This window comes from Plantibacter sp. T3, from assembly GCF_902506515.1.
GTDB classification, from domain to species: Bacteria; Actinomycetota; Actinomycetes; order Actinomycetales; family Microbacteriaceae; genus Plantibacter; species Plantibacter auratus.
Genome location: NZ_LR733286.1, coordinates 657,631 through 1,109,591, shown reverse-complemented (window position 1 = coordinate 1,109,591; position 451,961 = coordinate 657,631). Strand labels below are relative to the sequence as shown.

At 69.8% G+C, this 451,961-nt stretch carries 433 protein-coding genes, 3 tRNA genes and 2 pseudogenes (1 of these 438 running past the window's edge); 218 read left to right on the top strand and 220 right to left on the bottom strand.

Annotation, left to right across the window (positions count from 1 at the left end; translation table 11 throughout):
• The first annotated feature begins 157 nt into the window (after positions 1-157).
• The 6 genes from GV015_RS05400 to GV015_RS05375 all read left to right on the top strand — a co-directional run bounded on the left by GV015_RS05400 (position 158) and on the right by GV015_RS05375 (position 4,524).
• The gene (locus GV015_RS05400; RefSeq protein WP_124768366.1) at positions 158-1,141 is read left to right on the top strand and encodes a TerC family protein; all 984 of its coding nucleotides are present in this window, start codon (positions 158-160) and stop codon (positions 1,139-1,141) included.
• Between the two features lie 38 nt (positions 1,142-1,179).
• Positions 1,180-1,869, top strand: a complete 690-nt coding sequence (locus GV015_RS05395) for an SOS response-associated peptidase (protein WP_159877126.1) — start codon at positions 1,180-1,182, stop codon at positions 1,867-1,869.
• Between the two features lie 129 nt (positions 1,870-1,998).
• Positions 1,999-2,649, top strand: coding sequence for a TetR/AcrR family transcriptional regulator (locus GV015_RS05390; protein WP_064295974.1), 651 nt, complete (start codon positions 1,999-2,001; stop codon positions 2,647-2,649).
• 59 nt (positions 2,650-2,708) lie between these two features.
• Positions 2,709-3,494 (top strand): MBL fold metallo-hydrolase, encoded by a 786-nt coding sequence (locus tag GV015_RS05385; RefSeq protein WP_159877124.1) that lies wholly within the window; start codon positions 2,709-2,711, stop codon positions 3,492-3,494.
• 80 nt (positions 3,495-3,574) lie between these two features.
• On the top strand, positions 3,575-4,111 hold the full coding sequence (locus GV015_RS05380) for a hypothetical protein (protein WP_201299359.1): 537 nt from the start codon (positions 3,575-3,577) through the stop codon (positions 4,109-4,111).
• Between the two features lie 23 nt (positions 4,112-4,134).
• On the top strand, positions 4,135-4,524 hold the full coding sequence (locus GV015_RS05375; protein ID WP_079704704.1) for an MmcQ/YjbR family DNA-binding protein: 390 nt from the start codon (positions 4,135-4,137) through the stop codon (positions 4,522-4,524).
• A gap of 20 nt (positions 4,525-4,544) precedes the next feature.
• Here the strand turns inward: GV015_RS05375 and soxR are convergent, their stop codons facing one another.
• A complete protein-coding gene (gene soxR, locus GV015_RS05370) occupies positions 4,545-4,988 on the bottom strand; it encodes a redox-sensitive transcriptional activator SoxR (protein WP_255377972.1) in 444 nt (147 codons plus the stop codon).
• A 193-nt stretch (positions 4,989-5,181) separates the two neighbouring features.
• Here soxR and GV015_RS05365 point away from each other — a divergent pair, with 193 nt between their 5' ends.
• On the top strand, positions 5,182-6,369 hold the full coding sequence (locus GV015_RS05365; RefSeq protein WP_159877122.1) for a 26S protease regulatory subunit: 1,188 nt from the start codon (positions 5,182-5,184) through the stop codon (positions 6,367-6,369).
• The gene (locus tag GV015_RS05360) at positions 6,366-7,682 is read left to right on the top strand and encodes a tetratricopeptide repeat protein (protein ID WP_159877120.1); all 1,317 of its coding nucleotides are present in this window, start codon (positions 6,366-6,368) and stop codon (positions 7,680-7,682) included. Before GV015_RS05365 ends, GV015_RS05360 begins: the two co-directional genes overlap by 4 nt.
• Positions 7,683-7,930: 248 nt before the next feature.
• On the opposite strand, the gene GV015_RS05355 is transcribed toward GV015_RS05360, so the two are convergent.
• Positions 7,931-9,202 carry an HNH endonuclease signature motif containing protein gene (locus GV015_RS05355; protein ID WP_159877118.1) on the bottom strand — a complete coding sequence of 424 codons (1,272 nt, stop codon included), beginning with the start codon at positions 9,200-9,202 and terminating at the stop codon, positions 7,931-7,933.
• A 389-nt stretch (positions 9,203-9,591) separates the two neighbouring features.
• On the opposite strand from GV015_RS05355, the gene GV015_RS05350 reads away from it, so the two are divergent.
• Positions 9,592-9,888, top strand: a complete 297-nt coding sequence (locus GV015_RS05350) for a hypothetical protein (RefSeq protein WP_079704698.1) — start codon at positions 9,592-9,594, stop codon at positions 9,886-9,888.
• Between the two features lie 28 nt (positions 9,889-9,916).
• On the opposite strand, the gene GV015_RS05345 is transcribed toward GV015_RS05350, so the two are convergent.
• From GV015_RS05345 to GV015_RS05335, 3 genes are all read right to left on the bottom strand, one after another.
• Positions 9,917-10,108, bottom strand: a complete 192-nt coding sequence (locus tag GV015_RS05345) for a YbdD/YjiX family protein (RefSeq protein ID WP_159877116.1) — start codon at positions 10,106-10,108, stop codon at positions 9,917-9,919.
• A complete protein-coding gene (locus GV015_RS05340) occupies positions 10,108-12,429 on the bottom strand; it encodes a carbon starvation CstA family protein (protein ID WP_137242608.1) in 2,322 nt (773 codons plus the stop codon). The genes GV015_RS05345 and GV015_RS05340 overlap by 1 nt, the downstream gene beginning before the upstream one ends.
• Positions 12,430-12,506: 77 nt before the next feature.
• Positions 12,507-13,514 (bottom strand): LacI family DNA-binding transcriptional regulator, encoded by a 1,008-nt coding sequence (locus tag GV015_RS05335; protein ID WP_159877114.1) that lies wholly within the window; start codon positions 13,512-13,514, stop codon positions 12,507-12,509.
• 110 nt (positions 13,515-13,624) lie between these two features.
• On the opposite strand from GV015_RS05335, the gene GV015_RS05330 reads away from it, so the two are divergent.
• The 4 genes from GV015_RS05330 (at position 13,625) to GV015_RS05315 (ending at position 17,646) form a co-directional block, all read left to right on the top strand.
• On the top strand, positions 13,625-14,671 hold the full coding sequence (locus GV015_RS05330; protein ID WP_159877112.1) for an alpha/beta hydrolase: 1,047 nt from the start codon (positions 13,625-13,627) through the stop codon (positions 14,669-14,671).
• Positions 14,668-15,684, top strand: a complete 1,017-nt coding sequence (locus GV015_RS05325; RefSeq protein WP_159877110.1) for an alpha/beta hydrolase — start codon at positions 14,668-14,670, stop codon at positions 15,682-15,684. Before GV015_RS05330 ends, GV015_RS05325 begins: the two co-directional genes overlap by 4 nt.
• Complete coding sequence (locus GV015_RS05320) at positions 15,684-17,012, top strand: MFS transporter (protein WP_159877108.1); 1,329 nt, start codon at positions 15,684-15,686, stop codon at positions 17,010-17,012. The genes GV015_RS05325 and GV015_RS05320 overlap by 1 nt, the downstream gene beginning before the upstream one ends.
• 127 nt (positions 17,013-17,139) lie before the next feature.
• Positions 17,140-17,646, top strand: coding sequence for a hypothetical protein (locus GV015_RS05315; protein WP_159877106.1), 507 nt, complete (start codon positions 17,140-17,142; stop codon positions 17,644-17,646).
• 33 nt (positions 17,647-17,679) lie between these two features.
• Here the strand turns inward: GV015_RS05315 and GV015_RS05310 are convergent, their stop codons facing one another.
• Both GV015_RS05310 and rffA read right to left on the bottom strand, forming a co-directional pair.
• Positions 17,680-18,912 (bottom strand): glycosyltransferase family 1 protein, encoded by a 1,233-nt coding sequence (locus tag GV015_RS05310; protein ID WP_159877104.1) that lies wholly within the window; start codon positions 18,910-18,912, stop codon positions 17,680-17,682.
• A complete protein-coding gene (gene rffA, locus GV015_RS05305; protein ID WP_201299358.1) occupies positions 18,903-20,111 on the bottom strand; it encodes a dTDP-4-amino-4,6-dideoxygalactose transaminase in 1,209 nt (402 codons plus the stop codon). The genes GV015_RS05310 and rffA overlap by 10 nt, the downstream gene beginning before the upstream one ends.
• Before the next feature lie 242 nt (positions 20,112-20,353).
• Between rffA and GV015_RS05300 the strand changes: the two genes are divergently transcribed.
• Both GV015_RS05300 and GV015_RS05295 read left to right on the top strand, forming a co-directional pair.
• On the top strand, positions 20,354-21,010 hold the full coding sequence (locus GV015_RS05300; RefSeq protein ID WP_124768339.1) for a response regulator transcription factor: 657 nt from the start codon (positions 20,354-20,356) through the stop codon (positions 21,008-21,010).
• Positions 21,007-22,089 (top strand): sensor histidine kinase, encoded by a 1,083-nt coding sequence (locus GV015_RS05295; RefSeq protein ID WP_159877100.1) that lies wholly within the window; start codon positions 21,007-21,009, stop codon positions 22,087-22,089. The genes GV015_RS05300 and GV015_RS05295 overlap by 4 nt, the downstream gene beginning before the upstream one ends.
• A gap of 61 nt (positions 22,090-22,150) precedes the next feature.
• On the opposite strand, the gene GV015_RS05290 is transcribed toward GV015_RS05295, so the two are convergent.
• A complete protein-coding gene (locus GV015_RS05290) occupies positions 22,151-22,477 on the bottom strand; it encodes an NIPSNAP family protein (RefSeq protein ID WP_159877098.1) in 327 nt (108 codons plus the stop codon).
• A 106-nt stretch (positions 22,478-22,583) separates the two neighbouring features.
• On the opposite strand from GV015_RS05290, the gene GV015_RS05285 reads away from it, so the two are divergent.
• Positions 22,584-23,243: a HEAT repeat domain-containing protein gene (locus GV015_RS05285; RefSeq protein WP_159877096.1), complete on the top strand. Its 660-nt coding sequence runs from the start codon at positions 22,584-22,586 to the stop codon at positions 23,241-23,243.
• A 39-nt stretch (positions 23,244-23,282) separates the two neighbouring features.
• Here GV015_RS05285 and hisD read toward each other — a convergent pair whose 3' ends face one another.
• The 3 genes from hisD to GV015_RS05270 all read right to left on the bottom strand — a co-directional run bounded on the left by hisD (position 23,283) and on the right by GV015_RS05270 (position 26,509).
• The gene (gene hisD / locus GV015_RS05280) at positions 23,283-24,599 is read right to left on the bottom strand and encodes a histidinol dehydrogenase (RefSeq protein WP_159877094.1); all 1,317 of its coding nucleotides are present in this window, start codon (positions 24,597-24,599) and stop codon (positions 23,283-23,285) included.
• 94 nt (positions 24,600-24,693) lie between these two features.
• Positions 24,694-25,626 carry a LysR family transcriptional regulator gene (locus tag GV015_RS05275; RefSeq protein ID WP_138946042.1) on the bottom strand — a complete coding sequence of 311 codons (933 nt, stop codon included), beginning with the start codon at positions 25,624-25,626 and terminating at the stop codon, positions 24,694-24,696.
• 4 nt (positions 25,627-25,630) lie between these two features.
• The gene (locus GV015_RS05270) at positions 25,631-26,509 is read right to left on the bottom strand and encodes a nitrilase-related carbon-nitrogen hydrolase (protein ID WP_159877092.1); all 879 of its coding nucleotides are present in this window, start codon (positions 26,507-26,509) and stop codon (positions 25,631-25,633) included.
• Positions 26,510-26,696: 187 nt separating this feature from the next.
• On the opposite strand from GV015_RS05270, the gene GV015_RS05265 reads away from it, so the two are divergent.
• Entirely contained in the window at positions 26,697-28,190 is a 1,494-nt protein-coding gene (locus GV015_RS05265) for a cytosine permease (RefSeq protein ID WP_159877090.1), read from the top strand.
• Positions 28,191-28,257: 67 nt separating this feature from the next.
• Positions 28,258-31,110 (top strand): hypothetical protein, encoded by a 2,853-nt coding sequence (locus tag GV015_RS05260; protein WP_159877088.1) that lies wholly within the window; start codon positions 28,258-28,260, stop codon positions 31,108-31,110.
• Positions 31,111-31,123: 13 nt separating this feature from the next.
• Here the strand turns inward: GV015_RS05260 and GV015_RS05255 are convergent, their stop codons facing one another.
• The 3 genes from GV015_RS05255 to GV015_RS05245 all read right to left on the bottom strand — a co-directional run bounded on the left by GV015_RS05255 (position 31,124) and on the right by GV015_RS05245 (position 34,745).
• Positions 31,124-32,782: an extracellular solute-binding protein gene (locus tag GV015_RS05255; RefSeq protein WP_159877086.1), complete on the bottom strand. Its 1,659-nt coding sequence runs from the start codon at positions 32,780-32,782 to the stop codon at positions 31,124-31,126.
• Positions 32,783-32,865: 83 nt separating this feature from the next.
• Positions 32,866-33,753, bottom strand: a complete 888-nt coding sequence (locus tag GV015_RS05250) for a carbohydrate ABC transporter permease (protein WP_079704680.1) — start codon at positions 33,751-33,753, stop codon at positions 32,866-32,868.
• Positions 33,750-34,745 (bottom strand): sugar ABC transporter permease, encoded by a 996-nt coding sequence (locus tag GV015_RS05245; protein WP_338000138.1) that lies wholly within the window; start codon positions 34,743-34,745, stop codon positions 33,750-33,752. The genes GV015_RS05250 and GV015_RS05245 overlap by 4 nt, the downstream gene beginning before the upstream one ends.
• 140 nt (positions 34,746-34,885) lie before the next feature.
• Here GV015_RS05245 and GV015_RS05240 point away from each other — a divergent pair, with 140 nt between their 5' ends.
• The 6 genes from GV015_RS05240 to GV015_RS05215 all read left to right on the top strand — a co-directional run bounded on the left by GV015_RS05240 (position 34,886) and on the right by GV015_RS05215 (position 44,190).
• Positions 34,886-35,977 (top strand): substrate-binding domain-containing protein, encoded by a 1,092-nt coding sequence (locus GV015_RS05240; RefSeq protein ID WP_124768321.1) that lies wholly within the window; start codon positions 34,886-34,888, stop codon positions 35,975-35,977.
• Positions 35,978-36,080: 103 nt separating this feature from the next.
• Positions 36,081-37,109: a hydroxyacid dehydrogenase gene (locus GV015_RS05235; protein ID WP_159877084.1), complete on the top strand. Its 1,029-nt coding sequence runs from the start codon at positions 36,081-36,083 to the stop codon at positions 37,107-37,109.
• A 29-nt stretch (positions 37,110-37,138) separates the two neighbouring features.
• Positions 37,139-39,070: a heparinase II/III family protein gene (locus tag GV015_RS05230; protein WP_159877082.1), complete on the top strand. Its 1,932-nt coding sequence runs from the start codon at positions 37,139-37,141 to the stop codon at positions 39,068-39,070.
• A complete protein-coding gene (locus GV015_RS05225; RefSeq protein ID WP_159877080.1) occupies positions 39,067-41,058 on the top strand; it encodes a DUF2264 domain-containing protein in 1,992 nt (663 codons plus the stop codon). The genes GV015_RS05230 and GV015_RS05225 overlap by 4 nt, the downstream gene beginning before the upstream one ends.
• A gap of 27 nt (positions 41,059-41,085) precedes the next feature.
• Positions 41,086-43,272, top strand: coding sequence for an alpha-galactosidase (locus GV015_RS05220; protein ID WP_159877078.1), 2,187 nt, complete (start codon positions 41,086-41,088; stop codon positions 43,270-43,272).
• A 9-nt stretch (positions 43,273-43,281) separates the two neighbouring features.
• Positions 43,282-44,190: a PhzF family phenazine biosynthesis protein gene (locus GV015_RS05215; protein WP_159877076.1), complete on the top strand. Its 909-nt coding sequence runs from the start codon at positions 43,282-43,284 to the stop codon at positions 44,188-44,190.
• On the opposite strand, the gene GV015_RS05210 is transcribed toward GV015_RS05215, so the two are convergent.
• From GV015_RS05210 to GV015_RS05195, 4 genes are all read right to left on the bottom strand, one after another.
• A complete protein-coding gene (locus tag GV015_RS05210; protein WP_159877074.1) occupies positions 44,156-44,941 on the bottom strand; it encodes an ABC transporter ATP-binding protein in 786 nt (261 codons plus the stop codon). The genes GV015_RS05215 and GV015_RS05210 overlap by 35 nt on opposite strands.
• A complete protein-coding gene (locus GV015_RS05205; protein WP_371416537.1) occupies positions 44,938-46,053 on the bottom strand; it encodes an iron chelate uptake ABC transporter family permease subunit in 1,116 nt (371 codons plus the stop codon). Before GV015_RS05205 ends, GV015_RS05210 begins: the two co-directional genes overlap by 4 nt.
• Positions 46,026-47,069 (bottom strand): ABC transporter substrate-binding protein, encoded by a 1,044-nt coding sequence (locus GV015_RS05200; protein ID WP_201299356.1) that lies wholly within the window; start codon positions 47,067-47,069, stop codon positions 46,026-46,028. The genes GV015_RS05205 and GV015_RS05200 overlap by 28 nt, the downstream gene beginning before the upstream one ends.
• Positions 47,070-47,249: 180 nt before the next feature.
• A complete protein-coding gene (locus GV015_RS05195) occupies positions 47,250-47,615 on the bottom strand; it encodes a VOC family protein (protein ID WP_159877072.1) in 366 nt (121 codons plus the stop codon).
• 92 nt (positions 47,616-47,707) lie between these two features.
• Between GV015_RS05195 and GV015_RS05190 the strand changes: the two genes are divergently transcribed.
• On the top strand, positions 47,708-48,667 hold the full coding sequence (locus tag GV015_RS05190; protein WP_159877070.1) for a YafY family protein: 960 nt from the start codon (positions 47,708-47,710) through the stop codon (positions 48,665-48,667).
• Between the two features lie 34 nt (positions 48,668-48,701).
• Here the strand turns inward: GV015_RS05190 and GV015_RS05185 are convergent, their stop codons facing one another.
• Entirely contained in the window at positions 48,702-49,181 is a 480-nt protein-coding gene (locus GV015_RS05185; protein ID WP_159877068.1) for an HIT family protein, read from the bottom strand.
• A 96-nt stretch (positions 49,182-49,277) separates the two neighbouring features.
• On the opposite strand from GV015_RS05185, the gene GV015_RS05180 reads away from it, so the two are divergent.
• Positions 49,278-50,006 (top strand): potassium channel family protein, encoded by a 729-nt coding sequence (locus GV015_RS05180; protein WP_159877066.1) that lies wholly within the window; start codon positions 49,278-49,280, stop codon positions 50,004-50,006.
• A 438-nt stretch (positions 50,007-50,444) separates the two neighbouring features.
• On the opposite strand, the gene GV015_RS05175 is transcribed toward GV015_RS05180, so the two are convergent.
• The 6 genes from GV015_RS05175 to GV015_RS05150 all read right to left on the bottom strand — a co-directional run bounded on the left by GV015_RS05175 (position 50,445) and on the right by GV015_RS05150 (position 56,682).
• Positions 50,445-50,885 (bottom strand): hypothetical protein, encoded by a 441-nt coding sequence (locus tag GV015_RS05175; RefSeq protein WP_159877064.1) that lies wholly within the window; start codon positions 50,883-50,885, stop codon positions 50,445-50,447.
• A gap of 978 nt (positions 50,886-51,863) precedes the next feature.
• Complete coding sequence (locus GV015_RS05170) at positions 51,864-52,526, bottom strand: response regulator transcription factor (protein ID WP_159877062.1); 663 nt, start codon at positions 52,524-52,526, stop codon at positions 51,864-51,866.
• On the bottom strand, positions 52,523-53,794 hold the full coding sequence (locus GV015_RS05165) for a sensor histidine kinase (protein ID WP_159877060.1): 1,272 nt from the start codon (positions 53,792-53,794) through the stop codon (positions 52,523-52,525). The genes GV015_RS05170 and GV015_RS05165 overlap by 4 nt, the downstream gene beginning before the upstream one ends.
• 67 nt (positions 53,795-53,861) lie before the next feature.
• On the bottom strand, positions 53,862-55,094 hold the full coding sequence (locus GV015_RS05160; RefSeq protein WP_159877058.1) for a serine hydrolase: 1,233 nt from the start codon (positions 55,092-55,094) through the stop codon (positions 53,862-53,864).
• Positions 55,095-55,108: 14 nt separating this feature from the next.
• Positions 55,109-55,933 (bottom strand): hypothetical protein, encoded by an 825-nt coding sequence (locus tag GV015_RS05155; RefSeq protein WP_159877056.1) that lies wholly within the window; start codon positions 55,931-55,933, stop codon positions 55,109-55,111.
• Positions 55,933-56,682 (bottom strand): ABC transporter ATP-binding protein, encoded by a 750-nt coding sequence (locus GV015_RS05150; protein WP_159877054.1) that lies wholly within the window; start codon positions 56,680-56,682, stop codon positions 55,933-55,935. Before GV015_RS05150 ends, GV015_RS05155 begins: the two co-directional genes overlap by 1 nt.
• A 99-nt stretch (positions 56,683-56,781) precedes the next feature.
• Between GV015_RS05150 and GV015_RS05145 the strand changes: the two genes are divergently transcribed.
• Positions 56,782-57,336: a hypothetical protein gene (locus GV015_RS05145; RefSeq protein ID WP_159877052.1), complete on the top strand. Its 555-nt coding sequence runs from the start codon at positions 56,782-56,784 to the stop codon at positions 57,334-57,336.
• An 89-nt stretch (positions 57,337-57,425) separates the two neighbouring features.
• Positions 57,426-58,139, top strand: coding sequence for an HAD family hydrolase (locus tag GV015_RS05140; protein WP_159877050.1), 714 nt, complete (start codon positions 57,426-57,428; stop codon positions 58,137-58,139).
• 31 nt (positions 58,140-58,170) lie between these two features.
• Here GV015_RS05140 and GV015_RS05135 read toward each other — a convergent pair whose 3' ends face one another.
• The 3 genes from GV015_RS05135 to GV015_RS05125 all read right to left on the bottom strand — a co-directional run bounded on the left by GV015_RS05135 (position 58,171) and on the right by GV015_RS05125 (position 61,332).
• Entirely contained in the window at positions 58,171-58,614 is a 444-nt protein-coding gene (locus tag GV015_RS05135; protein ID WP_236555333.1) for a BLUF domain-containing protein, read from the bottom strand.
• Positions 58,615-59,057: 443 nt separating this feature from the next.
• Entirely contained in the window at positions 59,058-60,329 is a 1,272-nt protein-coding gene (locus GV015_RS05130; protein WP_159877048.1) for an HNH endonuclease signature motif containing protein, read from the bottom strand.
• A gap of 406 nt (positions 60,330-60,735) precedes the next feature.
• Positions 60,736-61,332 (bottom strand): hypothetical protein, encoded by a 597-nt coding sequence (locus tag GV015_RS05125; protein ID WP_159877046.1) that lies wholly within the window; start codon positions 61,330-61,332, stop codon positions 60,736-60,738.
• 58 nt (positions 61,333-61,390) lie between these two features.
• Between GV015_RS05125 and GV015_RS05120 the strand changes: the two genes are divergently transcribed.
• Positions 61,391-62,761 carry an FAD-dependent oxidoreductase gene (locus GV015_RS05120; protein ID WP_159877044.1) on the top strand — a complete coding sequence of 457 codons (1,371 nt, stop codon included), beginning with the start codon at positions 61,391-61,393 and terminating at the stop codon, positions 62,759-62,761.
• 129 nt (positions 62,762-62,890) lie between these two features.
• Here the strand turns inward: GV015_RS05120 and GV015_RS05115 are convergent, their stop codons facing one another.
• Both GV015_RS05115 and GV015_RS05110 read right to left on the bottom strand, forming a co-directional pair.
• Positions 62,891-64,201, bottom strand: a complete 1,311-nt coding sequence (locus GV015_RS05115; protein ID WP_159877042.1) for an ABC transporter permease — start codon at positions 64,199-64,201, stop codon at positions 62,891-62,893.
• Positions 64,198-64,905 carry an ABC transporter ATP-binding protein gene (locus GV015_RS05110; RefSeq protein WP_085511157.1) on the bottom strand — a complete coding sequence of 236 codons (708 nt, stop codon included), beginning with the start codon at positions 64,903-64,905 and terminating at the stop codon, positions 64,198-64,200. The genes GV015_RS05115 and GV015_RS05110 overlap by 4 nt, the downstream gene beginning before the upstream one ends.
• Before the next feature lie 166 nt (positions 64,906-65,071).
• Here GV015_RS05110 and GV015_RS05105 point away from each other — a divergent pair, with 166 nt between their 5' ends.
• The 3 genes from GV015_RS05105 to GV015_RS05095 all read left to right on the top strand — a co-directional run bounded on the left by GV015_RS05105 (position 65,072) and on the right by GV015_RS05095 (position 68,693).
• Positions 65,072-66,307 carry a sensor histidine kinase gene (locus GV015_RS05105; protein ID WP_159877040.1) on the top strand — a complete coding sequence of 412 codons (1,236 nt, stop codon included), beginning with the start codon at positions 65,072-65,074 and terminating at the stop codon, positions 66,305-66,307.
• The gene (locus GV015_RS05100; protein WP_159877038.1) at positions 66,304-66,981 is read left to right on the top strand and encodes a response regulator transcription factor; all 678 of its coding nucleotides are present in this window, start codon (positions 66,304-66,306) and stop codon (positions 66,979-66,981) included. The genes GV015_RS05105 and GV015_RS05100 overlap by 4 nt, the downstream gene beginning before the upstream one ends.
• 269 nt (positions 66,982-67,250) lie before the next feature.
• Positions 67,251-68,693 (top strand): sugar porter family MFS transporter, encoded by a 1,443-nt coding sequence (locus GV015_RS05095; protein ID WP_159877036.1) that lies wholly within the window; start codon positions 67,251-67,253, stop codon positions 68,691-68,693.
• A gap of 7 nt (positions 68,694-68,700) precedes the next feature.
• On the opposite strand, the gene GV015_RS05090 is transcribed toward GV015_RS05095, so the two are convergent.
• A complete protein-coding gene (locus GV015_RS05090) occupies positions 68,701-69,264 on the bottom strand; it encodes a manganese efflux pump MntP family protein (protein WP_159877034.1) in 564 nt (187 codons plus the stop codon).
• A gap of 212 nt (positions 69,265-69,476) precedes the next feature.
• Between GV015_RS05090 and GV015_RS05085 the strand changes: the two genes are divergently transcribed.
• Genes GV015_RS05085 through GV015_RS05070 form a run of 4 tightly spaced genes read left to right on the top strand, consistent with a single transcriptional unit; the run spans position 69,477 to position 72,277 of the window.
• A complete protein-coding gene (locus tag GV015_RS05085; protein ID WP_085511700.1) occupies positions 69,477-69,812 on the top strand; it encodes a helix-turn-helix transcriptional regulator in 336 nt (111 codons plus the stop codon).
• A complete protein-coding gene (locus GV015_RS05080; protein ID WP_236555332.1) occupies positions 69,809-70,501 on the top strand; it encodes a cation diffusion facilitator family transporter in 693 nt (230 codons plus the stop codon). Before GV015_RS05085 ends, GV015_RS05080 begins: the two co-directional genes overlap by 4 nt.
• A 40-nt stretch (positions 70,502-70,541) precedes the next feature.
• Positions 70,542-71,297, top strand: coding sequence for an enhanced serine sensitivity protein SseB C-terminal domain-containing protein (locus tag GV015_RS05075; RefSeq protein ID WP_159877032.1), 756 nt, complete (start codon positions 70,542-70,544; stop codon positions 71,295-71,297).
• 20 nt (positions 71,298-71,317) lie between these two features.
• Positions 71,318-72,277, top strand: a complete 960-nt coding sequence (locus GV015_RS05070; RefSeq protein WP_159877030.1) for a hypothetical protein — start codon at positions 71,318-71,320, stop codon at positions 72,275-72,277.
• Positions 72,278-72,289: 12 nt separating this feature from the next.
• Here GV015_RS05070 and GV015_RS05065 read toward each other — a convergent pair whose 3' ends face one another.
• Positions 72,290-72,616, bottom strand: a complete 327-nt coding sequence (locus GV015_RS05065; protein ID WP_159877028.1) for a hypothetical protein — start codon at positions 72,614-72,616, stop codon at positions 72,290-72,292.
• 156 nt (positions 72,617-72,772) lie between these two features.
• Entirely contained in the window at positions 72,773-73,198 is a 426-nt protein-coding gene (locus GV015_RS05060) for an Hsp20/alpha crystallin family protein (protein ID WP_159877026.1), read from the bottom strand.
• Between the two features lie 160 nt (positions 73,199-73,358).
• Between GV015_RS05060 and GV015_RS05055 the strand changes: the two genes are divergently transcribed.
• The 3 genes from GV015_RS05055 to GV015_RS05045 all read left to right on the top strand — a co-directional run bounded on the left by GV015_RS05055 (position 73,359) and on the right by GV015_RS05045 (position 76,407).
• Positions 73,359-73,643 (top strand): MerR family transcriptional regulator, encoded by a 285-nt coding sequence (locus GV015_RS05055; RefSeq protein WP_159877024.1) that lies wholly within the window; start codon positions 73,359-73,361, stop codon positions 73,641-73,643.
• Between the two features lie 43 nt (positions 73,644-73,686).
• Complete coding sequence (locus GV015_RS05050) at positions 73,687-75,159, top strand: serine hydrolase (RefSeq protein ID WP_159877022.1); 1,473 nt, start codon at positions 73,687-73,689, stop codon at positions 75,157-75,159.
• Between the two features lie 243 nt (positions 75,160-75,402).
• Complete coding sequence (locus GV015_RS05045; RefSeq protein ID WP_159877020.1) at positions 75,403-76,407, top strand: zinc-binding dehydrogenase; 1,005 nt, start codon at positions 75,403-75,405, stop codon at positions 76,405-76,407.
• A gap of 22 nt (positions 76,408-76,429) precedes the next feature.
• Here the strand turns inward: GV015_RS05045 and GV015_RS05040 are convergent, their stop codons facing one another.
• From GV015_RS05040 to GV015_RS05020, 5 genes are all read right to left on the bottom strand, one after another.
• The gene (locus GV015_RS05040; protein WP_159877018.1) at positions 76,430-76,672 is read right to left on the bottom strand and encodes a hypothetical protein; all 243 of its coding nucleotides are present in this window, start codon (positions 76,670-76,672) and stop codon (positions 76,430-76,432) included.
• A 98-nt stretch (positions 76,673-76,770) separates the two neighbouring features.
• Positions 76,771-77,745, bottom strand: coding sequence for a LacI family DNA-binding transcriptional regulator (locus tag GV015_RS05035; protein ID WP_236555331.1), 975 nt, complete (start codon positions 77,743-77,745; stop codon positions 76,771-76,773).
• A gap of 94 nt (positions 77,746-77,839) precedes the next feature.
• A complete protein-coding gene (locus GV015_RS05030; RefSeq protein WP_159877015.1) occupies positions 77,840-78,739 on the bottom strand; it encodes a carbohydrate ABC transporter permease in 900 nt (299 codons plus the stop codon).
• Positions 78,736-79,800 carry a carbohydrate ABC transporter permease gene (locus GV015_RS05025; protein ID WP_138946001.1) on the bottom strand — a complete coding sequence of 355 codons (1,065 nt, stop codon included), beginning with the start codon at positions 79,798-79,800 and terminating at the stop codon, positions 78,736-78,738. The genes GV015_RS05030 and GV015_RS05025 overlap by 4 nt, the downstream gene beginning before the upstream one ends.
• Before the next feature lie 89 nt (positions 79,801-79,889).
• Positions 79,890-81,191, bottom strand: a complete 1,302-nt coding sequence (locus GV015_RS05020) for an extracellular solute-binding protein (protein ID WP_159877013.1) — start codon at positions 81,189-81,191, stop codon at positions 79,890-79,892.
• A 235-nt stretch (positions 81,192-81,426) separates the two neighbouring features.
• On the opposite strand from GV015_RS05020, the pseudogene GV015_RS19300 reads away from it, so the two are divergent.
• Positions 81,427-81,684, top strand: a pseudogene (locus tag GV015_RS19300) (DNA/RNA non-specific endonuclease); the annotation flags it as partial.
• Entirely contained in the window at positions 81,630-82,274 is a 645-nt protein-coding gene (locus tag GV015_RS05015) for a DNA/RNA non-specific endonuclease (protein WP_371416582.1), read from the top strand. The pseudogene GV015_RS19300 and the gene GV015_RS05015, both read left to right, overlap by 55 nt.
• A 41-nt stretch (positions 82,275-82,315) precedes the next feature.
• On the opposite strand, the gene GV015_RS05010 is transcribed toward GV015_RS05015, so the two are convergent.
• Complete coding sequence (locus tag GV015_RS05010) at positions 82,316-82,816, bottom strand: MarR family winged helix-turn-helix transcriptional regulator (RefSeq protein ID WP_079704629.1); 501 nt, start codon at positions 82,814-82,816, stop codon at positions 82,316-82,318.
• A 106-nt stretch (positions 82,817-82,922) separates the two neighbouring features.
• Positions 82,923-83,534, bottom strand: coding sequence for a TetR/AcrR family transcriptional regulator C-terminal domain-containing protein (locus tag GV015_RS05005; protein WP_159877011.1), 612 nt, complete (start codon positions 83,532-83,534; stop codon positions 82,923-82,925).
• 94 nt (positions 83,535-83,628) lie between these two features.
• Here GV015_RS05005 and GV015_RS05000 point away from each other — a divergent pair, with 94 nt between their 5' ends.
• From GV015_RS05000 to GV015_RS04975, 6 genes are read left to right on the top strand one after another with little or no spacing between them, the layout of a single operon-like run.
• A complete protein-coding gene (locus tag GV015_RS05000) occupies positions 83,629-84,234 on the top strand; it encodes a biotin transporter BioY (protein WP_159877009.1) in 606 nt (201 codons plus the stop codon).
• On the top strand, positions 84,231-85,388 hold the full coding sequence (locus tag GV015_RS04995; protein WP_159877007.1) for a class I adenylate-forming enzyme family protein: 1,158 nt from the start codon (positions 84,231-84,233) through the stop codon (positions 85,386-85,388). The genes GV015_RS05000 and GV015_RS04995 overlap by 4 nt, the downstream gene beginning before the upstream one ends.
• Complete coding sequence (locus tag GV015_RS04990; RefSeq protein ID WP_159877005.1) at positions 85,381-86,529, top strand: thiolase family protein; 1,149 nt, start codon at positions 85,381-85,383, stop codon at positions 86,527-86,529. The genes GV015_RS04995 and GV015_RS04990 overlap by 8 nt, the downstream gene beginning before the upstream one ends.
• Positions 86,526-87,236, top strand: coding sequence for an energy-coupling factor ABC transporter ATP-binding protein (locus tag GV015_RS04985; protein WP_159877003.1), 711 nt, complete (start codon positions 86,526-86,528; stop codon positions 87,234-87,236). The genes GV015_RS04990 and GV015_RS04985 overlap by 4 nt, the downstream gene beginning before the upstream one ends.
• Before the next feature lie 4 nt (positions 87,237-87,240).
• Positions 87,241-87,837 carry an energy-coupling factor transporter transmembrane protein EcfT gene (locus GV015_RS04980; protein ID WP_124768225.1) on the top strand — a complete coding sequence of 199 codons (597 nt, stop codon included), beginning with the start codon at positions 87,241-87,243 and terminating at the stop codon, positions 87,835-87,837.
• On the top strand, positions 87,834-88,163 hold the full coding sequence (locus GV015_RS04975; protein ID WP_159877001.1) for a CHY zinc finger protein: 330 nt from the start codon (positions 87,834-87,836) through the stop codon (positions 88,161-88,163). Before GV015_RS04980 ends, GV015_RS04975 begins: the two co-directional genes overlap by 4 nt.
• Here the strand turns inward: GV015_RS04975 and nhaA are convergent.
• A complete protein-coding gene (gene nhaA / locus GV015_RS04970; RefSeq protein ID WP_159876999.1) occupies positions 88,117-89,433 on the bottom strand; it encodes a Na+/H+ antiporter NhaA in 1,317 nt (438 codons plus the stop codon). The two genes, GV015_RS04975 and nhaA, sit on opposite strands and share 47 nt — an antisense overlap.
• A gap of 160 nt (positions 89,434-89,593) precedes the next feature.
• On the opposite strand from nhaA, the gene GV015_RS04965 reads away from it, so the two are divergent.
• Both GV015_RS04965 and GV015_RS04960 read left to right on the top strand, forming a co-directional pair.
• Complete coding sequence (locus GV015_RS04965) at positions 89,594-90,322, top strand: VIT family protein (protein ID WP_124768219.1); 729 nt, start codon at positions 89,594-89,596, stop codon at positions 90,320-90,322.
• 201 nt (positions 90,323-90,523) lie between these two features.
• On the top strand, positions 90,524-90,697 hold the full coding sequence (locus GV015_RS04960; protein WP_079704619.1) for a CsbD family protein: 174 nt from the start codon (positions 90,524-90,526) through the stop codon (positions 90,695-90,697).
• A gap of 645 nt (positions 90,698-91,342) precedes the next feature.
• On the opposite strand, the gene GV015_RS04955 is transcribed toward GV015_RS04960, so the two are convergent.
• Positions 91,343-91,996: a hypothetical protein gene (locus GV015_RS04955; protein ID WP_159876997.1), complete on the bottom strand. Its 654-nt coding sequence runs from the start codon at positions 91,994-91,996 to the stop codon at positions 91,343-91,345.
• Between the two features lie 207 nt (positions 91,997-92,203).
• Between GV015_RS04955 and GV015_RS04950 the strand changes: the two genes are divergently transcribed.
• Together GV015_RS04950 and GV015_RS04945 are read left to right on the top strand one after the other, a co-directional pair.
• The gene (locus GV015_RS04950; protein ID WP_159876995.1) at positions 92,204-93,724 is read left to right on the top strand and encodes a glycosyltransferase family 39 protein; all 1,521 of its coding nucleotides are present in this window, start codon (positions 92,204-92,206) and stop codon (positions 93,722-93,724) included.
• 4 nt (positions 93,725-93,728) lie between these two features.
• Complete coding sequence (locus GV015_RS04945; protein ID WP_159876993.1) at positions 93,729-94,226, top strand: GtrA family protein; 498 nt, start codon at positions 93,729-93,731, stop codon at positions 94,224-94,226.
• 10 nt (positions 94,227-94,236) lie between these two features.
• Here the strand turns inward: GV015_RS04945 and GV015_RS19220 are convergent, their stop codons facing one another.
• Positions 94,237-94,728, bottom strand: coding sequence for a MarR family winged helix-turn-helix transcriptional regulator (locus GV015_RS19220; RefSeq protein ID WP_086472760.1), 492 nt, complete (start codon positions 94,726-94,728; stop codon positions 94,237-94,239).
• A 122-nt stretch (positions 94,729-94,850) separates the two neighbouring features.
• Between GV015_RS19220 and GV015_RS04935 the strand changes: the two genes are divergently transcribed.
• The 11 genes from GV015_RS04935 (at position 94,851) to GV015_RS04885 (ending at position 105,216) form a co-directional block, all read left to right on the top strand.
• Positions 94,851-96,074: a TerC family protein gene (locus GV015_RS04935; RefSeq protein WP_079704613.1), complete on the top strand. Its 1,224-nt coding sequence runs from the start codon at positions 94,851-94,853 to the stop codon at positions 96,072-96,074.
• Between the two features lie 129 nt (positions 96,075-96,203).
• Positions 96,204-96,794, top strand: a complete 591-nt coding sequence (locus GV015_RS04930; RefSeq protein ID WP_079704612.1) for a TerD family protein — start codon at positions 96,204-96,206, stop codon at positions 96,792-96,794.
• A 58-nt stretch (positions 96,795-96,852) separates the two neighbouring features.
• Positions 96,853-97,431: a TerD family protein gene (locus tag GV015_RS04925; protein WP_079704611.1), complete on the top strand. Its 579-nt coding sequence runs from the start codon at positions 96,853-96,855 to the stop codon at positions 97,429-97,431.
• A gap of 52 nt (positions 97,432-97,483) precedes the next feature.
• A complete protein-coding gene (locus tag GV015_RS04920) occupies positions 97,484-98,695 on the top strand; it encodes a toxic anion resistance protein (RefSeq protein WP_079704610.1) in 1,212 nt (403 codons plus the stop codon).
• Between the two features lie 55 nt (positions 98,696-98,750).
• Positions 98,751-99,266 (top strand): hypothetical protein, encoded by a 516-nt coding sequence (locus tag GV015_RS04915; RefSeq protein WP_079704609.1) that lies wholly within the window; start codon positions 98,751-98,753, stop codon positions 99,264-99,266.
• Positions 99,266-99,817, top strand: coding sequence for a TerD family protein (locus GV015_RS04910; RefSeq protein ID WP_159876991.1), 552 nt, complete (start codon positions 99,266-99,268; stop codon positions 99,815-99,817). The genes GV015_RS04915 and GV015_RS04910 overlap by 1 nt, the downstream gene beginning before the upstream one ends.
• Before the next feature lie 3 nt (positions 99,818-99,820).
• On the top strand, positions 99,821-100,669 hold the full coding sequence (locus tag GV015_RS04905; protein WP_159876989.1) for a hypothetical protein: 849 nt from the start codon (positions 99,821-99,823) through the stop codon (positions 100,667-100,669).
• Between the two features lie 2 nt (positions 100,670-100,671).
• Positions 100,672-101,865, top strand: a complete 1,194-nt coding sequence (locus GV015_RS04900) for an HpcH/HpaI aldolase/citrate lyase family protein (protein WP_071261351.1) — start codon at positions 100,672-100,674, stop codon at positions 101,863-101,865.
• Positions 101,862-103,256, top strand: a complete 1,395-nt coding sequence (locus GV015_RS04895; protein WP_159876987.1) for a phosphoribosyltransferase domain-containing protein — start codon at positions 101,862-101,864, stop codon at positions 103,254-103,256. The genes GV015_RS04900 and GV015_RS04895 overlap by 4 nt, the downstream gene beginning before the upstream one ends.
• Positions 103,253-104,407 carry a cysteine protease StiP family protein gene (locus GV015_RS04890; protein ID WP_159876985.1) on the top strand — a complete coding sequence of 385 codons (1,155 nt, stop codon included), beginning with the start codon at positions 103,253-103,255 and terminating at the stop codon, positions 104,405-104,407. The genes GV015_RS04895 and GV015_RS04890 overlap by 4 nt, the downstream gene beginning before the upstream one ends.
• Positions 104,404-105,216: an HAD family hydrolase gene (locus tag GV015_RS04885; RefSeq protein WP_159876983.1), complete on the top strand. Its 813-nt coding sequence runs from the start codon at positions 104,404-104,406 to the stop codon at positions 105,214-105,216. The genes GV015_RS04890 and GV015_RS04885 overlap by 4 nt, the downstream gene beginning before the upstream one ends.
• Before the next feature lie 12 nt (positions 105,217-105,228).
• On the opposite strand, the gene GV015_RS04880 is transcribed toward GV015_RS04885, so the two are convergent.
• From GV015_RS04880 to GV015_RS04870, 3 genes are read right to left on the bottom strand one after another with little or no spacing between them, the layout of a single operon-like run.
• Positions 105,229-106,467: a molybdopterin molybdotransferase MoeA gene (locus GV015_RS04880; RefSeq protein WP_159876981.1), complete on the bottom strand. Its 1,239-nt coding sequence runs from the start codon at positions 106,465-106,467 to the stop codon at positions 105,229-105,231.
• A complete protein-coding gene (locus tag GV015_RS04875; RefSeq protein ID WP_159876979.1) occupies positions 106,464-106,736 on the bottom strand; it encodes a DUF6457 domain-containing protein in 273 nt (90 codons plus the stop codon). Before GV015_RS04875 ends, GV015_RS04880 begins: the two co-directional genes overlap by 4 nt.
• Positions 106,733-107,404 carry a molybdenum cofactor guanylyltransferase gene (locus GV015_RS04870; RefSeq protein WP_159876977.1) on the bottom strand — a complete coding sequence of 224 codons (672 nt, stop codon included), beginning with the start codon at positions 107,402-107,404 and terminating at the stop codon, positions 106,733-106,735. Before GV015_RS04870 ends, GV015_RS04875 begins: the two co-directional genes overlap by 4 nt.
• Positions 107,405-107,497: 93 nt before the next feature.
• Here GV015_RS04870 and fdhD point away from each other — a divergent pair, with 93 nt between their 5' ends.
• Entirely contained in the window at positions 107,498-108,376 is an 879-nt protein-coding gene (gene fdhD / locus GV015_RS04865) for a formate dehydrogenase accessory sulfurtransferase FdhD (RefSeq protein WP_159876975.1), read from the top strand.
• Positions 108,373-110,664 carry an FdhF/YdeP family oxidoreductase gene (locus GV015_RS04860; RefSeq protein WP_159876973.1) on the top strand — a complete coding sequence of 764 codons (2,292 nt, stop codon included), beginning with the start codon at positions 108,373-108,375 and terminating at the stop codon, positions 110,662-110,664. The genes fdhD and GV015_RS04860 overlap by 4 nt, the downstream gene beginning before the upstream one ends.
• A gap of 40 nt (positions 110,665-110,704) precedes the next feature.
• Here GV015_RS04860 and GV015_RS04855 read toward each other — a convergent pair whose 3' ends face one another.
• The 4 genes from GV015_RS04855 to GV015_RS04840 all read right to left on the bottom strand — a co-directional run bounded on the left by GV015_RS04855 (position 110,705) and on the right by GV015_RS04840 (position 113,928).
• Positions 110,705-110,965, bottom strand: a complete 261-nt coding sequence (locus GV015_RS04855) for a hypothetical protein (RefSeq protein ID WP_079704601.1) — start codon at positions 110,963-110,965, stop codon at positions 110,705-110,707.
• Positions 110,966-111,055: 90 nt separating this feature from the next.
• Positions 111,056-112,000 carry an alpha/beta fold hydrolase gene (locus GV015_RS04850; RefSeq protein ID WP_159876971.1) on the bottom strand — a complete coding sequence of 315 codons (945 nt, stop codon included), beginning with the start codon at positions 111,998-112,000 and terminating at the stop codon, positions 111,056-111,058.
• Between the two features lie 209 nt (positions 112,001-112,209).
• Complete coding sequence (locus GV015_RS04845; RefSeq protein WP_159876969.1) at positions 112,210-113,394, bottom strand: hypothetical protein; 1,185 nt, start codon at positions 113,392-113,394, stop codon at positions 112,210-112,212.
• Between the two features lie 132 nt (positions 113,395-113,526).
• Positions 113,527-113,928, bottom strand: a complete 402-nt coding sequence (locus GV015_RS04840; protein WP_159876967.1) for a cupin domain-containing protein — start codon at positions 113,926-113,928, stop codon at positions 113,527-113,529.
• A 133-nt stretch (positions 113,929-114,061) separates the two neighbouring features.
• Between GV015_RS04840 and GV015_RS04835 the strand changes: the two genes are divergently transcribed.
• Positions 114,062-114,955, top strand: a complete 894-nt coding sequence (locus GV015_RS04835; protein ID WP_159876965.1) for a DUF808 domain-containing protein — start codon at positions 114,062-114,064, stop codon at positions 114,953-114,955.
• A 24-nt stretch (positions 114,956-114,979) separates the two neighbouring features.
• Here GV015_RS04835 and GV015_RS04830 read toward each other — a convergent pair whose 3' ends face one another.
• Positions 114,980-115,474 carry a GNAT family N-acetyltransferase gene (locus GV015_RS04830; protein ID WP_079704598.1) on the bottom strand — a complete coding sequence of 165 codons (495 nt, stop codon included), beginning with the start codon at positions 115,472-115,474 and terminating at the stop codon, positions 114,980-114,982.
• A 172-nt stretch (positions 115,475-115,646) separates the two neighbouring features.
• Here GV015_RS04830 and GV015_RS04825 point away from each other — a divergent pair, with 172 nt between their 5' ends.
• Entirely contained in the window at positions 115,647-116,543 is an 897-nt protein-coding gene (locus GV015_RS04825; RefSeq protein WP_159876963.1) for an alpha/beta hydrolase fold domain-containing protein, read from the top strand.
• 73 nt (positions 116,544-116,616) lie between these two features.
• Here the strand turns inward: GV015_RS04825 and GV015_RS04820 are convergent, their stop codons facing one another.
• Positions 116,617-116,928: a metalloregulator ArsR/SmtB family transcription factor gene (locus GV015_RS04820; RefSeq protein ID WP_064295846.1), complete on the bottom strand. Its 312-nt coding sequence runs from the start codon at positions 116,926-116,928 to the stop codon at positions 116,617-116,619.
• 65 nt (positions 116,929-116,993) lie between these two features.
• Here GV015_RS04820 and GV015_RS04815 point away from each other — a divergent pair, with 65 nt between their 5' ends.
• On the top strand, positions 116,994-117,893 hold the full coding sequence (locus tag GV015_RS04815) for an NAD-dependent epimerase/dehydratase family protein (RefSeq protein ID WP_159876961.1): 900 nt from the start codon (positions 116,994-116,996) through the stop codon (positions 117,891-117,893).
• A 51-nt stretch (positions 117,894-117,944) separates the two neighbouring features.
• Here the strand turns inward: GV015_RS04815 and GV015_RS04810 are convergent, their stop codons facing one another.
• Positions 117,945-119,003 carry a LacI family DNA-binding transcriptional regulator gene (locus tag GV015_RS04810; protein WP_201299353.1) on the bottom strand — a complete coding sequence of 353 codons (1,059 nt, stop codon included), beginning with the start codon at positions 119,001-119,003 and terminating at the stop codon, positions 117,945-117,947.
• Positions 119,004-119,169: 166 nt separating this feature from the next.
• On the opposite strand from GV015_RS04810, the gene GV015_RS04805 reads away from it, so the two are divergent.
• Positions 119,170-121,608: a glycoside hydrolase family 2 TIM barrel-domain containing protein gene (locus GV015_RS04805; RefSeq protein WP_159876959.1), complete on the top strand. Its 2,439-nt coding sequence runs from the start codon at positions 119,170-119,172 to the stop codon at positions 121,606-121,608.
• Positions 121,609-121,659: 51 nt separating this feature from the next.
• Here GV015_RS04805 and GV015_RS04800 read toward each other — a convergent pair whose 3' ends face one another.
• From GV015_RS04800 to GV015_RS04790, 3 genes are all read right to left on the bottom strand, one after another.
• Positions 121,660-122,646 (bottom strand): hypothetical protein, encoded by a 987-nt coding sequence (locus GV015_RS04800; protein WP_159876957.1) that lies wholly within the window; start codon positions 122,644-122,646, stop codon positions 121,660-121,662.
• Positions 122,647-122,710: 64 nt separating this feature from the next.
• Positions 122,711-123,679, bottom strand: coding sequence for an alpha/beta hydrolase (locus GV015_RS04795; RefSeq protein WP_159876955.1), 969 nt, complete (start codon positions 123,677-123,679; stop codon positions 122,711-122,713).
• Between the two features lie 189 nt (positions 123,680-123,868).
• Positions 123,869-124,624: an SDR family oxidoreductase gene (locus GV015_RS04790; RefSeq protein ID WP_159876953.1), complete on the bottom strand. Its 756-nt coding sequence runs from the start codon at positions 124,622-124,624 to the stop codon at positions 123,869-123,871.
• A gap of 100 nt (positions 124,625-124,724) precedes the next feature.
• Here GV015_RS04790 and GV015_RS04785 point away from each other — a divergent pair, with 100 nt between their 5' ends.
• Positions 124,725-125,570: a helix-turn-helix transcriptional regulator gene (locus GV015_RS04785; RefSeq protein WP_159876951.1), complete on the top strand. Its 846-nt coding sequence runs from the start codon at positions 124,725-124,727 to the stop codon at positions 125,568-125,570.
• 21 nt (positions 125,571-125,591) lie between these two features.
• Here the strand turns inward: GV015_RS04785 and GV015_RS04780 are convergent, their stop codons facing one another.
• On the bottom strand, positions 125,592-126,008 hold the full coding sequence (locus GV015_RS04780) for a hypothetical protein (protein ID WP_159876949.1): 417 nt from the start codon (positions 126,006-126,008) through the stop codon (positions 125,592-125,594).
• 105 nt (positions 126,009-126,113) lie between these two features.
• Here GV015_RS04780 and GV015_RS04775 point away from each other — a divergent pair, with 105 nt between their 5' ends.
• Together GV015_RS04775 and GV015_RS04770 are read left to right on the top strand one after the other, a co-directional pair.
• Entirely contained in the window at positions 126,114-126,683 is a 570-nt protein-coding gene (locus GV015_RS04775) for a hypothetical protein (RefSeq protein ID WP_159876947.1), read from the top strand.
• A 62-nt stretch (positions 126,684-126,745) separates the two neighbouring features.
• Positions 126,746-127,558 (top strand): isocitrate lyase/phosphoenolpyruvate mutase family protein, encoded by an 813-nt coding sequence (locus GV015_RS04770; RefSeq protein ID WP_159876945.1) that lies wholly within the window; start codon positions 126,746-126,748, stop codon positions 127,556-127,558.
• 187 nt (positions 127,559-127,745) lie between these two features.
• Here GV015_RS04770 and GV015_RS04765 read toward each other — a convergent pair whose 3' ends face one another.
• The gene (locus GV015_RS04765) at positions 127,746-128,378 is read right to left on the bottom strand and encodes a Type 1 glutamine amidotransferase-like domain-containing protein (protein WP_201299352.1); all 633 of its coding nucleotides are present in this window, start codon (positions 128,376-128,378) and stop codon (positions 127,746-127,748) included.
• A gap of 108 nt (positions 128,379-128,486) precedes the next feature.
• Between GV015_RS04765 and GV015_RS04760 the strand changes: the two genes are divergently transcribed.
• The 4 genes from GV015_RS04760 to GV015_RS04745 all read left to right on the top strand — a co-directional run bounded on the left by GV015_RS04760 (position 128,487) and on the right by GV015_RS04745 (position 133,046).
• Positions 128,487-129,371: a hypothetical protein gene (locus GV015_RS04760; RefSeq protein WP_071261383.1), complete on the top strand. Its 885-nt coding sequence runs from the start codon at positions 128,487-128,489 to the stop codon at positions 129,369-129,371.
• A 172-nt stretch (positions 129,372-129,543) separates the two neighbouring features.
• Entirely contained in the window at positions 129,544-130,443 is a 900-nt protein-coding gene (locus GV015_RS04755) for a pentapeptide repeat-containing protein (RefSeq protein WP_159876943.1), read from the top strand.
• A gap of 34 nt (positions 130,444-130,477) precedes the next feature.
• Positions 130,478-131,011, top strand: coding sequence for a hypothetical protein (locus tag GV015_RS04750; RefSeq protein ID WP_159876941.1), 534 nt, complete (start codon positions 130,478-130,480; stop codon positions 131,009-131,011).
• 133 nt (positions 131,012-131,144) lie between these two features.
• Positions 131,145-133,046: an FAD-binding monooxygenase gene (locus GV015_RS04745; RefSeq protein WP_159876939.1), complete on the top strand. Its 1,902-nt coding sequence runs from the start codon at positions 131,145-131,147 to the stop codon at positions 133,044-133,046.
• Positions 133,047-133,049: 3 nt separating this feature from the next.
• Here GV015_RS04745 and GV015_RS04740 read toward each other — a convergent pair whose 3' ends face one another.
• Positions 133,050-134,096: an NAD(P)-dependent alcohol dehydrogenase gene (locus GV015_RS04740; protein ID WP_159876937.1), complete on the bottom strand. Its 1,047-nt coding sequence runs from the start codon at positions 134,094-134,096 to the stop codon at positions 133,050-133,052.
• A gap of 45 nt (positions 134,097-134,141) precedes the next feature.
• Between GV015_RS04740 and GV015_RS19130 the strand changes: the two are divergent.
• Positions 134,142-134,630, top strand: a pseudogene (locus GV015_RS19130) (TetR family transcriptional regulator); the annotation flags it as partial.
• 3 nt (positions 134,631-134,633) lie between these two features.
• Here the strand turns inward: GV015_RS19130 and GV015_RS04730 are convergent.
• The 8 genes from GV015_RS04730 to glnT form a co-directional block, all read right to left on the bottom strand.
• Positions 134,634-135,992, bottom strand: coding sequence for an acyltransferase (locus tag GV015_RS04730; RefSeq protein WP_201299351.1), 1,359 nt, complete (start codon positions 135,990-135,992; stop codon positions 134,634-134,636).
• Between the two features lie 118 nt (positions 135,993-136,110).
• The gene (locus GV015_RS04725; RefSeq protein WP_159876933.1) at positions 136,111-136,779 is read right to left on the bottom strand and encodes a response regulator transcription factor; all 669 of its coding nucleotides are present in this window, start codon (positions 136,777-136,779) and stop codon (positions 136,111-136,113) included.
• Positions 136,776-138,020 carry a sensor histidine kinase gene (locus GV015_RS04720; protein WP_159876931.1) on the bottom strand — a complete coding sequence of 415 codons (1,245 nt, stop codon included), beginning with the start codon at positions 138,018-138,020 and terminating at the stop codon, positions 136,776-136,778. Before GV015_RS04720 ends, GV015_RS04725 begins: the two co-directional genes overlap by 4 nt.
• A complete protein-coding gene (locus GV015_RS04715; RefSeq protein WP_159876929.1) occupies positions 138,017-138,697 on the bottom strand; it encodes a DedA family protein in 681 nt (226 codons plus the stop codon). Before GV015_RS04715 ends, GV015_RS04720 begins: the two co-directional genes overlap by 4 nt.
• A gap of 113 nt (positions 138,698-138,810) precedes the next feature.
• A complete protein-coding gene (locus GV015_RS04710; RefSeq protein ID WP_159876927.1) occupies positions 138,811-140,130 on the bottom strand; it encodes an ammonium transporter in 1,320 nt (439 codons plus the stop codon).
• Between the two features lie 250 nt (positions 140,131-140,380).
• On the bottom strand, positions 140,381-141,118 hold the full coding sequence (locus GV015_RS04705; RefSeq protein ID WP_159876925.1) for a TetR/AcrR family transcriptional regulator: 738 nt from the start codon (positions 141,116-141,118) through the stop codon (positions 140,381-140,383).
• Positions 141,119-141,176: 58 nt separating this feature from the next.
• On the bottom strand, positions 141,177-142,175 hold the full coding sequence (locus tag GV015_RS04700; RefSeq protein WP_159876923.1) for an alpha/beta fold hydrolase: 999 nt from the start codon (positions 142,173-142,175) through the stop codon (positions 141,177-141,179).
• Positions 142,176-142,180: 5 nt separating this feature from the next.
• A complete protein-coding gene (glnT, locus tag GV015_RS04695; RefSeq protein WP_159876921.1) occupies positions 142,181-143,542 on the bottom strand; it encodes a type III glutamate--ammonia ligase in 1,362 nt (453 codons plus the stop codon).
• Positions 143,543-143,841: 299 nt separating this feature from the next.
• Between glnT and GV015_RS04690 the strand changes: the two genes are divergently transcribed.
• Positions 143,842-145,542 carry an Ig domain-containing protein gene (locus GV015_RS04690; RefSeq protein ID WP_159876919.1) on the top strand — a complete coding sequence of 567 codons (1,701 nt, stop codon included), beginning with the start codon at positions 143,842-143,844 and terminating at the stop codon, positions 145,540-145,542.
• Between the two features lie 204 nt (positions 145,543-145,746).
• On the opposite strand, the gene GV015_RS04685 is transcribed toward GV015_RS04690, so the two are convergent.
• From GV015_RS04685 to GV015_RS04665, 6 genes are all read right to left on the bottom strand, one after another.
• Entirely contained in the window at positions 145,747-146,073 is a 327-nt protein-coding gene (locus GV015_RS04685; protein WP_159876917.1) for a hypothetical protein, read from the bottom strand.
• A gap of 69 nt (positions 146,074-146,142) precedes the next feature.
• Positions 146,143-146,385, bottom strand: coding sequence for a hypothetical protein (locus GV015_RS04680; RefSeq protein ID WP_159876915.1), 243 nt, complete (start codon positions 146,383-146,385; stop codon positions 146,143-146,145).
• Complete coding sequence (locus GV015_RS19215; protein WP_256377191.1) at positions 146,386-146,520, bottom strand: hypothetical protein; 135 nt, start codon at positions 146,518-146,520, stop codon at positions 146,386-146,388.
• 191 nt (positions 146,521-146,711) lie between these two features.
• A complete protein-coding gene (locus GV015_RS04675; RefSeq protein WP_159876913.1) occupies positions 146,712-147,758 on the bottom strand; it encodes an NAD(P)-dependent alcohol dehydrogenase in 1,047 nt (348 codons plus the stop codon).
• A 143-nt stretch (positions 147,759-147,901) separates the two neighbouring features.
• The gene (locus tag GV015_RS04670; RefSeq protein ID WP_159876911.1) at positions 147,902-148,435 is read right to left on the bottom strand and encodes a hypothetical protein; all 534 of its coding nucleotides are present in this window, start codon (positions 148,433-148,435) and stop codon (positions 147,902-147,904) included.
• A 33-nt stretch (positions 148,436-148,468) separates the two neighbouring features.
• A complete protein-coding gene (locus GV015_RS04665; protein WP_159876909.1) occupies positions 148,469-148,837 on the bottom strand; it encodes a VOC family protein in 369 nt (122 codons plus the stop codon).
• A gap of 63 nt (positions 148,838-148,900) precedes the next feature.
• Between GV015_RS04665 and GV015_RS04660 the strand changes: the two genes are divergently transcribed.
• The gene (locus tag GV015_RS04660) at positions 148,901-149,347 is read left to right on the top strand and encodes a MarR family winged helix-turn-helix transcriptional regulator (protein WP_159876907.1); all 447 of its coding nucleotides are present in this window, start codon (positions 148,901-148,903) and stop codon (positions 149,345-149,347) included.
• A gap of 8 nt (positions 149,348-149,355) precedes the next feature.
• Here the strand turns inward: GV015_RS04660 and GV015_RS04655 are convergent, their stop codons facing one another.
• Positions 149,356-150,486: an epoxide hydrolase family protein gene (locus tag GV015_RS04655; RefSeq protein WP_159876905.1), complete on the bottom strand. Its 1,131-nt coding sequence runs from the start codon at positions 150,484-150,486 to the stop codon at positions 149,356-149,358.
• Between the two features lie 108 nt (positions 150,487-150,594).
• On the opposite strand from GV015_RS04655, the gene GV015_RS04650 reads away from it, so the two are divergent.
• Positions 150,595-151,176 (top strand): helix-turn-helix transcriptional regulator, encoded by a 582-nt coding sequence (locus tag GV015_RS04650; RefSeq protein ID WP_159876903.1) that lies wholly within the window; start codon positions 150,595-150,597, stop codon positions 151,174-151,176.
• A gap of 61 nt (positions 151,177-151,237) precedes the next feature.
• On the opposite strand, the gene GV015_RS04645 is transcribed toward GV015_RS04650, so the two are convergent.
• The 4 genes from GV015_RS04645 to GV015_RS04630 form a co-directional block, all read right to left on the bottom strand.
• The gene (locus GV015_RS04645; RefSeq protein WP_159876901.1) at positions 151,238-151,774 is read right to left on the bottom strand and encodes a GNAT family N-acetyltransferase; all 537 of its coding nucleotides are present in this window, start codon (positions 151,772-151,774) and stop codon (positions 151,238-151,240) included.
• A 394-nt stretch (positions 151,775-152,168) separates the two neighbouring features.
• The gene (locus GV015_RS04640; RefSeq protein WP_159876899.1) at positions 152,169-153,137 is read right to left on the bottom strand and encodes an NAD(P)-dependent oxidoreductase; all 969 of its coding nucleotides are present in this window, start codon (positions 153,135-153,137) and stop codon (positions 152,169-152,171) included.
• On the bottom strand, positions 153,134-155,812 hold the full coding sequence (locus tag GV015_RS04635; protein WP_371416536.1) for an alpha/beta fold hydrolase: 2,679 nt from the start codon (positions 155,810-155,812) through the stop codon (positions 153,134-153,136). Before GV015_RS04635 ends, GV015_RS04640 begins: the two co-directional genes overlap by 4 nt.
• Complete coding sequence (locus tag GV015_RS04630) at positions 155,806-156,792, bottom strand: 3-oxoacyl-ACP synthase III (RefSeq protein WP_194718740.1); 987 nt, start codon at positions 156,790-156,792, stop codon at positions 155,806-155,808. Before GV015_RS04630 ends, GV015_RS04635 begins: the two co-directional genes overlap by 7 nt.
• Before the next feature lie 228 nt (positions 156,793-157,020).
• Between GV015_RS04630 and GV015_RS04625 the strand changes: the two genes are divergently transcribed.
• Both GV015_RS04625 and GV015_RS04620 read left to right on the top strand, forming a co-directional pair.
• Positions 157,021-158,094, top strand: coding sequence for a hypothetical protein (locus GV015_RS04625; protein WP_159876897.1), 1,074 nt, complete (start codon positions 157,021-157,023; stop codon positions 158,092-158,094).
• Positions 158,095-158,176: 82 nt separating this feature from the next.
• Positions 158,177-159,403, top strand: coding sequence for a pyridoxal phosphate-dependent aminotransferase (locus tag GV015_RS04620; protein WP_124768111.1), 1,227 nt, complete (start codon positions 158,177-158,179; stop codon positions 159,401-159,403).
• Positions 159,404-159,481: 78 nt separating this feature from the next.
• Here the strand turns inward: GV015_RS04620 and GV015_RS04615 are convergent, their stop codons facing one another.
• Positions 159,482-160,150: a YitT family protein gene (locus GV015_RS04615; RefSeq protein ID WP_079704563.1), complete on the bottom strand. Its 669-nt coding sequence runs from the start codon at positions 160,148-160,150 to the stop codon at positions 159,482-159,484.
• A gap of 91 nt (positions 160,151-160,241) precedes the next feature.
• Here GV015_RS04615 and GV015_RS04610 point away from each other — a divergent pair, with 91 nt between their 5' ends.
• Positions 160,242-160,733: an Lrp/AsnC family transcriptional regulator gene (locus GV015_RS04610; RefSeq protein WP_159876895.1), complete on the top strand. Its 492-nt coding sequence runs from the start codon at positions 160,242-160,244 to the stop codon at positions 160,731-160,733.
• A gap of 22 nt (positions 160,734-160,755) precedes the next feature.
• Here the strand turns inward: GV015_RS04610 and GV015_RS04605 are convergent, their stop codons facing one another.
• On the bottom strand, positions 160,756-161,991 hold the full coding sequence (locus tag GV015_RS04605) for an MFS transporter (protein ID WP_201299350.1): 1,236 nt from the start codon (positions 161,989-161,991) through the stop codon (positions 160,756-160,758).
• An 82-nt stretch (positions 161,992-162,073) separates the two neighbouring features.
• Between GV015_RS04605 and GV015_RS04600 the strand changes: the two genes are divergently transcribed.
• Both GV015_RS04600 and GV015_RS04595 read left to right on the top strand, forming a co-directional pair.
• Positions 162,074-162,388 (top strand): helix-turn-helix transcriptional regulator, encoded by a 315-nt coding sequence (locus GV015_RS04600; protein ID WP_064295809.1) that lies wholly within the window; start codon positions 162,074-162,076, stop codon positions 162,386-162,388.
• A gap of 102 nt (positions 162,389-162,490) precedes the next feature.
• Entirely contained in the window at positions 162,491-162,808 is a 318-nt protein-coding gene (locus GV015_RS04595; RefSeq protein WP_121293133.1) for a hypothetical protein, read from the top strand.
• A 285-nt stretch (positions 162,809-163,093) separates the two neighbouring features.
• On the opposite strand, the gene GV015_RS04590 is transcribed toward GV015_RS04595, so the two are convergent.
• Positions 163,094-163,615, bottom strand: a complete 522-nt coding sequence (locus GV015_RS04590; RefSeq protein ID WP_079704559.1) for a MarR family winged helix-turn-helix transcriptional regulator — start codon at positions 163,613-163,615, stop codon at positions 163,094-163,096.
• A 131-nt stretch (positions 163,616-163,746) separates the two neighbouring features.
• Here GV015_RS04590 and GV015_RS04585 point away from each other — a divergent pair, with 131 nt between their 5' ends.
• From GV015_RS04585 to GV015_RS04570, 4 genes are read left to right on the top strand one after another with little or no spacing between them, the layout of a single operon-like run.
• The gene (locus tag GV015_RS04585) at positions 163,747-164,049 is read left to right on the top strand and encodes a hypothetical protein (RefSeq protein WP_124768103.1); all 303 of its coding nucleotides are present in this window, start codon (positions 163,747-163,749) and stop codon (positions 164,047-164,049) included.
• Between the two features lie 7 nt (positions 164,050-164,056).
• Positions 164,057-164,608, top strand: a complete 552-nt coding sequence (locus tag GV015_RS04580; RefSeq protein ID WP_079704557.1) for an RNA polymerase sigma factor — start codon at positions 164,057-164,059, stop codon at positions 164,606-164,608.
• Positions 164,605-165,222 (top strand): hypothetical protein, encoded by a 618-nt coding sequence (locus GV015_RS04575; protein WP_236555329.1) that lies wholly within the window; start codon positions 164,605-164,607, stop codon positions 165,220-165,222. The genes GV015_RS04580 and GV015_RS04575 overlap by 4 nt, the downstream gene beginning before the upstream one ends.
• On the top strand, positions 165,222-165,605 hold the full coding sequence (locus tag GV015_RS04570; RefSeq protein ID WP_159876893.1) for a hypothetical protein: 384 nt from the start codon (positions 165,222-165,224) through the stop codon (positions 165,603-165,605). Before GV015_RS04575 ends, GV015_RS04570 begins: the two co-directional genes overlap by 1 nt.
• 6 nt (positions 165,606-165,611) lie before the next feature.
• Here the strand turns inward: GV015_RS04570 and GV015_RS04565 are convergent, their stop codons facing one another.
• Positions 165,612-166,550: a DMT family transporter gene (locus GV015_RS04565; protein WP_079704555.1), complete on the bottom strand. Its 939-nt coding sequence runs from the start codon at positions 166,548-166,550 to the stop codon at positions 165,612-165,614.
• A gap of 72 nt (positions 166,551-166,622) precedes the next feature.
• Here GV015_RS04565 and GV015_RS04560 point away from each other — a divergent pair, with 72 nt between their 5' ends.
• Positions 166,623-167,546 carry a LysR family transcriptional regulator gene (locus GV015_RS04560; protein ID WP_159876891.1) on the top strand — a complete coding sequence of 308 codons (924 nt, stop codon included), beginning with the start codon at positions 166,623-166,625 and terminating at the stop codon, positions 167,544-167,546.
• A 90-nt stretch (positions 167,547-167,636) separates the two neighbouring features.
• Positions 167,637-168,818: an alcohol dehydrogenase catalytic domain-containing protein gene (locus GV015_RS04555; protein WP_159876888.1), complete on the top strand. Its 1,182-nt coding sequence runs from the start codon at positions 167,637-167,639 to the stop codon at positions 168,816-168,818.
• Between the two features lie 155 nt (positions 168,819-168,973).
• Here the strand turns inward: GV015_RS04555 and GV015_RS04550 are convergent, their stop codons facing one another.
• Positions 168,974-170,410 carry a glucose-6-phosphate dehydrogenase gene (locus tag GV015_RS04550; protein WP_159876886.1) on the bottom strand — a complete coding sequence of 479 codons (1,437 nt, stop codon included), beginning with the start codon at positions 170,408-170,410 and terminating at the stop codon, positions 168,974-168,976.
• Between the two features lie 372 nt (positions 170,411-170,782).
• Positions 170,783-171,583 carry a sugar phosphate isomerase/epimerase gene (locus GV015_RS04545; RefSeq protein WP_159876884.1) on the bottom strand — a complete coding sequence of 267 codons (801 nt, stop codon included), beginning with the start codon at positions 171,581-171,583 and terminating at the stop codon, positions 170,783-170,785.
• A gap of 188 nt (positions 171,584-171,771) precedes the next feature.
• On the opposite strand from GV015_RS04545, the gene GV015_RS04540 reads away from it, so the two are divergent.
• Complete coding sequence (locus GV015_RS04540) at positions 171,772-171,957, top strand: hypothetical protein (protein ID WP_079704550.1); 186 nt, start codon at positions 171,772-171,774, stop codon at positions 171,955-171,957.
• 23 nt (positions 171,958-171,980) lie between these two features.
• Here GV015_RS04540 and GV015_RS04535 read toward each other — a convergent pair whose 3' ends face one another.
• The gene (locus tag GV015_RS04535) at positions 171,981-172,184 is read right to left on the bottom strand and encodes a three-helix bundle dimerization domain-containing protein (protein ID WP_079704549.1); all 204 of its coding nucleotides are present in this window, start codon (positions 172,182-172,184) and stop codon (positions 171,981-171,983) included.
• A gap of 214 nt (positions 172,185-172,398) precedes the next feature.
• Between GV015_RS04535 and GV015_RS04530 the strand changes: the two genes are divergently transcribed.
• Together GV015_RS04530 and GV015_RS04525 are read left to right on the top strand one after the other, a co-directional pair.
• Positions 172,399-172,842, top strand: a complete 444-nt coding sequence (locus GV015_RS04530; RefSeq protein WP_079704548.1) for a YciI family protein — start codon at positions 172,399-172,401, stop codon at positions 172,840-172,842.
• A gap of 37 nt (positions 172,843-172,879) precedes the next feature.
• Positions 172,880-174,139, top strand: coding sequence for an RNA polymerase sigma factor (locus GV015_RS04525; RefSeq protein WP_159880104.1), 1,260 nt, complete (start codon positions 172,880-172,882; stop codon positions 174,137-174,139).
• Positions 174,140-174,157: 18 nt separating this feature from the next.
• On the opposite strand, the gene GV015_RS04520 is transcribed toward GV015_RS04525, so the two are convergent.
• The 5 genes from GV015_RS04520 to GV015_RS04500 all read right to left on the bottom strand — a co-directional run bounded on the left by GV015_RS04520 (position 174,158) and on the right by GV015_RS04500 (position 180,110).
• A complete protein-coding gene (locus GV015_RS04520; protein ID WP_159876882.1) occupies positions 174,158-174,862 on the bottom strand; it encodes a DUF805 domain-containing protein in 705 nt (234 codons plus the stop codon).
• Positions 174,863-174,914: 52 nt separating this feature from the next.
• The gene (locus GV015_RS04515; RefSeq protein ID WP_159876880.1) at positions 174,915-176,891 is read right to left on the bottom strand and encodes a glycoside hydrolase family 127 protein; all 1,977 of its coding nucleotides are present in this window, start codon (positions 176,889-176,891) and stop codon (positions 174,915-174,917) included.
• Positions 176,892-176,893: 2 nt separating this feature from the next.
• On the bottom strand, positions 176,894-177,817 hold the full coding sequence (locus GV015_RS04510; RefSeq protein WP_341864845.1) for a carbohydrate ABC transporter permease: 924 nt from the start codon (positions 177,815-177,817) through the stop codon (positions 176,894-176,896).
• A gap of 2 nt (positions 177,818-177,819) precedes the next feature.
• The gene (locus tag GV015_RS04505; RefSeq protein ID WP_159876878.1) at positions 177,820-178,737 is read right to left on the bottom strand and encodes a carbohydrate ABC transporter permease; all 918 of its coding nucleotides are present in this window, start codon (positions 178,735-178,737) and stop codon (positions 177,820-177,822) included.
• 77 nt (positions 178,738-178,814) lie between these two features.
• Positions 178,815-180,110: a sugar ABC transporter substrate-binding protein gene (locus GV015_RS04500; RefSeq protein ID WP_159876876.1), complete on the bottom strand. Its 1,296-nt coding sequence runs from the start codon at positions 180,108-180,110 to the stop codon at positions 178,815-178,817.
• Between the two features lie 159 nt (positions 180,111-180,269).
• Between GV015_RS04500 and GV015_RS04495 the strand changes: the two genes are divergently transcribed.
• Both GV015_RS04495 and GV015_RS04490 read left to right on the top strand, forming a co-directional pair.
• The gene (locus GV015_RS04495; protein WP_159876874.1) at positions 180,270-181,316 is read left to right on the top strand and encodes a LacI family DNA-binding transcriptional regulator; all 1,047 of its coding nucleotides are present in this window, start codon (positions 180,270-180,272) and stop codon (positions 181,314-181,316) included.
• 70 nt (positions 181,317-181,386) lie between these two features.
• Positions 181,387-181,656 (top strand): hypothetical protein, encoded by a 270-nt coding sequence (locus tag GV015_RS04490; protein ID WP_159876872.1) that lies wholly within the window; start codon positions 181,387-181,389, stop codon positions 181,654-181,656.
• A gap of 26 nt (positions 181,657-181,682) precedes the next feature.
• On the opposite strand, the gene GV015_RS04485 is transcribed toward GV015_RS04490, so the two are convergent.
• The gene (locus GV015_RS04485; protein WP_159876870.1) at positions 181,683-182,279 is read right to left on the bottom strand and encodes a hypothetical protein; all 597 of its coding nucleotides are present in this window, start codon (positions 182,277-182,279) and stop codon (positions 181,683-181,685) included.
• Between the two features lie 73 nt (positions 182,280-182,352).
• Between GV015_RS04485 and GV015_RS04480 the strand changes: the two genes are divergently transcribed.
• On the top strand, positions 182,353-182,667 hold the full coding sequence (locus tag GV015_RS04480) for a hypothetical protein (RefSeq protein WP_159876868.1): 315 nt from the start codon (positions 182,353-182,355) through the stop codon (positions 182,665-182,667).
• 118 nt (positions 182,668-182,785) lie between these two features.
• Positions 182,786-183,469, top strand: coding sequence for a helix-turn-helix transcriptional regulator (locus tag GV015_RS04475; RefSeq protein ID WP_159876866.1), 684 nt, complete (start codon positions 182,786-182,788; stop codon positions 183,467-183,469).
• Here GV015_RS04475 and GV015_RS04470 read toward each other — a convergent pair.
• Together GV015_RS04470 and GV015_RS04465 are read right to left on the bottom strand one after the other, a co-directional pair.
• On the bottom strand, positions 183,445-183,843 hold the full coding sequence (locus GV015_RS04470) for a VOC family protein (protein ID WP_085511268.1): 399 nt from the start codon (positions 183,841-183,843) through the stop codon (positions 183,445-183,447). The genes GV015_RS04475 and GV015_RS04470 overlap by 25 nt on opposite strands.
• Before the next feature lie 83 nt (positions 183,844-183,926).
• Positions 183,927-184,493 carry a TetR family transcriptional regulator gene (locus GV015_RS04465; RefSeq protein ID WP_159876864.1) on the bottom strand — a complete coding sequence of 189 codons (567 nt, stop codon included), beginning with the start codon at positions 184,491-184,493 and terminating at the stop codon, positions 183,927-183,929.
• A 100-nt stretch (positions 184,494-184,593) separates the two neighbouring features.
• Between GV015_RS04465 and GV015_RS04460 the strand changes: the two genes are divergently transcribed.
• On the top strand, positions 184,594-185,709 hold the full coding sequence (locus GV015_RS04460; protein WP_159876862.1) for a zinc-binding alcohol dehydrogenase family protein: 1,116 nt from the start codon (positions 184,594-184,596) through the stop codon (positions 185,707-185,709).
• A 99-nt stretch (positions 185,710-185,808) separates the two neighbouring features.
• On the opposite strand, the gene GV015_RS04455 is transcribed toward GV015_RS04460, so the two are convergent.
• Positions 185,809-186,393 carry an NADPH-dependent FMN reductase gene (locus GV015_RS04455; RefSeq protein WP_159876860.1) on the bottom strand — a complete coding sequence of 195 codons (585 nt, stop codon included), beginning with the start codon at positions 186,391-186,393 and terminating at the stop codon, positions 185,809-185,811.
• Positions 186,394-186,452: 59 nt separating this feature from the next.
• Here GV015_RS04455 and GV015_RS19295 point away from each other — a divergent pair, with 59 nt between their 5' ends.
• Positions 186,453-187,532 carry a GrpB family protein gene (locus GV015_RS19295; protein ID WP_371416535.1) on the top strand — a complete coding sequence of 360 codons (1,080 nt, stop codon included), beginning with the start codon at positions 186,453-186,455 and terminating at the stop codon, positions 187,530-187,532.
• A gap of 51 nt (positions 187,533-187,583) precedes the next feature.
• On the opposite strand, the gene GV015_RS04445 is transcribed toward GV015_RS19295, so the two are convergent.
• Both GV015_RS04445 and GV015_RS04440 read right to left on the bottom strand, forming a co-directional pair.
• On the bottom strand, positions 187,584-188,858 hold the full coding sequence (locus GV015_RS04445; protein ID WP_159876858.1) for a threonine/serine exporter family protein: 1,275 nt from the start codon (positions 188,856-188,858) through the stop codon (positions 187,584-187,586).
• Between the two features lie 50 nt (positions 188,859-188,908).
• Complete coding sequence (locus tag GV015_RS04440) at positions 188,909-189,115, bottom strand: hypothetical protein (RefSeq protein WP_159876856.1); 207 nt, start codon at positions 189,113-189,115, stop codon at positions 188,909-188,911.
• A 143-nt stretch (positions 189,116-189,258) separates the two neighbouring features.
• Between GV015_RS04440 and GV015_RS04435 the strand changes: the two genes are divergently transcribed.
• Complete coding sequence (locus tag GV015_RS04435; RefSeq protein WP_064295385.1) at positions 189,259-189,471, top strand: DUF2945 domain-containing protein; 213 nt, start codon at positions 189,259-189,261, stop codon at positions 189,469-189,471.
• Between the two features lie 69 nt (positions 189,472-189,540).
• Positions 189,541-190,449 (top strand): cation diffusion facilitator family transporter, encoded by a 909-nt coding sequence (locus GV015_RS04430; RefSeq protein WP_159876854.1) that lies wholly within the window; start codon positions 189,541-189,543, stop codon positions 190,447-190,449.
• A gap of 21 nt (positions 190,450-190,470) precedes the next feature.
• On the opposite strand, the gene GV015_RS04425 is transcribed toward GV015_RS04430, so the two are convergent.
• The 3 genes from GV015_RS04425 to GV015_RS04415 form a co-directional block, all read right to left on the bottom strand.
• Positions 190,471-191,658 carry a cobalamin-independent methionine synthase II family protein gene (locus GV015_RS04425; RefSeq protein WP_159876852.1) on the bottom strand — a complete coding sequence of 396 codons (1,188 nt, stop codon included), beginning with the start codon at positions 191,656-191,658 and terminating at the stop codon, positions 190,471-190,473.
• 46 nt (positions 191,659-191,704) lie between these two features.
• A complete protein-coding gene (locus GV015_RS04420) occupies positions 191,705-191,908 on the bottom strand; it encodes a hypothetical protein (protein WP_124768057.1) in 204 nt (67 codons plus the stop codon).
• A gap of 161 nt (positions 191,909-192,069) precedes the next feature.
• The gene (locus GV015_RS04415) at positions 192,070-192,627 is read right to left on the bottom strand and encodes a GNAT family N-acetyltransferase (protein ID WP_159876850.1); all 558 of its coding nucleotides are present in this window, start codon (positions 192,625-192,627) and stop codon (positions 192,070-192,072) included.
• Positions 192,628-192,679: 52 nt separating this feature from the next.
• Here GV015_RS04415 and GV015_RS04410 point away from each other — a divergent pair, with 52 nt between their 5' ends.
• From GV015_RS04410 to GV015_RS04375, 8 genes are all read left to right on the top strand, one after another.
• Positions 192,680-192,967 (top strand): hypothetical protein, encoded by a 288-nt coding sequence (locus GV015_RS04410; protein WP_159876848.1) that lies wholly within the window; start codon positions 192,680-192,682, stop codon positions 192,965-192,967.
• Between the two features lie 62 nt (positions 192,968-193,029).
• Positions 193,030-193,758, top strand: a complete 729-nt coding sequence (locus GV015_RS04405) for an alpha/beta hydrolase (protein WP_159876846.1) — start codon at positions 193,030-193,032, stop codon at positions 193,756-193,758.
• A gap of 276 nt (positions 193,759-194,034) precedes the next feature.
• Positions 194,035-195,387, top strand: coding sequence for a cytosine permease (locus GV015_RS04400; RefSeq protein ID WP_159876844.1), 1,353 nt, complete (start codon positions 194,035-194,037; stop codon positions 195,385-195,387).
• A gap of 72 nt (positions 195,388-195,459) precedes the next feature.
• The gene (locus GV015_RS04395) at positions 195,460-197,013 is read left to right on the top strand and encodes a hydantoinase/oxoprolinase N-terminal domain-containing protein (RefSeq protein ID WP_159876842.1); all 1,554 of its coding nucleotides are present in this window, start codon (positions 195,460-195,462) and stop codon (positions 197,011-197,013) included.
• On the top strand, positions 197,010-198,104 hold the full coding sequence (locus GV015_RS04390; protein ID WP_159876840.1) for a DUF917 domain-containing protein: 1,095 nt from the start codon (positions 197,010-197,012) through the stop codon (positions 198,102-198,104). The genes GV015_RS04395 and GV015_RS04390 overlap by 4 nt, the downstream gene beginning before the upstream one ends.
• The gene (locus GV015_RS04385; protein WP_159876838.1) at positions 198,101-199,261 is read left to right on the top strand and encodes a DUF917 domain-containing protein; all 1,161 of its coding nucleotides are present in this window, start codon (positions 198,101-198,103) and stop codon (positions 199,259-199,261) included. The genes GV015_RS04390 and GV015_RS04385 overlap by 4 nt, the downstream gene beginning before the upstream one ends.
• A gap of 278 nt (positions 199,262-199,539) precedes the next feature.
• Positions 199,540-200,595 (top strand): DUF917 domain-containing protein, encoded by a 1,056-nt coding sequence (locus tag GV015_RS04380; protein ID WP_159876836.1) that lies wholly within the window; start codon positions 199,540-199,542, stop codon positions 200,593-200,595.
• Entirely contained in the window at positions 200,592-202,100 is a 1,509-nt protein-coding gene (locus GV015_RS04375; RefSeq protein WP_159876834.1) for a CdaR family transcriptional regulator, read from the top strand. The genes GV015_RS04380 and GV015_RS04375 overlap by 4 nt, the downstream gene beginning before the upstream one ends.
• Positions 202,101-202,341: 241 nt before the next feature.
• On the opposite strand, the gene pdxY is transcribed toward GV015_RS04375, so the two are convergent.
• Positions 202,342-203,190, bottom strand: a complete 849-nt coding sequence (gene pdxY, locus GV015_RS04370; RefSeq protein ID WP_079704522.1) for a pyridoxal kinase PdxY — start codon at positions 203,188-203,190, stop codon at positions 202,342-202,344.
• Positions 203,191-203,360: 170 nt separating this feature from the next.
• Between pdxY and GV015_RS04365 the strand changes: the two genes are divergently transcribed.
• Positions 203,361-204,371 (top strand): diacylglycerol kinase family protein, encoded by a 1,011-nt coding sequence (locus GV015_RS04365; RefSeq protein WP_159876832.1) that lies wholly within the window; start codon positions 203,361-203,363, stop codon positions 204,369-204,371.
• Positions 204,372-204,382: 11 nt separating this feature from the next.
• On the opposite strand, the gene GV015_RS04360 is transcribed toward GV015_RS04365, so the two are convergent.
• Both GV015_RS04360 and GV015_RS04355 read right to left on the bottom strand, forming a co-directional pair.
• Entirely contained in the window at positions 204,383-205,711 is a 1,329-nt protein-coding gene (locus GV015_RS04360) for an MFS transporter (protein ID WP_159876830.1), read from the bottom strand.
• Positions 205,712-205,721: 10 nt separating this feature from the next.
• Entirely contained in the window at positions 205,722-206,000 is a 279-nt protein-coding gene (locus tag GV015_RS04355; RefSeq protein ID WP_138945899.1) for a hypothetical protein, read from the bottom strand.
• Positions 206,001-206,279: 279 nt separating this feature from the next.
• Between GV015_RS04355 and GV015_RS04350 the strand changes: the two genes are divergently transcribed.
• The gene (locus GV015_RS04350; RefSeq protein ID WP_079704517.1) at positions 206,280-206,795 is read left to right on the top strand and encodes a GNAT family N-acetyltransferase; all 516 of its coding nucleotides are present in this window, start codon (positions 206,280-206,282) and stop codon (positions 206,793-206,795) included.
• 7 nt (positions 206,796-206,802) lie between these two features.
• Here the strand turns inward: GV015_RS04350 and GV015_RS04345 are convergent, their stop codons facing one another.
• From GV015_RS04345 to GV015_RS04310, 8 genes are all read right to left on the bottom strand, one after another.
• Entirely contained in the window at positions 206,803-208,746 is a 1,944-nt protein-coding gene (locus GV015_RS04345) for a hypothetical protein (protein WP_159876828.1), read from the bottom strand.
• 10 nt (positions 208,747-208,756) lie between these two features.
• The gene (locus tag GV015_RS04340; protein WP_064295403.1) at positions 208,757-209,509 is read right to left on the bottom strand and encodes an SDR family NAD(P)-dependent oxidoreductase; all 753 of its coding nucleotides are present in this window, start codon (positions 209,507-209,509) and stop codon (positions 208,757-208,759) included.
• A gap of 208 nt (positions 209,510-209,717) precedes the next feature.
• Positions 209,718-210,590: a phosphogluconate dehydrogenase C-terminal domain-containing protein gene (locus GV015_RS04335; protein ID WP_079704514.1), complete on the bottom strand. Its 873-nt coding sequence runs from the start codon at positions 210,588-210,590 to the stop codon at positions 209,718-209,720.
• Entirely contained in the window at positions 210,587-211,384 is a 798-nt protein-coding gene (locus GV015_RS04330) for a sugar phosphate isomerase/epimerase (protein ID WP_159876826.1), read from the bottom strand. Before GV015_RS04330 ends, GV015_RS04335 begins: the two co-directional genes overlap by 4 nt.
• Complete coding sequence (locus GV015_RS04325; RefSeq protein ID WP_159876824.1) at positions 211,381-212,211, bottom strand: triose-phosphate isomerase family protein; 831 nt, start codon at positions 212,209-212,211, stop codon at positions 211,381-211,383. The genes GV015_RS04330 and GV015_RS04325 overlap by 4 nt, the downstream gene beginning before the upstream one ends.
• Positions 212,211-212,681, bottom strand: coding sequence for a ribose-5-phosphate isomerase (locus GV015_RS04320; RefSeq protein ID WP_064295405.1), 471 nt, complete (start codon positions 212,679-212,681; stop codon positions 212,211-212,213). Before GV015_RS04320 ends, GV015_RS04325 begins: the two co-directional genes overlap by 1 nt.
• A complete protein-coding gene (locus GV015_RS04315) occupies positions 212,678-214,462 on the bottom strand; it encodes a dihydroxyacetone kinase family protein (protein WP_159876822.1) in 1,785 nt (594 codons plus the stop codon). The genes GV015_RS04320 and GV015_RS04315 overlap by 4 nt, the downstream gene beginning before the upstream one ends.
• Entirely contained in the window at positions 214,459-215,838 is a 1,380-nt protein-coding gene (locus GV015_RS04310; protein WP_229940051.1) for an MFS transporter, read from the bottom strand. Before GV015_RS04310 ends, GV015_RS04315 begins: the two co-directional genes overlap by 4 nt.
• Positions 215,839-216,060: 222 nt before the next feature.
• Here GV015_RS04310 and GV015_RS04305 point away from each other — a divergent pair, with 222 nt between their 5' ends.
• Positions 216,061-216,798, top strand: a complete 738-nt coding sequence (locus GV015_RS04305; protein ID WP_159876820.1) for a FadR/GntR family transcriptional regulator — start codon at positions 216,061-216,063, stop codon at positions 216,796-216,798.
• A 191-nt stretch (positions 216,799-216,989) separates the two neighbouring features.
• Here GV015_RS04305 and GV015_RS04300 read toward each other — a convergent pair whose 3' ends face one another.
• Positions 216,990-217,589 (bottom strand): NAD(P)H-dependent oxidoreductase, encoded by a 600-nt coding sequence (locus GV015_RS04300; RefSeq protein WP_159876818.1) that lies wholly within the window; start codon positions 217,587-217,589, stop codon positions 216,990-216,992.
• A gap of 117 nt (positions 217,590-217,706) precedes the next feature.
• Here GV015_RS04300 and GV015_RS04295 point away from each other — a divergent pair, with 117 nt between their 5' ends.
• Complete coding sequence (locus tag GV015_RS04295; protein ID WP_159876816.1) at positions 217,707-218,837, top strand: VanZ family protein; 1,131 nt, start codon at positions 217,707-217,709, stop codon at positions 218,835-218,837.
• 96 nt (positions 218,838-218,933) lie between these two features.
• Here GV015_RS04295 and GV015_RS04290 read toward each other — a convergent pair whose 3' ends face one another.
• The gene (locus tag GV015_RS04290; protein ID WP_086473125.1) at positions 218,934-219,560 is read right to left on the bottom strand and encodes a TetR/AcrR family transcriptional regulator; all 627 of its coding nucleotides are present in this window, start codon (positions 219,558-219,560) and stop codon (positions 218,934-218,936) included.
• A gap of 181 nt (positions 219,561-219,741) precedes the next feature.
• Between GV015_RS04290 and GV015_RS04285 the strand changes: the two genes are divergently transcribed.
• The 9 genes from GV015_RS04285 (at position 219,742) to GV015_RS04245 (ending at position 234,901) form a co-directional block, all read left to right on the top strand.
• Positions 219,742-221,262 (top strand): ABC transporter substrate-binding protein, encoded by a 1,521-nt coding sequence (locus GV015_RS04285; protein WP_085511321.1) that lies wholly within the window; start codon positions 219,742-219,744, stop codon positions 221,260-221,262.
• 162 nt (positions 221,263-221,424) lie between these two features.
• Positions 221,425-222,366 (top strand): ABC transporter permease, encoded by a 942-nt coding sequence (locus tag GV015_RS04280; protein WP_085511322.1) that lies wholly within the window; start codon positions 221,425-221,427, stop codon positions 222,364-222,366.
• Complete coding sequence (locus GV015_RS04275; RefSeq protein WP_159876814.1) at positions 222,363-224,222, top strand: dipeptide/oligopeptide/nickel ABC transporter permease/ATP-binding protein; 1,860 nt, start codon at positions 222,363-222,365, stop codon at positions 224,220-224,222. The genes GV015_RS04280 and GV015_RS04275 overlap by 4 nt, the downstream gene beginning before the upstream one ends.
• The gene (locus GV015_RS04270; RefSeq protein ID WP_064295413.1) at positions 224,219-225,070 is read left to right on the top strand and encodes an ATP-binding cassette domain-containing protein; all 852 of its coding nucleotides are present in this window, start codon (positions 224,219-224,221) and stop codon (positions 225,068-225,070) included. The genes GV015_RS04275 and GV015_RS04270 overlap by 4 nt, the downstream gene beginning before the upstream one ends.
• A gap of 207 nt (positions 225,071-225,277) precedes the next feature.
• Positions 225,278-227,755 carry a beta-glucosidase gene (locus GV015_RS04265; protein ID WP_159876812.1) on the top strand — a complete coding sequence of 826 codons (2,478 nt, stop codon included), beginning with the start codon at positions 225,278-225,280 and terminating at the stop codon, positions 227,753-227,755.
• Positions 227,752-230,580, top strand: a complete 2,829-nt coding sequence (locus GV015_RS04260) for a family 78 glycoside hydrolase catalytic domain (protein WP_159876809.1) — start codon at positions 227,752-227,754, stop codon at positions 230,578-230,580. The genes GV015_RS04265 and GV015_RS04260 overlap by 4 nt, the downstream gene beginning before the upstream one ends.
• An 89-nt stretch (positions 230,581-230,669) precedes the next feature.
• On the top strand, positions 230,670-232,412 hold the full coding sequence (locus tag GV015_RS04255) for a DUF5605 domain-containing protein (RefSeq protein ID WP_159876807.1): 1,743 nt from the start codon (positions 230,670-230,672) through the stop codon (positions 232,410-232,412).
• Between the two features lie 391 nt (positions 232,413-232,803).
• Complete coding sequence (locus tag GV015_RS04250; protein ID WP_159876805.1) at positions 232,804-233,154, top strand: hypothetical protein; 351 nt, start codon at positions 232,804-232,806, stop codon at positions 233,152-233,154.
• A 115-nt stretch (positions 233,155-233,269) separates the two neighbouring features.
• Positions 233,270-234,901 (top strand): beta-N-acetylhexosaminidase, encoded by a 1,632-nt coding sequence (locus tag GV015_RS04245; RefSeq protein ID WP_159876803.1) that lies wholly within the window; start codon positions 233,270-233,272, stop codon positions 234,899-234,901.
• Positions 234,902-234,979: 78 nt separating this feature from the next.
• Here the strand turns inward: GV015_RS04245 and GV015_RS04240 are convergent, their stop codons facing one another.
• The 5 genes from GV015_RS04240 to GV015_RS04220 all read right to left on the bottom strand — a co-directional run bounded on the left by GV015_RS04240 (position 234,980) and on the right by GV015_RS04220 (position 244,088).
• Entirely contained in the window at positions 234,980-235,480 is a 501-nt protein-coding gene (locus GV015_RS04240) for a DUF2087 domain-containing protein (RefSeq protein WP_159876801.1), read from the bottom strand.
• Between the two features lie 64 nt (positions 235,481-235,544).
• Positions 235,545-236,231, bottom strand: coding sequence for a 4'-phosphopantetheinyl transferase (locus tag GV015_RS04235; RefSeq protein WP_159876799.1), 687 nt, complete (start codon positions 236,229-236,231; stop codon positions 235,545-235,547).
• Positions 236,224-237,231, bottom strand: coding sequence for a hypothetical protein (locus GV015_RS04230; RefSeq protein WP_159876797.1), 1,008 nt, complete (start codon positions 237,229-237,231; stop codon positions 236,224-236,226). Before GV015_RS04230 ends, GV015_RS04235 begins: the two co-directional genes overlap by 8 nt.
• A complete protein-coding gene (locus GV015_RS04225) occupies positions 237,232-239,349 on the bottom strand; it encodes an MMPL family transporter (protein ID WP_159876795.1) in 2,118 nt (705 codons plus the stop codon).
• Positions 239,350-239,384: 35 nt separating this feature from the next.
• A complete protein-coding gene (locus GV015_RS04220; protein WP_159876793.1) occupies positions 239,385-244,088 on the bottom strand; it encodes a type I polyketide synthase in 4,704 nt (1,567 codons plus the stop codon).
• A 251-nt stretch (positions 244,089-244,339) separates the two neighbouring features.
• Between GV015_RS04220 and GV015_RS04215 the strand changes: the two genes are divergently transcribed.
• Positions 244,340-245,083 carry a dienelactone hydrolase family protein gene (locus tag GV015_RS04215; protein WP_085511333.1) on the top strand — a complete coding sequence of 248 codons (744 nt, stop codon included), beginning with the start codon at positions 244,340-244,342 and terminating at the stop codon, positions 245,081-245,083.
• Positions 245,084-245,179: 96 nt separating this feature from the next.
• Here the strand turns inward: GV015_RS04215 and GV015_RS04210 are convergent, their stop codons facing one another.
• Positions 245,180-246,571, bottom strand: coding sequence for a glycine--tRNA ligase (locus tag GV015_RS04210; protein WP_064295424.1), 1,392 nt, complete (start codon positions 246,569-246,571; stop codon positions 245,180-245,182).
• Positions 246,572-246,755: 184 nt separating this feature from the next.
• On the opposite strand from GV015_RS04210, the gene GV015_RS04205 reads away from it, so the two are divergent.
• Together GV015_RS04205 and GV015_RS04200 are read left to right on the top strand one after the other, a co-directional pair.
• Positions 246,756-248,060: an esterase family protein gene (locus tag GV015_RS04205; RefSeq protein ID WP_159876791.1), complete on the top strand. Its 1,305-nt coding sequence runs from the start codon at positions 246,756-246,758 to the stop codon at positions 248,058-248,060.
• Between the two features lie 93 nt (positions 248,061-248,153).
• Positions 248,154-248,588: a hypothetical protein gene (locus tag GV015_RS04200; protein ID WP_159876789.1), complete on the top strand. Its 435-nt coding sequence runs from the start codon at positions 248,154-248,156 to the stop codon at positions 248,586-248,588.
• Positions 248,589-248,624: 36 nt separating this feature from the next.
• Here GV015_RS04200 and GV015_RS04195 read toward each other — a convergent pair whose 3' ends face one another.
• Positions 248,625-249,638, bottom strand: coding sequence for a LacI family DNA-binding transcriptional regulator (locus tag GV015_RS04195; protein ID WP_236555328.1), 1,014 nt, complete (start codon positions 249,636-249,638; stop codon positions 248,625-248,627).
• A 183-nt stretch (positions 249,639-249,821) separates the two neighbouring features.
• Between GV015_RS04195 and GV015_RS04190 the strand changes: the two genes are divergently transcribed.
• The 6 genes from GV015_RS04190 to GV015_RS04165 all read left to right on the top strand — a co-directional run bounded on the left by GV015_RS04190 (position 249,822) and on the right by GV015_RS04165 (position 256,256).
• Complete coding sequence (locus GV015_RS04190) at positions 249,822-251,051, top strand: Gfo/Idh/MocA family protein (RefSeq protein WP_159876787.1); 1,230 nt, start codon at positions 249,822-249,824, stop codon at positions 251,049-251,051.
• A gap of 70 nt (positions 251,052-251,121) precedes the next feature.
• On the top strand, positions 251,122-252,381 hold the full coding sequence (locus tag GV015_RS04185) for an ABC transporter substrate-binding protein (protein WP_082916064.1): 1,260 nt from the start codon (positions 251,122-251,124) through the stop codon (positions 252,379-252,381).
• Between the two features lie 5 nt (positions 252,382-252,386).
• On the top strand, positions 252,387-253,385 hold the full coding sequence (locus GV015_RS04180) for a carbohydrate ABC transporter permease (RefSeq protein WP_159876785.1): 999 nt from the start codon (positions 252,387-252,389) through the stop codon (positions 253,383-253,385).
• A 14-nt stretch (positions 253,386-253,399) separates the two neighbouring features.
• On the top strand, positions 253,400-254,281 hold the full coding sequence (locus GV015_RS04175; RefSeq protein ID WP_159876783.1) for a carbohydrate ABC transporter permease: 882 nt from the start codon (positions 253,400-253,402) through the stop codon (positions 254,279-254,281).
• Between the two features lie 59 nt (positions 254,282-254,340).
• Positions 254,341-255,120, top strand: a complete 780-nt coding sequence (locus tag GV015_RS04170) for a ThuA domain-containing protein (protein WP_159876781.1) — start codon at positions 254,341-254,343, stop codon at positions 255,118-255,120.
• A complete protein-coding gene (locus GV015_RS04165) occupies positions 255,117-256,256 on the top strand; it encodes a Gfo/Idh/MocA family protein (protein WP_159876779.1) in 1,140 nt (379 codons plus the stop codon). Before GV015_RS04170 ends, GV015_RS04165 begins: the two co-directional genes overlap by 4 nt.
• A 399-nt stretch (positions 256,257-256,655) precedes the next feature.
• Here the strand turns inward: GV015_RS04165 and GV015_RS04155 are convergent, their stop codons facing one another.
• Positions 256,656-257,432, bottom strand: coding sequence for a hypothetical protein (locus GV015_RS04155; protein ID WP_159876775.1), 777 nt, complete (start codon positions 257,430-257,432; stop codon positions 256,656-256,658).
• Positions 257,433-257,519: 87 nt separating this feature from the next.
• Here GV015_RS04155 and GV015_RS04150 point away from each other — a divergent pair, with 87 nt between their 5' ends.
• A complete protein-coding gene (locus GV015_RS04150; protein WP_159876773.1) occupies positions 257,520-259,064 on the top strand; it encodes a leucyl aminopeptidase in 1,545 nt (514 codons plus the stop codon).
• Between the two features lie 240 nt (positions 259,065-259,304).
• A complete protein-coding gene (locus GV015_RS04145; protein WP_159876771.1) occupies positions 259,305-259,949 on the top strand; it encodes a cyclopropane-fatty-acyl-phospholipid synthase family protein in 645 nt (214 codons plus the stop codon).
• A gap of 225 nt (positions 259,950-260,174) precedes the next feature.
• On the opposite strand, the gene GV015_RS04140 is transcribed toward GV015_RS04145, so the two are convergent.
• Positions 260,175-261,245 carry a LacI family DNA-binding transcriptional regulator gene (locus GV015_RS04140; protein WP_159876769.1) on the bottom strand — a complete coding sequence of 357 codons (1,071 nt, stop codon included), beginning with the start codon at positions 261,243-261,245 and terminating at the stop codon, positions 260,175-260,177.
• 208 nt (positions 261,246-261,453) lie between these two features.
• Between GV015_RS04140 and GV015_RS04135 the strand changes: the two genes are divergently transcribed.
• The 5 genes from GV015_RS04135 (at position 261,454) to GV015_RS04115 (ending at position 266,169) form a co-directional block, all read left to right on the top strand.
• Positions 261,454-262,326: a transporter substrate-binding domain-containing protein gene (locus GV015_RS04135; protein WP_371416533.1), complete on the top strand. Its 873-nt coding sequence runs from the start codon at positions 261,454-261,456 to the stop codon at positions 262,324-262,326.
• Positions 262,327-262,395: 69 nt separating this feature from the next.
• Positions 262,396-263,184 (top strand): amino acid ABC transporter permease, encoded by a 789-nt coding sequence (locus GV015_RS04130; RefSeq protein ID WP_079704476.1) that lies wholly within the window; start codon positions 262,396-262,398, stop codon positions 263,182-263,184.
• The gene (locus GV015_RS04125) at positions 263,181-263,951 is read left to right on the top strand and encodes an amino acid ABC transporter ATP-binding protein (protein WP_124767959.1); all 771 of its coding nucleotides are present in this window, start codon (positions 263,181-263,183) and stop codon (positions 263,949-263,951) included. The genes GV015_RS04130 and GV015_RS04125 overlap by 4 nt, the downstream gene beginning before the upstream one ends.
• A complete protein-coding gene (locus GV015_RS04120; RefSeq protein WP_159876765.1) occupies positions 263,951-265,036 on the top strand; it encodes a Gfo/Idh/MocA family oxidoreductase in 1,086 nt (361 codons plus the stop codon). The genes GV015_RS04125 and GV015_RS04120 overlap by 1 nt, the downstream gene beginning before the upstream one ends.
• Complete coding sequence (locus GV015_RS04115; protein WP_159876763.1) at positions 265,033-266,169, top strand: FAD-binding oxidoreductase; 1,137 nt, start codon at positions 265,033-265,035, stop codon at positions 266,167-266,169. Before GV015_RS04120 ends, GV015_RS04115 begins: the two co-directional genes overlap by 4 nt.
• Positions 266,170-266,416: 247 nt before the next feature.
• On the opposite strand, the gene argG is transcribed toward GV015_RS04115, so the two are convergent.
• The gene (gene argG, locus GV015_RS04110; RefSeq protein ID WP_079704472.1) at positions 266,417-267,856 is read right to left on the bottom strand and encodes an argininosuccinate synthase; all 1,440 of its coding nucleotides are present in this window, start codon (positions 267,854-267,856) and stop codon (positions 266,417-266,419) included.
• A gap of 293 nt (positions 267,857-268,149) precedes the next feature.
• Positions 268,150-270,129 carry a M13 family metallopeptidase gene (locus GV015_RS04105; RefSeq protein ID WP_159876761.1) on the bottom strand — a complete coding sequence of 660 codons (1,980 nt, stop codon included), beginning with the start codon at positions 270,127-270,129 and terminating at the stop codon, positions 268,150-268,152.
• Between the two features lie 150 nt (positions 270,130-270,279).
• On the opposite strand from GV015_RS04105, the gene GV015_RS04100 reads away from it, so the two are divergent.
• From GV015_RS04100 to GV015_RS04070, 7 genes are all read left to right on the top strand, one after another.
• Entirely contained in the window at positions 270,280-273,189 is a 2,910-nt protein-coding gene (locus GV015_RS04100; RefSeq protein ID WP_159876759.1) for a VTT domain-containing protein, read from the top strand.
• A gap of 65 nt (positions 273,190-273,254) precedes the next feature.
• The gene (locus GV015_RS04095) at positions 273,255-274,595 is read left to right on the top strand and encodes an MATE family efflux transporter (RefSeq protein ID WP_236555326.1); all 1,341 of its coding nucleotides are present in this window, start codon (positions 273,255-273,257) and stop codon (positions 274,593-274,595) included.
• Between the two features lie 98 nt (positions 274,596-274,693).
• Positions 274,694-275,269 (top strand): hypothetical protein, encoded by a 576-nt coding sequence (locus tag GV015_RS04090; protein WP_159876757.1) that lies wholly within the window; start codon positions 274,694-274,696, stop codon positions 275,267-275,269.
• Between the two features lie 183 nt (positions 275,270-275,452).
• Positions 275,453-276,376 carry an ABC transporter ATP-binding protein gene (locus tag GV015_RS04085; RefSeq protein ID WP_159876755.1) on the top strand — a complete coding sequence of 308 codons (924 nt, stop codon included), beginning with the start codon at positions 275,453-275,455 and terminating at the stop codon, positions 276,374-276,376.
• A complete protein-coding gene (locus GV015_RS04080; protein ID WP_159876753.1) occupies positions 276,373-277,233 on the top strand; it encodes an ABC transporter permease in 861 nt (286 codons plus the stop codon). Before GV015_RS04085 ends, GV015_RS04080 begins: the two co-directional genes overlap by 4 nt.
• An 86-nt stretch (positions 277,234-277,319) precedes the next feature.
• Positions 277,320-278,615: a sensor histidine kinase gene (locus GV015_RS04075; RefSeq protein ID WP_159876751.1), complete on the top strand. Its 1,296-nt coding sequence runs from the start codon at positions 277,320-277,322 to the stop codon at positions 278,613-278,615.
• Positions 278,612-279,241: a response regulator transcription factor gene (locus tag GV015_RS04070; protein ID WP_079704466.1), complete on the top strand. Its 630-nt coding sequence runs from the start codon at positions 278,612-278,614 to the stop codon at positions 279,239-279,241. Before GV015_RS04075 ends, GV015_RS04070 begins: the two co-directional genes overlap by 4 nt.
• A 26-nt stretch (positions 279,242-279,267) precedes the next feature.
• Here GV015_RS04070 and GV015_RS04065 read toward each other — a convergent pair whose 3' ends face one another.
• From GV015_RS04065 to GV015_RS04050, 4 genes are all read right to left on the bottom strand, one after another.
• Positions 279,268-280,572, bottom strand: a complete 1,305-nt coding sequence (locus GV015_RS04065; RefSeq protein ID WP_159876749.1) for a glycoside hydrolase family 125 protein — start codon at positions 280,570-280,572, stop codon at positions 279,268-279,270.
• Positions 280,573-280,673: 101 nt separating this feature from the next.
• The gene (locus GV015_RS04060) at positions 280,674-281,075 is read right to left on the bottom strand and encodes a YbjQ family protein (RefSeq protein WP_079704464.1); all 402 of its coding nucleotides are present in this window, start codon (positions 281,073-281,075) and stop codon (positions 280,674-280,676) included.
• Positions 281,072-282,358 carry an amidohydrolase gene (locus GV015_RS04055; RefSeq protein ID WP_079704463.1) on the bottom strand — a complete coding sequence of 429 codons (1,287 nt, stop codon included), beginning with the start codon at positions 282,356-282,358 and terminating at the stop codon, positions 281,072-281,074. Before GV015_RS04055 ends, GV015_RS04060 begins: the two co-directional genes overlap by 4 nt.
• Positions 282,359-282,437: 79 nt before the next feature.
• Positions 282,438-283,505: a LacI family DNA-binding transcriptional regulator gene (locus GV015_RS04050; RefSeq protein WP_236555324.1), complete on the bottom strand. Its 1,068-nt coding sequence runs from the start codon at positions 283,503-283,505 to the stop codon at positions 282,438-282,440.
• Between the two features lie 125 nt (positions 283,506-283,630).
• Between GV015_RS04050 and GV015_RS04045 the strand changes: the two genes are divergently transcribed.
• Positions 283,631-284,875, top strand: coding sequence for an MFS transporter (locus GV015_RS04045; protein ID WP_236555323.1), 1,245 nt, complete (start codon positions 283,631-283,633; stop codon positions 284,873-284,875).
• A 95-nt stretch (positions 284,876-284,970) separates the two neighbouring features.
• Positions 284,971-285,666, top strand: a complete 696-nt coding sequence (gene nucS, locus GV015_RS04040; protein ID WP_064294112.1) for an endonuclease NucS — start codon at positions 284,971-284,973, stop codon at positions 285,664-285,666.
• Positions 285,667-285,865: 199 nt separating this feature from the next.
• Here the strand turns inward: nucS and GV015_RS04035 are convergent, their stop codons facing one another.
• The 4 genes from GV015_RS04035 to GV015_RS04020 are packed head-to-tail and all read right to left on the bottom strand — an operon-like array spanning position 285,866 to position 291,009.
• A complete protein-coding gene (locus tag GV015_RS04035; protein ID WP_159876747.1) occupies positions 285,866-287,338 on the bottom strand; it encodes a GntP family permease in 1,473 nt (490 codons plus the stop codon).
• 47 nt (positions 287,339-287,385) lie between these two features.
• Positions 287,386-289,026 carry an amidohydrolase family protein gene (locus tag GV015_RS04030; RefSeq protein ID WP_236555322.1) on the bottom strand — a complete coding sequence of 547 codons (1,641 nt, stop codon included), beginning with the start codon at positions 289,024-289,026 and terminating at the stop codon, positions 287,386-287,388.
• Complete coding sequence (locus GV015_RS04025) at positions 289,023-289,682, bottom strand: bifunctional 4-hydroxy-2-oxoglutarate aldolase/2-dehydro-3-deoxy-phosphogluconate aldolase (RefSeq protein ID WP_159876745.1); 660 nt, start codon at positions 289,680-289,682, stop codon at positions 289,023-289,025. Before GV015_RS04025 ends, GV015_RS04030 begins: the two co-directional genes overlap by 4 nt.
• A 22-nt stretch (positions 289,683-289,704) precedes the next feature.
• Entirely contained in the window at positions 289,705-291,009 is a 1,305-nt protein-coding gene (locus GV015_RS04020; protein WP_159876743.1) for an amino acid deaminase, read from the bottom strand.
• Positions 291,010-291,173: 164 nt separating this feature from the next.
• Between GV015_RS04020 and GV015_RS04015 the strand changes: the two genes are divergently transcribed.
• The 4 genes from GV015_RS04015 (at position 291,174) to GV015_RS04000 (ending at position 294,599) form a co-directional block, all read left to right on the top strand.
• Positions 291,174-292,217 carry a sugar kinase gene (locus GV015_RS04015; protein ID WP_236555321.1) on the top strand — a complete coding sequence of 348 codons (1,044 nt, stop codon included), beginning with the start codon at positions 291,174-291,176 and terminating at the stop codon, positions 292,215-292,217.
• Positions 292,214-292,987 carry an IclR family transcriptional regulator gene (locus GV015_RS04010; protein ID WP_159876741.1) on the top strand — a complete coding sequence of 258 codons (774 nt, stop codon included), beginning with the start codon at positions 292,214-292,216 and terminating at the stop codon, positions 292,985-292,987. The genes GV015_RS04015 and GV015_RS04010 overlap by 4 nt, the downstream gene beginning before the upstream one ends.
• A 133-nt stretch (positions 292,988-293,120) precedes the next feature.
• Positions 293,121-293,525 (top strand): RidA family protein, encoded by a 405-nt coding sequence (locus GV015_RS04005; protein WP_159876739.1) that lies wholly within the window; start codon positions 293,121-293,123, stop codon positions 293,523-293,525.
• A 183-nt stretch (positions 293,526-293,708) separates the two neighbouring features.
• Positions 293,709-294,599, top strand: a complete 891-nt coding sequence (locus tag GV015_RS04000; RefSeq protein WP_159876737.1) for an EamA family transporter — start codon at positions 293,709-293,711, stop codon at positions 294,597-294,599.
• A 115-nt stretch (positions 294,600-294,714) separates the two neighbouring features.
• Here the strand turns inward: GV015_RS04000 and manD (GV015_RS03995) are convergent, their stop codons facing one another.
• The 3 genes from manD (GV015_RS03995) to uxaC all read right to left on the bottom strand — a co-directional run bounded on the left by manD (GV015_RS03995) (position 294,715) and on the right by uxaC (position 298,918).
• Positions 294,715-295,953, bottom strand: a complete 1,239-nt coding sequence (manD, locus tag GV015_RS03995; protein WP_159876735.1) for a D-mannonate dehydratase ManD — start codon at positions 295,951-295,953, stop codon at positions 294,715-294,717.
• 80 nt (positions 295,954-296,033) lie between these two features.
• Positions 296,034-297,494 (bottom strand): mannitol dehydrogenase family protein, encoded by a 1,461-nt coding sequence (locus GV015_RS03990; RefSeq protein WP_236555320.1) that lies wholly within the window; start codon positions 297,492-297,494, stop codon positions 296,034-296,036.
• 5 nt (positions 297,495-297,499) lie between these two features.
• A complete protein-coding gene (gene uxaC, locus GV015_RS03985; RefSeq protein ID WP_159876733.1) occupies positions 297,500-298,918 on the bottom strand; it encodes a glucuronate isomerase in 1,419 nt (472 codons plus the stop codon).
• A 184-nt stretch (positions 298,919-299,102) separates the two neighbouring features.
• Here uxaC and GV015_RS03980 point away from each other — a divergent pair, with 184 nt between their 5' ends.
• From GV015_RS03980 to GV015_RS03960, 5 genes are all read left to right on the top strand, one after another.
• Positions 299,103-299,915 (top strand): sugar phosphate isomerase/epimerase, encoded by an 813-nt coding sequence (locus GV015_RS03980; RefSeq protein WP_159876731.1) that lies wholly within the window; start codon positions 299,103-299,105, stop codon positions 299,913-299,915.
• Between the two features lie 52 nt (positions 299,916-299,967).
• On the top strand, positions 299,968-301,065 hold the full coding sequence (locus tag GV015_RS03975; protein WP_159876729.1) for a Gfo/Idh/MocA family protein: 1,098 nt from the start codon (positions 299,968-299,970) through the stop codon (positions 301,063-301,065).
• The gene (locus GV015_RS03970) at positions 301,062-301,946 is read left to right on the top strand and encodes a sugar phosphate isomerase/epimerase (protein ID WP_159876727.1); all 885 of its coding nucleotides are present in this window, start codon (positions 301,062-301,064) and stop codon (positions 301,944-301,946) included. Before GV015_RS03975 ends, GV015_RS03970 begins: the two co-directional genes overlap by 4 nt.
• Positions 301,947-302,032: 86 nt before the next feature.
• Positions 302,033-303,103 carry a LacI family DNA-binding transcriptional regulator gene (locus GV015_RS03965; RefSeq protein ID WP_159876725.1) on the top strand — a complete coding sequence of 357 codons (1,071 nt, stop codon included), beginning with the start codon at positions 302,033-302,035 and terminating at the stop codon, positions 303,101-303,103.
• 62 nt (positions 303,104-303,165) lie between these two features.
• Positions 303,166-303,690: a GrpB family protein gene (locus GV015_RS03960; RefSeq protein ID WP_159876723.1), complete on the top strand. Its 525-nt coding sequence runs from the start codon at positions 303,166-303,168 to the stop codon at positions 303,688-303,690.
• 20 nt (positions 303,691-303,710) lie between these two features.
• Here GV015_RS03960 and GV015_RS03955 read toward each other — a convergent pair whose 3' ends face one another.
• From GV015_RS03955 to GV015_RS03945, 3 genes are all read right to left on the bottom strand, one after another.
• Entirely contained in the window at positions 303,711-304,088 is a 378-nt protein-coding gene (locus tag GV015_RS03955) for a RidA family protein (protein WP_159876721.1), read from the bottom strand.
• A 4-nt stretch (positions 304,089-304,092) separates the two neighbouring features.
• A complete protein-coding gene (locus GV015_RS03950) occupies positions 304,093-305,082 on the bottom strand; it encodes a helix-turn-helix transcriptional regulator (protein ID WP_159876719.1) in 990 nt (329 codons plus the stop codon).
• A gap of 95 nt (positions 305,083-305,177) precedes the next feature.
• Complete coding sequence (locus GV015_RS03945) at positions 305,178-306,677, bottom strand: glycoside hydrolase family 36 protein (protein WP_159876717.1); 1,500 nt, start codon at positions 306,675-306,677, stop codon at positions 305,178-305,180.
• A 142-nt stretch (positions 306,678-306,819) separates the two neighbouring features.
• Here GV015_RS03945 and GV015_RS03940 point away from each other — a divergent pair, with 142 nt between their 5' ends.
• Positions 306,820-308,034, top strand: a complete 1,215-nt coding sequence (locus GV015_RS03940) for an ROK family transcriptional regulator (RefSeq protein ID WP_236555319.1) — start codon at positions 306,820-306,822, stop codon at positions 308,032-308,034.
• Positions 308,035-308,062: 28 nt separating this feature from the next.
• Here GV015_RS03940 and GV015_RS03935 read toward each other — a convergent pair whose 3' ends face one another.
• Complete coding sequence (locus tag GV015_RS03935) at positions 308,063-309,115, bottom strand: Gfo/Idh/MocA family protein (protein ID WP_159876715.1); 1,053 nt, start codon at positions 309,113-309,115, stop codon at positions 308,063-308,065.
• A complete protein-coding gene (locus GV015_RS03930; RefSeq protein ID WP_201299348.1) occupies positions 309,112-309,993 on the bottom strand; it encodes a sugar phosphate isomerase/epimerase in 882 nt (293 codons plus the stop codon). Before GV015_RS03930 ends, GV015_RS03935 begins: the two co-directional genes overlap by 4 nt.
• A gap of 100 nt (positions 309,994-310,093) precedes the next feature.
• On the opposite strand from GV015_RS03930, the gene GV015_RS03925 reads away from it, so the two are divergent.
• The 13 genes from GV015_RS03925 to GV015_RS03865 all read left to right on the top strand — a co-directional run bounded on the left by GV015_RS03925 (position 310,094) and on the right by GV015_RS03865 (position 319,131).
• Positions 310,094-310,789 (top strand): HAD hydrolase-like protein, encoded by a 696-nt coding sequence (locus GV015_RS03925; protein WP_194599907.1) that lies wholly within the window; start codon positions 310,094-310,096, stop codon positions 310,787-310,789.
• Between the two features lie 89 nt (positions 310,790-310,878).
• The gene (locus GV015_RS03920) at positions 310,879-311,472 is read left to right on the top strand and encodes a sulfite oxidase-like oxidoreductase (RefSeq protein WP_086472594.1); all 594 of its coding nucleotides are present in this window, start codon (positions 310,879-310,881) and stop codon (positions 311,470-311,472) included.
• A complete protein-coding gene (locus tag GV015_RS03915; RefSeq protein ID WP_139382348.1) occupies positions 311,469-312,197 on the top strand; it encodes a ferredoxin reductase in 729 nt (242 codons plus the stop codon). Before GV015_RS03920 ends, GV015_RS03915 begins: the two co-directional genes overlap by 4 nt.
• Positions 312,197-312,454, top strand: coding sequence for a DUF6510 family protein (locus GV015_RS03910; RefSeq protein ID WP_159876713.1), 258 nt, complete (start codon positions 312,197-312,199; stop codon positions 312,452-312,454). The genes GV015_RS03915 and GV015_RS03910 overlap by 1 nt, the downstream gene beginning before the upstream one ends.
• Positions 312,455-312,494: 40 nt before the next feature.
• Positions 312,495-312,818: a PadR family transcriptional regulator gene (locus GV015_RS03905; protein ID WP_159876711.1), complete on the top strand. Its 324-nt coding sequence runs from the start codon at positions 312,495-312,497 to the stop codon at positions 312,816-312,818.
• Position 312,819: 1 nt separating this feature from the next.
• Positions 312,820-313,350, top strand: coding sequence for a PspC domain-containing protein (locus GV015_RS03900; RefSeq protein ID WP_201299347.1), 531 nt, complete (start codon positions 312,820-312,822; stop codon positions 313,348-313,350).
• A 66-nt stretch (positions 313,351-313,416) separates the two neighbouring features.
• Entirely contained in the window at positions 313,417-314,253 is an 837-nt protein-coding gene (locus GV015_RS03895) for an alpha/beta fold hydrolase (protein WP_124767925.1), read from the top strand.
• Positions 314,254-314,275: 22 nt separating this feature from the next.
• Positions 314,276-314,830, top strand: coding sequence for a TetR/AcrR family transcriptional regulator (locus tag GV015_RS19255; protein ID WP_201299346.1), 555 nt, complete (start codon positions 314,276-314,278; stop codon positions 314,828-314,830).
• A gap of 51 nt (positions 314,831-314,881) precedes the next feature.
• Positions 314,882-315,259: a VOC family protein gene (locus tag GV015_RS03885; protein WP_071261898.1), complete on the top strand. Its 378-nt coding sequence runs from the start codon at positions 314,882-314,884 to the stop codon at positions 315,257-315,259.
• 37 nt (positions 315,260-315,296) lie between these two features.
• Entirely contained in the window at positions 315,297-316,436 is a 1,140-nt protein-coding gene (locus GV015_RS03880) for a ThiF family adenylyltransferase (protein ID WP_159876705.1), read from the top strand.
• Between the two features lie 58 nt (positions 316,437-316,494).
• Positions 316,495-317,730 (top strand): gephyrin-like molybdotransferase Glp, encoded by a 1,236-nt coding sequence (gene glp, locus GV015_RS03875; RefSeq protein ID WP_159876702.1) that lies wholly within the window; start codon positions 316,495-316,497, stop codon positions 317,728-317,730.
• The gene (gene moaCB / locus GV015_RS03870; RefSeq protein WP_137242840.1) at positions 317,727-318,710 is read left to right on the top strand and encodes a bifunctional molybdenum cofactor biosynthesis protein MoaC/MoaB; all 984 of its coding nucleotides are present in this window, start codon (positions 317,727-317,729) and stop codon (positions 318,708-318,710) included. The genes glp and moaCB overlap by 4 nt, the downstream gene beginning before the upstream one ends.
• The gene (locus GV015_RS03865) at positions 318,703-319,131 is read left to right on the top strand and encodes a molybdenum cofactor biosynthesis protein MoaE (protein WP_056011786.1); all 429 of its coding nucleotides are present in this window, start codon (positions 318,703-318,705) and stop codon (positions 319,129-319,131) included. Before moaCB ends, GV015_RS03865 begins: the two co-directional genes overlap by 8 nt.
• 73 nt (positions 319,132-319,204) lie before the next feature.
• Here the strand turns inward: GV015_RS03865 and GV015_RS03860 are convergent, their stop codons facing one another.
• Positions 319,205-319,771 (bottom strand): dihydrofolate reductase family protein, encoded by a 567-nt coding sequence (locus tag GV015_RS03860; protein ID WP_159876699.1) that lies wholly within the window; start codon positions 319,769-319,771, stop codon positions 319,205-319,207.
• A 93-nt stretch (positions 319,772-319,864) separates the two neighbouring features.
• Here GV015_RS03860 and GV015_RS03855 point away from each other — a divergent pair, with 93 nt between their 5' ends.
• The 3 genes from GV015_RS03855 to GV015_RS03845 are packed head-to-tail and all read left to right on the top strand — an operon-like array spanning position 319,865 to position 323,554.
• Complete coding sequence (locus GV015_RS03855; RefSeq protein ID WP_159876697.1) at positions 319,865-322,471, top strand: excinuclease ABC subunit UvrA; 2,607 nt, start codon at positions 319,865-319,867, stop codon at positions 322,469-322,471.
• Positions 322,472-322,506: 35 nt separating this feature from the next.
• A complete protein-coding gene (locus GV015_RS03850) occupies positions 322,507-323,049 on the top strand; it encodes a hypothetical protein (protein WP_137242844.1) in 543 nt (180 codons plus the stop codon).
• 37 nt (positions 323,050-323,086) lie between these two features.
• On the top strand, positions 323,087-323,554 hold the full coding sequence (locus GV015_RS03845) for a BLUF domain-containing protein (protein WP_159876694.1): 468 nt from the start codon (positions 323,087-323,089) through the stop codon (positions 323,552-323,554).
• Here the strand turns inward: GV015_RS03845 and GV015_RS03840 are convergent.
• Both GV015_RS03840 and moaA read right to left on the bottom strand, forming a co-directional pair.
• Positions 323,551-323,808, bottom strand: coding sequence for a MoaD/ThiS family protein (locus GV015_RS03840; protein ID WP_079704425.1), 258 nt, complete (start codon positions 323,806-323,808; stop codon positions 323,551-323,553). The genes GV015_RS03845 and GV015_RS03840 overlap by 4 nt on opposite strands.
• On the bottom strand, positions 323,801-324,868 hold the full coding sequence (gene moaA, locus GV015_RS03835; RefSeq protein ID WP_064293946.1) for a GTP 3',8-cyclase MoaA: 1,068 nt from the start codon (positions 324,866-324,868) through the stop codon (positions 323,801-323,803). Before moaA ends, GV015_RS03840 begins: the two co-directional genes overlap by 8 nt.
• A gap of 90 nt (positions 324,869-324,958) precedes the next feature.
• On the opposite strand from moaA, the gene GV015_RS03830 reads away from it, so the two are divergent.
• The 3 genes from GV015_RS03830 to GV015_RS03820 all read left to right on the top strand — a co-directional run bounded on the left by GV015_RS03830 (position 324,959) and on the right by GV015_RS03820 (position 330,542).
• Entirely contained in the window at positions 324,959-326,524 is a 1,566-nt protein-coding gene (locus tag GV015_RS03830; RefSeq protein ID WP_159876691.1) for a molybdopterin-dependent oxidoreductase, read from the top strand.
• A gap of 194 nt (positions 326,525-326,718) precedes the next feature.
• Entirely contained in the window at positions 326,719-328,455 is a 1,737-nt protein-coding gene (locus GV015_RS03825; protein ID WP_079704423.1) for an ABC transporter ATP-binding protein, read from the top strand.
• A 2-nt stretch (positions 328,456-328,457) separates the two neighbouring features.
• Complete coding sequence (locus GV015_RS03820) at positions 328,458-330,542, top strand: ABC transporter ATP-binding protein (protein ID WP_201299345.1); 2,085 nt, start codon at positions 328,458-328,460, stop codon at positions 330,540-330,542.
• 57 nt (positions 330,543-330,599) lie between these two features.
• On the opposite strand, the gene GV015_RS03815 is transcribed toward GV015_RS03820, so the two are convergent.
• The gene (locus tag GV015_RS03815; RefSeq protein WP_159876688.1) at positions 330,600-332,363 is read right to left on the bottom strand and encodes a NosD domain-containing protein; all 1,764 of its coding nucleotides are present in this window, start codon (positions 332,361-332,363) and stop codon (positions 330,600-330,602) included.
• A gap of 89 nt (positions 332,364-332,452) precedes the next feature.
• Between GV015_RS03815 and GV015_RS03810 the strand changes: the two genes are divergently transcribed.
• Positions 332,453-333,601: an acyltransferase gene (locus GV015_RS03810; RefSeq protein ID WP_159876686.1), complete on the top strand. Its 1,149-nt coding sequence runs from the start codon at positions 332,453-332,455 to the stop codon at positions 333,599-333,601.
• Here GV015_RS03810 and GV015_RS03805 read toward each other — a convergent pair.
• Entirely contained in the window at positions 333,598-334,698 is a 1,101-nt protein-coding gene (locus tag GV015_RS03805; protein ID WP_159876683.1) for a hypothetical protein, read from the bottom strand. The two genes, GV015_RS03810 and GV015_RS03805, sit on opposite strands and share 4 nt — an antisense overlap.
• A 10-nt stretch (positions 334,699-334,708) precedes the next feature.
• On the bottom strand, positions 334,709-335,176 hold the full coding sequence (locus GV015_RS03800) for an NUDIX domain-containing protein (RefSeq protein WP_201299344.1): 468 nt from the start codon (positions 335,174-335,176) through the stop codon (positions 334,709-334,711).
• Positions 335,177-335,273: 97 nt separating this feature from the next.
• Between GV015_RS03800 and GV015_RS03795 the strand changes: the two genes are divergently transcribed.
• A complete protein-coding gene (locus GV015_RS03795) occupies positions 335,274-336,278 on the top strand; it encodes an aldo/keto reductase (RefSeq protein WP_159880062.1) in 1,005 nt (334 codons plus the stop codon).
• A 206-nt stretch (positions 336,279-336,484) separates the two neighbouring features.
• On the opposite strand, the gene GV015_RS03790 is transcribed toward GV015_RS03795, so the two are convergent.
• From GV015_RS03790 to GV015_RS03780, 3 genes are all read right to left on the bottom strand, one after another.
• Positions 336,485-336,748 carry a hypothetical protein gene (locus GV015_RS03790; protein ID WP_138945821.1) on the bottom strand — a complete coding sequence of 88 codons (264 nt, stop codon included), beginning with the start codon at positions 336,746-336,748 and terminating at the stop codon, positions 336,485-336,487.
• 9 nt (positions 336,749-336,757) lie between these two features.
• On the bottom strand, positions 336,758-337,333 hold the full coding sequence (locus GV015_RS03785) for a hypothetical protein (RefSeq protein WP_085511398.1): 576 nt from the start codon (positions 337,331-337,333) through the stop codon (positions 336,758-336,760).
• 255 nt (positions 337,334-337,588) lie between these two features.
• Positions 337,589-341,062, bottom strand: a complete 3,474-nt coding sequence (locus GV015_RS03780; protein ID WP_159876680.1) for a bifunctional proline dehydrogenase/L-glutamate gamma-semialdehyde dehydrogenase — start codon at positions 341,060-341,062, stop codon at positions 337,589-337,591.
• A gap of 89 nt (positions 341,063-341,151) precedes the next feature.
• On the opposite strand from GV015_RS03780, the gene GV015_RS03775 reads away from it, so the two are divergent.
• Positions 341,152-342,042 carry a LysR family transcriptional regulator gene (locus GV015_RS03775; RefSeq protein WP_071262156.1) on the top strand — a complete coding sequence of 297 codons (891 nt, stop codon included), beginning with the start codon at positions 341,152-341,154 and terminating at the stop codon, positions 342,040-342,042.
• Between the two features lie 174 nt (positions 342,043-342,216).
• Positions 342,217-343,086, top strand: coding sequence for an aldo/keto reductase (locus tag GV015_RS03770; protein WP_159876677.1), 870 nt, complete (start codon positions 342,217-342,219; stop codon positions 343,084-343,086).
• Positions 343,087-343,241: 155 nt separating this feature from the next.
• Here GV015_RS03770 and GV015_RS03765 read toward each other — a convergent pair whose 3' ends face one another.
• Positions 343,242-344,027 (bottom strand): IclR family transcriptional regulator, encoded by a 786-nt coding sequence (locus GV015_RS03765; protein WP_201299343.1) that lies wholly within the window; start codon positions 344,025-344,027, stop codon positions 343,242-343,244.
• A gap of 160 nt (positions 344,028-344,187) precedes the next feature.
• Here GV015_RS03765 and GV015_RS03760 point away from each other — a divergent pair, with 160 nt between their 5' ends.
• The 3 genes from GV015_RS03760 to GV015_RS03750 are packed head-to-tail and all read left to right on the top strand — an operon-like array spanning position 344,188 to position 346,780.
• A complete protein-coding gene (locus GV015_RS03760; protein WP_159876674.1) occupies positions 344,188-344,913 on the top strand; it encodes a CoA transferase subunit A in 726 nt (241 codons plus the stop codon).
• A gap of 5 nt (positions 344,914-344,918) precedes the next feature.
• Positions 344,919-345,611, top strand: coding sequence for a 3-oxoacid CoA-transferase subunit B (locus GV015_RS03755; RefSeq protein WP_371416532.1), 693 nt, complete (start codon positions 344,919-344,921; stop codon positions 345,609-345,611).
• Positions 345,608-346,780 (top strand): acetyl-CoA C-acyltransferase, encoded by a 1,173-nt coding sequence (locus GV015_RS03750; protein ID WP_079704415.1) that lies wholly within the window; start codon positions 345,608-345,610, stop codon positions 346,778-346,780. Before GV015_RS03755 ends, GV015_RS03750 begins: the two co-directional genes overlap by 4 nt.
• 58 nt (positions 346,781-346,838) lie before the next feature.
• Here the strand turns inward: GV015_RS03750 and GV015_RS03745 are convergent, their stop codons facing one another.
• Together GV015_RS03745 and GV015_RS03740 are read right to left on the bottom strand one after the other, a co-directional pair.
• On the bottom strand, positions 346,839-347,408 hold the full coding sequence (locus GV015_RS03745; RefSeq protein WP_079704414.1) for a dihydrofolate reductase family protein: 570 nt from the start codon (positions 347,406-347,408) through the stop codon (positions 346,839-346,841).
• An 83-nt stretch (positions 347,409-347,491) separates the two neighbouring features.
• The gene (locus GV015_RS03740; RefSeq protein ID WP_159876671.1) at positions 347,492-348,922 is read right to left on the bottom strand and encodes a glycoside hydrolase family 30 beta sandwich domain-containing protein; all 1,431 of its coding nucleotides are present in this window, start codon (positions 348,920-348,922) and stop codon (positions 347,492-347,494) included.
• A 189-nt stretch (positions 348,923-349,111) separates the two neighbouring features.
• On the opposite strand from GV015_RS03740, the gene GV015_RS03735 reads away from it, so the two are divergent.
• Positions 349,112-349,828 (top strand): NUDIX domain-containing protein, encoded by a 717-nt coding sequence (locus GV015_RS03735; RefSeq protein ID WP_159876668.1) that lies wholly within the window; start codon positions 349,112-349,114, stop codon positions 349,826-349,828.
• Between the two features lie 107 nt (positions 349,829-349,935).
• Here GV015_RS03735 and GV015_RS03730 read toward each other — a convergent pair whose 3' ends face one another.
• The 4 genes from GV015_RS03730 to GV015_RS03715 form a co-directional block, all read right to left on the bottom strand.
• The gene (locus GV015_RS03730) at positions 349,936-351,264 is read right to left on the bottom strand and encodes a M20/M25/M40 family metallo-hydrolase (RefSeq protein ID WP_159876664.1); all 1,329 of its coding nucleotides are present in this window, start codon (positions 351,262-351,264) and stop codon (positions 349,936-349,938) included.
• The gene (locus GV015_RS03725; protein ID WP_159876661.1) at positions 351,261-352,061 is read right to left on the bottom strand and encodes a carbon-nitrogen hydrolase family protein; all 801 of its coding nucleotides are present in this window, start codon (positions 352,059-352,061) and stop codon (positions 351,261-351,263) included. Before GV015_RS03725 ends, GV015_RS03730 begins: the two co-directional genes overlap by 4 nt.
• Positions 352,062-352,119: 58 nt before the next feature.
• Entirely contained in the window at positions 352,120-353,085 is a 966-nt protein-coding gene (locus GV015_RS03720) for a DMT family transporter (protein ID WP_159876659.1), read from the bottom strand.
• A 157-nt stretch (positions 353,086-353,242) separates the two neighbouring features.
• On the bottom strand, positions 353,243-353,701 hold the full coding sequence (locus tag GV015_RS03715; protein ID WP_137242863.1) for a MarR family winged helix-turn-helix transcriptional regulator: 459 nt from the start codon (positions 353,699-353,701) through the stop codon (positions 353,243-353,245).
• Positions 353,702-353,875: 174 nt separating this feature from the next.
• On the opposite strand from GV015_RS03715, the gene GV015_RS03710 reads away from it, so the two are divergent.
• The 6 genes from GV015_RS03710 to GV015_RS03685 all read left to right on the top strand — a co-directional run bounded on the left by GV015_RS03710 (position 353,876) and on the right by GV015_RS03685 (position 359,571).
• Positions 353,876-355,093, top strand: a complete 1,218-nt coding sequence (locus tag GV015_RS03710) for an MFS transporter (RefSeq protein ID WP_159876656.1) — start codon at positions 353,876-353,878, stop codon at positions 355,091-355,093.
• Positions 355,094-355,209: 116 nt separating this feature from the next.
• A complete protein-coding gene (locus tag GV015_RS03705; protein WP_159876653.1) occupies positions 355,210-355,392 on the top strand; it encodes a hypothetical protein in 183 nt (60 codons plus the stop codon).
• Entirely contained in the window at positions 355,389-356,030 is a 642-nt protein-coding gene (locus GV015_RS03700; RefSeq protein WP_201299342.1) for a Fic family protein, read from the top strand. The genes GV015_RS03705 and GV015_RS03700 overlap by 4 nt, the downstream gene beginning before the upstream one ends.
• 51 nt (positions 356,031-356,081) lie before the next feature.
• Positions 356,082-357,158 carry a phosphotransferase family protein gene (locus GV015_RS03695; protein ID WP_159876650.1) on the top strand — a complete coding sequence of 359 codons (1,077 nt, stop codon included), beginning with the start codon at positions 356,082-356,084 and terminating at the stop codon, positions 357,156-357,158.
• A gap of 305 nt (positions 357,159-357,463) precedes the next feature.
• Positions 357,464-359,152 carry an ABC-F family ATP-binding cassette domain-containing protein gene (locus GV015_RS03690; RefSeq protein WP_159876648.1) on the top strand — a complete coding sequence of 563 codons (1,689 nt, stop codon included), beginning with the start codon at positions 357,464-357,466 and terminating at the stop codon, positions 359,150-359,152.
• A 143-nt stretch (positions 359,153-359,295) separates the two neighbouring features.
• The gene (locus GV015_RS03685; RefSeq protein ID WP_124767897.1) at positions 359,296-359,571 is read left to right on the top strand and encodes a hypothetical protein; all 276 of its coding nucleotides are present in this window, start codon (positions 359,296-359,298) and stop codon (positions 359,569-359,571) included.
• A gap of 16 nt (positions 359,572-359,587) precedes the next feature.
• Here GV015_RS03685 and GV015_RS03680 read toward each other — a convergent pair whose 3' ends face one another.
• The 4 genes from GV015_RS03680 to GV015_RS03665 form a co-directional block, all read right to left on the bottom strand.
• Entirely contained in the window at positions 359,588-360,541 is a 954-nt protein-coding gene (locus GV015_RS03680) for a helix-turn-helix transcriptional regulator (RefSeq protein ID WP_159876645.1), read from the bottom strand.
• 77 nt (positions 360,542-360,618) lie between these two features.
• Complete coding sequence (locus GV015_RS03675) at positions 360,619-360,990, bottom strand: hypothetical protein (protein ID WP_159876643.1); 372 nt, start codon at positions 360,988-360,990, stop codon at positions 360,619-360,621.
• Between the two features lie 89 nt (positions 360,991-361,079).
• On the bottom strand, positions 361,080-361,412 hold the full coding sequence (locus GV015_RS03670; RefSeq protein ID WP_079706140.1) for a hypothetical protein: 333 nt from the start codon (positions 361,410-361,412) through the stop codon (positions 361,080-361,082).
• Between the two features lie 142 nt (positions 361,413-361,554).
• Entirely contained in the window at positions 361,555-363,111 is a 1,557-nt protein-coding gene (locus tag GV015_RS03665; protein ID WP_124767894.1) for a deoxyguanosinetriphosphate triphosphohydrolase family protein, read from the bottom strand.
• Positions 363,112-363,150: 39 nt separating this feature from the next.
• Between GV015_RS03665 and GV015_RS03660 the strand changes: the two genes are divergently transcribed.
• From GV015_RS03660 to GV015_RS03645, 4 genes are read left to right on the top strand one after another with little or no spacing between them, the layout of a single operon-like run.
• Positions 363,151-363,732, top strand: coding sequence for a uracil-DNA glycosylase family protein (locus GV015_RS03660; RefSeq protein ID WP_159876640.1), 582 nt, complete (start codon positions 363,151-363,153; stop codon positions 363,730-363,732).
• A gap of 60 nt (positions 363,733-363,792) precedes the next feature.
• Positions 363,793-364,230, top strand: coding sequence for a hypothetical protein (locus GV015_RS03655; protein ID WP_159876637.1), 438 nt, complete (start codon positions 363,793-363,795; stop codon positions 364,228-364,230).
• Positions 364,231-364,259: 29 nt separating this feature from the next.
• Complete coding sequence (locus GV015_RS03650; protein WP_236555318.1) at positions 364,260-364,676, top strand: SH3 domain-containing protein; 417 nt, start codon at positions 364,260-364,262, stop codon at positions 364,674-364,676.
• A 46-nt stretch (positions 364,677-364,722) separates the two neighbouring features.
• Entirely contained in the window at positions 364,723-365,550 is an 828-nt protein-coding gene (locus GV015_RS03645; RefSeq protein WP_159876635.1) for a MerR family transcriptional regulator, read from the top strand.
• Here the strand turns inward: GV015_RS03645 and GV015_RS03640 are convergent.
• Both GV015_RS03640 and GV015_RS03635 read right to left on the bottom strand, forming a co-directional pair.
• Positions 365,478-365,948: a GNAT family N-acetyltransferase gene (locus GV015_RS03640; RefSeq protein ID WP_159876632.1), complete on the bottom strand. Its 471-nt coding sequence runs from the start codon at positions 365,946-365,948 to the stop codon at positions 365,478-365,480. The genes GV015_RS03645 and GV015_RS03640 overlap by 73 nt on opposite strands.
• Positions 365,949-366,256: 308 nt before the next feature.
• Positions 366,257-366,892 (bottom strand): TetR/AcrR family transcriptional regulator, encoded by a 636-nt coding sequence (locus GV015_RS03635; RefSeq protein ID WP_159876630.1) that lies wholly within the window; start codon positions 366,890-366,892, stop codon positions 366,257-366,259.
• Between the two features lie 63 nt (positions 366,893-366,955).
• Between GV015_RS03635 and GV015_RS03630 the strand changes: the two genes are divergently transcribed.
• A complete protein-coding gene (locus GV015_RS03630; protein ID WP_201299341.1) occupies positions 366,956-367,681 on the top strand; it encodes an NAD(P)H-binding protein in 726 nt (241 codons plus the stop codon).
• Here the strand turns inward: GV015_RS03630 and GV015_RS03625 are convergent.
• The gene (locus GV015_RS03625; protein WP_159876627.1) at positions 367,669-368,658 is read right to left on the bottom strand and encodes an aldo/keto reductase; all 990 of its coding nucleotides are present in this window, start codon (positions 368,656-368,658) and stop codon (positions 367,669-367,671) included. The genes GV015_RS03630 and GV015_RS03625 overlap by 13 nt on opposite strands.
• Before the next feature lie 135 nt (positions 368,659-368,793).
• On the opposite strand from GV015_RS03625, the gene GV015_RS03620 reads away from it, so the two are divergent.
• Positions 368,794-369,456: a GNAT family N-acetyltransferase gene (locus tag GV015_RS03620; protein ID WP_159876624.1), complete on the top strand. Its 663-nt coding sequence runs from the start codon at positions 368,794-368,796 to the stop codon at positions 369,454-369,456.
• A gap of 17 nt (positions 369,457-369,473) precedes the next feature.
• Here the strand turns inward: GV015_RS03620 and GV015_RS03615 are convergent, their stop codons facing one another.
• The 3 genes from GV015_RS03615 to GV015_RS03605 form a co-directional block, all read right to left on the bottom strand.
• A complete protein-coding gene (locus GV015_RS03615; RefSeq protein ID WP_159876621.1) occupies positions 369,474-371,132 on the bottom strand; it encodes a cell wall metabolism sensor histidine kinase WalK in 1,659 nt (552 codons plus the stop codon).
• Between the two features lie 168 nt (positions 371,133-371,300).
• Positions 371,301-372,278 (bottom strand): citrulline utilization hydrolase CtlX, encoded by a 978-nt coding sequence (ctlX, locus tag GV015_RS03610; RefSeq protein ID WP_159876619.1) that lies wholly within the window; start codon positions 372,276-372,278, stop codon positions 371,301-371,303.
• 7 nt (positions 372,279-372,285) lie between these two features.
• Positions 372,286-373,314 carry an ornithine cyclodeaminase gene (locus GV015_RS03605; protein WP_159876615.1) on the bottom strand — a complete coding sequence of 343 codons (1,029 nt, stop codon included), beginning with the start codon at positions 373,312-373,314 and terminating at the stop codon, positions 372,286-372,288.
• 161 nt (positions 373,315-373,475) lie between these two features.
• Here GV015_RS03605 and GV015_RS03600 point away from each other — a divergent pair, with 161 nt between their 5' ends.
• Positions 373,476-373,907, top strand: a complete 432-nt coding sequence (locus GV015_RS03600; protein WP_079704383.1) for an Lrp/AsnC family transcriptional regulator — start codon at positions 373,476-373,478, stop codon at positions 373,905-373,907.
• Positions 373,908-374,095: 188 nt separating this feature from the next.
• Here the strand turns inward: GV015_RS03600 and GV015_RS03595 are convergent, their stop codons facing one another.
• From GV015_RS03595 to GV015_RS03555, 9 genes are all read right to left on the bottom strand, one after another.
• Positions 374,096-376,657, bottom strand: a complete 2,562-nt coding sequence (locus GV015_RS03595) for a polynucleotide kinase-phosphatase (RefSeq protein ID WP_159876613.1) — start codon at positions 376,655-376,657, stop codon at positions 374,096-374,098.
• Positions 376,654-378,057 carry a 3' terminal RNA ribose 2'-O-methyltransferase Hen1 gene (locus tag GV015_RS03590; protein ID WP_159876610.1) on the bottom strand — a complete coding sequence of 468 codons (1,404 nt, stop codon included), beginning with the start codon at positions 378,055-378,057 and terminating at the stop codon, positions 376,654-376,656. Before GV015_RS03590 ends, GV015_RS03595 begins: the two co-directional genes overlap by 4 nt.
• A 117-nt stretch (positions 378,058-378,174) precedes the next feature.
• A complete protein-coding gene (locus tag GV015_RS03585) occupies positions 378,175-378,786 on the bottom strand; it encodes a DUF624 domain-containing protein (RefSeq protein WP_159876608.1) in 612 nt (203 codons plus the stop codon).
• 5 nt (positions 378,787-378,791) lie between these two features.
• Positions 378,792-380,759, bottom strand: a complete 1,968-nt coding sequence (locus tag GV015_RS03580) for a heparinase II/III family protein (protein ID WP_159876606.1) — start codon at positions 380,757-380,759, stop codon at positions 378,792-378,794.
• Positions 380,756-382,570, bottom strand: coding sequence for a heparinase II/III family protein (locus GV015_RS03575; protein WP_159876603.1), 1,815 nt, complete (start codon positions 382,568-382,570; stop codon positions 380,756-380,758). The genes GV015_RS03580 and GV015_RS03575 overlap by 4 nt, the downstream gene beginning before the upstream one ends.
• Positions 382,567-383,331 (bottom strand): SDR family NAD(P)-dependent oxidoreductase, encoded by a 765-nt coding sequence (locus GV015_RS03570; protein ID WP_079704377.1) that lies wholly within the window; start codon positions 383,329-383,331, stop codon positions 382,567-382,569. The genes GV015_RS03575 and GV015_RS03570 overlap by 4 nt, the downstream gene beginning before the upstream one ends.
• Positions 383,332-383,389: 58 nt before the next feature.
• A complete protein-coding gene (locus tag GV015_RS03565) occupies positions 383,390-384,334 on the bottom strand; it encodes a carbohydrate ABC transporter permease (RefSeq protein ID WP_086472530.1) in 945 nt (314 codons plus the stop codon).
• Positions 384,331-385,281, bottom strand: coding sequence for a carbohydrate ABC transporter permease (locus GV015_RS03560; RefSeq protein ID WP_159876601.1), 951 nt, complete (start codon positions 385,279-385,281; stop codon positions 384,331-384,333). The genes GV015_RS03565 and GV015_RS03560 overlap by 4 nt, the downstream gene beginning before the upstream one ends.
• Positions 385,282-385,283: 2 nt before the next feature.
• Positions 385,284-386,618, bottom strand: a complete 1,335-nt coding sequence (locus GV015_RS03555) for an extracellular solute-binding protein (protein ID WP_159876599.1) — start codon at positions 386,616-386,618, stop codon at positions 385,284-385,286.
• A 285-nt stretch (positions 386,619-386,903) separates the two neighbouring features.
• Here GV015_RS03555 and GV015_RS03550 point away from each other — a divergent pair, with 285 nt between their 5' ends.
• The gene (locus GV015_RS03550) at positions 386,904-387,968 is read left to right on the top strand and encodes a LacI family DNA-binding transcriptional regulator (protein ID WP_159876596.1); all 1,065 of its coding nucleotides are present in this window, start codon (positions 386,904-386,906) and stop codon (positions 387,966-387,968) included.
• Here GV015_RS03550 and GV015_RS03545 read toward each other — a convergent pair whose 3' ends face one another.
• Positions 387,969-388,448: a hypothetical protein gene (locus GV015_RS03545; RefSeq protein ID WP_159876594.1), complete on the bottom strand. Its 480-nt coding sequence runs from the start codon at positions 388,446-388,448 to the stop codon at positions 387,969-387,971. It abuts the gene before it with no gap.
• A 77-nt stretch (positions 388,449-388,525) separates the two neighbouring features.
• Here GV015_RS03545 and GV015_RS03540 point away from each other — a divergent pair, with 77 nt between their 5' ends.
• Together GV015_RS03540 and GV015_RS03535 are read left to right on the top strand one after the other, a co-directional pair.
• On the top strand, positions 388,526-389,338 hold the full coding sequence (locus GV015_RS03540; RefSeq protein WP_137242887.1) for an endonuclease/exonuclease/phosphatase family protein: 813 nt from the start codon (positions 388,526-388,528) through the stop codon (positions 389,336-389,338).
• A gap of 104 nt (positions 389,339-389,442) precedes the next feature.
• On the top strand, positions 389,443-389,844 hold the full coding sequence (locus GV015_RS03535; protein ID WP_159876592.1) for a RidA family protein: 402 nt from the start codon (positions 389,443-389,445) through the stop codon (positions 389,842-389,844).
• Positions 389,845-389,869: 25 nt separating this feature from the next.
• Here GV015_RS03535 and GV015_RS03530 read toward each other — a convergent pair whose 3' ends face one another.
• The 4 genes from GV015_RS03530 to GV015_RS03515 form a co-directional block, all read right to left on the bottom strand.
• Complete coding sequence (locus tag GV015_RS03530; RefSeq protein ID WP_159876590.1) at positions 389,870-390,601, bottom strand: YoaK family protein; 732 nt, start codon at positions 390,599-390,601, stop codon at positions 389,870-389,872.
• 78 nt (positions 390,602-390,679) lie between these two features.
• On the bottom strand, positions 390,680-391,648 hold the full coding sequence (locus GV015_RS03525) for an acetylxylan esterase (protein ID WP_159876587.1): 969 nt from the start codon (positions 391,646-391,648) through the stop codon (positions 390,680-390,682).
• 44 nt (positions 391,649-391,692) lie between these two features.
• Positions 391,693-392,475 (bottom strand): IclR family transcriptional regulator, encoded by a 783-nt coding sequence (locus GV015_RS03520; protein ID WP_159876585.1) that lies wholly within the window; start codon positions 392,473-392,475, stop codon positions 391,693-391,695.
• 53 nt (positions 392,476-392,528) lie between these two features.
• A complete protein-coding gene (locus GV015_RS03515) occupies positions 392,529-394,877 on the bottom strand; it encodes an FAD-dependent oxidoreductase (protein WP_159876582.1) in 2,349 nt (782 codons plus the stop codon).
• 162 nt (positions 394,878-395,039) lie between these two features.
• Between GV015_RS03515 and GV015_RS03510 the strand changes: the two genes are divergently transcribed.
• Positions 395,040-396,389 carry an MFS transporter gene (locus tag GV015_RS03510; RefSeq protein WP_159876580.1) on the top strand — a complete coding sequence of 450 codons (1,350 nt, stop codon included), beginning with the start codon at positions 395,040-395,042 and terminating at the stop codon, positions 396,387-396,389.
• A 65-nt stretch (positions 396,390-396,454) separates the two neighbouring features.
• Here GV015_RS03510 and GV015_RS03505 read toward each other — a convergent pair whose 3' ends face one another.
• Together GV015_RS03505 and GV015_RS03500 are read right to left on the bottom strand one after the other, a co-directional pair.
• Positions 396,455-396,787 carry a hypothetical protein gene (locus GV015_RS03505; RefSeq protein ID WP_086472520.1) on the bottom strand — a complete coding sequence of 111 codons (333 nt, stop codon included), beginning with the start codon at positions 396,785-396,787 and terminating at the stop codon, positions 396,455-396,457.
• Between the two features lie 97 nt (positions 396,788-396,884).
• Positions 396,885-397,325 (bottom strand): hypothetical protein, encoded by a 441-nt coding sequence (locus GV015_RS03500; RefSeq protein ID WP_159876578.1) that lies wholly within the window; start codon positions 397,323-397,325, stop codon positions 396,885-396,887.
• A gap of 105 nt (positions 397,326-397,430) precedes the next feature.
• Between GV015_RS03500 and GV015_RS03495 the strand changes: the two genes are divergently transcribed.
• Positions 397,431-397,820, top strand: coding sequence for a VOC family protein (locus GV015_RS03495; RefSeq protein WP_086472518.1), 390 nt, complete (start codon positions 397,431-397,433; stop codon positions 397,818-397,820).
• Positions 397,821-397,859: 39 nt separating this feature from the next.
• On the opposite strand, the gene GV015_RS03490 is transcribed toward GV015_RS03495, so the two are convergent.
• The 3 genes from GV015_RS03490 to GV015_RS03480 all read right to left on the bottom strand — a co-directional run bounded on the left by GV015_RS03490 (position 397,860) and on the right by GV015_RS03480 (position 399,871).
• Positions 397,860-398,258, bottom strand: a complete 399-nt coding sequence (locus GV015_RS03490) for an NUDIX domain-containing protein (RefSeq protein WP_159876575.1) — start codon at positions 398,256-398,258, stop codon at positions 397,860-397,862.
• A 68-nt stretch (positions 398,259-398,326) separates the two neighbouring features.
• Positions 398,327-398,860: a GNAT family N-acetyltransferase gene (locus tag GV015_RS03485; protein ID WP_159876573.1), complete on the bottom strand. Its 534-nt coding sequence runs from the start codon at positions 398,858-398,860 to the stop codon at positions 398,327-398,329.
• A 12-nt stretch (positions 398,861-398,872) separates the two neighbouring features.
• Positions 398,873-399,871, bottom strand: a complete 999-nt coding sequence (locus GV015_RS03480; protein ID WP_159876571.1) for an acetylxylan esterase — start codon at positions 399,869-399,871, stop codon at positions 398,873-398,875.
• A 95-nt stretch (positions 399,872-399,966) separates the two neighbouring features.
• On the opposite strand from GV015_RS03480, the gene GV015_RS03475 reads away from it, so the two are divergent.
• A complete protein-coding gene (locus tag GV015_RS03475) occupies positions 399,967-400,794 on the top strand; it encodes a DeoR/GlpR family DNA-binding transcription regulator (protein ID WP_201299340.1) in 828 nt (275 codons plus the stop codon).
• A gap of 61 nt (positions 400,795-400,855) precedes the next feature.
• Here GV015_RS03475 and GV015_RS03470 read toward each other — a convergent pair whose 3' ends face one another.
• The 5 genes from GV015_RS03470 to GV015_RS03450 form a co-directional block, all read right to left on the bottom strand.
• Positions 400,856-401,749: a LacI family DNA-binding transcriptional regulator gene (locus tag GV015_RS03470; RefSeq protein ID WP_079704362.1), complete on the bottom strand. Its 894-nt coding sequence runs from the start codon at positions 401,747-401,749 to the stop codon at positions 400,856-400,858.
• Positions 401,750-401,822: 73 nt separating this feature from the next.
• Positions 401,823-403,727 carry a BNR-4 repeat-containing protein gene (locus tag GV015_RS03465; protein WP_159876568.1) on the bottom strand — a complete coding sequence of 635 codons (1,905 nt, stop codon included), beginning with the start codon at positions 403,725-403,727 and terminating at the stop codon, positions 401,823-401,825.
• Positions 403,728-403,766: 39 nt separating this feature from the next.
• Positions 403,767-405,101 (bottom strand): ABC transporter substrate-binding protein, encoded by a 1,335-nt coding sequence (locus GV015_RS03460; protein WP_159876566.1) that lies wholly within the window; start codon positions 405,099-405,101, stop codon positions 403,767-403,769.
• Between the two features lie 95 nt (positions 405,102-405,196).
• Positions 405,197-406,135: a carbohydrate ABC transporter permease gene (locus GV015_RS03455; RefSeq protein ID WP_079704359.1), complete on the bottom strand. Its 939-nt coding sequence runs from the start codon at positions 406,133-406,135 to the stop codon at positions 405,197-405,199.
• Positions 406,132-407,037, bottom strand: coding sequence for a carbohydrate ABC transporter permease (locus GV015_RS03450; protein ID WP_236555317.1), 906 nt, complete (start codon positions 407,035-407,037; stop codon positions 406,132-406,134). Before GV015_RS03450 ends, GV015_RS03455 begins: the two co-directional genes overlap by 4 nt.
• Before the next feature lie 215 nt (positions 407,038-407,252).
• On the opposite strand from GV015_RS03450, the gene GV015_RS03445 reads away from it, so the two are divergent.
• The 3 genes from GV015_RS03445 (at position 407,253) to GV015_RS03435 (ending at position 408,839) form a co-directional block, all read left to right on the top strand.
• Positions 407,253-407,792 carry a hypothetical protein gene (locus GV015_RS03445; RefSeq protein ID WP_159876564.1) on the top strand — a complete coding sequence of 180 codons (540 nt, stop codon included), beginning with the start codon at positions 407,253-407,255 and terminating at the stop codon, positions 407,790-407,792.
• A gap of 102 nt (positions 407,793-407,894) precedes the next feature.
• Positions 407,895-408,335, top strand: coding sequence for a hypothetical protein (locus tag GV015_RS03440; RefSeq protein WP_159876562.1), 441 nt, complete (start codon positions 407,895-407,897; stop codon positions 408,333-408,335).
• 90 nt (positions 408,336-408,425) lie between these two features.
• Positions 408,426-408,839 carry a peptidoglycan-binding protein gene (locus GV015_RS03435; RefSeq protein ID WP_159876559.1) on the top strand — a complete coding sequence of 138 codons (414 nt, stop codon included), beginning with the start codon at positions 408,426-408,428 and terminating at the stop codon, positions 408,837-408,839.
• An 85-nt stretch (positions 408,840-408,924) separates the two neighbouring features.
• On the opposite strand, the gene GV015_RS03430 is transcribed toward GV015_RS03435, so the two are convergent.
• The 5 genes from GV015_RS03430 to GV015_RS03410 all read right to left on the bottom strand — a co-directional run bounded on the left by GV015_RS03430 (position 408,925) and on the right by GV015_RS03410 (position 416,251).
• A complete protein-coding gene (locus tag GV015_RS03430) occupies positions 408,925-411,027 on the bottom strand; it encodes an alpha-galactosidase (RefSeq protein ID WP_371416531.1) in 2,103 nt (700 codons plus the stop codon).
• Positions 411,028-411,034: 7 nt separating this feature from the next.
• Positions 411,035-412,357 (bottom strand): ABC transporter substrate-binding protein, encoded by a 1,323-nt coding sequence (locus GV015_RS03425; protein WP_159876557.1) that lies wholly within the window; start codon positions 412,355-412,357, stop codon positions 411,035-411,037.
• Positions 412,358-412,434: 77 nt separating this feature from the next.
• The gene (locus GV015_RS03420) at positions 412,435-413,304 is read right to left on the bottom strand and encodes a carbohydrate ABC transporter permease (RefSeq protein WP_079704354.1); all 870 of its coding nucleotides are present in this window, start codon (positions 413,302-413,304) and stop codon (positions 412,435-412,437) included.
• Positions 413,301-414,245 (bottom strand): carbohydrate ABC transporter permease, encoded by a 945-nt coding sequence (locus GV015_RS03415; protein ID WP_159876555.1) that lies wholly within the window; start codon positions 414,243-414,245, stop codon positions 413,301-413,303. Before GV015_RS03415 ends, GV015_RS03420 begins: the two co-directional genes overlap by 4 nt.
• On the bottom strand, positions 414,242-416,251 hold the full coding sequence (locus GV015_RS03410) for a beta-galactosidase (RefSeq protein WP_159876553.1): 2,010 nt from the start codon (positions 416,249-416,251) through the stop codon (positions 414,242-414,244). The genes GV015_RS03415 and GV015_RS03410 overlap by 4 nt, the downstream gene beginning before the upstream one ends.
• Positions 416,252-416,402: 151 nt before the next feature.
• Between GV015_RS03410 and GV015_RS03405 the strand changes: the two genes are divergently transcribed.
• Positions 416,403-417,425: a LacI family DNA-binding transcriptional regulator gene (locus GV015_RS03405; protein ID WP_159876551.1), complete on the top strand. Its 1,023-nt coding sequence runs from the start codon at positions 416,403-416,405 to the stop codon at positions 417,423-417,425.
• Positions 417,426-417,503: 78 nt separating this feature from the next.
• Here GV015_RS03405 and GV015_RS03400 read toward each other — a convergent pair whose 3' ends face one another.
• The 8 genes from GV015_RS03400 to GV015_RS03365 all read right to left on the bottom strand — a co-directional run bounded on the left by GV015_RS03400 (position 417,504) and on the right by GV015_RS03365 (position 425,876).
• Positions 417,504-417,803 (bottom strand): hypothetical protein, encoded by a 300-nt coding sequence (locus tag GV015_RS03400; RefSeq protein WP_133059905.1) that lies wholly within the window; start codon positions 417,801-417,803, stop codon positions 417,504-417,506.
• Between the two features lie 86 nt (positions 417,804-417,889).
• Positions 417,890-418,795 (bottom strand): EamA family transporter RarD, encoded by a 906-nt coding sequence (gene rarD, locus GV015_RS03395; RefSeq protein WP_159876549.1) that lies wholly within the window; start codon positions 418,793-418,795, stop codon positions 417,890-417,892.
• Between the two features lie 30 nt (positions 418,796-418,825).
• Positions 418,826-419,338 carry a hypothetical protein gene (locus GV015_RS03390; RefSeq protein WP_159876547.1) on the bottom strand — a complete coding sequence of 171 codons (513 nt, stop codon included), beginning with the start codon at positions 419,336-419,338 and terminating at the stop codon, positions 418,826-418,828.
• 40 nt (positions 419,339-419,378) lie between these two features.
• A complete protein-coding gene (locus tag GV015_RS03385) occupies positions 419,379-420,467 on the bottom strand; it encodes a hypothetical protein (protein WP_159876545.1) in 1,089 nt (362 codons plus the stop codon).
• Positions 420,468-420,630: 163 nt separating this feature from the next.
• Entirely contained in the window at positions 420,631-421,872 is a 1,242-nt protein-coding gene (gene manD, locus GV015_RS03380; protein ID WP_079704346.1) for a D-mannonate dehydratase ManD, read from the bottom strand.
• Positions 421,873-421,902: 30 nt separating this feature from the next.
• Positions 421,903-423,294 carry an MFS transporter gene (locus tag GV015_RS03375; RefSeq protein WP_086472499.1) on the bottom strand — a complete coding sequence of 464 codons (1,392 nt, stop codon included), beginning with the start codon at positions 423,292-423,294 and terminating at the stop codon, positions 421,903-421,905.
• 63 nt (positions 423,295-423,357) lie between these two features.
• Positions 423,358-424,362 carry an L-idonate 5-dehydrogenase gene (locus GV015_RS03370; protein ID WP_159876543.1) on the bottom strand — a complete coding sequence of 335 codons (1,005 nt, stop codon included), beginning with the start codon at positions 424,360-424,362 and terminating at the stop codon, positions 423,358-423,360.
• On the bottom strand, positions 424,359-425,876 hold the full coding sequence (locus tag GV015_RS03365; RefSeq protein ID WP_159876541.1) for a mannitol dehydrogenase family protein: 1,518 nt from the start codon (positions 425,874-425,876) through the stop codon (positions 424,359-424,361). Before GV015_RS03365 ends, GV015_RS03370 begins: the two co-directional genes overlap by 4 nt.
• Positions 425,877-426,030: 154 nt before the next feature.
• Between GV015_RS03365 and GV015_RS03360 the strand changes: the two genes are divergently transcribed.
• Positions 426,031-426,996 carry a LacI family DNA-binding transcriptional regulator gene (locus GV015_RS03360; RefSeq protein ID WP_124767854.1) on the top strand — a complete coding sequence of 322 codons (966 nt, stop codon included), beginning with the start codon at positions 426,031-426,033 and terminating at the stop codon, positions 426,994-426,996.
• Between the two features lie 24 nt (positions 426,997-427,020).
• On the opposite strand, the gene GV015_RS03355 is transcribed toward GV015_RS03360, so the two are convergent.
• Genes GV015_RS03355 through GV015_RS03335 form a run of 5 tightly spaced genes read right to left on the bottom strand, consistent with a single transcriptional unit; the run spans position 427,021 to position 430,460 of the window.
• Positions 427,021-427,794 (bottom strand): ABC transporter permease, encoded by a 774-nt coding sequence (locus GV015_RS03355; protein WP_159876539.1) that lies wholly within the window; start codon positions 427,792-427,794, stop codon positions 427,021-427,023.
• The gene (locus GV015_RS03350) at positions 427,791-428,750 is read right to left on the bottom strand and encodes an ABC transporter ATP-binding protein (protein ID WP_159876536.1); all 960 of its coding nucleotides are present in this window, start codon (positions 428,748-428,750) and stop codon (positions 427,791-427,793) included. Before GV015_RS03350 ends, GV015_RS03355 begins: the two co-directional genes overlap by 4 nt.
• A complete protein-coding gene (locus GV015_RS03345) occupies positions 428,747-428,971 on the bottom strand; it encodes a helix-turn-helix transcriptional regulator (RefSeq protein ID WP_079704339.1) in 225 nt (74 codons plus the stop codon). The genes GV015_RS03350 and GV015_RS03345 overlap by 4 nt, the downstream gene beginning before the upstream one ends.
• Positions 428,968-429,390, bottom strand: coding sequence for a hypothetical protein (locus tag GV015_RS03340; protein WP_159876534.1), 423 nt, complete (start codon positions 429,388-429,390; stop codon positions 428,968-428,970). Before GV015_RS03340 ends, GV015_RS03345 begins: the two co-directional genes overlap by 4 nt.
• Positions 429,387-430,460: an ABC transporter permease gene (locus GV015_RS03335; protein ID WP_236555316.1), complete on the bottom strand. Its 1,074-nt coding sequence runs from the start codon at positions 430,458-430,460 to the stop codon at positions 429,387-429,389. Before GV015_RS03335 ends, GV015_RS03340 begins: the two co-directional genes overlap by 4 nt.
• Positions 430,461-430,582: 122 nt before the next feature.
• On the opposite strand from GV015_RS03335, the gene GV015_RS03325 reads away from it, so the two are divergent.
• Positions 430,583-431,740, top strand: coding sequence for a low temperature requirement protein A (locus GV015_RS03325; RefSeq protein WP_236555315.1), 1,158 nt, complete (start codon positions 430,583-430,585; stop codon positions 431,738-431,740).
• Between the two features lie 27 nt (positions 431,741-431,767).
• Here the strand turns inward: GV015_RS03325 and GV015_RS03320 are convergent, their stop codons facing one another.
• Positions 431,768-432,445: a hypothetical protein gene (locus tag GV015_RS03320; RefSeq protein ID WP_159876526.1), complete on the bottom strand. Its 678-nt coding sequence runs from the start codon at positions 432,443-432,445 to the stop codon at positions 431,768-431,770.
• Positions 432,446-432,526: 81 nt separating this feature from the next.
• Positions 432,527-432,613, bottom strand: a tRNA-Leu gene (locus GV015_RS03315).
• Positions 432,614-432,851: 238 nt separating this feature from the next.
• On the opposite strand from GV015_RS03315, the gene GV015_RS03310 reads away from it, so the two are divergent.
• The 7 genes from GV015_RS03310 (at position 432,852) to pknB (ending at position 441,777) form a co-directional block, all read left to right on the top strand.
• Positions 432,852-433,598 carry a DUF3662 and FHA domain-containing protein gene (locus tag GV015_RS03310; protein WP_124767843.1) on the top strand — a complete coding sequence of 249 codons (747 nt, stop codon included), beginning with the start codon at positions 432,852-432,854 and terminating at the stop codon, positions 433,596-433,598.
• A complete protein-coding gene (locus tag GV015_RS03305; protein ID WP_079706131.1) occupies positions 433,595-434,131 on the top strand; it encodes an FHA domain-containing protein in 537 nt (178 codons plus the stop codon). The genes GV015_RS03310 and GV015_RS03305 overlap by 4 nt, the downstream gene beginning before the upstream one ends.
• Before the next feature lie 4 nt (positions 434,132-434,135).
• A complete protein-coding gene (locus tag GV015_RS03300) occupies positions 434,136-435,380 on the top strand; it encodes a Stp1/IreP family PP2C-type Ser/Thr phosphatase (RefSeq protein ID WP_079704334.1) in 1,245 nt (414 codons plus the stop codon).
• Positions 435,370-436,767 carry an FtsW/RodA/SpoVE family cell cycle protein gene (locus GV015_RS03295; RefSeq protein ID WP_079704333.1) on the top strand — a complete coding sequence of 466 codons (1,398 nt, stop codon included), beginning with the start codon at positions 435,370-435,372 and terminating at the stop codon, positions 436,765-436,767. Before GV015_RS03300 ends, GV015_RS03295 begins: the two co-directional genes overlap by 11 nt.
• Positions 436,764-438,239, top strand: coding sequence for a penicillin-binding protein 2 (locus GV015_RS03290; RefSeq protein ID WP_079704332.1), 1,476 nt, complete (start codon positions 436,764-436,766; stop codon positions 438,237-438,239). Before GV015_RS03295 ends, GV015_RS03290 begins: the two co-directional genes overlap by 4 nt.
• The gene (locus tag GV015_RS03285) at positions 438,236-439,981 is read left to right on the top strand and encodes a protein kinase domain-containing protein (RefSeq protein ID WP_159876524.1); all 1,746 of its coding nucleotides are present in this window, start codon (positions 438,236-438,238) and stop codon (positions 439,979-439,981) included. Before GV015_RS03290 ends, GV015_RS03285 begins: the two co-directional genes overlap by 4 nt.
• 104 nt (positions 439,982-440,085) lie before the next feature.
• A complete protein-coding gene (gene pknB / locus GV015_RS03280; RefSeq protein ID WP_079704330.1) occupies positions 440,086-441,777 on the top strand; it encodes a Stk1 family PASTA domain-containing Ser/Thr kinase in 1,692 nt (563 codons plus the stop codon).
• Positions 441,778-441,973: 196 nt separating this feature from the next.
• Here the strand turns inward: pknB and GV015_RS03275 are convergent, their stop codons facing one another.
• Genes GV015_RS03275 through GV015_RS03270 form a run of 3 tightly spaced genes read right to left on the bottom strand, consistent with a single transcriptional unit; the run spans position 441,974 to position 443,576 of the window.
• Complete coding sequence (locus GV015_RS03275; protein ID WP_159876522.1) at positions 441,974-442,609, bottom strand: aminodeoxychorismate/anthranilate synthase component II; 636 nt, start codon at positions 442,607-442,609, stop codon at positions 441,974-441,976.
• Positions 442,606-442,767, bottom strand: a complete 162-nt coding sequence (locus GV015_RS18990; protein ID WP_164486886.1) for a hypothetical protein — start codon at positions 442,765-442,767, stop codon at positions 442,606-442,608. Before GV015_RS18990 ends, GV015_RS03275 begins: the two co-directional genes overlap by 4 nt.
• A gap of 2 nt (positions 442,768-442,769) precedes the next feature.
• Positions 442,770-443,576, bottom strand: coding sequence for a class E sortase (locus GV015_RS03270; RefSeq protein ID WP_139382341.1), 807 nt, complete (start codon positions 443,574-443,576; stop codon positions 442,770-442,772).
• A gap of 78 nt (positions 443,577-443,654) precedes the next feature.
• On the opposite strand from GV015_RS03270, the gene GV015_RS03265 reads away from it, so the two are divergent.
• Positions 443,655-443,900: a cell division protein CrgA gene (locus tag GV015_RS03265; RefSeq protein ID WP_064294026.1), complete on the top strand. Its 246-nt coding sequence runs from the start codon at positions 443,655-443,657 to the stop codon at positions 443,898-443,900.
• Between the two features lie 435 nt (positions 443,901-444,335).
• On the opposite strand, the gene GV015_RS03260 is transcribed toward GV015_RS03265, so the two are convergent.
• Positions 444,336-445,028, bottom strand: coding sequence for a rhomboid family intramembrane serine protease (locus tag GV015_RS03260; protein WP_236555314.1), 693 nt, complete (start codon positions 445,026-445,028; stop codon positions 444,336-444,338).
• Positions 445,029-445,193: 165 nt separating this feature from the next.
• Positions 445,194-445,751: a peptidylprolyl isomerase gene (locus tag GV015_RS03255; protein WP_064294028.1), complete on the bottom strand. Its 558-nt coding sequence runs from the start codon at positions 445,749-445,751 to the stop codon at positions 445,194-445,196.
• Between the two features lie 104 nt (positions 445,752-445,855).
• On the opposite strand from GV015_RS03255, the gene GV015_RS03250 reads away from it, so the two are divergent.
• Positions 445,856-446,380 carry a hypothetical protein gene (locus GV015_RS03250; protein ID WP_079704327.1) on the top strand — a complete coding sequence of 175 codons (525 nt, stop codon included), beginning with the start codon at positions 445,856-445,858 and terminating at the stop codon, positions 446,378-446,380.
• A 70-nt stretch (positions 446,381-446,450) separates the two neighbouring features.
• On the opposite strand, the gene GV015_RS03245 is transcribed toward GV015_RS03250, so the two are convergent.
• The 6 genes from GV015_RS03245 to gyrB form a co-directional block, all read right to left on the bottom strand.
• Complete coding sequence (locus GV015_RS03245; RefSeq protein ID WP_159876518.1) at positions 446,451-446,873, bottom strand: NUDIX hydrolase; 423 nt, start codon at positions 446,871-446,873, stop codon at positions 446,451-446,453.
• Between the two features lie 74 nt (positions 446,874-446,947).
• A tRNA-Ala gene (locus GV015_RS03240) sits at positions 446,948-447,020 on the bottom strand.
• A 52-nt stretch (positions 447,021-447,072) separates the two neighbouring features.
• A tRNA-Ile gene (locus GV015_RS03235) sits at positions 447,073-447,149 on the bottom strand.
• Between the two features lie 87 nt (positions 447,150-447,236).
• A complete protein-coding gene (locus GV015_RS03230; protein WP_056010202.1) occupies positions 447,237-447,644 on the bottom strand; it encodes a DUF3566 domain-containing protein in 408 nt (135 codons plus the stop codon).
• Entirely contained in the window at positions 447,634-450,258 is a 2,625-nt protein-coding gene (gyrA, locus tag GV015_RS03225; protein WP_159876516.1) for a DNA gyrase subunit A, read from the bottom strand. The genes GV015_RS03230 and gyrA overlap by 11 nt, the downstream gene beginning before the upstream one ends.
• 107 nt (positions 450,259-450,365) lie before the next feature.
• Positions 450,366-451,961, bottom strand: partial view of a DNA topoisomerase (ATP-hydrolyzing) subunit B gene (gene gyrB, locus GV015_RS03220; RefSeq protein ID WP_079704323.1) — the 3' portion only. Its footprint extends 414 nt past the window's final position; the window shows 1,596 of its 2,010 coding nt (coding positions 415-2,010); its start codon lies off the right edge, out of view — the gene reads right to left on this strand; the stop codon is at positions 450,366-450,368.

The window sequence follows — 451,961 nt, the reverse complement described above, 5'->3', positions numbered from 1 at the left end:
ACCTACACTTGTCGGAGCAGGGGGAGTACTCCTTCGCGACATGCTCGTCAGTACGGATCCGCCATCGGGTCCCGGGGTGTCGGCTCTCATCGAGAGTGGAGAAGACCGTGTTCCGACCATCGCGTCGGAGTCCCGTCCTCGAGCCCCTGGAGCCACCATGGCCGTCACCCCGCTGATCTGGATCATCACCATCGGTGTCACGATCCTCTTCTTCGTCTACGAGTTCTTCGCGCACGTGCGGAAGCCCCACGAACCGACGATCGCCGAGTCGGCACGCTGGTCGATCTTCTACGTCAGCCTCGCCCTGCTGTTCGGCGTCGGCATCGGCCTCGTCTCCGGCTGGACGTACGGCGGCGAGTACTTCGCCGGGTACCTGACCGAGAAGGCGCTGTCGATCGACAACCTGTTCGTCTTCCTCATCGTCATGGCCGGGTTCGCCGTCCCGAAGGCGTACCAGCAGAAGGTGCTGATGATCGGCATCATCATCGCGCTCATCATGCGCGGCGCGTTCATCGCCGTCGGCGCCGCACTCATCGAGAACTACTCCTGGATCTTCTACCTGATGGGCGCGCTGCTGCTGTTCCTCGCGTACCGCCAGGCGTTCGGCAGCCACGAGAGCGACCCGGCCAACGGCAAGGTCGTGGGATTCGCCCGCCGCATCCTCCCGATCACCGACACCTATCACGGTGACCGACTCTCGGTGAGGATCGACGGCAAGCGCTTCTTCACGCCGATGCTGCTGACGATCGTCGCGATCGGGTTCGTCGACCTCGTGTTCGCGGTCGACTCGATCCCCGCGATCTACGGCCTCACCGAGCAGGCGTACATCGTGTTCACCGCGAACGCCTTCGCCCTGATGGGCCTCCGCCAGCTGTTCTTCCTGATCGGCGGCCTGCTGGAACGTCTCGTCTACCTCGCCCAGGGTCTCGCGGTCATCCTCGCCTTCATCGGTGTGAAGCTCGTGTTCCACGCCCTCCACGTGAACGAGCTGCCGTTCATCAACGGCGGTCAGCACATCGACTGGATCCCCGACATCCCGATCTGGTTCTCGCTGCTCTTCATCGCCGCGACCATCACCGTGGCGACGGTCGCCTCGCTCGCGAAGACCCGCCGTGACGCGCGGGCGGGCCTCGAGCGGTAGGGGTCGACCGACCGCACATGCGCTCCTATGCTGAGCGCATGTGCGGTCGCTTCGTCGTCACCGATTCCACGTCCACCCTCCTCGCGGACCTCGTGGCCGAGTTCGAGGCGCCTGCGCCCGACTACAACGTCGCGCCCACCACCGAGGTGACGGTGGTCCGCACCCGGCACGAGGAACGGACCGCGACCAGCGCCCGTTGGGGCTTCGTCCCCGGCTGGGCCAAGGACTTCGCCAAGCAACGGCCACAACCCATCAACGCGCGTATGGAGACAGTCGCGACCGCCTCCATGTTCCGCAAGGCCTTCACGTCAGCACGGTGCATCGTGCCGGCGACCGGTTACTACGAGTGGGTCGTCACCGAGACCGGCAAACAGCCGCATTTCATCCACGACCCCGAGGCCGAGCTCGCGATGGCAGGCATCATCAGCGCCTGGCCCGACCCGGGCAAGCCCGAGGGCGACCCGGACAAGTGGCGTCTGTCGATGGCGATCATCACGCGGGACGCGCACGTCTCGCCGGGCGAGGTCCACGACCGCATGCCGGCCTGCCTCACCCCCGACGGCTACGACGACTGGCTCGGCGACCACCTCGACACCGACCAGCTGTTGCAGCTGCTCGACCGGGAGTCCTTCGCGGTCGCCCACGACCTGACCCACTACGAGGTCACGCGCGACGTGAACAACGTCCGCAACACGGGCCCGCACCTCATCGAACCGCTCCCGGCCTGAGTGGTCGGTGGGGGTGGTCGTCGCATCCCCCAGCTTCCTCACAGACGCTCGTCTAAGCTAGACGAACGTCTGACTCAGACGATCGTCTAGCGGCCCGAGCCCCGGGCCCTCCACCTCGAAGGAGCGCTCGTGAGCGGTCTGCGCCAGTACGCGATGAACCAGGTCCGCGACGAGATCATCGACGCCGCCGGGCTCGAGTTCGGCCGGAACGGGTACGCCGGGACGTCGTTCTCCGGCATCGCGTCCGTCATGGGCAAGCCGAAATCGGTCATCGGGTACCACCTGTTCCCCTCGAAGCGGAGCCTCGCGCACGCGGTGATCGCGGAGCAGGACGAACGATGGCAGGCGGCGGACGCACGGATCGGGGTGCCCTACGGCGCGCTCCGCTGGGTGACGATGATCCTCGCCTCCGCGCAGGAAGCGCAGCGGTCCCCCATCGCGATGGGCGCCATCCGGCTCCTGCACGAACTGCCACGGATGGACGACCCGGTCTACACGGTGTTCGACTGGCGGGCGTACACCCGCACGAACCTCCGCATGGAGGCCGCAGCGCACGATCTCGACCTCCCGGACCTCGACGGCGTCGCAGACGTCCTGCTCGACGCCTGCTTCGGACTCGTCACCACGACGGTCGGCGACGACGATGCGGCTGAGCTCAGCGAGCGACTGATCACCCTGATCCGGCCGATCCTCGCGACCGTCGATCCCGCCGGCGCTGCAGCCACGACGACCGCCGCAGCGGCCGCTCATGAGCTCGTCGCCGGACCGGCCGAACACTGACCCTCTCCCGAGCACCGACCCCTCCCCCGAACCCCGTCTCCGCAATCGGAAGGACTCCCATGTCCCAGATCGACGCCGTGCCGAACGGCACCACCCGCAGCACCACGGTCGCGGATCGGGTACACCTCGTGCAGGGTCCGTCCGTCAACTGGATCATCGTCGAGGGCGACCTCGGGCCGGTCCTCATCGACACCGGCTACCCCGGCGACGGCGCGGCCGTCACCGCGACCCTCGGCGCGCTCGGCTACGCGGTCGAGGACGTGCAGGCGATCCTCCTCACTCACGGACACAGCGACCACATCGGCAACGCGACGTTCATCGCCGGGTTGGCGGAGTGTGACATCCTCGCGTCCCGCGACGAGATCCCCAACGTCCGCCGGGAGGTGCTCGAGCAGGTCGGACTCGCCGACGTGCAGCCACATCTGGAACGTCCCGGGGTCGCCGCCTGGGTCAGCCACGCCGTCGAGGCCGGCGGACTCGAGGTCGTACCGCCGACGTCGGTCACCGCCATCGAGGACGTGCCGGAGCTCCGGGCGACCCTCGGTGTCGCGGTCCGCCCGCTCCCCCTCCCCGGCCACACGCGGGGGCACCTCGGATTCCTCCTCGTCGAGCACGGCGTCCTCGTCGCGGGCGACGCACTCGTCACCGCCCACCCCACCAGCCCGCACGGCGGCCCGCAGTTGCTCCCCGAGATGTTCCACGGCGATCTCCAGCGCGCCCGCCAGTCGTTGACCACGCTGGCCGGACTCCCGGCCTCCGTCGTGCTGCCGGGACACGGCCCGGCGTTCTTCGGCTCGCCGGCGCAGGCAGCGGCCGAAGCCCTCGCCTTCGGGAGTGCATTCTGAACCTCCGGCTCCCCGTCGGACCCCTGCGATAGCGTTGGCCACGTCCCCGAACCCGGATCCCGAGACACGAGGAAGTGACCATGAAGAACCCGTTCCGCCGCGACGGCAGCCCGAACGACGACAGCCCGGTCGATGACAGCCCGGTCGATGAGCAGATCGACGCCCCGGAGCAGCCGAACCAGGGCCGCACCCTCGAGCCCGCTCCCGAGGTGCTGGCCGAGCTCGACGCACTGAACGAGGCCTGCCGGGCGGCGCCGGACGACATCGACGCTCAGATCCGGCTCTGGCGGGCGGTCGCCGCACTCGACCGGTGGGTCTTCATCAACCGTGGTCCGGAGGACAACCCGCGGCCGTACGCGCTCGCAGCGCAACCCGGGAACCTGATCGGCATCTACAGCAGCGGGACGCGAGCGCAGGAGGCCGCGTACGCGAACGGGCTGGTCCCGCCGGACGCCACGGTGTCGCTGCTCGCGGTCCCGATGCCTGCGGCGATCGACTGGGTCCGGTCCTTCGGCGAGCACGGGGTCGTCGGCGTGACCATCGACTACCCGCGCCTCGGCACCTGGTGCCCGCTGCAGAACCTGGCGGGGCTCAAACCCACGGACAGCCAGGGCTGACGCCGACTCCGAGGAGGACCACGATGCACGGCTCGGAGCTGCAGGACCGGGCGGCACGCCGCGCCGACGAACTCCCCGGTGCGGAGCTGACGCACCCGTTCGGCGAGGAGTGGGACGTCTACAAGGTCCGCGGCAAGGTCTTCATGCTGCAGACGGGGGCGACGGGCGAACCCATCGTCACCCTCAAGGCGAGACCCGAGGACAGCCACAGTCTGCGCGAGGCCTTCCCCGACATCATCCCCGGCTATCACATGAACAAGCGGCACTGGATCTCGCTCAAGCCGGATGGCGAGCTCGAACCGGCGTTCGTCGACGACCTCGTCACGGAGTCGTACCTGCTCGTCGTCGAGGGACTGCCGAAACGGCTGCGGCCGGTCGATCCCGCGACGTTCGGACAACGCCGCGACGGCTGAACACCGGGCAGACAGTGCACTCAGACCGGGATGCGCCTCGCGCCGGTGCCGGTGTCGCCGAGCTCGTCGTCGGGGTTGAGGAGCGTGCACGCCTTCATCGAGAGGCAACCGCAGCCGATGCAGCCGGTGAGCTCGCGTTCGAGTTGTTCGATCCCGCGACGGCGCTGTTCGAGGACCTTCTGCCAGCGGCGGGAGGCACGCTGCCAGTCCTCGTGACTCGGGGTGCTGGAGAGCGGCACGTCGGCGAACGCCTCCGCCACGTCCTCGAGCGGGATACCGAGGCGCTTCGCGACCGAGATGAGCGCGACGCGACGCAGCATGTGCCGGGGGTATCGCCGCTGGTTGCCGGCGGTCCGCTCGGAACCGATGAGGCCGAGCCGCTCGTAGTAGTGCAGCGCCGACACCGCGACGCCGGTGCGACGACTCATCTCGCCGACACTGAGCAACTCGTCCGGACTGTGCACGGTGTCCCACCCTCGTTCCTCGCATCGACCTCAAGCCGCCTTCAGGTCCGACGCTCGTCTCGACGGTACACGAGCGGGTCAGGGCGGATGGGGTGCGCTCCCCCTCCGCCCGCTCAATGCCGGCGGACACCTGTCGCCGATCAGTGTGCCGCTGGCAGGATGGTCGGAATCGCACATCGACCGGGGGGACGACATGACGCAGGACGAGGACTTCCTCGAGGTGATCGCGGCGGAGGTCGCGCAGGATCCGCAGAACGCCGCGCTCCGCGAGGACTTCGTCACCCTGCTGCTGCAGCACGACGTCGACCGCGCGGCGCAGGAGGTGACGACCTTCGAGCGACTCGGGGGCGACCCGGCGCGGGTCCGGCTGCTGCGCGCCCGCGTGATGGCGGCGCGACTCCGGGGAACAGCGACCGACACCTCGATCGAGCCCGAGCGCTCGGCGATCCCCGCCCCGTCGGCAGCCGAAACCGCCACCATGCCGATCGACCAGCCCAGCCTCTGGGACGCGGAACGACCAGCCGTCACGCTCGCGGACGTGGCGGGACTCGCCGACGTGAAGCAGCACCTCGACTCGACGTTCCTCGCGCCACTCCGCAACCCGGAGCTCGCCGCAGCGTTCGGGCAGAAGCCCGGCGGTTCACTGCTCATGTACGGTCCGCCCGGCTGCGGCAAGACGTTCATCGCCAAGGCGATCGCCGGTGACCTCGGGGCGTCCTTCATCCACGTCACCCTCGCCGACCTGCTGAGCAAGTGGCTGGGTGACAGCGAGAAGGCGATCCAGAGTGTCTTCCACGATGCTCGGGCCGCCGCTCCATGCGTCATCTTCTTCGACGAGTTCGACGCTCTCGGTGGCCGCCGCACGTCCGGGGGCGGATCGCAGTCGATGCGTACGATCGTGACGCAGCTGCTCGAGGAGCTCGACGGAGTGGCGGACGAGAACGACGGCGTCTACTTCCTCGCCGCGACCAACCGCCCGTGGGACATCGATCCGGCGTTGCGGCGCCCAGGCCGCATCGACAAGACGGTCCTCGTCCTGCCGCCGGACGCGGTCGCGCGCGCTGCGATCCTGCAAGGTGACCTCGCAGGCAAGCCGGCCGACGGTGTCGACGTCATCGCCGTGGCCGCAGCGACCGAGGGCTTCTCCGGGGCCGACATCGCGCAGGTGTCGCGGGTCGCACTGCAGCAGTCGCTCACGGCGTCGATGCAGGCGGGGGCGATCGTGCCGGTCACGACGCAGGCCTTGCTCGATGCCGCCGCCGGGCTCATCCCCTCGACGGCATCATGGTTCGACCAGGTCGCACCGGTGCTCGAATACGGTGTCGACGACGGCACCTTCGCCCAGCTCCGGGCGTACCGCGTGCAGCACGGGCTCCGATGAGCGACCCCGTCGGCGTCGAACGCGAGGCCATCGAACACGACCGCGACCTCGCCTGGGAGCTCTACGACTTCCAGCCCGAACACCCGCGGATCCCCGAGCTGGCGATGAGCGTCCTCGCCCGGGCGCCGCAGTTCACCGGGATGATCATCCTGCTCTCCATGCACCGGCAGGCCTGCGGCGACGTCGATGAGGCCAGACGCCTCCTCCGGGAGTTGCTCGGCCGACGCGACCGACAGTTCCTCGGTGCACTGCGTCGCCTGCGCGATCTCGAAGGGTCCGAGGGCGACTTCGCGGAGGCCATGCGACTCGGTGAACTCGTCCTCCGCGAGGACCCGGAGGCGGACTGGTTCGACCACATGGACCACGCGGCCGCCGTCGCGATGGCAGCCGATCCCCAGCGCGGGTGGTCACTCATGGACGACGCGGTCGAGCTCGCCGGCCGGACCGCCCCGGAGGCCCACGCCGGCGCGCTCGGACTCCGAGCCGTGCACTTCCTGTCGACGGGCACCCCACCCGGTCGATTCCTCGTCGCCGCGCAGCAGGCGATCGAGGCGGATCCGAGCGAGACGACGCTCTCGACGGCACTGGCCTTCGCCTATCTCTACGATTACCGTCCGCAGGAGGCCCTGGAACTCCTCGCCCGGGTCCTGCGTGAGGACCCGATGGACGAGGTCGCCCAGGGCGGGATGACCGTCGCGCGGGCGTTCCTCGATCCCATCGAGCGTGGCGTCGGGACGATGGACGACCTGCGCCGGGCCGGCATGGGCGAGATCGCCTGGCGGATCCTGCGCGACAAGCTCTTCGAGGCCGGGCTCGCCGACGCATTGGCCGCTCTGGACCCACTGCTCCCGGAGGAGCTGGCGGCCTCGCTGCGCCCGTCGCTCGACCTCGACGCCGCGGGCGCGAGCGGCGGTGACGACAAGGTGCTCGCCTGGCACAACGGGCAGCTCCCCGGTACCGGCGGGCGCTGGGGCGACGGCAGCCCGTTCCGTCTCATGAGCGGCGCCGAGATCGGCGAGATGGACGAGGCGATCGAACGGGACCCGGAAGCGTGGCCGCAGTGGGATGCCGAGCGCGACTACTACACGCAGCTTTTCACCGACGATGCGGGCGCCTACCTCATCGAGGGTTCCGGCGGACGGCTCGTTCGTCGTGCCGCCGGACGTGACGACGAAGAGGTGGCCGCGAGCCTCACCGACTGGTTGTGGGACCGCGTCGTCGCCTTCGGCGGCGACGACCCGCGCCCGGGACACTCTCCGAGTGGATCGACCCCCTCGGACGAATCTGGCGGGCCCTCCGTCCAGCGAACCTGAGCCAGGTCGGCCGCAGGCCAGGACCAGACGACGGGACGCTTCGCGCTTCGTCGTGGGTGTCGGAGGCCGGTGCCCATGAGCCTCGTCGTTCCGGGGACACCTTTCGCGGTCACTGAGCTTGTCGAAGTGCCCACGAGGAACCCTTCGACAGGCTCAGGGACCGAAACGTTCACGGTAAACCTCTTCCGGTCACTGAGCTTGTCGAAGTGCCCACGAGGAACCCTTCGATCCGAGTACGCCGAGGCAGGTCAGAACGGCGCGGGGTCTGGTTCGGTCCGGTGGCGCTTCCCATCAGGTGTCGTCCACTCGAGTACCCCGCCGGGCCCGTGGTCGAGGTTCCATCCGGGAAGGTGCTTCATCCGGTGATGATGTCGACAGAGACAGGCAAGGTTCCCGACATCCGTCGTCCCGCCGTCTTCCCACGCGACCGAGTGATCGAGGTCGCAGGCTCTGGCTCGTCGCCCGCAGCCCGGTGCGCGACAGGTGCCGTCTCGCAAACGCACCGCCCGCTGGAGATCAGCCGGGACCCGGTACTGGTTCCGCCCCACGGAGAGGATCGCGCCGGTCTCGGGTTGGACGAGGATCCGGGTGAAGCTGGGTGCGTTCACCGCGATGCGTGTGGCGGTCTCCGGGTCGATGGGTCCGTACCCGTCGAGCATGCCCGGCGCATCAGAGACGCCGGCCATGGTGAGGGCCGGGACGGTGATCTGGACGGTCGGCTTGATGTGCTCTTGGACCTCGATCGGGTGGGGAAGGACTGGACTCGACATGACGTCTTCCGGGGTCACGCCGGTGAGCGCGAGTGCTGCCAGGGCGTCCGCCTGCAGTTGTGCGCAGGTGCGGGTGTCACCGGCCTTGCGTGACTCCGCCGCCGCTGCTTCGACGCGCTCGACGATGCCCTGCGCGATCGGCGCGGTGGTGAAGAGGTGCACCCAGGCCATGCCGTCGGCGGCCGGTTCGAACTCGACCCGGCGTTCGGCCTCGGAACGCTTGGCGCGTGCGGTGATCGATTCCGGGTGGAGCCGTTCGCGCAGGACGCGGGCGCGCCGCCGGAGTTCTGCGTCGGTGGTCTGCTCGGCAACCGGGAGCACCTTCGCCAGGAACACCGCGCGACCTTCGGTGGGGACGTCGCGGAGGTGGTCGGTGATCGTCTTCGCATGCCGAGCCGAGATACGACCCGCCTCGAGCGATGCGAGGACGGATGGGGCGTGATTGACGAGCGCCTCGGCGTCGTTCGTCGCGCGCTGAACCGACTGTTCGGTCGTGTGGATCGCCATCGCGAGGGCCGCGCAGGTGGAGCGGCGGGAGAGTGCCTGACGCTCGGCCGGCGGGAAGATCGCTGGGACCGTCGCGTCCGCGAGCGCGTCGGCGTAGGCGGCGGAGCGGGCGAGGAGGCGCGCCTTCCGTGCGTCCAACGTGGCCTGCTGCCGGTGGAGCTCCGCCCACTCGTCCGAGAACTCCGCGAGCTGCGCGGCGTACTCGTCGCCCGCGCGGACTGCGGCGGAGGTGCTCTCGGTCATGGAACCAGTCCACCATGGACCACTGACATTCCAGATGCCGAGTCGAAGCGGTTGTGAAAGCTGCTCGTGGGCCCTTCGACAAGCTCAGGGACCGGGAGAAGATCACCGGAGCAGGAGATCCGTCGTGTGCCCTTCGACAGGCTCAGGGACCGGGAGAAGACCACCGGAACGGGAAGTTGCTCGTGGGCCCTTCGACAGGCTCAGGGACCGGGAGAAGATCACCGGAGCAGGAGGTCCCTCGTGGGCCCTTCGACAAGCTCAGGGACCGGGAGAAGATCACCGGAGCAGGAGGTCCCTCGTGGGCCCTTCGACAAGCTCAGGGACCGGGAGACGTTGCTCGGGGATCGGCGGGGGTGCGGCGGATTCACGACGTTCCGTAGGCTGGACGGGTGAAGCTCATCGCCACCGTCCGCGACCGCGCGACCATCACCACCGAAGCCTCCGCACCCGATGTCGCCGCTCTGCGTGCCGCCGTCCTCGCCTCCACCCCGCCCGGTCACGCCCTCGCCGGGCTGCACGGCGGCGGCCGGGTGAACGGCGACCTCGTCGGCACCGCGGTCTTCCGACCGACGGCAACCCGCACCATCGAGGCAGAGGGCCGCGACTACCCGAGCGCTCGCAAGGCTCTCGAGGCGCTCGTGCCGGAGGAGCAGGTCGTCCTCTCCGTCCACGCGGTGGACCAGTAGGACGCGACGGAACGAGCGCCCCGCGCGTTCAGCAGCAGCGCGAGCCGGGCGTCCGATCCTGCTCCGCGAAGCGCTCCCGCCAGAACGTGCGCTCGTCGGGGACCGGTGCGTCGGGATGGACGCGACGCTGATGGTCCACGAACGTTGCGTAGGCGGTGTCACCCATGAGCGAGGTGACGAACCATCGCAGCGCGGCCCAGCCCCGCCGCAAGCCGGCCATCAGTGCCCCGACCGCGCGGGTCGCTTGTCGGCGTCCACGGTCGACCACTCGCGCTCGAGCACCTTCTCCGCCTTCGTGGCGATGAGCCCCGACGGCGCGTACCGTCGCGACGGCAGCGCCGGATCCTCCGAACTCGGCCCGCCACCCGAGCGGAACGACCGCACGGTGTGGAGGATCGCGAAGAAGATGACGATGATCGCGAGGGTCACGAACAGGATCGAGAGCACCCCCTGCACGGTGGTGTTCCGCACGACCGCCTCCATCGCCGCCCGCGTCGGTGCATTTCCGAAGCTGTCCTCGCCCGCCGCGAGCGCCTCACGGAACGCCGCGTTCTGCGCCCAGTAGCCGACGGCCGGAACCGGCGAGAAGATCTTGAACATCGACGCGGTGATCGTCACCACGGCGGTGAACGCCAGCGGGACGGCGACGATCCACAGCCAGCGGAAGTTCCCGCGTTTCGCCACGATCGCCATGCACACGGCGAGCGCGATGGCGGCGAGTAGCTGGTTCGCGATGCCGAACAGCGGGAAGAGGGTGTTGATGCCGCCGAGTGGATCGGTGACGCCCATGATGAGGATCGCTCCCCACGCCGCCACCATGACCGCGGTGCAGATCCACGCTCCGACCCGCCAGTCCGGGTCGCGGAACTTCGGGATGATGTTGCCGAAGGTGTCCTGCAGCATGAAGCGTGCCACGCGCGTCCCGGCGTCGACCGCGGTGAGGATGAACAGCGCCTCGAACATGATCGCGAAGTGGTACCAGAACGACATGAGCGACGTGCCGCCGATGAGTTGCTGCATGATGTGCGCGAGGCCGAGGGCGAGCGTCGGCGCACCGCCGGTGCGGGAGACGATCGACTCCTCCCCCACGTTCGCCGCCGTCTGCGTGAGCACGTCGGGCGTGAGGTTCACCCCGGCGAGGCCGAGCGAGTTCACGAAGGCGACCGCGCCCTCGACGGTGCCGCCAGTGGCCGCTGCGGAGGAGTTCATCGCGAAGTAGATGCCGCGGTCGATCGACAGTGCCGCGACGAGGGCCATGATCGCGACGAACGACTCCATGAGCATGCCGCCGTATCCGATGAAGCGGGTCTGGCGCTCCTTCTCGATCAGTTTCGGCGTGGTGCCCGAGGCGATGAGTGCGTGGAAACCGGAGAGGGCGCCGCACGCGATCGTGACGAAGAGGAACGGGAAGAGCGAGCCGCTCACGACCGGGCCGGCGTCGCCACCGGCGAACTCGCTGAACGCCGGCACCGTGATCTCCGGGCGGACGAGGACGATCGCGCCCGCGAGCATGACGATCGTGCCGATCTTCATGAACGTGGAGAGGTAGTCGCGTGGTGCGAGGAGCAGCCACACCGGCAGGATCGCGGCGACGAAGCCGTAGACGATGATCCCGACGGCGATGACCGTACGGTCGAGGGTGAACGCCGCGGCGCCCCACTCGGTCTCGGCGACCCAGCCGCCGGCGACGATCGCGAACATCAGGAGGACGAAGCCGATGATCGAGATCTCGGTGATCTTGCCCGGCCGGATGAAGCGCAGGTACACGCCCATGAAGAGTGCGATCGGGATCGTCATGGAGACGCTGAAGACACCCCACGGGCTCTCGCCGAGCGCGTTGACGACCACGAGGGCGAGGATCGCGACGATGATGACCATGATCGCGAGCGTCGCGATGATCGCCGCAGTGCCGCCGATCACGCCGAGTTCGTCGCGCGCCATCTGGCCGAGGGAGCGGCCGCCGCGGCGCATCGAGAAGAAGAGGACGAGGTAGTCCTGCACGGCACCCGCCAGGATCACGCCGATGATGATCCAGATGGTGCCGGGCAGGTAGCCCATCTGTGCCGCGAGCACCGGGCCGACGAGTGGACCGGCTCCGGCGATCGCCGCGAAGTGGTGGCCGTACAGCACCCGGCGGTCGGTGGGGACGAAGTCCTTGCCGTTGGCGAGGTACTCGGCCGGGGTGGCTCGTCGGTCGTCGGGGCGCAGCAGCTTGCGTTCGATGAGCTTCGAGTAGAAGCGGTAGGCGATGAGGTAGGTGCAGACCGCCGCGAAGACGAACCAGATCGCGTTGACCGTCTCACCCCGGACGAGGGCGAGCATCGTCCAGGCGAGACCGCCGAGCAAGGCGATGGCGACCCACAGGATCACCTTCGCCGGGGTCCATCTCGGGGCGAGGTCGGCTTCGTCGACCGCCGTGGGCGGCAGCTCCGGATCCTGGACCAGGACGGGTTCCGCCTCCCCGCCACCCGCGGGCTGCAGCGCTCCGTCCCGCTTCGATCCTGCGCGTGCTCGGTCCTGTCGTCCGGCGTCGTTGCCCATGACGATTCCTCCCTCAACGGTGGTGTTCGTGCGTCGAGGCTAACAGCGTCGCGGCGGCGGGCGCTCGCGAGGTCGGGTCAGACGCGGAAGGTGGTGCCTCGGACGACCAGGTCGGGCGCGAGCTGGACCGATGAGACGCGGGCGTGCTCACCCGAGAGCCGACCGAGCAGGAGATCGAGCGCCGCGTACCCGGACTCCTCGAACGGCTGGCGGACCGTCGTGAGGTCGAGCGCGGAAGCCAGCGGTCCGTCGTCGTAGCCGACGAGCGAGCGTCCCACGGGCAGGTGCGCGCCGGTGACGCGGAACGCCCGGTGCGCGGCGGCGGCCAGCTCGTCGTGGTTGGCGACCACGGCGGTCGCTTCCGGATCGACCCGGAACGCCCGCTCGAGCGCGGCACCGACGGCTTCGACGAGGTCTGTCGCGGCGACGTCGGCCACGGCCTCGGAGACGGAGAGCAGGTGACCGAGGCCGCGCGCCCGCAGCATGCCGGCCGACACGTACTCCTCGGAGCGTTGCGGCTCGTGGAGGAACACCACGCGTTTGTGACCGAGCTCCGCGAGATGTCGCGCGATGAGTTCACCACCCCGTTCGTCGTCGATGAGGACGGAGGGCAGCCCGAGCCGCCGCTGCGCGCCGTCCGGGACGTCGACGAGGACGACGGGCGGGCCGGGGAGCGCCTTCGACTCCAACGCGGCCGGTGACAGCGGCACGCCCATCACCACGATGCCGTCGATCCCCGCTCGCATGGGCAGCGCGTCGAGGACGGGACTGTCGCTCCCCGCCGCCGAGGGGAGGTCGTGCACGACGATCTCGACCGAGTCCATCGCGGCGCGCTCCATGATCCCCGAGAGTCGCCGGTAGTAGGAGGCGTAACTCGAGAACGGCGCAGCGACGGCGATCCGCTGAGCACCGCTCGCGGCGGCACCACCGCGGTAACCGAGCTCCGTCGCTGCGGCGATGACCGATCGTCGCGTCGCCTCGTTCACCCGCTGCGGGTGGTTGATGGCCAGGGAGACGGTCGAGATGCTCACGCCGGCACGCTTGGCCACCGCGTAGATCGTCGCCTTCTGCGGTCGCTCGTCCATGGCGCACCTCCTCCGACGATCCTAGCTCGTAAAAAGTTCTTTGATCGAAGTTCTTCGATAGCGGATACTCGAACCGGACACGGCATCGATGCCGGGATCGGAGGAACACCATGGCTCGGAGCAAGCCCACCGTCGACGCGTTCGTCACGGCGATCACCGGGCGTCTGGCAGCGCTGCAGACGCCCGAGCCGAAGGATCCCGCCGGGCGGCGTGCACACGCGGCCGCCTTCGACCGGGTGTCCTCCGAAGCGCTCGGCACCGAGACCCTCGTGGCAGCGACCGAGGACCACACCGTCCAGGTGCCCGGCCACCCGGACGCACGGCTCCGCGTCTACTGGCCAGACCAGCAGCGACTCCCCGCCCTGGCCGACGGCGCGTCCGGTGGTCGGCCCGTCCTCGTGTACTTCTTCGGCGGTGGCTTCACGATCGCCGGGATCGACTGGATCGGTTGGGACGCCGGGTTCCGTCGCCGCGCCAGGGAGGCCGGTGTCATCATCGTCGCCGGCGAGTACTCCTTGGCCCCGGAGGTCCGGTACCCCGCACAGCCGGAGCAGTGCTGGTCCGTGTTCGAGTGGGCGGCCGAGCACGCGCGTTCACTCGGCGGTGACCCCGACCGACTCGCGATCGGCGGTGCATCATCGGGCGGGAACCTCGCCGCCGCCGTAACCCTCATGAACCGGGACCGCGCCAAGCGGCCGATCCGGCTGCAGCTGCTCGAGGCTCCGGCGCTCGACCTGACGCGCGGACACCTCGACGCCCGCGGGATCACGCAGGTGCCGGGTGCCATCCTGCGTCGCCTCGCGCGCCAGCTCGTGCTCCAGTACCTGGGGCCGGACCGGGCGACGCAGCACGAACCGTACGCGTCGCCACTCCTCGCGACCGACCACCGGGATCTGCCACCGGCCGTCATCTACACGGCGGAGATGGACCCGCTCCGCGGAGACGGCGAGGCCTACGCCCGCGTGCTGAGCGAGGCCGACGTGCCGGTGAGCTGCGTCCGGTACATCGGGCAGACGCACACCTCCGGCGGGCTGACCGGTCACGTCCCGGCCGCAGACCACCTGCACCGCGACGTCATCACGACCCTGCGGACGCTGCACGAGGAGCCGGTGAGCTACGGCGCGCCGCTCCGCGAGCCGGCGGAAGCCTCGCGGTGACGTCCGTGGAGGAGCTGCGGCTGGACCCGGGCATCCTCGCCTGGGCTGCGCGGATCGAGCAGCACGCGGAGCAGCTGCCGGCACTCCGCTCCTCGGACCTCGCCCTCCGTCGGCAGGCGGCGCGGCGGCTCTCCGACCTCCTGGCGGAGGAGTTCACCGAACCCGTGCCACCGTCGGTCGAGATCACCTCGAGCTGGATCGACGGACCGGCCGGGCCGCTCGAGCTCCGCCGGTACCGCCCGGAGGGGCTCCCGTCTCCGGCGCCGACCCAACTCGCGCTGCACGGCGGCGGCTTCACGTCCGGCACCGTCCACGAGCTCCTGAACGACCGACTGCTCGCAGCCAGGGCCTTCGCCGCCGGGATCCAGGTCGTCGCGCTCGGATACCGGCTCGCACCCGAGCACCCCTATCCGGCCGCCGTTGACGACACCATCCACGCCCTGCGGGTCCTGACCTCCGAAGCAGGCCCGAGCCGTTTCGACGTCGACCCGGGCCGCCTGGGCATCGCCGGCAATTCGGCGGGTGGCGGGATCGCGGCGAGCGCCGTCCTCCACCTGCGTGACTCGGGTGACGTCCCCCTCGTCCATCAGGCGCTCGAGGTCCCCGCGGTGTCGCTGACCCCGTCGGGCGACTCCGCCACACGGTACGCGCGCGGGTTCGGACTGGACGACGCGGAGGCACTCGTGCCGCTCTACCTCGGCGGTCCGCGTGCGGCGGACGCCTATGCCTCCCCGCTCGAGGCCGACGACCTCTCGGACCTGCCGCCCACACTGATCCAGGTCGCCGAGCACGACCCGCTCCGCGACGCGGGTCTGGCGTACGGACGCCGACTCGTGGAGGCGGGGATCCCGTCGGTGACGTGGATCGGGCGCGGCCACGTCCATGCGTCGGGTGGTCTCACGGCCGTCATGGCGGGCGCGAGGGAGTGGCAGGCGGTCCAGGCCACCGCGCTCCGTGAGGCCTATGGGACGAACCCGCTCGTACCCGAACCGATCCAGCCGAGGAGACGATGATGTCAGCTCTCACCCCACCCACCGGTCCGTCCACGGGGCCAGTCGAGCCGGAGCCGCGCATCGGTGACGCCGTCCCCGTCGCGGCGGTCGATCCGGACGCCGTCCCCGGGTCCCCGCAGGCGCGCGGCTTCCTGCCGCTGTTCGTCCTGGCCTGGTTCGGGGTCACGCTGGCGCTCGGCACCATCAGCGGGGCGTCGATCCCCAAGGCCCTCGCGTTCCTCGACGACGCGACGAAGGGGACGAACCTCTCGATCGTCGCGGCGGTCGGCGGCATCGTCATCATGATCATCACGCCGCTGTTCGGCCGGCTGTCCGACCGTTCGCGTTCGCGCTTCGGGATGCGGCGGCCGTGGATGCTCGGCGGAGCGGTCGTGGCGCTCGGCGGGGTCGCGATCCTGGCGACGGGTGACAGTCTCGCGGTGACGATCCTGGGGTGGAGCATCGTGCAGCTCGGCTTCGGTGCGACGAACATGGCGGTGCACGCGCTGCTCGCCGATCAGATCCCGGCGCGGATCCGGGCGCGTGTCGCAGCCGCCGCCAGCGTCTCGGGCGGGCTCGCCCTGATCGTCGGTGCGCAGATCGTCGCCGCCCTCCCCAATGACGCGCGGTGGACCTGGTTCGTCGTGCCGGGCCTGATCGGCGGCGTCCTGAGCACCGCGCTCGTGTTCGGGCTCCGGGACATCGTGCGGACGGTACCTGCTCCGCCGTTGCGCGTGGCCGACATCCTGTCCACGTACTGGCTGAACCCCGTGCGCTATCGCGACTTCTTCTGGGCGTGGGCCTGCCGCCTGCTCGTGACGATGTCGATCGTCTCGGTGTCGATCTACCTGTTGTTCTTCATCATCGACCAGTTGGGCATCCCGAAGGAGCAGGCGTCGGGTGTCCAGGCGAACGCGCTCATCATCTTCACGGTCGGGAACATCGTCATGACGGTCCTGTTCGGTTGGATCTCCGACCGGACCGGGCGACGCAAGCCGATCGTGCTCGTCTCCAGCCTCCTGAGCGCGGTCGGACTCGGGGTCGCGATCATCTCCCCCGACGTCACCGTGTTCCTCGTCGGCATCTTCATCGTCGGAGCGGCGCAGGGGGCCTACGTGTCCGTCGACATCGCCCTCATGACGGAGGTGTTGCCGTCGTTCGACGAGGCCGGCAAGGACCTCGGCATCGTCTCCCTCTCCTATCAGCTCCCACAGCTGCTCGTCCCGATCGTCGCCGTCCCCCTGCTCGCGCTCGGTGGCGGGGAGAACTATCACGCGCTGTATGTCGCGGCGATCGTGTTCGCCGTCCTGGGCGGACTCGCCGTCCTGCCGATCAGGTCCGTGCGATGAGACCGGCGCCTGCACGGTCAACGGATTGCAGGGGTTGGTTCCGGGGTGGTTTCCAGGTGAAGTCCACCCGGGGCGCAGGACCCGGAGTGACACTGGACCATACCCGACCTCTGACCACCGGATCCCCATGACCCTGCCGTTCCCAGCTTCGCCCGACGACACCCTGCAGCGGCGACCGCTCCGCGAGGCGCTCGCCGATGCCGTGCTGCAGGACTTCATCGACGACCTCCCGATCCCACTGCGACCGACCGACCTCGCGACCCGGCTCCTCTACCCGCGCTGGCAGGTGTACTCCGACATCCACGAGGGCAGACTCGTCGCCGAACGGGTCCGGAACAACAAACGGTTGTTGAAGATCGATGTCGAGCGGAACCGGGCGTGGATCGCTCGCGGGCTCACCACCCGTCGGGCTCGCGCCGGGTCCGCCGTGGGCGAGGCTGGGCCCGAGTCGCCCGTCTCGGTCGTCATCGTGGATCCCGAGGCCCTCGCGCAGCTGAACACCCTCACGGCGACCGGCTTGAGCGTGCGGGAGGCGGTCGAGCTTGCACTCACCGTCCTCGGCTCGCGCGAAGCGGCCACCACCGCCACGGTGCCCGACATCGACTCGCGGGGCCGACAGGTGCGGGCGGGCTGACCGGTGCAGGCTGGCTGACGCTGCGGAGGGTCGTCAGATCGACGTGCGCATCGCGCGTTCGAACTGCGCCACGAACTGCGCGCCCGGGTCGGACCAGTCCGCGGCGGTGATGGACGCCGAGATCCGCTTCGCGTGCTCGACCGCGTCGGGCCGTTCGACGATGTCGACGAGGCGACGGGCGATGGCCGCAGGCGACAACGGGACGTACTCGATGTGCTCGCTGTCGAGTACCCCGGTCGTGTTCGGGCTGTCGTTGACGACGGGCACGACGCCGGAGGACATGATCTCCAGCGGCAGCAACGACATGTCGGTCAGCGAGAGGACGAGACCCGCGGCACACCGGTTGTAGACCGCGTTGAGCTCCGAGATGTCCATCGCCGACCGGTTGACGAACGGGAACCCGGTCTCGTAGCCCGACATGTCCCAGCCGACGAGGTTGATCGTGATGTCGGGGCGCAGCCGGTGGAACTCGGTCAGGGCGAGTTCGCCGATCTCCCAACCGCGTCGGGGTGTCGGCGGGCGGGCGTAGAACAGGATCTCGGTGCGGGGCGCGTCGTTCACGTGCGAGTAGTGCTGCTTGTCGACCGAGTAGTCGAAGTGGTCACAGCTCATCCCGTACTCGTCCGCGACCTTCCGCGCGAGCCACGGCCCAGCGGAGAAGCCGTGGAATCCGAACCGGTAGGTGTTCTCCGCGAGCACGTACTCGCTGCTGGCCGGGTAGAACCACGGTTCGAAGTCCTGCACGAAGGAGAACCGTTTGGCCGGTCCCTCGTAGCGGAACGCGGGGTAGGCCGTCTGCCAGTCTGAGGACACGACGACGTCCGCGCCCGGCGCGATGCCGGTCGTCGGGTCGTACCGGACGAGGTCGGCCTGCAGCTCCGGGTACGCGCTGCTCGCGGCCATCATCGCCCGGATCCCGGGGATGTCGACCGCGGGCTGGGCCGACGCCTGGTACAGGTAGATCGTGAGCCGGTGCCCGGCGCGCTCGAGGAACTCCATGAACCGGAAGGCGTTCTGGTGCCCGCCCGAGGTCCGGCTCGGCGGCGAGATCAACCACGCCACCTCGTAGGGGCCCTCCGGGAACTCGGCGGCGTTGAAGTTCCGCGGCACCGTCCAGTCCGCGGCGATGGCGTCGCTCGGGTACAGGTCCGTCGGCTTGCGCCGCATCGGGTTGAACCGTCCGTCGGCGAAGTGCGCGGCGCGCCAGAGCGTCGATCGGACGCCCTCGCCGCGGATGGCTCGGAGCCCCTGCCCGATCATGCCCATATGGAGTCCTGTCCCGTCGATGCCGTCGCTGCGAGTGCCGCAGGTGCTGCTGGTGCCGCTGGTGTCACGGGTCCGAACGCGCGGACCGCCGTGATGACCCGGTCCACCTCGTCGTCCGTCATGGCCGGCCACAACGGGAGCCGGACGAGCCGCTCGGCGAACCGGACCGCGTGCTGCGGCTCGGTGACCACTCTGCCGTAGCGCCGGCCCGCCGCGCTCGAGTGCAGCGGCACGTAGTGGAAGGCCGCTCCGACACCGAGCGCCTGGAGGTGCCGCAGGAACTCCTGCTGCACCCCCGCATCCGGCAGCAGGAGGAAGAACAGGTGCGCGGCATGCACACCACCGGGCGGGTCCATGAGCGTCGCGCCGCGATCGTGAGCCCACTCGGCGAGCTCGGCCGCATAGCGGTCCCAGATGCGATGCCGATGCCCCTGGATGAGGTCGAAGTCGCGGAGCTGGGCGTCGAGGACGGCGGCGTTGAGCTCGCTCGGCAGGTAGCTCGACCCGAGGTCCGCCCAGCTGTACTTGTCGACCTGCCCGCGGAGGAACTGGGCCCGATCGGTCCCCTTCTCGCGCATGATCTCGGCGCGGAGCAGGACGGTCTCGTCGGAGATGAGCAGGGCGCCGCCCTCGCCGCAGTGCACGTTCTTCGTGTCGTGGAAGCTCTGGGCCGCCATCGCTCCGACCGTGCCGAGGCGGACACCGTCGCCGGCGACCCCGAGGCCGTGCGCGTTGTCCTCGAGCAGGTGCAGCCCGTGCTCGCCCGTGAGCTGCTGGAACGCCTGCACGTCCACGGGGACACCGCCGTAGTGCATGACCGACACCGCCCGCGTGCGTGGGCCGATGGCGTCGGCGACGTGCTGCGGGTCCAGGTTGCCCGTCACCGGGTCGCTGTCGACGAAGACCGGCGTCGCTCCGGCGAGGACGACCGCGTTCGCCGCCGACGGGAAGGTGAAGGTCGGCAGGATGACCTCGTCGCCGGGACCGACGCCGATCAGGCGGGTCATCATCTCGAGCGCGTGGGTCCCCGAGGTGGTCAGGAGCACGTGCGGCGCGCCCGTGAGGTCCCTGAGGCGCTCGGATGCCGACGCGGTGAAGGCACCGTCGCCGTGGACGTGGTCTCCGGCGAGGACGCGTTCGAGCTGTTCGAGTTCACCGGCGGCGTGGAAGGGCTTCGACAGCGGGATCCGCTGCTCCACGCGCACTCGTATCATGACTGTTCTCGCATCGTGCTTCCCCCGGACGTTCGATCGACACCCTCGATGTCGATGCTCCGAGTGGCGCGCACGTCACCGGGGCGCTTCAGTATCCGCCCGGGTCGGCGCGACGCGCATCCTGCTGCGGGCTATTCCACCCCCGCCACCTGGCGGGTTCAGCCTCCCGGCCGTCGCCGCCCGGTTCCCGGGACTCGTAGGGTGAGAGTCGAGCTGAGGAGGACACCGTGATCGGAGTGGCCATCGTCGACGACGAGGCGTTGGTGCGGTCCGGATTCGAACTCATCCTGGGTGCCGTCGAGGACATCGAGGTCGTCGCCTCGGTCGACGGGATCGGCGCCGTGGAGGCGATCCGCTCGAGCCGTCCCGACGTGGTCCTCCTGGACGTCCGCATGCCCGGGCGCAACGGGCTCGACATCCTCGACGAGCTGCAGACCTGGGACGACCCGCCCGTCGTCGCGATCCTCACCACCTTCGACTCCGACGACTACATCGCCCGAGCTCTGCGCAGCGGCGCCGCGGGGTTCCTCGTGAAGGACACGGACCCGGAGCAGCTCCCCATGCTGCTCCGATCCCTCTCCGCGGGCGGCATCGTGCTCTCCCCGCAGGTGTCCCGGACCCTCGTCGGCGGATTCGCCCGCACCGCCGACCGCGAGGCGGCGAAGCGACTGTCCGGGCTGACCGGCCGCGAACAGGACGTGCTCGCGGCGCTCCGGACGGGCGCGTCCAACACCGAGATCGGCGAGGCACTGCACCTCAGCCGCGCGACCGTGAAGGACCACGTGAGTGCCATCCTCGGCAAACTCGAGGTGACGACCCGACTCGAAGCCGCCATCATCGCCGAGCGTGCCGGGGTCCGCGGCGACGAGGCGGACCCCCGGTGAAGCGGCGCTCCCGGCTCTGGTCGGTCCTCCTCGAACTCGCCCTCATCGCGGCGGCGGCCGTCGAGAGCCTGACGACGCTCGAGTGGGCGACGCCCTGGGAGTCCGGCCTGGCCATCGCCGCTGCCGTCGGTCTGATCTTCCGGCGACGCTGGCCGTGGCTGTCGCTCCTCCTCGCCGTGCCGGCCTTCACCCTCAACCTCGCCACCCTGGCCGGGTTGGCGTCGCTCTTCTCCGTCGCGGTGCGGGAACGGCGACGCTGGCGGCTCGTCACGACGGGCGCGGTGGTCTTCGTCCTCGCCGCGGTGCCGTGGTGGGGGTGGACGTCGCCCAACTACACGATCCTGTCCATCGTGTACGCCGCGCTCTACGCAGCGGCACCGATCGCCTTCGGCCTGCTCGTCCGCACCCGCCGCGAACTGTTCGACCGCATACACGACCTCGAACAGGTCCGACGCAGCGAGCGGGCGCGCATCGCCTCCGACGTCCTCGTCGAGGAGCGCACGCGCATCGCCCGGGAGATGCACGACGTCGTCTCCCACCAGGTCAGTCTGATCGCTGTCCAGGCCGGCGCGATCCAGGTGCAGACCGAGGAACCCGGGACGAAGCGGATGGCGGTGACGATCCGTTCGCTCGCGTCGCGCACGCTCGACGAGCTGCGGGACATGGTGACGCTGCTGCGCGCGGAGACCGGTCATGCGCCGCTGGCCCCGCAACCGACGGTCGACGACCTCGACCGGTTGATCGCGGACAGCGGCATCGCCGTCACCTCCGCCATCGAGCTGCCGGACGGCCTCCCCGCACCCGTGCAGCGGGCGATCTACCGGACCGTGCAGGAGGGACTGACGAACGCGCGGAAGCATGCGCCGGGCGCCGCGGTCGACGTGCGCGCCGAAGCCTCCGCAGACGAGGTCACCGTGGTCATCCGGAACGCCCGACCCGCACGCACGTCGGACAGCTCGTGGTCGTCCGCGGGCCACGGCCTCGTCGGCTTGAGCGAACGCGCCGAACTCCTGAACGGGTCCCTCCTCACCGAGGACGCGCCGACCCGGTTCACCCTGACGTTCCGCGCGCCCTACTGACGCTCACCGTGGCTCAGGGCCACCGAGGCTCAGGGTCACTGAGGCTCAGGGTCACCGAGGCTCAGGGTCGGAGGTCCGCCTCGTCGCCGAAGAGCGGTGTCTGGAAACGACGCTCGAAGCGCACGATGCAGCCGGTGCCCCGTACGAGCTCGTAGGCCTCGATGCACTCCGGATCCGTCGTCGCGGCGATGCGGTACTGCTCGTACGCGGCGAGCGAGGGGAAGCTGAACAGCGCGAACGCCTCGTCGTTGTCGCCCTCCGCTGGGAGGAAGTAGCCGTGGTGGTCGCCACCGAACCGGTTCACGAGGCGGATCCAGCGCCGCCCGTACTCGGTGAAGGTGTCGAGCTGCTCGGGGTCGATCTGGTAGCGGAGGTGGATGGTGATCATGGGTCCAGTCTGGCTGTCCGCACGACGAGCGCCGTCATAGGGGGCCGTCGGCGTCACCGGACACCTACGCTGGAAACCCGTCCCCACACCCCGGAAGGTGGTCGAGATGTCCTCGGAATACGACGACGCCGCCGCGAACGGGCTCGCCCGCGCCCTCCGCGTGCCGGCCTCTTCAGACCGGCTCCAGGCTGCACTCGCTGCGGGCACCACCCCGAGGACAGCCTACATCGAGGTCCTCGTCGACCGCTGCGCCGTGGAGCCCGACTTCTTCGTGCGCGACATGCTCACCTGGGCACTCGTGCGGCACGACCCCGAGGTGACCGTTCCTCGGCTGATGGAGGAACTCGGGTCGGTCTTCCCACAGGCACGCAGTCAGGCGCTCCACACCCTCTCGAAGACCGGAGACCCCCGCACCTGGTCGGCCATCACCCTCGCACTGCTGGAGGACGAGGAGGATCAGGTCGCCCGAGCCGCCTGGCGCACCGCCGCAGGGGTCGTCCCGGAGCGGGAGGCGTCGGCACTCGCCGAGCTGCTGGCGAGGCAGTTCGGCCGGGGCGACCGCGAGGTGCAGCTCAGCCTCACGCGTGCGTTCGCCACGATCGGTGAGCCCTCGATCGAACCCGTCGAGCAGACAGCCGCATCCGAGGCGGTCGAGCGTGAGGCCCGTGCGCACGCTCGCGCGACCGCCCGGGTCCTCCACGAGCCCGAACTGGACTTCGACGAGGCGATGCAGGAGGCCCAGCACGCGCTGCGCCAGGGTGACTGACCGAGCGGGTGCGCGCCGACCGCCTCAGTGCCGACCGCCTCAGCTGAGCCGGGCCGTGCGAAGCGTCGCCGTCGCGCTGTGCGCCGCCATCCCCTCCGAATCGGAGATGACCTGCACCGCGTCGGCGAGCTCGGGTGTCGCCGCCTCGGCGATCCGCTGGTAGGTGAGCGGCTTCAGGAACCGCGACACCGAGAGCCCGGCACTGTGCTTGGCGCCGCCGGCGGTCGGGAGCACGTGGTTCGTGCCGGCCATGCCTTTGTCCGAGTACGCCACGGTGCTCCACGCACCGAGGAAGATCGACCCGTAGTTGAGCAACCGCTCGTGGTACCAGGCGTCGTCCGCCGTGATGACCTCGAGGTGCTCCGGGGCGAGGTCGTCCATGAGCGACGCGGCGGTCTCGCGGTCGTCGGCCACGGTCACCGAGCCGTAGTCGCGCCAGGCGGGCCCGCAGATCGACTCGGTCGAGAGCGTCGGGAGCTGGCGTTCGACCTCGGCGATGACCGCGCGGCCGAGCTCCTCCGACGTCGTCACGAGGGCGGCCGGCGAGTTCGGACCGTGCTCGGCCTGCCCGAGCAGGTCGGCGGCCACCAGGATCGGGTCCGCGGTCTCGTCCGCGAGGACGGCCACCTCGGACGGACCGGCGAGGAGGTCGATCGCGACCGTGCCGAACAGCTGCCGCTTGGCCTCGGCGACGAAGGCGTTGCCCGCACCGACGAGCATGTCGATCGGCAGTTCGCCGAGCAGACCGTAGGCCATCGCGGCGAGCGCCTGCACACCGCCGAGGACGAAGACGCGGTCGACGCCGGACACGTGCGCGGCGTAGACGACGGCGTCGTTCGCGCCGCCGTCGGGCTGCGGCGGGGTGCAGGCGATGACCGTCGGCACGCCAGCCTGCTTGGCGACGCCGACCGTCATGAACGCGCTCGCGGTGAGCGGGAAGCGACCGGCCGGGAGGTAGGCGCCCACGCGGGAGACGGGCACGTACTTCACGCCCGTGACGAGCCCGGGGACGAGCTCGGTCTCGAAGTCCTGCAGGTGGGAGCGCTGCTCCTGGGCGAAGGCCCGGGTGCGCTCGCCGCCGAGGTCGATGGCGGCGCGGAGGTCGGCGGGGAGGCGGTCGCCGCTGGTCGCGATCTGCTCGGCCGTCAGCTCGACGTCGCCGCCCTCATACCGGTCGAGCCGTCGCGCGGCGTCGAGCACGGCGTCCATGCCGCGCCGCTCGATGTCGAGGAGCATCGCGGAGACGGTCTCGATGACGGCCGGGTCGCGCTGGGCCGGTGGGGCGTCGACGAGCGGGGTCTTGAGGTGACGGAAGGAGCCGTCGAGGGACTGGAGCACAGGAGGACTGAAACGCATGGTGCGAGCGTACGAACGCGGCGTGAGGGCGACAACGGGGGACGTGCCTGCGCGAGCCATCGGGTCATCCGATACGCCGGTTCGCAAGCGACGCTCAGCGCCTCGGGGTGGTCGCGATCACCTGGTCGGGCTCGGCCGCCGCGAGCAGCGTGTGCTCGGCGAGCTCCGCGATCCGCGCGGTGGCCGGCGACAGATAGGCGCCCTCGCGCTGGACGAGCGCGATCGTGTCGTAGAGCGGTTCGGCGAAGGGGGTGAGCGTGAGCTGCTCCGGGAACCCGCCGGTGCGGGCGACCGTGCCGGAGACGATCGTGTCCGCGGCCCCGGTCGCCGCGAGGCTCAGGGCGGTCTCCACGTGCTCGACCTCGACGGCCGGTTCGATCGACCGTCCCTGCAGGCGAGCGCGCTCCAGCAATTGCAGCCGAGTGGGATCCCGCCACCCGGCGTAGGCGTCGTAGAGCACGAGCTTGGCGTCCGCGAACTCGTCGATCCCGACCGGGCCCGCGGCGGGATCCCTGGTGGTGGAGGCGTAGAACACCTCGTCGCGGAAGAGGGGCCGGATCGCGAGGCCGGCCACGGCCACCGGGAGGACGACGAGCCCTGCCTCGATCTCGCCGCTCGCCACGGAGTCCGCGACGAGCGCCGAGTTCAGCCCCACGAGTCGCACCCGCACGTTGGGGTAGCGCTGGTGGAAGCGCTGCACCAGGTCGGACAGCTCGTAGTAGGCGGCGTTGCGGAGAACGCCGAAAGTGCACACGCCGCCGTCGAGGGAGGTGATCGCCGAGAGTGCGTCGAGTCCGCCGTCGATCGCGGCGACCGCGCGTCTGGCGTGCTCGCGCAGCTCCTCTGCGGCCGCCGTCGGGACGAGCCGACGCGCACCACGGGCGAACAACTGCAGGCCGATCTCGCGCTCGAGGCGGCTGACGAGCTCGGACACGGAGGCCTGGCTGCTGTCGAGCTCGGCGGCCGCGGCGGTGAAGGAACCGCTCTCGTAGGCGGCGAGGAAGGCGCGGAGTTGCGCGAGGGTCATGCGGTCAGCCTAGCGAGGAGCGCTCTCCCGTCACGGCGCCGTACAGCTCGGGCCGCCGGTCGGCGAGCACGTCGTTGCGTGGTCCGATTCTGGTCGCGCCCCGGTCGATCCGGACGGTCGCGTCCACCCGTCCCCGCGCGTCCTTCCCACCGACGGGCCACCCGTCGGCCGGGATGATCGTGGTTCCCTCGGTCCAGGGGTTGCCGGCCTCGGTGCCGGAGCGGTCGCAGCACACGATCGGGATCGCGGACGCTCGTGCCGCCGCCATCGCCTGGACGACCTCGGGTGCCCGCTCGCCCTCCGGGCGCTCGACCAGGGGCCAGTTCGTCGGGACGACGAGGAGGTCCGCGCCCCTGAGCGCCAGGCCCCGCGGCACCTCGGGGAACTCGAGGTCGTAGCAGACGAGGATGCCGAGCCGGCCGAGCGGCGTCTCGACCACCGGCTGGGTCTCGCGACCCGCCACGAAGACGGACTGCTCCTCGTCCCACAGGTGCACCTTCCGGTAGACCCCGAGCACACCCGAGGCGCCGAGCACCAGGGCGCTGTTGCGGATCTCCTCGCCGTCGAGCTCGCAGAACCCGACGACCACCACGGCGTCCTCGGGGAGCAGCAACGCCCACTCGGTGAACACCGACGCGTCGCTCGGGAGCGCGACGGCGCGAGCCGCCTCCGGGCTGCCCAGGTAATAGCCGCTCGTCGCGAGTTCAGGCAGCACGAGGAGCTGCACCCCGTCCGTGACAGCGTCCCGGACGGCCGTTTCGATCGTGCGCAGGTTACCGTCGAGGTCGCCGAGGACGGGGGCGAGTTCCTGAGCGCGGACCCGGATGCTGTGCGCGTCGGGGTCGCTGTGGTCGGTGGACCCCGTGGGGTCGGTGCTGGTCATCCAGCGATCATACGAAGCCCTCGCGGACGGGACCATCGTGTTCCCCGATGGCTGGGATCGGGGCATGGCCGATTGTGCCGGTCCGTGGGCTGCGGATACCGTCGTCGGCACGAGCGAGTCCCCGACCTGAGGCAGACCCCCGGCTGCCCGTCGCACTCCTCGACCGCCCGAGCCCTGGAGGCCAGCCATGGCGACACCCGCCGCCCCCACTCCCCCGTCCGGTTCCGCCGCCGGAGCGGGTGACGCCCAGCCGTCCCTCGTCGAATCCCGCTCCATCGACTGGGTCCCGCTCAATGAGCGTCACGGTCGCCCGCGCTCGCTGTTCTCGCTCTGGTTCATGTCGAACGCGCAGGTCACGACCCTGGCGACCGGCATGCTCGGTGCGGCGCTCGGCGCGAACCTCGCGACGTCCCTCCTCGCGATCGTCCTCGGCGTCGCCGTCGGCACCGTGTTCACGGCCTTCCACTCCGCACAGGGGCCGCAGCTGGGACTCCCGCAGATGATCCAGTCGCGTGCGCAGTTCGGCTACCGCGGCGTCGTCCTCATCTGCGCGATCGTCGTCTTCAGCCTCGTCGGCTTCAACATGTTCAACCAGATGCTCGGCGCGGACGTCCTCACCATGACGACCGGAGTCGACGCCGGTGCGGGCTGGTATGTGCTCATCAGCGGCGTCGCCGTCCTCCTCGCGATCTTCGGGTACTCCTGGATCCACCGGACGCAGTCGTGGCTCACCGCGCTGTTCCTCATCACCTTCGGGCTGTTCACGGTCGTCGTCCCCTTCGTCGTGCCGCTGCCGGCCGACGCGCTGTCGCTCGCGAACTTCAGCTGGGTCGCGTTCCTCGTTCAGTTCGGTGGTGCCGCAGCGTACGCGCTCGGTTGGGCACCGTACGTCTCCGACTACTCGCGATACCTCCCGCCGCAGACGAACCCCGGGCGGGCCCTCTTCTACACCTACGGCGGTGTGTTCGTGGGCGCGGTCTGGCTGATGGGGCTCGGTGCGTTCGTCGCCAGCGCGTTCCAGGGCGCCGACCCGCTCGAAGGGGTGCGTGACGCCGCCGACGCCATCCTGCCGGGTTCCGGGACCTGGCTGCTCGTGGCCGCGCTGCCCGGGTTGATCAGCGTCATCACGGTCAACATCTACGCGGCGTCGATCGAGACCATCACGATCATCGATTCCATCCGACCGGTCCGGCCGACGCGCACCCTGCGGGTCGTCACGTGTCTCGCGATCGCTTCGGCCGCCGTCATCGGCTCGTTGCTGAGCACCGGCGAGTTCCTCGCGAACTTCAGCAGCTTCCTCGTCGTCCTGCTCTACGTCCTCGTGCCGTGGACGTCGATCAACCTCGTCGACTACTACCTCGTGCGGAAGGGTCACTACGTCGTCCGCGACATCTTCACCCCGAACGGCGTCTACGGCGCCTGGGGCTGGCGGGGCCTCGTCGCCTACGCGATCGGGATCGTCGCGATGATCCCGTTCGTCGTGACGGTGTGGTTCACCGGCCCGATCGCGCAGGCGCTCGGCGGGGCCGACCTCGCCCTGTTCATCGGCCTCGCCGCGTCCGCGATCGCCTATGTGCTCCTCTCCCGGTCGCTCGACCTCGGGCGCGAGCGTGCGGCGGCCGAGCGCGACGTCACCGAGACCGGTCACCAGGCGGTCGCCTTCAGCTCTCGGCGTCGCTGAGCTCCCGGCGTCGCCGAGCGACGGCTGGCGTCCGGGCGCGCGACGCCACGGGATTACACTCGACGACGTGACGGAACCGGACGGCGTGGGCGAACCCGACAGCCGCATCCCGGATCCCGCGCCCCGGCACACGCCACTGTGGACCCTCCTCTCCGCCTGGCTCCTGCGGGTCGAGCGATGGTTGCAGTCTCGTGGCGGCTCCCGCCTCCGCGGCGGGCTGTGGCAGCTCTGGGGGCTCGTCGCCGTCGGCGGGATCCTCCTCCTCGTCGGCCCGGTCATCAACCCGCCCCTCACTCTCGACGACCTCACCGACGAGGCATCCGACGTCACCGACACCTGGATCGCCCGCTCCTTCAGCGCCGACTACCGCGTGACGACAGACGAGGACGGCCGACTCGTCACCGACGTCGAGGAGCGCATCGACGCGTTCTTCCCGAAGGACCTCGACGACCGCACGATCGAACGCGTGCTCGCGACCGAGTACCAGGGGCACGCCCTCGACCCGTCAGCGATCACGGTGACGTTGGACGGCGTGAAACAGGACGTGACCCGGGAGCGGGCAGCAGTCTTCCTCCGGCTCGTCGTCGACCCCGGTGAGCAACTCACGGGCGACCACGAGCTCGTCATCCGGTACCAGCTCTCCGATCTCGCCTACGTCGCTCCGGACCCCGCCACCGGGCAGCCCGTCGACCTGCTCCGGTGGGACGTGTTCGGCCCCGACCTGCAGCAGGCCGTGGCGAAACTCGACGTGCGGGTGACCATCCCACAGGAGCTCGACGACCGTCTCGTCCGGCAACCGCGCGGCTCCCTCGCATGGACCCTCGTGGGTGCCGGGCAGTGGCTGACCCCGGAGCCGGACGCCCCACCCGGCGAGGTGGCCTACGCGTTCACGAGCGAAGACGCGGCCCCACCGCACGCGCAGGCGCGGTTCACCATGCCGTTCGAGGCCGGCTCGATCACGATGCCCCCGCAGTCCTGGATCTTCTGGGTGCAGACCTTCGGCCCCGTCCTGCCGATGCTCGTCCTCGCTGCGACGCTCCTGCTGTCGTTCGCGGCCCGTGCGGTCGCGTGGGGTGATACCCGCGGACGTCCGTGGTACCTCGCCCAGTCGGAACCGCCGGAGGGCATCTCGCCGCGCATCGCCGCGCACCTCCTCCGGTCGCCCGCGACGATGGAGCTCGCCGAACGACTCAAGGACGCCGCGGTGAGCGGCACGAAGCAGCAGGCCAAACGACAGGCGCGCCTCGTCGCGGCGGCCGGTGCCGCCAAGCGGGCCGGCCGCTTGGGCGACCGACCCCGTGCCCTGCGCCGGTACCTGACCGGGCCGGAACGCGCCGGGCAGATCCAGGCGGGTCTCCGCCGGGTGCCGAAGGGCTTCGTGCGTGACTGGTTCATCGCCGCACCGATCGCGCTGACCCTCCTCCAGTGGGGCATCGTCCGGCAGCTCTCCCATCAGACCGTGCTCGCGGTGGTGTGGTGGCCGCTCGCCTTCGTCGCCCTCTCGACCGTCTTCGCCGCCATCGTGCTCGCGATCGCCCTGACCGCCCGGCCGCTGACCCGCAGGGGTGCGCTCGTGAAGCAGCACCTCCTCGGGATTCGGGTCTACGCCGAGCGGACGCAGCTGCTCGATCGCGCGACCCTGCGCGACCGCCTCCTGCCCTACGCCGTGCTCGGCGCTCCGCCTCGGGTGACGGGCAGACGGGTCGCCGCGCTGATCGCCCCGGAGATCACGATGCCGGCGGCCGCGGCCGATCGCGCCTCGCGCGCCGACGGGTCGAGAGCGGGCTTCCTGACCGGACCGCGCATCGCCGTCCGGGTGCTCGCCGTGCTGCTCGTCGTCGGCGCGATCGTCGCCGTGAACGTCCTCCCGGCGCCGTCGCTGGAGTCCGAGACACCCCGTTCCTACACGGGCGACATCCCCGGATCGACCCTCACGACGATCGCGACAGCCGACCTCGACGCGGAGCTCACGCGGACCGACGGCGACGGTGCGCGACTACGCGTCACCGAACGCCTCGGTGTGGACTTCTCCGACGAGGGCTCGGTGCCCGCACAGGTGGTGCGCGAATGGCCGGCCATGGTCGACGGCCAAGACCTGGGCCTCACGGTCGACCGGGTGACGGTCGACGGCGATGATGCGCCCTTCACGACGGAACGCGCGGAGGGTCGGCTGCTGCTCCGCACGACCTTCGCCGACGTGCGCACCGGCCTGCACGACGTCGTGATCCAGACGACCGCCACGAGGCCGGCCGTCTCCGCGACTGTCGATGGACGGGACGTCGACCGGGTCAGCTGGGTCGGGTTCCTCGACGGCTGGACGAGCGGTGTCGCCTGGGACGAGGACGTCGCGCAGGGGCCGTTCCGGCTCAGCTTCACCGCCGACGACGAACTCCTCGACGACGCCGTCGATGCCGGGTGGACCCCCACCGAGGCAGGGACTTGGCGACCGACGGCGTCCGAGGGCGGTTCCGGCCGCGAGACGGCGACCATCGAGCTCACGCCGGACGACGACGGCGGATGGCCGCTCGACGTCCGAGGCGACGACCTCGGCGTCGTCCTCGACCTCCCCGCCGGGACGGTCGCCGGTACCGACGCCGGCGCCGCTGGCTGGGCTCGGACGGCTGCCCTGGCACCGGGGCTCCTCACGGTGGTCTTCGCCGGCGTCGCGGTCCTCGGTTCCACGATCGGCGCCCTCGGGTCGGCCCGGCGCCGGGCCCCGAAGCCGGGTCTGCTCCGCGACGCGGTGCGCTGGCTGACCCCGTCGGCCCTCGCCGCCGCAGTGATCCTGGGCATCTGGACCCTGAACGGCGTCGCGGGCGACGACCCGTTCGGCGACCTCGTGCTCGGCGGGCTGATCGCCGGTGTCGTGGCGGTCATCGCCTGGTACGGCGTCGTCATGTGGGCCAGGCCCCGCGCCTGACCGCCGGCCGCCGTCAGGACAGCTTCTCGAGCTGCTCCTGGTACTCCGCACGGACCTTGTCGTTCGTCGACTTCTTCCACGAGGCGATGCCCGACTTCACGGCGTCGAAACCGGTCCGGCCGAGGACGTACTCGTTCATCGTCGACGACAGGGCGTTCGTCGCCGACGACGTCTTGCCGGCGGTCTCCGAGTACAGCCCGGTGATCGGGCTCTTCTGCAGCATCGGGGAGGCCTGCTCCTGCCACGCGTGCGAGCGACGCAGCCGTTCCTCCATCGGCACCGCGCTCGCGAGGATCTGCGGTGCTGCGGCGAGTCGGTTCAACGAGGTGGGGCCGATCTGTGCGGATCCCGCCTCGGTCAGGACGACGCGACCGTCCGCTTCACGCGTGTGGTGCTCGCCGGCCCGGCCGTACTGGAGGAAGAACCCTTCGGTGCTGCCGTAGGGCGCCGCGAGGTGGTTGAGCAGCGTCAGCAGTTCCTTCACGCGAGCGTCGTCCGCCTGCTTGATGGCGGTGAAGGAGAACATCGACGAGCCCTGGTAGACGATGCCGTCGCCGCCGTCCGCCGCGAACGGGAGGATCGCGTCGTAGACCACGCCCTCGGGGGCACTGGGGTCGATGATCGCCGAGATGCCGTCCTGGTGCATGAGCACTGTGCCGTTGGCCATGTAGGTCTTCGCCTGGGAGCCGGAGATGCTCGGGGTGTCCGGGTGGTAGTACCCGGCGTCCTTCAACTCCTTGATGTACGACAGCGTCTCGAGCCAGCGGTCCGACTCCCACTTGTGGACGAGCTTCGAGCCCTGCAGCTCCCAACCGTTCGGCACCCCGAACATCGCGCCCATGAAGTCGTACCCCCAGTCGACGCTGTCGCCGTTGCTCTGCCCGCTGATCGCGTACCGGTTGCGCTTGGCGTCGGTGACCGCCTTGCAGAGCTCGGTGAACTCGTCCTTCGTCTTCGGAGCGGGTTCCGCTCCCGTGAGGTCCTTGATGACGTCCGGTCGGGAGATGAGCATGTTGCCGAACGGCGGGCGGTTCACCGGGACGCCGTAGATCCGACCGTTGATCCGGCAGCCCTCCCAGGACGGGGTGGGCAGGTTCGCGAGGTTGGGGTACGCCTTCACCTTGTCGCCGGAGAGGTGGTCGGACAGGTCCGCGAACTGGGCCTTCAGCAGCTGCGGGTAGGACGGCGGCAGCTGGAACGCGAGGAACTCGACGAGGTCCGGCACACTGCCGCCGGCCACGACCGTCGCGAACTTGGGCGCGAACGAGTCGGCCGGGACCACCTGCAGGTCGAGCTTGCAGCCGAGTTCCTGCTCGGCCGCCTGGAGGTAGCTGTTCGACGCGGGTGCCGGCGGGCTGTACGAGATGACGAACCCGGACACCGTGCCGCTCACGGCGGCCTTCCCGGACACCGAGGTGAAGAGCTCGGCCTCCTTCGGTGCCGAGAGGTAGACGGGCTGGACCGTGGCCGAGCCGGCGAGGTCCGGGGTCGGTCCCTTCGTGATCGGCACGTACGTGGGCAGCGGGACGAGGGCTCCGGAACCCGCGGCACCGGACGTCGCGCCGCCTGGCGTGCAGCCGGCGAGCGCGGAACCGAGGCCGAGGACGGCGAGGCCGACGCCGGCCGCGGTGAGGAAGGTGCGGCGTGACAGGCCAGAGGTGGTGTCGTTCATCGTGGTCTCCTTCGAGGTGGGGCTGGCGCCAGGGGCGCGGGTGAGGTCCCGGCGACGGTGCCGGGTGGAGGTGTGCGGACCGGTCAGCCCTTGACGGCGCCGGTCAGCACACCCTTCGTGAGGTGGCGTTGCACGAGTGGGTAGGCGATGAGGATCGGGACGATGGCGATGAGCACGACGGCCATCTGCAGGGACTCGGCCGGTGGCAGCACCGAGGCGTCCGAAGCTCCACCGACGAGCGAGGACCCTTGCAGCACGTAGGTGCGCAGGACGAGCTGGAGCGTCCACTTGGAGGTGTCGTTGATGTACAGCAGCGCGTTGAAGAACGCGTTCCAGTACCCGACCGCGTAGAAGAGGGCGACGACGGCGATCACCGCGCGGGACAGCGGCAGGACGATCGTGCCGAGGATGCGGAACTCCCCGGCGCCGTCGATCTTCGCGCTGTCGATGAGCTCCTGCGGGATGCCCATCATGAAGCCGCGGACGACCACCATGTTGAACACGCTGAACGCACCGGGCAGGATGAGCGCCCAGACGTTGTCGAGCAGACCGAGCTGCTTCACCATCAGGTACAGCGGGATGAGCCCCGGGGTGAAGAGGAACGTGGCGAGCACGATCATCAGTACGGGGCGCTGGAAGAACGAACGCCGGCTGAGGGCCCACGCTGCCGACACGGTGCAGACGAGGCTGATGAGCGTGCCGACCACGGTCACGAACAGCGTCACCAGGATCGCGCGGGTGACCACGCCCCCGGCGAGGATCTGCTGGTACGCGTCGAGCGTGAAGGACTTTGGCCACACGACGTAGCCACCGGCGGCCGTGACGTCCTCGGCGGTCGACACACTCGTGGAGACCACGATGAGGAACGGGAACAGGATGACGGCGAGGATCATGACGATCGCGAGCGCCTTGAGCGCGAGGACGACGGGCTTCGGTTTCCCCGCCCAGACCGGTCGGACGATGGTGCTCATGATTTGGAATACACTCCCTGCTCGCCGAGCATGTGCGCCGCCTTGTTGGCGACGAGGATGAGGACGAGACCGACGAGACCCTTGATGAGGCCGGCGGCGATGCCGGTACTCCAGTTCCCGTCGATGACGCCGTGGTAGTAGACGTAGGTGTCGAGCACTTCGGCGGCTCCGGGGCCGACGGCGTTGCGTTGCAGGATGATCTGCTCGAAGCCGACGGACAGCGCCTCGCCGAGCCGCAGGATGAGCAGCAGCACGATGATGGGCCGGATCCCGGGCAGGGTGATGTGCCAGAACCGGCTCCAGGCGCCCGCTCCGTCGATGGCGGCGGCCTCGTAGAGCGAGTCGTCGATGGCCGCGAGCGCCGCGAGGAAGATGATGGTGCCCCAGCCCGCGTCCTTCCAGATCACCTGCGAGGACAGCAGGAGCTTGAAGGTGGCCGGGTCGGACATGACGGAGACGGTCCCGAGGTCGAGTTGCCGCAGCCAGGTGTTGAGCACCCCTCCCGAGCCGAGGCTCTGCTGGAAGAAGCCGACGACGATGACCCAGGACAGGAAGTGCGGCAGGTAGAGCACCGACTGCACGATGGAGCGGAGCCAGGGCCAGGTCAGCGAGTGGATGAAGATGGCCAGCGCGATGGGGACCGGGAAGAAGAGGACCAGCTGGATGAACGTGATCTGGAGGGTGTTGGAGACCGCGTTCCAGAACGCCGGATCGCCGAAGAGCGCCGAGAAGTTGGCGAAACCCACCCACGGGCTGTCCGGGATCGGGATGTACGGCTGGTAGTCCATGAACGCGATGACGTTCCCGAGCAGCGGGATGTAGACGAACAGCAGCAGCAGTACGACCGCCGGCGTCACCATGATGAGCAGTGGCGAGTCGCGACGGAACTGCATCCCGAACGGCACCTTGCGCTTCGTCGGCCGGCCGCCGGACCCTGCGGGTGCGATCGGTGGTCGGATGGTCTCCGGCCGATCGGTCGTCGTCGCGCTCACAGCAGCTCCTTCGCTCGCAGCGGAGGCCCGTCGGGTGCTTCCGCGTCGTTCTCTCGAACGTTGGCAATCTTTCGCGGGGCCGTTGAGTAAAGTCAAGATCATCTAATCATCCGAACAGATATCGAACATCGGAGTCGATCATGGAGCTCTCGCAACGACACGACCGGATCCTCGCCGAACTGCGGATCCACGGCAGTCTCTCCGCGGCCGACTTCGCCGAGCGCATGGGCATCTCCGCGATGACCGTCCGGCGGGACCTGCGCGAACTCGGGGAGCAGGGCCGCCTCCGTCGGGTGCACGGCGGTGCCGTCTCGATCGACACGCAGCCGACCACGGGCATCCCGCACCGGCCGGGCGCCCGCCCCACGCCGGCCCCCGGTGCGGCCGACACCCTGTTCACCTTCGGGTTCGTCGTGCCCGATCCGAGCTACTACTTCCCGACGATCGTGGCCGGTGCCGTGGAGCGGGCGCAGTCGCTCGGCGGTCGGATCGTCCTCGGCGTCTCGCGCTACGACCCCGCCCGGGAGCGCGACCAGATCGAGCGACTGCTGGCCGGCGGGGTGGACGGCCTCCTCGTGACCACCTCGGTCCTCGACGCCTTCGCGACGCTCGAGCTCCTCGAGCGCGCACCGGTCCCCGTCGTCCTCGTGGAGCGCTCGGTCGCGGAGTCGCCGGTGGGCGACGGACTCGAGTTCGTGCGCACCGACCATGCCGCCGGCGCCGCCATCGCGCTCCGGCACCTCGCCGCCCTCGGTCACGAGCGGGTCGGGATGGCGGCCTTCGACACCCCGACGACGCCCTCGTTGCGGCTCGGCTACGAGCGCGCCCGACGCCAGCTCGGCCTGCGCGAGGACGCCAGCACGGCGATCATCGACGACCGGCACGGCGTCGGCGAGCAGACGAGGCGGTACCTCGAGGCGTGCGTGGCGTCCGGCACGACCGCGGTGTTCATGCACTCGGACCACTACGCCGTCGAGTTCGCGGACGCGGCGCTCGACTTCGGGCTCTCGATCCCCGACGACCTGTCGATCGTGGCGTACGACGACGAGGTGGCCGGGCTCGCCCGGGTGCCGCTCACGGCGGTCGCACCGCCCAAACGCGACATCGGCCGGTTCGCGGCGACGATGTGCTTCGAGCGCATCTCGGCCGCGGCCCAGCAGGGCTTCTCCGCACGCCACATGAGCCTGCGGCCGAGTCTGAGCCTCCGCGAGTCGACCGCGCCACCGCGATAGCACGGCGCTGTTCGATTCCTGTTCGTTTGAACGGGCGTGCTTGACACGATCGGGCGGCTCCGATTGGGATTGAGCCTGCTGCCGAGACGACCAGGAGGCGACGATGCCGCAGAGCGAGAGCGCCCGCACGGGCACGATCGGCTTCCTCATGCCGGACGGCACCTTCGACCGGGTGTTCTCCGAGCCGGACCTCGCCCGGCTGCGGTCGGAGTCGCACGCTCGACTGCCGTGGGACCGCCCGCTCCGGCTCGAGCGCGCGGCGGACCGCGCCCGGCTGGCCGCGGTCGAGGTGCTCGTGACGGGCTGGGGCTCCCCCGTGCTCGACGAGACGCTCCTGCGATCCCTGCCGTCACTCCGGGCCGTGGCGCACTCGGCCGGCAGCGTGCGCGGCATCGTCACCGACGCCCTCCTCGAACGCCGGGTCGCCCTCACCTCCAGTGCGACGGCCAACGCGGTCCCGGTCGCCGAGTTCACGATGGCGATGGTGATCCTCGCCGCGAAGCGCACGTTCTGGGCCGCCGAGACGCTGCGGGCCTCTCGAGCCCCCGTCGATGCGGAGCGGGCGTGGCCGACGGTCGGCAGCCACGGGATCACGGTGGGCGTCGTCGGCGCCTCCCGGATCGGCCGCCTCGTCGTCGAGCGCCTCGCCTCCCTGGACGTGCGGGTCGTCGTCGCCGATCCGACCCTCGACCACGAGGAGCAGGCGGCCCTCGGGGTACCCTGCGTCACGCTCGACGAGCTGGCCGCGCACAGCGACATCGTCACGCTCCACGCCCCGGCACTCCCCTCCACCAGACACCTCGTCGACCGGTCCCTCCTCCAGCTGATGCGGCCCGGGACCACGGTCATCAACACCGCCCGAGGCGACCTCATCGACCACGACGCGCTCGCCGACCGACTCGACCGCGGCGACCTGGTCGCGATCCTCGACGTCACCTCGCCGGAGATCCTGCCGCCCTCCTCCCGACTGTGGTCGACCCCCAACACGGTCATCACGCCGCACATCGCCGGCTCGGCCGGGAACGAGCTCGCACGTCTCGCAGCCAACACGGTCGACGAGGCCCTGCACTTCGTCCGGTTCGGCACCTTCCATCGACCGATCACCCTCGCCGCCCTCGCGCTGCAGGCGTGAACCGACCACCGAACACCAGAGGCCAGACCGTGACCCTCGAGACAGACCGCACCGCGCCGACGACCACGAGCTTCGCCGGACGGTTCGACGACCGGGCCCGCCGCTCACTGCGGGTCGGGGACTGGAGCGCCGCACCGTCGGTCGACGACCGCGAGGCCTGGGGCCGCGTCGCCGAGCGCGACCGGGTGGCCCTCGTCGACGCGGCCCACCGCTGGTGCGCGGAGGCGGACCACAACCCGCCGACGCTGTCGCTCTGGGCCACGTACAGCGCGGAAGGCGACCGGACCCCGTACGAGACGGCGCAGCAGGCCCTCCTCGGGTCCGTCGCCGCCTCGGCCCTCGCGCTCGGTGCCACCGGGGCCGACGCCTGGGTCGGCGAGCTCGGCGACCGCGTCTGGCGGCTCTGCGAACTGACCGCCTGGTGTCTGCCCTCGCACTACGCGCTGCCCGAGTCCGGCGAGCGCCCCTTCCTCCCGATCCCCGGTCGTGACGTGCTCGACCTCTCGGACGCCTACATCGGCGGGATGCTCGCCGCGATCGACACGATCGCCGGGGACCGTCTGGAGCGCGCCTTCCCGGGACTGCGGGCACGGGTGCACGCCGAGATCCGTCGTCGGGTCCTGGATCCGTGGCGCGACGAGGTGGACTTCTGGCACGGGCTCGACGGACCGCCGAACAACTGGGCCCCGTGGATCGTCTCGAACGTGCTCGTTTGCTCGGCCGTGGTCGAGACCGATCGGTCCGAGCTGGCGGCGTCGGTGGACCGGGCGGTCGCCGTCCTCGACCGCTTCCGAGCTGGGTACGCCGAGGACGGGAGCTGCGACGAGGGTGCGACGTACTGGTGGTGGGCGGGCGCGACCCTGTTCGAGGCCCTCGACCTGCTCGGCGACCTGACGGGCGGCGCCTTCGACGGCTTCGCGGTCCCACCGGTCGCGGCGATGGCCCGGTTCCCGATGGTCATGCAGCTGTCGGCCACATCGCAGGTCAACTTCTCGGACGGGTCCGCGAGCCTGCCGGCGAACGCGACGTGGAACCTGCTCGCCCGCTTCGGCGAGCGCGTGGGCGACGACGAGGTGGCAGCGCATGCCCGCTGGGTGGGGCGCTCGCATCCGCTCGGGTTCTCGGGGCAGTTGGCACCGTTGTTCCGCCGGACGCTCGCGGAGCTGCTCGACCCGGCGTGGACCACGGCCGGCGACGCCACGGCGGGGATGCCCTCCTCCTGGTATGCACCGGGAACGGAGGTGGCGGTGTTCCGCGAGCACGCCGGTCGGGTGGACGGCTGGGCGGTCGCCGCGAAGGGCGGTCACAACGACGTCAGCCACAACCACAACGACGTCGGCGGGGTCATCGTCTCGCTCGACGGTGAGCCCGTCCTCATCGACGTGGGTGTCGGCGTGTACCACCGCGACACCTTCATGCCGGACACCCGCTACGGCATCTGGACCATGCGGAGCGCCTTCCACAACGTCCCCCTCCCTGCCGGGGTCGAGCAACCGTATGGTCGGGCCTTCACGGCGAGCGGGACACGGTTCTCCGACGAGGGCGACCGCTCCGTCCTCGCCACGTCCCTCCTGGGTGCGTATCCGCCCGAGGCCCGCCTCACGGCCCTGGACCGCGCGGTGACGCTCGACCGTGCGGCCGGTGCCGTCCTCGTCGACGACCACTGGGCGTTCGCCGAACCGTCGCAGATGACGCTGACGTTCCTGACAGCCGCCGAGCCGGTCGCCGACGATCACGGTGTCCTGGTCGGCGACGCCCGCCTGGACACCGACCCCGCGTTCGATGTGGCGGTGGACCGGATCGACATCGACGACCCGAAGCTCCACGAGGTCTGGGGGTCGGCCGTCTTCCGCATCCGGCTCGTGCAGCGCGCCGCCGCGACGAGCGGGTCACACACGCTGCGGGTGCGCCGCGCGGAACAGTGCCCGGAACCGGGAGCACCGATGGAGGCCCGACGATGACGCCCGACCCGCTCCCGCCGTTCCGTCTACCGGCCGCGGATGCCGTCGCCGCACCCTTCACCGGGTGGACGCGGGCGCAATGGGAGGCCACGGCCGACCGGTGGCTGGCGGAGGTCCGCCGGTTCGAGAGCCCGCTCGGCGGCATTCCTCGGCTGCCCGGTCGGGTCACCCGCGACGGTGTCGCACGCGAGGGCATGGAGGCGGTCGGTCGTTCCTTCCTCCTCGCCGCACCACGGATCGCCGGCGGTGGCGACGGCCCTGGTGCCGGCGATGGTGACGGGGTCGAGGACCTCGTCGCCTGGTACAGCCGGGCACTCCTCGCCGGTACGGCCCCGGACGGTCAGGAGTCCTGGCCGCTGGGCGTGACGTGTCGGGCCCCCGGCACGGGCGTCACCAACTCGATCGTGGAGGCGGCGAACATCGCGTTCGGCCTGTACGTCAGTCGCGACCGACTGTGGGCGGGGCTCACCCGGAAGGAGCAGGTGCAGATCGCCGACTGGCTGCGCCACCATGCGCGCCTCGAGGTCTGGCACAACAACTGGCAGCTCTTCCCGGCGATGGCGGAGGCGTTCCTCCGCTCGGTCGACGAGGACGTCACCGGGCTGAACGGCACGAGGAACGTCGCCCGCGTGGAGTCGTGGCACCTGGAGCAGGGCTGGTACACCGACGGTCCGGAACACGCGATCGACTACTACAACGCGTGGGCGATCCACCCCTACCTCTGGGCCTGGTACCGCATGACCGACCGCACGGGCACGGCCGACGGCTCACGGCATCTGGAACGGCTGCACGACTTCACCGGCTCCTTCGCGCGCATGGTCGCGCCGGACGGGTCGATGGTGCACGTCGGCCGCTCGCTGAGCTATCGGACGGCCGCCCTCGCCGGGCTCTGGTGCGCCGAGCTCTCGGGGGTGAACCCGTTGAGTCCCGGCGCGACGCGACGCCTGGCCTCCGGGGTGGTCTCGGGTTTCGTCCGGCACGGCGTCGGCGTCGACGGCCCGCTGAGTCTCGGTTGGTACGGGCCGTGGGAGCCCACCGCGCAGAGCTACAGCGGCTTCGGCTCGCCCTACCTCGCGGGCATCGGGTTCCTCGGGCTCGCCATCGACCGCGACGACCCGGTGTGGACCGCTCCGGAACACCCGCAACCGACCGACGGGCCGCCGGAGACCACCGTGCTGCCGGCGGTCGGATGGATCCTGCGTTCGCAGCGGGACGGTGTCGTGACGCTCGCCAACCACGGCAGCGACCACTGCGAGATCCCCGTGGAGCCCGCTCGCGCCGACGCGGACGATCCGCACTACGCCAAGTTCGGGTACTCCTCGCACACCGCCCCGGGGACGGGCGCGGCGTGGGACGAGAACGTCGACGGCCATCTCGCGCTGCTCGACGAGGACGGGCGGGCGAGTCGACGGGCCGCGATCCGCGGGATGCGGACCGTCGGCGAGGTCTCCGGCTCGGTGCACCTCCCACAGCTCGACGGCCGGGTGTGGCCGGGCTGCGCCGTCACCACGGTCAGCATCGTCCACGGTGATCAGGAGCTCCGCGCGCACCTCGTCGAGTCGACTCGCGCGTGGGCCGTCCGCGAGGGCGGTGCGGCCGTCGCCGACGACGCGGTACTGCGCACCGTGGTCGATCCCGCCGGGGCCACGCCGCGGGCCACGGTGGTCGGTCGTGACGGGCTCGCAGCGACCATCGTCGGGCTGCACGGCTGGGACCGCGCGGAGGCCGTCGCCTACCGTGACGCCAACGCGTTTGGCCCGCACTCGGCGGTTCCGGCGCTGTACGCCGCCAGCACTCCGGGGCACACCGTCCTGGCCGCGCTCCACACCCTCCGCTTCGACGACGGCGAGACACCCGACCTCCCGGTCGCGGTGGACGTGACCGGGACCCGACTGGTCGCACGGTGGACCGACGGAACCGTGCACGACGTCGACCTCGCCACCTTCGTCCCCTGGGACGGCCAGCTCGCACGCCCGTCCGCGGACTGACCACCGCACCCCATCCGAAAGGACCCCATGTCCACCGACACCCGACAGTCCGTCGTCCACCTGCGATCGCGCGCCGTGAGCGTCGTGATCGACCTGCGCGACGGACATCTGCCGTCGATCGCGCACTGGGGAGCCGACCTCGGTGCGCTCGACGCTACGGAGCTCGCCGATGTCGTGCGCGGCGCGGAGCGGTTCGTCACGGAGAACGCCCCCGACCGCCCGACCCGCCTCGCGGTGCTGCCGGAGCAGAGCGAGGCCTGGCTCGGTCGGCCGGGCATCACCGGCAGCCGGGACGGACGCGACTGGTCGCCGCTGTTCACGATGGGGCCGGCGCAGGTGACCCCGCGCACGGTGACCGTCGACGGCGAGGACGCCGAGGCGGGCCTGGCGATCCGGATCGAGTTCGAGCTGAGCGAGGCCGGTCTCCTGCGTGTCCGCGCGACGCTCCGCAACGTCGCCGACGGCGTCTACCGGCTCGACGACCTGCATCTCGCGCTCCCGATCCCGGCTCGCGCCCGGGAGGTCCTCGACCTCGCCGGCCGGTGGGGCAAGGAGCGGACGCCGCAGCCCTCGCCGCTCCGGGTCGGCGCCTGGGTGCGCGAGGACCGCCGCGGGCGGACCGGGCCGGACGCGCCGCTCGTCCTGAACGTGGGCGTCCCCGGGTTCGGCTTCGCCACGGGCGAGGTCTGGGGCGTCCACGTGGGGTGGAGCGGCAACCAGCGACACCTCGCGGAACGGCTCTCGACCGGCGACCAGGTGATCGGGGGCGGCGAACTGCTGCTGCCCGACGAGATCCGCCTCGCCAGGGGTGACGCCTACACGAGCCCCTGGGTGTACGGCGCCCACGGGGACGGGCTCGACGCCCAGGCCGCGATGTTCCACGAGCACCTGCGCGCGCAATCCGGCCATCCGGCACGGGACCGACCGCTCACGCTCAACGTGTGGGAGGCGGTCTACTTCGATCACGACGCCGAGGCTCTGATGCAGTTGGCCGAGGTCGCGTCCTCGCTCGGGATCGAGCGGTTCGTCCTCGACGACGGCTGGTTCCGTGGGCGACGACACGACCGCGCGGGGCTCGGCGACTGGTTCGTCGACGAGGAGGTGTGGCCCGACGGGCTGCAGCCGCTCGCCGACCGGGTCCGGAGCCTGGGGATGGAGTTCGGTCTGTGGTTCGAGCCGGAGATGGTGAACCTCGACTCCGATCTGGCCCGGGAGCACCCGGACTGGATCATGCAGACGGGCGGACGATTGCCGATCCCCGCCAGGAACCAGCAGGTCCTCGATCTCGGCCGACCAGAGGCCTTCGCCGCCGTCCTGGAACGGATGACCGCGATCCTGACCGAGGTCGACATCGCGTACATCAAGTGGGATCAGAACCGCGACCTCGTCGACGCCGGGTCGGCACCCGACGGTCGGGCCGGCGTGCATCGTCAGACGGCGGCCGTGTACCGGTTGATGGACGAACTCACGCGTCGGTTCCCGGAGCTGGAGATCGAGTCCTGCTCCTCCGGCGGCTCACGCGTCGACCTCGGCGTCCTCGAGCGCACGCACCGCGTGTGGGCCTCGGACTGCAGCGACCCGCTCGAGCGGCAGCAGATCAACCGCTGGACCGCCCAGCTGGTCCCCCTGGAGCGGCTCGGCGCCCACATCGCCTCCGGGCGCTCGCACACCACGGGCCGCTCGCACGAGCTGTCCTTCCGTGCGGCGACCGCGCTCTTCGGTCATCTCGGGGTCGAGTGGGACCTGCGGCAGGCGTCCCCGGCCGAACTGGAGGAACTGCGCGGATGGTTCGGGCTCTACCGCCGGACGCGTGACCTGTTGCACACGGGGAGGCTCGTGCGCGAGGACGTCTTCGACGACACACTCCAGATCACGGGTGTGGTGGCCGAGGACCGGTCGCGTGCCCTGTTCTCGCTCGCGTTCCTCAGCCGCTCGGACGTCGCGAGGATCGGGCGGTTCACCCTGCGCGGACTCGACCCGGAGCGTCGCTACCGGGTTCGGCCGTTGCGCATCGGTGAGCCGACCGGCGGTCGCGCCGTGCCCGCCTGGTTCGGCGAGGAGGACGAGGTGGACGGCCCGCTCGCCGGGTGGACCGGAGTGGTCGCCTCCGGGGCGGTGCTGTCGCACTCGGGCCTCCAGACCCCGTCGTCCGCACCGGAACGGGCCTGGATCGTGGAGGTCTCAGCAGTCGGCGAGGACGGCGACGCGGGTTAGCATCGTCGGATGTCGACCACGCGACCTCCCGAGCTCCTCCGCCTCACGGCCTTCGCCGCCGAACCCGGCGGCGGTAATCCCGCAGGTGTCGTGCTCGACGCCTCGGCACTGTCGGACGCCGAGATGCAGGCGATCGCCACCGAGGTCGCGTATCCGGAGACGGCGTTCGTCGTCGACCCGGGTGTCGACGGCGACGACCGCCACGTGCGCATGCGCTACTTCTCCCCCGGTGCCGAGGTGCCGTTCTGTGGGCACGCGACCATCGCCACCGCCGTCGCCCTGGCTGAGCGCCGTGGCGTCGGACGCTTCACGCTGGAGACGAACGTCGGACCCCTCGTCGTCGAGACCGCATCCGACGCCGACACGAACGGCGACACGAACGGCGGCACCGGATCGATCACCGCGTCGTTCACCAGCGTCGAACCCACCGTGCGCGGTCTCGACGCCGAGGTCGCCGATCGCCTGCTGTCGCTGCTCGGGCTCGAGCGTTCCGACCTCGACGAGCGGTGGCCGCTCCGCGAGTCGTTCGCCGGCAACCGGCACCCGGTCGTCGCGATCCGCGAGCAGCAGGTCTTCGACGGCTTCACCTTCGACCCGACCGCGCTGCGCGCGCTGATGGACGTGCAGGGCTGGGCCGGGACGGTGACGGTCGTGCACGACCACGGGATCGACGACGCCGGCCACCTGCTCGTCGAGGCCCGCAACCTCTTCCCCGTCGGCGACATCACCGAGGATCCGGCGACCGGCTCCGCAGCCGCCTCCCTCGGGGGCTACCTGCGGGTGCTCGGTCTCCTCATTCCTCCGGCTCGGATCCTCGTCCGGCAGGGCCACCACGTCGGCGCCCCCAGTCTGCTGACGGTCGACGTCCCGGCCACCGGCGGCATCACCGTGACGGGGACGGCCCAGCCGATCTCGTGAACGTGACCACCGGATACCCGCGCTCGACGTCCAGCGTCACCTCGGCCGCCACGCCGTAGACGTCCGCGATCAGCGCCGCGGTCAGCACCTCGCCCGGTGCCCCGGCAGCCACCACCCGACCGGCGCGCAGTACGACGACCGTGTCGCAGTACATCGCGGCCAGGTTGAGGTCGTGGATGGCGATCACGGTGGTGACCGGGAGCGCGCAGACGAGGTCGAGCAGTTCCAACTGGTGTCGGATGTCGAGGTGGTTGGTCGGTTCGTCGAGGAGGAGCTCACGTGGCTCCTGGGCGAGCGCCCGCGCGATCTGTGCCCGCTGGCGTTCGCCTCCGGACAGGGTGTGCCAGAGGCGGCCGGCCTGGTCGAGCAGGCCGACGTGGGCGAGCGCGCGGACGACGGCGGCCTCGTCGGCTGCGCTGTCACCGCCGAGTCCCGAGCGGTGCGGGATCCGGCCGAGCCGCACGATGTCGCGCACCGTGATGTCGACGTCGGTGTCGGCATGCTGCGTCACCGAGGCGACCGAACGCGCGATGCGCCGTCGACCGACCGACGCCAGGTCGACACCGTCGAGCGTCACGAGGCCCGCGGTCGGCTTCACGAGTCCGTGGAGCACCCGCAGGAGCGATGACTTGCCCGACCCGTTCGGCCCGAGGAGGCCGACGGTCTGTCCCGGCTCGGGGTGCAGCGTCACGCCGTCGACGACGAGCGCACCGCCGCGGTTCCAGGACACGTGCTCAGCGTGGAGTGTCATACCCGCGTCCTCCTCCGCGCCAGCAGGGCGATGAAGACCGGCACCCCGACGAGCGCTGTCCCGACGCCGACGGGCAGCGGTGTCGGCGAGAACGCGACGCGCGAGCCGGCATCCACCCAGACCATGAAGATCGCACCGATGATCGCTGTGGCCGGGATGAGCCGACCGTGACGGGGCCCGACGAGCAAGCGGGCGGCGTGGGGCAGGACGAGCCCGACGAAGCCGATCGCCCCCGCGACGCTCACCAGCGTCGCCGTGATGAGCGCCGTCGCGATGAGCAGGATCGCCCGCGTCCTCGCGACGTGGATGCCGAGTGACGCCGCGACGTCCTCACCGAAGGCGAACGCGTCGAGTGCATGGGCGTACCGCAGGCACAGGAGCGACCCGGCGACGACGACGATTGCGCAGAGTGCCACGTCGTCCCAGCGCACGCCCTCGAGCGAGCCGAGCAGCCAGAACATCACGCCGCGCGTCTCGTCCGAGTCGGCGAACGCGAAGATGATCAGCGAGGTCAGTGCGGAGAAGAGTTGCGTGCTGGCGACGCCCGCCAGCACGACCCGGTCGGCCCCACCGCCCGACAGGCGGGAGAGCAGGAGCACGAGTCCGAAGGCGACGAGCGCGCCGATGAACGCGCCGCCGGAGAGCCCGATCGATGCCCCGCCGAGTCCGAGGATCCCGATCGCGACCGCACCGGTCGACGCACCGGAGGAGATGCCGAGGATGAACGGGTCGGCCAGCGGGTTGCGGAGGAGCGACTGCATGATGACGCCACAGAGCCCGAGCCCGGCTCCGCAGGCTGCCGCGACGAAGGCCCGCGGCAGGCGCTCCTCCCACACGATCGCGTCCTTCGACAGCTTCACGGGGATGTCGGTGACACCGAGGTGGTTCGCGACGATGTCCCGCACGTTCACGAGCAGGATGTCCGCCGGTCCGAGTGTGATCGCCACGCCGACCGAGACGAGGAGGAGGACCACGCCGGCGAGGACGAGCAGGCCGGTGATCGTCGCGAGGCGTGCGCGTGAGGCGGGTCGCCGCGCCGTGTCGCTGGCCGTCACCGTGTCGCCACTCGTCACCGTCTCCGGGTTCAGAGCTCGTCCTCGTGCTCGACCCACCACGCCTTGATCTTCTCGAGGCCGTCGACGAAGCGGATGGAGGGGTTCAGCTCGGCGCCGTGGAGAGCGATGTACCGCTGGTTGCGCACCGCGTCCATGGTCTTCGTGAGCGGGTCGGACTCCAGGAACGCGACCTTGTCGTCGAGGCGGTCGCCGGGGAACCGGTCGCGCTGCAGGTCGCCGAGGACGAGGACCTGCGGGTCGCGGTCGACGAGGTCTTCCCACGTGGTGGCCGGCCAGTCGTCCTCGAGCTCACCGAAGACGTTGTCGAGCCCGGTGGTCGAGGCGAGCAGCGCGGCGGATCCGAGCCCGCCGCCGACGTACGGGGTCTTCGTGTCGGCGAACCAGAACGCGACCGTCGTGCCGTCGAAGTCGACACCCTCGGTCGCCTTCGCGGCACGGGCCTGCAGGTCGGCGACGAGCGCGGCAGCACGGTCGGAGACGTCGAAGACCTCTCCCATCTCGGTGATCTCCTGGTAGAGCGCGTCGATGGTGAGCGGCGTCGTGCGCGTCCCGCCGCCGTTGATGCTCGTCCCGTTGTCGCAGTCGGTGGGCGAGAGGTAGCTGGCGACACCGGTCTCGGCGAACCGCTCGCGTGGTGCGACGCCGCCCTCGTTGTAGTGGCGCCCGAAAGAGGCGGTGACGAAGTCCGGGTCGGCTCCGAGGACGACCTCGTAGGTGGGAGCGTTGTCGGCCAGGCGCGGGACGTCGGCGTTCGCGTCGGCGAGTGAGTCGAGGACGGGGTCTGTCCAGGAGGCGGTGCCGACGATGCGGTCTTGGAGCCCGAGGGACAGCAGGATCTCGGTCGAGTTCTGGTCGAGGGAGACGACCCGTTGAGGTGCGGCGTCGATCGTGACCTCGGTGCCGCAGTTGTCGAGCGTGAGCGGGTAGTCGGTCGCGCCCTGCCCCGCGGCGGCGGTCGATTCGGGCTCGACCGCTTCGGACGCTCCGCAGGCGGACAGTCCGACGGCGAGCGCCGCGGCGAGGACGAGGCTGATGGCGGCGCGCTGGTGCACGTCGTCTCCTTCATTCGAGGGATGGGGCCTAGGAAGGATAGCCTTACCTGAGTATCGGAGGCGAATCGGCCCCGCGCTGCCCCCGGTCGCCCCTCAGCTCGGTTCGACAAGCCCGTGGCATGCCTGGCAGCCAGCGCCGCTGTGGAGGTTGTCTCCCACAAGCCGCGCGGGCCACGAGCATCAGTCCACGGGTGAGACGCGAATGAGATTCCCGTCGGGGTCTGCAATCACGAACGTTCGACCGAAGACGTCATCGTGTGGCTCCTCCACGACGGTGACGCCCTTGGCCTTCCACTCCTCGAACACCTGGTCGACGGCGGCCTCCGAACCGGGAACCATGAGCCCGACCTCGAACGTGCGCGGGGTGCTGGGCACCGCGTGTTCGTTGCGTCCTGTCCAGAGGGCGAAGAGCACGCCGGGAGCAACCGGGAAAGCGACGTACCTCGGGCTGGTGAAATCGGGTTCGATCGTGAAGAGGTCGCTGTAGAACGCGGTGGCAGCCTCAGCGTCCTGGACCTGGATCAGAAAGAGGTTGGGTGCGGGCATGGGTGGCTCCTGTCGAGTGGTGCTTGCGGTGTCACACAAGCCAACCTCCCAATCACGCCACCTGTTGTCAGGTTTTACGAGAAACTTGTCCAATGAAAGCCGCCCGGCTGCTGAGCCTGCTTCTCGTCCTCCAAACCCGCCAACGGGTGACGAGCGTGGAGCTGGCGGAGCGCTTGGAGGTGTCGGTGCGGACGATCCTGCGCGACGTGGAAGCCCTCTCGGCGGCTGGCGTACCCGTCTATGCCGAGCGAGGGAGACACGGTGGCATCGTCCTCCTCCCCGGCGCGCGCCTGAATGCGTCCCATCTCGAACCAGCCGAGATGGACTCGCTCTCGCTCGCCGGCCTCGACAGCGCGCAGCGTGCACAACTGGGGATCACCGCCGCTCACGACATGGCCATTCGGAAGATCGCGGCCCGCCGTGCTGCGAACGCAGCCGGGGACACGAACCTTGCCGAACTCGTCATCGTCGACAACTCAGGGTGGCTCGCCGCCGAAACCCGCGACACGGACGTCGCAGATCTGGCGTTGACGTTGCGCTCTCGCCCACGGCTGCGAATCCACTACCGCCGAAGCGGTGCCGAGCACGCGACCAGTCGGGACGTCGACCCGTATGGGCTCGTTTCGAAGTCCGGGCGGTGGTATCTCGTGGCCGATGACGATGGAACGGCGAAGCTCTTCAACCTCGAACGGCTTGAACACTATGAAGCCCTCCTCGAGGCCGCGGCGACACGGCCTGATCAAGACTTGCGATCGGTCTGGGCCGAACTGAAGCACCGCTCCGAGGGCCCTGGGGAAGTCGAGGTGACGGTCAGGTTGCGAGGAACGCGCGTCGACCTCGCCCGACGCATCTTGGGCAGCCGTCTGAAAGCGACCGGATCAGGTGAAGACGGGTGGCACCTGTTCACGGTCAGCTACTCCGAAGTCGAATCCGTGCGCCAGCTCCTGCAGTTCGGCGATCACATCGAAGTGCTCGCCCCCGCAAGCGCCCGCCAACGCATCGTCGAACTCGCGACAGATCTCATCAACCGACACAACTCACCGCCCGCCTGACGGTTCGCGTAGCGGCCGTAAACGTCAACGAGGGCTATCTACCGAGTGGAGGTTCCGACGACTCCCACATTCGCTGGAGCGCGGCGATCGCGGCATCGAACGCATCAGGTGGAAGATACGTCGGGCCGTCTGCGATGTTCACATTCCTGAGGGGGTCGTCGGTCGCGTGCTGAGGGAGCAGGTGACAGTGCAGGTGGGGCATCCGGTGGCCCATGACGAGGTAGTCGATCTTCTTCGATCGGAAGACACCATCGATGACACGTGCCGCACGCTGCACATCTGCCCAAAACCTCGCGAGTTGTTCTGGCGGGAGTTCCGACATGTCGACGACATGTTCTCGAAGGATCACGAGGCTGTATCCGGCGTGGTGTTGATTTCGAGCGAGCCGTACGTGACTCGTGCTGGTTGTCGCGATGAGGGCACTGTGCTCGTTCGCCGGTACGTGTGCGTCTGCGCACATACCGCACTGCTCGGCCGCCGTGAGCGCTTCCCATTCGTCATCCGACCACCACATGGCTCCCACCGTAAATGACCGATTGCAGCCGTCGCTGGAGACCGCTCGCTCTCAACCCGTCCCGGTGAGGGCTCCTCCTCCAGATACGCTCGCCGCATGACCCAGGCACGTTGGCAGAAGCTCACTGAATGGCCCCTCGCGATCGCTGCGGTCGTCTTCCTCGCGGCGTACTCCTACGAGGTGATCGCCGAACCCAGGGGAAGCAGCGCCGAGGTCATCATCGCGGCGACGTGGGTGGTCTTCGTGGCCGACTACGTCGTCAACCTGGTGCTCGCGAAACCGCGATGGCGATGGTTCTACACACACCTTCTCGACCTCGCGATCGTCGTCCTCCCGATGCTCCGGCCGTTGCGCCTGCTCCGGCTCGTCACGCTCCTGGCGATCCTGAACCGGACCGCCGGCGCCGCCTTCCGGGGACGGGTCATCATCTATGCCGCCGGCGCATCCACGCTCCTGGTGTTCGTCGCAGGTCTTGCGGTCCTCGATGCTGAACGCGGCGGCGACGGCTCGATCCAGACACTTGGCCAAGCCCTCTGGTGGGCATTCGTCACCATCACCACCGTCGGCTACGGCGACTACTTCCCAGTGACGTACACCGGACAGTTGGTTGCCGTCGGAGTCATGATCGGCGGGATCGCCCTCATCGGTGTCGTCACTGCCACCCTTGCCTCATGGATCGTCGAACGCGTCGAGCAAAGGGAGGCCGTATCCGAAGCGATCACCAGTGCGCACATCGAAGCACTCACGACCGAGATCGCGTCGCTTCGGCAGCTCATGGAAGGGAAAGTGGGCGAGACACTTCCGGACGGCGCATCATCGAAGTAATTGCAGACCCAGTACGTTCCTTCTGAGAGCGCGAAGTATGACTAACCCAGAGCAACTTGAAGAGTGGCGCCGCCAAGCGCGCGACCCAGACCCCAGCGTCCGCTGGAACCTGACATCTCGCGAGCCCCCCCCCAGAAGAGATCTTCGCCATGCTCGCCGCGGACGATGACTTCATGGTTGCGTCGGGTGCTCGACGAGTTGTCCGTACGTAAAGGTCTCCACGAGATCGCTGCTACGAACCCGAACGCTCGGCCCGAACTCAACGACCGAGCCCCATCGGCTCGTTCAGTCGAAACTCGATCGACCGCTACCTCGAGCAACGCAACGCCTCGCTCGCTGGGCGACCTGAACAAAGCTGGAGGGACGCCGCGGAGATTCCACGACGCCCCTCTGAGAAGCTCAGTTACGGCAGAGACAACATTTCCAGTCCGGTGATATCTACCGCATCCCGCCACCATTGCCCAGAGAACCAGCTTCACAGCCGGCAAACGAGCCATTTGCGAATGTCACCTTGACAGTCGTCGTGAAATTGTTCGAGCAGGAAGCGAGCCCGTTCCCGACGAAGAAATCAGAGACAGACTTGACGCCGAAGAGTCCGGAGGCCGTCTTCGCAGGGATCCCCGGAATCCATGAAGTGATGAGCCCCACGACTCCCGTGTAGCCGCTGCTCGCCCCGTACTCATCGGAGAGGATTCGAGCCGAGCATGCGTTGAGCGTGACAGCATCGTACGCGGCATCAGGAGTCGCCCAGATGTCGTGTCGGGCGCCAGGATCACAGTCTTCTGCCGAGGCAGATGAAGCCACGGCGACGGGTGCAGCTACGCCAAGAGCAGCAACGAGCGCGAATCCCGCGAGCTTGCCTTTCAGAGTTGTGAACACAACATTCTCCTTTGAGTGTGAACTATTCTGACCGCTGGGACTTTTTCGTCGACCGGTACCTAAAGATCAGCTGTAGCACCAATCCCAGCAGCACCCCTATCGGAAGCCCCGGAAGCCAGCTAGAGACGAGAAGGAACGATATCCCCACGCAGACAATCACAGAAGCCGAAACAATCAAGATGTCTCGCAAAATTTGCTTCTTCTGCCAACCCATATCAGTCCATCCCGATTTTCGTCATTACTACAAAATTCATCTGCGGGGACACTTTAGGCTTAGTCCCCAAGTCACATTCTCGCAACCGCTCAACCTCCTCGATCATTCAACACCGGCCCCAAAGATCGGCGACCTGGCGCGAAAGATAGCAATATCCTGAGAGTTTGCCAATAAAGGCAATATTATGCTTTTGGATGAACCTGCAGTGATGTCCTGCTCGTTCCACAGGACAGCAAGTGGTCAGCCATGGAGCCTGGCCAGTCGTTGGAGAGCACTCAACACGAACCAACATCGGCGCTCCCTAGGCTCAGACCGGTCCGCGACCCGTCACCGCACTCTATCGGCGACGTCGACGCGTGCGGCGTCACGATGTGTCGACCGGTGTCCGTGTGCGGCCAACGCACCTTGTGGAGCAAGACGATCGGTGTCGCCACCGATAGAGCGCGGCGCCCGAGCACGTCCCGACGACCACCCTTGCGACGAGATCAGCCGGGCATCAGCACGACGAGACAGTCCCCCGCGTGCCCGATGGCCCCCAGGGCTTCCGGCGCTTCGAGCCCGCAGGCAGCGCAGTCTGCCCAGGTCGGCCCACCCACGTCCGCTCTTCGCTCCACGAGCTCCAGCAAGGAACACGTGTAACGACACGTCCGCTGGGTAGCGACAGCCATCCGGTCCCTTCGCGTCCAACATCGCATGCCGTGTGGCGCTCAAAAACACACGTAGAAGAAGAGCCAATAATGCATATTATTTCGTTTGCACTCCGATTAGCGCGGGTCGACGAGCCCCGCGCGGATGCCCCAGAGCACGGCCTGCAGGCGGTCGCGCGCTCCCGTCTTCTGCAAAAGACCGGCGAGGTGGTACTTCACCGTGGTGGGTTCGACGAAGAGCCGGTCGGCGATCTCCGCGTTGGAGAGTCCCTGCGCGAGGAGGTCGAGCACCTCGAACTCGCGGTCGGTGAGCGGCGACTCCGCCGGTGCCATCGTGGCCGCGGGCGTCTCCCGCCTGCGCTCCGAGAACTCACGCAGGATACGACGGGTGAGGCGTTGGTCGAGCGTCCCCTCCCCTGCTGCAACGGAACGGATCGCCGCGAGCAGCGTCGCCTCGTCCGCGCCCTTCAGCAGGAAGCCGGCCGCACCGGCCTCGAGCGCGGCGAACACGTCCGCATCGACGTCGAAGGTCGTCAGGATGAGGACGTCGGCGTCGAGGTCCGGGTCCGCCGTTATCGTGCGGGTCGCCGCAATCCCGTCCGTGCCCGGCATCCGGATGTCCATGCAGATCAGGTCCGGACGCAGTTCCTTCGCCAACCGCACCGCGTCGGCACCGTCGATCGCCTCACCGACGACCTCGATGTCGGGCTCGGCCCCGAGGATCACCGAGAGGCCGGCGCGGACGACCGCCTGGTCGTCGGCGATGAGAAGGCGGATCATGCGTCACTCCGGTGCTGGTCGGGACCCTGCTGGTCGGGACGGTGCTCGTCGGGAATGGTGAGGCGGTTGCACCAACCGCCGTCGTCCGTCGGCGCCGCGGTCAATCGTGCTCCGATGAGTTCGGCACGCTCCCGCATGCCCCAGAGGCCGTACCCGTCGCGCGCCGGTGAAGCGGGCCGCTGTGACGACGCCGCGTTCGTCACGATGAGCTCGATCGCGTCCACCTCGAACCGCACCGCCACGCGGCAGACGGCTCCGGGCGCGTGCCGGGCGGCGTTCGCCAGCGACTCCTGGACGGTCCGATACGCGGCCGTCTCCGCGAGCGGCCCCAGCACACGAGGCTCGCCGGTCACGGTGTAGGCGACGTGCTGCCCCCGCGACCGCGCCGCCTCGACGAGTTCCGGGATCGCCGCGATCGTCGGAATGGTCGCCGGCCCGAGCGTCGATCCGTCTCCGCCTCCCTGGGCGTCCGCATCGTCGCTGCGCAGCAGGCCGACCGTCCGCCGCAGGTCCACGAGCGTCGTGCGGGCATCGGACTGCACCGTCTGGAGCATCTCCCGAGCACGTTCCGGGTCGCGCTCCACCAGGGCGCTGGCCGCCTGCGCACTGACGATGATCCCTGACAGGTGATGTCCGGCGATGTCGTGCAGCTCCCGCGCGAGGGCGGTGCGCTCAGCGCGGAGGTCGTTCTGCACGCTGATGCGACGCTCGTTCTCGGCCATGCGTGCCTGGTCCTCGATCGCCGACAGCAGGCGCTCGCGACCCCTGGCGTACTCGGCGACACCGGCCGGGAGCACGTACTGCAACACGATTCGCGCAACGGCCGCGAACACGAGGATGAGCGGCTCCTCGGACGACCCGAAGATCATCGCGATGCCGCCGACCACCGTCGTCGCGACCGCACCGGCCACCAGCGCGCGGATGACCGTCCGCCGCTCCGCGCGACGAGCGAGCGCGTAGGTGGCGAGGATCACGCCGAACGAGCCGATCCCGAGTTCGCCACCACTGGACCCGAGGACCAGGAGGTCGAGGAGGACCGCCACGCCGAACACCGCGACAGGGTGCCGACGCCGGAAGAGCAGGGCGATGGCCTGGAGCACGACCAGCCCCGCTTGCGCCCACGGCGACACCTGACCCGGCACGGCGTGCAGCTCGTCGACCCACGGGACGACCCCGAGGTACCCCACCGCACCGGCGAGGACCAGGACCGGCGGGAGCGCCGAGCGCAGACGGACCGCGAGCGGGGCGGGCCGTGCGGGAGAGGTCATGGGTCGAGTCAACCACGCCGAGCGCCACCCCGGTTGGGGCCGGCGCTCGGCGTCCGGTGGGAAGTGATCATCGCTCGCAGAGGGTCGCGTCGAGGGCGTCGACGACGATCCGGTACTGCTTCATCAACCGCTCGTTGTCGTCGGGCGAGACGACCGCCCACGGCAGGGAGGTGACGGCGATGGTGACGGCCGTGCCGTCGGGACCGACCGCGTTGCGCGTCTGGGTTCCGGGGATGTCGCCGCCATGGCCCCAGGCCACACCGCCGCAGCTCAGCGGGTAGCTCTGCAGGCCGAGCCCGTAACCCGCTCCCGGCCACAGCTCGTCACCCGCCGGAACCGTGGTCTGCATCTCGGCGAGGGTCTCCTCGTTCAGGAGTTCACCGTCGAGCAGGGCCTTCATGAAGACGTTGAGCTCGTGCGGCGTCGAGACGAGCGCACCGGCGGACCAGGCGAACGAGGTGTCGAGGGCCGTGATGTCCAGGAGGTCGCCGACGGTCTTCGCGTGGTACCCGTGCGGGTGTTCACCGCGCAGCTCGCGTTCGCCCGGCGCCGGGAAGTACGTGTGCTCGAGGTCGAGCGGCTTGACGATGCGCTCGTCGATCTGCTGGGCGAGCGCCCGATCGGTGACGCTCTCGACCATGAGCCCCAGCACGAGATAGTTCGTGTTGCTGTACGCCCACCGCTCCCCCGGCGCGAACACGGCCGGCTTGGCGAGGGCGATGTCGAGCATGTCCCGGGGCGAGGTGTAGCGCTCCTGTGCCGCGAACGCGTCGGCGGCGATCTGGTCGGCGTACTCGGGGAGTCCCGCCGTGTGCTGGAGCAGCTGACGGACCGTGATGTGGGTGCCGTCGATGCCGTCGCCGGTGATGAGCCCAGGGAGGTAGGTGTCGATCGGGGTGTCGAGCGCGACCTTCCCCTCCTGGACGAGCTGCAGGACGACGGTCGAGACGAACATCTTCGTGTTGCTCGCGATCCGCACCTCGCCGTCGACCGGGGCCGGCTCATCTGTCGCGAGGTCGCCGATGCCGGCCGCGACGTCGATCGCCTCGCCGTCCGGTCCGATCACCGAGGCGAGCGCCGCGGGGTAGCCGGCGTCGACGAGCGACTGCATCCGGTCCTGCAGCGGCCCGGATGCGGAGCCGGAGCCGGCGGCCTGCTCCGTGGCGCTGGAGCAGGCGCTCAGGGAGACGGTTCCGGCGAGCAGCGCGGCGGCGGCCGAGACGGCGATGATCGTGCGGTGACGGGTCTGGTGCTGCGTCTTGGTCTGAGTGTGGGTCTGGGTCTGGGTCTGGTCGTTCATGTGGGTGATTCCTTTCAGATGTCGCGGCGCGCGAGCGCAGCGGATGCGGCCGCAGTGAGGGCGGCGGTGAGGGCCACGAGGGCGAGGATGACGACGGACGGTCCGAGCCCGTCCGTTCCGCCGTGGATGACGCCCTGGGCGAGGGCGACGGGCAGGAACTGGGTCCAGACCGGCACGATGCCGCCGGTGATCAGCTGGATCGAGGAGACGGCGATCGGTTCGAGGATGAGGATCCCGATCATCGTCAGGACGCCGGCGAGCTGGGTGCGGACGATGAGTCCGACCGCGAGGCCGATGACCGACAGGGCGGTGACGGCGAGGACGCCGAGCCCGAACCGTGCTGCGAGGTCCGGGAGTCCGAGGACGAACGGCGTCCCGGTGGCTGCCAAGGTGATCACGAGCGTGACCAGGCTGACGAGGGCGAGCACGACACCGAGGGCGGCGCCGACGAGTGCGACTGCGCCCGCCTTCGCTGCGACGATGCGGAACCGCTTCGGCGAGGCGAGGACAGCGCCGACGATGCCGCCGTACCGGTCGTCACTCGTGCCGGCGAGCACACCGAGCAGGGTGATGGCCAGGAGTGCGACACCGATGGAGCCGCTGCCCATCGACGCGCCGAGCGGGTTGAGCGCGTCGAGTTGGACGGCACGGGCGGCGAGGTCCAGGACGGGGAAGTCGCTCCCGAGGGCGTCGAGCCCCGGCCCGATGTCGCCGTCGGCGAGGGCGGGCATGAGGGTGACGAAGGCGAGTTGCGTGACGATGAGTCCCACGACGGCGACCGCCGCGGTGACCTTCGTCGCGGTCGTGGTGACGAGCCCGGTGAGTTCAGCGCGGAGCATCAGCGCACCTGCCCGTTCTCGGTGAGCTGGGCCGTTCCGGTGACCTGGAGGTAGTACGCCTCGAGGTCACCGCCCGATGCGGCGAGGATGTCGACCATCGACGACTGCGCCAGCACGCGACCGTCGGTGATGACGATCACGTCGTCCGCGATGTCCTGGACATCGGACAGGAGGTGGGACGACAGCAGCACCGTCCCACCCGCGTCGGCGAACGCACGCAGCCGGAGTCGCAGCCACTGCATGCCTGCCGGGTCCAGGCCGTTCGACGGCTCGTCGAGGATGAGCACGGCCGGCTCGCCGAGGAGAGCTGCGGCGATCGCGATGCGCTGACGCATCCCGAGCGAGTACCCGCCGGCGGGGCGGTCGGCGTCGCGTGCCATCCCGACCTCGGTGAGGACCGCGTCGATGCGGGCAGCGTCGACCCCGATCCGCGCGGCGGCGATGCGGAGGTGCTGCCGCCCGGTGCGAGCCGGGAGGAGTCCGCCCGCGTCGAGGACGGCGCCGACGGTGCGCGCCGGCTGATCGAGCTCGCGGTACGGGCGGCCGAGGATGAGGCCGTCCCCTGCGTCGGGACGGGCGAGTCCCAGCAGCAGGCGGATGGTGGTGGTCTTCCCGGCGCCGTTGGGGCCGAGGAGTCCGACGACCCGGCCAGGGGCGACGGTGAAGGACACGTCATCGACGCGCGGGCGACCGTGGAAGGTCTTGCGGAGCCCGCGAGCCTCGACGGGATGGGCGGTGGAGAGGTTCATGGCTCCAGCCTCGGCGCAAGCCGCTCCGGGCACCCCCGCCTGCCGCACAGTCCCGGGCTGGCCGAACGGACAGTGATCGACGACCTCTAGGCTGCTGGCATGGACACGACTGCTCGGATGCATGATCGACGTCACCGTCTCGCGCCGCGCGCGACCGTCGTGGCCACGGTGGTCGTCGTGGTCGCCGGTCTGCTCGCCGGCTGCGCGTCGTCACCGTCGCCGGACCGGACGACGGCGGCATCCGCATCGGCATCGGACTCCGCCACCCGCTCGGGCACCGGTGAGATCCGGCACGAGCTCGGGCCGCTCACCGACCGCTTCCCGCAACTCGCCACCGCGCTCTCGGCGACCTGGATGTCGGGGACCATGGGCGACGAGCGGGTTCCGGGCCCGAGCACGTACTGGATCGATGCGGTCGTCGTCCTGGACGAGGCCGGGTACGCGGAACTGCGCGCGCTCGCACCCGGTGAGGCGGGCTCGGACGCGAAGGCGGAGCTCCCGGACCTCGACGCCGGACTCGACGACGCACTGCCGCCGGGACCGTTCGTGCGTTCGTCCGCTCTCGACGACGCCTTCTCGCAGGACGGCCGCTCGACGCAGGTGCTCCTCGACGATGCGACCAGCTCCGTGATCCTCACGAGTCGGTTCCAGTAGCGGCCGCGCTGCCGCGTCCGCGGGCTCGCACGTTCGGCGGCGAATGACCACCGCTTCACAATCGCGGGCTCGCGGGCTTGACTGGACGCATGTCCGAACCAGCTGACACCACCGTCCCCGAGAACTCCGACGACCGCATCGCGGTGCTCTTCGACATCGACGGGACGCTCGTCGACTCGAACTACCTGCACGTCGACGCCTGGGATCGCGCGTTCGCCGATGCCGGCAGGCCGGTCGACGCGTGGCGGATCCATCGCTCGATCGGCAAGGACGGCGGCGAGTTGCTCGAATCGCTGCTCGACGGGTCCGACGAGGTCGAGCAGTACGGCGAGCGGGCGAAGGAGCTGCACAGCGAGTACTACCTCCAGAACACCTCCCGGCTGCGGGTGATCGGTGGTGCGCGCGAGCTGCTCGGCGAGTTGGCAGGCCGCGGGATCGCGGTCGTGCTGGCGACCTCGGCTCCGGAGAACGAGCTCGAGATCCTGCGGGAGCTGCTCGACGTCGACGATGCGATCTTCGCGGCGACCTCGTCCGGTGACGTGGAGACCGCCAAGCCGGAGCCCGACATCGTCGAGGTCGCCCTCGATCGTGCGGGCGTGCCGGCGTCGCGAGCGGTCATGGTCGGCGATGCCGTCTGGGACATCGAGGCGGCTGCGCGGGCCGGTGTGGAGTGCATCGGGGTGCGCAGCGGTGGGTTCGGCGAGCAGGAGCTCCGTGACGCGGGTGCTGTCGCGGTCTACGGCGACGTCGCCGAGCTGCTCGCGAACCTCGACGACAGCCCGATCGGCAAGCTCGCAGGCTGACTGCGGGTGTGAGCGCGGGCTTGAGCGTGGCTCAGCTCCGCGTGGCGCGGCTGCGGAACCAGCGGGCGAGTTCCTGCAGGGCGCGCATGGTGGCGGTCGGGTCGTCGCGGTCGAGGTCGTCGAAGGTGTCGCGGTAGCCGTCGAGGTCTGCGGCGGAGCCGGTGTCGGCGCGTTCGAAGCCCATGGTCCAGGCGGCGAACTGGCGTTCTCGGATGGGCTCCTCGAACATCACGCGGATGCCGGTGTGACGGGGATCGGCGGCGAGGGTGACCATCAGTTTGCGGACAGCGGCCTCGGGGCCCTCGAGGACCTGGAGGAACCGGCCGTCACGGTAGACGAGCATGCCGGTGAGCTGTGCGCGGGCGTTGTTCTCGCGGCAGACGGCGAGCAGGGCGGTGAGGTCGTCGTCGGTGAACGGCTGTGTCGCCGTGCTCGCGTACACGAGTGACAGCATCTGGTCTTCGTCGGTGCCCACGTTTGGAGCCTACCCGGCGGGGTGCGGAGGTGGTCCCGGAAGCACGCCGGGGCTGCCTGCCCTTCGACAAGCTCAGGGACCGAAACGTTCCGGACACACCCCTCCCGATCACTGAGCTTGTCGAAGTGCACACGAGCACGCCTCAACGTTCCGGGCACACCTCTCCCCGGTCACTGAGGCAGCGCAACCCGAGTGCCCTTCGACAAGCTCAGGGACCGAACCGGTTTCGGGCACACCTCTCCCGATCACTGAGCTTGTCGAAGTGCGCACGAGCACGCCTCAACGTTCCGGGCACACCTCTCCCCGGTCACTGAGGCAGCGCAACCCGAGTGCCCTTCGACAAGCTCAGGGACCGAACCGGTTCCGGGCACACCCCTCCCGGTCACTGAGCCTGTCGAAGTGCCCACGAGGAACCCTTCGACAGGCTCAGGGACCGGCGGGAGTCAGAATGGGGCGGGGTCCGGTTTCGTTCGATGGTGTTTGCCGTCGGGTGTCGTCCACTCGAGGACCCCGCCGGGCCCGTGGTCGAGGTTCCATCCGGGCAGATGCTTCATCCGGTGATGATGTCGGCAGAGACACGCGAGGTTACCGACATCCGTCGTCCCGCCGTCCTCCCAAGCGACCGAATGATCGAGGTCGCAGGCTCTGGCTCGTCTCCCGCAGCCCGGTGCCCGACAGGTGCCGTCTCGGAGGCGCACCGCGCGTTGCAGGTCGGCCGGGACCCGGTATTGATTCCGGCCGACGGAGAGGACCGCGCCGGTTTCCGGCTGGACGAGGATCCGGGTGAAGCTGGGCGCGTTCACCGCGATGCGCGCGGCGGTCTCCGGGTCGATCGGGCCGTACCCGTCGAGGGTAGCCGGGGCGTCGCTGACGCCGACCATGCTCAGCGCCGGCACGGTGATCTGCACAGTCGGCTTGATGTGGCCCTGGACCTCAATGGGGTGCGGGAGCACCGGGCTCGACATCAGGTCGTCCGGGGTCACTCCGGTGAGCGCGAGCGCCGCGAGGGCGTCGGCCTGCAGCTGCGCGCACGTGCGGGTGTCCCCGGCCTGGCGCGATTCGGCGGCGGCTGCTTCGACGCGCTCGATGATGCCCTGGGCGATCGGTGCGGTGGTGAAGAGGTGCACCCACGCCATGCCGTCGGCGGCCGGTTCAAACTCGACGCGGCGGTCGGCCTCTGAGCGGACCGCTCGGGCCGTGATCGATTCGGGGTGGAGACGTTCGCGCAGGACGCGGGCTCGCCTGCGGAGGTTCGCGTTGGTGGACTCTTCCGCGACCTGTAGTACCTCAGCGAGGAACGCCGCCCGTCCTGCGGTCGGCACGTCGCTGAGTTGGTCGATGATCGTCTGCGCGTGCCGGGCCGAGATGCGCCCGGCCTCGAGGGACGCGAGCACGGCGGGCGCGTCGTTCACGAGGCGCTCGGCGTCGTTCGTCGCCCGCTGCACGGTCCGCTCGGGCATGCGGGTTGCCATCGCGAGGGCCGCGCACGTGGAGCGGCGCGACAGGGCCAGTCGCTCGGCCGGCGGGTAGATCGCCGGGACGACCGAGTCGGCGAGGGCGTCGGCATATGCGGCGGAGCGAGCCAGCAAGCGTGCCTCCCGTGCGTCGAGCGCCGCTCGCAGCCGTTGGATCTCCGCGTACTCGTCCGAGAACTCCGCGAGCTGCGCGGCGTAGTCATCGCCAGCTCGAACTGCGGAGGTGGTGGTCTCGGTCATGACTTCAGTCCACCATGGACCACTGACATTCCAGATGCTGAGTCGAAGCGGTTGTGGAAGTTGATCGTGGGCCCTTCGGCAGGCTCAGGGACCGGAGGAGGCATACCGGATTCGCAGGGTTCACCCGCAGGCACTTCGACAGGCTCAGGGACCGGCGAGGGTCGCTCAGGGACCGGAGGGGGTTGCTCGGAGACCGGAGTGAATACGGGTGCACCTCTTCCGGTCACTGAGCTTGTCGAAGTGCCTACGAGTGCCCTTCGACAGACTCAGGGACCGGAGGGGGTTGCTCAGGGACCGGAGTGGGTTGCTCACGGACCGGCGAGGGTTGGCCAGGGACGGGCGAGGGTTCTCAGGGACCGGCGAGGGTTGCTCAGGGATCGGAGGGGGTCCGCAGCTCCCGGGCCGCTTACCGGCCCATGAGCGCCTTCACGACCTCGACCGCGGCCGGTCCGTCGAGCGACGGATGGCCCGCCCACTGCCCGCCGGTGACGGATATCTCCGTCTCCGGCAGCACCACCGTCGTGACGATCACCGCGGCGACACCGGTCTCGACCGTCGCACTGTAAGCGGTCCCGCCAGCAGCCTCGATGGTCGCATCCGGGATCGGCGTGAGCCCGGCGGCGGCGAGCTCATCGGCCGACAGTGCCTCGCTCGACTCGGGCGAGACGACGATCTCCACCGAGCGGATGTCCGCCGCATCGATCGTCCCCTCCGGTGCCTCCCAGCCACAGACGGTCCCGTACTCGTCCGCTCCGTTGTCCTCCCGCGCGACGAGCCCCTCGATGTACGGCGCGACGGCCGCTTCCACCGCCGCGCAGTCGACCTGCAGGGACGATCCGTCTCCCGAGCCCCCGCTCGAGGAATCCGCCGGCACCGACGCAGCGGGCGACGCACTGCCGGCGGAGCCGCCACCGGGCCCACCGCCACCAGTGCACGCCGACAGCGCAAGCACGATCGTTCCGGACACGAGAAGCGGCAGTCCCGCCCGCTGCAACACACGCATGATGTCGACGATATGGGTTCCGGAGTAGTGTCCGGAAGAGACCGACGGGAGCAGCGCGATGAAACCGACGACCCCCACCGACAGCGATCACGGCGACCACACTGCCGACCACACCACGGACCGCGACTGCGTCATCGCGGGTGGCGGCCCGGCCGGCATGGTGCTCGGCTACCTCCTCGCCCGGTCCGGCCTCCGCGTGACCGTGCTCGAGAAACACGCCGACTTCTTCCGCGACTTCCGCGGCGACACGATCCACCCGTCGACCATCACCCTGCTCGGCGAGCTCGGCCTGCGCGAGCGGTTCCTGCGGCTGCCGCTCAACCGACTGCAGACGATGGACGCCGTGATCGACGGCCTGCGGATGACCATGGTCGACTTCCGCACCCTGCCAGCACCCGACCGCTTCCTCGTCCTCGCGCCGCAGTGGGACTTCCTGAACTTCCTCGCCGAGGAAGCGGCCGCACTGCCGAACTTCGAGCTCCGCCTCCGCACGGAGGCGACCGGCCTGATCGTGGAGCAGGGCCAGGTCCGTGGCCTGCGCGCGACCACGACGACCGCCCACACCCCGGCGACCGAAACCGACCCGGCGACCAGCACCTCCACCGACATCGACATCGAGATCCGAGCCACCCTCACGGTCGCGGCGGACGGACGCACCTCGGCACTCCGCGACGCGGCCGGACTCATCCCCGACGAGAGCGGCGTGCCGATCGACGTCCTGTGGTTCAGCCTGCCGAAGCCGGCCGACCCGCCGCCCCCGACCCTCGCCTACCTCTCGCCGCGCGGCATGGTGCTCACGATCGACCGGGGTGACCGGTACCAGTCCGGCATGGTCATCCGGAAGGGCGGCGCGGAGCTGCTCCGAGCCGAGGGCCTGCCGGCGCTCCGCCGCCGGATCGTCGATGCCGCGCCCGTCCTGCGTCAGGTGGTCGACACCCTGACCGACTGGGACCAGGTCAAGCTCCTCTCAGTCCAGCTCAACCGCCTCGACCGCTGGCACCGCCCGGGCTTCATCGCCATCGGCGACGCCGCGCACGCGATGTCACCGATGTTCGGCGTCGGGGTCAACTACGCGATCCAGGATGCGGTCGCCCTGTCCAACGCGATCGCCGACCACCTCGCCGCAGGGGACGCACCGTCCGGGGTCCTCGCGGCCGTCCAGCGTCGACGCGAGCGGCCGGTGAGGATCATGCAGCGCATCCAGCGAGCGGGGCATCGGGTGATCTCCCGCACGACCACGGGCGACCGCATCGCGCCGCGGTCGGTGATCCGGCTGATGCGGCTCGCCGGACCCGTCGTCCGACCGCTTGCGGCGAGGTTCATCGGGATCGGTCTCAGACCCGAGCACGTCACCACCCCGAAGCGCGAAGCGGAGAAGAAGCGGGCGCGGAGCCTCAACCTCCGACGACGGGACGGCCGCTTGTCGTAACGTGGACGCCGCAGACGCGACCTGAGCGTCTGCGCCGGCGCTGCTCCTCAACCTGGCGCCGGCGCGGCTGTGGGGCGTCGCTTCCGCCACGCCCCACAGCCGCCACCCGGCATTCCCGACCACTGCACCTCACTCGTAGCGGAGCGACTCCACCGGATCGGCCTTGGCGGCACGGGCGGCGGGCAGGGTGCCGGCGAGGAACGCGATCACCATGACGACCAGGACGATGATCCCGAGCGACACCGGGTCGAACGCGATGAGGTCGAGGCCCGGCAGGTCGGCGAGGAGCGATCCGGACAGCGCGGCACTGATGCCGGTGCCGGCGAGCACCGCGATACCGACGCCGATCGCACTGCCGAGGAAGCCGATGAACGCGGCCTCGAGGCTGAACAACCCGAAGACCTTCCCGCTCCCCATCCCCATGGCCTTCATCAGCCCGATCTCGCGGGTGCGCTCCTGCACGGACATGAGCAGCGTGTTCACGATTCCGAAGCTGGCCGCGAGGAGGGCGATGATCGCGAAGGCGTTGAGGACGAGGACGATACCGTCGATCACCGTCTTGATGGTGCCGAGCTGGTCCGCGACGGTCGTGCCGGTGTAGCCCGCGTCGGCGAGTCGGTCCTTCAACGCCGTGACCTGCTCGTCGGTGGCGTCCGCGCTGAACCGGATGGACGCCTGCGCGTACCGGTCGACTTGGTCGGACGGGACGCCGATGTTCTGCGTCTCGTAGAGGAGGTCGGTGAGCGCGGCGTTCGGCACGATCGAGGCGCCGGTGGGCGAAGCGAGACTCTCCTCGGCGACTCCGACGACGGTCGCGTCCACGGTGTGCTGCGTGCGCTGCGCATCCGTGATCGCGACCGTGACCGTCTGCCCGACCGCGTCGGCGTCGCTTCCGAAGCCGAGCGGTTCCACGTAGGACGTGGGGAGCACGAGCTGGAGCGTGTCGGTGTCGTCGTCGGGCTGTGCACCGTCCACCAGCGTGACGCTCTGCCCGGAGATGAGCCCACCGACACCGACGACGTACTTCGTGCCGCCGCCCGCCTCGATGTAGTCGGTCGAGATCGACTTCACGGCCTGGACGTCGAGGACGCCGTCGATCCTGCCGAGCTCGTCGAGGTCGGTCGGTGTCAGGGCGACGACGGTCGATCCCGGCGCGCCGGCACCGGTGGCGGCGACCGCGTCCGGGTCGTACTCCTTCGGCCCGCTCGTCGCCGCACCCAACCCGCCTGCGGTCTCGGACGTCTTGGTGACGGTCATCGTGTCGGACGCGCCGACGCTCGACACCGTGTCGTCGATGTAGGCGTTGATGCCCGTGCCGAGCCCGTTGGTGAGCGTGAGCGTGAACGCCCCGACGAAGATCGCCAGGATGGTCAGGATGGTGCGGGTCTTGGACCGGAACGTGTTCGCGACGGCGGTCCCGATGAGGTCGACGGTTCTCATGCGGCCACCGCCTCGTCCTCGACGAGCAGTCCGTCGCGGATGAGGATCCGCCGATCGCAGCGTGCCGCCAGCTCCTCGTCGTGCGTGACGACGATGAGGGTGATGCCGCTCTCCCGATTGAGGGAGAAGAGGATGTCCTCCACGACGGCGCCGGTCGCCGTGTCGAGGTTGCCGGTCGGCTCGTCGGCGAAGATGATCCGCGGGTTGTTGACGAGCGCGCGGGCGATCACCGTCCGCTGTTTCTGCCCGCCGGAGAGGTTCACCGCACGGTTCCGCGCCTTGTCCTCGAGCTGGAGCTGCGCGAGTGCGGCGAGCGCCCGGCGACGTCGGTCACCGCGGCGGACGCCGGCGATCTTCATCGGGAGCAGGACGTTCTCGAGCACCGTCGCGTTGGCGGTGAGGAAGAACTGCTGGAACACGAACCCGAAGGTCTTGTTCCTGGTCGTGTTGAGGCGGCGACCGCGGAGGGTGCTCGTGTCGACCCCTTCGAGCTCGACGGTGCCGGAACTCGGTGCGTCGAGGAGCGCGAGCACGTGCATGAGCGTGGACTTGCCGGAGCCGCTCTTCCCGACGATCGCGACGCTCTCGCCGGCGTGGATGTCGAAGCTCACCCCCTTCAGCGCGTCGAACCGGTTCTGACCGCGACCGTAGGAACGCCGGACGTCCCGGACCGAGATGATCGGCGGCGCTGTGGTGCTCTGCATGGTGTCTCCTCGTCTGGGGCCGGGTGCTCCGGCTCCACTCCAGACTCGCGGCGTCGTCCGTCCGACGCGTCCCCCACCGGCGGACACCCGTGTACCGCGTCCGTGGTACCGCGGAATGCCACGTGCGGAGGAGTCGCCGGGCGCCGGTTCCCGGCAGACTGGGCCCATGACCTCCGCGACGCAGGATCACCGGGTGCGCGATCCGCGTCGGAGACCTCCGGCGTGGGTGCACGACGTGGTCGCCGCGGTCCTCATCATCGCCTCGGCGTTCATCCCGTTCCCCAATGCGGAGTTCCGGCCGGGCAGCCCGCTCGTCGTCGCCCTGGTCGTCGCGCCCGCGCTCCTGCTCCCGCTCCGCCGACGTTGGCCGATCCCGGTGCTCGCTGCCGTCATCGCCTGTTACGGTGCGGCGGCGATCACGGGGACCCTCGCTCCCGGTGTCGTGATCGCGGCCGCGATCGCGATGTTCGGGGTGGCCGTGCGCTCTGCACGTCGGACGACCCTGATCACGGCCGTCGCGACGATGGTCGCCGTCGCCCTCCTCAGCCTGCTGGCATCGATCGGCAGCTTCGATCCGCGGACGGTCCAGTTCGCGGTGATGATCGCGTTCGCTGCCGCAGCCGGCGACGGGACGCGATCACGCCGCGCGTACATCCTGGCGATCACCGAACGCGCGGAGCGGGCCGAACAGACCCGCGAGGCCGAGGCGAGGCGTCGGGTGACCGAGGAGCGTCTCCGGATCGCACGCGACCTCCACGACACCGTCGCCCATCAGATCTCGGTGATCAGCCTGAACGCCGGGGTGGCGTCGAGCTCCCTGGAGTCGCGGCCGGAGAAGGCGAAGGAGGCGCTCGTCTCGATCCGCCGGGCGTCACGGACGGTGCTCGGCGAGATCGGTGACCTGCTCGAGGTCCTGCGCAGCGACAGCGACGACGCTGGCGCGGCCTCCCGTGGAACGCTGCCGCAGCCGGGGCTCGACCGACTCGACGCATTGATCGCCGAGTTCACCACCGCAGGCCTCGACATCACGACACGGATCGACCCCGACGCACCAGAGCTGTCGACCGCCACGGACACGGTCGCGTACCGCGTCGTCCAGGAGGGGCTGACGAACGCACTGAAGCACGGTCCGGAGCGTCGTGCACACGTGCTCGTGGAGGGCGGCGACGGAAGGATCGTCGTCAGCGTGAGCAATCCGACGGCCCCCGGCGTCCCGCGTGAGCAGGCCGACGCGGCGCCGACCACCGGGCACGGACTCCTCGGCATCCGCGAGCGCGTCGCCGCCGTCCGCGGGGCCGTCGACGTCGGCGCGACCCCGGGCGGCTGGCGGTTGTCCGCGAGCCTCCCGACCGGCGAACCGATGCACGGAGACACGCCACACCCCGAGGAGTCCCCCGCATGACCACCGTGCTCGTCGTCGACGACCAGTCGCTCATCCGCCAGGCGGTCGCCGACATCCTCTCCTCCGAGGCCGACCTCGAGGTCGTGGGCGAAGCCGTGGACGGCGCGCAGGCGGTGTCACTCGCGCGCGAGTTGCGACCGGACGTCGTGCTCATCGACATCCGCATGCCCGTGCTGGACGGCATCGGTGCAACCTCGGCGATCTGCGCCGACCCCGAGCTCGCGGACACCCGGGTCCTCATCCTCACCACGTTCGAGGAGGACGAGAACCTCATCGCGACCCTGCGCGCCGGTGCGAGCGGGTTCATCGGCAAGGGCTCGGAGCCCGAGGAGATCGTCCGCGCCGTGCGCGCGGTGCACGCCGGAGACGCACTCCTGTCCCCCGCGGCGACCCGGAGTCTCATCACCAGGTACGTCGTCGCTGCGGACGAACCGACGAGCCCGCGCCAGGTCCCCACCGAGCTGGCGCTCCTCACCGAGCGGGAGCTGGAAGTGTTGCTCCTCGTGGCCCGCGGACGCTCCAACCAGCAGATCGCCGACGACCTCGTCATCTCACCGCACACCTCGAAGACCCATGTGAACCGCATCATGACGAAGGTCGCCGCCCATGACCGCGCCCAGCTCGTCATCCTCGCGTACGAGAGCGGCCTGCTGCGGCCGGGCACCGACGACTGAACCGGTCGCTCAGGGAGCAGAGGAACTCCGAGCGCAGAGGATACGACAGCCGACGGACATCCTCAAGCGCGAACGGCGGATCGCTCTCGACCGTACCCTCGTCCGGGTAGACGAGACCCGAACCGTCTGTACCGATGCAGCTCCCTCAGCCTGGCGTCGGTGTGGTTGCGGGGCGAGGCCACGGCCCGCCCCGCAACCGCGCGGAGCCGGTACTGTCGTCGTGTCCACGTCGCCGCTCGGCACCGGGACCCAGCAGACGAGGAAGCACGATGGCCGGATCCCCCACAGCCCGACAGTCGGCGAGCACGCTGCCGGCCCTCACGCCCGGGCCGCACCGCCGCCACCTCGGCCTGATCTCCATCGTCGCCTGTTTCGGCGGCCTGCTCTTCGGGTACGACACCGGCGTCATCAACGGCGCACTGCGACCGATGACCGCGGAGCTCGGCCTCACCCCGCTCACCGAGGGTGTCGTGACGAGTTCACTCGTCTTCGCGGCCGCCGTCGGTGCGCTGCTCGGCGGGCGGGTGTCGGACGCCTGGGGCCGACGTCGGAGCATCATCGTGCTGGCCGTCCTCTTCTTCGTCGGCACGCTGGTCGTCGTCTGCTCACCGAACGTCGAGCTCCTCGTCGCCGGTCGCATCCTTCTCGGTCTCGCCGTCGGCGGTGCCTCCGCCGTCGTCCCGGTCTACCTGGCGGAGCTCGCCCCGTACGAGATCCGTGGGTCGATCACCGGCCGGAACGAGGTCGCGATCGTCCTCGGACAGTTGTCGGCCTTCGTGATCAACGCGGTCATCGGCACCGTGTTCAGCGAGCACACGAGCGTCTGGCGCATCATGTTCGCCGTCTGCGCCCTCCCGGCGGTCGCGCTGTTCGTCGGCATGCTGCGGATGCCCGAGTCACCGCGGTGGCTCGTCGACCACGGTCGCCGCGAGGACGCCCTGGACGTCCTGCGGACCGTCCGCTCCGACGACCGCGCCATCGCCGAACTCGCGGAGGTGGAGGCGTCCATCACCGCGCAGCGCGACCAACACCGGATCGGGCTCGGGGCCGTCCTCCGCAACCCGTGGCTCGTGCGCATCCTGCTCGTCGGTGTCGGCGTCGGGATCGCCCAGCAGCTCACGGGGATCAACTCGATCATGTATTACGGGCAGACCGTGCTCGTGGAGTCGGGCTTCGACGAGAGCGCCGCACTCATCGCCAACATCGCGCCCGGTGTCATCGCCGTCGTCGGCGGCTTCATCGCCCTCACCTACATGGACCGACTCGACCGACGGAAGACGTTCGTCATCGGCTTCTCGCTCACGACCGCGTGCCATCTACTCATCGGCTTCTCCTCGATGGTGCTCGAGCCGGGCGACCCGATGCGTCCCTGGGTCATCCTGTTCCTCGTGGTCGTGTTCGTCGGCTCCATGCAGACGTTCCTCAACGTGGCGGTCTGGGTGTACCTCGCCGAGGTCTTCCCGCTCCAGATGCGCGGCCTCGGCATGGGTGTCTCGATCTTCATGCTCTGGGTCGCAAACGGGTTCCTGGCGCTGTACTTCCCGTCCCTGGTCGACGGCCTCGGCATCACCGGGACCTTCTTCCTGTTCGCGGGTGTCGGCGCACTCGCGCTCCTCTTCGTCGCCACCCAGGTACCCGAGACGCGTGGGCGGAGCCTCGAGGCGCTCGGTGAGGACGCGTCGACCGGCGCGATCTTCACCCGGAAGCGGTGACCTCCGACTAGCCGGTGAGGTGGTCGATGAGGATCTTGACACCGATGAGGATCAGGATGACTCCACCGGCGATCTCCGCCGGCTTACCGAAGCGCTGACCGACGCGACGGCCGATGAAGACGCCCAGGAAGGCGAGCACGAACGTCGTCAGTCCGATGAGGACGACGGCTTCGAGGATCGAACCGGGCAGGAACGCGAGCGTGATGCCGATGGCGAGCGCGTCGATGCTCGTGGCGAGCGCGAGGATGAGGAGTCGCCAGACGTCGATGCGGTCGGAGTCGACCTCGGTGTCCTCGTGGCTCGAGAACGCCTCCCAGAGCATCTTGCCGCCCACGAGGGCGAGCAGGCCGAAGGCGACCCAGTGGTCGACCTCGGTGATGTACCGCGCGAACTGCGTGCCGAGGAACCAGCCGACGAGCGGCATGACCGCTTGGAACAGGCCGAAGGTGCCGGCGATCACGAGCGCGTGGCGCACGTTGAACCGCCGCATGTGCAGGCCCTTGGTGAGGGCGACGGCGAAGGCGTCGGCGGAGACACCGAGCGCGATGAGGAGCAGCGGCCAGAACGTCATGTCGCGAGGTCTTCCTGTGATGCGTCCTGGACGCGGAGATGCGTTCGGGCGCCATGCCGCGAGGACCCGTCAACGTTGCCAGCGCGGTGCGGCGGCGGCAAGCCGAGACGCCCGATTGCCAGCGTTTCGCCTCGCCTAACGCGGCTGTTCGGGCGACCGCGAGGCTTGCTCGATACAGCGTTTCGTGTACTGTCGTTCGCGTGACCGACACCATGACACCGACCGCGACCCTGACGCACACCGCCGCACTCGCGAGGCTGGGGCACGCCCTGTCCGACGAGACCCGGGCACGCATCCTCCTGACCCTCCGCGAGGCACCGGCCTTCCCCTCCGACCTCGCGGACGCACTCGGCGTCTCCCGACAGGTCATGTCGAACCAGCTCGCCTGTCTCCGCGGCTGCGGCCTCGTCGAAGGCGTCAAGGAAGGACGCAACACCTGGTACCGCCTGGCGGACAGCCACCTGGCGCCGGCGCTCGACGACCTCCTCCGGCTCGTCCTGGTCGTCGATCCCGCCTGCTGCTCGGGTGAGAGCTGCACCTGCGCGTGAGCACCGTCGGCCTGCCGAGCCCCCGTCTCCGCGCCCAGCTGAGCCCCGCCAGACGCGCGACGCTGCAGCGCCGGATCCGCTGGATCGTCGCGGCGACCATCGCCTACAACGTCGTCGAGGCCGTCATCGCCCTGTCGGCCGGGACCGTCGCCTCATCGGCAGCCCTCGTCGGCTTCGGTCTCGACTCGATCGTCGAGGTCCTGTCCGCCGCCGCGGTCGCCTGGCAGTTCTCGAGCCCCGATCCCCATCGTCGGGAGCGGGTCGCCCTCCGGGTGATCGCCCTGTCGTTCTTCGGCCTCGCCGCGTTCGTGAGCGTCGACGCCGCCCGCTCGCTGCTCGGGTTCGCCGAGGTCCAGCACTCGACCGTCGGCATCGTCCTCGCGGCGGTCAGCGTCGTGATCATGCCGGCGTTCTCGCTGTTCGAGCGCCGGACCGGCAAGGAACTCGGCTCCGCCTCCGCCGTCGCCGACTCGAAGCAGACGCTCATCTGCTCCTACCTGTCGGCCGCGGTCCTCATCGGGCTGGTCCTCAACAGCACCCTCGGCTGGGCCTGGGCGGACGGCGTCGCCGCCCTCGTCATCGCCGGCTTCGCGGTCCGTGAGGGCGTCGAAGCCTGGCGTGGAGACGCGTGCAAGCGGCCGGTCTCATCGCTCACCTCGGAGAACGCGGACACCTGCGACTGCTGCTGAGCACGCGCACCTTCCCACACGGCCGGGATACGCTGCTGGCATGCCTGCCGCCGACGACGCACCCGACGCTCCCGACATCGAAGCCCTCCTCGCCGCAGCCGCGGACGACCGCTCGAACGCCCCCGCGTTCCTGACGGCGCTCCTCGAGAGCACCGTGATCGTGGCGGGGACCGTGACCGACGACGGCATGGCGACCCTGGCGGACCTCCTCGACTCGGACGGCAGCTCGGTGCAGCCGTTCTACACCTCGAAGGCGCGCTTCCAGGAGACCCTCCAGGTCGTCCCGTCGTTCGAACAGCACCTCCTCGCCCTCCCTTGCCGCGTCCTGTGGCAGATGACCCGAGGCGCGAGGCTGGTCCTGAACCCGCATTCCACGCACGGCAAGGAGTTCCTCCCGGGCGAAGTCGCCCAGCTGCTCGACGGCGAGGCGGTGCTCACACCACGCGTCGTCGAGCGCGAGACCGAGGTCATGGTGGGACAGCCGGCTCGCATCCCGCCAGGGATGACCGAGACGCTGACCGCGGTCCTCGCCGAGTACGGCGAGGTCGACGAAGCGGTGCTGGGCTGGAAGGTCACCCCGCAGGAGGGCGGCACGTTCGACGAGTGCTACCTCCTCGTCATCGTCGGCGCCCCGACCGCCCGTGAGACGATCAGCGGTCCGCTCGCACGCGCCCTCGCGACGTACTCGGCGAGCGTGCCGATCGACGTCATGTACGTGGCGCCTGGCGCGAAGCATCTCCTGACCAGTGTCCCGCCGTTCCATCGCCGCAAGCGAGGGCTGTTCCGGCGACGATGAGCAGTGGGCTGAGTCGAACGGTGCCCGCGATCGCACGTGGCGCACGCGTCCTCACGATCGCCGCGCTGCTGGGCGTCCTCACAGCGTGTAGCGCGCCACTGTCGGGGGTGCCCACCGGGACTCCGACCGGATCCGCACCGAATGCATCAGCGGCTCTCCCGCCCCCGCCGACGTCCGCCTTCCCGGGGCTCGCCTGCGACGCGCTCGTCCCGGACGCGGAGGTCGCATCCTTCCTGGGCGCCGCAGCCGCGCCGCAACCGCTCACCGTCGACGACGCCCCGGTCCTGCAGGACGGCGGGACCGTCTGCGCCTGGGCCGACGAAGCGGCCGACACCTCATTGACCGTCCGAATCGTCGGAGACGGCGTCGACCACTGGGCCACCTTCAACCACTGGTACGAGCACACCGACTGGAGCGCGAGCGTCGGCGAGATCAACGGGACGATGTGCTCGGACGGCGCCTGCTCCGTCCACGCCCTCGACGGCGAGCGGTTCATCGAGGTCGATGCGACGGGGGTCGACGATCCGGCAGGGACGCGCACAGAGGAACTGGCTCGCGCAGCGCTCGCGGCAGCCCCGGTTCCGGCGCCCGCCGCACCCCCGTCGTCGGCGCCCACCTCGCGCTCCTGCGCCACGGCGCTGCCGGTGGACACCGCGGCGGCACACCTCGGCACAGCCGCCACCGGCGCGAGCTACGTGAGCACCGCGACACCGAGCTACCACCTCGTGCAGGACTCGCTCCAGCGGATCGGCGGGCTCGACTGCCGACTGCTGTCCGCGGACTCCCGCGAGCTCGTCCGGTTCACGGTGCTCCCCGGAGGCGCGTGGGTGCTTCGCGAGGACAGTCCGGTCGGCGCCGTGGATGCGGCCGGGAGCGAGCACTCGTCGCACGCTCGACGTGGGGACGACTGGGTGCGTCTGCAGGCCCCCGGGGCGAGCGAGGAGACGACTCGGGCCCTGCTGGCCGAGCTGCTCGGCTGAGCTCGACGTGCGCTAGAACACCGGCCGGTCCGCGATGGACACGAGGACCGCGGCGATCACGGTCACGGCGGTCAGCGCGATGGCGACGACCCACTGCATCCGAGGCACCGCGCGTCGGATCACGAGGACCAGGTGCGCCAGGAGCGCCAGCACCGCCACCGCGGCGACCACAGTGCCGACCACCGCCGGCTCGAACACCGCGACCTGTTCCGTCGCGATGCCGTCGGCACCCGGCGCCTGGTACCAGATCATCGTGGTCTGCGTCGCCGCGACCAACAGGCCGAGTGCGGCCATCACGAGCAGGGCTGACGCTACGAGGATCCGTTGGACGCGGGACATGCCCCCAGTATGCCGACCGCCGGTCGCACACGGGCGAACGCCCCACCCACGGATCGTGGGCGGGGCGTTCGGTTCGTTCGATCCGGACGGGTGTCGATCCCGGCTCAGTGTCGATCCCGGCTCAGGGTCGATCCCGGCTCAGGCGTTGATCCCGGCTCAGGCGTTGATCGGCTGCGGGTGGTCGGTCGTGGAGTCGACGGTGATCTTCCGCGGCTTCGCACGCTCGCTCACCGGGATGATCACGGAGAGCACACCGCTGTCGTAGGACGCGGTGATGCCGTCGAGGTCGACTCCCTCGCCGAGGGTGAACTGCCGCAGGAAGTGGCCGCCACCGCGCTCGCGTGCGAGCCAGCGGACACCCTCGCGGCTGTCGGCCGTGCGCTGGGCACGGATGGTCAGCTGACCTCCGTCGACGTCGACGTCGATGGATCCGGGGTCGATGCCGGGGAGGTCGGCGACCATCATGTACCGGTCGCCGTCACGGAAGAGGTCCACCGGCATGGGCCGGGGTGCGCGCACGGAGTCCAGTACGGAGGCCGCGAAGCGGTCGAGCTGGCTGATGGGATCGAGGGTCATTGCCATGGGTGTTCTCCTTCCCTGTCGCCCGATGACGGATCGGGCTCATCGATTGTCAGTGCCCGGAAGTCACAGACCCGGTGGTTCGGATCTGCACTTCGTGGTGTAGATTTTTTATACATCCGAAACCTGATCCATTGCAACCCGTTCAAAGGAAACCTCAAGCATGGCCGATCGTGACGGCGCGACACCCGTGTACGGCATCGCCGTCGCAGCCCAGCTCGCCGGCGTCCCGGAGGCGTCCCTGCGGCTCTTCGAGAGCAAAGGCCTCCTCACCCCGTCCCGGACCGAGGGCGGCACCCGTCGCTACAGCGAGGACGACATCAAGCGACTCAAGCGCGTCACTGACCTCCGCGACGACGGCGTCAACCTCGCCGGCATCGCTCGCGTGCTCGATCTCGAGGACATCAACCAGGGACTCCGAGACCAGCTCGACACCGACCAGGACTGAGCGTCGGGTCGATCCCACCGCCGGCAGGTGGCAGCATGGAGGGATGAGCCTGCAGCGAAGCACTCCGTCCGCCCAGCACGTCGACGCCGCCGGGATCGAGGCGTTCATCACGGCCCTCGAGCACACGCCGAACGTCGAACCGCACAGCCTGATGCTCCTGCGCGGCGGGAACGTCGTCGCCGAGGGCTGGTGGGCGCCGTACTCGGCTGATCGGGTGCACCTGCTGTACTCGCTGAGCAAGAGCTTCACCTCGACCGCCGTCGGCCTCGCCGTCGAGGAGGGCCTGCTCGGACTCGACGACACGATCATCAGCCACTTCCCGGAGCTCGACACCGAGATCACCGACCCCCGCAGCCGCGCCATGCGCGTGCGACACGTGCTCGCGATGGCGAGCGGCCACCGCGAGGAGACGATCATGCGGGCCGCTGCGATCGACCCGACGAACCTCGTCCGCGGCTTCCTGCTCCTCCCGCCCGACGAGGACCCGGGAACCGTCTTCGCGTACAACCAGCCCTGCACGTACACGGCCGCGGCGATCGTCCAGCGCGTCACAGGCGGGACGCTCACCGACTACCTGCGACCGCGGTTGCTCGAGCCACTGGGTATCGGCGAGTTCGACTGGCAGCAGGACGACGAGGGCTTCGAGCTCGGGTACAGCGGCCTGCACGCGACGACGGAGGCGATCGCCGCACTCGGTCAGCTCTATCTGCAGGGCGGCGCCTGGGATGATCGGCAGCTGCTGCCGGCCGCTTGGGTCGCCGAGGCGACACGATCCCACATCGCGAACGGCGACGACCCTGAGTCGGACTGGGCGCAGGGGTACGGGTTCCAGTTCTGGATGGCCCGTCACGGGTTCCGCGGCGACGGCGCCTACGGCCAGTACTGCGTCGTCCTGCCGGAGCACGACGTGGTCCTGGCGATCACCGGGCAGAGTCTCGACATGCAGGCCGTGCTGAACGCCGCGTGGGAGCACCTGCTGCCGGCGTTCAGCACCGGCGAGGCCTCCGACGCGGAGCGCGGTGCGAGCACAACCGCCGATCAGGCGTTGCTCGAACGCCTGGCGGGGCTCGCCCTGCCGCCGCTCGACGTGTCGGACGAGACCGGCGCGGCTTCGTCACTGCGCGAACTCGTCGGACGGACGTTCGCGGCCGCCGCCGGCACCGGCCTGGCGCAGCTGACGGCGCTCGAGGTGACGGCGGGCGAGGGTGACGACACCGTGCTGGTCGTGCACGAGGGCGACGACCGGGTGGAGCTCGTCCCCGGTGTCGGCGCGTGGCGGACGCATGGACCGATCACGGCGAGTGCCGCCTGGGGCACGGGCGGCGAGGACGGAGCGCGGGTCCTCCGCGTCGACGCGATCTTCATCGAGACACCCCACCGCATGCACCTCGAGATCGACCCGGCGTCCGGCACCTTCGACGCCTGGTGGGAGACGACGCCGCTCCGGACCTCCCGTCTCGCCGAGGTGCAGCGGCCCAGCGCGGTCATCGCAGGCGGAGGCAAGTCGTCCTGGTGAGCTGACGCGCGCTCACGCCCGTCGACAAGCTCAGGGACCGGAGTTGTTCTGGACAGACCTCCCCCGGTCACTGAGCAGACCTCCCCCGGTCACTGAGCAGACCTCTCCCGGTCACTGAGCCTGTCGAAGTGCCCACGAGGACACCTCGTCCTTCCGCATGCGGGTCGACGGGGACTGTTGCACTGCAACCCGGACGCGCCTCCCACTACGCTCTGACCAGCGCCGTCACGACGAGGAGACCGCATGCGAGCCGTACGCATCACCGCACCGAACGAGGCCACCGTCCTCGAGCGACCGGATCCACCGCCTGGACCGGGTGAGGTCCTCATCCGGATCGAGCGCGCCGGACTCTGCGGCACCGACGTGGCACTCTTCCGCGGCACCATGCCGTACCTCGCCGACGGACGGACGACCCTGCCGCTCCAGCCCGGCCACGAGTGGGCCGGCCGAGTGGTCACCGTGGGCGACGGCGTCAGCCGTGTGGGGCCGGGCGACCTCGTCACCGGCGACACGTTCATCGGGTGCGGCGCATGCGCTCGCTGCGCCGCCGGACACCACCACCGCTGCCCCGACCACCTCGAACTCGGCGTCCTCGGCCAGCTGGACGGCGCACTCGCGGAACTCCTCGTGCTCCCCGAGCGGGCCGTACACCGCCTCCCACCCGGTGTCGATGCGGACCTGGGCGCGATGGTCGAGCCGGCGTCGTGCTCGCTTCGCGGCATCCGACTCACCGAGACCGGCCCGGGCGACCGCGTGCTCGTCTGGGGCGCCGGGACCCTCGGCATGTTCGCCGCCCTGTTCGCCGCGGACGCCGGCGCCGAGGTGGCCGTCGCCGCGCGCCGCGAATCCGACCGGGACTTCGCCACGGGGTTCGGCCTCGAGACCCGCGACCCCGCGACGCTCGGCGACGAGCGCTTCGACGTGATCATCGAAGCGACCGGCTCAGCCGAGGTCACGCGTCGGCTGCTCGACAACGCCACCGTCGGCGTCCGCATCGCGCTGCTCGGGGTCCCCGACGGTGACGTCGGACTCCCGTCGGGCAGACTCATCGCCCTCGATGCCGCCGTCCACGCGGTGCTCGGCGGCTCGGCCGAGATCGACGAGGCGGCACGACGGTTTGCGCTCATGGGTGACCGGATCCGCCGACTCATCGGCACCGTCATCACCCTGGACGAGGTGCCGCGGGTCCTCGCCGAGGGACTCCCCCGCGCGAGCTCCGGCGGACCGAAGACGCAGATCCATCTCTGAGCACCTCGCCGAAGCGATGCCCTCAGGCGATGGAGGCCCGGGCGGCACGTGCCATCACGACGACGATCACGAGCTGAACGGCGAAGAGGACGGCGGTCAGCACCGCTGCGGTCATCGCCGTGGGTCCGCCTTCGAGCGGCGAGACGCCGGGGATGAAGCCGATGCCGAACACGATCAGCGCGTCGAGCAGGAACGTGGCGGACACGAGAGCTGCGAGCATGCGCGAATCTTCGGTGCGGCGCGTGGTTTCGTAGATCGTGGTCATGAAAAGTAATATATCAAACAACCAACTGAAATAAAGGTGTGAAATTCTAGTAAGTGCAGTCAGGTGCGGCGACTCCCGCCTACGAGCCCTGGCGGGGATCAGACCGAGGAGCGCTCCACGAGGTCGATCGGGATCGTGGTCATCTCCGGCACTTCCTCTCCTGCGATGAGGCGGTGCAGGGTCTCGACGAGCAGCGCACCCTTGTCCGCCGTGTGCAGGTCCACGGTCGTCAACGCCGGGTAGGCGTCCACGGCGAACACGTTGTTGTCGACCGCGGTCATGGCGATCTGCGCCGGCACCGGGATCCCCCGGTCTCGAAGCACCCCGAGCGCTCCGGTCGCCATCTGCGCCGACGCCGCGAACACTGCATCGACCTGCCGGCCGTCCGCGAGGAGCCGTTCCATCGCGCGCGCGCCGCTCGTTGGCGTGAAGTCACCCTCCTCCTCGGGTCCCGGCTTGAGTCCCGCCTCGAGGAGGGCGCGCCGCCACCCGGCACGGCGGTCGATACCGGCCGCGGTGTCGAGCGGGCCGGTGATCGTGGCGATGCGGGACCGACCGGCCTCCACCAGACGCCGGGTCGCCAGGGCGCCCGCCTCCACGTTGTCGACGTCGACGACATGTCCAGGTGGCGTCGTCTCCTCGAGCGCCCGCACCCCGAACACGACCGGGAGGGACGTCGACAGCTTCGCGTACGCCTGCATGCTCGTGTGATGCGAGAGGACGAGCGCGCCGTCCACGTTGCCGCCGGTGAGGAACCGACGGGTCTTGTCCGGGTCGACGTCGGATTCGATGAGCAGGGTCAGCGTGTAGTCGGTCGACGACGCGTACATCGCAGCACCCTGGATGACCTCGGCGAAGTAGGGGTCGGCGAAGAACTCGGCGGTGCGTTGCGGGATGACCATCGCGATCGTCTGCGCACGCCGACGCACGAGGCTGCGTGCCGCGCGGTTCGGGACGTAGTGCAACTGCTCGACGGCGGCGGTCACCGACGCGACCGCCTCCGGTGTCACCTGGGAGGACCCGTTGATGACGCGGGAGGCGGTGGACTTGGAGACGCCCGCGAGCGCTGCCACCGCGATGAGCGTGGGGACGGTGGAGTCCGTCTCGGTGTCGATGGTGTGTCTCCTCAGTCGTGCCGGTGTGAAGACACTGTATGCGGCGCAGGCGTCATCCCTTGACCGCGCCCTGCATGATGCCCGCCACGAGCTGCTTCCCGGCGAGGACGAAGAGGATCAGCAGCGGGATCACCGAGAGCACCGCGCCGGCGAGCACGAGCGAGTGGTCCGGGGTCTGCCCGCCGCTCGCACTCAGGGCCGCGAGCGCCGTCTGCACACTCGGGTTCCGCGGACCGAGGACGAGGAGTGGCCAGAGGAAGTCGGTCCACGCGGCCATGAAGGTGAAGAGCGCGAGGACGGCCATCGCCGGCCGGGCGGCCGGCAGCGCGACATGCCAGAAGGTGCCCCACATCGACGCGCCGTCGACGCGCGCGGCCTCGATGAGCTCGTCGGGGATGACGTCGACGAGGTACTGGCGCATGAAGAACACACCGAACGCGGTCACGAGCCCCGGCAGGATCACCGCCTGGAGCGTCCCAACCCACTCCCACTCGGCCATGAGCATGAACAACGGGATGATGCCGAGTTGGGTGGGGATCGCCATCGTGGCGATCACCGCGAGGAGCAGCCCGTTGCTGGCCCGGAACTTCAGCTTCGCGAAGGAGTAGCCGGCGAGGGTCGAGAAGAACACCACCGAGACCGTGATCGCGCCCGAGATGATGACGCTGTTCGCGAGCGCCTGCAGGAACGGGGCGGTCTCGAACACCTTCGCCGCGTTGCCGAGGAAGTTCGGGCCGGGGAGGACGGCGGGCGGCACGAGGTTCGTGTCGGAGGACTGCCGACTCGAGATGACGAACGACCACCACAACGGGAACGCCGAGATGGCGAAGAACCCGATGAGGATGGCGTAGGTGAGGATGCCCGGCCGCTCGTGGTCCTTGCCCTTGCGGTACCGCGGGGCCTCCGTGGTCGCGGTCGGTTCGGTCCGCGTGCGTTCCATCAGGGTGCTCATGCTCGTCCGCCTCGCTGGTCGGTGGTGCTCGTGGTCGTCGAACGCGAGCGGGCCGGGCTGGTGCTGACGGACCGCGTCGTGATGAGGGTGTCGCGCACCTTCGGGATCCGCACCGGACGTGCGTCGTTCGTCCGGATGGCCCTGGTGATGGCGAAGTTGATCAGGCCCGCGAGGATGATCACGAGGAACAGGATCCAGGCGGTGGCGGATGCTCGACCGAAGTCCCGCCTCGGGAAGGCGAGCTCGTACAGATACAGGACGATCGTCTGGAACTGCCGGTCGGATCCGCCGTTGCTCCGGGGATCGAACAGCTTCGGTTCCGTGAAGATCTGCAGCCCGCCGATCGTCGAGGTGATGACGACGAAGATGAGCGTCGGGCGGATCATCGGGATCGTGATCGACCAGAACCGTCGGAGCTTGTTCGCGCCGTCCAGCGCGGCGGACTCGTAGACGTCCCGTGGGATCGCCTGCATCGCAGCGAGGAGGATGAGGGCGTTGTAGCCGGTCCACCGCCAGTTCACCATGCTCGCGATGGCGACGTGCGAGGGGAAGACGTCGAACGCCCACCGGATCGGGTCGAGCCCGAAGAGTTCGAGGAGGCCGGCGACCGGTCCGTGGTACTGGTTGAAGATCTGCAGGAAGATGACCGCGACGGCGACCGGCGCCACGATGTACGGCAGCAGGATGCTCATCCGCCAGAACGTGCGTCCGCGGAGCGTCTGGTCGAGGAGGGCGGCGATCAGCGTCGCGATGACGAGCTGCGGCACCGCCGAGAGCAGGAAGATGCTGATGGTGTTGCCGAACGCGTTCCAGAAGAACGGGTCCGAGAGGACGGAGACGTAGTTGTCGAGTCCGACGAAGTCGCCCTGGCCCTTCAACAGATGCCACTCGTACAGCGACACGTTGAAGGTGTAGACGATCGGGAAGATGCCGATGAGGGCGAAGAGGATGAAGAACGGCGCGATGTACAGGTACGGCGAGGCGCGGTAGTCGAAGCGGTTCAGCTTCTGTCTGAACGTCAACGCGGCAGGTGGCCGGCGGACGGTTGCGGTGCTGGTCATGTCTCTGCCAATCCGGGAGAGGGAGCGGGAGGGGTGCCGGGGCGTCCGCGTGCGAACGGACGCCCCGGCGAGCTGCGTCGGAGAGGAGGTCAGCCGACGAGCTGGTCGAGCAGCTTGAGCGCCTCGTTCCAGGCGGTGTCACCATCGGTGATCTCGCCCTGGCTCACCCGGTCGAGGATCGGACCGAACACGTTGTCCTGGATGTTGGAGTCCTCAGGACCCTTCACCTGCGCCACGACCCCCTCCGACCGCGCGGCGAAGATCTCGCCCACCGGCGCGTCGTTGAAGAACGGGTTGGTGGAGTCCTTCACGAGCTCCTGGCCGTCGAGCGTGCTCGGGAACGGACCGGCGAGTTCGAACGATGCGGCCTGCGCCTCAGGGGATGCGAGCCAGAGGGCGAGCTCGGCCGCCTCCTCCTTGTGCTCGGAATTCTCGGCGACGCCGAGGAACGCACCGCCCCAGTTGGCAGCGCCGCCGGGCATCACGTCGGCGAAGTCCCAACCGCTGTCGGTCGTGCCCTCGTCGTAATAGCCCTGCACGATGCCGAGCATCCAGCTCGGGCACATGTAGGTCGCGAACTTGCCCTCCTTGGCCTCCGGGCCGACGTCCCAGCCCGGAAGACCGGCACCGAGCCCGGCCTGTTCCGCCTCGACGATCTTCGCGAACTGCGCCTTCAGCACGTCGTTGCCCTCGATGTTCAGGGTCTCGCCGTCGGCCTTGTAGTAGCCCTCCTCCTGCTGGTTCACGAAGGAGTTCCAGAAGAACCGGGGGCTGTGATAGAACGCCTTCCCGGTGGCACCGACGTACTCCTCACCGACCTCGAAGAAACGGTCCCAGGTCGCGTCCTCGCCGCCGAAGTACGCAGCGACCTCGCTGCGCTCGCTCGGCAGACCGGCTGCCGCGAACAGGTCACCGCGGTAGCAGATGCCCTGCGGTCCGATGTCGAGACCGGCGCCGATCACGCGCCCGTCGGCGTCCGTGCCCTGCTCGTACTTCCAGTCCAGCCAGGTGTCCTTGACGTCCTCGATGCCGTAGTCGCGAAGGTCGACGAAGGAGTCGCTGACCTCGGAGATGGTTCCGAGCCAGCCCTCCTCGATGGCCACGACGTCGCTGAGGCCGGTTCCGGCGGCGATCTTGGCGTAGGCGTCGTCGCGCGCTGCTCCACCACCCTCCAGGTTGGTGGCCTCGATGGTGATGTTGGGGTGCTCCTCCATGTACTGCTCGTAGTTGGCGTCGACGCCCATGGTGCCGAACGTGGTGACCGAGAGGGTGATCTTCTCGTCTCCGCCACTGCCGACGGGGGAACTGCACCCCGAGGCCAGGACGGCGAGGATCGATGCCCCCGCGATGGATGCGGCGGTGATGCCGCGGCGTTTGCTGTTCACAGTCACTCCTTTGTGTGTGCGCTTCGGTGTCGGCCGGCCACCCATCCGGGATCCGCGGCGCGACGCCGTGGGAACGTTCCCACGGGCATGCAGGACACACTAAGCGCTGGGTTGGACGAGGTCAAGAGAGCGCTCTCATTTGTTGCGGAACGGGTGCATGATCGTGAACGGTCGGTGACGTCGTGGCCATCGGGCGGGTCCCCCGTTCCGATTCGATCGGATTCATGATCGACTCATTGCCATGACCGGCTTCGATTCAGGCTTCCTCGACCTCGCCGACCAGCTGCAGCTCCCGGCACCCACCGATCCCGCCGAACTGTCGCGCCTCCGCCGTCTCGACTACACGCACTTCACCGTGCTCCTCGACCCCGACCGCCGCCTGGCAGCCGCGACCGGGGTCGACATCGACGGCGCAGCCCTCCTCGACCTCGGGCGCGGCGACGACTGGCACCTCGACGACCGCGTCCCGGTCGAGGAGCAGGCCGGCCCGGAGCTCTACGCCCGCAACGACCTCGACCGCGGCCACCTCGTGCGGCGGAGGGACCCGGTCTGGGGCCCGTCGAGATCGCCCGGCAGGCCAACGTCGACACCTTCTGCTACACGAACGCCGCCCCGCAGGCTGCGGACTTCAACCAGTCACTCGAGCTCTGGAACGGCCTGGAGGATCTCGTCCTCGAGTACGCCTCGGCCGGGCGCCGGCGGCTGTCGGTCTTCACCGGGCCGGTGTTCGCCGACACGGACCCGCTCTACCGAGGCGTGCAGATCCCGCGGCGGTTCTGGAAGGTGGCGGCGTGGTCGAACGACGGAGCGCTCGCGGCGAGCGGCTACCTCCTCGACCAGTCGGCGCAGCTCGACGACCTCGACCTCGACCGGTCCAGTGCGATCGACGACACGCACGAGGCCGCCGCCGTGCCCTCACTCGGCCCGTTCCGGACCTTCCAGCTGCCGATCCTCGACCTCGCGAACCTCACCGGTCTCGACTTCGGTGCCCTCGCCTCCGCCGACGTCCTCGAGCCGGCTCCCGCGACAGTGCGCCCGGACACCGACACCTGGATCGAGCTGAGCGACCCGTCCGACCTGCGGTTCTGAGGCAGGTCCGGTCCTGGGCCTGTAGTTCGGCTCCTCGACCCCTACCGACGCTCGAGGGCCGCGCCGATGACCCGGAGGCTCTCGATGAGCACGGCCACCTGCTCATGGCTGAGCCCGGCGAGCATCGCGTTCTCGTCGTCCACCAGCCGCCGCATCGCCTCGTCGACCCGCTGCTGACCGAGGGTTGTCAGGACGACGATCTTGCTCCGGCCGTCGGCCTCGTTCTTCTGCCGGGCGACGAGCGAGCGAGCGGCCAGACGATCGAGCTGGCTCGCGAGGTTGCCGCTCGTGATGCCCAGTCGGGTGGCGAGTATGGACGGCGTCAGCCCGTCCGCTCCGTGCTGGCGGAGGATGGAGAGGAACTCGAACTCCCACGGCCGCAGGTTGCTCGCGGCGAACGACAGGCGTCGGACCTCCTGCAGGTGCGGCACGAGCCGGCGGAGGCGGGACACCACGTCGAGCGGTGCGAAGTCCACGTCGGGCAACGCGTTCGCCCAGGCGTCGATGACGATGTCGACGTCGTCGTCATCACCCTTCGCCATCGCCTGCCTCCCTCGCGTCCTGCCTGCACCAACGCTACCGTGGGCCGCCGCCGATCCAGACGGTGGGCGGTTCCATCCACCCTGTGCTATCGCGCACGACGAGCCGTCAGCGGACGGAGAGCGCCGCCAGGCCGTCGACGAGGAGACCGACCCCGAAGGCGAACGCCTGTGCCTGGTCCTCCTGGCCGAGCGGATCCGTCGCAGCGTCAGCCAGCACGCCGACGCTGTCGTACTGCATCCGTTGCTGCTCGTGCGACACGTGCCCGAGGATGAAGTGGAGCAGCACCGTGCCCGCACGTCGACTCGTCGCCTCGTCGAACCCGGCCACCGACACCGCGTCCGTCAGCCGGGTGAGCGCCCGCCCGGAACCGAGCCCGAGCGCGTAGGTGCTCGACACCACCTCGGCGCCGTCGCGATAGGCGAGGAGAGCGTCGCGCAGCGCCTCCGCCTCCACGCGCGTCCGCTCGCGCCAGTCGGAACCGGCCTCGGACACCGCGTCACCCGGTGCCGGGTGCGCATCGACGATCCGGTCGGCGAGCTCGGCGATGAGGGTCTGCTTGTTCTCGAAGTGCCAGTACAGCGCGCTCGGCTGGACGTCGAGCGACGCGGCGAGGCGGCGCATCGTGAGGTCGGCCAGGCCGTGATCGTCGAGGATGCGGAGGGCCACCTGAGCCACATCGTCGCGCCGATGGCGACGCACTGTTTCGGGACCGGACATGAGCACCACTATAGTGAACGCTGTTCAGGTGAACACCGTTCAGGTGCGATCCACCCGCCCCAGGCGAACCGACCATCCCGACGAAGGACCCAGCATGAGCAGACTCCGGATCGACGCGACCGACATCGCACGCATCGCCGTGTTCGCCGCCATCGTGGCCGCCCTCGGCCTGCCCGGCGCGTTCTCGGTGCTCGGCGCGGTGCCCATCACGGCGCAGACCCTCGGCGTCATGCTCGCCGGCGCGGTCCTCGGCCCGTGGCGCGGCATGCTCTCCATGCTGGTGCTGCTGGCCCTCGTCACCATCGGCCTGCCCCTCCTGTCCGGCGGTCGCGGCGGGATCGGCGTCTTCGTCGGACCGAGCGCGGGGTACCTCATCGGCTGGATCGTCGGCGTCTTCGTGATCGGGCTCATCGTGCACGCCGGCGGGCGTCGGCTGCGCTGGTGGCGCACCGCGCTCGGCGTCTTCGTCGGCGGCATCGGCGTCATCTACGCGTTCGGCATCCCGGTGCAGTCGCTCGTCACCCGCCTGCCACTCGGCGAGACCGCCCTGCAGAGCCTCGTCTTCGTGCCCGGCGACCTCGTGAAGGTCGTGCTCGCGACGGTCATCACGATGACGCTCGCCCGCGCCTACCCGCGCGCGTTCCGCAACGCGGCCGGCGCCGGCTCCACGCGTCCCGGCGAGCCCGCCCGGATCGGATGACCGTGCGTCCAGGGCACCTCGTCCCGCTGCGCGGCGGGGCGCCGACCGACCTCGTCCGTCGGGCGCTCGAGGTGCGGGCGGCCGGCGGCGTGCCGTTGATCGGCGACGACCGGTGGAGCGAGTCGTACTGGCGTTCCGTACGCGACCGCAGCACCGCGTCCGGTCCACAGCCTGGCCAGGGGTGGGCGACGCTGACCTCCGGCACCACGGGCGAGCCGCGCATCGTGCTCAGGACCGCCGCGTCGTGGGCGGACTCCTTCCCGGCCGTCGGCGCGCTGCTCGACCTCGGGCCGGACGACGTCCTGGCGCTGTCGTCGCCGCCCGCGTCGTCGCTGTCGCTGTTCTCGGTCGCCCATGCGGCCGCCGTCGGTTGCTCGCTCGCCCTCCCGACCACCCACGCGCTCACCCCCGACGACGCTCGTGACGCGACCCGGTTCCACGGGACCCCGAACGGCCTCCGGGCACTGCTCGACGGCGAGGTGCCGCCCCACCTGCGGGTGGCGTTGATCGGAGGCGCCTCACTCGACCCCGGACTCCGCGCCAGGGCGGAGGACCTCGGCATCCGCGTCGTGTCCTACTACGGAGCCGCCGAGCTCTCCTTCGTGGCGGTCGATGACGGTGTCGATCCGGATCGACCGGGCCTCCGCGCGTTCCCCGGCGTCGAGCTCGAGGTCCGCGACGACGACGTCCTCTGGGTCCGATCGCCGTTCGTCGCGACCGGGTACCTTGGGGGCTCGGGCCCGCTCCGACGCGACGGCGACTGGTCCACCGTCGGCGACCGCGCACGGATCGACGACGGGATCGTCACGCTCCTCGGACGATCCGACGATGCGATCCTCACGGCCGCGGCGACCGTCATCCCCGCCGATGTCGAGGAGGCTCTGCGCCGACTCGACGAGGTGGACGACGCCGTCGTGCTCGGTCTGCCGAACGCCGGGGTCGGATCGCTCGTGACGGCCGTGTTGGAACTGCACCCGGGCGCGCGTCCGACCCGCGCGATGCTCCGCGACGCCCTCGCACCGTTGCTGCCGCCGACCCATCGGCCCCGACGGTGGTTCGTCGTCGACGAGCTGCCCCGCACCGTCACCGGCAAGGCCGCCCGCGCGGAGCTCGCCGGTCGTCTCGCGGCAGGGACGGTGGCGTCCCTTGACTGAGTCGCACGCCCTCCCGCGCATCGTCGCGGCCCGACGGACGCCGATCGCGACGCGCGGGCGCGCCCTCGCCGCACTCACGGTCGAGCAGCTGGCGGTCCCCGTCGTCCGCGCCGTGCACGACGACGCGACGCACGTCCTGGGCCTGCCGCCGGTGGTGGCGGACGTCGTCTTCGGGAACTGCATGGGCCCCGGCGGCAACCCGGCCCGCGTCGCCGCGCTCGGGGCCGGCCTCGGCTTCGACGTTCCAGGGCTCTCCGTCGACCGGCAGTGCGGCAGCGGCCTCGCGGCGATCATCGAGGCGTCCACGGCGATCAGCGCCGGCGACCATCGGCCACGGATCGCCGGCGGTGTCGAGAGCGCGTCGACCGCGCCGACCCGCTCCGTCGACGGCATCGCCTACGCACGCGCACCGTTCGCACCGGCGGGTTGGCACGACCCCGACATGACCCGCGCCGCGGAGGACCTCGCCGAGCACGACGGGATCTCCCGCGAACGCCAGGACGCCTACGCGACGCGGAGCGCGCATCGTGCGGCGAGCGCCGTCGCCGCCGGGCGGTTCACCGACGAGCTCGTCGCGCTGGTCGGGGCGGCGGAGCACGATGAGGCGCCGCGCAGCGGGATCGAGCGGCTCCTCCCCCGGTTCACCCCGCTCTTCTCCGAAGGCTCCCTCACCGCAGGCAACACCTGCCGGGTGAGCGACGGTGCGGCCGCCGTGCTCGTCATGCCCGGCGGGCCCGCCCACGGGAGCACGACGCCCGGTCTCGCCGTCCGGGCGCACGCCGTCGTCGGCTGCGACCCGGCACTGCCGGGGATCGGGGCCGCGCCGGCGATCCTCGACGCCCTCGATCGGGCCGGCGTGGACCTCGCGCAGGTCGCCGCGTTCGAGATCGTGGAGGCGTTCGCGGCCCAGGCGCTCGCCGTGCTCGACCGACTCGGTGTCGCCGAGGACGACGAGCGTCTCTGCGCCGACGGTGGCGCCCTCGCGCTCGGTCATCCGTGGGGCGCGAGCGGTGCGGTCGCCGTGGTCCGCCTGTTCTCGCGGCTCGTCCGTGGCGGGGCTCCGGCGGGCACGATCGGGGTGGCGGCGGCCTCGGTCGGCGGCGGTCTCGGCGTCGCCGCGGTGTTCGAGGTCGTGCGATGATCGGGGACATCGACCAGTCATCCGCCATCCGTCTCGACGGCGTCACCGCTCGTCTCGGCGACACCGTCGCACTCGACGACGTGACGCTCCACCTCGACGATGCGCGCATCGCGGTCATCGGGGCGAACGGCTCGGGGAAGTCCACCTTCGCGCGGCTCGTCGGCGGCCTCACCCGGGCGACCCTCGGCAGCGTCCAGGTCCACGGGGTCGACGCAGCCAAGGACACGGCGACCCTCCGACGACTCGTCAGCATCGTGTTCAGCAACCCGGACGCGCAGATCGTCATGCCGACGGTGGCGGAGGACGTCGCGTTCTCCCTCCGCGGCACGAAGGCGTCGAAGGCCGACATCGCCGCGCAGGTCGCCGATGCGCTCGACGAGTTCGGCCTGACTGCCCTCGCCGACCGGTCCGCCTACGAACTCTCCGGCGGCCAGAAGCAGTTGCTGGCGCTCTGCGGGGCCGTGATCCGCCGGCCGGCGCTGCTCATCGCCGATGAACCCACCGCTTACCTCGATGCCCGCAACAGCGCCGCCGTCGCCGATCACCTCCTCCACCCCGAGGCAGGCCATCAGCTCCTCCTCGTCACCCATGACCTGGAGCTCGCCGCCCGCTGCGACACCGCGCTGCTCTTCGACGGTGGGCGGGTCGTCGCGCAGGGAGCACCGGACGACGTGATCGCGGCCTACCGCGCGAGTCTGCGGGCGTGACCGCGTGATCACTCTCTACCGTCCCGGCTCCGGCTGGCTCCACCGCGCGCCGGCCGGCCCGAAGGCGCTCGGCATCCTCGTCGTGGTGCTCGCGATCTCGCTCCTGCCGACGAGTTGGTGGACCGCGGGCATCGCCACCACGGTGACCGTCCTCGCCTACCTCGTCTCGGGCCTCGGCCTCGGCGAGCTCGGACGGCAGCTCCTGCTCATCCGCTGGATCATCACGATCACGGTGGCCGGCCAACTGCTGTTCCTCGACGTCGAGTCCGCCGTGTCGAACACCTCCCGGATCGTCGCCGCCATCCTGCTCGCGGCGCTCCTGGTGCTGAGCACGCGGGTCGCCGACCTGCTCGACGCCTTCGAGCGCGTCCTCCAGCCCCTGGGTCGCTTCGGTGTCGACCCCTCGCGCATCGCCCTGATGCTCGCCGTCGCCATCAACACGGTGCCCGTCCTCGCCCGCTTGGCCACGAGCGTCCGGGAAGCGCAGCGGGCGCGCGGGGCCGGGTCGAACCTCGTGACCTTCGTCGTGCCGTTCCTCGTGGTGTCGCTGAAGCACGCAGACGAGCTCGGTGAGGCCCTCACCGCCCGGGGCGTCCGATGAGCGGCGACGACACCGTGCGCGTCCACGGCAAAACGGTCGACGACGAGACGCGCTGCGTCCACTACGCGACCGCGCTCGACGTCATCGCGATCCGCTTCGCCTGCTGCGGCGAGTACTACCCGTGCCACCTGTGCCACGCGGAGTGCGCCGACCACCCGGCCGAGCAGTGGCCGCGCGAGCAGCGCGACCGCGAGGCGATCCTGTGCGGCGTGTGCTCGACGGAACTGACGATCGAGCGCTACCTGGAAGTCGACGGCTGCCCGAACTGCGACGCCCGGTTCAATCCGGGCTGCCGCCTGCACTCGGCGTACTACTTCCAGCCGTGACCGCCCGCCGGTAGACGCGGTTGCGGGCGGCGAGGATGGCGGCACCGATGGTGGCGGCGATGAGCGAGCCGGCGAGCACACCGACCTTGACGTGGTCGTCGGACTCGCTGCCGACACCGAAGGACAGTTCACCGACGAGCAGCGACACCGTGAATCCGATGCCCGCGACGAACGCCATGCCGACGAGGTCGACCCAACGGATCGACGGGTCGAGGCCGAGGCCGGGCAGGCGGGTGACGAGGAACGTCGTCACCAGGATGCCGATGGGCTTGCCGAGGACGAGCCCGGCGATGATCCCGAGCGCGATGGTGTCCTGGAAGGACTCGACGAGCCCGGAGAGCCCGCCGATGACCACGCCCGCGGAGAAGAACGCGAAGATCGGGACGGCGACCGCCGTGGAGACGACGCTCCAGCGATCGGCGAAGTGCGCCGCGAGGCCTTCGTAGACCGGGCGTCCCTCCGCGGTGGTCCCCACCTGGACGCGGGCACGCTTGGTCGAGAAGACGGGCACCATGAAGCCGAGCAGCACGCCGGCGACGGTCGCATGGATACCGGACGCGTGGATGAGCGCCCAGGTGCACAGGCCGAGCGGGATGAGGACCCACCATGCGCGGACGCCGCGCTGGACGAGCACGGCGAAGATGGCGAGCGGCACCGCGGCGAGCGCCAGCGGCAGGAACTCGATGTGGTCGGTGTAGAAGATCGCGATGATGCTGATGGCGATGAGGTCGTCCACCACGGCGAGCGTGAGCAGGAAGGTGCGCAGTGCCGGCGGCAGGAACTTGCCGACCACCGCGATCACCGCGACCGCGAACGCGATGTCCGTGGCGGCCGGGATCGCCCAGCCCTGCAGTGCGTCGGGCCCGGCGCTCAGGTTCACGAGGACGTAGATGACGGCGGGCACGGCCACACCACCGACCGCAGCGGCGATGGGGAGCGCGGCGGTCTTGGGGTTCCGGAGCTTGCCGGCGACGAACTCCTCCTTGAGCTCCAGGCCGACGACGAAGAAGAAGATCGCGAGGAGTCCGTCGGCCGCCCAGGCGCCGACGGAGAGGTTCAGATGGAGCGCCTCCGGACCGAAGGTGAAGTCGCGGACGCTCAGGTAGAACTCGGAAGCGCCGGTGTTGGCGAGCACGAGCGCGATTGCGGTGGCGACGACGAGGAGGGCGCCACCGACGGTGTCCTGTTGGAGCGTCTGGTGGATGCCACGCCAGATCGAGTGCGGGGCCTGGTCGGCCGGCAGGTCGTGGGAGCGGTGAGCGTCGGGCATACGGATCCTTCGGGGGAGGGTTCGGTCGAGCAGCAGAGCGATCCCGATCGATCGCCCGCCGACCAGACTTCCCGGCGCACCAGCCTCCAGTCTAGGCGATCGGGTCCGGGATCGGCCGGGAACCCTGCGCGGGCGGCCCGCGCGGTGCTTGGATGCATCCATGAGCTCATCACCACCACCCGGCGCCCACCAGGACGAACCGCACCGCGGTGACCTCGCGGGCCGCTTGAACTGGCTCCGTGCTGGTGTACTCGGCGCGAACGACGGCATCGTCTCCGTCGCGTCCCTCGTCGTCGGTGTCGCCGGTGCCACGACCGACAGCGCCCCGCTCCTCGCAGCAGGTGTCGCGGGGCTCGTCGGTGGTGCGATCTCCATGGCCCTCGGCGAGTACGTGTCGGTGAGCAGCCAGCGGGACAGTCAGCGGGCCCTCATCGCGAAGGAGCGGCGGGAGCTCTCCGACGACCCCGAGGCGGAGCTCGCGGAACTCGCCGGGATCTACGAGGCGAAGGGGCTCCAGCCGACGACCGCGAGGCGGGTCGCCGAGGAGCTGACCGCACACGACCCGCTCACGGCGCACCTCGAGGCCGAACTCGGCATCACCGAGGACGCGGTCGTCAGCCCGTGGGCGGCCGCCGGCGCCTCGGCGCTCGCCTTCACGGTCGGGGCGTTGCTCCCCCTGCTCGCGATCCTGCTGCCGCCGCCCGAGGTGCGCGTCCCGATCACCTTCGTCGTCGTGCTCATCGCGCTGGCACTCACCGGCTTCACGAGCGCGAGGATCGGCGGCAACCCGGCGATCCGCCCGACTGTCCGGGTCGTGGTCGGCGGAGCGCTCGCCCTCGCAGCCACCTTCGCGATCGGCACCCTGCTCGGCACGAGCGGCGTGGTCTGATGGCCGGGGTCCTGGCAGTCGAGGACGAACCGACGACGGGTGCACTGGTGCTGTGTGGTCCGGGGAGTTCTCTGGGAGTCTGCTGGAGCCCCGCCCGGACGTGGAGCTCCCGGGTGTAGAAGTGAAGGGCGTCCACCAGGTCGCCCTGTCGGATTCGATCAGTGCGGATCGACAGCCCGAAGAACATGTGAGGAGCACCATATGAGCGCAGGAGACAAGATCAAGAACGCCGCCGAAGACCTCGCGGGCAAGGCCAAAGAGGCCGTCGGCAAGGCGACAGACAACGACAAGCTCGTCGCGGAGGGCAAGGCCGACCAGGCCAAGTCCGACGTGAAGCAGGCCGGTGAGAACGTGAAGGACGCGTTCAAGAACTGACCTCCCGATCACACGAACGCCGGTGCCCCGCTCGGGTCACCGGCGTTCGTCTGTCTGCGGGGACGCCGACTCGGCTCACCCCCGGTCCCTGAGCTTGTCGAAGGGCCCACGAGGGACCTCCTGCTACGGTGATCTTCTTCCGGTCCCTGAGCTTGTCGAAGGGCACACGAGCAACTTCCACAGTCCCCCAACTCAGCAGCTGGTGGAGTTCTCGGATGAATACGCGGAGATCCACCGGCTGCGAGCAGCGCTCGACGCACGAGAGGCGCGCTTGCTGGCTCGCTCAGCCGCATATGCGGACGCGCTCGCCGACTCGGTCGTTCCGGCCGTGTTCCCGCCGGAAGGGTTCCTCGTGGGCACTTCGACAAGCTCAGTGACCGGGAGAAGTGTGCCCGGAACGATGAGGGGTCCTCGCGGGCACTTCGACAGGCTCAGTGACCGGGAGATGTTCGCCGGGAATGATCCGGTCCCTGAGCCTGTCGAAGGGCACTCAGGCACTTCGACAAGCTCAGTGACCGGGAGAGGTGTGCCCGGAACGATGCGGGTTCCTCGCGGGCACTTCGACAGGCTCAGTGAGCGGGAGAGGTTCACCCGCGACGCTCCGGTCCCTGAGCCTGTCGAAGGGCACTCAGGCCTGCAGCACAGCTAGTCCTTGATGAGCAGGATCGGGTCGCCGTCGAAGGAGTCGTACGGGTTCGGGTCGGTGAAGCCGCCGTCGTACATGAGGCCGGCCGGAGCCTTGCCCCCGGCGGGAGCCGCTGCGACGTAGCACTGCGTGATCGGCGCGCCAGCGTCGAACTCCTCGGTGAACGACTCGGATCCGCACTCGTCCCACCCGATGAGCGTGGCCTCCTGGACCTTCTCGCCATCGGCGTCGACGGGCGAGAAGGAGGTCGCGTCGCTGTTGAACGCCACCGGGTCGCCCGACACCTTGGTCATCTCGAGCCGGATGAGCGTGATGTCGTAGCCGTCGAGTTCCCCGCCGTCGAACTGCGTCTTGAGGAACGCGACCTGGTCGGCCGTCGCGGGGGTGACCTCGGTCAGCTTCGCGCTGATGAGCGCGGTGACGCCGTCGGTGCCCTGCGACTCGTAGACGATCGGTTCATCGATCCCGACCTGCGCTCCAGGCTCGGTGACCTCACCGTTCGCCGATCCGGTCGAGGTCGGCTTCGACGTCGCAGACGACGAAGCCTTCTCCGTCGGCTTCGCGTCGGGGGCCGACGGCGTGGAGCATCCGGCCAGCACGAGCATGGCTGCGACGGGGAGGGTGATCAGGGCGGTGACGCGGGAGAGCTGCATCGGGATTCCTTTCGGCGGCGGACTCCAGCAGTCTGTCCCGCGCGCCGTTGCCGCGCGATGGGGACAACTCCCCACCGGGGCGGCCGGGCTCCTGCCGTGGGGTCCCGGCAGGATCCCCCGCGGCCTCTCAGGAATCTCTCTGCTGGCGTTCATCCGAGCGGCGGACGATGAGACGACGCGCCAGGTTGTCGCGTCCGAGGGGAACCCATGACTGCGACGATCACCGTCCCGACCGCGCCCTCGCGCCGTCGGTGGGACGCCCTCCACGCCCTCCTCGGCGGCCGCGTCGCACCCTGGGTCGTCGGCCTGTTCGCCACCCTCGTCTCGCTCATCGGCATCGGCACGCCGTCGTACTGGGGTGACGAGGCGGCGAGTGTCCTCGCCGCCGAACGCCCCCTCCCCGTCATGTTCGGGATGATCGGCCACATCGACGCCGTCCACGGCCTGTACTACGCGTTCCTGCACGTCTGGACCGGTGCCTTCGGCACCGCCGAGGCCGTCACGCGGTTCCCGAGCGCGATCGGCGTCGGCTTGGCCGCGGCCGGCACGGTCGTGCTCGCGCGGTCCATCTTCACCCCGGCGATCGGCATCACGGCGGGCCTTGTGTTCGCCGTCATCCCCCAGGTCACACGGATGGGCGCCGAGACGCGCTCCTATGCGCTGGGCATGGCCGCGGTCGTGTGGCTGACGGTCTGGTTCGTGTCGCTCGTGCGCCGCCGGTCCACGTCACGCCGCAGCTGGGCGCTCTTCGCCATCGCGAGCGCCGCCTCGATGTACCTGTTCCTGTACCTCGCGATGCTCCTCCTCGTGCACGCCACGTGGATGGTGCTCCAACGCCCCGGGCGGCGGGTGATGCGAGCGTGGGGCTGGTCCCTGGTCGGTGCACTGGTCCTCGGCGCTCCGATCGTGATCGCGGGCATCGCGCAGCGCGAGCAGATCGCGTTCCTCGGCAGGCGGGACTACGCGACGCCGGAATCGGTGCTCGTCGGCCAGTGGTTCCAGACGCCGGCGTTCGCCGTGCTCGCGTGGCTGCTCATCGCGCTCGCTCCCATCGGGGTCCTCGTGGTGCGCCGATCGTCCCGGCAGCGTCGCGCCCTGGCGATGATCGCCGTCTGGGCGCTCGCACCGACCGCGCTGCTCATCATCGGCAACACCCTCGTGACGCCGATGTACAACCTGCGCTACGTCACCTTCTGCGTCCCGGCCGTCGCGATCATGATGGCGCTCGGACTCCGGACGCTCGTCGACCTCCTGCCGAAGCGGGTGGACCGCGCGGTGGCGACCGCGGTCGGTGTCGCGCTCGTGCTGGCGCTCGCGATCCCTGTCCTCGCGGAACAGCGCGGCCCGTTCGCGAAGGACGACGGCAGCGACCTCCGGCAGACCGCGGAGGTCGTCCAGGCCCATGCCTCGCCGGGCGACGCGGTCGTCTTCGACCAGTCGGTGAAGCCCTCGCGCAAGTCGCGGCTCGCGATCGACCTCTACCCGCAGGCCTTCGCCGGTCTCGACGACGTGGCGCTCGAGACGAGCTACCGCGACCGCCCCGAGCTCTGGGATCTCGCCGCGCCGCTGTCCGAGATCCACGACCGGCTCATCGGCCACGACACCGTCTGGGTCGTCGAGGGCTCAAGCACCTCTCCGAACGTGGCGGATCTGGAGGCGCTCGGCTACCACGTCGAGCAGCGGATCCCCGTCCACCGCAGCATCGTCTTCGAGCTGGTCAGGTCGTGACGCGATGGTGATCCGAGCCCTTCCCGATCCGCGCGCACTGCTCCGGCGACCGATCGTCCGCGAGGTCGCCACCTTCGGCCTCGTCGGCGGCGCCGGCTTCCTCGTCGACGTCGGGGTCTTCAACCTCCTCGCGTACACCGTGTTCCTCCACACCGGCACCTCCGGGCTGCTCGTGGCGAAGGGCATCTCGACGACCCTCGCCATCGTGGCCAACTGGGTGGGCAACCGGCTCCTCACCTTCCGCGCGCATCGGCGCTCGGACGTCGCCCGCGAAGCGCTCGAATTCGGTCTGGTGAGTCTCGCGGGCGGCGCGATCGCCCTGGCCTGCCTCTGGGTCTCCCACGACGCGATGCACCTGACGACGCCGCTGGCGGACAACGTGTCGGCGAACATCGTCGGGCTGGCCCTCGGTTCCGCGTTCCGCTTCGTGCTCTACCGCTTCTGGGTGTACGGACCGCGGGCGGAGCGGACGGGGCCGATCCCCGTGCGCGTCGACCCGTGAGGCCGTCCGGTCAGCGACTCGCGTTGTGCTGCGAGACGGCGTCGCTGACCCAGGAGAACTCGTCGACGAACCGCGAGAGCAACCGGGCGAGTTCCGCTCGATCGCGCTCGCTCCACTTGCCGACGAGGGTGTTGTAGACCTGCTGCGCCGCCTGCCGGTGTCGTTCGAGGGCGGTCCGTCCCTCCTCCGTCGCGCTCACGAGCACTGCGCGGCGATCACTCGGATCCGTCGCCCGGACGACGAGACCGCCCTCCTCGAGGCGACGCACCTCGGCCGTCGCGGTCGACTTGTCGACGTCCATCCAGCCCGCGACCGTGGACATGCGGATCGGCCCGGCGGTGATGACGTATTCGAGGAGCCACGCGTCCGTGGCGGTGAGGGCGGCACCCTCGGCGTCGTGCAGTGAACGCCGGTTGTCGGCCCTGGTGGACCACCGGAGCACCGTCGCGAGGGACGCCTGGATGACGGCTCCCGCCTCGGCGGGGTCGACGTCATCGCTCATAGCTGAATTCTTTCTGAATACGTGCGTTCGGGTGTTGGTTCGACCATACCAACTATATAGTGGGACGGCACCAACTAAACATCACCCGTCCCCCACCTCGAGCGCTGCGGAGAACACAGCCCATGGAAATCCCCGGATACGTCTGGCTGCTGACGATCGTCGGCATTCTGGCCCTCCTCGCCTTCGACTTCATCTTCCACGTGCGCAAGGCCCACGAGCCGACGCTGCCGGAAGCCGCGAAGTGGTCGGCCCTCTACGTCGGTATCGCCATCGTCTTCGGCCTCGGCGTCCTCTTCTTCGGCGGTGGCACACTCGGATCCGAGTACTTCGCCGGCTACATCACGGAGAAGGCCCTGTCGGTCGACAACCTCTTCGTCTTCCTCATCATCATGTCGAGCTTCCGCGTGCCGCGGGCCGACCAGCAGAAGGTGCTCCTCTTCGGCATCGTCTTCGCCCTCATCGCCCGCACCGGTTTCATCTTCCTCGGTGCCGCCGCGGTGAACGCCTGGTCCTGGCTGTTCTACATCTTCGGCGCGTTCCTCATCTTCACGGCGATCAAGCTCCTCCGCCCGGAGGAGGAGAGCGACGACGCGAACAACTTCGTCATCCGTCTCGCCAAGCGTCTCTTCAAGACGACCGACCGCTACGACGGCGACAAGCTCGTCACCATCGAGAACGGCAAGAAGGTCCTCACGCCGATGCTGCTCGTCATGGTCGCCATCGGCGGCACCGACCTGCTCTTCGCGCTCGACTCGATCCCCGCGATCTTCGGCCTCACGCAGAACCCGTACATCGTCTTCACCGCGACGGCGTTCTCGCTGCTCGGCCTCCGTCAGCTCTACTTCCTCATCGACGGCCTGCTCGACCGCCTCATCTTCCTGAGCTACGGCCTGGCGGCGATCCTCGGATTCATCGGTGTGAAGCTCGTCCTGCACGCGCTCCACGAGAACACCCTGCCGTTCCTCAACGGTGGCGAGCACATCCCGGTGTTCGAGATCAGCACTGGCCTGTCGCTCATCGTCATCATCGGCATCCTGACCGTCACGGTCCTCGCCTCTCTCCTCAGCCCGGCCGGTCGTGCACACACGATCATCAGCGACGCCCGCACCCAGGCGAAGAAGATCGTCGACCACGCCGACTCCCCGGAGGACATCCCGGACGGTCACCACGTGGACGAGGTCGAACTCGAGACGAGCTACACCCGCATGGTCGAGCGCCAGAAGTCGTTCGCGAACCTGAAGCCCAAGCACCAGGCGAAGGCGGCCGACGACGAAGAGCTCCAGCGGCTGCTCGCCCGGGCCCACGAGCTGCAGGCGAAGAGCTCCGACTCACGCGGCCTGCTCTGAACGGACCGGGAATCCGGGCGCTCGCCCGGCTGAACCGATAACGTGGACGTGCGCTTCCAGCTTCGGCCGGGGGCGCACGTCCCACACCTCACCACCAGCAACACGATGAAGCATCTAGGAGACGGAACCATGGGTCTGAGTCTGGAAAAGGGTCAGTCGCTCTCACTGACGAAGCAGGACGGCGGTTCGCTCACGCGGATCCGCCTCGGTCTCGGCTGGGACGGCGTCGCACCGGTGAAGCGCGGCTTCTTCGGCCGCTCGTCCGCACCCGACATCGACCTGGACGCCTCAGCGATCTTCTTCGACGCCACCGGCAAGGTGCTCGACACCATCTGGTTCCAGCAGCTCGCGAGCAAGGACGGCTCGGCCAGCCACACCGGCGACAACCTCACGGGTGCCGGCGACGGCGACGACGAGACGATCCTCGTCGACCTCTCGAGGGTCGCCCCGTCCGTCCAGCAGATCGTGTTCGTGATCAGCAGCTACAGCCGCCAGACCTTCGACACCGTGCAGAACGCCTTCAGCCGGATCATCGACGACTCGACCCCCGGCTCGCCCGAGGTCGCCCGCTACCAGCTCACCGACTCCGGTCCGCACACCGCGATGATCATGTCGAAGGTCTCGCGCGAGGGCAACGGCTGGACCTTCAAGGCGATCGGCGAGCGCGCCAACGGGCGTTCCGTCATGGACCTCCTCGGCCCGGCCGCCCAGGCCCTCTGAGCACCACCCGCAGCAGTCCCCCGCGCGCCAGCGCAGTTCCGAAGGAGAAGCGATCACCATGGCAGGACTCACCCTCGAAAAGGGCAACAACCTCTCGCTCACCAAGACCAGCCCCGGCCTGACGGTCGCGACGGTCGGTCTCGGGTGGGACCCGCGCACCACGAGCGGTGAGGCCTTCGACCTCGACGCCTCCGCGCTGCTCGTCGGCGCGAACGGCAAGGTGCGCTCCTCCGCCGACTTCATCTTCTACAACCAGCCCGCCTCGGCGGACGGCTCCGTCAAGCACCTCGGCGACAACCGCACCGGCGACGGCGAGGGCGACGACGAGCAGATCTCGGTCGACCTGAACGCGGTCGGGGCAGACGTCGAGCGCGTGATCATCGCCGTGTCGATCGACAAGGCCGACGAGCGACGCCAGAACTTCGGCCAGGTCCGCGGAGCGTACTGCCGCATCGTCGACCAGGACGGCACCGAGATCGTCCGCTTCGACCTCAGCGAGGACGCCGCCCCCGAGACCGCCATGCTGTTCTCGGAGCTCTACCGCAACGGATCCGAGTGGAAGTTCAAGGCCGTCGGCCAGGGCTACACCACCGGTCTCGCCGGCATCGCCGGCGACTTCGGCGTCCCGCTCGGCTGAGCACCGACGCCTCCACCACGAGCAAGCCACACACGAGAGCAAGGTCGACCGCATGAGCACGCCACTCACTCCGCCAGACGCCAACGAACAGGCAGCAGCCTCTCTCGTGCTGCACGCTCCGGATGCACCGGACGTCGTGCAGGCCGAAGAGGCACCGGGCATGGTCCCCGTCCCGGCGGAGCGCCAGACGGAGATCCAGCAGCAGGCGCGCTCCTTCGTGACGGAGGTCGCGACGCTCGACCCGCGCTCGCCCGAGTTCACGCAGAAGATCGAGGGTATCTCCCAGATCGGCGGCAAGGAGATGGTGCAGTCGAGCGGGTACTCCTCCCGCATGCTCGACCGCTCGTCGACCTCGGTCGCCGGTGCGAAGCGTTCGGGCGACAGCGCGCAGATCAAGGTCGCGACCACGCTCGGCGACCTCCGCAGCACGGTCGAGGACCTCACGCCGAACCAGGCGGACCTCGGCGTCGGCCGCAAGATCCTCGGGTTCATCCCGGGCGGCAACAAGCTCGCCAAGTACTTCCAGAAGTACGAGTCCGCGCAGACCCAGCTCGACAAGATCATCAAGTCGCTCATGGCCGGCCAGGACGAGCTCCTGAAGGACAACGCCGCCCTCGCCGGCGAGAAGGTCCAGCTCTGGGAGACGATGCAGGCGCTGAGTGAGTACGCCGTCTTCGCGAAGGCGCTCGACGCCGCCTGCGTCGCCAAGATCGACGAAGCCCGCTCCTCCGGACGCATCGAGGAAGCCCAGAAGCTCGAGGCCGACGTCCTCTTCCCCGTCCGCCAGCGTCACCAGGACATCCTCACGCAGCTCGCCGTCTCGGTGCAGGGCTACCTGGCGATGGACCTCATCCGCAAGAACAACCTCGAGCTCATCAAGGGTGTCGACCGCGCTCGCACCACGACGATCGCCGCCCTGCGGACCGCCGTCGTCGTCGCGCAGGCCCTCGCGAACCAGAAGATGGTCCTCGACCAGATCGACGCGATCAACACCACGACGAACAACATGATCCTGCAGACGAGCGAGATGCTGAAGGACCAGACCACGCGCATCCACCAGCAGGCCTCCACCGCGGGTGTCAGCGTCGAGACCCTGCAGCGCGCGTTCGACAACGTCTTCCAGACCATGGACGCGATCGACACCTTCCGTGCCGAAGCCGCCAAGAACATGGAGGGCACCGTCAACGCGCTCGAGTCTGGTCTCGAAAAGGCGAAGCCGTACCTCGAGCGCAGCCGTCAGGCCGAGCAGCGCGAACTGCGGTAGCCTCACGCTCGGGTGATCGGGCGCACGGGTCGCTGAGGACGAAGGGGGACGAGGGATGGCATTCGGACGACTGCTGAACGCACTGCGGACCGGCGGGGCCGAGCCGCTCGGCGTCGTCGACGCCACGCCGGCGCCCGTCGGTGAGACCGAGGACGAGCAGACGGCCCGGCACCTCGACGAACTCCGCGACTCGGTGCGCTCCGTGGGGCGCGACCTCCCCACGCTGCTCACCTCGCAGCTCCGACAGATCGACGACCAGTTGCGCCTCGTCGTCGCGACCATCGCCGACCAGGGTGCGTCGACCGAGCAGCGCGTGCTCCTCGCCGCGATGGTGACGGACTACCTCCCCAGCCCGCTGCGCTCCTTCCTCGCGCTGCCGGCCGCGGACCGCACCGACGACTCCCGCAGCACGATCGTCTTCGCCCGTCAGCTGGAGCTCATCGAGGAGACCATCCGCGACCTCCTCAACCAGATCCGCATCGGCGCGATCGCCGAACTCTCGACGCACGGTCGCTTCCTCTCCGACAAGTTCCAGGAGCCCGACGCCGGTCTCGTGCTGGGTGCGCACTGATGGCGTCGCTGATCGCGGGCGCGAACGCCGCGCTCACCGCCGAGAACCCCGGTCTCGACGCCGTGCTCATCGGGTTCGGCTGGGACGTCATCGCGAGCCGCGGCCCGCAGAGCGAACCCGTGCCGCTGGCGATCATGTGCGGCGACGACGGCAAGGCGCTGTCCGACGACCACCTCGTGTTCTTCAACCAGGTCGAGAGCCAGGACGGTGCTGTCACCTTCTCGTCCGAGGCCGACGACGAGGAGATCGACGTCGAGCTGTCGCACGTGCCGGACGCCGTGTCGAAGATCGCCTTCCTGCTCTACATCGACCCCGACGTCCGCGGTCCCGGTGACTTCTCTCCCGTGCGCTCGGCGTTCGTCCGCGTCGCCACACCCGATGGTCGGGAGCTCGTGCGCTTCGACGTGCCGATCGCCGAGGTCCGCAGCAGCCAGGCGCTGCTCCTCGCCGAGCTGTACCGGCACCGCTCGGACTGGAAGTTCCGCGCTCTTGGGCAGGGGTACGCCGGCGGTCTCGCCGGCGTGGCACGCGACTTCAGAATCGACCTCTGAGCCGTGCCACTCAACACCTCCCCGGTGCGACGGGACATCGACTACCTCCGTCGTCGGGTGAAGCCGAGACCTGAGCCGGTGGCGCAGGCGGAACCCGTGGCGAGCGCCCCGGCGGCACCTCCCCCCGCAACGCCCGCCGCGTCGGCAGCACCGTCGACGGGACTCACGCTCGGCGGGCCGTCGACGCCCGCCGCCGCACCCCCTGCCCCGGCGGCATCGGCAGCGCCGTCTGCACCGTCGGCACCGTCGACGGGACTCTCGCTCGGCGGATCCTCGTCGCCCGCTCCCGCTACGCCGTCGGGACGCCCCGCCACCACGCCCGCCGCAGCTCCGACGACCCCGCAGCCCTTCCCGGCTCCGACAGCCGAGGAGGTCCGCGTCCTCGACGACGAGACCCCACTGGTCCGGCTCGACCCGCGTCAGTCCGCGATCGGCAGCCTCATCGTCGGCGGAGCGACGGCGATCGTGTGGGAGACCGTCGAACTCGTGACGGGAGTCGCGACGGCCGACGGCATCGACGGCACACCGGTGACGACGCCCGGCAACCGGCCGCTGCTCGGCTTCGACGGCGGCGACGCGATCCTCGCGCTCCGGCACGTGCACCTCATCCGGCGGGCGCTGTTCGTCGGCACAGCCGGTCACCCACTGACGGTGCAGCTCTTCGACGGCGAAAGCTTCGCCGCCGCTGACGACACCGGCGCACCGCCGGTCGTCTCGCTGCTGCGCATCGGGTCGAGACTCGAACTCCGCCTCGAACCCCTTCCCGCCGAGATCCCACTCGAGACGCTCCTGCAGCAGTTCGGCTTCGAGCCGACGCCGTACGTCGTCGCCCGCGAACCCCGGAGACGATGACCATGCGCCACTTCAGTTACGTCGACGACAAGCGCGCGTCGCGGCTGTTCCACAAGCTCCCCAGCCCCATCAGCATCGACTCCCCGCCGGAACACGTGGCGGCGGCACTCGGCGCCACGCTCTACAGTCCCGGCACGCGCCCGACGCTCGCGAAGGACGTCGTGAAGCAGGCGAAGCACGGCTGCCTGAGCATGGTGCTGTGCCTCGAGGACTCGGTCCCCGACGACGCGGTCGAGTTCGCCGAGACGAACGTCGCGGAGGCGATGCAGCAGCTCGCCGCCAAGAGCTCGGGGTCCAAGCGCCCCGTGCTGCCGCTGCTGTTCATCCGCGTCCGCACGCCCGAGCAGCTCGAGCGGGTCGCCGGACTCCTCGGTCCGGGACTCGACCTCCTGAGCGGCTTCGTCATCCCCAAGTACGAGAACAGCGACGGGGTGGCGGACCGCTTCTTCGAGGCGCTCGGTCGCGTGCAGCGCGACTACGGGCAGGACGGGTCGAACGGCGCGCGTCGCCTCCGGGTCATGCCGATCCTCGAGTCGCCGCGGATGATCCACCGCGAGACCCGCGACGACACCCTCTCCGGGATCGTCGACGTCACCAAGGCCCACCGCGAGGACGTCCTGGCGGTCCGGATCGGCGCCACCGACCTCTCGAGCGCCTTCTCGCTCCGGCGCTCGCGCGACCTCACCGTGTACGACGTGAAACTCGTCTCCTCGGTCATCGCCGACGTCGTCAACGTCTTCGGTCGGCCGGGCGACGACTTCGTCATCACCGGCACGGTCTGGGAGCACTTCCACAACGCGGAGCGGCTCATGCGCCCGCAGCTGCGCATGACGCCGTTCCAGGACGCGAACGAGGCGCAGCTGCGTCAGAAGCTCCTCCTCAAGGGACTCGACGGCCTCATCCGCGAGATCGCGCTCGACCAGGCGAACGGGTTGCTCGGCAAGACGGTCATCCACCCGAGCCACGTGCCGGTCGTCCACGCGATGTCGGTCGTGAGCCACGAGGAGTACGTCGACGCCCTCTCGGTCGTCGGCGATGTGGGCGGCGGTGCCAACGCCTCCCCGTATCGGAACAAGATGAACGAGATGAAGCCGCACCAAGCGTGGGCGCGCAAGACCCTGCTCCGCGCGGAGGCCTTCGGGGTGGCAGCGGAGGAGACGACCTTCGTCGACCTCCTCGAGACGAGCATGCGGTGACCGTATGGACGGGCCGCTTCGTCAGTGACGCCGTCGGCATCGGCCTGCGCTCGAACGCGTCCCGAAGCCTGATCCCGGTGGAGGACCTCGTCGGTCTCGCGCTCCGCGACAACCCCAAACGCGCGCAGCTGCTCGTGTCGACGGTCCTCGCCAAACACGTGCCGACCGTGCCCGGCCTGGCACTCGCCGCCGGCGAACTGCTCGGACTGCTGGTGCGGAGCGCGCTCGACGGCAGCGACCCGGAGACGGCTCCGTTCGACACGGTGGCGCAGCTCCTGGCCCGTCGGGAACGGCCGGACGCTGACGGTCTCGCCGCCCTCACCGCCGTCCGCGAGCACCTCGCCCAGCTCCGTGATGCGGCCCCAGTGGCCGGGCCGGAGCTCGTCACCGTCGGCTACGCGGAGACGGCGACCGGGCTCGGCCACATCGTCGCCGACGCGCTCGGCTCGCCGTACCTCCACTCCACGAGACACGAGGCGGACGTGCCCTTCACTCCGTTCGAGGAGGAGCATTCGCACGCGAGCGACCACCGCCTGTACCCGAGCGACCCCGCGTGGGCCACGGTCGGCGGCACCACGGTGCTCGTCGACGACGAGTTGAGCACGGGACGCACCGTCCGCAACACGATCACCGCGCTGCACGCCACAACGCCGCAGGCGCACTGGGTGGTCGCCGGCCTCATCGACCTCAGTTCGGATGCGGACCGGCAGCGCTTCGACGACCTCGCCGACAGCCTCGGCACCCGGATCACCGTCGTGGCGCTCGGCGTGGGTGCCGTCGACCTTCCGGAGGACGTCCTCGCCCGAGCGCGAGCGGTCATCGACGCTGCACCACCCACGTCGGCCGCTGAATCGACCACAGCCGGCGACGTCGTCGTCGTGGACGCCTCCGACCTGCCGCCCGTGCGGAGCGCGCGCTTCGGTGCGCCAGGACGCCTGGACGACGCGGTGACCGCCGCGATCGCCGACCGGGTCCTTCCAGAGCTGGCGGACGGCGAGGTCGTGGTGCTCGGCTCCGAGGAGTTCATCGCGGTACCGCTGGCCGTCGCCGCCCACCTCGACCGCACCCGCGGAGCGACACGCTTCTCCACCACCACGCGGTCCCCCATCGCCGTCATCGACCGTGACGACTACGCCATCGCGAGCGCGGTGTCCTTCACCAGCCACGACCGTACGATCGACGGCTTCGGACCCCGCTTCGCCTACAACCTCTCGCGCGGCGGCTCGCGGTTCGCGGCGGTGGTCCTGTTCCCGGAGCCTGGCGCCGACCGCGAGCTCCTGCTCCGGCCCGACGGCGTCGTCGAGGCGCTGCGGACCGTCACCGACCACGTCATCGTCGTCCTCCTCACCGAATCCGTCCCGACCCCAGCCGAATGGAACCCCGCACCGTGACCATCGACGCCGCCGCCCTGCCCGAGCCGCTCACCGGACCGGACTTCGGGTCCTACGACGCCTCGGAGGTGCGCTGGCTGCTCACCGACCTCGGCGACACCCACCTCGAGGCCGACGCCTCCGAACGCGAGGCCGCGATCCAGAGCGGTCGCGCGCACTACGCCGAGTCGCTGCCCATCGAGTACCTGCCCTCCCCCGAGTACGAGGAGCTCTACCGGGACGCCCTCGCGCGGTCGAGCCGACGTCTCGCGGTGGCCGTCGGCGTCGTCACCGACCTCGTCCTGGCCTCCCGCGCGAACCGGCCGGTGCTGGTCTCCCTCGCCCGCGCCGGAACGCCCATCGGGATCCTCATGCGTCGCTGGGCGAAAGAGGTCCGTGGGATCGACGTGCCGCACTACACGATGAGCATCGTGCGCGGGGTCGGCGTCGACGGGACCGCGCTGCGCTACCTCGCGGCGCACCACGACCCGGAGCAGATCGCGTTCGTCGACGGCTGGACCGGCAAGGGCGCCATCGCCCGCGAACTGACGGCGGCGCTGGAACTCTTCGCCGAGACCGACGGCATCCGCTTCTCCGACGAACTGGCGGTCCTCGCAGACCCCGGCCACTGCGTGCCCGTCTACGGCACCCGCGACGACTACCTCATCCCCTCGGCATGCCTGAACTCCACCGTCTCCGGTCTCGTGTCCCGCACGGTGTACAACCGCGAGCTGCTCTCCGACGACCAGTTCCACGGCGCCAAGTTCTACCGCGAGCTGAGCAGTCACGACGTCTCCGGCGCGTTCCTCGACGCGGTCTCCAGTCGCTTCGACGAGGTGGTCGACGACGTCGCAGCAGGTGTGGAGGAGGCCTCGGCGGCCGATCGCGAACCGAGCTGGATCGGCTGGGAGGCCGTCGAGCGGATCCGGGAACAGTACGACATCCCGACCGTGAACCTCGTGAAGCCCGGTGTCGGCGAGACCACCCGCGTCCTGCTCCGCCGGGTGCCGTGGAAGGTGCTCGTGTCGCCGGACGCCCTCGACGACGTCGCGCACGTGCTCCTGCTGGCCGAGCAGCGCGGTGTGCCGGTCGAGGTCGTGCCCGGGTTGCCCTACAGCTGTGTCGGGCTCATCAACCCGTTGAGCGACGCCGCGGCGGGAGACGCCCAGTGAGCGCCCTCGTCGCCTGCGACCTGGATCGCACCCTCATCTACTCGCCGAAGGCGTTCTGGCTCGAGACGCCGGACCCCGAGGCGCCGTCGATCGTCGTCTCGGAGCTCTGGAACGGCGTGCCGATCTCGTTCATGACGCGCGAGTCGGAGCGACTGCTGATCGAGCTGCGCTCGCAGGCCGTGTTCATGCCGGTCACGACGCGGACGGTGGCGCAGTATCAGCGGGTGCAGCTGCCGGGCGGCGCGCCCGCGTACGCGATTACGAGCAACGGCGGCGAGATCCTCGTCGACGGCGTCCCGGACGCCGACTGGCGTGACCGGGTGCGAGCGCACCTGACCGACCACACCGCTCCGCTCGACGAGGCGCTGGCGCGCTTCGAGGAGCTTGCGTCGCCGACCTGGATCCTCAAGACGAACGTCGCGGACGCGCTGTTCTTCTACTCGATCGTCGAGCGCGACGCGATCCCGGCGGGCTGGCTCGAACAGGTCGAGCAGGAGTGCGAACGGCTCGGATGGACGGTGTCCCTGCAGGGACGCAAGCTCTATTGCGTACCCCGGACGCTGACGAAGCACGACGCCGTCAGCGAGGTCGCCCGCCGCCTCGACGGCCCACTCGTGCTCGCAGCCGGCGACTCGCTCCTCGACCAGTCGATGCTGGAGACCGCCGACCTCGCGTTCCGGCCGGCGCACGGCGAGCTCGACGACGAGGGCTTCACGATCGACACGTTGACGGTCACCGAGCGGCGCGGCATCCTCGCCGGCGAGGAACTGCTGCAGCTGATGACGGCGGCAGCCGTCCGGGGCCGCTGACCTGAGGCCCGATCACCAGGGCAGGTCGAGACTCGGTACCAGGCCGCCCGCGGCCGCGCCGGAGCCCGGGCACACGAGCACACCGTCGGCGTCGGCGAGGCCTCGGAGCATGGCTGCCCCGTGCCACGGCGTCGGCTCCGCATGCGCCGTGGCCGAGTCGGGATCGTGCACCGAGCGGTACGGACGCAGCACCGTCCCGGAACGGACCCCGTCGACGGGCGAGGCGAGCACCGCCGGTCGCAGGGCCGGAAGCTCGAGTCCCTGGAGGCCCGCGAGCACCGGGTGCACGAGCGTGAGGACACTGAGCAGTGCGGCGAGCGGGTTGCCGGGCAGCCCGACGAACAGGCGACCGTCCGGCAGCCGCGCGAGCAGCGCAGGGCCACCCGGGCGGACGTCGACGCCGTCCACGAGGAAGTCCGCTCCGGCGTCGCGGAGCAGCGCTCGGACATGATCGGCGCGAGAGTCGCCGGTGCCACCCGTGGTCACGACGAGGTCCCGCTGGTGGCGGGCAGGAGCGCCGACCGCACTCGTCAGTCCGAGGGCGTCGGTCGTGGTGGACGCGTCGTCGCCGACACGGACACTGGACGTGACGACGCCACCGAGCGACGCGACCACTCCCGGGAGCGACGGACCGAAGCTGTCGCGCACGAACCCGGGCGCGGGCACGCCGCTCGTGACGACCTCGTCACCCGTGAGGACCAGCCGGACCCGCGGGGTCGGTACGACGGACACGCGGTCGAAGCCGGCACCGGCGGCGACCGCGAGGTGCACGGGACCGAGACGCGTGCCGGCGTCGAGGACGGTCGACCCCGCGGGTGACTCGGTTCCGGCGGGCCGGATGTGCCGCCCCGGGCGCGGCTCCTCGCTCGGTGCGGACGGCGCGAGGTGGAGGCGAGCTGATCCCGCGCTCTGCTCGACCACGCCGTGCTCGAGCTGGAGCACGGCCTCGGCGCCCGCCGGGATCAGCCCACCGGTCAGGACGTCGACCGCGACACCGTCGCTGAGTCCGACCGATCGTGCGCGCTCGGCGTCTCCACCGGTCAGCAAGGTCCACGGGCCGACCCCGGCCACCGCCCAGCCGTCCATCGCCGAGGAGGCGTAGTGCGGGATCGCAATGGGCGAGACGAGCGGCGCCGCGAGGACGTGTCCGAGAGCCTCGGAGAGCGCCAGGGTGTCGACGACGTCGGACCGCTGCGCGGCACCCGCCGCATGCGCGATGCTGCGGGCGTCCGACCAGGAGGACCTCGTCATGCGGTCGAGTCCGAGGCGACCAGCCGTTCGACGGCCGCGGTCGCGGCCTCGGCGGCGGCGACCGGATCCGCCCCGCTCGCGAGCGCCTTCCCGACGGCGATGCCGACGAGGTAGGTGGTGAGCGGGGCGGCCGGACGCCGCACGGCGTGCGCGGCCGTGCCCGCGAGTCCGAGGACGGCGTCGATGTCGACCGCGACGTCGCCGAGCTCCAGCTCGGCGGACACCCGGTCGGTCCAGTCGGCGAGGACGGCATGCAGGTCATCGGTCATCGGAGACGCTCCTCAGGGTCGGCGGTCGGTGTGGTGGACGCGGTCGGCGTCGGCGACTCGACGGCGGTGACGACCCCGAGTTCGGCGGCGTCGGCCCAGGTGTCGACGTCGGCCGAGCCGCCGTCGGGAATGGGCACCTGTCGGAGGACGAGTCCGGCGAGCAGCTGGCGGACGGAGACACCCGCGAGGTCACCGCTCGGCTGCGACGCCCGGAGTGCGGCGACCCGGCGTTCCAGGGCCTCCCGGTGGTAGACGGCGAGCAGCGACTGCTCACGACCGGAGTCGTCCACCGCGACCCAGCCGTCGGTGCCGGTCCCGGTCGCGGCTGCTTCGAGCACCGCGGCGAGCGCAGGTGCGGCATCCGGCATGTCGCAGGCGAGGACGGCAACCTGCGTGGGGCCCTCGGCCGCGACGCCATCACGCAGGGCGTCCAGGCCTGCGGCGATGGCCGCGGCAGGGCCGCCGAAGACGGGGCGTTCACGGACGAAGCGGACCGGAGCGGTCGTCCGGGCCTCGGGGCCGACCACGACGACACGGCCGCCGGCCGCCCGCGCAGCATCGATCGCGAGCTGGAGGAGCGTCCGGCCGTCGCGGAATAACGACGCCTTCGCGACGCCGCCGAGACGGGAGGACCGCCCTCCCGCGAGGATGATCGCGTCGACGGACATGGCACCAGCCTAGGCCGCGATCCAGCCCCCGAGGCGGCTGCGGATCCGGTGAGGCACCTTGCCCTCGTCCGATGGGGGTGATAGCCATGAGCCATGACTCGCATCACGGCGCGCAGACGCGTCACCCGCATCACGGTGGGACAGCCCGCGCGCACCCGCGAGGACGTCCTCGCCGTCGAGGAGCCACTCGAGATCCGTGTCGGTGGTCGTTCGCTCGCCATCACGATGCGGACGCCCGGCCACGACGTCGACCTCGCCATCGGCTTCCTCGTCTCCGAGGGCGTCATCGGCCGGGGTGACGACGTCCGGACCGCGCGCTACTGCGCCGGAGCGACGGACGAGGGCGTCAACACGTACAACGTGCTCGACGTCGCCCTGTCCCCCGGCGTCCCCGCCCCCGATCCGAGCCTGGAACGGAACTTCTTCACCACCAGCTCGTGCGGCCTCTGCGGCAAGGCGAGCATCGACGCCGTCCGGACGAGCTCTCGCTACTCCGTCGCGGACGACGACTTCCGCCTCGACCCGGCGCTCCTCGTGACCTTCCCCGACCGTCTCCGGGCACAGCAGGCGGTCTTCGAGCGCACCGGCGGCCTGCACGCGGCCGGCCTGTTCGACGCCCGCACCGGCGAGATGCTCGTCCTCCGCGAGGACGTCGGCCGGCACAACGCCGTCGACAAGGTCGTCGGATGGGCGGCGAAGGAGGGGTTGCTCCCCCTCCGCTCCATGGTCCTGATGGTGTCTGGGCGCGCGAGTTTCGAGCTCACGCAGAAGGCCTCGATGGCCGGCATCCCGATGCTCGCCGCCGTCTCCGCTCCGTCGTCGCTCGCCGCCGAACTGGCCACCGAACTCGGGATGACGCTCGTCGGATTCCTCCGCGGCGACTCGATGGTCGTCTACAGCGGAGCGCATCGCCTTGCCGACCCGGCCGAAGGCTCGGCGCCAGCAGCACTCCAGACCGGAGCGAACGCATGAGCACCGAACCGCCCGTCGAGGACGTCACGGACGCCGACATCGAGGTCACCCACCCGAAGCACGTCGCCGTCGGCCTGCCCGGCATCCTGCACTCGATGGAGCCCGCCCTCCGGCAGCTCGGGCCGAAGCGGACCGCGGAACTCTTCACCTCGATCAACCAGCGCGGCGGCTTCGACTGCATGAGCTGCGCCTGGCCCGACCCGGACGACCGCAAGAAGCTCGAGTTCTGCGAGAACGGCGCGAAGGCCGTCATCTGGGAGGCGACGCCGGTCGTCATCCCGAGCGCGTTCTGGGCCGAACACTCGCTCACCGATCTCGCCGACAAGTCGGAGTACTGGCTCGGCATGCAGGGTCGGCTGTCGGAGCCCGTCTACAAGCCGGCCGGTTCGGACCACTACCGGCCGGTGAGCTGGGATGAGGCGTTCGCCATCGTCGGCGATCAGCTGCGTGGGCAGGCGTCCCCTGATGAAGCCGTCTTCTACACGAGCGGCCGCGCGTCGAACGAGGCGGCCTTCGTCTATCAGCTCTTCGTGCGCGCCTTCGGGACCAACAACCTCCCCGACTGTTCGAACATGTGCCACGAGTCCACCGGCACGGCGCTCGGCGAGGTGATCGGCGTCGGGAAGTCGACCATCCGGTACGAGGACTTCGAGCAGGCCGACCTCATCATCGTGATGGGCCAGAACCCGGGCACGAACCATCCACGCATGCTCACGGCGCTCGAGGACGCGAAGCAGGCGGGCGCGACGATCGTCTCGGTGAACCCGCTCCCCGAGGCGGCGCTCGAGCGGTACAAGAACCCGCAGACGGTCCGCGGCATGGTCGGGCGCGGCACGGTCATCTCCGACCAGTTCCTGCAGATCCGGCTCGGCGGCGACATGGCGCTGCTGCAGGCGGTCTCGAAGCGGGTCTTGGAGGCCGAGGCGGCGGCTCCGGGGACGATCCTCGACCACGCGTTCCTCGCCGAGCACTGCCTCGGACTCGAGGAGCTCACGGCCCACCTGGCCGACCTCGACGAGGCGGCGGTGCTCGAGGCGACCGGCCTCACGAGCGAGCAGATCGACGAACTCGCCGAACGCTACATCGCCTCGAACGCGACGATCGTCACCTGGGCGATGGGTCTGACCCAGCACAAGGCGGCGGTCAACGGGATCAAGGAGATCATCAACCTGCTCCTCCTCCGCGGGAACATCGGTAAGCCGGGCGCCGGTGCGTCGCCGATCCGCGGGCACAGCAACGTGCAGGGCGACCGGACGATGGGCATCTGGGAGCAGATGCCCGAATCCTTCCTCGCTGCCATGGAGCGCGAGTTCGCGGTCCCGATGCCACGGGAGCACGGGGTCGACGCGGTGAACGCGATCCGAGCGATGCAGCGGGGCGAGGTCCGCACGTGGATCTCGCTCGGCGGCAACTTCGTCGCGGCGATCTCCGACACGGCCGCTGCCGAGGCCGCGATCCGCGGAACGCAGCTGTCGGTGCAGATCTCCACGAAGCTCAACCGGTCGCACGCGGTCACCGGTGAAGCGGCGATCATCCTGCCGACCCTCGGGCGCACCGAGATCGACCTGCAGGCGAGCGGACCGCAGATGGTCAGCGTCGAGGACTCGGTGTGCGCGGTCCACGCCTCGCACGGCCGCATCCCGCCGGCAGCGCCCGGTCTGCTCTCCGAGGTCGCGATCATCACGCGCCTCGCGCGTGCGACGCTCGGTGAGGACTCGGGCATCGCCTGGCAGGCGTTCGAGGACGACTACGACACGATCCGCGAACACATCGGACGGGTCGTGCCGGGCTGCGAGGGGTACAACGAGCAGATCCGCCGCGAGGACGGCTTCGTCCTGCCGAACGGACCGCGGGACTCCCGCACGTTCACGAACCCCGAGGGGCGCGCCCTGCTGACGGTCAACGAGCTCGAACCGATCCACTGCCCGCCCGGTCGGCTGCTCCTGCAGACCCTGCGCTCGCACGACCAGTTCAACACGACGATCTACAGCCTGAACGACCGGTACCGCGGCATCAAGAAGGGCCGGAACGTCGTCTTCGTCAACCCGGACGACCTCCGCGACCTCGGCTTGGACGACGGGCAGACGGTGGACGTCTTCAGCGAGTGGGCCGGGCAGCCGGATCGGGAGCTCCGCGGCTTCCGCGTCGTCTCCTACCCGACCGCTCGTGGATGTGCCGCGGCGTACTTCCCCGAGGCGAACGTCCTCGTCCCGCTCGATTCGACGGCCGACCGGAGCAACACCCCGGTCTCGAAGGCGATCGTCGTGCGGTTGCAGCCGGCCGCCTGACACCCGGAGCGACGTCGGCGCGGGCGACGGTCCGAGCGGTTCATTCGTACGCTCGGAGGAGCTGCCAGCGTCCGCGCGCGGTGTCGAGTCGGATGTCGAAGACGAAGGACCGGCCGTCTGCAGCGGTCGCCTGGAACCGCCAGGCGGGGGTCGCCGCGGGCGGATGGGTGACGAACGAGACGTTCGGCTCGAGTGGTGTCGGGGTGTCGGTGACGAGGTACCGGGCTCCATCCCAGAACAGTCGCTCCGGCACGCCTGCCGGCGTCGTCCAGACCGCGATCTCGGTGCTCGTGATCAACATGCGTGGCCTCCCGTCGTTCGAACATACGTTCGATAGAGAGTGAGCCTAACCCGACATCCGACGACACGCCAGCCCGGATCGGCCGGGGATTCAGTCTCCCGGCGTGTCGGCGAGGAACCGCTTGATGTCCTCGCCCATCACCGTCGCCTCGGTGTGGTGCAGGTAGTGGCCGCCGTCGAGTCGGACGAGTTCACTCCGGTCGACTCCGGCGAGCTGCTCCTCGTGAAGGGGCACCCAGTCGGAGAGTTCCGGGTCGTCGCCGACGACGAACATGAGGATCGGCAGGTCGGCCGGGAACGCTTGGGATCGGGCCGCCTTGAAGTTGCCAGGCGTGTGGGCGATCTCGTCGAGCAGCGTCGGCGACATCGCATTGCGGTTCGTCAGGATCGCGAGTTGGCGCTTCGTGTCGGCGTCGTACGGGAGGCCCTCGTACGGGTCGGGCGCGCTGGCGGTGAGGAAGCGGAGGATGCCGAGGGCCTTCAGCGTCTCGACGCCGTCGGTCGGTGTCGGCTCGTCACTTCCGGGCTGGGTCGGGACGCTCGTGTCGATCCCGATGAACGCCGTCACCTCGGCGCGGAACCGCTCCAGATACTCGAGGGCGTAGATGCCGGCGATCGAGTGTCCGGCGAGGACGTAGCGGTCGATGCCGAGGTGCTGCAGGGCGGCGTGCACCTCGCCGGCGATGTTGGCCGAGGTCCGGGGCACGTCCGTCTGATCGCTGAGGCCGTAGCCGAACGGCTCGACCACCACCACCCGGTACTGATCGCGGAGCTCGTCGACGAGCGGCTCGAAGTCGAGGCCGGGTGCCGCGGTGCCCTGCCCGGGCAGCAGGACGATCGTCTCGGCGCCGGAACCACTGATGACGACGTTCATGTCCTTGCCGTCGACGTCGACCAACTGCCCATAGGGCTGCAGGTCGCCCGCTTCCGACGAACTCGCGACGGCGTTCACGATGCTCGTCGTCGCGAGACCCGCTGCGACGAGGCCGGCGATCGTGGCGATCGAGATCAGTGGAACCTTCAGGAGCTTGCGCATCGTCACCCATCGTGAGGAGTCGGCGGCGGGCGGTCGCACCGCGCCGATTCCATCCTCACGGAGCGAGCGCATCGCCACATCCGCCGCTGGGCGAGGACATGCCCGACACACCTACGCAATTGTGCGCAAGTGAAGCGCGGCTTCGAGTGCGACCGACGACGGAGCCGGCTGGAAGCGGTGGGCTTCCAGCCGGCTCGTGGTCGGTTCGCCTACTCGGCGGGCGGCGGGCTCTGCGGGTCCGTCGACTGCGGCGCCATCGGAGGCTGCTTCGGCTCCTGCGGAGGGCGGGACTCCTGCGGACGCTGTTCCTGCTGCGGAGGCGCAGGAGGAACCGGCGACGACGGAGCCTGTGGCTGCGGAGGCCCCCACTGCTGCGGCGCGGGCTGTGCGGGAGCAGGCTGCCCGGGCGCGGACCCCTGCCAGGAGGGCGTGGGCCACTGCTGGCCCGGCTGCTGCGGGGTGGGCTGCTGCGGGGCCGGCTGCCCCTGGTATGGCTGCCCCTGGTAGCCCTGCCCCGGGTGCCCCTGCCCATACTGGCCGGGGTTCGGCTGGCCGGGGTTCGGCTGGCCGCCATACGGCTGCTGCTGCCCCTGGTACGGCTGCTGGGGGTACGGCTGCCCCTGGTACGGCTGCTGCGGTTGCTGTCCCGGGTAGCCCTGCTGGCCCTGGTATCCCTGCTGACCCGGGTAACCCTGCACGGGGTAACCAGGTGCGGCCTGCTGGTAGACCTCCGGACGGTACGGCTGCTGCCCGTAGCTCACCCGCTCGCCCTCCGGCTTCGGCGAGAACGCCCGCACGATCACGGGGATCACGGCGGAGATCGCCGCAGCGAGCGTCGTGGCCGCGGCGATGCGCCACCACCAGTCAGCCCAGGTGCCCTCGGGGAACGCCATGGGCAGCACGAGCACGAGGACCGTGGCGATGATGAGCGCGATCGTCACGATGCCGGTGGCCCTGACCACGGTGGACGTGGCGCGGGTGACGAAGTGGAGGAAGTACACCTGGATGATGATGAGCGCGAGACGCACGATGATGAGGATGCCGAGGAACAGCATGATCTGCGTGGACCAGACGAACCCGTCGGAGGTGTTCGGCGGCTGGAGCCACCCGTTCCACAGCTTCAGGAGGCCGACGGTGACGAGGAAGATGTTCACCAACGTCGACACCGCGAGGTACCACTTGTTGGGTCCGTGGCCGGCTGCGGCGTCGAGCGACACGGCACCGACGAAGGCCGCGAGCAGCAGCAGCGTGAGCCAGACCCGCCCGGCGATGTCGGCCTGATCGCCGACGATGATGAAGTATCCGCCGATGATCGCCGCCGCGACGAGCGTTCCGATCGTCAAGGTCAGCGCGAGCACTGCCGACCGTGAGCGGCGCGGTGTGGTCTCGACCATTCGAAATCCCCAATCTGTCGTGAGTGCCAACAGTACCGGGGTGGCATCCGCATGGAAGGGAGGCCTCCCTACCTCTGGGGAGGACTCCCGCTTCTCCACAGCGGAGAAGCGGGGTCGCGGTCGGGCAGTCGGTCAGGGGCGGTGGTAGTCGGCTTCGGCGACGTGCTCGAGCCAGGTGGTGCTCGTGGCCGGGTCGTCCGCCTGCTCGAACATCGCGAGGTGCTCCATGTAGTCGTCCGGCGTGGCCCCGTGCCAGTGTTCCTCGCCGGGCGGGGTGTAGACCGTCTGACCCGGCTGGACGACGAGAACGGCACCGTCGCGCGTGCCCATGAGGGCGGCTCCCTCGGTGACGTGGAGGGTCTGCCCGTTGGCATGCGAGTGCCATGCGGTGCGGGCGCCGGGGAGGAACCGCACCTTTGCGACCACCATGTGCTGGCCGTCCTGCTGCGGCGCGGCCAGCAGGTCGAGGTAGACGTCGCCGGTGAACTGCTCGGCGGGGTTCTTGATCGTCGCGGGTTTCGGTTGGATCTGCATACGGACGACGCTACGGCCGTGCACGTCGGCGAGGGAGTGTCCAGCAGTACACCCTTCGGCGATCGCGACAGTACTGTGGACTCCGTCCCCGCCGAGCCCGCAGCGGTGTGACCCCCGAGCCAAGGAGAAGCACATGTCGGTCGGCCTGCTCGCCGTTGTCGATGACATCCTCAGCGCAGCCCTCAAGGCGAGTGCGAAGACCGCCGGCGTCGTCATCGACGATGCGGCCGTCACCCCGCAGTACGTGCAGGGGCTCACCCCCGCGCGGGAACTGCCGGTCGTGTGGCGGATCGCCCGCGGCAGCCTCATCAACAAGTTCGTCATCATCATCCCGATCGCCCTGCTACTCACGGCGTTCGCGCCCTGGGTGCTGCCGTTCCTCCTCATCATCGGAGGCACCTACCTCTGCTTCGAGGGTGCGGAGAAGGTCATGGAGTGGTTCGGCATGCACCACGCGGAGGCGGAGGAGGACGTCCGCGACGAGAAGAAGCTGGTCTCCGGGGCGGTCCGCACCGACCTGATCCTCAGCACGGAGATCATGCTCATCTCCCTCGCCAGCCTCGACTCCGGGCTCGGCATCTGGATGACGCTGGGGGCCCTCCTGGTCATCGGCCTCGTCATGACCGCGGTCGTCTACGGCGCGGTCGCCCTGCTCGTGAAGATCGACGACATCGGACTCCGGCTCATGAAGAACCCGTCACGCGGCGTCCGCCGCACCGGTGCACGGATCGTCGCGTCGATGCCCGCGGTCTTCCGCGTCATCAGCGTCGTCGGCACGGTCGCGATGCTCTGGGTCGGCGGCCACCTCGTGATCGCGAACCTCGCCGAGACGTTCTGGCACGGCCCGTACGACCTCCTGCACGTCGTCACCCACGCGATCGAGGCCGCCGGACCGGTCGTCGTCTGGATCGCCGACACCGCGATGTCCGCCGTGTTCGGACTCGTCCTCGGTCTGATCGTCGTCGCGATCGTGACCGGGATCTCGCGCCTGCGGTCACGGAACCAGCCCGCGAAAGCTACTCACTAGCGGAGACAGCCGCGCTGCCGAGCGTCAGCGGAGCGGGCGGGCGTAGCAGAGCGACATCGGGATGACCTCGTACGGCGAGTAGATCGGGATGGGCTCGTAGCCGAGCCACTCATAGAGCCGCACGGCCTCGGGCTGGCGGTCGCCGGTCTGCAGGATGAGGCGGGACGCCCCCTCGGCACGGGCGGTGTCCTCGACGGCGGTGATCAGACGCTTCGAGACGCCCCGCCCGCGGTGAGCCGGGAGGGTGACGACGCGCTTGAGCTCCCATTCGCCGTGCAGTCGGCGCAGGGCGGCGTGACCGACCGGCTCGCCGTCGATGAGGGCCAGGAAGGTCGCACTGATGTCGGCAGGATCGACGGTGAACGCGGTCAGCGCTCGCTCGGCGGCCTCGGGGTCCCAGTCCTCCCAGGCCGACGCGTACCGTGCGTCCATCTCCTCGTCCATCGCGGCGCGGAGCCGCACGGCCCGCTCGTCGTCCCAGGCGACTCGCTCGATGACGACGGGGTTCAGCTCGGGCATGCGGTTCCTTCGGGACGGGCTGCTGCGGCGCGATCGGCACGTCGACGCCGTCTGCCAGTGTCCCACGACGAAGACCCGTCGGAGCGCTTCACCTCCAGCATGACGGGGACTCCTGCCCAGCCTGCGCTGCTACCGTGGCGAGCCCCAGGAACCCGTCAACCGCGGAGGCACCGTGCTCACCATCCCAGGCGTCGTCGTCGGCCCAGCGCTCCGACTGATCCGCGCGAACCGCGCCTTCGTGAGTGAGGCCGGCGCGCGCCGCCGGATCCGGGAACGCACCCTCCGGCCGGCGTCCTACGGTCCGCCCGGCACCCTCCGCAGCGACGTCCGGGTCGACGTCGAACGTTTCGGAGAGTGGCCGGTGTACACCGTGTCCCCCACGCGACGACCGGCGATCGGCGGGGTCGTGTACGCGCACGGCGGCGGCTGGGTCGGCGAGATCGCACCGCAGCACTGGACGCTGGCGGCCACCATCGCCGCGGAGACCGGCGCCGTGGTCACACTCCCGATCTACCCGCTCGTGCCCTACGGCACCGCGGCGGTGGCGCAGAACGGCGTCGTCGAGCTGGTCCGGCGCAGCATCGAGCGGCACGGGCCGACCGTCCTCGCGGGCGACTCGGCCGGCGGTCAGATCGCCCTGTCGGCTGCGCTCCGACTCCGGGACGAGGGTGTCGTCCTGCCGATGACCACCCTGCTGTCACCGGCGCTCGACCTCACCTGGAGCAACCCGCGGATCCCCCTCGTGCAGCCGAGCGACCCCTGGCTGGCGACGCCCGGTGGGCGCGTGTTCGCGGAGCACTGGCGCGGCGATCTGGACATCACCGATCCGACCGTGAGCCCCCTCTTCGGCGACTTCGCCGGGCTCGGACCACTCACGCTCTTGAGCGGGACCCGCGACGTCCTCAACCCCGACGCAGAGCTGCTCGTCGACCGAGCCGAAGCGGCCGGCGTCACCGTCGACTACCACGAGGGCACCGGACAGTTCCACGTCTGGGCACTACTGCCGACCCGCGCCGGAGAGGCCGCCACGCAGACGATCGTCCGCAGCGTCACGCGCGGGCTGCGCTGAGTCGCGCGAAACGGCTCGAGATCGCGGCGGAATCGGACATCTTCGGGCGACTCAGCGCCGGATCGAGACCGAGCTACGCGGTCCGGCGCTTGCGGACCTCACGCAGGACCATCTGCTCCGGGCACACGGTGGACAGGAAGTCGCCCACCGACAGCGCGAGGCGCTCACCGACGAGTGAGTAGAGGATGCGGTTCGCATCGCGGCGCTCGGAGACGAGGCCGGCCTGGCGCAGGACGCTCAGGTGCCGCGAGATGGTCGGACCGGTGGCGTCGAAGCGTGCGGCGATCTCCCCCGCGGCGAGCTCGCCGTCTTTGAGGTCCTGCAGGATCTGCCGCCGCGTCGGATGAGCGAGCGCGGCGAAGATGTCCGACGCTGTATCTGCCATGTTTGCAATCTAGCACAATTGCGATATACAGTTTCGCTATATTGCTAACAAGCGAAGGAGACAGCATGCGAGTGGCCATCACCGGTGGGACCGGGTTCGTCGGACGACACCTGGCCGAGCGACTGCAGCACGACGGGCACGAGATCGTCGTCGTCTCCCGACGCACCGGCGTGGAGATCGACGACGTCGAGGCGTTGACCGCCGCGTTCGCCGACTGCGACGCGGTCGCGCACTGCGCCGGGATCAACCGGGAGCTCGGCGACCAGACCTTCCAGCGCGTGCACGTCGACGGCACCCGGGCGGTCGTGGACGCGGCCCGTCGCGCCGGCGTCGGTCGCATCGTGCTGGTGAGTTTCCTCCGCGCGCGCCCCGACTGCGGCTCCGGATACCACGAGACGAAGTGGGCGGCCGAGGAGATCGTGCGGGGCTCGGGCATCGCGCACACCGTCCTCAAGTTCGGCATGATCTACGGCGCAGGCGACCACATGGTCGATCACGTCACCAAGGCCGTCCGCACCGTCCCGGTGTTCGCGACCGTCGGCTACCGCGAGCGCCGCGTGCGTCCGGTGCCGGTCGCGGACGCCGTCGACGTCCTCGTCGCAGCACTCGAGGGCCGGGTGTCGGAGCCGACCGTCGCGGTCATGGGCGCCGAGGAACTCGAGCTGGGTGCGGCCGTGCGCCGGATCGCGCACGTGGCCGGACGCCGCCCGCTGTACGTCCCGGTCCCCGTGTGGACGATCCGCCTGCTCGCGGGCGCGACGGAACGCCTCATGAAGACGCCGTTGGTGGCGAAGGCGCAGGCACAGATGCTGGCGGAAGGAGTGAGCGAGGCGGCCCCAGCGGCACCGGAACTCCCCGCGGATCTCCGTCCCTCACGCCGCTTCGACGAGTCCCGGATCCGTGCCGCGCTCCCCGTCGGCCGCTTCACGCTCCACGACCTCCGCCTGCCGCGCTCGTCCCGCTGAGTCGCCCGAAACTGCTCGAAGTTCGGGCTGAAACGCACAGATTCGGGCAACTCAGGGCGTCGAGGGCGGGACCGGCCCCGTCGACTCCCGCGCGATGAGCGTCGTCGCGAGCTCGAGGTGATGGGAGAACGGCCGCTCGCCAGCATGCAGGCGGAGGACGGTGTCGACCGCCGCCCGGCCGATGTCGTGCATCGAGGTGTGGACGGTCGTCAGGAGCGGAACGGTCAGCATCGCCGAGTACGTGTCGTCGTAGCCGACTACGCTCACGTCCTCCGGCACGCGGAGACCGGCCTGGACGACCGTGCGGATGACGGCGAAGGCGTCGGCGTCGTTGGTCGCGAACACGGCGGTCGGCGGGTCGTCGAGTGCGAGCATGCGCTCGACCGCCCGCGCCGAGGTGCCCATCCCCTCCTCCGAGACGAGCCCTGGGTCGAGCGTGACACCGGCCGACAAAAGCGCCTCTCGATAGCCGATCGCCCGCGCATGAAGGCCGGGATTCGCCGGATGTCCGCCCACGAAGGCGATCCGCCGATGCCCGAGGCCGACGAGGTGCTCGACCGCCTGCTGACCACCGGCCGCATGGCTCGACCCGATGCTCGCCACCGAGCGGTCGAGCGGATCCGGCGAGTCGACCGCGACGAGCGCGATGCCCGCGTCGAGGCAGGCATCGACGATGTCGGCTGCGATGGGCGTCGTGACGACGATCATGCCGATCGCACCTCGCGCCGCGACGCCGTCGACGAAGCTGCGGTCGAGCGCCACCTCGTCTCCGGTCGCATCCGTGGACCCGAAGCCGGAACCGGGCGACAGCACCCGCGTCACGAGATCGACGTCCGACCGCTGTGCCGCGGCGACCATGCCGTCGAGGACACGGAGGGAGTAGACGCTGTGCAGGGTGTCGAACACGACGTGGATGGTTCGCGGAACACCGGGGATCGACCGGGGTGTCGGGCGGTACCCGAGCTCACGCACGGCCGTCTCGACCCGGGCACGGGTCGCCTCGGACATGCCCGAACGACCGTTGATCACCTTCGAGACGGTCGCGATCGAGACACCGGCGCGCTCTGCGATCGACGCCAGCGTCGGACCCGTCATGGGTGTGCGTGCCATGGAGCCTCTCCCTCGTCCCGCAGCGGGCAGCCGTCCGACGCGCCCAGCCTAGCGAAACAGTTTCGAATCGACGCGTTGACGACGCCTGGCCGCTCAGCCTACCTTCGGGGTCAGGGCGCACGACGCCGAAAGACTTTCGTCATCCCGATCTGCACTGGAGCACGTCATGACCACCATCCCGTTCACCGGCGACTGGATCGTCCGCGCACCCCGAGGCCCGTTCGCCGCCGTCCAGGGCGGTGCCGACGACTCGCTGGCCGTGACCCTCCCGCACGACGCCCTGCGCGATACCGAGCGCTCGCCGGACGCAGTCGCCAAGGGCGGGGCCGCCTACTTCCCCGCCGGCGCGTTCAGCCAGGTGAAGACCTTCGAGGTCCCCGCCGAGTGGTCCGGTCGCATCGTCCGGCTCGAGATCCAGGGCGCGTTCCGTCACGCGATGGTGTACCTCAACGACGAGTTCGCCGGCAATCGTGCCGACGGCTTCGCGCGCTTCTTCGTCGAGCTCACCCCGTTCCTCCGTTTCGGCGAGACGAACACGCTGCGCATCGAGACCCGCGCAGGGCAGGACTCCCGCTGGTACGCCGGAGCCGGCCTGCACCGCCCGGTCCTCCTGCACGTCGACGAGCCCACGCACGTCGAACCCGACGGTGTCCGCATCACGACGATCCGGATCGAGGACGACCAGGCGGTGCTCGAAGTGGCGACGACCATCGTCAACCGGGGTCTCACCAGGAGCGCGCGCGTCCTCGTGACGGAACTCGCCGGCCCGGACGGGAGCGTGGTGGAGGGCGAGCGCACGCCGGTCACCGTCGCGCCAGGCGGTAGCGCGCTCATCCGCCAGCGCCTGTACGTGCCGGACGCAGCCCTGTGGAGCGTCGACTCGCCGGCACTGTACTCGGCGAGGACCTCGCTCGAGGTCGACGACCGACCCGCCGACGAGGCGGCCGTCGTCCACACGGTCCACGGCATCCGCACGGTCACCGTCGACCCTCGGAAGGGTCTCCGCATCAACGGCGAGCCGGTGCTCCTGCGCGGCGCCTGTGTCCACAGCGACAACGGTCCGCTCGGTGCAGCGTCGATCGCGCGCGCCGAGGAACGGCGTATCCAGCTCCTCAAGGACGCCGGCTTCAACGCGATCCGCGCGGCCCACAATCCGGCGTCGCCCGCCATGCTCGACGCCTGCGACCGCATCGGCATGCTCGTCATGGACGAGGCCTTCGACATGTGGGGCCGGGGCAAGACGGACCACGACTACTCCCTCGACTTCGCGCAGTGGTGGCGGGCCGATCTGGAGTCGATGGTGGCGAAGGACATGAACCATCCGAGCGTGATCATGTACTCGATCGGCAACGAGATCGTCGAGGTCGGCACCCCGCACGGTGCGATCCAGGCGCGGGAACTCGCCGAGCACGTGCGCGCGTTGGATCCGACACGACTCGTGACGAACGGCGTGAACGCGACCCTGGCCGTGCTCGACGATCTGGACGGCATCATGGCGTCGGACCAGGGGTTGAACGAGCTGATGGGCGAAGCGGGCGCGAACATGATGAGCCTCATCGGTTCCTCCGACGCCGTCACGACGCGCACCGAGGAGTCCAGTGCAGCCCTCGACGTCCTCGGTCTCAATTACGCGGACGGCCGCTACGCGAGCGATGCCGAGCGGTTCCCGCACCGCGTGATCGTCGGCTCGGAGACCTTCCCGACGCAGATCGGCGACCTCTGGCCGCTCGTCGAGGTGAACCCGAACGTGATCGGCGACTTCACCTGGACCGGCTGGGACTACCTCGGCGAGGTCGGCATCGGTGCGACCTCCTACGCTGAGGACCCGGAGGCGAACGGCGCACTCGAGCGCGAGTTCCCGTACCTCACCGCGTGGTGCGGCGACTTCGACATCACCGGCTGGCGGCGGCCGGTGTCGTACTACCGGGAGATCGTCTTCGGTCTGCGGTCCGAGCCGGCCATCGCGGTGCTCCGACCGGAACGGCACGGGCAGACGATCACGATGCAGTCCCCGTGGGCGTGGAGCGACTCGGTCGACTCGTGGACATGGCCCGGTTTCGAGGGCGCGCCGGTGACGGTCGAGGTCGCCGCCGATGCCGACGAGGTGGCCCTACTGCTCGACGGTGTGGAGGTGGCGCGTGGGCCGGTGGGTGGACGCCGGCCGAAGCTCGCCGTGTTCGAGACCGTCTACCGGCCGGGCACGCTCGAGGCGGTCGCGTTCCGCTCGGGCGCGGAGGTCGGACGCACCGCGCTCGTCTCCGCCACCGGACCGACCAGGCTCGTGGCGACCGCCGACCGGACGACGCTCCGCGCCGACGACACCGATCTCGCCTTCATCGCGATCGAGCTGCGGGACGCGGCCGGCGTCCTCGTCACCGGCGCCGACCGCGAGGTCTCGGTCAGCGTCGCGGGCGAGGGTCGGCTCGCGGGCTTCGGAACCGGCACCCCGAAGACGACCGAGCGCTTCGACGCGACCACGCGCACCACTTTCGACGGACGGGCGCTGGCGATCGTCCGGCCGAGCGGGCCCGGTGCCATCACGGTGACGGTGAGCGGCGCCGGCCTCGACGACGTCGTCTTGGATCTGGAGGCAGCGGCTCGCTGAGTCGCCCGATTCTGCACGGATATCGCCGTATTCCGTGCAGAACGGGGCGACTCAACGCCCCATGGATCTGAGCAGCAGCGAGGCGAGTTCGTAGCGCGCCCGGCCGACCGGCTCGCGAGGGTCGTATCCCAGGATCCGGGTGAAGTGATCGTGCTTGCCCTGCAACGTCGAGTGGTGCATGCCGAGCTCCTGCGCTGCTGACCGCACACTGTCGCCTCGCACCAGCGCGTCGAGCACCCGCACGGCACGATCGTCGAGTGCGGCGAGCGCCGAGACGTCCGGCACCCCAGCGGCGGTGGCGGCCAACTCCCGGACCGCGTCAGCGAGGATACCGAGGTCCGCGATGTCGACGACCCGGTGGGAGGCGTCCGTCATGCTGATGGCCAACTGCGCGTCCGCCCACGATCGCACCAGCTGGGTCGCGACGCCCGGGCGTCCGATTCCGGCGACGCCGTCGACAGTAGTCGGTCCCGGCACCGAGTCGGGACCGCTGATGATCGTCGCCCGCAGCACGCCACCGGTGCCGACCGTGAGGGCCGACGGACCGCCGAGCGGGTGCACCGACGGTGACGTCGCGATCACCCGCAGGGCGGAGCCGGAGAGGGACAGTCGTTCGGCGGCCTGCGATCGTTCCGACTCGGAACGGTCGGCATCGAGCAGGATCTGCACCGACGAGTCCGCCTGCGGGTGACGCCGCGACCGCAGTAGGGCCACGGCGAGCGCGAACCGTTCGAGCACGATCGCGTCGTTGGCGTGGGCGACTCCGACGCGTTCCAACCAGACGGACCCGTCACCGGCGACCGTGCGCGTCGGCCAGTCCGCGGGGTCGCCGGGCAGGCGGTGGCCGGCGGGATCGACGCGGACGGCGGCCTCCGGGGTACGCGCTCCTGCTGGTACCCCGGCCAAAACGGCTGCTCCACGGGTGAGCGCTTCGGTGTTCACCCCGCCCCCGACGAGCGCGTCGAAGTAGGCGATGACCTTCAGACCTTCACTCGCCTCGGGATCCAAGGCGGTGAGGCGGCCGACGAGTTCCTGCATGGCGTCACTCCGATGTGCCTGTGACGACCCAGCATAGGGAACCGGACCGTCACAGGCGATGCCCTCAGGGCGCGAGCAGGCGAGCGACCCAGGCGTTCCGGGCGGCGGTCATGGCCCGAGCGAGTTCGGCGTGCGGCGCGAGCATGTCGAATCCGTGGAACCCACCCGGCCACACGTGGAGCTCGGCTTGGACGCCGGCCTGCCAGAGCGACGTCGCGTAGGCGACGTCCTCGTCACGGAAGACCTCTGCACTGCCGCAGTCGATGAAGGCGGGTGGCAGGCCGGTCAGATCGGTTGCGCGTGCCGGGGCGGCGTAGATGGAGACGTCGTCGCCACCGACACGGTCGCCGAGCAGTGCGGTCCAGCCGGTGATGTTGCTGCCCCGGTCCCAGACGCCGACCCCGTCGATCTGCGCGGTCGAGATGGTGGCGTCACGATCGTCGAGCATCGGGTAGATGAGGACCTGGCCGGCGAGCTCCGGACCGCTCCGATCGCGGGCCAGGAGCGCGACACCAGCAGCAAGCCCTCCGCCGGCGCTCGCTCCGGCGATGATGAACCGAGCCGGATCCATGCCGAGTTCCTGCGCGTGCTCCGCCGTCCAGACGAGCGCGGCGTAGCAGTCCTCAACGGGGTACGGGTCGGGGAACTCGGGCGCGAGTCGGTACTCGACGGTCACGACGGTGGCGTCGAGTTCGACGATCCACGGCAGGAACTGGCCGAGCCCCACGAAGCGGTCGCCCATGACCATCCCGCCGCCGTGGGTGTGGAACACGCCTGGCCCGGTGCCGGTCTTGCCTGCTCGCGCGAGCACGGAGAGGGAGATCTCGGCACCCTCGTACCCGGCGATGGTCAGATCGCGGCGCTCGACCCCGGCTTCGGCGAGCATCTCGTCCACGGGGAGCGAGACCGGCGACGCCTGGCGCAGCATCGGGATCATGTCGGCGGTGAGGGTCGAGGGCATCAGATCGCCGACGGCGGCGAGGACCGCAGCGAGCTCGGGATCGAAGGGCGGGTGGTTCGCGGTCGCGGTCATGATGAACTCCAATGTCCACAGCGGATGACGGTGTCCCCAGTCTGCTGCTCGCGACGGCCCGACTCACCCGCCGAACGTGCCCGTCTTCCCGGCATCGCACCGCCATCTGGCGGGCTCCGGACGCGCTGAGTCGCCCGATTCTGCACGATCTCAGCCTGATTTCGTGCAGATCCGGGCGAACGAACGCGCCTAGTGCGGGTCGAGGCGGTTGAGCATCGCGACGGTCTGGTCGTACTCGCCGCGGACCTCGGCGTAGCGCAGGAACTTGACGTTCTCGACCTGGATCTCCGTGGCGTCGGGCTGCGACTCGATGAGGCCCATGACCTCGTCGGCGAACGCGTCGAGTGGCATCGCGAAGTCGCTCTCCTCCTGGCCGGGCATGAGCGAGGTGCGGACGGCCGGCGGGACGAGCTCGACGACACGGACGCCCGTGTCCGCCAGCTGGAGGCGGATCGACTCGCTCAGCATGTGGATGGCCGCCTTGCTCGCGTTGTAGGTCGGCGTCACCCGCAGCGGGGTGAAAGCGAGGCCCGAGGAGACGGTCATGATCGTGGCGTCCGGTCGGCTGCGGAGCTGTTCGATGAACGCGCCGATGAGCCGGATGGGCCCGAGGACGTTCGTCGTGATGATCTCCTCGGCGGTCGCGACGAAGTCGGAACCAGTCCAGTCCTCGCCGCGCATGACGCCGGCCATCGTGATGAGCACGTTCATCTCCGGGTGCTCCGCGATGACCTGCTTCGCCGCGGCTTCGATGCTCGCAGGATCTGCTGTGTCGATCCGCACGGTGTGGAGGCCGGGCTCGTCGGCGGCGATCGACTCGAGGAGTTCGGTGCGTCGCCCGCCGATGATGACGGTGTTGCCGGCTGCGTGGAGGCGTCGTGCGAGAGCGAGGCCGATGCCGCTCGTCGCGCCGGGGATGAAGACGGTGTTTCCGGTGATCTGCATGGATCGAGTCTCCGTCGGTGACGACGGCCGCACCAGGGTGCGGCGATCCATGGATCCGCGATCCCTGGATCGCCTGGCCGCGGAGGCGGATACTGGCGGGATGGATCGCCCAGCGCTCGCCGACTTCCTCCTCCGACACCGATCGGCGTTGCAGCCCGCGGACGTCGGTCTGAGCAGCGGACCTCGGCGACGGACGGCCGGGCTCCGACGCGAGGAGGTCGCACAGCTCGCAGCGATGTCGACCGACTACTACGCGCGGCTCGAGCAGCAGCGGGGTCCGCAGCCGAGCACGCAGATGCTGGGTTCACTCGCGCGGGCGCTCCGATTGAGTGCAGAGGAACGCGACTACCTGTATCGGATCGCCGGACACAACGCGCCGACCCGCCTCGCAGCGACCGACTACGTCGCGCCGGCGCTTCTGCGCGTCCTCGACCGGCTCACCGACGCACCCGCGCTGATCCTGTCGGCGCTCGGCGAGACGCTCGTCCAGAACGACCCGGCCCGGGCGCTGTTCGGCGATGCGAACCGATACCGGGGCCTGGAACGCAGCGCGATCTACCGCTGGTTCCTGCACCCGGAGGAGCGCGAGCGATACCCCGCCGAGGACCGGGACCGGCAGAGTCGAGCGCAGGTCGCGTCGCTGCGTGCGGCCTACGGCTCGTTGGGGGCGCAGTCGCCGGCCGGCGAGATCGTCGAGGCGCTCACCGGGCACAGTGAGGAGTTCCGGCGACTGTGGGCGACGCACGAGGTCGGGCGGCGCTTCGAGGACCACAAGGTGCTCATCCACCCCGAGATCGGCCCCATCGAGCTGGACTGTCAGGCCCTGTTCACCGAGGACCAGTCGCAGGCACTCCTCGTCCTCACGGCCGCGCCGCACACCGAGGCCGCAAGCAAGCTCAAGCTCCTCGCCGTGCTCGGGACGCAGACCTTCGAGGGTGCGCGGTAGCGGAAGCGCCGGCCGAACGGTTCAGGCCGTCGGTGCTGTCCGCAGCTTCCGACGCCGGACAGCCCCGCCGATCGCGATGCCGACGACCCCGACGATCACCGGGACGACCAGGCCGAGGACGACGACCGCGAGGAGCGCCAGGACGAAGCTCGGCATCAGGCCGCCGCCGATCAGGTCGACCACGAGCAGCGGGATGAACGCCAGCAGCACGAGCCAGGCGAGCCCCGGCTGACGCGACACCGCGAGGATGCCGACCGCAAGCCAGACGCCCGCGCCCCAGAGCAGGAGGCCGAGGGTGAAGCGCCAGGAGTCGTACGCCTGGTATGGCAGGAGTTGCGGACCGGGTGCGGCCAGATCCGGGTTGCCGATCACGACCAGCGAGGCGACTACGAGGCCGACGGCGGCGAGCACGAGGGCAAAGACACCGAAGACACGCACGGCTACCTCCTAGGGTCACGAATTCGATCAGATGTGGCCCAGCCAATCACACCGAGGGGAGATGTCCCCATTCCCTGCCCGTCGCGCACCGCGTACGTTCGAGGGATGAACGACGACGGACGCACCGAGACCGGCGAGCAATCACCCGCACCGGAGCAGGACAAGCTGCTGATCGAGTGGCTGGAGATCATGCACCCGCGCCTCGCACGATTCGGGGACTTCCTCACACCGCGCGAGGTCGTCACCGATTACTCGCGGGACTCGCTCGTCTCCCTCGAGCGGCTCATCCTCCACCGTTGGCCGGACCGCCACGCCTTCGCGCAGGAGCAGGACACCGATTTCAACGACGGTGCCACGCGATACATCGGCGAGACCTACCTGCGGATCGGCGGCGGCGGGTGGTTCGTGAACCACGATCCGAAGTTTTTGTACTCGGGTCGGCTCTGCATCCTGCTCGACGTCGAGATGCCCGTCCCGATCTCGCCGCTCAACCTGATCATCACGATGTTGAGCCGGCGCACCGGCAATGTCCTCACAAGGATCTGGGACGGGCAGACGACGAACGTCACCGAGCGGCGTCTCACCGAACCGGGCTGGGAGCCGACGCGCGAGCCGTTCCCCGGCGCGATCCCGATGTCCCGCTTGAGCTCAGCCCTCACGCCTTCCGTCCGCTGACCCCCAGGGTCTCAGCCACCCACGCGGTCGAACGGCCAGGCGAGATGTGCTGGACTTGCCTGATGACCACACCGCTCGAACGCGCGCTCGTCCTGCAGGCGATGCACGTCCCCGGAAACCCGCTGATCCTGCCGAACGCCTGGGACGTCGCCTCCGCCCGCGCCATCCTGGCGTCCGGCGCCCGCGCGATCGCGACGACGAGTGCCGGGGTCGCCTGGTCGCTCGGGCACCGCGATGGGAACGAGCTGACTCGCGACGTCGCCCTCGATACCGCGCGGCGGATCGCATCCGCGGTGCCCGTCCCACTCTCCGCGGACATCGAGGGCGGCTACGGCGAGACACCGGACGAGGTCGCCAGCACGATCGCCTCCTGCATCGACGCGGGCGCCTCCGGGGTGAACCTCGAGGACTCCCTCCGCCCGATCGCGGAACAGGAACGACGGATCGCGGCAGCACGGTCTGCCGCTGACGAGGCCGGGATCCCCCTCTTCATCAACGCCCGGATCGACACGCATCGACTCGGCGACATCGAAGGCGACCGCTGGTTCGACGAGACGGTGACGCGTGCCGCTGCGTATGCACGGGCCGGCGCGAGCGGGATCTTCGTACTCGGAGCCCTCCGAGTCGACACGATCGAGCGGCTCACCGACGCGACGACGCTGCCGCTCAACGTCGCCTTCGGTCCGGGAACGCTGACGATCAGCGAGCTCGCGAGAGCCGGCGCGAGTCGCATCAGCGCTGGTTCGTCGATCGCGGAAGCCGCTTACAGCCTCGCGCAGCAGTGGGCGACGGCGATGCTCGAGACGCCCGATGCAGCTCCCGCATCACCGCCCACGCTCGGCTGGGCCGCACTGAACCAGCTCATCCGGGACTGAACCCCCGACGGGGTCAGCGGTACGACGACCACACGTCGCGGATCGCCTCGAGCTGTCGGTCGATCGTGAAGCCGGAGATGTCCAGGACGACGTCGACCTCCGGCGGCGATGCGAGCAGGTCGTGCAGCAGATCGAACTCGGCGTCCGTCAGATACGCGGGGCGCGTCGCTGCACGTGCTCGCCGGCCTCACGGACTCGACGGGATCACCGTCGCCGTCGCGCCGTCGATCAGCAGGGCCTGATCGTCGCGGAGCGGGACCAGCGGGTAGTCGTCGGCGTACTGCTCCAGCGTCCGGCTGATGAGCTCCGGCGGGTACGGCGGCAACTGGCCGTCGGCGTGCGGGATCACCGTTCGGTCGATCAGCGCGAGCCCGGCGAATCCGGTGAGTGTCGGGCCGCCGGCAGGGTCGTCCAGGAGCGAGACTGGGGTGGCGTCCGGTCCGGCGATGATCGATCCGGCGCTGGCACCGATGTACGGCAGGCCCGCCCGCACGTGCCTGGTGATCACCGTGTCGTTCCCGGAGCTCCGCAACGCCTCGAGCAGGGCGAAGGTGCTTCCACTCGCGACGTAGACCGCGTCCAGGTCCGCCAGCGTGCGGTCGAGGTCGGCAGGCGCGGTCTCGCGGACGGTGACCCGAACGACCTCGTGGCCGAGGGCCTCCACCGACTCGCGCTCGGCGCGAACGAAGGGAGCCTCGGCGAACGCCACGTGCGCGTCGTCGACGTACCCGAGTCGCAGCCGACGACCCGCCGCATCGGTCGACTCGGCGAGGAACGGCGCCATGGCGCCCGGTTGGCGGGACAGCAGGAGGATCTTCACGGAGACACGCTAGAAGATACCGCCGACACGGCCGCTCCGGGCCTGTACCACCATCACCGCGAATGCGCGGGATTGGACCGGCTCCCGTGGCTGTGCTGGAGTGGACGTATGACATCACCGCAGGTCCTGGACCGGGAACAGGTCCGCGCCGCTGTGGACGTCGAGCAGCTCACCGAGGAACTCGGTGCAGCACTCCGCTCGTACACGGGCGAGGGTGCGCCGCAACGCATCCGCGTCCCGATCAACGACAACCTCACGGCCATGGTCCTCGTGCCCGGTCGCCACGAGGGCATCCCGGCCTACACGGTGAAGGTCCATGCGAAGAACCCGACCGCACGCGAGGCCGTGCACGGGACCATCCTGCTCCACCGCCTGCCCGACGGCGCCCTGTTGTCGATCATGGACAGCGGCTGGCTCACGGCACAACGAACCGCGCTCAGTGCCGCGTACGTCCACGACCACCTGACCGCAGCCGCGACACCGGGACCGGTGGCGATCATCGGAGCCGGCGTCCAAGGGGCGACCTTCGCGCGAGCCCTGCAGCGTCGACGCCCCTCGGTCGGATTCCGGATCCACGACCCGGATGCCGCCCGAGCCGAGTCACTGCGGGCCGAGCTGGGCGAGGGCTCGACGGTCGCGGCGACGGTCGAGCAGGCGTTGACGACGGCGACCTCGGCGATGACCGCGACCTGGGGACGCCGGCCGGTCGCCGAAGCCGCGGCGCTCGCGGCCTGCGAGCACATCACGGTGCTCGGCATGGACGAACCCGGCAAACGCGAGCTTCCCGAGGAGACCCTGGCGGGTGCGACCCGCTACGCCGACGACCCAGCCCTCGTCGAGCCGATCCTGCAGCGACCGACCACACCGATCAGCCTGGTGCTCCGGGGTGAGCGGATCGCCCGGTCCGCGCACGATCGCACCGTCTACCTCGCCGTCGGCCTGCCGATGCAGGACTGCGTCGCAGCCTGGCACGTGCACAACCGGGCGGGGTAGCCTGAACGCAGTGAACCGTTCTTCCTCTCTGTGACCCAGAGGCCTTTCAGCGACACCCGTTCGCTCCTCCCACGAGGGGCGGTGATTTCGTGCGCCCGGAACGGGAGCTCCCTGCGGAGTTCCCCTGCACCCCGGCCCCCATTCGAAACCACTCCGGAAAGAACACCCACGCATGACGTCCATCGACGCTTCCTCGACCCCCTCCGACGACCGCTCGGCTCTTCGCGCGAACTGCGCTGACTGCTTCGCGCTCTGCTGCACCGCGTTCGGGTTCCAACGATCAACCGACTTCCCGATCGACAAACCGGCAGGCACGCCCTGCCTCAATCTGGCGGACGACTTCTCCTGCACCATCCACGAATCCCTGCGTCCGAGAGGATTCCGCGGATGCACCGTCTTCGACTGCTTCGGCGCTGGCCAGCTCGTCTCGCAGGAGCTCTTCAGCGGCACGAGCTGGCGGGAACGCCCCGACACGAGCGCCGAGATGTTCGCCACGTTCTCCGTCGTCCGACAGCTGCAGGAGATGCGCTGGTACCTCGTCGAAGCCGCCGAGCGGACGGCCGCGTCAGACCTGATGGCGCACATCAGCCGGCTCCACACCGGGATCCAGCTGATCCTCGACGGCGGCACCTCCGAGGTGCTCGCCTGCGACGTCGAGTCCCTCCGTGCTGAGGTCCGGCACCTGCTGATCGACGTCAGCGAGGAGGCGCGGGGCGGGTACCTTGCCGGCGCCGATGCCGAGCCGGGCGACGACCTCCACCCCTCGGCGGACCTCGCCGGCCGCGACCTGCGCGCTCGTCGACTGTGCGGAGCAGACCTGCGCGGTGCGGTCCTGATCGGCGCGGACCTCCGCGGGGCGGACCTGCCAGGCGTGGACCTGCTCGGTGCCGATCTCCGCGGTGCACGACTCGACGGTGCCGTCCTCTCGGACGCCCTTTTCCTCACCCAGATGCAGCTCAACGCTGCCCGAGGTGACGAAGCGGCGCTCCTGCCGACCGCCCTCGACCGACCAGGGCACTGGACGACGGCGCGTCGCGCTTCCTCCCCGACAGATGGGGAGTTGTCCCCGTAGGCCTCGGGCAGCCGTCCCCGATACCGTCGATGACATGATCCGCATGCACCGCACCCTCGCCCTGACCGCCCTCGTCGCAGCGACCGCCGGGGTCGCCCTGACCGGGTGCTCGAGCCCGCAGCAGGCACCCGACGACGCCCTGGCACTCGGCACGGGCGTGGCCGTCGAGGTCGGGACCGGCGTCGAGATGTCGTTCGCGATCGACGACGTGCGCGAGGGGAAGCTGAGCGACCTCGCCGAGATGGGTCTGCAGTCGACACCCTCCGACGAGGGCAAGACGCCGTACTTCGTCACCTACTCGGTGACGCTCACCGACGGCGACATCGCGGACGCGGACCGCTCGGCTCTGCCCGTCCCGAAGACCGACGAGTGGAAGCTCACCGGCACGGGCACGTACCAGCCCATCCAGGTGATCGGCCAGTTCGACTGCACGCCGGACGGCAACGCGACCGCCGGAGTCGCACCCGACGCTCCCCTGGTCGCCTGCCAGGCGTTCCTCGGCGACGCGGACGCACTCCCGACCGCCATCGAGGTGAAGGACCTCGGCACCTGGGCGACGAAGGACTGAGCTCCCGCGACTCGAGCTGCACCTGCACCGGCGAACGGTCTTCCACCATTCGCCGGTGCAGGGTAGTGTCTGCCGTGCGATAAGCGAACACCGTGTTCCATTATCGAATTCTTGACGATGAAGTGAGGAATCGATGCAGTTCCACCACCACGGCTATGTCTCTGGTGATCCGCGGGTCCTGCCCGCAGCGGGCGCCGGCGTCGACCGGCCCGAGGACCTCCCGGAAGAGATGGACGTCCTCATCGTCGGCAGCGGCCCGGCCGGCATGATCGCCGCCGCCCAGCTGTCCCGGTTCCCGACGATCACCACGCGGATCGTGGAGCGCCGACCGGGACGCCTCGCGATCGGCCAGGCGGACGGTATCCAGGCGCGCAGCGTCGAGACCTTCGACGCCTTCGGCTTCGCCGAGCGCATCACCGCCGAGGCGTACCGGATCACCGAGATGGCGTTCTGGAAGCCCGACCTCGACGACCCGAGCCGCATCGTCCGCGGCGCACGCCCGCTCGACGACACGACGGGCGTCAGCGAGTACCCGCACCTCATCGTGAACCAGGCCCGCGTGCTCGACTATTTCGCCGAGTACATGGCGAACGCGCCGACCCGGATGCGGCCGGACTACGGGTGGGCGTTCCAGGGACTCGAGATCGACGACGACGCGGAGTACCCGGTCGCGGTCACACTGCTGGACACGAGCGATGAGTCCTCCGGCGAGACCAGGACCGTCCGCGCGAAGTACGTCATCGGGGCCGACGGCGCCCGGAGTGCCGTCCGCCAGGCGATCGGCTGCACCTTGGCCGGCGACCAGGCGAACCACGCGTGGGGCGTCATGGACGCCCTCGCCGTCACCGACTTCCCCGACATCCGTACGAAGTGCGCCATCCAGTCGGGTTCCGGCGGCAGTATCCTGCTCATCCCCCGCGAGGGCGGGCACCTCTTCCGGATGTACGTCGATCTCGGCGAGGTGCCGTCGGGCGGCAGCGAGGCCGTGCGGTCGACCTCGATCGAGCAGATCATCGACCACGCGAACACCATCCTGAGTCCCTATCGGCTCGACGTGAAGCACGTCGCCTGGCACAGCGTCTACGAGGTCGGCCATCGCCTGACGGACCGCTTCGACGACGTCCCGCTCGACGAACTCGGCACGCGCACGCCGCGCGTCTTCATCACCGGTGACGCCTGCCACACCCACAGCGCGAAGGCCGGCCAGGGAATGAACGTGTCGATGCAGGACGGGTTCAACCTCGCGTGGAAGCTCGGACATGTGCTCGAGGGCCGCAGCCCGGAGAGCCTGCTCGCGACCTACTCGGCCGAGCGGCAGGTGGTCGCGCAGGACCTCATCGACTTCGACCGGGAGTGGTCGACGCTCATGGCGAAGCGACCGGAGGAGTTCGCCGACCCGTCCGAGCTCGCCGACTTCTACGTGCGCACCGCGGAGTTCCCGGCCGGCTTCATGACCGAGTACAGCCCGTCGGCCATCGTCGGCGAACCCACGCACCAGCGGCTCGCCACCAGCTTCCCCATCGGCAAACGGTTCAAGTCCGCACTCACCTCGCGGGTCGCCGACGCGAACCACGTCCACCTCGGCCACCACGCCACGGCCGACGGGCGCTGGCGGATCTACGTCTTCGCGGATGCCGCTTCGCCAGCGTCTGGCCGATCGGCGGAGCTCGCCGCCTGGCTGCAGGACGACCCGGAGTCACCGCTCCGCGCGGTGCCTGACGGCGTGCGGGCCGACGACTGGTTCGACGTGAAGATCGTCTACCAGCAGCGCCACACCGACATCGACCTCGGCACCGTTCCGCCGGTGTTCCTGCCGCGCGTCGGTCCGTTCGACCTCATCGACTACGAGAAGGTCTACGCCCGCCATCCCGACGTCGACATCTTCGCCGGGCGCGGCGTCGACCGAGCGGGTGCCGTCGTCGTCGTGCGTCCGGACCAGTACGTCGCCCACGTGCTCCCGCTCACGGCCACCGCGGAGCTCGCGGCGTTCTTCGACGGCGTGATGCGACGGCAAGCGACGACCGCGAACGCCTGATCGTCAGGCAAGCTCGGCGTCGATGTCGGCGAGGTCCAGGACGAAGCGGTACCGGACGTCGTTGCGGGCGAGCCGGTCGAGCGCCACGTCCACGTCCGCCGCCGGGACGAGCTCGACGTCGGCTGTCACACCGTGAGCGCCGCAGAAGTCCAGCAGGTCCTGCGTCCACCGGTGACCCCCACTGCCCGACGATGTCAGTCGCTTCCGGCCGAGGAGCAGGTCCATCGTCTGGATGGAGATCGGTCCGAGGTAGCCGAGCGAGCACAGGGTCCCGTCGAGGTCGAGGACGCGGAGGTACGGTGTGAGGTCGTGCTCCACGGAGACCGTGTCGATGACGAGGTCGAGACTGCCGGCCGCTGCGGCCATCGCCTCGGGGTCGGTCGAGACCACGACCCGGGACGCGCCGAGCCGCAGTGCGTCGGTCGCCTTGCCCTCGGAGGTGGTGAAGACCGTGACGTCGGCGCCGAGCGCGTGGCCGAGTCGGACGGCGAGGTGCCCCAGACCGCCGAGGCCGACAATGCCGAGCCGCGTCCCATCCCCCACGCCGTTGGTGCGGAGCGGCTCCCAGACGGTGATGCCGGCGCACATCAGGGGTGCCACACCCGCCCGATCCAGGGAGGCCGGGCGGTGGTAGACGAAGCTGTCGCGGACGACATAGCGCCCGGAGTAGCCGCCGAGCGTCGTGCTCCCGTCGATGCGGTCCCGGCCACCGTAGGTGAGGGTCGGGAACTCCAAGCAGGAGTTCTCCTGGCTGCGCAGACACATCGTGCAGGTTCCGCACGAGTCCACGATGTTGCCGACGGCGACGGCGTCGCCGGGCGCGAAGGACGTCACGTCCGAGCCGACCGCGACGACCTCCCCGACGAACTCGTGACCGGGCACGAGTCCGGCCGCGGGTCCCGCGGAGGCGAGGGCGTGCAGGTCGCTGTGGCAGACACCGCAGTGCGTGACCCGTACGTCGACATCGTCCGGGCGGAGGTCGCGTCGGTCGATGACGGTCGGTCGGAGGGAGCGGGGAGCAGCGGTGGACATGAGGGCGGTTGTGCGCATGGGCCGATACTACCTACTAGTTGGTAGTATCGCTACACTGGATCGATGACCACCGCCGAACAGACTCGCCAGCGCATCCTCGACGCCGCGACCGAGGAGTTCGCCACCCACGGCATCGCAGGCGCACGGGTGGACCGCATCGCCAAGCGCTCCGGCATGAGCAAGCCGATGATCTACGCGTACTACGGCGCGAAGGACCAGCTGTTCGACGCCGTCTTCCACGCCCACGTCATCGCGAACGGCGACCGCGTACCGTTCACCGCCGCCGAGCTCCCCGAGTACGCGGCCCGGCTCTACGACGACTACCTCGCCGATCCGGCGCTCGCCCGCCTGGTGCTGTGGAAGCGGCTCGAGCGCGAGAGCACCGGCTACCTGTACCCCAGCCTCGAAGACCACGACGTCCGCCACATCCGGGACATCGAGGCGGAGCAACGAGCGGGGTCGATCCGCCCAGACCTCGACCCGGCGGACATCTGGTCGCTGCTCATCTCGACCGCCGCGACGTGGGCACAGGCGTCGATGACGGTCGTCGCGACCTCAGCGGACGCACCCGAGGTCCACCAGCGCCGGCGCACGGCACTGGCCGCGACGATCCGCGCCGGCCTCTGCACTCAGGACGAGCGCGGCGAGGATCAGCACCACGGCGAGCGCCGCGGTCAGCACGGAAGTGCCGACCACGAGGAGCGCCACGATCGCGCCCAGCCCCAGTAGGACGGCGATCGCGAGTCGCCGTCGTGCACCGGTCGCGACCGGGCTCGGAACCGCCTCGACGCGGGCGAACACCGTCGCGACCAGTGCGGTCAGCGTCAGCGCGAGCGCCAGCCAGAGTGGCCGCCCGAGCCACCATCCGAGGCTATCCGGCGCCGGAAGCGCGATGCCGGTCGTCAGTGCGAACAGGGCCGACGCGCCGGCCATCGCCAGCAGGACCGGCATGTGCCAGAGGTAGATCGTCATGGCCCGCGTGGTGACGAAGGCCGTCACCGCCGCGACCCTGGGCCGCCGGCTGAGCCTCGTGAGCCGGTCTCGCAGGAGCGACAGCAACGCCGTGTGCGCGACGCCGACGAGCAGGAGCGCCGCGGTGGGCGGGTTGATGTTCGCGATGAGGTCACTCGAGTACACGCCGGTCCACCAGGTGACGACGAGGACGACGACCGCCCCGACACCGGCGAGCGCCCGGACACGCCGGCTGAGCGCGCCGATCGAGCCGTCCGCCAGGAAGAACCCGAGTTGCTGGAGCGCGGTCCAGACGAGGACGAGGTTGATGAATCCGAGGGCGTCGACACCAGTGGCAGCACGCAGGACGTCGACCAGCACGGCGGCGATGGCGAGTGACGCGATCGACCGGAGCGGTGCGCGCTCGTGGGCGGCGGCGAGCGCAGGCAGCAGTGCCTGGCAGAGCAGGAAGACGCCGAGGAACCAGAGTGGCTGGCCGAACCGGAAGCCGGCCATGGCGACGAGGTCGGCGGGGACACCGGCCACGGTCAGCATCGTGAGGGCAGCTCCAACACAGCTGATGGTGACGACCGCGGGGAGCAACAGGCGATGGAGCCGCGCGGCGACGAACGCCGAGGCCGGCGCGCCGTGCGACCGGTGGCGTCGATACGCGAGCAGGCCGGCGAACCCGCCGATCACGAAGAACAGCGGCATGACCTGGAGGATCCAGCTGAGCGGGGCGATCCAGGCGGTGCCGTCACTCGCGTTCTCGAACACCGGACCGGCGGAGGTCACCGTCACGCCGACCATCATCGCGTGCAGGACGACGACACCGACGATGCAGCAGGCACGCACGAGGTCGATGCCGCGGTCGCGTTCGCCCCTGGTTCGATCTGGCCCGGTGCGGACCGGTCTGGCGCGATCGGTTCTGGCGTCGATCGGTGCTGCGTGGGTGATGGCCATGACGGTCCTCCTCGGTGATGTCCGAGGAGGTTACGAACGCGGCACCCGAGGGCACATCACCCGGCGGTGTCGTCGCGCCCCGTACCCAGGGGTGAGGCACCGACGCGCGGAGTCCGGGTCAGGACGGGGCGACGAGTCCGGTGTCGTAGGCGAAGATGACGGCCTGCACGCGGTCGCGCGCGCCGACCTTGGCGAGGACCTTGCCGACATGGGTCTTCACGGTCTGTTCCGCGATGAACAGGGTCGCGGCGATCTCGCTGTTCGACCGCCCATGGCCGATGAGGACGAGCACCTCGCGCTCGCGCTCGGTGAGCTCCGCCAGCCGCGCGGCGCCCTGCGAGGCGCGGGGCTTCTGCGCGGCGAACTGCGCGATCATCCGCCGGGTGACGCTCGGGGCCAGCAGTGCGTCACCGGCCGCCACCACCCGCACGGCGTGCACGAGGTCCTCGGGCAGCGCGTCCTTGAGCAGGAAGCCGCTCGCCCCGGCTTGCAGGGCGTCGTAGACGTAATCGTCGATGTCGAAGGTGGTGAGCATGATGATGCGGGGGACCTTCGCCGCCGGGTAGCCCGGGCCGAGGATGCGCTTCGCCGCCTCGATGCCGTCGAGCTCTGGCATGCGGACGTCCATGAGGATGACGTCGGGGTCGAGCCGCGCCGACAGCGTGACCGCTTCGGCTCCGTTCGCGGCCTGCCCTGTCACCCGGATCCCGTCGTGGGCGTCGAGGAGCGCGGCGAATCCGGCTCGGACCATGGCCTGGTCGTCGGCGATGAGGACGTCGATGGTCATTGGCGGTCCTTCGTCGAGCTGGATCGGGGGCGGGATGGCGTCGAGGTCGGCTCGCCGGTGGGCAGCACGGCCGTCAAGAGCCAACCGCCGACACCGTCGGGGCCGGCATCGAGGGTGCCGTCGAGGAGGGCGGCGCGTTCGAGCATGCCGCGGAGGCCGTGTCCGGCGCCGTGCTCCCCCGGGCTCTGCGCAGGACCGTTGTGGATGCGCAGCTGCACCGCGGTCGCATCGACCCGGACGTCGACGACGATGGGCGCGCCCGGTGCGTGTCGGACGGCGTTGCTCATCGCCTCCTGCACGATGCGGAACGCCGCGATCTGCACGGTCGGCGGGACGGGGACGCCTTCGTCACCGCGGTGCATCGAGAGGGTGATGTCGGCACCCACGCGGCGCAGGCTGTCGGCGAGTGCCGGGAGATCCTCCAGGCCTTGTTGCGGCGCGAGTTCTGCGACCTGGTCCTCGGTGCGCAGGACGCCGAGCAGACGCCGCATCTCGACGAGCGAGCCCCGCGCGGTGGCGGCGATGTCGTCGAACTCCGCTGCGGCATCCTGGGCGAGGCCCGGCACGCGGTACTTCGCCGTCGAGGCCTGCACCTGGATCACGGACATGCTGTGCGCGACCACGTCGTGGAGCTCGCGGGCGATGCGGGTGCGCTCCTCGACGAGCACGCGCCGGGACTGCTCGGCGGCGGAGATCTCACGCTCCCGGGTCAGCTCCTCGCCCACCCGGACGCGTCCCGAGACGAGCAGCGCCACGAGGTACGCCACCCCCGCGACGGATGACGCGACGATGAGGTCCGCGGCCATGGCGGTCGCGTCGGCGGCGGACGGGACGAGGAGCGCCGCGACGAGCGAGCCCGCGATGCCGACGAGCAACGGGATGAGTCCCAGCAGCCAACCGTGGAGGAAGGTGACGACGCCGACGAACACGGCGAACGCGATGAGCGCGGGCACCGACCATGGCCACGGCCAGACCGGGTCGTGGTCGGGCGAGGCGACCAGCGGGAGCACGAAGGCCGCAGCGGAGAACAGCACGATCGCGACGCGTGGGAGCACGACGGACAGGAGTGGCGCGCCACAGACCGCGGCTCCGAGGAGGAACGACGCCGGGAGCACGGTGCCGTAGAGGAGGCTCTGGATCGGAACGAGGACGCTCAGCAGGACGACGCCGACGCCCGCGAGGACGAAGAGTCCGACGGTGCGGCGGGAGGTGCCGCGCGCCGTCCGATCCACGAGGGTCATTGTCCCATCAGCGCCAGGGCCGGCGGGTGCTCCTCGGTGTCCGATTCCTCCGGCGTCCCGTCGCCGGCCGCATCGGACCGCTCACGGCGACGACGACGGATGGCTGCGACCCGGTCGACGACCAGACCGAGGACGAGCGCGACGCCCACACCGAGCACGGAGCTGAGGAACGGCTGGTCCTCGAAGAGCTTGCCGGCGACGACGCCGATGATCGCGCTGTAGGCGGCCCAGGTCACTCCCCCGATGACACTGAGCGGCAGGAACCGTCGCCACGGGTATCGGAGGGCACCGGCGGACATGTTGACCACGACGCGGCCGACCGGGATGTACCGCGCCCCGAGGATCAGCGGGGCGCCGCGACGCCCGAGCGTCCGCCCAGCCCGGTCGAAAGCCGCCGCGATCCGGGGACGCCGCATCCACGCGAAGCGCGTCGTGCCGACCCCGCGGCCGATGAGGTAGGCGATGTTGTCGCCGATCGCCGCACCCACGGCCGCGACGGCGCAGAGGAGCAGGAGGTTCGATCCGCCGGTCGAGACCGCGACGGCCGCTGCGGCGACGAGCACCGTCTCGCTCGGGATCGGCGGGAAGAACCCGTCGATGACCGCGGTCGCGAACATCACCACGTACAGCCACGGTGAGGTCACTGCGTTGAGGATGAGCTCGTTGATGACGTCCATGCTCCGACGCTACGAAGCGGACGGCGCCGCAGCATCACCCTGGGGTATCGCGGACCCCCTACCCCGGTGGTGTTCTGCGGCGCCGCCGGTGCCGGTCCTCGCCGGTGCCGGTCCTAGTCGACGACGGCCGGGACTTTCGGTTCGGCGTGCCCACGCGGGGCGAGCGCTTCGTGCGTGCTGATCTCGTAGGCGTTCTCGGCATGGAGGACGACGTCGAGGCCCTGCGCCTCCGTCTCGGCCGAGACACGGATGCCCATCGTCTTGTCGAGCACCTTCGCGAGCACCCAGGTGATGGAGAAGGTGTAGACGAAGACGGCGACGATCGCGAGCGCCTGCTTGCCCAGGAGCAGGAAGCCACCGCCCGCGAGGAGCCCCTCTCCTCCACTCGGCGCGAGCGGGACCGCGAGCACACCGATGAGGAGGCCACCGACGACGCCGCCGACGAAGTGCAGGGCGGTGACGTCGAGGGCGTCGTCGAAGCCGAGGCGGACCTTGAGGCTCACCGCGAAGTAGCAGACGACCGCTGCGGCGGCACCGATCGCGAGGGAGCCGAGCGGGGTGACCGCACCGCAGGACGGCGTGATGGCGACGAGTGCGGCGATCGCGCCCGAGCAGGCGCCGAGGGTGGTGGGGTGACCGTCGCGCAGCTTCTCGACGAGGAGCCAGACGATGACGCCCGCGCAGGTCGCGGCGACGGTGTTGAAGACGGCGACGGCGGCGTTGTTGTCGGCGGCACCGAGGGCGCTGCCGTCGAAGCCGATCCAGCCGACGAAGAGCAGGCCGGCACCGAGGAGCGTGAGCGGGAGGCTGTGCGCCTTCGGCTGCGACGGGAAGCCGTTGCGCTTGCCGAGGACGATGGCGAGGGCCAGGGCGGCGACCCCGGAGTTGACGTGGATCGCGGTGCTGCCGGCGTAGTCGATCGAGCCGATCGTGTTCGCGAGCCACCCGCCCTGCACGCTGCCGTCAGCGGAGTCGAAGGCGAAGACCCAGTGCGCGACCGGGAAGTAGACGAGCGTCGACCAGACACCGGCGAAGACCATCCATGCGCTGAACTTCATCCGACCGGCGGCAGCACCGGCGACGATCCCGATCGTGAGACCGGCGAACATCAGGTGGAGTGCGGCGAGCGCCAGCGGCGGCAGCGTGCTCCCCTCAGGGGCGACGAGCAACTGGCCGAGGCCCGGGTACTCGGTGGGGTCGCCGACGAGCCCGAGGCCGCCGAGGCTGTCGCCGAAGACCATCGAGTAGCCGAAGGCCACCCAGAGGATCCCGACGAGACAGAACGACGCGAAGATCATCATCATCATGTTCATGGTGACGCGACGGCTGACCATGCCGCCGTAGAACATCGCCAGGCCGGGCAGCATCAGCGCCACGGCCACCACCGCCGTCAGGAGCCATGCAGTGTTGCCCGCGATTGCAGCCGTGTCCATTCGGACCTCCAGGGTTCGCGCGGGATCCGAAACGGACGACCGCATTTTCAATAGGTCATCCAATTGTTGTGACGACCGGTTTCAATGCAGTATCGAATCCGTTTCGTGTTCGTTACGGGATCGCGTGTCGAGTCCGGTCGGCGTTTACCCCTCGGCAGACGTGAATGATGGGCGTCATCACGTCGAGCCTGCGGTCGGGACGTCGGACCCACTCGACGGACGCCCCAGCTGAGGACGAGTCTCCGGCGGGTTAGCCGGCCGCGAGGTCGAGTTGGAGCGCAGCCCGCTCGACGTCGGCGAGCGCAGCGCGGTCGACAAGGAGGCTGTGGAGGGTGGCGGCGGAGGTGCGCCGCGCGAAGGCCCTGATGCGGTCCGTCTCGCTCGCACCCTCGGCGGCCTCGACCGGCGGGTACTGGGCGGCGATGTCGCCGGAGCCATAACGGTAGGCCTTCTGCATGCCCTCGTTGGCGTGGAGTGCGGCCGCGGCCGCCCACTCCGGCGTCTCGCTGCCGCCGAGCACGAGGGTCCCCTGCTCGACGCCGTCGCGGATGAGTCCGGCGACGAACGTGAACAGCGTGCGGTAGTCGTCCCAGAACGACGCGAGGTCGTCGGGGTGCTCCGCCGCGAGCCGCTCGATCTCGTTGTAGTCGAAGGGCGCCTCGCAGATCGCGACGCCGTCCTCGTAGAGGACGCGGTAGAGCTTCGCGGGAACATCAGCCTCGATCGGACCGAGGGCCTCCGCGGCGCCGACCGACTGGCGGTTCGAGGCGGCGGTCGCCCGCAGCACCTCGCGCTTGTTCGCGAACCAGTAGTAGAGCGAGGACTGCTTCATCCCACACGCCTCGGCCAGCATCGTCATGCTCGTGCGCTCGTACCCGCGCTCCGCGAACAGCCTGGTCGCGACCTGGATGATCTCCTCACGAGGATCCTCGGCGGCGATCCCGCTCGCGCGCGGACGACCGGGCGATGCTCCTGTGCGGCCGGCCATCGATCACCACTCCCTGCTCGCGGACACCTCCGCCAATCCTACGGGCGGGCACGGCGGCTCAGCTCTCGCCCAGCAGCTCCCGCATGGCCGCCTCGATCACGGCCGTCTCGGCTGCACGCACGCCGGGCCGACCCGCCACATGGCCGAGGTCGGACTCGATCACCCGCACCTCGCTCCGACGCATCATCGACGACTCCAGGACGTTGTCCTCGACGGTGAAGTAGAGGTCGGTCGACGACGGCATGACGATGCTCCGCGCGCGCACACCCCCGAGCGCCGCGGCCAACCCGCCCTCGACCCCTCGCCCGGGATCCGCCCGCTGCCAGGTGCGCAGCATCGCGAGCAGGTCGTTCGCGTCCCACCGCTCGTGGTCGGCCGCCCAGTCCTCGAGGAGGGCGGCGACGTCGGCGTACCCGAGCTCGCGGTAGGTGCCGTCGCGGAAGAACGCCTGCGAGTAGGCCCACCCCGCATACACCGTCCCGAATGCGCGGAGTCCGGCCCGCGGCGGTGTCGTGTAGCGCCCGTCGTCGAACGCCGGATCGGCCCGGAGCGCCGCCTCGACACCGGCCAGGAAGACCGCGTTGTGCGGCGAACACCGTGCCGCACCGGCGATGGGGAGGAACCCGTCGAGGAGGCCCGGGTACCGCACCGCCCATTCGTACGCCTGCAGCGCGCCCATCGACCAGCCCGCGACCAGCCGCCAGCGACGGACACCGAGGCGTTCGGCGAGCCGCAGTTGTGCCCGGACGTTGTCACCGATCGAGACAGTGGGGAACGCCGCACCCCGCGCCTCGGCCACCGCGTTCGACGGTGAGGTGGAAACGCCGTTGCCGAACAGGTTCGTCGAGACGACGAACCAGCGCTCAGGGTCGAGCGCCCGGCCCGGCCCGATCCACGGCTCGTAGCTGGCGTGGATGCCGGTGTAGTAGCTCGGGAGCAGGACGGCGTTGTCGCCGTCGGCGTTCAGCGCGCCCCGCGTCGTGTACGCGAGGCGCGCCTCGGGGAGGTCCGCGCCGGACTCCAGCGCGAACCTCCCGAGGTCGAGGACCTGGTGCATCGGGATCAGAAGAACTTCAGGTAGCGGGCGGTCTCCCAGTCCGACACGTGCGCCTGATACTCGTTCCATTCCTGGCGCTTGTAGTCGATGAATGCGTCGTACATCGCCTCGCCGAACACGGCACGCGACAGCGAGTCGGTGGCGAACTCGTCGACCGCCTCGCCGAGGCTGCGAGGCAGCATGCCGATGCCGAGCTGCGCGACCTGTGCCTCGGTGTAGTCGTACATGTTCTCGGTGTGCGGCGCTCCCGGGTCGAGGTCCTCACGGATGCCCTCGAGGCCCGCGGCGAGGATGAGTGCCGCCCCGAGGTACGGGTTGCAGCTGATGTCGGCCGCCCGGCACTCCACGCGCCCACCCTGGAGCGGCACGCGCAGCATGTTCGTCCGGTTGTTGTTGCCGTAGCTCACGAAGACCGGAGCCCAGGTGGAGCCCGACATGCTGCCCTGACGCACGAGCCGCTTGTAGCTGTTGACCGTCGGCGCGATGACCGCCGAGAGCGCCGGCGCGTGCTTCAGGACTCCGGCGATGAACTTGTATCCGAGCTCCGAGATACCGCAACCACGCGGGTCGTCGTCGGTCTCGAACAGGTTCTCACCGGTCTCGATGTCGGCGAGCGACATGTTGAAGTGCGCACCCGAGCCGCTGCGGTCGGCGAAGGGCTTCGGCATGAATGTCGCGAAGTAGCCGTGCTTGCGGACGATCTCGTTGGCCATCAGCCGGAAGAACACGGCGCGGTCGGCCATGGTGAGCGCGTCGGAGTAGTTGAAGTCGATCTCGAACTGCCCCGGGGCGTCCTCGTGGTCGAACGAGTACACGCCCCAGCCCATCTCGGTCATCGCCTCGACCAGCTCGGTGAGCCAATCGAGGTTGTCGAGCGCGGCGGTCGCCGTGTAGCAGGGCTTCGCGAGGTCGTCGCGGTCGCTGACCTCGGTCACACCCTCGGGGGTGTCCTTTAGGACGAAGAACTCGGTCTCGATGCCGAGGTTGAAGGTGAAGCCCATCTCGGCCGCCGCATCGAGCTGACGCTTGAGGATGTTGCGGGAGGCCGCCTCGAACGGTTCGCCCTTCGTGTACAGGTCGCTCGCGAAGAAGGCGACGTCCTTCCGCCACGGCAACTGCACCGCGCTGTCGAGGTCGGGGCGGGCCGACAACTCCTCGTCGCTGATGTCCTGCGGGAGGCCGTCGAGCGCGGCGCCGGTGAAGAGCTCCGACCCCCCGGCCATGCGCTCGAGGTGGGACAGCGGCACGAACTTGGTCTTGATGCTGCCGTGCAGGTCCACGAAGCTCGCCATCGCGTACTTGACGCCGGCCTCCTGCAGACGGGTGCGAACGGAATCGACGGTGGTCGCGGTCTCGACGATGGTCATGGGGTGCTCCTCCGGTTGTGTCGCACGCGTACTGCGACGTATTTCCATACTGTATTGAAAAGTATGCGGGCACCCGGTTTCACCGTGGTGACGGCGATGTTTCGCGGAGATGAAGGCGCGGGTCGCCGGGATGGCACCGAGCTCTGCCATATCACCTAATTAAAGATGTTGACGTATTAAACATGAGCGTCTAGTATTTAAGTTATCGCCTGATCGGCTGCTCGAGCTGCCTCCCGGAAAGCGCTTGATGCGACTGTTCGATCGATGAACACCCCATCAGACAAGCTAGGAGCACCTCCATGTCCCACCTCCCCCGACGCCGACGGGCATTGGCCGCATCGGCCCTGCTCGGCACGGCAGCCATCGCCAGCTCCCTCATCCCCACCGCAGCGTGGGCGGCAGCCGGCGACACCAACGTCGTCGCCGACCCGAACTTCCAGGCGTGCCTCAACGAGGACCAGTTCAAGCGCGACGCCGCCACGCCGATCACCGAGGCCGAACTCGCCACAGTGACCGGCTGGGTGGAGTGCGTCTCGAAGTACGCCACCATCACGAGCCTCGAGGGTGCACAGTTCCTCGTCAACGCGCCCATCCTCAGCCTGCACTCCAACCTGGAGATCAACGACCTCACGCCGCTCGAGGGGATGGACGCGCTCCGCACCCTCACGCTCCAGGGGTACAAGAACCTCCCCGCGACGATCGATCTGCACGATCTTGCCGGGGTCGGTGACACCCTGACCTCACTGAGCCTCATCCCGGCAGTCGCGGACGAGACCGTCGCTCCCCCGACGACGATCACCGGCTGGGACGCGCTGCCCAACCTCACCAAGCTCTCCGTCCCGTTCAACCGACAGACGGACATGGACCTGCAGGCGCTCACCGCCCTCACCGACCTGCGTGTCGGCTACAACCTGCTCGACGGTGCCGACCTCGCCTCGTTCCCGCGCGGCCCGTACAACATTCTGAACCTCGAGTTCAATGCGATCAACGACTTCTCGGGACTCCCGACCACGTCGACCCTGTGGGCGGACGACCAGCGTCACGTCAGCTCGGAGCCGATCCTGAAGTCCGCCGAGCAGAGCAGCATCACCGCCACACCGGCTGACCGCACCGTCCCGTGGTCGGGCGGCACGGCTCGACTCGGAGACGGGTCCGTCGACGCCGGTCCCCTCACCTTCGCGAGCACCGACATCGTCACGCGCGCCCAGGCGTCGGCCGAAGGGCTCGAGCCCGTCCGCGGCGACTACGAGTGGTACGCCCAGTACTCGTGGACGATCGACGACCCGAGCGGAGCCGCTGCGAACGGCACCACCCTGTACCCCGTCGTCGAGGTCGACCAGCACGACGCGTCCGTCTCGGTGCCCGCGCACACCGCCCTCGACGAGGAGCTGGTCACGTTCGACTACTCCAACGGCACGGTCGACGCTTACGCACCGACCTCGTACTCCACCGTGGCCGGTTCGCTCCCGGACGGTCTGTCCGTCGACCCGCAGACGGGGCACCTCGTCGGCACCACCACGACGACCGGCACCTTCTCCGTGACCATCGACACCACCGACGCCTCCGGCCTCACGACCCGCGGTGAGCACACCGTGACGATCGACGCGCTTGTCGTCCCGGACCCCGCGACCCCGGGCGTCGACAACCCGGCCGGCCCGGACAACGCCTCGTGGATCGTCCCGGCCGACACCGACCTCATCACCTGGACGCTGCGCGACGGCCACCTCATCGCCACGACCGTGCCCGGCGCAGTGTTCGCCGACGGCACCGACACCATCGACTACGGTGTCGCGGTCGACCCCGACACGCAGGACTCGGGCGACACCGGGTCCGGCTCGACCGGCGGCGGATCCTCGACCGGCGGCAACTCGTCGAACGGCAAGCTCGCCTCCACCGGCGTCGACGCGGCTGGAACGATCGCCGCGATCGGCGGAGCACTCACGCTCCTCGCAGCCGGCCTCGTCATGATGCTGCGCCGCCAGAAGCAGGCACAGCGCTGACGACGGCGACCCGGCGAGCCCACCGGCCCGCCTGACCGCTGAAGCACGAACGGCCCCGCCCCCCCCCCCCCCCCCCGGGGGAGGGGGGCGCTCCGCCTCCCACCCCTGGCCGGGACGGGGGCCCGGCCGCGTTTTTTTCTACCGCGGGGGGGGTNGCCGCCCCCCCCCCCCCCCCCCCCCCGGAGGGACGGGGCCGTTCTGCGTTCACGTCGTGGACGGGATGCGCGACCGCGTCATGCTTGTCATCACGCGGAGGGTGCATCCGAAACCCGTCGGCGCCGGACCACGGCCACCGTCAGCGCACCGATCAGCAGGGCTGAGCGTACCGAGCGCCGTCGCGGGGACGACACCGTCGACACCGGTCTTGCTGAGGTCGTCGCCGCCTCCAGCCGCGGCACCGCCACCAGCCTCGCCACCGCCCGCCGGGATATCGGCCGGCGAGGCGTACCAGGTCGCTGCACCGTCGCCCACCCGACCGCAGCGGCTGAGCTGCGCGTTCGGCGTGCCGGTCAGGACCCCGTACTCGATCATGATCGGGAACTGCTGCAGCCGCTGGGTCCCCGGCCCGGTCAGGTGGACCTGGTCGGCATTCCAGGCATGTCAGATCTGCAGGTCGCGGGCCGGGGTGCCCACGGCGTTGCGGTTCGAGAAGCGGGAGGTGAAGCGGAACGGCTCGTCCGGATCGAACGGGTTGCCGGCACTCAGGGCGTTCGGCCAGCCGAACAGGACGACCTCGGTGGGCGTGTAGGAGTAGCTGTTGAGCAAATAGCCGGCACCCGGGGTGTTCTCCACGCGGATCGTCGCCCCGTTGACACCGGGCGTGAACGAGGCTCCGGGTTCCATTCAGGGCGCGTCGTCGGGCCCCAAGTTGGACTGGCCGCTCGCGGAGTCGGGGTCGAAGCCGGTGATCTGCACGTCGTAGGTCGTGGTCCCGACCGGAACGGACGCCACGGTGGTAACGGTCTCGACGACGGTCATGGGTTGCTCCTCCGGTTGCGTCGCTGCCCTCGCCGCGACTCATTTCGATACTGTATTGAACGTATGCGTGGGTGGAGTTTCGATGCAGTGTCGAAAGTGTTTCCGGGGTGTGAACCCTGCGCCGAGGTGCGGTGAAACGCAGAACCGGCGCCCGCCGCGAATGCGAGGGGCGCCGGTTCCGGGAGTCGCGGTTACGGGACGATGACCGCACGCCCGCGGATCGCGCCCGCGTGCAGGTCCTCGTAGGCCTTCGGGGCGTCGTCGAGCGAGTACGGCTGCACCTCGACGTCGACCTTGCCCGCCTTCGCGAGCTCGAAGACCTCGATGAGCTCGCTCCGCGAACCCCAGTACGGCACGCGGACGGCGGCGTCATAGGCGATCGAACCGAAGCCGATGGTCGCCGATCCGCCACCGATGCCGACGATCGTCACGTCGGCCTCCATGGCGGCGACCGCGGTGGCCGTGGCGATCGTCGGGTTGGCGCCGACGAAGTCGAACACCGCGTCGACCCCGACACCGCCGGTCAGCTCACGGATCTTGCCCGCGGCCGACTCGTCGCTGATGAGCGTGACGTCGGCACCGACGTGCTTCGCCAGCTCGAGCTTCTCGTCGCTCACGTCGAGGACAATGACCGTCGCTCCGGAGAGCGCCTTGAGCATCTGGATGCCGACGTGACCGAGGCCACCGGATCCGATGACGACGGCGACGGTGCCGGCGCCGAGCTTCGGCAGGCTGCGCTTGATCGCGTGGTACGGCGTGAGCCCGGCATCGGTGAGGGACACGTTCTTCACGGGGTCGAGGTCGCCGATCGGCACCAGATGGCGCACGTCGTCGACGATCATGTACTCGGCCATCGAGCCCTGGCTGCCGAGTCCGGGAGGACGGATCCCCTCGGCGACGGCGTTCGTGCAGTAGTTCTCCTTGCCCTGCGAACAGTTCAGGCAGTGGCCACAGCCCCACGGCCCGTAGACGGCGACCGCGTCACCGATCTGCAGGCTCGTCTCGACACCCTCGCCGAACGACTCAATGACGCCGGCGCCCTCGTGTCCGAGCGTGAGCGGCAGCGGGTACTGCTGCGCGAGGTAGTCCTCCTCGGGGAGGCTCATGACGTAGTCGTCGGAGTGGCAGACACCGGCGGCGGTGACCTTCAGCAGGATCTCACCCGGCCCCGGCGTCGGCTTCTCGATCTCGACGACCTCAGGGGCCGAGCCGATCTTCGTGTACCGCAGTGCCTTCATGGTGAGACATCCTCCTCGAGCGTCGGAACCGCACGCCGCAGTCGCTCACTAAGCGACGTGTGTCAGATAAGTCTGACCGTTCCAGTATGCGCCTCGATCCGGCGGCCGGCACCCCGTTGACAGCGCTCTGACACCGACACCCGTCAGCGCGGTTCCCAGGCCAGGACGACCTCGAGGAGCTCAGCTCGCGACAGCCCGCTGTCGACCTGGAGGACCGGCTGCGGCAGGGTCGCGAGCCAGGCCTCGTGCGACGCCCGACTCCGGCCGTCGAACGCAGGGTCGTCGTAGCCGCTCGCCCACTCACGGAACTCCCGCCACGCGCGGTCGTCGTGCGGTTCGCCTGCCCGCCGCTCGATCTCTCGGACCTCCAGACGCCGCAGCCGCTCCGCCGGATCGAGGGTCACGAAGACGATGGCGTCGCACTCGGCGACGATCTCGTCGCCCCAGCCGGGCATCGAACCCGACAGGACCCACGCCTCGCGCGGCACGAACAGCTCGCGCATGAGCCGCACCCGCTCCGCGTCAGAACGCTTGGTGACGTAGGGCGGGTCCGTCGGCACCCAGAAGTAGTCGTCGGCGTCGGCGTGCGGGACGGACCAGTGATCGGCGAGCGCCCGCCCGAGCGTCGTCACGCCACTACCACTGGCGCCCATCACGTGCACTCTCGATCGTCGCATCCGTCCATTCTGACGCGTCGGGCACTGAACGACTCAGGCGCGGTCGTGGAGGGTCAGCTGGTAGCCGTCGGGGTCGGCGAAGGTGAAGGTGCGGCCGAACGGGCCGTCGATCGGAGCCGAGACGATCGTGTGGCCGTCGGCGACGAGGGCGTCGTGGATCTCCTGGACGTCCGTGGCGTACAGCCAGATCGCCGCGCCGATCCCAGGCTGGGGCGCGGAGGCGAGATCGGTTCCGGGGACGATGTCGCGCAGGGCGAAGGCCGTCGGCGTCGTCTCGAAGACGACCGCGTGCGGCGGGCCGGCCTGCGAGCGGACGAGGCCGAGGTACTGCTCGTAGAAGGCCTGCGAGGCGTCGAGGTCGGTGACCTGGAGGGAGATGAAGTCCGGTCCGGTGACGGGCATGATGTGCATCCATTTCTCTTGTGTCAGTTATCTGACACACTCAGCCTATGTCAGAATACTGACATGAGTCAAGACGGGATCGAACTGGACACCTCGCTGGGGTACCTCCTGAAGGAGGCGTCGAGCGCACTCCGCTCAGCCATGGAGGCGGTGCTGCGGCCACTCGGCATGACGATCACGCACTACTCCTGCCTCGAACTCCTCGCCCAGCGACCTGGGCTGTCGAACTCCGAACTGGCCCGCGGTGCCTTCGTCACCCGACAGTCCATGAACGTGCTCCTGCAGGCCCTCGAGCGCGACGGCTTCGTCAGCCGCCCCGAACAGGCCCCCGTCGGCAAGGCGCTGCCGACCCGGCTCACGCCGCTCGGTCGTGAGCACCTCGCACAGGCGACCGCCGCCGTGCGATCGGTCGAGGTCCGAATGCTGAGCGGCCTGAACGCCGATCAGCAGCGGGAAGCACTCGTCGTCCTGCGCAGCATGATCCGATCACTTCGCGACGACGAGCGCTGAGGCGCCCGTCAGTCGGTGATGGGAAGGGTCTCCACGAACGCCTGGATCCGGTCCGCCACAGCGACCGGGACCTGCCAGGCCGTGAAGTGCGCCCCGCGATCCAGTTCCGTCCAGCTCCGGATGTCGCTGTAGGCCCTTGCCGCGTAGGAGCGCGGGAGTCCGCGTTCGCCCGTCTGCACGGCGACGGCCACGGGCACCTCGATCAGCGGGAGTTCGGGCTGCTTGGGGTGGTCGCGATACGGCCGGAACGATGATCCGATGCTCTGCGTGAACCAGTACAGCGAGACCGTGGTCAGCAGCTCGTCGTCGGTCCACCAGGTGCCGTCGCCCGCCCACGCGAGGAGCTTCTCCGCGATCCATGCGGCGAGGCCCACCGGCGAGTCGTTCAGGGCCGTCGCGAGGATCTCGGGCCTGGTTGCCTGCACACGGGCATAGGCGAGACCGCGAGCCCACTCCTGGTCGTGTCGATCGAGCCAGTCCTGCTCCTCGGCGGTGAGGTCGCGCGCTCGGGACGCAGATGGGAAGGCGGCGTGCGTCGCGAACTGGCCGATGACCGATTGGGGATACAGGGCCGCGAGCCAGTCGCTCGTCGTCGACCCGACGTCCTCGCCGTAGGTGAGGTAGCTCGCGTGCCCCAGCACCTCGGTCATGAGTGCGTGCATGAGTTCGGCGACCACCGGGCCGGTGAACGGCCGGTCCACGAGGGGCGCTGAGAACCCGTACCCGGGCAGGGATGGGACGACGACCTCGAAGCCGAGTGTCCGGCCGTCGCCGAGGTCGACCGTGCGTCCTGCGAGTTCCCTCGCCAGCGGCAGCATCTCGATGAAGGAGTACGGCCAGCCGTGGAACGCGATCACCGGGACCGTCACCGTGACGCCGTCCGGTGCCGGTAGCCGCGCGACATGCAGCCGCTGCCCGTCGACCTCCGCCTCGAACTGCGGCACATCCTGAAGTTCGCGTTCGATGCGCCGCCAGTCGAAGCCGTCCCGCCAGTGGTCGACGAGCGACCGCAACCGGTCGAGCGAGAGGGCGCTCTCCTCGCCGGCGTCACCGATCGCGGCGGGGAGGCGAACCGCGTCGAGTCGCCGCTGCAGGTCTTCGAGGTCGGCATCGGGCACCTGGATCCGGAACGAACGCATGCGCTCGACGCTAGAGCAGACGTCCGACAGGGATAAACGATGCGCAGCGACGGAGCGTGACCACGATGCCCTGGTATCATTTAGCTATAGCTAATGATCGGGGAGTCGATGAGTACGCTGATTCGGGACACCATGAGCGCGGCGGGGACGAGCGGGGCCGAACTGGCTCGGCGCCTGCACGTCACGCCTGGGGCGATCTCGCAGCTCTTGAAGTCCGAGGAGGACGCGACGATCAAGCTGGCATCGCTCGAGCGGGCACTGCGCGCCCTGGGGAAGGACATCGTCATCAACGCGGTCGAGTCGTCATCACCCGCCGCTCGGTTCTCGCCGGCGGGCGTCTCCCAGGCGATGAGCGACGCACTCATCGAGGGAGATCGCACCTTCGCCCTCCGCCTGCTGACGCAAGCGGCGCAGAAGGTCGCAGTCGAGCCCGACCTTGCGACTGATCCGCTGTTCGCCAGACCTCCAGAGCAACTCCCGGACACCGGATGGGACACCCTGTTCCGGGCCCATTACGGCCGAGCGCTGCCTGATGCGCTCACCGCACGATGGCCCGAGCTGACGCCGCTGCCCGAGCCATGGTTCATCTCCCAGTTCGACAGCCTGCGGGAGCGTGCGCGCACCCGCTCGCCGGAGCACTTGCGGCGCCTCAACATCTTCATCGACGAGCAGAGCCTGAGCCGCGCGTGAGCCGTGAGCCGCAGTTGGATCCAGGTTTCGTCCGCCAGTTGATGCGGGAGCTCCGGACCTCCTAACGAACCGGAAGAAGCAGATCGCCGTCAGGCGCCGGGTCAGTCGCCAAGCGGGCGTGCAGCTCGACATCGAAGCGATCGTCGCCGTACGCGAGCTTCTGCCGTTCGATGCCCTCGGGGAGGAAGCCGGCCCGTGTCGCGACCCCGCAGGACGCAGGGTTGTTGACCCGATGTCCCAGTTCCAAGCGGAACAGCCCCTCGCGGAATGCGTGATCGGCGACCGTCCTGACCGCTCGCGTCGCGAGACCGCCGCCCCGCGCACCCGCGATCAACCAGTAGGACAGCCAAGCTGTGGAGTGCCGACGGTCGATCGCGGAGACACCGACGTTGCCGACCACCGAACCGTTGCGGACGACCGCCCAGTTGAGCCGGGACTCGGAAGAGGTCAGCGCGCGCTCGATGAACTGGACCGCGTCCTGGACCGTCGACAGGTCTGCATGGCCGAATTGCGGAGCCAGGTCGACGTTCTCGACGAAGGCGGCTTGGAGCGACTGCGCATCGTCAGCGTCCCACGGGCGCAAGAACGTATCGACCATGCGCCCAGTCTGGCAGCACCCGCATCGCCGGGTATTGACGCGGGTTCCCTGATGACACCGCCCGTCGCGACGCGTACCATCTTCGGTACCGGGCTCCCTCGCCCGGTTGTGGCCCAGACCCCGCCGCCGCTTGAGCCGGCACCCGAATGTCTGGATCGCAGCGGCGGGGCTGGGTTCCGGTACCCAGGTTCGGATAGCCATCTTGCGAACGGACCGAGCATTCCGCCGAAACGACCGGATCCAGCGCGTACCATGATCCGTACCGGGCTCCCTCGCCCGGTTGTGGCCCAGACCCCGCCGCCGCTTGAGCCGGCATTCGGGTGTCTGGAACGTTGCGGCGGGTCTGGTTCTGAGTATCAGTGACCGACTGCAGGACACCTGCCCGGTGTCTGATTCAGGCGCGGTAGTGCGCCGCCAGGCGCTCGAGGCCCTCGTCGATCGAGACCGCCGGCGTCCAGTGCAAGGCCGCGCGGGTCTGACGCTGGTCGAACCAGTGGGCGGTCGACAGCTGTTCCGCGAGGAAGCGCGTCATCGGCGGCTCATCGGCGCCGGGGCGGATGCTCCACAGGCGCTCGACGAGCCCACCGGCAGCTCGGGCGACGCCGGCGGGGATGCTGAAGGCGGGCGGCTTCACGCCGGCTGCACGGCAGATGCCCGCGAGCAGCTCGCCGACCGGCCGCGGCTCCCCGTTCGTCACCACGAACGCACGGCCATGTGCCGTCTCCGCGTGCTCGAGTGCCGCCGCGATGGCCGACGCCGCGTTCGCGACGTACGTGCTGTCGATGAGGGCGGTTCCGTCGTCGAGCAACGGCAACCGGCCGCGGCGTGCGCGGTCGACGATGCGCTCGACGAGCTGCGGGTCGCCCGGGCCCCAGACGAGGTGCGGCCGCACGACGACGACCGCGAAGCCGCGACGGTCCCGCGCGAGGGCGTGCAGTTCGCCCTGCGCCTTCGTCCGCGCGTACTCCCCGCGTGCCGCGTCCGGGTCGGCCGGTTCCGCACCGACACCCACGAGCGCCGAGCCACCGTGCGCGACGGACGGCGAGGAGATGTGGACGAACCGTGAGACGCCCGCGGTCTCGGCCGCGTCGAGGACGACCTCGGCCCCGGTGACGTTGACCCGCTCGAACTCCGCCGGATCACCCGCCAACGAGACCTTCGCGGCCAAATGCACGACCGCGTCGACACCGTCCATCGCCGACTCGACGACGGCTGCGTCGGTGATGGATCCGCGCACCTCCTCGACGTCGGTGAGTGCCGACGGTCCACGCTGCAACACCCGGACGCGATGTCCACCGCGGAGCAGCTCGAGGGCGACCTCGCGGCCGAGCATGCCGCTCGCGCCGGTGACGAGGACCGTCACGGGGTGCTCAGCCGTTCACCGGCCAGGATGCCTTCCGCCCACACCGACAGGCGGGTGCGGTCGATCTTGGAGTTGTGGCGGATGTCCGTCGGCAGCTCGGGTACGACGAACACCGCGACGAGCGGCTGCGTCGAAGCATCCCGCACCTGTGCTGCGAGCTGGGCCTCGGCGAGCTGGACCCGCTTCGTACCCGTGGTCGTCTCGACGATCGCGACGCACTGGCGGAGGCCCTCGGGGCCGACGCCCACGACGGCGGCGCGGCGAACGAGCGGCACCGTCTCGATCGCCTGCTCCGGTCCGACCGGAGCGATCGGTCCGTCCTGGGTCGCGATCACGTGCGGCAGACGGCCCTCGATCCAGAGGCGGCCATCGGCGTCGAGATGCCCGACATCGCCGGTGCGGTGCCAGCGTCCATCATCGGCGACGTCGCGGACTGCGGCCCGGTCGGTCAGCCAGAGGCGGTCGTACTGCGACTTGAGGTGATCGGCCGAGATGATGACCTCGCCCAGGCGGTCCGCGTCCTGCGTCGGCGCACCCGTGGCGCGTCCGGCCTCGTCGAGCGGGCTGATGCGCACGTCGACGCCGCCGATGGGCGTCCCGACGCACACACCCGTGTGCTCGGTGTCCTCGTCGGGCAGCGTGTCGAGGGTGATGTCCGAGACGAGCAGGCACTCGGTCATGCCGTACACCGCGTGTGCGGACGCGTTGGGCAGGACGCCCACGAGTGCCGTGAGGAGCTGGCGACTGACGGGCGCGCCCGTCGAGAGCACGGTCCTGACGCCCTGGAGCGCCTGACGGTCCTTACTGTCGAGCGCGTCGGCCGTCGCGACCACGTTCAGGATGGCGGCCGGCGAGAGGAACACGATGTCGGCGTCCGTCTCGGCCACGGCGGCAGCGACCGCTCGAGCGGTGAGCGTCCGCGGCGCCGAGATGTCCATCTCAGGCGTCGAGGAACGGGCCCCGAGCGCCGGGCCGAGGAGGGCGAACGGAGCGAAGCCGGTGACGAGTCCCGAATCGGCGGTGATCGCGAAGTGCTCCGAGAGGACGTCACGGAGCGACGACAGCTGGGCGTGGGTGTACTTCACGCCCTTCGCCGGGCCGGTCGATCCAGAGGTGTACAGGATCGCCGCGAGGTCGGTCGGGCCGGGTTCGCTGGGCAGCTCAGGCGTCGTGCGGGTGTCGAGCAGGTCCTTGAGGCTGTACGAGACGCCGAGAGCTGCTGCTGTCGCGCCGGGGAGGCGGGCGGCTGAGACCTTCACGCCGGGCCAGCCGAGCGCCCGGGCTGCGGCGAGCCCCTTGGTCTCACCGATGACGTAGGCGGGCCAGGCACCGCGCACGGCTCGGTGGAGTCCCTTGACGCCGAGACCGGCGTCGGCGACGACCACGACCGCGCCGATGCGCAGGCAGGCGTAGATGACGGCGGTGAGCGTGGCGCCAGGCGTGACGAGTAGCGAGACGCGGTCGCCCCGTCGCACACCGATGCGGTGCAGGCCGGCGGCCAGGCGGGTCACGCGGTCGTCGAGCTGCCGCCAGCTGACGCGACGTGCGGTTCCGGACCCGCGCTGCTCGACGATGGCGTCGCCGTCGTCGGTGCGACGCTGGTCGAGCCGACGCCACAGCGGCTCGAAGCCGGTGTCGGACGCGGACGCCTCGGCGGGAGCAGTCGGCACGGTCGCCGCGGCCGCACCCTGCGGCAGGCGGTCGCCGAGCCAGGTGAGCAGCGATTCGGCGACGGGGGCGTCGTCGATGACGAGGTGGCCGGCGCCCTCGAAGCGGTGGACCTCGGCGTGCGGAAGGCGGTCGGCCAGGTCGTCGAGGTAGCGGTCGCTGAAGATCGGATCGCGCGGGCCCCAGAGCATGACGGCCGGGACGCGGAGCTGGGCGACGTCGTCGGCGAGGCGCTCGAGGCGCGGGAAGCTGACGTGGTCGGGCGTCGCGGGGATGTCGGCGACGAACGCACCGATCCCCCGACGGCGGGCCGGCGACCCGTACGGGCTCCGGTAGGCGTCGCGGACGTCGCGGTCGAGCGGCGGTGACGCGAGGGAGAGCGTCGTGTCGAGGAACGCCGTGGTCTGGACCGATCCGGCACCGAGCATGCCTCGAGCGCCTGCGAGACGCAGCGGCGCGGGGATCGCCGTGCCCTCCGGGTGGTGCACGGCGGTGTTGAGGAGCATCGAGCCGACGAGCTCCTCCGGGTGCTCCGTCGCCCAGCCGAGGGAGATGACGCCGCCCCAGTCGTGGCCGAGCGTGACGACGGGACCGGTGATGCCGAGCGCCTCGGTGAAGGCGGCGAGGTCGGCGATCCGCTGTTCGAGGGTCCGGGTGGTCTCGGTGCGCTCCGACCAGCCCATCTCCAGCTGGTCCACCGCGACGACGCGCCAGGCGTCGCCACCGGAGGACGCCTGCTCGACCGACTGCGTGACGAGCGAGCGCCAGAGGTACGACCACGTCGGGTTCCCGTGGACGGCGAGCACGGTGCCGACCGGTGTCGCGCCGGCTTCGGCGAGCGCCGAGGCGGTGTCGAGGTAGTGCCAGTTGCGCGTGGTGCCGGCGTCGGCCAAGCGGCCGGGGACGTCGATGCGGTGGGAGAAGGCGGCGGGCAGGCCGGGCAGACCTGCGGCGCGCACCCCCATGGTCCGCAGACCGACGTTCGCGGCGACGGTGCCCGCTACCACGCGAGTTCCATGAGGCCGGTGTTCAACCCCGAGCCGACGCCCATGAGGAGGACGCGGTCGCCCTTGTTCAGGGTCGACTGCTGGTCGGCGAGGGTGATCGGGATGGAGGCCGGCCCGACGTTGCCGAGGTAGGGATAGGTGACCGGGACGCGACTGCGGTCGAGCGAGGCGGCCTTCACCATGGAGTCCGTGTGGATGGACGACACCTGGTGGGTGATGTAGCGGTCCATCTTCGACCACCGCCATGAGTCACCGGCGGCCTCCTTCCAGGCGGAGACGACGAGGTCGAGCCCGCCCTTGAGGAGTGCTCGGGCATCGGTGAACATGCCGTCGACGCTGCCGACGCAGAGGTGGTTGAACTCCGTCGCAGCGCGGGTGACGCCGCCGAGGATGCGGTGCCCCTCGGGGTGGCGGTCGGCCGGCCCGATGACGGCGGCGGCGGCCCCGGAGCCGAGGGTGAGGGAGGCGAACTCGCTCATGAAGTCGTCGCGGTCGATGGTGCTGCCGCTGAGGCGCTCGATCGTGTTGGCGTGCACCTCACTCGCGTCCTCGCCGTTGACGATGAGCGCGTACTCGATCTGCCCGGACTCGATCATCGCGGCCGCCATCGTCATGCCTGTCACGAAGCCGAGGCAGGCGTTGGCGATGTCGAAGTTGATGGCCGAGCTCGGCAGGCCGAGTCCGTCGTGGATGCGGACGGCGACCGAGGGCTCGAGGTGCTGCCTCGTCACCGAGGTGTTGATCATGAGCCCGATCTGCGAGGGCGAGATGCCGGCCTCGGCGAGCGCGCGGCGACCGGCCGACACCGTGGCGTCGTCCGAGTTCTCGCCGGGTCCCCAGTGTCGTCGCTCGACCACACCGGCGACGCGTCGCAGGATGCCCTTCGGGAGGCGGGCGCGTTTCATCGCGGCCGCGAGGCCCTCTTCGATCTCGACCGAGGTCACCACTGCGGACGGCAGCGTGCTCGCCACCGACAACATGGCCACATTGTCGAATCGGGTAGTTGCGTTTCCGGTCACGATTCCTCCGTGCCTCTGACCAGGCAGTCTTGACCGCCAGCGTCTGACGGTACTCCTCTACCCTGAACGTGGACGAATCGTGTCCCCGTTGTTGACAGCGGGTGCCCAGCGGGACAGCGCGCGGGGCGTCCGCCTAGGCTGGTGGACGCGGCCCATTCCGCCGGTGCCGCTTGATCGGAGGATGTCCCGATGGTGGTCCGCCCCTACTGGTTGAAGCGCGCGAGCATCGAGGAATTCGAGGCGGCCTACGACCCCGGGACGTGGCCCTCGTACACCGATTCGACCGGCCTGCCGCTGGTGGCCGAGGCGATGTCCAACCAGGATCCGGCGACACGTGCGTTCATCGTCGGGCGGCTCCTCGACGACGGTGCGGACGCGACGGTCGTCCTCGACGAGGGGTACACCCTGCTGCACGTCCTGCTGGCGCAGCGCGCCCGGGACCCCGAGGTCGACCCTCCGCTCGTGCGTCGCCTCATCGCCGCCGGTTCGGACGTGAACCGGCCCGCCGGACGACACCAGCGCCGCCCGGTGGAGGAGGTCGACCACCCGAAGCTGTCTGCGGAGGAGCTCGAACCCTATTACCGTGCGTTCTTCGACCAGCCGGGCCTCGAGCTCCTCGCGCCCGACCCGCACGGGCGGTCGGTGCTCGACCGGGCGCGCTCGAGTCGCTTCCGGCGCCCGCAGCTGTTCGACCTGGTCACGGCGTATCTGGACGCGGCCGGACTCGCTCCCGCTGATGAGGCCCTGACCCGCACAGCGACCTGGCAGACCCTCGATGAGATCAGTGCCGTCTACACGCCCGGACTCGCGTCCGCCGTCGATGAGAACGGCGACAGCCTGCTCCACGCCGTCCTGCGCAACCCTGATCTCGCCGTCCGCTCCACGCTCATCCCGCAGCTGCTGGCCGACGGCGCCGATGTCACCCTCCGCACCGCCGAGGGTGACAGCGTCCTCCACCTCGCACTCGACCGCTCCGGTGCGCGTGAGGCGGAACAGGACGCCCGGGTGCTCCGCGCACTCATCAGCGCGGGTGCCGATGTCAACGCGTCGTCACCGGCGAACGGCGTTCCGCTGACCGCGCTCGCCGGGCAGGGCAACTTCCCCGAGAGCCGGCTCGAACCGCTGTACGACGTGCTCCTCGCCGCGCCTGACCTTGACCCGGCCGTCGTCCTCGCCGACGGCCGCACCGCGCTGGATGTCGTCCGCACGGCACGGCCTCCTCGTCCGGTGCTCCTCGCCCGCCTCGAGGCCCTTGCCGTCTGACACCGGAGCCGACCGACCGTGGGAGCCGCGATCCCTGAATCGGCATTGTCGTGCGCTCACATCCCCGCAGTAGCCTGTGGGGATGACCACCCGCCGCACCCTCGACCAATCCTCCAAGCTGAAAAGCGTCCTCTATGAGATCCGGGGGAAGGCCCTCGTCGAGGCCGTGCGTCTCGAGGCCGACGGGCACCGCATCCTGAAGCTCAACACCGGCAACCCCGCGATCTTCGACTTCGAGGCACCGCACCAGATCGTGCGCGACATGATCGCCGCACTCCCCCACTCCCACGGGTACAGCGACAGCCGCGGCATTCTCTCCGCGCGTCAGGCCGTCTCCTACCGCTACGAGGAGATGGAGGGGTTCCCCCGGGTCGATCCGGAGTGGGTGTTCCTCGGCAACGGCGTCTCCGAACTCATCACGATGACGATGCAGGCCCTCCTCGACGACGGCGACGAGGTCCTCATCCCCGCGCCCGACTACCCGCTGTGGACCGCGATGACGAGCCTCGCGGGTGGCACGCCGGTGCACTACCGCTGCGATGAGGAGGCGGACTGGGCGCCCGACATCGAGGACATCCGCTCCAAGATCACGCCGAACACCAAGGCGATCGTCGTCATCAACCCGAACAACCCCACGGGCGCGGTGTACTCCCGTGAGGTGCTGGAGCAGATCGCCGGCGTCGCGCGTGAACACGGGCTCCTCCTGCTCGCCGACGAGATCTACGACCGCATCCTGTACGACGACGCGGTCCACATCCCGATGGCGACCGTCGCCCCCGACCTCCTCTGCCTCACGTTCAACGGCCTGTCGAAGACCTACCGCGTCGCCGGCTACCGGTCCGGCTGGCTCGTCATCACGGGGCCCCGCGACCACGCCAAGGGCTTCCTCGAGGGCATCACCCTCCTGGCGTCCACGCGCCTGTGCCCGAACGTGCCCGCGCAGCACGCGGTGCAGGCGGCGCTCTCCGGTGTGCAGTCGATCGACGCCCTCATCGCACCGAGTGGTCGCCTGCTCGAGCAGCGCGACGCCACCTGGGCCGGCCTCAACTCCATCCCGGGCGTCTCCTGCACCAAGCCGATGGGTGCGCTCTACGCCTTCCCTCGCCTCGACCCCGAGGTCCACGAGATCCACGACGACGAGCAGCTCGTCCACGATCTGCTCGTGGCGGAGCACATCCTGCTCGTCCAGGGCACGGGCTTCAACTGGCCGGACCCCGACCACCTGCGGGTCGTGACCCTGCCCGAGGAGCGCGTGCTGACGGACGCGATCGAGCGGCTCGGGAACTTCCTGTCGTCCTACAAGCAGTAGGCGCGCGACAGCAGGACATCAGCGCGGTAGCAGGATGTTGTCGAGCAGCACGTCCTGCTGCCGGGCGGATCTCCCGCCCTAGACGCCGAGGTAGCGGCCCGGCCGGTGGTTGAGCGCGAGGATGAGGTTCAGGAGGACCGCACCGAGCGCCGAGACGAGCACGTTGAGCGGCGGCACGGCGACGAGCGACACGAGCACCACCACGGTGTCGACGGCCATGAGGACGTAGCCGGCACGGATGCCGAAGCGGTCCTGCAGGATGAGCGCGACGATGTTGAACCCGCCAAGGCTCGCCCGGTGTCGGAACAGGATCAGGATGCCGACGCCGCAGAGCACGTTACCGACGACGGCCGCGTAGAACGGGTCGATGTGTCCGACCGGCAGGAACAGCGGGTGCACCCCGGACAGGACGGACACGAGCACGATCGCGCCGCCGCTCCGCAGCGTGAACACCCAGCCCTTGCCGCGGATCGCGAGCAGGAAGAACGGCAGGTTGATCGCGATGAACAGCACCGGGAACGGCACGGGCGCGAGGTAGCTGACGAGGAGCGACAGGCCTGCCGTCCCGCCGGTCACCGCCGAACCGGCTTTCAGGATGAAGAGGCCGAACGACACGACCGTGACGCCGACGAGCAGCCCGAGGATGTCCTCGACCGCCCCGTGTCGGACTGGAGACGGCGCCGGGGCAGGTGTGGAGGGAGCCTGCTGCGCGCTCGACGTCGCGGCGCTCGGCTGCTGGGTGCTCATTCCGCCAACGATGCGTCAGCTCGTCGTCTTGCGCAACACGAGTAGAGTGCAGTGGTCATCGTGCTCGATTTCCAGCCCGAGAGTGAGCAACATGCCTCATCCTGCGACCATCGACCATCTCGACGCGCGCATCCTGACTGCGCTCGACGACGACCCGTCCATGACGGCGCTCGCCCTTGCACGCACCCTCGGCGTCGCGAGGAACACCGTCCACGCCCGTCTGCGCCGACTCGAGACAAGCGGCGCACTCGGCGCCCCGAGTCGCCGGGTGCGACTGTCGGCGCTGGGCTATCCCCTCACCGCGTTCATCGAGATCTCCATCCGGCAGGACCTCGCGACCGAGGCCTACGCGGCCCTCGAGTCGATCCCGGAGATCGTCGAGGTGCACGCGACCACCGGAGACGCCGACCTCTTCGCGAAGGTCGTCGCGCACGACACTGAGGACCTGCACCGTATCGCCGGTGTGCTGCTCGCGGCTCCGGGCGTGGTCCGGACGAACACGAAGGTCTCACTCATCGAGGTCATCCCCTACCGCGCGTCGACCCTCCTCGATCGCCTCGCCGAGGGGCCGTCAGCGCGCTGAGGTCGTCAGCGCGCTCGAACCGTCAGCGCGCCGATCGGGCGCGCACCACGGCGGCCGTGCCCGCGGCGATCGCGACGATCGTCCCGTAGCCGAGGACCGTGGCGTGGAGCCCGATCGCCGAGGCGAGGAGACCCGCGATGACGGCCGGGACCCCGAAGGACAGGTAGGCGACGATGTACAGCGCGGCGAACAGCTCCGCGCGTTCGTCGGCCGGCGCGAGCGGGACGAGCGAGGCGATCGTGCCCATGAACGCCGTGCCGAACCCGGTGCCGGCGATCACGACGGCGACCACCGCGATCGGGAGCGACCCGAGGATCAGCGCGACGAGGAGGAGCACGGTCCCGGCGGACAACGCGGACGCCCCGTAGACCGCCGCGACGACGGGTCGGCGACGGTGCAGCACCGCGGCGGCGACGGCCCCAGCGGCCGGCAGCAGCCCGATGAGGAGCGCCCCTCCGAGCTGGCCGTCCACGCCGAGTTCCGTGTGCATGATGCTCGGCCCGAGGGAGAGGAACAGCCCGCCGGTCGCCCACCCGCCGAGGACGATCGGGATGCTCACGACGAACAACCGTCGGGCGTCGACGGGGACGGCTGCGCGGGGACGGATGGCGCGGGCCCATCCGGGAGCGCGGGCGGAGGTCTCCGGCACGATCCAGATGGACGCCGCGATGAGCAGATAGGCGACCGCCAGCGGCAGGAACGTCCAGCTCGACGGGTCGGCGACCGTCTGCAGCAGGACGCCCGCGAGGATCGTGCCGGAGGCGAGACCGATCATCGGTGCGATGGCGTTCAGCAGGGTCGCCGCTCGTGGCCGCTCGGGCGGGGCCAGATCGATGATGGTCGCCGACAGCGTGGAGAGCAGCGCCCCACTGGCGAGCCCTTGGAGCACGCGGGCGAGGTACAGCAGCGCTCCGGAGTCCACGTGCCAGAGGAGCAGCATGCTCCCGGCGAGCACGACGAACCCGGCGGTGATGACCGGGCGACGTCCGAGGTGGTCCGAGACCGAACCGATCGTGAGGAGCGCGACGAGCAGGGCGAGCGCGTAGGCAGAGAAGGCGATGGTGACGCCGATCGGGCCGATGCCGAGCCGTTCCTGGAGCTCCGGGTAGAACGGTGACGGGGCGCTGGCGCCGGCGAGCATGAGCGTGCTACCGAGCCCCGCGAGGACGAAGCCGAAGCGACGGCGCGGCAGCATGGGCGCGCCGGCAGCCGCGGTGGGCACGGGTCGGGTCGGGGGTGACGGGGTCGTCGTCTGCACGGGCGGGCATCCTTTGGTTCCAAAAATATCGAACGATTGGACGATACGCGCTTTCCGCGGATTGTTCAACTATTATCGAACCATGCCTGCACCAGCCGATCTCACGCACCCCGACCGCGAAGCGATCGAGCTGCCGGCCGTGCTCTTCGCGCTCAGCGATCCCGACCGACTCGAGATGGTGCGGCAGCTCCGGGACGGGCCGATGGACGCCGCGAACTGCACCGCCCTCGACCCCACGATCCCGAAGTCGACGAAGTCCCACCTCATGAAGGTGCTCCGCGAGGCCGGCGTCATCCGGAACGAGCCGAACGGTCGCCACCGCACGCTCACCCTGCGGCGTGATGACCTCGACACCCGGTTCCCGGGCCTCCTCGACGCCGTCCTCGACGCCGACTGACCGGTGCCCCCCGCCCCTCGGGTTCGCCGCTCGTGGACGGGAGCTGCCAGAATTGTCGGCGCGGTGATCCACCGCACACACGACGACAGGGGGCTGGGGAACATGGGAACGCTGCGGTACGGGAACGAAGCACTCGAACTCGAGGACCGGACCCTCGCCCATGTGCAGATGGTCGTCGTCTCCAAACTCCGCAAGGGTGAGGCGTTCCTCCTCTCGTGGACGATCGACCCCGCACACGGCTCGGGCCGCTACGCGATCTGGATCGAGACCGGCGTCCCCATCGTCTTCCGGTTCACCGGCTCCCGCCCGGTCTCGCTCAACCGCGCCTGGTTGCAGGCCATGCTCGACCGCACCTACACGCCGGCGGGGCTCGAGCTGATGCCGGAGACCGACTACCCGGAGCTGTCCGCCGACAACTGAGGCGCGGCCGCCGGCACGATCCCGAGTAGCACAAGTGATCCGACCGTTCAAGCATCGGTCGTCCGACACGTGCCCGATTACCATCGGATCATCGAAGGTCGGGGACTTCTGAGAGTCGGCTCGAGCGGCGCCTGGAGGGCCCGCAGCGCGCAGTCGAAATCGTCGAAGACATTCGGAGGCGGGTCACACGGATCAGACCGTGCGGCCCGCCTCGCTGTTTCCCCTCAGACCAGGTGGGGAAGACCGAGTGGCCTCCCGGCCCATCGACGCCTCAGAGCCGTCCGTTCAGTGCTGCGGCTGCCCCTCGGGCTCGGTGCGGTCGATCGAGTCGACGGCCTCGCGCATGCGGTCGAGGAAGTCGACGATGCCGGCAGCGATCTCCGGTTCGATCCCGGTGGTCGCCTCCATCATGCGGTGGTGCATGTGGCTCAGGGTCTTGCGGACCTCCGAGTCGGCGAAGTCGGTGGTCGAGACGGTGACGCGGCGACGGTCGGTCTCGCTCGGCCGACGGACGACGTGACCCGCCGCCTCCAGGCGGTCGAGCATGACCGTGACCGATGAGGTCTTGATGCCGAGGTAGGCACCGAGATCCGTGGGGCTGACCAGGCGGTGCTCCTGCTTGGCGCGCAGCATGAACCGCAGCGCGAGGAGGTCGTTCTCGCCCATGTGCATCTCGTCGCGGGTCCGACGACGCATGGCGGCCTCGGCGGCACGGTACAGACGCATGGCCTCGAGCATGCGGCGGCCGCGCTCGTGCTCGTCCTGTTCGTACCAGTAGTGCTGCGCGTCAACGGCTTGGGCGGTCATGAAGTCCAACAGTAGTGGTTCTCGTAACGAGATTGTCTAGCGGAGTCTGGATCGCGATGTCAAGTGGGGTACATGCAGACGCATGAATAGCTAGATTCTCTAACAACACGAACGTTGAGCAAGGAGCAGTCATGAGCACGGTGTTGGAGCGAGGCACGGGGACCACGGTCGCCTGGGCCGAGCCGGACGCGACCCTCTGGGTCGCCTCGGTCGACGGCGAGTACGCCGGCATGGTCGAGTTCCGGGACGGCCGCTTCGTCGCCGCCTCGAGCACCGGCAAGGACCTCGGGGTCTTCGTCTCCCTGCTCCGCGCCAAGGAGGCGGTGGAGAACGGCCCGGCGAAGACGCTCCAGTTTCCGTACGTCGCCGCTGTCGCCGCGTCCGCGATCGTGTCCGCGACCGCCGTCGCCTTCACCGCGTTCGCCGTCCTCTAACCACTCCGTGAAGCGCTCGCTCGAGGTGCTTCCGGACGGCATCCTCGCCGAGCGCGCCGCCGACGGAGACGCCACGGCCTTCGAGGTCCTCGTCTTCCGGCACGGTTCACTCATGCGCGCCTACGCCGTCCGCGTGCTGGGCAACCAGTCGGAGGCGGAGGACGTCGTGCAGGACGTCCTCATCCAGGCGTGGGGCCAGCTGGACCGGCTGAACGACCCGAACGCGGTGAAGTCCTGGCTGATGCGCATGGTCTCGAACCGGGCGATCGACCGCATCAGACGCCGCCGCGAACACAGCGAGATCGAGGATTGGAATGCCCCCGCCCCGTCCCATCAATCCCCGGAACGGGTCGTCGAGGTGCGCATGCAGATGAGCGCACTCGCTTCGGTCCTCGACCGACTGCCCGCCATGCAGCGTGAGTGCTGGATGCTCAAGGAGACGGGCGGGCTGTCGTACGTCGAGATCGCCGAGTCGCTCGGGGTCCCGACGTCGACGGTGCGCGGTCAGCTCGCGCGAGCCAGACAGACCGTCCTGCGGGAGATGGAGGTGTGGCGATGAACGACGACGACCACGAGTCTATGCTCGACGGCCTGGCCGGCGCCGACCTCGACGGGCACACGATCGACGAACTCTCCGACTACCTCGACAACGGCCGTGAGCCCCTCGACCCCGACATCGAAGCCTCCCCCGGTTGCCAACTCGCCCTCGACGCCCTGCTCCGGCTGCGCACCCAGACCTGGGCGCTCCTCAAGTCGGAGGCGGCGACGCACTCCGAGCAGGACCGCTCCTGGATGCACGCGGTCCTCCAGAACATCTCGCTCGAGGCGCACGCCGGTCGGGACATCCCGCTCAGGCACCCGGACCCCGAGGTACACCTCCGTATCACGGAGGGCTCTGTCCGCACCCTGATCCGCGGGGTGGGCGACAGCGTCGGCGGGGTCATCGTCGGTCGGGTCCGGCTCGACGGCGATGTGACGACCCTGGACGCGCCCATCACGGTGGCGATCACCGCCTCGGCCGCGTTCGGCAACAACCTCGAACGGCTGTCGCAGCTCATCCGGGATCGCGTCGTCGCGGAACTGGCCACGCACACCGAGCTCAACGTGGCTGCCGTCGACGTCACGATCATCGACATCCACACGCAGCGCGTCGCCCGCCCGGAGGACTCCTGATGGACACCGATGCCGCACTCTCGCAGCAGCTCACCGCCGTCGTCGCCGCGACACCGGGGGTCACGACGGTCTACGCGTCCGGGTCGCCGATCCGTGCGGTCCTGCGGACCGTCGCCGACGCGGTCGGGCGTGACGACGACGAGCCGACAAAGGTGGCCGTCGGTCGCGGAGCCGACGGCGCGCTGACGATCGGCGTGACCATCGGCGTGACCGACGGGGCTCCGGTCCCGGCGACCCTGCGTCTCGTCGGCGATGCGATCCGTGGGGTACTCGCGACGTCGATGGAGGGGATTCCGATCCATGAGATCGACGTCCGCGTGTGCCGGATCGAGGACGCAGCACCGCTGGGAATGCCGCTCACGGGCGCGGCGACCACACCGTAGACCCCGTCAGACGGGCGCCGGCTCCTGCTGCACCGTGGGTGCCGTGCCGGTCGTCCGCGCGCGGTGGCGGCGTTCGATCGCCTGGCCGACATAGCTCGCCACGATGATCAGCGCCGCACCGAGCGCACCCAGCGGGCCGATCACCTCCCCCGCGATGAGCACGCCGACGAGGAGCGCCCAGACGGGTTCCGTCCCCATGAGGATGCTCGCGCGCGACGCCGAGGTCCGCCGCACCGCCCACAGCTGGACGACGAATGCGAACACGGAACACAGCAGACCGAGGAACAGCACGTCCAGCCAGCCGCGCAGATCCAGCAGCGTGACAGCCGCAGCGAGACCGTCACCGGCGATGAGGCTGAACGCCCCGGCGCACACGAGCATCTGGACGAACACCACGCCGAGCGTGCTGTCGGTTCGACCTCGCGTCAGGTGCGCACTCGACGTCACGTGCACCGCACGGACGACGGCCGCGGCGATCACGAGCGCGTCGCCCGCGGTGGGTGCGCGGAGACCGCCGTCCGACACGAGCAGCGCGACACCGACCACGGCTGCGACCGCCGCGACGAAGTAGGACCTCGGGAGCCAGGACCGCGACGCGACACCGTCGAGCACCGGCGTCATGACGAGCGCGAGGCTGATGAGCAGCCCGGCGTTCGTCGCCGAGGTCAGGTGCACGCCCCACGTCTCGAGGCCGATGATCGCGGCCTGCGAGCAGCCGAGTGCCGCCGCGATCAGCAGGCCCCGTCCGCGAGGGAGCCGCTCCCGTCGCACGAGACAGATGAGCCCGATGGCGATCACCGCCACCAGGAAGCGCAGGGCGACCGCGGCCGGCACACCGGTGACGGCGGCGAGGTCCTTCGCCGCGAGGAAGCTGGCGCCCCACACCGCCGCGACCCCGACGAGCAGCACATCGACGATGAGTTCGGAGGGTGCGCGGCGGGCCATGCCGCTACTCTCCAGGAGACGGACACGACAGAACAACAGGCAGTGTCTGGATCGACAATGAAGGAAAAGCTTATGGATCCCGCGCGCCTCCGCCTCCTCCGCGAACTCGGCGACCGCGGCAGCGTCGCCGCGGTCGCCGCAGCCATGCACGTCAGCGCCTCGGCCGTGTCGCAGCAGCTCGCCGCGCTGCAGGCCACCATGCCGGTGCCACTCACCGAGAAGCATGGACGCCGGCTCGTCCTCACCGAGGCCGGCGAAGCGCTCGCGGTCGCCGCCGCGCGCGTCGAGGAGGCTCTCGCCGAGGCCAGGGACGCCGTGGACTCCTTCCTCCAACACGAGCAGCGCCCCGTGAGCGTCTCCGCGTTCCACAGCGCGGGGCTGGCGTTCTTCGGACCGCTGCTCGCGAGCGGCCCCATTCCCGGAGCGGATGCGACCGGTCCGGTTCCGCGGCTCCTCCTCGCCGACGCCGACGTCGCGCAGGACCGGTTCGCCGGGCTCACGGCGGATTACGACCTCGTCATCGCCCACCGGCTCCCGCACGAACCGGCGTGGCCGCTCGACCGCCTCGTCGTGACGCCGCTGCTCGTCGAACCCCTCGACATCGCGATGCACGAGGCGCATCCGCTGGCGGCGCGGTCGGAGCTGCGACCGGAGGATCTGCGCGACGAACGCTGGATCTCCACGCACGAGGGCTTCCCGCTCGCCGGCGTCCTCCATCATCTGGGCGCACTGAGCGGCCGGGCGCCGCGCATCGACCACCGCATCAACGAGTTCTCGGTCGCCGCCCAGGTCGTCCGCACGGGGGCGGCGATCGCCGTCATGCCGCGCACCACGGCGGCACCGTTGGCCGTCGACGGCATGGTCCTCCGACCGGTCGCCGGCGCGGTCCTCGTCCGGCACGTCGACGTCCTGGCGAGACCGGAGGCGATGGCGCGGTCCGCGGTCCGGTCAGTGCTCGCCAGCCTCCAGCGCGTGGCCGCAGACGCGACACACTGAGCTCGTATCAGCCCTCCGACGAGACGTCCACCCCCAGCCGCCCGACGCCCGGGAGGCGCAGGGTGGAAGGACAACGACGAAGGAGCATCCATGCGCGCACTCACGTACCAGGGTCGCCGGTCGGTGTCGGTCGAGACCGTCCCGGACCCCGCGATCACCGCCCCCACCGATGCGATCATCCGTGTCACCTCGGCAGCCATCTGCGGCTCCGACCTCCACCTCTACGAACTGTTCGGCCCGTTCCTCGACCGCGGCGACGTCCTCGGCCACGAGACGATGGGCGTCGTGGAGGCGGTGGGCTCCGAGGTCACCCGGGTCGCGGTCGGCGACCGGGTCGTCATCCCCTTCACCATCGCGTGCGGCGAGTGCTTCATGTGTCGCAACGGGCTGCAGTCGCAGTGCGAGACGACCCAGGTGAAGGAGCACGGCAGCGGCGCCTCCCTCTACGGCTACACGAAGCTCTACGGGCAGGTGCCGGGCGGACAGGCCGAGTTCCTGCAGGTGCGGCTCGCCGACGCGAACTGCATCGTCGTCGGTCGCGACCTGCCCGACGAGTCCTACCTCTACCTGAGCGACATCCTCCCGACCGCCTGGCAGGGCGTCGAGTACGCCGAGGTGCCGGACGGCGGCTCGATCACCGTGCTCGGCCTCGGCCCGGTCGGTCAGCTCGCGGCTCGCATCGCCAAGCACCGCGGTCTCGAGGTCTTCGCCGTGGACCCGGTGCCGGAGCGCCGTGCCCTCGCCGAGCGCTACGGCATCCGTGCGCTCGACCTCTCGGACGACGTGGTCGCGGAGCTCCGCGACGCCACCGGCGGACGCGGCCCGGACGGGGTCGTCGACGCCGTCGGCATGGAGGCCCACGGGTCACTGATCGCGGCTGCGGCACAGACGGCCGTCGGCGTGCTGCCCGACGCGATCGCGCGACCGGCCATGGAGCACGCCGGCATCGACCGGCTCGCCGCCCTGCACACCGCGCTCGAGCTCGTCCGCCGTGGTGGCGTCGTGTCCCTGAGCGGCGTCTACGCCGGCGAGGCGGACATCATGCCGATGAAGTCGATGTTCGACAAGCAGGTGTCGCTCCGGATGGGTCAGTGCAACGTCGCCCGCTGGATCCCGACGCTGCTCCCCCTCGTCGAGGACAGCACCGACCCGCTCGGCGTCCTCGACCTCGCCACCCACCGGGTGCCGCTCGCCGAAGCTCCGGCGATGTACGAGACCTTCCAGAAGAAGGAGGACGGCTGCATCAAGGTCGTCCTGAAGCCGTCGGCGTAGCTGCATTTCTCGGCGTGACCTGGCGGCACCGGGACGGCTGCACCAAGGTCGTCCTGAAGCCGTCGGCGTGACCGCCCACAGCACGAAACGACCCGCGCCGATCATTCGGCGCGGGTCGTTTCGTGTCAGGCGCTCAGCAGTGCGTCAGAGCCCGGTCACCAGTCCGTCGGACCGGCGCTCCCCGCCTCGTACTCCTCGAGCGGCGTCTCACCAGCGGCCCAGGCGGTGACGACCGGGGTGACGATGCGCCAGCACTGCTCGGCGATGTCGCCGCGCACCGACAGCAGCGTGTTCTCCTGCAGGAGGCCGGCGAGCACCTGCGCGTAGGCGCTGAGGGTCGCAGCTCCGGGATCGGCCTCGAGCTCGACCCGGCGCAGGCCGTCGACGTCATCGGCTCCGGTCACGATGAGGTCGAGGTGCACCGCACCGCCCTTGAGCGACATGCGGAGGACGGTGTCGGAGTGTCCGTCCGGAGCGTCCAGTCCGGTCGGCGCAGCCGAGCGGCGGAAGTGCACGGCGACCTCGCGGCGCGGGTCACCGATGCCCTTGCCGGAGCGCAGGACGAACGGCACCCCCTGCCAACGCGGGGTGTCGACCTGGAGCAGGAGCTGTGCGAGCGTCTCCGTCTCGCGGGAGGCGTCGACGTCGGGCTCGTCCACATAGGAGGGGAAGAGCCGGTCGCCGACCCGGCCCTCGGTGTAGCGGGCGCGACGGGCGGTGGACGGGTCATCCTTCCACAGTCGCACGGCGCCGAGGACCTCGGCGATGCGGTCGTGGACGTCGGTCGGTGTCACCGCGTCCGGACGCTCCATCGCCGTGAGGGCGAGGACCATCAACAGGTGGCTCTGCAACATGTCGCGCAGAGCGCCGGTCTGGTCGTAGAACGCTGCACGCCCCTCGAGCCCCAGCTCCTCGTCGTAGAGGATCTCCACCTTCTCGATCTGTTCCGCGTTCCAGCCCGCCTCGAGGAGTCGGTTGCCGAAGCGGAGGCCGAGCATCCCGAGGACGGTCGCGTTGCCGAGGAAGTGGTCGATGCGCCACAGACGCTCCTCCGGCACGACCTCGGCGAGCGCCGCGTTGAGCGCCTGGGCGTCGGCGAGGTCGTCGCCGAAGGGCTTCTCGATGGCGATGAGGAGGTCGTCGGGCAGGTCGATCTGCGCGAGCGCCTCGGCGACCTTGCGCCCGGCGGAGGGCGGGAGCGCGATGTAGAGGATCGGCGAGCCGGTGCAGGCGTCGAGCAGTGCACGCAGTTCGTCGGGGTCGGAGGCGTCGGTCGGGATGAACTCCGTCGTCGACACCAGCGCGTCGACGGTCCGGGCGCCGATGCCGGCGTCCTCGAGACTGGCGCGGACGGTCGCACGCCACTCCTCGTTCGACTGCGGCGTGCGGGCGGCACCGATGATCTGCAGCGAGATGTCGCGGGCGGCGTCGACGACCTCGCCGAGGCCGGGGATCAGGAGCCGCTTGGCCAGGTCGCCGTTGGCGCCGAGGATGGCGATGGTGCGCTTCGTCGGTTCCAGCGACTCCGCGTCCGGGATGCCGGGTACGGTGTCGGGATCGGGCTGGGTGGTGGTGTCGGACTGGTCGCTCATGATTCCATCCTGACCGAGCCGCGGCCGATCGTCCTGGGGTTGCGCACGCCCGCGCCCCGGTCACTGAGCCAACTTCGGTCACTGAGCTTGTCGAAGTGCCCCCGAGCACACGTCCACGGCCGCAGAACGACTCCCCGTAGGCTCTTCGACAGGCTCAGGGAACGGGCGCCCCGCTCACCGAGCCGACCTCGGTCACTGAGCCGACCTCGGTGACTGAGCCAACTTCGGTCACTGAGCTTGTCGAAGTGCCCCCGAGCACACGTCCACGGCCACAGAACGACTCCCCGTGGGCCCTTCGACACCTCGACAGGCTCAGTGCGGCGCAGCTCGGGGAACGGGCGCCCCGCTCACCGAGCCTGTCGAGGTGCGCGCCTACTTGTCGTTCTCGGCGAGCCAGGCGTAGGACTCGGCGACGCCGCCGAAGATCTCCTTGCTGTAGCCGTCGAACTCCACGACGCGGGTCGCGTGCGGTGCGGCAGCGAGGATCGCCGGGATGTCGACCTGGCCCTGACCCGCGGGCTGCTGGTTCGCGAACGCCTGGGCGAGCGCGTCGGGCACGACGAGCGCACTCTCGCTGCTCGGCAGCGCGGTGGCGATGTCACCGGAGATGATGCCGTCCTTGATGTGCAGGAACTGCACGCGGTCACCGAGCGAACGGAGGAACGCCGGGGTGTCGGCACCGCCGACCGTCGACCAGAAGGTGTCGATCTCGAGGACGACCTCGGGCGACAGCTGCTCGACGAACAGCTCGAAGATCGGGCGCCCGTCGACGTGGGTCGAGAACTCCCAGTTGTGGTTGTGGTAACCGAACTTCAGGCCGGACGCCGCTCCTTGGACGGCGAGCTCGTTGACGCGCTCGGCGAGACGTGCCGCGTCGTCGGCGGTCTGCCAGCGATCGGTGGGGATGAAGGGGTCGATGACCGTCCCGATCCCGAGCCGCGATGCCGCGTCGAACGCGACCGCCGGGTCGGCGGCGTCGATGACGGGCGCGTGGCCGGACGGGGCCGTGACACCAGCGGCGGCGAAAGCGGTCTCGAACTCGGCAGCGCGCTCGACGAACGCGTATGGCTCGACCTTCGTGAAGCCGATCTCGGCGATGCGGGCGACGGCGCCCTGCAGGTCCTCGGCGATGGCGTCGCGGACGGTGTACAGCTGCACGGACGGTGCGCTCATGGGTACTCCTTCGTAGCTTCGGGCGGGCACCGACGGGCGATCGGATCGGTGACGGACACCGAGCCGGACCGCTTCTGTCGACTCATCGACAAAAGTACCCGAGCCGAGTCTATCGACAGAGACTGGGCGCGCGGGTGGCCGGGCACTCATAGTCTGGAGATTCGACCGACCATCAGCGAGGGGGCACCATGGCAGACCTGAACCGGACGAGGCGGAGATCACCACGCCGCGCGATCGTCATCATCGGCGTCCTCGTGCTGATCGCCGTCGTCCTCTACGCGCTGACCCTGAACCCGAACGTGTTCATCCTGCTCGTCGTCTGCATCGTCATCGTGGTCTCGATCGAGGCGCTGACGAGCAGACCTGACCGGTAGCGATCCGGCCGGTGGCGGGACCGTTACTTCTCGGCGCGCTTCAGCGACTTCTTGACCGCACGCTCGGCGAGGACGGTCACGTAATCCTGGACCGGGCGTTCGGCGAGCGCGCTGACCTCTTCGCGCACGAGCTCGCCGATCCGAGCGGAATCGACCCCCGAGTACTTCTCACTCAGCTTCGCGGTGAGCTGACGGATGATCTCTTCGTGGTCGATCTCAGTTGCCATGGACTCAGTATCAACCCACAGTTGTTGCCTGGGCTGTGAATCGCGACTTCCGTCCGCCGCTGTTCTCCCGCCGGACACCTGGCCGCCGCGATCCGTTCACCCTCCCCATCGGGCACCCGCCGAGGATATTCTGACCGCGATGTCGATTTCCGTGTTCGCCGTTCGACGTCAGAGTGAGGCGGGCGATCAGCGCCCCTGACGACAGGAGAAGACGATGTCGAAGTACATGCTCATCATGCGCAACAGCGGGTCCGTCGAGAAGCTCGAGGACATGGACTTCGAAGCGGTCATCAACGCGATGGGCGCCTACAACGAGTCGATGATCAACGCCGGCGTGATGGTCGGCGGTGACGGTCTCACCGACGCCGCACAGGGCGCCGTCGTCGAGTTCACGACCGAGGCGCCGATCGTCACCGACGGCCCCTACGGCGAACTCCACGAACTCTTCAACGGGTTCTGGACCATCGAGGTCGCCACCCGCGAGGAGGCCATCGAATGGGCCGGCCGTGCGCCGCTCGGCCCCGGCAACAAGATCGAGGTGCGCCGCGTGACCGACGAGACGGACTTCGCCGACCATGCCGACAACGAGTACCTCCAGAAGGAGCAGGAGTGGCGGGCGCAGGAGCGCGTGGCGAAGCCGGCGGCCGACCCGGCCTGAGCACGACCGAGGCGAGACGGACATGACCGACGCCGACATGACCGAGACCGACGCGGCGGACGGCGACGAGGCCGCCCGCCGCGTGGTCGACAGCGTCTGGCGGATCGAGAGCGCGCAGATCGTCGCCACCCTCACGAAGCTGACCGGCGACCTCGGTCTGGCGGAGGATCTCGCCCAGGAGGCACTGCTGGAGGCCCTCGAGCAGTGGCCGCGCGACGGCGTGCCACGCAACCCGGGTGCGTGGCTGACAATGGTGGCGAAGCGTCGCGCGATCGACGGGTGGCGACGTCGGGCAGCCCTCGATGAGCGGTACCGCTCGCTCGCCCGGGATCTTGAGCAGGCGAGCGACCTCGACTGGGAGCCGATCGGGGACGACGTGCTGCGGCTCGTCTTCACCGCCTGCCACCCGGCGCTCTCGCGGGAGTCGCAGGTGGCGCTGACGCTGCGGGTCGTCAGCGGCCTCACCACCCAGGAGATCGCCCGGATGCTCCTCGTCCCGGTGCCGACGGTGCAGGCGAGGATCACCCGTGCGAAGAAGACGCTCGCCGCGGCGAACGTCCACTTCGAGGCGCCGGACCCGGCCGAGTGGCCCCGGCGCCTGTCGGCCGTCCTCGGCGTCGTCTACCTGCTCTTCACCGAGGGGTACGCGGCGACGAGCGGACCGACCTGGATCCGCGCCGACCTCGCGAACGAGGCCCTGCGGCTGGGCCGACGCCTCGTCGCGCTCGTCCCCCGCGAGCCGGAGGCGCACGCGCTCGTCGCCCTCATGGAGTTCCAGGCCTCACGCTTCGCCGCCCGCGTCGCGCCCGACGGCTCCGCGATCCTGCTCGCCGACCAGCACCGCGAGCGTTGGGACCGGGCGCAGATCGTCCGAGGGACGGCGGCGCTCAGCCGCGCCGACGCCCTCGGACGGGGACGCGGCGCTTACGCGCTCCAGGCGGCCATCGCGCAGTGCCACTCGGTCGCTCCGAGCGTGGAGGCGACGGACTGGGAGCAGATCGTGATCCTCTACGAGGCGCTCGGACGGATCGCCCCGAACCCGGTCGTCGAACTCAACCGCGCGATCGCGGTGTCGATGGCGACCGGCCCGGCGACGGCGCTCCGCATCGTCGACGGTCTCGCCGACGATGCGTCGCTCCGGGGGTCGCACCTCATCCCGAGCGTCCGCGGCGAACTGCTCGCACGGCTGGGGCGCATCGAGGAGGCGCGCTCGGAACTCCTGACCGCCGCGCACCTCGCAGCGAACGACCGTGAGCGCGACGTCCTGCTGCGGAAGGCCGCCGAACTGCCGCAGTGAACCGCGTCTCCTGCGACCTCAGCGCCCGGACGACACCTGCGCCGGACGATCGAAGCGCTGCCCTTCGGGCTTCGACGGAAGCAGCACGAGGACCAGGATGATGACGCTTCCGATCGAGGGGACGAGTGTGAAGAAGTAGTACGGGCCGGGGAAGCCTGCATCGTGCAGGCGCCGCCAGGTGATCGCCAGGCTCGGCACGATGAGGGCGAACCACACCACCAACAGCAGGATCACGCCGAGGATGAGGAGCACACGCATGCCGAACTCCATGGGCCCAGGCTCCGCGAAGTCATAGCCACCCCCGGACAGGTCTTCTTCCTGCGCAGCCGTCGCTGCTGCGACGCCGGTCATGATGGCACCGACCATGACGAGCAGCGTCGGGATGAGGATCAGGATCGTCGTGAGCAGCGAACTCCACCAGTACTCGCTGAGCGACGCGCGCCCCGAGAAGTTCGCGTACTGCTTGAAGAACCGCTTGGTGGCCTGGCGGAACGTGGCCCCGTAGAGCGGCAGGGTCAGGTCGTCCGGCGAGCTGGCACCCCGGGGCTGGGGCGCGATGTACTGCGGCTGACTGTACGGTGCCTGGCCGTACTGCGGATGGCCGTAGGGTGCTTGGCCGTACTGCGGCTGCCCGTACGGTTGCCCGTAGGGCGCCTGGCCGGACTGTGGCTGGCCGCCCTGCGGCTGGCCGGAGGGGACCTCGGGGTTCGGAGGATACGTCATGGCTGCTTCCGGATCGCTGGTCGACAGGACACCAGTATGACGCGCTCCGCCCTCACGCCCGGGCGATCGGGATCCAGACACGCATCGTGGACGGCCCGCGCTCGGCCCACGAATGGTACGGCGCGATGCTCGCGGTGAAGGTCTCATCGGGTCCCGACCCGGCGAACGCATCGCCGTACGGCCAGGCGGTGTCGGCGAGACTCAGGGTACGCAGCTCGATCGACAGCCGACCGTCCGCGTCCTCGACGGGCACGACACCCTCCCCCACCTCGATACGCGCGATCGCCTCGTCACCGCCCGGGAGGTCCACCGACTCGACGCAGTAGACCTCGGGTCCGCGCTCGATCGCGACGCTGCCACGGATGGCGTCCACGCGGGGATCCGGCAGGGTGACCCGCGGACGGACGCTGAACGCGAGCTCCAGGACGTCGCCGGGGACGAAGGACCGCTCGACGTCGGCGTAGCCCGGGGTGACGGCGCGATCGGTGGGCTCCCCGTCGACGGGTCGGACGGTCACCACCGCGTCATCAGCCCACGACGGCACGCGGAGCGAGACGGTCACCGGTCCACTCGGCGCCTCCACGATCCGCATGGTGACGACACCGGAGCGCGGGTAGTCGGTCACGAGCTCGGCCCGGAACCGCCCGCCATGCTCGCCGCCGATGACCGTGTCGATCGTCGCCGATGCGAACTGATGGATCTGCACGCCGCGGTCGTCGCTCGTGGCGACGAACGCCGCCAGGCTCGCGAGTGTCCGGGCCACGTTCGGTGGACAGCAGGAGACGTCGAACCAGGGCGCACGCTCGGAGGACGACGCTCGGGGCGACACCTCGTCGTCCGGGCTCGACTCCCCCGGCGTCCGCTGGTGCAGCGTGTTGGCGTAGAAGAACGCGGTGCCGGCGGCCGACGGCGAGGTCGCGACGACGTTGTACAACACCCGCTCGATGTGGTCCGCGTACCGGACGTCGCGGTCCTCGAGGAGGAGCCGCCAGCTGAACATGATGGAGGCGATGCCGGCGCAGGTCTCGGAGTACGCGCGATCGGACGGCAACTCGAAGTCCTCACCGAACGCCTCGTCCTGGTGGTGCGAGCCCTGCCCGCCGGTGAGGTAGGTGCGGCGCGCGATCGTCCGGTCCCACTGGCCGCGGAGGGCGTCGAGCAAGCCGGCGTCACTCTGCTCGACCGCGACGTCGGTGGCGCCGGCCGCGAGGTAGTTCGCGCGGACCGCATGGCCCCGCAGCGCCTCGGCGTCGCGGATCGGGAGGTCGTCCTGGAAGTAGGCACGGCCCCACTCGATGTCCTGGAGCACGCCGGTGCCGCGACGCTCGACGAACAACGACGCGAGTTCGAGATAGCGCGGCTCGCCCGTCACCCGCGACAGCTCCGCGAGCCCCACCTCGACCTCGGCGTGCCCGCACACGGACTGGATGCCGTCGGTGCCGAAGACCTCGCAGATGAGGTCGGCGGCCCGCGTAGCGATCCCGAGGAGCCCGTCGTCGGAGCCAGGGCTCGTCCGCTCCCGGGCGACGGCCGCCTGGAAGAGGTGGCCGAGGCAGTACAGCTCGTGCCCCCACTCGAGATCCGACCAGCGCTCACCCTGACCCGGGCGACCGAAGCGGGTGTTCAGATAGCCGTCCGCCTCCTGTGCGGCGGCGACCCGGTCGACGATCGCGCGGAACCGCGACTCGAGCGCTTCGTCACCGCCGAGCCGTCCGAGCTCCCACGCGACGGCCTCGAGGTACTTGTAGACCTCGGAGTCGGCGAACTCGCGTCCGCGGCGACCCTCGGGAAGCGTGCCGGCGGCGGCGAGGTCGAAGTTGCGGAGCCAGCCCTCCCGCTCGAGCCAGTGTTCGACGTGCGGCAGCGTCGCCGTGCCGTTGACCCGCTGGCGGTCGGCCCAGAAGCCGTCGGTGATGCGCACCTCGTCGAGGCCGAGCGGTGTGAGCGCGCCGGTGGTGGGGACGACCGGGGCTGCGACGGTCACCGACGGAGTGGACGTCGTGGGCGTGGTGCTGGTGGTGGTGCTCATGGTTACCCCTTGAAGGCGCCGGACATGAAGCCGCGCACGTAGTGACGTTGGAGGATGAGGAAGAGGAGGATGCACGGCAACGCGAGGACGACGACGCCGGCTTCGGTCGCGCCGTAGTCCACGACGCCCTGGACCTGGCCGCGCAGGTTGGAGACGGCGAGCGGCAGGGTCATCTTCGCGGAGTCGTTGATGAGGATCAGCGGCGCCATGAAGTCGTTCCAGGCGGCGAGGAACGCGAACAGTCCCACGGTGATGAGGCCGGGCTTGACCGCCGGGACGAGCACCTTCCAGAGCACGGTCCAGGAGTTGCAGCCGTCGACCATCGCCGCCTCATCGAGCTCCTTCGGGATCGACTCGAAGGCGATGCGCATCATGAAGGTCGAGAACGGCAGCTGGAACATGGTGAGCACGAGTGCCACCCCGACGAGCGAGTTGGAGAGACCGACCAGGTTGAGCAGCACGTAGAGCGGGATGAGCAACGTGGCGTACGGGACCATGAGGATCGCGATGGTCGCGAGGAACAGGGCGTTCTTACCGCGGAACTGGAACCGCGCGAAGGCGTAGCCGCCGAACAACGAGATCACGAGCGTCAGGACCACGGTCAGCAGCGAGACGAACGCCGAGTTGCCGATGTACTGCAGGATGCCGTCCTGGTAGCCGGCGAGGGTGATGTAGTTGCCGAGCCCCCAGCCCTCGGTCTGGTTCGTGCCGGCGAGCGGGGAGACCGATCGCACGGCCGTCCACACGAGCGGGTAGAGGAAGATCACGGCGAGCGCCGCCGTGAAGATCCAGAACGGCATCCGGATGGCGATACCGAAGAAGTTCGTCGGTTTCCCGTCGCGTCCGCGGCCGCGATTGCGTCCGTGACCACGGACGTCGGGCATCGTCGAGGTGACGGTGGCCGGTTCCTTTCGGGTGATGGTCATGCTCAGTCCTCGACCTTCTTGCTGAACGCGCGGATCTGCACGATGTTGATGACGATGAGCGCGGCGAGCACGATGACCGACAGCGCACCGGCGACGCCGAGGTTGTTCGGGCCCTGGAACGCCACGTTGTAGATGAGCTGGACGACGGTGATGGTGCTGTTGTCCGGCCCGCCCTTGGTGAGGATGTAGAACTGCTCGAACGCGAGGAGTGAGCCGGTGACGCACATCACCGTCGTCAGCGCGAGCGTCGGCTTCAGCAGCGGGACCGTGATGTCGCGGAAGGTCTGCCAGCGTGATGCACCGTCGATGCGCGCCGCCTCGTAGACCTCCTCCGGGATGCCCTGCAGGCCCACGAGCATGAGCAGCATGTAGAAGCCGGCGAAGCGCCAGACGATGAGGAACACCGTCGACCAGAGCGCCGCGTCCGGGGTCCCGAGGAAGGTGAAGCCCATGGTCTTCGTGAGGTCGGCGAACGGCCCCGCGATCGGCGAGTAGAGGACGTAGAAGAGGAGCGACGCCGAGGCGAGGCCGAGGGCGCTCGGGATGAGGAAGGCGGTGCGGAGGAAGCCCTTCCATCGGCTGGACTCCTGGACGAGGAGCGCGAGGCCGAGCCCGAGGCCGATGAGCAGGACGGTCGCGATGACGGTGTACTTCAGCGTGAAGACCACCGAGTCGAGGAAGAAGCGGTTGTCGATCGCCTTCGGGAAGTTCTCGGGGAAGTTCACACCCTGGTTGCCGCCGAGGAGCGGCCAGTCGGACCCCGCCATCTGGAAGACGAGCCCGAGCGGGACGAGGAAGAGGAGGATGACGAAGACGGCGGTCGGGAGCGCGAACAGCCAGCCGGTGCGGGCCTGCGCGGCGCGGCGCTTCCTGGCACCGACCGAGTCCGTCGGGCCTCGTCTGGCGAGGGTGGTACTCATGGGTGGGACCTTTCGAACGGGTGGGCGCCGGTGCGCCGTCGCGATGGGGGGATCACGGTGGCGCACCGGCGGTCGGACTACTGCGAGAGCACGTCCGTGATGGCGTCGTTGTCGGCGTCGACGGAGTCGGTGCCCTCGAGGACCGCGTTGCGCACGAGCGTCAGCCAGGGGCTGGTCGGCGAGTTGAAGGCCTCCTGGAAGTTCAGCGAGTACGGGGTGTCACCCTTCGAGGCGACCTCGTTGATCGTGACGAGGCGCGGGTCCTTGCTCGAGTACTCGTTCTCCGCGAGGTCGGAGCGGGAGACTACGTCGTTATCCTTCGCGAGGACACCGACCTGTGCGTCCTCGGACATCAGCCAGCTGAGGAAGTTCCACGACTGTGCGGCCTTCTTGCTGTCCTTCGAGACGCCGATCCCGTCGCCACCGACGAAGGTCGAGTCGCCGCCCTTCGGGCCGGGGATGCCGGACACGCCCACGTCGAAGGGAGTGGAGGAGAGGAGCGTCGCCGGGTACGGCATGACGCCGACCTTGCCCTCGGTGAAGCCGGCGGTCCAGGTGGGTCCGGCCTCGTCCTTCGAGGACGGGAGCACGGCGCCCGACTTCCAGAGGTCGGCCCAGGTGCTGTAGACCTCCTTGGCGCCGTCCTCAGCGAGGAGCGACTCGGTGCCCTCCTTGTTCATGACCTGCTCGCCGTCGGCCCACACACTGGGGAACCAGGTGAAGACGAGGCAACCGCCGCAGTTGAGGCCGGTCGCGGTGCCGTAGGTGTCGGGCTTGTTCAGGGCCTGGACGGCCTTCGCGTCCTCGGCGAAGTCGGCCAGCGTGGTCGGGCCCTGCTCGGGGTCGAGCCCGGCCTCCTTGTAGAGCTCCTTGTTCCAGAAGAGCATCGACAGGTCGAGCACGAACGGAAGCACGTGCTCCTTGCCGTCCGCGGTGCCGGCGGCCAGGTGACCCTTGTTGATCTCGTCCTTGAAGTCGAGGCCGTCGATGTTCGCGGTGAGGTCCTGGAAGAGGCCCTGCTCGACCCAGTTCGGGACGTACACGATGTCGGCGGCGAACAGGTCGGGGAGGCTGTCGGAACCGGCAGCCGCACCCACCTTCGCGACGTAGTCGTCGTTCGGGACGACGGTGAGCTTGACCTGGTTCTCGTGCGAGGCGTTGTAGGCCTCGACGAGGAGCTTCGCCTGCTTCTCGAGTGGGGCGCGGGTCCAGAGCGTGAGCTCGGAGCCGTCGTCGACGCCCTCGGGCCCGGCACTGGCGAGCGGGGAACTGCCGCCGCCCCCGGAGGAACAGGCGGCGAGGCCGACGAGGAGGGCGCTGGCGGCCAACACCCCTCCGACCCGCTGCATCCGTCTGGTGTGCGTGCTGCGCATGGTGACTCCTCTGACTCATCGTTGAGCGGACCGGTCGGGTCCGGCGGTGCATGGGAGGTTTTCGAAACTGTCGAAACGCCTTTCGGTAAAGCTAGCCTGGGATCGGTGTAGCGTCAAGAGCGAAGTCCGGTAACGTTTCGGAAACGAAGAGGGGGAGCAATGCCAGACAGTGACGTCAGTGCGTCGGCAACCGGTACCCCCGGCCGAGCGGCGACCTTGGGCGACGTCGCGCGCATCGCAGGCGTCTCGATGGCCACCGCCTCGAAGGCCATCAACGGACGGAGCGAGGTCGCCCCGAAGACCCGGCAGCGGGTGCTCGACGCCGCGAAGGAAGTCGCCTTCACGCCCAACGAACTCGCGAGGAGCCTGATCAACGGGCGCACCGGCACCGTCGGTCTCCTGACGAGCGACCTCGAGGGCCGCTTCGTGATCCCCATCCTCATGGGCGCCGAGGACGCGTTCGGAGCCGGGCAGGTCAACGTGTTCCTGTGCGACGCCCGCGGGGACGCCATCCGCGAGCAGCATCACTTGAACGCCCTCCTCACCCGACGGGTCGACGGCATCATCGTCGTGGGCCGCACGACGGACCCACGCCCCTCGCTCGGCCACAAACTGCCCGTCCCGGTCGTCTACGCCTACGCGCCGTCCGACGACCCGACCGACGTGTCGATCACCCCCGACAACCGCGACGGCGGCCGCCTCGCCGTCGAGCACCTGATCGCCTGCGGGCGTTCCCGGATCGCGATGATCACGGGTGAGCCGCAGTATGCGGCGGCCAGGGATCGCGTGACGGGCGTGCAGAACGCCCTCGCCGCGGCGGGCCTGGACCTCGTCGGCACGCCGATGTTCTCGGAGTGGACCGAGCACTGGGGTCGCGATGCGGCGGCGATGCTGCTCGCACAGCACCCGGAGATCGACGGCATCGTGGCCGGTTCCGACCAGATCGCCCGCGGCGTGCTCGACACCGTCCGCGACCTCGGGCGCGACGTCCCGAGCGACGTCGCGGTCGTCAGCTTCGACAACTGGGAGATCCTGGCCACCAACTCGCGCCCGGAGCTGTCGTCGATCGACGCCAACCTGCAACAGCTCGGCCGACTCGCCGCCACCCGCATCTTCGAGGCGATCGAGGGCACGGACGTCGTACCGGGCGTCGAGTACCTGCCGGGCCGCCTCGTCCTCCGCGGTTCCACGATCCCGAGGCGCTGAGGTCCGGTCGGACGCAGACCGTCACCGCGCGGGTGATGCGACAGCCGTCGGACATCGCTACGGTCGAGCCATGGACAGCTCAACCGTCATCATGATCGTGGTCCTCGCCGCCGTTGCAGTCATCGTCTTCACGATCACCGTGCAGGCCAGACGACGTTCCGGCGGGACGAAGCATCGCGGGGGTACGACCTCTGACTCCGGCATGCCGTTCATCGTTGATGGCGACGGTCACCATGGAGGCGGCCACCACGGCGGAAGCGACTCCGGCGGTTGGGACGGTGGTGGCGGCGGCGACTCCGGCGGCGGAGGAGACGGGGGCGGTGGGGGCGGCGGCGACTGACCGGTCCGCCCGGGCCGCGTGAGCCGTCAGCGACGCCGCTGCTGCTTCGGGCGACGCTTCGGTTTCGGACGCGGCTTCCGCTTCGGTGGCGGGACCACCGCGCCAGAGCCGGCCGAGTCGCCTTCTCTACCCGTCAAGCGCCTGCGCGAGACGTCGATTCCCCCGGCCGGCCCGCCGATCCACATCGGGACATCGCCCTGCCAGCCTGCGACGAAGAACAACACCCCACCGACGACCAGTCCGCCCACCCCGCTTGCCTGCCAGATCGCCTCGTCGTAGATCACGGGCCACACAGCCTGACCGTCGAAGAGCAGATGGAACCCGTTGTTCACGACGACGACGAGCAGCGTCAGCCACCCGACACCGAACACCGTGCCGGCCACCCACCCCCATGAGGCGATCGCCAACCCGCCCAAGACGGCGGCCGCAGCGACGGGTACGCCGAACGCCACGAACAGGACGATCGCGACCCAGGACTCGGCACTGTCGCCGCCGATGGCGGCCAAGACGATCGCGACGACGACGAGCAGCACCACGGAGGCGATGAGCGCGCCAGTCCACGTCGTGATGCGCCGTCGACTCATCCGGTACGGGTTGGTGGTGGACGACTCCCGGTTCGGCATGGCTCCATCCTCGACCATCAGAGACCCCGACGTCAGCCGGACGACGAGCGCGGCGTCACGATAGCCTCCCTGCATGGGGGAATCACAACGACACACGACCCGTTCCCGAGCCTGGCTGACCCTGTCCTGGTGCGCATCAGTCTTGGCCGCGGCGTTCCTGGGGGCAGGCGTCGTGAGCATCTCGACCTACGCGTCGTTCCTCGACTTCCCGCAGGACGATCCCGGCTGGATCAGCCACCACGACTGGCTCGCCTCCACCGGGACGGCTGCACTGATCATCGGCGCCGCGCTCGCGGTCTGCAGCGTGGTGGCATTCATCCTGTGGCAGGTCGGGCTCCCGGAGCAGCCGGTCGGTCAGGGCGGTCGATCCTCCGCGGAACACCGCTGACCGACCGCGCCGCCATCGCCGTAGCGGGTGGTGGTGAGCGGCGGACCACGGCCGTCGTCGGTCGACATCGGCCCGATCGGTGTCGACACCATCACGCGCCGATTGAGACACTGGGCAGGTGTACTCCGAGCGTGTCCTCCTCTCCGGCGACGCGCTGTGGCGCTCGGAAGACAGCGCTGGCGGGGCGGTCGTCCCGGCCGACGGCTGCGTCGACCTGATCCTCCGCGACGGCCGGGTCGAGGTGGCCGGACCGTCCACACGGTGGCTGGCCACCGGTCCCGACGGGGTCGCCGGGTCGTTCGGCTTCAGGATGCAGCCGGGGCGGGCCAGGCTCCTGCTCGGCCTCGATCTCGCAGCGATCGCGGACCAGCTCGTACCGCTCGACGACGTCACCGATCGGCGGACCGCGGCACGGCTGCGCGAGGCGATGATCCCGCTCGAAGCCGGACCCGCCCCGATCGGCACGCTCGCGGCGTTCTCGGCCCAGCTTGCCGAAGCGAGTCGCTGGTCGGACGCCGTCCGCCGAGCGGCGTTCGAGGCGACGCCGGCGCGTGACGTCGCCGCGACGATGAGCGGCTCCGAACGGTCCTTCCGGCGGCGGATGCTCGCCACCTTCGGATACGGCTACGCCACGCTCGTGCGCCTCGATCGCGCACATCGAGCTCGATCATCACTCCGCTCGGGCTCGTCGATCGCCGACGTCGCCGCATCGGTGGGCTATGCCGACCAACCCCACCTCTCCCGCGAGTTCAGGCGCCTCGTCGGCTCGAGCCCCGCTCAGTTCGCGGCGAGCGCGGCGTAGAGGTCGACCGAGTTCCCGTCCGGGTCGAGGAGGGTCGCGTACCGCTGCCCCCACACGGCGTCCCAGGGCTCGACGTGCCCGGCGTATCCGGCATCGACGAGCGTGGCGAAGGTGGCGTCGACGGCAGCCGGACTCCCCTGGTCGAAAGCGAGGGCGATCCGGTGGCCGCCGGACGCCGGAACGAAGGTCGGGTCGAAACCGCGGATCGTCTCGACGGTGTCCCATGCGAGCGCCACCCCTCCGTCCAGGAGTGCATCCACGTGGGGAGCGTCGTCCTGACCGGGCTCGATGGGCACGCCCAAGGCTCGGTAGAAGGCGAGCGAGGCCGCCATGTCGTTCGTCACGATGCCGATGAAGCCGAGTCTCAGTGTCATGGTCTCACCGTACGACCGGGCGACGACGGGGTCGTGAACAGAACGGCCACGCTGCGCGCGCAACCGGTTCCCTGTCTGCTCGGTCAGCGACCCGCGAGGTCGCCGAGTCGGGCGCGCATCGCGCGGAGCACGTCGACGAGGAGCACGTCGTCCGGTCCGGCGAGCCACTGCTCGAGGGAGGCGTCGAAGAGTGCCGAACCGATGGACGCGGCGAGCGCCGCGTCGGCTGACGTGACACCACTCTCCATGAGGGCATCGCGCATCGCGTCGATGAGGACCGCCGACTTCAACCGTTCCCGCTCGCGCAGCTGCGGTTCCGACCGGATGACAGCATGGCGGGCGGCGATGTCGTCCCGCCAGCGCTGCAGCTCACCGGCGGCCACGGTCTCGAGGCCGGACATCACCAGGGCGAGCGGGTCGAGCCCTGCTGGCGCCGCGGCGACCAGCCGTCCCACCACCGTCGGGAGCTCGCGCTCGCGGAGGAAGAGCACGTCGCGCTTGTCGGCGAAGTGACGGAAGAACGTGCGGGTGGTGAGCCCGGCGGCCTCGGCGATCTCCGGGACCGTCGTCGCCGCGAAGCCCCGGTCGGCGAACAGCGCCATCGCAGCGCCCTCGAGTCGGAGAGCGGCGTCGGGTGCCCATCGTGCCATGCGATCAGGATAACCGATGACACGTCGTGTCGTCGGGTGTACAGTGATGACACACCGTGTCATCATCGCCACGCCAATCCGCAACACCCTTGGAGACCTCATGCCGACGAACACCGCAGCCTGGCTGCCAGCACCCCGAGCGGACTTCGTCGTCGGTCCGGCCGCGATGCACGAACCCGGCCCTGGCGAACTCCTCATCCGGAACCGAGCGGTCGCGGTGAACCCGCTCGACGACGTCAAGCAGCAGACCGGGAACCTCATGTACCGGTGGCTGCCAGTGCCCGCCGTGCTCGGTGAGGATGTCGCGGGCGAGGTCGTGGCCGTCGGGCCGGGTGTCCGTCGGTTCGCAGTCGGCGACCGCGTCGTGGCGTACGCGGTCGGCATGGAGCGCGGTCGGCGCCATGACGCCGAGGGCGGGTTCCAGCAGTTCACCGTCGTGCGGGCGGACCTCGCTGCCCCGATCCCGGACGGTCTGCGAGACGAGGACGCCGTCGTCCTGCCGCTCGGGATCTCCACGGCCGCGACCGCTCTCTTCCAACGCGACCACCTCGCGCTCCCCCACCCCTCGGAGCACCCCACCCCCACCGGGACGACCGTCGTCGTCTGGGGCGGTGCCACGAGCGTCGGCAGCAACGCCATCCAGCTCGCGGCCGCCTCCGGCCACCGGGTCGCGACCACCGCCTCGCCGCACAACCACGACCGGATGCGCGAGCTCGGTGCCGACATCGTGCTCGACTACCGCAGCCCGACCGTCGTGGCGGATCTGGTCACCGCCCTCCGCGGCTCCTCGGTCGTCGGCGTCCTCGCCGTCGGGACCGGCTCCGCAGAACCAGCCGTCGCCGTCGCCACCGCCACCGGGGCACGCCGCGTCGCACTCGCGAGCCCGTCGGTGTCGTTCGGGTCGCTGCCGCGTCGGGCCGGCCCGAGTCTGACGTTCGTCCGCACCATGACCCGGCTCGTGGCGGCCAACGTCGCGCTGCAGATCCGTGCCCGTCGGGCGGGGATCTCCGCGCGGTACGTGTGGGGCAGCTCACTCATGACCAACGAGGTCGGGCCGATGCTGTGGGAGGACTACCTGCCGGGCGCGCTCGCCGGCGGACGACACGTCTGCGCGCCAGCCCCCGAGGTGGTCGGCGAAGGCCTCGAAGCGATCCAGCCGGCCCTCGACCGACTCCACGGCGGCGTCTCGGCCCGCAAGCTCGTCGTGCGGTTGTGAGGCGCGGGACTCACACCTCCCAGACCGAGCGATAGCTCCGCTCGGCGAGGAGCCCGGACAGCTCAGTGCGTACGCTCATCCTCGTGGCGAGACCGCGTCTCACACCTCCCAGACCGAGCGGTAGCTCCGCTCGGAGAGGAGCGTCGACAGCTCCGCATGCACGCTCATCGTCTTGGCGAGCCGCTCGCCGCGGTCCGCCTTCAGCACCTCGGGACGCTCCCAGTCCCGCTCCGACAGGTAGGCCGTGTACGGGTTGATGACGCACTTGAAGTCCAGCATGAGCGACTGCCCGAGCGTGGCGGTCGCCATGTAGCTGTGCGGCAGGCCGGCAGCGCAGACGAAGGTCACGACCTTGTCGAACCAGGCGGCGACCCTGCCGTCCTCACCGGTCGCGCCGGTCGCCTCGATGAGCGACTTCACCGACGCGGCCGGCGCCCAGTTGTAGATCGGGAAGGCGAGGACGACGCCGTCCGCAGCAGTGATCGACGCATGCAGGCGACGGAACGCAGGGCTCTCGAAGACCCGGTCGTTGTCGAACGGCGGCAGTTCCATCTCGGCCAGATCGATGACGGACGAGTCATGGCCGTGCTCGCGCAACAGCTCGCTGCTCGCCGAAGCGAGGGTCCGGCTCCGACTCGCCGGATCGAGGCTGCAGGAGATCACGGGCAGGTTCAATGCGGCCATCCCTCTACGCTAACCCGCCTGCCCACGCTCCGAGCGCGGCGGGTGTGCGAGGGTGGAGCATGCTCTCCCCGCAGTCCCTCAGTGAAGCCGACCGCCGTCTCGTCGCCTCGTGGGCCGCCGATTGCGCCGAGCGGGTACTGCCGCTGTTCGAAGCGGAGGCCCCGGACGACGATCGTCCACGTGACGCGATCGCCCGCGCGCGGGCATACGCGAGTGACGAGCTCGACACCGCCGGGGAGATCCGCCGCCGCTTCGTCGCCAACCGGGCCTCGCAGGTGGTGTCCTCACCCGCCGCCAAAGCCGCCGCGTGGTCGGCCGGGCAAGCAGCAGGTGTCGCGCACATGGGCGCTCACGCGCTCGGCGCCGCCGCCTACGCGGCGAAGGCCGCCGAGCTGCATCAGGCCGGAGCCGGCACGGCCGAGATCGCCTGGCAGCTCGAGCACCTGAGCGACCCGGCCCGCACGGCACTGCGCCTCCTGCCGGCACTCGGCACCGATCCGTCAGGGCCGCTCGGTTCCGGACTGCTGGCCTCGGGGGTGCTCGGCGACAACATCCGTGCGATCCAGAACGGCTTGCGTCGCCGCCCGGACGTCACCGCGCTCGAACTCGTCGGCGGCCCTGAGCCGGTCCGGGTCGAGCTGCACGACGCCGACCCGGAGTGGCCCGAACGGTACCGGGAGCACCGGCAGCGGATCATCGACGCCCTCGGAACGAGCGCGGGCGGGTCCAGTGCCGTCGCGATCGAGCACATCGGCTCGACCTCGGTGCCCGGACTCGCGGCGAAGCCGATCGTCGACATCGTGGTCGCCGTGGAGGACATCACGGCGGAGGAGGACTACCTCGCCCCCCTGCTGGCCGCCGGCTACGTGCTGCGCGTCCGTGAGCCCCGCCATCGGATGGTGCGGACGCCGGAGCGCGACGTCCACGTGCACCTTTACGAGCAGGGCGCACCGGAGATCGACGAGTACCTCCTCCTCCGCGACCACCTGCGTTCCGACGCCGACGACCGCGCGTTGTACGAGCGCACCAAGCGGGAGCTGCTCGGGAGGTCCTGGGACGACATGAACGACTACGCCGATGCGAAGACCGAGGTCATCCTCGCGATCAAGGCGCGAGCGCGGGCCGCCCTGAGCCGCTGAGTCGCCCGGATCTGCACGAATTCGGCTCGGTTTCGGACGATTCCGGGCGACTCAGGGACGGGCGCTCGCACGCACCGGCGGGATGACGACCCCGGTCAGGACCGCCGCCGTCTTGACGCCGACACAGAGGCTGATGAAGACCGTCAGCGCCGCCGTGACCGCTGAGCCCTCGAGCGTCGCGAGGGAGACCAGGCCGACGGTGCCCGGCACGAGCATGAGCAGGGCCGGCTGGAACGTGACGTTGGACGGCACCGCCGCCGAGTACCGCTCGACGATGCGAGCGACGACGAACACGATTCCGGCGGTGAGCCCCGTCGCGACCGCGTTCCCCACGAGCGGGGCGAACAGGACGATGCCCGCATAGGTCAGCGCCATCACGCAGATGGTCAGCAGCGTCAGGGAGCGGCCCGAGCCGAACGCGATCCCGATCCCGGCCGCGAGCATCACGACGCCGATCCACGTGAACCACAGCGGCGGGACCGACTCCCACCCGACCAGGTCCGAACTCCCGCGGACGACCTGACCGACGAGCGCCGTCGAGTCGGGGTCGATCGACAGGCCGGTGAGCAGCGCCCCGGCCGAGATGCCGGCCGCCATGAAGGCGAGCACGATGAGCCCGTACATCAGGCGCGCCGAGCCCGTCACGATGTCCGTCGCCGTCAACTCCAGCAGGGCGTTGGTGATGAGCGCGCCGGGCACGAGGATCGCGATCGGCGCGCAGACGGCGAACAGCGGCACGGGGCCGAGATCCATCGCCGATGCGAGCGTCCCGACGAGCGTCGTCGAGACGAACGCCGTCACGAACGGGGCGATCGCGACCGCTCCCCGCCACCGCGCCAGCAGGGTGATGACGAGGCCGACGAAGGCACCGACGAGCATGGATGCGACGATCGCCCACCATGGGCAGCGGAAGAGCAGTGCGAGCCCTCCCGCGAGCAGCAGGTTCCCGACCACCCAGTGCATCGACGCATGCGGGCGCGGCGTCTCCCGGATCGACTGGATGCGGGCCGGCAGGTCACCGACCGGCCAGTGACCGAGCTCGAGTTCGCGCATGAGCCGGTTCGCCCGGGCAGCCCCGCGGAACGACAGCTCACCGTGCGTGTTGCCGGCAGCGAGCACCGCGCCGGTGCGCACGTCGTTCACGATGATGAGCTGCGGCAGCACCGAGAAGGCCAGGCCCTCGTCGCCCGATGCGACCGTGGCGCGCTCCAGGGAGTCGCGGACGTCGGTGACGGAGGTGCCGGCATCGAGGAGCAGGCAGCCGAGCGCGCTGTAGGCGTGCGCAGCGGTTCTGCGGTGCTCATCGGTCGCGGCGTCGTCACTCATCCCGCCAACGGTACGCGAGATTCGAGGGGCGCCCGCGGCTGCCGTGCGCCTCAGCGGCGGTTGCGGAGGGCGACGGCTCCGGCCACACCGAAGTACAGGCCGGCGAGGACCGGGACGATGACGATCCACCAGAAATGGAAGCCGAAGTCGCCGTGGGCGTTCGCGATGGCGACCGGAATGAGCGCCACCCCGAGTACGACTCCCACGATGCCGATGCCGAGCGCGAGTCGGGGTCTTCCCGGAGTGAACGAGGCCATGGGGACACGCTATGCCCGCGGAGCCCCTGGACCTCGGGGGATATCCCCTGCGCTCGCGCGGCGCAAGCGCTTGTCCGGCCGCTGACACGCTGGCATCGTCGCTGTCACGTCGCGCGCGCGGCGTTGAGCGCCGAGGAGGCAGCATGGCAGACGTACGAGTGGGTGACCGCGTGTCGTGGGGCACCTCGCAGGGGCGGACGCAGGGGAAGGTCGTCGAGCGGAAGACCGCGGACTTCCAGTTCGACGGCCAGCACTTCACGGCGTCGAAGGACGAGCCCGCGTTCATCGTGGAGTCCGAGAAGACCGGCGCGAAGGCCGCACACAAGGGCTCCGCGCTACGCGTCCTGAAATCCTGAGGCCCTGACCGCGGTCGTCCGGATGTCCGGGCGTACGCGACGCACTCCGGCTGGGCGTAGCGTTGGCGCATGACCGTCGTGATCGCCTTCCTGGCCAACGTCATCGTCGCCATCGCCAAGTCCATCGTCGCCGCGCTCACCGGGTCGGCGTCGATGCTGGCCGAGGCCGCGCACTCGTGGGCCGACGCGGGGAACGAGATCTTCCTCCTCATCGCCGACAAACGGGCCGACAAGCAACGCGACGCCGCACATCCGGTCGGCTATGGCCGTGACGCGTACATCTTCTCGCTGTTCGCCGCCTTCGGGATCTTCACCGTCGGTGCGGTCGTCTCGATCCAGCACGGTATCCAGAGCCTCACCGCACCGGAGGCGATGGAGAACTACGCCCTCAGCTACCTCGTGTTGGGCGTCGCCTTCCTCCTGGAGGGGTTCTCCTTCACCCAGTCGATCCTCGAGGGTCGGCGCACGGCGAAGAAATACGGCCGCGGCTTCTTCGACTACATCGTGAACGGCTCCAACACGACGCTCCGTTCGGTGTTCTTCGAGGACTCCGCAGCACTGCTCGGCCTCATCATCGCCGGGGCCGGCATCGGCCTCCACCAGGTGACCGGCGACCCGGTGTGGGACGCGATCGGGTCGATCGCGATCGGCGTGCTGCTCGGCGGCGTCGCGCTGCTCCTCATCAACCGCAACCGGCGCTATCTCCTCGGAGCCTCGCCGAGCCCCGCCTACCGCGCGCAGACCATCACCGCGCTCCTGTCGCACCCGGAGATCGAGCGGGTCACGGCGCTGTACCTCGAGTTCAGCGGGCCGGAACGCCTCTTCCTCGTCGCGTCGGTCGACCTCGTCGGCGACGACCGCGAGAATGACGTCGCGCGTCAGCTCCGCCGACTCGAGGGCGACCTCGAGCAGGACGACCTCATCGGCAAGGCCGTGCTCACGCTCTCGGTGAGCGACGAGCCGTCGATCACCGTCTGAGCGCGGCGACGAGCCGAGGGCTCAGGCGCCGAACAGCCGCTTCGACGCGATCGCAGCACCCTCGACGAGCGCACCGAGCTTCGCCCACGCGACATCGGTCGCGACGAACTCATAGCTCGCGAACGTCGAGAGGCCGCAGTCGGTGCCGGCGATGACGCGCGTCGGATCGCCGACCGCTTCGGCGACCTCGACGATGCGGTTCGCGATGACCTGCGGGTGCTCCAGATAGTTGGTGGTCACGTCGACGACCCCCGGGATGAGAAGCGCGCCCTCGGGGAGCGGGTGCTCGCGGAACGCCGGCGCCTCGTGCTGGTGCCGCGGGTTGCCGAGCGGGATGCTGAACGCGCCCACCCGCGCCCGGTAGAGGTGCGGGAGGAGCACGTCGACCGGGACGTCGTCCTGGTGCGGCCCCTGCCAGTTGCCCCAGCAGACGTGGAGCCGGACCTGCTCACGGGGGATGTTCCGGATGGCGTGGTTGAGGGCGTCGACGTGCAGGTCCACAGCCGCGAGGAACTCCTCGAGCGTCGCGTCACCGAACTGGATGACCCGCTCCATGGCGAGATCCGGGGCGTCGAGCTGCAGGACGTGACCCCGGGCGACGATCGCCTCGTACTCGATCCGCAGTTGCTCGGCGAGCGCGAACACATAGGCGCGGTCGTCGCCGTAGAAGGGGTTCGCGGCGTCGAGCAGCAGCGTCGTCGACACGATCCCGGGCGTCGCCGCGGAGAAGAAGGTGCCGGCGGGTGTGCGTCCCTGGCCTGCCTGCACGGCGAGCTCCCGTTCGAAGCCGTCGAGATCGGCGGTGATGCCGGACAGCGTCGGGTCGTACACGAGCTGCCCCTGGGCCATCGGCGGATCCCACACCCGTGCGACGTCTGCCCCCTCGACGATCTGCTTCGCCTGGAACGCCGCGTAGTCCGGGAATCGCACGGAGTCGAGCGTCGGCTTGCGGTGTCCTGCACCGCCGAAGCCCTCGATGCGTTCCAGCACATAGGTGGAGAAGCCAACGCGCGGGACCTCGCCGTCGTTGATGAGATCGAGACCGGTGGCGAGCTGTGCGGCGACCGTCGAGGCCACCGCATCCGCCGTGACCTCCTCCAGCTCGGCGACGTCGAACGACCGCCGCTGGTCGCGGGCCACGAGCAACCGGGTCAACTCGGGCGTGCGCGGCAGGCTCCCGGCGTGCGTGGTCAGGATGCGGTCGGTCATGCGTGGGCTCCTCGGTGCGTGGCGCGGGTGGATGTGGACGGCACGCTCACGCCATGCAGGGAGCCCACTCCTGATTGGAGAGTTCCCGCTGCTCGTTCTCGGTCTGGAGGAGCCAACCGGTCTTCGTCGCGCCTCGGTACTGCCCGCTCACGAGGTCGGCGCACCAGGAGCGACCGTCGAAGGCCCACCGGACGAAACTCGCCTCGCTCCCCTTGCGCAGGAGCGGGCGTTCGCGTTCTACCTGACTCATGTGTTCCATCTCGACCGTGGCTGACATATCTTCCAACCGTATCGAGGAACGTCGTCGGTGAACAGACTGCTTGCGTTTCGCGGCCGGTTGCCCGAAAATACCCGGTCGCGCCCGGAAGCGGCGTCCTTCTGCACGCTCGGAGATCGGGGTGCAGCGGTCGTTCAGCCCACGAACACGCGGAGGGCCTCGTCGCTGAGCACCCGGTCGGCGAACACGAGGCGCACGGCATCGGGATCCGGGTTGCCCGCGTCGGGGCCACGCCAGACGACCTCCAACCCCGCGCGTTCGGCAGCCCGTCGTGAACCATCGTTGTGCTTGAGGAGGAACGCCACCACGGGCAGGTCCGGTGCCGACGCCGATGCCGCGGCTCGCGCGGCCGCGATGAGCTCCTGCGCGTATCCGCGCCCCCAGGCCGCGGGCGCCAGGCGGTAGTAGAGGTTCCAGGCGACCCCGCCACGCAGGCTCGGGCCGCCGATGCCGACCAACGCACCCGTCGCGGTGTCACGCGCCACCCACACGTCGAGACCGTTCGCCTCCCAGCCGGCCTGGTACCGCTCGATCAACGCGCTGGTCTCGTCGAGCGCCGTGTGTCGGGCGGACGGCAGGTGCGTCCAGACCGCGGGGTCGGCATGGAGCTCGTGGAGCTCCGGCAGATCCCGATCGGTGGGGCGGGTGAGCGTCAGTCGTTCCGTCAGGGTCGGCGGAGTGGCGTCGGTCATGCCCTCCATTCTGCTCTGGTCGGCGGCTGGCCCAACTCGATACCCTGTGCCCATGGCTGCGAAGAACGAACCGATCTCGGCACGCGCGTGCGCGATCCTCAGCATCGCCATCGCCGCGTTCTCGATCTTCATCGTCGCGTCGACGGCGAGAGACGGCGGGTCATGGACGTTCTCGGTGCTCGCCTGCTTCGTGCCGCTGCTGTTCGCGGCCCAGGGCATCAGGATGAGTCGCCAACCCGGCGCTCCCTGGCCCACCTTCAGCCTCATCGGGTCGATCGTCGGCGCAGCACTCGGACTCGTGTCCTTCGGTGCCTTCGCCTGGTTGCTCGTGCGGTCCTGAGCGCAGCGACGGAGCGTGGTGTCGCCGCGTAGAGTCGTCCCCAGCACCGACGGAGGAGGGCCATGCGACTGCACGTCGAGGAACGCGGGCACGGCCCGGTCCGGATCGCCCTCATCCACGGATTCCTGGCCGACGGAGCCGCCTGGACCGACGTCGTCGCAGCGGCCGACCCGGAGCGGTACACGTTCCTGCTCGTCGACCTCCGCGGTCACGGCTCCAGCCCACGCGCCGATCGGACCCGAGGCGAGCGCTACAACATCGCCTCACTCGCGGCCGACCTCGTCGAGACGTTGCCGAACGGCCTCGACGCGATCGTCGGCCACTCCCTCGGCGGGCGGCTCCTCATCGACATCGTGGGGCCGCTCCGCCCGGCGCACGCGATCTACCTCGATCCCGGGTTCGGCCTGAAACTGCCGGGCCGAGGCCTCGGCGCACGACTGTTCTGGAGCATCCCAGGGCTGCCTCGGCTCCTGGCCTGGTTCTACGACCGCACGGATCCCGCGACGGGTCCCGCGAACGTCGCGCTCGCCGAGGCCGCCCATGCCGCGTGGGACCGCTCGATGGTCGCGGAGGTGCTGCAGGACGTCGCAGCGAATCCGGTGACCCCGGCGGCGCCGACCGTCCCCTCGACGCTGGTGTTGTCGGACGACGCGAAGCTCGTCGTTCCGAGCAGCCACGTCCCTCGCTACGAACACCTGGGCTGGACCGTCACGCGGTTCCCGGGGATCCGCCACGACATGGCGGGACTCGACGGCGCACGGACCTTCGAGGCGATCCAGGCGTCGCTCTGAGCCGGCTCAGAGACCGAAACCAACCAAGCCGCCTTCCTCGGACACTGAGCTTGTCGAAGTGCACACGGAGGACACCCCCTTCGACAGGCTCAGGGACCGGGAGGGAAGGAGCTCAGGGACCAGGTGGGTCACTCAGCGACCTGGTAAGACGGGGTGCCTGTGCAGAGTGCTGATATCGCGCGCGGATTCCTGCATCATGCACATTCTGCTGCGGGCGGGCCGTCAGTAACGTTGCCGCCACCCGCACCGCTCCCTCCCCCACTTCTGGAGACCAGCATGGCTCGCATGGCACACGCAGACGACTTCGCCCTGTCCCGCGTCCGTCCCGACGCACAGAAGCCCTGGTTCGGCATCGCCGTCCAGCGCTTCGGACAGGTGTCGGCCCTGTCCCAGTTCCTCCTCGGCGCCACCCTCGGCTACAGCATGACCTTCGGCGAGGCGTTCCTCGCTCTGCTCCTCGGCTCGATCATCCTCGAGGTGATCATGTGCATCGTCGGCATCATCGGCCAGAAGGAGGGCCTCAACACCGCCCTCCTCGCCCGCTGGACCGGCTTCGGCGAGATCGGCGCGTCACTCGTCGGACTCGCGATCGGCATCAGCCTCATCGGTTGGTTCGGCATCCAAAGCGCCATCTCCGCCGAGTCGCTCGACGCCCTCCTCCCCGGCTTCATGCCGGTGTGGGCCTGGAGCCTCATCTTCGGTCTCGCCGTCACCGCCATCGTCGCCTACGGGTTCAAGGGCATGCAGTGGCTCGCGAACATCACCGTCCCGCTGTTCCTGATCCTCGTCGGCTGGTCGATCATCAGCGAACTCACCCAGCACGACTTCATGGAACTCGTCACCGGCCCGGCACCCGGCCCCACCATGAGCGTCTGGGCCGGCACCGGCATCGTCGCGGGCGGCCTCATCGTCGGCGCCATCATCACCGCCGACATGACCCGCTTCAACCGGTCCCGCGCCGACGTCATCAAGCAGACCGTCGTCGGCGTCTCGCTCGGTGAGTTCGTCATCGGCCTCTCGGGCGTCCTGCTCGCCCACGCCGCGGCCTCGGGCAACGTCGTCGCGATCGTCACGTCGTCGGTCGGGCTCATCGGCCTCATCATCGTCATCACCGGGACGCTCAAGATCAACGACTGGAACCTGTACTCGTCGACGCTCGGGCTGGTCAACTTCATCTCGACCGCGTTCGGCAAGAACCTCAACCGCGTGACCACCACCATCGTGCTCGGTGTGGTCGGCTCCATCCTCGCGGCGGTCGGCATCCTCGGTCAGTTCTCCGGCTTCCTCATCATCCTCGGCGTCGCCTTCCCGCCCATCGCCGGCATCATGGTCGCCGAGTACTTCATCGTGAAGCGCTGGCGCGGCGAGCTCGACGAGACGCGCGCCTCGGGCCGCCTGCCCACGACCGCCCCGCGCATCGTCCCGGCGACCATCGTCATCTGGGCCGTGTCCGCGATCACCGGCTACTTCGTCACGTGGGGCATCCCCGCCGTCCTGTCGCTCATCCTCTCGATGGTGCTGTACATCGCCGCCGGCAAGCTCGGCCTGGTCCGCGGTGTCGGCGTCGCCCACACCTCGCAGATCGAGGCGGACGCGACGGTGGACAGCCCCGCCACCGCCTCGAAGTGACCGTCGCGCACTGATCCGTCGCCGTTCCACCGCACACCGCTCCACCGCACCAACAGAAAGCGAACCCCTCATATGCACATCGGTATCGATGTCGGCGGCACCAACACCGACGCCGTGCTCATGGACGGCACCACCACCCTGGCGGCCGTGAAGCACGCGACCACCCCGGACGTGACCGACGGGATCGTCCAGGCGATCGGCGAACTGCGCAGCGGCCACCACTTCGACGGCGAGCAGATCACCGCGGTGATGATCGGCACGACGCACTTCATCAACGCCCTCGTGCAGGCCAAGCGGCTCGCACCCACCGCGGCACTGCGGCTCGGGCTCCCGGCGACCCGCGCGTTGCCGCCGCTCGTCGACTGGCCGGCGGAGCTCGTCGAGGCGATCAGTGCACGCAGCTACCTCGCGCATGGCGGCTACGAGTTCGACGGACGCCCCATCTCGCCGATCGACCCCGACGAGCTGCGGGCACACGCCGAGGACATGCGTGTCAACGGCATCCGCTCCGTCGCGATCTCCTCCGTCTTCAGCCCCGTCAACCACGACCTCGAGGTCGAGGCGGCGCGGATCGTCGGCGAGGTCCTCGGCCCGGACGTCGCCATCTCGCTCTCGCACGAGATCGGGCGCATCGGCCTCCTGGAGCGCGAGAACGCGACGATCATCAACGCAGCCCTGCGCGAGCTCGCCTCGGAGATCGTCGACGGGCTGACCGCCGCCGTCCGGAAGCAGGGCATCGAGGCGCCCATCTTCCTCAGCCAGAACGACGGCACGCTCATGGACGAGGACTACGTGCGCCTCTACCCCGTTGCGACGTTCGCCTCCGGCCCCACCAACTCGATGCGCGGGGCGGCACTGACGAGCGGACTCGCGACCTGCGCGGTCGTCGACATCGGCGGCACCACGGCGGACATCGGCCTGCTCATCAACGGCTTCCCCCGCGAGACGGCGAACGAGGTCAAAGTCGCCGGCATCCGAACCAACTTCCGCATGCCCGACGTCCTGTCGATCGGCATCGGTGGCGGCAGCATCGTCGACGAGGAGACGGCCGAGGTCGGGCCGGCTTCCGTCGGGTACAAGCTCATGACCGAGGCCCTCGTCTTCGGCGGCAGCACCCTCACGGCGACGGACATCGCCGTGGCCGCCGGTCGCGCGTCGATCGGTGACGCCTCGAAGGTCGCCCACCTCGACCCGGTCTTCGTGGAGCGCGTCCTCGAGCGGATCGGCGAACGCATCGCCGAGGCCGTCGACCGCATGCGCACCTCCCCCGAGCCGATCCCCGTGGTGGCGGTCGGCGGCGGGTCGATCCTGCTCTCAGACGAACTCCCCATCTTCGGCGCCGTCCACCGGCCCGACAACTACGCCGTGGCGAATGCCATCGGTGCTTCCATCGCGCAGGTCGGGGGCGAGATCGACAAGGTCTACGCCATCGAACCCGGCCGACGCGAGGAGGCGATCGCCGAGGTCCGTGCCGAGGCGATCGACAAGGCGATCGCGGCCGGCGCCTCCCCCGCGTCGGTCGCGATCGTCGATTTCGACGAGGTCCCGATTCCCTATCTCCCCGGGAACGCCACGCGCATCCGGGTGAAGGCCGTCGGCGACCTCGACATGGGAGGCCTCCGATGAGCTGGACCATCTCGGCCGAGCTCATCCCCGGCCTCGCCCGCGGTGCGGCCGTCCTCGGGACCGGCGGTGGCGGTGACCCGTACATCGGCGCACTCCTCGCCGCGCAGGCACTCCGCGAGCACGGCGACGTCACCGTCGTCACCCTCGACGAGGTCCCTGACGACGCGCTCGTCCTCACCGTCGCGATGATGGGCGCCCCGACCGTCATGGTCGAGAAACTGCCCAGCCTCACCGAGGTCGTCGCTCCGGTCCACGCCCTCAGTGCCTCCCTCGGTCGCCCGGTCACGCACATCGCGTGCGCCGAGGTCGGCGGGGTGAACTCGACCATCCCGATCGCCGCAGCCGCAGCGCTCGGACTCCCCCTCATCGACGCCGACGGGATGGGGCGGGCCTTCCCCGAGCTGCAGATGGTGCTCCCGACCCTGTACGGCGTCGACGCCTCCCCGCTCGCGTTCAGCGATGAGAAGGGCAACACGGGCGTCCTCACGACCGTCGACAACAGCTGGACGGAACGCATCGCCCGCGTCGCCTGTGTCGAGATGGGCTGTTCGGTCATGATCTCCGGCTTCCCGATGTCCGGCGCGCAGGCCCGCGAGGCGCTCGTCGCCGACTCGCTGTCGCTGTGCCGCGAGATCGGCGACGGCATCGAGGCGGCCCGAGCCGAGAAGGCCGACCCCGTGGAGCGGACCGTGCAGCTGCTCGGCGGTCGCGAACTGTTCTCCGGCAAGGTCGTCGACGTCGAGCGCGCGACCACCACCGGGTTCGCCCGAGGTCGCGCACGGATCGACGGGGTCGACGCGAGCCTCGAGCTGTCGTTCCAGAACGAGCACCTCATGGCCGCGCTCGACGGCGTCACCCTCGTGACCACGCCCGACCTCATCATGGTGCTCGAGCACGACTCCGGCGAGCCCATCACCACCGAGGGGCTCCGCTACGGACAGCGTGTCCGCGTGATCTCGGCACCGAGCGACGACCGCTGGCACAGTCCTGAGGCGCTGGCGATGGTCGGGCCGGGGTACTTCGGGTACGAGGTGCCGTCGCACCGCTTCGACGGCACGGCCGAGACGCCTGCGCCGGAGGTCGCCGCATGAGCTGGACGCTGACCGCGGACGACCTGCCCGACCTCGCTCGAGGCGCCACCCTCCTCGGGACCGGCGGCGGAGGTGACCCGTACATCGGCATGATGCTCGTGAAGCAGGTGCTCGGCGACCGCTCCATCACGATCCTCGACCCCGACGACCTCGCCGACGACCTCTTCGTCATCCCCACCGCGCAGATGGGCGCTCCAACGGTCATGGTCGAGAAGATCCCGGCCGGGTTCGAACCGACACTCGCCCTGCGGACACTGGAGGAGCACCTCGGGCGCACCGCCGACGCGACCATGCCGATCGAGTGCGGTGGCATCAACTCGATGATCCCGCTCATCGTGGCCGCCGAGACCGGGCTGCCGGTCGTCGACGCCGACGGCATGGGCCGGGCCTTCCCGGAGCTCTCCATGGAGACCTTCGCGGTCTACGGCGTGCACGGTTCGCCGCTCGCCATCGCAGGCGAACGCGGCGAGCGCGTGATCATCGACACCGGCGACGACGACCGACAGATGGAGTGGTTGGCGCGCGGCATCGCGATCCGCCTCGGCGGCGTCGCGCACATCGCCGAGTACGCGATGAGCGGGGCGGACGTGCGTCGTACCGCGGTACCGCGGACGATCTCGATGGCGCTGGCCCTCGGCCGGGCGATCCGGGTCGCGCGCGAGGAGCACCGTTCGCCGTTCGCCGCCATCGCCGACACGCTGTCCACGACGCTCTACTCGCACGTCCGGGAGCTGTTCGTCGGGAAGGTCGCCGACGTGGAGCGTCGCACCACCGAGGGCTTCGCCAAGGGCACGGCCGTCATCTGGTCGGCCGACCCGTCGAGCTCCGAACGCCTGGAGATCTCGTTCCAGAACGAGAACCTCATCGCTCGGTGGAACGGCGAGGTCGTCGCGATCGTGCCGGACCTCATCTGCATCGTCGACCACGAGACCGCCGAGCCGATCACGACCGAAGGCCTCCGCTACGGGCAGCGCGTCCGGGTGCTCGGCATCTCGACGCCTGCCCTCATGCGCACCCCGGACGCACTGCGCGCGTTCGGACCGACCGCGTTCGGGTTGACGGAGCCGTTCGTCCCGGTCGAGGGCGAGGCAGCGGCTGCGGAAGCCGCGGATGCGTTCGCGTTGGCTACGGAGGGCGTTGCTGGAAACCACGGTTGATCGACAGCATCCGCTACATGCGTCGCTGCTCTGGGGCATGGCCAGACTCGTCGGCAATTCGCCAACGGCCCATTGGCGAATTGCCCTGGGGCCAGGTGATCGAAATCCTCGGCAAACTCGACGACCAGGCGAACGACTGGTGCGCGGCCACAGACGTGCATGACCACTGCGGCCGATCCGTGAAGGCACACCAGATAACGACGCGTCTGCACGAGCGGGAGGCGGCAGCTCCGACCAACTTCTCAAGCACCAGGGACTCCCGAGCCTAGGCTGAGGGCATGCCGACCCTTCTCGAGCGCGATCGCCTCCCCGCCCTGGCGACGGGGTTCGCGATCCTGGGCTCGGGAGGTGGCGGCGCGACGACGATGCTCGAGCTGGCCCTCCGCGACGAGCGCGCCTGGCCGTTCGACCTCCACAGCGTCGACGACCTCGACCCGGAGACCCCGTGTCTCGCCGTCGGCTTCGTCGGTTCCACGATGCTGCTCAGTGAGCGCCTGCCCGGCACGGACCCGTTCGGGCGGCTGATCGGGGCCGCGGAACGCTGGCTCGGACACCGCATCCCGGCCATCTGTTCGTTGGAGGGTGGTGGGGTCAACGGGCTCACCCCCTTCGCGTTCGCCGCGGGGCGGACCATCGTCGACGCTGATCTGACCGGGCGTGCCGTCCCCTCGCTCGACCAGATGTCGATCCTCGTGGACGAGGTCCCGGGCATCGTCGTCACCTGCGACACCGGTGCCGGCGGGGTCGCCCTCGTCGAGACCGAGCGTGCTCTCGACATCGAACGCGTCGTCCGCGCGGCGATCGTGCAGGCCGGCGGCAGCGGCGGCATGGTGTTCGCTGGCTTCACCGTCGGCGACCTCCGCGCGCACGCCATCGTCGGGAACGCCGCCCGGGCACTCGAGCTGGGCGGGGCGTTCCTCGCACGGATCGACGGCCCGCTGACCGCCCTGGCCGAGTCGCTGGGTGGACGGCTCCTCGCGGAGGGACGGGTCAGCAGCATCGAGCCGGACTCCCGGGACCCGCACGTGCTCACCTTCGGGATCGACGGGAGCAGTGGTGCGCTGCACCGTCTCGTCGCCCGCTCCGAGACGCTCGCGTTCATGACCGACGGACGACTCGAAGCCGCCGCGCCGGACCTCATCGTCGTGGTCGACGCCGTCTCGCGGGACATCCTCGAGGTCACGGCGATCTCGATGGCGAGACACGTCGCCGTCATCCGGGTCGACGGTCCGGACTGGTGGTCCGGCTCCCCGGAACGACTCCGCCATGTGCTCCCGTCCGCCTACGGCCTGGACGAGCTCGACGAGATCCGGACCGACGAGGTCCCGGCATGAGCGATCGCCTGCAGTTGGGCGCGCTCCTCGCGCACCCCGACAACGGTGGCGTGCGGCTCGTCGCCGGCCCGGCCGACGCCAACTGGGCCGGCGTGGTGGTCGAGACGAACGAGGCGGCTCTCCCCGAGGAGGGGGCCGGCCGACTCGCCGTGGTGACCGGAGCCCCACCCACGAGGCCATGGCAGCAGGACGCACTCGTCCGCCGCACCCGGGATCGCGGCTTCCTCGCCCTGGCGATCCCGGAGGCCGACGGCTTCGGCGCGGGGACGCGCGCGCTCGCCGACCGACTCGGCTTCTCGCTCCTGCACGTCGACCGACCGATGCTGCTCGCGAAGGCGTGCTGGCAGCTCGTCGAGGCCCGCGACTCCCTGACCCTCGGGTACGTCCGCAAGGTCGCGCAGTCCATCGAGTACCACGCCGAGGGACTGGCCGACCTGCTCCGCCACCTCTCGACGAGCATCGGCCACGGGATCGCCCTCATCGACAGCGAGGGCGTCCTGCTCGAGGCCGGCGGGCGGTTGCCGTCGGAGGTGCACGCGGCGATCGACTTCGGCCCCTGGGTCGACCTGACGAAGGCCGGGCAGGGCGCTGCGGCATCGGTCCGGGTCGACAGCCCGAGCCGGGAGGGCCTCCGGGTCGCGTTCTTCGGGGACGGACTCGACGACCGACAACTGAGTGCGCTCGCGGTCGCCGCCGAGGTCGCCATGCCCGCCGTCGCGGCGCGGATCCTCATCGACGAGGTCGCCGAGGTCAGTGACGCATCCGTGTCGTCCGGCGTCCTGCGGGACTTCGTGGACCTCCGAGGCCGCCCCGATCCCGACGTCGAACGCCGCATGCTCGAGCGGGGCTGGCGGACGACCGGCTACCACCTCGCGTTCCGCATCGTCGGCCGGAGCCGGGTGGACGCCCTGCAACTCCTCCGCTTCGTGACCGGCGCACTCGGGCGGATCGCCGTGGACTCCCACGCGACGACGAGCGGACGCGGGGTGAGCGGTTGGCTGACCTTCGCCGAGCCACCGGAGCCACCTCAGGTCGAGCGGTACATCGCCGCCCTCCGCGACCTGCACGTGGAGGCGCGGCGCTCGTTCAACGTCGCGACGGCCGTCGGGTCGCTGGCGAGCGGATCGGCGGGTCTCACCTCATCACTCGGGGAGGCGTCCGACGCGGTGCGCATCGCCGCGAACCGGTCGACGACGGGCTGGTTCGTGCGGGTGGACGGCCTCGGCCTGGAACAGCTCCTGCTCGCCTGGACCGGCAACGACACCTTCGTCCCGGCGGCGCGGTCGCTCCTCGCACCGTTGCAGACCGGCAACGGTGAACTGCTGACGACGTTGTCCGCCTACCTCGACCACGAGTCCGCGGTCGCGCCGACGGCCGCCGCACTCGGACTGCACCGCAACACCGTCGCGACGCGGATCACCCGCGCACAGGAGCTCCTCGGTGTCGACATGGCGGACCCGGAGGTGCGCCTCGCGCTCCACCTCGCCTGCCGCGCCGTGCGGTGACGGAGGGCGCTGAGCCACCCTGGTCACTGAGCTTGTCGAAGTGCCGCCCTTCGACAAGCTGAGGGACCGGAAACCGTTCGAGACACCTTCCCCGGTCACTGAGCCGCCCCCGGTCACTGAGCCTGTCGAAGTGCACACGGACAACCCCGCCCTTCGACAAGCTCAGGGACCGGAAAGGGAGCGGAGGGACCGGAAAGGGAGCGGAGGGACCGGAAGGGGAGCTGAGGAGCTGGATTCGGGCTCAGACCGCCGTCGCGGTGAACTGCATCCTCGGGTTCGCGTAGAACTCCTGCGCCTCGACGAGCTGCAGCTCCCGCTGGCCCGAGCGGTACGTGAGCTCGACGAGGTCGAACACACTCGACGCCGTGCGCTCGAGGGCGAGCTTGGCGTCGCGCGTCTCGCCGTAGTGCGCGGCGAACAGGGCTGCCGTGACGTCGCCGGAACCGTTCGCCTTGAACGGCAGCAGCGGCGTCTGGACGATCCACCGACCGGCGTCGTCCACGACGAGCATCTCGATCGTCTCGGGGTCGCGGTCGGGACGCTCGACGCTCGTGACGAGCACCACCGACGGACCCATCGCGCGCGCCAGCTCGACCGACGCCAGCGTGGACTCGAGGGACGCGGGCTCGGTGCCCGTGAGGAAGCCCAGCTCGAACTGGTTCGGCGTGATGATGTCGGCGTTCGGCACGACGCGGTCGCGCAGCAGGTCGGGGATCTCCGGCGCGACGAAGCAGCCGGACTTCGCGTTGCCCATGACCGGGTCGCACGCGTACAGCGCGTCGGGGTTCGCCGCCTTGACCCGCTGTACCGCGTCCACGATGACGTCGCCGATGCCGACGCCGCCCTGGTAGCCCGAGAGCACGACGTCGATCTGCGGGAACGCACCGCGCTCCTCGACACCGGTGATGACCTCGCCGACCTGCTCGGGCGAGATCAGGGGCCCGCGCCACGCGCCGTACCCGGTGTGGTTCGAGAAGTTCACCGTGTTGACCGGGATCACCTCGACGCCGATGCGCTGGAGGGGGAACACGGCCGCGGAGTTGCCGACGTGCCCGTAGGCCACGGCTGACTGGATGGAGAGGATCTTCACGATGTCGCAATCACGATGGGGAGGCCGCCGCGGACACTGCGTTCGTGGCGGGCATGGACGGTGCCTGCAAGGAGTCAACGATACTCTTCCGCCGCCTACAGAACCCACGTGCCGCGTCAACCCGGAGACGAGATCTCCACGCTGCCGGAATCCGCTCCTATGCTGATCGGATGACGACTCCTGAGAGCACGACCGCGCCGACCGACGCCACCGCCACGAAGGTCGCCGCCATCATCTACAACCCGGTGAAGGTCGACCTGGACGCGCTCCGCGAGTCGGTCGAGCGCTCGGCGTCCGACGCAGGATGGGCCGAGTCGCTCTGGTTCGAGACGTCCGTCGACGACGTCGGCCAGGGGGTCACCGCCGAGGCCATCGCAGCGGGGGTCGACCTCGTCATCGCGGCCGGCGGCGACGGCACCGTCCGCGCCGTCTCGGAGGGCCTCCGCGGCAGCGGCGTCCCGCTCGCCCTGCTCCCGTCAGGCACCGGCAACCTGCTCGCCCGGAACCTCGACCTCACGCTCAACGACCTGCCCGGCTCCGTCATCACGGCCTTCACCGGGACGGACAAGGCGATCGACCTCGGTGTCATCGACATCGAGCGCGCCGACCACTCCCGCGACCGCCATGTGTTCGTCGTCATGGCCGGCATGGGCATCGACGCGAAGATGATCAAGAACACCGACGACGACCTCAAGGCCAAGGCCGGTTGGGCCGCCTACGTCGATGCGATCGTGAAGTCGTTGCGCGACCCGGACGAGCTGCACCTGCGGTTCCGGATCGACGACGAGCCGCAGACGCGCGCGACCGTCCACACCGTCATCATCGGGAACTGCGGCTCGCTCCCGGCCAACATCCTCTTGCTGCCCGACGCGGTCGTCGATGACGGGCTGTTCGACCTCATGTTCATGCGTCCCGGCGGAATCCTCGGCTGGATCCGCATCTGGGCGAAGGTCGCCTGGGTGAACGGCGTCCTCCGCCGGACGAAGGCGGGCAAGGCCCTCGCCGGCAAGCAGAAGGACGACGGCGAGCTCCGCTACGGCACCGCGAAGCGCTTCGTCGCCCGCATGTCGAAGCCTGAGGAGATCGAGCTCGACGGCGACGGTTTCGGCAAGGCCGTCGCGATCAACACCTGGATCGAGCCCGGCGCCCTCACGGTCCGCGTACCGGCCGAGGCCGAGTAGCTCGCGCCCCCTCAGCCGACTCTGGTCTGTGGGGTGACCCGTCGGGCCCAGAGCAGCACGGGGATCAGCAGGAGGGCGAGCACGCCGCCCGCGATCGACAGCGCACCGTAACCGACCCCCGCCATCACGACGCCGGACATGACACCGGCTCCGGCACCGGCGAGCGCGATGAGGACGTCGAGCGTGCCCTGGGTGCGTGCCCGGTTGGCGGGCACGGTGTGGTCGACGACCAGCGCGGTGCCCGCGATGAGCCCGAAGTTCCAGCCGAGTCCGAGGAGCGCGAGCGCCAGGATGAGCAGGCCGAGCGAGTCCGCCGGCGCGAGGGCTCCCGTGACACCCGCGAGCAGAAGGGTCACACCGGCGGCGATCGCCATCGGCGTGCGGCCGATGCGGTCGACCAGGACGCCGGTCACGAGCGAGGGGAGGTACATCGCCGCGATGTGGATCCCGATCACGAGCCCGACCTCGCCGAGGCCGTGGTGGTGGGCCCGCATGTGCACGGGGGTCATCGTCATGATGGCGACCATCGCGATCTGCGTGACCACCATGACCGCGGCGCCGACGTAGGCGCCGACGCCGGGACGCGGGCGTGCGGCGGTCGTCGGCGACACCTGCTTCGACCCCACCTGCTCCGCGGCGGTCCGCTCCACCTCCAGCTGCGCGAGCTCGGCGTCAAGACGGTGGGCGAGGAGGAACGGGTCGGGTCGGAGCAGCACGAGGAACGCCGTCCCGGCCGCGAGGTAGGCGATCGTGGCGAGGAGGAACGGCCCGGCGAGCGACGGCAGCCCGAGGCCGCTCGCGAACGATCCCAGCGGCTCGACGAGGTTGGGTCCGGCGACGGCGCCGAGCGTCGTCGACACCATCGCGACGCTGATCGCCGAACCACGTCGGGCCGGGGTCGCGAGATCGGTGCCGGCGTAGCGCGCCTGGAGGTTCGTGGCCGTGCCAGCGCCGTAGACGAAGAGCGACAGGAAGAGGAGCGGCACCAGGGCGGTGGTGGCGGCCACGACCACACCGATCGCGCCGACGCCACCCGCCGCGAATCCGAGTCCGAGCCCGATGCGCCGGCCGAGCCGCTGGGTGACGCGCCCGACGAGGAAGGCGGTGAGCGCGGAGCCGAGGGTCAGGAGCGCGGCTGCGACGCCCGCGAGGCTCATGCTGCCGAGGACGTCCTGGACGAGGAGCGCCCCGACCGTCACCCCGGCGGCGAGACCGGCGCCGCCGAGGACCTGGCTGATGACGACGACCGTGAGCGTCCGCCGCTGGACGCGGGCGCGCTCGGCGGCGATGACAGCTCTGGCGTCGGTCTCCCGGGGATCGCTCTCGCCGCGCTCGCTCATGCTCCGACCGTCAGCGTCGCGTGGAGATGCGACCGTAGGCGTCGACCGTCACGATGAGCGACTCGACCTTGCGGTTCACGACGCGGATGATCACGACGATGAGCCAGAGCCCGCCGGTGATGAGCGTCAGGATCAGGTTCCAGAACCAGCCGATGCGCTTCTGTCGCTGCAGCACGGCCTGCTGGCCCTGCACCGACGACACCGTCCATCCGCGCGCGGCGTAGCGGGCGACTTCGGCGTTCAGGACGGCGGTGAGCTGCTCCATCGGGAGCGGAGTGGAAGAGGACATGCCTCGAATCTACCCGTCGCGGGCACCGGGTCACCGAGCCCGACACCACCGGTCCCTGGCCCGCCACCGGTCCCTCAGGCCAAGCCCACCGGCCCCTGAGACCAGAACCACCGGTCCCTGAGACCAGAACTTCCGGTCCCTGAGCCTGTCGAAGGGCGACGTCGTCCGTGTGCACTTCGACAAGCTCAGTGACCGAAGATGGCGACTCCGCCACGTGCACATCCCTGAGCCCAAACCACCGGTCCCTGAGCCTGTCGAAGGGCGCTCTACGATCGATGTATGCGCATCCGTCTCGCCGAACCCGCCGACCTGCCTGGCGTCCTCGCCATCCACACCGACGCCGTCGCGAACGGTGTCGCGATCTGGACCGAGGTCACACCCGACCTCGCCGAGCGCGAGGCGTGGCTCGCCCGCCACCAGGAGCCGGGCCGGGTCGCGCTCGTCGCCATCGCCGACGGCCCTGACGACGCGCTCCCCGAGGGTGACGTCCTCGCCTACGGCAGTTACGGTCCGTACGCCGCGAAGGACGGGTACCGCCACACCGTCGAGAACTCCGTGTACGTCCACCCGGACGCACAGGGCCGCGGCCTCGGCAAGGCGCTCATGGTCGAGCTGCTGGAACGTGCCACGGCCGACGGCCACCACGTCATGCTCGCCCTCATCGAGGCCGAGAACACCGCATCGATCGCCCTGCACACGAAGCTCGGGTTCGAGCAGGTCGGCCTGCTGCCGGAGGTCGGGACGAAGTTCGGCCGCTGGCTCGACCTCGCCATCCTGCGCCGTACGCTCGCCTGAGCAGGATCTACGAACCCGAACGGGCGATCACGACCCGGGCGACCGCACCCGCAGCGAGTTCCACGGCGCGCGGCTCGGACGCGCCGGCCAGGACGACCCGGACCGGTGTCTCGCCGACGTTGCCGAGGATCACGACGGTCTCGCCTGCGGCATCGACGGCGGCGATCGCGGTCACACCGGCCGACGAGACGGGTGGCCCGCCGACGGGCGACCCGGCACCGAGCGACACCCCGCCGATCTCGACCGCGACGCGCTGCCGTCCGCTGAGCTCGGCGATCCACCCGAGCGCCCGGCCCGCGACCGTGAGCGTCCCGTCGGCCGCGACGAGCCCCCTCCGTCCGGTCGCCTCGAAGTACGACAGCGATTCGACACCGGAGACGGCCAACGCCGCGACACTGCCGACGACCCAGGCGCCGAGTGCCTCGGCCGACTGCCGGTCGTCCGTCGCGCCGGGTACGTGCTCCGCGCCGAAGCCTGCGCGGAGTTCCGGGTCACGGGAGTCACCGGCGCTCGCCCGCGTGGTGGCGACCGCGTTGTAGCGGGCGCCGAGCGTGACCGGCCCGACGTGCAACGGGCGGCCGTCGGCGATCCTGACAGCGTCCGCCACGACGACCGCCTGCATGCCGAGCGACTCGACGAGCTGGTGCCCGCCGCGGTCGTGCATGAACGGCGTGATGCTGAACGCCACTGGGCCCGTCCAGCGCTCGAGGCGCGCGTGGTTGCGGTTGAGCTCCGTGAAGTGCGCGCGCGTGCCGCCGACGAGCTCGGGGTGCGGCGGGCCCTCGGCCCACAGGGTTCGCAGGACGTCGCCGAGCGCGGTCAGCAGCGTGACCTCCGAGAGGTGGGTGCGGCGATGGAACGCCCCGACGCGCACGACGGGCACGGTCGCGTCGCGGAGTCGCCGCAGCACCGGCTCGGCCTCCTCGCCCGTCCCGAGCACGAGTCGGAGGTCGAGGGGTCTGGTGCCGGCCTGGCGCACGGCTCGGTCGAGGATGGCCGGCCAGTCCTGGTTCGTCGGATCGATCTCCACGAGGATCCCGGTGATCGTTTCGGGGACCACCGCACCAGCGCGACCGCCATCGGGGTCGCTGGAGACCGAGGTCGAGATCGCCGGGACGACGCTGTCGAGTGGCGCGCCGATCCGCCCGTCGACAGGCTCAGGTACCGGGTCCTCTCGTTGCGCCGTGAACTCCGTCTCGGGCACGACGGTCACGGCGAGCGGCGTCGCCAGCGGGGCGTCGGCGGGCTCGGCAGCGTCGACCCGCGCACAGCTGACCTCGACGGACTGCTCGACGACGTCACCGACCGCCAGCGCGACGGGGAACGGCAACGAGAGCGGCGTCGAGTAGGTCTTGAACGAGGCGTCGGTCCAGTTGCGCTGGTCCTCCATCTCGAAGACGTCACCGCTGAAGCGGGCCGTGGTCGCGATGCGGTCGCCGGTCCAGGCAAGGGACTCGATGCGGATCGCCGGCTGATGCGGAGCGACGTGATCCGGGAGGCGCGTGGTCGTCGTGGAGCCCTCCGGGTGGCCGACGACGAGCTCGGTGCCGGCCAGGGTCGGCGACTGCAGCACGATGAGGCCGATGCGCGCCCGGCGGAACGCGGCGGTCACCTCGGCCCGGACGGCGACCCGCAGTGTCGACGCGCCGAGGTCGACCGACAGAGACCAGGCGACGGTCTCGCCGTCGTCGCCGACCCGGCCGCGCAAGTGCAGGCCGCTCGTCGTGTGGTCGACCGCGTCGACGATGACGGGCAGCGTCTTCCAGTCCTGGTCGCGGACGACGAAGCGGATGCTGCGCAGCACGAGCTCGCCGTCGAAGGCGATGTCGTCCAGCTCCGACCCGCGGAGCGAGGCCGACCAGGGCCCCCGGCCGACGGCGAGGGCGTCGCGCTCGCGGTCGAGCAGGAGGTCGGATGCGACGCGGAAGGTGGTTCCCGAACGCGAGGTCATGATCGTCGGCTCAGAGACTCGTCATGCCGCCGTCGACCCGGAAGGTCGCTCCGGTGGCGAAGCTCGACTCGTCGCTGGCGAGGTACACCATGATGCCCTCGACGTCCGAGGCCTGGCCGGGACGACCGAGCGGGATGCGCCCGACGATCGCGGCGCGGGACTCGGGGTCGCCGGAGATCGCGGTGACGAGCGGGGTCTCCGTGTAGCCGGGGACGACGGTGTTCACGCGGATGCCTTGATCGGCGTAGGCCGCGGCGACGGTCCGGCCGAGGCCGTGGATCCCGGCCTTCGTCGAGCTGTACGCCGTGAAGTCGGCGCCCTCGCCGTTGAGACCGGTCGGGCTGCCCGTGAGGATGATCGAGCCGCCCCGGCCGAGCATGGCACGGACGGCGTGCTTCGTCGTGAGGAAGGTTCCGGTGAGGTTGATGTCGACCGTGCGCTGCCAGACCTCGAGGTCGAGGTCGGCGATCTTCGCGTCCTGGCCGAAGAGCTGCACGCCGGCGTTCGCGACGACGACGTCCGGGGTCTTGCCTGCTGCGTCCATGACCGCGAAGGCGGCCTCGACGCTCGCTTCGTCGGCGATGTCGAGTCGCACGGCGATGGCGGTCGGGAAGGGTGCCGCCGCATCGCGGGCGGCCTGGATGTCGCGGTCGGAGAAGACGACGGCGGCATCCTCCCGCGCGAACCGTTCGGCGACCGAACGTCCGATCCCCGATCCGGCACCCGTCACGAGCGCGGTCTTTCCTGCAAGTCGTCCAGTCATCGTCGCCTGTCTCTCGTGCGGTGTTGCGGGGTGGTGTCGCGGGTGGTGCGGGTGGTGCATCGGGTCGTCTGCAGCCTATCCGGCACAACCGGTTGACCGCATGCGACGTTCGCAATTCAGGACGGCCGCGGCGCGCCGGCCCGGATCGGGGGTGGAGCGGGCCGACGCGCCGGGCACGTCCTGAATTGCGAACAGTCGGGGAAGTGGGTTACCGCTCGATCTTGTCGAGGTGGAGCATGGCGGCGAGGTTCTTGTCGAGCTCGTCGTCCTGGAAGACCTTCTTCCAGTCGTCCTTGATGATCGCGCTGCGGCCGTAGTCCATCGCGATGAGGCACGCGTCGGAGAACGGATTGTCGCCCTTGAGCGAGTTCGCGAGGGCGACCTGCGTGTGGCCGAGGAGGATCGCACGAGCGGCCGGCTCCGGCACACCCATGGTGTTGACGGCCTCGTCGAGCGACTCCTTGAGGAGCGCACCGATCATGCAGGCGATCGTCTCCACGAGGGTCGGCTCGAGCTGCGCGAGCTGCTTGACCGTGACCCAGTGGACCTCACCGACGGGGGCGAAGATCGCCCGGACGACGGCCTCGACCTGCGCCTGCTTCTCGGCGTCGTCGGACTCGATCGCCGCGATGGCGTCCTGGAGGGCGGCGATGCCACCGAAGGTGTCCGCGTACTCCTCGGGCGTGTGGCGCTCGACGAAGACCGACGGGTGGCAGGGGTGCGTGACGGCCTGGATGACGTCGTCGCGACGCGTCAGCAGACCCGCGTACGCTGCGGCCGGGTCGAGCGTGAGGAGCACGGCGCCCGACTTCATGAGCGGGACGACGCCGGCGGACACGGCCTTGAGGGCGAGGTCCGGGACGGCGAGGATGACGACGTCGGCGTCGGTGACGGCCGCATCGGTCTCGGTGAGCTCGCGACCGGCCTCGGTCACGCGCTCCTGGCCGGCGGGCGAGACCTCGCTGTAGAAGACGGTGTGGCTGGTCTTCACGAGGTTGTTGGAGACGCGCATGCCCATCTTGCCGCCCGCGCCGATGACGGCGATGGTGAGCTGGTCCGCGACGGTGGTGGTGTCGGTCATGATCTTCCTTCTCTCAGGTACTGCAGGTTGTGTGCGGTCCACGTGCGCTCGAGCTCGATCGTCTCCGTGATGGAGTCGCCGAGCGGGAGCCAGTGTTCGATGATCTGGTTGACGCCGCGCTCGTCCGGTCGGACGACGGCGGTGAGGGCGGGGTAGTCGAGCAGGCCGGTGCCGAGCGGGGCGCCCTCGAGGGTGAAGCCGACCCAGCCGCCCCGGCGGGTGAACGCGAAGTCCTTGACGTGGATGTTGCGGACGTACGGAGCGGTGCGCTCGATGACGTCACTCGGGTGCTCGAGCCGGGCCACGGTGTTGGCGGGGTCGAGGCAGATGCCGAGCTTCGGGTGGTCGACGGCGCTCACGAGGTCGACGAGCTCCTGCGACGACAGCTGCTCGTAGGTCTCGAGCGCGATCGTCACGCCGGCCGCTTCGAACGCCGGGAGCACCGCGCGGAGTCGATCGACGGCGTCCGCGTGGGACGGCCGGTCGTCGCCCGACGTGACCATGCTGCGCAGGAGCTTCGCGCCCAGCACGGTGGCGATGTGGAGGAAGCGTTCGAGGTGCGCGACCGCGATCCCCTTCGTCCCGAGTTCCAGCGTGACCCCACGCTCGCGCGCGACCTCGGCGATCTGGCGCAGCTCATCGTCGGACATCGTCTCGATGCGGGCGTCGTCGCAGATCTGGAAGAGGTCGACGCCGGCGTCGGCCGTGCGCTCGATCATGCCGATGACGCTCAAGCGCTCGGGTGCGAGCTCGGAGCCCTCCCAGAAGAAGGTGTAGGTGCCGAAGCCGATCATGCTGTCCTCGGTCCCTGAGCCTGTCGAAGGGTGCCATCCTGAGCTTGTCGAAGGGCCTCGTCGAGCACGGCCTCGAGCGCCGCGACGTCGTGGGCGAAGCGTCCGAGGAACACGCCGTCGACGTCGTCACCGAGGGCGGTCAGCAGACCGGGACCCGCACTGCCGCCGTAGATGACGGAACTGCCGACCCGGTCGGGACGCTCGGCGATCGATTGTTTCAGGATCGCGCCGACGGCTCGCACGTGCTCGGCAGACGCGGGTTCGGCCGCACCGATCGCCCACACGGGCTCGTAAGCGACGATCACCGGCCCCGCCACAGCATCGGCGAGCGCGGAGTCCAGCTGGCGCACGCACTCCGTCGCAGCCGCCTCGGGCGTCGTGCGCTCGACCTCGCCGATGCAGAGGACCGGCGAGAGGCCGTTGCGGAGGGCCGCGGCGGTCTTCTCGGCGACGACCTCGTCGGTCTCGCCGAAGAGGGAGCGGCGCTCGGCGTGGCCGACCTCGACCACGGCGACGCCGACCTCGGCGAGCTCGGGGCCGCCGACCTCACCGGTGAACGCGCCACGGTCCGCGCTCGCGAGGTCCTGTGCACCGACCAGCACGCCCGTCCCGGCGAGGGCCGCCACCGACGGCGCGACCGCGAGGTAGCCGGGGATGACGAACAATCGCACGCGACCGTCGACCACGGCCTCGTGCCGACGGGCCAAGGCGCCCACCTGCTCGATCCACTCGAGGGTCTGCGCGTGGCCGAAGTACATCTTCAGGCTCACGCCGACCACGCGGGGCGCGGTCGACGTGGGCACGGCCGACGGGGACGGGGTGGTCATCAGCAGGAGCCCGTCGCCTCGTACTCACCGATGACGGCGACCTTCTCGGCGCTCGCGCTGGTCTCGTCGAAGCGGTAGGTGAGCCACTCGCGGACGAGGCGGCGGGCGAGCTCGATGCCGATGACGCGCTGGCCCATCGTCAGGACCTGCGCGTTGTTGCTGAGGACACCGCGCTCGACCGAGAAGCTGTCGTGTGCCGTGACGGCGCGGATGCCGGCGACCTTGTTGGCGGCGATCGCGACGCCCAGGCCGGTGCCGCAGAAGAGGAGCGCGCGGTCGGCCTGGCCGGACGCGACGAGTTCCGCGGCGGCGATCGCGACGCGCGGGTAGGCGGTGTGGCCATCGGCGTCCACGCCCACGTCGACGAGTGAGGCGACGCCGTCGTGCTGCTCGAGGTCGCGCTTGACGATCTCCTTGTAGTCGAACCCGGCGTCATCCGAGCCGATGACGATGCGCAGCTGATCGGTCATGCGTGTACTCCTTCGTTGGTGGTGGTGCTGGTGGAGCCGTCCGGTGCGGTGGTGCCGGCGGCGCGCTCGAGGACGGGGACGATCGCCGTGACGATCAGGCCGAACGAGTAGGCACCGGCGTCGACGGTACCGAGACTCTTCTCAGCGTGCGGACGGGCGCGGCCCATCTTCGGCAGGAGGTCCGCGGTCTCAGCGGCAGCGGTGGAGGCAGCCGTAGCGGCGGTCGTCCAGGCGGCGACGAGGTCGGAACCGTCGGCGACGGCTGCACTCAACGTGGTGGTGAACGGCACGAGCGCGTCGACCATCGTCTTCTGTCCGACCTCGGCCTTGCCGAACGACATGATGCCGTCGACCGCGGCCTGCACGCCGGTCGCGACGTCGCTGCGGCCTGGTGCGGCCTCGTCGCCGAGGGCGGTTCCGACCGAGCGGAGCGCGAGGCCCCACAGGGCGCCGGACGTGCCGCCGGCGCGGTCCGCCCAGGCGTCGCCGGCCAGGTGCAGGACGGTGTGGGCACCGGCCCCGGCATCGGCGGCGGCGTGTGCGGCGGTGACGGCGGCACGAGCACCGCGCTGCATGCCGATGCCGTGGTCGCCGTCACCCGCGACGGCGTCGATCCGTCCGAGCTCCTCGACGTTCGTGTCGATGACCTGGACCAGCGCGTCGAGGGCCTCGACCACGACCGCGGCGGCGACCCGTGACTCGTCAGTGGACTCGGGGATCTCGGCAGCCGTCTCGGCGACGAGCTCCGAGGGGTCGAGCTGCTCGGCCGCTGCGACGACGCCCTTGCGGTAGGCGGGGGTGTCGGCACCGGCAGCCCAGAAGCCCTCGAGTTCCTCGTCCAACCAGAAGAGCGTGAGCGAGACGCCGGCCATGTCGAAGCTCGTGACGAGCTCGCCGACCTCGGGATCGACGATCTCCACCCCTGCGGCCTCGAGCTGTGCGGCGACCGCACGGTAGACGACGAACAGTTCCTCGTACTTCACCGAGCCGAGGCCGTTGAGGATGACCCCGACGCGCGCGCCCGTGGCCTCGGAGACGCCCTCGGGCAGTTCCGCGAGCAGCGAGGAGACGAGCAGCGAGGCGAGCTCATCGGCCGTCGGCACGTCGGTCTCGTCGATACCGGGCTCGCCGTGGATGCCCATGCCGACCGCCATGCGGCCCTCGGGCACGGTGAACAGCGGCTCGGTCGCGCCCGGCAGGGTGCAGCCGCTGAAGGCGACACCGAAGGACCGGGTGCGCTCGTTCGCGTGGGTGGCGACGCGGACGACCTCGTCGAGGTCGTAGCCCGCCTCGGCCGCGGCTGCGGCGGACTTGAAGACGGTGAGGTCGCCGGCGATGCCCCGACGCTTGTGCTTCTCGGCGAGGGGCGCGCTCGAGATGTCGTCGGTGACGGCGACGCTGCGGGTGGGGATGCCCGCCGCGTTGAGGGCGTCCTGTGCCTGGGTGAAGTGGAGGACATCACCGGCGTAGTTGCCGTAGCTGAGGAGGACGCCGCCGCCGCGCTGCGCCGCCTTCGCGACCGACTCCACCTGGTGCGCGGACGGCGAGGCGAACAGGTTGCCCATCGCCGCGCCATGAGCGAGGCCCTGTCCGACGATGCCGCCGAACGCCGGGTAGTGGCCGGAGCCACCGCCGATGACGAGCGCGACCGTGCCCTCGGGCGTCCGGGTGCTCCGGACGACGCCGCCGGTCACGCGCCGGACCTGGTTGCGGTTCGCGGCGACGAAGCCGTCGATCATCTCGTCGGCGAAGTCCGCCGGGTCGTTGAAGAGGCGCGTCATCGGGTCTTGCCCGTGAGGTCGTCGTGCGAGACGCGCAGCTCGCGAGAGCTCCGCTGCTTGGAGAGGATCACCATGAGCGTGGCGGAGATCATCATGAAGCCACCGACGATGAACATCGGGACGACGTACTGCGGGGTGTCGCCGACCTTGGTGAGGTCCGCGACGGCGCCGGTGATGTACGGCGCCGAGAAGCCGGCGAGGTTGCCGACCGTGTTGATGAGCGCGATGCCGGCAGCCGCTGCCGCACCGGTGAGGAACTGCGTGGGCAGCGTCCAGAAGTTCGGCAGCGCGGCGAAGATCGCCATGGCGGTGACCGCGATGATCGCGATGGTGAGAGCGGGCGAGTTGGCGAAGAGCGCGAGCGGGATGCTCACGGCGCCGACGATCGCGGGGATCACGATGTGCCAGGTCTTCAGGCCGCGACGCGTCGCGTCACGAGACCAGAAGTACAGGGCGATGGCGGCCGGCACGTACGGGATCGCCGTGATGAGGCCCTTCTGCATGACGTTGAACTCGGTCCCGAACGTCTCCTGGAAGCCCTCGATGATCGTGGGGAGGAAGAAGCCGAGCGCGTAGAGGCCGTAGATGAAGCCGAAGTAGATGAACGCGAGCATCCAGACACGACCGCTCGTGAACGCGTGCTTGAGGCTGACGTGGCCCTGCTTCTGCTCCGTGGTGGCCTTCTCATGTGCGAGAGCCGCCGTGAGCCAGACCTGCTCCTCGGTGGTCAGCCACTTGGCGTCCGCGGGGCGGTCCTTCAGGTAGAACCAGGCGATGACACCGATGAGGATGGCCGGGAGACCGACGCCGAGGAACATGAACCGCCAGCCCTCGAGGCCGAAGAACACGCCGTGCTGGCCGATGAGCCACCCGGCGAGGGGTGCGCCGATGACGGTGGTGAGCGGCTGCGCCAGGTAGAAGAGGGCGAGGATCTTGCTGCGGTGCTTGGCCGGGACCCAGAGGCTCAGGAAGAGGATCGCGCCGGGGAAGAAGCCGGCTTCGGCCACACCGAGCACGAAGCGGAGGATCGCGAGCTGCTCGAAGTTGGCGACCCAGGTGAACAGGACCGCGACGATGCCCCAGGTGACCATGATGCGGGCGAGCCAGCGGCGGGCACCGAACTTGTTGAGCGCGAGGTTGCTGGGCACCTCGAGCAGGATGTAGCCGATGAAGAAGACGCCGGACGCGAAGCCGAACTGGGCGGCGGAGAGCGCGAGGTCCTCGTTCATGCCGTTGGGGGCGGCGAACCCGATCGCGGTGCGGTCCAGGTAGTTGATGAAGAACATCAGCGCCACGAACGGCACGAGACGGATCGAGACCTTCCGGATGGCTGATCGCTCGACAGCCGGATTGGCCGCGGGGGCGGTGGTGTCCACTATGACTCCTCGGGTGGGCGGCATCGATGCCGCGGGCAGGGCGTGGTCCGGGCCGGACCGGAATGAACGATACATCAACCGGTTGACCAATTCAAGCGTCGCTGGCCCCCGAGCCTCTCCCGGTCCCTGAACACCCTCCCGGTCCCTGAAGCACCCCTACCGGTCCCTGAAGCCCCCCTCCCGGTCCCTGAGCTTGTCGAAGGGCCGCGATACAGTGAACCCATGCCTGCGTTCCCGGATCGGCCGACCGACGACATCTCGTCCAGCCTCGGTCCCGTCGCCGTCGGATCCGCGGTCTCGGCCGTCGCGAAGCGCCTGCTCGACCACTTCACGAGCGGCGACATCGCACCCGGCACCAGGCTCCCCCCGGAACGACAGCTCGCCGCATCCCTCGGCATCGGGCGCTCTGCCGTCCGCGAGGCGCTCGCGGCGCTCGAGATCCTCGGCGTCGTCGACGTCCGCCCGGGCAGCGGCACCTACCTCCGCGGCAGCGTCTCCGAGCTCCTCCCCGAGACGCTCAGCTGGGGCCTCATGCTCGGCGAACCGCGCACCCGCGAACTCATCGAGGTGCGCGGGCAGCTCGAGGTCTTCGCCGCCGGCCTCGCCGCGACGCGCATGGACGACATGGCACGCAACCGGCTCCGCAACCACCTCACCGCCATGAGCGAGGCGGGTGCCAACCGCACCAAGTTCATCGAGGCCGACCTCAAGTTCCACCTGGAGCTCGCCTCGGCCACCGGCAACCGCGTGCTGTCCGACCTCCTGCAGAGCATCCGCTCGCTGCTCCGCATCTGGGTGGAGCGCGGCATCCACGAGGACGTCGACGCCCAGCGCGCCTTCGAGGAGCACGAGGCCGTCTACGAGGCGATCATGTCGGGCGACCCCGCCGCGGCCACGGCAGCGATGCAGCACCACATGGACACCGCGACCGAGCGGCTCAACCGCACCCTCACGGCGTAGCACTTCGACAGGCTCAGTGACCGGGGTTCGGCTCAGCGACCGGGGTTCGGCTCAGTGACCGGGGTTCGGCTCAGAGACTGGATCCCGTCCGGGGCCGCACTTCGACAGGCTCAGTGACCGGAGGGGGCTACTCAGTGACCGGGGTTCGGCTCAGTGACCGAGTCCCGGTCCCTGAGCCTGTCGAAGGGCGCTCAGACGTGGATCGCCTCGACGACCGCGGCCACCGCCGCCTCGACCGCACGCGTCCGGGCGGCGGCGTCCTCGCCCTCCGAGTCGTGGACGAAGGTCGTCACGCCGCGTCGAGCGCCGCAGAAGTCGACGATGCCGTGCTCGAGCTGCGTCCGCATCGCCTGCTCGTAGCCGTGGCGGTCGTAGACCCCGGCGTCGTCGCCCGCGATCGGCACGAGGTGCACGCGCAGGCGGTCGAGCTTCCGGACGATCCCGCCGTCCGCGTCGAGGCCGAACGCCCAGCCGTTGACGAACACGCGGTCGAACCAGCCCTTGAGGAGTGCGGGCGCCGACCACCAGTACACCGGGAACACGAGGACGAGGTCGGTGGCCCGGTCGAGCCGCTCCTGCTCGGCGGCGACGTCCGGGGTGAAGTCCCCGCCGACGCGGTAGGTGTGGCGGTCGGCGAGCGTGTACCGCGGGTCGAAGCCCTCCGCAGCCAGGTTTGCGACCTCGACGCTGGTCGAGCCGGCGGTCGATCGCAGCTCCTGCGCGAGCCGCTGGGCGAGGTGGTGGGTGAGGGAGTCGGGGTCGGGATGGGTGGTCACGATGAGCGTCGGCACACTCCATCATCGCCTGCATCGGACGCGGGATCCGCCGTTCGGCACCCTCCGCAGGATGACCGGGGTCCGTCCGCCGACTGATGCCGACGGCGCGGCGAGCGCCCTACAGTTGTCGGAATGAGCGGGTGGACATGGCAGGCGTGGGTCGGACTCGTCGGCGGCACGGTGATCTTCTTCGCCGTCCTCGGTCCGATCCTGCTCGTGCAGCTCCGTCGGTACGGCCAGATGTCGCTCCCCCGGGTGATCGGTGCTGCGGCGGTCAGCGTCTACGCGGTCGCCCTCGTGGCGTACACGCTGCTGCCGCTGCCGGACGAGCGCGCGAACTGCGGCACGGCCCACGGGGCGCTCGAGCTGATCCCCGGCCATTCGATCGGGGACATCGCACGGGAGACCGCTGGGCTCTCCGTCCTGAGCACCCTGACGAGCCACGCGTTCCTCCAGGTCGTCCTGAACGTGATCCTCTTCATCCCGTTCGGCGCCATCGCGCGGCGCTACTGGAACCGCGGGCTCGGTGTCTCCATCCTGCTCGGGGCGCTCGTCTCCTTGCTGATCGAGTCGACGCAATACACGGGCATCTGGGGCTTGTACGAGTGCGCCTACCGGGTGGCGGACGTCGACGACGTGATCACGAACACGGCGGGCGCCGCGATCGGAGCACTCGTCGCCCCGATCGTCCTCGGGTGGATGCCGAGCGCGCGAGCCCTGCGCGCCACCCGCGACCGGGCGCGACCCATCACCGTCTGGCGCCGATGGTTCGGCATGGTGCTCGACGCGGTCGCCGTGAACCTCTCCATCACGGTGCTGTCGCTCGTGTTCGTCGTCCCACGCGTCCTGCTCACGGGCGCGACCGGGACCGCCAACGACCCGACGCTGCCCGAGGTGCTCAGCATCGGCGCGGGCACGGTCGTCCTCGTGATCGTCCTGCCGGCGCTCATCGGGAGCGGCGCGTCGCTCGGGCAGCGCCTCGTCTGGCTCGCTCCGCAGTGGCCGGACGGACGCGGATCGGCGGCGCGGCGCCTCTACCGCGGGTCCGTCGTGGCCCTGCCGTACATCGCCACGACGACCGCCGCGCAGCTACCCGACGCCACGAGCGGCCTCACGCAGACGATCGTCGGGACCATCGGGATCCTCAGCTTCATCATCGTCACCACGGCCGTCGTCTCCGTACCGTTCACCCGGCACCGCCGCGGCGTCTCGTACGTCTCCGTCGGCGCGGACCTGCGCGACGCCCGCGCGACCACGCCGTAGCGCGACAGCAGGAGATCAGCGCCGGAGCAGGACGCGCTCGCCCAGAGGCTCCTGCCCCCGGGCGGATGTCCTGCTGCCGCGCCGGCCGCTCGGCGCCTAGAGCTCGGTGCCGAGGAGCCCCGATAGAAATGCGTGGAGCTCGTCCGCCATGTCGACCGACTCGGGTGCGAGCAGCCACTGGACCTGCAGTCCGTCCATGAGCGCGAGGGTCATGAACGCTGCGCTGGTGGTGGGGAAGTCAGCCCGCACCCGTCCTGCGGAGACGAGTAGCCCGAAGGTGCGCTCGAGTCGCCCGCGCGTGCCCTCGTAGCGCTCGACGAAGTAGTCGTGCGCCGGGTGGTCGGGCGAGGTGGCCTCCGCCGAGAGCGTGCAGTAGAGCGCGACCACGCCGGGCACGGAAGCGTTGTACCGGGCGAGCGCGACCAGCCCCCGGAGCGTCTCGATCGGGTCGTCGCCGTCCATCGGCACGAGCGTCGCCGAGAGGTCGTCGCGGTGCGAGAGCACGGCGGCGAGCAGCGCGCTCTTGTTCGGGAAGTGGTGCAGGAGCCCGGCCTCGCTCATGCCCACCTGCGCGGCCACCTCCCGCAGTGAACCCGCGCGATATCCCCCGTTGGCGAAGACGGCGAGCGCGGCGTCGAGGATCGCGACGCGCTTCATACCGGTTTTCGCATATGCGCCGCGGGGCTTCCCCTGCGGCTTGTTCCCGGTCTTGACCGATGTCATCGGACGACCTCCCCCTTCGGACGGCTTCACGATAGCGCGTTCCCCGTCGAACGCCGCGGCCTGGTCGTGATCCAACTGTGACATGGCCGAAAACAAAAAGCTAGTGACCACTCGGGTTTCATGCTAGCGTCCTCAATCACCAGCGATCCGATGAGGGATTGCTCACAGCGAATGGACAAAGATGTTCCGATGGAAGACGACCGCAGCCGTCGCGGTCACCGCTGCTGCACTCGTGCTCACCGGATGCTCCGGTAGCACCTCCGGCTCTGACAGCGGCTCCGGTGGCACCCTGATCCTGGGTGCGATCACTCCCCCCACCACGTTCGACCCGGCCGGCTCCGAGTGGGGCAACCGCTCGCCCTTCTACCAGGCCGTCTTCGACACCCTGCTCGTCGCCACCGCCGACGGTGAGATCGTCCCGTCGCTCGCGACCTCCTACGAGTACAACGACGACAACACCGTCCTGACGCTCAAGATCCGCGACGACGTCACCTTCACCGACAAGTCGAAGCTCACCGCCGACGTCGTCAAGCAGAACCTCGAGCGGTTCAAGACCGGCACCTCCCCCGACGCCGGCTACTTCGCGGGCGTCGCCTCCGTCGAGGCGCCCGACGACACCACCGTCGTCATCACCCTGAGTGCACCCGACCCGGCCATGCTCAACTACCTCACCCGCGACCCCGGCCTGATCGCCAGCGCCGAGTCGTTCGACAGCCCCGACCTCGCCACCAACCCGGTCGGCTCCGGGCCGTACGTGCTCGACACGGCCGCGACCGTCACCGGCACGAGCTACAGCTACACCGCGAACCCCGACTACTGGAACAAGGACTGGCAGCACTACGACAAGCTGACCATCAACGTCCTGCAGGACGCGACCGCCGGCCTCAACGCCGTCAAGTCGGGCGAGGTCAACGGCATCAAGCTCGCCAACAACGACAACCTCGCCGAGGTCGAGGGCGCCGGCTGGACCGTCAACGCCAACGAGCTCGACTTCCAGGGCATGCTGCTCCTCGACCGCGCCGGCACGATGAACCCGGCGATCGCCGACGTCCGCGTCCGCCAGGCCATCAACTACGCGTTCGACCGCCCGGCCCTGCTCAAGGCGCTGCAGAACGACAACGGCACGGTCACGGGTCAGGTCTTCCCGGAGAACTCCCCCGCCTACGACAAGTCGCTCGACGACCGCTACGGCTACGACCCCGAGAAGGCCAAGGAGCTGCTCGCCGAGGCGGGTTACGCCGACGGCCTGACGCTCTCGATGCCGTCCTCCACGGTGCTCGGCGCCACTACCTACACGCTGATCTCGCAGCAGCTGGCCGACGTCGGGATCACCGCCGAGTACACGGACCCGGGCAACAACTTCATCGCCGACCTCCTGGCCCCGAAGTTCCCCGTCTCCTTCATGGCGCTGGAGCAGAACCCGGACTGGCAGCTCATCCAGTTCATGATCGCCCCGAACGCCGTCTTCAACCCCTTCAAGTACGACGACCCGAAGGTCGACGAGTACATCAAGCAGATCCAGTACGGCGATGAGGCGACGCAGGGCAAGGTCGCCAAGGAACTCAACGCCTACATCGTCGAGCAGGCCTGGTTCGCCCCCTTCTACCGGGTGCAGGGCAGCTTCGCAACGGACGCCAACACGACCGTCAAGATGATCCCGACGAACGCGTACCCGTCCATCTACGACATCCAGCCGAAGTAGTCCGCTGATCCCGGAGCCTGTCGAGGGTTACGCCCTTCGACAGGCTCGGGGACCGGGACCGACCGGTCGCACGTGTCGTATCGATTCCGGCCCGTCCGAGTGCCCAGCGCTCGGACGGGCCGGCCCCAACACCCCTCACTCACCCACTTCCTGGAGTGACCCATGCTCGGATTCATCCTCAGACGCCTGGTGTCCGGCGTCGTCCTCATCTTCGTGATCTCCGTGATCGCGTACTCCCTCCTCTACCTCGGCGGCGGCGACATCGCCCGCCGGATCCTCGGCCAGAGCGCCACCACCGAGACCGTCGCGAAGAAGGCCGCCGAACTCGGCCTCGACCGCCCGCTTCCGGTGCAGTACCTCGACTGGATCACCTCCGCCTTCCAGGGCGACCTCGGCCGCTCGTGGTTCACCGGCCAGCTCGTCTCCTCCGGCGTCACCGGCCGCCTCGCAGTCACCCTCTCGATCGTGCTCGGCGCGACCATCATCGCCGCGATCGTGTCCGTCATCCTCGGTGTCCTCGCCGCCCGTCGCGGTGGATGGATCGACAACGTCGTCCAGTTCATCTCCGTCATCGGCTTCGCCATCCCCAGCTTCCTCATCGCGCTCGTGCTCGTCATCACCTTCGCGATCAACCTGCGCCTGTTCAAAGCCACCGGGTACATCCCGATCACCACGTCCTTCTCCGGCTGGGTCGCCTCGGTGACATTGCCGATCATCGCCCTCGCGATCGGCGCCATCGCGACGGTCTCGCAGCAGGTCCGCGGTTCCGTCGTCGACGCGATGTCGAAGGACTACGTCCGGACGCTCCGCAGTCGCGGGCTCGGCACGGGCCGCGTCATCTACAAGCACGTGCTGCGGAACGCCGGCGGCCCGGCCCTCGCCGTCCTCGCCGTGCAGTTCATCGGCCTCCTCGGCGGCGCCGTCATCATCGAGCAGATCTTCGCCCTGCCTGGCATCGGTCAGCTCGCCGTGCAGGCCACGACCCAGGGCGACATCCCCATCGTCATGGGGGTCGTCATCGCGACGGCCATCATCGTCGTCGTCGTCAACCTGCTCATCGACCTCGCGCAGGCTGCGCTCAACCCGAAGGTGCGACTGTCATGACCGCCATCGAAACCCCGCTCACCGTCCCGACCCCGCAGGTCCGCGTCAACCTCCTGCGTCGGCTCCTCAAGCGCCCGATCGGCGCCGCGTCCCTCGTGTTCCTCGTGCTCATCGGGGTCGTCGCGATCCTCGGACCGCTCATCGCCCCGCAGGACCCGAACCTCGCTTCCCTGCAGCAGGTCCTGGCGCCACCGAGCGCCGACCACCTCCTCGGAGCGGACAGCGCCGGGCGCGACGTGTTCTCCCGTCTGCTCGCCGCCACCCAGATCAGCGTCGCCGCAGCGCTCCTCGCCCTCGTCGTCGCGATCGTCATCGGGGTCGTCGCCGGACTGATCGCCGGGTACTACCAGGGCTGGTTCGACTCCGTGTCGTCCTGGTTCACGGGCCTGATCATGGCGCTGCCCGGCATCGTCGTCCTGCTCGCCGCCCGCGCCGTCCTCGGCCCGTCGGTCTGGATCTCGATGGCGATCTTCGGCATCCTGCTCTCGCCCTCCTACTTCCGACTCGTCTACGCGGCGGTCACGGCCGTGCGATCGGAGCTCTACGTGGACGCCGCCCGGGTCTCGGGTCTCAGCGACCCGCGCATCATCGGCAAGCACATCCTCTCCGTCGTCCGCGCACCGATCATCATCCAGTCGGCGATCATCGCGGGCATCGCCATCGCGATCCAGTCCGGCCTCGAGTTCCTCGGTCTCGGCGACCTGTCGGTGCCGACCTGGGGGTCGATGCTCAACGACGGCTTCACGAACATCTACAAGGCACCTATCCTCATGGTCTGGCCGTCGCTCGCGATCGCGCTCACCTGCATCGCGCTCACCCTGCTCGCCAACGCGATGCGCGACGAGCTCGAGCGCACCGTGTCCGTCCGTCGGCGCCGTCGCAAGATCGTGACGACATCGAAGACGGGCTCGAACACCATCGTCACGCAGTCGATCAGCACCTCCGGGATCAGCGAGGACGAGATCGTCGGCGTCCCGCCCATCCGCCACGACGACGACGCCCGCGCCGCCGTCCGTGCCGAGGAGCTCGTCCTCAGCGTCCGCGACCTCCGCGTCGGCTACGACCAGGAGGGCGGCCGGGTCACCGAGGTCGTCCACGGCGTCGACCTCGACATCCGCAAGGGCGAGGTCCACGGCCTCATCGGTGAGTCCGGCTCGGGCAAGACCCAGACCGCATGGGGTGTCCTCGGGCTCCTACCGCGCGGCGGGCGGGTCACCGACGGCACGATCCGCTACGAGGGCACCCGGCTCGACACCCTCGGGGAGCGCGAGTACACGGCGATCCGCGGCAAGCGCATCGGCTACATCCCGCAGGAGCCGATGTCGAACCTCGACCCGGCGTTCACGATCGGCAGCCAGCTCGTCGAACCCCTGCGCGTCACCCTCGGCCTGAGTAAGAAGGAGGCGACGGACAAGGCACTCGCCCTGCTCGAGCGGGTCGGCATCCCGAACCCCAAGCGCACCTTCGCCGCGTTCCCGCACGAGGTCTCGGGCGGTATGGCGCAGCGTGTGCTCATCGCTGGCGCCGTCTCCACGGACCCGGACATCATCATCGCCGACGAGCCCACCACCGCCCTCGATGTGACCGTGCAGGCGGAGGTCCTCGACCTGCTGCGCGACCTCCAGGCGGAGCGCCACATGGCGATGCTCCTCGTGACGCACAACTTCGGTGTGGTCGCCGACCTCTGCGACCGGGTCTCGGTCATGCAGAACGGCCTCATCGTGGAGACCGGGCCGGTGCGCTCGATCTTCAACCACGCACAGCACCCGTACACGCAGTCGCTGCTCGGCGCGATCCTCGACGAGGGTCCCGCCCGACCGGCACTCGCGACGAACCTGACAGGAGAGACCCGATGACGTCGTCACTGCTCGAGGTGAAGGACCTCGAAGTCGAGTACCCGGGCAAGGGGTTCCGTGCCCAGTCGTTCAAGGCGCTCAAGGGCGTGTCGATCGACATCAAGCCCGGTGAGACCGTCGGTCTCGTCGGCGAGTCCGGCTCCGGCAAGACCACGCTCGGTCGCGCCGTGCTGGGCCTCGCCCCGGTCACCGGCGGCAGCATCCGCTACCGCGACCAGGAGATCGGGCATTTGAAGCGCAAGGAGCGCCGGGCACTGAGCTCGGAGATCCAGGTCGTGTTCCAGGACCCGTACTCCTCGCTCAACCCCTCGCTCACGATCGAGCAGATCCTCACCGAGCCGCTCACCGTCCGCGGTGTCTCCGGTGCCGACGCCCGCAAGCGCGTCGGATCCCTGCTCGACCAGGTGCAGCTGCCGACCGGCGCGGCCTCACGGCTCCCCCGGGAGTTCTCGGGCGGCCAGCGGCAGCGCATCGCGATCGCCCGGGCGCTCGCCCTCGATCCGAAGCTCATCGTGTGTGACGAGCCGGTGTCGGCCCTCGACCTGTCGACGCAGGCGCGGGTCCTCGACCTCTTCATCGACATCCAGGAGCAGACGGGCGTCGCCTACCTGTTCATCTCGCACGACCTCGCAGTCGTCCGGCACATCAGCCACCGCGTGGCGGTCATGTACCACGGCGAGATCGTCGAGTCCGGCGACGGCGACCAGGTGACGGCGCACCCGGCCCACCCCTACACGCAGCGCCTGTTCATGGCGGCACCGATCCCCGACCCGGACCGCCAGGAGGACCGCCGGGTGGAGCGACGCCGCCTCATCGACGAGCAGCGTGCGGCGGAGTCCGCCGCCTGATCCGTCCGGATCACCACGACCGCCCGGTCGGCCGGGGCCAGGAACCTGGCCGGCCGGGCGCACCACCGGTCCCCGAGACCCACATCCGGTCCCTGAGACCCACCATCCGGTCCCTGAGCTTGTCGAAGGGCCCACAACCGGTCCCCGAGACCCACCATCCGGTCCCTGAGCTTGTCGAAGGGCCACCCCAGAACGGACCCACATCGCATGACCATCACCACTCCCCGGCACGCCGCCGCCACGAAGTCCGTCGACACCGCGGCGATCGACGCCCTCATCGCCCGGCTCGACCTCGAGGAGAAGGTCGCGCTCATCTCCGGCGCCGACTTCTGGACCACGGTGCCGCTCGAGAAGATCGGCCTGCGCGCCATGGTCCTGTCCGACGGGCCGGCCGGCGTCCGCGGTCCGCTGTGGGACGAGCGCTCGCCGTCGATCAACCTCCCGTCAGCGACCGCGCTGGCGTCCTCGTGGGATCCGTCGCTCGCCTACCGATACGGCGCCGTCGCCGCGGCCGAGGCCCGCCGAAAGGGCGTCGACGTCGTCCTCGGCCCGACCATCAACCTCCACCGCTCCCCGCTCGGCGGGCGGCACTTCGAGGCGTTCAGCGAGGACCCGGAACTCACCGGATCGCTCGCGGCCGCCTACGTCAGCGGCCTGCAGGACAACGGCGTCGCCGCGACCCCGAAGCACTACGTCGCCAACGACTCCGAGACCGACCGCTTCACGGTCGACGTGCGCGCGAGCGAGCGTGCCCTCCGCGAGCTCTACCTCGCGCCGTTCGAGCGCACGGTGACCGAAGCCGGCACCTGGGCGATCATGAGCGCCTACAACTCCGTCGACGGCGTCACGATGAGCGAGAACGACCTCCTGGAGACGCCGCTCAACTCGGAGTGGGGCTTCGACGGCGTCGTCGTCAGCGACTGGACCGGCGTCCGCAGCCTCGGCTCGGCACCGGCGTCGCAGGACCTCGCCATGCCCGGCCCTGCTCCCGCATGGAGCGCGGCCCTCGTCGAGGCCGTCCGCGACGGCCGCGTCGCCGAAGCCGACGTCGACCGCAAGGTCGCCCGGCTCCTCGCGCTCGCGGTCCGCGTCGGTGCCCTCGGCGAAGAAGCACTGGCGCCCGCTCCGGTCGACGGGGTCGCCTTCTCCCGCGAGGCCGAGACTGAGGGCATCGTGCTGCTCGACAACGACGGCACGCTCCCCCTCGACGCGGCCTCGCTCACCCGCGTCGCCGTCATCGGGCACAACGCCCGCGACTCGCGCACCCAGGGCGGCGGCAGTGCGACGGTCCTCCCCGAGCACACCGTCAGCCCACTCGAGGGACTCCGACTCGCGCTCCCCGAGGCGACGATCGACTACGCCGTCGGCGCGATCGTGCAGGAGGGCGTCGCCGAGCTTCCGCTCGAGCGCCTCACCAACCCGCGCACGGGTGACCCCGGTCTCGTCGCCACGTTCCTGGATGCCGACGGCGCGGAACTCTTCACCGAGGACCGCCGGTCCACCGCGCTCGTCTGGTTCGGCGGCGACGCCCCGGTCACCACGGCGTCGCAGCTCGTGCTCACCACCACGTACACGCCGGAGGCCACCGAGCAACTGCGACTCGGTTTCGCCACGGGGCTCCACGGCCGACTCTTCGTCGACGGCGTCCTCCTCGTCGACGAGCAACCCGTGGTCGTCGGGAACGACCTCGGCGCGGCGCTGCTCGCCCCGCCGTCGGCGACCGGGGCGTTCGCCGCCCAGGCCGACGTCGCCGTCGAACTCCGTGCGGAGTTCGACCTCTCCCCGAGCGAGAACGGTCTCGGCGCGATCAGCGTCACCGTCGGTCGCGCTCCCGACGACTCCGACCCCGACGCCCTCATCGCCCAGGCGGTCGAGGCGGCCCGCGCGGCCGATGTCGCCGTCGTGGTCGTCGGCACGAACTCGAAGGTCGAGTCGGAGGGCTGGGACCGCAGCGACCTCACCCTCCCCGGCCGTCAGGACGAGCTCGTCCGGGCTGTCGCCGCCGTGAACCCGCGCACCGTCGTGATCGTCAACTCCGGCGCCCCGGTCCTGCTCCCCTGGAGCGACGAGGTCGCCGCCGTGCTCCTCGGCTGGTTCGGCGGACAGGAGATGGGCAACGCCCTGGCCGACGTGCTGCTCGGGGTCGCCGAACCCGGTGGTCGCCTGAGCACCACCTGGGCTGGGGCGCTCGACGACGTCCCGGTGCTCGACGTCACCCCGGTGGGCGGCGTGCTCCGCTACGAGGAGGGCATCCACATCGGGTACCGCGTGTGGCTCCGCTCGGGTGCCACGCCCGCCTACTGGTTCGGCCACGGGCTCGGGTACACGAGCTGGTCCATCGACGGTGGCGAGGTCTCGGGTGACGTCGCCTCCGGTGACGCCCGCGTCTCCGGGACCGCGACGAACACCGGCGACCGCGCCGGCAAGCACGTCGTCCAGGTGTACGCGGAGCGACCGGACTCCTCGGTCGACCGCCCCGTACGCTGGCTCGTCGGATCGGCCGTCGTCCGCGCGGGCGCCGGCGAGTCGGTCGCCTGGGAGGTCGCGCTGCCGGCCCGGGTCTTCGCCCACTGGGCGGACGGCTGGCAGGTCGAGCCAGGCGATGTCACCCTCCGGATCGGATCGTCCGTCGTCGACCTCGTGGACGAGCACGTCGTCACCATCGCAGCCGGGACCTCCCGATGACCGCGCACGTCGCGCGGATCGGCCGACTGCGGGCGGAGACCCGTGACGACAGCCCCGCGGTTGCGACGCCGACGCCTCGGTTGAGCTGGACCGTCGAGACCGCTGGCTCCGACTGGGTGCAGGCCTGGGCCGAGCTCCGGGACGGCAGTGGTGCCACGGCACGTGTCGAGGGCCGCGACTCCGTCCTCGTCTCCTGGCCGTTCCCACCACTCGGCCCAGACGAGGTGCGCACCGTCGAGGTCCGTGCCGCGTCGACTGCTGGGGAGGAGACACCCTGGAGCGAGCCGACCGTCGTCGAGGCCGCGTTCCTGGCCGACGGAGCCTGGACCGCCCGCTTCATCGGTCTCGCAGCGCCCGAGCGTCCTGCGCAACCGATCCGGGTGCGCCGCACCTTCACGGTCGGCGGGCCCGTCCGTCGCGCCCGGCTGTTCTGGACCGCGCTCGGTGCCGCCGAACCGCAGCTGAACGGGATGCCCGCCTCGGAAGACGTCCTCTCCCCCGGCTGGGCCGCCTACGGCGACCGCCTCGTGCACGAGACCGTCGACGTCACCGCGCTCGTCGAGCCGGGTGAGAACGTCATCGCCGCGACCGTCGCCGGCGCCTGGTACACCGAGCGGTACGGGTTCTTCCAGTTCGCCGAGCGGATCTACGGCGACCAGCCACGCTTCGCCGCCCAGCTGCAGCTCGACTACCTCGACGGGACGACGGAGACGCTCGTCACCGATGCGAGCTGGTCGGCGGCAGACGGTGCCGAGCTCGTCGACAGCGGCATCTACGCCGGCGAGGCGATCGACACCACCCTGGCCGAACCCGGCTGGTCGACGACGGCGTTCGACGCGTCCACCTGGGCCCCGGCCCTCGTCGACGACGCTGCGCACCCGGTGCCGGAGGCCCGGATCGCCGCGCCCGTCCGCCGCATCGAGGAGCGCGCGGTCGCGGAGGTGCTCACCTCGCCGTCGGGCGCGACCATCCTCGACTTCGGCCAGAACCTCGTCGGCCGCCTCCGGCTCACCGTCGCCGGCCCGCGGGGCACGACGCTCACGCTCCGGCACGCCGAGGTCCTCGACGAGGGCGAACTCGCCCTGCGTCCCCTCCGCAACGCCGCAGCCACCGACCACGTCACGCTCTCGGGCGACGGCGAACAGACGATCGAGCCGCGCTTCACCTTCCACGGCTTCCGCTACGCGCAGATCGACGGCTGGCCGGGCGCATTCGACCCGGCGTCGGTCACCGCCGTCGTCCTCCACAGCGACCTCACGCGCACGGGTTGGTTCTCCTCCTCGCACGAGCTGCTCGACCGCCTCCACGAGAACGTCGTCTGGGGCATGCGCGGCAACTTCCTGAGCATCCCGACCGACTGCCCGCAGCGCGACGAACGGCTCGGCTGGACGGGTGACCTGCAGGTCTTCGCCCCGACCGCGAGCTTCCTCTACGACAGCTCCGCCTTCCTCGACTCCTGGCTGCGCGACCTCGCGCTCGAGCAGGGACACCAGGACGGTGTCGTCCCCATGGTGGTCCCGGCCGCGCTGTCCGGATTCGCCGGTGGCGGCCCGACCGCGGCCTGGGGCGACGCCGCGACCGTCGTGCCGTGGGTGCTCCACGAGCGCTACGGCGACCTCGGGATCCTGCGCGAGCAGTACCCGTCGATGCGCTCCTGGGTGGAGGCCGTCCTCCGGGTGAGCACCGACGGTCTCTGGTCGAACACCTTCCAGCTCGGCGACTGGCTCGACCCGAGCGCGCCGCCGGACCAGCCGGCGAAGGCCAGGGTCGACTCGGACATCGTCGCGAGCGCCTATCACGCGCGATCCCTCCGGATCCTCGCCGACACCGCCGAGCTCCTCGGGGAGACGGCGGACGCCGAGCGGTACGGCGACTTGGCCGAGCGGAGTCGGGCGGCCTTCACCGCCGAGTACGTGACGCCCGCCGGCCGGATGATGTCCGACGCGCCGACCGCCTACGCCCTCGCCCTGCGGTTCGACCTCGTCGACGACCCCGCCCTGCGGCAACGCCTCGCGGACCGCCTCGCCGACCTCGTGCGCGCCGACGGCTACCGCATCGGCACCGGTTTCGTGGGGACGCCGCTCATCACCGACGCACTCGCCGACGGCGGACACCTCCGCGCGGCCGGCCGCCTCATGCTCCAGACCGAGAACCCGTCCTGGCTCTCGCCCGTCACCAAGGGCGCGACCACGATCTGGGAGCGTTGGGACAGCCTGCTCGAGGACGGCTCGGTCAACCCGGGCGAGATGACCTCGTTCAACCACTACGCGCTCGGCGCCGTCGCCGACTGGCTGCACCGTACCGTGGCCGGACTCGCCCCCGCGGCTCCCGGCTACCGCGAACTCCGGATCGCACCGCGGCCGATCGACGGACTCGACCACGCCGAGGCCCGACATGTCACGCCCTACGGCGAGGCATCGGTGGCGTGGCGGCGCGACGGGTCGTCCCTCCGGGTGTCGGCGGTCGTGCCGCCGAACACGACGGCGACGGTCGCACTGCCGGGTGCCGCGGAGGAGACGGTCGGGTCCGGTCGCCACGACTGGACGATCGAGGCCACGGACGCCGGCTCGAGTGCCGATGACGACATCACGCTCGGCCTCGACTCGCCGCTCTCCGAGATCATCGACCGACCTGCCGCGTACGACGCCCTCCTCAGCTCGGTGGGTGCCCACGATCAGGCCAAGGCCGACGACATCCGCCGCGGCACCCAGTGGAGTCGGGGTCGGACCGTCCGTCAGCTCCTCATGTTCACGCCGCCGTCGATGCTCGACGAGGTGGACGCGGCGCTGGCCGCAGCCACTCCGGCACCAGGAGTTGCGCGATAACCCCCACTCGACTGTTCCACGTGCAACACTCGCACCGCCTGCACCAGTAGCACCCGCCGCCGACCCGCTCGGCTGATCACAGGAGATCCATGTTCGACCGCAGTTCCGCCTTCGGAGACGTCATCGAGAGCCCCGCGGGTCGCACCGTCCTCGAGCAGTTCCTGCCCGGCATCGCCGCCTCGCCGATGGCCAAGCAGTTCCGCAGCATCCGTCTCGGGCAGCTGTCGGCGATCGTGCCGGAACTGCAAGACGACGCGGCGAAGGATCGTCTCTGGGCGGCGCTCGCACAGGTCGACGACGGTCCCGACGCCCGCGCACCCTACGGCGCCGCGATCGAGCCCGCTCCCGACTACGAGGGAGAGGACGTCCCGCGCGGCTCGGCGACCCTGACGGTTCCCGGCGACGTCCCGCAGTACGGCGTCGTGGAGATCCGGATGGACGGGCCGTCGCACGGCAACCCCTTCGTCGACGTCGAGCTGAGCGCGACCTTCACAAACGGTGCACGCGAGCTCACCGTCGGCGGGTTCTACGACGGCGACGGCCGGTACCTGGTGCGGCTGCTCGCCGAGGAGCAGGGCGAGTGGTCGTTCACCACGAGCTCGACCGCCCGATCACTCGACGGCGTCGCCGGCGCGTTCACCGTGTCGGCCGCGGCGACGGGCAGCCACGGACCGGTGCGCGTCGACGGCTTCCACTTCGCCCACGCCGACGGCACCCGCCATCGCCCGCTCGGCACGACCGCCTACGCCTGGACGCACCAGCCCGAGGAGCTGCAAGAAGAGACCCTCCGCGCCCTCGAAGCCGCGCCGTTCACGAAGATCCGCATGTGCGTGTTCCCGAAGTCGTACCTCTACAACGCGAACGAGCCGGAGACGTTCCCCTTCGTCGGCTCGCTCGCCGAAGGGTTCGACCACGAGCGCTTCGACCCGGCGTACTGGGCGAACCTCGAGCGGCGCATCACCCAGCTCGGCGCGCTCGGCATCGAAGCGGACCTCATCCTCTTCCACGCCTACGACCGCTGGGGCTTCGCGGACCTCGGTCCGGCCGTCGACGAACGGTACCTCCGCTACGTCGTCCGCCGGCTGGCCGCGTTCGCGAACGTGTGGTGGTCGATGGCGAACGAGTACGACCTGCTCTGGGCGAAGACGAACGACGACTGGGAGCGTCTCGCGGCGGTCGTCGGCGCGGAGGACCCGCACGGCCACCTCAACTCCATCCACAACTGCCAGGGGTTCTACGACTACACGAAGCCCTGGATCACGCACTGCAGCGTGCAGCGCGTCGACGTCTACCGGACCGCGGAGAACACCGACGCCTGGCGCGAGCAGTGGGGCAAGCCGATCGTCATCGACGAGTGCGCCTACGAGGGCGACATCGACCAGGGCTGGGGCAACATCACCGGCGAGGAGATGGTGCGACGGTTCTGGGAGGGTGCGATCCGCGGCGGCTACGTCGGCCACGGCGAGACCTACCTCAACGACCGGGAGGAGCTGTTCTGGTCGAAGGGCGGGCCGCTCATCGGTTCGAGTCCCGACCGCATCGCGTTCCTGGAGCGCATCTCGGCGGAGTCCCCGACGGGTGTCCTCGACCCGCTGCCCGGCGACTGGGACGTGCCGTGGGGCGGAGTCTCCGGCCGCTACGTCATCGGCTACTTCGGCTTCAACCGGCCGCGGTTCCGCAACGTCTTCCTCCCCGAGGGCGAGTTCCACGTCGACGTGCTCGACACCTGGAACATGACGGTCGAGACCCTCCCCGGCACGTACACCGGTACGGTCCGGGTCGACCTGCCCGGTCGCCAGTTCATGGCGGTCCGCCTCCGCCTCGTGGAGTAGCCGCCCCCGGCCGCCGGGCCCGGCTTGTCCGGTCACCGGGCCCACCCTTCCCGGGCACTGAGCCTGTCGAAGTGCCGAGCAACCTTCCCCGCTCGCTGGCCCACCGGCCACCGGTCACTGGGCCCACCCTCCCCCGGTCACTGAGCCTGTCGAAGTGCCGAGCAACCCTCCCCGCTGACTGGGCCCATCCGCCACCGGTCACTGGGCCCACCGCCACCGGTCACTGGGCCACCCTCCCCGGTCACTGAGCCTGTCGAAGTGCCGAGCAACCCTCCCCCGCAACCCCGTCTCCACACCGTTGACACGTTTGTTCGGACCCTTTACAGTTGTCGGGCATTGACGCAACCTCCGTTGCAACATGCGCAATCGCCCGACGACTGGAGAGCGGCCCATGGATCACGGCACCGGCACCATCCTCCCGGGCGGCGTCCTCCGCGGCACCGCCCTCACCGCCCTGCTGCCCACCTGGGTGACGGGCGGTGGCGGCGACGCCGTCATCGACCGTCTCCGGGACGACGGCATCGTCGACGAACTCGAACGCGCCTTCGCCGAGCCGCCGTTCGACGAGCGCGTCGACTGGTCCGCTGTGCGCATTGCGCAGGTGTCACACCCCGACCTCCGCGAGCTCGTCGGCCGCAGCATCGCCGAGCTCGCCGCCGAGGCCGGCCAGTCGCCGCTCACCGTCGTCTCGGATACGCTGATCGCCGACCGGCTCACCACCCTCGTCGACCGCCCGTCCTGACCTCCACCATCCGGGACCGTTCTCAGGAGTCCTCCGGCGTGTCACCGGGTTCCCGGCCAGCCGCGCCGCAGAGGTCCTGAGAACGGCCCATCAGCACTCGAGGAGAGAACCACCGATGCTTCCACTGCCCGTGTCCATCCAGCAGCACGACGGCGCCTTCACGCTGAGCGAGACGACCGGGCTCGGCGGTGACCGCCGCTTCTCGGCCGCGACCCGCTGGTTGCGCGGGGTGCTGCAGACGTCGACCGGGTTCGACCTCGACGCACGGATCGACCTGCGGACCGACAGCATCGCGTTCATCCACGACGACACCGTCGCGGCCGGCGGCTACCGGCTCGTGGTCGACGCGGACGGTGTGCGCATCGTCGCCGCCGACGCCTCCGGCGCGTTCTCCGGCGCGGTGACCCTGACCCAGCTCCTCCCCCCTGCGGTCAACCGCCGTGCGCTCGTCCCCGGCGTCGACTGGACCGTCCCGGCGACGACCATCGACGACGCCCCGCGCTTCGGGTGGCGCGGCGTCATGCTCGACGTGGCCAGGCACTTCCTCCCCACGTCCGACGTGCTGCGGTTCATCGACCTCGCCGCGCGCCACAAGCTCAACGTCCTCCATTTCCACCTCACCGACGACCAGGGCTGGCGGATCCAGATCGACGCGTTCCCGAAGCTGACCGAGGTCGGCGGGTGGCGGACCGAGAGCCAGCACGGTGCAGCACGGCACGCTCCCGGCGACGGCCGCCCGCACGGCGGCTTCTACACCAAGGACGACCTGCGCGAGATCGTCGCCTACGCCGCTGAGCGGTCCATCACGGTCGTCCCCGAGATCGACCTGCCCGGTCATGCGCGAGCGATCATCGCCGCTTACCCGGAGCTGGGCGTGCCGGATGTGGCGCAGGACGCGGACGAGCCGTCGGTGTGGACGCGGTGGGGCATCAACGAGGCGATCCTCGACATGGGCGAGGAGACGGTCGCGTTCTTCCGCACCGTGTTCGACGAGGTCATGGAGCTCTTCCCATCGACCTTCATCGGCGTCGGTGGCGACGAGGCGAAGAAGACCCGCTGGGCAGCGAGCGCTCGAACGCAAGCCCTCATGTCCGAGCGCGGGCTCGACTCCGTCGAAGCGCTGCAGGCGTGGTTCATCCGCCAGCTCGAGGCGCACCTGTCCGCCGCCGGCCGACGCCTGTACGGCTGGGACGAGATCCTCGAGGGCGGCGGATTGCCGAAGGACGCGACCGTCGCTTCATGGCGCGGCGAGTTCGGTGCGGTCGTCGCCGCACGCCAGGGGTACGACGTCATCGCCTGCCCGGACGACCGCGTCTACCTCGACTACCGCGAGTCGGAGCTGCCGGGTGAGCCGATCCCGGTCGGGCCACCGCTGACCGTCGCGGAGGTGTACACCTTCGAGCCGGTGCCGGCTGAGCTGACGGAAGCGCAGGCCGAGCACATCATCGGGGTGCAGGCGAACATCTGGACCGAGCACATGGACTCAGCCCGCGTCATCGACTACCAGGCATACCCGCGGCTGTGCGCCCTCGCCGAGGTCGCCTGGGTCGGCCGCGAGCGCGACCTCGCGGGCTTCGAGGCGCGGCTGCAGCAGCACCTCGCCCGCCTCGACGCCCTCGGGGTCGAGTACCGCCGCGCTTCGGGACCGTTCCCGTGGCAGGAGCGTCCCGACGCCGAGGGTCGGCCGTCCACCCGCGAGCAGCGGGCCGCCCTCGTGGAGCAGCTCACGAAGGACATCCGCGCCTGACGCCGGCCGGCGGGCCGTGGACTTGCCGCCGGTCACCGAGCTACACCCAGTCCCTGAGCCTGTCGAAGGGCGGCCTCCTCAGGTGACGAGCGCGTACTCGGTCCCCGAGCGCGTGCGTTCGACGAGCTGCGCGTCGACGAGGTATCGCCGGAGCACCGCGACGTCGTCGTGGAACGCGGATAACCGCTCGTTGATCTCGGCTTCGTCGACCACCTCGCCCAGCTGGAGCGCTGATGCCGCGACGCGCTGCAACAGCGCCTGCCGCTCGTCCGGATTCGACGGGTACTGCACGATCCGACCGTCGACCAGGAAGCGGTCGATCCCTTCGCGCTTCGGCGGTGCGGCGGCCGCGAGGAGGTCCCGGAACGCCCTGCCCGAAGTGCGTCCGTCAACATCCAGCAGGCCCACCCGAGACAATGCCTGAACGCTCTGCTCGGCTCGCCGCACAGCACGCTGGGTGGCGCCGAGGTCGGGCTCCTGCCCGAGGACGAGTTGCGCGTACACCGTCCGGGCGTCGTCGTTCGCGAGGGCGGCGGCCACTGCACGCCAGTCCGTCGTCGTCCGTTCCTCGTCCGACATGGCCCCTCCTCCTGCGGTCTACGACATCGTCCTCAACGGTACCCGCGCCGACCGGATCAGCCGATCACCCGTCCTGTCGCTGCGAGGCCGGGACGATGACGACGCTGCAGAGGCGGGTGCCCACCACCGACCACCGGCCGGCGAAGGCCCGCGGCATGGTCGAACACTCTGTCGGGCCGGCCGGCGCGACGACCCGCGCATCGAACGACCCACGATCCGGGTGGATCACCACCTCGCACGCCGTGTAGTCGACCCACCGGCCGGTGAGCGGGTACCACGCCTTGAAGACGCTCTCCTTGACGCTCCACAGCACGGCGCTCCACGCGACGGCCGGATGGCTCGAGGCGAGCCGCGTGAGCATGGACGCCTCACTCCCGCAGACGATCGTCGCCGCGACGGCGGGACGGACGGGCCGGTGCACCTCGACGTCGATCCCGATGGCACTCGCGACACCGACGCGACCGACGGCTGCGATCGTGAAACCGGGGCAGTGCGAGAGACTCCCGACGAAGCCGGTCGGCCAGACCGGTTGCCCGCCCTCCCCCGTCGGGATGTCCGCGGAGCGCTGGCCGAGCGTCGCGAGTGCCGCCCTGGCGCAGTCGCGCGCCGAGCGGGATTCGGTGCTCCGAAGAGCCTGAGTCGGACGGTCCCCGAACGGCCCGGGTGCGGTGCCGACGGACGCCGAGACGACGACGCCCGACGGCACCTGCATCCGGAGAGCGTCGACGACCGCGGCTGCGGATTCAACCACCCGACCGACGCGGGGACGCCACGCGCGCCGCGGGTTCGGAGGCGGGGATGCCGACCCGGAACCAGGCGACGAGCTGCTCGTCCCGGGCGATTTGCCAGCGTTCCTCGAGCATGGCTCTGGTCTCCGGACAGTCGAGCGGCGCGCTCTGGGGATGCACGTACAGGCCGTGGCGCTGGAAGCCGAGCCAGAGCCGGGTGAGCAGTCGCCCAGCGGCGAGTTCCTGTGGAGCCTCGGTGGGACTGACCACGCCGAGGACGGTGCCGGAGCCCTGGGTCGCGGAGGCCGACATCCTCGCCAACAACCCGGGCAGCCCGACGCCGCGAAGCGCGCGGAACACCCGCGGGCTGATCAGCGTCCGCAGGCCGGCTCGTTCGACCTTCGACAGCACGAGCATCGCGTCGTTGAGTCCGTCCTCGCCGTAGTCGGGGTGGCGCGGCGACAGGCGGGTCCACCGGTGGAGCTCGGCGACGATCGCCGCGTCGCCGAAGAACCACCGGTTGGCTCGGATGAGGAACGGACGGGCGTCCCGGGTCGGCATCGAGACGAGCCGGAACCCCGCACGCTCCGCCTCCGCAGCGGCCGCCGTGAGGACGTCGGGCGGAGGAGCGCCATCCCGCCATCGCCCTCGCCAGACGCGTCGTCCACGGACGTCCGCCGAGGAGAACGTCGTCTGGTAGCCCTCCGGGTGGCGCGAGAACCGGCCGACCTCATCGGTCTCCGCGTCACCGCCGGCGGAGGCCTCGAAGCGCAGTCCGACACCGGCCGACGCCGCACAGATGAGGAGTGACTCGACGAACGCCCCGAACGACAGCATCGTGTCGCGTCCTCGCGGATCGCTCGCGCCGAGGGTGCGAGTGCGATCCCGGCGGAGGACGAGTTCGTCGCCCTGACGGTCCACGCCCCACGGCTGCGTGTTGTGGGCGTTCGCCGCACGAGTCGCCTCGGACACGAGCGCCGAGAAGTCGTCATCGGCCGACAGGCCGCTGAACCGCGCGTCCATTCAGCCCTCCGTGATCCCGATGCGACGGTGGATCGCCGCGAGCCACCGCGGCGCCCACCAGTTGTATCGTCCGGCGACGCGCATGAAGACCGGGACGAGCACGCCGCGGATCAGGATGGCGTCGATGAGGATCGCGATACCGGTACCGATGCCGAGCATCTTGATGATCGACACCCCGGAGGTCGCCATGGCGAAGAACGACACCGCGAGGATCGCCGCAGCGGCCGTGATGATCGGGCCGCTCGCACCGAGCCCGCTCCGCACCGCCTCCGCGAGATCGCCCGTGGCACGGAACCGTTCCTGGATCCGCGCGAGGAGGAACACCTCGTAGTCCATCGAGAGCCCGAAGGCGATGCAGAACAGCAGGATCGGGATCGAGATGGCGATGGGCGACGGGGTGAAGCCGAGCACGTCCGACAGGTTGCCGTCCTGAAAGAGGAACACGATGACGCCCAGGATGCCGACCAGCCCGACCACGTTCAGCACCAGCGCCTTGATCGGGAGCAGCACGCTCCCCGTGAACAGGAAGAGGATGATCAGCGTCATGAGCGCGATGGCCGCGGCGGCGAACGGCAGACGCGCCGAGATGGAGTCACCGATGTCGATCATCTGCGCCGCGAGGCCACCGACCAGGACGGTCGAGCCGGCTCCAGGGTCCACCGCACGGACGTCGCGGACGAGCTCCGAGCCCTCGGGCGAGTACGGGACGACGTCGGTCGCGACCTGGAGCCAGAGCGCCGAACCGTCGCGGAAGTGCTGCTCCGTCCGCGCGTCGGCCGGGGCGACGAGGCGTCCGTCGACGAAGCTGCCGAGGGACGTCGTGACGGCCTCGACGCCCGCGATCGAGGAGAGTTCGGTGGCGTACTCCTCGAGCTCGCGGTCCGTCCCCGCCCAGTCCTCGGTGACGACGGAGACGGCGTCCGCCTCGGCGACGTCGAAGTCGGACCGCATGATGTCCGCCACGACACGACTCTCGGCGTCGGCGGGGAGCACTCGTTCGTCGGGCACCCCGAACTCCGCGTGCGCGAACGGCGCGGCCATGGCGATGAGCAGCGCGATCACGGGCACCGCCAACCACGGACGGCGATACGCGTGGTCGCCCACCCGGTACCAGAACCGACCCTCGGCCCCGGCCGGGCGCCGCGAGCGCAGACGGCCCCAGTCGATCCGGCGACCCAGGAGGGTGAGGGCTGCGGGCAGCAGGACGACCGCGCCCACCACGGAGCAGCCCACGATGACGAGTCCCGCGATGGCGAACGAGCGCAGGAAGTACTGGTCGAACAGCATCAGCGTGGCGAGCGCCGCGGCGACGACGACGCCGCTGAACACGATGGTCCGGCCGGTCGTCCGCCGAGCGATCCGCAACGCCTCCTCGTCGGTGGCTCCGCCCGAGCGTTCGTCCCGATAGCGGGTGAGGAACAGCAGGCAGTAGTCGATGGCGAGTCCGAGGCCCAACGCGGTGACGAGGTTGACTGCGAACAGGGAGACCGAGGTGAGCTGCGCGACCACGTTCAGCAGGCCGAGGGAACCGAGGATCGTGACGCCCGCGACGCCGACGGGCAGCAGCGCGGCCACCACACCGCGGAACGCGAAGAACAGCAGCACGAGGGTGATCGGGATGGCGATCGTCTCCGCGACGATGATGTCCGTCTTGACCTGCGCGTTCAGGTCGTCGTTGATCCCCGCGATGCCGCCGAACCGGACCGTGGCCGACGTCACCTCCTCGGTGATCGTCCCGCGGAGCGCGGTGGTCGCGCGTTGCACGGTGTCCTCGTCTCCGGCGAGCGCCACGAGCACGACGCCGCGGTCGGTGTCGCTCCGCAGCTGCTCCGAGTCGGCGTAGGAGCCGGTGACGCTGGCGCCGTCCACATCGTCAACAGCGCCGACGATGTCGTCGAGCGCCTCCCTGCCGGCGGCGCTGTCGAGTCCGTCGGAGACGTCCACGACGAGGACGAGTTTCGGGTCGCTGCCGGGGAACCGGTCGGCGAGCACGTCCGCTGCGGCCACGGAGTCGGACTGCGGGTCGTCGAACCCGCCCGTCTTGAGGTTGTCGAGGACGTCGGCCCCCGCGATGCCCGCCACGATCGCGAACACCAGGCCGATCAGGAGCGTGATCACCGCCCGTCGTCTGGGAGTCGTTCTGGAGTGGTTCGTCATGCGGATACCTCGATGTCGTGGGTGATGCGGTTGAGTTCGGATGCCGTGATGTCCACGACCCGCTGGATCTGCTCGGCGGTGTGCTCCGCGGTGATGAAGAATCGGAGCCGCGCCTGGTCGTCCGGCACGGCCGGGTACAGGATCGGGTTGACGCTGAAGCCGTGGTCGAAGAGCGCGGTCGCCAGTGCCAGCGCCCGTTCCGAGCTGCCGACGATGCACGGCACGACGGGCGAGTCGGCACTGTCGCCGATGTCGATGCCGGCGGCCCGGGCCGTCTCGCGGAAGCGGTCGGCGTTCTGCCGCAGGCGGCTGAGGCGCTCGGGCTCGTCGCGCATGAGCCGGAGGGCGGCGAGCGACGCGGCCGCGTTCGCCGGGGTGATGCCGACGCTGTACACGAACCCGGGCACGGAGTACTTGAGGTAGTCGATCGCGGCGGCGGTGCCACCGACGTAGCCGCCGCATCCGGCGAGCGACTTCGACATCGTGCCGCACCAGAGGTCGATGTCCGAGCGGTCGACACCGAAGTGTTCGCCGACCCCGCCCCCGTTCGCGCCGACCGTCCCGATGCTGTGCGCTTCGTCGACGAGCACCAGTGCGCCGTGTCGCTTCTTCAGCTCGATGAGTTTCGGGAGCGGTACGAGGTCGCCGTCCATGCTGTAGACGCCCTCCACGACGATGAGGACTCGGCGGAACCCGCCGCGGATCGCGCCGAGGAGGTCGTCGAGCGCGCTCAGGTCGTTGTGGGGGAAGGACCGCCGGGTGGCTCCGGAGAGTTTCGCCCCCTGGATGATGCTGTCGTGCGCGAGGCTGTCGTGGACGATGAGATCGCCCGGTTCCACCAGGTGCCCGATGACACTCACGTTCGTCGCGTGGCCGCTCACCAGGGTGAGCACAGACTCCACCTGGAGGAGGTCGGCGAGCTCCTGCTCGAGCTCGGCATGGATCGGGCGCTCACCGGACAGGAACCGACTGGCGGACACCGAGCTGCCGTATCGGGCCACGGCGTCGGCGATCGTCTCGGCGACCACGGGGTGGCCGGTGACACCGAGGTAGTTGTAGCTCGAGAAGCTCACGAGCTGGGCGTCGCCGATCGTCGTCGTCGCGTCGATGATCCCCTCATGGAGCAGGAAGTAGGGGTTGCGGTCCGTCTGCTGCCGGCGTTCCCGCATGGCGACCGCCTCCGGGAAGCACTCGATGCGGGCGTCGGCCTCGGTCCATCGGGTCGGGCGGTCGGCCGGCGCCGGGGAAGCGGCAGCCACCGGAGTCGTCTCGACCCGCGGGAGCCGGTGCTGCGGCTCCTCGGCGAACGGGTGCAGCAGGGACCCGACGCCGTCCAGCACCTGCTCCACCGTGGGCCGCGCGGCGAAGCGCTCGCCGAGCTGGGCGGGGGTCGGCAGCGATGGCCACTCGGTGTGCAGCTGGGTGATCAGCTCACGCATCATCAGCGAATCGAATCCGAGCTGCTCGACGAGGTGCATGTCGGGCCGGATCAGGTCCAGCGGGAACCCGCTGATGCGCGACACCATGCCGAGGATGACCGCGTCGGACTCGGCGCGATGCGACCGGGACGCTGCAAGGCCCATCCGTGCGACCACCTCCGCCTGCGGCGAGCCGGGTTCCGTGGACCAGCGGAACGGATCCGTCGACGCGGGCGCGTGATCGGCCCGCCCGGACCCCTCGATGAGGCTCAGCTGGCGGTTCATGAGAGCGAGCAGTCCGGGCAGGTGGTCGGCCTGCGCTTCGACGGCTCGCGGCTGGATCGGCGGTCGTGCCGACGGTGGTCCGGCGAGCGGGGAAGACGGCAGGTCGTGGGGGCTGTGGCGCATGGAGTAGGGATCCTGTTCGACGGGGGAGGGTGGCCGGTGCGGTTCGGATGTGGGTTCTCGGGGTGTGGTCGTCGGGGCGGTGGCGTCCGGTCGGACGACCCAGTACGGCTCGGTCGGCAGCGGCGCGATCGGCAGCGCCACACCCGCGGTGTCTGGTGGCACGAGCGATGCCAGGTCGAGGTCGGCCCCCAGTACCGTCAGCCGACCGAGGAGTCGGAGGAAGGTCGACGCGTCGTCCGGCGCCGACGCGCTGCTCGGGATGACGTGCACGTCGGGCGCATCGCCCAGGGAGCGTCGGATGGACCCGAGCAGTGCCGAACCTCCACCGATCTGGACGTAGACATTGACGTCGGATGCGGACGCCGACTCGATCGCCTCGCGGAACCGCACCGTGGAGAAGACGTTCTCCTCGAGCTGACGGCCCAGCTCCTCGCTCGTCTCCACCGTGCGGCCCGTCACGGTGGAGACGAGCTGGACCTGCGGCGCGCGAGGTCGGAATCGCGACAGGTCCGCCACGAGGGCCGGCCGGATCGGCTCGAGCAGGGGCGAGTGGAACCCGGTGGCGACGCGCAGCGATTGGGTCGACACCCCGTGCTCGACGCACCGTTCCGCGACGGTGCGCAGGGCCTCGCCGGTTCCACTCACCACCGTCTGCCGGGGGTCGTTGGCGGCTGCGATCCACGCGTCGTCGATACCACTGAGGAGCGCTGCGGCCCGCTCGGCGTCGCAGCCGAGGGCCGTCATGCCGTCGCCGGGTCGCGTCGCAGCCGACCGCATGTGGTGTCCGCGGACCGCGGCGAGCCGTACGGCGTCGGGCGCATCGAGCGCGCCCGCCGTCGCCATGGCGGGCAGCTCGCCGACACTGTGCCCAATGACGAGGTCGGGCTCCACGCCGATCTCGCGCAACAGCGCCACGGCGGCGAGCGCCGTCACCGCGAGCGCGGGTTGGCAGACCTCGGTGGACGTGAGACGGTCGATTCCGGAGGGGGTGTCGGCGTCGGCCGCGGAGAGCGCCGCGAGCACATCGACCCCGGTCTCGTCGAGCACCTGCTCGTTCAAGGTCTCGGCCGCTGTGCGGAAGGCGGGGAACCGGTCGACGAGGTCCGACTGCATCCGCGGTGTCTGGCTGCCCTGCCCGGGGAAGACGAAGGCGATCCGCCGAGCGGCCTCGTCGACACGGACACCGCTGCAGACGTCCGCGGAGATCACCCCGGTGGTTCCGTCGGCGAGCTGCTCCAAGGCGGCCGACAGCCCGGAGATCAGCTCGGCGGCGGTGCGGCACACGATCGCCAGACGGGTGCTCGCGAGCGACCGGGAGCTCAAGGTCCGTGCGAGGCCGGCGATGGACGGTGCGTCGGCGGCCTCGAGGACAGCGAGGACCGCTCGGAGGTGTTCGCCGAGCAGCGCGGGGTCGTCAGCCGAGAACACCAGGAGATGCGGGGCCGGTCGGGTTGCCGGCTCGCCGGCACCGCGTCGGCGAGCTCGACCCGCTCGCGTCGGCGGGGATTCGAGCACCACGTGCGCATTGGTGCCGCCGAACCCGAACGAGCTGACGCCGATGAGGCCCAGACCGTCGTCGCCCGGGTCGATGGTGCGGGAGGCGAGTGCAAGGCGGCCGTCTCGGAGGGTCTCGGCGTGCGCCTCGGAACGCAGGCGAGGCTGCCCGGGGACGACCCGATGCCTCGCCATGAGTGCCGCTTTGACGATGCTGGCGATCCCGGCCGCCGCCATCGTGTGTCCGACGAGCGCCTTCACCGCCGTGACCGTGGCGGTCCGGCGTGGCGATGCCCCGAGACGACGCAGCGCCGCCAGCGATTCCAGCTCGGTGCGGTCACCCACCGGGGTGGCCGTGCCGTGCGCCTCGACGACGCCCAGGTCGGCGGGGTCGGCAGCGGCGTCCTCGTAGGCCCGGCGGAGTGCTGCCAGCTGTCCGTCCGTCGTCGGCGTCATCGGTCCTTCGGCCCGGCCGTCGTTGGACACCCCGGAGCCGCGGATGACCGCGTAGACGTCGTCGTGGTCGTCGATGGCGGCCTCGAGCGGTTTGACGACGATCATGCCGACACCCTCGCCGAGGAGGAATCCGTCGGCATCGCCGTCGAACGGTCGGCACACCCCGCTCCGTGACAATGCACCGATCCGGGAGAAGGCGACCATCGCATCCGGGACGAGGCTCAGGTTGACACCGCCGGCGAGCGCCGCCGAGCACTGCCCGGACCGGATGGCGGCGATCGCCTGGTGGAGCGCGACGAGGCTGCTGGAGCACGCGGCGTCGACCGCGAAGCTCGGGCCGCCGAGGTCGAGCGTGCTGCTCACCAGCGCCGGCCCCATGTTCGGCAGGCATCCCGGCATCGAGAACGCGTGGAACGGGCGCACACCGGCGACGCGCGCGCCCATCGCCGCCGCGAGGTCGGGGCCGGCGTGTTCCGCGTGGACCGAGTCGTCGCCGAGGAGTTGCGCCCGGATGCGGAGCGAGGAGAGTTCGCGGTAATCGTTCGCAGCCATCCCGACGAAGACGCCGATGGACGACCGGTCGATGCGACGACGTTCGAACCCGGCGTCGATCCAGGCGGCTCGCGCTGCCTCGAGGAGCAGGCGATGTTGCGGGTCCATCGCGTGCGCGCGACTGGGTGGGATGCGGAAGTGCCGAGCGGCGAACTGCTCGACGCCGTCGATGAAGGACCCCTGGTCGGAGTAGGCGTGATGCACCGCTCGGGGGTCGTGCGGCGCGAAGAAGGAGGCGTGATCCCATCTCGAGCGGGGGACGGCGGAGCCGCTGCGTCGGGCCGCCAGGATGTTGCGCCAGTACTGGTGGGCGTCTGCCGCGCCACCGAAGCGGGCGGACAGGCCGACGATGGCGAGTGGTCGAACGGGCACGACGAGAGAACCTCCGAGGGTGTTGATCGCGGATGGAACGAGGGGGCAGGTCGGCATGTCGACGACTCCGAGCGGAGTGGGTCGAGGTCCAGGGGCCACCTCGCGGTGAGGAGAGCCGGCCCGTGGGCACGCCACAGCTCGACTGTAGTCATCTGAAACATCAGTTCGGATGCTCGTTCGGAATCTGTGGATAACTCGCGAGGCAGCGCAACCCCCAGCCGGTGCGGAGGGTCGGCTGGAACACTGGCGATATGACGACCATCACGCTGACCAAGGGCCTCACCGCCTACCGCGCCGACCCGCCGAAGGGCGTCGAGCTCCGCGGCGGGCTCGTGCTCATCCACGAGATCTGGGGCCTCGTCCCACACATCACCGACGTCGCCGACCGGTTCGCCGCGGAGGGGTACCTCGTCATCGCACCCGACATCCTGAGTGGCGCCGGCGTCACGCCCGAGATCGGTGCGGAGCTGGAGAGCCTCGTCTTCAACAGCGACGAGGCGACGAGGACCGCGGCACAGCCGAAGCTGCGCGAGAAGCTCTCGGCCTCGAAGTCGCCCGAGTACGCCGAGGAGGCGCTCGGGTACCTGGGGAAGGCCGTCGACGCCCTGTTCGACGAGGAGGGGATCGACGGCCGCGTCGCCGTCGTCGGCTTCTGCTTCGGTGGTGGCTACAGCTTCGCGCTCGCCGCGGCCGACCGCCGCATCCGCGCCGCTGTCCCGTTCTACGGCTACCCGCCGGAGCCCGAGGCCGTGACGAGCATCGCCTGCCCCGTCCTCGCGTTCTACGGCGACCAGGACGAGGGCCTCATGCAGAGCCTGCCCGAGCTGACCACGACGATGGAGGACGCGCGTGTCGAGTTCACCGCGACCGTCTACCCCGACGCCGGTCACGCCTTCTTCAACGACACCAACACGATCACCTACCGTGAGGACGCTGCCGCCGACGCCTGGGTGAAGACGCTCGCGTTCCTCGACACCTCACTCGGCAACGCCTAGCCCGAGCCATCCGCTTCCGTTCGCCCGTTTCTGGGCGAAGAAACGCCCGCTCGCCCAAACATGGGCGAGCGGGCGTTCGGGTGAAACGGCGGAGGCCTACGCGCCCTTGAGGCGGGTGGCGAGGTAGGCGTACAGCTCGTCGATGGCGACGCGCTCCTGCTGCATGCTGTCGCGGTCGCGGACCGTCACGGCGTTGTCCTCGAGCGAGTCGAAGTCGACGGTCACGCAGTACGGAGTACCGATCTCGTCCTGACGACGGTAGCGGCGGCCGATCGCGCCCGAGTCGTCGAAGTCGATGTTCCACGAGCCGCGCAGCTCGTCGCCGATCTGGCGGGCGAGCGGCGACAGCGCCTCGTTGCGGGACAGCGGCAGCACGGCGACCTTGACCGGCGCGAGACGCGGGTCGAGGTGCAGCACGGTGCGCTTCTCGATCTTGCCCTTGGCGTTCGGCGGCAGCTCCTGCTCCTCGTACGCGTCGACGAGGAAAGCCATGAGCGCACGGGTCAGACCGAACGACGGCTCGATGACGTACGGCATGTACCGCTCGTTCTTGGCCTGATCGAAGTAGCTGAGGTCCTTGCCGGACTGCTCGGCGTGCACCTTGAGGTCGTAGTCGGTGCGGTTCGCGACGCCCATGAGCTCGCCCCACTCGCTTCCGGCGAAGCCGAACTTGTACTCGATGTCGACGGTGCGCTTCGAGTAGTGCGCCAGCTTCTCCTGCGGGTGCTCGAACCAACGGATGTTGTCGGGCGTCATGCCGAGGTCGATGAACCAGGCCCAGCAGAGGTCCATCCAGGTCTGCTGCCACTCGTCGTCCGTGCCGGGCTCGACGAAGAATTCGATCTCCATCTGCTCGAACTCGCGGGTGCGGAAGATGAAGTTACCGGGCGTGATCTCGTTGCGGAACGCCTTGCCGATCTGGCCGATGCCGAACGGCGGCTTCTTGCGGGCCGTCTGCAGCACGTTCGCGAAGTTCGTGAAGATGCCCTGCGCGGTCTCGGGACGCAGGTAGTGGAGACCAGACTCGTCGTCGACGACGCCGAGGAAGGTCTTCAGGAGGCCGGACATCTGACGGATCTCGGTCCACTGGCCGACCTTCGAGGGGTGCTCGGGGTCGGGGATGTCGGCGAGGCCGTTCTCCGGCGGGTGGCCGTGCTCGGCCTCGTACGCCTCGAAGAGGTGGTCGGCCCGGTACCGCTTGTGGGTGATGAGCGATTCGGTCAGCGGGTCGCTGAAGACCTTGACGTGACCGGACGCCTCCCAGACCGGGGTGGGCAGGATGACGGCGGAGTCGAGACCGACCATGTCGCCGCGGCCACGCACGAACGCGTTCCACCACTGGCGCTTGATGTTCTCCTTGAGCTCGACACCCAGGGGCCCGTAATCCCACGCAGACCGCGTGCCGCCGTAGATGTCTCCCGACGGGAAGACGAAGCCGCGGTGCTGGGCCAGGGTGATGACGGACTCGAGATGGGACTGCTCTGCCATGGGTGTGGATCCTCCGTGCCGCTTGCCACGCGGCGGTACCTTCCGGTGCTGACGCCTGGCTGGCGCCCGCTCCCGGAACCCCTCAATCCTATGGGCGAGCCCGTGAGGACGCCCAACGGCCCTTGTCCCGCTCAGGGCGGCCACCTAGCCTGACAACCATCGCGGTACGCAGGATGGAGCATCGATGGATTGGCTGTGGAACCTCGACGTCATCGACGGTCCACTCGTCTGGGTGCTCGACGGGCTCAGCATCGCCGGCCTGCTGTACCTCGTCATCCGTCGGTCCGGGCTGCTGTGGTACCTGAGCGCCGCCATCGCCCTCCTGGCCGGCGCGCTCCTCGCCCTGGGGACGGTGTGGCTGGTCTTCGACGTGCTCAACCTCTTCGGCGGGCCGTTGATCCGCTCCGCGGAGCCCTGGTTGATCGGCGTCTTCGCCGGCATCGCGCTCGCCGTCCTGACGATCTGCTGGCGCGTCTCATGGCAGCGGCGCGTCATCGCCGTCGCGTGCATCCTCGTCTTCGGCGCCACCGCGGCGCTGGGCGTCAACGGCGCGTACGGTGTCCAGACCACCCTCGGGTCGATGTTCCACGTCCAGAACCGCAAGCCGATCACCCTCGTGACGCCGACCAGCACGCCCACCGGCGATCCGGCCCGCCCGCTGTACGAGACGTGGAAGCCGCCGGCCGATCTGCCGAAGACAGGCAGGTTCGGCCCGCTTCCCACGGGCGACCGGATCCCGAACACGAACTCCGGGTTCAACGCCCGCCCGGCGCAGGTCTACTACCCACCCGCCGCACTCGTGAAGGATCCCCCGGCGCTCCCGTTCGTCCTCATGATGATGGGACAACCGGGTGACCCCGACGCGAAGTGGGTCGGCGAGGCGCTCGACGCGATCGCCGCCGACCATCAGGGGCTCGCCCCCATCGCGCTCGTCGTGGACCAGCTCGGCGACCCCTCGGTGGATCCGCTGTGCATCGACGGGCGGTACGGGAAGGTGGAAACCTACGTCACGCAGGACGTCCTCCCCTGGGCGAAGGCGAACCTGCACATCCTCCAGTCGCCGAAGGATTGGACGGTCGCCGGGTACTCGGCCGGCGGCAGCTGTGCGATCTACTACGGAGCCAAGTACCCGCAGACCTTCGGCAACGTCGTCAGTGTCTCGGGCGAGGAGTATCCCGGAGCCGGCCTCCCGGCGGACAACCTGCGCGTGATGTTCAACGGCGACCAGAACGCGTACGACGCGATCAAACCGGCGACCATCATGGCGAAGACGACGTACGTCGACACCGAGGCGTTCTTCTCCGCGGGGACGGCGGACGCGGTCTACACCGACATGATGCGGCGCGCCGCATCCACCGCGACGGCGGCCGGCTGGAAGGTCCAGACCTTCGCGATACCGGGTGGCGACCACGGCGCCAGCTCGCTCACGGGCGGGCTGGACCAGACGCTCCGTGCGCTCTACCCGCGGATCGGTCTCCAACGACCGTGACGGGGACGGGGCTCCGCGACCCGGCTTCCACTCCATCGTGGGCTGTGGAGAACTTCGGCGGCGGTCTGGACCGATTGGTTATGGTCGATGCCCATGACCACCCAGCTCCCGCCGATGCCACAGCCCCTCCTCGTCCAGATCGGCAACATCAGGGTCACTGAGGACGTGATCATGACACCCGCCGGCACGTGGCCACTCGCGGACGTCAACGTGACGTCGAGCGATCAGACCTCGACGACCACCCACACCCCGGCGTGGGCCATCGTGCTGGTCATCGTGTTGATCTGGTTCTTCTTCCTCAGCCTGCTGTTCCTGTTCGCGAAGGAGAGGCGTGTCTCGGGGTTCGTCTCCGTGAACGTCCAGGCCGGCCCGTACACCTACACCGAGCAGGTCCCGATCTCGACCGACTTCGCCCGACACGACACCATGAACCGCGTCGGCTACACCCAATCACTGATCGGGCAGGCACGGCACCGGGCGATCGCGAACCGAGCGGCGGAGTCCTCCCGGCACCCTGAGGTGCAGTGACCGGTCGCTCGCGGGCCATGCACGCGACGAGATGACTCAATCGGGCGGCGGCGCGAGGGACGCGCCCTCGAGGAAGGCGCCCATGACGAGTTCGTGACGCAGTTCACCGAGGGTGCCGTCGAGACGGCCGACGAGGGTCTCGACGCCCATTCGGCCGAGTTGGGCGGCGGGCAGCAACGTGACGGCGAGTGCCGGGTCGGCCGCTTCCGACACCTCTCGCGTGGAGGCGACGAGGACGACGGACAGGTCGTCGGGGACCGAGACGCCGCGCCTGCCGAGCTCGCTCACGAAACCGAGGGCCGCCCGATCGTTGAGCACGAGGACGGCGGTGACCTCGGGCGCCTCCTCCTGGAGGGCTGCCGCGATCTCGCGACCACCGGCCGGATCGGGAGTGCACTGGAGCGTCCGAGCGCGGAGTCCACGGGCCGCGCACACGGCGTGGAAGGTCTCCTGCACGCGGATCACCGGGCCGTAACCGTCGAGGTCGGCCCGCTCGATCTCCTCGAGCAGGGCGAACTCCCGATGACCGAGGGCCTGCAAGCGGTCGATGGACAACTCGACCATCCCCTCGAAGTCGACGTCGACGTAGTCGAGACCGGAGGGGTCGCGCGTCCGACCGATGAGCGTCAGTGGTGTCCCGGCCGCGAGCAGACGGTCGACCCGATGGTCGTCGAGCCGCACCTCCATGAGGATGACGCCGTCGATGAGGCCGTCGGAGGTGAACTCGCGAAGCGCGTCTGGGTCGCTCGGCTCCGGCCAGAGGACGACGGTGTACCCGAGCTCGGCGGCAGCCTCCGCCGCACCGGTGAAGAAGCGGGCCGCGTTGTCGGACAGTCGATGCTGGAGCACCGGGAACAGCAGTGCGATGATGCGGGTCCGCCGGCTCGCGAGCGCGCGGGCGACCGCGTTCCGGCGGAAGTCCAGCTCGACCATCGCCGACTCCACCCGCAGTCGAGTGGCCGGGGACACGGGCTTCGAATCGTTGACGACGAACGACACCGTGGCGACCGAGACCCCTGCGAGTCGCGCGACGTCACGCATCGTTGCCATGGATCCCCGTTCAGGTGCGGTGCTGTCCGGTCAGTCTCTCACGGATCACGATTCGGTAAACCGGTTAAATTGCTCCTTGACGACTCCGGCGACGCGGTGCATGCTGGTTCCCGAAGCGCGTAGTAAACCGGTTAACTTTCTGGTCTGCGCGATCCGACCTCGACCGGCGAAGGAGCCGTGCTGATGCCTGTACCGACCACGGAGGACCGCCGGTCCGAGCAGCCACTGCGCGTCGCGATCGTCGGGTACAGCTTCATGGGCACGATCCACGCGCAGGCCTGGACCACCGCTCCCCGCTTCTTCGACCTCGGCCGCGGGGTCGACCTCGTCGCCGTCAGCGGTCGCGATGCCGACGCCGCCCGCGCGTTCGCCGACCGGTTCGGGATCGCCGACGTCGAGACGGACTGGCGAGCGCTCCTCACCCGCGGCGACATCGACGTGATCGACATCTGCACCCCTGGCCACCTCCACGCCGAGATCGCGATCGCGGCACTCGACGCCGGTATCCACGTCCTGTGCGAGAAGCCGCTCGCGAACACGCTCGAGGAGGCCGAGCGGATGAACGCCGCGGCCGAGCGAGCTGCGGCGGGCGGCGTTCACGCGATGGTCGGCTTCAGCTATCGGCGCACCCCCGCACTCGCCTATGCACGACGGCTCGTCGCCGACGGTCGCCTCGGGACGATCCGTCACATCCGGGCCCAGTACCTGCAGGACTGGATCGCGGATCCGACGTTCCCGCTCGTCTGGCGGCTCGACGCCGACCAGGCCGGCTCCGGTGCGCTCGGTGACCTCGGCGCCCACATCATCGATCTCGCACGGTTCGTCACCGGGCAGGAGCTGACCGGCGTGTGCGCCCTGACCTCGACCTTCGTCACCGAGCGGCCGCTCCCCACCTCGTCGAGCGGCCTCAGCGCCACCGCGGGCGACGATCCTGAGGATGGCGACGCGGCGGAACCCCTCACCGGGCGGGTGACCGTCGACGACGCGGTCGTGTTCATCGCGCGTACCGACGGCGGCGCCCTGGCGACGTTCGAGGCCACCCGCTTCGCCACCGGTCGCAAGAACGCGATGCGGCTCGAGGTCGACGGTTCCGACGGATCGCTCGTCTTCGACTTCGAGCGCATGAACGAGCTGCAGTTCCACGACCACACCCTCCCGGCCGAGGAGGCGGGCTTCCGGCGCATCCTCGTCACCGAACCCGGTCACCCGTACGCGGACGCCTGGTGGCCTGCCGGGCACGGCCTCGGCTACGAGCACACCTTCGTCCACGAGGTCGCCGACCTCGCCCGCGACCTCGCCGCCGGCCGGGCGCCCGAACCTGGCTTCGCCGACGGCCTCCTGGTGCAGCGCGTGCTCACCGCGGTCTCGGCGAGCGCCGACGCAGGCGCCGCCTGGATCCCACTCGACCACTGACCGAACCACCCACCGCACCACGATCACCACCGCATCACGAACACCACTCACCAGGCAAAGGAGCCATGACATGAGATCCACGACCACCCGCGACACCCGGCCACGCATCATCCGTCGGCCGCATGTGCTCGGATCGCTCGCGATCCTCGCGATCACCCCGTTCGCCCTCACCGCGTGCAGCGGTGGCGGTGGCGCGGCGGCCGGAGGCGACGCCGGCACCCTCACGATCCTCGACTACTACAACAACGAACCCGACAAGACCCTCGTGGGCGACGCCCTCGACCGGTGCGCGGACGACGTCGGCGTGAAGATCAAGCGCGAGACCGTCCCCGGCAAGGACCTCATCCAGAAGGTGCTCCAGCAGTCGTCGTCCAAGACGCTGCCCGACGTCCTCATGCTCGACAACCCGGACGTCCAGGAGATCGCCGCGACCGGCGGCCTCTCGCCGCTCAGCGACTACGGCGTCGACACCTCGGGCTTCGCGAAGGGCATCCTCGACGCGGCGAGCTACGAGGGGGAGGTCTACGGCCTGGCGCCGACGGTCAACACCCTCGGCCTCTTCTACAACGAGGACCTCCTCGCGGCGAAGGGCATCACCCCGCCGACCACGTGGGACGAACTCAAGACGGCAGCCGCTGCACTGACCGAGGGCGACACCTACGGGCTGGCCTTCAGCTCCATCGCCACCTACGAGGGCAGCTGGCAGTTCCTGCCGTTCATGTGGACCAACGGCGGCGACGAGGCCGACCTCACGACGCCCGCCGTCGCCGAGGCCCTCCAGCTCCAGGTCGACCTCGTGAACTCGGGTTCGGCGTCGAAGAGCGTCATCAACTGGTCGCAGGCCGACGTGAACGACCAGTTCATGGCCGGTAAGGCCGCGATGATGATCAACGGCCCGTGGCAGATCCCGGCCCTCAGCGCCGACACGAACCTCAAGTACGGCAGCGTGCAGGTTCCGGTCAACAAGGCCGGCCAGACGCCCGTCGCCCCGCTCGGTGGCGAGGTCTGGACCGTCCCCGTGACCGGCGACAAGGACAAGCAGGCGAAGGCGGCGAAGTTCGTCGAGTGCATCTCGAGCGACGAGAACCAGCTCGCCCTCGCCGAGGCCCGCTTCACCGTCCCGACGAAGACGGCCCTGGCCGAGCAGTACGTCGCGAAGGTCCCCGAGATGGCCGCGTTCACGGAGCAGGTCGCCAACGCCCGCTCGCGCACCGGCGAGCTCGGCGAGGAGTGGCCCGAGGCCGCGACCGAGATCTACACCGCCATCCAGCTCGCCCTGACCGGGCAGGCGACGCCTGAAGAGGCGTTCAAGCAGGCGGCCGCGGGCTGATCCCGATGAGCAGTGGCATCGCCGGAGCATCGCTCCAGGACCGGAAGAGCGACCAGCGGTCCAGCGGCACCGACGGGGGCGCGCCGACCAAGCGCACCCCCGCCGGGGCCGGCCGCCGGTCCCGACGCTTCCGTCGGGAAGACCTGATCAAGCTCGGCTTCGTCCTCCCAGCAGCGCTCTACATCGTGCTCTTCTTCGGCTATCCGGTTGTCAAGAACGTCACGATGAGCTTCCAGGAGTACACGACGAAGACGTTCTTCACGGGCGAGGCGCCGTGGGTCGGGTTCGCGAACTACGTGACCGTGTTCAGTTCCCAGCTGTTCACACCGGCGCTGCTCAACACGGCGCTGTTCACGATCGGGTCGATCGCCGGGCAGTTCGTGATCGGGCTCGCTCTCGCCGTCTTCTTCAAGCGACGCTTCCCCCTGAGCTCGTTCCTCCGCGCGATGCTGCTGCTCCCCTGGCTCCTCCCCCTGATCGTGTCGAGCGCCACCTGGCGGTCGATCCTCGACCAGGACAGCGGCGTCCTGAACGCCGCCCTCGGATCCATCGGCCTGTCAGGCGTCCCCTGGCTGACGAGCCCGTCGGTGGCCCTGTTCGCGGTCGTCCTCGTCAACATCTGGATCGGCATCCCGTTCAACGTCACGATCCTCTACGGCGGCCTCCAGGACATCCCCGACGAGCTCTACGAGGCGGGAGCGCTCGACGGCGCGACCGGCTGGAAGGCGTTCCGCCACATCACCTGGCCGAACCTCCGCCCCGTGGTCAGCGTCGTGCTCGTGCTCGGCGTCGTCTACACGATCAAGGTGCTCGACATCATCCTCGGCCTCACGAACGGCGGGCCGGCGAACGCCACCCAGACCCTCGCGGTGCGGTCGTATCAGGAATCGTTCGTCAACTTCGAGTTCGGTGTCGGTGCGGCCTTCAGCAACATCCTCATCGTCATCTCGCTCCTCTTCGCCATCGTCTACCTGCGCGTGAACCGACGCGCGGTCGACGAGTAAGGACACGGACCCTCATGACCACGACCAGCATCGTGACCGGCGGCCGGCAGACGCGCCGCTTCGCCCCGGTCGGCCCACGTCGACACCGCGGCGACCGACGCCACCTCGGCTACACCGTCGTCGGCGTCATCATCCTCGCGATCATGCTCTTCCCCGTCTACTGGATGGTGAACGCGTCCCTGCAGCCCTCCGGAAACACGCTCACCGGGGACTTCTTCCCGGTGAACCCGAGCTTCGCCGGGTACGAGAAGGCGATCGCCGACCAGGGCGGGCACCTCGTCACGAGCCTCGTCATCTCGCTCGGCACCGTCGTCCTGTCGCTCGCGATCGCGGCCCCGGCGGCCTACGCCCTCGCGCAGTTCCGGTTCCGCTGGATCAGCATCGCCCTGTTCGTGATCCTCATCGCGCAGATGATCCCCGGCATCGTGATCGCCAACGCGCTCTACTCCGCCTACAACGACCTCGGCCTGCTCAACTCGATCCCCGGCTTGATCCTCGCCGACGCGTCGCACGCCATCCCGTTCGCGATCCTCATCCTGCGGGCGTCGATGCAGACCATCCCGCCGTCGATCGTGGAGGCGGCACGGGTCGACGGCGCGGGGCACGTGCGGGCCTTCGTCTCGATCGTCCTCCCGGTGAGCCGCAACGTGCTCATCACCGCCGGCCTGTTCGCCTTCCTCTTCTCCTGGAGCGACTTCCTGTTCGCCCTGACGCTGACGACGACGGAGGACGTCCGGCCAGTGACGCTCGGCATCTACCAGTACCTCGGCTCACAGGTCTCGAACTGGAGCGCGGTGATGGCGACCGCCGTCCTCTCGTCCCTGCCCGCGATCCTGCTGCTCGTCATCGCCCAGCGGTTCATCGCCGCGGGTGCGACGGGCGGTGCCGTGAAATGACCGACGACCACTCCGACACCCTCTCCGACCACGCAACGCATCCTCGAAGGAGCACCACCATGTCCGACAGCAGCACCCCCATCCGCGTCCTCGTCTGGGGCGAGAACCGCCACGAGCAGATCGAGGAGAAGGTCCGCGCCATCTACCCGGACGGCATGCACACGACCATCAAGGAGGGCATCGAAGAGCACCTCGGCGCCGAGGCTGTGGTGACCACGACCACGCTCGACGAACCGGAGCACGGGCTCACCGAGGAGGTGCTCGCCGCGACCGACGTGCTCGTCTGGTGGGGCCACGCGGCTCACGGTGAGGTCGCCGACGAGGTCGTCGAGCGCGTGCACCAGCACGTGCTCGCCGGCATGGGCCTGCTCGTGCTGCACTCCGGCCACTGGTCGAAGATCTTCGGCAAGCTCATGGGGACCTCGTGCACGCTCCGGTGGCGGTCGGAGGAGGACCGCGAGATCGTCTGGACCGTCGACCCGACCCACCCGATCGCCCAGGGTATCCCGCACCCGTTCATCATCCCGGCGCAGGAGATGTACGGCGAGTTCTTCGACGTCCCCGCGCCCGACGAGCTCGTCTTCCTCTCGACCTTCACCGGTGGCGAGGTCTTCCGTTCCGGCATGACCTACAAGCGCGGCTTCGGCAAGATCTTCTTCTTCTCCCCCGGCGACCAGGACTACCCGGTCTACCACCACGAGCACGTCCGTCGCGTCCTCGCGAACGGCGTCCGTTGGGCGCAGACGCTGCGTCCGGAACGCGCGGTGCCGGTCCTGCTTCGGTACGAGACCGAGGACTTCTACAACGGCCGCGGGTACGAAGGGGCGCTCGCGCGATGAGTGCTCCTGTCGACGGTGGCTTCGCGACGCTCGCGGACGCCACCAGGCCGGTCCGGCTCGTGCTCGTCGGTGCGGGCGGGATGGGACGGGCCTGGTTGCGGACGATCCTCGCGAACCCGGACACGGAACTCGTCGGCGTCGTCGACCTCGACACGGCCCTCGCCGAGTCGGCGGTGACCGAGGCCGGGCTCCGGGTGGGCCCAGAGGGTGTCGTCGTCGGCACCAGCGTGTCGGTCGTCGCCGAGGCGACGGGGGCGGACGCGGTCGTCAACGTCACCGTGCCCGCCGCGCACCACCCGGTGAACACCGAGGCGCTCTTCGCCGGGTTGCCGGTGCTCTGCGAGAAGCCGATCGCACCGACGGTGGCGCAGGCCCTCTCGTTGGCGGCGACGGCCGAGGCCAGCGGGCAATTGCTCATGACGAGCCAGTCGCGTCGCTACTACGCATCGATCGCCGCCTTCCGGGAGCAGGTCGCCACGCTCGGTCGGCTCGGATCCGCGACGACCGAGTTCTTCAAGGCACCGCACTTCGGCGGCTTCCGCGAGGAGATGGCGCACGTGCTGCTCGTCGACATGGCGATCCATGCCTTCGACGCCGCCCGCTACGTCCTCGGCAGCGACCCGATCGCCGTGTACTGCGAGGAGTACAACCCGGGGTGGAGCTGGTTCTCCGCCGACGCCGCCGCGACCGCGGTCTTCGAGTTCGCCGGCGGCGTCCGGTACACCTACAGCGGCAGCTGGTGTGCGGACGGCGTGGAGACCTCGTGGAACGGCAGTTGGCGAGTGAACGGCGAGTACGGCACGGCCATCTGGGACGGCGACTCCGCTCCGCAGCGGCAGCTCGCGCCGCAGGGCGGTTCTCCGTCGGAGGTCGAGACCGCTGAGCTCGAGCCGGACGTGCCGGAGGAGATCGCTGGCTCGCTCGTCGAGTTCGTGGACGCCCTGCGCACGGGGATTGTCCCGTCGGGTGAGGTGCACGCCAACGTGCTGAGCCTCGCGATGGTGGAGGCCGCCGTGCGGTCCGCCGAGTCCGGCGAGCGCGTGGTCATCGCCGACGTGCTCGCCCAGGCGCACACGCGGGCGATCGAGGCCGAGCCGCGCGCCGACGTCCGGGCCGCGCTCGTCACCTCCCGCTGAGGTGAGGCGGATCGTCGCCCGCGCACCCCGCGAGCGACGATCCGCCTCACCTCACCAGGTCCCGTCGAGGAGGTCGCGGGTCACGACCAGGTTGAGCACCCGCCAGAGGCCGGAGTGGCCCGGCGTCTGGCTCGCTCGGTTCGGCCACCCCTCGAGGCGTGCGACACGGACGANGAGGAGATCGCTGGCTCGCTCGTCGAGTTCGTGGACGCCCTGCGCACGGGGATTGTCCCGTCGGGTGAGGTGCACGCCAACGTGCTGAGCCTCGCGATGGTGGAGGCCGCCGTGCGGTCCGCCGAGTCCGGCGAGCGCGTGGTCATCGCCGACGTGCTCGCCCAGGCGCACACGCGGGCGATCGAGGCCGAGCCGCGCGCCGACGTCCGGGCCGCGCTCGTCACCTCACCAGGTCCCGTCGAGGAGGTCGCGGGTCACGACCAGGTTGAGCACCCGCCAGAGGCCGGAGTGGCCCGGCGTCTGGCTCGCTCGGTTCGGCCACCCCTCGAGGCGTGCGACACGGACGAAGCCGACCTCGTGCCACTGCGGGTCCGTCTTGCGGAAGCGGTGCGGCTGCCAGACGACCGGACGCTCCGGCAGATTGCCCAAGGCCGGCTCGCGCTTCGCTCGCAGCGTCGCCAAGGTCTCCGGCCCGGGGACCTGCTCGCCCACCCAGTCGAGCACGTCGAGCTCGGGTGAGTCGCCGTATCGGGACCGATGGATGCCGGCGACCCGGAACAGGGCGGTCCGTCCGTTCGGCGCCGTGAACGCGAGGACGTCGCCCGGCATCAGGTCGTCCTCCACGTGGCGCCACGATCGACGGAGGCGCTTCGGGGCGGGCTGCGGGCCGAGGAGCTTCTCGCGGAGACGGTCGAGGGCCGCGGTCCGCCTGGCGACCTCCCCCGGGCCCGCTTCAGCCCACAGCTCGAGGTCGGCACCGCGATCGATCGCCGCGAGCGCCCGCGTCCGCACGTCGGGATCGAGCCGGCCGACCTCGCTCTGCGCGGCCGCGAGCGGGATCCAGAGCTCGCCGTCCTCGCGCTCCACCAGGTGGGCGAACGACGCGATGGTCCGTCGCGTCGCCTCGTCGTCCGGCACGCGGTCCTGCACGTACTCGCGGTACTCGGTGCGGATGTCCGACGCCGTGTCGTTCGAGAAGATCGCCGTTCCCCATGCACCCATCCCGGCATCCTGCCAGACCCCTCGCTTCAGCGGCCAGGTGAGGCCCATACGATGGATCCAGCCCGACTCCGAGACGAAGGACGCTGCATGCCATCCCGCCCCACCAAGCTGATCCCGCCGACCTTCTCCCGCACCCCCTCACTCGACGCCGAGGCGGTCGAGTTGAGCGTCGCGATCGAACTCCCCGAGGGCGTCGAGGCGATCGGCCTGGCCGTCGCCCCCGCAGCCGACGGCGCCGGCGACGACATCCCCGCCGCGCTCGGACTCGACCGTGCGGCCCTGACCCGCGCCGGGTTCACCGGCGAGATCGGCCAGACGCTGGTCATCCCCAGCCAGGACGCACCGACGTACATCGCGGTCGGCGTCGGTGCACCCGAAAAGCGCACCCCGGCAGCCCTCCGCGACATCGCTGCTGCCTTCGCCCGTGCGGCATCCTCCTTCGCGAGCATCGGCCTCGACGTGGCGCGCTCGTTCGACCTCGACCCGGCCTCCGCCGGCCAGCTCGTCGTCGAGGGCGCGCTCCTCGCCCGGTACCGCTACACCGAGCTGAAGCGGGAGACCAAGCGCACCCCGCTCGTCGCGCTCCACCTCGTCGCCGGTGCTGAAGACCTCCCGGAGACCGCGACCGGCGCGCACTGCGGTGAGGTCCTCGCCCGCGCGGCGAACCTCGCCCGCGACCTCGCGAACACGCCGCCCGGACATCTCACGGCAACCGACCTCGCCGAGGTGGCCGAGACGCTCGGTGCCGCCAACGGGCTCGACGTCGAGGTCTTCGACAAGGACGCGCTCATCGAGCTCGGTCTCGGCGGCCTGCTCGGGGTCAACGCCGGCAGCGTCGAGGAACCGCGCATGATCAAGCTCCGGTACACGCCGAAGGACGACGACGGCTCGCCGATCGAGGCCGCAGGACACCTCGCGCTCGTCGGCAAGGGCATCATGTACGACTCGGGCGGTATCTCGCTCAAGCCGTCCGACCCGTCCCACGCGGCGATGAAGATGGACATGGCGGGCGCCGGAGCGATCCTGTCCGCCATGACGGCGCTGGAGGAGTTGCACTGCACGAGCAGCGTCACGGCGTTCCTCATGTGCACGGACAACATGCCCTCGGGCTCGGCCACGATGCTCGGCGACGTGCTGACGTTCCGCAACGGCACCACCGTGGAGATCAAGAACACCGACGCCGAGGGTCGCCTCGTCCTCGCCGACGGCCTGAGCCTCGCCGTCGAGGAGGAGCCCGACGCGATCGTCGACATCGCGACGCTGACCGGTGCCGCGATCATGGCGCTCGGCACGAAGACGGCTGCGGTGCACGGGACCGACCAGGGCATCGTCGACCAGACGCTCGCGTCATCGAAGGCCACCGACGAGCAGCTGTGGCAGTTGCCGCTCGAACGCAGCTACCGGAAGCAGCTCGACTCGGACGTCGCGGATCTCGCCAACATCGGCGGCCGGTTCGCCGGTTCCACGCTCGCCGCGCTGTTCCTCGCGGAGTTCGTCGGCGACATCCCGTGGGCGCATCTCGACATCGCCGGCACGATGCTCGTGGAGTCGGACGAGTCCTGGCGGTCGAAGGGCGCGACCGGGTACGGCACGCGCCTCCTCATCGACCTGGCGCTCAACTTCCGCGCCTGACGAAGTACGCGGCGTCGGTGCCCGGTCCCTGAGCCTGTCGACGGGCGGCGACCGGACCGTCGTTCCCCGCGAGCACGTCGACAGGCTCAGTGACCGGATCAGCCCATCCACAACCCGGTCACTGAGCCGCAACCCGGTCACTGAGCCTGTCGAAGTGTCGAAGGCCACCCAGCGACAACCTCCGTTGCCGTTCCGGCAAGAATCACGTGTTCGCAGCCGGTGTCACGGCAGGCTGATGCCATGACCTCCGAGCACGAGCCCGCCATCACCGATCCCGCCGCCTTCTGGGAGCACCGCTACAGCAGCCGCGGCCAGGTGTGGAGCGGCAAACCGAACGCCGCCCTCGAGCGCGAGGTGGGCGGGTTGGCGCCCGGCACCGCACTCGAGCTCGGCAGCGGGGAGGGCGCCGACGCCGTCTGGCTCGCCCGGCAGGGCTGGTCCGTGACGGCGGTCGACATCTCCCCGAGCGCGCTCGCCCTCGGAGCGTCGACCGCGGCAGAGGCGGGCGTCGCCGATCGCGTCTCCTGGGTGCAGGCCGACCTCGTCGAGTGGGAACCGTCGGCGTCGTTCGATCTCGTCACCGCGACGTTCCTGCACTCCCCCGTCGAGTTTCCCCGGGAGGCGGTCCTGCACCGTGCGGCGTCGGCGGTCGCTCCCGGCGGCACGCTGCTCATCGTCGGCCACGCCGGCCCGCCGCCCTGGGCGACCGAGCACATCGCGCACGCGCACTTCCCGACGCCCGAGGAGGTCCACGCCTCGCTGGAGCTGGAGGCGACCGAGTGGGAGGTCGTCACCGCAGGCCTCGTCGCGCGCGCCGCGATCGGGCCCGACGGCGAGCCAGCCGAGCTCGACGACAGCGTCCTCGTCCTCCGTCGCCGTCCCTAACTCAGGAGCGTCGCGGCGTGTCGCGCTGTCCGCCCGGCGTGTCTCAACCGACACGCCGCAGCAGTCCTGAGTTGGGGACACAACAACACCTGCCGCGCATCCCTGGCTCACACCGGATCCTCCCCGTCCCTAACTCAGGAGCGTCCCGGCGCGTCGCACCGCCCGCCCGGCGTGTCGCAGGCGACACGCCGCGGCAGTCCTGAGTTACGAACCGAGGTCGACGGATCAGCTGGTCGGGGGCGCGCCCACGGAGCCGCGCTCGATGAGCGTCTGGGCGAGCACGAACTCCTCCGCGTCGGCCCCCGCCCCACCGATCCGGGCGATCAGCCGGCGCGCGGATTCGGCACCGAGTTCGTAGATCGGCTGGGACACGACGGTGATCGGCGGCGTGGTGAGGCTCGTCCAGTCTGCGTCGTCGAATGCGATGAGCGACACGTCGTCGGGGATCGCGAGGCCGAGTTCGCGGATGGTCCGGAAGACCGCGGAACCGACCAGGCTGTCGGAGGCGATGATCGCGGTCACGGGGTCCCGGTCGCCGAGGACCTTCCGGGTGATGACGTCAATCCCCTCCGCGCGCGCATTGAGGTGGACGGACGCCGCCGGGTCCTCGACGCCGGCCTCGCGGAGGGCACCCGTGAAGCCGTCGATCCGATCGCCCACCGAGGAGGAGCCGACATCGTCCCCTGAGGCATACGGCTCCCCGTGCCCGAGCGTCGAGATGAACGCGATCCGCCGATGTCCGGCGGCGAGGAGGTGCCGGGTGGCCGCGGCCGCCCCGGAGGCGTTGTCGGCGACGACCGTGTCGGCCTCCATGCCGGCCGCACGGCGGTCGAGGAGCACCACGGGCCGCCCTTCGGCGAGCGCCGTTTGTAAACTTCTCGTTTCGATCGAGGAGGCCGGCGTGACGATGAACCCGTCCACGCGCTTGTCGAGGAGGAGCTCGATCGCGGCCGTCTCGGCGTCGACCTCCTCGTCGGAATTGGCGAGGATGAGGTCGAATCCGGCGGCCTGCGCGACGTCGGAGATACCCCGGGTCGCGCGAGCGAAGAAGGGGTTCTCGATGTCGCCGATGACCACCCCGATGGTGTTCGACTTCCCCGTGTTCATGCTCTTCGCGAGGGCGTTCGGGCGATAACCGAGGCGTTCCGCAGCCGCCTGCACACGGTCCCGCACGTCGTCGCTCACGGCCCCGTAGTCGCCGAGCGCGCGGGCCGCCGTGGCCTTCGAGACCCGAGCGGCCTTCGCGACGTCCGACACCGTCGCCTCGCGTCTGCCGGTACCCGGATCCATTGCCATGTGCCCTCCGATGGGGTCTGCTGCGTCGTTGACGTTGTCCGAGAACCAGGGTACTGTCCTGGACAACCTGGTGAGACCGGTCTCAACCTACGACATTGAGACCGGTCTCACCAGCAGAACGACAGCAATGGAGCTGACGGCGTCCACAAGACACGAGCCGACGGTTCCCTCCACGCACCACGAACTCCTCCCCACGATTGGACTCGCCGTGACGAATCGCTTCGCCCTCCGCAGGACGGCCCTCCTCGCCGTCGCTGCGGCGACCGCCCTCATCCTCTCCGCGTGCTCCGGTGGTGCCGGAACCGCCAGCAGCACCGAGGACAACCCGTACGGACTCATCACCCCCGGACAGATCCGCGTCGCCAGCCTCGGCGACTCGAAGCCGTACACCTTCACCGACGCCGACGGGACGTTCACCGGCTTCGACGTCGAACTCTTCACCGACGTCGCGAAGCGGATCGGGATCGACGACGTCGTGTTCACCGGTCAGGACTTCTCCGGTCTGCTCTCCGCCGTCGCGAACGGTCAGTTCGACGTCGGCGTCGCGGCCATCGGCATCACCAAGGAGCGCGAGCAGACGGTCGACTTCTCCGACGGCTACCTCGCCGGGTACCTCACGGTCATGGCGGCGAAGGACTCCGGCATCACCGACGCGGACAGCCTCGCCGGCAAGCGCCTCGGCGTCGTCCAGGGCACCCTCCAAGAGGCCTACGCGGTCAAGCACTTCACCGACACCGAACTCGTGCGCTTCCCCGACAACAACTCGGCCATCTCGGCCGTCAACAGCGGCAGCATCGACGCCCACTTCCTCGACTACGAGGCGGCGAAGGAGTACGCGGCCCAGTACGGGCTCGTGAACGCCATCGACATCCCGTCCTTCGACGCACCGGCCGGGTTCGCTATCGCGAAGGACAAGCCCGAATTCAAGAAGGCCCTCGACAAGGCCCTCGCCGAGGCGATGGAGGACGGCACCTGGAAGAAGCTCTACCAGAAGTGGTTCCCGGGCTCTCCGATGCCCGAGCAGTACCTCCCGAAGGCGGAGCAGACCTCCAGCCCCAGCCCGACCTCGTCGACCGAGTAGTCCCCGTCTCGTGGTGCGGGCCGAGCACCGGCCCGCACCACACCATCCCACCCCTCAGGAGCAGACAGCATGGACTGGCTCGACAGCATCATCAAGACCTTCTTCGACTTCGACGCGATGTGGCAGGTGTTCCCGCAGCTGCTCGGCGTGGGACTCGTCAACACCCTCGTCATCTCGATCGCCGCCACGGTGATCGGGGTCATCCTCGGCATGATCATCGCCATCATGGGCATCTCGCCCTCACGCTGGCTCCGAGTACCCGCGCGGATCTACACCGACGTGTTCCGCGGCCTGCCGGCGATCCTCACCATCCTCCTCATCGGCCAAGGCTTCGCCCGCTTCAGCCAGCAGCTGTTCGGCCCCTCGCCCTATCCGCTGGGCATCCTCGCGCTCAGCCTCATCGCCTCCGCCTACATCGGCGAGATCTTCCGCGCCGGCATCCAGAGCGTCGACCGCGGCCAGCTCGAGGCCTGCCGGGCACTCGGCATGAGCTACGGCAAGGCGATGCGACTCGTCGTGGTGCCGCAGGGCATCCGCCGGGTCCTCCCCGCGCTCGTGAACCAGTTCATCGCCATCGTGAAGGACTCGAGCCTCGTCTACTTCCTCGGGCTCCTCGTCAGTGAGCGCGAGCTGTTCCGGGTCGGTCAGGACGCCGCCGTCCTCACCGGCAACCTCTCGCCACTCGTCATGGCGGGCCTCTTCTACCTCGTCATCACCGTGCCCCTCACCCACCTCGTCAACTTCTTCGACAACCGCTTCCGCACCGGTCGCCGCAAGGCCACCCCGCCGAAGAGCGGCCTCGACGAGCTCGACGAGGTGCAGCCACCCCTGCCAGCCACCACCGGGAGCAACACATGACCTACACCTCTCCCCTACCCGTCACCGACGGACACTTCTACCGCGGCTCGAGCCTGGAGCTCCGCGACGTCTCGATGGCGTACGGCGACATCGAGGTCATCCGCGAGGTGAGCATCGACGTCGAGCCCGGCACCACGACGTGCATCATCGGGCCGTCGGGCTCGGGAAAGTCGACACTGCTCCGCGGGGTGAACCGCCTGCACGAGCCCACCTCCGGCGACGTCCTCCTCGCCGGTGAGAGTGCCCTGAAGATGAAGCCGGAACGGCTCCGGACACGGGTCGGCCTCGTCTTCCAGCACTTCAACCTCTTCCCCGACCACACCGCGCTCGAGAACGTTGCCCTCGCGCTCCGCAACGTGAAGGGCATGTCGAAGAGCGAGTCACTCCGAGTCGCGGCAGCGCGCCTCGACGACGTCGGACTCGGCGAACGGTCGGACCACCGGCCGCGCGACCTCTCGGGAGGCCAGCAGCAGCGCGTCGCGATCGCCAGGGCTCTCGCGATGGAGCCCGAGGTCATGCTGTTCGACGAGGCCACGAGCGCCCTCGACCCCGAACTCGTGAAGGGCGTCCTCAACCTCATGGCCGGTCTCGCGCAGCGCGGCATGACGATGCTCGTCGTCACCCACGAGATGGGCTTCGCCCGCAAGGTCGCCGACCAGGTCGTGTTCATGGACGAGGGCCGCGTGGTCGAGGCGGGGACCCCGACGCAGCTGTTCGACGCCCCGCAGAGCCCCCGCCTGCAGCGCTTCCTCTCCGAGGTCCTCTGATGGCGGCGCGCGTCTCCGGCACGATCAGGACGGGCGTCATCGGCTTCGGCACCTCCGGCGCGGTGTTCCACGCGCCGTTCCTCGCCGCGGATCCCGACTACTCGCTCGACCTCGTCGTGACCTCCGACCCGGATCGACGGGCCGAGGCGCTCGGGCGGTACCCGGGCGTCAAGGTCGTGTCGACCGCCGAGGAGCTCTTCGCCCGAGCCGACGAGCTCGACCTCGTGGTCATCGGCTCGCCGTCCGGCACGCACGCCGCGCTCGCGACAGCCTCCCTGGACGCCGGCCTGCACGTCGTGGTCGACAAGCCGTTCGCCGTCACCGCGGCCGAGGGCCGCGCGGTCGTCGATCGTGCTGCAGCCGCCGACCGCCTCGTCACGGTCTTCCAGAACCGCCGCTGGGACGGCGACTTCCTGACCGTGCGGCGGCTGCTCGACGAGGGCATGCTCGGGCACGTCCATCGCTTCGAGTCACGCTTCGAGTGGTGGAAGCCCGATCCGCCCGCATCGTGGAAGACGGCCGCGACCGCCGCGGAGGGCGGCGGCATCCTCTACGACCTCGGCACGCACGTGATCGATCAGGCCATCCAACTGTTCGGCGAGGTCGAGGACGTCCAGGCTGAACTCGGTGTCGTCCGGCCCGGAGCGGTCGCGGACGACGACGCCTTCGTGGCGCTCCGTCACCGTTCGGGGGTCCGGTCGCACCTGTGGATGGGGTCGCTCGTCGCCCAGGCCGGCCCACGGTTCCGCGTCCTCGGATCCTCCGGTGCCTACACCTCGTGGGGACTCGACGGCCAGGAGCCCGCACTGAAGGCCGGTGCTGATCCGCGTGACGACGGATTCGGTCGGCGTGACCCGTCCGGTTGGGGCGCGATCGGGGTCGACGGTGCAACAGAGCCCGTCCCCATGGCCGACGGCGACTACGTCGCCTTCACCCGCCTCCTCGCGACCGCCCTCCACGACGGCGGTCCTCCACCGGTCGATCCGGCCGACGCGATCGCCGTCCTCGAGATCATCGAGGCCGTCCACGCGGCCGCAGCACCTCACCAGCGCAGCACTCCAGAACAGAAAGAGCAGACAGCATGAGCACCACCACCCAGACCAGCCGACGCGTCGTCGTGATCGGCGGGGGCATCCTCGGAACCTCCAGCGCCGTCGCCCTCGCCCGCCGAGGTGCCGACGTGACCCTCGTGACCGACCGCGCCCTCGCCAGCGGCGCCTCGGGACGATCGCTCGCCTGGCTGAACTCCGCAGCCCAGCGGTCGAGCGAGTACCACGCGCTCCGTGTCCTCGGGATCGACCGTTGGCGGACCTTCGCCGTGCAGGTCCCGAGCGCGGACTTCCTCCGCTTCGACGGCGGACTGATGTGGGCACCGGAGGGCGAGTCCTACACGGAGACCTTCGCCTACGAGCGCGGCATCGGCTACGACGCCCGGTGGCTGGCTCCGGAGGAGGTCGCCTCGGTCACGCCGGGTGTCGATCCGGCCGCCGTGGCTGCGGAGGGCGCGATCTTCAACCCGGGTGAGGGCTGGGTCGAGCTGCCGTCCGTCATCGAGGTGCTGTCCCGCGAGTTCGTCGCCCGCGGCGGACGCATCGTGACGGACGCCGGCGCCGAGATCGCCTCGTCCGGTGGACGTGCCGTGGGTGCGGTGCTCGCGAACGGCGACCGCATCGAGGCCGACGCGGTCCTGTTGGCCACGGGTCCCGACGTCCCGGCCCAGCTCGCCGCACTCGGCATCACGATCGGCGACCAGAGTCCGGCCGCGTTCGTCGCGTTCACGAAGCCCGTCGCATCCGAGCTCGTCGCCGTCCTCAACACGCCGAAGGTGGCGGTCCGTCGCACCAGGGAGGGCGGCTTCGCGCTGGACTCCGCGTGGTCGGAGGAGGAGATCGAGGTCCGTGACGACGGCTCGCTGCACATCTCGGACTCCACTGTGGAGCGGCTGTTGGCCGAGGGATCGCGAGTGCTCGCCGGCAACCCGACCCTCGAACTCGACCACATCGGGGCCGGCTACAAGCCGATCCCGGGTGACGGCGAGCCGGTCTTCGGTGCGGTCCCGCAGCTGCCGGGACTCTTCACGGCCTTCAGCCACAGCGGTGCGACACTCGGGCTCATCGCCGGTGAACTCCTCGCGGACGAGATCGTCGACGGCGAACCCTCGCCGCTGCTCGCGACCTTCCGACCCGAGCGGTACGCGGAGTCGCCCGTCCCCGCGTAGCCCTGGCCGGTGCACAACTCAGGACGGCCCCGGCGGGTCGCATCGGCCACCCGGCGTGTCCGGCGGGACGCGCCGCACCGGTCCTGAGTTGTGAACCCCTGCCGTCCCCAACTCAGGAGTCGTCCGGCGCGTCGCAAGCGCTCCAGCCCGACACGCCGAAGGAATCCTGAGATAGGGACCCCGCATCGACGCAGAACGCCCGTCGCACTCGTGGAGTGCGGCGGGCGTTCTGCATTGCGGGGTGCGACTAGTCGGTGCCGGAGTCGAACGCGGCGCCCTCGGAAGCGAGGTCGGTCGCGCGCTCGAGGGCGTCTGCGGTCGGGTCGAGGAGTTCGCCGCCCAGGATCTCCTGCGCCTCACCCTGCTCGAGCTTGCCGACGAGGTCGGCGGTCGCGCCGCCGACGATGCCGGCCGCTGCGTACTGCTCGAGCCGCGAGCGCGAGTCCGCGATGTCGAGGTTGCGCATGGTGAGCTGACCGATGCGGTCGTCGGGACCGAACGCTGCGTCGCCGACGCGCTCCATCGAGAGCTTGTCGGGGTGGTAGCTGAGGCCCGGGCCCGAGGTGTCGAGGATCGTGTAGTCGTCGCCGCGGCGCAGACGGATGGAGACCTCGCCGGAGACGGCGGAGCCGACCCAGCGCTGGATGGACTCGCGCAGCATGAGCGACTGCGGGTCGAGCCAGCGGCCCTCGTACATGAGGCGGCCGAGTCGGCGGCCCTCGTTGTGGTAGTTGGCGACCGTGTCCTCGTTGTGGATCGCGTTGAGCAGACGCTCGTACGCGATGTGGAGGAGCGCCATGCCGGGGGCCTCGTAGATGCCGCGGCTCTTCGCCTCGATGATGCGGTTCTCGATCTGGTCGCTCATGCCGAGGCCGTGACGACCACCGATGGCGTTGGCCTCGAGGACCAGCGCGACCGCGTCGGCGTACTCGACGCCGTTGAGCGCGACCGGGCGACCGGCCTCGAAGGTGACGGTGACGACCTCGGAGGCGATCGCGACGTCTTCACGCCAGAACGGCACGCCCATGATCGGCTCGACGAGTTCCATGCCGGAGCTGAGCTCCTCGAGGCGCTTGGCCTCGTGGGTGGCGCCCCAGATGTTGGCGTCGGTGCTGTACGCCTTCTCGGTGGAGTCGCGGTACGGGAAGTCGCGGGCGACGAGCCACTCGCTCATCTCCTTGCGGCCACCGAGCTCGTTGACGAAGTCGACGTCGAGCCACGGCTTGTAGATGCGCAGGCGCGGGTTGGCGAGCAGACCGTAGCGGTAGAACCGCTCGATGTCGTTGCCCTTGTAGGTGGAACCGTCGCCCCAGATGTCGACGCCGTCCTCCTTCATCGCGCGGACGAGCATGGTGCCCGTCACGGCGCGACCGAGCGGCGTCGTGTTGAAGTAGGTCTTGCCGGCGTTGCGGATGTGGAACGCGCCGCACTGGAGGGCGACGAGGCCCTCCTCGACGAGCGCCGACTTCGCGTCGACGAGGCGCGCGATCTCGGCGCCGTACTCCTTGGCGCGGTCGGGGACGGCGCCGATGTTCGGCTCGTCCGCCTGGCCGATGTCGGCGGTGTAGGTGCACGGAATGGCACCCTTCTCGCGCATCCAAGCGACGGCGACGGAGGTGTCGAGACCTCCGGAGAAGGCGATGCCGACGCGCTCGCCGACGGGGAGGCTGCTCAAGACTTTAGACACGCCTGCGATTCTACGGGTTCGCGGGGAGTGGAGCACGTCGCCGCCGGTACCGCCTCGCCCGGGCCGGGGGACGGCTGGGGCTGGGGCGATATCGACGGCGACGCTGCTGTGAACCGGACGGATCGGACCAGGTCGGCTCAGGCGCTGTTCGGGTCTCGCGCCATGAGCTTCACGAGTGCATCGGGATGACGATTCGTCGACTCCAGAGTGATTCTCGCAGCGTCTGTCGGTCTTCCGCATGTCCCACTACTGGGGTCATCGGCAGGGGGCGACAGGCTCCGCGAGAAGCGGCGCTACCAGATGGTGACGCGCTCCTCGGGGGCGAGCCAGGCTGCGTCGGATTCGGTGACGCCGAACGCCTCGTAGAAGGCGTCGATGTTCCGGACGATCTGGTTGCAGCGGAACTCGTTCGGCGAGTGCGGGTCGATCGACAGCAGTCGGATGACCTCCGCGTCGCGTCCCTTCTGCTGCCAGGCCTGCGCCCAGGAGAGGAAGAACCGCTCCGCGCCGGTGAGGCCGTCGATGACCGGCGGCTCCGCACCCTCGAGCGACAGCAGGTACGCCTTCCAGGCGATACCGAGCCCGCCGAGGTCGCCGATGTTCTCGCCGATCGTCAGGGCGCCGTTCACGTGGTGGTCGGGCACCTGGGCGGGAGCCAGCGCGTTGTACTGCTCGATGAGCGACGCGGTGCGCTCCTCGAACGCCGCGCGGTCGGCCTCGGTCCACCAGTCGGTGAGTCGGCCGTCGCCGTCGAACTTCGATCCCTGGTCGTCGAAGCCGTGCCCGATCTCGTGACCGATCACAGCGCCGATGGCCCCGTAGTTCGCGGCGGCGTCGCGGCCGGCGTCGAAGAACGGATACTGGAGGATGGCGGCCGGGAACACGATCTCGTTGAAACCGGGGTTGTAGTAGGCGTTGATCGTCTGCGGCGTCATGAACCACTCGTCGCGGTCGAGCGGCTTGCCGATCTTGCCCAGCTCTCGGTCCATCTCGAACCGGCTGGCACGACGGACGTTGCCGAGCAGGTCGTCGGCTTCGAGCTCCAACGCCGAGTAATCGCGCCACTTCACGGGGAATCCGATCTTGGGCGTGAACTTGTCGAGCTTCTCGAGCGCGCGCGTGCGGGTCTCGGGGCTCATCCACTCGAGGTTCTCGATGCTGTCGCGGTACGCCTCGACGAGGAAGCCGACGAGGACGTCCATCTCGTCCTTCGACGTGGCGCCGAAGTGCCGGTCGACGTAGATGCGGCCGACGGCCTCGCCGAGCATGCCCTCGACGAGCGAGACGCCGCGCTTCCAGCGCTCGCGCTGCTGCGGCGTGCCGGTGAGGGTCTTGCCGTAGAAGTCGAAGTTGGCGCGACCGAACTCCTCGGAGAGGTACGGAGCGGCACCGTGGACGACCTTCCAGGCCAGCCAGTCCTTCCAGGACTCGAGCTGCTCGGCGACGAGGAGCTCCCCGAGGCCCTCGAGGAAGCTCGGCTCACGCACGACGATCTCGGCGAACACCGCATCGGCGGCGCCGATCGCATCGCGCCAGACGGCGAGGTCCGGGCCGTCGAGGTCGGCGCCCGCGGCGAGCGCCGCAGCTTCGTCCCACGAGTAGAGGTTGTACGTCTTTTCGCTGTCGCGGGTGGCGACGTTGTCCCAGTGCTTGGACGCGATCGCCGTCTCGAGGGCGAACACGCGGTCGGCGCGTGCGGCAGCGTCGTCGATGCCGGCGAGCTCGAACATCGTCTGGAGGTGTGCGCGGTAGGCCTCGCGGATCTCGGCGAAGGTGTCTTCACGGAAGTAGGACTCGTCGGGCAGCGTGATGCCGCCCTGTTCGGCGAAGACGAGGTAGCGCTCGGGGTTGCCCGGGTCGTTGTCGACGAAGAGCTGCAGGAAGCCGCCGACGCCCTCCGCCTCGAACTCGCCGGACAGGCGGAGGAAGGACTCGATGGAGTCGACCGCTGCAACGCGGGCGAGCTGGTCGGCGAGCGGGGTCGCTCCGAGGGCGTTGGCCCGGTCAACGTCCATGAAGCTGGCGTACAGGGCGCCGATCTTCACGCCCTCCTCGCCGTCGGGGTTCGTCTGCGACTCCTCGATGATGTCGCGGACGGCGTTCTCGGCGTCTTCCGCCAGCTGGTGGAACGATCCCCAGCGAGCTTTGTCGTCGGGGATCTCGGTGCGGTCCATCCACTTGCCGTTCACGTGGCGGAAGAGGTCGTCCTGCGGCCGCACGGCCGGGTCGAGTTCGGAGCGGTCGATGCCGGAGGCGAGCTGCGCGTCAGTCATGCGGATCAGCCTAGCGACGGCACCTGACCACGGCTCGGGTGTTCTCTCAGAGCGGGCGTGCCGCTCTGGACCGAGTCCTGTGGAGGAGCGTCGCGAGCGTTTCGGGGAACGAGGGACTACCGTTGACCCACCCGGCCGGAAGGAGCCCGCGTGGACTGGTTGGCCGACTTCCCGCCCGGCGTCCTGCTCCTCGTCGTCTTCCTGGTCGTCGCGGTCGAAAGCCTCGGCGTGCCGTTGCCGGGAGAGACCGTGCTCATCGGGGCGACCCTCCTCGCCGCGTCGAGCGGCCTGAACCCGGTGTTCGTCGCCGCCGCGGCCGCCGGTGGTGCGATCCTCGGCGACTCGATCGGGTACTGGATCGGCAAGCGGTACGGCCGGCGGCTCCTGTCGGTGCTGAACCGCAGATTCCCGAAGCACGTGGGGCCGAAGCGACTGGGCGCCGCGGTGCACCTCATGCGGCGGTGGGGGCCGTGGGCGGTGTTCGTCGGACGGTTCATCGCCGTCCTCCGCATCTTCTCCGGACCGCTCGCGGGCATGTTCCGCATGACGTACCCGCACTTCCTCGTCGCCAACGCGGCGGGTGGCATCGCCTGGGCCTCGCTCGTGGTGACGGTCGTCACCGTCCTGGGGAGTGCCGCGACCGAGTTCCTGCACCGCTTCTCCTGGGCGGCGCTCGCGTTGGCCGGTGCCGCGGCCGTCGTGATCGCGGTGGTCGTCGTGTTCCGGATCCGTCGTCGGGCCGCCCGGCCGGCCGCCGATCGCGCGCCCGTGTCGATGACCGAGGCGGAGCTCGACGAACTGCTGTCTCCATCCGGGTCGGTCCCGGCCACGACCGACGCCGACGCCCGAATGGACACGCCGACCACCCGGGCCGCCAGCTCGGCCCCCGTCCGCACCGATTTGCGCGCCGCGATTGCCGTCGTCCTGACGCCGCTGCGCTGGGCCCTGCGGACGACCCCCGCGACCACCGCCTTCGTCACCGTCTTCGTCGCCCTCGGCGTCGTGACCGGTGGCCTGTGGCGCACGATCGACCAGGCCGCCTGGTACCCGGCGTTCGCGTACGGGGTGCCGAGCCTTGAAGCCGGGCGCTGGTGGACGGTCCTGACGGGCATGTTCATCACCGCCGACCCGCTCGCCTACCTCATCGCGATCGTCGGCGCGGCCGTGTTCGGCGGGTGGGTCGAGGTCCGATTCGGCACGCTGCGGGCGTCGGCGATCTTCGTGGCCGGCCATCTCGTCGGTGTCTTCGGGGCCCTCGGTGCGGCCCTGGCGTTGGCTCGGCTCGACTGGCCGTGGGCGCAGTCCCTCGTGACGACGCTCGACGTCGGTCCGAGCTGCGGCATCCTCGCCTGCGTCGCGACCGCGACCGCGTTCATGCGTTCCCCCTACCGGCTGCGCTGGCGGCTGCTGCTCCTGTCGTGGGTGTCGATCGCGCTCCTCTACGTCGGGAAGATCGACGACCTCGAGCACTTCATCACGACGGTCGTCTTCGTGATCGTGGCCCGCCTCCTCCTCGGCGAGCACCGGTCGACCCCACGACCCACCATGCGCGACTGGCGGCTGTTCGCCGTCTCCGGGCTGCTCGTGATCGGTGCGGTGCAGCTGCTCGTCACCCTCGTGCCGCTCGACGGGCCGCTCGGTTCGACCACCCTGACGCAGGGCTCGATCCTCGACGTCGGGGTCGACACCATCGCGATCCTGGTGATCGCGAACTGGCTCCGCCGTGGTCATCGCTGGGCCTGGTGGGCGGCGATGGTGCTCACCGTCGGCAACCTCCTGGTCACGCTCGCCCTCATCGCCCTCGCCTGGCTGGCCCAGGTGCCGGTCGTGGCGTCGACCATCTGGATCTCCGCGAGCGTCCTGTGGGCGGGACAGGCGGTGGTCCTCGTGCTGTCGCGCCACGCGTTCCGGGTCGCGGCGAACCAGACCAGGCGACGCCTGCCCGGGGCGATCGGTCCGGGTGCGCGGCGAGCGCGCGCCAAGGCGGCGCAGCTGCTGCGCGAACACGGCGGCGGACCGCTGGCGGCCTCGGCACTCCGACCCGAGAACCGGGTGTTCGTCACGGCCGACGGTGGACACGCGGTCGCCTACCAGCAGCATGCCGGCGTCGCGCTTGCCCTCGGCGAGCCGATCGGCGACCCCGGCGGTGCAGTCGCCGCGGTGTCGGCGTTCGCGACGGCGGCCGAGCAGGAGGGGCTCACACCGGCGGTCTTCGCCACCCGCGACGCGCGCATCGTGCCCGAGGGGTGGCGGGTGTCGCCGCTCGGTCGAGACCTCGTGCTCGACCTCAGCGGGGCTGATGCATCAGAACCCGCTGGTCCGGACGATGCGACGGGAGCCATCGGCGCGGATCCGACGACCTCGATCCTCCTGGCCGCTCGCGAACTGCCGTGGGAGCTCCGTAGCCAGATCCGCGCGCTGTCGTCGGTGTGGGTGTCCGACCGGCACGTGCCCGAGCTCGGTCTCACGGTGGGTTCGAGCATCGACGCCCCCGATGGCGACGACCGGGAGCCGACCGCGGTCCGGGTCTCCGTCGTGACGGACGCCGCAGGCACCGTGCTCGCGGCGGTGTCCTGGTTGCCGATCCCCGGCGCCGGCGGCACCGTGCACGGGTGGGCGCTCGACGCGGTCCGTCGTGCTCTGCCGGACGACGACGCCGACACGGCTGCGGCTGCGGCTGCGAGTGCGGGTACAACGTCGGAGGAACACACCAGCCGAGCCGTCGAGCAGGCCATGACCGACGCCTGCCGACGATTCGCGTCCGAAGGCGCAGCCATGGTCTCGTTCGCTGCTTCCGGGCTGGCACAGGACGGCACCGAGCCCGACGGCGTCGCCGTGCGCACGATGGCCGGCATCGCCCACCGGGTCGACCCGCTCGTCGGCTTCGCGGAGATCGCCGACGTCGCCGAGCGCCTGGGCGCCACCGCCGTGCCGCTGTTCCTCGCCTGCCGCGAGGACGCCGACCAACCGCGGGTCGCCTACGCCGCCGCGGCCGGCTTCCTCACGGGCATCCGTCTCCGCGACCTCCCTGGCCTGAGCGGGTCGCTGCTCGCGCGGTAGGACGTCGACTCGTCCCGCCTCGGACGGCGACGCGGCGTGTCACCACCCGCGGCTAGGCTCGGCGGGTGACCACGGGACCGGACAGGCGACGACTGCGACCCGTCGACCGCGACATCCTCCGGCTCGCGGTCCCGGCGCTCGGGGCGCTGATGGCGGAGCCGCTGTTCCTGCTCGCCGACTCCGCGATGATCGGCCACCTCGGCGTCGTGCCGCTCGCCGGCCTCGGGGTCGCGAGCGCGGTCCTGCAGACGGTCATCGGACTCATGGTGTTCCTCGCCTACGCGACGACGCCCGCGGTCGCCCGGCGTCTCGGACACGGCGACGAACGCGGCGCGGTGTCGCTCGGGGTGGATGGGCTCTGGTTGTCGCTCGGGCTCGGTGTCGTGATCGGTGCGGCCGGATGGTTCCTCTCCCCCGCGCTCGTCGGGCTGTTCGGTGCGACGGACGCCGTCGCCCAGCAGGCCGACACCTACCTCGGCATCTCGATGCTCGGCATCCCCGCCATGCTGCTCGTCTTCGGTGCGACCGGGCTCCTCCGCGGCCTGCAGGACACCACCACGCCCCTCGTGGTCGCCGGCGCCGGGTTCGCCGCGAACATCGGCCTCAACTTCCTCTTCATCTACGGCCTCGGACTCGGCATCGCGGGATCCGCCATCGGCACCGTCATCGCGCAGTGGGGCATGGTCGTCGCCTATCTCGTCGTCGTCCTACGCCATGTGCGTCGGACAGGAGCGAGTCTCCGCCCGCACCGCGCCGGCCTCGGTGGCGCGGCCCGTTCCGGCGGATGGTTGTTCCTCCGCACGGTCAGCCTCCGCGCCGCGATGCTCATCGCCGTGTTCGTCGCGACCGACCTCGGCACCGACGAACTCGCCGGGTTCCAGCTCGTCATGACCCTCTTCGCCACCCTCGCCTTCGCACTCGACGCCCTCGCGATCGCCGCGCAGGCGCTCGTCGGCAAGGGGCTCGGGGCCGGCGACGTCGCAGGTGTGCGTGCCGTCCTCGTCCGCTGCCTGCAGTGGGGCGTCGGCTCGGGGATCGTGCTCGGCCTGGTCATCGCGCTCGCGAGCCCGGTCATCGGCCTGCTCTTCACGAGCGACCCCCACCTCGCGACGCTCATCGTGCCCGCGATCATCGTGCTCGCCGTCACCACCCCGCTCGGCGGTGTCGTCTTCGTCCTCGACGGCGTCCTGATCGGCGCCGGCGACGCGAAGTACCTCGCGATCACCGGGCTGCTCAACACGCTCGTCTTCCTGCCGTTCGCGCTCGCGGTCCTCGCCTGGGCACCCGGCGGGCAGACCGGGCTCACCTGGTTGGCGCTCACCTTCTTCGTCGGCTATCTCGGCGCGCGCGCGACCACCCTCGGGCTCCGCGCCCGCACGACGACGTGGATGCGCACCGGGGCCTGACCGACAACTGGGGAGTTGTCCCCATTGAGGCTGCCGCCTCAGTCCCCCATCCTGGACCTGAGCATCCGTCAACGCTCACGATTCCAGGGGGAACCACCATGTCACTTCGCTCCGCTCACCACCGTCTCCGCGTCTCCGCGGTGGCCGCCGTCGCCGTCATCGGGCTCTTCGGGCTCGCCGCCTGCAGTAGCGGCGACGCACCGGCCGACTCCGAACCCTCGACGAGCGCCACGACCGCGCCCGAGGCCACGGAGGACGCTGCCCAGGAGGAGCCGGCATCGGGCGCGACGAAGTGCACCGAAGAGCAGGTCAACACGCTCAGCGCAGCCAGCGGCGTCGCGGTCCCGGCGGCCGCTGTCGCCGCGGCGAAGGCCACCTTCGCTCCGGCCGCCGTCCTCGGCGACCTGCCGACCGTGTGCATCCTCAGCTACGAAGCGGGTGACGCCTCGGGCAGCTACGCCGTCCTCTCCGGCGGCGCTGCCTCCCTCACCGCAGCGGCCGCGAACGCGACGGCCGGTGGCGCGAGCGTGACCGAAGCCGCCGGCACGTTCACCGGATCGCTCGACGGGCTGACGATCATCGGGATCCCGTTCACCCAGCTCACCCAGGAGACCGCCGGGTTCGAGAACGTCGAGGACCTCGTCGTCGTCGTCTCCACCGCGGCGCTCGGCTGAGCCGCCCCAGCGTCACGCCAGCGCCCATCCACCCTCGTCGGGTGGGTGGGCGCTCGTGCTTGTCGACCCACCGAGCAGACGCGGCGGGGAATCAGGCCGCTCGCGCATCAACCGATCGGTGGATACGAGGATCAGCCCCTCCACCGCTACCGGTGCGCGTCCCAGCGGACGAGCATGGACACCATGAGCACACGACCGATCATCGAGGTCCGCGAGCTGCGCAAGCAGTACGGCGATTTCACCGCCGTCGACGGGGTCTCCTTCGACATCCACCCGGGTGAGACCTTCGCCCTCCTCGGCCCGAACGGCGCCGGGAAGAGCACCACGATCGAGATCCTCGAGGGCTACCGGCACCGGACGGGCGGCGAGGCGAGCGTCCTCGGTGTCGACCCGGCGAAGGGCGGTCTCGACTGGAAGGCCCGCCTCGGCATCGTCCTCCAGTCGAGTGCCGAGGCCGCCAACGTCACGGTCCGGGAGCAGCTCACACAGTTCGCCCGGTACTACGCGGACCCGCGGGATGTGGACGAGGTCATCGAGGCGGTCGGGCTCACGAACAAGGCGGGCACGCGCATCGGCAAGCTCTCGGGCGGCCAGCGTCGTCGGGTGGACGTCGCGCTCGGGGTGGTCGGCCGCCCAGCCCTCCTGTTCCTCGACGAGCCGACGACCGGGTTCGACCCCGAGGCGCGTCGGCAGTTCTGGGAGCTCATCCGCTCGCTCAAACGCGACGGAACGACGATCCTCCTCACCACCCACTACCTCGACGAAGCCGCCCAACTCGCCGACCGCGTCGCCGTCATCGCGGCGGGTCGACTCGTGGAGATCGGCGCGGTCGACGAGATCGGCGGTGCCGAGGCCCGGATCCCCGTGGTGCGCTGGCGCGACGAGCACGGCCTCCATGAGGAACGGACCGAGGTGCCGGCCGCACGGGTCGCCGATCTCACGGCGACACTGGGGGGAGAGCCGCGCGACCTGGAGGTCATCCGTCCGAGCCTCGAGGACATCTACCTCGGGCTCGTCCACGCGGCCGACGGCGCTGCGTCGTCGACCGCCCCATCAGCAGCACCGTCACCGGCCACGCAGGTCACCACGACAGGAGTCAGCGCATGACCACCATCGACCGCACCACCAACGCGCTCGTCCCGTCACTCCCCCACGGACGCACCCTCCGACTCGGTGCGAGACGGATCGGCTACGAGACCCGCATCTACTTCCGCTCCGGCGACCAGGTGTTCTTCACCTTCCTCTTCCCCGTCGTGATGCTCGCGATCTTCTCGACCGCGTTCAGTGCGATGGGGAACGTGGGCGAGGCACCCGACGGCACCGGCGGGGTCAGCCAGGCCGCCTTCTACCTCCCCGGCATGATCGCCGCGGGCATCCTCCTCTCGGGCGTCCAGAACCTCGCGACCGACATCGCGACGGAGAAGAGTGACGGCACGCTCAAGCGCCTCGGCGGCAGCCCGCTCCCGGTGATCTCCTACTTCCTCGGGAAGATGGGGCAGGTCCTCGTCACCTCGGTGCTCCAGATCGCGCTGCTGCTCCTCGTCTCGCGGTTCCTGTTCGACGTCACCCTGCCGTCCGAGCCCGAGCGGTGGCTCACCTTCGCCTGGATCTACCTGCTCGGCATCGCGACGTCGGCCGTCCTCGGTATCGCCCTGTCGGCGCTCCCCCGCACGGGTAAGAGCGCGACGGCCGTCATCATCCCGATCGTGCTCGTGCTGCAGTTCATCTCCGGCGTCTACCTCTCGTTCACGATGCTCCCCGAGTGGCTGCAGAACGTCGCGAGTGTCTTCCCGCTCAAGTGGATCGCGCAGGGCATGCGCTCCGTATTCCTGCCGGAGGGGTTCGCCTCGCAGGAGCCGTCCGGTGGCTGGGACCTCCCGACGGTCGCGCTCGTCCTCGTCGTCTGGGCGATCGTCGGCCTCGTCCTCACCCGCCTCACCTTCCGCTGGGTCCGCCGCTCCTAGCTCGCGAACTGTCAGTTCCGGTGGGTGTACGCCGCCGGAACTGGCAGGAAGTGACAGTTCGCGAGCAGGGATGGGAGGGTTGGGACATGGACGGACGACGGTGGTGGGATGTCGCGTTCGGCGCGGGGTGCGTGATCGTCGGTGCGCTCGTGAGCGTCAGCGCGGCCGGGGCACCGGAGCGGGCCGTCGGCGTCTGGATCGTGCTGGCGGCGCTCTGCCTCGTCTACTACACGGTCGGGCGCCGCACCCTCGAGCGTCCGCAGGGCGGGCTTTGGTTCGCGATCACCCTCATCGCCCTCACCGCAGTCGGGACGGCGTTCTCCCCGAACGTCCTGACCCTCCAGTGCCTCGTGTTCCCACTGCTGTGGGTGCTGACGCCGAACACCCGGAACGCGATCATCCTCAACATCGCGAGCGCGGCGGCCCTCGCCGTCGGCTTCATCGTCGGACAAGGTGCCGCCCCGGAGGCGATCCTGCAGGGGCTCGCGATCCAGAGCGTCTCGCTCGTCTTCGCGTTGTCCCTCGGGCTCTGGATCACCCGGATCGCCGAGCTCGGCGACGAGAAGGCACGACTCCTCGTGAGTCTGCAGACCGCTCAGGCGGAATCGGAACGGGCGAGCCGGGAGGCCGGAGCGGCCGCCGAACGCGAACGCATGGCTCGCGACATCCACGACACCATCGCGCAGAGCCTCACGAGTGTGGTGCTGCTCGCGCAACGCGCCCGCTCCGAGGTCGGTGAGACCGTCGCGGGCACGCCGGACGCCTCCCCGCTGGACGGTCGACCGATCACCGCCCTCGACAGCATCGACCTCATCGAGAGCACGGCACGCGACGCCCTGCGCGAGGCGAGATCCCTCGTGGCCACGCTGGCCGCGATGCCGGCCGCCGACACCACCCTCGGTGACAGCCTGCGGCGCCTGGGCGAGCGGTTCAGCCGTGAGACGGGCGTGGTCGTCGAGGTCGACGCCCCGTCAGAACGGTTCGAGCGAGCACCCGAGGTCGTGCTGCTCCGGAGTGCCCAGGAGGGTCTCGCGAACATCCGGAAGCACGCCGCCGCCGACCGCGTCGAGCTGGTACTCACCGTCGACGACGGCTGGGCCGAACTGCGGATCTCCGACGACGGGGTCGGGATCGCGGACCCGGACGGCGCGCTGCTCGGGACCAGTCCGGGCGCGGGCTTCGGGCTGCACGGCATGCACGACCGGGTGACGCTGCTCGGCGGAACGGTGGAACTCACGAGTGCCGCCGGAGCGGGGACGACGGTGCTGGTGCGAGCGCCGGTGACGATCGAGGCGGGCCCTTCGACAGGCTCAGGGACCACGAACGGCCTCTCGGTCGGCAGCCCTTCGACAGGCTCAAGAACCGTGGAGGACGGACGATGACACGGATCAGGATCGTGGTCGCGGACGACCACCCCATCGTGCGATCGGGCATCGTCGCGCTGCTCGGGCGCGCGGACGACCTCGAGGTCGTCGCCGAGGTGGCGGATGGCGCTGCGGCGGTCGCGGCTGCCGAGGAGCACCGGCCCGACCTGGTGCTCATGGACCTGCGCATGCCGGTCCTCGGCGGTGCGGAGGCGACGGCGCGCATCGTGCAGCGCGTGCCAGGCGTCCGGGTGCTCGTGCTGACGACCTACGAGACCGACGACGACATCCTCGGCGCGATCGAGGCCGGAGCCGGCGGCTACCTGTTGAAGGCGGCGCCCGAGCAGGAGATCCTGGCCGGCATCCGTTCGGTGGTCGCCGGTCAGACGGTGCTCGCGCCCACGATCGCGGCGACGCTCGTCGGCCGCATGCAGGGTGGGACCCCAGCCCGCCCGCAGCTCAGCGCTCGCGAGCTCGAGGTCCTGGCGCTCGTCGCCGCCGGCAACAGCAACCGGGCGATCGCGGCGGCACTCTTCATCTCGGAGTCGACGGTGAAGACGCACCTGCTGCACGTCTTCGAGAAGCTCGAGGTGGCCGACCGGACCCGGGCCGTCACCCGTGCGCAGGAGCTGCGGCTGCTCTGAGCCGGCGCACGAGACTGCGGGTCCGTTCAGTCTCCTCGGGGCACAGGACGCCGCACGTGCGTGCGCAGACCCACCACGTCGAGGACGAACTCGCAGAACATCGCGTTCGCCCAGGAGAACCAGGGGCGGGTGAAGGTGTCGGGGTCGTCCTTGTGGAACGACTCGTGCATGACCCCGGTGCCGGCGTCGGTCCGCAGCAGCGTGTCGAGCAGGCGGGCGCGATCCTGCTCGTCCTGCGAGGTGAGGCCCTCGATGGACAGGGCGATCGGCCAGATGTGGTCGTCGGGCGTGTGTGGGCTCCCGATCCCACGGGCGGCGGACCCGACGAAGTAGCTCGGGTCGTCCTCACTGAGCAGGAACCGTCGGGTGGCGAGGTACCGGGCGTCGTCGGGCGCGCACCAGCCGAGGAACGGCAGCGAGAGCAGGCTCGGCACGTTGGCGTCGTCCATCAGGAGCGCGTTGCCGAACCCGTCGACCTCGTAGGCGTAGACGTCGCCGTACTGATCGGTCGTCACGACACCGTGGGCGTCGATCGCGGTCTCGAGCTCGCGTCGGAGCGCACCGGCCTGCGCGGCGAGTGCCTCATCGTCGAGCACATCGACAGCGATCGATTCGACCCCGGTGAGCGTCACCGCGGCGAAGAGGTTGCCGGGAACGTTGTAGCCGTACCGCCCTGCGTCGTCGCTCGGCCGGAACCCCGACCACGAGAGCCCGGTCCACGCCGTCTCCGGCCCGAGTCCGTCGCGGACGAGCGTGTCGGAGATCGGCGCGTCGAACCGCTGGAACCGGTACGGCGAGCGCTCCTCGTGGTGCTGTTCGACCCGCCAGACCTCCATCGCCGCGACGACGGCGGAGCGGTACCGCGCATCCAGGTGGTCGCGGCGCCCCGTCGCCAGCCAGATGTCGTGTGCGAGCTGGAGCGGGTAGCAGAGCGAGTCGATCTCGTACTTGCGTTCCCACACCCAGGGCGACGCGTCGGTGCGGTCGTCGCGGTGGCCGTGCCCGTTCGGTTCGGCGTTGAACGCGTTCGCGTAGGGGTCGAGTGCGATCGCGTCCAGCTGCCGGCGGTTGACGGCGACGAGCAGCTCGGCCAGCTCGGGGTGGTCGGCTGCGAAGTGGAGATAGGGAGCGAGTTGGGCGCTCGAGTCGCGCAACCACATCGCGGGGATGTCGCCGGTGAGCATGAACACGGTGCCGTCCGGCATGGGCGTCATCGTGCTGTGCAGGGTGTCGGCGAAGCAGCGCTCGAACATCTCGGCCACCCGTTCGTCACTGCGCTCCCGCACAGCCGTGGTCACCTCGGTGATGAGTTCGTCGATCCAAGCGGTCATGGGGCTCCTCCGTCTGCGTCGGCGCGGTGATCGGGCGGGTCAGGTCGAGTCAGGTCAGCGCAGGTCGGAACGAAGGGCGTGCCCCTCGTTCCGCTCCACCGTCAGACGTCGCCGCGTGGTTTCGGGGCGTCCGGCTGTTCCGCCGCGTAGGCGGACTGGCCGGTCGCTCCGGGCTCGCCTGCGGGGATCGGGACGAGGTACGCCGCGGTGCCGTAGGCGGTCAGCTGCGTCCACGCACCGCCGATGTCGGTGGTCTCGAGGCGCATCGCGAGGACCGCGTTCGCGCCGCGCTGTTCCGCGTCGGCCACCAGGCGTCGCATGACCTCCTGGCGGGACTCGAACAGCAGCTGGGTCATCCCCGGGACCTCGCCGCCGCCGAGCGCCGAGAAGCCGATCGACATCGAGGAGCCCCAGTCGCGGGCTCGCACGGTGAGCCCGACGACCTCGCCGAGGACGGCGTCGATGCGGTGTCCGGCGACGGTGTCCGTCGTCACGACGATCATGCGGTGGCCGCCGTTCCGGCCAGACGCGACAGTGCCGCGAGCGAGAGCGCTGCGATGCCGGTGTCGAGGGTGGGGTGGATGAGCGGAGCGAACTTCGAGGAGTGGTTGCCGGGGAGGTCTTGTTCCATGCGCCCCGAGGCGTAGGCCGCCGCGAAGGCCTGTGGGTCGGCACCCCCGAGGATCCAGTAGACGATGGGAGCGTCGGCGGCCGTCGCGAGCATGCCGACGTCCTCACTCCCCGTGACGAGACCGGGGTCGACGACGCGGTTGGCACCGAACGCGTCGGCGAACACCGCCGTCACCGCACCGGTCGCCGCGGGATCGTTCACGAGCACCGGGAAGGCCTCGGTGTGTTCGATCACCGGTTCCCGCTCGGCGCCCGATGCTGCGGCCTCGGCACGGATGATGCGCTCCATGGAGCCGACAACGCGGTCGCGCACGTGTGGTTCGTAGCTGCGGATGTTGACGCCGATCTGCGCGGTGTCGGGGATGATGTTGTTCTTGGTGCCGGCGTGCATCGTGCCGACGGTGAGCACCGCGGTGTCGGTTCCGGCGACCTCGCGGGACACGATGCTCTGGAGTCGGACGACCGCCGACGCCGCCATCACGATCGGGTCGATCGTCGACTGCGGGCGGGATCCGTGCCCGCCGCGGCCGTGGAAGGTGACGCGGTAGGCGTCGGTCGCGGCGAACGACGGACCGGCGTGCGTGCCGACGACACCGGCCGGCAGCGGACCGACGTGCTGGCCGAACACGATGTCGGGCTTCGGGACGCGTGCGTAGAGGTCGTCGTCGACCATCGCCTGCGCACCGCCGCCGGCCTCCTCGGCCGGCTGGAACAGGACGACGAGTGTCCCGGACCAGGTGTCGCGCCGTGCGGCGAGCAGTTCGGCGGCACCCAGCAGACAGGTGACGTGGACGTCGTGGCCGCAGGCGTGCATGACCGGGACGTCGTTGCCCTCCGGGTCGACCCCGCGCGCGACGCTCGCGTAGTCGAGGCCCGTCTCCTCCAGGACGGGCAGGCCGTCCATGTCGGCCCGCAGGAGGACCGTCGGTCCCTCGCCGTTCTCCAGTACGCCGACGACACCGGTGCCGCCGATCCCCGTCGCGACCCCGTACCCGAGGCCCGTGATGCGATCCGCGACCAGGGCGGCCGTCCGGTGCTCCGCGAAGGAGAGCTCCGGATTGGCGTGCAGATCCTGGTACACCGGTGCGAGCGACACGGCGAGCGACGCCGCCTCCTGCTGGACGAGTGCTGCGGTGGCGATGGGCTGGTCGGTCATGGGTCTCCTTCGAGCGTCTCCTCCACCCTACGGGGCGGGTCAGCCGCACGGCAGGGGCTGTCGAAACCCCGGCGAGGACTCAGAGCTGTGGAGCGGGGACCCGTGCCGTCGTCGCTCCAGGGTGGAAGCGGACGCTGAACTGCTCGCTCTCCGGATCGCGGCCGTCGAGCATGGCGACGATCGCGCGGCCGGCGGCCGACCCCTTCTCGCGGGAGGGCTGCCACACCGTCGTGAGGTCGTAGTCGAGCCCCTCGACGCGGATGCCGTCGAACCCGACCACGCTGAGCTCCGCGGGGACGGAGATGCCGAGTTCCTCGGCTGCGCGGATGACGCCGGCGGCCAGGAGGTCGCTCTGTGCAGCGATCGCCGTCGGCCGTTCACCCGCCCGAACGTCGAGGATGGCGTGTCCGGCGACCCGCCCCTCCTCGAGCGATGACCCCGTGGTGACGAACCCCTGCGCGTCGGGGAAGACGTCGCGGAGGCCCTGCAAGCGTTCGATCGCCGGGACCGTCGTGGCGGATCGCTCCCACTCGGGCGTGAGCGGGCCGCGGCGTTCGGTCGGGTCGAGGTTGAGGGTGACGACGGCGACACGCTCGTGGCCGAGATCTGCGAGGTGTCGCGCCTCCTCACGCACGCCGCCGCGGTTGTCGACGGCGATGTCGGGGACGCCGAGGGCTGCGAGTCCCTCGATCGAGACGATCGGCATCCCCCGTCGGCTGAGGATCGCGACCGAGCTGTCGAGGTTCGGGCTGCAGCCGATGAGGACGACGCCGTCCATCGGTGCGTTGCTCAACTGCAGCGTGCCCTCCTGCGCGTCGTTCAGGAGCAGCAGACCGGCACCGACCGCGCCGAGTTCGTCGGCGAGTCCGTCGAGGGTCTGGATCATCACCGGGTCGCGGAAGGAGTGCCCGATCCGGCCGGCGACGACGGCTCCGACGATGCCGCTGCGTCCCTGGCGGAGGGAACGGGCCCGGGGGTCGGGGCCGGCATAGTCGAGGTCGGCCGCAGCCTGCAGCACCCGCTGCTTGGTCGCTTCGGAGACGGGTCCGGCGCCGCTGAACGCGAGCGAGGCGGTCGACGGCGACACCCCCGCGCGCTCGGCGACATCGGCGAGCGTCGGTCGCGAGGGGCGTGATTCCTGGTCCACGATCTGCTAGCTTAGTCGACGGAATCGAATCGATTCGATTCTCGTCAGATCCACCCAGATGCACGGGCCTCACCACCCCGCTCCACCGAGCGCCCAGGCGCACCAGCACCGATCCCGAGGACCCTGTGTCAGAGTCGACCAACCCGCCGACCGCACCCGTCGCCCTGCGCCCACGCCGCGAGCTCCTCGCCTGGCGCAACGCGATCTTCGTGATCTTCGCCCTGAGCGGCCTCAGCATCGCGACCTGGGTGGCCCGCCTCCCAGCCATCCGCGACAACCTCGACCTCACCACCGGCACGGTCGGACTCCTCATCCTCGGCATGTCGATCGGGTCGATCCTCGGCCTCATCGCCTCGCAGCACATCCTCGGACGGCTCGGCCCGCGGCACGGGATGCAACTGACGCTCGGGCTCATCGCCGTCGGGCTGCTCCTCATCGGGATCGGCGCGAGCCTCGTCCCAACTGCCGACATCGTGCTCGTCGGCCTGATCATCTTCGGCTTCGGCAACGGCGCGCTCGACGTCATGATGAACGTCGAGGGAGCCGCCGCGGAGCAGGAACTGGGCAAGACGGTCATGCCGTTCATGCACGCGTGCTTCAGCTTCGGCACGGTCGCGGGCGCCGGACTGGGGGCGCTCGCCTCCGCCGCCGGCCTCGAGGTGTTCTGGCACGCGCTCATCATGGCCGTCACCATCGCGATCGCCGCCGTCATCGTCGTCCGGTTCGTGCCGACCGAGCAGGCCGTCGTGGACGGGCTCGACGAGGCCCCGAAGGCGCCGTGGCGGGAGCGGCTGCGCGAGAGCCTGTCGGTCTGGGCGGACGGCCGGCTCATCCTCATCGGCGTCATCATGCTCGGCATGGCCTTCGCCGAGGGCAGCGCCAACGACTGGCTCGCACTCGCCGTGGTCGACGGCCACGAGCAGAGCAACACGACCGGCGCGCTCGTCTACGGCGTGTTCGTCACCGCGATGACCGTCGGTCGCATCGTCGGCGGGCCGCTCATCGACCGCTTCGGCCGGGTGCCGGTGCTGCAGGTGTCGGCCGCCGCGGCGATCGCCGGACTCGTCCTGTTCATCCTCACGCCGGTCACCGGCCTCATGGTCCTCGGCACCGTGCTGTGGGGACTCGGCGCCTCGCTCGGGTTCCCGGTGGGCATGTCCGCCGCGGCCGACGACTCCAAGCGTGCTGCGGCACGGGTGAGCGCCGTCGCGATGATCGGCTACTGCGCGTTCCTCGTCGGTCCGCCGCTCATCGGCATCCTCGGCGACGCCATCGGCCTGCTGAACGCCCTGTTCGTCGTGCTCGTACTCATCGTGTTCGCCGGCCTGGCGTCGCCGGCCGCCCGCGAGAGCAGCCGCCGCAAGCGCTGACCGCAGTTCGTTCGCCCATGTTCGGGCGATTCAGCGTTCCGTCTCCCGAACATGGGCGAATGAACGCGCGACGGTGTCGCGGTAGGCTCGTCGTCGTGCGTTTGGTGATTGCGGAGTGCTCGGTCGACTATGCCGGACGATTGTCGGCTCACTTGCCGCTCGCCAAGCGGCTGCTCATGGTGAAGAACGACGGCAGCCTGCTCGTCCACTCCGACGGCGGCTCCTACAAGCCGCTCAACTGGATGAGCCCGCCCTGCGTGCTCACGACGGTCGAGCCCGACGAGACGCAGGCCGCGGCCGGGATCACCGAGCTGTGGAAGGTCACGCACAAGAAGACCGGTGACGCCCTCATCGTGTCGATCCACGAGGTCCACCACGACAGCGCGCACGAGCTCGGCGTCGACCCGGGGCTCCAGAAGGACGGCGTCGAGGCGCACCTGCAGAAGCTCCTCGCCGAGCAGATCGAACTCCTTGGCGACGGATACCGGCTCATCCGCCGCGAGTACATGACCGCGATCGGTCCGGTCGACATCCTCGCCACCGACGCGACCGGGGCGTCCGTCGCGGTCGAGTTGAAGCGCCGCGGCGACATCGACGGCGTCGAGCAGCTCACCCGCTACCTCGAACTGATGAACCGCGACCCGCTCCTCGCCCCCGTGCAGGGCGTGTTCGCCGCTCAGGAGATCAAGCCGCAGGCGCGCACCCTCGCCCAGGACCGCGGGATCCGCTGCGTCGTCCTCGACTACGACGCGATGCGCGGCCTCGACGACAGCGACTCCCGCCTCTTCTGACGTCGACTGAGTCCCTTTCTCAGGAGTCCTCCGGCGCGCCGGCTTCACCAGGCACCGACACGCCCGGACACTCCTGAGAAAGGCACCATCTACCGCTCAGTGACCTTTCTCAGGAGTCCTGCGGCGCGCCGGCTTCACCAGGCACCGACACGCCCGGACACTCCTGAGAAAGGCACTGGACCGACGGTCACGACTCGGACTAGACGAACAGCCAGATGAGGGCGACCATCCCGAAGCCGACGACCGAGAGGATCGTCTCGAGCACGGTCCAGGTCGCGAGCGTCTGCTTCACCGACATGTTGAAGTACTTCGCGATGATCCAGAACCCACCGTCGTTGACGTGCGAGAGCGTGATCGAACCCGCCGCGATCGCGATGCCGATGAGCGCCAGCTGCGGCTGCGAGTAGTCACCCGCGAGCACGACCGGCTGCAGGATCCCCGCCGTGATCACGATCGCCGCGGTCGCCGAGCCCTGCGCGATGCGGAGGCCGGAGCTGATCAGGTACGCCGACACGATGATCGGCAGGCCGAGCGAACCGAGCACCTCGGCCAACGCCGCACCCACACCCGTCGCTGAGATGACCGCGCCGAAGAACGCACCTGCACCGACGACGAGCAGGATCATGCCGATCGGCCGGAGCGACTGACCGGAGAGCTCGCCCAGCTCGGCGAGCGTCATGCCGCGCCGCACCCCGAGCACGTAGTACGCGAGGCAGACGGCGATCGTGAGCGCGACCGCGGGGTTGCCGACGAGCGTCAACGCTTCGAGGACCGGGCCGTTCGGGAGGGCGAGGGCACCGAAGGTGGCGGCGAGGATGAGCAGGATCGGCGTGATGATGATGAGACCGACGCTCCAGAGCGAGACGTCCTTGCGCTCGGGGGCGTCGTCCTCGGGCTCCAGCACGTACTCCTCGGGAACCGAGACCATGACGCGCTTCCCGATCCAGAGCGGCCAGGCGATGCCCGACGCGATGAAGGCGGGGATGCCGCAGAGGAAGCCCATGAGGATGAGCCAGCCGAGCCCGACCTCGAAGGTGCCGGCGAGCGCCGTCGGTCCCGGGTGCGGCGGTAGGAACGCGTGCGTCATCGAGAGGCCGGCGAGCATCGGGAGCGCGTAGAGCACGAGCGACTTCCCGCCGCGACGCGCGGTGATGTAGACGAGGGGCGCGAGGACGAAGATGCCGACGTCGAAGAACACGGGGATGCCGAAGATGAGACCGGTGAGCCCCATCGCGATCGGAGCGCCGCGTTCCCCGAAGCGACCGAGGAGCTTCCGGATGAGGACGTCCGCACCGCCGGAGCGCTCGAGGATCGCGCCGAGCACGGTGCCGAGACCGATGATGATCGTGATGTGCCCGAGGATCCCGCCGAAGCCGGTTTCGAGGAGCGACGCCCCCGGCTTGATCTGCTCGTCGTCGAAGGGGTCCGGCACGGCCACGCCGACGATCTGGTAGATGCTCGTCCCGGTCGCGAGGGCGAGACCGATGCCGACGATGAAGAGCGAGATGAACGGTTCGAGCTTCACCCGGATGATGAGGAACAGCAGCACCGCGATGGCGACCGCGCACAGGATGAGCAGGCCGGGGGTGGTCTGCTGCAGCCATCCGATGGGATCGCTCGGGGCTGGTGCGGCGGCGGCTACGACGCTGCGCGCGAGGGCGGTGATGGGCATGGGAGGACCTTCTGTGTCTGTGGGCGCGGGGAGGGACGAGGGAGCGGTCAGGCCGGGCTGCGGCGGATCGAGCGACCGGGGACGGCGTGGGTGCGTCGACCGTCGGCGATGACGGCGGCCCCGTTCACGAAGACCCACGGGATGCCGGCGGCCTGCTGGCGGGGTTCGGCGAACGTCGCGCGGTCGGCGATGGTCGCGGGGTCGAACAGGACGAGGTCGGCGACGGCTCCGACGCGGAGCACGCCGCGGTCGCTGAGACCGAGACGCGCGGCCGGACGCGAGGTGAGGTGGGCGACGGCGTCTTCCAGCCCGAGCACACCCTCCTCGCGGACGTAGTGGCCGAGGTAGCGCGGGAAGGTGCCCCAGGCACGCGGGTGTGGCTTTGCGCCGACGAGGATCCCGTCGCTGCCGCCCGTGTGGGCCGGGTGCACCATCATCGTGCGCACGTTGGCCTCGTCGCCGACGTGCTGGAGGATGCCGGTCGCGAGCCGGTCGGCTTCGAGCAGCGCGAAGAACAGGGCCGTCGGGTCGCCCGACCACGCGTGTCCCGCGTCCTCGGCGGCGATGTCGGCGACGGTCCGCCCGACGAAGCCGGCGAGCTCGGGGTTCGCGACGCCGGAGATCTCGATCGTGGCCCAGTCGGTGACGACACCGTGACAACCGTCCGTGCCGAGCACCTCGAGCTCGTATCGGATCCGCGCACGGACGTCGTCGTCACCCAGGCGCTCGATCGTCGCGTCTGGCCCGCCGACCGCCGCCCAGCTCGGCAGCAACGCCGACAGGGTCGTCGAACCTGGCAGATAGGGATAGGTGTCGAGCGTGATGTCGACCCCGTCGGCGATGGCGGCGTCGATGAGCGCCACGAGTTCGGCGGCCCGGCCGGCGTTGACGCCGAAGTTCATCGTCGCGTGCGTGAGGTGCAGCGCGCACCCGGAACGACGACTGATGTCGATCATCTCCGCGTACGCCTCGAGCGCGCCCTTGCCGTACGAACGTTGGTGCGGAGCGTAGAAGCCGCCGTGCTCCGCGACGGTGCGGCACAGCGCGACGAGCTCCTCGGTGTCGGCGAACATGCCGGGCACGTAGGTGAGGCCGGAGGACATGCCGACGGCCCCCTCCCGCAGACCCGCCGCGACGAGCTCCTGCATGCGAGCGATCTCGTCAGCGGTCGCAGCCCGGTTCTCGGTGCCGACCACGAGCATCCGCACGGAGCCCTGCGGCACGAGGTAGGCGACGTTCAGCGCGGCTCCGCGGTCGACCCGGTCGAGGTACTCGCCGACGGTCCGCCACGCGAAGTCGACGTCGCCGGGTTGCCCGTTCCAGCCGGCGATCTGCTGCCGGACGATGGCCATGGTGCGGTCGTCCGTCGGGGCGTAGGAGAGCCCGTCCTGTCCGAGGACCTCCGTGGTGACGCCCTGCGAGACCTTGGCGAGGTGCTCGTGGTCGCGGAGGACGGCGAGGTCGGAGTGGGCGTGCATGTCGATGAAGCCAGGTGAGGCGACGAGACCCTCGGCGTCGATGATCAGGGCGTCGGCGGGCGCGTCGGCCTCGGCGGACGCCCCGATCGCGATGATGCGGCCCCGGCCGATGAGCAGCGACCCGTGCACGCTCGGTCCGCCGGTGCCGTCGACGATGCGAGCGCCGCGGATGACCACCGCGCGCGCATCGTCCGTCGGTCGCGACGTCACGGCAGGAGGGCCGCCGTGGTGAAGGCGGTCGCGCGCTCGGTGATCCCGGCCCAGTCCGCCGCGGCGACGTCGGCCGCACCGACCACACTCGACCCCGCGGTCACCGCGGCTGCGCCGGCCTGGATGTACTCCCGGGCGTTGCCGGCGTGCAGTCCGCCCGAGGGCACGAGCCGGAGACCCGGGAACGGGCCCTTGAGGTCCTTGAGGAAGCCGGGCCCCATGGCGGCGGCCGGGAAGATCTTCACCGCGTGGGAACCGAGCGACGCGGCGCGCATGACCTCGCTCGGCGTCATCGCACCGAGCAGGAACGGGATGCCGGCGGCGGTGGCGACCTCGGCCACCTCCTCGCTCAGACCGGGCGTGACCAGGAACTGCGCACCGCTGTCGACGGCGCGCTGCGCGGTGTCGCGGTCCACGACCGTCCCCGCGCCGATCACGGCCCCGTGGTCGCCGATCGCGTCGGCCGCGGCGCGGATGAGCGCTTCGACGCCCGGCGTGGTGAAGGTGAACTCCACACTGCGGATCCCGCCCGCGGCGAGCGCCCGGCAGAGTTCGACCGGGTCGGGGATGACGGGTACGCGGACGACGGCGATGGCGCGGTCGGCGTACAGGGCGTCGAGGGTGTGCGGCGTGGAGGGAGGGGTCTCGAGCGTCATGCGGGCTCCTGTTCGGTTCGGCTCAGCCGAAGGTGGTGGTGACGGCGTCGACGGCGCTCGGTTCGGCGAGACGGACGTCGTCGATGACCACGAGGGCACGCCACTTGTCGAAGGTGGTGCACGGGTGGGAGAGGCCCAGGCGGATGACGTCGCCGACCTCGACGTCGCTGCCGGGCGGCAGGGAGACGAAGGTGTGCTGGTCGTTCATGGCCGTGGTCGTCGCGCCCGGGAGCGGTTCGACGGTGGCGGACCCGGCGCGACGGACGCCCTGCACCTCGGGGAGCCCCTCGTCGAACGGGAAGTCGCGCTTCCCGCCGTCGACGAGCGCGAGGCCGGGCTCGGGGCGGGAGACGATCGTCGCCCAGCCGTGGATCGCGGAGCGGAAGTCGCCGGTGCCCTCGTGGCGGCCGAGCGGGGTGATGCCGCGGTAGAAGCCGTCGTCGTGGGTGACGTATGCGCCGGAGCGCAGCAGCACGTCGACGGCGCGTCCGTGAGCACCGTCGAGGTCGCGCAGTCCGGCGAGGACCTCGGCGACCACGTCGAAGTAGGCGCTGCCCCCGGCGGTCACGATGAGCGTCCGGACACGTTCGTCGTACCGGCCGCCTGCGAGGAGCGCGTCATGGAGAGTGGCGAGCGACTCCAGGTAGTCGCGGACGATCTGCAGCGAACCGTCGTCGCCGTGGTGCGCGAGGGCCCCCTCGTAGCCGCTGACGCCGGCGAGCGCGAGCTCGGGCGAGGCGACGACGGCCTCGGCGATCTCGAGCGCGGTGGCCTGGTCCCGGGCTCCGGTGCGGCCACCCGGCGCACCGAGTTCCACGAGCACGTGGAGGGGGCGACGGGGTGGCTGCTCGGCGAGCACGCGCGACATGATCTGCACGGCTCGGACGGAGTCGGCCCACACGACGATCTCGGCGTCCCCGCTGTCGAGGGACCGTCCGACGGCGCGCAGGTGTTCGGGCTGCACGAGGGCGTTGGCCAACATCACGCGGGGGATCGACCAGTCGAGCGCGACGGAGAGCTGCCACGGGGTCGCGACGGTGATGCCCCAGGCACCCGCGTCGAGCTGACGCTGCCACAGGGCTCGGTTCATCGTCGTCTTGCCGTGCGGTGCGAGGCCCACCCCTGCATGGTCGCACCACTGCCGCATGGTCTCGACGTTGTCGGTGACCGCCGAGCGGTCGAGCGTGACGAGCGGCGTCGTGAAGTCGGCGAGCGCCGGTCGACCGGCGAGGAACGTGGCGGCGTCGGTCCCGACGGACGCCGGCGGGAAGCCCTTGAGGCTGCCGTCGAGCACACCCAGCGCGCCGGCATCGAAGTCGTCCGTCATCGTCTCCTCGTTTCGCGATCGAGCGCTGCACCCGCCGACGTCGTGAGCGCCTAGCGTTGCGCATCTTGCAACGTACATTGCATCCAGCGCTACGTCTGTTCTAGCATTGCGTCCACAGGCCGTCAACCGGACCCGGCCGAGACGCGAGGGGAACCGTGATGATGATGTCACCGTCCACCGTGAGCACGATCGGCGAAGCGATGGTCGTCCTCCTGCCCGAGAACCAGCTCCCGGTCGCCGAAGCCCGCGAATACCGGACGGGCGTCGGGGGCGCCGAGTTCAACGTCGCCTCGAGCCTCGCGCGCCTGGGCGTCCCCACCCACTGGATCTCGCGCCTCGGCGATGACGGGTTCGGCGACTACATCCTCGAGACGGCCCGGCACGACGGCGTCCTCACCGACGCCGTCGAACGCGACGACCACCGGCCCACCGGCCTCTACGTCAAGGAGACGGTCGTGAGCGCCGACGGCGACCGTCGGCCGCGGATGCACTACTACCGCAGCGAGTCCGCAGCGTCGCAGCTCGGCGCCGACACCCTGCGGCACGAGGCGACCCGGGCGGCCATCACCGCCTCCGCCATCGTGCACACCTCCGGCATCACCCCGGCGCTCTCCGACTCGACGGCGCTGCTCGTCGGCGAGCTGGGCGACGCGCTCCCCCGCGACACCGTCCTGAGCGTCGACCTCAACTTCCGGCCGCGCCTCTGGGAGCGTCGCTCGACCGCCCCGCTGCACCGCCTGCTCGACCAGGCGTCCGTCCTGTTCCTCGGCGTCGACGAAGCGGAGCTGTTCTTCGGCCACACGGACGCCGCCCGCCTCTTCGCCGAGCTGCCGACCCTGCAGCGCATCGTGCTCAAGGACGAGGAGAACGCAGCGACCACCCTCCACCGTGACTCCGAGGCGGGCATCGAGGTGCGGTCGTTGTCGGTCGACGTCGTCGAGACCGTCGGTGCGGGCGACGCGTTCGCAGCCGGCTACCTCGCCGGGCTGGCCTCGGGTCGCTCCGACACCGCCTGCACGCGGCTCGGCCACGCGGTCGCGGCGTCGACGCTCATCTGCCACGGCGACCGCCCCGAGCTCGTGCCCGACGCGCAGGGCGTGGACACCATCGTCGAGGCGTCCGATGAGGAATGGGCGTCGTGGCGGATCACCGCGGACCACCCGCTGCCGTGGACCACGGTCGGCGCGCACGGGATGATCGACGCATGAGTCAATCGCTGTCCCGGGCCCTCGACCTCCTCCGCGAGATCGTCTCGGGCACCAACTCCCTCGACGCGCTCGCGGCGACGGCCGGCGTGCACAAGACCACGGTGCTGCGCCTGCTCAACACGCTCGAGGAGCACGGCTTCGTCACGCGCGACGCGTCGTTCCGGTACCACCTCGGGCGGGCGATGTTCGAGCTGACCCAGACCGCGCTCGACGAGCAGGACGTCCGCGGCGTCGCCGCTCCGCACATCCGGGCGCTCGGGGCGGCCACGGGCCAGACGGTGCACCTCGCCGCCTACGAGAGCGGTTCCGTCTTCTACATCGACAAGGTCGAGTCCCGTCAGCCCCTCCGCATGTACTCGCGTGTCGGCCTGCCCGCCTCCCTGTACGCGACCGGGGTCGCGAAGGTCCTCCTGGGTGGACTCGACGAGGCGGAGCGTCGACGCGTCGTCACCGGCATCGTCTTCGAGCGGTACACCGACAAGACCATCACCGACGCCGACGCCCTGCTCGCCGAGATCGAGCGTTCGACCGAACGCGGATGGGCCGAGGACCACGAGGAGCACGAGAGCTTCATGAACTGCGTGGCCGCGCCGGTCTTCGGGCCCGACGGCCGGGTCACCGCGGCGGTGTCGATCTCGGTCCCGACGATGGTGCTCCCCCACAGCGGCGTCCGCGCCCTCCTGCCGCAGCTCCTCGCCACCACGACCGCGATCTCCGCCGAACTCGGCTACGCACCGCCGGCGCCCGCCGAGGCCCCCGCGACCGCCTGACCTCCCGCCGCTCCCATCCCTGAGCCCCACCATCCGGTCCCTGAGCTTGTCGAAGGGCCACCTACCCCGTCCCTGACCACCCACCCCGGTCCCTGAGCTTGTCGAAGGGCCACCAACCGAAGGACACACCCCCATGACCGACCGCACCGCCATCTCCACCACCGACGCCCCGGCTCCCGCGCACACCTTCTCCCAGGGCGTCCGCAAGGGCAACTTCGTCCAGGTCTCCGGCCAGGGCCCCGTCGACCCCGCGACGAACGAGTACCTGTTCCCGGGCGACGTCGCCGCGCAGACCACCCGCACGCTGCAGAACGTCGAGGCGATCCTCGCGGCCGGCGGCGCGACCTTCGACGACGTCATGATGCTGCGCGTCTACCTCACCAAGCGCGAGGACTTCGCGATCATGAACGACGCCTACGGTGAGTTCGTCGGTTCGCGCGTGAAGGGCGGCGTCCTGCCCTCCCGCACCACGGTCTTCACGGGCCTCCCCCGCGAGGAGATGCTCGTCGAGATCGACGCCATCGCGATCGTCGACTGACGCACGGACACGCCTCGCCGGAGGCTGGTAGCGTGGTGCGCCATAGCGCCTAGGGTTCCGGAGCGACAGCTCGACGGGTCCGAGCGGCGCCACGGTCGGCGGCCAGCCGACGACCGTCATCTGACAGGATAAAAGCCCGGAGGACCCTGATCGTCGCGCCCGCGAGGATCGGAAGGGTCTCACGTGTCTCTGCTCGCCGTCACCATCGTCCTCGCCGCCGCAGTCTGCCATGCGGCGTGGAACATCATCGCCCACGGCGTCAGCCGGATCGGCATGCCCTTCCTCTGGTGGGGCGCCGTGGCGAGCACCGTGCTGTGGGCGATCGTCGTCCCCTTCACCGGCGGTCTCGGTACGGACGACCTCGCCGGCTTCGCCATCGGCGTCGTCGTCTCCGCCGTGCTGCACTACGTCTACATGCTCGTGCTGCAACGCGGCTACGCCAGCGGACGCCTCTCCACCGTCTACGCCACGGCGCGCGGCACCGGCCCGACGATCAGCGTGATCATCGCCGTCCTCGTCCTCGGCGAGCGCCCATCGCTGCTCGCGCTCCTCGGCGTCGCGGCGATCGTCGTCGGCGTCGTCGCGATCGGGTTCGTCGACCGCGGGAGCGACCCGGCACCGGTCGCCGTCGACGTACGCGCCACGCGACGACGCATCGACCCTGCAGTCGCCTTCGGACTCCTCACCGGGGTCGCGATCGCGGCCTACACGATCTGGGACGCGCACGCCGTCCGCACGTGGGGCGCCTCGCCCGTCGCGTTCATGGTCGGCTGCACCGCGGTCGAGGTCGTGCTGTTCTCCGGGTCACTCGGGCGCCGCGCACGCGAGCTGCCGACGGTCCTGCGCGCCCACTGGCCGCGCATCCTCGCTTTCGGGGTGCTCTCGCCGATGTCGTACATCCTCGTGCTCGTCGCCATCACCATGGCACCGGTCGCGCTCGTCGCGCCGATGCGCGAGGTGAGCGTCATCCTCGTCAGCCTGTTCGGCGCGCTCGTGCTCCGCGAGGGACGACCCGTGCGCCGGATCGCCGCGGCGACCGTCGTCGTGATCGGCGTCGCCCTCCTCGCGGGCTGACCATGTTTCGAGGCATTCGTGAGCGCGCCCCTGTGACGTGAGCGCGGGCCTCCGGAGGGGCGCACTCACGCCACAGGGGCGCGGTCGGGTCAGCGCACCGCGCTGGCCGCAGGGATCACCAGTCGTGGACGGTGCCGTCGGCGAGACGGTTGTAGGGCAGGTAGGCGCGCTGGTACGGGTACTTGCCCGCCTCGTCGACGTCCAACTCGACACCCAGCCCCGGTGCTTCTCCCGGGTGCAGCATGCCGCTCTCCCAGGTGTACGACTGCTGGAACACGGCGTCGGTCTTCTCGCCGTGCTTCATGTACTCCTGGATGCCGAAGTTGTGGATCGACAAGCCGAGGTGCATCGCGGCGGCCATCCCCACCGGCGAGATGTCCGTCGGCCCGTGCATGCCCGACTTGATCTGATACTGCGAGGCGTAGTCGAGCACCTTCTTCAGATGCGTGATCCCGCCAGTGTGCGTGACCGCGCTGCGGACGTAGTCGATCAGCTGCTCCCGGATGATCTGCTGGTAGTCCCACACCGTGTTGAAGATCTCCCCGATCGCCAGCGGCGTCGTCGTGTGCTGCCGCACGAGACGCAACGCCTCCGGGTTCTCCGCCGGCGTGCAGTCCTCCAACCAGAACAGGTCGTAGGGTTCGAGGCTCTTGCCGAGCTTCGCGGCCTGGATCGGCGTCATCCGGTGGTGCCCGTCGTGCAGCAACGGCAGGTCCGGCCCGAACTCGTTCCGCACCGCCTCGAACACCGTCGGCAGGTGACGCAGGTACGACCGGGTGTCCCAGTCCTCCTCGTTCGGCAGGCCACCGCGCTGCGCCGGCTCGTGGTCGTAGCGGACACCGGTGTTGCCCTCGAACGTGGCGTTGGAGGCGATCCCGTAGATCGACTTCAGCCCCGGCACCGCCGTCTGGATTCGGATGGCCTTGTAGCCCTGCGCCTGGTGTTCGCGCACGCTGTCGAACAGCTCCTCGTTCGTCTTCCCCGACGCGTGCCCGTAGGCGAGCAGCCCCGTCCGGGACGCCCCGCCCAGCAGCTGGTACACCGGCATGCCCGCAGCCTTGCCCTTGATGTCCCACAGCGCCATGTCGACCGCCGCGATCGCCGCCATCGTCACCGGACCCCGCCGCCAGTACGCCGAGCGGTACAGGAACTGCCAGGTGTCCTCGATCCGCGACGCATCGCGCCCGAGCAGCAGCGGGACGACGTGCTCGGTCAGATACGCCACCACCGCCAGCTCGCGCCCGTTCAGCGTCGCGTCCCCGAGGCCGGTCAGGCCGTCGTCGGTCGTGAGCTTCAACGTCACGAAGTTCCGGTCGGGACTCGTGACGATGACCTCGGCCTTGTCGATGTTCATGGGTACTACTCCTTCGTGCGTTGCGGCCGATGTGGCCGGGGTGGTTCCGACGGACTGCGGGTCGGCTGCAGCGGCGGGTGTCAGGGGTTCCGTGGGCGTCCGGTCAGCTCGTCGACCAGGTGCTCCAGCTCGGTGACGAGCGTGGAACCGTCATCCGTCTCCGAGTCGAGGAGGCGGGGATCGATCAGGCGCACGAGCGCCGCGGTCCGCTCCCGGCCGTGGAACCGGAGTGCCTCGGCGACCGCGGCACCGCTCGCATCGCCCGGGCGGTCGTCGCTCTCTACAGCCGCCACCCACGCGGCGATCACGCGCAAGGCCCCGGTTCCCGGCCGACCGGCGGCCCGTTCCGCGAGGAGGGTCGACACGATCCGCACTCGCAGCTTGGTGACCCCCTCGAGGGCGATCTGCTGCAACCGGTGCTCGATGCGCGCGTTGTCGAAGCGCTCCAGGAGTGCGGTGCGATACGCCGTCAGCCCGAGGTCGTCAGGCAGGTGGCGCTCCGTCTCGTCCCAGTACTCCTCGACCCAGGCCCGGCACTGCTCGTCACCGACCGCCTCGGCGACCGTCGCATGACCGCGCAGCGGGCCCGCGTAGGCGAGGAGGCTGTGGGCGCCATTGAGCAGCCGCAGTTTGCGTTGCTCGTAGGGCTTGAGGTCGTCGACGAACCGGGCACCCGCGGACTCCCACGCCGGTCGCCCGGCGGGGAAGTCGCCGCTCAGCACCCAGTCGGTGAAGGGCTCGGTGACGACGGGGCTGGCATCAGCGAATCCGGTGAGCGTCGCGGCCGTCGCTTCGTCGGCAGGCGTGGGACGCGGCGTGATGCGGTCGACCGAGGACGAGACGAACGAGACCTCGTCGGCGATCCACCGAGCGGTCTCCGGGCGGACCCGGTCGGCAAGGGCGAGCATCGCACGACGGACGAGCGCACCGCCGTCGGCGATGTTGTCGCACGGCACGATCGCGATCGGACCGGCCCCGGCGCGACGACGGGCTTCGAGGCCGAGGAGCAGTCTGCCGAGCGTCGTCGTCGGTCGGGCATCGCGGAGTTCCGCCCCGCCGTCCAAGGCGTCCGACAGCAGCGTGACGTCCCGCTCGACCGCCGGATCCGACGCGTCCGGCTTGCCCTCGGCATCGAGCCGGTACCCGGACTCGGTGACGGTGAGGGTGACGATGGCGGTGGTCTCAGCGGCGAGGAGGTCATGGAGCCGTGCGACGTCGGCGCCGTCCCGCGCCTCGACGATCGAACCGACGATCGTGGCCGAGTCGCCGTCCGCCGAGCGCTCGACGACCGTGTAGAGGCAGTCCTGGGCGTCCAGGTCGACTGCGGCCTGCGGGCTCCGGCCGGTGAAGGCGGCGATGCCCCACTCGTGATCGGGGTCGACGAGCTGGGTGTACCAGGCCTGGTGGGCACGGTGGAAGGCGCCGAGTCCGAGGTGGACGATCCGGACCGGTGCCGATGGGAACTCGGGCAGCCGCGCGCGGGACAGACGCTGGACCGCCTGCTCCCCCGGCGCTCCGGCAGCGCTGTCCACGTTCGTCACGGTGCTCACAGCTTGAACACCCGTCGCGGCTGCTCGACGACGAGGTCGAGGATGATGCGTTCGGCCGTCGCCTCGTCGATGCGCCCCTCCCGCACGAGTCGCGCGAGGAAGGAGGCGTCGAGGCGCCGGGACATGTCGTGTCGGGCGGGGATCGAGAGGAACGCCCGCGTGTCGTCGATGAACCCCGATCCGCGTGAGAATCCTGCCGTCTCCGTCACGGCGGACCGGAAGCGCAGGACGGCGTCGGGCGCGTCGAGGAACCACCACGGCGCGCCGATGAAGACACTCGGGTAGAACCCGGCGAGCGGCGCGATCTCCCGCGAGTAGCTCGTCTCGTCGACGCTGAAGAGGACGAGGTGGAACCCCGGAGCCGTGCCGAAGCGCTCCAGCAGCGGACGCAGGGGGCGGACGTAGTCGGTGCGGACCGGGAGGTCGTGCCCGGTGTCCGGTCCGAAGCGGGCGAGCGTCGGCGCGTGGTGGTTGCGGTGGACGCCGGGGTGGACCGTCATGACGAGGCCGTCCTCGACGCTCATCCGGGCACTCTCGAACAGCATGTGCGCGGCGAACCGTTCAAGGTCCGCGGCGTCGGCGGTCCCCGACAGCGCGCGGTCGAACAGCGCTGCGGCGTCCGCCTCCTCCAGTTCGAGCGTGAGTGGCTGCGGGACACCGTGGTCGGCCGACACCGCCCCGTGCTCGATGAAGTGGCGACGGCGCCCGGCGAGCGCCTCGAGATAGCCGCGGTAGCTGCCCTCCGGCGTCCCGTTCCAGGCGGCGAGCGAAGCGACTCGCTCCACCCACCCGGCCTTCGACGGATCGAGGTACGCGTCAGGCCGGAAGGTCGGCAGGACGCGCCCGCTGAAGGTGGGGTCCGCCGCGAGGGCGGCATGCGCGGCGAGGTCGTCCATCGGGTCGTCGGTGGTCGCGAGCACCTCGATGCGGAAGCGGTCGAACAGCGCACGCGGACGGAACGCCGGCGCTTGGAGCGCCTCCTGGATCGTGTCGAAGAGCCGGTCGGCGTTCGCTCCGTCCGGCTGCTCCGTGACACCGAACTGCTCACCGAGGATCGAGCTCAGCCAGTACCCGGAGGCGGTGCCGGCGTACAGGTGCCAGTGCTCGCAGAAGCGTCGCCAGGCATCCCGCGGCGCGGCGACGGCACCACCCTCCGCGAGGTCGGGCACGCCGACGTCCGCGAGGGAGAACCCGGCGGCGTGCAGCAGGCGGGTGACGTAGTGGTCGTGCCGGAGGAACAGCTCGGTGGCGTTCGCGAACGGGGTGTCCTCGACGAGGATCGCCGGATCCACGTGCCCGTGCGGCGAGATGATCGGCAGGGCCTCGACCGAGCGGTAGAGCGCCCTGGCGACGTCGCGCGTCCCCGGGTCGGCGGGGAGGAGGCGGTCTGGATCGTTCTGCAGCGTCGTCGGCACGCCTCCATTGAAACGGTGAGGTCTCCGTCTGTCAACCGATTGCCACATCCTGCTGGCAATCGCTTGCCGGAACGCCGACCGTCTGCGAGACTGATCCCGCTTCCGACCGGAACCGTCGTGGTCCAGGACCACTGGAACGCGTCAGCGACGCGAGGAGCAGACCCGGCTATCACAGGAGATTGCAGTGGCAAGCAGCGTTCGTATCGACATCGCGACCGCCCAGCGGCACCCGCTCACGGGGTACGGCGTGATCGTCCCCTCCGAACGCATCCCCGGTGCGTTCGCGTCCGGAGCCGACTACGCGGAACCGACCATCGTCGGCAACCTCGTCGTCGCCGACGGAGCCGGGTGGACGCGCCACCCCGACTACGACGTGAGCGTCCGACGCGGCTCGTTCGCCATCCTGTTCCCCGGCGACCTGTCACTCGCCGACCCCGGCTTCCCGGCGGAACGCGTCACCGCGTACCTCGACGCCGTCATGCCGATCATCGGTTCGGTCTCGGAGCCCGGCGCGAAGATCGTGTTCGGAAGCGGGACGGCGCGCACCATCCCCACCGGGGTGGACGTCGCGGCCGCCCGCGCGAGGTTCGCAGAGGTCGTCGTCGAGACGCGCGACGCGGCGGAGCGGAACGGACTGCAGATCGTCCTCGAGCCGCTGAACCGTGACGAGACGAACCTGCTCAACTCGCTCGAGGAGACGGTCGCCTTCCTCGACGAGTTCGAGATCGACCGCGTGCCCGTCGTCGCCGACCTCTTCCACATCATGCTGGAGAAGGAGCCGTTCGCCGTCATCCAGGCCCTCGGCGCCCGCATCGGACACGCCCACATCGCCGATGCCGGACGACGGCCGCCCGGCCAGGGCGACTGGCCACTCGCCGAATTCATCACGGCCCTCCGAGACGGCGGCTACGACGGCCCCATCACCGTCGAGTGCCTCTTCGAGGACTTCGAACCGGAGCTCGAGGCCGCCCTCGCGCACCTCCGTCAGCTCGCCTGAGCCGGCACGGACACCGACGCACCCCACGCACAGAACTGGAGCGAACCCCCGCATGTCCCGACCGCACCGCATCGCCATCGCCGGCGCCGGCATCATCTCGAAGCAGCACGGCATCGTCATCGACCAGTTGCGCGACGAGCTGGAACTCGTCGCCGTCGCCGACCCGGAGCTCGCGAAGGCGGAGGCCCTCGTCGCCGAGCGCGGCGGACGCGCGTTCACGACCCTCACGGAGGCGCTGGCGCAGACCGACCCCGACATCGTCGTCGTCTGCACGCCCACCGGTCTGCACGCCGACCTCGCCATCGAGGCGCTCGAGGCCGGCAAGCACGTCATCATCGAGAAGCCGGCCGACGTCACCGTCTCGCGGACGGACGACATCATCGCCGCCCAGGAGCGCGCCGGTACCGTCGTGACCGTCATCTCCCAGCACCGCTTCGACCCGTCGACGGAGATCGTCCTCGCCGCCGCCGAACGCGGAGACCTCGGGCGCATCACCTCGGGCATCGCATCGGTCGACTGGTGGCGCGGGCAGAGCTACTACGACTCCGGCGACTGGCGCGGCACCTGGGCGCTCGACGGCGGCGGCGCGCTCATGAACCAGGGCGTGCACACGGTCGACCTGCTGGTCGCCCTCCTCGGACGTCCCGTCGAGGTCTTCGGGTACACCGCGCTCCTCGCCCACGAGCGCATCGAGACCGAGGACGTCGCGGTGGGTGTCGTCCGCTTCGCATCCGGCGCGCTCGGCGTCATCCACGGCTCGACGGCCGTCTACCCGGGCCTCGTCGCGCGGCTGCAGGTCCACGGTGACCGCGGCTCCGCGGTCATCGAGAACGACCAGCTGACGTACTTCCACTCCACCCCCGCGGGGATGGAGCGCGCCGAGGCCTTCTTCGGCTCGCAGGGCAAGGACACGAACCAGGCGGCGCAGTTCGCCGACGAGACGCAGGCGGGCTCGAGCGTCGCCGGACAGATGTCGGACGCGCACCTGCGCCAGTACCGGAACGTCCTCGCCGCGATCCGCGGGGAGGATTCGCTCCGCGTGACGCTGGCCGAGAACCGCCAGGCGATCTCGATCATCACCGGTCTCTACGAATCCGCACGCACGGGCCAGCCGGTCCGCCTCGACGCCGCTGCGGCGGTGTCACGATGAGCGCCCAGCGGTCGAACCGGGTGGCGGCGAACCCCATCCCGTACTGGAGTGCGCGCGGCAAGACCCGCGAGGTGTTCGAGGAGGCCTTCGCCGACTTCCAGCGCATCGGGTTCACCGCGGTGAAGGCCGACATCCCCGAGGGCATGACCGCCGACGAGTACCGCACGTGGATCGGCGGCTACGGCCTCGCACCGTCGCTCAGCCTGTTCAGCAGCCCGTTCGACGAGACGGTCGACCTGGCGGAGGTCCTCGAGGCGGCGAAGGCGTTCGGGGCGGCGCAGGCCTCCCTCGGACTCGACCGGACGATGATCTCCTCGATGGCGATCCCGGCGCGCATGGCGACGCCGGCGATCGGCGCCGACTTCTCCCAGGAGCGCCTCGACCTGGCCATCGAGAACGCCGGCCGGACCTGCGAGGTCCTGCTCGCCGAGGGGATCCGCCCCCTGCACCACTCGCACGTCGGTGGTGTCTTCGAGACCGAGCACGAGATCCGCAGTCTGCTCGACACCCTCGGACCGGACCTCATCGGGTTCGGGCCCGACACCGGACATCTTCGCTGGGCGGGAGCGGACCCGGTCGCGATGATCACCGACTACCGCGACCGCGTCGGCGGCATCCACATCAAGGACGTCTACGTCGATCACCTCGACGGCGCAGCGGACGGCGCGCTGAGCTACCACGAGACGTCGCAGACGAAGCGGCTGTGGGCGGAACCCGGGCTCGGTGTGCTCGACTTCGACGCGATCGTCGCGGCGATGCCCGCGGACTACGACGGGGACTACATGATCGAGGTCGACTTCCCGAGCGTCGAGAGCGTCTACGAGTCGCACCGCCTGTCGTACGAATGGGCCAGCCACGCACTCGATGTCGCGACCCGCTGACCAGGCCGGCCTGAGCCCGCACGCCGAGGCCGCGGCAGTACGATGGCTCAGGTCGCCGAGGGCGGCGATCGAGAGGAGCGGGCCCCATGAGCACCTCTGACGCATCCGCGGAGACGGTCGCTCCCGAGCCCGGAACGCCCGAACCCACGGCAGGGGCCGCGAAGACGAAACGTGCCGCGACGATCTACGACATCGCACAGCTCGCCGGCGTCAACCCGTCGACCGTTTCGCGGGCGCTGAGCCGCCCTGGCCGCATCAACGAGAAGACGGCGCAGAAGATCCACGACGCCGCCAAGCAGCTCAACTACGTCGCGAACCCCGCCGCCCGAGCGCTCCCCACCGGGCGCACCGGCACGCTCGGCCTCATCGTCGCCGACATCACGAACCCGATGTTCTTCGACGTCGTCCGCGGCGCGGAGCGTGAGGCCGCCGAGCGCAACTACACGCTCGTGCTCGCGGAGTTCAAGGAGTCGGCGGAGATGGAGCTGCTGACCGCCAGGCGGCTCATGCCGTCGGTCGACGGTCTCATCCTCGCGACCTCGAGGCTTCTGCCCGACGACGTGCGCGCGCTGGGCCAGGAGAAGCCCGTCGTCGTGATCAACCGTCAGGTCGACGACGTCGACAGCATCGTCGCCGACATCGACCCGGGCCTCACCGCGGCGATCGACCATCTCGCCGAGCTCGGGCACCGGAGGCTCGCGTTCGTCTCCGGCCCCGGTCGGTCCTGGATGTCGCGGCATCGGTGGAGCCGGACACGGGAGCTGTGCGCGGAGCGCGGCATCGAGACGGTGCGGGTTCCGTCGACGCAGCCCGACATGGCCGCAGGCAGGGCGGCAGCCACCGCTGTGCTCGAGACGGGTGCCACCGCGGTCCTCGCGTACAACGACCTCCTGGCCATCGGCATCATGCTGGAGCTGCGCTCACGTGGTGTCGAGATGCCCACCCAGCTGAGCCTCATCGGCTTCGACGACATCTTCGGTTCGGACTTCACGACACCGGCACTCACCTCGATCCGCAGCCCGCACATCGCCTCCGGCTCCTACGCCGTGCAGACCCTCTTCGCGCACCTCGGGGGCACCGCCGTCCCGACCATCACCGACCTCGCGACCACGCTCATCATGCGCGAGTCGACCGCTCCGCCGCCGGCTACGGACTGAGTCGGGGCGTCACCCAGCCCTTCGACAGGCTCAGGGACCGACCGCGGGGTACGCTCGATCCGATGATCGAGCTGAGCCCGCACCGGACGGCGTGGGCGACGGCGTTCCGACACGAGGCGGCGCGACTCTCGGACGTCCTCGACGGACGTATCGACGCGATCGAGCACATCGGGAGCACCGCCGTCCCTGGTCTCGTCGCCAAGCCGATCATCGACCTCGCCGCGAGAGCGATGGCAGGCGTCGACCCGTTCGCCCTCGGACCGCTCCTGGCCGGGCTCGGGTACGAGCCGAACGCCGCGGGACCGAAGACGCATGCCGTGTACGTCCGCTCAGAGCGAGCCCGTCGCACGCACATCCTCCACATGTTCGGCCCAGACGCGTGGGAGCACTGCAACCAGCGGCTGTTCCGAGACAAGCTACTGCACGACGCATCCGCTCGGCGCCGGTATCAGGAGCTCAAGCTGGAGCTCGCCAGGACCGACGAGGGCCGCGCCTACACGGCGGCGAAACTCCCGCTCATCGAAGCGCTGCTGAACGAGGAACGCACCGCGCGGGGCCTGCCGCCGACCGAGGCCTGGGACAAGTAGGGCCGCCCCTCGCGTGGTCCTCAGGCGACGAGCTCGATCTCGACGCGCGCGCCGAGCGGCAGCCCGACGACCGCGACCGTGGTGCGCGCAGGGTAGGGCGCCGAGAAGACCGTCTCGTAGACGCGGTTCATCGCGGCGAAATCGGCCATGTCGACGAGGTACACGTTCACCTTCACGACATCGCCGAAGCCTCGACCGGCGGCCGTCAGCACCGACTCGAGGTTGGCGAACACCCGCTCGGTCTGTGCCGCGACGTCGCCCTCGACGAGGGTTCCGGTCGAGGGGTCGATGGGCGTCTGCCCCGAAAGGTGGAGTGCCCCGCTCGGGCAGGACGCCGCATGCGAGTACGGCCCGACGGGTTCGGGCGCGTGCGGGTCGGTCACGGTGGATCGGGTCATGGCCTCAGCCTAGGGAACGCGGGCGGGTTCCGATGGTGTTCGACGAGGCCAGCGTCGCACTCGGGTACTCGCCGAAGCGTCGCGAGTACCCGGCGGCGAACCGCCCCAGATGACCGAACCCCCACCGACGGGCGACGTCACCGACCGTCGTCCGTCCGGGGTCGGCGTCCCGCAGGTCGTCGCGGACGCGGTCGAGCCGGACCGCGCGGAGGTAGTCGGCCGGTGTCACGTCGAACTCCCGGCGGAACGCCGACTGCAGACTGCGGAGGCTCATGCCGGCCGCCGCTGCGACGTCCTCGGTGCGGATCGGCAGATGAGCGTTCGCGACGAGGTACTCCACCGCGGTCCGCGTCCGAGCGCTGGCGGTGACGGCCACCTCGGTCGGCGGCCGGAGCGCGAGGTGCGGGAACGTCTCGAGCAACGACACCGCGGCCGCTCGCCTGGCCTCCGCGCGCAGGAGCGCCGGGCTGTCGTCGTCGTAGACCACCCCTGCGACGGCCGCGACGGAGGCGTTCCATCGGTGGAGTCCCGCGCCCGACGGGCGGAACGTCGTGTCGAACCGGATCGGACCCACCGACCCCTCGGTCTCCCCCGCGACACCCTCGAGATAGGCGCCGCCGAAGTGCATCATGTTGAGCCGGTAGTCGATGAGGTCGAACTGCGCGGGGCGGTCGTTGGCGAACATCGCCGGCTGCCCGTGCAGGAACTTCATCGGCGAGCCGAGCAGGTCTGAGACGCCTTCGCCACGCGTCATCCAGGAGACCACGTACTCACCCTGGGTGAACGACGCACCCGTGATCCGTCCCTCGACCTGCGAGGCACGGAGGGAGAGGTCGTCGTCGCCGGTGGAGGTGAAGCGGTATCCGAACTCGGCGGCGGTCGGCTCGACCGTCATCCCGCCGATCCGGTAGGCCTCGCGGTAGAGCTCGCGAGCGTCGTCGACGTCGCTCCCCGCGGCCTCGAACCGCTCCGCGGACCCTGGTTTCGCGCTCATCCTGCTCAGAATCCCACGACTGTGCCAAAGCTCCACTTCCGGGCGGTCGGCGTTCGTTTATCGGATAACGCCGGATCGCCGCCGAGCGCCAGGCGTCACCCGATGTACGAGGTGTCGGAGCGGGCCTCTCCCGCCACGACGGCAGTCAGGTCGACCTCGCGGCCGTCGAGGCGGAACGTGAACCGCCCCGTCTGTTCGACCGTCGGCGTCTCCGTGAGGTACTGGCGGAGTTCGGCGCGTTCGCTCTCGTGCAGCCAGACCACCGGGTCGGAGGTCGACTTGAACTCGAGGATGGCGGCGACGTCTTGGAGCATGCGACGTTCGACGGGGTCGAGGAGGTTCCGAGCGCTGCGGAAGTAGACGGCGTCGGGGTCGACCTCGTAGACGTCCTTCAGCCAGACGCGGTTGACGGAGTCGACGATGGAGTTCCAGGCCCCGACGCCCGACGGATCGCCGACCCGTTCGGCGTTGTCCCAGAACGGACCGACATCCGGCCCCACGCGCGCGCCGTCGAACACCCCGATGGACGGGATCATCGGGACGCCGCAGCCGAGCAGGTACACGTCGTCGCCGACGGTCTCCCTGATGAACGAGATCGCGTCCCGGTAGGCGGTCTCACGGTGGACGTCCTGGTGCCGCCGCCCGGTGACGGCGCCCGCGTACATGAAGTCGAGCTTGAGGTAGCTGAAGCCCCACCCGGTGACGCGCTCGAAGACCTCGCGGAGGTGGTCCTGCACCTCCCGCTGGGTGGTGTCGAGCGAGTAGTAGTGGGAGTTCCAGTTGTAGCCGGTCGCAAGCGCTCGGCCGGCGTCGTCCTGCACGAGGAGGTCGGGGCGCTCCCGCGCGATCGTGGAGTCGGGAAGCGCGATCATCGGGGCGAGCCAGAGCCCCGGGCGGAACCCGGCTTCGGCGATGCGACCGGCGGTCGCCTGCATGCCCGACGGGAAGTCCGGGCCGGCCGTCCAGTCGCCCACGACCGGCTCCCAGCCGTCATCGAGCTGGAACACGTCGAAGGGGTACCCGGTGAGATCGGCCACGGTGCGGGCGACCAGCCCCTCGTCGATTCCCTCGTAGTAGGAGTACCAACTGCTCCAGACGCGACCGGCGCGCTGCGAGCGCCGCCCGAGCCGTTCGGACAGGATCGCCGCGTAGTCGGCGAAGGCCTGCTGCTCCGGTCCGAACGTGACGAACCACTCGGCTTCGTCGGTCTCGCTCCGCGCCCAGATCGTGTTGCGGTCGGCACCGACCCGGGGATTGCCGAGCCCGAGGGTTCCGATGAGCAGTACGGTGCCGTCCGGTCCGGCGATGGCACCGACACCACTGCCGGAGTGGAGGTGCGGGGTCTCGTTGACCGCGTCGTCGGCGGTGAGCAGCCGGTCGGCGCTGTTCTTGATGCCGATGGTCTCGCCGTCGGTGGTGGTCCACCCGCTCGGGCTCCACGAGTTCCAGCCGTGCCGGTAGAAGCCGGTGTCGCCGAAGGGGTGGAGCAGCGCGACCGGGCCGGCGGGCACGACGAACCCCGTGCTCGTGGCGGTCGGTTCGCCGGCGAGGTTCGCGGGGATGCGGAGGTCACCGAAGGTGAAGGTGTGCAGCATGGCCGGCTTTCTGTGTGGGTGGGCGCGCGCTCGGCGTCGACGTGGGATTCCCGACTGCCGCCGCGGGGCTGCCGCGGGTAGAGTCGGGGAGGCGGAGTTAATACTGCAACGTGCCGTGAAAAGTCGCAAGAGGGGAATGGGAATGCCTCGAGAGGCGATGGTGGAGCCGTCCGGCGGATCGATGGGCAGTCGGTCGTTGCTCCGGAGGATGAACTCGCTCGGTGTGCTGCGCGCCCTGCTCCCGCAGTCACTCACCCTGCGGGAGCTGGCGGACGCGTCCGGGCTGTCTCGCACGGCCATCGACGCGATCGTGACGGATCTCGTCGACATGGGCTGGCTCGAATCCGTCGAACGCGCCTCGGCGTCCCGGATCGGCAGACCCGCCACCGCTTTCAGCGTGCGGGCCGGACTCGGCCACCTCCTGTCGCTCGACATCGGCGCGAACCACATCCACGCCGTCGTGACCGACCTCGCCGGTGCCGTCCTGGGCCAGCGCACGGCTCGCCTCCCAGAGGACACGGGCGCGACCGAGCGCATCACCCTGGCGCTGGCGACCGGCGATGCGGTGCTCAGCACCCTCGACCTCACCCGCGGGTCGGTGTGGATCGTCGCCGTGGGATCCCCGGGCGCGATCGGTCGGGACGGCGAGGTGCTGCACTTCGGCGGGACGGGACTCCCGGACTGGGTCGGGTTGAACCTGCGCGAGCGGTTCGAGCGGGAGTTCGACGGAGCCGTCCTGGTGGAGGGCGACGTCGCGCTCGGTGCCCGCGCGGAACTGACCGTCGGCGCGGCACAGGGCCACCGCGACGTCGTCTACCTCCTCTGCGGCGTGCGCACCAGCGCCGCCTCCATCGTCGACGGGAAGGTGCATCGCGGCGTGCACGGTGCGGCAGGGATCGTCGGCGAGATGCCCGAACTCCGGTGGTCCCGCCTGAACGAGCGGTACGGCGAGTCGGTCCTCGGCTCACCACGGCCGTCCCGCGAGGAGATCTTCGACGCGGCTCGCGCCGGTGATCGGATCGCCCTGACGGCGATGGACGAGTTCGCGGACGACCTGGCCACCGGCGCGGCGGCCATGGTCCTCGCACTCGATCCGGAACTCCTCGTGGTCGGCGGCGGCAGTGCTCCGGGCGCGGACGTCTTCCTGCCGCGTTTCATCCGCACCCTCGGCGAGATCTGCCCGCTGCCACCGGACGTGGTCGTCTCCTCGCTGGGTTCGGAGGCGGTGGCGATGGGTGGCGTGAGCCTGGCGTCCCAGCACCTCGACACCGTCCTGCAGACGGCCGTCCGAGACGTGGAGCGGTTCCCCGACCCGGACGGAGCGCAGCTGCTCGTCAAGCGGACCGCAGCGTCCTGAGCCGTCACAGCCCGCGGCGGGTGACGGCTCAGCGACCGCCGAGCTGCGCGGCGAGGACCGACGACCGTCGCTCGGGGATCGCCGCGTCGTAGACGTCCTGGATCACGTCGAACGCCTTCCGCGCTTCTGCGGGGTGGAGCCAGAAGGCGCCCGGCTCGTCGAGGCCCGCGTAGAAGTCCTGGATCAGCCGCTCGTGGGACACGCCCCAGTAGGCACGCGCTCCGCTCGCGGTCACGCGCTCGACGGTGGTCTCGACGCGCCCATCGGCGAAGCGTGCGGTGAGTTCGGCCCCCAAGCTCAGCGTGCCCAACGCGCAGACGACGTCGATCGTCACGGGCAGGTTCGCGACCCCGGCGACCGTCGCGTAGACCGTGCTCGTCGCGCCACCCGCGTGCACGATGCGCAGCTCGGCCGTGTCCTCGACCTCGATCACCTCGGCGAGCGCGCGGGTGGCGATCGACCCCGTCGCCTCGAGCGGGTCGCCGACCAACCACTGCACGAGGTCGATCGTGTGGATCGCCTGGTTCATGAGGAGTCCACCGCCGCCGGTCTCCCAGCGACCGCGCCACGGGCGATCCTCGTAGTAGGCCGCCGTCCGATGCCACGGCACGACCGCCGAGGCGCCGAGCACTGCGCCGAGCTCACCCGAGTCGAGGAGTTCCTTGGCGCGCTCCGCCGGCTGGTTGTAGCGGTTCTGGAAGCACACCGCGATCTTCGCGCGACTGTGCTCCGCCGCGGCCAGGAGCCGTTCGGCCTCATTGCGCGTGTGGGCGAGGGGCTTCTCGAGGATGACACTGATCCCGCGCTCGAGCGCCCGGATCGCCTGGTCGGCGTGCAGGTGGTGCGGGGTGCAGATGTGGACGACGTCGGGTCGCGCCTCCTCGAACAGTCGATCGAGGTCGGTGAAGCCCGGGACACCCGTCGCAGCCGTCGCCGCATCGAGCCGGCCGGCGTCGACGTCGCACACCGCCACGAGCTGCGCACCGGGCACCGTTCCGATCGCCGCGATGTGGAGGGCGGAGATGTCGCCGCACCCGACCACGGCGACGCGACGGAGGACGGGTGCGGGCCTGCGGCTCATCGCAGTTCGATCCCCAGCTCGTCGGTGAGCCTCCGGAAGGCCCGGGCGGCCACGCCGAACGAGGCGGGACCCGAGAAGCCGCCGAGCGCGTGGGTGTCGGCGAGGTGCGGCTCGAGCGAGGCGAACCCCGCGTAGCCGTCGTCGCGCAACGCCGTGAGCGTTTCACGCAGTTGCCCGTCGCCCTCGCCGGACGGCACGACCTGGCCGCTCGCGGCGACCGCGTCCTTGACCTGCAGGTAGTCGAGGTAGGGGCGCAGCATCGCGTAGCCGTCGTCGAACGGAGCGACGCCCACCTGGACGAAGTTCGCGTTGTCCCAGGCGAGACGGAGTGCCGGTGATCCGACCGACTCGACGAGGTCGAGGATGCGCTCCGGGACGTCGCCGTAGATGTCCTTCTCGTTCTCGTGCAGGAGCACGACCCCCTCCCGCTCGGCCAGGTCGGCGAGCAGGCGCATGCGGACCAGGACGTCGTCGCGGATGGCCTCCACCGGCACGCCCTCACCGCGGAAGAAGGAGAAGATCCGGATGTTGGGGGTCCCGAGGGCATGTGCAGCGGCGATCGCTCGCTCGAGGCGGGCGACCTCCAGCTCGGCGTCGAGGGCCACGTCGACCTTGCCGATCGGCGATCCGATGGCGGACACGCCCATGCCGGACCGCTGCAGCTGCGCATCGAGTCGGGCGAGCTGGTCGGCGTCGAGGTCGATGATGTTGACGCCCCACGCGCTCCTGACCTCGATGTGCGATGCACCGAGCGCCTCCAGCACGGCGATCTGCGTCGTCGGGTCGGCGTCGATCTCGTCTCCGAAGCCCGACAGGGTCCAGCTCACCGGGTGTTGTGCATTCACGTGCGCTTCCGCCTTCGCGTTCGTTCTCGTCATCGGGAACCAGGCAGTCGGGCTGCCGGTCCTGTCAGCCTACGACTCTGGCAACCGGTTGACAACCCTTTGCAGCCGGAGGGGCCGCCCTAGGATGGAGCGTGTGACCGATCTCTACCTCGCGAGTACGACCGTGTCCTTCCACCGCAGCTGGTCCTGCGTGCTGTTCGACCTCGACGGCACGATCGTGGACTCGGCTCCCGGCATCATCTCCCGCATGAAGACGACCCTGGCGAACGTCGGTGCCGTCGTCCCGTCCGACGAGTCACTGCTGCGTTGGGTCGGGCCGCCGCTGCTCGACTCCTTCCGCGACTTCGCGGACATGGACCCGTTGCAGTCGCAGCTCGCCCTCACCGAGTACCGTCGCCAGGTCGCCATCGAGGGCGCCGAGGTCGGCACCGCGGTGTTCCCGGGCGTCGCCGGACTGCTCGCGCGCATCTCCGAGGCCGGGATCCCGATCGGGCTCGCGACCTCGAAGCCCGAGTCGCAGGCGAACACGATCCTCGACCACTTCGGCCTGAGCCAGTACTTCACCGTCGTCACGGGCGCCTCCGAGGACGAGGTTCGCAGCAGCAAGGCCGACGTCGTCGGTGAGGCCCTCCGGCGCCTCACCGCCGCCGGCGTCGACACGTCCCGCACCGTACTGGTCGGCGACCGCCTCCACGACATCGAGGGCGCAGCGGCGCACGGGATCCCGACGATCCTCGTCGAGTGGGGCTACGGCTCGCCCGCAGAGGCCACCGGCGCCCTCGCCGTCGTTCACTCGATCGACGCGCTGTCGAACCTCATCACCGGCTGAGCGAGACCGGAACCACTTGGTGACCCCAGGAGGGCCTGGCTTCACCGACACCTGCTCACTAGGGTGATGACCATCCTGAGGAGGTCGACATGGCGGTGTTCACACGCGGTTTCGGAGGACGGGCACGGGAGCAGGACGACCGACTCCCGCCAGGCCAGTTCCTCACCGAGGACTTCCCGGTCCTGTCCGCCGGACCCACGCCGCGGATCGACACCGATGAGTGGGAGTTCCAGATCCGGACGGAGACGGGCGAGACCCACCGCTGGGACTGGGCGGCCATGCAGGCCCTGCAGCAGGACGACATCACCCGCGACATCCACTGCGTGACCCGGTGGACGAAGCTCGGCACGAGCTGGCAGGGCGTCTCCCTCGACACGCTCTTCGCCGAGGTCGAGAGCGGCTACGACTTCGTGATGGCCCACTCCTACGGCGGTTACACGACCAACGTCCCACTCGACGACCTCCTGGACGGCAAGGCCTGGATCGCCACCGGCTTCGACGGCGAGCCGCTCGCCGCGGAGCACGGCGGCCCGGCGAGGCTTCTCATCCCGCACCTCTACTTCTGGAAGAGCGCGAAGTGGATCCGCGGCCTCGTCATGCAGCAGGACGACGAACCGGGGTTCTGGGAGCAGAACGGCTACCACGCCTACGGTGATCCCTGGCTCGAACAGCGGTACTCGTGAGGCGCACGAACCATGTCGACGTCTGGAAGCCGGCCACCGTGGTCACGGCGACGCAGCTGACCCCATCGGGGCGGAGCCTCATCCTGGACGCCCCGGGCTGGGGTGGGAACCTCGCCGGGCAGCACGCCGACGTCCGCCTCACCGCACCCGACGGCTACCAGGCGGTCCGCTCCTACTCGATCGCCTCGGCCGACGCCGGTGACCGCATCGAGATCGCCGTCGACCGGGTCCCCGACGGCGAGGTCTCACCCTTCCTCGTCGACGCGATCGAGGTCGGCGACCAGGTCGAGGTGCGTGGACCACTGGGCGGCTGGTTCGTCTGGCGCCCTGAGGACACGGAGCCGGTCCTCCTGATCGGCGGAGGTTCGGGCATCGTGCCGCTCATGGCGATGGTGCGAGCGCACGAGGCGGCCGGGAGCACGACGCCGTTCCGACTCGTGTACTCGGTCCGCTCACCGCAGGACGCCTTCTTCGCCGACGAGCTCGCTGCGGCGACCGGGGTCGAGGTCACCTGGATCTACACCCGGCGAGCACCCGACGGCTGGCCTCGTCCCGCCGGCCGTCTGGTCGCGGCCGACCTGCAGGCGCTCGAGTCCACCGGCGGCGAGGCCCCGTCGGTGTTCGTCTGCGGACCGACCGGCTTCGTCGAGGCGGTCGCCGACACCCTGGTCGCGATCGGCCATGATCCGGCCCGCATCAAGACCGAGCGGTTCGGAGGCGCGTGATGACCTCGCATCTGGACGGGAACGTCCTCGCCGGAACCCTGTCGGAGCTGACCGGCACCGACCCGAGCGGCACGATGTCGCAGTGCCTCGGGTGCCGCGACGTCTCGCCCCTCGCCGCGGAGCTGGTGTTCGGCACCCCAGACGCGTGGGTGGTTCGCTGTCGGCACTGCGACGACGTCCTGCTCGTCGTCCTCCATCACGAGGAGACCACGCGCGTCACCCTCGACGGCGTCCGCTGGTGGACGAACCTCGGCTGACCGCATCTCGCACGGTACCGAGTCGTGTTACAGTACCGGCATGGAACCAGATAGCAAGCTCGCGGCACTCCGCCGAGGCATGCTCGAACCGCTCGTGCTCGCTTCGGTCGAGCATCAGCGACGCTACGCGGGCGAGATCGCGACGGCGCTCCGCGAAGCCGGCTTCCCCGTCCAGGAAGCCACGCTCTATCCCCTCCTGAACAAGCTCCGACGCGAAGACCTCCTGGCACACGACTGGCAGGAGTCCACGTCCGGTCCACCTCGCAAGTACCTCTCCCTGACCGAGGCCGGACGAGTGCAGCTCCTGGACTTCCGCACCTATTGGTCCTCCCTCACCGACATGATCACGACGATCGGACACTGACATGGAACAGATCCACCACATGAGCCTGAGTGGGCATGCGGAGACGATCCCGCTGACGGCCGCCGCCCACGCCCACCTGCTCCGCTACCTGTCGAACACCCGCGCCGCACTCGGCACCGACCCCGATGCGGACGAGACCGTACGCGACCTCGAGACGACACTCGGAGACCGCCTGCGATCGATGCCGGCAACCCCTGGCGCCGCGATCGACGACGAGCAGCTCGCGAGCATCCTCGCGGAGACGGGCACTGTCGAGCAGGAAGCACCGCCGATCCGGATCCTCGCCTATCCCGCTCGCGGTCGATTCTTCTGTCGCATCGGGGAAGGGAGCTGGTTCGGCGGCCTGTGCGCCGGCATCGCCATGTACGGCGACTTCCGCGTGGACTGGGTCCGCACCGTCGCCCTCTTCCTCCTCCTCTTCACGGGCGGGACCGCCGGCCTGGTCTACCTGGCACTGCTCCTCATCCTGCCGAAGGTCGACACGGTCGCCGAGTATCGGCGCCAGTGCGCGGCGCCAGCGCCGAGTCGATGAGGTTGCCCCGACAGACGATCCATCAAAGCTATTGACATTAGCCAAACGGCAATGCAGACTAGCTTCATGAACACGAACCCGGCATCGACAGGGCCTGCCACCCGCTACCTCGACCGTCCCGAGGGCAAGATCGCCTACGAGATCCAGGGCGACGGCCCGCTCGTCGTCCTCGTCCCGGGAATGGGCGAGCTCCGCTCCTCCTACCGCTTCCTCGCTCCCGCGCTCGTCCAGGCCGGGTACCGCGTCGCCTCCACCGACCTCCGTGGTCACGGCGACAGCGACACGACGTTCTCCTCGTACGGCGACGTCGCGACCGCCTCGGACATCCACGCCCTCATCCGCGACCTGGGTGCCCCAGCCGTCGTCATCGGGAACTCCCTCGCTGCCGGCGCGGGCGTGATCGTCGCCGCCGAGCACCCGGAGGACGTGTCCGGTCTCGTCCTCGTCGGGCCCTTCGTCCGCAACCCGAAGGCGGGCGCCGTCATGCAGGCGGTCTTCCGCGCCATGATGGCTCCGCTGTGGATCGCACGGGTCTGGAAGGCCTACCTCCCCACGCTGAATGCGGGCCGGAAGCCGGTCGACTTCGACGACTACCTCGCCGACGTCTTCGCGAGCCTGCGTCGCCCCGCCTACGGCAAGGCCTTCTCGCAGACGACCAGACAGACCGACCATGCCCCGGCCGAGGCTGCGCTCCCCGGCGTGAGCGCTCCGACGCTCGTGATCATGGGCACCAAGGACCCCGACTTCCCCGACCCCGCAGGAGAGGCCCGCTGGATCGGCGACACCCTGCAGGCGGAGGTCGTCCTCGTCGAGGACGCCGGCCATTACCCGCAGGCCCAGCAGCCCGAGGTCACCTCGCAGGCCGTCCTCGGCTTCCTCCAGTCGGCGCTGCACCGTGCCTAGGGCGGGACTCAGCCGCGCGCGCGTGGTGGACGAAGCGGCTGAACTCGCCGACGAGGTCGGGCTCGAGGGACTGACCCTCGCCGCCCTCGCCGAACGGCTCGGCGTCCGGCAGCCCTCGCTCTACAAGCACCTCGACTCGCTCGCCGGACTCCGCCGGAGCATCTCCCTCCAAGCGAAGGGCGAGCTCGGCGACGTCCTGCTGCGCGCCGCCGTCGGCCGTTCGGGCGCGGATGCGATCACGGTGATGGCCGGCGCCTACCGGGAGTGGGCCCTGGAGCACCCGGCACGATATACGGCCGCGCAGTGGATCGCCGGGCCGGAGGATGAGGAGGACGCGGCGGCATCGCTCGGCGCCATCCAGGTCATCAGCGACGTCCTCACGGCCTACGAGCTCTGCGGCGACGACGCCATCGACGCGATCCGCGCGTTCCGCTCCACCCTGCACGGCTTCGTCTCGCTCGAGGCGGCGGGCTCCTTCGGCCTCGACCGCGACCTCGACCGGAGCTTCGACCGCCTCGTCCGTGGCTTCGTGATCACCCTGACCCGTTGGGCCGAGACCGCTGGGGACGAGTCCTAGCCGATCCGCAACGGGTTCCGCTGCACGACGCGTGCGGGGTAGCGTGCCCTCATGTCATGCCGCATCAGTGAACTCGTCCTGGACTGCCGCGATCCGGAAGCGCTCGCCCGCTTCTGGTGCGAGGTCCTCGACTTCGTCGTGCTCGACCGAGACGAGGACGGGGTGGAGATCGGAGCGCGGGACGGCTTCGGTGGATCGCAGCCGACCATCATCCTCAGCCGCAGCGACGACCCGCCGCAGCCGAAGTCGAAGCTCCACATCGACGTCAGCCCGACCGACGGCGACCAGGACGCCGAACTCGAGCGCCTGTTGGCCCTCGGAGCGCGCCCGACGGACATCGGGCAGACGGGCGACGAGTCGTGGCACGTCCTCGCCGATCCTGAGGGCAACGCTTTCTGCCTCCTGCGCACGCCCGTCAAGCCGGTCTGAGGGCCGACGGGCACGGTGCCGGTGGGATAATCGGCGCATGTCCTCGACCGCGCGGTACGCCAGGCAGCTCGCCCTCCCCGGGTTCGGACCAGCGGCGCAGCAGCGTCTCGCCGATGCGCGGGTGCTGATCGTCGGCGCCGGCGGCCTCGGCAGCATCGTCATCCCGGCGCTTGCCGCTGCCGGTGTCGGTTCCGGTGACGGCGCGATCCACCTGGTGGACGACGACACGGTCGAGCTCAGCAACCTGCATCGGCAGACCGTCCACAGCACCGCGGACGTCGGCCGTCCGAAGGTCGACTCCGCCGCGGACCGCGCCCTCGCCGTCAACACCGATGCGACGATCCTCAGGCACCGCCTCCGCCTCGGACCCGGCGAGATCATGGGCCTCCTGGCCGACGCGGAGATCGACCTCGTCATCGACGGCAGCGACAACTTCGAGACCCGTTACCTGGTCGACGACGCCGCGACGCTCGCCGACGTCCCACTCGTCTGGGGTGCGGTCTCGCAGTACGGCGGGCAGGCTGGACTCAGCTGGTCGTCTCGCGGCCCGCGCTACCGCGACCTCTTCCCCCACCCGCCGACGGACGGTTCGGTGCTCTCCTGCGAGGCCGGCGGCGTCCTGCCCACCACGGTCGGGGTCATCGGGTCCATCATGGCCACCGAGGCGATCAAGGTGCTCACCGGGGTCGGGACCCTCTCGCTCGGCCGGGTGACGATGTTCGACGGGCTGAGCGGCGGGTTCCGCGAACTCCGGTACGAGCGCGACCCCGCGGGCGCCCGGCAGGTGTCGCTCGATGAGCATCTGCATCGGACGCCAGGAGGGGACGCGGCGAGCGCCGCAGCGGCAGCCCCGCACGAGCCGCGACACGGCGGCCGCACGATCACCGCACCGCAGCTCGCGGCGAGCGACGATGAGGCCGTCCTGCTCGACGTCCGGGAGCCGTGGGAGGCGGAGATCGCCCGGTTGCCCGGTTCGACGCTGATGCCGCTCGGCTCGCTCCCCGAGACGCTCCACGGGCTCGACCCCGAGACGCCCGTGGTCGTCTACTGCCACCACGGCATCAGATCCGAGTCCGCGCTTCGCCTGCTCCTCGAGCGCGGCTACTCGGCCGTCCATCTCGAGGGCGGCATCGACGCGTGGTCGCGGCTCGTGGATCCGACCGTCCCCCGCTACTGACCGCGGCTCCGAACACCCCGTGCAACCCCACCGACCGACCTCGACGACGGGAACCACCATGACGACGCCAGCGCCCACGAGTCGGAAGACCGTCGAGCAACACGCCGCCGACGTCGCAGCCCTCCTCGACGACGTGACCGACACCGGCGCCGAGCACGTGCCGATCGACGAGGCCGCAGCTCGGGTGACGGCGGTGGCGGTGCCGTCACCGGTCGACCTGCCGCTGTTCCGCAACTCGCAGATGGACGGCTTCGCGGTTCGGGCGGCAGACCTCACGGGCGATGAGACGCGACTGCGGGTGGTGGGCGAGATCGCCGCGCGCCCGATCGACCCCGCGCCGCTCGAGGCGGGGACCTCGGTGCGCATCATGACGGGCGCGGTCGTTCCGCCGGGTGCGGACGTCGTCGTGCCGGTCGAGGAGAGCGAGGTCGAGACGGATCCGGACGGTGTCGAGACCGTCCTCCTCGGTCCTGCGCGCGGCGGTGGCGAGCGCCCGGTGGGGCTGTTCGTCCGGGAACGCGGGAGCGACGTCCGCGCCGGCGAGGAGCTGCTGCCGGCCGGCGTGCGCCTCGCTTCACGACACCTCGCCGTGTTGGCTGCGGCCGGGATCACGACCGTCGAGGTGCGTCGGCGGGTGCGGGTCGCGATCGTCACGACCGGTGCCGAACTCGTCGAACCCGGCGAGACGCCGACGCTCGGCCAGACCTTCGACTCCAACGGGACCGCGCTGGCGGCCGCCGTCGTCGCAGCCGGGGCCGAGGTCAACGCCCGTGCGCGCGTCGTCGACGATGCCGACGTCCTGCTCGCCCTGCTCGACGACCTCCACGGCGAGGTCGATCTCATCCTCACCTCCGGCGGGATCTCCATGGGTGAGCACGAGGTCGTCCGTGACGTCCTCGGTCCGCTGGGTGGCTGGATCGGTTCGGTCGCGATGCAGCCCGGCGGACCACAGGCGCTCGGGGCCCACCGGGGCGTCCCGATCATCGCGTTCCCCGGCAACCCGGTGAGCACCCAGCTCTCGTTCGAGGTCTTCGTCGCTCCGGTCCTCCGCCGGGTCGCCGGGCTGCCGCAGGCGACACGCGCACCGGCCGAACTCGAGGTCGCCGTGCGTTCGGTGCCCGGCAAGCGCCAGTTCCTCCGCGGACGCCGACGAGACGATGGCCGGGTCGAACCGGTCGCGGGCCCCGGCTCGCACCTGGTCGCCGGGCTCGCGGCCTCCGACGTGCTGATCGTGATCCCGGAGGACACGCTCGAGCTCGACGCCGGTGACGCTGTGGAAGCATGGGCACTATGACCGGGCTCACACACCTCGACGACGACGGCCGCGCACGCATGGTCGATGTCGGCGACAAGGCCACGACGAAGCGGGTCGCGACGGCGACCGCGACCTTCACCACCCGACCAGACGTGATCGCGCTCGTTCAAGCGGACGGCCTGCCGAAAGCGGACGTCATCGCGACCGCTCGCATCGCGGGGATCGCGGGGGCCAAGCGGACGAGCGAGCTCATCCCGCTGTGCCACCAGCTCGCGCTGTCGTCCGTGAGCCTCGACTTCGCCTTCACCGAGGACTCCATCGTCATCACCGCGACGGCGAAGACCACCGGCCAGACCGGGGTCGAGATGGAGGCTCTGACGGCCGCGTCGATCGCCGGCCTGACCCTGCACGACATGGTCAAGGCCGTCGACCCGGCATCGGTCCTCGGCGACATCCGGCTGCTGGAGAAGTCCGGCGGCAAGCGCGGGAACTGGACGCCGGATGCGGTGGATCCGGTCGAGGCGCCGGCGGGACGAACGGTCCGCCCGCGAACCGCGGCCGTCATCGTCGCGTCGACCGCCGGCGCGGCCGGCACGCGCGAGGACCTCACGGGGCCGCGCATCTCCGCGTGGCTGTCCGAGCACGACTACGCGGTCGATGCGGTGACGGTCGTGTCCGACGCCGACGTGCACCTCGCGATCGCGGCAGCCCTGGACGCCGCGCCCGCGGTGCTCATCACGACGGGCGGCACCGGCCTCTCGCCGAGCGACCGCACCCCGGAGGCGACGCGGCCCCACCTCGACCGCGAGCTGCCCGGCATCGCGGAGGCGATCCGCACCCTCGGGTCGACCAAGACCCCGACCGCGGCGCTCAGTCGCGGACTCGCAGGGGTCTCCGGCGGCACCGTCGTGGTGAACCTGCCCGGATCGACCGGCGGCGTGAAGGACGGACTCGCGGTCCTCGACGGCCTGCTCGACCACCTCGTCGCCCAGATCGCCGGAGGTGGCGCGCATGAGTGAGTCGACGGTTCCCGAGGTCCTCGCACTCATCTCTGAGTCGCCCCTCGACGCGCATGCGATCGAGGACTTCGTCGCGGCGCCCGCCAACGGCGCCCTCGTCGCCTTCCGAGGCATCGTGCGCGACCACGACCACGGCGAGGCGGTCGACGCCCTCGACTACCGCGCCCATCCCGATGCCCAGCGATTCCTCGAGGACTGCTGCCGGACGGTCGCCGCGGAGACCGGCCTCCGAGTGGCGGCAGCGCACCGCGTCGGGTCGCTCGTCGTCGGCGACCTGGCGCTCGTGGCCGCCGTCGCCGCCGCGCACCGTGCCGAGGCCTTCGCCGCCTGCGAGCGCCTGGTCGAGGAGATCAAGCGCACCGTCCCCATCTGGAAGCGCCAACACCTGGCCGACGGCGAGACGGAGTGGGTCGGCCTGTAGCGGCCCGTCCTCGATTCGCCCCGAGTGGTCGCACGCACGAAGCGGAGGCGACCATTCGGGGCGAATCGAGCTGTCAGCGCGGCAGCACGTCGTAGGTGATGCGCACGAGCCCGTCCTCGCGCGTCGCATGGGTGCCGCGGAGTCGCAGGCGGACGTCGGCGTCGAGGTCGCCGAAGAGGCGGGCGCCCGAGCCGATGAGCACCGGCGCGACCGACACGGTGATCTCGTCGACGAGGCCAGCACCGAGGAACGCCTGGATGGTCCTGCCGCCGTCGATGTAGACGCGGCCGGCCCCGGCCTCGTCGAGCAGGGCGGCCGCCTCGTCGACCGACCCGGCGACCGTGATGCGGTCGTCCCCGGCCTCGAGCGTGGTGCTCAGCACGACGACCCGCTTGCCGTCGAACGGCCACTCACCGAAGCCGAGGACGGTGTCGTAGGTGGTGCGTCCCATCACGAGGGTGTCGATCGTCGGGAAGAACGAATCCCAGTCGAGCGCCGGGTGCCTCCTCGGCGCATCCGCGGCATGCCCCCGCGGCTCGAGCTCCGTGAGCCAGCCGAGGTCGCCGTCGGGCTTTGCGATGTAACCGTCGAGGCTCACGCCGATGAAGACACAGCCGTGCCAGGAACGTTCACGAGTCATGAGGACGATCCTGCCGTCCACCACCGACATCGCGCATCGGGCGGGGCACGTCAACCGGTCGCCCACCAGACCGCGGCGACGTAGGGTGATCTGATGCCCGAACACGCCCCCGAAGCATCCGACCCGTTCGTCCGCGTCCGGGGAGCCAACGAGAACAACCTCCGCAACGTGGACGTCGACGTACCGCGCGATGCGATCGTCGCCTTCACCGGGGTCTCCGGCTCGGGCAAGTCGTCGCTCGCGTTCGGCACCATCTTCACCGAGGCACAACGGCGGTACCTCGAGTCCGTCGCACCGTACGCCAGGCGGCTGATCCAGCAGGGTCATGACCCGCACGTCGACTCGATCTCCGGTCTGCCACCGGCGGTCGCCCTGCAGCAGCGTCGCGGCGCCCCCAGCTCGCGCTCCAGCGTCGGCACGGTGACGACCCTCTCGAACTCGCTCCGCATGCTCTTCTCGCGCGCCGGCACCTTCCCCGAGGGGTTCACGACCCGGCTCGACTCGGACGCCTTCTCCCCCAACACCGCCGTCGGCGCCTGCCCGGAGTGCCACGGCATCGGCGTCGCACACACGGTCACCGAGGACTCCCTCGTGCCCGACCCGTCGCTGAGCATCCGCGAGGGCGCGATCGCCGCGTGGCCGGGCGCCTGGCAGGCGAAGAACCTCCGCGACATCACCATCGCGCTCGGATACGACGTCGACCGCCCCTGGCGGGAGCTCGACCAGGAGGACCGCGACTGGATCCTCTTCACCGAGGAGCAGCCGGTCGTGCAGATCACGCCGCAACGCGACCGCGTCGCAAAGCCGTACAACGGCATGTTCTGGAGCGCCAAGCAGTACGTCTTCCACACCCTGTCCGACTCCAAGAGCCAGATGATGCGGAACAAAGTGCTGCAGTTCGTGCGCTCGGGTCCGTGCCCGCTCTGCCACGGCACGGGACTCCGCCGCGAGGCGCTCGCGGTCACCTTCGCCGGCCGCACGATCGCCGAGCTCAACGCCCTGCCGATGACGGAACTCGCCGAGGTCATCCGCCCCACCACGGAGCTGACCGACGCGGCGCCCGCGCTCCCGACCACGCTCTCCGGCGAGCGCACCGACGTCGCCGTCGCCATCACGACCGACCTCCTCGCGCGCATCCGCGTGCTCACCGACCTCGGACTCGGCTACCTCGGCCTCGGGCGCGTGACGACCACGCTCTCCCCAGGCGAGATGCAGCGGCTCCGGCTCGCGACCCAGCTGCGCTCCGGGCTCTTCGGCGTGGTCTACGTCCTCGACGAACCGTCAGCGGGTCTGCACCCGGCCGACGCTGAGCCCCTCCTCGAGGTGCTGGAACAGCTGAAGCGCTCGGGCAACTCGGTCTATGTCGTCGAGCACAACATGGACGTCGTCCGGAACGCGGACTGGATCGTCGACGTCGGCCCCGGTGCGGGCGAGGGTGGCGGCGACGTGCTCTACAGCGGGGCCGTCGAGGGTCTCGCCGAGGTCGAGGCCTCGGCGACCCGCCCGTTCCTCTTCCCCGAACAGCACGGTCCGGCTCCCGAGCGACGAGCACTCCGTGAGGCGCGCGACTGGCTCGAGGTGGAGGGCATCACGCTCCACAACCTCGCCGGCGTCGACGCCTCGATCCCCCTCGGGACCTTCGTCGCCGTCACCGGTGTCTCGGGTTCCGGCAAGTCGACCCTCGTGAGCCGCGTCCTCCGCGACGTCGTGCGCGACCACCTGCGCGCAGACGGTCGGGGTGCGGACGACGTCGCAGACGACGACGAGGTGCCCGCCGAGACCGATGCGGCCGAGGGTTCCGGCCTGGCGGAGGCGACTGTGCCGGACGGACACGCCGACACGCTCACCGTCCGCCGGGCGCGCGGGCTCGAGCACGTGGACCGTCTCGTCCGGGTCGACCAGAAGCCCATCGGACGCACACCGCGGTCGAACCTGGCGACCTACACCGGACTGTTCGACGCCGTCCGCGGGGCCTTCGCCGCCACGGACCTCGCCCGCGAGCGCGGGTACACGGCCGGCCGCTTCTCGTTCAATGTCGCGGGAGGTCGGTGCGAGACCTGCCTCGGCGAAGGCTTCGTGTCGGTCGAACTGCTGTTCCTCCCCGGCAGCTACGGGAAGTGCCCGACCTGTGACGGCGCTCGGTACAACGCCGAGACCCTCGAAGTCACCTACGACGGGAAGTCGATCGCAGACGTCCTCGCACTCACCGTCGAGCAGGCGGCCGAGTTCCTCGCGGCCGTCCCGGCGGCGGCACGGAGCCTCCGCACCCTGCTCGAGGTCGGCCTGGGGTACCTGCGGCTCGGCCAGCCGGCCACCGAGCTGTCGGGCGGTGAGGCGCAGCGCATCAAACTCGCGACGGAACTCCAGCGGGTGCGACGCGGTCACACCCTCTACCTCCTCGACGAGCCGACGACCGGCCTCCACCCGGCGGACGTCCGTCGTCTGCTGGCGCAGCTGAACGCGCTCGTCGACTCCGGCGACACCGTCGTCGTGGTCGAGCACGAGATGGACGTCGTCGCGGCGGCCGACTGGGTGATCGACCTCGGACCGTCGGGCGGCGACGCTGGTGGGCGCATCGTGTCCGCGGGCACCCCGGACACCGTCGCCGCAGACCCCGACAGCCGCACCGCGCCCTACCTGGCGAAGCGACTGGCGTTGCTCGGTGCCGCACCGTCACCGGAGGAGGCATCGGCGGGGTGACGTCCCACCGACCCGGAGCGCCTAGCGTGGAGTCCATGCAGACGACCGATGCACGCCGTGACCTCCGCGCTCAGCGCATCGCCGTCGTCGTCTGGGCGGTCGCCGCGACGTCGATGCTGGTGCTGGCTCCCATCGAGGAACTCATCTGGGCGCCGCTCGCGATGACGGACGACTCCTACGGCCTCGAGGCGATCTACGGGGTGTTCGCGCCCACCACCCTGACCGTCGGCCTCGTCGGTGTCGCGATCGCGTTCCTGCTCGGCCTCACAGCCATTCTGGTGTTCACCCACTTCGGATGGCGCGGCCGGCTCGGCACACACTGGGTCCACGTCGCGACACTCGGATCCATGCTCGTGTGGCTCGGTCTCCTGGCCATGTTCGTCGCCGGCTTCGGCGTCGGGAACACCGTGTCCGACGAGATCCCGCCGTACGTCGGCCGGTCGTCATCGGTCGGCGAACTGCTCCAGATGCTCGCGCTCGTGGCGTTCCTGGCGACCGTCGTCGGAGCGATCTGCTCGCTCATCCTGATGTTCCGGTCGGCCGGGGTGGCCCGTCGCGCCTGGCAGGCTTCGCGATGAGCCCCTATCCGACACCTGACGTGTAAGGTCACGGAGTATGACGCAGCCCGAATCCGCGTTCCTCTCCGTGACCTACGTGAGCACCTCCGCTGCGCCGCTGACCCAGACCGCCCTCGAAGCGATCCTCCGGCAGTCCCGCGACAACAACGGACGCTCCGGCCTCACCGGCATGCTCGCCGTGCGCGGCGACGACTTCTTCCAGGTGATCGAAGGGCCTCCTACGGCCGTGCGCCACGTGCTGCAGCGGTTGCGCGAGGACACCCGACACAGCGAGCTGCGGGTCCTGGTCGAAGAGGAGATCGACTACCGGCGGTTCCCGGACTGGACCATGCGCTGCGAGAACCTCGACGACTACCCGGCTGATTCGATCCCCGGCTACCGCGCGTCGCACGAGGACGAATCGGATGCACGGCGCCATCGCATCCTGGACCTCCTGCGATGGTTCCAACACCGCGCGACCCGCGCCCTCGCCGAGCGTCGTCGCTCAGCGACGTCCCCGTCCTAGCCGCCGGCGAAGGGTGGGAGGACGTCGACCCGGGCGCCGAGCGGACGGGTGTCGTCGCGACTGACGACGCCGTCGACGAGGAAGGAACCGGACGCGAGGACCTTCGCCATCGCGTCGCCGTAGCGCTCGAGCAGCACGGACTTCAGTTCGCCGACCGTCGCGACCGCCGGCAAGGACTCCTCGGGGACGCCGGCGGCCTCCTCGGCAGCGGCGAAGTAGCGCACGAGCACCTGCAGCGTCGTCGTCTCAGCCACCGATCGCTCCCATGCTCCGCTCCGGACGGACGAAGTCGGGCGACGCGATGCGGTGCCCGGCCTGCTTGTGCCACATCGCCGCGCGCCAGCGATCCGCGATCTCGACGTCCTCGACGCCCGAACGCAACATGCCCCGAAGGTCGGTCTCATCGTCGCCGAAGAGGCAGGAGCGGATCGTCCCCTCGGCCGTGAGCCGCGTGCGGTCGCAGTCGTCGCAGAACGAGCGCGTGACCGAGGCGATGATGCCGACCGTGGCCGGGCCGCCGTCGACGAGCCACTCCTCGGCGGGAGCGGAGGGGTCCTCGCGATGCGGGGCAGTGAGCGTGAAGCGGGAGCCGAGGACGTCGAGCAACTCGGCCGCGTCGACCATGTTCTCCCGCACCCATGCCTCGTCGGCGTCGAGCGGCATCTGCTCGATGAAGCGGAGACGGCACCCGTTCTCGATCGCCCAGGAGAGGAGGGCGACCGCGCCGTCGAGCGTGTCGCGCATGAGGACGGCGTTGATCTTGAGCGGCGTCAGCCCGGCGCGCTTGGCGGCCTCGATGCCGGCCAGGACGGCCGGGAGGCGGTCGCGGCGCGTGAGTCGCGCGAAGTGGTCGCGGTCGACGGTGTCGAGGGAGATGTTCACGCGGGTGAGCCCGGCGGCCACGAGCTCGTCGACCCGCTTGTCGAGTCCGATGCCGTTCGTCGTCATGGAGATCGAGGCGTCGCCGGCGACCGCGGAGCTGCGGGCGATGATCTCCGCGAGGTCGGGGCGCATGAGCGGCTCGCCACCCGTGAAGCGGATGTCGTGCACCCCGAGGTCGCGGACGGCGATCTCGACGAGGCGACCGATCTCGGTGGGCGTCAGCAGGTCGTCGCGGGCGATCGCGGGGAGACCCTGCTCGGGCATGCAGTACGTGCAGCGCAGCGAGCACTTCTCCGTGATCGACACCCGGAGGTCGCGGGCGACCCTGCCGAAGCGGTCGATGAGGCCGTCGACGTCGGGGCGTCCGGCAGCGTCCGGGATGTGCCTGAGCGGCGACCCGATGCGTGGGATTCCGAGCCCGACTGTGGTCATCCCCCCAGGGTACGGGGATGGACGGCCGACTTGCCCCTCTAGAGCCGCTTCGGGGAGGAACGCCCAGCGGGCGCGCGTAGCATGACGGACATGGAGCCCCGCCGCCGCACCCTGCTCGCCGGTGCGTCCGGCGTCGTCGCAGCCGTCGCCACCCTCGGGTCGGCCGAGGCCGTCGCAGCCTTCGTCGCCCCCGCGAGCTCGCCGCTGCTCGCTGTGGGTTCCCTCGTGATCGACCTCGTGCCCGGTTGGGTGAAGGACCTCGTCATCGCCCTGTTCGGCACCAACGACAAGCTCGTGCTGCTCATCGTGCTCGGCGTCCTGGTCGCGGCCCTCGCCGTCGGGATCGGGATCCTCGAGGAGCGTCGCCCGGTGGTCGGCAGCATCGCGCTCGCGCTCGTCGGTGTCGTCGCGGTCGTCGCAGCGATCACCCGCGCGGACGCGGGCCTCGACTGGGCGTTCCCGAGCGTCGTCGGTACCGCGGTCGGCATCCTCGTCCTGCGACTGCTCGTGACCCGGCTCCGCACCTGGGACGACGCGACGGTCGCGGATGAAGCCCGGCCGGTCATCGGCGCCTCGCGGGCCGAACTCCCCCGGCGCTCCTTCCTCGTCCTGCTCGGCGGCACCGCGGTCGGCGCACTCGTCGTCGGCGTCGGCACGCGCGTCGCCTCGGCCGGAGCGGTCGCCGTTGAGACCATCCGGAAGGCGCTCAAGCTCCCGACGGCCGCCGTCGCCGCACCGCCGGTCCCCGCCGGAGCCGAACTCGGCATCGACGGACTCACCCCGGTCGTGTCGGCGAACGACTCCTTCTACCGGATCGACACGGCCCTCCAGGTGCCGAACATCGACCCCTCGACCTGGAGCCTCAAGATCACCGGCATGGTCGAGCAGGAGGTCGAGATCGGGTTCGAGGAACTCCTCGCCCTCCCGCTCCAGGAGTCGATCATCACGCTGACCTGCGTATCGAACCCCGTCGGCGGCGACCTCATCGGCAACGCGCTCTGGCTCGGGTACCCGATCCGCGAGTTGCTCGCCCGCGCAAAGCCCAAGGCCGGAGCCGACATGGTCCTGTCGCGGAGCATCGACGGGTTCACCGCCGGCACTCCGCTCGAGGTCCTGCAGGACGAGGATCGCGACAGCCTCCTCGCCGTCGGGATGAACGGGCAACCGCTCCCGCTGCAGCACGGCTTCCCGGTGCGCATGGTCGTCCCGGGCCTGTACGGCTACGTCTCCGCCACGAAGTGGGTCGTCGAGCTGGAGGTGACCCGCTACGCGGACGCCCGGGCCTACTGGACCGACCGCGGCTGGTCCGAGCGCGGGCCCATCAAGACGGAGTCGCGCATCGACGTACCCCGCAACGGTGGACGTGTCGCGGCGGGGAACGTCGCGATCGCCGGCGTCGCCTGGGCGCAGCACACGGGCGTGAACCGGGTCCAGGTCCGGATCGACGACGGCGACTGGCTCGACACGACGCTCGCGACCGCCATCTCCGACGACACCTGGGTGCAGTGGGTCCTCCAGTGGGACGCCCCGGCCGGCGACCACACCATCGCCGTTCGCGCGACCGACGCCGCGGGCAAGACGCAGAGCGAGACCCCCGTCGACGTCGTCCCCGACGGCGCGGAGGGCTGGCACACCATCTCCGTCGGCGTCGACTGACCCGAGATCATCACGATTCCGAACCGGGACACCACCGTGTCACCGGTGCGGAGTATCGTCACTCGGGCACGTCCCTCACGCTCCTGTCCGGCTGCGCCGCCGACCGAAGCACTGGTCTCGCGCCAGGCCCGCTCCACCTCGTCACCCGTCCGCGCGATGCCCCGCGCCGGACACGAACCGTCTAAGGACCTCACGTGGCCCTCCTCGCCCTCGCCCTCCGACACGCCAAGCCGTACGCGGCCTGGGTGGTCGCGGTGTTCGTGCTGCAGCTCGTCTCGACGATCGCGGCCCTCTACCTCCCCAGCCTGAACGCCCAGATCATCGACCAGGGTGTCTCCCGCGGCGACACGGACTTCATCTGGTCCACCGGCATGACGATGCTGCTCGTCTGCCTCGTCCAGGTGGCCGCAGCCATCGGCGGGGTCTACTTCGGCGCCCGCACCGCCATGGCCATCGGCCGCGACCTGCGCCGGGAGTTCTACCGGAAGGTCGACTCGCTCGGTGCCCTCGAGATCGGCGGCTTCGGCAGCGCGACGCTCATCACGCGCGGCACGAACGACGTCCAGCAGGTCCAGATGCTGATCCTCATGACCCTCAACTTCATGGTGTCCGCACCGATCATGTGCGTCGGCGGCATCATCATGGCCCTCCGTGAGGACGCGGGGCTGTCCTGGCTGGTGTGGGTGTCCGTGCCGGTGCTCTTCATCATCGTCGGGTTCCTGGTCTACCTGCTCATGCCGCTGTTCCGGCAGATGCAGGACCGCATCGACGGCATCAACAGCGTGCTGCGCGAGCAGATCATCGGCATCCGCGTCGTACGCGCCTTCGTCCGCGAGCCGTTCGAGTCGGAGCGCTACAACCGTGCGAACGAGGCGCTCACGCGCGTCTCGATCAAGGTCGGCAACATCTTCGTCCTCATGTTCCCCGTCATCATGATGGTCCTGCACCTCGCGACCGCCGCCGTCCTCTGGTTCGGCGGTCAGCGGGTGGACGCCGGACAGATGCAGGTCGGTTCCCTCACCGCGTTCCTCCAGTACCTGCTCCAGATCCTCACCTCGGTGATGATGGGCGTCTTCATGGTCATGATGATCCCTCGCGCGGTCGTGTGCGCCGAACGCATCCAGAGCGTCCTCGACACCGAGCCGAGCCTCACGGTGCCGACCAGCACCGACATCCGCGTGCCGTCCGTCGGTCGCGTTGAGTTCACCGGCGTCACCTTCGGCTACCCCGGCGCGGAGCGACCGGTCCTGTCGGACGTGACGTTCACGGCGGAGCCCGGCAAGACCACCGCGATCGTCGGCTCGACCGGCTCCGGCAAGACGACGCTCCTCTCGCTCATCCCGCGCCTCTACGACCCGCAGCAGGGCCACGTCACCATCGACGGCGTCCCCGTCTCGCAGCTCACCCGGCAGCAGATCGCCGGGGTCGTCGGGATCGTGCCGCAGAAGCCGTACCTGTTCTCGGGCACGATCGCCTCGAACCTCCGGTTCGGACGTCCCGACGCCACCGACGACGAGCTGTGGAGCGCCCTCGACGTCGCGCAGGCTGAGGACTTCGTCCGCGCGAAGCCGAAGATGCTGAACGACGGCGTCGCCCAGGGTGGCACGAACGTGTCCGGCGGCCAGCGTCAGCGCCTGTGCATCGCCAGGGCCCTCGTCGCGAAGCCCCTGGTCTACCTCTTCGACGACTCGTTCTCGGCCCTCGACGTCGCCACCGACGCCCGACTCCGGGCAGCCCTCGGCGACAGCACCGCCGACGCGACCGTCATCATCGTCGCGCAGCGCATCGCGACGATCCGCGAGGCCGACCACATCATCGTCATGAACGACGGCGGCATCGTCGGCCGCGGCACCCACGACGAACTCCTGGAATCCAACGAGACGTATCGCGAGATCGTCCAATCGCAGCTCGCTGTGGAAGGGGTGGCGTGACCATGGCCCGTTCACCACGTGACAAGCGTCCCTCGCGCACCTCGAAGGACACCGCCCAGGCTCCCGAGCTGAACGCGATCGAGGCAGACGTCCTCGAGCCGGAGTTCACCCCGGGAGAGTCCGATGGCGACATGTTCGGCGGCACGCCCTCGAAGAAGGCCGAGCAGTTCTGGCCGTCCGCCAAGCGGCTCGTCGGTCTGCTCGCACCCGAGAAGGTGAAGATGAGCCTCGTCGTCGGGCTCGTCGTGCTCTCGGTCGTGCTCACGGTCATCGCCCCGAAGATCCTCGGGCTCGCGATGGACGCGATCTTCAACGGCGTCATCGGCTCGCAACTCCCGGCGGGCGTCCCGCTCGACCGGATCGTCGACGAAGCACGGGCCTCCGGCAACGACCAGTACGCCGACATGCTGGTGAAGTCCGACATCACGCCCGGCCAGGGCATCGACTTCACCCTGCTCGGCCGCCTGATCATCATCGTGCTCGCCATGTACATCGTCGCGTCGATCCTCAACTGGGCGCAGGGCTACATCCTCAACGGACTCGTCATGCGCGTGGTCTACAACCTGCGCCAGGACATCGAACGGAAGCTCAACCGCCTCCCGCTCAGCTACTTCGACACCCGCCAGCGCGGCGACCTCATGTCCCGGGTCACGAACGACGTCGACAACATCCAGACCGCCCTCCAGCAGGCGTTCTCACAACTCGTGCAGTCCGCCCTCACGGTGCTCGGCATCACGGCGATGATGTTCATCGTGTCGTGGCAGCTCGCACTCATCGCGCTGATCGCGTTGCCGCTGTCCGCGCTGATCGCCGGGGTCATCGGCTCCCGCTCGCAGAAGCTCTTCACCGCGCAGTGGAAGAACACCGGCTCGCTCAACGGGCACATCGAGGAGTCGTTCTCGGGCCTCGAGCTGGTGCGGGTCTTCGGTCGCGACAAGGAGATGCTCGCCGAGTTCGACGAGCGGAACGAGAAGCTCTACACGGCGGCGTTCGGCGCGCAGTTCGTGTCCGGCATGATCATGCCGGCGATGACCTTCGTCTCTTATCTGTCCTACGTGCTCATCGCCGTCGTGGGCGGCCTCCGGGTCGCCTCCGGGCAGATGACCCTCGGCGACGCGACGGCGTTCATCCAGTACTCCCGCGAGTTCTCGCAGCCGCTCGGCCAGATCGCGGGCATGGCCAACCAGTTGCAGTCGGGAGTCGCGTCCGCCGAGCGCACCTTCGAGCTGCTCGACGCCGAGGAGCAGGACCCGGAGACGGCGACGGCGCACCTGCCCGAGCACACCGACGGCCACGTCGAGTTCGACGGCGTCTCCTTCAGCTACGACCCCGAGAAGCCACTCATCGAGGACCTCTCCTTCTCCGCGCAGCCGGGTCAGACCGTCGCGATCGTCGGCCCGACCGGGGCCGGGAAGACGACCCTCGTGAACCTCGTCATGCGGTTCTACGAGCTCACCGGCGGACGCATCCTCCTCGACGGGGTCGACGTCACGGCGCTGACGCGTGCCGAGCTGCGATCGCAGGTCGGGATGGTGCTCCAGGACGCGTGGCTCTTCGAGGGCACCATCCGCGAGAACATCCGGTACGGCCGACTCGACGCGAGCGACGCGGAGGTCGTCGAGGCCGCTGAGGCGACGATGGTCGACCGCTTCGTGCGGCAGCTGCCCGACGGGTACGACACCGTCCTCGACGCGGACGGCGGCAGCGTCTCGGCCGGTGAGCGCCAGCTCATCACCATCGCCCGCGCGTTCATCGCGAAGCCGAAGCTGCTCATCCTCGACGAGGCGACGTCCTCAGTCGACACGCGGACCGAGCTGCTGGTGCAGCACGCGATGGCGGCGCTGCGGTCCGACCGCACCTCGTTCGTCATCGCCCACCGCTTGTCGACCATCCGCGACGCGGACACGATCCTCGTGATGGAGAACGGCCGGATCGTGGAGCAGGGCTCGCACGCGCAGCTCCTCGAGGTCGACGGCGCGTACGCCGAGCTCTACCGCACGCAGTTCCGCGGTGGCGAGGAGCAGTCGGCGATCGACGAGGCAGCCGTCGCCAGCGGGTCCGATACGGCGCACGCACCGCGCAGCTGATCCGACACCGACGCCACGACGGGCGGGCGCTCGATTCCCGAGCGCCCGCCCGTCGGTTCAGCTGAGGGTGGTCGACCGCCAGGTGCCCTGATCGTTCACCCACAGTCGTCCGTTCCCCACGAGGATGTCGCCGGAGCGACCGCCGTACGGACGCGCGAGCCCCATGTGCCGCGTGGAGAGGTAGCTCGTGTTCGGCTGCGCGTTCGCGTGCGCCGTGTTGTTCGACTCCCAACGGTTGCCCTGCACCACCGAATGCCCGGTCGTGCCGAAGGTGTCGAGGCCGTACTCGCACTCGCGCGCGGTGTTGCCGATGATCGTCGCGCCACCGGTGCAGTTGCTCACGGCGACCGCGACGCGGATGCGGTCGATGCGGTTCCCCATGACCACGATCGAGCCGGCACCCTGGTGGAGCACCCCGAACCCGTTGGAGGTCGCCGCCCCGGTGATGGAGTTGTCGGAGACCACCGCATCCTCGGCGAGGTACGACACGACACCGCCCACCGAGCCGGATGCGAGCGTGACGGCGACGCGGTTGCCCGAGACGACGGGTTGCCTGGTCCGATCGAGCGCGATCCCGATCGGGCAGGTACCGCCGGCGATGCGGACCACGTTGTCGGTGATGAGCGCGTCGACGGCGCCGATGATGGTGGTCGAACCGCGGGGCGGTGTCGCCGCCTGGGCCATGATGCCCGCGGCCGCGACGCCGCGGATCTCGATGACGTTCCCGGAGACCACGGTTCCCTGCGCGTCGCGGTAGATCATGACCGGGCAGCGCTTCGGCCCCCAGGCCGACCCCTGGTCGTCGTCGGCCGTCCGCGTCCAGCGCACCGTGTTCGCGACCAGGGCGACCGATCGGGTGTCGATGGCGGCGAGTCCCCACCAGGTCGCGTCGGACACGGTGTTGCCGGTCACGACGGTGTGGGCCATGCCCTCCACAGCGATGGATCGGCGGAACGGGCCGGTGACGACGTTGCCCTCGATCGTGACCATCGAGTCGGCCCAGGACCCGGGATCGACCGCGTAGTCGGGCAGGTTCTCGGCATGGATGCCGACCCGTGCGTCGGTGCCGGGGGCAGCCGAGACGATGTTGCCGATGACCGCCGAACGCGCACCCCAGACGGTGATGCCGTCGCCGCGGTCCTCCCCCGCGGACGAGGCGGAGCCTCGCCCTCCGCCCGAGCCGACGACGTTCAGGACATGGCACGCGGAGATGACGACGCCCTCGAACTCGCCCGACGGTTGCACGGCGATGCCGTTCTGGAACCCGTCGACGGTGACGCCGTCGATCAGGACGTCGCTCGCCCAGATGCTGATCCCGGTGTTGCGCTCACCCGTGCTCGATGCCGGCGGGCCCGCGTAGCTGACCCGGACACCGGTCACCGAGCTGCCCGACACGATGAGTTTCAGCGCCGGGGCCGCCTCGACACCTCCGACGAACCGCAGCTCGCCGCGCCCGCGGAGATGGACTCGACGGTCGATCCTGATCGTCGCGTCCACAGCGATGACGTCGCCGCCGCGGAGGATCACGGTGCTGCCGACCGGAACGGCCGCGAACCAGGCGAGGACCGCGGCGGTGCTGACGGAGGCACCGGTCGGATCGATCCCGGGACCCTCGAGCACGAGTTCGACGGGCGGGGCGGCCTGGGTGTCCGCGCTCCCGCTCGGTGCCGATGGTGCGGGGTCGGGGTCGGGTGGTGACGACGGGGCCTCGGGTTCGGGATCGGGATCGAGGGCCGTCGGTTCAGGTTCCGGGATCGGTTCGGGTTCCGCTCCGGTCCCCCGCCCCCGGGCTGTTCCGTCGCGCCATGATGTCTTGTCCACAATCCACACAGTACAGAAGCATGAGGCGCAGAAGCATCCTAGAGTTGGAGTCCGGCGTGATCACCGCCGTCCGATCATTCAGGAGCACCATGCCGTCACCGGAGAACCGCGCGACCGGGCCGGGCCGCCGACCGGCACCCCGCGTCGACCACACCGCCTTCGCCGGTGCCCGCGCCATCGCCGCCTGGTGGGTGGTCTTCTCACACTCCGCGGACTGGCTGTTCTCCGTGCTGCCCGAGCTCTCGTGGCTCGCGCCGATGGCCCACACCGGACTCGCCGTGGACGTCTTCTTCGTCCTGAGCGGGTACACGATCGCCCGGGCCTACCTGGATCGGCGTTGGACCTGGCCCGCCTACGGTCGCTACCTCCGGAACCGCGTGGCGCGGATATACCCGGCTCACGTGGCCGTGCTCCTCGCCTTCGTGCTGCTCTGCGCCGGCGGGGCGATGACCGGCATCGCAGCGGACGACGGGGCCTTCCCACCCGTGGGTCTCCTCGCCGAACTCACCCTCACCCGCGCGTGGTTCGGCGACGCACTGTGGTGGAACCCGCCCGCATGGTCACTGTCGGCCCAGTTCCTCGCGTTCATCCTGTTCCCGGCGATCGCCCTCGCCTTCCGCGGCCGGGTGCGCGACCCGGTCCCGGCGGTCACCCTGTCGATCGTGCTCGTCAGCGCGACGACGATCGCCGCCGCCCTCGCCCCGTCGGCCATGAACGGCATGGCGACCCCGGCCGTCCGTGTGCTGTGCTGTTTCGCGCTCGGCATCTGTCTGGCGGAGTGGACGGCGGCCCTCCCGGCCACCCGACGAGCGGCATGGGTCGCTGCGGGAGGCGCCGCCGGCCTCGTGGTGGCGGCGATCACGCTCGAACCGGGAGCACCACGCGCCTGGGCCGCGATCACCTTCGCGGGGATCATCGTCGGAGGACTGGCGGTCGCGAGTCCGCGCTCCACCGCGGGGCTGCGCAGCCACCCCGCGCGCTTCCTGGGGCAGCTCTCGTTCTCCACGTACCTCGTGCACGTCTTCGTGCTCATCCTGCTGGCGAAGGCGATCACGCCGAGCGCCGTCGACGGCATGCCGCTTCTCCTCCGTGCTCCGATCATCCTGACCTGGTTCGGCTCGATCCTCGCCGCATCGTGGCTGCTCCACACGCTCGTGGAGGTGCCGTGGCATCGGAGACTCGCAGCACCGCGCACGAGCCGGGCCGTCCACGCCGACGGATCGGCGACTGGCTCTTAGGCGTTCGTGCCCGACAGCGGACCCCGCGCCGACCGAACGCCCTGCGCGATGCGCTCGGGGAGCCGCAACGCGGCGCTGACGAAGGCGAGCACCGTCACGGCGAGCGACACCCAGAGCACGGACCAGGCGGCACCGGTGGGCGGGCCCAGCAGCAGCGACGCCGCCGCGTCCCCGACGCCGCCGGGGATCGCGACCGACACCGCGAACACGAGGGCGAGCCGGGCAGCACCGAGCAGGATGAGCGTCAGGCCCGCCGCGAGCAGGACGCCGATCGCGGCTCCGGCCACGGTCCGGCTCGGGTTGCGGCGCCCCAGCCAGAGCAGGATCACCCCGAGTGCGAGGAGCCCGATCGCGAGCCAGGGCGACCAACCCGCCGCCGTCTCGATCACCTGGATTCCACTGAGTACCGGCGCGACCTGCGATGCCGGGACGACGTCGACCACGCGGTCGACGTCCGGGATGACGGCCGCGAAGCCGAACCCCGCGTCGACCAGCCACGTGCGGGTCGCGGAGACGATCGGACCCAACTGCACGCCCAGGCCCTGCTCGGCCGAGACGTCGATGACCGCTCCCTGGGAACCGGAGACGCCCGCGACGAGCTGCTCATGCGTGACGCGGAGGGCTTCGGTCCAGGCGGTCGCGAACGCGGGCGAGGCCGCGAACTCGGCGACGTTCCGACGCAGGACCTCGCGCAGCGCATCCGCGGTGTCGCCACCGATCGCGCCGAGCACCTCCGAGATCGCCGGCGGGAGCGAGAGGGTCGCCGCGAGGTCGGCCGGTACTGCAGCCGCCGCATCGAGGTCGACCTGACTCTCCAGCGCGGCGAGCGCCTGGTCCCCCACGAAGGCTTGGACGGCGGGGTCCGTGGCCAGCGGGGCGAGGGTGTCGACGAACGCGTCGGTGTCGCGGAGCATCGTGTCCGCCCAGGTGCTGACGAGCGCGACCGGGATCAACAGGGCGCCGATCACGATCGCGACCGTGCCGAAGAAGCCCCATGCGCCCGCTCCACGTCGGACCGGCTGCTCGACGGCCTCCGCCCGGAGCGCGTCGAAGGTGACGAAGTCGTTGCGGGCGTCGGACGACGGGTGATCGGTCACGCGCCCGAGTCTACGAGTCGGCGCCGTCCGGGCGTCTGGATCCGCGAGACCGCGCGATCGCTTCGACCGCCGCCACCGTGGACACGGTCACCCGTTCCGGCAACACCTCGAGCGGGAACCACCGGAGGCCGCCATGCTTCTCCGGCTCTCGGAGTTCAGGCTCGCCAACGGTGTCCTCCGCGAGGTACACCGGCGAGATCCAGTGCTGCTGCAGCGCCTCCTCGAAATGGTCGACGACGCACAACAGCTCGATCGAGCCGAGCTCGAGCCCGGTCTCCTCCAGTGCCTCGCGACGGACGGCGTCTTCGAGGCGTTCCATCCAATCGACCTTCCCGCCGGGGATGCCCCAGGATCCGGCCTCGGGCTCGCGGAGGCGCTCGAGCAGGAGGATCCGACCCTCGCGGACGATCGCGACGCCGCACCCGGAGCGCGGGTGCGACACGGGCTCTTCAGCGGGCGGAAGCGCGGTTGACGACACGTGCTCACGCTACTCGACGCCGCACCGACTCGACCGTGAACGATCACGGTACGCTTGCTCCCGGCACCACGACGATTCGATGATGAAAGCGCAGACCATGCCCTACGAAGCAGCCGAAACCCGTTACGACGACATGACCTACCGCCGCGTCGGCCGCAGCGGACTGCGCCTCCCCGCGCTGTCCCTCGGGCTCTGGCACAACTTCGGCGAAGGCCGCAGCATCGAGGTCCAGCGGGCCATCGTGCGCCGCGCCTTCGACCTCGGGATCACCCACTTCGACCTCGCCAACAACTACGGCCCACCCGCGGGTTCCGCCGAGACCGCCTTCGGCCGCATCTTCGCCGAGGACCTCGCCGCCCACCGTGACGAGATCATCATCACCTCGAAGGCCGGCTACTCCATGTGGCAGGGGCCCTACGGCGAGTGGGGCTCGCGCAAGACCATGCTGTCCTCGCTCGACCAGAGCCTCGCCCGTATCGGCGTCGAGTACGTCGACGTCTTCTACTCGCACCGCCCCGACCCGGAGACCCCGATCGAGGAGACGATGGGTGCGCTCGCGACGGCGGTCAAGCAGGGCAAGGCGCTGTACGCCGGTATCTCGAACTACTCCCCCGAGCAGACGATCGCCGCGGCGGCCGCGCTTCGTGAGCACGGCGTCCCGCTGCTCGTGCACCAGCCCCGCTACTCGATGTTCTCCCGCGAGGTCGAGGACGGTCTGCTCGACACCCTCGACGACCTCGGTCTCGGTGCCGTCGTGTTCAGCCCGCTCGCGCAGGGCATGCTGACCGACCGCTACCTCGGTGGGACGGTTCCGTCGGACTCGCGTGCGGCGACGAGCCACTTCCTCAACGAGGAATCGATCACGGACACCTACCTCCAGCGCGCCCGCGGTCTGCAGACGATCGCCGAGGAACGCGGTCAGACGCTCGCGCAGCTGGCGCTTTCGTGGGTGCTGCGTCGCGACACGGTCACGTCGGCGATCATCGGTGCCAGCTCGGTCGAGCAGCTCGAGGGCAACTACGCGGCGATCCACCGCCTGGACTTCGACGACGCCGAACTCGCCCGCATCGACGAGTTCGCCGTCCACGGCACCCTCCGCTGACGCCGAATCCCCTCCCCAGACCCCTTCACCTTGTCCCTAACTCAGGAGAGCTCCGGCGCGTCGCCCCCGCACCCACCCGACCCGCCGGAGTTCTCCTGAGACAGGTTCACAACTCAGGAGGATGTCGGCGCGTCGCGCAGAACGCCCCGGCGTGTCGGGATGACACGCCGGGGCGTTCCTGGGTCGCGAGCCGAGCAGACGAAGCCCTACTCCGGCGGATGTTTGCGGCGTCTGGTTGCGATATTGCTCCCCAGCCAGAGCAGCCCGTAGCCGAGCGAGGTCCCGAGCAACACCGGAACCATGTCACTTGGGACGTCTGACCAAGTACGAGCACCAAGCAGCGCTTGCACCAGCAATCCGACGAAGGTGCCAAGAACCGTCAGCCCCCAAAGCAGGCCGAGGAACCAGCCGAACTGTCGCATGTTCTTCCAGTCAATCCTGGTCGAACGCAGTTTCCTGGAATGAGACATCACAGCCGCCTAGCAGGGTCGATCCCAGTCGATGCCCAAGTTTGCGCCGATGACTGCCATCGTGCACGCGACTCCGCCCGGACCAGCTGTTGCGATACCGAGCATCGCGCAGACCCCTGCCATCCCGATGTTGAAGATCAGGTTGCCCCAGAACGATGAGGCGCACGCTGCGCGTGCGAGATTCGGGGTGTGCTCGATCGGGGTGACGATGAGGTGTCCGTCCTCGAGGACGAACTTGGCTGGCACTGTCTCCGTTCCCTGCTCCAGGGTCGGGTTCGCTGAACTCAGCAAGACCCCACCATCCTGGTCTTGGAGTACGAGGAGGCGCGCATCGGCGCTCAGGACGATGCGATCCGTAGGCTCCATCGAAACCTTGGCGCTCATCCCGCTGACGGAGGAGGTGTTCTTCTCGTCGGGGATGATCGAGCGGACAGCATCATCGGTGCCACGAATCGCAAACCCCCCATCGGACGTCGCCTCGGAGATCAGTGGCACGGCACTCGCGTCGCTCGGAGTGAGCACAGCGGACCCACCGGAAAGCAGAGCAGCTATCGCCAACGTGGCCAGGTAGGCGCGGACTTTCATTCGATGCTTCCTCTCGTCAATGAGCACAGACGACACCCGCGGCGCCGCCTTATCCAAGACCGAACAACCTCGGCGGATTCACACAATATATTTCAGTCGTTTACCCGAGTAAATACTTCAATGTGAAGACCCGCATGTGTCGCCGTTCTTGCGCTTGGCCAACGTTCGGCTTCGCCGGCGCGTCGCGCAGAACGCCCCGGCGTGTCGGGATGACACGCCGGGGCGTTCCTGAGTTGCGAACCGCGCGGAGTCGGGTCAGATGAGGTCGTCCGAGAGGTGGTTCGGCGTCCCGAAGCGGTGCGCCGTGATCGAGACCGCCTGCTCCTGGAGGAACGGCAGCAGCTCGATGCGGCCGGCCTCGGTGACGTCGCCGGCGTAGATCGCGACGTCGGGGCTGCCGGAGGTCGCGTGGGCGACACCCTCGGTCGTCCCACCGATGATCCGGACGCGAGCCCCGGTCTTCGTCCCGACGAGCGACGACGCCGTCACGTACCAGCGGTCCTCGCTCTCGACGGTGATCGTCCCGGTGATCGCCTCGACGGCCGGCACGAGCTTCGGCGGCAGCGCGACGGCGGACGACACGTGCACGGTCGCGCCCGCGGTCGCACCGGCGGCGACGACACGGAGGAGCTCCGCGACCGAACCGCCGTCCACGAGACGCACGTGGACCTCACGCGGCACGTACCGGAACACGTTGCGCTCGGCGGTCAGCTTCGACACGTCCTTCGCGACCCCGAACTCGTCCGCCCACGCTGCCGCGTCGCTTGCGACCGACCGGCGCAGGAACGCGAACTCGTCGGCGGTGAGCACCGCGTCGGCGGCACGCAGCAATGAGGCGACAGCGGGCTTCGGGCCACGGCGCTCCGCCGACCGACCGACGGTGCGCTCAGCCGTGCTCTCGGCACTCGACCACGAGCCGAGGCCGATGAGGTAGTTCGGGCCACCGGCCTTCGTCCCCGCGCCGACCGCGGACTTCTTCCAACCGCCGAACGGCTGACGCTGCACGATCGCGCCGGTGATGCCGCGGTTCACGTACAGGTTGCCGGCCTGGATGCCGTCGAGCCAGAGGCGCAGCTCGGCCGGGTTCAGGGAGTGCAGCCCGGCGGTGAGTCCGTAGTCGATCTCGTTCTGGATGGCGATGGCCTCCTCGAGGGTCTCGGCCGTCATGATCCCGAGGATCGGACCGAAGTACTCGGTGAGGTGGTACTCGGAGCCGCGGGCGACGCCGGCACGCACGCCGGGGCTCCACAGCTTGCCGCTGTCGTCGAGCTGCTTCGGCTCGACCAGCCACGACTCACCGGAGCCGAGCGTCGTCAGGCCGCCGAGCAGCTTGCCCTTCGCCGGCTCGATGATCGGACCCATCTGCGTGGTCGGGTCGACCGGGTAGCCGACCTTGAGCGACGTGACGGCGTCGACGAGCTGGTGACGGAAGCGGCGCGAGGACGCGACCGACCCGACGAGGATCACGAGCGACGCGGCCGAGCACTTCTGACCGGCGTGACCGAAGGCCGACGCGACGACGTCCTTCACCGCGAGGTCGAGGTCGGCGCTCGGGGTGACGATGATCGCGTTCTTGCCGGACGTCTCTGCGAGGAGCGGCAGCTCGGGGCGGAAGGAGCGGAACAGCTCCGCCGTCTCGTAGCCACCCGTGAGGATGACGCGCTCCACCGCCGGGTGGGCGATCAGGCGCTCTCCGAGCGAGTTGTCGGCCAGCTGCGCGAAGCGGAGCACCTCGCGCGGCACACCGGCCTCCCACAGCGCCTCGATCATGACCGCGCCGCTGCGGCGAGCCTGACGGGCGGGCTTGATGATGACGGGCGACCCGGCGGCGAGCGCCGCGAGGGTCGAACCGGCGGGGATGGCGACGGGGAAGTTCCACGGCGGCGTGACGACGGTGAGCTTCGCGGGGGTGAAGGTCGCGCCGTCCACGTGGTCGAGCTCGCGGGCGCGCTCGGCGTAGTAGTGGGCGAAGTCGATCGCCTCGGACACCTCGGGGTCGGACTGGTCGAGGGTCTTGCCGGTCTCCGACGCCATGACCTCCATGAGGTCGGCACGACGCTGCTCGAGGACGTCGCCGGCGCGGTGCAGGATGACCGCACGCTCGGCGCCGGAGAGCGAGCCCCACGAGGCGCCCGCTGCGGTCGCTCCGTCGATGACGGCGTCGAGGGCCTCGACGCTGTCGAGGATGGACGCGGCGACGGTGTCGTTCCCGAGCCGCGACTCGGTGACGCGGGTGAGGATGTCGCGTCCCCAGACCCGGTTCGCGGGGAGCGAGGGGTCGGTGTCGGGGGTGTTCTCGAACGCGTCGACCGGGGACGCCTCGGCAGGCTTCGTTCGGTCCTGCTGCCGGTTCGGCGCGGGGACGGTGGTGTCCAGCTCCGCGAGCGACGCGAGGAACCGCTGCTCCTCACGGGCGAAGAGGGTCTCGTTCTCGCTCAACTCGAACACGGCGGACATGAAGTTGTCCTGGCTCGCGCCCTCCTCCAGGCGGCGGATGAGGTACGCGATGGCGACGTCGAACTCCTGCGGGTGCACGACCGGCGTGTAGAGCAGGAGCTCGCCGACGTCGCGCTTCACGGCCTCGGCCTGGCCCTGAGCCATGCCGAGCAACATCTCGAACTCGACGCCACGCTCGACACCACGCTGCTTGGCGAGCAGCCAGGCGAAGGCGATGTCGAAGAGGTTGTGGCCCGCGACGCCGATGCGCACGTTGTCGATGCGGTCGGGGTGCAGGGCGTATTCGACGACGCGCTTGTAGTTGGTGTCGGAGTCCTGCTTGGTGGACCAGGTGGCGAGCGGCCAGTCGTGGAGCGACGACTCGACCTGCTCCATGGGGAGGTTCGCACCCTTGACGATGCGCACCTTGATGCCGGCACCACCGGCGGCACGGCGACCGGACGACCACTCCTGCAGGCGGATCATCGCGGACAGGGCGTCGGGCAGGTAGGCCTGCAGGACGATGCCGGCCTCAAGATCGCGGAACTGCGGGAGGTCGAGGAGCTTGGTGAAGACCGCGATGGTGAGGTCGAGATCCTTGTACTCCTCCATGTCGAGGTTGATGAACTTCGCAGGTGTGGCTTTGGCGGCACGCTCGAACAGCGGGGTGAGGCTCGTGACGACGTGCTCGACGGCTTCGTCGAACGCCCAGACCGAGTGGGGGCTCACAGTGGAGGAGACCTTGATGGAGACGTAGTCGACGTCGGGGCGCGCGAGCAGCTTGTGGGTGCCCTCGAGACGACGTGCCGCCTCACCCGTACCGAGGACGGCCTCGCCGAGCAGGTTGACGTTGAGTCGGGTGCCGGGCGTCTTGATCTTCGCGATCGCGGGGCCGAGCTTCTTGTCGGTGGCGTCGACGACGAGGTGGCCGACCATGTTGCGGAGCACCTTACGGGAGATCGGGATGACGACGCCGGGCAGGATCGGGGCGAACGCACCGCCGCAGCGGACGGCGGCCTTCAAGTACCAGGGGAGGAACGCGGGCACCTTCGGGGCGATCGTCTGCAGGGTGCGGGCCGCGACGCGGAGGTCCTCCGGACGCACGACGCCGTCGACGAAGCCGACCGTGAACTCGAGGCCGGTCGGATCCTTCAACACACCGGCGAGCTGCTGCGCGGAGGCGTCGGCGGGGATCGTCGAGGCCGTCTGGAGCCAGCGGCGGACGAGGGCGATGGCCTCGGTGGCGAGGGCGTCGCGGTCGAGCTGCTGCGTCGATGCAAGAGTGTCGGTCATGGTGCCAGTATCGGCGTCGAGACCAATAAGATACAGCGAAGGTTTTCGAGCGATATTCATCGGTTGAGCCGATGGTTTTGGAGGGCATCGTGCTGGACGTCCGACGGCTCCGCCTCCTGCGCGAACTCAAGATCCGCGGGACGATCGCCGAGGTCGCTTCCGCCCTCAACTTCAGCCCCTCCTCGGTGTCGCAGCAGCTCTCCGTCCTCGAGCAGGAGACCGGCGTCGAGCTCCTGCGGAAGGTCGGTCGACGGGTGCAGCTCACCCCGCAGGCCGAGATCCTCGTGGGGCACACGGACGCACTCCTCGACACGCTCGAGCGCGCCGAGGCCGACCTCGGGGCGTCCCTCACGACCGTGTCGGGCACCATCCGCGTCGCGGTGTTCCAGTCGGCGGCACTCGCACTCATGCCGGCGGCCCTGAGCGCCATGCGCCGCGACCACCCGGACGTCCGCGTCGAGATGGTGCAACACGAACCGGAGACGGCACTGGCCGAGACCTGGGCGCGCGACTTCGACGTCGTCGTCGCGGAGCAGTACCCCGCCCACGCCGCCCCGCGGCACCCCGGACTCGACCGCCGTCAGCTCGCCACCGATCCGATCCGACTCGCGTGCCCGCCGGTCGCGAACGAGATCCACCCCGTGCTGCGCATCGAGGATGCGGCCGACCTCCCCTGGGTCATGGAGCCGCACGGAGCGGCGTCACGCCACTTCGCCGAGCAGTTGTGCCGCCGCGCGGGGTTCGAGCCCGACGTCCGCTACCAGACCGCCGACCTCCAGGCGCAGATCCGGTTGATCGAGTCCGGCAACGCGGTCGCCCTCATCCCCGACCTCCAGTGGGCGGGCGAGCCGGCCAGCTGTCGCCTCGTCGACCTGCCCGACCTCCCGCGACGCACCATCTTCACCTCCGCGCGCGAGGCCGGCGTCACCCGCCCGGCGATCGTCGCCTTCCGCGCCGCCCTCGAAGCCGCGGCGGCCTGACCCATCCCCGGTCCCTGAGCCTGTCGAAGGGCGGTCCCTGAGGAACACCCGCCGGTCCCTGAGTAACACCGGCCGGTCCCTTCGACAGGCTCAGGGACCGAATGCAAGGGGGGTGCGCCTCCCAGCCGCCGATGCTTGGGTTGAACTCCCGCATTCCTCCGAAGGAGCACCCGCATGACCGACACCACCACACGCCCCGCAACCGCCGCCGGCACCTTTGCCCTCGGCGGCGACCTCACCGTCAACCGACTCGGCTACGGCACCATGCAGCTGACCGGCGAGGGCGTCTGGGGCGAGCCCGACGACCGCGACGGCGCCATCCGCCTGATCAAGCGCGCAGCCGAACTCGGCGTGAACTTCTTCGACAGCGCCGACGCGTACGGTCCGGACGTCACCGACACCCTCCTCCGCGAGGCGCTGCACCCCTACGACGACATCGTGATCGCGACGAAGGTCGGCCAGACGCGACAGGGTCCCGGCGAGTGGACGCCCACCGGCGTGCCCGCCTACCTCCGCCAGCAGGTCGAACTCGGCCTCCGCCGTCTCGCCGTCGACCGCATCGACCTCCTGCAGTTGCACCGGATCGACCCGACCGTGCCGTTCGAGGACCAGATCGGCGAACTGCGCAAGCTGCAGGACGAGGGCAAGATCCGACACATCGGCCTCAGCCAGGTCAGCGTCGCCGAGGTCGAGGCGGCCCAGCAGATCGCTCCGATCGCGTCGGTGCAGAACCTCTACAACCTCACCGACCGCTCCTCGGAGGACCTCCTCGACTGGTCGACCGAGCACGGCGTCGCCTTCATCCCGTGGTTCCCGCTGGCGACCGGCGCCCTCAGCAAGGAGGACGGCCCGCTCACGCAGCTCGCCGAGCGACACGACGCGACCCCGTCGCAGCTCGCGCTGGCCTGGCTGCTCAAGCGCTCGCCCGTCATGCTCCCGATCCCGGGGACGTCGAGCATCGAGCACCTCGAGGACAACCTGCAGGGTGCGATGATCGAGCTCACCGACGACGAGTTCGAGGAGCTGTCCGCCGTCTCGGAGTAGCCCGGACGCGCGGTCACTGACGCTTCCTTCCGGTCACTGAGCTTGTCGAAGTGCGCCCTTCGACAGGCTCAGGGACCGCACCGCCGGTCACGGAGCGGCCACCCGGTCACTGAGCTTGTCGAAGTGCAGCGCAGCTCAGGGACCGACCACCCGGCTCAGCGGAGCCGCTTCGACAGCTCGTGCGCCTGCTCCAGCAGCAGGCCACCGAGGAACGCCTGGCGCTCAGGCCGGAACCGGGACTCGATCCCGGTGAGACTGAGCGCCCAGGCGGGCTTCCCCGCCGCATCGAAGACCGCCGCGCCCATGCCCCAGCTGCCCTCGAGGATGAGCGCCGGGTTCACCGCGTACCCGCGCTCGCGCGTCTCGCGGATCCGCTCGCGCACGCGGTCGGCGGTGTGGGCCCCACCCCACCGCTCGGTGAGGTCGGCGCGGCCCAGGTAGTCGTCGATCTCCTCGTCGCTCGAGAACGCGAGGATCGCCAGTCCCGCCGACGCGACCCCCAGGGGGAAGCGGACACCCTCGGTCAGGACGAACGACCGCACCGGGAAACTCCCCTCCTCGCGCAGCAGACACACGGTCTCGAACCCGCGACGCACCGAGAGGAAGGCGCTCTCGCCGCTCTCGTGCGCGAGGATCCGCACGCTCTCCCGGGCGAGCTCGGCGACGTCGTACCGCTCCGCCGCGAGCGATCCGAGGAGGAACAGCTCCGGGCCGAGGTGCCACCGGGCGGCGCGGACGTCGTGGTCGAGGAAGCCTTCGGCGGCGAGCGAGGCGAGCAGGCGGTGCGCCGTCGGCCGGGTGAGCCCGGCGGCCGCAGCCACCGCCGAAGACGACGCACCACCGGGGTGCTCCGACACGATCTTGAGGATCCGGCTCACGCGTGAGACGACCTGGGCGCCACGCATCCCCTCAGCCACGTCGTACCCCCAGTTTGTCCACATGGTGAGCCTACGCCGCAGCCGGGACCACGTCATGAGCGAATCCGGGATCGGGCCCCATGCCACCTTTGACACCGCAGGACGGCTGTGACTGACTACAGGAGAGACGAGCGGCCAGTGCCACCATGTGGTCAGGTCGGCCCGCCATCCATAAGGGAGTGATATGACGAAACACTGGTCGAGCGCCGCCGAAGCGTTGCACGAGGTCGTCCGGGACGGAGCGACCATCGCGGTCGGCGGGTTCGGCCTGAGCGGCAACCCGACCGACCTCATCGAGGCCCTCCGGGACACCGGTGCCACCGACCTCACGATCGTCTCCAACAACATGGGCGTCGACGGCAAAGGCCTTGGCATCCTCCTCGAGAACCGCCAGGTGCGGAAGGTCGTCGCGTCGTACGTGGGCGAGAACAAGCTCTTCGCCAAGCAGTTCCTCGACGGTGAGCTCGAGGTCGAGTTCACCCCGCAGGGCACGCTCGCCGAGCGGCTTCGCGCGGGCGGTGCCGGTATCGCCGGGTTCTACACGAAGACCGGCGTCGGCACCCCGGTCGCCGAGGGCAAGCCGACGGAGGTGTTCGACGGGGAGACCTACGTCCTCGAGCGCGGCATCGTCGCCGACGTGGCCCTCGTGCACGCGTTCCGCGCCGACCACGAGGGCAACCTCGTCTTCCGGCACACCGCACGGAACTTCAACCCGATCGTCGCGACTGCCGGCCGACTGACGATCGCCGAGGCCGAGGAGGTCCTCGAGGACGGCTACCTCGATCCGAACACCGTCGTCACCCCCGGCATCTTCGTCCAGCGCCTCGTCACGGCGACGCCGCGGGTGAAGGACATCGAACAGCGCACCGTCCGCCCGGCGGCCGCCACCACGACACCGGCAGGAGCCTGATCATCATGTGGACGAGAGACGACATGGCCGCGATCGCGGCGACCGAACTCCGCGACGGCGAGTACGTGAACCTCGGCATCGGCATCCCCACGCTCGTCGCGAACCACGTCCCACCCGGGGTGCACGTGACCCTCCAGAGCGAGAACGGCCTCCTCGGCATGGGTCCGTTCCCGATCGAGGGCGAGGAGGACGCCGACCTCATCAACGCCGGGAAGCAGACGGTCACGCTCCTCGAGGGCGGGAGCTACTTCGACTCGGCGATGTCGTTCGGCATGATCCGCGGCGGCCACGTGCAGCTGGCCATCCTCGGCGCACTCCAGGTCTCGGGTGCGGGCGACCTCGCGAACTGGACGATCCCGGGCAAGCTCGTCAAGGGGATGGGCGGCGCGATGGACCTCGTCGCCGGGACCCCGCGGGTGGTGGTCGTCACCGAGCACGTCGCGAAGGACGGCAGCCCGAAGATCGTCGAGCGGTGCGATCTCCCGCTCACCGGCGTCGGTGTCGTCGACCGGATCATCAGCGACCGCGCCGTCTTCGATATCGTCGAGGGGGCGCTTGTCCTGCGCGCGTTCGCGCCCGACACGAGCGTCGGCGAGCTGCGCACCCTGACGGGCGCGGAGTTCTCCGTCGAACTCGACCCCACCACCACCGGCGAGGTGCCGACCGCACCCGCCACGCCTCAGGAGGCACACGCATGAGCACCGTCATCGTCGGGTACGCCCGCACCCCGTTCGTGAAGTTCAACGGGGCGTTCGCGTCCGTGCCGGCCACGGAGCTCGGCGCCCACGCCATCCGCGCGGCCCTGTCCCGGGCAGGAGTCGACGCCGCCGACGTGCAGCAGGTCATCGCCGGCCAGGTGCTGCAGGGCGCCGCCGGACAGAACCCCGCCCGGCAGTCCGCCGTCGGGGCCGACATCCCCTTCACCGTCCCCGCCATCACCGTCAACGCCGTGTGCCTCTCCGGCATGGAGGCGATCGTCACCGGCACGCGTCTCATCGACGCCGGCGAGGTCGACGTCGTCGTCGCGCTCGGCCAGGAGTCGATGAGCCTCGCCCCGCACGCCTGGTCGGGCTCGCGCGCCGGCAAGCGCTACGGCGCCATCGAGCTGGTCGACACCCTCGATCACGACGGGCTGACCGATGCATTCGAGCACCGGTCGATGGGGTCGTCCACCGAGGAGCGCAACGGCTCACTCGGCATCGCACGCCCGGAGCAGGACGCCTGGGCGGCCGGCTCGCACCAGCGGCTCGCGGCAGCGGCGGACGTCCAGGCCGAGGAGATCGAACCCTTCTCCGTGCCGGGGCGCAAGGGTCCGACGGTCGTGAGCGCCGATGACGGACTCCGCGCCGACACCACCGCCGAGTCGCTGGCCGGGCTGCGTCCCGCGTTCGGCGGCGAGGGGACGATCACCGCGGGCAACTCCTCCCAGATCACCGACGGAGCGGCCGCGGTCGTGCTCATGAGCGAGGAGGCGGCTGCAGCCCGGGGACTCACCCCGATCGCCCGGGTCGTCGCGCACGCGCTCGTCGCCGGACCCGATGTGAGCCTGCACGCCCAGCCGTCGAACGCGATCGTCGCCGCCCTCGCGAAGACCTCCCACACGACGGGCGACCTCGCAGCGGTCGAGATCAACGAGGCGTTCGCCGCCGTGTCGGTCCACTCGACCGACGAACTGGGGGTCGATCCTGCGATCGTCAACGCGAACGGCGGCGCGATCGCCCTCGGTCACCCGATCGGCGCCTCCGGCACCCGGATCGTCGGGCACCTCGCCCGGCGCCTCGCCGCCGCCGGCTCAGGTTCGATCGGTGCAGCCGGCATCTGCGGTGGCGGCGGCCAGGGCTCCGCGATCATCCTCGAGGCCGTCTGATCCGTGAGGTGAGGCATCTGGTCGCTCCCGGGGCATCCCCGCGACAGACTGCCTCACCTCAGACGGGCTCGCCGGTGACGGTGTAGCGGAGGTGGACGACGCCGGCCTCGAAGCGACGCTCGTCGACGAGTTCTAGGCGCCGCCGGAGGTTGGCCGGCAGTGCACGCAAGCCGCCGCCGACGATCACCGGCGAGAGGAACAACTGCACCTCGTCGACGAGCCCCGCGGCGATCGCCTCGGCTGCGAGGTGTGGGCCGCCGACGCTGAGGTCGCGGTCCGATTCCGCCTTCCACCGGCGCACGGCCTCCGGATCGAACGATCGCTCGAGCGTCGTCCGGGCCGTCGAGACCGCGTCGAGCGACGTCGAGTACACGACCTTGTCGGCAGCGAGCCACAGAGCCGCGAAGTCCGCGATCTCGCGGGGCTCGTCCGGCAGCTCGTCCGCCGTCTCCCAGAACGTCATGATCTCGTACATCCGCCGGCCGAACAGGTAGGTGCCGATCGGCCGGGAGAGCTCGTTCACGAAGGCGTGCACCTCGGCGTCCGGGGCGCTCCAGTCGAAGCGGCCCTCCTCATCGGCGAGGTAGCCGTCGAGCGAGCTGATCGCCGAGTAGATGAGCCTGCCCATGTGTCCTCCGTCGCCAGTGCCGGTACGCGAGAGGCTAGGCCGCAGAGGCGACCGCCCACAAGGGGTGGCTCCGGCACCGACGGTCAGGCGGGCGGGATGACGAGCGTCGCGAAGGAGTCTGCCGGCAGGGTCGGCGTGATGACGTCGTCGCCCACCACGATCTGCACGGGGAGCGGTTCGCCGAGGTCGTTCTGCATCACGAGCACGACGCCGCCGTCCGGGTTGCGGAAGGCGAGCAGGTTCTCGTGCCCGGTCCAGCTCATCGTCGCGAGCCGCTGTGCCCCCGGCTGCAGGAAGTGCCCCAGGTGCCGCATGAGGAAGTACTCGTGCGTGTAACGGAAGGTCCGGGTCTCGGGATCCACCACGACGAGCGAGTTCTGCGCCCAGCCCCAGCGGCTGACCCCGCCCTCGGTGAGCGCGAGGTTCCAGTACGTGTAGGCCTGCGCGCCGTTCGTGAAGAAGTGGCGCATGAGTCCCCAGGTGTGCCGCACGAAACGCCAGTCGTTCCGTCCGTCGCCGCACTCCTGCTCGGTCTGGTAGAGCGCGAGGTCGGGGTGGGCGTGATGCACGGCGGCGATCGCTCCCTTGCCGGCCCACTGGAATCCGACTCCGGCGACCCACGGGCCGGCCGCCGGATCCCGGAGCACGGTCTCGATCTGCGCGTCGTGCGGCCGCTCCTGCGTGCCGAGGAAGACCCGGACTCCCAGACGGTCCATCTCCGGGCCGAGGACGGCGATGAACCGCGCGAGCCCCTCGGCGGTCCACACGCAGCTCGGGAACACCTGCGCCGAGTTGAACTCGTTCTGCGGCATGATCATCTCGACCCGGATGCCCTCCTCGCCGTAGGCCTCGACGAAGCGGGCGAAGTACCGGGCGTAGGTCTCGAGGTAGCGGTCTTCGAGGATGAAGAGATCGGTCCCCTCGGCACCGAGTTGATCGTCGCGGATGCCGTTGTCGACGCCGGACCCCGGCCAGGGGCGCGCGGCCGCGTAGTGCCCGTTCGTCTTCATCCAGGTGGGCGGGCTCCACGGCGACGCCCAGAGGCGCAGGTCGCCCTGGTATCGCTGCGCCGCCTGGATGAAGGGGACGAGCGTCGCGCGATCGTGGTCGATGCTGAAGTGCTCGAGGTCGAAGTCGCCGTCGACCTCGTCGTAGGAGTACCAGTCGGTGGAGAAGTCGTTGGCGCCGACGGGCATGCGGCAGAGCGAGAGGTTCAGTCCAGCGCCCGGCGTGAAGAGGTCGGCAAGGATGCCCTCGCGGTGCTCCTCAGAGAGGAGCCCGAGCGCCGTCCAGCCGAGTTCGTTGAAGCACCCGCCGATGCCGTCGACGGTCTGCCGGGGGTTCATCACGTCGACCATGACGTTCGGCATCCCCGCGAGTCGTCCGAACCCGAACGGCTCCTGCTCCTGCCAGGGTGCGTCCTGGGTGGTCACGACCCAGGTGACCGACCGCGCTGAAGGCGTGGTGCCTCCGCTGGTGGCGGGGCCGCTGGTGGCGGGACTGCTGCTCGTCATCGAGTGCCTTTCGACGGGGGTCCTCCGTGGACCGCGACCGGTGCTCCCACCAGTATGTTGCAGAACCCGCGAAAACCGAAGAGCAGTCGTCATTCACCATCGGACGCGGCGCACAGCAGGGCTCACCCGAGCGGCGCACACGGGACACCCCGCTGGTATGCCGTTCGCGGGCGGTCGTACACTCGATGGATGGCCGATTCCACGACGGTCCGGGAACCACAGCCCGGAGCAGACCTCCCCGACGCCCGCGGGCGCACCGGCCTGCACCGGACCGGCCTCGACCTCACCGGCAACCCGCGCGTCCAGGTGACCGACGTGGAACTGGTCGCCGCCGCCTGGCACGTCCTCCGCCGGACGACCCTACAGGTCCAGGACCGCTCAGGCGCATGGTCGACGCAGCAGCGCGAGACCTACGACCGCGGCAACGGCGCGACCATCCTGCTCTACCACGGTGACTCCCGGAAGGTCCTGCTCACCAGGCAGTTCCGCTACCCGGCGTACGTCAACGGACACCCGACCGGCGAGCTCATCGAGACCGCCGCCGGCCTGCTCGACGACGACGATCCTGAGACGGCGGTCGCCCGTGAGGCCCGCGAGGAGACCGGGTTCGCGGTCGAGGCCATCCAGCATGTGTTCGACGCCTTCATGAGCCCCGGCTCCGTGACCGAGCGCCTGCACTTCTACGCGGCCGAGTACGACCCCGCTGCGCGTCGCGGCGACTGGGGCGGGCTCGCCGAGGAGGGCGAGGAGATCGAACTCCTCGAACTCGACATCGACGACGCGATCGCGCGCATCGGCGACGACATCATCGACGCGAAGACCATCATGTTGCTGCAGTGGGCGAGGCTCTCCGGCCCGTTCGCGACGGCACCGACGCCCGTGCCGCCTGCACCACCCGCACGCTAGTACCGCCGAGACTCGCGGACCCCGAGCTCGCCTGAACACCGTGCCACCCGTCTCCGGGTGGCCGATCGGCGAACCCGAACACCGGTCGGCCCCCGGTCCTCTGCCCGTCAGACGGAGCGGATGATGTCCGTGAGCACCGCGCAGCCGAAGTCGAGCGCGTCGAGTGGCACACGTTCGTCGACGCCGTGGAACATCCCGGGGAAGTCGAAGTCCGCCGGCAACCTGAGCGGGATGAACCCGTACCCCGTGATGCCGAGCCGGCTGAGCGCCTTCGCGTCGGTGCCGCCGGGGATGAGGTGCGGGAGCACGGTCGCACCGGGATCGTGCCGCTCGATGACCGCTTCGATCACCGAGACGAGCTCACCGTCGTTCGGCGACTCCATCGCGATGAGTTCCAGCTGGACCTCGACGTCGACCCCCTCGCCCGCCGCCTCGCGGATGCGCGCGATGACCTCGTCCCGCTGGCCGGGCAGGAACCGGGCGTCGACCGTCGCGGTCGCGGACTCGGGGATCACGTTCTCCTTGTACCCGCCGGAGATCATGGTGACGTTCGCCACGTTCTGCAGGCCGGCGCGCAGCCGCGACGCACTCGGGCCGACGAGCGCGGCGAGTTCGAACGGCGACAGCTCGGAGGACGCTCCGGTCAGTTCGCGCAGCCGCTGGAACAGGTGCGTCGTGGTCTCGGTGAACGACACCGGCCAGTCGAGCGCGCCGATCCGGCCGACCGCGGCGGCGAGCTTGACGATCGCCGAATCCTGACTCGCGAGCGAGGCGTGACCGGCGGCACCGTGGGCGGTCAGTCGCAACCAGAGCACGCCCTTCTCGCCGGTGTTGAGCAGGTAGGCGCGGGTGTCGGCTCGTTCGCCGAGGGTGACGCTGTACCCGCCGCCCTCGCTGATCGCGTCGCGGACGCCGGCGAACTGCTCCGGGTGGTGCTCAACCATCCACTGCGAGCCGAGGACGCACCCGGCCTCCTCATCGGCGAAGAACGCCAGGACGACGTCTCGCTCGGGCTGCTCCCCCGCCGTCACCATGCGCCGGACCGACGCGACGATCATCGCCACCATGTTCTTCATGTCGACGGCACCGCGGCCCCACAGCATGCCGTCGGCGATCTCGCCGCCGAACGGGTCGACCGTCCATGCGGCCGCGTCGACCGGGACGACGTCGAGGTGCCCGTGCAGCAGCAGACCGGGCAGGGTGCGGTCGCGACCTGGCCACCGCGCGACGAGGTTCGTCCTGCCGGGCTCGGCCTCGAAGCGCTCGCACACGATCCCGACCTCGCCGAGCAGGCGTTCGACGAGGTCGGCCGCGCGGGACTCGCCGACGGCACGCCCGCCGCCGTAGTTCGAGGTGTCGATCCGGATGAGGTCGCGCGTGATGGAGACGACCTCCGAGACACCGACCGGGTCGCTCACGCGCTCGCCCACGCTCATTCGGCGGTCCGTGGGACCACGGTGAACCGGCGGTTGGCGAGCGAGGGCACCCGCGCACGGACCGCGTCGAGTCGCGCCGGATCGAGCTCGGCGAACACCACCCCTGGTGCTTCGCCGGCGGCGGCGATGACGACGCCGGCGGGGTCGACGATGATCGAGTTGCCGGTGGCGAGCGGGCAGGTCTGGTTGGCGCTCACGACGTAGGCGGTGTTCTCGATCGCCCGGGCGCGCACGAGGGTCGTCCAGGCGTCCTCCTTGCCGGGGCCGACGATCCACATCGCGGGCAGCAGGATGACGTTGGCGCCGGCGTCGATGAGACGCCGAGCGCTCTCCGGGAAGCGGAGGTCGTAGCAGGTGAAGGCACCGATGCGGAGGTCGCCGAACTCGAGGACGAACGGTTCGGTGAGCTCGCCGGCCGAGATGCCGTCGCTCTCCGCGTACCCGAAGGCGTCGTAGAGGTGCACCTTCCGGTACGTCGCGGTGATGTCCCCCTCGGCGTCGATCGCCACGAGCGTGTTGTAGGGCAACCCGCCGGGGTTCTCCTCGATGGTGCCGACGACCGTCGGGAGGGAGCGCGCAGCGGCTGCGGCGGCGACGCCCGTGATGAAAGGGCCGTCGAGTGGCTGAGCGATCGCGGCGAGCGCGCTCGGCGGTTCTGAGGTGGCGTAGCTGCTCATCTCGGGCAGCACGAGCAGCTCGGCACCTCCCGCCGCGGCCTCACCGAGCAGGGCGACCACGCTGGCGAGGTTCTCGTCGATGTCCGTTCCGGCGGAGAACTGCCCGGATGCGATGCGCATGTGAAACCTCGTTCCGTGGGAAGGGCCGCGACCGTCAGCGCGCGGCCGTCCAGCCACCCTATGCCGAGAGTGGGGGCGTACGCCGCCGGAGCCGGAGCCGGCCCTGGCTCACGAGGATGCCGAGCACGACGATCACGCCGCCGACCGGCTCGTTCCAGTGCAGGATCTCACCGAGCACGAGGATGCCGAGGACGACACCGACGAGGGGCGTGAGGTACGTGACGGTGGACGCCGCCGTCGGGCCCCAGGAGTCGACGATCGTCGTCATCCAGATGTAGGCGACGCCGGTACCGAGCGCTCCCAGGGCGAGCATGCTGAGGACGACCGGGGCGTCGAGCGACACCGGCTGCATCGCGATGAACGGCGAGAGCACGAGCATGATGACGGCGGCGAGCGAGATCTCCACGGCCGAGATGACCACCGCGTCGTAGCTGTGGGTGCCGAGGACGAACTTCCGGAGGTAGACGAAGGCAATGCCGTAGCAGAGGGTCGCTCCGAGGCAGGCGAGCTGAGCCGGGATGGACTCGAGGATCGCCGGGTCGGCCAGGACGCGCCAGGGGCCGACGACGATCGCGACGCCGAGGGCACCGACGAAGATGCCGAACACCTGCAGGCCGTTCAGCCGTTCCTTCGGGAGGAACACGGCGCCGACGGCGAGCGTCATGATCGGCGTGGTCGCGTTGAGGATGCTCGACAGGCCGGACGGCAGGAACTGTCCCGCCCAGGAGAAGAGGAGGAACGGGGCGACGCAGAGGAAGACGGAGACGACGGCGAGGTGCGCCCAGAGCCGACGCTCTCGCGGCCAGCGGCGTCGGGTGACGAGCATGATGATGCAGAGCGTCAGGGCACCGAGCACCACGCGGGACAGGGCGACCTGCGCCGGAGCGAGCCCGGTCAGGCCGGTCTTCATGAAGAGGAAGCTGGCGCCCCAGATGAGCGCAGCGCCGAGATAGGCGCCCAGCACCCTGCGGGACCCTGGTGCGACGAGCGCGGTGACACGGGTGTTCGGTGCTGCGGTGCTCATCGTGCTCCCTCGAGTCGGACGACTCAGCTTGGCATCACCCACCGACGCGCGCGTGCACCGTTCCGCGACCCGGACGTCCTTGTCTCAGGACTCCTCTGGCACGCCGCCCTGCTCCCCGGGCGACGCGCCGGAGTTCTCCTGAGAACGGTCCGGTCGGTCAGACGGTGGTGGCGACGGGCTCCAGCCGGTGGATCGCCTCCACGAGCGGTGCGAGTTCCGGGAGCGACTCCGCGGTGGTGAGCGACTCCTCGAGGGCGCGATCGTGCACCGGTCGGGCCTCCTCGAGCAGCGCCTTCCCGGCCGCCGTGAGCTCGGTGTAGACCCCTCGGCGATCGTCGGCGCACAAGACGCGGGTGAGGAGCGCGCGGTCCTCGAGGCGGTTGACGAGCCGGGTGGTGGCGCTCGGCGACAGGGCCGTCGCACGGGCGAGCTGCTGCATGCGCATGTGCCAGCCGTCCTGGCGCCCCAGGGCGTCGAGCACGGTGTACTCGACCACGGAGAGCCGGGCCTCGGCCTGCAGCGCGCGTTCCAGATCGGACTCGATCGATCCGTACAGGGCGGCGAGCGTCCGCCACCCCTGCGCGCGGATCTCAACAGCGTCGTCGGCGATGCCCATCGGGACTCCTCGGTTCGAACATCGATCAATTGATTGCAGGCGCACATAATTGCTTGCGCTATTACCTAGCGCGTGCAACGATATCTATCGCGCGTCTGCAACTATCAGCGTACGCGTCCCGGCTGCAAGCCACCAGCACTCTCCCCACGACCCCCAGGAATCGCAGGAATCGTCATGCCACTCGGTCTCATCGCCCTCGCCCTCGGCGGCTTCGGCATCGGCCTCACGGAGTTCGTCATCATGGGGCTGTTGCCCGAGGTGGCGGCCGACTTCGGCGTCTCGGAGGCCGCAGCCGGCTGGCTCATCTCCGGCTACGCCCTGGCCGTCGTCGTCGGGGCGCTCGCCCTCACCGCGGCGGTCACCCGACTGCCGAAGAAGCCCGTCCTGCTGGCACTGATGGTGCTCTTCATCGTCGGCAACCTCGTCTCCGCACTCGCCGGCGACTACCAGATCATGCTCGCCGGCCGCATCCTCGCCGCCCTCAGCCACGGAGCGTTCTTCGGTATCGGCTCGGTCCTGGCGGCGGCGATGGTCCCCGCCCACAAACAGGCCGGCGCGATCGCGATCATGTTCACCGGCCTCACCGCGGCGAACGTGCTCGGCGTCCCGTTCGGCACGCTGCTCGGCCAGCACTTCGGCTGGCGCTCGACCTTCTGGGCCATCACGGTGATCGGGGTCGTCGCCTTCATCGGCATCCTGACACTCGTGCCGAAGCCGAAGCGCGACGAAGCCCCGGCATCGCTCCTCGCCGAGCTGCGCGCGTTCCGTTCCGGCCAGGTCTGGCTCTCGATCGCTGTGACGGTCCTCGGCTACGGCGGCATGTTCGGCGCGTTCACCTACATCGCGTACACACTCACGGAGGTCAGCGGCTTCGCCTCGACCACGGTGCCGTGGCTGCTCATCCTCTTCGGCGTCGGACTCCTGGTCGGCAACATCGTGGGCGGCAAGGCGGCAGACCGGAACATCGACCGGACGCTCATCGTCGTCATCGCGGTGCTGACCGTGATCCTGGTCGCCTTCGCCGCGACCGCTCAGTCGCCCGTCGCCACGGTGATCGCCCTCGTCCTCATGGGCGGCTTCGGATTCGCGACCGTGCCGGGCCTGCAGATGCGGGTGATGCGGTACGCGTCGGCTGCTCCCACGCTCGCCTCGGGAGCGAACATCGCCGCGTTCAACCTCGGCAACGCGCTCGGCGCCTGGCTCGGCGGTGTGACCATCACCGCGGGACTCGGCTACACCTCGCCGATCTGGGCCGGTGCGGCCATCACCCTGCTCGGCCTGATCGTCATCATCGGTGCGGCCACCGCCGCGAAGCGCTCGCGCCGTGGTCCACAACTCCTGCAGGATGAGCCCACCGACGCCGCCCGCCAGGAGGTCCCGCGCCCCGTGTGAGCCGCGCGCGACTCCAGCGGGAGTTGTGGACGAATCGCATCGACACCGCAGCCACCCAGAGACGGTGGCATCGCTCGAGGGACGCCCGATTACACTGGCGTCAGGAGGACGACGCTATGACTTTGGACACTGCACAGGACCGACGGCAGCGGGCGATCGAAGACGCTCGCCGATCCTCAGAGCTCGAGGGATCACAGAGCACCCCCGCGACGCGGGCTGACCAGGATGCCTACGTCCGAGGCGAGATCGACATCGCGCAGCTCGGCCAACGGGTGCGTTCGCGCTACGGTCTCGATTGACCATCGAGCGTCCCTGGGAGCTGGGGGATGCAGCATCTCGTTGGCTCGGTTACTTATGGGGGCCTGACTCAGGGGTCCTCCGAAACACGCTGGGGATCGTCGACGCGGAACAGCTCCAAGCCGCCGAGGACGACCTCGTCGAGTATCGCCTCGCCGAACTCCGCGCCGATCCGACGCTCGTGAAACGGACCTACGACCTCAGCCACGTGCAAGCACTGCATCGCCAGCTCTTCCAAGACGTCTACGAATGGGCCGGTGAACTTCGCACCGTCGGACTTGCGCGAGATGGTGGCGAGTCCTTCATGCCTCCGGCGGAGATCGGCCGCCCCGTAGCCCACGCGGCTCAACGGATAGCGGATTCGGACCTCCTCCGCGGAGTCACCGACGATCACCTCGCCGCCGAAGTCGCCTATCTCTACGACTACATGAACTTCGCGCATCCGTTTCGTGAAGGGAACGGCCGAACGCAACGCGAGTTCTTCGCGCAGCTGCTCGCTGAGTCGGGGCGCGGTCTCGAGTGGGGTCGGGTCGAGCGCGAGGACTTGCACGCGGCCTGTCATGCGGCGAGAAACAATGGCGACGACTCGAAGCTCGTTGCGATCTTCACGCGGATTCTCACCTGCGAACCGATCTCCTGAGCCGACGGGCAGCGGGAGCGGGAGCGCCACACCGTCGACTACCGTGGGCGGATGAGCCGAACCCCTCGCCCCAGTGACACCATGATCGCGGTCGCCGAGCACTGGGCGGCCGAGCGACCGGCGATGCAGCCCGGCAGCCCGACCATCACGATGCTCGGAGCGGGCACGGCGAACGAGGTCGCAGCGGTCGAACTCGACGGCGGCGAGCGCGTCATCGTGAAGCTCTCCCCCGCGGACGCGGCCGGCCTCACCTACGAGCGGTCCCTCATGGCGACCGAGGCGCTCGCCCTCCGCATCCTCGGCCGTGCGGAGGTGCCGCAGCCGGAGATCGTCTTCGAGGCGACGCTCGACGGACGCGACGCCCTCGTGATGACCGAGCTCACCGGCCGACCGGCGAACAGCACCGAGACCGTCCCCCTCGCCCGCGACGTCCTCGGCCGCACGCTCGCCCGTCTGCACGAGGCGGGTCGCACGCCGTTCCACGTGGAACCAGACGACGTCGACATCCCGGCGGAGGCCGCGTCCACCGATCCGGCGACCGGCCTCGCCGAGGAGAACCGATTCGGCTACCCCTTCCGCCCGGAGCTTCAGGCGGCCAGTGCCGCGAACGCCTACCGGCTCGTCATGGAGGCCGTCCTCGCCGATGCCCTGCGGTTCGAGGTCGACCTCCCGGTCGCGGCGGACGAGATCCGACACCTGATCGACACCGCGCTGCCGGCCTTCGACAGCGTGACGGAGCCGACGCTCGTCCACTTCGACCTCTGGGAGGGCAACCTCCTCGTCATGCCCGAACACGGGGCGGAGGCCGCCCAACTGACCGGCGTCATCGACCATGAGCGCGGGCACTGGGCCGACCCCACCGCCGACCTCGTCTCCCTGGCGCTCTTCACTGACGTGCCGGAGACGGTCGCCGCCGACTCGGAACTCCTCCGCGCCTACCGCGAGACGTCCGGCCGCGAGCTCCTGCCCGATGAGGACGCCCGGACCCGCGCGCGCCTGTGGTCGCTGTACCTCGCGCTCGTCATGGTGGTCGAAGGTGTCCCGCGTGGCTACGAGGGCGGCTGGTTCGACGAACACGACGCGTCGGTGCGCACGTGGATCGGTGACATCGCGGCCTTGCTCGCCTGAGCCGCGCGACTCTCCGGTCCCTGAGCTGACCTCCTCCGGTCCCTGAGCTGACCTCCTCCGGTCCCTGAGCTTGTCGAAGGGCGGTCGGGGCACTTCGACAAGCTCAGTGACCGGGGTGGGGGCTCAGTGACCGGGGTCGGGCTCGGTGAAAGGGCAAGCTCAGTGACCGGGAGTCGTGCGCAGCGGCAGTTGCGCGCGGCCGGACCGGCGCGGCTAGACTGGTCGGCTCGCCAGGCGGTGGGCGGCCCGGCGCGAACCAGCGCGGGCCCGTTCGGGAGCGATCGGCTCCCTGGGGAGTGCGCACCATGGGCTACATCGACGTCAGCGACCTCAGCTACACGCTGAGCGACGGACGGACCCTGCTGGACGAGGTCTCGTTCCGCGTCGGCGAAGGGGCGATCGCCGCGCTCATCGGAGCGAACGGCGCCGGCAAGACGACGCTGCTGCGGATCATCCGCGGCGAGCTCCAGCCCGACTCCGGGGTCGTCTCCATCGACGGCGGCCTCGGCGTGATGGACCAGTTCGTCGGTCGCGGTGACGATGACCGGACGGTCCGTGACCTCCTCGTCCAGGTCGCGCCTCCGCGGGTCCGTGCCGCGGCAGAGGCGGTCGACCGCGCCGAGCTCGCCCTCATGGAGGACGACGTCGAGGCGACCCAGATGGCCTACGCGACGACGCTCGCCGAGTACGCCGACGCCGGCGGGTACGACCAGGAGGTGCTCTGGGACAGCTGCTGCGAGGCGGCACTCGGGGTGCCCTACGACCGCGCGCAGTGGCGGACGCTCGGCACGCTGTCCGGCGGCGAGCAGAAGCGGCTCGTCCTGGAGGCCCTGTTCCGCGGCCCTGAGCAGGTCCTCCTCCTCGACGAGCCCGACAACTCCCTCGACGTCCCGACGAAGCGCTGGCTCGAGGGGATGCTCGCCGAAACCCGCAAGACGGTCCTCCTCGTCTCGCACGACCGCGAGCTCCTGGCACAGGCGGCGACCCGCATCATCACGCTCGAGGTCGGCGCGGCCGGCAGTACGACGTGGACCCATGGCGCGAGCTTCCGCAGCTACCACGAGGCCCGCGACGCCCGACTCGACCGACTCGACGAACTCCGCCGGCGCTGGGACGAGGACCGCGTGAAGCTGCGCGCACTCGTGCTGCGTCTGCGCGAGCAGGCCAAGTTCAACGACTCCATGGCCTCCCGCTACCGCGCCGCGCAGACCCGACTCGCCAAGTTCGAGGACGCCGGTCCACCTGAGGAGCGACCGAAGGACCAGCAGGTCACGATGCGCCTCCGCGGCGCACGCACGGGCCGCCGCGCGATCGTCTGCACGGGGCTGGAACTGACCGGCCTCATGCAGCCGTTCGACGCGGAGATCTGGTTCGGCGAGCGCATCGGCGTCCTCGGTTCGAACGGATCGGGCAAGTCGCACTTCCTCCGGCTGCTCGCCGGCGGTGGGACGGATCCCGATCCGGGCGCCGGACACCTCGCCGCAGCGGGCGACGCGCTCGTCCCGGTCGAGCACGACGGCGACGCCAAGCTCGGCGCGCGCGTGCAGCCGGGGTGGTTCGCACAGTCGCACCGGCACCCCGAACTCGTCGGCCGGACCCTGCTGGACATCCTGCACCGCGGCGACGAGCACCGGTCGGGGCTCCCCCGCGAGGCCGCCAGCCGCGTGCTCGACCGCTACGGTCTGGCGGGCGCGGCCGAGCAGCCGTTCGCATCCCTCTCGGGCGGACAGCAGGCGCGCCTGCAGATCCTCCTACTCGAACTCTCCGGTGCCACGCTGCTCCTGCTCGACGAGCCGACCGACAACCTCGACCTCGTCTCGGCGGAGGCGCTCGAGCAGGGTCTGGCGGGTTTCGAGGGCACCGTGATCGCGGTCACCCACGACCGCTGGTTCGCGCGCGGCTTCGACCGCTTCCTCGTCTTCGGCTCCGACGGCCGGGTGCAGGCCTCCGACGAGCCCGTCTGGGAGGAGACCCGCGTCGACCGCGCGCGATAGCGGGTGTCGCCGCAGTGTCACCGTCCAGGAGGACGACTGAGGCGACGCCCCCCTGCACGTGTGGCGACCTTGGTCAACCCACCGTGATCCACAGGCGCGTTCCATACGCTTGCAGCAACAACCCGATCCCGGAGGTGATGGTCATGCAGTACAGCATCGCCATCGGCCGCGTTTCGTACGACATCGAGTCGGGTGTCGACATCTCGGCACTGATGAGCGAGATCGAGTCCGCCGTCCAAGCCGGTGGTCGCTTCGTCCACGTCCCGCTCTCCGCAGATCGCAACCTGGACGTCCTGGTCAGCCCGGGCCTGCAGGTGACCGTGGAATCCTTCGCGAACCGGGCGCTGGAGATCGTTCCCGCCATCGAGACGGAGAAGCTGTCGGGTCTCGACGAGTACGACGAGTTCGGCGACTTCTGAGCCGAACGGCCGGCGGCTAGGAGCCGAGCGTCGTGCTCGGATACTCGCCGAAGCGGTTGGTGTACGAGGCGGAGAACCGCCCGAGGTGCGCGAACCCCCACCGGCTGGCGACCTCCGCGACCGTGGCCAGCCCGGGGTCGGCCTTCTGCAGTTCCTCTTGCACCCGGTCGAGTCTGACCCGTCGCAGGTAGTCGATCGCGGTGATGTCGTGCTCCCGACGGAACGCGCTCTGGAGGCTGCGCTGGCTCATCCCGACGGCTGCGGCCACATCCTCAGTACGGATCGGGAGGTGCGCGTTGGCGATCATGAATTCGATGGCCGCGCGGGTCTTCCCGGCGTCCGGCAGGCCGATCTCCACCGGCGCGTGCAGGGCCGTATGCGGGAACGTCTCGAGGAGCGCGATCGCCGCCGACCGGTTCGCCTCGGCGCGGAGGACGGCAGGACTGGTGTCGTCGTAGATGACCCTGGCGACGGTCGTCACCGAGGCGGCCCAGCGACGGAGCTGTTCACCCGTCGGGCGGGCCGTCGTGTCGAAGAGGATCGGCCCGCTCGTCCCCTCCACTTCGGCCGCCACGCGCTCCAGGAACCCGCCGTCGAAGTGCATGAGGTTCTGCCGGTAGTCGGTGAAGTCGAACTCGGCGAGTCGGTCGTTCGCGAACATCGCCGGCTGCCCGTGCACGAGCTGCATCGGTGCGCCGGCGAGGTCGGTGGCCCCACTGCCCGCCGTCAGCCACGAGACGATGTACTCACCCTCGGTGAGCACCGTTCCGGTGACGCGTCCGGTGAACTGGGTGGCGCGCAGGGTCAGCTCGTCGTCGCCGATCGCGGTGTACCGGAAGGTGAACGCCGATTCGGTGGGTTCGATGATCATCGAGCCGGCGTTGTACGCGCCGGCGAACAGATCGCGAGCCTCATCGACGTCGCGGCCTGCGACCTCGGACCGCTCCGCGGGTCCCGTCTCTTCGCTCATCGCTCATAGAATCTCACGGCGAAGCCCGGCTGTCATCCCGAAGCGGGTCGTTTCCGGCCCGAGCAGACCACTCGATGTCAGGCGGTCCCTTGCAGGAAGCCGTGTTCCGCACCCAGGACCTCGGTGAGCGCGGACGACGCCATGCGGGCGAACCGCGGGAGGACCGTGGTCTCGTGGACGGCGGTCGGGCGCTCGGACCAGACGGTCACCACGATGAGGCCGCCTTCGGTACGGAGCGACCAGGCGACGATGTGATTCGCCGGAACCCGGACGGTGTCGCCGTCGACGTCGAGGCTGAGGGACGTCCGACTGAGGGACAGCCCGCCCTCCGCGTCCAAGCTGGCGTGCGAGGTCTGGAACACGATGTCCGTGCGGTCGATCAGGCGACGTGAGGCTCGCGCGTCGTCCAGGTCGAGGAAGTCGGGCGCGCTCTGGAGACCGGTGGTCACGGTGGCACCCCCAACTGGTGTTTCAGAGACGTCCGACGGCCGGAGCGCGTCGAGACGATGGTCGGTCAGTTGTCGCCGACCGTTCGGATCTACGCTGCGGACTCGACGCGCTTCGCGGCGCCGGCTGCCGGCTCGGGGACGACGCGCATGCCCTTGGCACTGTTGGCCTGCTCGAGGAGCGCGGCCAACCACTCACGGTTGAGCTCGGGGGCACGGCTGCCGTAGAACGAGAACTGGAGGGGGATCATCGGGTTCAGCCAGAGCGACTGACGTCCGGTCCCACGGCCGGGAACGGCTTCGAGGTGGAAGGCGAAGCTCTCGTTGCGGCGGAACTTCGTGAAGATGACCGTCTGCAGGTGAGCGAGCAGTCGGTCTTCGATCTCGTGCGGGGTCGGAGGGGTTCCGTAGAGGAGGTTTCCCATGAGGCGCGCCATCCGTTCTGTTTCGGTTCCGGGCTGGTTCCCGGCGCCGTTGACAACGCTAGATGTTCTAGCGATCTCCCGCTCTGACCTATCCGAAATGCGTCGGGTATCGCTCGGAACCGGTTCGGCGTTCAGGCTGCACTCAGCTGCCGAAGGCCCAGGCCTCGCGGTCACCGCGCAGTCGGGCGGCGAGCGCCGTCGCCTGTTCGTCGGTCAGCGAAGCGACGTAGTCGAGGATGCCGCGCGCCCGACCGAGGCGCCCCAGGGCGCGTGGGTCGCTCTGCGGGCGGCCACTGTCGGACTCGGGGTCTGCCGGGAGCCAGTCGGGGTTGTCCGCCCGGAGTCGGAAGTAGCCGTCGGTGGCGAGTTCGACGAAGTCGAGGAGCTTCTGCGGGGCGCGCGGGCCGTCACGGGGGTCGTCGAGCCAGCTGTCCAGTTCGGTGACGAGCACGTCGAGCACCCGCGACTGGCCGCGCTGGTAGGTGGCGAAGTCCGGCCGGTCGATGACGAACCGGGTGTGGACGAACTTCAGCACCGTGACGTCGTGCCACGCCTCGGGGAGGAGCGACACGTGGCCGGAGCGCACGTTCGGCTCCTCGACGACGAGGACGGAGCGCTGGAGGCGACCGATCCAAGACGACACGAACGATTCGATGGCGCGTTCGGTTCGGCTGGAACCGTCGAAGGGCACGGCGAGGAGTCCTTCGACGAGCTCGGTCGCGACCCGCTGGACCGACGCCCGGAAGTGCTCGTCGCTGGCGATCCACGGGTCGCGTGAGACGATCCGCCGGCGCAACAGCTCGAGCGAGTGGCCGGGTGCGCGGTTCCAGAGTTCGTCGGCGTCGAGCGCGGCGAGGGTGTGCTGGTCGCGGAGGAAGGTGCGGAACTCGACCGCGACCGCCGCCTGCTGCAGGACGCCGGCCCGATAGAAGTCGTCGAGGTCGTGCAGGGAGTAGGCGATGTCGTCGGCGACATCCATCACGGAGCACTCGACGGTCTGCTGCCAGGGCGCGATCGCGGTGAACGCGCTGCGGGCGTCGAGCATGTCGTCGAGATCGAGGGTGTACGCGGAGAACTTCGGCGGCGCGGTCTCCCAGCGGCTGGCGGTTGACCCGCGAGGCATGCGGGTGGGGTCTGCCGGGTCGAGGTCGGGGCGGTGGATGGTGCGGCCCCAGGGGTACTTGAGCACGGCGGCGCGGGAAGCGGCCGTGAGATTGAGGCCCTCCTTCACCGTTTCGCACACATCGAGCGCGGAGAGGATGCGGAACGACTGCGCGTTGCCCTCGAAGCCCTCCGCGAGGCCGAGCCGCTCACGTGCCAGGCGGTCGAGGACCTGTTCGCCGAGGTGGCCGAACGGTGGGTGACCGAGGTCGTGGGCGGAGGCGGCGGCCTGAACCACGACCGGGTCGCACCCGCCGAGCCGCTCGACGATGGCGTTCTGCTCGGGATCCGTCGTGGTGAGCTGCATCGCGATGGCACGGGCGACCGCGGTCACCTTGATCGAGTGCGTGAGCCGGTTGTGGACGACCTGACCGACGCCGGAGGGCGAGACGACCTGCGTCACCGCGGACAACCGCGCGAAGTACGGGGAGAACCGGATGCGCTCGAGGTCGACCCGGTACTCGGGGTACTCCTCGCCGGTCGCGAACCGGTCCACCGGCTCGGGGATGAGGCGCCGTCGCCGCTGGTCGTCGTCCATCCCCTCACTGTATTGCGCTCGCGGTGGGAGACTGCAGGGATGCATCCGATCGACCGTCTCCGAGCCGAGGTCGCCGCGCACGAGTCGAACGAGTGGGCCCACGAGCTCGGCTGGAAACCGCTCTTCGTCGCCTCCCCGGAGGCCCGCGTGCTCATCATCAGTCAGGCGCCTGGTCGTCTGGCGCAGGAGTCGGGCATCCCCTGGAACGACCCGAGTGGTGTCCTCCTCCGCTCCTGGATGGGCGTGACACCTGAGGAGTTCTACGACCCGGCGAACGTCGCGATCGTCCCGATGGACTTCTACTTCCCGGGCAAGGGGGCGAGCGGCGACCTGCCGCCTCGCCGGGACTTCGCACCGCGCTGGCATCCGCCCCTGCTCGAGCAGCTGACCGAGGTGCGCCTGACGATCCTCATCGGCGCCTACGCCCAGCGCGCCTACCTCGGACCGCGGGCCGGTCGCACCCTGACGGAGAACGTCCGGGCCGCAGAGACCCACCTCCCGCTCTTCCCGATCGTGCACCCGTCGCCGCTCGCCCGCGGCTGGCGCAGTAAGAACCCCTGGTTCCAGGAGGAGACGGTGCCGCTGCTGGCTGCACAGGTGCGGGCGGCGCTCACGGCGTGACGAATAGGCTGATGAGGACGACGGGACCCTGGCGTCTGATCGATCGATGAAGGACACACGGTGACCGACGAACCGAACACGGATGGTGGCCTGCGCCAATCGGTCCAACCGCCGGCGCATCCGGATCCGGGTGCCGAGTCCGCGGAGCTGGAGGGTCCGGTCAGCGGGCGAGCGGCCGGGATCGGCATCACGCTCCTCCTGTTCGCGCTGCTGATCGTGAGCTGGTTCGTCCAACTCTCGTTCGCCCTGCAGGGCGAGTTCGGGCCGCCCGAGGACCGGCTGAGCGGCGGCGGCATGCTCGGTGGCTTCATCCTCGGCGCCGTGATCGCGATCGCTCCGCCGATCGTCACGCTCATTCTGCAGGCGAGGGTCCACAAGCGAACCCCTCGTCACTCGATCATCGCCGTCATCGGCGCCGCCGTCGTGCTCATCATCGCCGTACCGATCAACGCCATCGTCATCGGCCTCCAAGCGGTGAGCGTCATCAGCGGGAACTAGGAGCCCTCCTCCGCCGACGCTCCGAGCTCGTGCGCGAGGCCGCATCCGGCGGTGGCTCCATGGCGTGTATCCCGGCGGCGAAGCACCGCACTGAGAGGATTGACGCTGTGCGGTGCGTCTTGATTGCTGATCATGAGATTCCCGAGCGCCCGCCGTTGATGGTGAGGCCCGGAGACGTCGTTCAGGTCGGGGACCGGGACACAGAGTGGCCCGCGTTCGTGTTCGTGACGGCATCACACGGAACGGGTTGGGTGCCCGCCCGCCATCTCGACGTCGACGGGTCGGTGGGTGTCGTCCGCGCCGGATACGACACCACCGAGCTGCCCGCGGTCACCGGCGACACCGTCGACGTCGTCGAGGATGATCCGGAAAGCGGCTGGTCCTGGTGTCGGAACGCCGACGGTCGCGAGGGGTGGATTCCCCACCGCGTGCTCACGGTTGAGTGATCGAGATGCTTGACTCTGACACCGTGTGAGGAGGGAGAACTGAGACATGTTGTCCATCGGAGCGTTCGCGCAGATCGGCCAGGTGACCCATCGGATGCTCCGGCATTGGGACACCGCAGGTCTGCTCGTGCCTGCCCATGTGGACGAGTCCAGCGGCTACCGCTCGTATGATCCGTCGCAGTTGCAACGACTGCATCGGATCGTGGCGCTTCGCCATCTCGGCTTCGGTCTCGAGGACGTCGCCCTGATCCTCGACCAAGGGGTGGATGCCACACGCATCGCCCGGTTGTTGCAGGCGCGTCGAGCCGAGGTCGAACGCGAGCATCGCGTCGCGGCCGCACGACTCGTCGATGTGGAACGGCGGCTCCACCTCATCGAAAGAGAGCATCACATGTCAGAGATCGAGATCATCGAGAAGCCCCTGCCCGCCGTTCGGCTGGCCGCCCGCCGTGGCGTCGTCCCCTCCCAGCCGGACATCGCGGACTTCGTCGGACCCTCGTTCGACGCGGTCGCGTCCATCATCGGAGACGAGAGCGGTTCGCTGACCACGCCGATCGCGCAGTACAGCGCGAGCGAGGACGGCACCGAAGTCGTCGTCGGCTACGCCTACAACGGCGCGCCCCGCGAAGGCTTCGAGGTCGTCGAGCTGCCGGCAGAGCTCCTGGCGATCTGCGGCATCCATCTCGGGTCGATGGACCGGATCGCTGAGAGCTGGCAGTCGATCCACGCCGAGATCATCGCCCGGGGCTTCGTGCCGGCGGGGCCGTGCCGCGAGCTCTACGTTCGGGCGGTGTCGGAGGATCAGTCCGACTGGGTCACGGAACTGCAGCAGCCGATCGCTGCCGCCTCGGTGCTGCGCGACAGCACGACATAGGGCGCTCGTCCAGCGCGGTCGGTGACCGTCTGACGCGGCTCGAACCCGACGGCTCGCCAGAACCGGACGCCGCGCTCGTTCCCGACCTCCGGGTCGACGGTGAGTCGAGCGATGTTCCGTTCCCTTGCGCGGGCCACCATGGCATCGACCACCCGTCGACCGGTCCCCTGACCTCGCGCCGAGGGCGACAAGATGAGGTCGATCCCAGCGCAGTCAGCCCCGTCCACGTGCAGCTGGACGAGCCCGACCGCCTGCTCCTCGACGAGGACGAGATAGCACTCGACGTCGGGCAGTCGCGCCCCTAGGTACTTGGCGCGGATGAGTTCGTCGGAAAGCCGTCCCGCCCCATCCGTGGAAGGAAGGGTCATCGAACAGGCGACGAAGCGTGATGAAGTCATCCGTGGACGCGAGTTTCAGCCTCATCGAAGCCATCATGCCCGGGGGCCAGTGAGCGTCCATCCCCGCGGGCCGCCCTTACAGACCGGCGATTTCAGCCGATCGCACGACGAAGTACACGAGGATGGCGACGAATGCCACGACGAGGACGACGGCGGTCCAGAACATCACGATGCGAAGCCGTCGTATCTGTGGAGATTCGCCGGGTCGATTCCAGGGTGCGCGAGCCATGGAGCAACCATAACGGGGGGTCGGCGAACACGTCATCGCGCTCGCTCCCGCCGACTCCCCACGCTGAGGAAGCAGCCGCTCAGGTCCTGCGGTCTCGAGTGGCATCGGGGACGGCAGACGCCGACGCGACGGCACGAACCACCACGGCGAGTGTCGAGGAGGCCTGGGCGGTTGAGAGCGACCCGGACATGACACTTCGGGCGAGGGCGTCCCCGGCACCGACGACAGCTGCCAACGATGCACTCACGAGGGGTCCGGTCCAAGGCTCCAGCGCCTCGCGACAGATCTCGAGATACGCCTGCTCCGCGTCCGACCGCAGGGTACTCAAGGTCGTCGAACCCTGGAGAGCGGCCACGACGGCCGCAAGCTCCAACCCCTCAGCGACCCAACACTCGATGTAGGCCTCGGCGACCAGGTCGGCTACAGCATCGAGGTCCCGCGGGGCGCTCTCGAGGGCCCGGAGCAGGACGTCTCGCTGGTGGGACTCGAAGGCTCGGTAGGCCTCGGAGAACAGCCCCGACAGATCGCCGAAGTGGTCGTAGGCCACGGGCTTCGTCACGCCGGCGTGCGCGGCCACACGCGCCAGGGTGACATCCGCGAGGTCCTGCGTGCGGATGAGGTCGCGGAACGCATCGAGCAACTGCGAGTGGCGCGCATCCCACGAGAGGCGACGTTTCGGCGTCGACCTCAGGCTGTCGTCCGCGGTGGTTTCCATCCCCCGATCCTATCTACTTTCAGTAAGTTACTATCGGTAGGTAATGGATCGAGAGGAACACCCATGACGTCGCAAGACACCATCGCCACCGACGAGAGCGTGAACGAGGACACCTCAGCCGCATCCGCCGTGCGCGTCTTCATCTTCGGGATCACGGGCAGGGTCGGTCGCATGCTGGCGACCAGGCTCCGCGCCAGAGGCGTCAACGTCTCAGGTCTCACGAGGTCGCTGCCGGACCCCGCCCTCCAAGCCGACGGAGTGACGACCGTCACAGGCGCGCTCGGGGTCGCCACCACGGAGGAGATCACGGCGATGATCTCGGACTGGGACGTCGTCGTCTTCACCGCGGGCTCGAACGCCGGAGCCCAGAGCACGACGGACGCCATCGACGACGCGGCCCTCCGGCGCGTGTCGGACTCGGTCGCTGCGACGCCGGAGAAGCGCCTCATCCTGCTCTCCGTGATGCCGGAGGCCTGGCGCGAGCGGCAGCTGAGCGACGACGAGGAGCACTACTTCGCCGTCAAGAAACGCGCAGAGGTCGCCCTCACCCGTCAGCCGATCGACTGGGTCATCCTCCGCCCGTCCCTGCTGACCGACGACCCGGGCCGGGGGACGGTCGCCCTCGGGCCCGCCGAGCTCCACGACGAGATCACACGCGAAGACGTGGCCGCGGTCCTCGAGGCACTCGTCCTCGAGCCGACCGTCAACCGGCGGATCCTCGAAATGAATACCGGGCCGACCGCCATCACCGAGGCGGTCGGCCGCATCGCACGTTCCTACCAGGCATAGGCCTCCGGGGCCTGGCCACCGGGACCGGGGAAGAGCTCGTCGAGGGCGGTGAGGTCGTCGGCGCTCAGCTCGATGTCGACTGCTGCGACGGCGGACTCCAGCTGCTCGATCGTCCGCGGTCCGATGATCGGGCCGGTCACGCCGGGCTGGTGCAGGAGCCACGCGAGACCGAGCGACGCCGAGGTCCAGCCACGCTCGGCCGCGAAGCGGTCGTAGGCGTCGAGTTGCTCCTGCTGCTTGGCACGGGCCTCGGTGATGCGGGACTCGCCCGACCGCGCGCGCTTGTCGGAGGAGCCGCCGCTCAGCAGCCCACCCGACAACGGCGACCAGGGCAGGATGCCGAGCCCGTAGTGCTGCGCGGCGGGGATGACCTCGAGTTCGATCGAGCGCTGCGCGAGGTTGTAGAGCGACTGCTCGCTGACGAGGCCGAGGAAGTGCCGTTGTGATGCGACCTCGTTCGCCTGCGCGATGTTCCACGCCGCGAAGTTCGAGCTGCCCGTGTAGACGACCTCGCCGCGCGCGACGAGCACCTCCATCGCCTGCCACAGCTCCTGCCAGGAGATGTGCCGGTCGATGTGGTGGAACTGGTACAGGTCGATCCGGTCCGTCTGCAGGCGCTCGAGCGACGCGATCGCCTCACGACGGACTTGCCAGGCCGACGCGCCACGCGCGTTCACGACGTCCGAGCCGTCGTCGTTCGGGGCGACCATGGGCGAGTGGACCTTCGTCGCCAGGACGATGTCGTCACGGACGCCGGGACGGGCTGCGAACCACCGGCCGATGATCTCCTCCGTCGCCCCACGACCGGCGCTGCCGCCGTAGGCGTTGGCGGTGTCGAAGAAGTTGACGCCGAGGTCGAACGCCCGGTCCATGATCGCGAACGAGTCCTCCTCGCTGGTCCGGTCGCCGAAGTTCATCGTGCCGAGCACGATCCGGGAGACCGCAGTCCCCGTGCGGCCGAGGTGCGTGTACTTCATCGTTGAGCCCTTCTCATCGTCGAACCGGGCCGCGATCCCGCGGCGCGTCGAGTGTGTCACGGAAGCCGCCCCCGGCACCCCCGGCTCGACAGGGCGGCCTCGACCGGCTACAGCCCGAGGCGATACCGTGGCCTGATGCTCAGCCTCACCGACGTCTGGCCGCTCTTCGGCCTGGAGATCCGCACGCCGAGACTCGTCCTGCGCCTCGTGCGCGACGAGGACCTCCCCGGATTGATCGAAGCCGCCCTCGCCGGCATCCACGATCCCGCCGTCATGCCGTTCTCCACGCCGTGGACCGACCAGCCGCGCGAACAACTCATCCGCGAGACCGCGCGGCACCTCTGGACCCAGCGTGCAGGCGCGACCCCGTCGTCCTGGACGCTCAATCTCGCGATCCTCCTGGACGGGGCGCCGATCGGCTTGCAGGACATCGGCGCCCGCGACTTCGCCGTCACCCGGACGGTCGGGAGCGGTTCATGGTTGACGCAGGCACAGCAGGGCAAGGGGCTCGGCATCGAGATGCGGGCGGGCATGCTCCAGTTCGCCTTCGACCACCTCGACGCCCAGGTCGCGGTGTCGGACGCGGCCGTCTGGAACGGCGCATCGCTGGGCGTCTCGCGTCGACTCGGCTATCGGGACAACGGCCTGCAACGCTTCATCGGGCGGCCAGGTGAGCTCGTCGAGTCGCAGGGCCTCCGACTGCACCGCGATGAGTTCGTGCGACCCGACTGGACCGCCGAGGTCACCGGCCTCGATGCGGCGCGGTCGGCGCTCCTCGGCGAGCCGTCAGCAGACTGAGGGTGCCAGTGTCCGCGTCATCGTGACGGGATGGCCGACGGCTCCAGCGGCAGGACGAGGGTCGCAACGGTCGCACCGGGGGTGCTGGCCGTAGCGGGAGAACTCCGCAGGGTCACGGAACCGCCGTGCGCGTCGGCGATCGCCCGCGCCGCCGGCAGGCCGAGCCCTACGCCCTGCACCGCCTGGTCCCGGGCGTAGTCGGCCCGGTAGAACTTGTCGAAGGCCTGACGGAGTTCGTCGGCGCTCATCCCGACGCCCGTGTCGCTGACGGTCACCTCGACGTGCCCGGCACCCGGCTCGACGACCACGTCGACCGTCCCATCGCCCGGCGTGAACTTCACGGCGTTGGCGACGAGCTCGGTGACCGCGCGGTGGACCTGCTCGGGGTCCGCAGAGACGACCGCCGCCGCATCGGCGTGCAGTCGGACGACCGGACCGGAGACTCCCGCGGTCGCCGTCTCGATCGCACGCGCGGCGACGTCCGTGAGGTCGATACGGCTCGGCTCGATCTGGACCGTGGAGTCCGACGCGGCCAGCAGCTCCTGCACGCGCTGCTCGAGCGCGACCGCGTTGCGCTGGACCACCCGCAGGGCCGGAAGGAGTCCGGGGGCGTCGACCTCGGCGTCGTCCATGATCAGTTCGAGGTAACCGTGGATGGAGGTGAGCGGTGTCCGCAGCTCGTGCGACACCGTCGTGAGGAACGCCTCACGGACGTTGATCGCGTTCGCGAGTTCGGTGACGTCGTGCGCCACGATGACCGTCCCCAGGTGCGTGTCGCCGTTCCGGACCACCCGGGTGGAACTCGCCAGGATCGCCCGCTGCTGCCCGGCCTCCCCCACCCACTCCAGGTGGTTCGACAGCAGCTCGCCGCGGAGCGCTCTCGGGATGATCTGCTCGTCGAACGGGATGGGCGTCCGCCGGTCGGCCTGGAGGACGTGCGGACCGGCGTAGGGCGGGGTGTCGAGTCGGAACCCGACGGCGCTGACCATGTCGACGGCGTGCGCGTTGGCCAGACGCAGGGTGCCGTCGGCGGTGTAGAACGCGACGCCGGCGTCGACCGTCTCGAGGATCGACTCGGCGAGCGCCTCAGCATCGAGGGCCCTCGCGAGCGAGACTTCGAGCTCCGCAGCCTGCTCCCGGATCGCCCGCTGGCCCCGTCGCAACTGACGGGCGCCGATGTTGACCGCGACCGCGATGCCGATCGTGAGCAACGGCAGCAGGGCCACGTTCAGCCAGTCCACGGCGGTGGTCGGCGTGCGCGCACGGAGCAGGTAGGGGGCACTGCTGATGAACAGGGTCCCCACGACGGCCAGGATGATCATCCGAGGGGTGAAGCCGAACGCCAGCCAGAGGACGGGGAAGATGCAGAGCAGGCTCGCCCCCGGGGCCACGCTGATGAGCTCCATGCGGACGCAGGCGACGGCCAGCAGGTCGAGGACGGCGATCGCGGCCATGGCGGACGTCGGCCAGCGCTCCCACGGGAGGACCGCGGCGAGGACGGTGCTGACCACCGCGATCGCCGTGCCCCCGAGCACGGCGAGGGTGAAGAACCGCTCCGGCAGGACGACCGCCACGAGGATCGCGACGATGGCGAAGGCGATCGCGAACGGCAGCTGGGCGCGGGAGAAGACCCGGAGGCGGCCGTGTCGCGAGGCTTCGGGTTCCAACAGCGGCACGATCGCCCACTCTCTCCAGCGCTGGCCGAGGGGTCGTCGGCCTGATTCCACGTCGATCAGCTGATCGATCGTCAATCTAGCCGATCAGCGCGCGATCGTCCGTCGGCGAGCTGCTTGAGAGCGCAGCAAGCGGCGATTCGCGTTAATAGGACGATCGAGCGGCGGAGATCAAGCCCTCGCGAGCCGTGGATCGGCGTTCGGCGCAGGCTCCGGTGCGGACGGCCGGCGGTCCAGATGGATCCCGGCGATCATGCATCGGACGGAACCCCCGGCGAGTTCGATCGTCGGGACGTCCAGCGGCAGGATCCGGCAGCTGCGCTCGATGACCGCCAACTGGTCCGACCGCAGGCTCTGGACGGCGCGACTCGAGATCGCGAGGAGGCGTTCCCCCGTCGCCGACCGCAACTCGATCGCGTTGCCGGCGAAGTCGCAGACCTGCTCGTAACTGAGGTCCACGATGTCGCGTCCATGCGCGGTCAGGCGCTCCACCACCTGCTCGCGGCGCACCGGTGAGGCGATGAGGTCGAGGCCGACGAGGGCGAACTCGGTCGCCACGCCCATCATGACGTTCGTGTGGTAGATCGGGACCCCGTGCGGGTCGACCGCGTCGAAGACGAGCGGCTCGTAACCGAAGTTGGTGCAGAACCGCTCGAGGGCGATCGGGTCGGCGCGGTGGGATCGTGCGACGAACGCCACCCGGGCCGCGTGGTCGAGCACCATCGCACCGGTGCCCTCGAGGAACACGTCGTCGAGCTCCAGCCCCGAGTAGTCGATGACGTCCTGCACGCGGTACTCGCGCTTCAGCATCTCGACGATGTCCCACCGGCGCTCGCGTCGGCGGTTCACCGCGTACATCGGATAGACCGCCAGGTGCCCGCCCGCATGGGTGGACAGCCAGTTGTTGGGGAAGACGCTGTCGGGGCGGTCCGGGTCCTCGTCGTCGAACAGGTGGACGCGGACGCCCGCCGCATCGAGTGCCTGCGCCACGGCGGTGACCTCGTCGAACGCCGCGTGAGCGACCCCGGCCATGGACGCCGCCGGGACGCCGTCCGCGACCTGGAAGACGTTGTCGGCTGCGGTCAGCGGGTTCGGCGTGAACCGGTGCGGCCGGATGAGCACCACGGCCGACGGCGCCTGGACGGACATGTCGGACTCAGCCGACGGGAGAGAGCGCACCGACGAGTCCGAAGAGGTCCTTCGGGTCGTCGGGGGCGGCGACGAGGTCGATCTCCTCGAAGTACTCGCTGCCGTCGACGGAGTCGCGGAGGAAGCGCAGCGCGGTGAAGTCCTCGATCGCGAAACCGACGGAGTCGAAGAGCGTGATCTGCTCCCGCGAGCTGCGGCCGGGGACGGCGCCCGTGAGGACCTGCCAGAACTCGATCACCGGGAAGTCGGGAGCCATCTGCTGGATCTCACCCTCGATGCGGGTCTGCGGCGGGAATTCGACGAAGACCTCGGCGCGATCGAGGATCGACGCCTCGAGCTCCGTCTTGCCGGGGCAGTCGCCACCGATGGCGTTGAGGTGCATGCCGGGCTCGACCAGGTCGTCCGTGAGCACGGTCGCGAGCGCCTTGTCGGCCGTGCAGGTCGTGACGACGTCCGCGCCCGCCACGGCGTCGGCGGCACTCGTCCCGATGACGACCTCGAATCCGAGCGGCTCCAGGTTGCGCGCGAACTTGTCCATCGCGAGCGGGTCGACGTCCCAGATCCGGACGGTGTTGATCCCGAGGGCGGCCCGCATGCCGAGGGCCTGGAACTCAGCCTGGCTGCCGGCTCCGATGAGGGCATGGACGCTCGAGTCGGGACGGGCGAGGTGCTTGGCGACCATGCCCGAGGTCGCGGCGGTCCGGAGGGCCGTGAGGAGCGTCATCTCAGCGAGGAAGGTGGGGTAGCCGTTGTGCACGTCGGCGAGGACACCGAAGGCCGTGACCGTCTGGTAGCCGCGTGCCGGGTTGGAGGGGTGGCCGTTCACGTACTTGAAGGCGTAGGTCTCGTGGTCGCTCGTCGGCATGAGCTCGATGACGCCGAAGGGCGTGTGACTCGCGACGCGCGGGCTCTTGTCGAACGACGGCCAGCGGCGGAAGTCGGCCTCGAGGTAGTCGATCATGCCGGCGATGATGCGCTCGGGACCTCGGTCGGCCGTCCAACGGATCATGTTGCGGACATCGACGAAACGCGTCATGACGTTCCCTCCAGACGGGTCGGGGTGTGAGAGCCACCGTGCGCGGATCGCACCCGGTGCTTCGAGCCTAGATTTCGACGATCTGCACTTTCCATTCCAGAGATGCGCGATTTGTGCACAGGTTATGCACAATGTGAGTAAGTCGGTTGTACATTGTGAGCATGGCAGCGCTCGACGATCTCGACCGAAGGCTGCTGGCTGCGCTCCGAGCCGACGGCCGGGCATCGGTCGCGAGCCTCGCGCGGTCGCTCGACGTCACCCGGGCCACGGTCACCAGCCGCCTGGAGCGCCTGGTCTCCTCGGGCACCGTCGTCGGGTTCTCGGTCCGGGTGCGCGACGAACTGGACCCGGGGACCATTCGCGCGATCGCCTTCATCGAGGTCGAGGGCCGCTCCACGGACCACGTCATCCGCCAACTGCGCGGCTTCCCCGAGATCAGCGCACTCCACACCACCAACGGCGGGTGGGACCTGGTCGCGGAACTCCGCACCGAGACCCTCACCGACTTCGACCGCGTGCTCGGCGGCATCCGGCGCATCGAGGGCGTCGTCAACAGCGAGACGAGCCTCCTGCTGAGTTCCGTCCTCCGCTGACGACCCGGTCGCGGCGCTTCAGCCCCGGCACCTGAGCTGAAACCCGGTCCCTGAGCTGAAACCCGGTCCCTGAGCTTGTCGAAGGGCACACGGCCTGACCCCGCCCTTCGACAAGCTCAGGGACCGAAGTGGTGGAGATCAGGGACCGTACGGGGAGTTCCGGGCCGGTCGGGTGAGACCGGCCGACGCTAGAGGCGCGGGTCGATCGGCTCGGACTCCATCGCGAGGACGCCGAAGACGGCCTGGTGCACCCGCCAGGTCGGTTCACCGGCGACGAACCGTTCGACCGCCTCGGCGCCGAGCGCGTACTCACGCAGCGCCATCGACCGCTTGTGGCCGATGTCCCGATCGCGCAGGCGCTCGAGGTTGTGCGGCTCCGTGTAGTCGGGACCGTAGATGATGCGCAGGTACTCACGGCCCCGCACCTTGATGCCGGGCTGCGCGAGCGACTTCTCACCGCGGACGAGACCGGCCACAGGCTTCACGACCATGCCCTCGCCACCCGCACCGGTCAGCTCCTCCCACCACGCGGTCGCGGCATTCTCGGAGGCCGACGAGGTGAGGTCGACCTCGACCGAGCGGGTCCGACGGATGAGCTCCGGGTCGGCGTCCGCGAGGCGGTCCGCGACCGAGAGGTGCCAGGCGTGGTCGCGGCCCAGGTGACTCGTCCCGGTCGAGGCGAGGAGCTGGAACGGAGCGATCTGCACGCCATCCAGACCGGTCGAGGGCGCGGTGTACGGGCGGTAGGCCGCGACGTAGGCGTCAGCAGCCTCGGCCCGTCGACGCGTCCGCTCGAGGAGGTCCGAGACGTCGACACCCGTCGCCGCCGCCTGCTCCAGCACGTGCACGGCCGCCGGGAGTGCAGCGGTCGCGGCAGCTCCGACCGAGGCGTACTGTTCGCGGATCAAGCTCTCCGCTTTCACCGACCACGGCAGCAGCTCGCTGTCGAAGAGCAACCAGGAGGCGTCGAGCTCCTCCCAGAGACCGGCTCGCTCCACGGCGGCGTCGAGCCGGGTCAGGAGCGTCTGCGTCGTCTCCTCGTCGAAGAAGGGCCGACCGGTGCGGGTGTGGACGGTGCCACGCCACCCCGTGGGAGCACCGAAGGGTGCCGGATCCCGCGTGAGCAGCACGACGGCACGCGAGCCCATGTGCTTCTCCTCGCAGACCACCCGATCGAGGCCCTCCCGGCGATACGCCTCGAACGCCTCAGCGGGGTGCTCCAGGAGGTCCTTCCGCTGCGAGGTGCTCGGCGGACTCATCGTCGGCGGCAGGTAGACCAGACGCCGCGGGTCGATCGCGAACCGGCTCATGACCTCGAGTGCACCGGCCGCCGCATCTTCGCGGATGCCGACCCGGCCCGAGACACGGGTCTTGACGACCTGCTTGCCGAGGACGTCGTCGATGCGCAGCAGCCCGGGATCCCGCTGCTCACCGGCGGGACCGGTCGGGCGGCCGAGCGGCACGACGGGTTCGTACCAGACCTGCTCGGCCGGGACGTCGACGACCTCGCGCTCCGGCCACCGCAGGGCACTCAGCTTGCCGCCGAAGACGCAGCCGGTGTCGAGACACATCGTGTTGTTGACCCACTCGGCGTCGAGGGTCGGCACGTGACCGTAGAGGACGGTCGCCTTGCCGCGGTAGTCCTCCGCCCACGGCAGCCGCACGGGCAGGCCGTACTCGTCGGTCTCCCCCGTGGTGTCGCCGTACAGCGCGAACGACCGCACCCGCCCGGAGGCGCGTCCGTGATACTGCTCGATCAGTCCGGCGTGCGCGACGACGAGCTTCCCGTCGTCGAGGACGAGGTGCGCGACGAGCTCGCGACAGAACCGCTCGACCTCTGCTCGGAACTCCTCCGGCTCCTCGGCCAGTTGGGTGAGCGACTCGGCGAGCCCATGGCTGGTCTGCACCCGCTTGCCCTGCAGCGCGCGGACGAGCTTCGACTCGTGGTTGCCGGGCACCGCCAAGGCATGCCCCGCGCCCACCATCCCCATCGCCAGTCGCAGCACGCCAGGGGTGTCCGGCCCGCGGTCGACGAGGTCGCCGAGGAAGATCGCCCGGCGACCCTCGGGGTGCGCTGCGTCGATCGGTCGACCCTCCATGTCGCGCTCGATCACGTACCCGAGCTTCGTGAGCAGCGTCTCGAGCTCGCTCCGGCACCCGTGCACGTCGCCGATCGCGTCGAAGGGACCGCGCTCCTCCCGGCGGTCGTTGAGCAGCGGCTCGCGCACGAACGACGCCTGCGCGATCGCCTCCACCCCGGAGAGGACGTGGACCTTCCGGAAGCCCTCCTTGCTGAGGTGCCGCATCGACCGGCGCAGTTGGTCCTGCTGCCGGGTGATGACGGCCGCGCCGAACGAGCGGTCCTCGCGGGCCTCGTTGCGCTCGATGCAGACGCGCTCCGGGACGTCGAGCACCACGGCGACCGGGAGGACGTCGTGGTTGCGTGCCAGGTCGATGAGCGACTTGCGCGAGGCCGGCTGAACGTTGGTCGCGTCGATGACCGTGAGGAGCCCGGCGTCCAGGCGGCGAGCTGCGACATCGCGGAGCGCGGCGAAGGCGTCGGCGCTGGCGGCCTGGTTGTTCTCGTCGTTGGAGACGAGCCCGCGGAAGAAGTCGCTCGACAGGGTCTCGAACCGGCCGAAGTGCGTGGCGGCGAAGGTCGACTTGCCGGACCCGCTCACCCCGATGAGGACCACGAGCGACAGTTCGGGGATCGGCAGGGCGGCGGGGGTCTGCTCGAGGTCGCTCATGAGATGGCCTTCCGGAAGATGGCGAGCTGCGTCGGCGAGCCGAGCTGCGGGTCGACGTCGCCGACCGTGCGGTGCTCGACGCCGTAGCCGTACCGCTCGGCCGCGGTGGTGCACCAGGTCGCGAACTCTTGACGGTCCCACTCGAACCGGTGGTCGGGGTGTCTGAACCCGCCCGCCGGCAGCGAGGGGTACAACGCGTTGTATTCGCGGTTCGGCGTCGTGACGATCACGGCTTCGGGAGCCGCAGCACCGAAGATCGAGGCCTCGAGTGCATCGAGGCGCTCGGCGTCGATGTGCTCGACGACCTCCATGAGCACGATCGCATCGAGTCCGCGCAGCCGGGTGTCCGCGTAGGTCGCCGAGGACTGCAGCAGCTGGACACGCTCTCGGACGCGATCGCTCGCGTCGCGGAGCCCGAGCCGCTGCGACGCGGATGCGAGCGCGCGTGCGGAGACGTCGGTACCGATCACCGAGGTGACGAGAGGATCCGCCAGCAATCGTGTGAGGAGGGCGCCCTCGCCGCACCCGACGTCGGCGACCGACCGTGCCCGCACGTCGGCGAGCGCCTGCAGGACCGCCTCGGCGCGCAGGCCGGCGAGTGCCGGGGCACGCTTCGTCCGAGACGCGGTGGCCGCGTCGTCCCCGCCGGCACCGTCGGTCCGCACCTCCGGGTCCAGCTGCGACTGCGCATCGGTGACCATCCGCGACTGGTGCGCGAGATACCGCTTGGTGATCAGGTCCCGGTCGGGGTGGTCGGCCAGCCACCCCTCGCCGGCGCGCAGGAGTTTGCCGACCTCGTCGTCGGAGACCCAGTAGTGCTTGGCGTCGTCGAGGACGGGCAGCAGGACGTAGAGCTGGCGGAGGGCGTCCGCGAGGCGGAGGTGCCCGGTCAGTTCGAGGTCGACGTATCGCGAGTCGCCCCACGCGGGGACCGTCGGGTCGAGCGGGATCGCCCGTTCGACGACGGTCCAGCCGAGCGGACCGAAGAGTCGGGTCGCCAGCTGCTCCAGGCCTCGCGACGGCACCGCCGCGACCGTGATCGTCAGTGGGAGCGCTGCCGCGGCGAGCTCCGGGTGGGAGTCGCTGCGGCCGGTCATGGCGCTGCGGAACACCTGCCCGATCGCGACGGCGACCATCGACGACGACGCGTACGGTCGGTCGTTCACGTACTGCGAGAGCGACGCGCTGTCACCGCCGCCGAAGCGCTTCTGACGGACGAGCGCGATCGCGTCGACCTCGAGCAGCAGGGCGATGGTGCATCGCTCGTCGGTCGCCTCCGGGTAGAACACGTGGGCGCGCCCGACGCTGAGGTCGAAGCTCTGCGCCCGCGCGGGATGCTTGCGGACGAGGTGCCCCAGGTCGGCGGCCGAGGGCGCGGTCGAGGTGATGGTGACGAGCACAGGTCCATCCGTCCGGTCGGCGGCGAGGTTCCTGAAAGCCTAGCCGCGGTCACGGTGCGTGCGTGAGTCGCCCGAAGCTGCACGGAATTCAGCGATTTCCGTGCAGTTCCGGGCGACTCAGCGCTGCAGACCGGCCCGTCGCCAGACGAGGAGCGCGAGGTACGCCGGGAGCGAGGCGCCGAAGAACGGCAGGAGCGTCGGGAAGAGGTAACAGACCAGGGCGAACGTCACTTCGCCGATCAGGAGCAGCAGGGCTGTGAAGGGCCGACGGGCGACGAGCGCCCCGGCCCCGACCAGCCATGCCCGGGCCGACGCGTCCGGTTGCAGCGCCGCCGACGCCGGTAGGGCGAGCAGGAGGAGTCCGAGGGCGAGTGCCACCGGCGCGGTCGCGGCGAGCAGCGCGATCGCGACCGCCGACCCCTGTTCGAGCTGGGCGGTCAAGAACGAGACGTCGACGACGAGCATCGCCATGACCACGACCACCCCGACGCCGAGCGGCAGCGAGCGTCGCCAGGTCGCCGCGAACTCCCGGAAGACGCCGGTGAAGACCGCGTGCTCCTCGCCGTCCAGCCAGCGTCGCATCGAGCGGCTCGCCGCGATGACCGCTGGGACGGCGGTCACCACACCGAGCGACAGCACCGCAGCGGCCAGACCTGCCGCCGCGACGTTCATCGGGTGGACGAGCGCACCGAGCAGACGGCCTTCCCAGCCGGTGCGCTTGACTGCCATGCCGCTCATCCTCGCAGCCTCCGTCCTGCGAAGCCGTTACCGGCCGCGTCCATCCCCTCATGACGTGGTCGCGCTCCGTCGAGCCGCACGACCACCTGTTCCACGTCCGTGAGCCCGGGGATCGTCACCACCAGTCCCTCGTCGTCCTCGGTCATCGTCGCGGCCAGCGGCACGGACTCACCGAACCGCACGGGTTGGAGCACGGACACGAACCGCGCCGAGTGCGACGGGGACGAGGTCCGGCGCAGCGTGTGCTGCACCCGCTCGATCTCGAGCCCCGGTGTCGACGAGGTCGGGTTGGCCTGGACCACCGTCGGATGCACGACGTCGATCGAATCGACGTCGTCGAGCGAGGTCACGAGGAGGCCGGCAGCGCCGGCGGGTGCGAGCCGACGGCCGTCGTCCAACGGCGCCGCCGGGTGCGTCGTCTGCAGCAACCAGGTCCAGGAGCGGGCGGTGTCCGCCTCGAGGTCGTCGACGAGGACGAGCGCGCCGCTCGGCGTCCGCACGAGGTGGCGCCGGAGCCTGCGGACGCCGAGTTCCGGCGCGTACAGGGCGCCGATCTCGCTGACCGTATGCACCCAGTCCCCGGCGAGCGTGACCTCGAGCATCTCGCCGACACGGTCCTCGGCGAGTCCGGCGTGGACGTCGTAGTGTCCTTCACGCCCGTACCCGGCACCGTCGACGAGCACACCGTTGTGGTGCTCCGTCCGCTTGCGGGAGGAGTAGCCCTCGTCGATCGCGAGGTACTCGCCGCCACCGAGCAAGACGAACGCGCCTGCGTCGGGGTGATGATGGCCGGTGTTGAGGGTCGTCCAACCTCGTTCGCGCCGGTGACGGTGCGACTCCCGCCATGCCCGCCAGCCGCCGCCCGGCGACGCCTTGACCGAGACGAGGGTCGCATCCGCGTCCCACGACGTCCGACCGGCCACGAGGCCGAGATCGGGGAAGTACCTGGCCGTCGGGAGCTCCTCAGGACCGATCGCCTCGACCGTGGGGTCGAACCAGAGCAGCTCCTGATACGCCTCGGGCAACACCCCTGGACGGACACCGCTCTGAGACGCCTCCCGCCAGAGGAGGTCGGTGGAGACACGATCTGCCAACCACTGGGCCTGCGGGATCCGGTACTCGGCGGCCAGCTTCCGGTACAGCGCGATCGAGTGTCCGCTGCGGTGGTCGTGGCAGTCACCGTGATCGACGATGCGCTCGAGGTCCGGAGCGGCCTGGTGGAGCCGGAACCAGAAGGTTTCCCGGAGGTGCTCGCTCCGCGGGAACCAGTCGACGCCCTCGGCGGCACGCAACACGTCGAGATAGCTCACCAACCACGGCTCGCCGTAGCGCCAGTACACGACGCCCTCGTGGTTCGAGCCGTCGGCCGGCAGGAGGTCGAGGACCTCGTCGAAGTTCACCTTCGCGCGCTCGGCCCAGGCCAGGGCGCCGGGATGCTCGTCGGCCAGGACGTACCCGGCGGTGGCGAGACCGGTGAAGCAGATCCAGTTGTGGTTCTGCCAGTACGACGACGACCACCAGTCGCCCTCGGTCTCGACGGCGAATTCGAACAGGCGGGTGCCCTGCAGGATCAGGCGGTCCCGGAGTCGGGCCCGCTCCCCCACGTCGAGCGCATCACCGGCCCAGGCGAGGGCCAGTGACAGTCCGTGGAGCAGCCAGCCGGCATCGAGGTCGTGGTCCGGCAGATGCGCGCGACCCCAGTGCTCGAAGGCCAGTGGTGGCGCGAGCCAGCGTCGCAGCTCGTCGAGGTACTGCGGCTGCCCGGTCAGCCGGTGGGCGAGCGCGAGGTTCGCCGCGGCGGGGCCGAAGTACGTGATCGAGGCCAGCGGGTGCTCCGTCGGGAGCTCGATCCCACGGAGGCGTTCGCATTCGTCGAGCAGGCGACGGAACTCGCGGTGCCGCACGCCGGTCAGCTCGGCGCGGAGGCGGTCCTCCCGCCCGTCGAGGAGCAGTGGCGGGATCACGGCAGCAGCTCCCGTTCGAGGGTTCGTCCGTCGGACAGGCCGACGACCAGGCGACCCGCATCGAGACGGATCGACGTGATCGGCGACACCTCCGCCTCAGCGAAGACCGACACGAACGTGACCTGCGCGGCCGTCGCCGTCCAGTCGCCGACGGCCAGGGGGACGGTCGGGTCGTCCGACGGCCCTCTGCCCGGGGCGTCCAGGAGGACGGACGCGACATCCGCGACATGGTGGCCGTGCAGCCGACGCCCGGACGGGCCGGACCAGCCGGTGCGCCACCCGTCAACGTGCTGGACGACCTCGAACGGCACGGCGGGTCGGAGGGCGGAAGTGAAGGTCCGGAGCGAGCCGTCGGCGGTCGCTGCACGGAGCACGTCGATGAGGATTCCGCCGGTGGACTCGACCCGCCGGTCGAGTCGGACGCCGGCGATCGCCTCACTGGAGGACGCGTGGACGAGCGTCGTGTCGGAAGCATGGTCGACCTCCCAGCGCTCCACGTGGGCCGAACTCTCGAGCTGATCGGCGTCGTCCGCCCGGACGGTCGGGTGCGCCGTCGTCCTGGCGTAGTGGTCGCGCCGCAAGGCGCTGCCGTACGGCGGGACGCCGGGAGCGGGCTGCCAGGCGACCCCGTCTCCGTACAGGTACAGGGCGAGGGTGTCGAGATGCCCGTGCGAGCCGCCGTGCGGTCCGGCATCGAGCACCGCCTGCAGGGAGCTCGCCTCGGAGCGCACGACCGCGTAGCCGACGTCGGCGAAGAGCGCCGAGCCACGGCCGGGTGCGTCACCTGACATCGCGAGCGGTGCCCCGGAGAACCAGCCGTCGAGGAGGTCCTCGAGTCCGTCGTGACCAGCACCGATACGACGCCGAGCCCAGGCCTCGACCGCGTCGAGACCGGTCCGATCCCAGAGCTGCCCGGCGAGGACGCAGATCTCCAACACTTCGAGGTGGACGCCGAGTCGGTCGTACGGGCCGTCGTGCAGCATCGGCAGGCGACCATCCGGTCCGGCGAAGCCGACGAGCACATCGACCATCCGACGCAGCCGGTCGACGAGGGCCGGATCGAGCGCAGCCGGGTCGGCCCCGGCGAGGGTGAGGAGATAGGCGCGGAGCACGAACAGGTGGTAGTAGGTGGACCCCTCCCACTCCCAGCCGTCCTGGCGGATGGCGACGGCCGAGTGCACGACCGCCTGCTCGATCCAGCGCGCCTGATCCCCGTGCGGCGCGACTCCGCCCACTGCGGCGAGCGCCCGGGTGGCCAGGCCACCGGCCGCGTCGAGCCAGGCGACGTAGTTGCTCGTGAGGTCGTCGCGCTCGATGACGAGCACCCGACGGGACTCGACGATCGTCTCCATGAGGGCCTCGAGCATCGTCGCGACGGGTGTGCCCATCGCCGCCCGGGCCGCCTCGTCCTCGGCGAGCACGACGACCGCGTCGGCGATCTGGGTGGCCCAGATCGCTTCGGTCAACGCCTGCTTGAAGAGCTTGCCCTGCAGCATCCAGCTCTCGCTGTCGCGGTTCCACTCGGCCGTGATCTCGGCGGAGTAGTCGGCGAACTCACGCACGATGGCGAGGGCCTGTGCCTGGTCGGCCGGGTCGCCGTGTCGACGGAACCGTCGCGACGCCGTCCGCGCGAGTCGGGCCGCAGCCTGATGCTCGAGCACCAGCCACGCCGAGGCGTACGGCTCCCCGTGCAGTTCGCAGCCGTAGGTGCAGACGAAGGCGTCGCCGCGTGCCTCGAGCAGCTCGGTGCCGTGGGTGGGGCAGACGAAGTCGTGCCACCAGCCGCCGCGCGCCCGGGTGACGGTGGTCATCGGAAGTTTGCCCCTCCGTTGATGTCGACGACCTGGCCGGTCACGAACGACGACAGTTCGGAGGCGAGGAACAGGGCGACCCCGGCCACGTCGTCCACCGTGCCGGCGCGCCCGAGCGGGATGCCCGCGACGATTCCCTCCTGCGCCTTCGTCGGCGTGAAGGTGTTGTGGAACGCCGTGTCGCCGATGAAGCCCGGGGCGACCGCGTTCACCGTCACGCCTGCGGACGCGATCTCCTTCGCGAGCGCCCGGGTGAACCCGATGACGCCGGCCTTCGCCGCCGCATACGGCACCGATCCCGCCCCGCCGCCGTTCTCGCTGGCGAGGGACGACATGAGGATCACGCGTCCGGCACCGGAGGCGGTGAGGGCGGGGAGCGCGGCCCGCGTGACGGCGAAGCTGCTCGTGAGGTTCACGTCGAGGACCTGGTGCCAGTGCTCGTCGGTCATCTCGGCGACCGTCGCCCGCCCGACGAGGTGGCCGGCGTTGTTGACGAGGATGTCGAGGCCGCCGAGCGCCTCGGTCGCCTGCTGCACCACGGCGTCCGCCTGGGCGGAGTCGGTCAGGTCGCCCTGGACCGCGACGGCCGTCCGCCCGGCGGCGGTGAGCTCGTCGACGACCGCTGCTGCGCCGTCCGCGCTCGACGCGTAGTGCACGGCGACGTCCGCTCCGCTCGCGCCGAGTGCTCGGGCGATCGCGGCTCCGATGCCGGCGCCTCCGCCGGTGACGAGGGCGCGGCGGCCGGTGAGGTCGATCTGCATGGTGATTCCTTTGCTGGTGTTCGGTCCGCTCGTGATGAGCGGTGGGCGGGGTCGCCGGCTACTTGATGCCGGCGTTCGTGAACCCCTGGATGAAGTACTTCTGGCAGAACAGGAAGAGGAGGACCATCGGGATGGTCGCCATCGTGGTGCCGGCCATCAGGTATTGCCACTGCGTCCCGTCGAGCTGTTGGAACACCGCGAGCCCGACCTGGATCACCCTGAGGTCGTCCCTCGTGGTGACGAGGAGCGGCCAGAGGAAGTTGTTCCAGCTCTCCTGGAAGGTCAGGAGCGCGACCGTCGCGATCGCCGGCTTGATGAGTGGCGTGTAGATCCGCGAGAAGATGCGGAACTCGCTGAGTCCGTCGATCCGTGCGGCCTCGGCGAGCTCCGTCGGGAGCGAGAGGTAGAACTGGCGGAACAGGAAGATCGCGGTCGCGCTCAGGCCACCGGGGATGATGAGCGCCCACCAGGTGTTGAGCCACCCGGATCCGCCCTGCCCGAGGATGTCGTTCCCGCCGAACAGGGGCATGAACTTCACGAGCAGGAACTGCGGCACGATCTTCGTGTAGGTCGGGATCATGAGCATCGCGACGAAGCCGAGGAACACGAGCTCCCGGCCGCGGAAGCGGATCCTGGCCAGCGAGTAGCCGGCCATCGCGGCGAAGATCAGCGTGATGATCGTGTGCGACGCGGAGATGATGAAGCTGTTCCGGAAGTACGTCGCGAAGGGCGCCGCCTGGAGCGCCTCCGGGTAGTTGCTCCACTCCCACACCTTGGGCAGGAACGTCGGCGGGAACTCGGCGAGCTCGGCCGGGGACTTCAGCGACGTCGCGATCATCCAGATGAACGGCACGACCATGGTGAGCGCACCGAGCGTGAGGGCGAGGTTGAGGACGACGCGTCCGATCCACCGTCGGTTCCGACGACGCCCGGCGGGCTTCGTCGGGAAGTCCTCGTGGGCTCCGGTGACGAGCGACCTCGTCGTGAGCGGTTCGGCGGTCATCCCTCGTCACCCTTCGTCGCGCGGCGGCCGATGACGGTCATGACGAGGAGCATCAGGAACAGCAGCACCGACTGCGCCGACGCCATCCCCATCTCGAAGTTCTGGAACGCGGAGCGGTAGACCTCGTAGGTCATCATCGTCGTGGAGTTGGCGGGCCCGCCGTCGGTCAGGACGTAGATCTGGTCGAACACTTGGAACGCTCCGATGATGGAGATGATGAGCACGAAGAAGGTGGCGGGCTTCAGCATCGGCACGGTGATCGCGAAGAACTTGCGGATCGGCCCGGCACCGTCGACCGCGGCGGCCTCGTAGAGCGAGGGGTCGACGTTCTGCAGCGCCGCGATGTAGATGAGCATCTTGACGCCGATGCCCTGCCACGCTCCGACGAGGATGACCGAGGGGAGCGCCCACTCGGGGTCGGCCAGCCAGGCCTGACCCGGGATCCCGACCACCGAGAGGATCCCGTTCAGGAGACCCTGCTGCGGGTTGAAGATCCACAGCCAGACCATCGCGATGGCGACCGTGGCCGTCACCTGCGGGAGGAAGAACGCGGTCCGGAACCAGGTGCGCAGTCGCAGGTTCTGGTTGAGCGCGACGGCGATGACCATGGCGATCGCCATCGAGGCGGGCACGGTCCAGAAGGTGTAGACGATCGTGTTCCACGTGGCCTGGCCGAACACCGGGTCCTGGAAGATCTCCACGTAGTTGTCGAGACCGATCCACGCGGGGGCGTCGAAGATGTCGTAGTCGGTGAAGCTCAGGGCGATCGTCGCGAGGACGGGGATCGCGGTCCAGAGGCCGATGTGGAACACGGCCGGAGCGACCATGAGCCAGCCGAACAGGCCGCTCTTCCGTGCCGCACGCTTGCTGGCGGCCCGCCGCGGGATGGGTGGAGGTTGCCGAGGGTCGAGCGTCCTCGGGACGTCGGGGGTGCGCGTCGCGGTCATGATCACCGGTCCAACTTCTTCTGGAAGGTCGCGGCGAGGTCGGTGAGCGCCGCCTTCGCCGTCTTCTTGCGGAGGATCGCGTTCTCGATCGCCGGGGCGACGTCGCCGCGGAGACCGAGCCACTTGGGGGGCCCGCCCTCACGCTTGGCGACCGACAGGTTCTCCATGGCGAACTGCACCAGGCGGTCGTCCTGCACGTACTCGCTCTCGAGGAGCTCGGTGAGCGCCGGCACGTTGCCGCGTTGCTGATTGGCCGCCAGCGCCGGGCCGGGGCTCGCCAGGAACTCGACGAGTTTCTGCGCCGCCCGTTCGTGGGCCGAGGTGGCGGAGACCGCCGCCATCGTCCCGCCGACGAACATGCTGGGCGAGTCACCGGGGATGAGGAACGGCTCGAGGTCGTCCAACACCTCCGGGTCGGCCGCCTCGGCCTGGGTCCACACGTTGTTGTGTGCGATCGCCATCGCCGCGCGCCCGTTGATGAGCGGGTTGACGGTCGCATTGGGCGCCGAGAAGCCGGTGTCCTCCACCTTCTCCTCGTGGAAGAGGTCGACGATCCGTTGCAGCGCCTCCACACCCTGCTCGGAGTCGAAGGCCGGCGAGCTGTTGTCGTCGGAGAAGAGCGATCCGCCGTTCGAGAACAACGCCGTCTCGAACATCTGGCGCGGTTCGATGGTCAACATGTCGAAGCCGGTGCGCGTCAGCTTGCCCGAGGCGTCGCGCTCGGTCAGCGCATCGGCCATCTCGACGAGTTCGTCCCAGGTCCGAGGGGTGTGGTCGTAGCCGGCCTCGCGGAGGAGGTCCATCCGCGCCACCCCGAAGCGGGCGTCGAGCATGATCGGGACGCCGTAGACGTCGCCGTTCCAGAGCCCGGCCTCGACGATCTGTGGCGTCATGGTCTGCTCCAGCGACTCGGCGGTGAGGCCTCCGTCGGTGAGGTTGGCGAGCACCCCGCGATCGGCGAAGGCCTCGATCCATCCGACGCCCATCATCATGACGTCCGGCACGAGACCGGAGACGACGCCGGTGGTCAGCTTCTCGTTGAGCCGGGCGTAGTTCGTGTAGTCGACGGACACGGTCACGTCGGGGTACATCTCCGTGAACTGCGGCAGCAGCTCCTCCTCCAGCAGCTTCTGGCCCGCTGTGCCCTCGAAGATCGGGGTCAGCATCGTCAGGTCGCCGCTGATGGCGTTCGGGTCGGTGTCCTCCTCAGCTGCCGGGGTCGAGCACGCGCCGAGAGCCAGCGCGAGCGCACTCGCGGTGAGCAGTCCGGTGGCGATGCGGGCCCTGCGGATGCCGGTCGTCCGCCGGTGGCGGGACCTCATGGTCCGGGTGGTCATGCGTTGGTTCCCTTCACGGGTATCGATTCGGGGCGACGATGCCGCGAGTCCGTGACGTCGTCGTCATCGGTATCCAGGATCGGCGATGATCTTGTGTATCGATTTACCGACCATAACCACCACATCCGGTGGCGTCAACTGGCTCTACGCGGCGGCCGTGGCCGATACCAGTCATAGAGCGGCAGAATCGGCGAGATGTTGGTGGCGCGACCGCTTTATCGATACACTGGAAAGCGGTACCGACGCCGTGTTCCCGGCTGACGCGGAGCCACGAAGGGGGCGGTCATGGCCGACAAGGTGACGATCCAACAGGTCGCCGCGGCAGCGGGCGTCTCGACGAGCACCGTCTCGAACGTCCTCAACAGTCGCTCCGACCGGATGCAGCCCGAGACCCGCGACCGGGTCTTCGCAGCCATCAGAGCCCTCGACTACCGACCCAACCGGGCAGCACGGCAACTGCGCACCGGGCAGACGAAGACGATCGGCCTCATCGTGCCGTCGGTCAGCAACCCGTTCTGGGGAGCGTTCGCCCGCGAGCTCGAGCAGGCCGCACTCGGCCACGGCTACAACGTCCTCCTCGGCAACAGCGAGCGCGACCCCGGACGAGAGCTCGGGTACGTGGAGGAGCTGTGGGACAACGGCGTCCGCGACATCGTGCTCTGCACCTCACTGCCGTCCCTCGACCACCTGGCGTCGTTCGTCGAGCGCGGCCTCAACCTCATCCTGTTCGACCGCCCCGTCCAGCCCGGCGACCCGCCCCTCGTCGCGAGCATCGGGATCGACAACCACGTCGGCGGCAGCGTCGCGACGTCCCACCTGACGGGGCTCGGGCACCGCCGGATCGCGTTCGTCTCCGGGTCGCAACGTTCGGTGAACCGGACCGTCCGGCACGCCGGCTTCCTCGCGGCGGTCCAGGCGGCGGGCCTCGACGCGGCGGAGTTGCCGGTGTGGGCGGGGCTTCCGGCTGATGCCGACGAGCTCGAGGCACCCGAGGTCGGCCGGCGGGCCGTGCACGACCTGTTCAGCGCCGGTCCACCGCCGACGGCCATCATCGCGATCAACGACATGACGGCCCTCGGGGTGTGCAAAGGCATCCGCGATCTCGGACTCGGCATCGGCACGGACGTCTCCGTCGTCGGCTTCGACGACATCCCCCTGGCCGATCTCGTGTCACCGTCGCTGACGACCGTCCGTCAGCCGATCGCCCGGATGGCGGCGCTGGCGGTCGAGCAGGTGGTCACGCGCGAACGGACCGACGACCGGGAGTCGACCCACGCGATCCTGCTCCGCCCGGAACTGGTCGTGCGTGACTCGACGGGTGCGGCGCCCGCCGAGCCGGCACGCGGCTGATCAGCCCCCGAACAGCTTGCCGAAGAACCCTTTTCGCGGCTTCCAGCCGGCGGCGGTCAGGGCGTCGATCACAGGCTGCTTCACCTCGTCCGTCGTGAACTGGTAGCCCATGAGGTGGCCGGTCGTGGTGCCGTTCCGGTCGGTCGACTGTGCGATCGGCGCGGCGCGCCCACCGAAGGTGAAGGTCTTCTGGGGCCCCGACTGCCACGTGCGCTTCGTCGAGAGCCCGTCGAGGCCGACGGTGGTCTTCGAGGAGGAGGAGTGCTCGTGGAACTCCCACTCCCCGTCCTCGGGGTGCAGCTCGACCTGCAGCTCGTACTCGGCACTGAACATCCCGGCGCCGATGAAGCCGAGCCAGCGCTGGTCGGCGTACCGCCAGTGCGCGACGATCCCGTCGGGTGTCGGGTCGTAGATGAAGGGGAGTTCTTCGCTGTTGAGCGCGAGGATCCGGGCCTGGGCGTCGCGGAGGTCGAAGGTCATGGGGCGAGTCTAGGCAGACGGACCGCCCGGCGACATGGGGACAGCTCCCCGTCACCCGGCTCCCCTACGCTGGCCGGGTGAGCGAATCCATCCTGACCCAGAACGTCCTGACCGTCATGAGCTACAACATCCGCACCGCCGTCGCCCAGCCCGGTCACGAGTGGGTGGACCGTGCACCGCTCGTCTCACAGGTCATCGCCCGCAACGCCCCAGACCTCCTCGGGCTGCAGGAGGTCCGCGAGCACCAGCTGCACGACCTGCTCCCGGGCCTCGCCGAGTACGACTGGTTCGGGCAGGGCCGTGACGGCGGTTCGGCCGGCGAGTACGGGCCGGTGTGCTTCCGCCGCTCGCGGTTCGAACAGCTCGACGCCGGCGAATTCTGGCTGTCGGACACCCCCGACGAACCGGGCTCGAACACCTGGCCGTCGCTGCACGCACGGTTCGTCACCTGGGTCAGGCTCCGCGAGCGTCGCACCGGCGACGAGCTCGTCTTCGCCAACACCCACCTCGACCACGAGAGCTCACCGCACGGCGACGACGTCCGCACGCGCAGCGCGAAGCTGATCGCCGACCGATTCTCCGGCGTCGACGTCCCCGTCCTCCTCACCGGCGACTTCAACACCGAACGCGGATCGGCGGCGCACGACTCCCTGGCGGACGCCGGGTTCGTCGACCTCTCGCCGGTCGAGAGCGACGGTATCGGCACGTTCCAGGGCTACGGTCCCCAGCGTCCCGGGAACGCACGCATCGACTGGGTGCTCGGTCGCTCAGGCAGCGTCGCTCCGCACACCCGACTGGAACCGATCGAAGCCCTCGTCGACGAGCAGGACCCCACCTCGGAGGCGAGCGACCACTTCCCCATCCTCATCCGGGCGCAGCTCACCCACTGACGGCGATCAGACGCCGAGGTGTCCTCGCCGACGCCGTCCGACGATGTCGGGCACGATGGATCGAGAGCGGTCGTACGATCGCGCCCGCACCACGAGGAGGAACCATGTCCGTCGTCACGCTGATCCGATCCGACGAGCTCTCCGACGCCGCGGAGTACGCCTACGCGTCATCCGTTCCGGCGAGCGCCCGGCTGTTGTTCCTGGCCGGATGCTGCCCGCTCAACGTCGACGGCTCGACCGCTGCCGTCGGGGACGTCGCCGGCCAGGCGGAGAAGTGCGTCGAGAACCTCGTCATCGCCCTCGAGGCCGCCGGTGCGACGCTCGGCGACGTGGCCAGTACCCGGGTGCTCGTCGCGTCGACGAAGCAGTCCGACCTCGTCACCGCATGGGAGATCGTACGCGCCGCCTTCGGCGATCACGACGTGCCATCGACGCTTCTCGGGGTCACCGTGCTCGGCTACGACGACCAGCTCGTCGAGATCGAGGCGACCGCCGCCGTCGCCTGACACCGATCGGTGCCGATGCTCGTCGTCAGTCGCTGGAGGCCGTCGGCGCGAGCCGGAGGAGGACCAGCCCGACGATCGACGGGAGGAGGGGCAGCGCCGCACCGAACACTGGGTCCACGCCGGTGAGGAGCGCGCCGCAGAGGGCGCCCGCCACGAGCAGCACGATCGCGCCGATCCGGATGAGGTGGTGGTCGTGGACGCCGTCGGCGAGGCTCTGCATGAGACTCGTGAGGGTGCCGGTCACGAAGGTGGTGGTCACGCCTGAGCGTTCGATGCGACGGGCGACGGCCGTCTGCCCCGCCATCGCGAGCGTGGAGAGCGCGATGAGGACGCAGATCACGGGCGTCGTGCGCGTCTCGGGAGACACGATCCATCCGATGAGGACGCATGCCTGCGCGATCACCGCACCGCCGAGCACGAGGACGAGCCGGTGCTGCGGCGCCTCCGGGGTCGGTCTGTCAGCGGTGGCGACGAGCCTCGTGAAGCGGAAGGCGAGGAACGTCCCGACGGAGAACAGCAGCACGGCGACGGTCGCCCCGAGCAGCACCTCGCCGAAGTCGGGCCGGCTCGTGAGTCCGGCCAGCACGAAGTTGCCGGTCATGTTCGCGGTGAAGACGCCGCCGAGCTGCAGGAACGCGAAGGCGTCGGTCGCCCCGGCCGCGAACGACAGCACGAGCGCCATCGCCGCGATCATGCCGGCACGCGTCCGACGCCGGGTGGTCGTCAGGGTCGGGTCGGTGCCGCCGGTCTCAGTCACGTGCACATCGTCCCACGCCCGTTCGCCCACGTTCGGGCGAGCGGGAGCTCGCTCGCCTAAGAATGGGCGAGCGGAGCGTCAGGCGAGGAGGTCCGCGAGGAAGGTCAGCTGCGCCTGCTGCTGCACCGGCCCGCCACCCTCGTGCCCGTTATACGGGTAGACGGCGATGTCCTTCTGCGTGCCCGCGTAGTGGTTGAACGCCGCGTACACCGTCGAGGGCGGACACACCGCGTCGCAGAGCGCGACGGAGAACAGCGCGGGGGCGGTCGCGCGGGCGGCGAAGTTCGTCGCGTCGAAGTACGAGAGCGTGCGGAACACCTCCTCCTCGTGGCCGCGTCGGCTGATGAGGTACGTCTTCAGCTCCGCGAAGGGGCTCGCGTCGGTGATCTGCAGGGCACGACGGAAGTGCGACAGGAACGGGACGTCGACGAGCGCCGCCGCGAGTCCCTCGCAGAGCCCAGCCGCGGCGAGGGCGATGCCACCACCCTGGCTGCCACCGGCGACGACGACCCGGGCGGGGTCGACCTCGGGGAAGCTCCGCACCACGTCGACGGCGAGCGCCGCGTCCGTGAAGACCCGACGGTAGTAGTACGTGTCTGGGCTGCCGAGCCCGGCGCTCATCTTCCCGGCGACCTGCGGACCGCTCCCGAACGGGTCGGCCGTCGCGCCCGGCAGGTTCGCGCTCCCCTGGCCGCGCGTGTCCATGACGAACACCGCGTAGCCCGCGGACGGGTGCATCGTCCACTGGTGGGCGAGCCCGCGTCCGCCGCTGTAGCCGATGTAGTGCACGATGCACGGGAGCGGCTCGGTCGCGCCGGCCGGTCGGATGAACCACCCCTTGATCGGGTCGCCACCGAACCCGGAGAACGTGACGTCCTCGACGACGAGACCCGTCAGCTCAGGGTTGGATCGTTCACGCACCGTCGGCTGCGCGAGGGCGTGGGCTTCGGCGAGGGTGTCCGTCCAGAACGCGTCGAAGTCCGGCGCCTCCTCGCGGTCGGGCAGGTACTGCTGGAGCTGGGCGAGGGGCAGGTCGAATTGCGCCACGGGTCACCTTCGGTTCGTGAGATCGGATACGGGTGGGGAAGAGGTCAGGAGGAGGGGATCGCGGAGATGAGGCCGAGACCGACGCTGATGCGGTCGGCCACCTCGATGAGGTCCTCGGTGAGGACGTCGAGGTTGCGCTCTCGCATCAGGCTCAGCCGACCCGAGATGGAGATCGCCGCCACGACTCTGGCGTTCGCGTCGCGGATCGGCGCCGCGATCCCGAGACGACCCAACGCGAGCTCCTGGTCCTCCATGCAGACGCCGCGTTCCCGCGCCGTCGCGAGCTCGGCGGCGAGCGCCGCGTGCTCCGTGACGGTGTTGGCCGTGTAGCGCGGGAGCGGCTCATCTCCGAGCAGCGCACGGAGGCCGTCGGCGTCGAGGTCGAGGAGCAGACACTTGCCGAGCGCGGAGGCGTGCAACGGCTGGCGCAGCCCGATCATCGAGTGCGACTTCGGGGCGAGGGCTCCCTCGAAGTGGCAGAGGTAGATGAGGCTCGAGCCGTCGAGCACGCCGACGTTCACGCTGAGGCCGATCCGCTGTGCGAGTTCCTGAGCGGGAGCACGCGACTCCCGGTGCACCGGGTTCTGGTTGAGCCCCTCGCTCGCGAGCGCCAGGATGGTCGCGCCGATGGCGTAGGACGGACTGTCGGCCGCCTTCGTCACATAGCCGAGCTCCTCGAGCGTGCCGAGGAGGCGTGCGGTCGTCGAGGTGCCGAGACCGGTCGCACGGGCGATGTCGGAGGCCCGCAACGGTCCGGTGGTCGATGCGCCGAGAACGGCGAGCACGGATGCTGCACGGCCGATGCCCTGCTGGATCTCACCTGCCAAGGGTCCTCCACGGTGTCGGTGTCGGTTCGGATGTCCGGCCTCGGAGGCCGTGTTCAGCGTAGCGGTCGGGCTCGGCGCGGCCGGGTGGTGCGCCCGCTCGGCTGCTCGAAGACCTTCACACTCGCGACGCTCACGTAGGGCGACCCGTTCGTGGCCGTGACGACGACACGGAGGGCGTCGACCCGCACGGGTTCGAGGTCGTGGATCCGATGCCGGTGCCGGTTCCCCTCGACCTCGGCCAACACCGTCCACGTCCCCTCAGGAGCACCCGCCGGTCGTGCCTCGAGGCGGTACGCGGCGACGAGCTCCGGCACCGCCTCGAAGTCCGTGCGGTGGTGGTGCAGGTTGATGAGGTCCACGTCGACGTCGTCGTTGAACACGATCCGGACGGACGCGACATCGACCGGCTCATCCCAGTGCAGGGTGAGGACCTCGGGCTCGGCGACCAGATCGCGGTTGTCATCGAGTCGCTCCGAGGACCACAGGTGCGGTCCGCCGTAGGGACGTTGGTAGCCGTCGACGATCCGCTCCGGGCGGTACGCCGTGGTGTCCCCACCGACGGTCAGCGCGACGCTCCGTCCGCGGAGCTTCCGGGCGTTCCAGTCGAGGATCGCCTGGTCCTGCTCTTCGGGGATGTGGTCGTCGAACACCTCGTCGGACGTGTGCTTCGCGGTCAGGACGAGGAGGCCGTAGGGGTGGCCCTCGGTGAGGAGCAGGCTGACGTCCGGGTTGGAACGGACGACGAGCACGGCGTTCTGCTCGATCTCGGGCGTCCATCCGAAGCGGACAGTGGCGGGCACGCCCACCCCGGCGGTGACATCGGCCGTGCCGTCGAGGAGGTGCTCGACCGGGACGGCGTTCTGGCGCTTGCCGGTGCTCCACAGTTCGACGCGGAGGGTCGCGTCGCTCGCGGCGTCGACGAGCAGGGTTATCTGGTCGAGTGTCGGGGCGACGGGCACGAGGATCGCGACGTCGCGGTCGAGGGCGAACCGCTCGCCGGAGCCGAGGTGCTCCAGCGTGGAGATGGTGTCGAGCGCGCTCGAAGCGGAGACCGTCGCCCGCCCGGCCAGATCGTCGGGGTCGTCCGTGGTGATGCCGATGACCGGGGCGTCCTCGCGCAGGAGCGTGCGCTGCAGGAGCGGGAGCGCCTGCCCGGCGAGCTCCCGCGGCGTCAGTCCATCGCGGGCGATGAGCGCCGCAGCCGTCCCCACCGCCTGACCCTGCGTCGCGCAGGTCGCCATGACGCGGGTGGACCCGAACGCGACGTGGGAGGCGGAGATGTTGCGTCCGGCGAACAGCAGGTTGTCGACGTCGTGGGAGTACAGGCTGCGGAAGGGGATCCCGTAGGTGCCGTTGCTGAAGCGCTGTTGCGCACCGGCGCTCTCGGCGTAGACGCCCTCCACCGGGTGCAGGTCGATCGACCATCCACCGAAGGCCACGGTGTCCTCGAAGTCGACCTGGTCGAGCAGGTCGTTCTGCGTGAGGGTGTGGTCGCCCAGCAGCCGCCGGTACTCGCGCTTGCCCGGGATCGACCCGACCCACTCCAGCGTCAGGGTGTCGGCGTCGAACTCGCCGGAGTTCTTGATGTAGTCCCAGATCCCGAAGACGACGCTCCACAGCTCGTCGCGGATCTGCTCGTTCTCGGCGACGGTGTCGAGCTCGCCGCCCCACTCGATCCACCAGTAGTTGCAGCCGTTGTCGCCGGTCCGGATGATCCGGTTGGTGAGGATCGGGGTGTCGCGGATGTCGCGCGCGATGTCAGGAGCGACGAACCGCTCGGGGCGTCCCGTGTCCTTCGTGTAGAAGAAGATCGAGCTGCCGAGGAGCTCGTCGTCCGCCACCTCGGGCGCCCACGGCTCGCCGAGCTCGGCACGGCCCTCTCGCCCGATGCGGGAGGTCGCACCCGCCAGATGACCCACCAGCCCGTCTCCGGTGCAGTCGATGAAGACGGGGGCGATGAACTCGGTCTCGATCTCGCTGCCCATCGTCCATCCGGTGACGGACGTGATCCGTGGCGACGGCGACTCCTCACCGTCCGACGACTCCTCCATCGTGACGATGCGGACGTCGGTGTTGAGGTGCAGCTGCAGGTTCGGCTCGGCGCGCACGAGGTCGAGGACGGTCTGGTCCCAGTAGAACGGGTTGCCTTCCGGGTTGCGGTACTGGTTCTCGAGGAAGAGCTCCCCCATGATCCCGGTCTCCCGCGCGAACCGCTGGTGGCCGTGCGCGGTCGCTCCGACCACCCACACCCGAACCTCGCTCGACGAGTTGCCACCGAGCACCGGCCGGTTGGTGACGAGCGAGACCCGCGAACCGAGGCGGGCAGCGGCGACGGCTGCTGACACGCCCGCGAGGCCACCGCCGATGACGACGACGTCTGCGGTCTGGGTGCGGTGCTGCATGGATGACACTCCTTCGTGATGCGTGATCCTGGAAGCCGTCGAACAGATGGCGACCACCGGGCGAGTGCCACGCTACCATTCAGCGGTACGACTTTCCCATTCAGTGGGTAAGATTCTTCGGCAGGTGAACCTCGAAGCACCCCGACAACGATGTGAGGACCGATGGACGAGAGCAGGACCCAGGCTGCAGCCCTGGCCGAAGCCGCCGCGCACAGCGCACAGACCCCCTACGACGACGCGGAGCGATCACGCCGCATGCGGAAGGTGATCTGGGCCGCCGGGGCGGGCCACTTCGTCGAATGGTTCGACTTCGGCCTCTACGGCACGCTCGCGACCGTCATCAGCCTCAACTTCTTCCAGCAGGGCAACACGCAGGCGGCCCTCCTGTCCGCGTTCGCGGTGTTCGGGGCCGGCTTCGTGATGCGTCCGCTCGGTGGCCTCTTCTGGGGCTCGCTCGGCGACCGCATCGGGCGCAAGACGGTCCTCGCGACGGTGATCCTCGTGACCTCCGGGGCGACGGTCGTGATGGGTCTGCTACCGACGTTCGACCTCATCGGCCTCTGGGCGCCGATCCTGCTCGTGATCGTGCGGCTCGTCCAGGGCTTCGCCGCAGGTGGTGAGAGCTCCGGCGCCACGACGCTCCTCGCCGAGTACGCTCCGTCCAACCGACGCGGGTTCGTGACGAGCTTCATCGACGTGTTCGGTTTCGCGGCCTTCGTGGTCGGTGCGGGCCTCGTGCTCCTCTTCACCTCGACGCTCGGCACCGACGCCCTCAACGAGTGGGGTTGGCGCGCCCTCTTCTTCCTCGCCCTGCCACTCGGCCTCGCCGGCCTCTACCTGCGGAACAAGCTCGAGGACACCCCGGAGTTCCAAGCGATCCAAGCGAAGGGGGCCGTCTCGAAGTCACCGCTGCGCACGTCGTTGCGGACCTCCTGGAAGGCGCTGCTCTTCTGCGTCGGCTTCGTCGTGATCAAGGCGGTCGGCCACTGGATCCTGCAGACCTTCATGCCGTCCTACCTGCAGACCGACCTCGGCTACTCGCAGCCGCTCAGCTACGGGGTCACGGTGCTCGGGCTGCTCGCGATCGCGATCCTCGTACCCTTCATGGGCCTGCTGAGCGACCGCATCGGACGGAAGCCCGTGATGATCGCCGGTTGCGTCGGGTTCCTGGTGTTGACGTACCCGACGCTCATGCTCATGAGTGCCGGCAACTTCGCCGCCGCTGCAGTCGCGATGGTCATCCTCGGGGTGTTCATGGCCGCCTACGACGGTGCGTCGAGTGCCGCGATGGCGGAGCTGTTCCCGACGAGCATCCGCTACGGCTCGATGGCTATCGCGTACAACCTGTCGGTCGCCGTGTTCGGTGGGATCACGCCCTACTTCGCGACATTCCTGATCGCATCGACCGGCAATCGGTTCGCCCCCGCGTTCTATGTGATGGCGGCCGCGCTCATCACGTTGATCGTCGTGCTGCGGGCCCGCGAGACGGCCAAGCTGCCGCTCCCGCGCTGAGCGACCCGGACGAACGCCGGCGTCGACCAGAGGGGTCGACGCCGGCGTTGTCGCGCAAGTCCGACTCAGCGGGCGAAGTCGCGGAGGTCGAGGTCGGGATCCTCGAGCACGTCCGAGGTCTCGATGGAGTCGCGCGGCTCGTAGGCCGTCGTGGACGGACGGATGTCGTCGAGGTAGCCCTGCAGGCGCGATTCGGCCTCACTGAAGTCCGGTACGTCCTGATCCCAGGCGTGCGGCACGGACAGCACGTCGTTGCCGAGACCGATCACGAGCTGGGCTGATGCGTCTTCGACGTCGGAGTCCACGACGATCGGAATGGTGACCGCTTCAGCGCGTCCGCGCTTCGCGAGCTCCGCCGTCAGTTCGACCAGCAGGGCCGCGACCTCGTCGGTCGTCACAACATTCTCACCCGCGTATGTAATGCATCGCATGCATCAACCCTGCCGGATCAGGCCTGGAACCTCAGGCCCCTTGACACCCGGTGGGGCCGGATGACTAGGTAGCTCCGAGGCCGGACTCGGTCGAGGACGACCGGCGGCGGCTGGTCCGCCACGCTCGCCACGCTCCCGTGGACCAGAGCGCCCAGACGACGAGAAGCGGTTGGAACACCAGCCGGACACCGCGTGCGAGATCACTGTCGAGCCCGAAGGCGTCGGTGCCGCGGACGAACTGCTCGATGTTGCCGGGGAACACCGCGACGAAGAACGCGGCGACGATCCAACCGACGGCGACGCGGTACCGGGCGAGCAGGATCAGCGAGAGGCCGAGCAGGATCTCGACGACTCCCGACGCCACGACGACCAGATCAACCGGCAGGGGCAGCCACTGCGGCACCTGGGCGACGAACGACTGCCGGGCGAACGAGAGGTGGCCGACGCCGGCGAAGGTGAGGACAGCTCCGAGGAGCCAGCGGGCGAGTGTGCGGACGATACCCATCCTCAGAGCGTAGGCCCGCTGCCCCTGGGCCCGGATCAACAGTTCTGCCGGGAGGGCCGTCCTCGTTCCCAGTCGACTGGGAGGTACCGGGAGTTCACTGACGACATGCCCGAATTCAGCGGAGTCAACCATGTCGCTTTCACCGTCCGAAACCTTGAGACCAGCACCGCGTTTTATGAACGGGTGTTCGGATTCGCCCCGGTCGGCGCCATCGACGGCCCCGGACTCACTCGAAAGCTCTTCTCGCTCCCCGACGGCGTCACGCTCGGGCTCACCGAGCACCAGACGACGGAGACCGGCGACTTCACGCCGTTCAGTCCGGGTTTGGACCACCTGGGGTTCACGGTCGGTTCCGTCGATGAGCTCCACGCGTGGGCCGCACACCTGACATCCGCGGGCATCGAGCACAGCGGACTCGTCGAAGCCTCGTACGGGACAGCCCTCAGCTTCACCGACCCGGACGGCATCGCCCTCGAGTTCTTCGTCGGCCGGTAGTCCGACGCGGCGGCATCAGGAGCGCGGAGCCCTGTGCCGTCATTCGAGCAGACGGCGAAGCAGCGGAAGGTAGTCGACAGACGCCAGCTCGAGCTCCTCGAGCTGCGCGAGGTCGAACCATCCCACGGTGTCGTGCTCCTCGGGAGCTTGGTTCCGCGGCTCACCGAGCCAGGTGTCGACGCGCCAGATCCGCAGAGTCATGTCCTCGAGTCGGAGTTCCGCGACCGGCGGGTCATCGAACTCGCTGATCGACACCCCGAGTTCTTCGCGCAGCTCGCGAATCAGCGCTTGCATACCGGTCTCGCCCGACTCCACGTGCCCACCCGGGAGGTCCCAGACGTCCGGGTACCAGTCTTTCGTCGCGGCCCGATGCGCAAGGAGGACCTGTCCATGCCGGATCAGGACCGCGCAGACCACGTCGTGGCGCTGACCGCTCATCGGGCGCCCGTCCCTCGCCGCGTGCTCACCGGACACAGAGCCGCCACCAGACACCGAGCCACCACCGGTCACCGAGCCTGTCGAGGTGCGGCGTCGACGGCGTACTTGAAGCCGCGGTGTGAGCCGACGAAGCCGAGTCGCTCGTAGAAGCGGTGGGCGTCGACCCGAGCCTCGTCGGAGGTCAACTGCACGATCGACGATCCGGTCGCGGGGGCGGCGACGTCCGTCACCCAGCGCATCATCGCCGTTCCGACACCACCGGAGCGCAGGCTCGAGGAGACCCGCACGGCTTCGACGAGCAGTCGGGTGGAGCCGCGCCGGGCCATCCCGGGGATGCGGGTCAGCTGCATCGTCGCGATGACGGCCTCCGCCGCGTCGACGACCAGCAGGATCTCGTTCGCCGGGTCGTCGATGAGGTCCGCGAGCGCACGCTCGTAGGCGGGGAGATCGCTCTCCTTCGCCAGGTCACCGCGGGACGCACTGATCGGGTCGTCGGCGAGGAGCGCCATCAGCGCGTCGAGGTCGGCGAGGGTGGCCCGGCGCAGCAGCAGCTCCTGTCCCGGCGTGGTGAGGGTGGTGGGGAGCGTGAGCGCGGCGATCATCGTTCCACCCTCTCACCTCTCGCTGGCAGCTCCTGCCACCGCCCGCGCGACCGACCGGAGTGCGTGCGCCCTCGTCGCCGCGTACGACTCCTCCAGCACGGCTTCGAGCCCCGGGTACTCGGTGTGCCCGGCGGGGAGGACACTCAGCTCGAGGTCCTCGAGCGCGTTGGCGACGGCGAACTGCCCGGGCGGTGGCACGTGGCCGTCCCAGAGCGCGGCCTCCACCCGCACCGGCACGTGGACGAACCCCGCGGCCGTCGACGCGTCGAAGAACCGCAGGACCTCGCGCGCCTCCGGGTGCTCGGCGACGTGGTGTCGCACCCGCTCCCCGCTCCCCTCGCACGGCAGGCGCAGACGCAGGTCGTACTGACCGAAGCTCGGCACCACGAGCGTCGCTCCGACGAAGCGGTCGTCCCACGGCAGGGCGAGCGCGCCGATCCCACCGCCGAAGCTCTCACCGACGAGGTAGAGCGGGAGCGGTCCGACGACGTCGAGCAGCGCCGACGCCGCGTGCCAGAGGTCGACGGCACAGCGGCCGAGCGCGTACCGCTCGACGCTGTCGATGCCGAACAGGACATGCCCGTCCTCCGGCGTCGGTGCCCCGAGTCCGGTGTTGAAGACGCCCTGACCGCGGGCGATCGGGAAGATGACGGCAGCGTCGTCCGGGACGCGGGACCAGTCCGGTGCGTCCCGTCCGCCGTAGCCGTGCCCGTGCACCATCCCGAAGCGCGCCTGCCCGTCCGCCGGCGTCGCGAGCCATCCACGGAGGCGGAGGCCGTCGGCCACCGTGTGTTCCACGACGAAGACCTCGTGGGCACCCTGCCGGCCGATCGGAGTCAGGACGGGATCCGGGGAGACCTCACGTGCCGCCGCGTACCACCCGCGCCACAGCTCCTCGAATCCGGCCGGCGGCACGACCGGTTCGACCGCCAGGAGCCCCTCGAGGTCGTAGCCGTAGGTGCCGTCGCGCACCTCGTCGCCGAACCAGTCCCGATGTCGTCCCTCACGCATGCGTTGTCCGCCTCCGTCTCGTCGTCGTGGATCGCCGGTGCCGAGGTTCGCCGTGCGCGCGTGCCAGACTGGCAACCGGGTCGAAGGAGGACGCTGTGCTCGGTGCGGAACGCAGATCGCAGATCATGTCGGAGGTGCGCCGCAACGGGGCGGCGAGCGTCGTCGACCTCGCGACCGCCCTCGGCGTCAGCGAGATGACCGTGCGGCGCGACATCGAGCAGCTCGCGACGGAGGGTCTCGTCGACCGCGTCCGCGGCGGTGCCACCACGCCCCGGCTACCCGATCGCGCCGAGCTGGGCTTCCCCAACCAGGCACGCCGGCTCCTGGCCGAGAAGCGCGCCATCGCCCGTCGCGCAGCCACCCTCGTCGAGCCCGGCATGTCGGTCGGCCTGTCCGGCGGCACCACCACCTGGACCCTCGCGCAGGAGCTGCGAGCCATCCCGGAGCTCACCATCGTCACGAACTCCCTCCCGGTGGCCGACGTGTTCGCGCGGCCCGACCGCGCCGACGAGCCGTACACCCAGACGGTCGTGCTGACCGGCGGCGTCCGCACCCCCTCGGACGCCCTGGTCGGCCCGGTCGCCGTGCGCGCGATCGAGTCCCTGCACTGCGACGTCGTCTTCCTCGGCGTCCGCGGGATCGACCTGCAGGCGGGGCTGACGACCTCGAACCTCCTCGAGGCCGAGACCAACCGGGCGTTCGTCGGCGCCGGGCGTCGCTCCGTGGTCCTCGCCGACCACTCGAAGTGGGGCGCCGTCGGACTGACGACGATCGTCGACCTGCGCGAGGTGGACCACCTCGTGATGGACGACGACGTGGCCGAGGACGTCGAGACCACGCTCCGCGCGCAGTTCGGCGAGGTCTGGCTCGCGCCAGTCGCCTCCGCTTCCGCTTCCGCCGACGACGACCGCATCGACGCCTGACCGCGACACCTCCAGCACCCCGCCACGGCGGCGCGCCGGCCTGTCCTCCCGCTCATGGACCTCAGCGTGCCGTGCTGTCCCGCACGACGATCCGTGCGTCGACGACCACGTGCCGGACCGGCGTGTCGGCTCCGGGCGGGGCGGCGATCTGGCGTTCGAGCTCGGTGAAGGCCGCGCGCACGATCGCGTCGTAGTCGGGAGCGACCGTCGTGAGCGACGGGGTCGAGAACTGGGCGGCGTGGACGTCGTCGATGCCGATCACCGCGACCTCCTCGGGCACCCGCCGGCCGGCTTCGTGGAGGGCCGCGAGCACGCCGAAGGCGATCGAGTCGTTGGAGCAGACGACGCCGTCGAGCTCGACGCCCTCGGCGGTCATCCGACGCATCACGCGACGTCCCTCCTCGGGGGTGAACGCGTCGACGTGCCCGATCAGCGACGGCTCCTGCGCGAGGCCGAGCCGCGCGACGACGTCCCGATACCCGGCGTACCGCTGATCCGCCGCGTCGGACGGACGTTCGTCCCTGGGCCCGATGAACGCGATACGAGAGCAGCCGGCCTCGGCGAGGTGCGTCGTCGCGGCGTCGGCGGCCGCCCGGTTGTCGATGGAGATGTGCGTGAACGGGCTCACCTGGATGTGCTCGCCGAGGAGCACCAGGGGCCCCGGGGAGGTCCGCCGCGTGAGGTCGCCGACCGTCAGCGAGCGGGGGATGTGGATGAGTCCGTCCGTGAGCGGCAGGCCCACCCCGTTGGCGATGTCGACCTCGCGGTCGTGGTCGCCCTCGGTGTGCTGGATGAGGATCGACAGTCCGCGCTCGTCGGCGCCGCGGACGAGGAGCGTCGTGAGCTCCGCGAAGTACGGTTCGTCGAGGTTCGGGACGGCGAGCGCCACCATGCCCGTGCGCGAACGGCGCGGTACCGGTGCCGACCGCTGGGAGCCGAAGGCGGCGTCCGACATGGTGCTGCTCCTCACTGCTGACCGGGTGGATCCCGGCCGCTCGGGACCGTTGCGGTCCCGACTGAGCACAACGCTATCCCGGGACATCGTCGTTCCTCGCGGATTCGGTGGCCGGTGCCGCGATCGCCTCGATCTCGAAGACCCGCGCGACGTCGGTCGCCGAGGCGGACGGGTCGGTGATGAGGAGGCGCACCGCGTCGACCACGAGTCCGTCCACGGACGCGGTGACGGTGCCTGCGGCGTTGTCGTCGAACCGTCCGACCTCGACCCAGGCACCGCCCGTCCGGATCTCGATCGTGAAGTCACGGAGCACCGAATCGGTCGAGGCTCCCCCGGCGTAGCCGCTCTTGACCCTGACCTCGGCGAGCGCCGTCGGGGTCTGCCAGGCGGCCGTGATCGTGGGTGCAGTGTCGCCGACCGCGGAGATCCAGCGACTCGCGTCCGTGCACACGCCGTCGACGGCGAGCGCCCCGCCGGTGTCGGCGCGGAGCGCGGAGGAGGCCGTCACGGTGGCTCCGAGCGCGACGTTCGTCCCGCCGAGCTCGCCTCGGAGTCCGGACACGATGTCGGCGAGCGTGGTGCCGCCGGTCTCCGCGGCCGTACCGCGGGGGATCGAGGCCCAACGCAAGGTCCCGCGGGTGGTCTCGCTGACCGGCGCCGTCAGATAGAGGACGTCCGTCCCGCTCGCGGTCTCCGCTCGCAGCCGCTGCGGGCCGGACGCCGGATCACCCACCGCACGAGCCGCCCAGCCCGAGTCGGCTCCCCCGCGCTCGAGTCGGACCACCTGGCTGCGGTTCTCGCCGCACACCTGCACGGCGAGGACCGCGTACACGCGGTCGACACCACCGGCGCTCGTCGTGTCGATGCCGGCGACCGTCGAGACGCCCGAACCGAGCGCGGAGACGTCGATGAGCGACTCGTCGCTCCAGGCTCCGCCGTCCCATGAGGCGTAGCGGACGTCGTACGCCGTCTCGTCGGCTTCGACGAACCGGTAGACGATCCCCGCGAGCTCCGTGCCGTCGAGGGCGAGCTTCGCGGTCTGCAGCGCCGGCGTGTAGCTGCCGATGGCCTCACCGGCACCGAAGGGGCGCCAGACGACGGATCCCGGGGTGGTCGGGGTGATCGGTCCGGTGAGCGCGGTCCCCGCGACGTCGGCGAAGGAACCGTCGGACGGGTCGTACGTCGCGTACGACCCGAGGTGCCGCGCAGGGTCCGCCGGGAAGGGGCCCCATTCCCACAGCACGTGGACGCGGCCGTCGGCGTCCACCTCGAGGTCGTCGGGATAGAAGGAGTAGCCGGTCGCCGCGGCGACCACCGCTTCGCGTTCCCAGACACCGGTGTCGAGGTCGTACCGGTAGAGCCGCCCCTCTCGTCGTCCCTGTGCGTCCGTCCCCACGCGCACGAGCACCCAGGCGTCGCCGTCCGGGCCGCGCGCCGTCACCGGATAGGTGATCGCCGCGTCGAGGTCGGGCATGGACGACGTCGTCTCCACGAGCGAGGTGACGTCGCCGGGTGCACTGGACCGGAACACGTTCCACTGCTCGTTGTGCATCGACACGAAGGCGTGGATGATGCCGTCGCCGTCGACCACGATCGACGGCTGGTTGTGACCGTTGTCGTCGGTGAAGGTCACGCAGGCACCGCCGGCCGTCGAGCGCAGGCACCCTTCGGTCCATGTCCCGTCCGCGCCCCTCGAGGCCAGGTGCACCTCGTGCTTGGACGCGGTGGACGCCGGCGCGTTGAAGGCGAAGTAGGAGACACCGTCGACGACGTCGAGCGGTCGCCACCAGCCGGCCTGGTTCGACGTGTCGACGGTGACGGGCACGGTCTCGACCGAGTCGGTCACCGTACTCGCACCCGCGTCGCTCCGCACTGGTCCTCCTGGAGCGGCGACCGCCGGCGCCGTCACCCCCAGCGCGAGGACCGTGAGCGCGGCCGCGGCGAGCGCGCGGACGGTGTTCGATGAGCTGCGTCGCATGGTTCTCCCGGTGCCGGTCACGATCGTCCGATCCGCGGCTCAGCCGACGAGCTTCTGCGCGGCTGCCCCGGCGGCCTTCATGGCTTCAGCGGGCTTCTCCTGGCCGACGAGGACCGCCTGCACCTTCTCCGCGATCTTCGTCTCGATCTGCGAGTACTGGACGAACTTCCAGAACGGGTTCGTCGAGCTCGTCTTGGTGATCCGGTCGCTGAAGTTCGTGGCGAACGAGTCGTTCTTCACGGCGTCGGAGTTGAGCGCGTCCTCGGTCGCCGGCGGCAGACCACGGGCGGCGAAGTCCTCGAGCACGGTCTCCGGGTCGGACGTGACCCACTGGGCGAAGTCCGCTGCGGTGCCGGCGGCCGGACCGTCGACGACGGCGAGCGCCCCGCCCCACACGAGCGCACGCGGCGTGTCACCCTGCTTGAGGACCGGCCGGGAGACCGGCTGCAGCTTGCTCGCGAAGTCGGGGTCGGGCGATTCGCCGGTCACGGCGCTCCGTCCGACGATCGCGTCGTCGTAGATCGCGGTGCGGCCCTGCGCGAAGAGGGAGCGTGCGTCGAAGCGGTCGACGTCTGCTGCGATGAGGCCCTGGTCGTACAGGCTCTTGTACCAGGTGACCGCCTCGATGCTGGCGTCGTCGCCGATCGTGACGGTGTCCCCGTCGACCAGCGGGCTGCCGAAGGTCTGCATCCAGATGAGGATGTCCTTCAGCTGCGCGGCCTTCGTCGACGCCGCGTAGGGGATCATGCCGTTGCCGAGGCCCTTGAGCTGCTTGAGTGAGCCCTCGAACTCGTCGATCGTCGTGGGGAACTCGCCGATGCCGGCCTGCTCGAGGAGCGCCTGATTGGTGACGAGGCCGATCGCGCCGATCGTCCACGGGAGGCCGTACTGCACGCCGTCGAACGACGCGGCCGTGAGTCCCGCCTTCGTGTAGCCACGTCCTTCGGTCAACCCGGACACGTCCTGCAGCTTGCCGAGGCTCGCGAGCGAACCGAGCCAGGCGACGTCGACGTGGGCGACGCCGGAGAACTGCCCGCCGCGCACCTGCAGCATGAGCTGGTTGATGTACTCGTTGTAGGGGAAGGAGACCTCGCCGACGTCGATCTTGGCCTTGCCCTCGTATTTCTGCAGGAGGCTCTGGATGGCGGGTGCCGAAGCCTTCTCGGTGAGCGACCAGCTCGCGAAGTCGAAGTCGGTCGCGGTGCCGCCGGCGGTCGCCTTCGGGATGGATCCCGCTCCGGGTGCGGCACCGGTGGGCGCACATCCGGCGAGGGTGGCCGCGGCGACGCCGATGCCGAGGAACTGCAGGGCGCGGCGGCGGGTGATGACGGTCTGCTGGGCGGCGGTGGCGAAGGACGGGGTGGTGTGGGACATGGCTCCTCCTCGAGCGTGATCCTGGTGGGACGTGTCTGGGTTGGTGGAACGGATTGTGGGGAGGCCCGGCGGCGGGCCGGTTCGGTGTGCTGCGCTCAGCCCTTCACGGCACCGGCGGTCAGTCCGCCGACGAGGTGACGCTGCAGGGCCATGAACGCGATCGCCACGGGTAGGGAGACGACGAGCGATGCGGCCATGAGCTCGGGCCAAGCCGTGGCCGCCTCACCGACGAAGGTGTTCACGAGGCCGGGCGGGAGGGTCTGCTTGTCGGGTCCCGCCAGCGTGAGCGCGAAGATGAAGTCGTTCCACCCGCGAACGAAGGCGAACAGGCCCGCGGCGACCAGGCCGGGTGCGGACAGCGGCAGCACGATGGAGTGGATGATCCGCAGGCGGGACGCCCCGTCGACGCGAGCCGCCTCGATGAGTTCGTCCGGGATCGTGTCGAAGAACCCCTTCAGCATCCAGACGCACAGCGGCAGGGTGAACGTCGTGAAGGAGAGCACCAGCGCCGCGTAGGTGTTCAGGAGTCCGTAGGCACTGAACACCGAGTACAGGGTGATCAGCAGCAACGCCTGCGGGAACATCTGCGAGGCGAGCACGAAGTACATGAGTGATCGACGCCCGCGGTAGCGGAACTTCGAGAACGAGTAGCCCATGTAGGCCGAGACGATCACGGACAGCAGGGCGGTGATGACGGAGACGATGATGCTGTTCCGCAGGTAGCCGAACAGGTCCGGGTTGGAGGCGAGGGCGGTGTACGCCTCGAAGCTGATCTCCGTGGGGAAGAGCTTCGGTGGGTACGAGAAGACCTGGGCCCGTGGGGTCAGCGAGGTCGCCAGCAACCAGTAGACCGGCAGCAGCCCGAAGCCGCCGCAGACGATCACCGCGACCCAGGCGCTGATCCGCACCGCCCGGCTCTCGGATCGGAAGAGCGACGGACGACGCCGGAGCGTGCCGATCTCGGTGGCGGCGAACGGGGGCTGCGGGTCCGGCGTGGTGTCCTGCGGCGCAGGGGGTGCGGTGGAGACGCTCATTTCTGCTCGCCTTTCTCCGAGAATCGGACGTAGACGACGACGAGCGCCATCAGGAGGATGAGCCAGAGCAGCCCGAGGGCGCCCGCGTGGCCGAGGTCGAAGCCGCGGAAGGCGGTCTCGTAGACGGCGGTGGCGAAGGTCTGGGTGCTCCCAGCCGGACCGCCGCCCGTCAGGACGTAGATGATGTCGAAGTGCTGGAAGTTCCAGATGAACTCGAGCAGCAGGACGAGGCCGATGATGCCCTTCAGCTGCGGGACCGTGATCGAGAAGAAGCGTCGGATGGTCCCGGCGCCGTCCATCTCGGCCGCCTCATGGAGTTCCTGTGGCACGGTCTGCAGGCCGGCGAGCAGCATGACCATGATCCAGGGGAAGGACTGCCAGGTCTTCGCGACGATCACCGCGAACATGGCCGTCTGGGGTTGTGCCAGCCACGCCTGCGCGTCGACTCCGAACAGACCGAGGATGGCGTTCGCCACTCCGTAGTTCGCGTTGAAGATCCACATCCAGAGGAACGACACGACGACGCCGGGAACGAGCCAGGGGATCAGCATGAGTCCGCGCATCACCTTGGCACCGCGGATGCGGGTGTTGAGCGCGAGGGCCAGTGCGAAACCGATGACGAAGGGGGCGATCGTCGTGCCGAGCGTGAAGACCATCGTCTGCCCGAGCAGCTTGAGGAAGTCACCCTGCAGCACGTCGATGATGTTCTGGAATCCGACAAACTCGCGGCCGGGCACCACCAGGCTCTGCTTGAAGAACGCCGTGACGAGAGCGGTCAGTAGCGGATAGGCGACGACCGCGACGAGTAGCGCGAGACCAGGGAGGACGAGGACGAACGCGAACATCCCGTCCGGCATCCGTCTCGGTTTGTTCGAAACTGTATCTAACTGTGAAGTCGTCATACTCACATCCTTGTGAGGAGCATTCCGCTGCATGCGGGGCTTCCTGGGGCGGCGGCGCGTTTATCAGCGGCCAAGTGTTGTTCAGCATGCCCGGTGTCCGCGTGACAGGTCAACGCACACTGGTCACGGTTCCATAACGGACTGTTTATACTTGATTGAAACTGTCGCTTGAGAGTGTCTGTCCGCCGCCAGAGTGGACATGGGAGAGTTGATGGGTGAACTACGACCTCAGCTCTCCTGCTCGCCGCGACATCAAGGGCCTCACGGCCGCCATCGAGTCGGCCGAGGACGCTGCTTCACTGCAAGCGCGTCTGAGCGTGCCGCGCTACGGCGTGTTCGACCTCGCAGGCCGGGCCCGCCGCTCGCCGATCATCGGTGGACTCCTCCTGGCCGGCACGGCACTCGACCAGAACGGCAAGCCGACGAAGCCGCTGCAGGTGCTCGAGACGATCCCCGAGCTGGACCCCGTCGACCCCGACCCCGGTGCCGTCGCCGCTCAGCTCGCCGAGCTCTCACACGGCGACCTCGTCACGGTGCGGTTCTCCGACGGTGCCTACGGCGACTTCGGCGTGACCGGCATCGCCGTCTGGTCGGTCCCCGGCACCACCTTCCTCGTGGGCGGCTGGCTCATCGGTTCCGCTGGTGCGCCGGCGCCCCGGGTCGCCGAACTCGTCCGTCTCGCCCCCGTCGGCGACCACCCCTGGCCCGTCCCGGCCCAGATCACCGTCGTCGGCGAGGACATCGGCATCGACTGACCGCGCAGCCGCGCTTCGTTCGCCCATATTTGGGCGAACGGGCACATTTTCGCCCAAACATGGGCGAATGAACACACACCGGAGGCGCTGGGGGGCGAACCGATGAGCAGGATGTTCCGCGAGGTCGCTTCGGTGGGGATGATGTGCCTCCCATTGGCAGCGGGGATTGTCGCTGCTTGGACCGTCCTCCCGACCGCACCCCCGACGCTCGACGTCCACGTCGACCGGAGCGGAGTGGTCGACGGCACCGCGCCGACCTGGCTCATGGTCGCGATCCCGATCGCGCTGTCCGTGGTCGCCGCGATCCTCGGCCTCGCCGGGCTCCGCGAGTCGTGGCAGGCGAACCGTCGGGTGCAGCGAGCACTCGCTGGAGGAGCAGCCGTGCTGGGTCTCGTCGTCTGGATGTGGTCGGTGGAGTTCACCCGGCTGGCCGGCACAGGAGCCGACCTGGTCGCGCTGCCGGTCGTCCTCTCGGTGTTCGGCGCGATCTTCTGGGGCGTCCTCTGCTTGGTCGTCACCCCGCCTGATCTCCTCGCGGACTGAACCCGGGCATGGGCACCACTGCCCATTCAGGGTTCGGGACGCTCGACCTACGCTCGTGACGTCCGAGCAGTCGACCGAGAGGAACATTAGATGACCACACGAACGATGCGCAACAGGATCACCATCGCGGGGGCCGCACTCGGTCTCGCCATCGCCGGCTCCGTCGGCGGGGTCGCCACCGCCACACCGGCCGCAGCAGCCGGCCAGTGCGTCGACTACCAGTACTCCATCGGCGGCGACGGCGGGTGCGTCGCCAACATCCAGACGCTCCTCAACGCCTTCGGACCGAGGATCCCCGGTGGTGTGTCCAACCTAGAGGTCGACGGCCAGTTCGGCGAGCAGACCCGAGCAGCCGTCGTCGCCTTCCAGACGTACTGGGGCATGCAGGTCGACGGCGTCGTGGGAGCCGAGACCTGGAACATCCTCTGCGCGCCGCAGATGGGACCCGGTCCGGTCGACTGGTTCCCGTACGACGCGGCTCGCGCCTCCGGCTGCAACATCTGACCGGACCCGCACGACGACACTCCCTCGCCCACGTTCGGGCGAGGGAGTTCTCGTTCACCCGGGAACGGGCGAACGAACGCGGCGGCTACTCCGCGTCGAGGGTGAAGAGCTGCGCCTGCTCGGGAGCGAGGAGCGGCATCGCGACCCCGACCTCGGCCAGTGCGCGGCCGGTGAGCACGACCGAGCCCTCGGTCAGCCACACTGGCGGCACGTCCTGGATCGACCGGGCGGGCGCGCCGAGGTCGAGCGGGCGGACCCGGTACCGGCGCTCGGGATCGAGACCGGGCACCCGGAGTGGCGCGGGAATCGCGGTCCGCGGTGCGGCGAGCGCCACCTGCGCGACGATCGCGGACAAGCGGTCCTGGGCGATCACCCCGTGCGCGTGCAGTGCCGGGTCGGCGCTGTCCATGCGGACGACCTCGCCCGTGTGCAGCAGCGGGCGGAGGCGCTTGTAGTGCGCGATCCATGTCGCGATCAGCTCGAGTTCCGGCTCGCTCGCCTCGTTGAGGTTCCACTCGATGCCAGCGCTCCCGAAGAGGGCTGTGGCGAGGCGGAACGAGAGGTCCGAGGTGCGCCAGGTGGTGTGCGAACGGGCCGCACCGAGATGACCGCCGAGGTATTCCGGTGGAACGACGAGCCCCGTGTAGCGCTGGATCGACTGCCGCTCGAGCGGGTCGTTCGTGTCGCTCGTCCACACCCGCTCGACCCGTTCGAGAATGCCGAGGTCGATCCTCGCGCCACCTGACGCGCACGACTCGATGTCGACACCGGGATGCAGGGCACGCACCTCGTCGAGCAGTCGGTAGAGCGCCGTCGTCTGCCGGTGCGCCGAGCCGCCGAGGAGGTCGCGGTTGTGGTCCCACTTGAGGAACGCGATGTCGTACTCGGTCAGCAACGCGTCGAGTCGGCCGAGGAGGTAGGCGAAGGCGTCCGGGTTGTCCAGGTCGAGCACCCGTTGGAAGCGCCAGCTCGGAGCGTCCGGATGCCCGAGGACCCAATCGGGATGCGTGCGCGCGAGCTCCGAGTCGGGGTTCACCATCTCCGGCTCGACCCACAGCCCGAAGTCCATGCCGGCACCGGTCACCGCGTCGATGAGTGGCGACAGCCCGCCCGCCCAGCGTTCCGGGTCGACGAACCAGTCGCCCAGCGCACGGCGGTCGTCCGTGCGGCCGGTGAACCAGCCGTCGTCCAGGACGAACCGCTCGACGCCGACGCGCTTCGCCTGCTCGACGAGGGTGAGCAGTGTCGGCAGGTCGTGGTCGAAGTACACGGCCTCCCAGGTGTTCAGCACCACCGGGCGGGGCTTCGTGATCGTGCTCCACGAGCGGATCCAGGGGTGCAGTCGCGCGGAGACGCCGTCGAGACCCGCGTGGGAGTAGACGGCGACCGTCCACGGCGACTCGTAGGTCTCCCCCGGCCCCAGCGTGACCTCGCCGGGCGCGAGGAGTTCACCGGAGCCGGTGACCACGGGGCCGAGTGGCGAGCGCTCACTCCAGATCACCTTGTCGCCGCTCCACGCGAGGTGGGTCGCCCACACTTCGCCGCTGCGGAAGTCGAAGCCGGGTGCGCCCGTGACGGACAGGAACGCGTCGTCGTGACCGGGTCGTCCGTGACGGTGCTCGCGCGTCCAGGCACCCTGCCCGAGGCGGTGGCGCTGCGGCGTGCGCTCGTGCGTCCAGAGGCCGGTGAAGTCGAGGAGTTCGGTGGCGCGGTCGGGAACCGGGAGCACCACGGCGAGGGCGTCGACGGCGAGTGGTCGGTCGACCTCGGCGTCGTTCCGAACGGCATGTCGCACCCGGAGGACACCCTGCGGCGTCAGCTCGATCGTCGAGACGATCGTCACCGCGGCACGCTCGTCGGACGTCGTCAGGACCAGCGAGGTGTCGGTGGCCTGCTGGTCGATCAGCCGCAGCGCGAGCAGGTTCGACGCATCGGTTCCGCCCGGCCGGTGCACGCCGACACCCGGGCGGCCGCTCCAACCGTCGAACACGGTGGGCAGGAGGCTGAGGCGCGGCGGGGCGTCGATGGAGGAGGGCGGGATCGCCGGCGTCAGCCCGTGGGCGAGGGCGATGAGGGAGTCGGCGGCGAGTTCGCCGACATCGGCTCCCCAGTGGAGGATGGTGGGCACCTCCGTACCGCGGGCGTCGACGATCAGGCTGACGCCCGCGGCACGAAGGTGGTGGATCACTGCTCTGTCACTCCTTGACGGGGATGGACTGCGCCTTGAGGGCGTCGATCGTCGCCGACTGGCCCTTGGTGAGGGCGTCGAGCAGGGTTCCGTCACCGGAGACCGCAGCCTTGAAGCCGTCGGACACGTCGTTGTACGTCTGCGTCATCGTCGGACCCCAGGCGAAGTCCTCCGACACCTCGGAGGAAGCCTCCGCGAAGACATCGTAGATCGGCTGGCCGCCGTAGAAGTCGACGCCCTCCTTGAGGACGGGCAGGTTCAGGCCCTCCTTCGTCGCCGGGTAGATGTTGGCGCTCTTGTTGAGCATGGTGAGCGCCTCGTCGGAGGTGTTCAGCCACAGCGCGAACTTCGACGCCTCGTAGGGGTGCTTGGAACCGGTGAAGACGGCGGTCGAGGAACCGCCCCAGTTGCCTGCCGCGGAGTCGCCGGCCTCCCACTGCGGAGCCTTCGCGACGGCCCACTTGCCGGCGGTGTCGGGAGCACCCGACGCGATGGAGTTCGCACCCCAGACGGCGGAGTTCCAGGTCCAGGCGGCGCTGGAGTTGTAGGCGTTGTCCCACTCGGTCGTCCAGGTGGGGACGGTCGAGACGAGGTCCTCGTCGATCAGGTCCTGCCAGTAGTCGGCGACCTTCTTGGAGGCGGGGTCGGTCAGGTCGACGGTCCAGTCGGAGCCGTCGTTGTTGAACCAGCTGCCGCCGGCCTGCCAGACGAAGCCGGCGAACTGGTTGATGTCGCCCTGCGAGAAGTTCGTGATGTACGCACCGGTGGCGCGGACCTTCTTGGCGGCCTCCTTGTACTCGGCCCACGTCGTCGGGATGGCGATCCCGTTCTGCTCGAACAGGTCGGCGCGGTAGAACATGGCCATCGGGCCGGAGTCCTGCGGGACGGCGTAGACCGAGTCGGACTCACCGAGCGAGACCTGACCCCAGGTCCAGTCGACGAAGTCGTCCTTGGCGGCCATGACGTCGTCGCACGCACCGAGGTCCATGAGGCCGTTCTGCACGCGGAAGTTCGGCAGGGCGTCGTACTCGATCTGGCCGAGGTCGGGGGCGTTGCCGGCCTTCAGCTGGTTGAAGAAGTTCTGGTAGGTACCGCTGTTGCCGTTCGGGCCGGTCTGGACCTTGACCTGGATGTCGGGGTTCTCCTTGTTCCAGACGTCGACGACCTCTTCGATGCCGGGGATCCAGGAGGTGAAGCTGAGGTCGACCTTGCCCTCGGCCGGGGCGCAGGAGGCAGCAGCACTGCCGCCCTCCGACCCGGTGGAGGAGCAGCCGCTCAGGACGACGGCCGACAGCACCGCTGCGGCGACCGCTGTTCTCTTGAGGTTCATAGCGAATCCGTTCTTCTGTGAATGGTGCGGGATGGTGTTGGTGCGGGATGGAGAGGAGTGTCTGCTCGTCGGTCCGACTACTTCACGGCGCCGGCACCGAGGCCGGAGCGCCAGAACCGCTGGAGCAGGAGGAAGGTGATGACGAGCGGGATGATCGACAGGAATGCGCCGACGAGGACGTAGAGGCGCAGTTCGGGGATCTGGTTGACCTGCGAGTTCCAGGAGTAGAGCCCGAGGGTGACCGGGAACAGGGCTTCGTCGCGCAGCATGATGAGCGGCAGGAAGAAGTTGTTCCAGATGGCGACGAACTGGAAGAGGAACACGGTGACGAGCGCCGGGAACATGAGTCGCACGGAGATGGTGAAGAAGGTCCGGATCTCACCGGCGCCGTCGAGACGCGAGGCCTCGAGGAGTTCCTCGGGCACGCTCGACGCCGCGAAGATCCGCGTCAGGTAGACACCGAAGGGGCTCACCAACGAGGGCAGGAAGACCGCCCAGAACGTGTTCGTGAGGCCCACCTGGCTGAAGATGAGGAACAGCGGGAGCGCGAGCGCGGTCGCGGGGACGAGCACACCGCCGAGGACGACGTTGAAGATCAGGTCGCGTCCCGGGAACCGGTACTTCGCGAGGGCGTAGCCGCACATGGCCGCGAAGAGCGTGCCGAGCAGTGCGCCGAGGCCGGCGTACAGGACCGAGTTCAGCATCCACTTGAGGTAGACGCCGTCGCGGTAGGCGACGAGCTGGCCGATGTTCTCGAACAGGTTGAAGTCCGCGAACCAGAGCGGAGCCGAGTTGCCGAACTGCGCTGACGACTTCGTCGAGGCGATGAACAGCCACCAGATCGGGATGAGGAAGTAGAGCGTGAAGACGAGCATCACGATGAGCGCGCCGGCGCGCGACAGGCGGCTCTCCTGCGGGCCGCGGCCGGTGGACAGGATGGCGGTCATTTGCCTTCCTTTCGCTGCGTGAACTTCAGGAACCCGAAGGAGAGGACGAAGGTCGCCAACGCGAGCACGACCGAGAAGGCGGCTGCGAGGTTCACGTTCGGGATGGACGAGGTGGTGTAGACGGTGAGGTTCGGGGTGAAGGTGCTGCTGACGGCCGAGCTGAAGGTGCGGAACACCTGCGGCTCGGCGAGGAGTTGCAGCGTGCCGATGATCGAGAAGATCGCCGTGAGGACGATCGCCGGCATCACGAGCGGGATCTTGATCGACCAGGCGATGCGCGCCTGACCGGCGCCGTCGAGCCGGGCGGCCTCGTAGATCTCGGTGGGGATGGAGAGCAACGAGGAGTAGATGATGAGCATGTTGTAGCCGACGAACACCCAGGTGACGACGTTCGCGATGGCCCAGAGCACGAGATCGGCTGAGAGGAAGTCCACGCTCTGCGTGACCGCGGTGAACGGCGACAGGTTCGGCGAGTAGAGGAAGCCCCACATGATTGCGGCGATCACGCCAGGCACCGCGTACGGGACGAAGAACGCGAGACGGAAGAACCGCTTGCCCCGCAGGAGCGGCGAGTCGAGCAGCAGCGCGAAGAGGAGCGCGAGGCCGAGCATCACCGGCACCTGGACGACGCCGAACAGGAGCACCCGTCCGACGGACTGCCAGAACGGGCCGTTCTGGAAGACCTGCACGTACTGCGCCAGTCCGCCGAACACCTCCCGGGCCTGACCGAAGGTGCCGTCACGCTCGATCACGAGCAGCGACTGGTAGACCGCGTACCCGATCGGCACGAGGTAGAACAGCGCGAACAGCAGGGCGAACGGGACGATGAAGATGGCGATCGCCCGCTTGTGCTGCACCACCGCCTTCGGCAGCTTGGCCGCCCTCGGCGGGCGGACGGGCCGTGGCGACGTCGCCTCGGCCGTCTCGATGTTGACGCTCATCGCGTGCGGTCCTCTCTGATGACGCGCACGGCGCCGGCTGGCACGCGTGCGATGGAGTCGACGGGTTCGCCGGTGACGAGCTCGCGCCCGCTGGCCGGCACCTCGACGTCGTTCGTCGAGTGGTTGATGAGGAAGAGGTAGCTCCGTCCCTCATCGGCGCGGCGGACGACCTCGAGGCCCGGCTGGTCCGGATCACCCTGTGCCAGCGCCCCGGCCCCCGCGGCTGCGTCGCGGAGCACCTCGTCGAGTGCGCCGGCGTCCAGGTTCGTCGCGAGGTACCAGGCGTCGCCGCCACCCGCGATGCGGTTGCGCGTGATGGCCGGGCGACCGGCCGACGGGCCGTCGGCGAAGGAGTCGACGACGTCGGCTCCGCGGGCGCGGGTCCGCTCGGACCATGCCGTCGCGGTCCGGCCCGACGCGAGCGTCAGCACCTGGCCGGGGAGGACGGGGGCGAACTCCTCGACGTTGACGCCGAGCAGCTCGCGGAACGCACCGGGGTAGCCGCCGGGGCGGACCCGGTCCTCCTCGTCGGCGATGCCGCTGAAGAACGTGACGACGGCGTGCCCACCGGCTGCGACGAAGTCCGAGACAACCGCGGCCTCGCTGTCGCGCACCAGGTACAGGTTCGGGACGACGACGAGCCGGTAGGCGGAGAGGTCGGCGCCCGGACGCACGACGTCGACGGTGTGACCCAGACGACGCAGCGACGCGTGGACCGCGTGGACCTGCGAGAGGTGGTCGATCGCGTGGGTCGGGCGGCTCTCGCCGTCGGCCGCCCACCAATTCTCCCAGGAGAAGAGGAGGGCGACATCGGCCTGGACGCGCGTGCCGGTGATCTCGTCGAGTCGGTCGAGCGTGCCGCCCAGCTCGACGACCTCGCGCCACACGTCGGAGTCGGTGCCCGCGTGCGGCAGCAGGGCCGAGTGGAACTTCTCCGAGCCCTGCAGCGACGCACGCCACTGGAAGAAGCAGATCGCCTCCGCGCCCTTCGCGACGTGCGTGAGGGAATTCCGGGTCATCTCGCCCGGTGCCTTCGCGAGGTTCTGCGGCTGCCAGTTGACCGCACCGGTGGACTGCTCCATGAGCAACCACGCGCCGCCCCCGGCGAGACCGCGCGTGAGGTCACTCGCGAACGCGAGTTCGGCCGTGGGGTCCGCGAGGCGGTTGTCGAGGTAGTGGTCGTTGGCGACGACGTCCATCTCGGGCGCCCACTGCCAGTAGTCGAGGTTCCGGATGTGCGCGGTGACCATGAAGTTGGTCGTGACGGGTACGGAGCTGTGGCGGCGCAGGACCTCGAGCTCGGCCCGGTAGTAGCCGAGGAGCTCGTCGGAGGAGAAGCGGTGGAAGTCGATGACCTGGCTCGGGTTCCGGCTCGACAGGGTCAGGCGCGGCGGCAGGATCTCGGCGAAGTCGCTGTACTGCTGACTCCAGAACGACGTGCCCCACGCGGTGTTCAGACGCTCGATCGTCTCGTAGCGGGCGCGGAGCCAGCCCCGGAAGGCCTCGGCACTCTCGTCGTCGTAGCAGAGCGCGTTGTGGCAGCCGAGTTCGTTCGACACGTGCCAAAGCTCGACGGCGGGGTGCGCGCCGTAACGGACGGCGACGCGCTCGACGAGTTCGAGGGCGTAGCGACGGAAGACCGCGGACGACGGACACCAGGCCTGGCGACCGCCGGGGAAGCGCGTCGTCCCGTCCTCGGTCTCGGGGAGGATCTCCGGGTGCCGGAACGTGAGCCACGGTGGGGCCGATGCGGTGCCGGTCCCGAGGTTGACCCGGATGCCGGCCTCGTGGAGCAGGTCGAGGATCTCGTCGAGCCCGGCGAAGTCGAACTCCCCCGGCCGTGGCTCGAGGTGCGACCAGCCGAAGATGTTGAGGGCGACGAGGTCGACGCCCGCCTCCTGCATGAGGGCGACGTCTTCGCGCCAGACGGACCGATCCCACTGCTCGGGGTTGTAGTCGCAGCCGTAGGCGATGCCGTCGTGGCTGAACGTGGGGGTCGTGCTCATGGTGCCTTCCGCGATCTGTGAACGTGCACAGATCGAAGAGCGACAACTCCACGTTGAGAGTCTGTGAACGTACACAGAGTAGGCGTGCGTTTCTGAATCTGTCAACACGGAGCCCGCCGAAGGCCGCCCGGACCGGCGCTAGGGTGGAGCCGTGACCCCTCCGCCGACCCGACGCAAACGAGCGACGGTGCACGATGTCGCCGTCGAAGCCGGCGTCTCCCGGGGCACGGTCAGCCGGGTCGTCAACGGCGAGCGGTACGTGTCGGCTGAAGCGCGCGAGGCGATCGAGGCCGCCATCGAGAAGGTCGGCTACGTGCCGAACACGGCCGCCCGGAACCTCGTCATGCAGCGCACCCAGGCCGTCGGATTCGTCGTCCACGAGCCGCACAGCCTGTTCGTCGACGATCCCAACATCGGCAACATCCTGCTCGGGGCGAACGAGGCCCTGTCACAGGCCGACCACCAGCTCGTCTGTCTGGTCGTCGACTCCGAGCGCGACACCGACCGCATCACCCGGTACCTCTCGGGCGGCTTCGTCGACGGGGTGATCATGGTGTCTGCGCGCCAGAACGACCCGATCACGCGTGTCATCGAGCGCCTCGGCCTCCCGGCGACCTTCGTGGGCCACCCGCCCGACCTCCGTGAGCTCCCCTTCGTCGGGATCGACAACCGGTCGGCATCGGCCGACATCACGGGTGAGCTGATCGGTGCCGGCCGACGGCACATCGGCATGATCGCGGCAGCCCTCGACCGGGACTCCGGCTCAGACCGACTCGCCGGGTTCCGCGATGCGCTCGGCGACCGCTTCGACGACCGACTCGTCGTGGAGGTCCCGCTCTACTCGCACCAGGACGGCTTCGCCGGCATGTCGGAGCTGCTCCGCCGCGAGCCGGCCGTCGACGGCGTGTTCGCGGCTTCGGACGCCGTCGCGGCCGGAGCGCTCGAAGCCCTCCGAGCGGCAGGGCGGAGTGTGCCGGAGGACGTGTCGATCGTCGGCTTCGACGACTCGGCGTGGGCGCTCCGTTGCCACCCGCCGCTCACCACCGTCCACCAGCCGGCGGCGGCCGTCGGTCAGCGCGCGGCGGAAGTGCTCCTCGCGCAGCTCCGGGGTGAGACGATCTCGCCTGTCGGCTCGTTCGTCCCCACGTCGATCGTGCGTCGCGGGAGCGTCTGAGCCCGTTCGTTCGCCCATTCTTGGGCGAACCAGCACTCCGTCGCCCAAGAATGGGCGAACGAATGCCGGAGGAGCGACTCAGAGCTGCGGTGACGGCCGTCGGATCGCGGCACGCTTTGCCTCGTCGAAGGTGTCCACGTGCAGCCATTCAGGCGGGCTGGGCGCGACGATGAGCACGTCGTAACCGGTGCCCTGTGCCTCGACGTACGCGAGACAGCACTCGGGTGAGGAGGGATCGGCGTCGTTCGAGATCCGCCATTGCCGGGCACCGATCGGGACGACGTGGTGCCGTTCGGACGAGTCTCGCGCTGGAGACACATCGTGCTGCGAGGGAAAGGACGGCTCGAGCGACACTGCTGGAGCATGCTTCGTGACCATGCCATCAGGCTAGGCGCGCTCGCGGAACGCGTCCCGAGGCTTGACTTCACAGGTTCGCGACGACGCGCCGGGCTGCAGGTGGACGGTCAGCGCGGCGGGCGTCGCACGGTCTCGAGCCCCAAGAACACGAGGGCGACCACGATCGGGCCGTAGACGAACCCGTCGGCGAGGGTCAGTGATTCGCCGAGGAGGAGGACCGCCACGAGGACCAGCAGCACCGGTTCCAGATAGCTGAGCAGCCCGAAGACGCCGAACGACAGCAGACGACTCGCGACGAGGTACAGCACGAGGGCGACACCGCCGATCACCCCGAGGAGCACGATCCCCCAGCCCAGCTGCGGGTGCGCGGCCAGGATGGCGAGTGAGGACGGTTGCAGTGCCAGCACGACCGCGACGGGGACGAGGACCGTCAGCTCGAAGCAGAACGCACCGATGGAGTCGAGCCCGGCTCGGCGCCGGATCGCGAAGTACACCGGGTAGCCGACCGCAACCGCGATGGTCGCCCAGGACAACCCACCGGCCACGACGATCGCGGCGGTGACGCCGATGACGGCTGCGGCGACCGCGGCGATCCGGAGCGGTGCGAGTCGCTCCCGATGCAGGACGACGCCGACCACGACCATCGCCAATGGCATCAGCAGGTAGCCGAGCGCGAGTTCGAGCCCGTGCCCGGTCTGCGGTGCCCAACCGAAGAGCCACAGCTGCAGGGACAACAGGAGCCCGTCGAGGACGACCACGAGGACGAGGAGCGGACGACGTGCGAGACGGACCGCGATGTCGCGGACGTCCCGCCACCACCCGAACACCGCGATGAGCGTCGCCAGCACCGGCACCGTCGCGATCACGCGCCAGGCGAAGATCTCGTTCGCCCCGAACGGCTCCAGCAGCGGTGGCAGGAAGAACAGCGCCGCGAACAGGAACGAGGCGACGACGGAGACGAGGACCCCGCGGGGCGTCGTCTCGCGATGCTCAGGGGGAAGGGCGGCCGTCACGGGTCCTCACCCTATCGTCGCGCGGGCAGCTCAGCTCGCGGCCGACTGGGCGGCCAGGACGAGGGCCTCGGCTTCGCGACGTTCGTCCTCCGTCAGCTCCGAGTAGCCCGATTCCATGAACTGATCGGTCTTCGGCTTCAGCATGGAGTATCGGAACTCGATCGACGGGTGTCCGGTCGTCAGGTCCTCCGCGAACGCGGCGTAGCCGTTGCGGCGGTAGCCCCTGATGCTCGGACCATCCCGCAGGGCGATGCGGAAGCTCTGGGCTGTCCAGCTCGGTCCGATCGAGGTGACGTCGTCGATACGGACGACGCGGGAGCGGAAGGCCGTGTACGCCACCAGGTGCTCATCGAGCACGACGATCCGGTGTGCCGTCACGACGAGGGTGTTCCATGCCACGGCTGCGAGGACGACGAAGGCCACGACCAGGACCGGTACCGCTGACACCAGTTTGTCCTTCGGAATCACGAGGAAGAGGAAGAGCGGCGCCACACAGAGCATGAACACCTGCGCCTTCAAGCCGAACGCGGGAACGTACTTCATGCGTCGCCTTCCGTCGCCAGGTGCATCATTTCGCCCATCCTCACCAGGTGTACGGGTCGAAGGTCCACGTGCCGTCGGTCGACAACACGACGGCACCGTCCACCCACACCTCGCAGTCCTCCGCGGTCACGATGCCGTATTCGCCCGACGCCGAGGCGAACGCGGCGAGGAAGTCGGCACTGCCCCGACGGGTGGTGGTCACGAGGAACCCCGCCGTCGCGGAGTACTCCGAGAACTCGAACTCGGGACCACGGGTCAACACCCAGGTGACGCCCGACATCTCGTCGCCCTCCGAATTGTCGATCGCGATGGAGCAGCCCTCGGGTTCATAGGACGTCGATGCGATGCAGGCGTCCACGTACGCGTGAACCGCAGCGGTCGCCCCCTCCCGCCCGAGCGCCGTCAGTGTCGGGTACAGATACGCCGTCGGCCTGCCGTCCCATTCGGCCTCCACGCTGGGCACCTCGAAGTCGAAGAAGCCGGTGGTCGAGTCGGCCGCGATGTCGTACTTCCCCGGTCCGACGACGTAGACCGTCGTCTCATCCACTGTGCCCACGTGCTCGCCTCCGACGGAGAGGTCCAGCGCACCGAACCTGACCGTGGGCACCGTGATGGTCGGCAGGCTCGCCGGTTCGATGCGCCACGCGCTGAACCACAGGAAGCCGGACGGCTGTGAGCGCAGCGTGAACGCCGTGGTCTGTCGTTCACCGCCGCGCTCGAACGCGACGTCGACCGTGGCGACCCCGTTCTCGGTCCGGGTCGCTCCGACGCGATAAGCCGTCGGGCGGTCGGTCGCGAGCGCGTACCGCTCATCGGTCAGGAGGTCGGCGCTGTAGCCGAGTTGGGCGGCGGCGGCAGCGGTCCCGTCCATCGCGACCGCCCGTTCGAGGTGCCCGTCCTCCAGTGCGTCGAGATACGGCTGCAGCATCACCGACGGTGCCGTGGCAGCCGTCAGCGACACCGACGCGCCGACCACCCAGGCCGCGGCGACGACGACCGTGGCGGCGATGACACCGCCGAACGCGACCGGACGCAGTCGGTGCGACGGCGAAACGACGGGGGCGACGCTGCCGCCTCGGGTGACTGGTTCAGCGGTGTCGGCCGCGCCGACGGTCGGGTCCTCGTGCACCGGGCATCCTTCGATTCCGGGTCGCAGGGAGGAGCTGCCGTCCCGGAACCCGCAGCGCCTCGCGCATCGGGACGGACGTGGCGGAGGACCGCACGCGTTCGAGGCAGCACCGCATCATCTCACCTCACAGCCGCGGAGCACCAGATGCCGCCGCCGCCGCCGCTCACCAGTCGTGGACGGTGCCGTCCGTCAGCCGGTTCACCGGCAGGTACGCCTTCGTGTACTCGAACGCGGCGGCCGCGTCCTCGTCGAGTTCGACGCCGAGGCCGGGCTGCTCGCCGGGGTGCAGGAAGCCGTCGTCGAAGGTGAAGGAGGTCTGGAACACCTCGAGGGTCTGCTCGTTGTGCGGCATGTACTCCTGGATCCCGAAGTTGTGGATCGCGAGGTCGAGATGCAGCGCTGCGGCCATCCCGATGGGCGAGATGTCGGTGGGGCCGTGGATGCCGGAACGGATCCCGTAGATCGCCGCGAAGTCGAGCAGTTTCTTCATCGCCGTGATGCCACCGGTGTGCGTCACCGCCGAGCGGACGTAGTCGATGAGGCGCTCGGTGATGAGGGTCTGGTAGTCGTACACCGAGTTGAAGACCTCGCCGATGGCCAGCGGCGTGGTCGAGTGCTGGCGGACGAGTCGCAGGGCGGTCTGGTCCTCCCCCGGGGTGCAGTCCTCGAGCCAGAAGAGCTTGTACGGCTCGATGTCCTTCGCGAACCGGGCGGCCTCGATCGGCGACATGCGGTGGTGTCCGTCATGCAGGATCCGGAGGCCCGTCCCGAAGTCCTCGCGGATCCGTTCGAAGACACCCGGCATGTGCGCGAGGTAGCCGGCGGTGTCCCAGGACTCCTCGGTCGGTGCCGTGGCTGCCGAGCCGTCCGCCGCTCGCTTCGCCGGCTCGTAGTCGTAGCGGACGCCGGGCCCTGAGGCGGACACCCCGTAGACCTGCCCGAGCCCCGGCACACCGGTCTGGACGCGCACCGCGGTGAACCCGAGCTCCTGGTACCCGGTGATCGCGTTGGCGAGCGCCTGGTAGTCCGTCCCCGAGGCGTGGGCGTACGCCCGGATCCCCGATCGGCTCGCACCGCCGAGCAGCTGGTACAGCGGCACCCCGGCCTTCTTCGCCTTGATGTCCCAGAGCGCCATGTCCACCGCGGCGATGGCCGCCATCGTGACGGGTCCGCGCCGCCAGTAGGGTCCGCGGTACAGGTACTGCCAGGTGTCCTCGATGCGGTCCTCGTCGCGGCCGATCAGCATCGACGCGACGTGGTCGCCGAGGTACGACGCAACAGCGAGTTCGCGCCCGTTGAGGGTCGCGTCGCCCCAGCCCACGACGCCGTCGCTGGTGGTGATCTTCAGGGTGACGAAGTTCCGGCCGGGACTCGTGACGATGACGTCCGCGCGTTCGATGCTCATGAGGTTCCTTTCGAGGAGGTCGGGTGCCGGTCAGATGGCGTCGCGCGGGTCGGTGAGGTCCCGACCGGCGACCTCCGGCATCCAGATGGACGCGACCAGGGCGCAGAGGGTGAAGACGCCGAGCATGATGATGATCGGGATGAACGAACCGGTGGCGGCGGACACCCAGGCGGCGGCGATGACGGGGCCCGCGCCGGTCGCGACGATCGCCGCGATCTCCCGGGCCATCGCCGTGTAGGTGTAGCGGTTCCGCGCGCCGAAGAGTTCCGGCAGGGTCAGGTTCTCGAGCGACGCGAAGCTCATCACGGCCAGGTTGTGCAGGACGACGTAGCCGACGAACACCTGGACGGTGTCCTTGCTGTGGATCATGAGCATGGTCGGGACGATGATGATGAGCGCGATGATCGCCCACACCATGTACATGCGCTTCCGTCCGTACCGGTCACCGAGCCAACCGGAGAGCGGCACGGTGATGAAGGCGACGAGCGAGGAGACGATGACGGCGTTCACACCGATCGACCGGTCCAGCAGCAGGACGACGGTGATGTAGCTGATGAGGTACGTCTGGACGAGTCCCGAGTTGCCGGCCTGACCGAACCGCAGCAGGAGCGCGATGCTGAACGCCTTGATCGGCTTGCGGTTCATGGCCTCGAGCGTGCGGAGGTTGCCGGTCTCGGTCGCAAGGGCGATCGTCTCCTGCTTGGTGAGCGCCTTGCCGTCGACGACGTCGTCGCGCTCCTCGAAGACCGGGCTCTCCTTGAGGTTGAAGCGGACCCAGACCGCGAAGAGCATGATCACGACGCTGCCGATGAACGGGATGCGCCAGGCCCAGGCGATGACCTCGTCCTCGCTGAACGCCAGGAGCAGACCGGCCCACAGCGCGGAGGCGAGCAGGGTGCCGCAGTTGGTCCCGAGCGCCACGAGCGACGCGATGATGCCGCGTCGCTTGGCCGGGGCGTACTCGGCGAGCATGACGCCGGCGCCCGAGATCTCGGCACCGGCTCCGAAGCCCTGCGCGATCCGCAGGAGGACCAGCAGGATCGGCGCGAGGATGCCGACCTGCGAGTAGGTCGGCAGGAATCCGATGAGCGTCGTCGACAGGCCCATGAGCAGGATCGTGTAGAAGAGGACCTTGGTCCGGCCGGTCTTGTCGCCGAGCCGGGCGAAGAAGAACGCGCCGACCGGACGGGCGACGTAGCCGACCCCGTACGTCGCCATCGCGGCGACGACGGCCATGGCCGGGTCCTCGTTGGAGAAGAAGAGGTCGGCGAACACGAGCGCGGCGGCCAGCGAGTAGAGCTGGTAGTCCATGAACTCGAGCGCGGTGCCGAGCCACCCGGAGATGGCGGCCCGGACGAGGTCGCGGACGGATCGGTTCGCGGTGGGGTCGCCGGTGGCGACGGACGACTTGGGTTCTGACATGAGGTACTCCTTCGGACCTACGGGATGCAGCGGAAGTGGGGGTGGGAGTGTGCGGTGGGTGGCTCAGAAGGCGAGGAGCACCTTCGCCGAGCGGGACGAGTCCCGAGCGACGGCGAAGGCGTCGACCGCCTGCTCGGCTGGGATGACCTGGGTCACGACGGCGTCGAGGAGATCGCCCTCGGCGAGGAACGCGATCGCGTCGTCGATCTCGGTGGAGAAGCGGAACGCGCCGCGGATGGTGAGCTCCTTGGCGAGCATGGGGGCGAGGTTGATCGGGCTGTCGGCGTCGGGGAGCATGCCGACCTGGACGATCGACCCGCCTCGTTTCGCGGCACGAACCGCCTGGGTCAGGGCGACCGGTGCGCCGGAGCATTCGAAGACGACGTCGTAGGACTCGTCGGCGACGGCGTCGCGACCCACGAGGAGGAGCTCACCGGCTCCGACGGTCGCGGCGCGTTCCAGTGCCTGTTCGCGCATGTCGCTCGCCGCGATCCTCGCTGCACCGGCCCGGGCGGCTGCGGCGATCACGAGCAGACCGATGGGCCCTGCACCGATGACGAGGACCCGCGCACCGCGCACGTCGCCTGCCAGCCCGACCGCGTGCATGGCGACCGCGAGGGGTTCGGCGAGCGCCGCCCGCTCGAGCGGGAGTCCGTCGGGCAGGACGCGCACCATCGAGTGTTCGACGATCAGGTACTCCGAGGCCCCACCCTGTCGGTGCGGGTTCGCCGCGGCGCTCCCGAGGTAGTCGCCGCCGGGTCGCAGGTGTGGGCGGTCCTCGAGCCCGGGCAGGCTCGGGCCGTATCGCGCCGGGTGCACGGTGACCCGGGTGCCGGGGGCGAGCCGCCCGGAGGGGTCCACGTCGACGACGGCCGAGAGCTCGTGGCCGGGGGTGAGCGGTTCGCGGATGACGTACTCGCCGTTCGCTCCGTTGAAGTAGTAGTGCAGGTCGGAGCCGCAGATACCGACGTACCGCACCCGGAGGCGGACCTCGCCGTCGCGTGGTTCCGGGGTGACGGCGTCCTCCCAGCGGATGTCCTCCGCGCCGTGGATCGCGAGCGTCTTCATCGGTTGGCTCCTGTCGTGGTCATGGGTGCCTGCGAGGCGGCGATGCTGTCGCGGATGGCGGCGTCGACGCCGTGTCGGCGGATGGTGTCGATCAGTTCACCGACCCGCGAGATGAAGGTCGGCTGCTCGGCGAGGTCCTGCCCGAAGAGGTGCAGCTCGGCGATTACCCGCTGCGCCAGATGCCGGCCGTCCGTCGACGTGTCCGCCAGCCGGGCGAGCTCCTCGCGGGCCGGATCGACCATGGCGCGCGCGTGCGGACCGGGGTCGAACCCCGGCATCGGGGCGATGCAGGACAGGTAGGCCGCGACCGTGAGGGCGATGAGGTGTGGAACGGATCCGGCCTCGAGCAGACGGAGGGCGGGCTCCGGGATGCGCTGTCGCAGCTTCACCGACCCGTCGGTGCCCACCTGCGCCGTGCGGTGCCCGAGGGCGTGGTTCGCCCAGCGTTCGAAGAGCTGCCCCTCATACGTGCGGACGTCGACGCCGGACGGGAACCGCACCGACGGTTCGTACTCGTCGCGGAGGATCGCCAGTGCGGCGGATTCGACGGCGGTGTCGGCGATCGACTCCGAGATCGTGGCCACCCCGCGGAGCGCACCGAGGTAGGCGATGAGCGAGTGCGTCCCGTTGAGGAGCCGCACCTTCATCTGCTCGTACGCCCCCACCTCGTCGGTGAACACGGCGCCTCCGGCCTCCCAGGCGGGACGCGCAGCGGCGAAGCGGTCCTCGATCGCCCACATCGTGAACGGTTCGGCGGAGACCGGCGCGTCGTCCCGGACGCCGAGCCGGGCTGCCACGAGCTCGCGCAGTCGCGGGGTCGTCGCCGGGACGATGCGGTCGACCATGCTGGACGGGAAGGCGACCGCGCTGTCGAGGTAGGCGAGCGCTTCCGCGCCCTCGGTGCCGCGCAGTTCGGAGAGGAAGGCTCGGACGAGCGCCTCCGTGCGAGCGCCGTTCTCGCTCAGGTTGTCGCAGCTCAGGATCGTGATCGGGGCGCCGCTGCCGGAGGCCCGCCGCTGGAGGCCGCGGGCGAGTTGGCCGATGGTCGTCTGTGGGGCACCTCCCCGGAGGTCGGCTGCGATCAGCGGGTCGTTCAGATCGAGGAGGCCGGTCGACGGCGAGGCGCTGTAGCCGTGCTCCGTCACGGTCAGCGTGACGACCCGGACGCGGTCGTCCGCGAGGGTACCGACCACACGCTCCGGATCCTCCGCCGCGACGAACACATCGGTGTGCACCGCAGGCACGGAGAACGAGGCCCCGGTGGGTGAGATCTCGGCGACCGTGTAGCGGAGATCCTGCGCCCGCATGGCGTCGACGACCGCTCGGGACCGGGATGCGACACCGACGATGCCCCATTCATCTCCGCCCGCGCTGAGCGCAGCCGCCGTGTAGACGGCCTGGTGCGCTCGGTGGAAGTTGCCGAGACCGAGGTGCAGGATGCCGGCGGCGGACGGTGCCGGGTGCTCCGGACGCGGGCCCGAGCCGGCGCCCAGTCGCGGCGGCAAGGCCGTCATCGCCGAGCCTCGGGGCACCGCGTCGTCGGCTGGAGGAGATCCACGTCGATCATCATGAAAGCGATTCTGAATGGTTTGTACAAAGTTTGTCAAGTAGTTTCATGGCAGCACGATGCCGCATCATGAGTACACCCGACCCCGCGAAGGATCAACCGTGACCGCCACCCTCACCGATGTCGCCCGTCACGCGGGCGTCTCCATCGCCACCGCGTCGCGGGCGTTCGGCGAGCCGGATCGCCTTGCGAACGCGACGCTCGAGCGGGTCCTCACGGCGGCGGCGGACCTCGGGTACTCGAACCCGAACGGTTCGACGGCGGAGAAGACGTTCGGCGTCATCGTCCCCGACATCGCCAGCCCGGTCTACGCGACCCTCCTGAAGGGCGTCCACGCCCAGGCCTGGCAGGGACGCCACCGCCCGGTGTTGTTCGACACCGATGAGGACCTGCATCGCGAGCACGAGCAGCTCGAACTGGCGCGGAAGCTCAACGGGATGCTCCTCTGCTCGCCACGCCTCCCCGACGACGAGATCCGCGCGCTCGTGGGCGACACCCCGGTCGTGGTCGTCAACCGCATCATCGACGGCCTCCCCTACGTCGTGATGGACACCGAGAGCGGGCCACGGCAGGCGGTCGAACACCTCGCCGCACTGGGTCACCGACACATCGCCTATGCGGCCGGTCCGAAGCACTCCTGGGCGGACCTCCGCCGTGGCGACGCGGTCGCGGCGGCATGCGAGCAGCTCGACATCGAGTTCACCCGTCTGGGCCACCAGGCGGCCTCGATCCAGGGCGGCCTCGCCGCAGCGGCCACGATCGTGGCGAGCGGCGCGACGGCGGTCATCGCCTACAACGACCTGGTCGCCCTCGGCATCGACGCCGGGATCACGTCGATGGGCAAGCGCTGCCCCGACGACCTCAGCATCATCGGCACCGACGACATCGAGATGGCGTCCATCCGCCAGCCCGGTCTCACCACCGTGCGGCTCGCGATCAACCGGTGCGGGTCGTTGGCGGTCGAGGTGCTGCTCCAGGCCATGGCCGGAGGGTCACCCCGTTCGGTCGCGAGTCTCGACTCGCAGCTCATCGTGCGCGATTCGACCGCAGCCCCGCGTCGGGACTGACGCGGCGGACGGCAGCTCCGCCGATCAGCCGACGTCCCATCGGTGGAGCCGAGCGGCCGCGAGACCCGACACGAGCGCGCACGCCGCCATCAGGCCCCAGACCACCGCGAGCGGCACGGGCTGAGGGCCTTGGGAGATGGTCGCCTCGAGCGCGCCGACGATCCAGGTCGTGGGCAGGAGCCGGCAGAGACCGGCGACCCACTCCGGAAGGATCGCGAGCGGGAAGAGGGCCCCGGACGTGGCGAGAGCGAGCATCGGCAGCAGGTACGCGAGTTGCATGGCGATGTCCGGGTTCGACAACCGCGCCGCGAGGAGGTAGCCGAAGCCGAGCAGCATCGCGCCACCGAGCAGGATCGTGCCGGCGATCGCGACGAGGTCGGAGAGTGGACGGGTGGGCACCGTCCAAGCGGCCAGGGCGATGATCACCGCGGCCTCGACGACGACCAACCCCACGCGGATCGGCAGGTGTCCGAGCAGATAGGCGTCGCGACGGGCCGGCGAGGTCGACAGCGCCCGCAGCAGGCCGATGCTGCGATGCCGGACCAGCGGCACCGTGGTGAGCATGAAGGCGATCGCCATCGTCCCCGTGCTCGAAACGAGCGGGAGGGCGCGCTGCAGCACACCGGCAGGCGTGTCGGACGCCGTCGCCACGAGGGCGTCCACCCCCCAGAGCAGTCCGATCAAGGCGAGGAAACTCGCCACGAGTGCGATGATCGAGCGCGGGTCCCGGACGAGGTCGCGCGCGTGGGCCGCGGCGAAGCTCCGGACCTGCGCTGGGAACGCAGGCGTCGTGCTCATGGGCTGTGGGCCCGGTCGCCCTCGGCTGCGGACGTCGGCCGATTCGCGAGATCGATGAAGAGATCCTCGAGCGACCCGTGCGCCACTCGGAACCCCCGCGGTCTGAGACCGGTGGAGAAGGTGAGTCGGCGCAGCACGGCGTCGGGGTCGTCGGTCACGATCCCGACCAGGCTGACGGCGCCCTTCGCCGTCACGGTGATCTCGCCGGGGATGTCGTGCGAACGCAACTCGTCCGCGGTGGTCCGGCCGGGGACCTCGAAGGTCACCGTGGCCGTCGCGGCGTGTTCCCGGACCAGGGTCTCCGGCTCCCCCGAGGCGGCGATCGAGCCGTCCACGAGGACGGCGATCCGGTCGCAGACCTGGGTGGCCTCGTCCATGTGATGCGTCGAGAGCAGGATCGTGGTCCCGCGTTCCTGCTGGCGCCGGATGATGCCCCAGAGGTTCCGTCGGGCCTGCGGGTCGAGTCCGGCCGACGGCTCGTCGAGGACGACGATCTCGGGATTGCCGATCAACGCGATGGCGATCAGCAGGCGACGCTCCTGGCCACCTGAGAGGTGCTTCACGCGCACGCGCCGTGCCTCCCCCAGATCGAGCTCGTCCAAGACCTCCTCGGGACGCCGCACGTCCCGGTAGAACGACGCGAAGAGGTCGAGCGTCTCCGCGACCGTGAGCGTCGGGAACAGGGTGGCGGCCTGCGGCTGCACCGCCATCCGCTCGGTCACGTATCGGCGGTCGATCGACGGGTCTCTTCCGAGCACCCGGACGGTTCCGTCGGTGGGACGGCGGAGTCCGACGATGGTCTCGAGCGTGGTGGTCTTCCCGGCGCCGTTCGGTCCCAGCAGCCCGAACACCTCCCCCGCGTGGACTCGGAGGGAGACGTCGCGCAGGACGCTCCGGTCGCCGTAGCGCTTGCTGAGCCGGTCGACGGTGACGACCACTCGGTCCGATTCGTTCATCGTCGTCCTCCCGACGGCGGGGCATCGTGTTCACCCGGGAAGAAGATCTCCTCGATCGGGCGGGAGAGCAGTGCGGAGACCCGGAACGCCAACGGCAGGGACGGGTCGTAGCGCCCGGTCTCGAGCGCGTTCACCGTCTGCCTGGAGACGCCGAGTGCTTCAGCGAACTGGACCTGGGTCCACCCGCGTTCGGTGCGCAGGGCGCGGACGTCGTTCTTCATCGGGTGGCCCGGAAGGAGACGACACCGATGGTCACGCCCCACACCGCCATCCCGCCGATGAACACCCACCATTCCGGCTGGGCGACGACGACACCGGCGGTCGACAGGAACACGACCGCGAGGCTGATCAGCATCGCCGCACCGAACCCGATGGCGAGACTCAGCACGATCACTCCGCGCTGCAGTTCGTCGACGCGGCGCACGTGTCGGATGAGTGCGATCACGATCCACACCACCGGCACGAGCGGGACGAGTGCGACCGCGACGGCTGCGGGCGATCCCGGCTCGGTGGTGAACAGCTCCGGCAGGAAGAGGAACGTCACGAGGAACCCGACGGCACCGGCCGCGATCTCCCACATGTATCTACGGGACGCACGACGCTCCTGCGGTGTCGATCCCCGTGTCGTGTGCTCGTTCATGCAGCCACCTCTCGTTGCGTGTCGGACATCGTGGTCGCCCGCCCATCACGCTCGGACTGATCCCACTCGAACCACCGCACGGCGAGCACGCCTGCTGCGACGGTGACGAGCGACATGAGCCCCCAGAGCGCGGGGACGGGGAGGAACGGTTCGGCCCCGGTCAGTGAGGCACTCGCGGCGGCGACGAACCAGGTGGTCGGCAGGCAGTTCATGGCGACCTGCACTGCGGCAGGAAGGATGGACTGCGGCAGGAGCCCACCCGACGCGAACACGAGCCCGATCGTCACCATCACCATCGTCTGTTGTGTCGCCTCGGCGTTCCGCGATCGCGCGGCGAACACCAGCGCCAGAGCGAACAGCATCGCCGCTCCGAGGAGGAACGAGACCCCCAGGGCCAGGAGGTCCACGCCGTCGACGTACCTGCGCCAGACCGCGATCCCGGTCGTCAGCACCAGGATCGCCGCCGCCACCAGCGCGCGCAAGGGGAGCTGCGCGAGGAGGAAGGTCGACCGGCGGACCGGCGTCACGCCGAGCAGCCGGAGCAGCCCCCGCTCCCGCATCGCCACGAGTGGGACGGTCGTGCCGATGAACGCCAGGCTCGCGACCCCGACCAGGACCACGATGCCGAGGTTCTCCTGGAGCGGGTCGATCTTCACGTCACCTTCGTCGTCCATCACCGTCACCCCGTGGGCCGGGACGCCTGCGTCGCGCAGCCCTCGCCAGATCGGGTCCCATGCAGCCTGGTCCGCAGCGTCGAGCACGACCAGGGCGCGCCCCTCGTGCACGGTCACCCGCGTGTTCCGATCGGGGTCGTCGGGGGCGACCACCTGCACACCGGTCCGCTCGAGCGCCGACGAGAGTCCCGGTTCGTCCGTGTCCAGCGCTGCGACCGGAGCAGGGCCCAGGACGACGAACGCGAGCCACATGGAGACGTAGATCACGAGGATGATGCCGGTCATGAACCACATCGAGATCCCGGTGAGCGGGTTCCTGAGCACGTCGCGAGCACTCATCGACGCCAGCCGCCGGAACGCGGCGCCGCCGCAGCGGGCCGACCTGTCGTTCGTCATCGTCGGCGCATGTGGACGATCGAGTCCGAAATGACAAGGAAACCTGACATAGGTCAAGCATGCTTGTCATCCGGCGACGTGTCAAGCTTCCTTGGCAACGACAGGCACGGCAGGATGGGATCGTGCTGAACCGACTGGGTCTCCTCCGTATGACCGGCCGCGACCCCGGCGAGGGGCACCGGGTGGCGAGCCCGTTGGAGCTGCTCTTCGACCTCGTGTTCGTCGTCGCCGTCTCCCAGGCCTCACAGAACCTCCACCACGGGATCGTCGAGGGTCACGCGGCGGAGACGACCGTCTCCTACGCGATGATCTTCTTCGCGATCTGGTGGGCGTGGATGAACTTCACCTGGTTCGCATCCGCGTTCGACACCGATGACTGGCTCTACCGCATGACCACCATCGTGCAGATGGGCGGGGTCCTCGTGCTCGCCGCCGGCGTACACGACGCCATGGTCGACGGCGAGTGGGCGATCATCACCATCGGCTACGTCATCATGCGACTGGCGATGGTGGCGCAGTGGCTCCGACTCGCATTGTCCGATCCGGGGCAACGCGCGGTGGCCCTCCGGTTCGCGATCGGGATCAGCCTCGTGCAGGTCCTCTGGGTCGCGCGACTGGCCCTTCCGGTGGAGGGGCAGTTCTGGACCTTCTGGCCTGCGATGCTGCTCGAGGTGCTCGTGCCCGTCTGGGCGGAACGGGTCCACCGCACGCCCTGGCACCCGCATCACGTCGCCGAGCGGTACGGCCTGTTCACGCTGATCCTGCTCGGTGAGAGCCTGCTCGGTTCGGCGAACGCCATCATCGACGCGGCGAACAGCGACGAGCGGATCGACGGGCTCGTCGGGCTGGCCGTGGCAGGCATCGTCCTCGCCGCCGGGATGTGGTGGATCTACTTCAGCCGGGAGCAAGGGGCTCGCCTGGCCTCGTCCCGCCAGGGTTTCGCCTTCGGGTACGCGCACTACGTCGTCTTCGCCGCTGCCGGCGCCGTCTCCGCGGGGATCGAGGTGGAACTCGACCTGCTGACGCACGCGGGCGAGCATCTCACCGCCGCCGTCGCGTCCTTCTCGCTGACCATCCCCATCTCGGTGTTCATGGTCGCGGTCTGGTTGGTCCTGCTCCGCGGCAGGATCTCGACCACCGCCTCGATCCTCTTCCTCCTGGCCGCCATCGCCGTGCTGGCCTCCGCCACACTTCCGATCGTGACCGTCCTCGGCACCGCGACCGCCGTGGGGCTCGCCGTCCTCATCCTGGAGGTGCAGCGCGTCCGCGAGCGCCGGTGACGGTGAACCCGCCGCGACACGTCTCCGTCACCGCCGTGGGCGGACGAGACCACCTTTGGCCAGATCCATGTACCAGTTGTAGAGCGAGGACCGCTCTGCCAGGAGGTCGAGGTACACCTGCCGCGCGCGTGCATCCTCGGCCACCAGGAGGTAACGCTCGTCGTCGAGGATTCCACCGACGCCGGCGGTCGTCGTCTCGTAGGCGTACTGCTCCTCGATCGACGTCATCGCCCGCAGCTCGTCGAGGTACCCCACGAGGACGGGAAGATAGGCGCCCTGCGCGAGTCGCCAGGCGGCCTTCTCCTGCGCGCGCCGGAAGCTGATCGCCAGATCACGCGAGAGCGCTCGCGCCAGTGGTTCAGGATCCCCCGCCGCGCCGGGCGCCGCCCCGAACGCCCGAGCGAAGTCGACCAGCAGGGAGTTCCCGTACGTACTGAACGCCGCAAGATCCCGGGTCGACCCGGGCGAGACGACCAGGGTGTAGCCGTCGCGGTACGGCGACGGACGGTGTGGACCACGACGATCCGGTACCGCCAGCGGCGCGGTCACCCACTCGCGGACGATGGCCGACGTCCGGTCGTGGTCGTCGACGCGCGTCTCGGCGCTGCTGAACACCGAGGAGCGGTCGGCCAGCAGTTCCAGGAGCACTCGACCGTCGTGCAGCATCGTGATCGCGATGCCCATCGGCATCCGGGGGTTCTCCATGTCGACACGGTAGCGGTCACGCCCGGACGGCGGGAACGACGAAGGCCCCCGATTCCTCGGGGGCCTTCGTGTCACATCAACTGGTGCGCGAGGCGGGACTTGAACCCGCACGCCCTTTCGAGCACTGGCACCTGAAGCCAGCGCGTCTGCCAATTCCGCCACTCGCGCGAGACACCAGACGTCGCCGCTCTCGCGGCAACTTATCGAGGATAGCACGCGGAGCCCGGGTGGCAGAACACCGGAGATCCGCGCCAGAGCAGGACGAAACGGCCCCGACGGTCCTGTTCCGATGCCGATCTCCTGCTGCCGAGCGGGTGAACACCTGGCGTCGGCGCCCGCGTCGATTGGCCTCGTGTGCAGGCAAACCGTCTAACATTGCCTGGACACCGACACGAATCGAGAGACCGTGGGCATTCTGGACAACTTCGAGAAGGGACTCGAGCGCGCCGTCAACGGCGCCTTCGCGAAGACCTTCAAGTCCGGACTCCAGCCGGTCGAGATCACGAGCGCGCTCCGACGCGAGCTCGACACCAAGGCCGCGGTCGTCTCCCGCGACCGCATCCTCGTGCCGAACAAGTTCACCGTCCGCATGTCGCCCACCGACTTCGAGCGCATGGACGCCATCGGCCCCTCCCTCATCGACGAGCTCGGTTCGCTCGTCCAGAAGCACGCCAAGAGCCAGGGGTACTCCTTTCCGGGTGCCGTGACCATCAAGCTCTCCGGCGACCGCTCCCTCCCCGACGGCCTCGTGCAGATCGACAGCGTCAACCTCAAGGGCTCCGTCACCTGGGCACCCGTGCTCGACATCGGCGGCAAGCGCTACCCGATCACGCAGGCCCGCACGGTCATCGGCCGCGGTACCGAGGCCGACATCACGATCCCCGACACCGGCACCTCACGGAAGCACGTCGAGATCCTCTGGGACGGCAACGCCGGTCAGGCGCGCGACCTCGGCTCGACGAACGGCTCGAAGCTCAACGGCCAGTCCTTCCGCCAGGCGGCCCTCTCCCCCGACTCCGTCATCGAGATCGGCCGCACCAGGATCGTGTTCCGGGTGGTCGCCAAGGCCGGCGGATCCGATCGCCAGATGAGCGATGCGACCCGGCGTCACGATGTGTCGTCCTTCGGCGACTCGTGGGGGGACGGCGCGTGAGCGAACTGACCCTGCTGGTCCTCCGCATCGGCTTCCTGCTCCTGCTCTGGACGTTCGTCTTCGGCATCGTCTACGCCCTCCGCACCGACCTCTTCGGACCACGTGTCCGGAAGCCGCAGCAGCAGTCGTCGAACGGAGCCCCGGCCACACCGCCGCAGCCGATGCGCGCCGCGACCGCCCCGGCCCCCAGTCGGCCCGCCACCGGCGGATCGAGCGGCACGCCTCCGCGCGCCACGGTCGACAACACCTCGCGCCTCGTCATCGTGTCCGGGCCCAAGCAGGGCACCGAGCTCCCCCTCGGCCGCGAGCCGATCACCATCGGCCGCTCAGCGGACTCCGGCCTCATCATCCGCGACGACTACACGTCCACGCATCACGCGCGACTCATGCTCTGGAACGACGAGTGGATGGTCCAGGACCTCGACTCCACCAACGGCACCTTCCTCGCCGGCAAGCGCGTGAGCGTCCCGACGCAGATCCCACTCGACACCCCCGTCAAGGTCGGCCAGACCAGTTTCGAGTTGCGGCGGTAACCCGGTGACGACCAGCGGCGCCGGCGCAGCGCTCTCCCACGTGGGTAAAGTGCGCTCAAACAACCAGGATTCCGGCTACTCCGGGCACCACCTGTTCGTCGTCGCCGACGGCATGGGCGGCCACGCCGGCGGTGACGTCGCCTCGGCGATGGCACTCAACCGCATCATCGAAGCCGACGAGCCGTACCCGTCCTCCGAAGCCGCTGAGGCGACGCTCCAGTCGGCGATCCTCGCGGCGAACTCCATCCTGGGCGACACGGTCTCGAAGCACCGCGAGCTGACCGGCATGGGCACCACGGTCTCCGCGCTCGCGGTCATCGGCAACGAGGTCGCCATCGCCCACATCGGCGACTCCCGGATCTACCTCTTCCGTGAGGGCGAGCTCAGCCAGATCACGGTCGACCACACGTTCGTCCAGCGTCTCGTGGACTCCGGCCGGATCACGGCGGAGGAGGCGATGGTCCATCCCCGCCGATCCGTGCTGATGCGCGTCCTCGGCGACGTCGACGCCTCCCCCGAGATCGACACGATGACGCTCGGAACGCAGCCGGGTGACCGCTGGATCCTCTGCTCGGACGGTCTCTCGGGCGTGGTCGACGAGACGCACATCACGGCGACCCTCACCGAGAAGCTGTCGGCGCAGCGCACTGCCGAGAAGCTCGTCCGGCAGAGCCTGGACCGCGGTGCACCGGACAACGTCACCGTCGTGGTCGTCGACATCGTCGACGAGCCGGTGAGTGACGGCGAGCCCGTCGTCGTCGGTTCGGCCTCGAAGCCCGTGGCCTTCGCACTCACCCCGTCGGTGAAGAAGCCCTCACTCATCCCCAACAGCTGGCTGCACCCCGGTCGGGTCACCTCGCTCGGCAACTCCCACTTCGAGCCCGCCTCCGAGGACTACCTCGACGAGCTCATCGAAGAGGACGAGCGTCGCGCGAGACGTCGGCGCATCACCTGGCTCGTCGGTCTCATCGTGGTCATCGTCGCGATCGTCGGTGGTGTCGTGCTCGGGTACGCGTGGACCCAGACCCGGTACTTCGTCGGCGGCGACGACGACACGGTGGTCATCTACCAGGGCATCCAGCAGGACGTCGGCCCCATCAAACTCTCGAACGTCAAGGAGGACACCGGCATCCCGCTCGGCTCGCTCTCCGACTTCGACCGCCAGGCCGTCGACCAGACCATCAGCGCGTCCTCGTTCACCGAGGCCCTCGACATCGTGAAGCGATTGCGGGTGACCGATGACCAGTGACGTCGCAGCCCCCATCCAAGCCGACACCGGCGTCATCAAGACGATGCGCCGGCTCCGGCTGCCGAAGAAGCTCCGCAACCTCGAGCTCGCGCTCCTCATCTTCGCGTTCGCCATCAACGCGGTCGCGGTCATGCTCGTGCAGCTCGGGGCCCTCGGACACCTCGACTTCGCCCTGATCACCTTCGGCTCGGGCCTGTCACTGCTGGTCCTCGCCTTCCACATCGTGCTGCGCTACACCGCGGCGGAGGCCGACCCCTTCCTGCTGCCGATCGCCACCGTGCTCGGCGGCGTCGGGATCGCCGAGATCTACCGGATCGACATCGCGCTCGGCGACTCCGGTTGGGCGAGCGCCGCGGTCCGACAGATGGTGTGGAGTGCGATCGCGATCGCCGGCGCCATCGCCGTGGTGCTGATCATCCGCAACCACCGCGTCCTCTTCAAGTACACCTACATCGCCGGCCTCTTCGCCTTCGTCCTCCTCCTGCTGCCCCTGCTGCCGGGCATCGGTCGCGAGGTCAACGGCGCCCGTGTCTGGATCGGCATCGGCGACGCGGTCACCTTCCAGCCCGGCGAGATCGCGAAGATCGCTCTGGCGGTCTTCTTCGCCGGTTATCTCGTGCGAACGCGCGACAGCCTCTCGATGGTCGGCAAGAAGTTCCTCGGGATCCAGTTCCCCCGTCTGCGCGATCTCGGCCCGATCCTCGTGGTCTGGGCGATGGCGATGGGCGTGATCGTCTTCCAGCGCGACCTCGGAACCGGGCTGCTCTACTTCGGCATGTTCCTCGTCATGCTGTACGTCGCGACGAGCCGCGCCAGCTGGATCATCATCGGCCTGACGATGTTCTTCGCCGGTGCGTTCATCGCCGGCCAGACTCTCTCCTACGTCGCCGGTCGTTTCCACAACTGGTGGGACGCCTTCAACCCGGAGGTCTTCGACCGCGACGGCGGCAGCTACCAGCTCGTGCAGGGCATCTTCGGCCTCGCCCACGGCGGACTGCTCGGCACCGGGCTCGGCCAGGGCATGCCCGAGATCACGCCCGTCCCGCAGAGCGACTACATCATCGCCAGCCTCGGTGAGGAGCTCGGTCTGGCCGGCCTCTTCGCGATCTTCGCGCTCTACCTGCTGCTCGTCTCGCGGGGCTTCCGAGTCGGCTACGCCGGCACCGACGACTTCGGCAAGCTCCTCTCGATCGGCCTGGCGTTCACCGTCGCGCTGCAGGTCTTCGTCGTCGTCGGCGGCGTGACCCGCATCATCCCGCTCACGGGGCTCACCACACCCTTCCTGGCGGCCGGCGGGTCGTCGCTCGTCGCGAACTGGATCATCATCGCCGTCCTGCTCCGCATCTCCGACACGGTCCGAACCCAACCCAAGGCGGTGGTCTCATGAATCGCGAACTCAAGCGGGTGAGCATCGTCGTCCTGGCGATGTTCCTGGCGCTCTTCGGGTCGACCACCATCATCCAGATGTTCCAGGCCGACACCCTCAACGCCGACGGTCGCAACACACGGACGCTCTACGACAGCTACCGGACGGAGCGAGGTCCCATCCTGCTCACGGACGGGACCGCCATCGCCTCGTCCGTCGCCAGTGACGACGAATACAAGTACCAGCGCGTCTACGCGAACGGCCCGTTGTACGCGCCCGTCACCGGCTACTTCTCGCCCACCCAGGGCTCGTCCGGTCTCGAACTCGCGACGAACGAGTACCTGAGCGGTACGTCGAACTCCCAGTTCCTCGACTCCATCAACCGGCTCATCTCCGGCCAGGCTCCGAAGGGTGCGGCGGTCGAGGTCACCCTGGACCCCGTCGTGCAGCAGGCCGCCTTCGACGCACTCGGCGACCAGGAGGGCGCGATCGTCGCCATCGAGCCGAAGACGGGCAAGATCCTCGCCTCGGTGTCGAGCCCAGGCTACGACCCGAACGTCCTGGCCAGCCACGACAACGCGGCCGTGCTCGACGCCTACCGGACCCTCGACGACGACGACCGCCAGCCGCTCCTCAACAAGGGTGTCGACGGCGACCTCGATCCGCCCGGCTCCACGTTCAAGCTCGTCACCGCGGCCGCCGCGTTCGCGTCGGGCGACTACACGCCGGAGTCGGAGTTCCCGAACCCGTCCACATACACGCTCCCCGGGACGAGCACCGTCATCCGCAACTCCGAGGGCGGAAGCTGCGGCGGAGGCGCGACGGTGTCCATCGCGACAGCCGTCGAGCTCAGCTGCAACATCCCGCTCGCGGAACTCGGTGTCGAACTCGGCTACGAGAAGATCCGCGACATGGCGCAGAGCTTCGGCTTCAACATGGACGTCAACATCACCGGAACGGGACTCAACCCCATGCCGATGCAGCCGAGCACCTTCCCGAACGCGCTGAGCGACGACCAGACCGCCATGGCCGCCTTCGGGCAGTACACCGTGCGGGCCTCGGCACTCCAGATGGCCATGGTCTCGGCCGGCATCGCGAACGGTGGCATCGTCTGCAACCCGCAGCTGGTGAACCGCGTCGTGAACCCCGATCTGAGTGTCCTCAAGGAGTTCGAACCGGCGCAGCTGTCGCAGCCGATCTCGAGTTCGGTGGCCAAGGAGATCACGGACATCATGGTCCAGGGCGTCCAGAGCGGTGCTGCGACTAATGCAAGAATAGATGGGGTCGATGTGGCTGGAAAGACAGGCACGGCACAGAACGGATCCGACGATCCGTACACGCTGTGGTTCACCGGTTTCGCACCCGCGGACGACCCGAAGGTCGCCGTGGCGGTCGTTGTTGAAGATGGCGGTGGACTCGGACAGGACGGTTACGGCAACCTCGTGGCCGCGCCGATCGCGAAGAAAGTACTAGAGGCGGTGCTGAACAAATGAGACCGACAGCCGGGCTGACCTTCGGAGGTCGCTACGAACTGCAATCTCGCATTGCGATCGGTGGCATGGGCGAGGTGTGGCAGGCCACTGACCTGGTCATCGGCCGGACCATCGCCATCAAGATCCTCAAGGACGAGTACATGGGGGACCCCGGGTTCCTCGAGCGCTTCCGCGCCGAGGCACGGCACGCCGCACTCGTGAACCACGAGGGCATCGCCAACGTCTTCGACTACGGCGAGGAGGACGGCAGCGCGTTCCTCGTCATGGAACTCGTGCCCGGTGAGGCCTTGTCCACCGTGCTCGAGCGCGAACGTGTCCTGCCCACCGACAAGGTGCTCGACATCGTCGCGCAGACCTCGTCCGCGCTCCAGGCCGCGCACGCCGCAGGCCTCGTCCACCGCGACATCAAGCCGGGCAACCTGCTCATCACGCCGGACGGTCGCGTCAAGATCACCGACTTCGGCATCGCCCGGATCGCCGACCAGGTGCCGCTCACGGCCACCGGTCAGGTCATGGGCACCGTGCAGTACCTCTCGCCCGAGCAGGCGAGCGGACACCCCGCCTCGCCGTCGACGGACATCTACTCGCTCGGCATCGTCGCGTACGAGTGCCTCGCCGGACGCCGTCCGTTCACGGGCGAGTCGCAGGTCGCCATCGCCATGGCGCAGATCAACGAGCAGCCACCGGAGCTCCCCGTCACGATCGCCGAGCCGGTCCGCCGGTTCGTCATGTCGATGATCGCGAAGAACCCGGTCGACCGTCCGGCATCGTCCGCCCACGTCGCGCGCGCCGCTCAGGCGCTCCGTCGGGGCGACCTCAACGCCGCGGCCGCAGCCGTGCCGATGATCCTCGGTGGGGCCGGCGACGCCGCGACCACCGTGATGGACCAGACCCGCCGGATGCCCGCAGCCGACGACGCGACCACGCAGTTGCTGTCCGCCGCCGAGGCGGACCAGCTCGAGGACGACGTCGAGGGAGAGGGCGAGAAGAAGAAGCGCAGCAAGTGGACCTGGCCGCTCATCGGTCTCGTCGCCCTGCTCGTCATCGTGCTGGTCGGCTCGTTGATCGCGGTCTTCGCCAACCAGGGCAACGATGCCGGGGGCGGTACGCCGTCCGAGACCACCAGTTCAGCCACTCCGAAGCCGACGAAGTCCCCGACGCCGACGCCGACGCCCACGCCCACGGTGTTCCCGATCAACCTGAGCGACCTCCAGGGCCGGTCCTTCGACGAGCTCAACACGATCTTCAGTGCTGCACCGTACAACTTCAGCGTCTCCAAGAACGTCGGCAACCCCGCCACGACACCGGAGCAGGTCGACACGGTGTACGACGTCAACCCGACGGGCAACGTCAAGACCGGTTCGGCCATCACGCTGACCGTCTACGACGAGATCGCGGTCATCAACCCGCCGACCGAGGCACCGAAGCTCGACAAGTCGGCGCTGGAGGACGGCTCGCTCGTCATCCCGAAGGACGCGACCTCGACCTCCATCAAGGTCGACTGGCTCGCCGTGCAGAACGCCTGCCCGACCGGGGCCGACTTCCTCGGCTACACCGTCGCCGTCTCGGGCGGGTACTTCCAGAACAACTCTTCGGGCCAGTTCGACGCGAACACCACGACGGGCACCATCACGGTCGACACCGTGGGCACGCTCTCGGTGTCGTACTCGATCCGCTGCAGCACGGGTACCTCCTCCGGATCGCCTTCCTCGGAGTCGGTCAACGTCATCAAGGAGCAGTAGGCGGATGCCGCGACGAGTGCTCTCAGGGTCATCCCTGAGAGCACTCGAAGGGTGCCCGAGTAAGCTGTTAGTGTTTGTCCTCCAAGCGAATTCAGGGGTGGTACGTGGCTGACGATCAACGCCTGCTCGCAGGCCGATACGTCGTCGGCGACCTCATCGGTCGAGGGGGCATGTCCAACGTCTTCCGCGGCGTAGACACCAAGCTCGGTCGCACCGTCGCCATCAAGGTCCTGAAGTCGACGCTCGCCACCGACCCCGCGTTCCGGTCCCGCTTCCGTCAAGAGGCCCAGGCCGCGTCACGGATGGCCCACCCCACGATCGTCCGTGTCTACGACGCCGGCGAGGAGCGGGTCAAGGACGGCTCGGGGCACGACCTCATCGAGCCGTTCATCGTCATGGAGTACGTCGAAGGGCGCATGCTCAAGGACCTCATCGCCGAGGGCCCTGTCGATTCCGAGGAGGCGGTGCGCATCGCGCACAGCATCCTCACCGCGCTGGAGTACTCCCACCGCGCCGGCGTCGTGCACCGCGACATCAAGCCGGGCAACGTCATGATCACCACGGCCGGCGACGTCAAGGTCACCGACTTCGGCATCGCACGCGCCGTCTCCGATTCGTCCACGACGGTCGCCCAGACGACAGCCATCCTCGGCACGGCCGCGTACTTCTCGCCCGAGCAGGCCAAGGGCGAGACGGTCGACGCCCGGACCGACCTCTACTCCACCGGTGTCGTCCTCTTCGAGATGCTGACGGGTAAAGCGCCCTTCCGCGGCGACACCGCCGTCGCCGTCGCGTACCAGCACGTGAGCGAGCGCCCGGTGAAGCCGAGCTCGATCAACCCGAAGGTGTCGCCGGCGCTCGACCAGGTCGTTCTCCGCGCCCTCGCGAAGGATCGCTTCGAGCGCTATCAGAGCGCCGTCGAGTTCCGTGAGGATCTCGACGAAGCCGGGGCCGGCCATGTGCCGGTCCGACGCGACGACCACGACTCACTGTTCGGCCCATCACCGACGGCTGCGTCCAGCACCGAGCAGGCGATCCGTCAGCTCACCTCGGACGACACCGTCACGCGTACCCAGCGCCGCCCGCCGGTCGTGTGGATCTGGGCTGCCATCGCCGGTATCGCCGTCATCCTCTTCTCCCTCGTGTTCTGGGTGGTGCAGCTGCCGCCCGCGACGAGCATCTCCACGGACTCGCGAGAGGTGCCGGATCTCGTCGACGCCACGTGGGAGAGTGCGAACAGCACGATCGAGCAGCTCGAACTGGTCCCCACCAAGTTCGATGAAGCGAGCAGCGACTACGACGCCGGGCACGTGATCCGCACGGACCCACCAGGCGGCACCACCGTCACCAAGAACACGCAGATCAAGGTCTACGTGTCGACCGGCCGTGCGCAGGTCCAGGTCCCCGACGTCGTCAACCAATCCTCCGAGGCCGCGTGGGCTGCGGTCGCCGCCGCCGGCCTCACGCAAGGCTCCGTGACCCGGGAGAACTCGCCGACCGTGCCGGCGGGTGTCGTGCTGCGAATGGATCCCGGAGCGGGTACCTCCGTCGACCAGGGGTCCACGGTGAACCTCGTCGTCTCCAGCGGAAACGTGACGCTGACCGACGTCGTCGGGCAGCCGCTTCTCGACGCGACGAACTACCTGCAGGACGCGACGAGGCAGTTCACCGTTCAGCCGCAGGCCGACGCGACGTGTAAGGCGGTCGCCGGCGACCCGGTCACAGCCATGTCTCCCGCACCAGGCGACATCCCCCAGAAGTCCGTCATCACGCTCACCTACTGCACCGGTCCGTAGGCTGCGCTGGTTCCTGGGCCTGTCGAAGGACGGTCCCTGCGCAAGCTCACCAGTCCCTACGCAGGCCCTCCGGTCCCTGCGCAGGCTCTCCGGTCCCTGCGCAGGCTCACCGGCCCCTGCGCAGGCTCACCGGCCCCTGCGCAGGCTCACCGGTCTTTGCGCAGGCTCTCTCCGGTCCCTGAGCCTGTCGAAGGGCCTACCTGGTCATGAGCGGGCTGAGCCCTCGTGCCCGCTGATGTGCGCCGGTGAGTCCGGTCGTCTCGAGCCAGTTCGCGAGGAGTTGGTAGCCGCCCTCGGAGAGCACCGACTCCGGATGGAACTGCACCCCATGGATCGGGGCGTCGCGGTGGCGGAGCCCCATGATCACGCCGCCGGTCGTGCGGCTCGTCACGACGAGCTCCTCGGGCACGGTGCCGTCGACGACCGCGAGCGAGTGATACCGGGTGGCGTTGAATTGCTGCGGGATTCCGTGGTAGAGGGCACTGCCGTCGTGTTCCACGAGCGAACTCTGTCCGTGCATCAGCTCGTCGGCGGTGTCCACGGTCGCTCCGAACGCCTCGGCGATCGCCTGGTGGCCGAGGCACACCCCGAGGAGTGGCGTCCCGGTTCGGTACGCCGCGCGCACGGTGGCCAGCGAGATCCCGGCGTCAGCGGGCCGGCCGGGTCCGGGCGAGACAAGTACGCCGTCGAACCCGAGTATCCGCTGCTCGAGGTCGTCGAGCGCGATGCCGTCGTTCTGCACGACGACGGTCTCTGCACCCAGTTGTTCGACGTACCCGTTCAGCGTGTAGACGAAGCTGTCGTAGTTGTCGACGACCAGGACGCGGGTCATTCGTTTCCGACGGTCACATTCTGATCGACGATGAACGAGTCCACGTAGGGGAACACCCAGGTGAAGAGTGCGGCCACGACCGCCACGAACAGGACGACGAGGATGATGATCCTCAGCCAGACGGGTCCGGGCAGGACCCTCCAGAGTGCGCCGTACATCGTCAGCCTCCAGCGGCCGCGACGGACGCGGCGATCTCGGCGGGCGGCCCGGCGGACAGCGGCTGCCAGGACTCGTACACCGCGTAAGCGATACTGCGTTCCGCCGTCGAATAGAGCGGGTTGCAGGTGGTCAGGGTGAGGATGCGCTGCGTCGGTGCGACGCCGTCGACCTGGGGGACGGGGTTGAGGACGTCCACCTGGGTAGGCAACACGTAGGTGATGTTCCGGAACACGTAGGTGTAGTAGCCGTCGGCCGTCTGGACGTAGACCTTGTCGCCGATCTGCAGGTCGCTGATCAGGGTCATCGCACCGCCGTAAGCCTTGCGGTGACCGGCGACGACGAAGTTGCCGACCTCTCCGGGCATCTGGGTGCTCGGATAGTGACCGACACCGAGGTCGAAGCTGTTGAGGACGGTCGCGGTGTCGACACCCTCGGCGACGACGCGGCGGTAGTCGGCGCCGTATCGCGGCACGTAGAGCACCGCGAACGGGTCGCCCGGCGCGGGGCGGGCGGTGACGGGCGGCTCACCGTAGTTCGGCGCGCCGGTCGCATCCACGGTCGGTTCGGGCGCAGGAGCGGTCTCGGCGTTCTTGATCCACTCCTGCGACTGGCTCGACGCGGCGTTCGCCTGGCTGCCGGCCATGATCATGTCGTTCCACCAGAGCTGCCAGGCGAGGAACAGCAGGACCACCATGCCTGCGGTGATGAGCAGCTCGCCGGCCACCCCGAAGACGCTGATGCGGTGCTTCGACGGCGCTCTGCGCTCAGCGGCGCGTGCGCTCGCTCGCGAAGGTAGGTCGTCGGTCACGCATGGATTCTACCGAGAAGAACTCGGGATCGGCTGATCCCCAAGGCACCGATTGGGGTGAACAGGTAGAATGTCGGCATGGCACGCACGAAGTCACGAAGCAAACCGTCCCGCGAACCCGAGCAGACGAGCGGCGAACCCGCACCGAACGCGGTCTGGTTCAAGCCGGTCATGTTCGGCTTCATGCTCCTCGGCCTCGCCTGGATCGTCGTCTACTACCTGAGCGGCACGCTGCTCCCGATCCAGTCACTCGGGCCGTGGAACATCCTCGTCGGCTTCGGCATCGCCTTCATCGGGTTCCTCATGACCACCAGATGGCGCTAGCCTCCCTCACTTCACGTCGTGCACAGCGGGTCGTCCTCTCGGACGGCCCGCTGTTTCGTGTATCGGGCATCCGTTGTAGCGAGTTCTCCACAGGAATGTGGAGAACTTCCAAGTTATCCACATGTCGGTGTGGAGAACCGCCGGGAGTCCCGGAAACACGGGGAACCACACCGGTGTAATTATCCCCAGTGTTCATAACTCTGTGGATAACTCGGTCAACCTTCAACGTCTGCTGCATGGTTGCGGCGCACGACCGACCGCGCCAAGTGATCGACGCGGGTCACCGGGTAGTACCCGGTCACCGAGCCGAACCCGGCCACCGAGCCGAACTCGGTCACCGAGCCACACCCGGTCACCGAGCCACACTCGGTCACTGAGCCACGCCCGGTCACTGAGCCACGCCCGGTCACTGAGCCTGTCGAAGTGCGGTCCCGCTCAGAGCAGGGCGGGCAGGAGGCTGGCGCCCACGAGGACGACGCTCACGGCGCCGATCAGGACTGCCTGAAGCGGCTGCTGGGTGCGCTTGCGGGTGTTGACGAGGATGAGGCCGATGAGGGCGCCGCCGACGAGCCCGCCCAGGTGGGCCTGCCAGGCGATGTTCACGCCGGGGATGAAGCCGATGACGAGGTTGATGCCCAGGAGCACCAGCAGCCCGCGGGTGTCGGCACCCATGCGTCGCTGGATGACGAGGAACGCCCCGAGGAGACCGAAGATCGCGCCCGAGGCGCCGACGACGGCCGTCCTCGGGTCGGCGAGGAACAGGACACCGACCGAACCGGCGAACCCGGCGACCAGGTAGAGCGCGAGGAACCGCCAGTGCCCGAGCATGGTCTCGAGGATCCGGCCGAAGATCCAGAGCGTGTACATGTTCAGCAGGATGTGGAAGATGAACCCCTGCGAGTGCACGAACACGGCGGTCAGCATCCGCCAGGGCTGGAGGGCGCCGTACGACGGATCGGAGTACACGCCGGCGTAGAGGAGCGCGTTCGTGACGCCGAGCCCGGGGATCCACTGCAGCAGGAACACGAACGCCGTCACGGCGATGATCGCGTACGTGACGATGGGGGAGGAGTTGCTGATCCTCGCGCCGAGACGGTTGCGAGGGGCGCTCTGTCGTTGCGCCTTCATGTCCTCCGGACAGATGAAACCGACTGCCCCGGGCGTCTGGCACTCTCCACAGATCGTCCGACCGCAACGCTGGCAGAGCACGAAGCTCTGTCGGTCGGGGTGGCGATAGCAGAAGTTGGCCGACGGATCCCGGGGCAGGGTCACGGTCTGTCCTCCGAGCGGGGTCTAGGCCTCGGAGATGGTGACGCTCTCGAGGACGACGGGCTCGATCGGCTTGTCGCCGGCACCGGTCGGGACGGCCTGGATGGCGTCGACGACCGCGCGGGACTCGGCGTCGGCGACCTCACCGAAGATGGTGTGCTTGCCCTGGAGCCACTGCGTGGGAACGGTCGTGATGAAGAACTGCGAACCGTTCGTGCCCTCGACGGCGCCCGTGATGGCGTTGCGGCGCTTGCCGGCGTTCGCCATGGCGAGGATGTAGGGCTCGTCGAAGTTGAGCTCCGGGTGGATCTCGTCGTCGAAGTTGTAGCCCGGGCCACCGGTGCCGGTTCCGAGCGGGTCGCCGCCCTGGATCATGAACGCGGGGATGATGCGGTGGAAGATCAGGTCGCTGTACAGCGCGTCGTTCCGGGTCTGGCCCGTCTTCGAGTCCGTCCACTCGCGCCCGCCGGTCGCCAGGTCGGTGAAGTTCTTGACCGTCTTGGGAGCGTGGTCCCCGAAGAGGTTGACCTTGATCTCACCGTGGTTGGTGTGCAACGTGGCGACTGCGGTGTGCTTTGACATACTCCCAATTCTTGCACAAGGGTTCGGGACTCTCGGATGGTATCCAGGGGTCTAAGTGGCAAGATGGAGGTTACGTTGTTGCCGCGATCATTGGAGATGACCACATGAGCCTGTCACGCAAGCGCCGGAAAGAGCTCAAGAAGCTCAAGGGTTCCGCTGCCGACCTCTGGGACTCCCAGCAGGATGTCCTGAACCACGCCAACGAAGTCGCTCGTGAGGTGAGCCGTCAGCTCGGGAACTTCTCGAAGGAGCAGGTGGTCCCCGTCGTGCGCGACACCTACGAGCACCGCGTCGTCCCGACGGTCGACCGGGGGATCAAGGTCTCCCGCAACGCCGTCGACGGCGTGCGCAAGGGCATCTCGGATGGCGTCGTCCCCGCTGTCGGTGGCGTCGTGGGTACGGTGCTGAGCATCGGCGACATCGCCAAGGACACCCGCGTGCAGGCGGCTCTCCGTCGCCTCCACGTGCCCGAGCAGGTGCTGCCCGCCAAGAAGGGCGCGAGCGCCGGTACCGTCATCGCGATCGGCCTCGGCGTCCTCGCCGCTGCCGGTGTCGCCTACGCCGTCTGGCAGACGTTCCGCGCAGACGACGAGCTGTGGGTCTCCGACGAGGAGCCTGCCGCTTCCTGATCACGCTTCGCACGACGCAGCCCCTCGCCGGTCTCGACCGGGGAGGGGCTTCGTGTTGTGACGGCTGTGCTCAGATGAGGCCGGCGAAGCGTCGTCCGACGTCGACGAGGCTGACGCGGTCGAGTGAGCCGACCTCCTCGAGCGGGTACCACGCGGCGTAGTCGGTGCTGCCGTCGGCCTCGTAGGTCAGCGTGCCACCGGTGAGGTGCGCCCGGTAGACGATGCGCAGCGTGTGGAGCGGCCCGGTGGCCGTCGTGTTGAGGCGACGCTCCGCCGGAACGACCTGCGAGTCGACGCCGATCAAGTCGTCGAGCTCGGCGTGGTAGCCGGTCTCCTCGAACACCTCGCGGACGGCCGCGTCGGCCGGGTCCTCACCGGGGTCGATCCCGCCGCCGGGGAGCGTCCATCCGCTGTGTCCGCTCTCGTTCCAGTGGGAGAGGAGCATGCCCCGTTCGTCGACGATGACGGCATATGCAGCGACGCGGATATCCATGCCGTCAGCCTAACCGCCGGGCCCCGCGACAACGGAGAACGCCCCCGGCGTCTGCCGAGGGCGTTTCTGGACTGTGGAGCCTGGGAGAATCGAACTCCCGACATCCTGCTTGCAAAGCAGGCGCTCTACCAACTGAGCTAAGGCCCCGGATGGAACAGATCCGGAGATCCGATCCAATCGGTGTGTTGCTGGTCGTGCATGGTGGGGCTACCAGGACTTGAACCTGGGACCTCTTCGTTATCAGCGAAGCGCTCTAACCGCCTGAGCTATAGCCCCGTTTTGAACCTTGTTGAGACTACCCGATTCCCGCCGCAACTCATAATCGAGCGGCGCCGCACGGGGCGGCGCCGACCCGACGGAGTGTCAGTTGTTGGTGAACCCGACGAGGAGGCCACCCGTGATCTTCACGCTGAGGTTGTAGAGCCCCGCGAGGAGCGCTCCCATCAGCGTGATGACGATGAGGTTGAGCAGCGCCACGATGCCGGCGAAGGCCATGACCTGCGGCAGGTTGACGTACTGCAGGATGTTGTTCCCCGGTCCGGCGATGTCGGTGAACAGGCCACCGACCTTCGTGAAGACACCGGTGGTGTTGAGCACCGTGTAGACGAGGAAGAAGAACACCACGATGACCACGGCGACCGCGATCGCCGCCAGGAACGACAGCTTCACCGCCGACCAGAAGTCGATGTACACCAGCTTCAGGCGCACCTGCTTGGTGCTGGTGCGTTTGGTCGACTTCTTGGCCAACTTCTCTGCGACGCTACTGCTCATCTACTTCTTCCTTCATCGCCGGAGTCTCGTCCGGCACGGATGCCTCGGGTTCTGCACCCTCCGGGGCGGCTGCGTCTGCAACCGTCTCCGGAACATCCTGGGTCTCAAGGTTTCGGTCACTGTTCTTGGCCAGCGCGATGATTCGGTCGCTCTCCGCGAAACGTGCGAAGACGACGCCCATCGTGTCGCGCCCCTTCGCTGGAACTTCGGCCACGGCAGACCTTACCACCTTGCCACTGGCAAGAACCACAAGGACCTCGTCGCTCTCGTCGACGATCAGGGCGCCCGCGAGGGTGCCTCGATCGTCGTTCAGCTTGGCCACCTTGATGCCCAGACCACCGCGGTTCTGGCCGCGGTACTGGTCGATGTTGGTGCGCTTCGCGTAGCCGCCCTCCGTCACGACGAAGACGAACGCCTCGCGTTCCTCACCCTCGACGGACGGCAGCACCGACGCCGAGAGCAGCTTGTCGTCGTCGCGGAAGTGCATGCCGATGACGCCGCTCGTCGCGCGTCCCATCGGTCGCAGGGTCTCGTCGCTCGCCGTGAAGCGGATCGACATGCCCTTGCGGGACACCAGCAGGACGTCACTGTCGTTCTCCACGAGCAGCGCGGAGGTGAGCTCGTCGCCCTCTCGCAGGTTGATCGCGATGATGCCGCCCGAGCGGTTCGTGTCGTACTCCGAGAGCGCCGTCTTCTTGACGAGGCCGTCGTGCGTCGCGAGGACCAGGTACGTCGCGGCCTCGTAGTCGCGGATGTCGAGGATCTCGGCGATCTCCTCGTCGGGCTGCATGGCGAGCAGGTTGGCCACGTGCTGGCCCTTGGCGTCGCGGCCGGCCTCCTGCAGCTCGTAGGCCTTCGCGCGGTACACGCGACCCTTCGTCGTGAAGAAGAGGAGCCAGTGGTGCGTCGTGGTCACGAAGAAGTGGTCGACCACGTCGTCCGCGCGCAGCTGGGCGCCCTTGACACCCTTGCCACCGCGGTGCTGCTGACGGTAGTTGTCGCTGCGCGTGCGCTTGATGTACCCGCCGCGCGTGACCGTGATGACCATCTCCTCTTCGGGGATCAGGTCTTCCATGTTCATGTCGCCGTCGAAACCGAACATGATCTCGGTGCGGCGGTCGTCGCCGTACTTGTCGACGATCGCGGTCAGCTCCTCGCTGACGATCTCGCGCTGGCGGACCGGCTTCGCGAGGATGTCCTTGAGGTCGGCGATCTGCGCTTCGATCTCGGCTGCCTCGTCGATGATCTTCTGACGCTCGAGGGCGGCGAGACGACGCAGCTGCATGTCGAGGATCGCGCTGGCCTGGAGCTCGTCGATCTCGAGGAGGTCCATGAGTCCCGTGCGCGCCTCGTCGGCGGACGGCGAGCGACGGATGAGCGCGATGACCTCGTCCAGTGCGTCGAGTGCCTTCAGGTAGCCGCGGAGGATGTGTGCGCGCTCCTCCTTCTTGCGGAGCCGGAACACGGTGCGGCGGACGATGACCTCGACCTGGTGCGTCACCCAGTTGGTGATGAACCCGTCGAGCGGCAGCGTGCGCGGGATGCCGTCGACGATCGCGAGCATGTTCGCGCCGAAGTTGTCCTGCAGCTGCGTGTGCTTGTAGAGGTTGTTGAGGACGACCTTCGCGACCGCATCGCGCTTCAGCACGATGACGAGCCGCTGGCCGGTACGACCGGAGGTCTCGTCGCGGATGTCGGCGACGCCGCCGAGACGGCCCTCCTTGACGAGGTCGGCGATCTTCAGCGCGAGGTTGTCGGGGTTCACCTGGTACGGGAGCTCGGTGACGACGAGGCAGGTCCGGCCCTGGATCTCCTCGACGTTCACGACGGCCCGCATCGTGATGGACCCGCGACCCGTGCGGTAGGCGTCCTGGATGCCCTTGATACCGAGGATCTGCGCGCCGGTCGGGAAGTCCGGCCCCTTGATGCGCTGCATGAGCGCCTCGAGGAGCTCTTCCCGGCTGGCCTCGGGGTTCGCCAGGTGCCACAGGGCACCGTCGGCGACCTCGCGGAGGTTGTGCGGCGGGATGTTCGTGGCCATGCCGACCGCGATGCCGACGGAACCGTTGACGAGGAGGTTCGGGAAGCGCGCCGGCAGGACGACCGGTTCCTGGGACTCGCCGTCGTAGTTGGGCTGGAAGTCGACGGTTTCCTCGTCGATGTCGCGCACCATCTCCATGGCGAGCGGGGCCATCTTCGTCTCGGTGTACCGAGGGGCGGCCGCGCCGTCGTTGCCCGGTGAGCCGAAGTTGCCCTGGCCGAGCGCCAACGGGTACCGCAAGCTCCACGGCTGGACGAGGCGGACGAGCGCGTCGTAGATGGCCGTGTCGCCGTGCGGGTGGAACTGACCCATGACGTCGCCGACGACGCGCGCGCACTTGGAGAACGAGCGGTCGGGGCGGTAGCCGCCGTCGTACATCGCGTAGATCACGCGGCGGTGGACGGGCTTCAGACCGTCGCGGACGTCGGGCAGGGCACGACCGACGATGACGCTCATCGCGTAGTCGAGGTAGCTGCGCTGCATCTCGAGCTGCAGGTCGACCTGGTCGATCCGTCCGTGCACGCCGTGGTCCTCGTCCGGGACCGTGATCTCGTCGTTGGTTTCGTCTGCCATGTTCTCTTACTTCTCCTGGTCCCTGAGCTTGTCGAAGGGCCTGTTTGATGCGAGGTGGATCACTTCGACAAGCTCAGTGACCGATGGATGAGGGTGGTTCGTGCCACTCAGATGTCGAGGAAGCGGACGTCTTTCGCGTTCTTCTGGATGAAGGTCCGGCGGGACTCCACGTCCTCGCCCATGAGCGTGGAGAAGATCTCATCGGCAGCCGCGGCGTCGTCGAGGGTGACCTGGAGGAGCGTCCGCGTCTGCGGGTCCATCGTGGTCTCCCACAGCTCCTTGTAGTTCATCTCGCCGAGACCCTTGTAGCGCTGGATCCCGTTCTCCTTCGGGATGCGCTTGCCCGAGGCGACACCGTCGGTGAGGAGGGCGTCGCGTTCGCGGTCGCTGTACACGTACTGGTGGTCGGCGTTCGACCACTTCAGGCGGTAGAGCGGCGGCTGCGCGAGGTACACGTATCCGAGGTCGACGAGCGGGCGCATGTAGCGGAACAGGAGCGTCAGCAGCAGCGTCGTGATGTGCTGGCCGTCGACGTCGGCATCGGCCATGAGCACGATCTTGTGGTACCGCACCTTGTCGGGGTTGAAGTCCTCACCGATGCCGGCACCGAAGGCCGTGATCATGGCCTGGACCTCGTTGTTCGCGAGCGCGCGGTCGAGGCGTGCCTTCTCGACGTTGAGGATCTTGCCGCGGAGCGGGAGGATCGCCTGGGTCTCCGGGTTGCGACCCTGCACGGCGGAGCCGCCTGCGGAGTCACCCTCGACGATGAAGATCTCGGACAGCGACGGGTCCTTCGACTGGCAGTCCTTGAGCTTGCCGGGCATGCCGCCACCCTCGAGGAGGCCCTTGCGACGGGCCGTCTCGCGGGCCTTGCGGGCGGCGAGACGAGCGGTCGCGGCCTGCAGCGCCTTCCGGATGATCTCCTTGGCCTGGTTGGGGTTGCGGTCGAACCAGTCGTTGAGCTGCTCGCTGACGACCTTCTGCACGAACGCCTTCGCCTCGGTGTTGCCGAGCTTGGTCTTCGTCTGGCCCTCGAACTGCGGCTCGGAGAGCTTCACGGAGATGACGGCGGTGAGGCCCTCGCGGACGTCGTCGCCGGAGAGGTTGTCGTCCTTCTCCTTGAGGATGCCCTTCTCACGTGCGTAACGGTTCACGAGCGTGGTGAGCGCCGCACGGAACCCTTCTTCGTGGGTGCCGCCCTCGTGCGTGTTGATCGTGTTCGCGTAGGTGTGGACGCTCTCGTTGTACGCCGTCGTCCACTGCATCGCGACCTCGAGCGCGATCTTGCGCTCGGTGTTCTCCGACTCGAAGGAGATGATCTCGTCGTGGACGAGCTCGGCACGCTTGGCCTTGTTCAGGTACTCGACGTAGTCCTCGAGACCGCGCTCGTAGAAGAAGACGTCCTTGCGCTGTGAGTGGGCCGCCGAGTTGTCGTCGACGTCCTCGGCCTCGATGGCGTCGCGCAACGGCCGCTCGTCGGCGAGCTCGATACGGAGCCCCTTGTTGAGGAACGCCATCTGCTGGAAGCGGGTCCGGAGCGTCTCGTAGTCGAACTCCGTCGTCTCGAACGTCTCGGCGCTCGGCCAGAAGGTGATCGTGGTGCCCGTCTCGGAGGACGGTTCGTCCTCGTGGAGCGGGGCGTCGGGGACACCGTGCTGGAAGCTCTGGCGCCAGACCGAACCCTGACGACGGACCTCGACCGA

Bases quoted from the DNA above. Each gene is read 5' to 3' on its own strand.
- GV015_RS03550 (WP_159876596.1), top strand. From the start codon at position 386,904: ATGGCCGACAAGGTGACGATCCAACAGGTCGCCGCGGCAGCGGGCGTC.
- GV015_RS04850 (WP_159876971.1), bottom strand. From the start codon at position 112,000: ATGCGCAAGCTCCTGAAGGTTCCACTGATCTCGATCGCCACGATCGCC.
- GV015_RS03575 (WP_159876603.1), bottom strand. From the start codon at position 382,570: ATGACCACCGTCACCCGGGCGCGCGGCGGCTGGTGGCACGACTTCGTC.
- GV015_RS03470 (WP_079704362.1), bottom strand. From the start codon at position 401,749: ATGTCGGACGCCGCCTTCGGCTCCCAGCGGTCGGCACCGGTACCGCGC.
- GV015_RS03780 (WP_159876680.1), bottom strand. From the start codon at position 341,062: ATGACCGACACTCTTGCATCGACGCAGCAGCTCGACCGCGACGCCCTC.
- GV015_RS04430 (WP_159876854.1), top strand. From the start codon at position 189,541: ATGACCGTCGTGATCGCCTTCCTGGCCAACGTCATCGTCGCCATCGCC.
- GV015_RS05310 (WP_159877104.1), bottom strand. From the start codon at position 18,912: ATGGGCATGATCGGGCAGGGGCTCCGAGCCATCCGCGGCGAGGGCGTC.
- GV015_RS03290 (WP_079704332.1), top strand. From the start codon at position 436,764: ATGAATCGCGAACTCAAGCGGGTGAGCATCGTCGTCCTGGCGATGTTC.
- GV015_RS05215 (WP_159877076.1), top strand. From the start codon at position 43,282: ATGTCGACCACGCGACCTCCCGAGCTCCTCCGCCTCACGGCCTTCGCC.
- GV015_RS04305 (WP_159876820.1), top strand. From the start codon at position 216,061: ATGCCTGCGTTCCCGGATCGGCCGACCGACGACATCTCGTCCAGCCTC.
- GV015_RS04440 (WP_159876856.1), bottom strand. From the start codon at position 189,115: ATGGCCTCGTTCACTCCGGGAAGACCCCGACTCGCGCTCGGCATCGGC.
- GV015_RS03545 (WP_159876594.1), bottom strand. From the start codon at position 388,448: ATGACCTTCGACCTCCGCGACGCCCAGGCCCGGATCCTCGCGCTCAAC.
- GV015_RS04775 (WP_159876947.1), top strand. From the start codon at position 126,114: ATGAACGACGACGGACGCACCGAGACCGGCGAGCAATCACCCGCACCG.
- GV015_RS04795 (WP_159876955.1), bottom strand. From the start codon at position 123,679: ATGACCGCGACCGCGAACCACCCGCCCTTCGATCCCGAGCTCGCTGCG.
- GV015_RS04230 (WP_159876797.1), bottom strand. From the start codon at position 237,231: ATGGACGCGCGGTTCAGCGGCCTGTCGGCCGATGACGACTTCTCGGCG.
- glp (WP_159876702.1), top strand. From the start codon at position 316,495: ATGACGACGCCAGCGCCCACGAGTCGGAAGACCGTCGAGCAACACGCC.
- GV015_RS04275 (WP_159876814.1), top strand. From the start codon at position 222,363: ATGACCGCCATCGAAACCCCGCTCACCGTCCCGACCCCGCAGGTCCGC.
- GV015_RS05145 (WP_159877052.1), top strand. From the start codon at position 56,782: ATGGACACGACTGCTCGGATGCATGATCGACGTCACCGTCTCGCGCCG.
- GV015_RS04770 (WP_159876945.1), top strand. From the start codon at position 126,746: ATGACCACACCGCTCGAACGCGCGCTCGTCCTGCAGGCGATGCACGTC.
- GV015_RS03435 (WP_159876559.1), top strand. From the start codon at position 408,426: ATGACCACACGAACGATGCGCAACAGGATCACCATCGCGGGGGCCGCA.
- GV015_RS05400 (WP_124768366.1), top strand. From the start codon at position 158: ATGGCCGTCACCCCGCTGATCTGGATCATCACCATCGGTGTCACGATC.
- GV015_RS04725 (WP_159876933.1), bottom strand. From the start codon at position 136,779: ATGACCATCGACGTCCTCATCGCCGACGACCAGGCCATGGTCCGAGCC.
- moaCB (WP_137242840.1), top strand. From the start codon at position 317,727: ATGACCGGGCTCACACACCTCGACGACGACGGCCGCGCACGCATGGTC.
- GV015_RS03260 (WP_236555314.1), bottom strand. From the start codon at position 445,028: ATGAAGGCGCAACGACAGAGCGCCCCTCGCAACCGTCTCGGCGCGAGG.
- GV015_RS04550 (WP_159876886.1), bottom strand. From the start codon at position 170,410: ATGAGCGACCAGTCCGACACCACCACCCAGCCCGATCCCGACACCGTA.
- GV015_RS03535 (WP_159876592.1), top strand. From the start codon at position 389,443: ATGTCCGTCGTCACGCTGATCCGATCCGACGAGCTCTCCGACGCCGCG.
- GV015_RS04830 (WP_079704598.1), bottom strand. From the start codon at position 115,474: ATGCCCGAGCTGAACCCCGTCGTCATCGAGCGAGTCGCCTGGGACGAC.
- GV015_RS05005 (WP_159877011.1), bottom strand. From the start codon at position 83,534: ATGTCCGGTCCCGAAACAGTGCGTCGCCATCGGCGCGACGATGTGGCT.
- GV015_RS04325 (WP_159876824.1), bottom strand. From the start codon at position 212,211: ATGACCACCCCGTCCCCGTCGGCCGTGCCCACGTCGACCGCGCCCCGC.
- GV015_RS03400 (WP_133059905.1), bottom strand. From the start codon at position 417,803: ATGGTCACGAAGCATGCTCCAGCAGTGTCGCTCGAGCCGTCCTTTCCC.
- GV015_RS03885 (WP_071261898.1), top strand. From the start codon at position 314,882: ATGTCATGCCGCATCAGTGAACTCGTCCTGGACTGCCGCGATCCGGAA.
- GV015_RS04250 (WP_159876805.1), top strand. From the start codon at position 232,804: ATGGATCACGGCACCGGCACCATCCTCCCGGGCGGCGTCCTCCGCGGC.
- GV015_RS04730 (WP_201299351.1), bottom strand. From the start codon at position 135,992: ATGGCCATCACCCACGCAGCACCGATCGACGCCAGAACCGATCGCGCC.
- GV015_RS04750 (WP_159876941.1), top strand. From the start codon at position 130,478: ATGATCCGCATGCACCGCACCCTCGCCCTGACCGCCCTCGTCGCAGCG.
- GV015_RS03465 (WP_159876568.1), bottom strand. From the start codon at position 403,727: ATGCGACGCAGCTCATCGAACACCGTCCGCGCGCTCGCCGCGGCCGCG.
- GV015_RS04455 (WP_159876860.1), bottom strand. From the start codon at position 186,393: ATGGCCGCATTGAACCTGCCCGTGATCTCCTGCAGCCTCGATCCGGCG.
- GV015_RS04315 (WP_159876822.1), bottom strand. From the start codon at position 214,462: ATGACGCGCCTCTTCAACGACCCGGCGGACTTCGCCGACGAGATGATC.
- GV015_RS05160 (WP_159877058.1), bottom strand. From the start codon at position 55,094: ATGAACGACCAGACCCAGACCCAGACCCACACTCAGACCAAGACGCAG.
- GV015_RS05290 (WP_159877098.1), bottom strand. From the start codon at position 22,477: ATGATCACCATCCACCTCCGCTACCAGATCGACCCCGAGCAGCTCGAC.
- GV015_RS05155 (WP_159877056.1), bottom strand. From the start codon at position 55,933: ATGCTCCGCGCTGAACTCACCGGGCTCGTCACCACGACCGCGACGAAG.
- GV015_RS03860 (WP_159876699.1), bottom strand. From the start codon at position 319,771: ATGACTCGTGAACGTTCCTGGCACGGCTGTGTCTTCATCGGCGTGAGC.
- GV015_RS03760 (WP_159876674.1), top strand. From the start codon at position 344,188: ATGACGAAACACTGGTCGAGCGCCGCCGAAGCGTTGCACGAGGTCGTC.
- GV015_RS04070 (WP_079704466.1), top strand. From the start codon at position 278,612: ATGACACGGATCAGGATCGTGGTCGCGGACGACCACCCCATCGTGCGA.
- GV015_RS04255 (WP_159876807.1), top strand. From the start codon at position 230,670: ATGTTCGACCGCAGTTCCGCCTTCGGAGACGTCATCGAGAGCCCCGCG.
- GV015_RS03795 (WP_159880062.1), top strand. From the start codon at position 335,274: ATGCCCTACGAAGCAGCCGAAACCCGTTACGACGACATGACCTACCGC.
- GV015_RS03715 (WP_137242863.1), bottom strand. From the start codon at position 353,701: ATGGGCATCGCCGACGACGCTGTTGAGATCCGCGCGCAGGGGTGGCGG.
- GV015_RS05090 (WP_159877034.1), bottom strand. From the start codon at position 69,264: ATGACGTTCTGGCCGCTGCTCCTCATCGCGCTCGGTGTCTCCGCCGAC.
- GV015_RS04015 (WP_236555321.1), top strand. From the start codon at position 291,174: ATGTCACCGTCCACCGTGAGCACGATCGGCGAAGCGATGGTCGTCCTC.
- GV015_RS04705 (WP_159876925.1), bottom strand. From the start codon at position 141,118: ATGGCCGGCCGCACAGGAGCATCGCCCGGTCGTCCGCGCGCGAGCGGG.
- GV015_RS03605 (WP_159876615.1), bottom strand. From the start codon at position 373,314: ATGACGCGTTTCGTCGATGTCCGCAACATGATCCGTTGGACGGCCGAC.
- GV015_RS03460 (WP_159876566.1), bottom strand. From the start codon at position 405,101: ATGTCCCACACCACCCCGTCCTTCGCCACCGCCGCCCAGCAGACCGTC.
- GV015_RS05165 (WP_159877060.1), bottom strand. From the start codon at position 53,794: ATGACCTCTCCCGCACGGCCCGCCCCGCTCGCGGTCCGTCTGCGCTCG.
- GV015_RS04755 (WP_159876943.1), top strand. From the start codon at position 129,544: ATGACGTCCATCGACGCTTCCTCGACCCCCTCCGACGACCGCTCGGCT.
- GV015_RS05105 (WP_159877040.1), top strand. From the start codon at position 65,072: ATGACCTCCGCGACGCAGGATCACCGGGTGCGCGATCCGCGTCGGAGA.
- GV015_RS04995 (WP_159877007.1), top strand. From the start codon at position 84,231: ATGACCGTGCGTCCAGGGCACCTCGTCCCGCTGCGCGGCGGGGCGCCG.
- GV015_RS05210 (WP_159877074.1), bottom strand. From the start codon at position 44,941: ATGACACTCCACGCTGAGCACGTGTCCTGGAACCGCGGCGGTGCGCTC.
- GV015_RS05285 (WP_159877096.1), top strand. From the start codon at position 22,584: ATGTCCTCGGAATACGACGACGCCGCCGCGAACGGGCTCGCCCGCGCC.
- GV015_RS04010 (WP_159876741.1), top strand. From the start codon at position 292,214: ATGAGTCAATCGCTGTCCCGGGCCCTCGACCTCCTCCGCGAGATCGTC.
- GV015_RS04915 (WP_079704609.1), top strand. From the start codon at position 98,751: ATGGCATTCGGACGACTGCTGAACGCACTGCGGACCGGCGGGGCCGAG.
- GV015_RS03945 (WP_159876717.1), bottom strand. From the start codon at position 306,677: ATGCTGCACACCTTCACCTTCGGTGACCTCCGCATCCCCGCGAACCTC.
- GV015_RS04960 (WP_079704619.1), top strand. From the start codon at position 90,524: ATGAGCGCAGGAGACAAGATCAAGAACGCCGCCGAAGACCTCGCGGGC.
- GV015_RS04900 (WP_071261351.1), top strand. From the start codon at position 100,672: ATGCGCCACTTCAGTTACGTCGACGACAAGCGCGCGTCGCGGCTGTTC.
- GV015_RS04870 (WP_159876977.1), bottom strand. From the start codon at position 107,404: ATGTCCGTCGACGCGATCATCCTCGCGGGAGGGCGGTCCTCCCGTCTC.
- GV015_RS05220 (WP_159877078.1), top strand. From the start codon at position 41,086: ATGTCCACCGACACCCGACAGTCCGTCGTCCACCTGCGATCGCGCGCC.
- GV015_RS04130 (WP_079704476.1), top strand. From the start codon at position 262,396: ATGGACTGGCTCGACAGCATCATCAAGACCTTCTTCGACTTCGACGCG.
- GV015_RS04335 (WP_079704514.1), bottom strand. From the start codon at position 210,590: ATGACCGACACCACCACCGTCGCGGACCAGCTCACCATCGCCGTCATC.
- GV015_RS05385 (WP_159877124.1), top strand. From the start codon at position 2,709: ATGTCCCAGATCGACGCCGTGCCGAACGGCACCACCCGCAGCACCACG.
- GV015_RS03900 (WP_201299347.1), top strand. From the start codon at position 312,820: ATGGAACAGATCCACCACATGAGCCTGAGTGGGCATGCGGAGACGATC.
- GV015_RS03410 (WP_159876553.1), bottom strand. From the start codon at position 416,251: ATGAGCACGACCCCCACGTTCAGCCACGACGGCATCGCCTACGGCTGC.
- GV015_RS03755 (WP_371416532.1), top strand. From the start codon at position 344,919: ATGTGGACGAGAGACGACATGGCCGCGATCGCGGCGACCGAACTCCGC.
- GV015_RS04810 (WP_201299353.1), bottom strand. From the start codon at position 119,003: ATGGCACGCACACCCATGACGGGTCCGACGCTGGCGTCGATCGCAGAG.
- GV015_RS03910 (WP_159876713.1), top strand. From the start codon at position 312,197: ATGACCTCGCATCTGGACGGGAACGTCCTCGCCGGAACCCTGTCGGAG.
- GV015_RS03705 (WP_159876653.1), top strand. From the start codon at position 355,210: ATGACTTTGGACACTGCACAGGACCGACGGCAGCGGGCGATCGAAGAC.
- GV015_RS05050 (WP_159877022.1), top strand. From the start codon at position 73,687: ATGAGCCTGCAGCGAAGCACTCCGTCCGCCCAGCACGTCGACGCCGCC.
- GV015_RS04265 (WP_159876812.1), top strand. From the start codon at position 225,278: ATGACCATCACCACTCCCCGGCACGCCGCCGCCACGAAGTCCGTCGAC.
- GV015_RS03640 (WP_159876632.1), bottom strand. From the start codon at position 365,948: ATGACTTCATCACGCTTCGTCGCCTGTTCGATGACCCTTCCTTCCACG.
- GV015_RS03725 (WP_159876661.1), bottom strand. From the start codon at position 352,061: ATGCGCATCGCATCCGGGCAGTTCTCCGCCGGAACGGACATCGACGAG.
- nhaA (WP_159876999.1), bottom strand. From the start codon at position 89,433: ATGCCCGACGCTCACCGCTCCCACGACCTGCCGGCCGACCAGGCCCCG.
- GV015_RS04520 (WP_159876882.1), bottom strand. From the start codon at position 174,862: ATGACGTATCCTCCGAACCCCGAGGTCCCCTCCGGCCAGCCGCAGGGC.
- GV015_RS04855 (WP_079704601.1), bottom strand. From the start codon at position 110,965: ATGTTGATCACGAGCACCGAGATCGCGGTCTGGACGACGCCGGCAGGC.
- GV015_RS04120 (WP_159876765.1), top strand. From the start codon at position 263,951: ATGGCGGCGCGCGTCTCCGGCACGATCAGGACGGGCGTCATCGGCTTC.
- GV015_RS03960 (WP_159876723.1), top strand. From the start codon at position 303,166: ATGATCGAGCTGAGCCCGCACCGGACGGCGTGGGCGACGGCGTTCCGA.
- GV015_RS03250 (WP_079704327.1), top strand. From the start codon at position 445,856: ATGAGCCTGTCACGCAAGCGCCGGAAAGAGCTCAAGAAGCTCAAGGGT.
- GV015_RS03930 (WP_201299348.1), bottom strand. From the start codon at position 309,993: ATGACGAGAACGAACGCGAAGGCGGAAGCGCACGTGAATGCACAACAC.
- GV015_RS03845 (WP_159876694.1), top strand. From the start codon at position 323,087: ATGACGCAGCCCGAATCCGCGTTCCTCTCCGTGACCTACGTGAGCACC.
- GV015_RS05010 (WP_079704629.1), bottom strand. From the start codon at position 82,816: ATGGCGAAGGGTGATGACGACGACGTCGACATCGTCATCGACGCCTGG.
- GV015_RS03490 (WP_159876575.1), bottom strand. From the start codon at position 398,258: ATGAGCGGTCAGCGCCACGACGTGGTCTGCGCGGTCCTGATCCGGCAT.
- GV015_RS05255 (WP_159877086.1), bottom strand. From the start codon at position 32,782: ATGAACGACACCACCTCTGGCCTGTCACGCCGCACCTTCCTCACCGCG.
- GV015_RS04510 (WP_341864845.1), bottom strand. From the start codon at position 177,817: ATGACCATCACCCGAAAGGAACCGGCCACCGTCACCTCGACGATGCCC.
- GV015_RS04835 (WP_159876965.1), top strand. From the start codon at position 114,062: ATGTCGGTCGGCCTGCTCGCCGTTGTCGATGACATCCTCAGCGCAGCC.
- GV015_RS04005 (WP_159876739.1), top strand. From the start codon at position 293,121: ATGACCGACCGCACCGCCATCTCCACCACCGACGCCCCGGCTCCCGCG.
- GV015_RS04610 (WP_159876895.1), top strand. From the start codon at position 160,242: ATGCCTCATCCTGCGACCATCGACCATCTCGACGCGCGCATCCTGACT.
- GV015_RS04350 (WP_079704517.1), top strand. From the start codon at position 206,280: ATGCGCATCCGTCTCGCCGAACCCGCCGACCTGCCTGGCGTCCTCGCC.
- GV015_RS04620 (WP_124768111.1), top strand. From the start codon at position 158,177: ATGACCACCCGCCGCACCCTCGACCAATCCTCCAAGCTGAAAAGCGTC.
- GV015_RS05055 (WP_159877024.1), top strand. From the start codon at position 73,359: ATGGCCGATCGTGACGGCGCGACACCCGTGTACGGCATCGCCGTCGCA.
- GV015_RS04185 (WP_082916064.1), top strand. From the start codon at position 251,122: ATGAGATCCACGACCACCCGCGACACCCGGCCACGCATCATCCGTCGG.
- GV015_RS04815 (WP_159876961.1), top strand. From the start codon at position 116,994: ATGCGAGTGGCCATCACCGGTGGGACCGGGTTCGTCGGACGACACCTG.
- GV015_RS04270 (WP_064295413.1), top strand. From the start codon at position 224,219: ATGACGTCGTCACTGCTCGAGGTGAAGGACCTCGAAGTCGAGTACCCG.
- GV015_RS04675 (WP_159876913.1), bottom strand. From the start codon at position 147,758: ATGAAGGCACTGCGGTACACGAAGATCGGCTCGGCCCCTGAGGTCGTC.
- GV015_RS04380 (WP_159876836.1), top strand. From the start codon at position 199,540: ATGCCGACCCTTCTCGAGCGCGATCGCCTCCCCGCCCTGGCGACGGGG.
- GV015_RS03895 (WP_124767925.1), top strand. From the start codon at position 313,417: ATGAACACGAACCCGGCATCGACAGGGCCTGCCACCCGCTACCTCGAC.
- GV015_RS03785 (WP_085511398.1), bottom strand. From the start codon at position 337,333: ATGAAAGTCCGCGCCTACCTGGCCACGTTGGCGATAGCTGCTCTGCTT.
- GV015_RS05365 (WP_159877122.1), top strand. From the start codon at position 5,182: ATGACGCAGGACGAGGACTTCCTCGAGGTGATCGCGGCGGAGGTCGCG.
- GV015_RS03635 (WP_159876630.1), bottom strand. From the start codon at position 366,892: ATGGAAACCACCGCGGACGACAGCCTGAGGTCGACGCCGAAACGTCGC.
- GV015_RS04365 (WP_159876832.1), top strand. From the start codon at position 203,361: ATGACGACTCCTGAGAGCACGACCGCGCCGACCGACGCCACCGCCACG.
- fdhD (WP_159876975.1), top strand. From the start codon at position 107,498: ATGACTCGCATCACGGCGCGCAGACGCGTCACCCGCATCACGGTGGGA.
- GV015_RS03320 (WP_159876526.1), bottom strand. From the start codon at position 432,445: ATGGAGAACCCCCGGATGCCGATGGGCATCGCGATCACGATGCTGCAC.
- hisD (WP_159877094.1), bottom strand. From the start codon at position 24,599: ATGCGTTTCAGTCCTCCTGTGCTCCAGTCCCTCGACGGCTCCTTCCGT.
- GV015_RS04215 (WP_085511333.1), top strand. From the start codon at position 244,340: ATGACGACCATCACGCTGACCAAGGGCCTCACCGCCTACCGCGCCGAC.
- GV015_RS03940 (WP_236555319.1), top strand. From the start codon at position 306,820: ATGCCTCGAGAGGCGATGGTGGAGCCGTCCGGCGGATCGATGGGCAGT.
- GV015_RS04295 (WP_159876816.1), top strand. From the start codon at position 217,707: ATGAGCGGGTGGACATGGCAGGCGTGGGTCGGACTCGTCGGCGGCACG.
- GV015_RS04210 (WP_064295424.1), bottom strand. From the start codon at position 246,571: ATGGCAGAGCAGTCCCATCTCGAGTCCGTCATCACCCTGGCCCAGCAC.
- GV015_RS04670 (WP_159876911.1), bottom strand. From the start codon at position 148,435: ATGCGACGATCGAGAGTGCACGTGATGGGCGCCAGTGGTAGTGGCGTG.
- GV015_RS04700 (WP_159876923.1), bottom strand. From the start codon at position 142,175: ATGCACCAGGTCCTCGACCTCGGGAGGTTCGCGCTGGAGTCCGGCGCG.
- GV015_RS04845 (WP_159876969.1), bottom strand. From the start codon at position 113,394: ATGGTCGAGACCACACCGCGCCGCTCACGGTCGGCAGTGCTCGCGCTG.
- GV015_RS04290 (WP_086473125.1), bottom strand. From the start codon at position 219,560: ATGACATCGGTCAAGACCGGGAACAAGCCGCAGGGGAAGCCCCGCGGC.
- GV015_RS04685 (WP_159876917.1), bottom strand. From the start codon at position 146,073: ATGATCGAGTACGGGGTCCTGACCGGCACGCCGAACGCGCAGCTCAGC.
- glnT (WP_159876921.1), bottom strand. From the start codon at position 143,542: ATGACCATCGTCGAGACCGCGACCACCGTCGATTCCGTTCGCACCCGT.
- GV015_RS04530 (WP_079704548.1), top strand. From the start codon at position 172,399: ATGTCGAAGTACATGCTCATCATGCGCAACAGCGGGTCCGTCGAGAAG.
- GV015_RS04445 (WP_159876858.1), bottom strand. From the start codon at position 188,858: ATGAGTGACGACGCCGCGACCGATGAGCACCGCAGAACCGCTGCGCAC.
- GV015_RS03690 (WP_159876648.1), top strand. From the start codon at position 357,464: ATGGGCTACATCGACGTCAGCGACCTCAGCTACACGCTGAGCGACGGA.
- GV015_RS04665 (WP_159876909.1), bottom strand. From the start codon at position 148,837: ATGCCCGTCACCGGACCGGACTTCATCTCCCTCCAGGTCACCGACCTC.
- GV015_RS03680 (WP_159876645.1), bottom strand. From the start codon at position 360,541: ATGAGCGAAGAGACGGGACCCGCGGAGCGGTCCGAGGTCGCAGGCCGC.
- GV015_RS05195 (WP_159877072.1), bottom strand. From the start codon at position 47,615: ATGCCCGCACCCAACCTCTTTCTGATCCAGGTCCAGGACGCTGAGGCT.
- GV015_RS04460 (WP_159876862.1), top strand. From the start codon at position 184,594: ATGCCGACGAACACCGCAGCCTGGCTGCCAGCACCCCGAGCGGACTTC.
- GV015_RS04205 (WP_159876791.1), top strand. From the start codon at position 246,756: ATGGATTGGCTGTGGAACCTCGACGTCATCGACGGTCCACTCGTCTGG.
- GV015_RS05190 (WP_159877070.1), top strand. From the start codon at position 47,708: ATGAAAGCCGCCCGGCTGCTGAGCCTGCTTCTCGTCCTCCAAACCCGC.
- GV015_RS03905 (WP_159876711.1), top strand. From the start codon at position 312,495: ATGGAACCAGATAGCAAGCTCGCGGCACTCCGCCGAGGCATGCTCGAA.
- GV015_RS04965 (WP_124768219.1), top strand. From the start codon at position 89,594: ATGAGCTCATCACCACCACCCGGCGCCCACCAGGACGAACCGCACCGC.
- GV015_RS04545 (WP_159876884.1), bottom strand. From the start codon at position 171,583: ATGAGCGCACCGTCCGTGCAGCTGTACACCGTCCGCGACGCCATCGCC.
- GV015_RS04535 (WP_079704549.1), bottom strand. From the start codon at position 172,184: ATGGCAACTGAGATCGACCACGAAGAGATCATCCGTCAGCTCACCGCG.
- GV015_RS04245 (WP_159876803.1), top strand. From the start codon at position 233,270: ATGCTTCCACTGCCCGTGTCCATCCAGCAGCACGACGGCGCCTTCACG.
- GV015_RS05225 (WP_159877080.1), top strand. From the start codon at position 39,067: ATGACGCCCGACCCGCTCCCGCCGTTCCGTCTACCGGCCGCGGATGCC.
- GV015_RS05315 (WP_159877106.1), top strand. From the start codon at position 17,140: ATGACCCTGCCGTTCCCAGCTTCGCCCGACGACACCCTGCAGCGGCGA.
- GV015_RS05345 (WP_159877116.1), bottom strand. From the start codon at position 10,108: ATGGCCGGCTTGCGGCGGGGCTGGGCCGCGCTGCGATGGTTCGTCACC.
- GV015_RS04415 (WP_159876850.1), bottom strand. From the start codon at position 192,627: ATGACCGACGCCACTCCGCCGACCCTGACGGAACGACTGACGCTCACC.
- GV015_RS04330 (WP_159876826.1), bottom strand. From the start codon at position 211,384: ATGATCGGCTTCGGCACCTACACCTTCTTCTGGGAGGGCTCCGAGCTC.
- GV015_RS04105 (WP_159876761.1), bottom strand. From the start codon at position 270,129: ATGACTGACGCGCAGCTCGCCTCCGGCATCGACCGCTCCGAACTCGAC.
- GV015_RS03625 (WP_159876627.1), bottom strand. From the start codon at position 368,658: ATGAAGTACACGCACCTCGGCCGCACGGGGACTGCGGTCTCCCGGATC.
- GV015_RS05000 (WP_159877009.1), top strand. From the start codon at position 83,629: ATGAGCAGACTCCGGATCGACGCGACCGACATCGCACGCATCGCCGTG.
- GV015_RS03510 (WP_159876580.1), top strand. From the start codon at position 395,040: ATGGACGAGAGCAGGACCCAGGCTGCAGCCCTGGCCGAAGCCGCCGCG.
- GV015_RS03425 (WP_159876557.1), bottom strand. From the start codon at position 412,357: ATGAACCTCAAGAGAACAGCGGTCGCCGCAGCGGTGCTGTCGGCCGTC.
- GV015_RS04320 (WP_064295405.1), bottom strand. From the start codon at position 212,681: ATGACCGATCAGCTGCGCATCGTCATCGGCTCGGATGACGCCGGGTTC.
- GV015_RS04790 (WP_159876953.1), bottom strand. From the start codon at position 124,624: ATGCAGATCACCGGAAACACCGTCTTCATCCCCGGCGCGACGAGCGGC.
- GV015_RS18990 (WP_164486886.1), bottom strand. From the start codon at position 442,767: ATGTACGGCGCACTCTGGAGGGTCCTGCCCGGACCCGTCTGGCTGAGG.
- GV015_RS05065 (WP_159877028.1), bottom strand. From the start codon at position 72,616: ATGTCCCGCGTCCAACGGATCCTCGTAGCGTCAGCCCTGCTCGTGATG.
- GV015_RS05335 (WP_159877114.1), bottom strand. From the start codon at position 13,514: ATGGACGAGCGACCGCAGAAGGCGACGATCTACGCGGTGGCCAAGCGT.
- GV015_RS04985 (WP_159877003.1), top strand. From the start codon at position 86,526: ATGATCGGGGACATCGACCAGTCATCCGCCATCCGTCTCGACGGCGTC.
- GV015_RS05025 (WP_138946001.1), bottom strand. From the start codon at position 79,800: ATGACCAGCACCGCAACCGTCCGCCGGCCACCTGCCGCGTTGACGTTC.
- GV015_RS04085 (WP_159876755.1), top strand. From the start codon at position 275,453: ATGAGCACACGACCGATCATCGAGGTCCGCGAGCTGCGCAAGCAGTAC.
- GV015_RS04190 (WP_159876787.1), top strand. From the start codon at position 249,822: ATGCCTGTACCGACCACGGAGGACCGCCGGTCCGAGCAGCCACTGCGC.
- GV015_RS03965 (WP_159876725.1), top strand. From the start codon at position 302,033: ATGAGCACCTCTGACGCATCCGCGGAGACGGTCGCTCCCGAGCCCGGA.
- GV015_RS04690 (WP_159876919.1), top strand. From the start codon at position 143,842: ATGTCCCACCTCCCCCGACGCCGACGGGCATTGGCCGCATCGGCCCTG.
- GV015_RS04390 (WP_159876840.1), top strand. From the start codon at position 197,010: ATGAGCTGGACCATCTCGGCCGAGCTCATCCCCGGCCTCGCCCGCGGT.
- GV015_RS19220 (WP_086472760.1), bottom strand. From the start codon at position 94,728: ATGAGCGATGACGTCGACCCCGCCGAGGCGGGAGCCGTCATCCAGGCG.
- GV015_RS03515 (WP_159876582.1), bottom strand. From the start codon at position 394,877: ATGCAGCACCGCACCCAGACCGCAGACGTCGTCGTCATCGGCGGTGGC.
- GV015_RS05265 (WP_159877090.1), top strand. From the start codon at position 26,697: ATGGCGACACCCGCCGCCCCCACTCCCCCGTCCGGTTCCGCCGCCGGA.
- GV015_RS03685 (WP_124767897.1), top strand. From the start codon at position 359,296: ATGCAGTACAGCATCGCCATCGGCCGCGTTTCGTACGACATCGAGTCG.
- GV015_RS05100 (WP_159877038.1), top strand. From the start codon at position 66,304: ATGACCACCGTGCTCGTCGTCGACGACCAGTCGCTCATCCGCCAGGCG.
- GV015_RS04590 (WP_079704559.1), bottom strand. From the start codon at position 163,615: ATGACCGCCCAAGCCGTTGACGCGCAGCACTACTGGTACGAACAGGAC.
- GV015_RS03485 (WP_159876573.1), bottom strand. From the start codon at position 398,860: ATGATCGCCGCGCTCACGCTCCCCACCACCCTCACCACGCCGGGACAG.
- GV015_RS05375 (WP_079704704.1), top strand. From the start codon at position 4,135: ATGCACGGCTCGGAGCTGCAGGACCGGGCGGCACGCCGCGCCGACGAA.
- GV015_RS04470 (WP_085511268.1), bottom strand. From the start codon at position 183,843: ATGACACTGAGACTCGGCTTCATCGGCATCGTGACGAACGACATGGCG.
- GV015_RS05270 (WP_159877092.1), bottom strand. From the start codon at position 26,509: ATGACCAGCACCGACCCCACGGGGTCCACCGACCACAGCGACCCCGAC.
- GV015_RS04650 (WP_159876903.1), top strand. From the start codon at position 150,595: ATGAGTACGCTGATTCGGGACACCATGAGCGCGGCGGGGACGAGCGGG.
- GV015_RS04720 (WP_159876931.1), bottom strand. From the start codon at position 138,020: ATGACCCTCGTGGATCGGACGGCGCGCGGCACCTCCCGCCGCACCGTC.
- GV015_RS03830 (WP_159876691.1), top strand. From the start codon at position 324,959: ATGGAGCCCCGCCGCCGCACCCTGCTCGCCGGTGCGTCCGGCGTCGTC.
- GV015_RS05130 (WP_159877048.1), bottom strand. From the start codon at position 60,329: ATGACCGAGACCACCACCTCCGCAGTTCGAGCTGGCGATGACTACGCC.
- GV015_RS04035 (WP_159876747.1), bottom strand. From the start codon at position 287,338: ATGCCCATCACCGCCCTCGCGCGCAGCGTCGTAGCCGCCGCCGCACCA.
- GV015_RS05075 (WP_159877032.1), top strand. From the start codon at position 70,542: ATGCCTGCCGCCGACGACGCACCCGACGCTCCCGACATCGAAGCCCTC.
- GV015_RS03665 (WP_124767894.1), bottom strand. From the start codon at position 363,111: ATGGACGACGACCAGCGGCGACGGCGCCTCATCCCCGAGCCGGTGGAC.
- GV015_RS05235 (WP_159877084.1), top strand. From the start codon at position 36,081: ATGCCGCAGAGCGAGAGCGCCCGCACGGGCACGATCGGCTTCCTCATG.
- GV015_RS04055 (WP_079704463.1), bottom strand. From the start codon at position 282,358: ATGACCGACCAGCCCATCGCCACCGCAGCACTCGTCCAGCAGGAGGCG.
- GV015_RS03495 (WP_086472518.1), top strand. From the start codon at position 397,431: ATGCCCGAATTCAGCGGAGTCAACCATGTCGCTTTCACCGTCCGAAAC.
- GV015_RS04140 (WP_159876769.1), bottom strand. From the start codon at position 261,245: ATGGCAATGGATCCGGGTACCGGCAGACGCGAGGCGACGGTGTCGGAC.
- manD (WP_079704346.1), bottom strand. From the start codon at position 421,872: ATGAGCATCGAACGCGCGGACGTCATCGTCACGAGTCCCGGCCGGAAC.
- GV015_RS04840 (WP_159876967.1), bottom strand. From the start codon at position 113,928: ATGCAGATCCAACCGAAACCCGCGACGATCAAGAACCCCGCCGAGCAG.
- GV015_RS05275 (WP_138946042.1), bottom strand. From the start codon at position 25,626: ATGACCCTCGCGCAACTCCGCGCCTTCCTCGCCGCCTACGAGAGCGGT.
- GV015_RS05250 (WP_079704680.1), bottom strand. From the start codon at position 33,753: ATGAGCACCATCGTCCGACCGGTCTGGGCGGGGAAACCGAAGCCCGTC.
- GV015_RS05380 (WP_201299359.1), top strand. From the start codon at position 3,575: ATGAAGAACCCGTTCCGCCGCGACGGCAGCCCGAACGACGACAGCCCG.
- GV015_RS03820 (WP_201299345.1), top strand. From the start codon at position 328,458: ATGGCCCGTTCACCACGTGACAAGCGTCCCTCGCGCACCTCGAAGGAC.
- GV015_RS03420 (WP_079704354.1), bottom strand. From the start codon at position 413,304: ATGACCGCCATCCTGTCCACCGGCCGCGGCCCGCAGGAGAGCCGCCTG.
- GV015_RS05240 (WP_124768321.1), top strand. From the start codon at position 34,886: ATGGAGCTCTCGCAACGACACGACCGGATCCTCGCCGAACTGCGGATC.
- ctlX (WP_159876619.1), bottom strand. From the start codon at position 372,278: ATGTCCGTCCAGGCGCCGTCGGCCGTGGTGCTCATCCGGCCGCACCGG.
- GV015_RS05150 (WP_159877054.1), bottom strand. From the start codon at position 56,682: ATGAACCTCTCCACCGCCCATCCCGTCGAGGCTCGCGGGCTCCGCAAG.
- GV015_RS05040 (WP_159877018.1), bottom strand. From the start codon at position 76,672: ATGACCACGATCTACGAAACCACGCGCCGCACCGAAGATTCGCGCATG.
- GV015_RS03660 (WP_159876640.1), top strand. From the start codon at position 363,151: ATGCATCCGATCGACCGTCTCCGAGCCGAGGTCGCCGCGCACGAGTCG.
- GV015_RS03880 (WP_159876705.1), top strand. From the start codon at position 315,297: ATGTCCTCGACCGCGCGGTACGCCAGGCAGCTCGCCCTCCCCGGGTTC.
- manD (WP_159876735.1), bottom strand. From the start codon at position 295,953: ATGAACATCGACAAGGCCGAGGTCATCGTCACGAGTCCCGACCGGAAC.
- GV015_RS03370 (WP_159876543.1), bottom strand. From the start codon at position 424,362: ATGAAGACGCTCGCGATCCACGGCGCGGAGGACATCCGCTGGGAGGAC.
- GV015_RS03595 (WP_159876613.1), bottom strand. From the start codon at position 376,657: ATGAGCGACCTCGAGCAGACCCCCGCCGCCCTGCCGATCCCCGAACTG.
- GV015_RS04490 (WP_159876872.1), top strand. From the start codon at position 181,387: ATGGACAGCTCAACCGTCATCATGATCGTGGTCCTCGCCGCCGTTGCA.
- GV015_RS03355 (WP_159876539.1), bottom strand. From the start codon at position 427,794: ATGAGCACGACGCCTGCGTTCCCAGCGCAGGTCCGGAGCTTCGCCGCG.
- GV015_RS04975 (WP_159877001.1), top strand. From the start codon at position 87,834: ATGAGCGGCGACGACACCGTGCGCGTCCACGGCAAAACGGTCGACGAC.
- GV015_RS03790 (WP_138945821.1), bottom strand. From the start codon at position 336,748: ATGTCTCATTCCAGGAAACTGCGTTCGACCAGGATTGACTGGAAGAAC.
- GV015_RS04355 (WP_138945899.1), bottom strand. From the start codon at position 206,000: ATGTCCTCTTCCACTCCGCTCCCGATGGAGCAGCTCACCGCCGTCCTG.
- GV015_RS05360 (WP_159877120.1), top strand. From the start codon at position 6,366: ATGAGCGACCCCGTCGGCGTCGAACGCGAGGCCATCGAACACGACCGC.
- GV015_RS05180 (WP_159877066.1), top strand. From the start codon at position 49,278: ATGACCCAGGCACGTTGGCAGAAGCTCACTGAATGGCCCCTCGCGATC.
- GV015_RS04175 (WP_159876783.1), top strand. From the start codon at position 253,400: ATGACCACGACCAGCATCGTGACCGGCGGCCGGCAGACGCGCCGCTTC.
- GV015_RS04465 (WP_159876864.1), bottom strand. From the start codon at position 184,493: ATGGCACGATGGGCACCCGACGCCGCTCTCCGACTCGAGGGCGCTGCG.
- GV015_RS03450 (WP_236555317.1), bottom strand. From the start codon at position 407,037: ATGACGACTTCACAGTTAGATACAGTTTCGAACAAACCGAGACGGATG.
- GV015_RS04875 (WP_159876979.1), bottom strand. From the start codon at position 106,736: ATGACCGATGACCTGCATGCCGTCCTCGCCGACTGGACCGACCGGGTG.
- GV015_RS04630 (WP_194718740.1), bottom strand. From the start codon at position 156,792: ATGTTGTCGGTGGCGAGCACGCTGCCGTCCGCAGTGGTGACCTCGGTC.
- GV015_RS03865 (WP_056011786.1), top strand. From the start codon at position 318,703: ATGAGTGAGTCGACGGTTCCCGAGGTCCTCGCACTCATCTCTGAGTCG.
- GV015_RS04025 (WP_159876745.1), bottom strand. From the start codon at position 289,682: ATGACGCTCGAGACCCCTCCCTCCACGCCGCACACCCTCGACGCCCTG.
- GV015_RS05320 (WP_159877108.1), top strand. From the start codon at position 15,684: ATGTCAGCTCTCACCCCACCCACCGGTCCGTCCACGGGGCCAGTCGAG.
- GV015_RS05085 (WP_085511700.1), top strand. From the start codon at position 69,477: ATGACACCGACCGCGACCCTGACGCACACCGCCGCACTCGCGAGGCTG.
- GV015_RS03670 (WP_079706140.1), bottom strand. From the start codon at position 361,412: ATGGGAAACCTCCTCTACGGAACCCCTCCGACCCCGCACGAGATCGAA.
- GV015_RS04280 (WP_085511322.1), top strand. From the start codon at position 221,425: ATGCTCGGATTCATCCTCAGACGCCTGGTGTCCGGCGTCGTCCTCATC.
- GV015_RS04540 (WP_079704550.1), top strand. From the start codon at position 171,772: ATGGCAGACCTGAACCGGACGAGGCGGAGATCACCACGCCGCGCGATC.
- GV015_RS03735 (WP_159876668.1), top strand. From the start codon at position 349,112: ATGGCCGATTCCACGACGGTCCGGGAACCACAGCCCGGAGCAGACCTC.
- GV015_RS04945 (WP_159876993.1), top strand. From the start codon at position 93,729: ATGGTGATCCGAGCCCTTCCCGATCCGCGCGCACTGCTCCGGCGACCG.
- GV015_RS04860 (WP_159876973.1), top strand. From the start codon at position 108,373: ATGAGCACCGAACCGCCCGTCGAGGACGTCACGGACGCCGACATCGAG.
- GV015_RS04645 (WP_159876901.1), bottom strand. From the start codon at position 151,774: ATGGTCGATACGTTCTTGCGCCCGTGGGACGCTGACGATGCGCAGTCG.
- GV015_RS04585 (WP_124768103.1), top strand. From the start codon at position 163,747: ATGAGCACGGTGTTGGAGCGAGGCACGGGGACCACGGTCGCCTGGGCC.
- GV015_RS03560 (WP_159876601.1), bottom strand. From the start codon at position 385,281: ATGACCGCGACGCGCACCCCCGACGTCCCGAGGACGCTCGACCCTCGG.
- GV015_RS03275 (WP_159876522.1), bottom strand. From the start codon at position 442,609: ATGACCCGCGTCCTGGTCGTCGACAACTACGACAGCTTCGTCTACACG.
- GV015_RS03745 (WP_079704414.1), bottom strand. From the start codon at position 347,408: ATGGGCAGGCTCATCTACTCGGCGATCAGCTCGCTCGACGGCTACCTC.
- GV015_RS03740 (WP_159876671.1), bottom strand. From the start codon at position 348,922: ATGACGAGCAGCAGTCCCGCCACCAGCGGCCCCGCCACCAGCGGAGGC.
- GV015_RS04240 (WP_159876801.1), bottom strand. From the start codon at position 235,480: ATGTCGGACGAGGAACGGACGACGACGGACTGGCGTGCAGTGGCCGCC.
- GV015_RS03345 (WP_079704339.1), bottom strand. From the start codon at position 428,971: ATGAAGAACGACGTCCGCGCCCTGCGCACCGAACGCGGGTGGACCCAG.
- GV015_RS05110 (WP_085511157.1), bottom strand. From the start codon at position 64,905: ATGCAGAGCACCACAGCGCCGCCGATCATCTCGGTCCGGGACGTCCGG.
- GV015_RS04180 (WP_159876785.1), top strand. From the start codon at position 252,387: ATGAGCAGTGGCATCGCCGGAGCATCGCTCCAGGACCGGAAGAGCGAC.
- GV015_RS03350 (WP_159876536.1), bottom strand. From the start codon at position 428,750: ATGAACGAATCGGACCGAGTGGTCGTCACCGTCGACCGGCTCAGCAAG.
- GV015_RS03730 (WP_159876664.1), bottom strand. From the start codon at position 351,264: ATGAGCGTGGGCGAGCGCGTGAGCGACCCGGTCGGTGTCTCGGAGGTC.
- GV015_RS04930 (WP_079704612.1), top strand. From the start codon at position 96,204: ATGGGTCTGAGTCTGGAAAAGGGTCAGTCGCTCTCACTGACGAAGCAG.
- GV015_RS04020 (WP_159876743.1), bottom strand. From the start codon at position 291,009: ATGACGGACGACTTCGATGCCGGCGCGCTGGGTGTGCTCGACGGCAGC.
- GV015_RS04800 (WP_159876957.1), bottom strand. From the start codon at position 122,646: ATGCAGGAACTCGTCGGCCGCCTCACCGCCTTGGATCCCGAGGCGAGT.
- GV015_RS04125 (WP_124767959.1), top strand. From the start codon at position 263,181: ATGACCTACACCTCTCCCCTACCCGTCACCGACGGACACTTCTACCGC.
- GV015_RS04715 (WP_159876929.1), bottom strand. From the start codon at position 138,697: ATGGACGTCATCAACGAGCTCATCCTCAACGCAGTGACCTCACCGTGG.
- GV015_RS03375 (WP_086472499.1), bottom strand. From the start codon at position 423,294: ATGTCAGAACCCAAGTCGTCCGTCGCCACCGGCGACCCCACCGCGAAC.
- moaA (WP_064293946.1), bottom strand. From the start codon at position 324,868: ATGACCACAGTCGGGCTCGGAATCCCACGCATCGGGTCGCCGCTCAGG.
- GV015_RS04740 (WP_159876937.1), bottom strand. From the start codon at position 134,096: ATGCGCACAACCGCCCTCATGTCCACCGCTGCTCCCCGCTCCCTCCGA.
- GV015_RS04555 (WP_159876888.1), top strand. From the start codon at position 167,637: ATGCGCGCACTCACGTACCAGGGTCGCCGGTCGGTGTCGGTCGAGACC.
- GV015_RS04505 (WP_159876878.1), bottom strand. From the start codon at position 178,737: ATGAGTACCACCCTCGCCAGACGAGGCCCGACGGACTCGGTCGGTGCC.
- GV015_RS04570 (WP_159876893.1), top strand. From the start codon at position 165,222: ATGGACACCGATGCCGCACTCTCGCAGCAGCTCACCGCCGTCGTCGCC.
- GV015_RS03970 (WP_159876727.1), top strand. From the start codon at position 301,062: ATGAGCGCCCAGCGGTCGAACCGGGTGGCGGCGAACCCCATCCCGTAC.
- GV015_RS04425 (WP_159876852.1), bottom strand. From the start codon at position 191,658: ATGACCGACCGCATCCTGACCACGCACGCCGGGAGCCTGCCGCGCACG.
- GV015_RS03695 (WP_159876650.1), top strand. From the start codon at position 356,082: ATGAGCCGAACCCCTCGCCCCAGTGACACCATGATCGCGGTCGCCGAG.
- GV015_RS04345 (WP_159876828.1), bottom strand. From the start codon at position 208,746: ATGACCTCGCGTTCGGGAACCACCTTCCGCGTCGCATCCGACCTCCTG.
- GV015_RS05125 (WP_159877046.1), bottom strand. From the start codon at position 61,332: ATGCGTGTGTTGCAGCGGGCGGGACTGCCGCTTCTCGTGTCCGGAACG.
- GV015_RS04595 (WP_121293133.1), top strand. From the start codon at position 162,491: ATGGGAACGCTGCGGTACGGGAACGAAGCACTCGAACTCGAGGACCGG.
- GV015_RS03810 (WP_159876686.1), top strand. From the start codon at position 332,453: ATGCCGTCACCGGAGAACCGCGCGACCGGGCCGGGCCGCCGACCGGCA.
- GV015_RS03600 (WP_079704383.1), top strand. From the start codon at position 373,476: ATGGCAGCGCTCGACGATCTCGACCGAAGGCTGCTGGCTGCGCTCCGA.
- GV015_RS03585 (WP_159876608.1), bottom strand. From the start codon at position 378,786: ATGGCAGTCAAGCGCACCGGCTGGGAAGGCCGTCTGCTCGGTGCGCTC.
- GV015_RS04920 (WP_079704610.1), top strand. From the start codon at position 97,484: ATGAGCACGCCACTCACTCCGCCAGACGCCAACGAACAGGCAGCAGCC.
- GV015_RS04880 (WP_159876981.1), bottom strand. From the start codon at position 106,467: ATGACGAGGTCCTCCTGGTCGGACGCCCGCAGCATCGCGCATGCGGCG.
- GV015_RS04600 (WP_064295809.1), top strand. From the start codon at position 162,074: ATGCCTGCACCAGCCGATCTCACGCACCCCGACCGCGAAGCGATCGAG.
- GV015_RS03365 (WP_159876541.1), bottom strand. From the start codon at position 425,876: ATGACGGCCTTGCCGCCGCGACTGGGCGCCGGCTCGGGCCCGCGTCCG.
- GV015_RS03285 (WP_159876524.1), top strand. From the start codon at position 438,236: ATGAGACCGACAGCCGGGCTGACCTTCGGAGGTCGCTACGAACTGCAA.
- GV015_RS03440 (WP_159876562.1), top strand. From the start codon at position 407,895: ATGAGCAGGATGTTCCGCGAGGTCGCTTCGGTGGGGATGATGTGCCTC.
- GV015_RS03975 (WP_159876729.1), top strand. From the start codon at position 299,968: ATGTCCCGACCGCACCGCATCGCCATCGCCGGCGCCGGCATCATCTCG.
- GV015_RS03500 (WP_159876578.1), bottom strand. From the start codon at position 397,325: ATGGGTATCGTCCGCACACTCGCCCGCTGGCTCCTCGGAGCTGTCCTC.
- GV015_RS04115 (WP_159876763.1), top strand. From the start codon at position 265,033: ATGAGCACCACCACCCAGACCAGCCGACGCGTCGTCGTGATCGGCGGG.
- GV015_RS04360 (WP_159876830.1), bottom strand. From the start codon at position 205,711: ATGAGCGAGCGCGGCGAGAGCGATCCCCGGGAGACCGACGCCAGAGCT.
- GV015_RS05140 (WP_159877050.1), top strand. From the start codon at position 57,426: ATGTCCGAACCAGCTGACACCACCGTCCCCGAGAACTCCGACGACCGC.
- GV015_RS04955 (WP_159876997.1), bottom strand. From the start codon at position 91,996: ATGCAGCTCTCCCGCGTCACCGCCCTGATCACCCTCCCCGTCGCAGCC.
- GV015_RS03390 (WP_159876547.1), bottom strand. From the start codon at position 419,338: ATGAAGTACGTTCCCGCGTTCGGCTTGAAGGCGCAGGTGTTCATGCTC.
- GV015_RS04565 (WP_079704555.1), bottom strand. From the start codon at position 166,550: ATGGCCCGCCGCGCACCCTCCGAACTCATCGTCGATGTGCTGCTCGTC.
- GV015_RS03770 (WP_159876677.1), top strand. From the start codon at position 342,217: ATGACCGACACCACCACACGCCCCGCAACCGCCGCCGGCACCTTTGCC.
- GV015_RS03765 (WP_201299343.1), bottom strand. From the start codon at position 344,027: ATGTGGACAAACTGGGGGTACGACGTGGCTGAGGGGATGCGTGGCGCC.
- GV015_RS04395 (WP_159876842.1), top strand. From the start codon at position 195,460: ATGCACATCGGTATCGATGTCGGCGGCACCAACACCGACGCCGTGCTC.
- GV015_RS04495 (WP_159876874.1), top strand. From the start codon at position 180,270: ATGCCAGACAGTGACGTCAGTGCGTCGGCAACCGGTACCCCCGGCCGA.
- GV015_RS05330 (WP_159877112.1), top strand. From the start codon at position 13,625: ATGGCTCGGAGCAAGCCCACCGTCGACGCGTTCGTCACGGCGATCACC.
- GV015_RS05045 (WP_159877020.1), top strand. From the start codon at position 75,403: ATGCGAGCCGTACGCATCACCGCACCGAACGAGGCCACCGTCCTCGAG.
- GV015_RS04165 (WP_159876779.1), top strand. From the start codon at position 255,117: ATGAGTGCTCCTGTCGACGGTGGCTTCGCGACGCTCGCGGACGCCACC.
- GV015_RS03950 (WP_159876719.1), bottom strand. From the start codon at position 305,082: ATGAGCGCGAAACCAGGGTCCGCGGAGCGGTTCGAGGCCGCGGGGAGC.
- GV015_RS04655 (WP_159876905.1), bottom strand. From the start codon at position 150,486: ATGCGTTCGTTCCGGATCCAGGTGCCCGATGCCGACCTCGAAGACCTG.
- GV015_RS04560 (WP_159876891.1), top strand. From the start codon at position 166,623: ATGGATCCCGCGCGCCTCCGCCTCCTCCGCGAACTCGGCGACCGCGGC.
- GV015_RS04480 (WP_159876868.1), top strand. From the start codon at position 182,353: ATGGGGGAATCACAACGACACACGACCCGTTCCCGAGCCTGGCTGACC.
- GV015_RS04760 (WP_071261383.1), top strand. From the start codon at position 128,487: ATGACATCACCGCAGGTCCTGGACCGGGAACAGGTCCGCGCCGCTGTG.
- GV015_RS03750 (WP_079704415.1), top strand. From the start codon at position 345,608: ATGAGCACCGTCATCGTCGGGTACGCCCGCACCCCGTTCGTGAAGTTC.
- GV015_RS03935 (WP_159876715.1), bottom strand. From the start codon at position 309,115: ATGAGCCGCAGGCCCGCACCCGTCCTCCGTCGCGTCGCCGTGGTCGGG.
- GV015_RS04910 (WP_159876991.1), top strand. From the start codon at position 99,266: ATGGCGTCGCTGATCGCGGGCGCGAACGCCGCGCTCACCGCCGAGAAC.
- GV015_RS04805 (WP_159876959.1), top strand. From the start codon at position 119,170: ATGACCACCATCCCGTTCACCGGCGACTGGATCGTCCGCGCACCCCGA.
- GV015_RS04680 (WP_159876915.1), bottom strand. From the start codon at position 146,385: ATGGAACCCGGAGCCTCGTTCACGCCCGGTGTCAACGGGGCGACGATC.
- GV015_RS03570 (WP_079704377.1), bottom strand. From the start codon at position 383,331: ATGCAGATCGACCTCACCGGCCGCCGCGCCCTCGTCACCGGCGGAGGC.
- GV015_RS04145 (WP_159876771.1), top strand. From the start codon at position 259,305: ATGACCTCCGAGCACGAGCCCGCCATCACCGATCCCGCCGCCTTCTGG.
- GV015_RS04660 (WP_159876907.1), top strand. From the start codon at position 148,901: ATGAGTCAAGACGGGATCGAACTGGACACCTCGCTGGGGTACCTCCTG.
- GV015_RS05340 (WP_137242608.1), bottom strand. From the start codon at position 12,429: ATGGGCAACGACGCCGGACGACAGGACCGAGCACGCGCAGGATCGAAG.
- GV015_RS03340 (WP_159876534.1), bottom strand. From the start codon at position 429,390: ATGAACGAGCACACGACACGGGGATCGACACCGCAGGAGCGTCGTGCG.
- GV015_RS03335 (WP_236555316.1), bottom strand. From the start codon at position 430,460: ATGACGAACGACAGGTCGGCCCGCTGCGGCGGCGCCGCGTTCCGGCGG.
- GV015_RS04150 (WP_159876773.1), top strand. From the start codon at position 257,520: ATGCCATCCCGCCCCACCAAGCTGATCCCGCCGACCTTCTCCCGCACC.
- GV015_RS04710 (WP_159876927.1), bottom strand. From the start codon at position 140,130: ATGGACACGGCTGCAATCGCGGGCAACACTGCATGGCTCCTGACGGCG.
- GV015_RS04375 (WP_159876834.1), top strand. From the start codon at position 200,592: ATGAGCGATCGCCTGCAGTTGGGCGCGCTCCTCGCGCACCCCGACAAC.
- GV015_RS04340 (WP_064295403.1), bottom strand. From the start codon at position 209,509: ATGACTGGACGACTTGCAGGAAAGACCGCGCTCGTGACGGGTGCCGGA.
- GV015_RS03455 (WP_079704359.1), bottom strand. From the start codon at position 406,135: ATGAGCGTCTCCACCGCACCCCCTGCGCCGCAGGACACCACGCCGGAC.
- GV015_RS03255 (WP_064294028.1), bottom strand. From the start codon at position 445,751: ATGTCAAAGCACACCGCAGTCGCCACGTTGCACACCAACCACGGTGAG.
- GV015_RS03295 (WP_079704333.1), top strand. From the start codon at position 435,370: ATGACCAGTGACGTCGCAGCCCCCATCCAAGCCGACACCGGCGTCATC.
- GV015_RS04385 (WP_159876838.1), top strand. From the start codon at position 198,101: ATGAGCTGGACGCTGACCGCGGACGACCTGCCCGACCTCGCTCGAGGC.
- GV015_RS03415 (WP_159876555.1), bottom strand. From the start codon at position 414,245: ATGAGCGTCAACATCGAGACGGCCGAGGCGACGTCGCCACGGCCCGTC.
- GV015_RS03555 (WP_159876599.1), bottom strand. From the start codon at position 386,618: ATGACCACCCGGACCATGAGGTCCCGCCACCGGCGGACGACCGGCATC.
- GV015_RS04925 (WP_079704611.1), top strand. From the start codon at position 96,853: ATGGCAGGACTCACCCTCGAAAAGGGCAACAACCTCTCGCTCACCAAG.
- GV015_RS03710 (WP_159876656.1), top strand. From the start codon at position 353,876: ATGCCACTCGGTCTCATCGCCCTCGCCCTCGGCGGCTTCGGCATCGGC.
- GV015_RS04745 (WP_159876939.1), top strand. From the start codon at position 131,145: ATGCAGTTCCACCACCACGGCTATGTCTCTGGTGATCCGCGGGTCCTG.
- GV015_RS03850 (WP_137242844.1), top strand. From the start codon at position 322,507: ATGCAGACGACCGATGCACGCCGTGACCTCCGCGCTCAGCGCATCGCC.
- GV015_RS04950 (WP_159876995.1), top strand. From the start codon at position 92,204: ATGACTGCGACGATCACCGTCCCGACCGCGCCCTCGCGCCGTCGGTGG.
- gyrA (WP_159876516.1), bottom strand. From the start codon at position 450,258: ATGGCAGACGAAACCAACGACGAGATCACGGTCCCGGACGAGGACCAC.
- GV015_RS04065 (WP_159876749.1), bottom strand. From the start codon at position 280,572: ATGACCGCTTGGATCGACGAACTCATCACCGAGGTGACCACGGCTGTG.
- GV015_RS04525 (WP_159880104.1), top strand. From the start codon at position 172,880: ATGACCGAGACCGACGCGGCGGACGGCGACGAGGCCGCCCGCCGCGTG.
- GV015_RS03565 (WP_086472530.1), bottom strand. From the start codon at position 384,334: ATGACCGCCGAACCGCTCACGACGAGGTCGCTCGTCACCGGAGCCCAC.
- GV015_RS04410 (WP_159876848.1), top strand. From the start codon at position 192,680: ATGGCTGCGAAGAACGAACCGATCTCGGCACGCGCGTGCGCGATCCTC.
- GV015_RS05115 (WP_159877042.1), bottom strand. From the start codon at position 64,201: ATGAGAACCGTCGACCTCATCGGGACCGCCGTCGCGAACACGTTCCGG.
- GV015_RS04405 (WP_159876846.1), top strand. From the start codon at position 193,030: ATGCGACTGCACGTCGAGGAACGCGGGCACGGCCCGGTCCGGATCGCC.
- GV015_RS04170 (WP_159876781.1), top strand. From the start codon at position 254,341: ATGTCCGACAGCAGCACCCCCATCCGCGTCCTCGTCTGGGGCGAGAAC.
- GV015_RS19215 (WP_256377191.1), bottom strand. From the start codon at position 146,520: ATGACCGTCGTCGAGACCGTTACCACCGTGGCGTCCGTTCCGGTCGGG.
- GV015_RS04500 (WP_159876876.1), bottom strand. From the start codon at position 180,110: ATGCGCAGCACGCACACCAGACGGATGCAGCGGGTCGGAGGGGTGTTG.
- GV015_RS04615 (WP_079704563.1), bottom strand. From the start codon at position 160,150: ATGAGCACCCAGCAGCCGAGCGCCGCGACGTCGAGCGCGCAGCAGGCT.
- GV015_RS05060 (WP_159877026.1), bottom strand. From the start codon at position 73,198: ATGGCAATGACCCTCGATCCCATCAGCCAGCTCGACCGCTTCGCGGCC.
- GV015_RS04195 (WP_236555328.1), bottom strand. From the start codon at position 249,638: ATGGCAACGATGCGTGACGTCGCGCGACTCGCAGGGGTCTCGGTCGCC.
- GV015_RS04785 (WP_159876951.1), top strand. From the start codon at position 124,725: ATGGATCGCCCAGCGCTCGCCGACTTCCTCCTCCGACACCGATCGGCG.
- GV015_RS04935 (WP_079704613.1), top strand. From the start codon at position 94,851: ATGGAAATCCCCGGATACGTCTGGCTGCTGACGATCGTCGGCATTCTG.
- GV015_RS04420 (WP_124768057.1), bottom strand. From the start codon at position 191,908: ATGAGTCAGGTAGAACGCGAACGCCCGCTCCTGCGCAAGGGGAGCGAG.
- GV015_RS04155 (WP_159876775.1), bottom strand. From the start codon at position 257,432: ATGGGTGCATGGGGAACGGCGATCTTCTCGAACGACACGGCGTCGGAC.
- GV015_RS05030 (WP_159877015.1), bottom strand. From the start codon at position 78,739: ATGAGCACCCTGATGGAACGCACGCGGACCGAACCGACCGCGACCACG.
- GV015_RS05395 (WP_159877126.1), top strand. From the start codon at position 1,180: ATGTGCGGTCGCTTCGTCGTCACCGATTCCACGTCCACCCTCCTCGCG.
- GV015_RS03920 (WP_086472594.1), top strand. From the start codon at position 310,879: ATGGCGGTGTTCACACGCGGTTTCGGAGGACGGGCACGGGAGCAGGAC.
- GV015_RS03855 (WP_159876697.1), top strand. From the start codon at position 319,865: ATGCCCGAACACGCCCCCGAAGCATCCGACCCGTTCGTCCGCGTCCGG.
- GV015_RS05185 (WP_159877068.1), bottom strand. From the start codon at position 49,181: ATGTGGTGGTCGGATGACGAATGGGAAGCGCTCACGGCGGCCGAGCAG.
- GV015_RS04625 (WP_159876897.1), top strand. From the start codon at position 157,021: ATGGTGGTCCGCCCCTACTGGTTGAAGCGCGCGAGCATCGAGGAATTC.
- GV015_RS05120 (WP_159877044.1), top strand. From the start codon at position 61,391: ATGAAACCGACGACCCCCACCGACAGCGATCACGGCGACCACACTGCC.
- GV015_RS04515 (WP_159876880.1), bottom strand. From the start codon at position 176,891: ATGAGCACCACCACCAGCACCACGCCCACGACGTCCACTCCGTCGGTG.
- GV015_RS04485 (WP_159876870.1), bottom strand. From the start codon at position 182,279: ATGCCGAACCGGGAGTCGTCCACCACCAACCCGTACCGGATGAGTCGA.
- GV015_RS04200 (WP_159876789.1), top strand. From the start codon at position 248,154: ATGACCACCCAGCTCCCGCCGATGCCACAGCCCCTCCTCGTCCAGATC.
- GV015_RS04285 (WP_085511321.1), top strand. From the start codon at position 219,742: ATGTTCCGATGGAAGACGACCGCAGCCGTCGCGGTCACCGCTGCTGCA.
- GV015_RS03645 (WP_159876635.1), top strand. From the start codon at position 364,723: ATGTTGTCCATCGGAGCGTTCGCGCAGATCGGCCAGGTGACCCATCGG.
- GV015_RS04075 (WP_159876751.1), top strand. From the start codon at position 277,320: ATGGACGGACGACGGTGGTGGGATGTCGCGTTCGGCGCGGGGTGCGTG.
- GV015_RS03265 (WP_064294026.1), top strand. From the start codon at position 443,655: ATGGCACGCACGAAGTCACGAAGCAAACCGTCCCGCGAACCCGAGCAG.
- GV015_RS05095 (WP_159877036.1), top strand. From the start codon at position 67,251: ATGGCCGGATCCCCCACAGCCCGACAGTCGGCGAGCACGCTGCCGGCC.
- GV015_RS04575 (WP_236555329.1), top strand. From the start codon at position 164,605: ATGAACGACGACGACCACGAGTCTATGCTCGACGGCCTGGCCGGCGCC.
- GV015_RS04090 (WP_159876757.1), top strand. From the start codon at position 274,694: ATGTCACTTCGCTCCGCTCACCACCGTCTCCGCGTCTCCGCGGTGGCC.
- GV015_RS03955 (WP_159876721.1), bottom strand. From the start codon at position 304,088: ATGACCCGATCCACCGTGACCGACCCGCACGCGCCCGAACCCGTCGGG.
- GV015_RS19295 (WP_371416535.1), top strand. From the start codon at position 186,453: ATGCTCTCCCCGCAGTCCCTCAGTGAAGCCGACCGCCGTCTCGTCGCC.
- GV015_RS04820 (WP_064295846.1), bottom strand. From the start codon at position 116,928: ATGGCAGATACAGCGTCGGACATCTTCGCCGCGCTCGCTCATCCGACG.
- GV015_RS03620 (WP_159876624.1), top strand. From the start codon at position 368,794: ATGCTCAGCCTCACCGACGTCTGGCCGCTCTTCGGCCTGGAGATCCGC.
- GV015_RS04080 (WP_159876753.1), top strand. From the start codon at position 276,373: ATGACCACCATCGACCGCACCACCAACGCGCTCGTCCCGTCACTCCCC.
- GV015_RS04435 (WP_064295385.1), top strand. From the start codon at position 189,259: ATGGCAGACGTACGAGTGGGTGACCGCGTGTCGTGGGGCACCTCGCAG.
- GV015_RS04400 (WP_159876844.1), top strand. From the start codon at position 194,035: ATGGCTCGCATGGCACACGCAGACGACTTCGCCCTGTCCCGCGTCCGT.
- GV015_RS03230 (WP_056010202.1), bottom strand. From the start codon at position 447,644: ATGAGCAGTAGCGTCGCAGAGAAGTTGGCCAAGAAGTCGACCAAACGC.
- GV015_RS03720 (WP_159876659.1), bottom strand. From the start codon at position 353,085: ATGAGCACCGCAGCACCGAACACCCGTGTCACCGCGCTCGTCGCACCA.
- GV015_RS05170 (WP_159877062.1), bottom strand. From the start codon at position 52,526: ATGATCCGCCTTCTCATCGCCGACGACCAGGCGGTCGTCCGCGCCGGC.
- GV015_RS03480 (WP_159876571.1), bottom strand. From the start codon at position 399,871: ATGCGTGAGGGACGACATCGGGACTGGTTCGGCGACGAGGTGCGCGAC.
- GV015_RS03630 (WP_201299341.1), top strand. From the start codon at position 366,956: ATGACGTCGCAAGACACCATCGCCACCGACGAGAGCGTGAACGAGGAC.
- GV015_RS05355 (WP_159877118.1), bottom strand. From the start codon at position 9,202: ATGACCGAGAGCACCTCCGCCGCAGTCCGCGCGGGCGACGAGTACGCC.
- GV015_RS04060 (WP_079704464.1), bottom strand. From the start codon at position 281,075: ATGATCGTCGTGACGACGGACACCGTCGCCGGACACCGCATCGACGCC.
- GV015_RS03245 (WP_159876518.1), bottom strand. From the start codon at position 446,873: ATGGATATCCGCGTCGCTGCATATGCCGTCATCGTCGACGAACGGGGC.
- GV015_RS04260 (WP_159876809.1), top strand. From the start codon at position 227,752: ATGACCGCGCACGTCGCGCGGATCGGCCGACTGCGGGCGGAGACCCGT.